This window comes from Ruegeria sp. AD6, from assembly GCF_056542325.1.
This window is the reverse complement of sequence record NZ_JBQFZQ010000001.1, coordinates 736,498-1,184,611: the sequence shown is the minus strand read 5'-3', so window position 1 is coordinate 1,184,611 and position 448,114 is coordinate 736,498. Positions and strand designations below refer to the sequence as shown.

Sequence of the window (448,114 nt, the reverse complement as noted above, 5' to 3'; positions counted from 1 at the left end):
AGGGCCAGATCGCGGCACAGATGAGCCGGGCCCTGGGGCGCGGCAATCGCAACAGATAATACCGGGAGCAGATCATGAATTTCCACGAGGTCAGATTTCCGGCCAGCCTGAGCTTTGGCTCGGTCGGCGGGCCAGAACGGCGCACCGATATCGTGACGCTGGCCAACGGGTTCGAAGAGCGCAACACACCCTGGGCGCATTCGCGCCGCCGCTATGACGCGGGGCTGGGTATGCGCTCACTGGACGATATCGAGACGCTGATTTCCTTCTTCGAGGCGCGACAGGGGCAGATGTTCGGCTTCCGCTGGAAGGACTGGTCTGATTTCAAGTCCGGCGTGGCCTCGGCAGATGTTGCGATGGATGATCAGGTCATCGCGCTGGGCGACGGGGTGCGCACCGTGTTTCAACTGGTCAAGACCTACACATCCGGCGGCGTCAGCTATGTGCGTCCGATCACCAAACCGGTTCTGGGCACAGTTGTACTGGGGCTGGATCAGGACGCCGTGCGCGAGGGCGTGGATTTCGAGGTCGATCTGAACACCGGCTCGGTGACCTTTGCCGATCCGCCACCCGAAGGGATCGAGATCACGGCGGGGTACGAGTTCGACGTGCCGGTCCGGTTCGACACTGACAAGATCCAGACCAGCGTGGCCAGCTTTCAGGCCGGTGACGTACCGAATGTTCCCGTGGTCGAGGTGCGTGTCTGATGGCCGGAGATGTTCAGGGGCTGCATGGCCATCTGCAAAGCGGGCTGACCACGGTTTGCCGCTGCTGGGCGATAACGCGCACGGATGGGCAGGAATACGGGTTCACCGATCACGATTTGGAACTGGCCTTCGAGGGTCTGACCTTCAAGGCCAGCACCGGCCTGACCGCCGCCGCCATCGAGCAGGCCACCGGCCTGTCAATCGACAATACCGAAGCGATGGGTGCGTTGTCCGATGCAGCTGTGCGCGAGGAGGACATTGAAGTCGGTCGGTTCGATGGCGCTCAGGTACGGGCCTGGCTGGTCAATTGGGCCAATCCGGACCAGCGGATTTTGCAGTTTCGCGGTTCAATTGGTGAGTTGCGGCGCGCTGGTGGTGCTTTTCATGCCGAATTGCGTGGGCTGACGGATTTGCTGAACCGGCCCGTGGGGCGGGTGTATCAAAAGCCCTGCACCGCCGTCCTTGGCGACCGGTCCTGCCGATTCAATACGGATGCCGAAGGTTTCTGGATCGAAGCGGATATCGTCGGGTTCGACGGGGGCACTCAGATCCGACTGGCGGGTGGAGCGGCCTTTGCGTCCGGGTGGTTCAAACGCGGTCGCCTGGACGTGCTGTCCGGATCTGCCAGTGGGCTTTGGTCCTCGATCAAGACGGATCAGAAAACTACCGGTGGGCGAGAGATCACCTTGTGGTCCAGTATCGGCGGCGGGCTTGCCTTGGGCGACCGCGTCCGTCTGACCGCCGGGTGTGACAAACGCATGCGCACCTGCCGGTTGAAGTTCAACAACCTGCTGAATTTCCAAGGGTTCCCTGATCTTCCGGGCGAATACTGGATGATGGCCGTGCCCAAGAAAAGCAATCCGAACAAAGGGGGAAGCAGGCGGTGAAGCCCAACAGACAGGATATCGTGGACGAGGCGCGCGACTGGCTTGGTACGCCATACGTCCATCAGGCCTCGACCAAGGGGGCGGGTACGGATTGCCTGGGGCTTTTGCGCGGTGTGTGGCGGGCGCAAATTGGCCAGGAGCCCGAAGAGGTGCCGATCTACAGCATGGATTGGTCCGAACCTCAGGGCGAGGAACGGATGTGGGTGGCGGCGCAGCGTCATCTGACCGAAAAGCCAATCGCGGATCTGGCCCCGGCGGATGTGGTGTTGTTCCGCATGCGTGACGCTGGCGTTGCCAAGCATCTTGGGATTGTGACCGGCATCGGCGCGGTCCCGCGATTCATTCATGCCTATTCCGGATATGGCGTTGTGGAAAACGCACTCAGCGATCCGTGGCGTCGCCGCGTGGTCGCTTGTTTTGAATTCCCGTTGGAGGACCGCTGATGGCGACTATTCTATTATCCGCAGCCGGGGCTGCGCTGGGCGGCTCAATCGGTGGTACGGTTGCGGGCCTTTCGACTGCCATCATTGGCCGCGCCGTCGGGGCCACACTGGGACGTGTGATTGATCAGAGATTTCTGAGCCAATCCGTCATGGGCGGCGGCAGTGAAGTGGTGGAAACCGGCCGCATGGACCGGTTTCGCCTGACCGAGACAGGCGAGGGTGCCCCGGTTTCGACCGTGTTTGGCCGGATGCGGGTCGGCGGGCAGGTGATCTGGGCATCGGACTTTCTGGAAACCCGCAGTGAAACCACCGAAGGCGGCGGGGGTGGCAAAGGCAAGCCCAAAGCCCCCGAGGTTACGACCGTCACCTACAGCTACTCGATCTCGCTGGCGATTGCCGTTGGCGTCGGTACGATTGCCGATGTCGGGCGTATCTGGGCCGATGGGGAAGAGCTGGAGCACAACAGCCTGAACATGCGCATCTATCGCGGTACGGCAAATCAGTTGCCGGACCCGCTGATCGAGGCGATTGAGGGCGCGGGAAATGTTCCGGCCTATCGCGGTACGGCTTATGTGGTGATCGAGGATTTTCAGCTTGCCGCGTTCGGCAACCGCGTCCCGCAATTCTCTTTCGAAGTTGTGCGTCCCTCACAGAGCGACATGCCAGACTATGAAACCTCGCTTCCCCAACTGGTGCAGGGCGTCGCGCTGATGCCCGGCACGGGTGAATATGCGCTGGCCAGTCAGCAAGTGAACTATGCGCTGGGCTACGGCAAGAACGCACCGGCCAATGTCAGCTCGGCATCAGGTCGGACCGATCTGGTGTCGTCCACGCGGGCGTTGGGACGGGAACTGCCGGGATGCGACGCCGCCTCGCTTATCGTTTCGTGGTTCGGGGATGATCTGCGCTGCGCGTCCTGCGAAATTCGGCCAAAGGTCGAGCGTCGGGATGCGGATGGACAGGGGATGCCATGGCGTGTCTCGGGCGTCCGGCGCAGTTACGCTCAGATCGTAGCGCATGACGACAATCGCCCGGTTTATGGCGGAACCCCGGCGGATGCTTCTGTGGTCGAGGCGATCCGGCACCTGAAACAGCGCGGCAAGCGGGTCATGTTCTATCCGTTCATTCTGATGGAGCAGTTGAAGGGCAACGGTTTGCCTGACCCCTGGTCTGATAACGCCAACCAGCCGCACCTGCCATGGCGCGGGCGCATCACCTTGAATATCGCGCCGGGACGTACCGGTTCACCGGATCAAACCATCTCGGCGGATGTGCAGGTGGCGCAGTTCTTCGGGACGGCACGCGCCAGCGATTTTGTGGTTGGCGACGGCGTTGTCACCTATACCGGTCCGCAGGAATGGGGCCTTCGCCGCTTCATTCTGCACTATGCGGCGTTGTGCAAGGCCGCGGGTGGGGTCGATTCCTTCTGCATTGCGTCCGAGATGCGAGGCCTGACTCAGATCCGCGGTGCCAACGGGTTCCCGGCGGTGGCGCAGCTGCGCGCGCTGGCGTCCGAGGTGCGCAAGATTTTGGGTCCAAACACGAAAATCGGCTATGCGGCGGATTGGAGCGAGTATTTCGGCTATCAGCCACCCGGCACCAGTGATCGGCTGTTCCACCTCGATCCCTTATGGGCAGATGATGACATCGATTTTGTCGGCATCGACAATTACATGCCCCTGTCCGACTGGCGCGACGGCGAGGATCATCTGGATGCCGCCGCAGGCGCGCCGTCGATCTACGATCTGGACTACCTTCGCAGCAATATCGAAGGCGGCGAAGGGTATGATTGGTACTATGCATCGCCCGAAGAGGACGTGGCGCAAATTCGCACTCCGATCGAGGATGGCGAGCATGATGAGCCGTGGATCTGGCGGTACAAGGATCTGCGCAACTGGTGGTCGAACACGCACCACAACCGGATCGATGGCGTAAGGCAGGCAAACCCGACCGATTGGGTGCCGGGCTCGAAACCGATCTGGTTCACGGAATTGGGCTGCGCCGCCATTGACAAGGGCACGAACCAGCCGAACAAGTTTTTGGACCCCAAATCCTCGGAATCCCGGCTTCCGGCCTATTCGAACGGGATGCGCGACGATTTCATTCAGGTTCAGTACCTGACGGCGATGCTGACCTATTGGGCCGATCCTCAGGTGAATCCAAAATCACCCGTCTACGGCAAGCCCATGGTGGATCTGTCGAACGCCTATGTCTGGGCCTGGGATGCGCGACAGTTCCCGGCCTTCCCGAACCGCCGCGGGAAATGGAGCGATGGGGCGAATTATGCCCGTGGCCATTGGCTGAACGGGCGGTCCGGCGCGCGCACGCTGGCCTCGGTCGTGACCGAGATCTGCCATGGCGCAGGTGTCACCGATATTGACGTCAGCGGCCTATACGGTGTGGTGCGGGGCTATGTGATCGAAGATGTCACCAACGCGCGCTCGGCCCTGCAACCGTTGATGCTGCGCTATGGGTTCGACGCGATCGAGCGGGATGGCGTGTTGCGGTTCCAAATGCGGGACGGCTTTGGCGCCATTGACGTCGATCCGGATCGCCTGGCGATTAGCGCTGATCTTGACGGCACCGTCGAATATCGTCGCGAGGCCGAAGCCGAGATGACCGGTCGGGTCCGTCTGCGTTTTGTCCAATCCGATTCCGACCACGATATTGTGGCGGAAGAGGCGATTTTGCCCGACGACAAAACCCATTCTGTCGCGGTCAACGAAATGCCCTTGTCGATGACACGTGGCGAGGGGCGGCAAACTGCTGAGCGGTGGTTGAGCGAGGCGCGGGTGTCCCGCGACTCTGCGCGTTTTGCGCTGCCGCCCTCCATGATGCATCTTGGGGCGGGGGATGTGGTGCGGTTGTCTGACGATGACACCGGTGCGCGGTACCGGATCGACCGGCTGGAAAGCGCCGGGTTGCAACTGGCCGACGCGGTTCGCATTGAACACGGTGTCTACAAGCTGTCGGACATTGAAGACGAACCCCCGACTGTGCGGCCCTATTTGGCCCCGGTGCCCGTTTTGCCGGTCTTCATGGACCTGCCGCTGATCACCGGGGCCGAGTTGCCGCACGCGCCGTATCTGGCTGTTGCAGCGGACCCATGGCCGGGAAATGCCGCCGTCTATAGCTCGACCAATGATCAGGGCTATTCGCTCAGCGATGTGATCACCGCCCCGGCGACGATTGGTCTGACTGAAACGCCCCTGCGACGCGCAAGTGCCGGGGTCTGGGATGAAGGCCCGTTGCTGCGGGTTCGGCTGATTGACGGTCAGTTGGAATCTCAACCGCGCGAGTCTTTGCTGAACGGTCTCAATCTGGCGGCCATCGGGGATGGAACGCCCGGCAACTGGGAAATCTTCCAGTTCTCAAGCGCCTATCTCGAAAGCCCCGGTGTTTATGCCTTGTCCGGGCGGCTGCGGGGCCAGTTGGGGACCGACGCCTTGATGCCGGATGCCTGGCCCGATGGCTCACTCTTTGTGCTGCTGAATGACAGCGTCTCGCAGATCAACCTGTTGCGGACCGAGCGGCGCGTGGACAAGCACTATCGCATCGGACCGGCAACGCGCGGTTATGATGATCCGGCTTATGAGCACCTGGTTCACGCCTTTGACGGTAACGGGTTGCGGCCCTATTCCCCCGCGCATTTGGCGGTGCGTCAGATCTCCGCCGGTCATGAGGCGACATGGGTCCGGCGCACCCGGTTGGACGGTGATGACTGGTCTGGTCTGGATGTTCCGCTGGGCGAAGAGACCGAGTCTTATCTCGTTCGGGTCCACTCGGGCGGCACGGTCATTCGCGAGGATCTTTCAACACAGCCCCGCTGGACCTACTCAACGGCGATGCGGATCGCGGATGGCGTGACCGGAGCGTTTGAGATTGAGGTCGCGCAGGTCTCGGCCATATTCGGGCCGGGCGCAACGGCGCGCGCGACCGTTGGGTAAACCGCCGCCATGCGTCCGGTTCTTCACGGCGATCTCAGTTCGGCGGCGCGGGCCTTGCTGGCCGCGCCGCGCCTTAGCCGCAAGCGCCTGTGCGTGCAGATGATTACCGAGGCGGAACTGGCCGACGCCCATGTTCAGAAAACCGGGCGTCTGCATCCTCTATATGGCAACGGCTCGCTTATGGCCGCGGCGCGTACACGGGTTCTGGCGGATGAGCCGGGGTTTGACGATGTGCAATATTGCCAGTGTTTTGAGATGGTTCTGCGACAGTTGATCCGTTTTCACATCAGCCGGACGCGCAACTGACGCATTTACTGGCCGCCAGATCCAGCTTCAGACGGCCATCGGGAATCCGCTCGCCACAATCCTCGCAATAGCCGTATTCACCGTCCTCAAGACGTTGCAAGGCGGCGTTCAGGCGGTGGGCTTCAATATCCCGGTTGGCCTGCTGCGCCTTGGCCATGGCCTGATATTGCAGCGCATCCATGCGGCTGAGCCGTCCAACCGCTTGCTGATCCAATTCCACTACAGCCTGTGCCTGCTGCCCCGAGGCAGAAAGTGCCGCCAATTCGGCCAATCGCTCGCGAATTTGTGTCTCGAAATAACGGCGCTGGGACTCATTCATTTTCGTTGCGATGCAGTTCACGGGTTTGCGTTTGGTGTTTTTGCCACTAAATGGCATTCTAGGCGCAGCAAAGGATCAAAAGCTATGTTCAGAAAGCGCAGCCATGTGACACAAGTCGACCCGGTTTGGGATCGCATCACCTCGGAAGCCACCGAAGCGGTGGAGCAAGAGCCGCTGATGGGCGGGCTGGTGCATGCCTGTATCCTGCACCATCGCAGCCTTGACCGGGCTTTGTCCTATCGGGTTTCGGCCAAGCTGTGCTCGAACGAGATGTCGATGATGGTCCTGCGCGAGATCGTGGATGAGGCCTATGCCGACGATCCAAGCCTGGTCGAAGCGGCGCGGGCCGATTTGATGGCCGTTTATGAACGCGATCCGGCGTGCCACCGCCTGTTACAGCCGATTCTGTATTTCAAGGGCTATCAGGCTATGCAGGCCTACCGGGTTGCACATTGGCTGTGGACCAAGGGCCGGCACGATCTGGCCTATTTCTTCCAGATGCGCTCGTCCGAGATTTTCGGGATCGACATTCACCCGGCTGCCAAGATCGGCAAGGGCATCATGATCGACCACGCCCATTCTATCGTGATCGGCGAAACTGCGGTTGTGGGCGACAATGTCTCGATGCTGCATTCGGTGACGTTGGGCGGGACCGGCAAGGAAGAGGAACAGCGCCATCCCAAGATCGGGAACGGTGTTCTGATCGGTGCCGGGGCCAAGGTTCTGGGCAATATCGAGGTCGGCCATTGCAGCCGTATCGCGGCCGGGTCCGTGGTTCTGCAACCCGTGCCATCGTGCAAAACCGTGGCCGGTATTCCCGCTAAGATCGTGGGCGAGGCCGGATGCGATCAGCCCTCGATCTCGATGGATCACATGCTGGGCAAGGACCAGTAAGGATCAGTTCAAGCGGTTCTTCTTTCGGTTCAACCGCTTGAACCGTCTTTCCTCACGCCGTTTTTTCCGCTCTTCAAAGCGCTGTTTCTGCTCGGCTTTTTGCTGGGCGATCACGGCGGGGTCGCTGGATTTGAACTTTGAATTCTCACCCGGATAACTGTTGGGCTTGGCAATGGCCGCAGCGGGCAGCGCGGTCGCCGTCAGCGCGACCAGTAACAGGGTTTTTGTGGTAGTTCCGAAAGCCATGGCGCACCTGTGCATCTGGGTTGTCTATGCATCCAAGGTGGTATGGGATCGGGTGTTAGGCAATTGCCCGGGCGATCACGCCCGCTCACATCATGGCGGTGATCGCAAAAATTCCCGCCGGGCTTGGACCCGGCGGGAGAATTTCGTTCAGGCCAGCATGACCATCGGGTTTTCCAAATTGTCGACGATGGCCTGCAGCAGTTCCGCCCCAAGCGCGCCGTCGATAACGCGGTGATCGACCGACATGGTAACGGACATGACGGTGGCAACGGCCAGTTCTCCGTCATCGCCCACAACCGGTTTCTTGACGCCTGAACCAACAGCCAGAATGCCCGCATGCGGCGGGTTCACGATGGCGTCGAAATTGTCGATGCCAAACATGCCCAGGTTCGAGATTGCAAACGTGCCACCCTGATATTCGTGCGGGGCCAGCTTGCGCTCGCGCGCGCGACCAGCAAGGTCTTTCATCTCGGTCGAAAGGGCCGAGAGTGATTTGGTGTCGGCATCCTGCAGAACCGGAGTGAACAACCCGCCTTCGATGGCGACGGCGACAGCCACGTCCGAGGGTTTCAATTGCAGAACCCGATCGCCCGCCCAAACCGCATTGCAGGCCGGAACCTGTTGCAGTGCGTTGGCGACGGCCTTGATAATGAAGTCATTGACGCTCAGCTTCACGCCACGGCCTTCCAACTGCTTGTTCAACTGGCTGCGGAATTTCAGCAAGGCGTCCAGCTTGATGTCACGGCGCAGGTAGAAATGCGGGATGGTCTGCTTGGCCTCGGACAGGCGCGCGGCGATGGTTTTGCGCATCCCGTCGAGTTTGATTTCCTCGTACTCGCGAGTTTCGTACATCCGGGCGACAGCATCTGCCGATGGGCCAGCCGGGGCAGCAGCCGCCGGAGCCGCTGCGGCGGATGCCGGGGCAGCGGCAGGGGCCGTTGCGGTTGCGCCTTCGACGTCGGCCTTGACGATACGACCATGCGGGCCGGACCCAGTGATCCGCGCGAGGTCAAGACCTTTTTGCGCGGCGATGCGACGGGCCAGCGGCGAGGCAAAGATCCGTCCACCATCTGCCTTGACCGGGGCCGCCGGGGCAGGGGCGGGTGCCTCGGATGCCGCTGGCGCGGCAGCCTCGTTACCCGCGGCGGCTGGGGCCGCCTCAGGAGCCTTGGCAGGTGTGGCCGCGATATCATCAGCGCTTTCGCCATCTTCCAGCAGGACTGCAATGGCGGTGTTGACCTTGACGCCTTCGGTGCCTTCGGCGATCAGGATCTTGCCGATGGTGCCTTCGTCAACGGCCTCAAACTCCATCGTGGCCTTGTCGGTTTCGATCTCGGCCAGCAAGTCGCCGGAAGAGACAGTGTCGCCCTCTTTAACCAGCCATTTGGCAAGCGTGCCTTCCTCCATCGTGGGCGAAAGGGCGGGCATCAGAATTTCGGTGGGCATGTCTTCATGTCCTCTTACTTCGAAAATGAGTAGATCAGCGTTGCGATATCGATCAGGAGAATGGCCGCGCAGAAGGTGACGAACACCCCCACGACCACAGAGCGCGCCTTGGAGACGCGCGGATGGTTCTGTTCAAGCCATTCGGTGAACTGGCCCAGGGCGGCTGCGTCGCTGTGTTCGATGGCGGCCAGATAATCCATGCCCAGCTGCAGGCGCTGCTGTTCGAGCACGATGTAAATGACCGAGGCATAGGACACGACACAGGCGACACACAGCATGGCCCGGATAGGCCAGGCGCTTGTCAGACTGCCTTCGACCGACAGCAGATCGAACTGAAGCTGGTCGAAGGCATCCAGATTGAACGCGATGCTGACAAAGGAGACCAACAGGAACGCCGCACAAACATAAAGAAGGTTGCGGTTATTGTCCTTGCGCGCCGAGACGAGGCTTTCGAAAAGCCAGTCCACGCCCGCAGGATTATGTACGTTCCCGGGGGTCATTGCCTATCGGTAGGTCACTTGTTTGACCGCCGCGATGACCTCATCCGTGGTCACCAACGCCAGCTTTTCAAGGTTCGCCGCATAAGGCATCGGAACATCCTTGCCGGTGCAGTTGATGACCGGTGCGTCGAGGTAATCGAACGCTTCCTGCATCACCACCGAGCTGATGTAACTGCCGACCGAGCCTTGCGGCCAGCCTTCTTCGACCGTGACCAGACGGTTGGTTTTCATCACCGAGTTGATGATCGCGCCGGTGTCCATCGGGCGGATGGTGCGCAGGTCGATCACTTCGGCGCTGATGCCGTCTTCGGCCAGCTTGTCGGCGGCTTCCAGCGCGTATTGCATGCCGATGCCAAAGCTGACGATGGTCACGTCCGAGCCCTCGCGCCAGATGCGCGCCTTGCCCAGTGGGATGGTCAGGTCATCCACTTGCGGCATGTCGAAGGACCGGCCGTAGAGGATTTCGTTTTCAAGGAAGATCACCGGGTTGGGGTCGCGGATCGCCGATTTCAGCAGGCCTTTGGCGTCAGCTGCGGAATAAGGCATGACGACTTTCAGGCCGGGGATCTGCATGTACCATGCCGCGTAGTCCTGAGAGTGCTGCGCGGCCACGCGGGCGGCGGCACCGTTGGGCCCTCGGAACACGATGGGGCAGCCCATCTGACCACCGGACATATACAGCGTCTTGGCGGCAGAGTTGATGATCTGGTCAATCGCCTGCATGGCGAAGTTGAAGGTCATGAACTCGACAATCGGTTTCAGACTACCAAAGGCCGAACCGACCGCGATACCGGCAAAGCCATGTTCGGTGATCGGGGTGTCGATCACGCGTTTGGAGCCGAATTCGTCCAGAAGGCCCTGGGAGATTTTGTACGCGCCCTGATACTCGGCGACTTCCTCGCCCATCAGGAAGACGTCCTGGTCGTTGCGCATTTCCTCGGCCATGGCGTCCCGAAGGGCTTCGCGCACGGTTTCGGACTTCATTTCGGCATCGGCGGGCCAGTCGGGGGACAGATCGACCACCGGGGCAGGAGCGGGGGCCTCAACCGCCACAGGGGCGGCCTCGGCCACCGCTGCGGCTGCGGGCGCAGCCGCGGGCAGGGCGGAGGCGTCTTCGCCTTCCTCAACAAGGATCGCGATGGGGGTGTTTACCTTGACCCCTTCGGTGCCTTCGGCGATCAGGATTTTGCCGACGATACCTTCATCGACTGCTTCGAACTCCATCGTCGCCTTGTCGGTTTCAATCTCGGCCATGATGTCGCCCGAGGATACGGTGTCGCCTTCCTTGACCAGCCATTTGGCCAGCGTGCCCTCTTCCATCGTGGGCGAAAGGGCGGGCATGAGAATTTCGGTTGCCATGTCTTAGTCGTCCTCTCAGGCGTAAATATCGGTCCAGAGCTCTTCTACGGAAGGCTCGGGGCTTTCTTTCGAGAATTCGGCGGCCTGATTAACGATCTCTTTGATTTCCTTGTCGATCGCTTTCAGGTCATCCTCGGAGGCGTGTTTGCCGGACAGCAGCAGCTCACGCACGTGCTCGATCGGGTCGCTTTGTTCGCGCACCTTTTGAACCTCTTCCCGGGTCCGGTACTTGGCCGGGTCGGACATCGAGTGGCCGCGATAGCGGTAGGTCTTGACCTCAAGGATGTAAGGGCCCTTGCCCGAACGGCAGTGAGCCACGGCTTTTTCACCGGCTTCCTTGACGGCCAGCACGTCCATGCCGTTGACGATCTCGCCGGGAATGCCGAACGCCTCGCCCCGGTGATAGATGTCCTTGGTCGAGGTCGACCGCGCCTGAGCGGTACCCATGGCGTATTGGTTGTTCTCGATCACGAACACCACGGGCAGGTCCCATAGTGCGGCCATGTTGAAGGTCTCATAGACCTGTCCCTGGTTTGCCGCACCGTCCCCGAAATAGGTGAAGGTGACACCGCCGTTTTCTTTGTACTTGTCCGCAAAGGCCAGACCGGCCCCAAGCGGAACCTGCGCACCGACGATGCCGTGGCCGCCATAGAAATGCTTCTCTTTCGAGAACATGTGCATCGAGCCGCCTTTGCCCTTGGACAAGCCGCCTTCGCGCCCGGTCAGTTCGGCCATCACACCACCCGGATCCATGCCGCAGGCCAGCATATGGCCGTGATCGCGATACGAGGTGATGCGTTTGTCACCGTCCTGTGCCGCCGCCTCGAGGCCAACAACCACCGCTTCCTGACCGATATACAGGTGGCAGAACCCACCGATCAGACCCATGCCATAAAGCTGGCCAGCCTTTTCTTCGAATCGGCGGATCAGCAGCATTTCGCGGTAGTAGGTTTTAAGCTCTTCCGCAGAAACATTTGGTTTCTTTGTGGTTTTTCGCGCAGCCATCGTGGCGATCTCCCCCTTTCGGACAGATAGTTTAGCGTTAAACTATCTTTTAGAGCATTTGCGACGGTCTGGCGAGTGCAAATGTGACGCAGCGTCGCCAGACGCGGAATCCGGCTGGCACGTGATGATAGGTTTTCGGAAATATATGGGGCAGAGGGCGCGGGTCGGCTTACCGGATCACAATCTCATCGGCGCGGATCATGCCCAGAACCGAGCGGGCCTGCTGATCCAGAAGGTCCAGATCCAGATAGGTATCCGATAGCCTGCGGGTCAGGTTCTCCAATTCCGTGATCTCGGCATCCAAATTGGCCAGATCGCGCGACAGAGCGTCCCGTTCCGCCGCAATCTCGACCCGTCGGAACAGGCCATAGTCACCCTGCACGGCGGCAAAGGTGAAATAGACACCCAGCATGAAAGCCACCGAGAAGAAAGCAACTGAGCCCAAACCGGGGCGATTGGAACGGGACACTCTGTTTACCGCCGTATGAAAACTTGCCTCAATAACGGGTCCTTTTCGAACCTCTGCCAGCACTATGTCACAGGTGATTCGCGATGTGAATCCCCTGATTCGCAAAAATGTCAGCCTGAGTCAGAATGTCTCGCCGCGCAGGCCTGCGTCACTGATCCAGTGCTGCGACGCCGGGCAGGGTTTTGCCTTCCATCCACTCAAGGAACGCGCCGCCTGCTGTCGAGATATACGAGAAGTCATGCGCAGCGCCCGAGGCATTCAGCGCCGCAACCGTGTCACCGCCACCCGCGACCGAGACCAGTTGCCCGGACCGTGTCAGCGCCGCGGCTTTCAGCGCGGCGGCATTGGTGGCCGCGTCAAACGGTTCCAGTTCGAACGCACCCAGCGGGCCGTTCCAGATCAGCGTCTGGCTTTTTGCGAAAATCTCAGAGATCGCGGCGACGCTTTCGGGGCCTGCGTCAAGGATCATGCCCTCGTCAGGGCAGTGATCGGCGGGAAGCACCTGATGCGGGGCATTTGCCGCAAAGTTTTCGGCCACAACAATATCGGTGGGCAGGACAATAGTGCAGCCCGAGGTTTCGGCCTTGGCCAAGATCTCGGCAGCGGTGTCCTTCATCTCACGCTCGGCCAGCGATTTGCCGACGCTGATCCCCTTGGCGACAAGGAAGGTGTTGGCCATGCCGCCGCCGATCACCAGGTAATCCACCTTGTCGATCAAATTGCCCAGCAGTTCCAACTTGGTCGACACTTTCGCGCCGCCCACAACTGCGGTCACGGGGCGTTTTGGGGCACCCAGAGCGCCCTCCAAAGCCAGTAGCTCAGCTTGCATCAAACGGCCTGCGCAGGCGGGCAGAAGGCGGGCCAGTGCCTCGGTCGAGCTGTGGGCGCGGTGCGCGGCTGAAAACGCGTCGTTGCAATAGACATCGCCCAGCTTGGCCATACCTGCGGCCAGATCGGCGTCATTCTTGGTCTCGGCTGCATGAAAGCGGGTGTTTTCCAGCAGCAGCACCTGACCCGGTTGCAGCGCATCTGCGGCCAGTTCAGCCTCGGCTCCGACGCAATCGGCGGCAAACAGGACCGGGGTGCCAAAGGCGCTTTCCAATGTCGGGACCAACTGCTTTAGCGACAGGTTCTCGCGCCGCTCACCGCCCGGACGCCCGAAATGCGCCAGCAGGATCGGTTTACCGCCGGCGGCCAGAATGTCGCGGACGGTGGGCACGATCCGTTCGATGCGCGTGGCGTCGGTGACAACGCCGTCCACGACGGGCACGTTGATGTCCACGCGCACCAAGACGCGTTTGCCGTTCAGGTCCATGTCGTCCAGCGTTTTCCAGCCCATCGTGCAATCCTTCGTGAGTTTGATACCGATTTAGGCGGTTCTTTTCCTTCATTTTGCCCTCAGGTCAATGCGTCACTTGGCATTCACGCGCCCGGCGCATAGGTATTTGCGCAAGACAAAACGACAGGAGGGCCAGATGGCCGAAATCAAGGATCCCGAAAACACCATCATCATCGAGCTAAAAGACGGCAATGTCGTGATCGAGCTGCTGCCCGATGTGGCCCCGCAGCACAGCGCGCGGATGAAGGAACTGGCCCGTGGGGGCGAGTATGACAACGTGGCCTTCCACCGTGTGATCGACGGCTTCATGGCGCAAACCGGCGACGTGCAGCATGGCGACATGGAAGACGGGTTCAACCTGCGCATGGCGGGCACCGGTGGATCGTCGCTGCCGAACGTTCCGGCGGAATTCTCGAAGCTGCCGCATGATCGCGGGACGCTGGGCGCGGCGCGCTCGCAGAACCCGGACTCGGCCAACTCGCAATTCTTCATCAACTTCAAGGACAACCACTTCCTGAACGGTCAATACACCGTTTATGGCCGCGTCATCGAAGGTATGGAGCATGTGGACGCCATCACTCGTGGCGAGCCGCCTGCAAGCCCCGATCGCATGATCAGCGTGAAAGTGGCCGCAGATGCGTAAGCTGGCCGCCGCTTTTGCCCTGCTGGCCAGCCCGGCGCTGGCCACGGGGCTTCAGATCGAGGTCGAAGGAGAAGGGGCCAACGGCACCATCACCATCGACCTGTTCGAAGATCTGGCGCCCCAGCATGTCGAACAGATCACCGCCCTGGCCAGCGAAGGCCAATATGACGGTGTCGTGTTCCACCGCGTGATCGACGGATTCATGGCCCAGACCGGGGATGTTCAGTACGGCGACCAGTCGGACGCGTCCTTTGATATGCGCTATGCCGGTCGTGGCGGCTCGGACCGTCCTGATCTGCCTGCCGAGTTTTCGGACCGCACCTTTGATCGCGGTATCGTTGGCATGGCGCGGTCAAACGATCCGGACAGCGCGAACTCGCAGTTTTTCATCATGTTCGATCCGGGCCCGTTTCTGGATGGTCAGTACACCGTCGTCGGTCAGGTCACCGAAGGGATGGAGGTGGTCGACGCGATCAAACGCGGCCACTCTCAGACCGGGGCGGTCACAGGCCAGCCTGACGTCATGAAAACCGTCACGGTCACCGAATAAACCTGTACTCCGGCGTGGATGACTGCGCCGGGGTACCCGTATCGGATCAGTTCACCTTTTCCGAAGTGCGCGGCGGGGTCGGCAGAACCACCTGCCGGATCCGCGCCAGCATCCCGTATTCATTCACATGCCGCTGATAGGCCCGGTACGACGGTGCCTGAGACAAGCACCGTTCCTCATGCCAGGCGCGCAGGAAATAGATGACGTTGATGCCCAACAGCGCCACGCAATTGGCCACTCCGGTCCAGAAATCCACCGCGATGAACGGGATCGATACCATCCACCAGCTGAGGTTCTTGCTGATATAGGCGGGGTGTTTGGTGATGTTATAGGGGAAATCGCAGGCCAGACCGCGATAGGTGAGGTTCGAAAACCGCAGCCCCATTCGTGCTGAGGCCAGAGTATAGATGAACAGGCAGAACAGGATCGTACAGCCCCAGATCGTATAAATGACCGGGTAATCCCACAGCCACGCGCCCCAGGCGAACCCGTCCTGCACATAATTGAAGTACTCGCGCGACAGCACCTGCCAGAAGGGCGAATAACACAGCACGCAGACCAGCCAGCCGCTGACGGTCGTTTCTGTCCACCGGATATGGGACATCAACAGCCGCGTGGCCGTGGCGTATCCGATCACCACGATGGTCAGGTCAAGGAAGAAGGAAAACCGGTAGAGGTATTCATAGACCTCGGGAAAGGTTGTGGCCTCCCATAGCGATCGCGACTGAAAAAAGCTCCAGTCATAGACCAGATAGCAGAACATTAGCGGCAGAAAGAAGCCTTTGACCAACAGGCCCAGCATGTACACCTTGAGACCGCGCGCGTGCAGCGACTCTTGCCCAAGCGTCAGGACAACCCGGCCCAGATGCCACATGCCGTCGCGGGGGTGGCGCATCATGAAATGGACGGATGTGACGACGCTTAGAACGACGGTCAGGATCAGCCACCAATAGTCGGCAAGCAGGGAAAAGAAGGGCCAGTACCAGTCGCCGTGGTACAGGTCGGCGGACCAATAGACCAGGGCCAGTAGCGCGGCGCTGGTTGCCAATCCCACCAGCTTGATCTGGTAAGCCCGAATATAGGCGGGGTCACGGAAATTCTGCGGTTTGTAGACCAGCCCGCTGCCGGGCATCCGGTGCAGCTTGCAAATGGCGAATTCAGCCGCAGCCATCAGCCCAAAGATCGTCAGGGCAAACAAAACCGTTTGATCCCGGTCAGACACACCCGGCATGTCAGGCCAGAGGTAATGCAGGATCGGAATGCCCAGCATCGCAATCCATCCGGGTGTCACCGGAATAGCCGAGACAGGGCGTTTGAAACCGGTTCCGGAGGTCATGAAAAATCTCTCATACACATAAGGCGGAGTTTTCGCCGCTTTTGGGCGAAATTCAACCAGCCAGTTCCGGGTACAAGAATTCTGCGCAGACCTGTGTCTTGCCGCAGTTCAACCGGCGCGACCCTTTTGGCCGCGCCGTGAAGGGGTTCAGTCGTCGGACGCCATTGCCTTCCAGATCAACGCGCCAATGGCTCCGCCGATCAGTGGCGCGACCCAGAACAACCAAAGCTGTGCAAGGGCAGGGCCATCGGCAAACAGAGCAACCCCGGTCGACCGCGCCGGGTTGACCGACGTGTTGGTCACCGGGATCGAGATCAGGTGGATCAGGGTCAGGCCCAGACCAATGGCGATGGGCGCAAAGCCAGCAGGCGCTTTGTCGGACGTCGCGCCGAGGATGATCAGCAGGAAGAACGCGGTCATCACGATCTCGATCACCAGCGCAGACATCATCGAATAACCTTCCGGCGACGCCTCGCCATACCCGTTCGAGGCGAATCCGCCCACACCCTCAAACCCGGGCGCGCCGCTGACAATCACATAAAGAACAACGGCTGCAACAATGGCCCCGGCGACCTGAGCGATCCAATAGGGGATCAGATCCTTGGCGTCGAACCGCCCGCCGATCATCAGGCCAAGGCTGACAGCCGGGTTGAAATGCCCGCCCGAGATCGGACCGACCGCATAGGCCATGGTCAGAACCGTCAGGCCAAAGGCAAAGGACACGCCCAGCCAGCCGATCCCGACATCGGCAACACCCGCCGCCAGAACCGCACTGCCGCAACCGCCCAGCACCAGCCAGAATGTGCCGATAAACTCGGCCATCAATTTGGATGACATGGAAACTCCTCCGTTAAACCAATGGTTTTTAGTCTAATTCAGGAAATGCCATTTGTTAATTTTTTTGAGAAAGGGGAGTTTTTCCCGGCTTTCGTCAAACGCGGCAGGTTTGGCTAATTCCAGCTGACCGGGTCCAGATGAAACAGTTGGGACAGTTGGTCATAGACGTCTGGATTGCTGGATTTCAGCGCCCGCGGTCGTTCGAAGAAAACCTCGACCGAGACGGCAAAGAACTCTTCATGGCCTTCTGCTCCGTATGGGTCTATGACAGTTGGTTGCCAGGTTTCGACGGCGCGGACATGGGCGTCATAGGCGGATACAAAAACGCGTTCCCAGTCGGCATAGCTTTGTCCTCGGCTCAGAACCGGCACGCCATCCGTGCCGCCTGACAGGTCGTCAATCTGATGCGCGAATTCGTGAAAGACGACGTTATGCCCGTCATGGTCGTTCAACGCGCCTTGCTGGCTGTGCGCCCAGGACAGGATAACCGGCCCCCGGTTCCAGCTTTCCCCGGTGCGCACGATCTCTTTCTCGGTCACCACATAGCCGCTGCGCCGTTGTTGGCGGGATTTGAAGGCGTTCGGGTAGATCAGAATGGTGGTCAGGTTGTCGAACCACATATCGGTGTTCACGACCAGCAGGCAGGCCTGAACGGAAATCGACAACCGCATATCTTCGGTCACTTCCAGCCCGTCACAGCCATAGAAGCTGACCTGGTTCTGAAACAGGTTCATCTTGCCTTCAAGCTTGGCGCGCAGCTCGGACGGCAGGCGTTCGACAATTGGCACCATCGTCTCAATCGTCTGGCGCTGAGACGCAGTCAGCGGCGTTGCCAGCAACTGCGCGCGCGCCTGTCTGCGCGACCACAGGTAGTAGGCAACGACAGCAGCGATCAGGGCAACAACGCTTAGAAACATGAACATGGCCCGAGCCTAAGCCAGTTCCCGCCTGACGGGAAACGCAAAACGGCCCGTCGCAGGCCCAAAAGAAAAACGCCGCAGGAAGGTCCCGCGGCGTTTTCGAATTCTATTCGGCGAATGGCTTACTGCTTGACTTCCGCCGCAGGGTTGCCGCCGGATTTCGCGCTGCGACCCGGGTTCAGCGGATCGTCCTGACGCTGGACCGAGCCTTCGAAATGCGCGCCGCTTTCGATGGCGATGGTCTTGTGGATGATGTCGCCTTCAACCCGCGCGGTCGAGGTCAGGCGGACCTTCAGGCCACGCACGCGGCCCACGATACGGCCATTGACCACAACGTCGTCGGCGGTGACTTCACCCTTGATGGTGGCGGTTTCACCGATGGTCAGAAGATGCGCGCGGATGTCGCCTTCGACGGTGCCTTCAACCTGAATGTCGCCGGTTGTCTTGATGTTACCGGTGATGTGCAGGTCCGAGGACAGAACCGACGCGGGCGGCTTGGGCTTGGGCGTGGTGCTGGCCTTGGGCTCGGATGGTGCAGGGGCCGCCGGAGTCGCCGGAGCAGCAGGTTTCGCCGCCTCAGAATCCTTGGATGCGGGCTCGTTGATTTTGCTCTTAGAAAACATTTCTCGCAGCCTTGATGTAAGTCATTGGGTTCACGGGTTTTCCGTTCACGCGCACCTCATAGTGCAAATGCGTGCCGGTGGACCGTCCGGTGCTACCCATATCAGCAATATGATCCCCGCGCGAGACCCTTTGGCCAACCTTTACGTTGATCTTGGTGTTATGAGCGTAAAGTGTCTCAATCCCGAAGGCATGCTTGATCTTCACAAGGCGGCCAAACCCGGATTGCCAGCCTGCGTGGGTGACCACTCCATCAGCGGTTGCAAAGATGTCGGTGCCCTGAGGCCCGGCAAAATCAACGCCATTATGCATCCGCCGACCGCCGCTTTTGGGATCGCGGCGGGTGCCGAAGCCGCTGGTGAAACGCACGGCGGAATGCACCGGATTGGCAAAGGGCGCTTTTTCCGCAGCCAGACGGTACAGGTTCAGTTGATCCATCTGTTGCAGCAGTTTGTTGGCCCGGATTTCGTCAGCCGTCAGCTCTTCTTCAGTGCCGCGGCTGCTGAAGGATAAAGGGGTCAGCGGACCGCCCATACCGCTATATCCGCGCCGGACCTCTTCGATGATACGATCTGTGGGCATGCCTGCCTGACGGAACATTTTGTCCAGCGGCTCGACCGAGATTACCATGGCCTCTTCCAACTGGCGGAAGATCTCGTCGCTACGTTCCTGCATCAGCTGGATTTCCAGCTCCAGCTCGTCGCGCTGATCCAGGGCATCCTGCGCATCGGTGGCGATCTGATCGCGTTCCTCCGCTGTGCGCGCCAGTGCCTCGGTCATGAATTCCATCTGCGCGGGGTTGGCGACCGCCGCCATATACATGTCTGAACCGTCAGCACCCTGTTGCAGGTTGGCCAGCTCGGTCCGAACCTCTTCGCGCTGTTTCATGGTCGCGCGCAGGGTGGTCTGGATGACTTCGATCCCGGTTTCCAACTCGCGCCTGCGGTTTTCCGAGGCCAGCAATTCGGACTGCATGGCCGAGATCTGTTCGAGCGCCGCATTGAACCGTTCATGTGCGGCCAGTGCTTCCTGCGCGCGAGAATCGCGTTCTGTGGACAGAATGTTCAGACGTTCCTGATAAGTCGCCTGATCGCGTTTTGCCTGCTCGCGGAAATTGCCGGATCCGATGCTGTCCATCAGCAGGATCGCGGTGGCAACCGTCGTCCAGCCCACCATCACGGCCACACCGGCAACAGCAGCTACCTGCGTTTCCGAGCTAAGCCGGATGAACCGCGTGTCTTGATCAGATTTCAGAAAAACCCGGCGTTCCGGGAAGCGGCGTTCAAGCCACGAGTGAAACTTAATTGCCAGACGTGTTCGCACGCGTCTTACCTCTCATCCCCAAGATCGGGACCGGTCGTGGTGCAGTAGCCGTCCCTTGGGGCGATTGCATAAACGGGTCGTGGCCATGCGGCAAGTTTGTTGACCAATTTGCCACAAACCTCGCAATTTTACCCCACGTGATCGGCGGGATTTTGCCGAAATTAACCGGCAAGGATCACTTTGAGACAGCGCCCGGCAAGGGCAGGTCTTCGGTCAGCGGCCAGTAGAAATCGGGCGGCAACCCGGCCTCGGCGCGTTTTTCCTCGTTAAAGGGCGGTTTCAGCACGCCGTGGAAGTAACGCCTCACAAGCGTATGGAACACGTCCTTGGGGTCGGCATTCTCGCGCCCGCAGAGGAAATGAAACCATTTCGAGCCGTAGGCGACATGGCCCACCTCTTCGGCATAGATCAGCTCTAACGCCGCGATGGCCTGTTCGGCTTTGGCCTTGCGGAAGATGTCGATCATGCCCGGCGTCACGTCCAGCCCGCGCGCTTCAAGCACCATGGGCACTACGGCCAGACGCCCCATCAGGTCCTCGGCGGTGTCTTCGGCAGCGCGCCACATGCCTGCATGGGCGGGCAGGGCGCCGTAATGGCTGCCCATCTGTTCCAGACAATCACAAACCATCTCGAAATGGCGCGACTCTTCTTCGGCGCATTTGACCCAATCGTCGTAAAAGCCGATGGGCATGGGAACATGGCCAAAGCGCGCGATGATGTCCCAATGGAGGTCGACGGCGTTCAGCTCGATATGGGCAACCGCATGCAACAGGGCGATCCGCCCGGCCTCGGTCCCCGGTTTGCGCTTTGGAACCTCGCGGGGCGACAGCAATTCGGGTTTGTCGGGGCGTGAGGGTTGCAGCGGTGGCGTTGCGGTGCCGATCTCAATCGGCTCGCCCTCACCCTTGCGGGCGGCAAACCAGGCGGCGGCATGGCGTTCGGACAGGGCGGTTTTCGCCCGCCCGTCCGCTGTGGTCAGAACCTCGGTGGCCATCTGGGTCAGTGTTTTGGGCACGGGTGCGCTCCGCCTGTTGATTGCAAGGCTGCGACATAAACCGGATGGCCGCCGGGGTCGAGGGACTTACATCGCCTTAACGGCCTCCAACACGGCCTCGACATGGCCGGGCACTTTGACCTTGCGCCAGATCTGCGCGATGCGACCTTCGCCGTCGATGATGAAGGTAGACCGTTCGATCCCCATCGATTTGCGCCCATACATGTTCTTCTCGACCCAGACGCCATAATCCTCGCACACGGTCGAGTTCTCGTCGGACAGTAGCGGTGTGGTCAGGCCGTGTTTGGCGACGAACTTGCCATGCTTGGCCACGCTGTCGCGCGAGATGCCGAAAACTTGAGCGCCTGCATCCGCAAAGGCCTGTAGTTGTTCCGAGAAACCGATGGATTCCTTGGTGCAGCCCGGCGTATCATCCCGAGGATAGAAGAACAGAACGACGGTACTGCCGCGCAGGTCCGAAAGGCTCACCTCGCCACCGCCGTCGCGCGGCAGGGTGAAATCGGGGGCCATGTCTGAAATGTCGGGCATTGGAAACTCCGCTAAAGGTTTTTAAAGGCTGCCCGAGATCATAGGGCGATACCAGCGGGTTAAAAGGCGTGAACAGCAAATTGGCGCAGCAGGAACAGCAAGGGGGCGATCCGCCGGAACGCACCCCACGCCGCCGCTCGCGCCGACGGACGGCAGGCCTTTGGGCGATGCGGGGCACCATTCTGCTTGTGGTGCTGGCAGTGGTGGTCGGGTTCATGATGATCGGCCAACGTATGCACGCCCCGGCATGGGTGCGCGACCGGGTCGAGGCGCGGCTGGAACAGACCTTGGGCGGTCTGCAAATCCGGTTCGGGGATGTCAGCTTTATCATCCACGAAGGATGGCGACCCCGCCTGCGCCTGACCGATGTCAGCATCAGCGATGCGGCGGGCCAGCAGATCGCACAGGTGTCGGATATGCGGGCCAGCCTGGCCATGCGCCCGTTGCTGCGCGGCAACGTGCGCCCCAAACGCATCATGCTGAGCGGCGCCCAGATCGCACTGACCCGAGGGATGGATGGCGCGCTGACACTGACGGTAGGAACCGACAGCTCTCCTGTGCAGGAAGCACCAAACCTGGCGCAGTTGATCGAATCCTCGGACCAGGTGTTCCTGTCGCCCATGTTATCGGCGCTGACCTCGGTGCAGCTGGACGCGATCACACTGGATTACCGCGATCTGCGGCTGGGGCGGTCCTGGGTGCTGGATGGTGGCCACATCCAACTGACCCGGAACGACAATGAGATGCGGCTGGCGACGGGCTTCTCGGTTCTGTCGGGGCGCGATTATGTCAGCGGGATCGAGGCGAACTATACCAGCGTTCTGGGCACACCCGAGGCGCGGTTCGGCGTTTCAATCACCGATCTGCCGGCCGAAGATGTCTATGGCCAAAGCCCGGCGTTGGCGTGGTTGCAGGTGCTTCGCACGCCAATCTCCGGCGCGCTGCGCGGCAGTATTGACGGCGAAGGCGCGGTTGGGCCGCTGTTTGCCACGCTCAACCTTGGGGCCGGGGCAGTACAACCCAACCCCGAGACACGGCCCGTTCCCTTCGACTCGGCCCGCACCTATTTCACCTACAACCCCGTCGGGCATCAGATTGATTTTAACGAAGTTTCAGTAGTGTCCGCCTGGGGCTCGGTCCAGGCGGAAGGGAAGGCGTTTCTGCAAGGGGTGGAAAACGGCACCCTCGACAGCCTCGACGCGCAGTTGCGCCTGACCGGCATCGACGCCAACCCGGCAGACCTGTTCCCCGAGGCGCTGAAGCTGCGGCAGGCCGATCTGGATTTCAAGATGACCTTCGCGCCGTTTCATCTGCGTCTTGGTCAGATGACCATCGAAGATGGGGATCACCGGGTGCGCGCATCCGGTGATCTTGTGGGCCTGCCTGACGGGTGGTCGGTCGATCTGGACGCGCATCTGGATCGCATGACCTCGGATGAGGTGCTAAGCTACTGGCCCGAACGTCTGGCCCCCAAGCCGCGGGAGTGGGTGACAAAGAACCTGTATCAGGGCCTGCTGTCGGACATGGATTTTGCGCTGCGTCTGCGGCCCGGGTCCAAGCCGGATCTCTATCTGGATTTCGGGTTCGAGGATGCAACGATCCGCTTTGTCAAAACCCTGCCGCCCATCGAAAACGCGCAAGGGCAAGCCAGCCTGATAGATCGCCGCTTCACCGCGACGGCGCAGCGCGGGATTGTGATCGCGGATGCGGGCGGTGAGGTGGATGCCTCTGGGACGTCCTTTATCATTCCGGATACAAGCATCAAGAAATCCTCGCCGGCGATTGCACGGATCAAGGCGTTGGGCAGTGTCACGGCAGCATTGTCCTTGCTGGACCGGCCGCCGTTGTCATTGCTCAGCAAGGCCGGGCTGCCGGTTGATCTGGCGGATGGGACCGTCGCGCTGGCGGGTACTTTGTCACTGCCGATGAAGAAAGAGCTTCAGTTTCAGGACACGCAGTTCCACTTTGACGGCGATCTGGGGAATCTCAGCAGCGACAGGCTTGTCCCCGGATTTTCCGTCAGCGCCGATCTGCTGGATCTAAGCGGAGATCAGACCGGAGTTGAGATCGCTGGTCAGGGCAATTTCGGCGACGTTCCGATTCAGGCCGCGTGGCGCCAGCCGATCGACGGAAAAACCGCGCAGCGCAGCGAGCTGACGGGCCAGATCGAACTGTCCCCCCGACTGATGCAAGAGATCAACGCGGCCCTGCCGGACGGTATGCTGACCGGGCAGGGCACGGCGGACATCAGTCTGGGTATCGGTGCAGGCGAGCCGCCCAAGCTGTTGGCGACATCGGATCTGTCCGGGGTCGTGCTTGCCATCCCCGAACTGGGTTGGCGCAAAGGCGCGAACAGCACCGGTACTTTGATTGCCGACGTCACGTTGGGCGACCAGCTGAGCGTCGACTCCCTGCGTGTAGATGCGGCGGGATTGCGTACCAATGCCTCAATCTCGTTCCGCGAAGACGGTGAATTTGACCGCGTCCGCTTTAGCTCGTTCGATCTGGGCAATTGGCTGGCCGTTCCGGCGGAACTGATCAGCCGGGGCGGGGCGGTGCCGGATATTCGCGTTCTGGGCGGTGTCATGAATATGGGCGATGCAACCTTTGGCGAGGGCGGAGGTTCGGGCGGTGGCGGTCCGGGGCCAAAGCTGGATGTAACGCTGGATCGGCTGCAAGTGACCGAGACCGTGGCGCTGACCGGTTTCAAGGGGAACTTCCAGACCACAGGCGGTGTCACCGGCGGTTTCACGGCTGCCGTCAATGGCGGGGCCGCTGTGCGAGGGCAGGTGACACCGCGCAGCAACCGCAGTGCGGTCAGCCTGACGTCAAAGGACGCGGGGGCGGTGCTGCGATCAGCCGGGGTGCTGACGCAGGCGCGCGGCGGCGATCTTGACTTGCAGCTTGAGCCGGTGGCGGCCCCCGGCAGTTATGATGTGATCGTCAAGATCGTGAACACTCGCATTACCGACGCGCCCGCCATGGCGGCCCTGTTGAACGCCATCAGCCTTGTTGGCCTGCTGGATGAGATGGCGGGGCAGGGCATCTTCTTTTCGTCCATCGACAGCCGCATGCGGCTGACACCAACGGACATCAAGGTGCTAAGCGGCAGTGCCGTTGGCCCGTCCATGGGCCTGTCGTTTGATGGCACCATCGATACCGTCAACGGTATGCTGGACCTGCGCGGCGCGATCTCTCCGATCTATCTTGTGAATGCAATTGGCAGTGTTCTGACGCGCAAAGGCGAAGGCGTGATCGGCTTTAACTACAGGCTGACCGGACCGCTGAGCGCGCCGAAAGTATCGGTGAACCCGCTGTCAGGGCTGGCACCCTTGTTCTTACGTGACCTGCTGCGCCCACCGGCACCCAGGGTGTCCGACGGGCCAAATTCCCAGCCTCAGAAACCCGATGAGGTGAAACGCACCTATGGATCACCGCCAAGGGACAACTGATCCGGGGATATGGCCGAATCTGTTTTGGCCTTGTATGGCGCGGCCATGAAACTCAGCGATTTTGATTTCCACCTGCCCGAAGACCTGATTGCAACGCGGCCCGCCAATCCGCGATCCTCGGCGCGTCTGCTGGTGGCGCGGGGGGATGCGGTTTCGGACAGCCATGTGTTCGATCTGCCCGACTGGCTGCAACCCGGTGATCGGCTGGTGCTGAACGATACGCGGGTGATCCCGGCAAGACTCAGCGGCAGGCGTCATCGTGACAGCGCACAGGGCCCTGTGTCGGCCGCGATTGAGGCCACCTTGCTGGACCCGCAAGCCGATGGCAGTTGGGCCGCTTTGATCAAGCGGCTGAAAAAGGTCAAACCGGGGGAAGAGATCATCTTCTCGGACGATCTGACCGCAACATTGGACCGCGTGGAAGACGGGCAAGCCTATCTGCGGTTCAACCTGACGGGCGAGGATTTCGACACCGCGCTGGAACAGGCCGGTGCAATGCCCTTGCCGCCCTACATCGCCGCCAAACGCCCTGCGGACGAGCAGGACAAGACCGATTACCAAACCATCTGGGCGCGGAATTCAGGCGCGGTTGCCGCCCCGACGGCTTCGCTGCATTTCGACGAACCGCTGATGCAGGCGCTGAAGGAACGCGGTATCGAATTCAGCCATGTGACCCTGCATGTCGGCGCGGGCACTTTCCTGCCTGTGAAGGTCGAAGACGTGACCACCCACAAGATGCATGCCGAATGGGGCAGGGTCAGCGACACCGCCGCCGCCGAGATTCGTGCCACCAAAGCCGCAGGCGGGCGTGTCATCCCCGTAGGCACCACCGCGCTGCGTCTGATAGAAAGCGCCGCGCGGGGTGGTGAGATCCAGGCATGGGAAGGCGAGACCGATATTTTTATCTACCCCGGTTTCCAATTCCACGTCACCGACGCGCTGATGACCAACTTCCACCTGCCAAAATCCACCCTGCTGATGCTGGTCTCAGCCCTGATGGGCCAGGACCGGATGCGCGAGGTGTATGCCCATGCCATTGCACAGAAATATCGCTTCTTCTCATATGGTGACTCGTCGCTTTTGATCCCGTGAAGGACGCGTTTCGGGCCGCAAACGACAGGAAAGTCGTAGACAAGCGCGACCAGAGCGTTTTTTGATCGCACCAACGAATCTAAGTTAAGAACGGCATTTCATCGGAGGCCCCAATGTTTCAGGTCCTGTCCAGCGCGTGGGCGCTGTTGCTCGGAATGGGTCTTTTGATGATCGGCAACGGCCTGCAGGGCACCATCCTGGGCGTTCGTGGCGAGATCGAAGGGTTCTCGACACTTCAGATGTCCTTTGTGATGTCGGCGTATTTCCTTGGGTTCCTGGGCGGATCGCGCCTGACGCCCGAGATGATCCGCAGGGTCGGGCATGTCCGAGTTTTTGCCGCGCTGGCCTCATTCATCTCGGCCGTGATGATCATGTATCCGATGCTGACCGACCCGATTGCATGGGTTCTGGGCCGCGTCGTGATCGGGTTCTGTTTCTCGGGTGTGTATGTCACTGCTGAAAGCTGGCTGAACAACGCAGCCAGCAATGAAAACCGTGGTCAGGCCCTGTCGCTGTATATGATCGTCCAGATGACCGGGATCATCAGCGCGCAAGGGCTTGTTTTGCTGGGCGATCCGGCGGGCTATGAAACATTCGTCATCGCCTCGATCCTGGTTTCGGTCTCGTTTGCGCCCATTCTGCTGTCAATTTCCCCCACACCGGCCTTCGACACCACCAAACCCATGACCCTGCGCGAGTTGATGGGGAAATCGCCCCTGGGCTGCGTCGGCATGTTCCTGCTGGGCGGCGTATTCTCGGCCCAGTTCGGGATGGCACCAGTCTATGGCGCACGCGCCGGGCTGACATTGGTCGAAATCTCATCCTTCGTGGCCGCGTTCTATATTGGGGCAGTGGTTCTGCAATATCCGCTGGGCTGGTTCTCGGACCGGATGGATCGCCGTGTTCTGATCATGCTTGTTTCGGCTGGCGGCGGCATCGGTGCCGTGGTTGGAATGATCTTTGGTCTGGCATTCCCGGTTCTGCTGGGCGCTGCCTTCCTGATCGGCGGCATGTCCAATCCGCTCTATTCACTGCTGATTGCCCACGCTAACGACTTTCTGGAGCATGAGGATATGGCGGCGGCCTCGGGCGGGCTGATCTTCATCAACGGTCTGGGCGCAATTGCCGGTCCGCTGATCACCGGCTGGCTGATGGGTGATGCCATTTTCGGACCGCAGGGCTTCTTCCTGTTTATCGCCGCCCTGTTGTTCATGACCGCAGTCTATGCGCTCTACCGGACGACGCAGCGCCCGACTGTACCTGTCGACGAAACCGGCACCATGTCCCCGCTTTATCCCACCGCGTCGCCGGTTGCGCTTGAAGTGGCACAAGAGGTGGCCATCGAGGCCGCCGAAGCTGAACAGGATACGCAGGAAGTCGCTTAAGACACGTAAATATGTCGCTAATGTTGCAATATTTTACTGTTACAATTCTGTAAAACAGCCTTAAATGACGTTACGTCCCTGGGGAGGGCACAAGTTGGAGTTTAGGGCAATGGTAGGGCCTGAAGACGTATTGAGTTATTGGTTAGATGAAGTTGGTCCCAAAGGTTGGTATCTACAGGATGACGCGTTGGACGTGGAAATCCGGGACCGTTTCCAGACAACATGGGAGGCCGCAACCGAAGGGACATTCTCTCTTTGGCTGACCTATCCCAGCGGGGTGTTGGCCTACATCATCCTGACCGACCAGTTTCCACGCAACATGTTCCGAGGCAGCGCAAAAGCCTTTGCAACGGACAAGGCGGCGCTTACCGCCGCCAAATGTGCGGTGGACAAGGGTTGGGATATGAGGATCGATGAACCGGCCCGGCAGTTCTTTTATCTGCCCATGATGCATTCGGAAAACCTGTGCGATCAGGAACGCTGTGTGCGCCTGATGTGCCAGAACCTCAGCAGCAACCCGGGCAATCTGTTACATGCTCGGGCCCATCGTGAGGTGATCCGCAAATTCGGCCGGTTCCCCTATCGGAACGAGGCACTGTCGCGCCACTCGACCGAACATGAGACAGCATATGTCAACATGGGCGGCTACGGTACAACAGTGCGCGAGCTTCAGGCGGCGAGTTAAGTCTCGGGGACGCATCCCCTGATGGCAAGGACCCGGTCGGCGACAACGTCGCCCGAGGTCTGAATGGCTTTTTCGATCAACAGATCCGGATGCTCTGCCAGGTCAGAGAACCGGGCCTGAGTTGTTTGCAGCTTGTCCTCGATCGCGTTCAGCCGGTTCATCGCCGTCTTAATCCGGCGCGACGTGGCGATGTCGATAACGCTGCCATCGGTTGGCAGGGCTGCAAGCTCGCTGCGCAAAGCCGCCAGTTCCCCCCGGATACCTTGTGCTTCGTCCCGCAGAGGTGTCACAACCTGCAGTGTTTCGGCGAAATCGGTTGTGACATTCTCGACGCTCGAGGCCAGCTTCCATCCCAGAAACAGGCAAAGCGCCACCAGAATCAATGTTGCGTTGAGCAGGGCAAGAAATAGATCTTTCAGAGTTTTGGCCATGGTAAGCCTTTCGAATGACTTGTGATTAGGAAAGCGGCGCCTCTGTCGGCTGTTCTTTTCTAGCCTTTGGGATGGCGCCGGTATAGGCTGAAAACAGCGCAATCCCGCCACTGTTTACCCTGCGTCGCTTTTGTCGCGGGTAGGGTGTGTTGATGCGTTCTGAAAAATAGTTTAATGGTAAACTAAATTTCATCCGACCTGCGCCGAGAGGGACACATGGCAGCACAATCTTTTGATCTGATCGTAATCGGGGCAGGCCCCGGAGGCTATGTTGCTGCCATCCGCGCGGCGCAACTGGGGCTGAAAACCGTTGTGGTCGAGCGTGAGCATCTGGGCGGTATCTGCCTGAACTGGGGTTGTATCCCGACCAAGGCGCTGCTGCGCTCGTCCGAAGTGTTCCATCTGATGGAGCGGGCCAAGGATTTCGGCTTGAAAGCGGACAAGATCGGCTACGATCTGGATGCGGTGGTCAAACGGTCGCGCGGTGTTGCGGGGCAGCTTTCCGGCGGCATCGGGCACTTGCTGAAGAAAAACAAAGTGTCCGTGATCATGGGCGAGGCCACGATCCCCGCCAAGGGCAAAGTGACCGTCAAGACGGACAAAGGCACCGAAGAACTGACGGCCAAAAACATCGTGCTGGCCACCGGCGCTCGGGCGCGCGAACTGCCGGGGCTCGAGGCGGACGGCGATCTGGTCTGGACCTACAAACACGCGCTGCAACCGCCCCGGATGCCGGAGAAACTGCTGGTCATTGGGTCGGGCGCCATCGGCATCGAATTCGCCAGCTTCTACAATACGCTTGGCGCGGACACGACCGTGGTCGAGGTGATGGACCGCGTGCTGCCTGTCGAGGACGCCGAAATCAGCGCCTTCGCCAAGAAAGCCTTCACCAAGCAAGGCATGACCATCATGGAAAAGGCGATGGTCAAGCAGTTGGATCGCGCCAAGGGCAAGGTCACGGCGCATATCGAGGTCAAGGGTAAGGTCGAGAAACACGATTTTGACACCGTGATCTCTGCCGTTGGTATCGTGGGCAATGTCGAGAATCTGGGACTAGAGACTCTGGGCGTCAAAATCGACCGAACCCATGTGATCACAGACGAATATTGCCGCACGGGGGTCGAGGGTCTCTATGCCATCGGCGACATCGCTGGCGCGCCTTGGCTGGCGCATAAGGCAAGCCACGAGGGCGTCATGGTCGCGGACCTTATCGCGGGCAAACACGCACATCCGGTCAAACCCGAAAGCATCGCAGGCTGCACCTATTGCCAGCCGCAGGTTGCTTCGGTCGGCTACAGCGAAGCCAAGGCCAAAGAACTGGGCTATGACATCAAAGTCGGCCGCTTCCCGTTCATCGGCAACGGCAAGGCCATCGCGTTGGGAGAGCCCGAGGGCATGATCAAAACAGTCTTCGATGCCAAAACCGGAGAGCTTCTGGGTGCCCATATGATCGGCGCGGAAGTGACCGAACTGATCCAAGGTTACGTGGTTGGTCGACAGTTGGAAACAACAGAAGAAGACCTGATGAACACCGTCTTCCCGCACCCAACGCTGTCCGAGATGATGCACGAAGCCGTGCTGGATGCCTACGGGCGTGTGATCCATATGTAAGGAAGGGGGCTCTGCCCCCGCCGCGGCAAGCCGCGACTCCCCCGAGGTATTTTCAAACAGAAGAAGCAGGGGATCCGTACTTCTTCTGTTCCCAAATACCTCGGAGCGCGAGGCAGAGCCTCGCAAAAGACTCTTACTTATTCAAAGCGTCCAGAATGCGGGCCCAGGAGCGGATACCTTTGTGGAAGCTTTTGACGTCGTATTTCTCGTTGGGTGAGTGAATGGCGTCGTCGTCATTTGCATAGCCGACCAGCATCGAATCCAGCCCGAGCACCGTGTTGAAGTATCCGACAACCGGAATCGATCCGCCCATTCCGGTAAAGACGGCCTCGCGGTCCCATTCATCCGACAGCGCACCGCGCGCGGCTTCGAATTCAGGGCGGTCCAGGTTCATGACCGAAGCGGGTGAACCTTCAAGGTCGTTGTCCCACGTGACTTTGGCGTCCGGCGACAGGCGGTCAGCGACATGTTTGCGGATTTTCTTGCGCAGGGCGTCCGGATCCATGTCGCCAACAAGGCGGCAGGTGATCTTGCAATGCGCCTCGGACGGGATCACCGTTTTGGACCCTGCGCCGTTGTACCCGCCCCAAAGGCCGTTGACCTCAAGCGTCGGGCGCGTCCATTGCTGTTCGAGAGTCGAGTATCCCTTTTCCCCATGGGGCTGGCTGTAACCGACCGAGTTCAGGTAGTCGGCTTCGTCAAAGCCGCAGTTTTTCCATTGGCGCAGCTGCTCGGCAGGAACCTCGTGCACGCCTTCGTAGAATCCCTCGACTGCGACGCGTCCGGTTTCATCGTCGTAGAACGAGGCGATGATCTTGGACAATTCGCGCAGGGGGTTCAGGCCCGGGCCGCCGTAGTGGCCGGAATGCAGGTCGATGCGCGGGCCGATGATGGTGAATTCGTCCTTCAGCATCCCGCGCAGTTGCGATGAAATCGAGGGCACGCCGCGTGACACCATCGAGGTGTCACAAACCAATGCCAGATCGGCCTGCAATTCTTCTTTGTTGGCCTCAAGAAAGGGCACCAGCGAGGGCGAGCCCGATTCTTCCTCACCTTCGAAAAAGAAGGTGATGCGGCAGGGCAGGGTGCCGTGAACGGCTTTCCAGGCGCGGCAGGCTTCGACGAAGGTCATCAACTGACCTTTGTCGTCCGACGACCCTCGTCCCCGAATGACCGGGCCGTGTTCGGTGTATTCGATGGCCGGATCGAAGGGATCGCGGTTCCACAGGTTCAGCGGATCAACCGGCTGCACATCGTAGTGGCCGTAAAACAGCACATGCGGGCCATCCAAATCCTCGCCCACATGTCCGACAACCATGGGATGCCCCGGGGTTTCGCGTTTTTCGGCCTTGATACCGATGGTTTGCAGATCGGCCACAAGCCAGTCGGCGGCCTGATCGACCTGCTCTTTGAAGGCGGGGTCGGTCGAGATGGACGGGATGCGCAACAGCTCCATCAACCGGTCGATCGAAGTTTGCAGATCGGAATCGATCCGGGTCAGCACGGCGTCTAGCGACATAACAGGGCTCCTGCGTGATTTTGGATTGTGGCGAACCTACCAGCGTGGCCGCTGCCGTCCAGAGGCGTTGAGGTGGAATTTGTGCTATCATTGGAAACCGGGCGGGCTAAGACACGGGGCCTGCGTCGTTTCCTCGCGTCTGGGGGGCGTAACTATGCTTGCTCGACCCGAATGAAGTTTATATTTGATGCAGGTCAAAGTTAGGTTCTTCCGTTCGACTGTAGTGAGGTAGGACGAGGGAACGAAAAACCGCCGGAACGCTTTAGGTTGTGACAGGTGGTGGAATACGCGCTTAGGGTGGGTGTATCACCTTGGGTGAATTAGGAGGGTCCGGTGGACTATACTGCTCAGCTCGATACAGCGATTGCCAGGCTGCATGACGAAGGACGTTACCGGACCTTTATCGATATCGAACGTCGGAACGGGCATTTCCCGCACGCGGTTCGCACCCGTCCTGACGGATCAACGCAGAACATCACCGTGTGGTGCGGCAATGACTATTTGGGCATGGGCCAGCACCCGGTTGTTCTGGAGGCGATGCATGAGGCTGTCGATGCGGCTGGTGCAGGCTCGGGCGGGACGCGCAATATCTCGGGCACCACGGTCTATCACAAACGGCTTGAGGCCGAACTGGCCGATCTGCACGGCAAGGAATCGGCCCTGCTGTTCACCAGCGCCTATATCGCTAACGACGCGACGCTTTCCACTCTGCCCAAGCTGTTCCCCGGTCTGATCATCTATTCGGATGCGCTGAACCATGCTTCGATGATCGAAGGCGTGCGCCGCAATGGCGGGGCCAAGCGCATCTTCCGCCACAATGACGTCGCCCATCTGCGCGAACTGCTGGAAGCGGATGATCCCAATGCGCCCAAGCTGATCGCTTTTGAGTCGGTCTATTCCATGGATGGCGATTTCGGCCCGATTGAAGAGATCTGCGACCTGGCCGATGAATTCGGCGCCCTGACTTATATCGACGAGGTCCACGCGGTTGGCATGTACGGCCCGCGCGGCGGTGGCGTGACCGAGCGTGATCGTCTGGCCCATCGTATCGACATTATCAATGGCACGCTGGCGAAAGCCTATGGCGTCATGGGCGGCTATATTGCGGCCAGCGAGAAGATGTGTGACGCCGTGCGCTCTTACGCGCCGGGCTTCATCTTTACCACGTCTTTGCCGCCTGCGGTTGCGGCAGGGGCGGCTGCCTCGGTGGCGCATCTGAAAACGGCCCCTGAGCTGCGCGAACAGCACCAGACTCAGGCCAGTATCCTGAAGCTGCGCCTGAAAGGGCTGGGCCTGCCGCTGATCGATCACGGCAGCCATATCGTCCCGGTCATCGTCGGGGACCCTGTACACACCAAAATCCTCAGCGACCGGTTGCTTGAGGATTATGGCATCTATGTGCAACCGATCAATTTCCCGACCGTCCCGCGCGGGACCGAGCGTTTGCGGTTTACCCCGTCTCCGGTGCATGGACCGGGCGAATTGAACCGTCTGGTGCAGGCCATGGACGAACTTTGGTCACATTGTGCGCTAAATCGCGCCGAACTTGCCGGATAACCTCACGCCAAAGTGTGCAACTTATTTGCCACGTGTTAAGCTTACGCTAACAAAAGTGACGGACGAATCGTTATGGGGGCGATTCGCCGTTAGCGCGAAACGCGTGACAGGCAGAATGGGGCAGCAGGATGATTGGGCGCAGATCACAGCGCGAAGCCGAGGAAGGTGTAGACGTCAGACCCAAAGGGTTTGACGATTACGAGGTTCGGCTTGGTGATCGAATGCGCGGCGAGCGTGCCACCATGGGCAAATCGCTTCTGGACGTTCAGCGCGAGCTTCGGATCAAAGCCAACTACATCGCTGCCATTGAAAACGCCGACCCCGACGCATTTGACACACCCGGCTTCATCGCCGGATATGTGCGTTCCTATGCCCGTTATCTGGGTATGGACCCCGACGAAACCTTCGCCACCTTCTGCGCAGAAAGCGGGTTCGAGGTGGCGCATGGAATGTCCGCTCAGGCGTCTGTTGTGCGCAAACCCTCGGGCGATTTGCCCGCGCGCGGACCGATGGGGCGCGACCCCTTCATTTCGCCCAACACACCCTACATTCCGGGCAAGGAATCTCTGGTCAGTCAGATAGAACCGCGCGCCATCGGATCGTCGCTGGTGCTGTTGGCGCTGATCGGTGGTATCGGCTATGGCGGCTGGTCCGTTCTGAACCGGATCCAGCAGGTGCAGGTCAGCCCGGTTGAACAGGCCCCCGTCGTTCTGTCTGATCTTGATCCGCTGGATGCCGCCCGCAGCGCCTCGCCTGAGGTCGAAACAGCAGAAGCACCCAGTGTCGAGGCGCTGGATCGTCTGTACCGCCCGCAGGCCTTGGATGTGCCGGTTCTGGTGGCGCGCGATGCACCGATCTCAACGCTCGATCCGCGTGATGTGGGCACGTTCCGCCCGCCTGAACTGCCCGAGGTTGTGGTGGCCGACATCCATACCGTGGAACGCCCGGCCTTGCCGCAGGTTGTTGAACAGATCGACACCACGCTGAAGATCGTGGCCGTCGATCCGGCCTGGATGCGCGTCACGGCCGCCGATGGCAGCGTGATCTTCGAAGGTACTCTGGGCACGGTCGAGCAGGGCAATGTGTTCGAAGTGCCGCTGACCGAAGAACCGCCGCAGCTGCGTGCAGGCGCTTCGGGTTCGGTCTATTTCTCGATGAACGGCAAGCATTACGGCCCCGCCGGTGCACCGGGCACCGTGGCGAAAGGCGTTGTCCTGTCCAAGGATGCGGTGTCCGAGGTTTATGCCGAAGCCGATCTTGAGGCCGAGCAGAACAGCGCCCTGAAACAATTCGTGGCCGAGCTGCAGACCGAAGTCGCGGAACAACCGTCCGAGTGATCTAGCCATTGCGGTACCCCGGTTCGCGGACTATCTAATGTCGCAACCCAGCTAGACGCGGACAGGTTCTCATGTCTCTTAATCATGTACGCCCTTGGCGCGACATTTATCGCCGCAAATCCCGTCAGATCATGGTCGGCAATGTGCCGGTTGGTGGTGATGCGCCCATCGCCGTGCAGACCATGACCAACACCCTGACCACGGATGTGGCTGCGACGGTTGCGCAGGTGCAGGCGGCGGCCGAGGCTGGTGCGGATATCGTTCGCGTGTCGGTCCCGGATGAGGCATCCGCGAAAGCGCTGAAAGAGATCGTGCGCGAAAGCCCGGTGCCGATTGTGGCCGACATTCATTTTCACTACCGCCGAGGCATCGAAGCCGCCGAGGCGGGTGCCGCCTGTCTGCGGATCAATCCGGGCAATATCGGGGATGAAAAGCGCGTCAAAGAGGTGATCAAAGCCGCCCGCGACCACAATTGCTCGATCCGCATTGGGGTGAACGCGGGGTCCTTGGAAAAGCATCTGCTTGAGAAATATGGCGAGCCGTGCCCCGAGGCGATGGTCGAAAGCGGGTTAGAGCATATCCGCATCCTGCAAGACAACGACTTCCACGAGTTCAAGATCAGCGTGAAGGCCAGCGACGTGTTCCTGTCGGCAGCCGCCTATCAGGGCATTGCCGAGGCCACGGATGCGCCGATCCATCTGGGTATCACCGAGGCCGGTGGGCTGGTCAGCGGCACCATCAAATCCGCCATCGGTCTGGGCAATCTGCTATGGATGGGCATTGGCGACACGATCCGCGTCAGCCTGTCCGCGGATCCGGTGGAAGAGGTCAAGGTCGGCTTTGAAATCCTCAAATCGCTGGGCCTGCGCCATCGCGGGGTCAACATTATCTCATGCCCGTCCTGCGCGCGGCAGGGGTTTGACGTGATCAAGACGGTCGAGGCGCTGGAGCATCGTCTGGAACACATTAAAACACCGATGTCCTTGTCGATCATCGGCTGCGTCGTAAATGGTCCGGGTGAGGCGCTGATGACCGATGTGGGCTTTACCGGCGGCGGGGCGGGCTCCGGCATGGTCTATCTGGCGGGCAAGGCCAGCCACAAGATGTCGAACGATCAGATGATCGATCACATCGTGGAAGAGGTCGAGAAGAAAGCCGCCGAGCTGGATGCAGCGGCAGAGGCGGCGGAGTAGCCTTCTGTCCCACAAAGGGAGGATTGGCATGTATCTCAAGGCAATTGAACAGGGCGGCGTGGCCGTCGTCACAGGGGCGGCCAGCGGTGTGGGCCGCGTATCGGCCATCCGGTTCGCACAGGCAGGTCTAAGCGTCATTCTGGCCGATCTGCCCGGTGAGCGGCTGAATGAGGCCGTGGCCGAGGTTCGTGGCCATGTTGCGGACAGAGCCCAGGTGTTCGCTGTTCCGACTGATGTCACCAAGCAGGAAGACATCGATGCGCTGGCCGACAAAGCTTTTGCCACAGGGCCGGTCGCCGTATTGATGAACAATGCCGGTATCAGCCTGCCGACCAAGGCATGGTCCGGGATGGAAAACTGGCTGAAACTGCTTGAGGTTAACTTTCTGGGTGTTCTGCGCGGGGTACAGGCCTTTGTTCCGCGCATGATCGAGGCCGGTCGCCCCGCCGTAGTGATCAATACCGGCTCGAAGCAGGGTATTACCACGCCGCCCGGCAATCCGGGCTACAATGTCAGCAAGGCGGCTGTGCGCGTTCTCAGCGAACAATTGGCGCATGAATTACGGCAGGCCGAGGCCCCGATCTCGGTGCATCTGTTCGTTCCCGGTTTTACATATACCGGCATGATCGCCGCGTTCCTTCCGGAAAAACCCGATGCCGCCTGGACCAGCGAGCAGACGGTGGATCATTTCATAAGCCGCATGTCGGCAGGTGAGTTCTACATTCTTTGCCCGGACAATGACGTGGACAGCACCCGCGACAACCGCCGGATCGAGTGGAATACGGTCGACCTGACCGAAAACCGCCCGGCTTTGTCACGCTGGCACCCGGATTATGCGGAGAAATTCGCCGAGTTTGAAAAGACCGGAAAGTAGAACCTTCCGCAGAATCGGCGTAACTTTGGATAAACCGCGTTGGCCCGGTTAGTTTGACGATGGCAGCGTTGACAGATCAAGAACGAGAGATTGCCCGCCTTCGGCAAAATAAATCGGGTGTACCTTTAAATTTTTGTCAGTTGGACCCCTTTGAGGGCGACCCCACAAATCGAAATGAGCGCCTTGGCATGGATCGAAGAACCCGTCGTAATCACCAGCCTTGGTCAGGACGATGCACCCAAAACCTCCGGTGTTGATAGGGCTGACGATGAGCCATTCGATGCGTGCAAATTCCTCGGGCCCAAGGAGCGTTGCGAGCGATCCATCATTCAATGCTTCAGCCCAGTCTTCCTGGGGAATGCTCGGGTCAGCTTGCGACATTGCCGCTGCCATCTCTGCTTGGTCGCGGCGCCATATAACGACGGGCTTACGGCCAAAAACTAGGGTTCTAACGTCGCCAGGTTCCCAACTTTTAATAGGTACGGTTTGCATTCTCGCCTGATAGCGGGCTTCAACGTCCGCAGTTGGTTCGGCACTGGAAAACAGGTAATACAGCCCAACTGTGACTATCAGCGCAGCCCATCCTGCGGTCAGGTAGTAAAGGAAATTGCCTTTAGTCTGCATGAAATACATAATCTGAATCGGTTGAGAAACGGCTGATGCCTGCACTTCGCCCGGTATCGCGAATGCGTTGATTTTCGGCGCGGAGTGAACTGCGGTTTTAGGTGGGGCGGTCAACCCGCCCCATCGCGTTACCCGCGATCCGCGCGAACCCCATCCGCAATCTGTTGCATCTGATCGGCGGGCAGGAAGCCGCGCAGCATCTCAGTGCCCAGAACAAACGAAGGCGTGCCCGAGATTTGCATCCGCTGTGCCAGAGCGCGGGTGTGCTGGATTTCATCGGTGACCTGATCGCTATCCATTGCGGCGATGATCGCGTCGCTGTCCAGCCCCAGACCGTCCGAGATACGGCGCAGGGTCACTTCGGACGGCTCGCCGCTGAATTCAAGCAAGGCGTCGTGGACCTGTTTATAGGCATCAGCGCCCGCCACATGTTTGGTGGCCACGGCAAAGCGCGAGGACAGGACCGAGGCGTCGCCAAGGATCGGGAATTCTTTGATCACCAGCCGGATGTTGCCATCAGCTTCCAGCAACTGTGCCACTTCGGGCACCGCGCGGCGGCAATAGCCGCAGCGATAGTCCATGAACTCGACCAGAGTGATATCTCCGTCCGGGTTGCCGCCGACCCAGCTGAAGCCGTCATTGAACAACTCATCCGCGTTGGCCGCGACCAGTTCCTTGTCCGCGGCGGCTTCGGCGGCGGCGTTGCGCTGTTCTAGAATGTTGATCGCTTCCAGAATGACCTCGGGGTTTTCCAGAAGGTACTCACGGACCTGGGCGCCAAATTCGGCGCGCTCGGTCTCGGTCATGGCGTTCAGGTCCAGCGCCTGTGCCGGGCCTGTGATCAGGGAAAGCCCCAGAAGGGCGGGTGCTGCATGTCTGAGGATCATTTCCTGTTCCTTTTTGCTTTCTTTGCGCGTTCCGAGGCAATCAACACATCCTGTGCCCTTTGCCAACCCGGAGAGCCCTCGGGCAATTGCCCGACGGCGCGCCTTGCGTGGATCCCCGCATCGGCCAACCGGCCTTGCAGGGCATATCGTTCCGCGGTGACGGTCGCCGCCATCCCGTTATTTCCAACCTGCGAATAGGCGAGGCCCAGGTCGCGCATCAGGCGGGCGTTTCGAAAATCACGCGCCCGCGCTTTTTCAAGCACGCCCAAAGCCTCGTTAGTCTTGCCTTGCGCCAGCAATGCGCGCCCGTATCCGGCTAGAATCAATGAATCATTCGGAGCCATCTCGACCGCTTGCCCATAAGCTTGAACAGCCTCGGACAATTGTCTGTTTTCCAACAGGATTTGCCCCTTGAGCTCGTAGTAGAACGGATCGTCCGGGCGAATGGCCAGCGCTTCGTCAATGGCTGCGCGGGCACGGGCGAGATTGCGGTTTTGGTGATGGGCCGACGCCTCGCGCATCATGCGAATGTCGCGGTCGGTTTCCTCTTTGGCGCGGCGCAAGGTCCATGTGGGCGAGCGCAGAAAGGCCGAAAGCTTGCCCTTGACCCGCGCGAACCAGTAGTCGGCATTGGCGTTGGGCTCGGCCTTGTCTCCGAATTCTTCCAGAAACGCTTCGGCTGCGCGCAGACGTTCGCGGCTGGTGGGGTGGGACCGCATGTAAGGGTCCTGATTGGTCAGGCTCAGCAATTCCTGCCCGGCAAATTTGCGATGCAGCGTCACCATGCCGCTGGGCGATATCCCGGCCCATCGCAGGTAACTGGCGGCGCTTCGGTCGGCCGAGGCCTCTTCGGCCCGCGTATGGCCCAGAAAACTGCGCAAGGCCGAGCCCTGTACACCAGCGGCAATCCCGGCTGCGGCTTCCCCACCGCCAGCGACGGCGGCGATCAGGGCCAAGGCGGTGCCCAGGCCCGCATTGCGGTTTGCCGCCCGCAGGTTCTCGGCACGACGGGCGAGGTGCCCGTTGGCGATGTGGGCGGCCTCGTGTGCGATCACCGCTTGCAGCATTTCGGGGCTGTCGACACCCAGAATCAGACCGTAATTCAGGTAGATGGCGTTGTAGTCGATGACAAAGGCGTTGAACGTGCTGTCATTGACCACCAGAATCCGAACCCGGTTGGTGTTCAGACCGGCGGCGCGCAGTACCGGAAAGGCCAGCTCTCGCAGCCCATATTCGATATCGGGGTCGCGGATCAGGCTTTGGGCATGGCTTTGCGCTGCGGCCGTCAGCCAAACGACAGCCGCCAGTATCAGGGCCGGGATTGACGCCAGCCGGGATACGCGTTCAAAAGCCATGGCTGCAACATGGGAGATGGGCATGAGAAACTCAACCCGGTCCGGGGTCGATCCGTTTATTGTGATGGACGTGATGGAGGCCGCGCGCAAGGCGGAAGAGGCCGGACGCCACATCATCCACATGGAGGTCGGCCAACCCGGAACCGGTGCCCCCAAAGGCGCGACCGAAGCTTTGGCCGGGGCGATGCAGCAAGGGCCATTGGGTTATACGGTGGCTTTGGGCCTGCCCGCGCTGCGGCAGCGGATCGCGCGGATGTATGGCGAATGGTACAATGTCGATCTGAACCCCGAACGTGTGGTGATCACGCCCGGCTCATCCGGCGGGTTTCTGCTGGCTTTCACCGCGCTCTTTGACAGCGGCGACCGCGTAGGCGTTGGCGCGCCGGGCTATCCGTCTTATCGGCAGATCCTGAAGGCCCTTGGCTTGGTCCCAGTCGATCTGCCGACTGCGCCTGAAAACCGGCTGCAACCGGTGCCCAGCGATTTTGCCGGGCTGGACCTTCAGGGCCTGATGGTCGCGTCCCCGGCTAATCCAACCGGCACTATGCTGGATCACGCCGCGATGGGCGCGCTGATCGAGGCGGCGCGGGGGCAGGGTGCCTCATTCATCAGCGATGAGATTTATCACGGGCTGGAATATGAGGCCAAAGCCGTCACCGCGCTGGAACTGACGGATGAGTGCTATGTGATCAACTCGTTCTCCAAGTACTTCTCGATGACTGGCTGGCGGGTCGGCTGGATGGTGGTTCCGGAAGATCAGGTACGCGTGGTCGAGCGGATCGCCCAGAACATGTTCATCTGCGCGCCCCATGCCAGTCAGGTGGCCGCGCTGGCCGCAATGGATTGCGAAGATGAATTGCAGGCCAATCTGGATGTCTACCGTCAGAACCGGGCGCTGATGCTGGCAGGTCTACCCAAAGCCGGGTTCACCAATATCGCGCCGCCGGATGGGGCGTTTTATGTCTATGCCGACGTCTCGGACCTGACCGATGACAGCCGCGCCTTTGCGGCAGAGATTCTGGACAAGGCAGGTGTCGCGGTCACGCCGGGGCTGGATTTCGACCCCGCGCGCGGTCACACGACCCTGCGGTTCTCTTACGCGCGGGCCACTGCCGATATCGAAGAGGGGCTGTCGCGGCTGCACAGATTCATGTCCGAACGCGGTGCCTTGGCTGAACAGGTCTGACCCGTTCACAAAAGGCCCCGCGTGGTATAGGCTGCCAGCCAAACGATCTCGGGAAAACTTGAGGCCATGAGCAGGATTTTCTTTTGCATCGCCCTGATCTGGGCGCTCGCCAGTGCTGCGTTTGCGCAGGATTTCAACGCGCTGGCGCGTATTCAGCCAGATCAAAGCCGCATCGAGGATACGGGGCGCACGGGTGTCCGCGTCGATCTGGGCCTTAGCCAGGGGGTGCCGTACCGCATCTTTACCCTGCGCGACCCCTATCGCATGGTCATGGACTTTCAGGAGGTCGACTGGAGCGGCTTGAACCGTGACGATTTCCTGCAATCGGACCGGATCAGCGGCGTGCAATTTGGGGCTTATGTGCCCGGTTGGTCACGTTTGGTGCTGGATCTGGGTGCGCCGATGGCCGTGGACACTGCCGAGACGAAAATCGACCAAAATGCGGGGACGGCGGTGCTGTCGCTGAACCTGAAGGGCGTCGATTTTGACGCCTTCAACGCCACGGCAGGCGTGCCGCACAATCCCGGTTGGGATTTGCCGGAACCGGCGGTGACCGCCAAAGTGGTCCCGCCAAATGCAGATCGACCGCTGCGGGTGATGCTGGACCCGGGCCATGGTGGTATTGATCCAGGGGCCGAGGTTGGCGGGATCGATGAGAAAACCATGATGCTGACCTTTGCCCGCGAACTGCGCGAGCTGCTTTTGCGATCAGGCGGTTACGAGGTTTATTTGACGCGAACCGGCGATCATTTTGTGTCGCTGGAACGCCGCATCGCTCTGGCGCATCAGGCGGGAGTGGATCTGTTTGTCTCACTGCACGCGGATTCACTGTCCGAGGGGCAGGCCCATGGCGCGGTGGTCTATACCCTGTCGGAAGAGGCCTCGGACATGGCCAGTCTGAAACTGGCCGAACGGCATGATCGCGGGGATCTGCTGTCCGGCGTCGATCTGAGCGGGGCGGATGATCAAGTCACTGACGTTTTGCTGGATCTGGCGCGGCAGGAAACCCAGCCACGCACGGATGCGCTGGCGCGGGCGGTGGCGAACGGCATGGCGCAGCAGGGTGGGCCGATGAACAGCAAACCCTTGCGGTCTGCCTCCTTCTCGGTGCTCAAGGCAGCCGATATCCCCTCGGTTCTGGTCGAGCTTGGATTTCTGTCCAGCCCCAGAGACCTGAAAAACATCAAAAATCCCGAATGGCGCGCCCAGATGGCGCTGGGGATTTATCAGGGGCTGGAAGACTGGCGGCAGCAGGATGTGATCAGACGATCCCTGATTGGACAGTGACCTGAGGGCGCAAAGCGGCTAGAATGCGCTTGTGGTTTTGACCCTTGGGCGGTGCGTCCCTATATAGGCGGCAGCGCGAGAAAAAGGCAGTAACGTGATCCGGTTCATTCTTTCGATTTTCGGGGCGATCTTCAGCCTCGTGACTTTGGGTATTTTCATGACCGCGCTGGTGATCGGCGCGGTATTCTGGATGTATGGCCGCGATCTGCCCAGCCATGAATCACTGGCCCAATACAAACCCCCGACGATTAGCCGGATTTACTCGGGTGAAGGCCAGTTGATCGACGAATTCGCGCAGGAACGTCGCCTGTTCACCCCGTCCGAGGAAATTCCCGATCTGGTGAAACAGGCCTTCATTTCGGCGGAAGATAAGAACTTCTACAGCCACCAGGGCTATGACCCGCGCGGAATCATCGCCGCCGGTGTTGAAGCGGTGCGCACGAAGGGTGAGACCGTGCGCGGGGCGTCGACCATCACGCAGCAGGTGATGAAGAACTTCCTGCTGTCCGGCGACCGTCGGGCCGAGCGCAAGATCAAGGAAATCATCCTCGCCACCCGGCTCGAGGATACGTTGGACAAGGAACAGATCCTCGAACTCTACATGAACGAGATCTTTCTGGGCCAGAACTCCTACGGCGTGACCGCTGCGGCGCAGACTTATTTCAACAAGACCCTGCAGGAACTGGCCCCGCATGAGGCCGCGATGCTGGCCGCCATGCCCAAGGCACCGTCTGACTACCATCCGGTTCGCCAAAAGGAACGCCTGCTGGCCCGTCGCAACTATGTGCTGCGCGAGATGAACCAGAACGGCTATATCGATCAGGCGACCTATGAGGTCGAGGTCGAAATGCCTCTGCGCTCGGTTCAAAACGGAGATTTCGAAAGCTTCCGTACCGCCTTGCCACCGCGTGATTATTTCACCGATGAAATTCGCCGTCAGCTAAGCGAGGATTTTGGTGAGGGTGAATTCTTTACCGGCGGCTTCACCGTCCGCGCCTCGGTTGACGAAGAGATGCAGGTCGAAGCCGCCCGCGCGTTGCGTGAAGCGTTGCAGAAATACGACCTGTCGCGCGGCAAATGGCGCGGAACCGGCGAGGTGATCCCAGAAGAACAATTGGCGGACGAGGCGCAGTGGCGTCAGGCGCTTGCGCTGATGGAAATCCCCCGCGACGTGGTGCTGCCGACCCAATGGTACCCGGCGGTTGTGATGGACGTGGCCGAACAGCAGTTGACGGTCGGGATCGAGGATGGCCCGTCCGATGGCACAATCCCGCGATCTGACATCAAATGGATGCAGGGCAACTTCTTCGACAATTTCAAACGCGGCGACGTGATCCTTGTCATGGCCGGGGAAGAGGGCCAATGGTCCGCCCGTCAGGTGCCCGAAGTGCAGGGCGGTTTTGTCGCGATGGATGTGAACTCGGGCCGTGTTCTGGCGATGCAGGGCGGGTTCTCGTATCAGGATACGGTGTTCAACCGCGCCACACAGGCGCAGCGTCAGCCGGGATCGTCCTTTAAGCCCTTCGTTTATGCTGCCGCGCTGGACAGTGGCTACAGCCCGGCAACCATCGTTGTGGATGCCCCGATCGAGGTGAACACGCCGCAGGGCCTGTGGCGGCCCAAGAACTCGTCGAACAAATTCTATGGTCCCACGCCGCTGCGCACGGGGATCGAGCAATCTCGGAACCTGATGACCATTCGTCTGGCGCAAGAGGTCACGATGCCCGTTGTCGCCGGATATGCGGAACGGTTTGGGGTCTATGACCGGATGGGCGCGTTTCTGGCCAACTCCTTGGGGTCCGAGGAAACCACGCTCTACAAAATGGTTGCCGCCTACGCGATGTTCGCCAATGGCGGTGAACGGGTCGAGCCCACTCTGGTCGACCGTATTCAGGACCGCTTCGGCAAGACGATCTATCGCCATGACGACCGGCAATGTCTGGATTGCAACTCGAGCTGGCTGGAGCCGGACGAGTCACCCACTATCGAGACCAACCGCTCTCAGGTCATGGATGCGATCACCGCGTATCAGCTGACGTCCATGATGAAGGGCGTTGTGGATCGTGGCACTGCGTCGCGCTATGTGAACCTGCCGGTTCCAACGGCGGGCAAAACCGGAACGACCAACGAGTCGAAGGACGCGTGGTTCATCGGCTTCACCTCGAACATCGTAGCCGGTTGCTATATTGGTTATGACCGTCCGCGTCCGATGGGCCGGGGGGCCTATGGCGGCACAATGTGCGGCCCGGTCTTCCAGAGCTTCATGGAAAAGGCCGTTGAGAAATACGGTGGCGGCCCGTTCGAAGTGCCCGAAGGTGGCCATTTCATCAAGATCGACCGCTTTAGCGGTGCGCGCCTGCCTGCGGATGCAACGGGCGACTATGTGGTGGCCGAGTATTTCCGGGATGGCGTCGATGGCTTCATCGACCGGATTTATGACGGTGGCTTTGCTATCGGCTCGGACCTGCCGCTGTTCGAAGAGGTTCAGCGCGCAGGCGTTCAGGTGCAGACCTCGACCGGTCAGACGGTTACGGTTGGGCCAAAGGCCACGCAAGGCGACGTGACGACGGGCGGGCTTTACTGATCCGCAGCCCTGAGAAATGAGTGCAAAAGATCGGCCTCGTCATCCCTTGTGACGAGGCCGTTTGACCTCCAGAAGATCGACATGGCGCATTTGGCTGCCGCCCATTGGGCAAGCCGTTCGCGCGAAACACCAAGAGCATCGGCATAGAGCGTCAGGCAGCGTTCGATCTGCTTTGACTGGCGCACCAAATCCGGCATTCCTTTCGGGTGACGGATTGCATTTGCCAGTTCGAAGGCGGGATCGCCCAGATACCCTTTGGCATCAAACACACGTGGGCCGCTGTCTGTCAGGATGACGTTGTCCGGGTGCAGGTCGCCATGCAGCGGCTGGGATGTTGGTTGGGTTTCCAACAGATGCTTGGCCAGAGCGATGGCGCGCGTCATGTCCTGCGTCAGGGGCGTTGGGCATCCCGGGGCGAACCTGTATTGAAAGAGGGGTGTCATGACGTCGGCAAGCGGGCGCAGCCCTTGCAGTGTTGGTTGTGGCGATGCGTGTAACCTTGTGGCAGTTTCTGCCAGCGCGTTCAGAGCCTCAATCACCGCGCCTTGCCGGGCTATGTCGCCGAGGGTTGGGCCCTCGAGCCATTCCATCAAAATCGCCGTTTCGGTTTCTCGCAGGATTGTAACGGCACCCCGGTCTTGCCATGCTCTCAACAGATCGGCCCCACAGGCTTCGTTGCCCCGATCGGCGCGGAGATAGAATTTCAGCGCGGCATCTGCGCCGCTCGCATCGCGCACCTTCCACACCCGCGCGGCACCGGTTTCGGCGACGGGGCTGACCATGGTCAGTTGCCAGCGATCCAGAATCTCTTGCGATGGGGCCTGCATTCACTTCTTGCCTGTCTTGTGGTGGCCTTCACCTCTTGCTATCACGCAGGCCTGATTGAGCAAGTTGGGACAAGACCATGCGCGCCGAAACCCAGAATATCGTGGCGGAAATCGAAAAGTCGCTGGAGCTGTTGGCGCAGCGCATGGACTATGAAACCGCACCGCACCGGCTTGAGGAATTCAACGCGCGCGTCGAGGATCCCAACCTGTGGGACAGCCCCGAAAACGCGCAGAAACTGATGCGCGAGCGTCAGATGCTGGTCGATGCGATTGAGACCTATGAGACCATCAAAACCGATCTCAGCGACAATATCGAGCTGATCGAACTGGGCGAGATGGAAGAGGACGAAGAGGTTGTTCAGGACGCCGAAGCGGCCATCAAGGCGCTTGGGGCCAAGGCGGCCAAGAAAGAGCTTGAGGCGCTGCTGGATGGCGAGGCCGACAGCAATGATACCTTCCTCGAGATCAACTCGGGCGCGGGTGGGACGGAAAGCTGCGACTGGGCCTCGATGCTGGCGCGGATGTATGTGCGGTGGGCCGAGAAGAAGGGATACACTGTCGAGTTGCAGTCCGAGACGGCGGGCGAAGAGGCGGGGATCAAATCTGCCGCCTACAAGATTTCCGGCCACAACGCCTATGGCTGGCTGAAATCGGAAAGTGGCGTGCATCGGTTGGTGAGGATTTCGCCTTATGACTCGGCGGCCAAGCGGCATACCTCGTTCAGTTCGGTCTGGGTTTACCCGGTGGTGGACGACAATATCGAGATCGAGGTGAACCCGGCAGATATTCGTATCGATACGTATCGTTCATCGGGTGCGGGTGGTCAGCACGTGAACACCACGGACTCGGCGGTTCGGATCACGCATATCCCGACCGGGATTGTTGTGACCTCGTCCGAGAAGTCTCAGCACCAGAACCGGGACATTGCCATGAAGGCGCTGAAATCGCGGCTGTATCAGCAAGAGCTGGACCGCCGAAATGCCGACATCAACGCGGCGCATGAGGCGAAGGGCGATGCCGGTTGGGGCAACCAGATCCGGTCTTACGTCTTGCAGCCGTATCAGATGGTGAAAGACCTGCGGACGAACCATGAGACCTCGGACACCAAAGGTGTGTTGGACGGGGATCTGGACGGGTTCATGGCGGCGACACTTGCATTGAACGTAGCAGGCAAAAGCCGGTCCGAGGCGCAGGGCGACTAAGTGGGTCGGGGGCTCTGCCCCCGCCGCGGCAAGCCGCGACTCCCCCGAGATATTTTTAGCCAGATGAAGGGGATCCGGGCGGCACAGGCTGACCCGGGAAAGATGTATTTAAACAGTGGGTTTTATTGATCTTGCGGCCCGGCTAGGCTGATTGTGACGTGAGTTGCATTGCTGCCGGAGCCCATATGAACCTCTCAGACCATTCTGCGCGGACGATGATTTCTGACCTGTCGCACAGGCGGGTGACAGCGGTCGAGGTGATGCGTGCGACGCTGGAGCGGATCGGGCAGGTGAATGGCGTGGTGAATGCTATTGTCGCCTTGCGGGACGAAGATGCGCTGTTGGCCGAGGCGCAGGCGTTGGATGATGGGCCCATTCGTGGGCCGCTGCACGGGGTGCCGATCGCAGTGAAGGATTTGGTCAACGTGGCGGGCGTCGTTTCATCGCAGGGATCGCCTTTGTTCGATGGGGTTGTGCCGGAAACCGATGATCTGATTGCAGCGCGGATGCGTTCGGCAGGGGCGATCCTGATTGGCAAGACCAATACGCCGGAATTTGGGTTGGGCTCGCATACGTTCAATCCGGTCTATGGGGCGACGCGGAACCCATATGACGCCGCGCGCACCTGCGGCGGGTCTTCGGGCGGGGCGGCGGTGGCCTTGGCGACGGGGATGGTGGCGCTGGCAGATGGTTCGGACATGATGGGCAGTTTGCGCAACCCGGCAGCGTGGAACAATGTGTATGGCTTTCGGCCCAGCTGGGGGCGGGTGCCGTCGGACCCGGTTGGCGATGGGTTTTTGCATCAGTTGTCGACTTTGGGTCCGATGGCGCGAAGCCCGGAGGATCTGGGCCTGTTGTTGGATGTGATCTCAGGCCCTGATCCGCGCCTGCCTCTGGCTGCTTCAAGCGCAACGGTCTCACCAGTGAGACCCGCCGATCTGAGCGGTATTCGGATTGGGTGGCTGGGCGATTGGGACGGGGCGTTTCCGATGGAGGAGGGGGTTCTGGACCTCTGCCAAGTGGCCACGCGGGTCTTTGAAGACCTGGGGGCTGAGGTCGAGCCCGTGCCGCCGCCCTTTGATGCCGAACGGATGTGGGACAGTTGGATCACCCTGCGATCCTGGTCGGTTGCTACGGGTCTGGAGCCCTTGTCCGGGCAACGCTCGGCCTTGAAGGACAGCGCGCTGTGGGAGTTGGAACGGGGCCTGGCGCTGACCGCCATGCAGGTTCATCAGGCGAGTGTGGTGCGGTCCGAATGGTTCCGGACGGCGGCGGAGGTATTTCAAAGCTATGACGCGCTGATCCTGCCTGCCGCGCAGGTCTGGCCCTTTGCGGTTGAGACACCGTATCCGACCGAGATTGCCGGGCGTGCAATGGACACTTATCACCGCTGGATGCACGTGACGGTGCCGGTCAGCCTGATTGGCTTGCCCTGTCTGGCGGTTCCGGCCGGGTTTGGGGCGCAGGGGTGGCCGATGGGCTTGCAACTGTTCGGGCCGCGCGGGTCGGACGCGCGGTTGTTGTCGCTGGGCGCGGCTTATCACGCCGCAACCGATTGGCCAAAAAGAATACCGGCAATGCTATAGCGCCGGGCAGGGAGGGAGGAAACGAGATGGAGAAGCCTTTTGGAGTTCCACAGATGCAAGCGGTCAACACCGCGATGTTGCGCAGCGCTTTGCGACAGGCCTGGGCCGATTATCGCCGCGCGCCGGTGTTTGGTCTGATATTTGCCGGGTTCTATGTTCTGGCCGGGTGGGCGATGGCCTGGGTGACGGTGCAAACAGGCACAACCTTTTGGCTGGTTCTGGCTGCCATCAGTTTTCCGTTGCTTGGACCTTTTGCAGCGGTTGGGCTGTATGAGGTCTCGCACCGGTTGGAACGGGGTGAACCACTTGATATGAAGGCGATTTTCGGGGTAGTGATACAGCAAAGCCGCCGTCAACTTCCTTCGATCTGCGCCATTATTGTGGTGGTGTTTCTGTTCTGGTTCTTTCTGGGTCACATGATCTTTGCCCTGTTCATGGGGCTGTCGACCATGACGAACGTGTCCACGTCGATCGAGGTGTTTCTGACGCTGAACGGATTGACGATGCTGGCCGTCGGCACCGTTGTTGGCGCTGTGTTTGCGACGCTTCTTTACATGATTTCCGTTCTGTCGATTCCGATGCTGCTGGATCGCGAGCTGGATTTTGTCACCGCCATGATTGCCAGCTTTACGTATGTTTCCGAAAATAAGGCCGTGATGCTTGCATGGGGGGCGTTCATTGCCGTGCTGACATTTGTCGCCATGATTCCGTGGTTTCTGGGCCTGCTGATTGTCCTGCCACTGTTGGGGCACGCAAGCTGGCACCTGTATCGAGAAATCGCGCAAGCCGACAAGGCCGAGATCGCTAGCTGACAGCCAGCCCACCCGGCGCGGACAACGTGCTGGATTTCATGGATTGCCGGGCCGTGTGGAACACGGCACCGGCGTTCTGGCCAAGATGCTGCAACATGACCGGTTTGGGCTCCTGCGCCGTAGACGGCCGGATCACCGTGCCGCGCCAGTGATCTGCATCGGGGGTGATGACGTAAATCTTGCTGTTTGCCCCGCCGCGTTGGGATGTCAGGATCGAGACGTGATCCCCGGAACTGGCGGCAATGCCCTGAATCTCGCGGGCTTTTGGCGGTGCGCCGGGCATCAGGCCGCGTGGCGTGTATCCGCGGACCAACGTGCATTGCGGCAAACGGGTTGCGTACAGCATCGACACTTGCGGCGTAAGGGGCTGGCTTTCGACAACTGCATAGAAACCGGACGGAAAGGGGGTCGCGGCGCTGGGTTCGGACCCAGAGCCAAGAAACTGGGTCAGGACGGAACTGGCCGGGTGGCCCTCGGTCTTAGGAATGTCGTTCAGCGGTTCCAGAACAATTCGGGCATCAATGTCGAAGAACCGGCAGATGCGATCCAGAACGTCGGGGCGGGGAAAACTTTCGCCTGCCAGATAGCGGTTGAACTGGGTCCGGTTGATCCCCAGTTTCCGACACAGAGCCGAGACAGACGGATGCTGTCGCGCAAGCTGTCTGAGATTCGAACCGAACATGGCCCGAAGCTCAGCAGGGCTGCGAATGTCGTCGGTCATGTCTGTCCCCGGCGTTACCAATTCCCTGCAAAAACATGATAGCGGCGTCCGGATAACCGTACGCATATCAGCAATCGTAAAGATGACCCCAAGCAACGTATCCCCACGTCGCGTTGCGGCCACGAGGCTAACGCGCCGTAAGCCAAAGGCAATAGGCTTTATTCCAATTTGTTTGATGTTTATCCGAGAGAGGGCGGCGTTATGACAAAATTAACGCACATAAACTCAATCAGAGGCTGTCAGGGGCAGCATATTGGCACGTCAGGCCTGTCCTTGCCCCGGTTTCATCCAGTGAACCGGGGCAGGGCGTTGGTTCTTTAGTCGCCGCGCAGCAAGGCAGCGACGCCGGTGCGGGCAATCTCGATCAATCCCAGCGGACGCATCAGATCGGCAAAGGCGTCGATCTTGTCCGGCGCACCGGTGATCTCGAAGATGAACGAATTGAGCGTGCTGTCGACCACATTGGCGCGGAAGATATCGGCCAGCCGCAGCGCCTCGACCCGTTTGTCGCCTTCGCCCACCACCTTGATGATGGCCAGTTCACGCTCGACCGAGGGGCCCTCGACCGTCAGGTCATGCACGTCATGAACCGGCACAATACGGCCAAGTTGCGCCTTGATCTGCTCGATCACCTGCGGGGTTCCGGCGGTGACAATGGTGATCCGGCTCAGGTGGCCGGTGTGATCCACCTCGGCCACAGTCAGGCTTTCGATGTTGTAACCACGGCCCGAGAACAAGCCGATCACGCGGGCCAGAACACCGGGTTCGTTCTCGACCAGAACCGCGATGGTGTGGCGTTCCTGAACGTCCGAAAACGTAGGCCGTAGGTTATAGGCCGAGTGGCGGGTGGAGCCTTTTTTGATATGTAGGGCAGACATTTATGTCCCTTTCATCATCCATCTGTGGCCGGACGCGCGAGGCGTCCGACTGAAATCTTCAAATGCGTCAGACCAGAACCGAGCCTTTGGAGTCGATCACGCCCTGTGTCTCGGCCTCGCCCAGCAGCATTTCGTTATGGGCCTTGCCCGACGGGATCATGGGGAAGCAGTTTTCGTGCTTTTCGACCAGACAGTCGAAGATCACCGGGCCGTCATAGGTGATCATCTCCATGATCGCATCGTCCAGATCGGCGGGGTCGGAACACAGGATGCCTTTCGCCCCAAACGCCTCGGCGAGTTTTACGAAATCGGGCAGGGCCTCGGACCAGGAATGCGAATAGCGCTCGCCATGCAGCAGTTCCTGCCACTGGCGCACCATGCCCAGACGTTCATTGTTCAGGATGAACTGTTTCACCGGCAGGCGGTACTGAACGGCGGTGCCCATTTCCTGCATGTTCATCAGCCACGACGCCTCGCCCGCAACGTTGATCACCAGCGCATCCGGGTGCGCCATCTGCACACCGATCGAGGCCGGGAAGCCATAGCCCATCGTGCCCAGACCACCGGATGTCATCCAGCGGTTCGGATCTTCGAACCCGAGGTACTGCGCGGCCCACATCTGGTGCTGGCCCACTTCGGTGGTGATGTAGCGGTCGTGTTTCTTGGTCAGCTCTTCCAGCCGCTGCAGCGCGTGCTGCGGTTTGATGGTCTTTTCGCTGGCGGTGAAGGCCAGGCAATTCACCTTGCGCCAATCCGCGATCTGCGCCTGCCATTGCTTGACCGAGGCCGCATCGGTTTTGCGCCCGCGCGACTTCCAGACCTTCAGGATGTCTTCCAACACATGGGCCACGTCGCCAACAATCGGGATGTCCACGCGGATCACCTTGTTGATCGAGGACGGATCGATATCGACATGCGCTTTCTTCGAATTGGGCGAGAACGCATCGATGCGCCCGGTGATCCGGTCATCGAACCGCGCGCCGATATTGATCATCAGATCGCAGTCATGCATCGCCATGTTGGCTTCGTACAGCCCGTGCATGCCCAGCATACCCAGCCAGTTTTCGCCCGACGCCGGATACGCCCCAAGACCCATAAGGGTCGAGGTGATGGGGAAGCCGGTCGCGTCCACCAGCTCGCGCAGCAATTGGCTGGCCGCGGGGCCGGAATTGATGACGCCGCCGCCTGTGTAGAAAACCGGCTTCTTGGCAGTTTCCATTGCGGCAACCAGTTCGGTGATCTCTTCCAGATCGCCTTTCAGAACCGGCTGGTAATGCGATGTTGACGGCTTCGGCGCGTTGTATTCACCGCTTGCAAACTGCACGTCCTTCGGGATGTCGATCAACACCGGGCCGGGACGGCCGGATTTGGCGACGTGAAAGGCTTCGTGAATGGTTGCGGACAGGGAATCCGTATCCTTCACCAGCCAGTTATGCTTGGTGCAGGGGCGGGTGATGCCGACGGTGTCGGCCTCTTGAAACGCGTCCGAACCGATCATGAAGGTCGGAACCTGTCCGGTCAGAACCACAATCGGGATCGAATCCAGCAGCGCGTCGGTCAGACCGGTCACCGCGTTGGTCGCGCCGGGACCGGATGTCACCAGCGCAACGCCCGGCCTTCCGGTCGAGCGCGCATAGCCTTCGGCGGCGTGCACCGCGCCCTGTTCGTGGCGTACCAGAATGTGGCGAATGTCGTTTTGCAGAAAGATCTCATCATAGATCGGTAGCACGGCGCCGCCGGGGTATCCGAATACCGTGTCCACGCCCTGATCCTTGAGGGCCTGAACCACCATCTTTGCGCCGGTCATCTCACGTGTCATCTGCTTTGCTCCGTTCGCGACATGTGTCTTGCGTTTCGCATAAAAAAAGCCCCCGATTTTTTCGGAGGCGCATGGGTTCGATTATGGTTTACCGTTACCGGCCCATGCGCTTGGTTCCTACGATTACGACTAGCGTTCTCATCGCCAGAGGCTCCTTCTTTGCGTGCAGGGACATTATGGTCGGCGCGCAGGGGCGTCAACAGGCAATTGCACCAATTTTCTATCTCCGAACTCCGATTTTGCGACATTTTGTTGCGCAGATTGCCGCATGCTGGGAACTTCCGGCAATTTGTGGTGGAAAACCGCCGGTTGAACGGAATTTGAACTGGTCGGAATGCGTCAATGGAATGTCCGAAACGGGCATGATTGGCGGTTGTGTCTGCGCCACGCTGTGGGGGACGGAACCAACTGCGAGGCTCATCATGCTGCACGATCTGGTGGATTTGGGGCGCTATCCGATAGACTGTCCGGGGTCTCATGCCTATGACCGGATGATCGGCGACATTCAGCGCGAGTTAGAGCAGGATGGATGCGCCGTTTTGCCGGGGTTCGTGCATCAGGACGGGTTAAATCTGCTGGTGCAGGAGGCGGACGCCGTCGCGCCGCAGGCGCATCGCTCGTTCAATCGCACCAACGCCTATTTCACCAAAGACGACCCCCGGTTTGGCATCGGCCACCCGATCCGGCGCTTTTATGATCGGTCAAACGCGTTTGTCCCGGCTGACAACTTCCCGAAATCCAGCCCGCTGCGCCGGATTTACGAGTTTGACGGGTTCCTGCCGTTCATACGCGTCGCATTGGATGAACCCGAGGACAGGTTCTTTCGTTATGACGACCCGCTGGCGGATGTGATTATCAATGTAGTGGAAGAGGGGCAGGGTTTTCCCTGGCATTTCGACACCAACAATTTCACCGTCACTCTTGCCATCCAGAACGGGGAACAGGGCGGGGCGTTTGAGTATGCGCCGAACCTCCGCACCGCAGAAGATGAGAATTTCAATGCGGTGGCCTCGGTTCTGGATGGCGATATGTCCCGTGTCTGTCAGCTGGAACTTCAACCGGGCGACCTGCAGATATTCAAGGGGCGGTATTCACTGCACCGGGTTGCGCCGGTTTCCGGGGCGCGGCGTCGCTATGTGGGGATTTTTTCCTTTGTCGAGGCCGAGGGGATGTGCGGCGGGATCGAGCGGACGCGACAGCTATATGGCCGCGTTCTGCCGCACCATTACGAACGGGAAGGAACGCGCAAAGATCAGCTGCTGGATTGATACGGCCCAGCGTGTAGGATGGTGCTGTTTCTTGCGGAGGCCGGAATGTCCAACATCCTGCAACTCACGCCATTTGTTCTGTGCGCGTCACTGGACGCGCAGATCGCGTTCTACTGCACGCGGCTGGGATTTGAATGCAACTTCAGGCAGGACAATTACGCCTTTTTGAAGAACGGCCCGATTGCCATTCGGCTGTTGGAATGCCCGCCACGCGAAGATGGCAAACCCTTGGGGGACAATCAGTCCTATTATATCGACGTTCAGGACATTGACGCGCTGTATGACAGCCTGAAAGACGGGCTAAGCGACCTGCCCGAGGGGCGCGTGCGTCCACCGTTTGACCAGCCGTATTTGCAACGGGAATACCACGTCATCGATGAGGACGGAACGCTGATCTTTTTTGGCGAGGATATTCGGCCAAGGGAGTAAGCCTCCCGTCCATCGTCGCAGCGCCTGCGGCGCATCTCCTCTGGTTGGGCCAGGCAGCGCGTGCCGCGCTGCGGCTGCGTCAGTAGCCGACGCCGGTGCCCTGCAAGACACCGTGTTCCAGAGCATAACGGGTCAGGCCTGCCGTAGACGAGATGCCCAGCTTGCGTTTGATGTTCTTGCGGTGGGTTTCAACGGTGCGGACCGAGATATCCAGCGCCAGCGCGACCTCTTTGTTCGATTTGCCCTGCGCCAGTTCCAGCAGAATGGTCTGTTCGCGGCCCGTCAATGCCTCGCGCGTGCTGTCGCCCTTGGGTTTCAGCGATCCGCTTGCGCCGGTGCACAGGTATTGCTGACCCTGCATCACGGCGTCGATGGCCTGTTTGATCTCATCGGTGGGGACGTCTTTGAGGATATACCCCTTGGCCCCGTGGCTGAGTGCGGTCGAGATATATTCGGGGCTGTCATGCATCGACAGGATCAGGATGCGCGTTTCGGGCAGGCGTTCGAGGATGATCTCGGTCGCGCTCAGGCCGCCAAGGCCGGGCATGTTCAGATCCATCAGGATCACGTCGGGGGCCAGCCCGACCGCCTGATCCACCGCCGCCTGACCGCTGCCCAATGTGCCGACCACCTCGATCTCATCATAGCTTTCCAGGATCGACTGGATGCCTTCGGCCACCATCGGGTGATCGTCGACGATGAGAACTCGGATTGTCATGTACCGGCCTTTCGGTTCGGGGTTGCGTCTTCCTGCGGCGGCAGCAGGCGGCTGAGCGGCAGGCTGGCCTCGATCGCCGTGCCCCCGCGCGGGCCGCGTGATGACAGAATACGCAGCGATCCGTCAAGCTGTTCGATGCGTTCCTGCATATTGCGCAGCCCGATCCCGGTGGTGATCTGGCCCGGTTCCGTCCGCAACCCGCGCCCGTTATCGGTGATCCGCATGGTCGCGCCCTTCTTGTGGCCACGCAGATCGATTGTAACACGGGTTGCATCCGCGTGGCGTTCGATATTGGTCAGCGCCTCTTGCGCAATACGGTAGAGGGCGATCTTGCTGTCATGGTCCAGCCGGTTGCGGAACACGACGGTCGAGAACTCGGTCTCGATTCCGGTGCGGTCGCGGAAATCATCGGTCAGGGCCTTCAATGCAGGGCCGAGGCCCAAATCGTCCAGCACGCCGGGGCGCAGGTCGCGGCTGATGCGCCGGACCTCGGTAATGGCAGTCCCGAGGTGATCGATGCCCTTGTCCAGCGGGTCCTGAGCGCCCGCATCATCGCCGCGCGACAGGCGGCGGCGGGCATTGTCCAAAGCGTAGCGCACGCCGACGAGGATCTGGCTGATACCGTCATGCAATTCACGCGCCACCCGGCCACGTTCTTCTTCCTGCGCATCAAAGACGCGCTGAGTCAGTTCCTTCAGCTTGGCATCGGCCAACCGCCGCTCGCGGATATTCAGAAGCATGCCCGAGGCAAAGACGATCAGCACAGCAGCCAGAACGATGCCGCCGATATACATAAAGGTGCGCCTGACCCGAGCTTCGACCTCGGCGCGGGCATTGGCGACGGTGGCGAGGATATCGTCAATGAAGACACCGGTGCCCACAGCCCAGCGCCAGTCTTGCAGACCGACCACATAGGCGATCATCTGCGCCTCTTCCCCGGTCGAGGGCTTTTGCCACATGAAGCTGTGCCAACCGGCCCCCTGACGGGCCAGAGTGATGAATTCGTCGACAATCGGGGTGCCGTCGCTGTCGGTCAGCCCTTCCCAATTGCGGTTGATGAACTGGGTCTGGCGCGGGCTGACCAGATTGGTGCCGTCGTAATCGTAGACAAAAAAGAACCCGTCCTGCCCGTAGATCATGGCGGACAGGATCTGAGTGACAAGGGTTTTGGCGACGTCATCATCCGGTTCGGCGCGACCGTAGATATAGGCAAACCCGTTGCGGGCCTGGGTGACGTAATTCTTCAACTCTTCCTTCTTGGCCTGGATCAGGCTGCGCTCCAGCGCTTGGATCTCGCGCTCGGCGGTGGCGCGGGCCTGATAGGCGACCAATATGGCAATCGCGGCAACGGCAACGACCAGAGGGATGGCCGCAACCAAAGACAGTTTCTGCGCATAGGTCAGCGAAACCAGATTTCTAAGTCTTTGCATGGTCGAATCGATACGCAAGCGGCGGCAAAAATGCAAAAAGATTGAACAATTCGGGCTCAAAAGGGCTGAAAAGACGCGATTGGGCTGGAGTTTCACAGGGATTAACCCGCGAAAAAGGGTCAGAAATCCGGTTTTCTACGCAGTAGTAGGTATTCCCTTTCACATCTTCGGCATTACGCTCCGGCCTATTGAATGCGACAGGCCCGGAACTGTCCGGGTTACGACTATAAAGGGGAGGAACACTTATATGGATCGTCGTTCATTTCTGAAAAAATCCGCTCTGGGCGGCTCGGCTGCTGCGGCAACTGCACTGGCGGCTCCGGCCTATGCGCAGGGTCAGCGGACTCTGACCATGGTAACCTCGTGGGGCCGTGGCCTTGCGGGCGTGTTCGACAGCGCACAGCGCTGCGCCGACAGCATCAACGCGATGTCCGACGGCAGCCTGAACGTTGAAATCAAAGCTGCGGGCGAGTTGGTTGGCGCGTTTGAAGTGTTTGACGCGGTATCCTCGGGTCAGGCCGATATGTACCACGCGGCGGACTACTACTTTGTGGGCCAGCATCCGGGCTATGCCTTCTTCACCGCTGTTCCGTTCGGCATGACCGCGCAGGAACTGGTGAACTGGTACTATCACGATGGCGGCATGGAACTGCATGACGAGCTGGGCTCGATCTTCGGCCTGAAATCCTTCCTGGCCGGCAACACCGGCGCGCAGGCAGGTGGCTGGTACTCGAAAGAGATCAACGGACCCGAAGACTTCCAGGGTCTGAAATTCCGTATGCCGGGTCTGGGTGGACAGGCGCTGGGCAAGCTGGGTGCATCGGTTCAGAACATTCCGGGTTCGGAAGTGTATCAGGCGCTGTCCTCGGGCGCGATTGACGGCACCGAGTGGATCGGTCCGTGGGCCGACGAAAAGGCCGGTTTCCAGGAAATCACCAAGACCTACTACACCGCAGGCTTCCACGAGCCGGGCGCGGGTCTGTCGCTGGCCACCAACCGCGACGTGTTCGACGAACTGACACCGGCGCAACAGAAGATCATCGAGATCGCAGCTGCCGAAGCGCACCAGTGGAACCTGGCGCAGTTCCTGGCCAACAATGGTGCAGCCCTGCAGCGTCTGCAGTCGGGCGGCGTGAAGGTCATGGAATTCCCGGATGCCGTTTGGGACGCCTTCGGTCAGGCCAGCCAAGAGGTTCTGGACGAAAACATGGGCGACGAGCTGTTCAAGCGGATCCACGACAGCGCCATGGAATCGATGGCAGCATCGTCGGCGTGGAACAACCTGTCGTCGGGCGTCTATACCTCGCAGCGCGACCGCGTTCGCGGCTAAACGCCAGTCATCAGACTAAACGGTTTCCCCGCCTGCGTGGGGAAACCTTTCCTGTTGCATATGCGCGGACCCATCATGCCGCTATAATCAGCAATGCAACCGACGCGACCCGGGGACAACATGCAGGACGATAACGGTATCTCGTTTTTCGGCGCCCTGTGGAATGGACTGATCTGGTTCATTCAGAACATTGCCGAAGCCTTCTATAATTTCGGATATGCGGTCACGCATCCGCAGCTGTGGCTGAACTGGTCCGACAAAGAAGCGATCATGCGCTTTGTCTATTACGGCGGCTCGGTCGAGTTCTTCTTTGTGGTCTTCACCCTGTTTCTGGTGCTGACGGCCATTGGCCTCTACTACCGAAACTTCATGTGGGGCATGGTGCGCGGCCTCGAAGGGTTTGCGAACACAACCGGGCGCTTCTTTGCCTGGGCGGGTTTGCTGATGGTGATCCAGCAGATCGTAATCGTCTTCATGCAACGGGTGTTTGCGCGGCCTGATATGTCCTTTGGCCTGGGTATCCCTTTCAGTCAGGATATCAGTTGGTTCGCGGAAGAACTTAAACTTTATAACGCCATGGTCGTGTGCCTGTGCTGCACCTATACATTCGTTCAGGGCGGGCATGTGCGGGTTGACCTGATCTATGCGGGTATCAGCCACCGGGCCAAGCGCGTCGTTGATATGTGCGGAGCCGTGCTGTTCATGATGCCAATGGCGGTGCTGACGTGGATGTATGGCTGGTACTTCATGTGGCGGCACCTGATCGTGCCGAAACCATCGGCCAGTGACACGCTGGATCGCCTTGTGGCCAAGTCACGCGCCCTGCGTTGGAACGTGGAAACCATCGGGTTCAGCCCCAACGGGTTCAACGCCTACTTCCTGTTCAAAATCCTGCTCGTTCTATTTGCGGGCATGGTGTTCCTGCACGCGGTCGCGTTCCTGTGGCGGTCGTATCTTGAATACGTGGAAGGCCCGGAAAGCGCCGGAAAATACCTCGACAAGGACAGCCTTGGCGAGGGTGAAGAAGCCTATGAAGGCGCACATTAAGGACGGAGACCAAGACAATGCTATTCGGACTTGATGGCGTCGAGATAGGCCTCATTATCGTATTCTTCTGCCTCTTCGGAGGTATCCTGTCCGGGTTCCCGGTGGCCTTTGCCATCGGCGGGGCCGGGGTTATCTCATTCGGTATCATCGCCGCGCTGGACAGCGCCGGGCTGCTGATCCATCAGGCAATCGATACCAGCTCGCAAATGTACCGCGATCTGGTCGCAACGGGGGTGAAACCGGATTCGGTCTCGGTGTTCCGATACCCTGACTTGCCGAGGATAGGAGAACCGGTTTTCCCTGCAGGCTGGGAAACCGCGCTGGATCGCAACGTGTCCTTCATCGTGAACCGCATGAACGAACGTGTTCTGGCCGGTCAGTCGATTGAGACGCTGCTGGCCGTGCTGATGTTCGTTCTGATGGGCATCACACTGGAACGCTCGAAGATCGCAAACGATCTGCTGACCACAATGGCCCGTGTGTTCGGCCCGTTGCCGGGTGGTCTGGCGGTGTCTATCGTGGTTGTGGGTGCGTTTCTGGCCGCCTCGACCGGTATTGTCGGAGCGACCGTGGTGACCATGGGCTTGCTGGCCCTGCCGACCATGTTGCGGAATAACTACTCGCCCGAATTGGCAACCGGTGTCATCGCGGCCTCGGGGACGCTGGGGCAAATCATTCCGCCCTCGATTGTGATCGTTCTTCTGGGGACTCTGGCGGGTGATCTTTATTCGACCGCGCAGGAAACCCGCGCGGTTGAGGCCGGGTGTACCGATGCGCTGACCTATCTGGGCGAGCCTGCGGTGGTCTCGGTCGGAACCCTGTTCCAGGCGGCGCTGCTGCCCGGGATCATGCTGGCCTTGCTCTATGCGCTTTATGCTTTTGGCTACGCGCTGGTGAACCCCGACAAGGCCCCCGCAGTAGAACTGACCGGCGGCTCGGGCGAGGCGATCACGCGGTCCGAAGGTCTGACATGGTTGCTGGGTGCGCCCGCTGCGATCATTATTGGTGCGATCCTGTTGGGCAGCGCCGGGGTGATCGGCAGCCAGAATATCTCGGTCTCGGCCTTCTCGGATGTGGGGCAGGGCGCATCACTGCGCACGAACGTGTCCGAAGAGTGTAAAGCGTCGATGATCGACCTGCACGGTCAAACGGCCTGGGATCAGGCGGTGGCCGAGCAGGAAGAGATCGACGCCGCCGGTGGCATCGCCAACGCCGAACGCCTGAGCGAACAGGAACTGGCCACCGCGCGCGAGGCCAAGATCGCCAGCGCCGCGCCTATCGGCACGGGTGTCGCGATCGTCGTTGTTCTGCTGGCGCTGACCCTGGTTCTGGGTCGGGGCATCGCCCCGTCGCGTTCGCCGCAGCCTTTGATCGTGGGGGCGATTGGCCTGCTGTTGATGTTGCTGGTCGATATTCTGTTTATCGCACCGACGACCTCATCCGGGCTGACCTTTGTTCTGCTTGCCATACCCTTTGCCATCGCGATTTACGGGTGCAGAGAGGCCGCCGCACGCTGTGCGACAAACGATCTGATCCGGGTGGTGTTCCCACCGCTGGTTCTGATCATCGCCGTGCTGGGTTCGATCCTGGGCGGTATCACAAACCCCACACCCGCTGCGGCGCTGGGGGCGGGTGGTGCGATCATGCTGGCAGCCTATCGCAAGCTGCAGGATCAGGAGCGGTCAGGCAGCGTGATCATCTGGTCAACCTTTGCAGTGATCATCTGCCTGCTGATGGGCGTGAATTTCGATCTGCGCATCTCTCAGGGGAATGTGCCGGTCGAAACCTGGATCGCGTTTATTCTGGCTTATGCGGCATACCTTTATGCTCTGTTTGGTCTGATCTTTGGCTGCTGGGTCTTGTTCTCGAGCGGGGTTCTGAGCCCGGTGGTGCGGGAAACGGCCAAAGTAACCTCGATGGTGTTCACGATCCTGATCGGCTCGCAGTTGCTGAACCTTGTGGTGATTTCCTTCGGGGGCGAACACTATATCCAGCAATTCCTCAAGAGCTTTGACAACGAGTTCACGGTCTTCCTGATCGTGATGCTTGTGCTGTTCATTCTGGGTTTTGTGCTGGATTTCCTTGAGATCATCTACATCGTGATCCCCATCGTGGGCCCGGTGATCTATGGCGGGTCGTTTGATCCGAAATGGGTGACGATCATGGTGGCGGTGAACCTGCAGACCTCGTTCCTGACGCCGCCGTTCGGGTTCGCGCTATTCTACCTGCGCGGGGTTGCGCCGAAAGAGGTGACGACGGGCCATATCTATCGTGGCGTGGTGCCGTTTGTGATCATTCAGGTGGTGGGGATTGCGATCCTGTGGTCCTTCCCGGCGATTGTGACTATTGTGCCGGATTTGATCCCGAATTGATCTGATTGGGTGATCAAATTGAAAAAGGGGGCCTGCTGGCCCCCTTTTGCTTGTTTGTTTGGCGTTAACGGGCCAGCCCCTTCTTGGCCTGCGGCCAATTCAACCCCGAGATATTTTTGGCCAGATGAAGAATGGATCAGGTGAACTGGATCAGGTCCCAGCGATTGCCGAACGGGTCGCGCCAGACGGCGACCGAGCCATAGGGTTCATGGCGCGGCTCTTCTTCGAAGGTGACGCCTTTGCCTTGCATGTTCGTGTGGTCGCGTTCGAAGTCATCGGTTTGCAGGAAGAAACCGACCCGGCCGCCCGTTTGGTTGCCGATGGCGGCGCTTTGATCCGGGCCGTCGGCTTTGGCCAGCAGCAGGGAGGCACCGTCAGAGCCGGGAGGTGTGACAAGGACCCAGCGTTTACCGCCGCCGAGGTCGATATCCTGTGTCAGGGCGAAGTCCAGCGTTTCAGTGTAGAATTCGATTGCAGCATCATACTCCGGCACCACAAGGGTGACGGCGTGCAGGGTTTGTTTCATGTTGGGTCAGCCTTTGGTGGGGTGGCGGTCTGGCAGTTGGATATTCGCCACCTGTTCGGCAATGGGTGCCGAGGACAGAGGGTGATGAGACTCGTCCGAAAAGGTGTCGGGGTTCCGGATCTTCTGCCATTGCCCCTGCACATAGGCTTCGAGCCCTGAGAACTTGGCCTTGTACCCCATTTTCGGACTGCCGGGCACCCAGTAACCCAGGTAGATATAGGGCAGGCCGGCCTCGCGCGCGATTTCGATATGGTCGAGTATCATGTAGGTGCCCAGAGAGTTCTGAGGCTGCAGCGGATCATAGAAGGAATAGACCATGCTCAGCCCGTCATCGAGCACATCGGTCAGGCTGACGGCAATCAGGTTGCCGGTTTCGGGGTCGGCATATTCCACAACGCGGCTGCGGATCGGGGTTTCCTCGATCATCGCGGCGAATTCGAAGACGTCCATATCGGCCATGCCCCCATCGGCGTGGCGGGTGTCGAGGTAGCGGCGGAACAGTTCGTATTGTTCGTCCGTGGCCCAGGGCGATGTGGCGCGGCGTCGCAGGTAAGAGTTGCGTTTTGCCGCGCGTTTCTGGCTTTTGGTCGGGTGAAAGGCGGCAACGTCGATCCGGGCCGACAGGCAGGCCGCGCAATCTGTGCAGGACGGGCGATAGAGCACGTTCTGCGACCGGCGAAATCCTTGTTGTGACAGGGAATTGTTCAGCTGGTCTGCGCCTTCGCCTTGCAGGGCGGTAAAAAGCTTACGTTCCATCCTGCCCTCAAGATAAGGGCAGGGCTGGGGGGCCGTCACATAGAATTGTGGCGCAATTGGCAGCGTGTGTCGCATGAAGGTCTCATGTAGCCTCGGACCGGATGATAGCAACGGTTTTTGATGCCGCCAAGTGATTCACGCGAAGGCTGTTCAGGCCCGCTGATTGATCATGACTGTGCCCAGGAAGGCATCGGTCAGGCCCTGACAACGGGCGCTGGTCAGCATCATGATGATCGAGATGATCTGGACCACGAAAAACGCCATGCTGATGAAGTATCCGGCGGTATGGGCCACGGCTTTGCCCATATCCATACGCTCGCCGAAGGCATCGCGCAGCTCGATCCCCATGAAGCGCATGCCCAGCGTGGCCGAGCCGTTCGAGATGGTGATTACCCGGTAGACAAAGCTGATGACCGCATAAATCAGCGGCAGGAAGAACAGCCCCGCGCCAAATGTCAGGAAGACGGGCACGATGCACAGCAGTGAGATAAAGGCGATGTCGAACAGCCACGCGAAAAAGCGTTTGGTCGCGACGGATCGGTAAAATTCGGGCTGGCGATCAGGATCGGGCAGGTTGGTCATGTATAACTGTCTCAGAGATAAGGTCGTGTCACCCTGTCCCGAAAATTCGGGACAGGGCAAGGGGCTTTAGGCAGGTTCGCCTTTGCCTTCGTCTTCGGTGTTCTCGCGGGCGCGTTCATCCATGAACTGGTCGAACTCGGCCTTGTCCTTGGCTTCACGCAGGCGATGCAGGAAGGCCTCGAAATCCTGCTGTTCGCGTTCCAGCCGTGCCAGAGTGTCTGCCTTGTAGGCGTCGAACGCGCTGTTGCCGGAAGGTTTCATGGCGCTCATATGGCTGTGCCAGGATTTGCGGCGGCTGCAGGACTTGCTGAACATGCGTTTGCTCCAGATCATATAGGCCAGAAGGGCCAGGCCCAGGGGCCAGAAGAAGATGAAACCAAGGACCATGGCGGCGATCCAGGCGCCTTTGCCTTTGTCGTCCATCCAGGCCTCGGTGCGGTGAAGCCATCCCGGGTTTGCAGGGGCGGCGGGTTCGGACAATGCGGTCATGTGGTCTCTCCAGGGTTTGATGTAAATTCCTTTCACATTGTCTAGATGGGGAGGTTCTGACCGGTTGCAAGGGGTCGATGTGAAAAAGATTTACATTTTGTGGATCGGTTGACGGCAGAGGGCTTCGCGCGCAGGGTGCAGGCATGACTGTAGAAATCGAAACCGCCCCTTCGCTTGCTGATATTCTGAAGCTTGAAACGCAGGTCTGGGCCGCATTGGTCAATGGTGATGCCAGCGCCGACAGGGCACTGCTGAGCGCTGATTTTCTGGGTGTTTATCCCTCTGGCTTTGCCAATCGCGACGACCATGTGGGTCAGTTCGCAGATGCACCGACAATGGCCGAGTTCAAGCTGAGCCAGGAAAAGCTGCGGGTTCTGACGCCTGACGTTGTGCTGTTGTCCTATAGGGCGGATTACCTGCGCCCTGACGCCACCGAATGGGGCGCGATGCTGATTTCCTCCCTATGGGAGCGTCGGCATGGGGTTTGGGTCAACAGCTTTAGCCAGGACACTCCGGTTCAGGACCTGTGATGCGTTTGCCCCATTGACCTTGCCCTGCGGCGATGCGCAGGGTCCGGGTATGAATAATAGCCTGTCCATCAATCGTCTGCCGCGTGCGTTTGATCCCTCGCTGGGGGATGAAACGCGCGCTTTGATCCCGGATCTGAGTGCTGAGCAAGGCGATCTGATCGCCGGGACGGCTGGATCAAGCCCCTATCTGAAAGGTCTGATCGAGCAAGAAAGAGAGTGGTTGCCAAACGCGCTGCACCATCCGGATGAGGCGCTGGAAGAGGTTATGGCAACGGCTCGTGCGCTTGCGCCTGACCAGCTTAAACCGGGCCTGAGACTTGCCAAGCGCCGCATGGCAGTGCTGACCGCTTTGGCCGACATCGCGGGCGCATGGCCGTTGGAAAAGGTGACCGCTGCGCTGACCGATTTCGGATCTTTGGCGGCGGATGTGGCGGCCAAGGCCGAGATTGCCACCCTGATCCGCCGCAACAAACTGCCCGGCATGACCGAAGATGACGTCGAAACCGCCGCCGGTATGGTCATTCTGGCGATGGGCAAGATGGGTGCGCATGAACTGAATTACAGCTCGGACATCGATCTGATCGTGTTGTTTGACGAGACGCGGTTTGATCCGGATGACTTCTACGAAGCCCGGCAGGGGATGGTGCGGGCCACCCGCAATTTCTGTGCCACGCTTAGCGACAAGACCGCCGATGGCTATGTGTTCCGCACCGATTTGCGGTTGCGGCCCGATCCGGCGGTGACTCCGGTCTGCATGGCGATGGAAGCGGCCGAGCGCTACTACGAAAGCCTGGGCCGCACGTGGGAGCGCGCAGCCTATATCAAGGCGCGCGCCTGCGCGGGCGACATTGCAGCCGGGCAGCGGTTTCTGAAAACGCTGCGCCCCTTTGTCTGGCGTCGGCATCTGGATTTCGCCGCCATTCAGGACGCCCATGACATGCGCCTGCGCATTCGCGAGAACAAGGGGACGGGCGGCAGCCTCTCGATCCCGGGCCACGACATGAAACTGGGGCAGGGCGGGATACGCGAGATCGAGTTCTTCACCCAGACCCGCCAGTTGATCGCCGGGGGGCGCGACCCGGATCTTCGCGTGCGGGGGACGGTGCCCGGACTGGCAGCCTTGGCCGCAAAAGGCTGGGTGCCGGAAGACGTCGCTGAAAAGCTGACCGATCACTATCGCGCCCATCGCGAGGTCGAACATCGCATCCAGATGATCCACGACGCTCAGACCCATAAGGTGCCGAAATCCGCGGACGGGATCGAACGCGTCGCCTGCCTGATGGGGATCAGCAGCGCGAACCTGACCGCTGACCTGACCCGCCGCCTGCGCGAAGTGCACGAACTGACCGAAGGGTTCTTTGCGCCCGGACCCGGGGCGTCTCCGACACCGGAACAAGAGGTCACGTTTGACAAGAGCATTCTGGCCCGATGGGCGACCTATCCGGCGCTGCGCTCACAACGGGGCAGGCGGATCTTTGACCGGCTCCGGCCTGAGCTTTTGTCGCGCCTCGCCAAGACGGCCAAGCCCGAAGAGGCGCTTTTGGCGCTGGACGGGTTTCTGGCCGGTCTGCCCGCTGGCGTGCAGCTATTTTCCCTGTTCGAGGCCAACCCCCAACTGATTGATCTGCTGATCGACATTGTGGGCACGTCGCATGCATTGGCCTCGCACCTGTCGCGCAATGCGTCCGTGTTCGATGCCGTGATCGGTGGCAGTTTCTTTGCCGACTGGCCGGGGCAAGCGGCGTTGCAGGCGGAACTGGCGCAGGCGCTGGAGGACGAGGCAGACTACGAGACCCAGCTTGATCTGGCGCGGCGCTGGTGCAAGGAGTGGCATTTCCGTGTCGGTGTGCACCATTTGCGGGGCCTGATCGACGGCGCGCAAGCCGGTCGCCAATACGCCGATCTGGCGCAGGCGGTCATCGCGGCGATCCTGCCTCATGTGGCCGACAATTTCGCCGGCAAACACGGGCCTGCACCGGGGCGTGGTGCGGCGGTTCTGGGTATGGGGTCGTTGGGCGCAGGGCGGATCAATTCACAATCCGATCTGGACATGATCGTGATCTACGATCCGCTGGATCAGGATATGTCCGATGGCCCGCGTCCGCTGGCGACACGCACATACTATGCCCGCTTCACGCAGGCGCTGATCACGGCGCTGTCGGCCCCGATGTCCCAAGGTCGGCTCTACGAGGTCGATATGCGCTTGCGCCCCTCGGGCAATCAAGGGCCGGTCGCCACCAGCTGGGCCAGCTTCACCCATTATCAGCAGGAAGAGGCATGGGTCTGGGAACACCTCGCCCTGACGCGCGCCCATGTGGTCGCGGGCGATGCCGGTCTGGCAAGTGATATTGAAACTTTCCGGGCCGAATTCCTGTCGCACCCGCGTGCGGCCGACAAGGTGCTGCAAGAAGTGGCCGAGATGCGCACCCGTCTGGCCGCCGCAAAGGCACCTGCTGGCGTTTGGGATGCCAAAAACGGCCCCGGCCGGATGATGGATATCGAGTTGATGGCCGAAACCGGTGCATTGCTGGCGGGCATCGCGGAGCGGGATGTCCGCTCGGGCCTCGACGGTGCAGTCGCTGCCGGTTTGCTGGATGTCGCGCAGGCACAAACGCTCAAGGACAGTTACGATCTATGCTGGTCGGTGCAATGCGCGGCGCGGCTGCTTTCGGGCAAGGTGATCGAAGCGGATGACATTGGCGAGGGCGGAACCGCTTTCCTCTGCCGGGCCACAGGGTTCGATCAGGTCGATGCGCTGCAAGCCGCGCTGCAAGACAGTTACACATCCGCCGCCGCGATCATCGGCAGCGTAATCAAAGAGGGCGAAGATGGCGCGCAGCACTGATCCCAACGACCCCAAGGGCCTGATCCGCGAGGCGTATAACATCGAAGGTATCGCCCTGCCGGAATGCCGCAGCATCTTCCTAGACTGGGCGCTGAGCCTGCCGGACGGGTTGGATCAGAAACAGGCGCTGGCCACCTTGCACGCCGCCTATGCCGCGCAGGAGGCCGATCACCCGATGACACAGGTGCTGGCAGAGGGGCTGCAATCCGCGCAGGCCCCGAAACGACGCGGCGGCTGGCGTTCACGCCCGCGCTAAGGGGTTTTCCTTCGCTCTGTTCGAGACTATGAGGCGGTCATGACCCAAACCGCCGACCGCCCCCGTATCCGCCTGAAACCCAAAGCCAATGCGCGCGGTCTGCGCCACGGGTTCCCGTGGGTCTACGCCAATGACATCGTCACCGACCGCCGCACCCGTAAAATCCCCGCCGGGGCACTGGCTGTGCTCGAAGATGACAAACGCGCGCCAATTGCCTTGGTGGCCGTCAACCCCGAGTCCAAAATCATGTGCCGCGTGCTGGATCGCGACCTCGACGCCGAGTTGAACGCGGATTGGTTCGAAACCCGCCTGCGCCGCGCGCTTGACATGCGCGAGCGTCTGTTCGACGCGCCATATTACCGCCTGATCCACGCCGAGGCGGACGGCTTTCCCGGTGTGATCATCGACCGCTTCGGTGACGCCTGTGTGATCCAGCCCAACGCCGCCTGGGCCGAGGCACATCTGGAGACACTGACCGAGGCGCTGGTTAAGGTGACCGGAGTGACGACCGTCCTCAAAAACGCCTCAGGCCGCACCCGCGGGCTTGAGGGGCTGGATGACGTGAACCAAACCCTGCGCGGGTCGGCCCCGGACGCGCCGTTACCGGTGCCGATGAATGGCGCGACCTATATGGCCGACCTGACCGGCGGCCAGAAAACCGGCCTGTTCTACGATCAGCGCCCGAACCATGCCTTTGCTGCCCGACTGGTTCATCCCGGCGCACAGGTGCTGGATGTGTTCAGCCATGTAGGCGGCTTTGGCCTCGCTATGCTGGCCGGAGGGGCCGCGCAAGCTACCTGCGTCGATGGCTCTGCCGCCGCTTTGGAGTTGGCAAGCAAAGGGGCCGAGGCAACCGGCTGCTCGGGTCGTTTCCGGACCCGCCAGGGCGATGCTTTCGACGTGCTGACCCAACTGGGCGAGGAGGGCGCGCAATTCGACGTTGTCATCTGCGACCCGCCCGCCTTTGCGCCGTCGAAACAGGCGCTGGATGCGGGGCTGCGCGCCTATGAGCGCATCGCGCGTCTGGCCGCGCCGCTGGTCAAGCCCGGTGGCTATCTGGGCCTCTGCTCCTGCTCACACGCCGCCGATCTTGGACGCTTCCGCGACGCCTCATCGCGCGGGATTGGCCGGGCCGGACGCCAAGCGCAACTGATCCACACAGGTTTCGCAGGCCCCGACCACCCGCAACTGCCGCAACTGGCCGAAAGCGGTTACCTCAAAGCCGTGTTCTACCGGCTGTGAAGGCGGTTCTGGACACCTGCGTCATCTACCCCACGGTGATGCGAGAGATGCTGTTGGGTGCTGCCAAACTCGGCCATTTCACCCCGATCTGGTCTGCACGCATACTGGAAGAATGGGCCCGCGCCGCCCGCAAACTCGGCCCCGAGGGCGAGGCCCAGGCCCGCGCCGAAATCGCCCTGGCTCAGGTGCAATGGCCGCAGGCCGAACGCGCGCCCGCACCGGGGCTTGAACAGCGCCTGTGGCTGCCTGACCCGGCAGATATCCACGTTCTGGCAACTGCCATTGACGCCTCAGCCGACCTTATCGTCACGGTCAACGCCAAGGATTTCCCCAAAAACATCCTTGCGGAAGAGGGGCTTGACCGCCGCGACCCCGACACTCTGCTTCACAGCTTCTGGCAAACCGACCCCGACGGCATGACCAATATCGCCAACCAGGTCCTGGCCGAAGCCAACCGCCTGTCCGGCGATCAATGGACCCTGCGCGCGCTGATGAAAAAAGCCCGCCTGCCGCGCCTGGGCAAAGCACTCATTCAATAGGCCGGATCCCACTTCATCTGGCTGAAAATATCTCGGAGAGCTGCCATGGGTGCGCCATTGGTTCGAGCGCCATTGGCGGCGAGGCTGGCCTCTCGCTACGCCCCCCTCAGCCACCCGCCCAACGCTGCTCAAGCGCCTCCAACGCCGCAATCCGCTCACCCGTCTTCGGATGGCTCATGAGCCAGGCAGGCACCATTCCAGCCCTCTGCTGCGTCAGATCTTCCAGCTTGTGAAACAAGGATTTCTGCGGCCCGATCCCGATCCCGGCCTTGGTCAGCAAAGCAGCGGCGTATTCGTCAGCCTCATACTCATCCTGCCGCGACAGGCGCGAGGCCAGCAGTGAGGTCAGCGCATTGGCGATCATCGCGCCGACAAACGGAATGAACCGGTTCAGCACCAGGATCAGCGCCGTGCGCAAGGCGTTCTGTCCCGAGAAATCGATCATCCGACGCCGCGCATGACCCAAGGCCACATGCCCCAGCTCATGCGCAATCACGCTGGCCATTTCCTCGGCCGAGACCTCACCGTTCCGGAACTTGCGATAAAACCCGCGCGTGATGAAAATCCGCCCATCCGGCGCGGCCAGACCGTTCACCGGATCAATCTCATAAATATAAACCGGCACCCGCGCGATATCCAAAGCGGCGGCCAGCCGATCGGTCATCCGCTTCAACGCCGGATCAGCCAGCTCGGTCGACTTCTGGTCCAACTCACGATGGGTGCGCCAGACGGAAATCCGGTACATCACAAGGCCATAAGCAATGGCGAGAAGGATCGGGGTGAAACGCAACATGGGGTAGATATGGTAGCGTGAGGCTTTGGGGGCAAACAAAAAGTTTAGATTCTGCTGTGCGCAACGAAGCGGATAAACGGTTATTTTGCTGCCTTTGCGCCAATACCCGATCTGCCAAAACAGCTTCTTACTTCGGCCACCATCGAAGCGTTCGCTCTGGCTGTGTTTGAAGGGTGCGTATATGCTGGCCAGTATGACCGTCGAACCAAGACTGGATATTATTGGCGCAGCTTTGGCCGATCCCAGCCGATCGCGAATTCTTTGCGAGTTGATGGATGGCCGCGCTTTCACCAACAAGGAGTTGGCCTGTGCGGCACGCGTCAGCCCGCAGACGGCAAGTGGTCATCTAAAGCAGCTCGAACATGCAGGCCTGACCGCTTCACTACGTAGCGGAAGACATATCTATCACCGGATCGCCAATGCAGAAGTCGCCGCAATTCTGGAAGGGCTGGCCCAGCTTTCTCCCACCGAGCATTTGTCGCGTCCCGGTCAGCTTGGCACGGACACTCTTCTGTCACGCAGTTGCTACAACCACATCGCGGGCAGGATGGGTGTTTTGATGACAGATCGCTTGATCGCGCTCAATGTGCTGAAAGTACACAATGACACTCTCTCAGCCGGTCCGCGCTATCGAAGCTTCCTCGATGATATCGGCATCCAGAGTCCAATCGGTGGTACGGGCAAGCCTCCGGCGAAGCTCTGCCTCGACTGGACGGAGAGGCGGCATCACATTTCGGGCCCGCTGGCAACTGGGATCATGAATAGATTTCTGGAAGCAGGGTGGTTGGAGCGCCGCACTGGCAGTCGAGCTTTGAACATCACCGATGAAGGGTGGAATGCGCTTAAGCGCCAGTTCGGTATAACCCAACCGGATATCGATCTCTTCAATCCAGTCTGATACTTCGGTCGTTAACGAACTGTCTTTTCTGCCGGTGACACCGATCCCGGTTATTCCGACTGCACATCAGTTGGAGGCAACAATGGCACTACCCACGTTCGACAATGATAGATTCGTATCCGAAGAGGGGCTGCGGATTATTGTTCAGGTACCCGATACACATGCACAAAGGATCGTGGATGCGGTTCTGATCGAGGACAGGCTGAAATACGGAGATTATGATTCCGTGACATACAAGACCACGTTGGGAACCCAGCAGTTCAGGTCACTGGGGAGCGGTCGCAATGCTGCTACTGAGAAGGCAGTCGAAGTGCCCTGCGTGGAAGTCTCGTTTTTCTTAGGCGGTGAGGAAGCCAAATCCGTGCACGTTCTGAAGGCCATTTATGCATCTCACCCCTACGAAGAACCGGTTGTGTACGTGGGCCAGTATCTCCGGACGCTTCACATTCGCGGCGTAGACGAAGACAATCCCAACAGGTTTTGGAACAGCGATGCCGAAGACTGGGTGCCCGAAGAACACCGGTAGCGGTTGCAAAAGCCGCCGTTCTTTCAAAGCGTAAAGTCGGTCGAATAGGGCTTAAAGCGGGCAGCGCAGCTACCGCGTCAGGTCCCGCATGCCCTGTTCCAGCCCGGCCAGCGTCATGGGCACCATCCGGTTCTCGAAAATCTCGCGGACCATGCCGATGGAATGGGTGTATTCCCAGTACTTCTCGGGCACCGGGTTGATCCACAGGTTAGAACTCCACTGTTCCCGCGCGCGCTCCAGCCAGACTTGCCCGGCCTCCTGGTTCCAGTGTTCGTTGGCACCGCCGGGATAGGCGATTTCGTAGGGACTCATCGAGGCGTCGCCGACAAAGATGCATTTGTAGTCCGGGCCGTAGGTGCGCAGAACCTCATGGGTTGGGGTCTGTTGATCCCAGCGGCGGCGGTTGTCGCGCCAGACACCTTCATAGAGACAATTGTGGAAGTAGTAGTATTCCAGATGCTTGAATTCGGTCCGCGCGGCTGAAAATAATTCCTCAACCACCTTGATATGCGGGTCCATTGAGCCGCCGACGTCCAGAAACAGCAGCACCTTGACTGCATTATGGCGCTCGGGCCGGGTTTTGACGTCCAGATAGCCGTGTTCAGCCGTGGCGCGGATGGTGCCGTCCAGATCCAGTTCCTCGACCGCGCCCTCGCGCGCCCATCGGCGCAGGCGTTTCAGGGCGACCTTGATGTTGCGGGTGCCCAATTCAACTGTGTCGTCCAAGTTTCTGAATTCACGCTTGTCCCAGACTTTCACGGCACGCTGATGGCGGCTTTCCTTCTGGCCGATGCGCACGCCTTCGGGGTTATAGCCGTAAGCCCCGAACGGAGAGGTCCCGGCGGTGCCGATCCACTTGTTGCCGCCCTGATGGCGGCCTTGCTGTTCCTGCAAACGCTCGCGCAGCGTCTCCATCAGCTTGTCGAACCCGCCAAGCGCCTCGATCTCGGCCATTTCCTCATCGCTCAGATGTTTCTCGGCCATTTTGGCCAGCCAGTCGGCGGGGATGTCGACGGCATCCAGCACCTGATCAAAGCTGATCTCGCCCAGCCCTTCGAAACTGGCGGCAAAGGCGCGGTCGAACTTGTCGATGTTGCGCTCGTCCTTCACCATCGAGACACGGGCGAGGTAGTAGAACGCCTCGACATCATAGGTGGCCAGACCCTTCTTCATGCCTTCCAGAAAGGTCAGATATTCGCGCAGGGATACGGGGATGCCTGCTTTGCGAAGGTTTTCGAAGAAGGGCAGGAACATGGGCTACCCCACAAACCGCACAAGGATCAGCGACAGGATCAGGCCCACCAGGGCAAAGGCAATGCCATAGCCTGCCGCGTATTGCGCCATATCCGCAGCGTTGCCGTTGCGCTTGCGTGCGCTCAAAACGCCCAGGATTGCACCCAAAACAGCCATTCCCAGTACTACGAGCATTCGTTTGTCATCCGCTTGTATTGTTGTCCAAACGTCCAGCCGCGCCGCTTTCCACCAGCGACTGCACCACCAGATCCGAGCCAAACCCGTATCGCGCCCACCCCAGACTGTCCACCCTGACGGCGCGTGCCTGCTGCATCTGTCCGGCCTGCTTCAACGCCTCGGATTTCAGCAGTAGCAACGTCGCGAGGAGTGAGGCATTTTCGGTACGGGTCATCACATCAATGGCGCTGTCCAGCTGCGGCAGCACGTCCGGCCCGCGATCCTGTGCCAGGGCAAAGGCGGCGGTCTGGGTTGTGACGTGGGCGCGGTGCACCTCGGTTCCCGGTGTGGCGTTCAGGAACTGCATGGCGATCTGATATTGTTGCAACGCCGCTGCCGGATCGCGGAACTGGACCATGCGGCCCATCAGGTAATGCGGATAGGCGCGGCGATGGTCGGTCCATCCCAATTGCCGGCCGATTTCGGCGGCCCGTTGGGCGGCCCGCATTTGCCGGGGGGATCCGGGGCCGGGGCCGAGGGATTTGTTGATGGCGTCGATCCATTCGCGCGGTGTTTCGGTCAATGGCTGCACTGCCAGCCGATCGCCGCGCGGGTTCAGACGGCTCAGCACACCCGGGATCACCGCCTCGACCTGTTCGCGGGTCATGCCGGTGCGCAACTCGGGCGCATAGGCCGCCCGCAGGATCAGCATGTCGAACCCGGTCAGAACGGTGTGGATATTGTCGTCGTTGAACACCGAATCCGGCAGGTGATACAGGTCGTTCAACGGCCCCAGCGCCTGTGCCAGTTCTTCATGCAGGCAATCGCGCATTTCCTGAGGGCTGACATCGTAGGGGATGAAAATCCCCAATCGCTCGCGCTGGCGCAGTTCGGTCCAGCTGCTTTTGATCTTGCGCCGGTCGCGGCGGTATTCTTCTAGGCTGGAAGAGTTAGGCACCACGAAACAGGCCGCGTTTGGCAGGATGCGGTGAATGTCGCGCTGGCTGACGGCCTCGATAGTGATGTTGGCCTGACCCTCGGTGATCTGGCGAATATCGATCCGGGCTTCGCGTTGCAGCCGCGACAGAAGACTGGTCAGATCGCGCTGCATACTGGGCGTGGGCCTGCCGGTCAGACGGACCGTGACCGGCGTTTCGAACCGTGTGAACACCGGCAGTTTTGTACCGCCTTCCAGTGCGAAATGCAGATCGACAAAATCCGAAGCGATGTTGGTGTTCGACCGCGCCGGAGGGGTAGGGCGCGCCGTTGAAAACGTCTTGGCCGGGGGCAGTGACCGTTCGACAACTTTCACGCTGTCCGGTAGCTCGATCCGTTCGACGGATGCGCAGGCGGAAAGCACCAGTGCCGCAGCAAGCGCGCCCCAACGCATCATGAGCGATTGTACCTGATAAAGGGCGTCAGCGTGCCGATCCGGTCATATAACTTTCGTGCCGTGTGGTTGAAATCCTGCGTCAGCCAGTAGACCGAAGGCGCGCCTTGTCGGTCAGCCTCGTCATATACCGCTTCGATCAGGGCGCGCCCGACCCCGGTTCCGCGTGCTTCGGGCCGGGCAAACAGGTCCTGCAGATAGCACACCTTTTCAACCTTCCAGGCGTGGCGGTGGAACAGAAAATGCGTCAGGCCCACAAGCCTGCCATCCTGTTCCGCGACAAAGCACGAGAAATCCTGCGGATCATCGCCTAACAGGCGCTCAAACGTAGTGTCGTAGACCTCATCCGGGACGGAGGTTTCATAGAACGCCAGATAGGCGTGCCACATCTCGGCCCATTGATCCCTGTCCTCAGCCGTGAGGGGGCGAATTATCGGTGCGTTGGCCAAGCGATGCGTCCTGTTCCTGAGATAAGCTTAGGTCTTTCGATGCTGACATCCACCCCGTCGCAAGGCAAGCCGCGTTCACAGCCTGTTCAAAGGCAATTTAGCGCTTGCTGCGCGCCATAAAGGCCAGACGCTCGAACAGATGCACGTCCTGCTCGTTCTTCAGCAGCGCCCCGTGCAGCTTGGGCAGGGCATTGGCCCCATCGCGTTTCAGATCCTCGGCGGTCAGATCCTCGGCCAAGAGCAGCTTGAGCCAGTCCAGCACTTCCGAGGTCGAGGGCTTTTTCTTCAGCCCCTGCGTCTCGCGGATTTCGTAGAACTGCGTCAGGGCGGTGGTCAGCAGTGCATCCTTGATGCCGGGGTGGTGCACCTCGACAATGCGGCGCATCGTGGCCTCGTCCGGGAAGCGGATATAGTGGAAGAAACAGCGGCGCAGGAAGGCGTCGGGCAGTTCCTTTTCGTTGTTTGAGGTGATGATGACGATGGGACGGTTCTGGGCCCGGATGGTCTCGCCGGTCTCGTAGACATGGAACTCCATCTTATCGAGTTCCTGCAGCAGGTCGTTGGGAAATTCGATATCGGCCTTGTCGATCTCATCAATCAGCAGCACGACCTTTTCGTCTGCCTCGAACGCCTGCCACAGTTTACCCTTGCGGATATAGTTTGCGACGTCATGCACGCGCTCTTCACCCAATTGGCTGTCGCGCAACCGGCTGACGGCGTCGTATTCATACAGGCCCTGCTGCGCACGGGTGGTGGATTTCACATTCCACTCGATCATTTTCAGACCCAGCGCACCGGCCACCTGCTTGGCCAGCTCGGTTTTGCCGGTGCCGGGTTCCCCCTTGACCAACAGGGGACGTTCCAGCGTGACGGCGGCGTTCACGGCGATATTCAGGTCGTCTGTGGCAACATATTCGGCTGTGCCTTGGAAACGTGCGGTCATGGGCCCCTCATGTGGTAGCGCGCGGGTGCGAGTGATCTGCGTTCCGGGTTACAGAGGGGTGGGGTTTTTGACAACCCGGGTCGCTGCGTCGATTCAGCGGAAAATCGCAACGACTCCAAACCCTTTTACGTGATTCGCAGGTGCCCCGTTGTGCCGCCGGTTGAAACTTGCCTCAAAAAAACCTGCGTATGACCACTGAAAAACAACGTTTTGTTGTTTCAAGTCTCATATTTAGACAGCCCAGTGACCCGGCGCGCTGGTCCTACGTTTGTGTAGTGACAATCGTGTGCCCGTCGGATAAACGCTGCGCAGAAGGGGGTGCCAAATGTCAGGTGATACTACCGCTACCGACGTTTCAGGCCATACCGAGGGAGCAAATATGAAGCAGGAAGTTTTTCTGCCGGACGATTACCGCCCGGCCGAAGATGAACCTTTCATGAATGATCGGCAGCTTGAGTATTTTCGGCGCAAGCTGCTGGATTGGAAGACAGAATTACTCGCAGGCAGCCGCGACACGATCGAAGGGCTGCAAGACAACACCCGAAACATTCCCGATGTCGCCGATCGCGCAAGCGAGGAAACCGACCGTGCGCTGGAACTGCGCACCCGGGATCGTCAGCGCAAGCTGGTGGCCAAGATCGACTCGGCCCTGCGCCGGATCGACGAAGGCGAATACGGGTATTGCGAAAAGACAGGCGATCCGATCTCGCTGAAACGTCTGGATGCGCGTCCGATTGCAACCATGACGCTAGAGGCGCAGGAACGCCACGAGCGGCGCGAGAAGGTTCACCGCGACGATTGATCGCTGCGGAATCCACAAGAACACAAACGCCGGGGCCTGTCGCCTCGGCGTTTTTGCGTTAAGCCAAGGGCATGAATATCGACGGACTTAGATTCTGTGTCATCGGCGGCGGCATCGGCGGGCTGGCCGCAGCGCTGGCTTTGCGCCAACGCGGGGCGCAAGTGACAGTGCTGGAACAGGCCCCCGCCTTGACCGAGGTCGGGGCGGGCCTGCAGATCAGCGCAAACGGGATGCGCGTTCTGCACGCCCTGAACGTGGTCTCGGACATCCCCGAACTGGGGCAGCGATCTTACGGCACGGTGTTGTGCGACTATCGCAAAGGGCGTGTGATCAGCCGCGTTCCGGGCCCGACGGCGGGGGCGACCTATTACTACCACCGCGCCGATCTTCTGGATCTGCTGCATGACGCGGCCAAAAAGGCGGGCGTGGACATACGATTAAATGCGCGCGTGACCCAGGTGCACAAGCACCCCGCAGGAGCCGAGATTGTGTTGGCTAACGGGGAACGCCTCCGCGCCGAATGTGCCATAGCCGCCGATGGCGGGCGAAGCGCCATCCGGCCCGACTTGAACGGGCCCGAGATGCCCAGTTTCACCCATCAGGTCGCCTGGCGCGCGACGCTCCCGTGGAGTGGTGCCGAAGCAGAGCCGCGCGCAACCCTTACAATGGGTCCACGCCGCCATGTGGTGACTTACCCTCTGCGCGACCAGAAACTCATGAATATCGTGGCAGTAGAAGAGCGGTCTGACTGGCAGGAAGAAGGCTGGCGCAAGCAGGGCGATCCAGATGATCTGCGCGCCCGGTTCGCTGACTTCGGTGGCCCCGTGCGCGATATTTTGGCCGAGGTGAAGGAAGCGCATGTCTGGGCGCTGTTCCTGCGGCCCGTCGCCCAGACATGGCAAAACGGGCGTGTTGCCTTGCTTGGGGACGCCGCGCACCCAACCTTGCCTTTCATGGCGCAGGGGGCCTGTCTGGCACTGGAAGACGCCTGGGTATTGGCGCGGTCCTTCACGGACCAATCGGGCGTGGCCCGCGCCCTTGCGGCCTATGAGGCAACACGCATCCCTCGCGCCCAGCGTGTCGTCGCCACAGCTGCCGCAAACGCCCGCAACTTTCACCTGCAAGGCCCCATGCGGTTTGCCGCGCAGCTGGCGCTTTCAGCCCTGGGGCCGCATCTGACGCGCCGGTACGAATGGATTTACAGCCACGACGTGACCGCCTGATCTGTCAGATCTCCAGATCCACCCAGACCGGAACGTGATCCGACGGCTTTTCATGCCCACGGACCTCGGCATCAATCCGGCAGTCGCGCATCAGGTCGGCGGCTTGCGGCGTCAGTAGAAAATGGTCGATCCGGATGCCGTCATTCCTGTTCCAGGCCCCCGCTTGGTAATCCCAAAACGAGTAGTGCCCGGGGCCTTGGGTGCGGGCGCGAAACGCCTCGGTAAACCCAAGATTCAGGATCTTGCGAAACGCCGCGCGGCTCTCGGGGCGAAACAGAGCATCCTCGCGCCACGCATCGGGACGTTTGGCGTCGTCGGGCTGCGGAATGATGTTGTAGTCCCCGGCCATCAGCGCGGGTTCTTCACTGGCCATCAAGTCCTTGGCGCGCGCATATAGGCGTTCCATCCAGGCAAGCTTATAGTCGTATTTGGGGCCCGGAGCCGGGTTGCCATTGGGCAGGTACAGCCCGCAAATCCGTAAGGCCTGCTTTCCAACAACGGTTGCCTCGATCCAGCGCGCCTGCTCATCTTCGTCATCTCCGGGCAATCCGCGCGAAACATCCTCAAGCGGCAGTTTCGACAGGATGGCAACCCCGTTGAAACTCTTCTGGCCATGGGTTTCGACATTGTAACCACGCTCTTCGAACAACTCGCGTGGAAAGTTCTCGTCCACCGATTTGATCTCTTGCAGCAGAACGACATCGGGCTGCGCATCATCCAGCCACCGGGGCAGGGCCTCGGCCCGCGCCTTGATGCCGTTGATATTGAACGTGGCGATTTTCATGCGCGCTCCTCCGATGCCTCAGGGCAACCTATCGCGCAGAACCGGCCCAACGGCAAGGCGGATGGCGGGTTTGCGAGGCTCTGCCTCGCGCTCCGGGATATTTATGGCCAGATGAAGAGACGGATCCCTGCTTCATCTGGCTACAAATATCCCGGGGGTGTGGGGGCTGGCCCCCACCTGCGCTACATGGAAAAAGAGGTGCCGCAGCCGCAGGAGGAGGTGGCGTTGGGGTTCTCGATCACAAACCGCGCGCCGATCAGTTCCTGGGTGAAGTCGATGACGGCATTTTCAAGAAACGGCAGGGAAACGGAATCCACGATGACCTTTTGGCCCTTGCCCTCAAGAACCAGATCGTCGTCCTGAGGTTTATCCAGTGCGATTTCGTATTGAAAACCGGAACATCCGCCGCCTTCCACCGCGACGCGCAGGGCTTGACCCTGATCCGCTGCGCCGATCTCGGCGAGGCGATCAAAGGCGCGTTCCGTGACTGTTGGGGGCAGATTCATGCCAATCTCCAAAGGTTTATTTCCTAAGCCGGGTACAATATATGAAACCTCAGGACAGGCGACAAGGACAAGACCTTTGGAAAGAGCGGGTTTTGCCTCGGACCCAGCCCGCGCGCGGGGGCGGCTGGTGCCGGAGGAGGAGAGCAGTTTCCGGTCATGCTTTCAGCGTGATCGCGACCGGATTATTCATGCCAGCGCGTTTCGGCGGCTCAAACACAAGACGCAGGTGTTTGTCGAGCATGAAGGCGACAGCTATCGCACCCGTCTGACCCATTCCATCGAAGTCGCTCAGGTGGCGCGTACCATTGCCGGGGCGTTGGGGCTGAACCCCGAACTGACCGAGGCCGTGGCTTTGGCTCATGATCTGGGACACACGCCGTTCGGGCATACAGGCGAGGACGCCTTGCACGCGCTGATGGCGCCCTATGGCGGGTTTGATCACAATGCGCAGGCCATTCGGATCGTGACCAAGCTGGAACGTCACTATGCCGAGTTTGATGGCTGCAATCTGACATGGGAATGTCTGGAAGGGATCGCCAAGCATAATGGCCCGGTGGTCGGCGAACTGCCCTGGGCACTGGCCGAGTGCAATCAGGGGTTTGACCTTGAACTGCACACCCATGCCAGCGCCGAGGCGCAGGTGGCGGCGCTTTCAGATGATATCGCGTATAACAATCATGATTTGTTCGACGGGTTGCGGGCGGGCCTGTTCACGGATGCAGACATTCAGAACCTGCCGATTGTCGGCGCGTGTTTTGCCGAGGTGGACGCCAAATACCCAGGCCTCGACCCTTACCGCCGTCGGCATGAAGCGTTGCGGCGGGTCTTTGGAGTTATGGTCTCGGATGTCATTGACACCTCGGCTGATCTGATTGCGGCCTCAGGGGCTGGGTCTGTCGAAGATATCCGGCACCTCGGGTATCCGGTCATCCAGTTCTCGGGTGATCTCTGGGCTCAGCTGAAAGAAATTCGCGCCTTCCTTTTCACGCGAATGTACCGCGCGCCTTCGGTGATGGAGGTGCGGGCCAAGGTCAGCAAAGTAGTCGAGGAGCTGTTCCCGATCTATCTGAATGACCCGAAACAGATGCCGGGTCATTGGCATGACGATATCGAAGCGGCCGGTGATGAGACGGCTTTGGCCCGGATCGTATCGGATTACATCGCGGGCATGACGGACCGGTTCGCCCTGCAGGATCATGCGCGGCTGACCGGAGGCTGATCACTCGATCCCGATATAAGCCAGTGCCCAGACCTGCTGACTGGCCTGTTCCTGCGCCAGATCGGGGTCGTCGGTGGGCGGGAAGACGATCATGGTCGGGCCATAGCCACCGATGCCCATCGGGTTGCTATCGGCGTGCGTGGCAACAATCGGTTGATGTGCTGAGATGCTGTCCCACGGGATTTCGGCCTGATAACCGTCCAACGCCATCGGCTTTGCCGTCTTCCCCTCGGCCCCGGCCATGGTCATCACATCTGACAGGCGCGGGCCGGAGAATGCGATGTCGCGCTGATTGCCTTCGGGGCCGTAGGCTATGGTGATCTCGACCTGTTCGAGCCCGTCCAGCATCACAGCATCGAAACCAGCCGCGCCGTCGTGCTGGACCTCAAGATAACCCAACAACCCGCCGTCATTCTCGCCGCGGGCGGGCAGGTTGGTCTCGGTCACGGCTCCGCCCAGTGTCAGCAGCACATGGCCCTGCGGCGCGGGTATATCGGCCCAGAGCGGCAGGGCGGTGGTCAGCATCAGGCTCAACGGCAGGGCAAGGCGCATTGTCGGATCTCCGGTTCGTGGATTTCTGCCGACACTAGCGGGCTTTGACGGTAAACCAAGCGCAAACTTTAGGCGTCCATTGACCTTGGCGTGGTGCGTGGTAAACCGCCCGGCAAGCAAAAGGACATCCGTAATGAACCTGTTTTCCGAGATCCGTGCCCTGGTACTGGACGCGCTGGCGCAGATGCAGTCCGAAGGCGCGCTGCCCGAGGGGCTGAGCTTTGACAACGTGGCGGTCGAACCTCCGCGCGACGCGGCGCATGGCGACATGGCGACCAACGCGGCGATGGTGCTGGCGAAACCGGCCAAGATGAAGCCGCGCGACATTGCTGATGTGCTGGCCGGGAAACTGGCCGAGGACGGGCGGATCACCAGCGCCGAGGTGGCCGGGCCGGGCTTTCTGAACCTGCGGCTTGCGCCGACCGTCTGGCAGGGCGTACTGGCGGCGGTGCTGGAGCAGGGCACCGACTATGGCCGCTCGACCATGGGGGGGCAGGGGCAGAAGGTCAATGTTGAGTATGTCTCGGCCAACCCCACCGGCCCGTTGCATGTGGGCCATACGCGGGGCGCGGTGTTCGGCGATGCCTTGGCAAGCCTCTTGGCCTATTCGGGTCATGACGTGACCCGCGAGTATTACATCAACGATGGCGGCGCGCAGGTGGATGTGCTGGCACGCTCGGCCTATGAACGGTATCGCGAGGCCAATGGCCTCAGCCCCGAGATTGCCGAAGGTCTTTATCCCGGTGACTACCTGATCCCGATCGGTGAGGCGCTGAAAGAGAAATATGGCGACAGTCTGATCGACAAGCCGGAAAGCGAATGGCTGGAGGACCTGCGCGAGTTCTCGACCGACGCGATGATGGACCTGATCCGCGCCGATCTGAAGGCGCTGGGCGTTGAGATGGACGTGTTCTTCTCGGAGAAATCCCTCTATGGCACAGGCCGGATTGAGGCTGCGCTGGCGTCGCTGACCGACAAGGGCTTGATCTATGAAGGCGTGTTGGAGCCGCCCAAAGGCAAGAAGCCCGAGGATTGGGAACCGCGCGAGCAGACCCTGTTCAAATCCACCGAGCATGGTGATGACGTGGACCGCCCGGTCAAGAAATCGGACGGCAGCTGGACCTATTTCGCCCCCGATATCGCCTATCACTATGACAAGGTGAGCCGTGGTTTTGACGCGCTGATCGACGTGTTTGGTGCTGACCATGGTGGCTATGTCAAACGGATGAAGGCGGCTGTTTCGGCGCTGTCCGATGGCAAGGTGCCGCTGGATATCAAGCTGACGCAGTTGGTGAAGCTGTGGAAGAATGGCGAGCCGTTCAAGATGTCCAAGCGGGCCGGGAACTTTGTCACGCTGCGCGATGTGGTCGATCAGGTTGGCCCGGATGTGACCCGTTTCGTGATGCTGACGCGCAAGAACGACGCGCCTCTGGATTTCGATTTCGACAAGGTGCTGGAGCAAAGCCGCGAGAACCCCGTGTTCTACGTGCAATACGCCCATGCGCGGGTCATGAGCGTGCTGCGTCGCGCCGCCGAGGCCGGGATTGCCGCCGATGATGCGACGCTTACAGGTGCTGACCTCAGCAAGAACGATCACGCCTCGGAACTGACTGTGGCGAAGAAGCTGGCCGAATGGCCGCGCTTGGTGGAAATCGCGGCGCGCACCAATGAGCCGCACAGGGTTGCCTTCTATCTGTATGAACTCGCAGGGGATTTCCATGCATTGTGGAACAAAGGCAATGATGAAACCCAATTGCGCTTCATCCAGGATGGCGATGTTGCCACAAGCCAGTCGAAAATCGCCTTGGCGCGGGCTGTTTCTGTTGTGATTTCAGCGGGCTTGGGTATTCTTGGCGTCACTCCGGCGCAGGAGATGCGGTAACAAAATCGCCCGAAACGCCGGTCTGAGGTAGGCAAGAAATGACCCGCGCGCCGTGTTTTTAAGGCGCAAACGGGCAGTGAGGCGGACATGGCGAGTTACGATTACTCGGGGCAGCAAGGCCCCGAGCATATGCATTACACGAATCAACCGCATGCACAGGATGCGCACGCTGACGATGCGCCGCGTGGCTCTTTCGGGCTGGGCAAAGCGGTGAATGTGCTGGGGGCGGTGGCCTCTCTGGCGCTGGTCGCCGGTGTCGGTATCTGGAGCTACAAGTTGGTCATGCGGGATGTCAGTGGCGTCCCGGTCGTGCGCGCCGCCGAAGGGCCGATGCGTATTCAACCCGAAAATCCGGGTGGCCAGCCTGCCGACCATCAGGGGCTTGCCGTCAATGCCGTCGCTGCCGAAGGCTCGGCTGCGGCACCTGCGGATCGCCTGATCCTTGCCCCACGCCCGGTCTCGCTGACCGACGAAGACCTGCCCGCCGGAGAGTTGATGCCAACTCAGGCGCTGCATGTGATGGAAGAGCCGATTTCGAACCAGGAGGCGGCAGAACTGCGGCAGAACGCGGTTGACGCGCTGGTCGCTGAACTGGCGGGCGAGGCCGCGCGGAACCAGCAAGAGGCGGAACCCGGTGTGCAGGTTGCCGCGCTGGCGACGCCCGAAGAAGAACCCGCCATTGACCCCGCCGATCTGGCCGCATCTCTGCCTGATCCGGCGATTGCGGAACTGCCGGGCGTACGCCGCTCGCTTCGCCCCAACACGCGGCCCGCGCGCCGTGTTTCGGCCGCTGCTGCCTCGGAGGATGCGATCAATGCCGCCGTGAAGGCTGCGGCTGGTTTGGATGTTGACCCCGACACGCTGAGCAAGGGCACCCGTTTGGCGCAGCTTGGGGCGTTCGAAAGCGCTGATGTGGCCAAGGCGGAATGGTCTCGTCTGGATGGTCGATTTGGCGAATATATGAATGGTAAACAGCGTGTTATTCAGCGAACCTCAAGCGGTGGGCGCACGTTTTATCGCCTGCGCGTGCTGGGATTTGAAGACCTGAGCGACTCGCGTCAATTCTGCGCCGCGCTGGTGGCGCAAGGGGCTGACTGCATCCCGGTGGCCGTCAGGTGAGTTTCGGGGCCGTAATCACCGATGCCGAAGGTTTGCGGCTGACCGATGATGAAAGGGCCTTGTTCCGCGAGATGAACCCGTTCGGGTTCATTCTGTTTGCCCGAAATATCGAAAGCGCCGATCAGGTGCGCGCGCTCTGCGATGATTTCCGCGAATCCGTCGGGCGCAACTGTCCTATCACAATCGATCAGGAAGGCGGGCGCGTGCAGCGCCTGCGCGCGCCACTGGCGCGCGAATGGATGCCGCCACTGGATCACGCCGAAAGGGCAGGGGATCAGGCGGAACGGGCCATGTATCTGCGCTATCGCCTGATTGCGCATGAATTGTTCGAGCTTGGGATCGACAGCAACTGCGCCCCAATGGTGGATACCGCACGGGCGGAAACCCATGCCTTTCTGCGCAATCGCTGTTATGGCGAGGATGCGGGCACGATTGGTCAGATCGGGCGCGCCGTGGCTCAGGCGCATCTGGATGGCGGGGTTCTGCCCGTGGTCAAGCACATGCCGGGCCATGGTCGGGCGACGCTGGACACCCATTTCGATCTGCCGCGCGTTGATCTGTCGCTGGATGAACTCACCGAAACTGATTTTGCGCCCTTCCGCGCGTTGAACGATCTGCCTATGGGGATGACGGCCCATCTGGTGTTCGAACAGATTGACCAGATCCCGGCCACGATCTCGGCCCCGATGATGCGCGTGATCCGCGAGGTTATCGGGTTTGAAGGGCTGATCATGACCGACGACATCTCGATGAAAGCGCTCAGCGGTTCTGTCGCGGACCTGTCGCGGCAGGCGCTACAGGCGGGCTGTGACGTTGTTCTGCACTGCAATGGTAGCTTTGCCGAACGGGCCGAAGTGCTGGAAGCTGCGGGCCAGATGACGCAGGCGGCGCAGACCCGCGCAGAGCGCGCCCTGACCATGCGCAAAACCCCTGCGGAACTTGACATTGAGGCCGCCGAGGCGGAACTATCTGCCCTAATGGGCGGGCAGGTATATGAACGATAACCTTTTCAGCGAAGACCCGGTCTCGGTCGCCGATCGGCTGGCCGCCGAGGCGCTGATTGTTGACGTTGACGGGTTCGAAGGCCCGCTGGATGTGCTGCTGACCTTGTCGCGCACGCAAAAGGTCGATCTGCGAAAAATCTCGGTTCTGGCGCTGGCGCAGCAATATCTGGCCTTTGTTGAAAAGGCGCGGGCGCTGCGGATCGAACTGGCCGCCGATTATCTGGTGATGGCCGCTTGGTTGGCCTTTCTGAAATCCCGCTTGCTGCTGCCGCCGGACCCGGATGACGAAGGGCCGTCGGGCGAGGAACTGGCGGCGCATCTGGCGTTCCAGTTGGAACGTCTGCAAGCCATGCGCGACGCCGCCGCGCGTCTGATGGCGCGCGACCAGTTGGGGCGCGATTTCTTCAAGCGCGGGCAGGGCGAGGATGTGACCCGCATCCGCACCGTGACCTATTCCGCCACGCTGCTGGACCTGATGCAGGGCTATGCGCGTATCCGCACCCGCGACGAATTCCGCCCCTTTGTGATGGACCGCGATGCCGTCTTCACGATGGAGCAGGCATTGGAACGAATGCGCCCGCTGATCGGGTTTGCGGGGACATGGACGGATATGGAGACCTATCTGCCCCAAGGCTGGGACGCCGACCCGGTGCGGCGCAGATCAGCCACGGCGGCGACCTTTGCGGCCTCGCTGGAGCTGGTGAAAGAAGGACATATGGAGATCAAGCAAAGCGACACCTTTGCCCCGATCCAATTGCGCAAGAGGACCGAAACACGTGACTGACACCCCCGAAGAGACCGGTACCCTGTTCGAAGCGCCCCCGTTGGCCGAGCAGGAACGCATGGTCGAAGCGGTGCTGTTTGCCAGCGCCGAGCCGGTCACCATTGCCGACCTCGAAGCGCGGATGCCTCATGGCAGCAATGCGGGGCAAGCGGTTGAATTACTTCAGAAACGCTATGAAGGGCGCGGTGTGTGCGTTGTACGCGTCGGCGACGCATGGGCGATCCGAACCGCCGCCGATCTTGGTTTTCTGATGCAGAAGGAAACGGTCGAGACCCGCAAGCTAAGCCGCGCGGCTATCGAGACGTTGGCGATTGTGGCCTATCACCAGCCCTGCACACGCGCCGAGATCGAGGAAATCCGGGGAGTCTCGGTCTCTCGCGGGACCATCGACCAGTTGCTTGAGATGGAGTGGATCAGGCTCGGCCGCCGCCGGATGACGCCGGGCCGCCCGGTGACGTTCGTGGTGACGCCGCAGTTTCTGGATCACTTCGGGCTTGAGAATGCCCGCGACCTGCCGGGGCTGAAAGAACTGCGCGCCGCAGGGTTGCTGGAAAACCGTCCGCCGCCGGGCACAATCCCGCTGGGGGACAGTCAGGACGACGCTGAGAATGAGGATCAAAGCGAGCTGTTCGAGGAAGAGTGATCGCGCCGCCCTTTTGTTGCCGCACAGGATGCCTATCTTGTGGTTTGAGAAACGGAGTTGAGCAATGAATGCCAATCGGATCATCGACATGATCGTGCGACAGGTCATGCGCCGTCTTGTCAACAAGGGCGTGGACAAAGGATTTGATATGGCTACCCGCAATGGTCAAAAGCCCGATGCAGCGCCAGGTGCACAAAAACGCCCCAACACGGCAAATCACGCAAAGAACCTGCGACAGGCCCAGCGGATGACGCGGCAGATGCGCCGGTTCATGAAATTCTGAGAATTACCCTACGGCCTTGAAATGTTTGGACAGTTTCAGGCCCTGACCCTGATAGTTCGACGCAATGCCCGCACCATATAGCTGCGTCGGCATCTCGGCCATTTTCTCATAAACCAGCCGCCCGACAACCTGCCCGTGTTCCAGCACAAACGGGGCCTCGTGGCAGCGCACCTCCAGCACTCCGCGCGACCCGGCACCGCCTGCGGCAGCGTGGCCAAATCCGGGGTCGAAGAAGCCCGCGTAATGTACGCGAAACTCTCCGACCATGGCCAGATAGGGGGCCATTTCGGCGGCATACATGGGCGGAATATGCACCGCCTCGCGGCTGACCAGAATGTAGAACGCGCCGGGGTCGAGGATGATGCGACCGTCTGTGGTGCGCACCTCTTCCCAGTATTCCTGCGGGTCATATTCGCCGATCCAGTCCAGATCGATCACCCCGGTGTGGGGCTTGGCGCGGTATCCCACCAGATCACTGTCGGGCAATTGCAGATCGACCGAGAACCCCAGTCCGTCCTGAATCACCGCAGGCCCATCGACCAAAGGCGATTCCCCGTGCAGCGTCATCAGTTCCGCGTCGGTCAAAACGGCCTGTCCCTGACGGAACCGGATCTGGTTCAGGCGCATCCCCGGACGGACAAGCACCGAGAATGATCGCGGGCAAATCTCGGCGTATAGCGGTCCGGTATAGCCTGCAGGAACCCGGTCAAACTCGGTCCCGCCATCGGTGATGGTACGTGTCAGCAGGTCAAGACGCCCGGTCGAGCTTTTGGCGTTGGCCACGGCCGTGATGCTGTCGGGCAGGGCCAGCGATTCCATCAGCGGCACCAGATAAACGCAGCCTTTTTCCAGAACGGCCCCGTCGGTGATGTCGATGCGGTGCATCTCGAACTCGGCCAGCCGGTCGGCGACTGAGCGCCCTTCACCGGCCAGAAACGACGCGCGTACCCGGTAAGCCACTGTTCCCAAACGCAGATCAAGACTGGCCGGTTGCACCTGTGTAGGGATCACATCCGGGCTCGCGGTGATCTCGCCGCGCGTGATCATCGCTTCGATCTGTTGATTTGGACATACACCTGTCATTCCGATCCCCCCTGATGCCAGAGCGGGATCTGGCCTGTCTGCCATAAACGTCGGTGTGATTTGGTCGGGCTAGCAGGACTCGAACCTGCGACCTTCCGTCCCCCAGACGGACGCGCTACCAGGCTGCGCCATAGCCCGACGTTGAGGTGTTCATAAAGAATTTCCCGGCAGGGGCAAGAGGAAAACACTGCCTTTTTGTCCTATCCCGCCGCTTGGGTTTCGACCCGATCCAGCCATTTGCGCAGGTCTTTCGCCAGCGGCGCGATTCGGCCCAGAAGTTCCTCATCAAACTCGGACCGGTTCCAGGCCAGTGAGGCGATTCCCCCCATCAGTGGGGCCGCGTCCAGTTCGGGTTCCTGCGCGGGTGCGACGTCTGGCCGCGCCGCCTGCGGTTCGCCCAAATCCATATGAATCTGTTCCGACGCTGGGGCAGGGGCGGAGGTGAAGGGTACGACAGTATCATCACCGGCGTTTTCAGACGCTGCGACATCGTCCAGCTCTGGCGACAGCGACGCCACATGCGCGATGCCCTGTTCGCGCAGAATGCGCTGCACGCCTTTGATCGTTATGCCATCTTCATGCAGCAGCTTTTTGATACCGCCCAGCAGGCGCATATCATTGGGGCGGTAGTACCGCCGTCCTCCGGCCCGTTTGACAGGTTTGACCTGGGTAAACCGGCTTTCCCAAAACCGCAGAACATGGGCCTGAACACCGAGCCAGTCCGCAACCTCAGAGATTGTGCGAAACGCGTCGGGAGATTTGCTCATGTCCGTGCGGCCCTCGGGTTACTTGCGATTCCCGGCAGCGACGCGATCTTTCATCAGATGCGACGGGCGGAAGGTCAGCACGCGGCGCGGCTGAATCGGAACCTCTTCGCCGGTTTTGGGGTTGCGACCGATACGGGCGGTTTTGTCGCGAACGCTGAACGTACCAAAAGACGAGATTTTCACCTGCTCGCCGCGCACCAAAGCGTCAGACATGTGGTTCAGAACGCTTTCGACCAGCTGTGCGCTTTCGTTGCGTGAAAGGCCCACCTCACGAAAGACGGCCTCGCTCAGATCCATTCGGGTCAGTGTTTTGTCGCCCATACCTTTTTCCCCTGTTGATATCAAAGCATAGGGTCCACGCAAATTCGCTGTCAATATCAATGAATTGCAGGCGGGTGTGTAAGCTGGAATGCGCTTGTTACCAGCGCAGGACAACCGCGCCCCAGGCCAAGCCGCCGCCGATGGCTTCGGTCACCAACAGATCGCCGGGCTTGATTTGCCCGCGCTGTTTGCCCACCGACAGGGCCAGCGGGATCGAGGCGGCCGAGGTGTTTCCGTGGTCCTGCACGGTTACGACCACGTTTTCCATCGGCAGGCCCATTTTCTTGGCGGTGCCTTGAATGATGCGGATATTGGCCTGATGCGGCACGATCCAGTCGACATCTTCGTTGGACAGGCCGGCGCTCGACAGGGCGGTTTCGGCCGTTTTGGTCAGCTTTTCAACAGCGTGACGGAAGACTTGATTGCCCTGCATGCGCAGATAGCCGGTGGATTGCGTCGATACGCCACCATCCACGTACAGCAACTCCCGATAGCGCCCGTCCGAATTCAGATCGGTTGCCAGAATGCCCCGGTCATCTGAGGTGCCGTGGCCTTCCTGATGCTCAAGCACCAATGCCCCCGCGCCATCGCCGAACAAGACGCAGGTCGAGCGGTCGGTCCAGTCCATGATTCGCGAAAACGTCTCGGCCCCGATGACCAGAACCCGTTTGGCCTGACCCGACAGAATCAGCGCGTTGGCATTGCTGAGGGCAAAGACAAACCCGGCGCAGACGGCCTGTACGTCAAAGGCAAACCCCCTGGTCATACCCAGCCGCGCCTGAACCATCGTCGCGGCGGAAGGGAAGGTCAGGTCAGCAGTTGAGGTGGCCAGGACGATGGCGTCGATATCGTCCGCCTCAAGCCCGGCATCCGCAAGGGCCGCCTGAGCGGCGTTGGTGGCCAGATCCGACGTGGTTTCCCCCTCGGCTGCAAAATGGCGACGTTCGATCCCGGACCGGGTCCGGATCCATTCATCGGTGGTGTCGAGTGTCTTTTCGAACTCGGAATTCGGAACAACGCGTTCTGGCAAATAATGCCCGACACCTACAACAACTGAGCGGCCTGCCATGCTGGGGTACTGCCTTTTTTGTTATTTTTCCGTCTGCGGCGCAGATTGCGCGGCATCTTGTGCAAGCTGGGCCGTCGATGCAACCCGTGCCGCCAATTTTTCGGCAAAACCCGACTCGGCCAAAGTGAAGGCCAGCTTGACCGCCGCTGACACTCCGGTCGGGTCAGCGCCGCCATGGGATTTGACCACCGTGCCGTTCAGCCCAAGGAACACACCGCCATTTACACGTCGCGGGTCGATCCGCTTTTTCAAACGGTTCAGCGAGGTGATGGCAAGGATCGAGGCCAGCCGGGACAGTGGCGTGTATTTGAACGCCTGCCGCAGCAGGTCGCCAATCAGGCTGGCGGTGCCTTCCCCGGTCTTGATCGCGACGTTGCCGGTAAACCCATCGGTTACAATGACATCTGCCTTGTCGCCGGGAATGTCGCTGCCTTCGACAAAACCCACGAAATCGAAATTCGCAGGCTCGGCGAAATCGGCGATCATGGCATGCGCCTCTTTTAACTCGGCGCGGCCCTTGTGTTCTTCGGTGCCCACATTCAGCAGCCCGATCCGGGGGCGGTGCAGGGCCATGCCGTTACGGGCATAAGATGCGCCCATCAGGGCGTATTGCAGCAGATCCTTGGCGTCGGCGCGCACATCCGCACCGACATCCAGCATCACATTGAACCCCTGCGGGTTGCGCGAAGGCCACAGAATCGCAATCGCCGGGCGGTTCACACCTGGCAGTTTGCGCAGGCGCATCATCGACAAAGCCATCAGCGCGCCGGTATTGCCGCAGGACACCGCGCCATGCGCCTCGCCCTGACGGACGGCCTCAAGCGTGGACCACATCGAGGTCTGCTTGCCGCTGCGCACAACCTGGCTGGGCTTGTCTTCCATCGTGACCACGTCAGGGCAATCACGAAAAGCGACGCGCCCTTCAAGGACGCGCCGTTTTGCCACGAGCTTGCGCAGCATGTCTTCCGGACCGTGCAGAAGAAACCCGATATTGGGGTTCTTTTTGGCCGATTCCGCGAGGCCTGCAACAACAACTGCGGGACCTTCGTCCCCCCCCATAGCGTCAACCGAGATGGTGATCCGTTCGGCGTGCGTGGGTTGTTCAGTCATGCCTTGGCCTGCGCTCAATCAGGCTTAGGCTGCGTCTTCGTCCAGGTCGATTTCGTCGGCCTGCGCGACGACTTCACGATCGTCATAGTGGCCGCAGGATGCGCAAACGTGGTGCGGGCGCTTCAGCTCGCCACAGTTCGGGCATTCGTTCGGGTTTGCAGCAACCAGAGCGTCGTGTGCGCGGCGGTTGTTGCGACGCGACTTGGAAACTTTGTTCTGTTGGACGGCCATGGTCTCAACCTTTGTCTACTGAGGGTCAGCAGATTCGCCGCCGACCGTGGTTTCATATTTCGTTTATCGTGGTTTGACGCGCGTTTAGGGGACCAGCCCCGAAATGTCCAACCCAAAATCCGATGAGCGCGCGAAAATACTGCGATTCTCGTCATGTTCAAGTGATTTTTCTGACCGCCTGCTATGACAGGAAAACAGACCTCTGTCACTCGTCTTTTTTCAGGGCATCGCGCAATTCCGCCAGCCCTGCGAAGGGTTTGACATCCTCATCCGTCATCGCCTGTTTGCCCGGTTCGGTATAGTCGGCCTGACCCAGTTCGGCCCCGTCCTTGCGTGGGTATTGGGGCAGGGCCAGCGAAAGCGCCTCGACCATCACGGCTGCTGGGTCGATCTCAGCGCCCAATGGCTCGGTTTCGTCATCTTCGGGGATTTCGAACTCGGGCTCGTCAGGGTCGGTCCAGTCGGCCACAAATAGGCGCGAAACTGGGATGTCGATCCGGGTGGTCACGGGTTCAAGCGTCACCACACAGGGCTGAATCACAGTCGCCCCCAGCTTGCCGGACAGCGCCCAGTCGCGTTTTCCTGCTGCGCGCAGATCTCCGACAAAGCTGAGCTTGCGCAGGCCGAGCAGGCCCAGATCCCGGCCAATAGCCTCCAACACGTCCTTTCCCGGGCGCAATTCGAACCGGGTGGGGGCGTTTTGTGGCAGGTCGGCCACCCGCAATGCAGTAACGTCGCTCATTCGTGAGCCTTTCTATGTGTTGAACCGTGGCAGCGGTTTCTGTAATCGGATAGAAGCCGCAAGAGGCCAAGGCAAGAGGGTGCGTATGTTGATGATTGGAAACAGGTCGAAATCGGCGATGCGTTCGCTTGCGTTGGTGGCCTGTCTGGCTGTGATCACCGCCTGCACTCCGATCTTCAGGAATCACGGCTATGTGCCTCCGGCCGAGGATCTGGCCGAGATCAAGGTGGGCACGGATACACGCGAAAGTGTGGCCGAGGCAGTTGGCGCGCCCGGTGCCTCGGGCGTGGTGCGCGATTCCGGCTATTACTATGTCCGGTCCCGAATCCGCCACTATGGCCCCAAACGGCCCGAGGTCGTTTCGCGCGAGGTGGTTGCCATCAGCTTCGATCAGCGCGGGGTGGTCAGCAATGTCGAACGCTTTGGCCTGGAGGATGGGGTCGTCATCCCGCTGGAACGCCGCGTGACCGAATCCAGTGTCGAGAACACCGGCTTCCTGCGTCAGCTGCTGGGCAATATCGGCAACTTCAACCCGGCCAACATTCCGGGCGCGTCGAACTAAGTCACGGGATCGTCTTGCGAGGTTCACAGGACGGTCACATGTCTTATGATATCGGGGCGGTAACTTGGATCTCCGGTCAGCAACCTCGGAGGATGCGACCATGGCAACAGCCGTTTTGTTGAACAAAGGGCGCTATCGGGCCCGGTTGGCGCAGTCTGAACGGGACGTAGCGGCGGCGCAGTCGCTGCGGACGCTGGCCTTTGCGACGGAACAAACCGACGCGGACGCGTTTGATGCGGTGTGTTCCCATGTGCTGGTCGAGGATATGCAGGCCGGTGGGCAGCTTGTGTGCTGTTTCCGGATGTTGACCATGGGGAGCGGGTCCGAGATCGCGCATAGCTATTCGGCGCAGTTCTATGACCTGTCCAGTCTGGAAGGGTTCGGCGGGCGTATGGTCGAGATGGGCCGTTTCTGCATTCACCCCGATTGGACTGACCCGGACATCCTGCGCGTGGCCTGGGGGGCGATGACCGCGTTTGTCGATCAAAACCGGATCGAGATGCTGTTTGGCTGCTCGTCCTTCGCCGGGATCGAGACCGAGCAATATCTGGATTCCTTTGCCATGCTCAAACACCGCCATCTGGCCCCGAAACGCTGGTTGCCGCGCGTAAAGGCCCCGGATGTCTTTCGCTTTGCCGCGCGTTTGCGGCGCATGCCGGATGCGAAACAGGCAATGCTGCGGATGCCGCCGTTGCTGCGGACATACCTGCTGATGGGCGGCTGGGTCAGCGATCATGCGGTGGTGGACCGGCATATGAACACTCTGCACGTGTTCACCGGGCTTGAGATTGGGGCGATTCCCCCGGCACGGAAACGTTTGCTGCGAGCGGTGGCCGGGTGAATCCGTATTTTTGACGAGAAGAAGCAGGGGCGTTGACGCGCCAGCCCAGCCGGTTTAGCTGGCGGGCATGGCGAGAATTCCTTTGTTGCAGATGTCCGGCATTTCCCTGACCTTCGGGGGCGATCCGGTATTTTCCGAGCTTGATCTGGTGGTTCAGCCGGGCGACCGCGTGGCGCTTGTGGGGCGGAACGGGTCGGGTAAATCCACGCTGATGAAAGTGATGGCGGGACTGGTCGAGGCAGATCAGGGCGAGATCGTCGTGCCACCCGGAAAGTCCGTTGGGTATATGGAACAGGACCCCGGAATGGAGGGGTTCGCCACGCTGGGCGACTATGCCGCCAGCGGGTTGGAACCCGGAGAGCTGTATAAGGTCGAGCGTGCGGGTGAAGGGCTGAAATTCGACCCCACGCGCCCCGTTGAGACTGCCTCGGGCGGCGAGCGGCGGCGGGCGGCATTGGCCAAGCTGATGGCCGAAGCGCCGGACCTGATGCTACTGGACGAGCCGACCAACCACCTTGATATCGAAGCCATCGCGTGGCTTGAGCGCGAGTTGGGCGCGACGCGGGCCGCTTTTGTGCTGATCTCGCACGACCGCGCGTTTTTGCGGGCGTTGACTCGGGCGACGCTGTGGATTGATCGCGGTGCAGTACGGCGGCAAGAGCAGGGGTTTGATGCGTTCGAGGCCTGGCGCGACAAGGTTTGGGAAGAGGAAGATCAGCAACGCCACAAGCTTAACCGCCTGATCAAGTCCGAGGCGAAATGGGCCGTCGAGGGCATCAGCGCCCGCCGCAAGCGCAATCAGGGCCGGGTGCGGGCGTTGCAGGCGCTGCGGGCCGAGAAGGCGGCGCAGATCAAACGTCAGGGCTCGGCCGCGATGACGCTGGAGGCCGGGCCGAAATCGGGCCGCAAGGTGATCGAAGCCAAAGGGCTGGCCAAGGGGTTCGGCGACACGCAGATCGTGCGGAATTTCGACCTGCTGGTGCAGCGTGGGGATCGCGTGGCCTTTGTCGGACCCAATGGGGTGGGCAAGACCACGTTGTTGAAGATGCTCTTGGGGCAAGTGGAGCCGGATGCCGGCGCGGTCGCTTTGGGCACCAATCTGGAGATTGCGGTGTTCGACCAGACCCGCGCGCAGCTGGACCCAGAGATGACCCTGTGGGACAGTCTGACCGGCGACCCCGAAATGCGGGTGTCGGGCAAGGCCGATCAGGTCATGGTGGGTGGGCAGCCCAAGCATGTGGTGGGTTATCTCAAGGAGTTTCTGTTCGACGACGCGCAGGCGCGGGCCGCCGTCAAATCCCTGTCGGGTGGCGAAAAGGCGCGGTTGCTGCTGGCCAAACTGATGGCGAAATCGTCAAACCTGCTGGTGCTGGACGAACCGACCAACGATCTGGATGTGGAAACGCTGGACCTGTTGCAGGAATTGCTGGACGACTATGACGGCACCGTCCTGCTGGTCAGCCACGACCGGGATTTTCTGGACCGGGTTGCCACAACCACCATCGCGATGGAAGGCAATGGGCGCGCCACGGTCTATGCCGGGGGCTGGTCGGACTATATCGCTCAGCGCGGAGAGGTTGCTGGGAAAAAGGAAGAAAAACCAAAGCCCTCCAAGCCGAAGGTCAAGCAGGAGGCGAAGCCGAAATCGGGCCTGTCCTTCTCGGAAAAACACCGGTTGGAGAAACTGCCCGTCGAGATCGCGCGCCTTGAGGCCGAGATCGGTAAGCTGGAAGAGTTGATGTCTGACCCCGACCTGTTCACGCGTGAGCCGGTCAAGTTCCAGAAGGCGTCTGAAGCGCTGGTTGAACGGCAGGAAAAGCTGTCGGCGGCTGAGGAAGAGTGGCTGATTCTGGAAGAGAAGGCCGAGGCCGGGTAAACGCAGACTCTTCGACGCTCAAAAGGCCACATTGAAAAAGTTTCACAAAACCGGAGCCTGGCGACTGCTCCGGCTTTGCCGTGGATGGGATCAACCGATCCGTGTCATTTCGTTCAGCGTAAACTCGGCCACGGCCCCTTCGGTAGCCTCCATATACGCCGCGAGATGGGGCGCGTTCATATGCGTTTGCCACAGGTCACGGCTTTCCCAATTCTCATAAAACGCGAAAACACCGGGATTGGTTGTGTCCACATGCAGGTCGTATTGAATGCATCCGTCTTCGACACGGGTGATTGGGATCAGCTTTTCAAGCTCGGCGCGGACAAGGTCTTCCTTACCCGGATGGGCCGTGATTTGAGCGAGAATGGTCAGGGCCATGATGTCTCCTTACAGGGTTCAGTTGCGATGACCCGGGATATGTGACACGTATACAAAACACGCAAGTACGCACTATTTATGCAGGTAGGTACCTTTTGTATACTGTCAAAGGCAGGAGGCGGCGGTGGATCGATTTGAAAGATATGACTGCAGTGCAGGCTGCCCGGTTGAGGCCGGGTTGGAGCAGATATCGGGAAAATGGAAAGGGCTGGTAATCTATCATCTTCTTGGCGGCACCATGCGCTTTAACGCCTTGTCCCGTGCGCTGGGTACGGTGACCCAGCGCAGCCTGACCAAGCAATTGCGCGAGCTTGAGGCAGATGGAATCGTGCATCGAAAGGTATTTGCCGAGGTGCCGCCCCGAGTGGAGTACAGCCTGACTGAAAAGGGGCAAGCGCTGCGCCCTGTGATCGCGGCTTTGGCGGATTGGGGTCAGAACAGGGTTATCGGAGGGGGTGAATAGGCCGGGCGGGGTTGCCGACCACGGTTTCTCTGGCTGCCACGTCTTTGGTGACGACGCTGCCCGCGCCGATGGTTGCGTTGTCGCCAATGGTAATGCCGGGCATCAGAATGGCACCGCCGCCGAACCAGACATTCCGGCCAATGGTCACGGGTAAGCCGATTTCCAGACCCTGGGCGCGCTCGGTTGGGTCTTTGGCGTGCTGGGCGCAATAGATCTGAACATGGGGGCCGAACATCGTGTCGTCACCGATCCGAACCGGCGCGGTGTCCAGAATCACGCATCCGGCGTTGAAATAGACCCGGTGTCCAAGGTGGATGTTCATCCCGTAAGCGCAGTGAAACGGTGCTTCGAGATAACACTCGGACCCAAGGTCCGCGAACAGCGTTTGCAATTCAGGAGCCAGCGCGCCGCGATCGTCTGGCGGGCAAGTGTTGTGCGCGTGAACTGCGCGGCGGGCTTGCGCCCGCAACGCGTCCAACTCGGGGTCCAGGCAGCAATACCACTGCCCGGCCTGCATCTTTTCACGCTCGGTCATTCGACAGACCTAGCGCATACGCAGCGCTCCGTCGATGCGGATGACTTCGCCGTTCAGATAGCCCATCTCGACAATGAAACCGGCAAGGCGGGCGTATTCATTGGGATCCCCCAGGCGAGCGGGGTTCGGAACGTCAGCAGCCAGTTGCTGCTGCACCTCTTCGGGCAGGCCCGCCAGCATCGGCGTCATGAAAATGCCCGGAGCGATGGCCATCACGCGGATACCGGTCGAGGCCAGATCGCGCGCCATGGGTAAGGTCATACCCACCACGCCGCCTTTTGACGCCGCATAGGCCGCCTGGCCCTTTTGGCCGTCGAATGCGGCAATTGAAGCGGTGTTGATGATCACGCCGCGCGCGCCATCCGGCTCTGGTTCGTTTTTGGCCATCTCAACGGCTGCCAGTCGCGACACGTTGAAGGTGCCGACCAGATTGATGTCGATGGTGCGCTGAAAGGCGTCCAGCGGGTGCGGGCCATCGCGGCCCACGGTTTTGATCCCGTAGGCGATCCCGGCACAGTTCACCGTGGCGGTGATCCGACCCATTTTGCTTGCTGCGGTGGCAACAGCAGCCGCGACCGAGCCTTCGTCGGTGACATCGGTTTGTGCAAAATGGCCGCCGATTTCATTGGCCACCTGCGCGCCGCGGTCTTCATCCCGGTCCAGAATCGTGACTTGCGCACCGTGTTGCGCGAAATGGCGGGCAGTGGCCTCGCCAAGACCCGACGCGCCTCCGGTGACGAGTGCGGCTGTGTTCGACAGGTTCATCGGATGCCTCCCAGATTTATGAACGTATGTTCAATAAGCGGCTTGGGTCGGGTGTGTCCAGATGTTTGGCCAAAGACCAAGCGTCATTTGCATCCGACGTGGGTGACGCGAGGTTAACAAATCTTCAGCCAGCGTTCATCCGGACCTCACGAGACGTCTCCATCTCGTGATCGAATAGCCTGACATGGTCAGGTGTTTCTATGTCAGGAGGTACCGACATGTTAACGAGTACGAAGCACAAATTGGGTGCGTTTGCGATTGCACCATTTGTTGGAGTTTTGATGGCCAGCAGCGCCGCGGCCGCGCCCGAGGTTTGCGATTGGCGAACCGCGCGGACGGCGGCGAATAGCGGCGATTATGCTGCGCTGTGTGACTGCACGCAGGTCACGCCGAGCTTTCTGAAGCAGCTACAGCGGCGCGCGGATTTCGAGACCACGTTGCAGAACACCGGCGCGATGTGCCCCGGTTTGGCGGCATTGCTGACGGATCTGCCGACGGCGTCGATTTCGGACGCAGGCAGCACACGGGGCGAAGACCGCAGTTCGGATCGGGTCGCTCAGGGCCCGACGGGTGGTGGAAACGATGGCGGCAATACCGGCGGCGGAGGTCAGGGCCCGGGTAATGGTGGCGGCACCGGTGGAAACGACGGCCCTGGCGACGGTGGTGGTGACGGTCCCGGCGACGGTGGCGGCGATAACCCCGGCAATGGTGGAGGTGACAACCCCGGCAATGGCGGCGGTGACAACCCTGGAAACGGTGGCGGTGAAGGCCCCGGCAAAGGCGGTGGCAAAGGTGGCGGCAAGGGCGGCGACGGTAAAGGTGGCGGCAAGGGCGGCGACGGCCCCGGAAACGGAAATGGGAATGCAGGCAACCCCGGTAACGGCGGCGGTAACAACAACGGTTCCGGACCAGGTACCGGCAATAACGGTAACAATAATGGCCAGGGCAACGGTTCCGGACACGGCAAAGGCGGCGACGGCAAAGGTGGCGGCAAAGGTGGCGGCAAAGGCAAAAAGTGACCCGGCACGCTTGAATAGTAATCGGCCACTTTCGGGTGGCCGAGTTTTTGTTGGCGCCAGATCATCCCTAACGCCCGGTCATCGTCAATTCACAAAAAAGACCAGTCGATCAAAGATCCAACGGTATGCTGAACGGTTTAATCCCCGTGGCAACTGGCATCTTCTTGACAACCGAAGGGGGGAGTTTTGTCCTGGGGATACGTTCGGTCGGCTTGCCGTCTCGGAAGAAACTGTCAAACCGCCAACTGGCCTGCAGGGTCTTTGGTAGCTTGCTCAGCATCCGCGTGGTCTCTTTGGACGCGCCGCTACCCCACCACGGTTTCATCGCGCCCTTGCATTTTGCGTGAAACCGGACCCGCACGCGGTAGCCAGTGACTTTTTCTTCCTTTTTCACATCCTCAAGCAATCTGATCAGCTTGGATTCGAACTTGCTGTAGTAAGTTGAATTCGAACTTGTCGACATCGGCGTCAGGTTCACGTTGGTTCCCGGGCCGCCCAGTTGTTCGCTGAGGATATGACCTTTGACATAGGTCTGGGCCTGCAGCTCGGAATAGTCAGCCAACATATGAATTTCGCTAAGCGCCAATAGTTCTAGGATTTTTTCGACCGATTTGGCTTTGGCCAGCTTCTGCAGTGTCGTCTTGTTCGCAAGCGCCTTTTGAACCGCCGATAGGTCAATCAAATCCTTGACGTCCCAGCGAGAGTTAAAGCGTTCGACGATGTTGCAGTGACCCGAAGCGGGCGGGCTGCCTTTCAGCTTCAAACTGTCTGTCGTCAAAACACAGGTGACTTCATCCGCTCCGGTCGAGAATTTCTCGCCTTCGAAGACAACATCGCTTCTTTTGGTGGATTTGAAAATATTCTGAACAACCATGACACAACAATCTGCGAAACCAAAACCCCGAACAGGTTAGCACAGAATGCATCACGGCAAAGAAGCCGAGTTCACAGAAGGCCCCTGAGCACGCCCTTACGCGCTCAGGGTCAATCGGTTTAGCCCAGTTGCACCAGCGCGTGCCGTTTCTTGCCCGCGCTTAGTTTGATGGGTGAGGACAAGGCACCCGCATCGATCATCAGCCCCGCATCTGTCAGCGGCGCGTCGTCCAATTTGGCCCCGTTTTCGGCAATCAGGCGCTTGGCCTCTTTGCCGGATTTGGCCAGACCGGATTTCACGATCAATTGCACGATCGACATGCCGTCGCCCAGCTCAGCGGCGCTGAGGGTCAGGGTCGGCAGGTCGTCGCCCACGCCGCCTTTTTCGAACACCTCGCGCGCAGTAGCTTCGGCGGTTGCCGCGGCCTGTGCACCGTGGGCAAGCGTGGTCACTTCGTTGGCGAGGCGGATTTTGGCCTCATTGATCTCGGACCCTTGCAGCGCGCCCAGCCGATCACACTCATCCACCGGCATTTCGGTGTAGAGCTTCAGGAACCGCCCCACGTCCGCATCGGTGGTGTTGCGCCAGAACTGCCAGAACTCATAGGGCGAGCGCATGTCGGCGTTCAGCCAGACTGCACCGTCCTGAGATTTGCCCATTTTCTTGCCGTCGCTGGTGGTCAGCAGGGGCGAGGTCAGGCCGTAAATCTCGTGATCCAGCACCCGGCGGGTCAGGTCGATGCCGTTGACGATGTTGCCCCACTGGTCCGAGCCACCCATTTGCAGAACACAGCCGTAACGGCGGTTCAGTTCAAGGAAGTCATAGGCCTGCAGGATCATGTAGTTGAATTCGAGGAAGCTGAGCGACTGCTCGCGATCCAGCCGCGATTTCACCGATTCAAAGCTCAGCATCCGGTTGACCGAGAAATGCCGCCCGATATCGCGCAGGAAATCAAGGTAGTTCAGGCCGTCCAGCCACTCGGCATTGTTCAGCATCAGCGCCTTGTTCTCGGCGTCGCTGTCATAGTCGATATAGGCGGAGAATACCTTTTTGATGCCCGCGATGTTCTCATTGATCTGCTCGGGCCCCAGCAGGGGGCGTTCGTCCGCACGAAACGACGGGTCGCCCACCTTGGTGGTGCCGCCGCCCATCAGAGTGATCGGCTGGTGGCCGGTCTTCTGGAACCAGCGCAGCATCATGATCTGGATCAGGCTGCCCACATGCAACGACTTGGCCGTTGCATCAAAGCCGATATAAGCCGGTTTGCACCCACTGATCAGCGCCTCATCAAGGCCCTGATAATCGGTGCAGTCGGCAAGAAAGCCGCGCTCGATCATCGTGGCGATGAAATCCGATTTGGGGTGGTAGGTCATATCGTGCCCTCGGGGTTACTATTGCGGGGCACTGTATAGGCGGCAGGATGGGTAAGGGAAAGGCACCATTTTGCAAGAATTGGCGGCCTAATGCGCGGCAGTCTCAGCACCGGTTCCGGTGGCGGGCAATCGAAAGGCATAGAGCATCGCGACCACGTTCAAAATGGCCAGCGCGATGATTGGCGTTACCGGGTCGTGCAGATGCGCAACAGCACCCAGAACGGCGGCAAAGGCGATGCCGACCAGACCGGCTGTCACATCGCCCAAAGCGACCAGATAGGACCGCTCTTGTTCCTGCGTCATCTCGATCACGTAGAGGTAGCGCCCATAGATCACTCCGTTGCCGCCAAGGGACAAAAGCAGGATGACCGCGGCATAGATCCAGACGTTGCCGGCATGGCCGGTCAACGTGAACCCCAGCGCCATGATCGCCGAAAGCGCCGAGATCAGGCAGCCCAGCCACATCACATGTTTTACCGACACCCGACCGCTGAGCCACCCCCACAGAATGGATCCGATCACGATCCCTGCGCTGGCACCGATCACAAAATAGCTGAGCGAGTGTTCGGTGCCGATATGGTAGGTGGCCGCGTGAATTGTGTAAAACGGCATCGCTAGCTCGACCGAGATGAACAGAACACGGGCCAACAGGAACTTGCGATACCATGGGTAGGCCATCCCGGTCCTGAAGCCTGTTGCAAGTTCCGCCAGGGGTTTCGGTTTCTCGACGCGTTTCGGCGGGCGCTTGATCTCTTCCTCGAACAGTCGCACCCCGGCAAAGCTGATCCCGGCGGCAAACATTGCAACCACGCCGCACCACATCACCACGATATGCCGCTGCATCGGCTGATCCGAAGCCAGCAGATCCTTGGTCACCCAGACCACAATGATGGCCAGCACACCGGATATGGTCGCCTGCGCAAACACCATCCGGTTGCGTTTCGACTCGGGCACCGAGGTGCCATAGATCTGGCTGGTCCCAAGGCTGTTGATGCCCTGACACAGGCCCATGACGATTGCGGTCAGCAGGAACAGCAAAACCACCATCACCTGCGGCAGGTTGGTCGCAAACAGGGCGACGATGGCCAGAATGGCCCCCGTCAGGATGTTCGGCACATAGACGGCAAGCTTTGCGCGCGTCACGTGGTTGACGAAGGGCGAGACGAAGATTTCCGCGATCAACCGCGCGCCGGTCACGAAGGGCAGCAGCAGGCCCGCGACAAAAGTTGGCGCGCCAAGGGCAAGGTACAGGAATGGCAGCACCAGACGCGGGTTCACCAATTGCCCGCCAATCGTAGCCAGCGCACCGGACCAGAAGATCAACTGGTAGTTCCGGCTCTCAACCGCTTTTGCGTCTTTTGGCGTTTGCGCCTCGGTCATTCCCGCCCCGTTATTCGAAGATGCCCTGCAATGCTGGCGCAGAAGCAGGAATTGCGCAACGGGTTCGGTCGGGCCGAGTGTGGGCCTGCGGTCGCGCCTGCCCAAAATCGCGGCTTCTGTTTCTATTCGTCTTGCTTTGGCCAGGGAATGGCGGGCAGTGTCGAACCCGCAAGGGTAGAAAAAGAACGAACAGGAGAATGACAGGTGCGCCCGGCCATTAAGACAAACAAGCCGATCCGAGCCCTTGGCACGATGTCCGGCACCTCGATGGATGGGGTGGACGCGGCCGTGGTGGAAACCGATGGCCATCGCATCCATGGTTTCGGTGAAAGCGGATACCGCGCCTATTCCGAAGAAGAGCGTCAGATCCTGCGCGCGGCGCTGGGACAGTGGCACGGGCCAGATGTCGATGCGGCGGCTGAACTGGTGACCATCGCCCATGCCGAGGCGTTGTCGGAGTTTGACAATATCGACCTGATCGGCGTGCACGGTCAGACCCTTGCGCATGAGCCACGTGGGCGTGGCACATTGCAGGTTGGCGATGGCAAAGGTCTGGCGCAGGCGCTGGGCGTGCCTGTGGTCTGGGATTTCCGCAGCGATGATGTGGCCATGGGGGGCGAGGGCGCGCCGCTGGCCCCATTCTTTCACTTTGCCTGCGCCAAATGGATCGGGGCCGACGCGCCCTTGTGTTTCCTCAATCTTGGGGGGGTCGGGAACCTAACCTATGTGGACCCGAGCTTTGACGGGCCCGAACAACCCGGCGCCCTGCTGGCGTTTGACACCGGGCCTGCGAATGCGCCGGTGGATGATTTGATGCAGGCGCGCTTGGGTCAACCGATGGACCGGGATGGCGCGGTTGCGCGCGAGGGCACCGTTGAGATGGGCGCGCTGGAACTGTTTCTGGCCGAGCCGTTCTTTACCAAGATGCCACCGAAGTCTTTAGACCGGAACGATTTTGCCGAGATGATCGGGCTGGTTCAGGAACTCAGCGATGCAGATGCGGTGGCGACCCTGACGGGGATGTGCGCGGCAGGGGTTGCGCAGGGGATCGGGTATTGTCTGAAACCTCCGTCCCGCGTTCTGGTTACTGGTGGCGGGCGGCGCAACCCGGTGTTGATGGAGATGCTGCGGGTCTCGCTCGATTGCCCGGTCGAACCGGTCGAGGCCGTGGGTCTGGACGGTGACATGCTGGAAGCACAGGCATTTGCCTATCTCGCCGTACGTGTGGCGCGGGGTTTGCCGACCTCGTGCCCCGGCACAACCGGTGTTCAGGCGCTGGTGGGGGGCGGTGTCGTCAGCGCGGTCTCGATGAATCGGGCCGGGTGAGCCGGAACCGGAAAACAGTTCAAAAAAACAACTCATTGTGCGACGGTTGCGCGACACCCATGCAATGAGGGCCAGAGAGTATGGCAACCAAAGCCGAGCTTGAATCCGAGTTGGAAGCGTTACGCAGCCGCAATGCCGAGTTGGAGGCGAAGGGCGGGTCGGCTTCGCCCCCCGAATATCAGACCGAGCCCGTCAAAACCTCGGATGAGATTCGAAAGCTGCTGGAAGAGCACGGGATTGATCTGAGCAAAGCGCAGGCATTGGGAGAGGACGTGGTCGAGGAATTCGGCCGCCTACAGAAGGATTATCCGATCACTGCCCTGCTGATTGCGTTTTCGCTGGGCTACGTGGTTGGGCGGGTAAAGGGGTAGGAGCAACGTTATGAGCAGGCTGAGCAGAAATCTGGTCACGATCTACCGAACCGAACGCCTGATCGCGCGCCGCCGTCTGGCCGTTATGCAGCAGCAGACCATTCTGATGGTCTTGGCCGGGATTGCCGCCATGTTGGCGCTCGTTCTGCTGAACGTCGCGCTGTTCTTTGCGCTTCGAAGCACGATGTCGCCTGCCGCCGCCGCCGCGCTGCTGTCCTTTGGCAATCTTGTATTGGCCGGGCTCCTTGTGCTGATTGCACGGCGCAGCAATGCCGAAGATGAGGTCGCACCAGCCGTTGAGCTGCGTGATATGGCAATTGCGGATATCGAGGATGAGCTTGAGGATATGGCGACCGAGGCACGCGAAGTGGTGCGTGCGGTCAAAGGCATTGGGGCGAATCCACTGGGGTCTCTGACGGCGGTTTTGGTGCCATTGATCAATATGCTGATCAAAAGCCGGGCTGAGAAATAGGGGGCGCTGCCCCCGTCGCGCAGGCGCGACTCCCCCGAGGTATTTTTGGCCAGATGAAGAACGGATCCTAGGAGTTGAGCGTGCGGGCGTAATCTTTGGTGAAGCCTGAATAGCCGTCGGATGTGGATTTCAGGTGGGTCCGGGTCCAGTCGTGGAATGCGGGTAGCTGGTGGAAGGGCACGTTCGGAAAGGCATGATGTTCGGCGTGGTAGGGCATGTTCCAGGCCAGAAACCGTATGATCCGGTTGGTGAAGGTGGTGCGCGAGTTTTCCAGCATATTGGCGACCGGTGGGCAGAGGCCGTGTTCGGCCAGAAGGTACAGGCGCAGCGCGGGCTGGGCGATCAGGACGGGGATGATCCAAAGCCAGAGCAGGAGCGTTGAGGAAAGCAGGCTGAGCAGGGCCAGTGCGTAAAGTGTGAGCAATATGCGCGCTTCGGTTCGGATCGCAGGATGCTGTCGCGCGGGCAGGTAGGGGGCGTCGATCTGTCCGAAGGCGTTTTGAGCCAGCACTTTGCCCATGCCGGACCAGTAAGGTGCACCGCTGAGGTAGAGTGCAAGACTGCGCCAGCTGTCAGGGCGCGGTTTTCCGCCAAGTTCGGGGTCTTTGTCCGGGTGGTTGGTCCATTTGTGGTGGGCCAAATGGAAATACCTAAACCATGTGAAAGGCAGAGCGATCGGTACCGAGACCAAGTGACCAACCGTATCGTTGATCCACCCGGTTTTGAACGGTGTCTTGTGGGTGCATTCGTGGCTGAGCGTGAACAGAAAGACCAGCAGGACGCCTTGCGGGACCATAAGGAGCGGCCAGAGTGGGATTTGCGCGGCGATACCGATGCTACAAAGGGCCAAAAGCGCGAAATAGACCGCCAGATGTTTCAATCCTGCCGCGTCGGACCGGCGTTGCAGCTTGTCCTTGGTCTCGGCCGGAATTAAGGCGATGAGGGCGCGGTGGTCCATGTGCCTATTCTCTCGGAATGTCGAAGCCGGGTGGGGCCAGATCGAAGCCATCGAACTCGAACCCCGGCGAGACGGTGCAACTGACCAGAGTGTAATCGCCGGTGCTGCGCGCGGCTTGCCAGTGGCCTTCGGGCACGATCAGTTGCGGGGCTCCTGCGTTCAGATCGGGGGTCAGAAGGTGATCGGTCGCAGGGCCCTGATCACTTTCGCTGAGCGACAGCACCAGTGGCGCGCCGGAGTGATAGAGCCAGATCTCGGTCGCATCGACGCGGTGCCAGTGGCTGCTCTCACCTTCCTGCAGCAGGAAGTAGATGCAGGTGCCCGTTGCGCGGCCCGCATTGTTGGCGCGCCAGGTTTCCTTGAACCAGCCACCTTCCGGATGGCGTTGCAGGTTCAGGTGGTCGATGATCTCTTGTGCGGTCATGGTATCCTCGGGGGTTTGAGGTGATTATGCACGGGTGCAGGTGATCCGCTATGGCAATTGTCGGTTCAGGTCATATGTTTGGCGCATGACCCTGACGATCCCGTTCAATAATTCTTATGCCCGCCTGCCGGATACGTTTTTTGCGCGGCAGGCACCGGTTCCGGTAAGTGCCCCTCGGTTGATTGTGTTCAATACCGATTTGGCCCGGTTGCTGCAGATCTCACCCGGGGATGTGCAGGAAATGGCCGAGGCTTTTGCAGGCAACAGCCTGCCAGACGGGGCCGAGCCTTTGGCACAGCTTTATTCCGGGCATCAATTCGGCACCTACAACCCGCAACTGGGCGACGGGCGTGCGGTTTTACTGGGTGAGACCATCGGGGCCGATGGGGTGCGGCGGGATATTCAGTTGAAAGGCTCAGGTCCCACGCCGTTTTCCCGACGGGGTGACGGGCGCGCGTGGTTGGGGCCGGTATTGCGCGAATATGTCGTGTCCGAGGCGATGCACGCGCTGGGCGTGCCGACCACACGCGCGCTGGCCGCGGTCGAGACGGGCGAGCAGGTGTTTCGCGAAACCCCACTGCCGGGGGCGGTTCTGACACGCGTGGCGCGCAGCCATTTGCGCGTGGGGACGTTTCAGGTCTTCGCGGCGCGGGGGCAGTTCGACAGTTTGCGACGCCTGACGGAATACGCCATCGAGCGCCACTATCCCGAGGCCGATGGGCCGATGGGCTTGCTGCGCGCGGTGCGCGATGTGCAGGCGCGGCTGATTGCGCATTGGATGAGCGTCGGTTTCATCCATGGGGTGATGAACACCGACAATTGCTCGATTGCCGGTGAAACCATCGATTACGGGCCGTGTGCGTTCATGGACACCTATCACCCGAACACGGTGTTCAGTTCGATTGACCGGATGGGGCGCTATGCCTATTCCAACCAGCCTGACATAGCCGTGTGGAATCTTGCGCAACTGGCGACCGCCCTGATCCAGCAGATGGAGGACAAAGAGGCCGCCGTGGAAGAGGCGACCGAGATTGTCCATGCGATGCCTGAGCAGATTCAGGATCATTGGCTGACCCGCTTTCGCGCCAAGATCGGGATTTCAGGTGCTGAGGCCGGGGATCTTGAGTTGATTTCCGATCTGCTGAAACGCATGGCCGAGCAACAGGCGGATTTCACCAACACGTTCCGCGCGCTCAGCGGTCAGGCGGCGCGGGATCAATTCACCGACCCGCAGGCCTTTGACAGTTGGGCTGAGGGCTGGACCGCGCGGTTGCAGCGCGAGCCGGAGCCGCAAACGGTCATGAACGCGGCAAACCCAGCCTTCATTCCACGCAACCATCGGATCGAGCAGATGATCGAAGCGGCGGTGCAGGGGGATTACACTTTGTTCCAGCGTCTCGATACGGTGCTGTCACGGCCCTATGACGATCAGCCGGATGAGGCCGATCTGACGCGTCCACCGACGCAAGGCGAGGTGGTTCACGCCACGTTCTGCGGCACCTGATTGCGGCCCAGCAGTTCGAACTGCAAACAGGTCTCGGACATTTCGATGGGCAGGGTCGGAGAAATCAGGCCGCTATCGGCCAGCATGACGGATTCGCGTTTTAGCTGGATTTCACGCCCCGACTCGGATTTCACATAGGTGCCCGAAGTGCTGCGATCGGTCAGGATCAGTTTGCCCGCCTTCATTGCAAGCACGGCGTGAAGCCGCGAAATCCAGGGTTGCGACAGAACCACATGGCAATCCGGAGAGCGGCCGATATTGAACTCGCCATTGCCCAGACACCGCCAGACCCGGTCTTCATGGCGCAGGATCAGCGTCAGCCCTTCGCGCGGCTGCCAGTTTTCCTCGGACCGGCCAAAGTTCTGGGGCAGCCTTGTCTGCATGATCGAATCCGAGTCCGGATGGATCAGTGAATAAGCAGTCTGCGGCTCGTTAAGGCCCTTTAGGCTCAGCTGGCCCAAGGGGATCAGAGTTTGCCGCAATTCATTTGGCAGCAACACCGCAACGCCCTGACTGAAACAGGCCTCTCCCGGATTGGCAGCTGTCGCAAACCGGGCGGTGACGTTGACGGCCTCGCCGTATATCCCGCGCTGACCGATCACGATGGGGCCGCAATGCACACCGATATGGACGGACAGAGGCGTGTGGGTCGAAGGTTCAATCAGCTTGAGCGCGGCCTGGTACGCGGCGCTTGGGTCTTCGAAATAGCTGAGAACATCGTCGCCCTTCTGCCCAACCGGTACGCCGCCGAACTCCAGCAGAACCGAGCGAAGCCGGTCGATCTCAAGCTGGATCAGTCGCTGGGCCTCATCATCGCCTACAGCTTTGTAAAGCGGCGTGCTGCCCACGATATCGGCAATGATCATCGTGGCGAATGTGGATTCAACGTCCAATAGCGCGGTTCCTTTTTGCGGCAGTTTAACCCCGCAGAATTTTGTGTACACTGACTTAATCTAATAATCTTAGACCATTGAATATACGCCCCCGGTATTGCAAGTCGCAAGACGCGCAGAACACCACAAATGCGGGTTAATCCCGGTCGTTTTGTGACAATCTCGGGGCGGGGCGCTTGTCGGGGGCAGTGAACATCAAAAACGACTTCCAAAAACCACCGACCCTGCGCCTTGCCAGCTACAACATTCAGAAATGTGTCGGGCTGGATTTTCGGCGTCAACCGCAGCGGATCATGCAGGTTCTGAACGGCATGCAGGCCGATATTGTCGTTCTGCAAGAGGCGGATAAGCGCTTGCCGCCGCGCCCGGCCGCTTTGCCGCATTTCATGCTGGATGAGGCCGGATGGCAGATCGTCGATCTGGGCGGGGCCGGCAGTCTGGGCTGGCATGGCAATGCTGTGATCTGGCGCGGGGATCAGATCTCGGTCCGTCAGACCGGCCACCACGACCTGCCGGGGTTTGAGCCGCGTGGCGCTGTACGGGTCGAGTTTGATACGCAGATCGGACCGCTGCGTGTGATGGGAATGCATCTGGGGCTGCTGCCCGCATCCAGGCGGCAACAGATCACGCATATCCGGCGCTTCGACGACGATCTGGACCAGATGCCCACTGTCTGGGCCGGGGATTTCAACGAATGGTCGCGCCAGCCTGTGCTGGACACATTGGCGCCCGAGATGCGGTTTCTACCACCTGTGGCCAGCTTTCCGGCGGCGCAACCGTTGGGCGCGTTGGATCGGATTGCGCTGGGGCAGGGGATCGAGGCGCTGAACCACGGCGCACATCTGGACCGGCCCGCCCATATCGCCTCGGACCATCTGCCGATCTGGGCGGATTTGCAGCGCGCCGGATGATCTGCGCCTTGGGCGTCGAATCCCTGTGGCGCTGGGCGCTGAGACGGTTTAAGACAGCACCCCAAGTAACTTCTGAGGGGCAGCATGTCCGACACGATCATCGCGCGGTGCGAGGCCAAGGGCCTGCGCATGACTGGCCAGCGGCGCACCATTGCGCAGGTGCTTGAGCAGAGCGCAGACCACCCCGATGTCGAGGAACTGTATGCACGCGCCTCGGCCATCGATGCGGGGATATCGATTGCCACGGTCTATCGCACGGTAAAGCTGTTTGAAGAGGCCGGGATACTCGACCGTCTGGAATTCGGCGACGGGCGCGCCCGCTACGAGGATGCCGAGCGCGACCACCACGACCATCTGATCGATATGCAGTCGGGTGAGGTGATCGAATTCGTCGACCCCGAAATCGAGGCGCTGCAGGAAAAGATCGCTGCGAAACTGGGCTACAAGCTCAAAGGCCACCGGTTGGAACTGTACGGCGTTCCGCTGGACAAAGACTGACTCATCACCAATCGCGAAGGTCAGCCGCACGGGATATCATATATTCCGGGCGGTTAAGGCTTGTCTGAACGGGCGTCTTACGATTTGGGTGAGTCAAAGAGCGGTAATTCGGGCCGCTGGTTTCAACGGATGTGATCATGAACAACGTGCACGGCATTTTGCTGGTCGTCGGCGCGATGGCGGCGTTCTCGCTTGAGGATATGTTCATCAAGCACATGTCGGCGACGGTACCGACCGGTCAGATCATGGTAATGCTGGGTCTGGCCTGTGCGGTGCTGTTTGCCCTGATGGCTGTGGCAACACGCAAACGCATCTTCAACACAGAAGCATGGCAACCCCTGCCGCTGATCCGCGCGGCGTGCGAAGGGGTTGGGGCCGTGGCTTTCCTGACCGCGCTGTCCCTGGTTGATCTGTCGACCGTGGCGGCTGTGTTTCAGGCGATGCCTTTGGCGGTGACGATGGGCGCGGCACTGTTTCTGGGCGAACAGGTCGGCTGGCGACGGTGGAGCGCTATCGGTCTGGGTTTCATCGGTGTCCTGATGATCATTCGGCCCGGATTGGACGGGTTTCAGCCGGAAACACTGTTCGTCGTGCTCAGCGTCATTGCCATCGCTGCGCGAGACCTGATCACGCGGCGGCTGGACGCGCGGATTGCCTCATCCGTCGTGGCCTTGCAGGCCTATGTCGCGGTGGCATTGGCCGGGCTGACCCTGATGGTTCTGAACGCGCAGCCGGTGGCCCCGATGGGGTCGGCACAAATCTGGCCGTTTGTCGGGGCGGTCGGCTTTGGCGTTCTGGCCTATTACAGCATCGTCACCGCAATGCGGATCGGCGAAGCCTCGGCCCTGACACCGTTTCGTTATACCCGCCTGATCTTCTCGATTGCGGCAGGGATGCTCATGTTCGGCGAGCGCCCGGATACGATGACGCTGGCCGGTGCCACGCTGATCATCGGATCGGGCATGTATACATTCATCCGTGAACGCAGGCTGGCGCGCGCATTGGCTGTCGCCGCCTGACGGATCGTCGCAGGTTGGCGCAAACATTTGCCCAGAGTCGTGTTAGCGATAACATGAACGGTTTACTTTTTGCCCTGTGATGCTAAGAGGCGTGCAACTGAACGCAGCCACAGGGACGGGCCTCATGAGCACCATCATCGACATCCACGCACGCGAAATTCTGGACAGCCGGGGCAATCCGACCGTTGAGGTGGACGTGATTCTGGAAGACGGCACCATGGGCCGCGCTGCCGTGCCTTCGGGCGCATCGACCGGCGCCTATGAGGCAGTGGAAAAGCGCGACGGCGACATGGCGCGTTATCTGGGCAAAGGTGTGCTGGAAGCTGTTGCCGCGGTGAACGGTGAGATTGCCGAGGAACTGGTTGGCTTTGACGCCACCGAACAGGTCGCCATCGATCAGGCCATGATCGAACTGGACGGGACCGAGAACAAAGGCCGTCTGGGCGCCAACGCCATTCTGGGTGTCTCGCTGGCAACCGCCAAGGCGGCGGCGGACTTCACCACGCAGCCTTTGTACCGCTATGTCGGCGGCACCTCGGCCCGCGTGCTGCCGGTGCCGATGATGAACATCATCAACGGCGGTGAACACGCGGACAACCCCATCGACATTCAGGAATTCATGATCATGCCGACGGCGGCTGCGAATATCCGCGAAGCCGTGCGCATGGGCTCCGAAGTGTTCCACACGCTGAAGAAAGAGCTGTCTGCGGCTGGTCTGGCCACGGGCGTGGGCGACGAGGGCGGTTTTGCCCCGAACATCGCATCGACCCGCGAGGCGCTGGATTTCATCCTGAAGTCCATCGAAAAGGCAGGCTACAAACCGGGCGAGGAAATCCACCTGGCGCTGGATTGTGCGGCGACCGAGTATTTCAAAGACGGCAAGTATGTTCTGGCGGGCGAGGGGATCTCGCTGTCGTCCGAGGAAAACGCGGCCTATCTGGCAGCGCTGGTCAATGATTACCCGATCATCTCGATCGAAGACGGCATGTCCGAGGATGACTGGGACGGCTGGAAAGCCCTGACCGACGCCATCGGTGACAAGGTGCAACTGGTGGGCGACGACCTGTTCGTGACCAACCCCGCGCGTCTGGCCGAAGGGATCGAGCGCGGCTGCGCCAACTCGATGCTGGTCAAGGTGAACCAGATTGGCTCGCTGACCGAGACCCTACGCGCCGTCGATATGGCTCACCGCGCGCGCTATACCAATGTGATGTCACACCGTTCGGGCGAGACCGAGGACGCCACCATTGCTGATTTGGCTGTGGCGACCAATTGCGGTCAGATCAAAACCGGCTCGCTGGCACGCTCGGACCGGTTGGCCAAGTACAACCAGTTGATCCGCATCGAGGAATCGCTGGGTGAGGTCGCGGAATACGCAGGCGCGTCGATCCTGAAACGCTGAACGAACAGGGTTGACCCCGTGGCGGCGCACACCGCGACGGGGTCAGCCACATTACTGTCGGCTGATCGGAACAAAGCTGACGACCAGCCCGGTTCCCGTCACACCCGCCGAGTTTTCCTTGCTGAGTTCGGCAACCAGCTCGGGTTCCAGCACTTCAAGGGCCGCCGACAGATCGCCTGACGCGTTCGAGGTCGACTTGCGCGCAAAGATGATGTCCCCGGAAATCACCGACTGAATCTGATAGGCCGCCCAGTCAAACTGTCCGACATTTTCCCGCCAGCCACTGCATTTGGGCCCGTCGCCCTGTTCATTGAACAACCGGGATGCGTCCTGCAGTGTCACGGATGACTTCCTGGCATTGGTCAGCTTGTAGGAATAGTAGCGATCAATGCCGCCATTCAGCCCGGCCGAGGCGAATTTGGTCTCTATCCCACCCAACTCACCGGACGCTTCGAGCTTTTTCAGAAGGTCGATATCAGCGACACGCTGGTCCGCTTCAAGCGTCACATCGGACAAAGGCAAGTCAAAGAAACACAGGCTTTCCAGGTTTGCAGGGCGGGTCAGGTCGTTGGTGGGGTTTTCGCGAACGTAGTACAAAGAACCGACACGGATGCCTTCACGCGGGGGTTTCAGTTCACGACCGCCGGTTTCGTCTGCGATAGGAACGGTTTCGCCGCATCCTACCAAGGCCGCCAGGCACAGCGCCGAAAGAGAAAAATAGACTGATTTCATATTAACTTACCTCTTAATCTAAATGCGGATACAGGACACCAAAGCGAGATTCGTTCCAAGTCTTACTTTGGCTTCCCAAAAATCCGCATGGATGGCTTCAGCTTTTGTCGCCACACGAACTCAATTGGACAATGTGCACGCGCAAATGTGGGCATGACATCATCAAAAGCGCACCGAGCAGCCGAAGCGCATGTAAAACAGCTTATCAGGGCTGCCTGCTAAAATCCAAATTTCAGGTGAAACCGACAGCACCGGTTGGGTAGGAACGAGGTGGCGACAAAGAACCTTGGCAAGTCAAAAACATCTGATTTTTCACCATTTTGATGCGAAAAAACTGACAATAACATGCTCATATGTGAACTTGTTCCTATATGAGGTACAATGATCGCGGTAATCCTTAACATATTACAGAAAGGGGGACGCGATGTCTGCTTCAAGATTCCTTCTTATTCTTTCAGTGATTTCTGCTGGCGTTTTATCTGCCTGCACCGAGCCCGGAACCTATCCGATTACGGGGGCAGAGATCTCTCAGGATGACCCGGTTCAAGAGATGTACAATCCGGGCCTGATTTTCCGTGGGGAATCCCGCTAGAGCGGCTTGCTCATCAACATGTAACGCTCACGCGGTTTGAAGCCCGTGCGCAGATACAGTTTTTGCGCCGTTTCATTGGTGCGATCGACTTCCAGATGCAGCGCAGTCAGCCCGGCCTCGGCCAGCGCTTTGGGCAGGTCCAACAGCACTTCGGTTGCGATGCCACGGCCCCGGACAGCAGGGCGGATGTAGATCTCGTCGACAAAGCCGTCCATGCCGCCGAACTCGACCGACCAGCCGAAGGTCAGGATGATATAGCCCAAAGGCGCGCGGCCCGGACCGATCAGATAGATGCAGCCATGCGGGATGCCTTCCAGCAACGGCAGCAACGCCTCGCGCCGCTGATCGGCATCCTGCGCGATCTGTGCCTCGGTATGGAAAGCGGTGACCAGACCCATCAGGCGATCCAGATCCTCAGGGCGGGCAAGTCTCAGTGCGGCGCTCATAGGCGGGCCAGCCTTTCTGTCAGCAAGTCGAAAAATCCTTCGGCGTCGACATCCCCCATGAACATCGCGTTCGGCGCACGATCCGTAATCCGCCACCAGTCGGCCACGGTCATGCCCAGCGTCAGCTCTGACTGGGTTTCGATCTCAACATTGATATGGCGGCCCGAGAACAGGTCTGGCCGGATCAGATAGGCCGTCACGCAAGGGTCGTGCAGCGGCGCGCCTTCCGAGCCGTATTTTTCCTTGTCGAAGCGTTCGAAGAAATCGGTCATCTCGGCCACGGCATGGCCGACCTTGCTGTCCAGCGCCCGGAACGCATCGTTGCGATGGGGCGTGACCAGGGCGTCATGGGTTACGTCCAGCGGCATGACCACGATATGAACGCCGGATTTAAACACGATTTCAGCGGCTTCCGGATCGACATAAATGTTGAATTCTGCCGCCGGAGTGATGTTGCCGACCTCAAAATAGGCGCCGCCCATCAGCACGATTTCCTGCACCCGGTCGATGATGTCAGGCGCCTTCTGGAACGCCGTGGCGATGTTTGTCAGCGGTCCCAACGGACACAGCGTAACCGTTCCTGGTTCCTGCACGCGCAGGGTATCGATGATGAAATCGACCGCGTGGCCCTCGGCCAGCGGCATCACCGGGTCCGGCAATACAGGGCCATCCAGCCCGGTTTTGCCATGCACATGCTCAGCCGTGATCAGCGGGCGGTTCAGCGGGCGGTCGCACCCGGCATAGACCGGGATATGCGTGTGCCCGGCCAACTCGCACACGATACGGGCATTCTTGGCTGTCAGCGCCAGCGGGACGTTTCCGGCAACGGCGGTGATGCCCAGAACCTCGATCTCTTCGGGGCTGGCCAGCGCCAGCAGGATGGCGACGGCATCGTCCTGTCCCGGGTCGGTGTCGATGATGATCTTGCGCGGTGCCATGCTGTGCCTCCGGGGTCTTGAAGCGCGGACACTCGCAAGTGTCACCGCACTTGTCCAGCGGTTTCAGGCCCCGGTCGGTGCGTCCACAGGCGGGAGTTTGCCGTTGGCGCGGTGTTCCTCGATCTTGACCTCATCCCACAGCGCGTCCATCTCGGCCAGATCGCTTTGCGACGGCGTTTTGCCACGGGCGGCCAGCCGCGCCTCTACCTGTTCAAAGCGGCGGGTGAACTTGGCATTGGTGCGGCGCAGGGCGGCCTCGGGCTCGATCCCCAGATGGCGGCCCAGATTGACCATCACGAACAGCAGATCGCCGAATTCATCCTCAAGCGCGTCGGCGTCCTTGATGTTGCGCGCCTCTTCCAGTTCGGCGGCCTCTTCGGTGATCTTGGCCAGCACGTGGCTGGCATCGGGCCAGTCAAACCCCACGCGGGCGGCGCGTTTTTGCAGCTTATGCGCGCGCAACAGCGCGGGCAGGTTGGCCGCGACACCGTCCAGCGCGCCTTTCTGTTCCTTTCCCGCACGCTCAGCCGCTTTGATGGTTTCCCAGTCGCGCGTCTGCTGTTCAGCCGATTTATCGCGGGATTCGTCGCCGAACACATGCGGGTGGCGGTCGACCATCTTGTCCGACATGGTGCGCACCACGTCCTGAAAGGTGAAATGCCCGGCCTCTTCGGCCATCTGCGCGTGAAAGACGGACTGGAACAGCAGATCGCCCAGCTCTCCTTGCAGCTCATCATAGGCCTCACGTTCGATGGCGTCGGCAACCTCATAGGCCTCTTCGATGGTATAGGGGGCAATCGTCGAAAAATCCTGTTCGATGTCCCACGGACAGCCTGAATCCGGGTCGCGCAGGCGACGCATGATTTCCAGCAAACGTTCGATACCCGCATCGCTGTCGTGGATCAGAGGATTTTCGGCCATTGCGAACCCTTTCGTTCCGGTGTCAGATGCATCCATTCCGCAGTCCCGATCAGGAGTCCACCCCAGATGCCCGTCGTCAACCGAATTGCCGATTTCTCAGCCGACATGGCCGCATGGCGCCAGCATTTGCACACGATCCCCGAACTGGAGTTCGAGTGCTTTGAAACCGCCGCCTTTGTGGCCGAACGGTTGCGCGAGTTCGGGGTGGATGAACTGCACGAAGGTATTGCGAAAACCGGGATGGTCGCGGTCATCAACGGGCAGGGCGACGGGCCGACCATTGGCCTGCGCGCCGATATGGATGCGCTGCCAATTACCGAGGAGACGGGCGTAGACTACGCCTCGAAACACCCCGGCAAGATGCACGCCTGCGGCCATGACGGGCACACCACGATGCTGCTGGGCGCCGCGCGCTATCTGGCCGAGACGCGAAACTTCCGCGGCCGCGTTGCGCTGATTTTCCAGCCCGCCGAGGAAGAGGGTGGCGGGGCCAATGTCATGGTTCAGGAAGGCATCATGGAGCAGTTCGACATCGCTCAGGTCTACGCGCTGCACAACGCGCCGGGCTTTGCCGAAGGCGCGTTCTACACCACGCCCGGTCCGATCATGGCAGCGGTCGATACGTTCGAGGTGCATATCCAGGGCGTCGGTGGCCACGGTGCGATGCCGCATGAGACCCGCGACCCGGTCATGGCCGCCTGCGCCATTGCGCAGGCGATTCAGACGATTGTCAGCCGCAATCACTATGCCTTGGACGATCTGGTCGTTTCGGTCACGCAAATCCATACCGGGACGGTCAACAACGTGATCCCCGATACGGCCTATATCAACGGCACCGTCCGCACCTTCGACCCTGCCGTTCAGAAAATGGTGATGCAGCGGATGGAGCAGATCGTGCAGGGGCAGGCGGCCTCGTACGGAGTCGAGGCGCGGCTGGATTATGTCGTCAGCTATCCCGCGACGATCAATGATGCCGACAAGGCGGGTTTTGCGGCCGAGGTTGCACGGGACGTTGCCGGGCCAGACCGGGTCATCGCAAATACCGGGCGTGAGATGGGGGCCGAGGATTTCTCGTACATGCTGCAGAAACGCCCCGGCGCGTATCTGTTCTTGGGGCAGGGCGAGGGCGCGGGCCTGCATCACCCGAAATACAACTTCAATGACGAGATTGCACCGGTGGGCGCATCGTTCTTCGCGCGGATCGTCGAAAAGGCCCAGCCGCTGGGCTGATGGGGGGCAGGTATGGCACTGGAAGACGCTAAGCATCAGGTAGACGAGGCCTTTACCAACCCCGATCTCAAAGGGTTGTCCTATGAGAACACCTTCGGCGGCGCGACCTCGTTCCTGCGGCGGCTTTACACCAAAGAGCTAATGGGCGTGGACATCGCCGTAACCGGCGTGCCGTTCGATCAGGCCGTGACCAATCGCCCCGGCACACGTCTGGGCCCCCGCGCGATCCGCGAGGCCAGCGCGCTGCAATCGCCAGATGCACCTTATGGCTGGCCCTTTGATGCACTCAGCGAACTGGCCATTGTGGATTACGGCGACATGGCCTATGACTACGCCAATATCCCGGCCTTTCCGGACACGCTGACCGATCATATCCGGACTATTCTGGCCGCCGATGTGGCCTCGGTCACGCTGGGCGGGGATCACTATATCAGCTTCCCGATCCTCAAAGCCTATGCCGAGAAATTCGGGCCGATGTCTCTGCTGCAATTCGATGCGCATACCGACACATGGGCCGACGATGATATGTCGCGCGTGGATCACGGGACGATGTTCTACAAGGCGGTGAAATCAGGGATCGTGGACCCCAAACGCTCGGTCCAGGTGGGTATTCGCACCCATAACGAGGACACGCTGGGCGTCAACATCATCGACGCGCGCGAGGTTTACGAATCCGGCCCCGCCGCCGTGGCCCAGAAGATCAAGGGCATTCTGGGCGACAATCCCGTCTACCTGAGCTTTGATATTGACGGTCTGGACCCGGCCTTTGCCCCTGGCACGGGAACACCGGTCTGGGGTGGCCTGAGCTCAATCCAGACGCAGATCATCCTGCGCGACATTGCCGGGATCAACATCAAAGGCGGGGATGTGGTCGAGGTGTCGCCGCCTTTCGATACATCCGGTGCGACGGCGATTGCCGGGGCGCATGTGGCCACGCAGATCATCTGCCTGCTGGGGTGGAAACGCCTGATGGCTGGCAAAACGTAAACGCGACCCCTCGGGCGTTAACCAATGGTTAGCCATACATCCGGTATGTGCTGAGGGACGTGATCTGATGGAGTGGGAACCAAACGCGCATGACTGAGTATAATCAACCGATCAGCGGCAATGATCTGGCGCGGTTTTCCGGGCCGAACACCTTTATGCGTCTGCCGCAGGCGACCTCGCTGGCGGGGCTGGATATTGCGCTGTTGGGGATCCCGATGGATATCGGCACCTCGTGGCGCTCAGGCACCCGGTTTGGTCCCAAGCAGATCCGCAGCGAAAGCGCGATGATCCGGCCCTATAACATGGCCACATCTGCCGCCCCGTTCGACAGTTTGCAGACTGCCGATATTGGCGATCTTGCAATCAACACCTTCTCGCTGTCCGAAAGCCTGAAGATCATCAAGGACAGCTATGACGGTATTCTGGCGAAGAACGTGATCCCGGTGGCGATGGGCGGGGATCACTCGATCACTTTGCCGATCCTGCGGGCGATTGCGGCGAAACACGGGCCGGTGGCCCTGGTCCATGTGGATGCCCATGCGGATGTGAACGATGAGATGTTTGGTGAGAAGGAAACCCACGGCACCGTCTTCCGTCGCGCCTATGAAGAGGGGCTGATCGTCCCCGACAAAACTTTTCAGATCGGCATTCGCGGCTCGGGCTACGCCGCCACCGACTTTACCGAGGCCAAAGACTGGGGCTTTCGCCAGTTTCCGGCGTGGGAGTTGTGGCAACAAAACCTGACCCAGATCGGCTCGCAGATCCGCAAGACGGTCGAGGATCACCCGGTTTACATCACCTATGACATCGACAGTCTCGATCCCGCCTACGCCCCCGGCACCGGAACGCCCGAGATCGGTGGATTGACCACCCCGCAGGCGTTGCAACTGATCCACGCCTTGCAGGGGGTGAATGTGGTGGGCTGTGATCTGGTCGAGGTCTCTCCGCCTTACGACCCGTCGGGCAACACGGCGCTGACGGCGGCGAACCTGCTGTTCGAGCTGTTGTGCATCCTGCCCGGCGTGACGTCGCGGTAAAGCCGTACGGGGCACCTTGTTCCGGTGGCGGATCGGGATAGGCTGACGGGAAAAGGTTGAGGTAGGTGATGAAGATAGCCCTTGGTTTGCTTCTTTTTCTGGCCGTTGGGATGGCGGCGTATATCCGATTGGCACCGTCAGACCCAAAGCGCTGGCACGTGGCCCCTCAGGCCGATGCGGATCGTGACTTGCAGGGCGGCGTTTTGCGCGTGGTTGAGGCGGGTCCGGATGGCCTGGCGCGTCTGGATGCGATTGCAAGGGCGGCACCGCGCACCACGGTTCTGGCCGGATCGGTTGGGGACCGGATGATCACCTACATCACCCGCACCAAGGTGATCGGCTTCCCGGACTACACGACGGTACAGCAGGATGGGGATGTCCTGCGCATTCACGGGCGTTTGCGCTTTGGCCGCAAGGATTTTGGAGTGAACAAGGCGCGGGTTGATGGGTGGTTGGGGCAGATGTGACGCCGCAGGTGTCGCTTAGGACGCGGCGGTGTCGGGCGCAGGTTCCAGATCCGGCCAGTCGGACGGCAAACCAGACGACAAGCACCCTTCCTGCACCTCGCGCCACATGGGCACATTCAGTGACATCTGGCATTGCGCCATGAACATGCGGCCATCGACCTGCAGGCAGATCATCTCACCCAGTTCAACGCGCGTGCCGGTTTTGTCGGTGCAATAACAGTCCTGAACCTTGCCATTCGGGCCGGTCACATCCGCCATAACAGGCGAGGCACACAGCAGTAATCCAAGAACAAACCGTTTCATGGGCAGAATCTTAGCACAAGGCTAGCCCTTGACCAAAGCCCCGGATTAAGAGACACCGCCGGGATGATCCCCGAAGAACGCCTTGAGCAGATAACCCAGCGATTCCAATACCTCGAAGCGGCCATGGCTGATGGTGCCTCGGGCGGGGACATTGCGGCTTTGGCCAAGGAGTATTCGGACCTCAAGCCGGTGGTTGACCAGATCATGGCGTGGCGTCAGCTGGTTGCCGATCTGTCCGAGGCCGAGGCGATGCTGTCCGACCCGGATATGAAGGAACTGGCCGAGGAAGAAATCCCGGAATTGCAGGCGCAGATTCCGCAAGCCGAACATGCGCTGCAACTGGCCTTGCTGCCCAAGGACGAGGCGGACGCCCGCCCGGCGATGCTGGAAATCCGACCCGGCACCGGCGGGGACGAGGCCGCGTTGTTTGCGGGGGACCTGCTGCGCATGTACCAGCGCTATGCGGAAAGTCGCGGCTGGCGGTTCGAGATTATCGAGGAACAGGCCTCGGATCTGGGGGGCGTCAAAGAAGTTGTGGCCCACATCAAGGGCGACAATGTCTTTGCCCGGATGAAATACGAATCCGGTGTGCATCGGGTGCAGCGCGTGCCTGAAACCGAAAGCGGCGGGCGTATTCACACCTCGGCAGCGACGGTGGCGGTTCTACCCGAGGCTGAAGATGTGGACATCCAGATCGACGCAAATGACATCCGCATCGACACGATGCGCAGTTCCGGTGCGGGTGGGCAGCACGTGAACACGACCGACTCGGCGGTGCGGATCACCCACTTGCCGACAGGCCTTGTGGTGACCAGTTCCGAGAAGTCGCAGCACCGCAACCGCGAGATCGCGATGCAGGTGCTGAAAACGCGGCTTTATGATCTGGAGCGGCAGCGGATCGACAGCGAACGCTCGGCCGATCGGGCCAGTCAGGTGGGGTCGGGCGACCGGTCGGAACGGATCAGAACCTATAACTTCCCGCAAGGCCGCATGACGGATCACCGCATCAACCTGACGCTCTATAAGCTGGATCAGGTGATGCAGGGCGATCTGGATGAAGTGATCGACGCACTGACCGCCGATGATCAGGCCCGGCTGCTGGCCGAGATGGCGCAATGACCGGGGTGCAAACAGCGGCACAGGCCATGGTGGCCGCCACGGCGCGCCTGCGGGCTGCGGGCGTGGAAGATCCGGCGCGGGACGCCCGTGTTCTGCTGGCCCATGCGGCGCGGATTGAAGCCAGTCGGGTCACTCTGATCGCGCCCGAAGAACTGCCGCCCGACATTGCCGAACGCTACGACCAGTTGATCTCGCTGCGCGCCATCCGGGTGCCAGTCTCGCATCTTCTGGGTGAGCGTGAATTCTATGGTCGCCGGTTCCATGTCAGCCGCGACGTTCTGGACCCGCGCCCCGAGACCGAAGCGCTGATCGAAGCCGCGCTGAGCGAGCCGTTCGACCATGTGCTGGATCTTGGTGTCGGCTCGGGCTGTATACTGATCACATTGCTGGCTGAACGCACCAGCGCAAGCGGGGTGGGCGTGGATCTGAGCGAGGCCGCCTGCCTGCAAACCAGCGCCAATGCAGTGCAGCACAATGTGCAGGCGCGTGCCGAAGTGCTGCGCTCGGACTGGTTCGAGGTGGTCGAGGGCAAGTTCGACCTGATCGTCTCGAACCCGCCATACATTGCGCTGACGGAAATGCCGGACCTGTCCCCGGAAGTGCGCGAGCATGAACCCCGGATGGCCCTGACAGATGAGGGCGACGGGCTTAACGCCTACCGCCATCTGGCCGCCGATGCGCCGGATTTTCTGCTGCCTGGCGGGCGCATTCTGGTTGAAATCGGCCCTACACAGGCCACGCAGGTTGCCGCGTTGTTTGACGCCTCTGGTCTGGCGGATATCCGCGTGATCCCGGATCTGGACGGGCGTGACCGCGTCGTGGGCGCACGTCTGCCTGCTTGAAATCAACAGTATGAGGCCGAAAAACGCCGGTTTAGGTAAAAAAGCTGCAAAATATCCGAGAATCCTCTTGTCTGCCGGGGCAGGACATGTTTACTCAGGATTAGTCGGCGAGGTTGACGCTGTTGCAGCGCACCCCTGACGCCAAGCCCAAAAAAGTTGACTTCCCGTCATGGCAAACGCCGCAGAGCAGTGCAGAACACGGGTTGGTCGACAGCGAATGACAAGGCTGACGTAAAGTAAGATGAGATCTTCCAAATCCCGCTCGCGGGCCAAGAACAACCGCAATCGTCCTTCCGGCGGTAACGTCGTGAACCGTGTTTTTGACAGCTCGGGCCCCGAGGGCAAGGTGCGTGGCACGCCGCAGCAGATCATTGACAAATACAACCAGCTTGCCCGCGACGCTCAGTTGTCAAACGACCGTGTCGCAGCCGAGAACTTTCAGCAGCACGCGGAACATTATCTGCGGATGCTGAGCGAGGCACAGCGCGAGATCGAAGCCCGCCGCGAAGAGCAGGAGCGCCAGAACCGCGAGCGTCAGGCCGAGCGTGACCGCGAACGCGCCGAACGGCAGGAACGCGAAGCCGCCCGTCAGGCCGACCCGGCCGAGGCACCACAACCCGATGTGATGGATTTCTCGCCCGAGGCGTCGGCGCCTGAAAGCGGGTTGGTCGAAACACCGGAAAGCAAAGGCGACGCCCAAACGGCTGAAGCGCCCGAGAAAAAAGAAAAACCCGCCCGCAAACCGCGTGCCCGCAAGCCCAAGGCCGCGCCTGCGTCAGAGGGTGCGCCCAAAACGGATGGGGATACCCCGGAAGCAGCTGAGTAAATCCCGATAGACGAATTCAAAAAGCCCCGGACACTGTCCGGGGCTTTTTTGCTCAGCGGTTCGTAATTTGGCGCGCCAGCGCACAAAAACCTTCAAGCGGGACTTGTTCGGCGCGTTCTGTGGGTTTGATCCCGGCTGCGATCAAGCGGTCCTCGATGTCGGGGGCCACGCCTTTCAGCGAGGCGCGCAGCATCTTGCGGCGTTGGTTGAAGGCGGCGGCCACAACGCGCGACAGCGTGGCTGCATCGGCCGGATAGCGCGGCTCGGGCAGGGCGGTCAGGTGGACCACGGCGCTGGAGACTTTGGGCGGGGGCGTAAATGCGCCGGGGGGCAGTGACATGGCGATGCGCGACTCGGCCCGCCATTGGGCGAGAATGGCAAGGCGGCCATAGGCCTTGCTGCCGGGTTGGGCGACGATGCGCTCGGCGACCTCGCGCTGGAACATCAGGGTCAGGCTTTGCCAGAAGGGCGGCCATTCGGGCGGGGTCAGCCAGCGGACCAGAAGCTCGGTGCCCACGTTATAGGGCAGGTTGGCGGCGACGCGGATCGGTGGCGTCAGATGTTCCAGCGGGTTGATTTCCAGCGCGTCGCCGTTGATCACCTCTAGCTGGCCCGGATAGGCCGCAGCGATGTCGTTCAGGGCGGCGATGCAGCGGGTGTCTTTTTCCACTGCCACAACCTTGCGCGCACCTTCCGAAAGCAGCCCCCGCGTCAGGCCGCCGGGGCCGGGGCCGATTTCCAGAACGTCGCATTGCGTCAGATCCCCGGCCTGACGTGCGATCTTGGCGGTCAGGTTGAGGTCCAGCAGAAAGTTCTGGCCCAGCGATTTGCGGGCCGACAGCTGGTGGGTCGCGATGACCTCGCGCAGGGGGGGGAGGGTGTCGATAGCGCTCATGATCCGGTTACCGTGGCGCGGGTTGATGGGGGAGCGCCAGAGATTTTTTGCCTCCGGCGGGGATATTTTCAGCCAGGTGAAGGATCAAGGGGTTTGTGCCATCTGTTGGGCGAGTTTCAGGGCCTCGATCAGGCTGGTGGGGTTGGCGATGCCTTGTCCGGCAATGTCCAGCGCGGTGCCGTGGTCGGGGGATGTTCGGATGAAGGGTAGGCCGAGCGTCACGTTGACGCCTCGGTCGAAATCCAGCGTCTTGATCGGGATCAGGGCCTGGTCGTGATACATGGCGATGGCCGCGTCATAGCGGGCGCGGGCGGCGGCGTGGAACAGCGTGTCTGCCGGATGCGGGCCGGTGACGGAGCAATCCTTGCTGTCCAGACCGGCGATCAGGGGCGCGATCCAATCCAACTCCTCGGTGCCCATCTTGCCGCCTTCACCGGCATGGGGATTCAGCCCCGCAATAGCGATCCTTGGATGCGCGATGCCGAATTGGCGGCGCAGCCCGTCGGCGGTCAGCGCGATTGTTTCGGTCAGCAGATCGGGCGTCAGTTCCTGTGGCACCCGTGACAGGGGGATGTGAATGGTGGCGGGAACAACCCGCAACTGCGCGCTGGCCAGCATCATCACAACGCGCTGTCGCCCCGCCAGTGCGGCCAGAAACTCGGTGTGCCCCGGATAGGCAAACCCGGCCCCGTCGATCAGGGCCTTTTTGTGGATCGGCGCGGTGCAGAGCGCCGAGGCCGCGCCGGATTGCACCAGTGCCACGCCGCGTTCGATCGCGTCGATCACGCTGGGGGCGCTGGCGGGGTCGGGCTGTCCGGGTGTGTTTTGCGTCGGGAAGTCCAAATGCAGAACCGGCAGCGCGTTTGGGCTGATCTGAACAGCTTCGGCCGGGTCTGCGATGTGTTGGGTTGGTGTGCCCGCAGGCAGGTGGGATGCATCGCCGATAAGGAAAAACGAGCAGGTGCCACGCAACTCAGCCCATGCCTTGGCAGCGATTTCGGGGCCGATGCCTGCCGGATCACCGCAGCTGAGCGCGATGGGGGCTGTCATTGCTCGGTTATGGATGCGTCGGCGCGCAGCTGTTCCAGCAGGCTTTCGGCAAAGGCTTGCAGGCGTTGCTGGGTCAGGGCGTTGGCGACATCAACGCGCGAGGTATCTTCACCCAGATCGCGGGTGCGGTTGCACAGCATCAGGAACATCAGCGTTTGCCCATTGTTGCGGGTCAGCGCCGTAGACACCTCGTTGCGGTCCAGCTTAGCCAGTTCCACGGCAACATCCTGCGGGATTTCCGATGGCGCGGCCTCGATCCGTTCCAGCACCTCGGCGGGTTGGTCCTTGGCGATGCCGTACAGGTCGTCGCAAGTGTCGATATCCTCGCGCAGGCGGGCAGCCTGGGCCAGCGTGTCACCGCTGCGCCCGCCGGGCAGGTAGTAGATCGCGTAGTCGATTTTCGAATATCGGGGTGCGCCGGTCGAGACCTCGCGAATACCGCGCATCTGGAACAGCGCGATGGCGTTGGGCAGGCCCACGGGCTCGGTGATCTCACCGTTTTCCAGTCCCAGAATCAAGGGTTGCAGCGCAGGTGGCAGGTTGGTGATGTTCAGCCAGTCCAGCCGTCCGCCATTGTTGCGGGTGGCAGCTGCCGAGTATTGCGCGGCGGCTGAGGAAAACGCGTCAAACCCTTGCAGGCGCGAGATTTCTTCGGCCAACAACTCGGTTTGTGCCAGGGTTTGCTGGTTCACCGGAATGATGATCTCGGACAGCAGGACCTGAAGGCCGCCACCGCCGCCCTGACCAAGGGCGCGGTTGATCTCGTCTTCGGTGGGGCGGGCCTGAGACAGAAAACGCGCGCTGATATAATCGCGCCAGGCCAACTGATCGGCCACGAAATCGCGTACCGTTTCGGGGTCAACGCCTGCATCGCCCAGCAATTGCAGGAACTGATCGGTGCTGAGTTGGCCGCGCGCGGCGAATTCGTCGATGCCGACCTGCACGTCTTCGGGGGCGGCCTGAATTCCGGCCTCACGCATGGCTTGTTTGCGCAGACGTTCATCGATCAGGGCCTGCCGGACCTCGGCCTCGGTGCCGCCGGGGATGCCCAGAACGTTCAGAAACTGGATCCGCTGTTCCAGTTCGTACCAGGTGACGATGTCCTGATTGACGCGGATCGCGGGTGAGAACAGGCTTTGGGCGCCCGACTGAGGGGCGGACAAGGCCAAGATGGCTGCTGCCAATGCCAAAGTAACCGGTTTGGAGCAACCGGAACGGAGAAACCTGACGAAACCTGTAATCAACTGCATTTTCTCTTGTATGTCTTTCCGCCGCCTTCAACGGCATATCCTGTCAGCGAAAGGGTAAACCCGAATTCGGTCGAAGGCTCAATAGTTGTTGTCGATGTAAAGCGCCTGCTTACGGACATGTTAACCTGCACGCACTCGTTCTGATAAGTCACGCCCAGCCCCAGACGAATGGGTTCCGAGGCGGCCAGATCATAGCGGGCCGAGGCGCGGGTCAGCCAGTTTTCGTCAACCCGGTAGCGCCCGCGCAGCCAGATTTCCGAAATCTCGTCATCCAGATTTTCGGCGGGATCCGCTTCTTGCCAGACATAGCTGCCGGTGATCGCACTGCCTTCTCCGGTCCAGCCGCCGCGCAGCTCGGCCTTGGTAAAGCTGAAATCACCATCGATCAGCCCACGCCCGGCCAGCGACCAACCGTTGGCTGTTTTGATCTGACCGGCCAGCAGCAGATCCGAGGTTGTGCCCTGTAGGCCCGAGGTCAGGTTGAAATTCGGGTCGGCTTCGCTGCGAAAGACCTGACCCACGGTGGCCAGCGCCTGCCAGCCGTTCGCCTTGTACCGCGCCCAGTTCACGCCAAAGACGGCCGTGGCCCCATCCTCGCGCTGGTCTTCTGCCGGGAAGCGGGACAGGGACAGAAGGTTGCCCTGATCGAATTCCTGAAACGTGCTTTCGTCATTGGGCACATCGGTATCGGACACATCGGTCCAGCCGAATTGCGCGATCGGTTCCAGAAACTGGGTCGCGCCGGATTGTTCCCGGCGGGTCATCGGATAGCGCAGGGTCAGTGCCGCGCGTGGCGTTGCACGTGTGACCTGATCCGGGAACGCGCTGTCATTGCGGATGTCGAACGTATCCACCGATGTGCCCAGCTGCACGTCGGCCCGAAGCCCTGTGGCAAAGGTCCAGCTGCGCAGCCACTCGGCGTCAAAGGTTGCACGTGCAATGTCACGCCCAACAATATCCTCGTCGCTGGTGCGTTCATGGGCGTGGGTGATAAAGCCCAGCCGCACTTCACCGCCGATGGCATTGGGGAAATAGCGCCTTTCATAGTTCAGATCGAACACACGCGAGGGGATCTCATCCTGATCCTCGCTGTCGCGCAGGGTCTTGTAATGGATGAAACTGGTGCGGAACGCGGTGTCGCGTTTGATCCGGGTCAGCGCGATTTCGCTGCGCAGGCGGTCGAAATCCGGCAGGCCGTAATCGGCGAGATAGGCGTCATCGGATGTGGTGCGCAGATTGAAGCTCAGCCGGTAGTCGTTTTTGAGGTTGAAGAAACCGTTGGCGAACAAATAGCCGCGATCCTGATCCGGTTGCACATCATCACGGGTAAACGCGCCTTCGATCTGAATGCGGCCGTTCTTGAAGGCCTGACGATAGCGATATCCCAGCGTTTTGGTCTGGGCCGACACATAAGGCGTCAGTGTCAGGTCCTTATGATCGCCGATTTTGAAGAAATACGGAACCTGCACGCCGGTCCCCAGTTGCGAGGTGCTGCGGATCGACGGCACCAGAAACCCGGTTGCCCGGTCAAGTGTCGGATCCGGCAGGCGCAGATAGGGGAAATAAAACACCGGGAAATCCAGCACCCGAAGCTGTGCGCCTTCGAAATACAACTGTCGTTCGAGCTGGTCGTGGATTACCCTGCGCGCCCTGATCTGCCACAGAGGCGGTCTGCCATTTGCGCAGACATGGCACGACGTGGCCGAGACCTTGCTGAACTGCGTATAGCGCCCGGCCGCCCGATTGGCCTGAACCGAGGCGATCTGCACCTGCTGGTCAAACACCATCCGAGCGCCGATCAGCAGGCCGTTTTGAATACCTTCATCCAACTCGCCCGAATCCGCCAGCAGCGTGGTCTGTCCGGCCTGATCGATGCGGATCGGACCTTCAAGGACAAGCTGCCCGGTTTCCTGATCGAAAGTGACTCGTTGGGCGGTCAGTTTCACATCGCCCTGAAACGCCTCGACATTGCCTTCGGCGACCAGCTTTCGCTCGGGCGTGATGAAGATTTTGTCGGCCACCAGCAAGGCGGGCTGTTCCTGCTGCGCCGCTCCATCCGCAGGCGCGGGTCCAGGCGCGGTTTGCGCCTTCAACGCGGTGGTCGGGGCTGCAAAGACCAGGACACCTGCCAGCAGCGCAGATACGATGCGCGGCATTACCCGTCCTCCGCATGCAGCAACAGGCCAAGTGACAGGAATATGGCGGCAACGGGCGGGGCCCAGGCAGCGACGTAGATGGGCAATTGACCGTTTTCCCCAAGAATTTGCGCAAAATTGCGTACGAAATAGATGGCAAAGCCCAACAGAACCGCCGTCAGAACCGCCACACCGGTTCCACCGAAACGCACGTGGCGCATGGTAAATGCGGCTCCGATCAGAACCATCGACACCAGAAAGAAGGGGCGCGCCAGTTGGACTTGCAGCCAGACCTCGTACTGCTTGGTCGAGAATCCGGCCTCGCGCAGATCCTTGATAAGCTGCGGCAGGTCGTACACAGAAACGGAGTCCTGTTGGCCCAAAGTGTCCAGAATGCGCTGACGGGTCAGTGAGGTGGGCAGGTCCAGCCGGTCATGCTCGACCGCGTTCAGTTCGGGGTTCTGGCCGTCCTCAAAGTTCCAGACCTTGGCCTGCATCAGAACCCAGCTTCCATCGATCAGCCGGGCACGGTCTGCAACGATCTGTTGGGTCGGTTTGCCGTCGGGATCGAACGAGACGATGGTGACATCACGCAGGCGCAACTCATCCCCGTTCGACGTGCCTCGGGCGTGGATCACGGCCTGACCTGTGTCGGTGCTTTGACGCAGCCACAGGCCTTCGCTGCTGATCGACAGGGCGGAACTGCCGTTGTTGCGGTAGGAATCGGACAGGCGCTGATATTCCTCGGAGGTGGCTGCCGCGATCGGGTTAAGCAAGGTCACGGCAAGCGCACCGATGATCAGCGCCAGCAGGACAGGGGCCACCAGTGCGCGGATGCCGGACCGACCCGTGGCCCGCGTCACCACAAGTTCAGAGGTGCGCGCCAACCCCACGAACAGCGCGATAGTGGCCAGGATCACCAGCAGGGGCAGCATTTCGCTGATCGCGGCGGGCGTGTTCAACAAGGTCAGTTGCAACAAGCGGCCAAAGGACAGGTCAACCTCGTTGAACCGACGCACCTGTTCGATCAGGTCGATCAGAATCATCAGGGTCAGAAAGATGCCGCCGATGACCAGAAAGCTTTGCAAAAAGCGGCGGGCGAAGTAGCGGTCCAGTATCACGGGCACAGCCCCGCTGGGCTTGCATCACAGGCAGTCTGGCCAAGGCCTGTCCCGCATATGGTCATGCGCGACGGCGTGTGCCTGCCGTTTAGTGCCACTGTCGTCTCCCCTCGAGCCTGCCAAATATTTTTTCAGGACTTTAATGCAATTGGTGGTCGGGGAAAACTGCTATCTGGTCAAGCCGGGCGACGCGGGCTAGGTCTTGGGGAACAGATTTTGAGGAGCGCGCAATGAGCAGTCTAGTCCCCATCCAGTTTCAGGCCTTCGACGTGGACGCGATGGCACAGGCCGAGGGGCGCGTCGTCGTCGTCATTCCCGCGGACAGAAAGCTGAGCCCGGCGGCCAAACGCGCCAATCGCCTGACGCGCGGCGCCGTGGCGCGGCTGCTGGAAAGCGACCGGTTCGAAAAGGTGAATGTCGGGGATGTGGTGTCGCTGGCCTGGCCAAGCGGTATGGCGGCCGAGGCGCTGGACATCCTGATCCTGCCGCGCCGCCCTGATGCAGATGAGGCGCGAAAGGCCGGGGCCAAGCTGGCCAAGCTGTCGGACAATCAACCTTTGCTGGTCATGGCCGGAAATCTTGCCCGCGCCGAGGATCTGGCGTTGGGCATTGCCCTGCGTTGCTATGATTTTGACGCGCACAAAACCAAGGACAGCGACGCGCCGGGCACGGTCACGATCAGTCACCAGAAACCAGACGAAGTCGAAGCTGCCTTTGCGCCGTTGTATGCGGTCGCCGACGGTGTGCGGATGACCCGCGACCTGACCAACGAGCCCGCAAACGTGCTGACGACCACCGAATTCGCGGATCGTTTGGCCGAGATGGCCGAGCTGGGTCTTGAGGTCGAATTGCTGGACGAGGACAAGCTGGCCGAACTGGGCATGCGCACATTGCTGAGCGTCGGGCAGGGCTCGGACAGCCCGTCGAAAGTGGTCGTCATGCAGTGGAATGGCGGTGACAAGGACGATGCGCCTCTGGCGCTGGTCGGCAAGGGCGTGGTGTTCGATACCGGTGGTATCTCGCTGAAACCGGCTGGTGGCATGGAAGACATGACCATGGATATGGGCGGCGCGGGTGTTGTTGCGGGCACCATGCGGGCGCTGGCCAAACGCAAGGCCAAGGCCAATGTTGTGGGGCTTGTGGGACTGGTCGAGAACATGCCCTCGGGCAATGCCACACGTCCTGGCGATGTGGTCAAATCGATGAAGGGCGACACGGTCGAGATCATCAATACCGATGCCGAGGGGCGCTTGGTGCTGTGCGACGTGATGTGGTACGCGCAGGAACGGTTCGAACCGGTGGGCATGATCGATCTGGCGACCCTGACGGGGGCGATCATCATCGGGCTTGGGCATGAAAATGCCGGTGTCTTCTCGAACAATGACACGTTCTGCGATGCCTTCCTGAAATCGGCGCAGGCCGAGGATGAGGGCGCATGGCGGATGCCGCTGGGTGAGGCGTATGACAAGCAATTGAAATCCCGCATTGCCGATATGAAGAATGTGGGCGGACGGCCCGCAGGCTCGATCACGGCGGCGCAGTTCCTGCAACGGTTCGTCAAGGACGAAACGCCGTGGATTCATTTGGACATTGCCGGGGTGGCCTCGGTCGCGTCCGAGACCTCCTACGCGCCCAAGGGGGCCACTGGCTGGGGTGTCCGTGCGCTCAGCCGCTTTGTGCAGGACAATTTCGAGTAAACCATGGGGGCCGTCTATTTCTACCACCTGACCCAGAGGCCGCTGGAGCACACTTTGCCGGTGCTGCTGGACAAAGCGCGGCAGGCCGGGTGGCGGATCGCCGTGCGGGGCACCGATCCCGCCCGGCTGGACTGGCTGGATGAAAAGCTGTGGCTGGGGCCCGAGGAAGCGTTCCTGCCCCATGGCCGCGCAGGCGGGCCACATGATGCGATGCAGCCGATCCTGCTGACCTCAGAGATGCAGGCGGCAAATGACGCCACATGCGTTATGTCGGTGGACGGGGCTGCGGTGGAACCGGATGAGGTTGCAGCACTTGACCGCGTCTGCATCCTGTTTGATGGCAATGACGAACAGGCCGTTAACCATGCGCGCGGACAGTGGAAGGCCCTGACCGCTGCGGGGTGTTCAGCACAGTACTGGTCCGAAGAATCGGGCCGTTGGGAAAAGAAAGCCGAGGCGTAACGCGCGGCTGTCGCAAATTTCAGGAGGGTGACGGATGGAAATGAAGCCATTGGGTCGTACCGGCATCATGGTCTCTGATCTGTGTCTGGGAACGATGACCTTCGGGACGCAGACGTCCGAGGCGGATGCGCACGCGCAGATGGATCTGGCGCTGGGGGCAGGGATCAATTTCGTCGATGCCGCCGAGATGTATCCGGTGAATCCGGTCTCGAAGGAAACCATCGGGCGAACCGAGGAGATCCTGGGCAACTGGAACGCGGCCAACGCGGCGCGCCGGGGCGACTATGTTCTGGCCACCAAGCATTCGGGGTCGGGCATGTCTTACGTGCGCGACGGCGCGCCGATTTCGGCGCAGACCATCCCTGAGGCAATCGAAGGCTCTCTGCGGCGGTTGCAGACTGAATATATCGACCTTTATCAGTTTCACTGGCCCAATCGCGGCAGCTACATGTTCCGGCAGAACTGGAATTATTCCCCGTCGGGTCACAACACCAACGAGGTTCTGGAGAACATGCAGGAGTGCCTTGAGGCCCTGCAGACGCAGGTCGATAAGGGCAACATCCGCGCCTTCGGCCTGTCGAATGAAAGCGCCTGGGGCATCGCGCAGTGGCTGCGCCTGTCCGAACAGATGGGCGCGCCTCGGGTCGCGTCGGTGCAGAACGAATATTCGTTGCTGTGTCGGCATTTCGACACCGACATGGCCGAGCTGAGCGTTCATGAAGACGTGGGCCTGATGGCGTTTTCACCTTTGGCGGCGGGGTTTTTGACCGGCAAGTATCAGGGTGGCGTGGTGCCCGAGGGGTCGCGCATGTCGATCTCGGCCGAGATGGGCGGGCGCAAGTCGGATCGGGTGTTTGATGCGGTGGCAGCCTATCTCGAGGTTGCCTCGGCACATGGTCTGGACCCGACCCATATGGCGCTGGCATGGTGCCGGACGCGTCCCTTCATGGTGTCGGCCATTTTCGGTGCGACGTCGGTGGCGCAGTTGGAACATACCATCGCCGGGAAGGATCTGCAGCTTTCGGCTGAGGTTCTGAAGGACATCGGACAGGCGCATCGCGCGCATCCGATGCCGTTTTAGGGGGCTCTGCCCCCGTCGCCTTTGGCGACTCCCCCGAGGTATTTTTGGCCAGATGAAGCGGATCCGGTCAGTGATGGGTGGGGTGCGCGCGCTCTTGCCTCAGGTCGCGCGCAGATTGGCCGTGGGCGGTGCGGAAGGCGCGGGCGAAGCTGGATTGTGAGGTGAATCCGGTGGCCAGTGCCACATCCATCAGCGGAATGTCGGTGTCGGTGACCAGACGGCGGGCCTCGGCCAGGCGCAGTTGCAGGTAGTGGTCTTGCGGCGTGGTGTTGAGGCGCAGGCGGAACTGCTGTTGCAGCGTGCGCGGGCTGGTGCCCAGACGGTCGGCGATATAGGCGAGCGGCAGGGGGTCGTCGAGCGCCGATTCCATCAGGCTGTTCGCTTTGGCTGTCAGCGCAGTATGGCGGAGCGGAGCACCCGTGCGGCTTTGCGGTTTGGTGGGTTCCGGCGCGCCTTCGTACAGGAACAGGCCCGAGACGCGCGCGGCAAAGCCTGCGCCGTGACGCGCGGCGATGATGTGCAACATCATCTCGACCGCCGGGATCGCGCCGCCGGATGTCAGGCGGTTTTCGGATACTGTGAAGCGGTCGGGGCGGACATCTACCTCGGGGAAGCGGGCGGCGAAATTGTCGAGGTCTTCCCAGTGGGTTGTGGCCGCGTGGCCATCCAGCAGACCAGCCTCGGCCAGCAACCAGGGGCCGCCGTCAATGCCGGCCATTGTGGCACCCGTGCTGGCAATACGGCGCAGACCAGCCAGCAGGCCGGGGGTGGCGTGGCGGGCCAGTTGGAACCCAGCCACGACGATCATCAGGTCGCAGCTTTGCAGCCGCGCCAAGGGGATACCGGGCACGCTCAGCGCGCTGGTCAGCATCGCGGGTTCAGCTGTGGCGGTCACGTAGTCCCAGTCAAAAGCCGGGCGGTCCGCCAGACGGTTGGCGGCGCGCATCGGATCAACCGCCGAGGCAAAGCTGAGCGTGTTGCATTCGTCCAGCACCAGCACCGCCGTTTTCAGGGCGCGATGTTCGGGCTGGAGTATGTTTTTTGCGGATTTCATCAAGTTCGATTCGCATTCTGGCAAGTGTTTCCCCAAGGCTGCGTCAGAGTTGGAGGTGAACGCAAATCGATTGCCGGGGAGAAGCCTGGGGAAAACTCAGGGCGAAACCGGGTATAACTTGGGGAAAACACCATGCCTCTGGAAATGAACCGCGATGTCTTCATTACCTGTGCTGTTACCGGCTCGGGTGGAACGCAGGATCGCAGCCCGCACGTGCCACGCTCGCCGCAGCAGATTGCCGATAGCGCAATCGCTGCCGCCAAGGCCGGTGCGGCGGTGGTGCATTGCCATGTGCGCGACCCTGAGACCGGCGCACCCAGCCGTCGGCTGGATCTGTATCGCGAGGTGACGGACCGTATCCGTGACGCCGACGTGGATGTGGTCTTGAACCTGACGGCGGGTATGGGCGGGGACATCGTGTTTGGCGGGGTCGAGAGCCCGTTCCCGGTGAATGAAGCCGGAACCGACATGATCGGGGCCTCGGAGCGCGTGGCGCATATTGCCGAATGTCTGCCGGAGATTTGTACTCTGGACTGCGGCACGATGAACTTTGCCGAGGCCGACTATGTCATGACCAACACCCCCGGTGCGCTGCGGGCTATGGGGCAGATGATGACCGATATGGGCGTGAAGCCTGAGGTCGAGGCCTTTGACACCGGTCATCTGTGGTTTGCCAAGCAGTTGGTGAAAGAGGGGATTCTGGAGCCGAATGCGCTGGTGCAACTGTGCATGGGGGTGCCCTGGGGGGCGCCGGATGATCTGAACACGTTCACGGCGATGGTAAATAACGTGCCTGATGACTGGACGTTCAGCGCGTTTTCACTGGGGCGCAATCAGATGGCTTATGTGGCGGCAACGGTGCTGGCAGGGGGCAATGTGCGTGTCGGGCTTGAGGATAATCTGTGGCTGGACAAGGGCGTCTTGGCTGAGAACTGGCAGTTGGTCGAACGCGCGGGCACCATCATCGAGAACATGGGCGCGCGGGTGATCGGACCGCAGGAGGTGCGCGAGAAGCTGGGCCTGGTGAAGCGGGCACCGGTTGCGAACTGACACCTGCGGGGAAATTGGGGGCCAGCCCCCAAACCCCCGGAGTATTTGGAAAAAGATGAAGAACGCGATTTGAATGAGGCGTGGTGCGATGAAAACAGCGGCGATCATCGGCGGTGGTGTGATCGGCGGCGGATGGGCTGCCCGGTTTCTGCTCAATGGCTGGGATGTGCGGGTATTCGACCCGGACCCGGAAGCCGAGCGCAAGATTGGTGAGGTTCTGGACAATGCGCGGCGGTCTTTGCCGGGGTTGAGCGATGTACCTCTGCCGACCGAGGGGGCGTTGACCTTCCACGACGACATTGGGGACGCCGTTCGGGACGCGATCTGGATTCAGGAGAGCGTGCCGGAACGTCTGGATTTGAAGCTGAAGGTTTACAAAGGGTTGCAGGAGGCGTGCGATCCGGGCGCGATCATTGGCTCCTCGACCAGCGGATTCAAGCCGTCGGAATTGCAGGAAGGCGCGCTGCGGCCCGAGCAGATTGTGGTGACGCATCCGTTCAACCCGGTCTATCTGCTGCCTTTGATCGAGTTGGTGCCGACCGCCAAGAACCCGCCCGAGATGGTGGAACGCGCGCAGGAGCTGTTGAAATCGGTTGGATTCTTCCCCCTGCACATCAAGAAAGAGATCGACGCGCATATCGCGGACCGCTTTCTGGAGGCGGTTTGGCGCGAGGCGCTGTGGCTGGTCAAGGACGGGATCGCCACGACCGAAGAGGTGGATGAGGCCATCCGCATGGGCTTTGGCATTCGCTGGGCCCAGATGGGGTTGTTCGAGACTTATCGCGTGGCCGGTGGTGAGGCCGGGATGCGGCATTTCATGGCGCAGTTCGGGCCCGCTTTGAAATGGCCGTGGACCAAGCTGATGGATGTGCCCGAGTTCACTGATGAACTGGTCGATATGATCGCGGATCAGTCGGATGCGCAGTCCGGGATGCATTCGATCCGGGAACTTGAGCGTATTCGGGACAACAACCTTGTAGGCATGATGCGGGCGCTGAAGGCGCAGAATTACGGCGCAGGGGCGGTGCTGAACCGGCATGACGCGCTTCTGAAACCGGGTGCTTTGCCGACGTTGGATCAGGCGGATCTGAGCCAGCCGATCCTGACCCTGTCGCGTGCGGTGCCGTTGGATTGGACGGATTACAACGGCCACATGAACGAGGCGAAGTATCTGGAGGCGTTTGCCGCTGCAACCGACGGGTTCATGGAAATCATCGGCTGCGATGCGGACTATATCGCCTCGGGCGGCAGCTATTTCACCGCCGAAAATCACATCCGCTATCATGATGAGGCACATGCAGGCGCGAAGATTCAGGTCCGGACGCAGATGCTGTTGGGGCAGGGCAAGAAGCTGCACCTGTTCCACAGCATGTATGAGGGCGACACGCTTTTGGCCACGGGTGAGAGTTTCCTGCTGCATGTCAGCCTGCAGACCCGCCGCCCAAGCCCGCCGTCGCCCGAGATCGAAGCCGCCATGGCCCGGATTACCAGCGCGCAGGCTGATCTTCCCTATCCGGAAGGAGCGGGTGCCGCGATCCGAAAACCCGCATGACGCAGCGGGTGTTGATCACCGCGGGCGCCTCGGGCGTCGGGCGCGCGATGGCCGAGGCGTTTGATACCGCAGGGGCGCAGGTTTGGGTGGTGGATATTGACGAAGCCGCATTGCAGGGTTGCCCGGACCATTGGCAGTCATCCAAGGCAGATGTGTCGGACGAGGCGCATGTCGCCGAGGTTTTCGGGCAACTGGAACAGGCCTGGGGCGGGTTGGATGTTCTGTGCGCCAATGCAGGTGTGGCCGGGCCAACCGCACTGGTTGAGGATGTGTCTTTAACAGATTGGAAAAACTGCCTTTCCGTCAATCTTGAAGGCGCGTTTCTGTGTTCAAAATACGCAGTGCCGATGCTGAAGCGTGACGGGCGCGGTGCGGTGATCATCACATCATCCACGGCGGGGCAATATGGCTATCCGAACCGCGCGCCTTATGCGGCGGCCAAATGGGGTGTGATCGGGCTGGGCAAGACACTGGCGATGGAACTTGGGCCCCATGGCGTGCGCTGCAACGTGATTTGTCCGGGCGCTGTTGAAGGACCGCGCATGGAAGGCGTCCTGCAGCGCGAAGCCGCCGCAAAGGGCATGACACGGGATCAGGTCTATGCGGGCTATGCCTCGGGCACCTCAATGGGGCGCTTTGTCGAGGCGCATGATATTGCTGAAATGGCGGTCTTTCTGGCCTCGGACGCGGCGCGGCTGGTTTCGGGGCAGGTCATCGCGGTGGACGGTCACACGGTCAATCCTGACCCGAAACTCTGATCTGCTTTGTCAGCCTTGATTCGGGCCGCGGATCTGGCGGATTGTGCTGCGCACGGCCTGCCAGTCTTTGGCTTCCTGCGTGTTTCCGGCGGCCTCACATTCGCGCATCTTTTTAGCGGCTTCCGCCTCGGCCTGGTCGCCATGGGCCGTGTACAATGCGCGTGCATATTGGGCAGTCTGTAATGCGTCCATTCCTGTCATCCTCCATGGAATGTCTGAGGGTTCGCGCGGTCACTATACTACACGACCCGCCAAATCGCACGATTGGGGGATTCCCTTTAGCCCTCAGCCGTCGGCAATCTGGGCGCGCAACTGGCGCAGATGTTCTGGAAAATGGCGCGCTGTCATATCCGCCTCGCGGATCAATGTGTCGAAGTGGCGGGTGAAAACCTCGATCCGGTCGCGGTCCCGGAAGGCCATATAGTGACCGCCTGCATAGAAAACACACAGAAGTGGGCCGAAGATCGTGACCGGCGCGGAATACAGGCGTTTTGCGTCGAACAGATAGATGCGCAAACGCGGGTAGAGCTGTTCGCAGAGGCTCAGCAGATGGTCGATTTGTTCCAGGCGGATGGGAAGCGACAGGCCCTGATAGTATCCCTCGGCCTGCGCAAAGCTTTGGATTTCAAACAGCGGCATGGCGATTTCATAGTCTGACTGCGCGCTGCGCATCCAGGACAGACGGTCCTCGGAGGCACCGATGGCCTGATCTGCCGTGCGACCCAGATGCGGGGCGTATTCCCATTCCAGCACCGCGCGGGTCTTGAGCATGTCGGGCAGGGTGGCCGGCACATAGCGGATTTTGTAGCCCGCAGCCTCTTGATGCCATTGAAAAATCCGCTCATCCACCAGTGCGCGGGGGGCTTCGGTCATGGTCAGGGAACTGGCCAGTAGTTCCGCCGCGCTTTCGGGGCGGTTCGACAGGCTCAGCAGCCAATCCGCTGAAACCCCAAGCGCCGAAGCACAGCCGCCGATCACATGCGCATTGGGCAAGCGCGCGCCTTCATCGGCCAGTAGTTGAGACACCGTGGACCGGTCTACCCCGATACTGCGGGCCAGAGCGCTTTGGCTGACATGGCGGTCCTCCATCGCGCGGGTCAGTCGCAGGCGAAACTGCGCAGCGCGGACGCGTTTGTCGAGTTTTTCATCCATATGTTGGAAAATATCACAGGTGATGAATTTTGTTAATCATATTCAGAATTCCCAACGCCCGGACCAGTAAGTAACACTTTTGTGAGAACAAAAAAAACTGGGGTCCGGAATGGAAACGCGACGAAGATCGGTCGTGAAAGCAATCATTTGGAATGCTGTTGGGTTGGCGGTCATGACTTTGGTCGGTCTTGTCGCAACCGGATCGGCGGCCATTGGTGGTGCGCTGGCGCTGGTCAATACGGCCATTGGTTTGACGCTTTATGTGCTCTACGAGCGAATTTGGGCCGGGATTTCGTGGGGCCGCCATGGGTGAGCCAACGACGCCGAAGACGCCCGAATGGGGCACGTTTGCGCTGATCGTCGCGTGCTATGCCACTTGGCTGGCGGTGCTGTTCTGGTTGGCCGCTTGGGCCTTATGGCTGGCCATTCCGGCGATGGGGTTGGTCGGGGCCTTGCATTCTTCGCTGACGCATGAGGCGCTGCACGGCCATCCGTTCCGCGCCAAATGGTTGAACGAGGCACTGTTGGCCTTGCCCCTGACACTGTTCATCCCGTTCAATCGCTTCCGCGATCTGCATCTTGCGCATCATCAGGATGCCAACCTGACCGATCCTTATGACGACCCCGAGACGAATTACTTGGACCCCAAAATCTGGACGCAATTGTCCGGGTGGAAGAAGCGGCTGTTCGCAATCAACAACACGCTTCTGGGCCGGATCGTGCTGGGCCCGGCTATTGGGCAGGTCATGTTTGTTCGGGACGAATGGCAGGGGATGATCCGGGGGGATCGCGCGGTTCTGGTGGCATGGGCGCTGCATTTTCCGGGCGTCGCGGTGGTTTTGTGGGTTGTTGCGCAGTCGGCCATGCCGGTCTGGGGATTTGTCCTGTCGGCCTATATCGGTTTGGGGCTGGTCAAAATCCGCACCTTCCTGGAACACCGCGCGCATGAGAAATCGCGCGCACGGACCGTGATAATCGAAGATCGGGGGTTGTTGTCCTTTCTGTTTTTGAACAACAACTTGCACGTTGTTCACCACATGAACCCATCCGCGCCTTGGTATCAGCTGCCTGCGCTCTATCGGGCCGGGAAAGAGCGGTATCAGGCGTGCAACGAGGCGTACGTCTATCGGTCTTACGCACAGATATTCAAAGAGTATTTCTGGCGCGCGAAAGACCCGGTGGCCCATCCGCTCTGGCCAAAGCCCTGATTTCGCGACAGAAGGGAAGCCATGAGCTTGTGGATTCCCGTCACCATTGCAGCCGCCTCGTTCCAGACGGTGCGGTTCATGCTGCAAAAATCGCTGAGCAGCGTGAAACTGTCTGCGGCTGGTGCGACCTTTGCGCGGTTTGCCTATTCGATGCCGCTGGCGGTTTTGGGATTGGCTGTGGCGCTGTGGCTGACTGGTGCGGCGATGCCGCCGCTGACGGCGCGGTTCTGGCTGTTTGTTGCCATCGGTGGAACAGCACAGATATTGGCGACGGTCTGCGTGGTCGCCCTGTTCAAACAGCGCAATTTTGCGGTGGGGATTACCTTTAAGAAGACCGAGGTCATCCAGACCGCAATTGTTGGGTTTCTGATCCTTGGGGATAAGGTCTCAGCCGGGGCGCTTGGCGCGATCCTGTTGGGATTGCTGGCGGTTCTGTTGTTGTCCAAAACACCGGGCGGGGACGGGGCGTGGTGGCGTCATCTGACCAACCGCGCGTCGCAACTGGGGCTTGGCTCTGGCGTTCTGTTTGCCTTCTCAGCCGTCAGCTATCGCGGTGCGTCTTTGGAACTCGGAGATATTGACGCCTGGTTCCGCGCCTTAGTGACCTTGGCGGCTGTGGTCACGTTCCAGTTTCTCAGCATGGGCCTGTGGCTGCTGTGGCGCGACCGGGCCGAGTTACGCGCGGTCTGGGAAACCCGATCAACGGGTGTCTTCGTCGGGCTGACCAGCCTCGGTGGGTCGTTCTGCTGGTTTCTGGCCTTCACCCTGCAAAACGCGGCCTATGTCAAAGCGCTGGGGCAGGTAGAGCTGATACTCAGCCTATTGGCCTCGATCCTGTTCTTCCGCGAGACGATCACCCGGCGCGAAATCGCCGGGATGGGTTTGCTGGGCGTCTCGATACTGGCGCTGGTGCTGACGATCTAGCTGGCGCGGCGCTCGTCGAAGCTAAGCGCGATGAAGCTGGGCAGATGATCACCCATGCCGACAACCGCCGGGCCAGTATCGTCCCGGCGACCACGGCCCTTGGCGGGCTTGTCCTGCTTGCGCTCATCCTTCTTGCGGTCGCGCTTTTTCTCGTCCGCGGGCTTGGCCTTTTTCTCGGGCTTGGGCGTGTCCGGCTTCGGTTCGTCCTTTACCGGGTTGTCGATGCGCGGAATGTCCTTCTGGATCAGCTTCTCAATCGCATCCAGCGCCTTTTCATCGCGGCCCGAGCAAATTGTAACAGCCTTACCTTCGCGGCCCGCGCGGCCGGTGCGTCCGATCCGGTGCACGTAATCCTCGGCATGGCCGGGCACATCGAAATTAAATACGTGGCTGACCGAAGGAATGTCCAACCCGCGCGCGGCCACGTCAGATGCCACCAGCAAACGCAATGAGCCATCGCGGAACCCGTCCAGCGTTTTCATCCGCTGGGACTGATCCAGATCGCCATGGATGGCGGCGGCGTTATAGCCGTATTTCTTCAGCGACTTGGCGCAGATGTCCACATCCGTCTTGCGGTTGCAGAAGATGATCGCGTTGGTGCATTTCTCACCCTCGGCATCGATCAGCGCGCGCAGAACCTTGCGCTTTCCACTGGCCTCGCGATCCCGACGCCCACCTTTGAACATGACGACGCCCTGTTCGATGGTCTCGGAGGCGGTGGCCTGACGGGCAACTTCGATCCGGGCGGGGGCGGACAGGAAGGTGTCGGTGATGCGTTCGATCTCGGACGCCATGGTGGCCGAGAAGAACAGGGTTTGACGGGTGAAAGGCGTCAGCGAGAAGATGCGCTCGATGTCTGGAATAAAGCCCATGTCCAGCATCCGGTCGGCTTCGTCCACCACCATGATCTGAACGCCCGTCAGCAGCAGCTTCCCGCGCTCGAAATGGTCCAAAAGACGGCCCGGCGTGGCAATCAGGACGTCCACACCCCGGTCGATCAGCGCCTCTTGCTCTTTGAAGCTGACGCCGCCGATCAACAGCGCTTTGGTCAGTTTCAGATGCTTTGAGTAGGTGTCGAAATTCTCGGCCACCTGCGCGGCCAGCTCGCGCGTCGGGCACAGCACCAGCGAACGCGGCATCCGCGCGCGGGCGCGGCCACGGGCCAGCAGGGTGATCATCGGCAGCGTGAAGCTGGCGGTTTTACCTGTGCCGGTTTGCGCAATGCCCAAAACGTCCTTACCTTCAAGCGCAGGCGGTATCGCGCCTTCCTGGATCGGAGTGGGGGTTTCGTATCCGGCTTCCTCAATGGCTTTGAGGACCTTCGGGTTCAGGTTCAGTTCGTTAAACTTTGTCATGTATGTCCGGTTCAAGCGGACACTTGACCTGGCCCGCGCATCAAAATCTGCCGGGCCCGGATGGCCACGCGCAACAGGCGCGTTTCGGCTTTGGGCGCGGACATAACAAAAAGGTAGGTCAGGGTCAAATGAAGACCAGTCTGACGTTACGCGGTTGCGTCAAATCGGGATTTTGCGCAACAATTCAGGCCCTTCCGGGAAAGTGTTTCGCGATCTTGTCGGGCAGGTTCAAGGGCCTGTGCCGGATCAGCCCGTGTTGTTCCAGCCGTGCACGTACATCCGGGTCCTGACCGCTCATCTCCGCGTAGAAGGCCCGCAGCCCGTCCATGCCTTGCTCGGCCTCGATCCAGCTGAGCAGTTCGTTCTTGCTCAGACCGCCCTTGTAACGCGGTACATTGGGCGACATTCCTGGCTGGTAAGAGCCTCGATTCATTCGGAAATCATAGTGACCGATCCAATGGTCCCAGTCCGGTGCGTGGCGGTGGCACAGCTCAAGCTGGGGCAGTTCGGTTTTGCAGGGCAGCAGCTTCTTGTTCTGGAACAGGTTGTGGATTCGAAAGCTCAGGTTCGGCAATCCGGCCCGCACGAACAGCTTGCCCTGCACGTGGCTTAGAAATCCGCCCAGCACAAACCCGCCATAGGTGGGGTAGAGGTCCTGCACCAGCGCCTCGCGGCCTGGCCCCTTGGGGATGTGCGCTTTGTACAGGTCGTCACCCCCGGCCAGCGCCTCGATCGGGCGCACCCGAAAACCGGGAATGTCTGCCGGAACCGAGCGCAGAACATCCGCAATCGGCTCGGACGACCACAGGAACTCATCCACATCGATATGGGCCAGCCAGTCCAGATTGGTACGCTTGTAGATATGGGTGGCGTGCACGGTTTGACGGATCTGGTGCTTTTCCGGCCGGGTGCGTTTTCGTTTCACCCAGAACGCGTCGTCACAAAGCCGCACCCGAACCTTTGGATGCGCGCGAAGTGCCCGAAAGGCGCGCCGGTTTGGTTCGTCAAGGTAGATGTATAGTTGGTCCGCCCCAAGCTCCAGATGGTGCGCGACAAAGCCAAGGATGTCCTCGGCAGACCCCCGCACCATAGACACGATACCCCAGGTGGGAACGTGCGTGTGATTGTCTTGGTCTGAAGCCATGCAAGTCATTGTGGCGGGGTCTGTTTTTGAGCCTGTGCCGAAATGTGATACGATAGCGCCACTTTATGAGTTCTTACATTTGTTATTGAGGAGATTACAATGCCTCGTGTTGTTCCCGCGTCATGGATGCCCGATGTCAATATGGAGCGCATCCATCTTCATTGGACGGCCGGAGCGCATAGCGCCAATGCCAATGATAAGAACAGCTATCACATTCTGATCGAGTCCGACGGCACCCTTGTGCGCGGAAACAAGTCGATTGCTGAAAATGCACGCCCCATGAGTTCGAACTATGCGCGGCACACACGCGGTGCCAACACGGGCGCGATTGGTGTGTCGCTGTGCTGCATGCTGGGGGCTGAACGGTCGCCTTTCGATCCCGGCAACTATCCCATGACGCGAACCCAGTGGGATCAGGGAATGCTGGTCGTGGCGGATCTGGCCGAGAAATATAACATATTGGTCACGCCCACCAAGATCCTGACCCATGCCGAGGTCGAGCCCAATCTGAACGTCCCGCAAAACGGCAAATGGGACATTGTGCGGCTGGCCTTTGACCTGTCGGTCAAGGGGTATGAAGAAGTCGGACAGTTGCTGCGGTCCAGCGTCGCCGCCGCGCTGGATGATGGCCCGTTGATTGCTGCGGACGCGATGCCCGAAGACGCGAAGGCCCCAAGATACCGTGTGACGGGTGTCGCGCCTTCAACACTGAATTTGCGCCGCACACCCGGCGGTGAAAAAATCGGGGCGCTGCCCGAACGTACAACCGTGGAGCGACTGGGTGTCGATGGCGAGTGGTGGCGCGTTCGCACTAGGCAAGGGTATATCGGCTACGTCTTTTCCACGTATCTCAAGGCGATAAACCCCTAGCCTTGGTCAGACCATCATTTCCTTGGTCGCAGTCAGGTTCAGCGCCGGATAGTCGCGCACGACCCGGTCGATGTCCCATTGCAAACGCGTCAGATAGACGATGTCGCCGTCATGATCATGGGCGATGTGCTGCTTGTTGGCGTTGACGAACTTTTCGACCTCGGCCTTGTCACCGCTGACCCAGCGGGCCGAAGTGAATTGCGACGCCTCGAAGCGCACGGGTAGGCCGTATTCCATCTCGATCCGGCTGGCAAGCACTTCGAATTGCAGCGCGCCGACGACGCCGACGATAAAGCCTGACCCGATCGAGGGTTTGAACACCTTGGCCGCGCCTTCCTCGGCAAATTGCATCAGGGCTTTTTCCAGATGCTTGGCCTTCATCGGATCGCCCGCGCGGACACCCTGCAGCAGTTCCGGCGCAAAGGACGGGATGCCGGTCACACGCAGCGCCTCACCCTCGGTCAGGGTGTCACCGATGCGCAACTGACCGTGGTTGGGAATGCCGATGATGTCCCCGGCCCATGCCTCATCCGCCAGTTCGCGGTCCGAGGCGAGGAACAGAACGGGGTTGGAAATGGCCATCGGCTTTTTCGACCGCACATGGGTCAGCTTCATGCCACGCTTGAAATGACCGCTTGCCATTCGCACAAACGCCACCCGGTCGCGGTGCTTGGGGTCCATATTGGCCTGCACCTTGAAGACAAAACCGGCGACCTTTTTCTCATCCGGCGCGATCTGACGCGGCTCGGCCGATTGCACCTGCGGCTGTGGGCCATAAGCGCCGATGCCTTCCATCAGTTCCTTGACGCCAAACGAGTTGATGGCCGAGCCAAACCAGATCGGGGTCATATGCCCCTCAAGCACCGCTTGCGGGTCCAGCGCGGGCAGCAATTCGCGCGCCATTTCGACTTCTTCCAGCAGCTTGTCCAGCAGATGCTCGGGCACGTGTTCCGCCAGTTTCGGGTCGTCCAGACCGTCGATCTGAATGCTTTCGGCCACCTTGTTGCGGTCGGCGCGGTCCATCAGCTCCAGCCGGTCGCGCAGCATGTCATAGCAGCCGATGAAGTCACGGCCCATGCCGATGGGCCACGCGGCGGGCGTGACGTCGATGGCCAGCATTTCCTGAATTTCATCGATGATCTCGAACGTATCGCGGCTTTCGCGGTCCATCTTGTTACAGAAGGTCAGGATTGGCAGATCGCGCAGGCGGCAGACCTCGAACAGTTTCTGCGTCTGGCTTTCCACACCTTTCGCGCCGTCGATCACCATCACGGCGGCATCCACGGCGGTCAGGGTGCGATAGGTATCTTCGGAAAAATCCGAGTGACCGGGCGTGTCCACCAGATTGAACCGGAAGTTCCCATAGTCGAACGACATCGCCGAGGCCGAGACCGAAATGCCCCGATCCTTTTCCATCTGCATAAAGTCCGACCGGGTCCGCCGTGCCTCACCCTTGGCGCGCACCTGACCGGCCATCTGGATCGCGCCCCCGTACAGCAGGAACTTCTCCGTCAGCGTCGTCTTGCCCGCATCCGGGTGAGAGATGATGGCGAATGTCCGGCGCCGGGCGATCTCGGGCGGCAGAGAGGGTTGGTTCGAGGTATCAAGCATAGCCGCGCGTATAGGCGGGGAATCCTGCCGAGGCAAGACAAAGGGGTGGTTCGAATCGGCGGGTTGTGACAAAAAGAACATATAGTGAACAAAAAATGGAGTGGACCAATGAATTTGAAAGAAATCGCCGAAGAACTGGTCGCGGGATGCCGCGAGAACCGGGCCAAGGAAAACCTGAGCAATCTTTACGCACCTGACGCAGTTTCGGTCGAGGCGCAGGACATGTCGGGTATGGGCCGGGAAACCCAGGGCCTCGAAGGTATTCGCGGCAAGCACGATTGGTGGGAAAACGCGCACGACGTCTCTGGCGCAACGGTCGGTGGGCCGTTTCTACATGGCGACGACCGCTTTGCCGTGATCTTCGAGGTTCAGGGCACAGTGAAAGATAGCGGCGAAAGCTTTGATATGCGCGAGGTGGCGATTTACCACGTCGCGGACGGAAAAATCGTGCGCGAGGAGTTTTTCTACTGACAAAGCTCTTCTGGTCCTTCCGGTCAGGCCGGTGCAAGATAAGGCAAGACAGGGAGGATCAGAATGGATCTTGGAATTCGCGGCAAACGCGCGCTGGTCTGCGCCAGCAGCAAGGGATTGGGTCTTGGGTGCGCCGAAGCCTTGGCCGAAGCAGGCGTTGATTTGGTGATGAACGCCCGCGGGGCCGAGGCGTTGGAGGCCGAAGCGGCCCGCCTTCGTTCGGACCACGGCGTGGATGTTCAGACGGTGGCCTGCGATGTGACCTCGGCCCAGGGGCAGGCGCAGGTGATCGAGGCCGCGCAGGGCGTGGATATTCTGGTGAATAACGCAGGCGGGCCACCGCCGGGAATGTGGTCAGACTGGGACCGCGAAGATTTCATCAAGGCGCTGGACGCCAACATGCTGACACCGATTGCCTTCATGAAAGCGCTGTTGCCGGGGATGATGGACAAGGGCTGGGGCAGGGTGGTCAACATCACCTCGCAATCCGTGCGTGCGCCGATTGCGGTGCTTGGCCTGTCGAATGCCGCACGCACCGGTCTGACAGGGTATGTTGCCGGGACGGCCCGGCAGGTCGCGCCAAACGGGGTGACCATCAACAACCTGCTGCCCGGCATTCACGCGACGGACAGGGCGGATTCGCTCGACAGCGGCGTGGCGGCGCAGCAAGGGATTTCGATGGATGAAGCGCGTGCTGCCCGCGCGGCCACGATCCCCGCGCGCCGGTATGGGACGCGGGCCGAATTCGGGGCCGCCTGTGCCTTCCTGTGTTCGCAACATGCCGGGTTCATCGTCGGGCAGAATATCCTGCTGGACGGTGGCGCAACCAATCTGACGATGTAGCCATGGCGCAAGGGTTTTCGCTGAAAGACCAGCTGTTTAACGATGAAAAAACCCGTTACCTAGCGGGGTTGTTCGCCAAAGCCGATGCATCCTTTGACGCGGATGCATTTCACGCTCGGGTCATGTCGCGCCTGCTTGAGCTTGAGTTGAAGGAGCGGATGACGTGGATCGCGGATTGCCTGCAAGAGGTTGTTCCGGGTGAACTGCCGCAGGTCGCGCCCGTAATCCTGCGCGCGCTTCCTCCGCCTTTGGATCCGACAAAAACCGATGATGATTTCGGCGATTTCATCTTTGCCCCTTTGGGTGAGTGGGTGGTGTCGGTTGGGTTGGAAAACCCTGATCAGTCGCTGGACCTGCTGGCCGAGATCACGCAGCGCTTTTCGATGGAGTGGGCGATCCGCCCGTTTCTGAACCGCTGGCCCGATCAGGTTCTGGCCCGGATGCAGGACTGGTGCGCGCATGACAGCTATCACGTGCGTCGGTTGGTCAGCGAAGGCACCCGTCCGCGTCTGCCATGGGGGCAGGCCATCGGGCTGGAATTGGACGATCCATTGCCTTTGCTGGACCGATTGCACAGCGATCCGACACGCTATGTCACCCGCTCGGTCGCAAACCATTTGAATGATGTTTCCAAGAAACAGCCTGATCAGGTGCTGGCGCGGCTGCAACAGTGGCGGGATGCGGGCGCGCAGGACGCGGATGAACTGGCTTGGATGACATCGCACACGCTACGGGGCCTTGTTAAGGCTGGTCATCCGGGGGCGATGGCGATGCTGGGCTATGATCCTGACGCCGACGTGGCAGTGACGATTGACCTCAACACGCAGGCCCGGATTGGCGAGGCACTGGAGTTCTCGGTGGATCTGAAAGGCCCGGATGGGCAGCCTGTGCTTGTGGATTATATCATTCACTTTCAACGCCCTGGTGGAAAAACCTCGGCCAAGGTGCACAAGTTGAAACAAGCCGTTCTGAAAGATGGAAAGCTGCGACTGGACAAGCGGCACAAGCTGAAGGGAGATGCCACGACGTTCAAGCTGGTGCCCGGCGCGCACCGGCTTGAGGTTCAGGTCAATGGCAGGGTGCGGGCGGGGATCGATTTCGATCTGTTGGGTTAAATCCCCCCTCACGCTTTCGTCAAAACCCCACATGCCGGATTGCACCGGGCGCAGCCGTGCACTAGCTGCGGTGCAGCTGTTTGCGAAAGGAAAGCTGAGATGAAGCATGAATCGGTGCAGAACTACTATGGCGAAGTGCTGCAAAGCAGTGCGGATCTGCAAACCAATGCCTGCTGCACGCCGGATGACATGCCGGATCACCTCAAGCGTATTCTGTCCAAACTGCACGATGAGGTGCTGACCCGCTACTACGGCTGCGGTCTGATCGCGCCGCTGGATCTGGAGGGGATGAGCATCCTCGATCTGGGTTGCGGCGCGGGTCGAGACGTCTATGCCCTGTCCGCGATGGTGGGTGAAACGGGCCGGGTGGTTGGCGTGGACATGACACCCGAACAGCTGGATGTGGCCCGCGCCCATCAGGAGTATCACGCCGAGGCATTTGGATATGCGGCCAGCAATGTCGAATTTCACCACGGCTATATCGAAAAACTTGACGAGCTGGACCTGGAGCCCGGTTCCTTCGACATCATTGTTTCGAACTGCGTCATCAACCTGGCAACCGACAAAGAGGCCGTTCTGCGGGGCGCGCATCGTTTGCTGAAAGACGGCGGCGAGATGTATTTCTCGGACGTCTACGCCGACCGACGTATCCCGCAGGCGATGGCCGAGGATGAGGTTCTGTATGGCGAATGCCTGTCGGGCGCGCTGTATTGGAACGATTTCCTGTCGATCTCGCGCAAAGCAGGCTTTGGTGATCCGCGCCGCGTCACCCATCGCCCGCTGACCATCGAAAACCCGGTGCTGGAGCAGCGGGTTGCACCGCTGAACTTCCTGTCGGCCACCTATCGGCTGTTCAAACTGCCCGACCTGGAACCGGCCTGCGAGGATTACGGGCAGGCCGTGATCTACAAGGGCACCATCCCCAACGCGCCGCATCTGTTCGAGTTGGATGATCATCACGCGATTGAAACAGGCAAGGTCTTTCCGGTTTGCGGCAACACCTGGATGATGCTGAAAGACACGCGTTTTGCGCGTCATTTTGACTTTATCGGCGATTTCTCGACCCATTATGGAATCTTCGATGGCTGCGGCGGTGAAAGCCCGTTTGAAGCGGTTGGCGAGGCTGCATCGTCGGGCGGGTGCTGCTGATCCCTTGAACCTGCGGGGCGGGGTTGCTATCCCCGCCCAAGCCCGATGCTTTTGATCGGGAAAGGCAACGGGGTCCCTTGGTGACAGAAGACGCAACTCCTCCACGTCTGGAAATTCGCAATATGGTCCGCCGGTTCGAAGGGCGGGTCGTTGTCGATGACGTGTCGCTGACCATTCAGGCCGGGCAGGTGACGTGCCTGCTGGGGCCGTCGGGTTGCGGCAAATCCACCACCTTGCGCATGATTGCCGGGGTCGAGATGCAGGACTCGGGCGAAATCTATGTCGATGGAAAACTGATCTGCGACACGGTGTTCCGGGTGCCGCCCGAACGGCGGGAGATCGGGCTGATGTTTCAGGATTTTGCCCTTTTCCCGCATCTAAGCGTGGCCCAGAACGTCGCGTTCGGCCTGAAGGGCAGCAAAGACGAAAAACGCGCCCGGGTTGAGGAGTTGCTGCGCAAGGTCGACCTGATGCGCTTCATCGACGGGTTTCCGCATCAATTGTCGGGGGGCGAACAGCAACGGGTCGCATTGGCCCGCGCTTTGGCCCCACGCCCCCGGATCATGCTGATGGACGAGCCGTTCTCGGGCCTCGACAATCGTCTGCGTGACGGTATTCGGGATGAGACGCTGGCAATCCTAAAGGAAGAAGATGCCGCTGTTTTGCTGGTCACACATGAGCCTGAGGAAGCCATGCGTATGGCCGACGAGATTGCTCTGATGCGCCGTGGCAAGATCGTGCAGCAAGGTGCGCCCTACAATGTCTACACACGGCCAGCAGATAAGGCTGCGGTTGCCTTCTTTAGCGATGTCAATGTCTTGCGAGCGGAAGTTAACGGAGCCTTGGCAGAAACGCCTTTCGGTCAGTTCCTAGCCCCCGGCATCCCGGATGGCACCGATGTCGAGATTGTCTTTCGCCCACAACACATAAAGCTGGATTTCGACCGCAACGGCAAAGGTCCATCGCCCACCGCCACCGATGGGGTTGCCGCACGCGGCACCGTGGAACGTGCGCGTTTTCTGGGCAATGAAAGTCTGGTCGAGTTTCGGATGGACCATGACGGCTCGATCCTGAAAGTGACGGTGCCAAACGTGTTTGTGCCCAATCCCGGGCGCGTCATGTGGCTGACCATCCGGCGCGACCGCTGCTTCGTTTTTCCGGTCTAAGCTGCAATTTCCGCTAAAGTGGTGCGCGAAAGCCTCAGATTGCGTGCGCGCTTTGCTTGCCGCAATGCAAGGGCGGGTCTATCAAGGGCGAAACGTGGGGATGATCGGGCACATGCGTATTCTTTTGACCAATGATGACGGGATCAACGCGCCGGGTTTGATCACGCTTGAGGCGATTGCAAAGGATCTGGCCGGGCCGGATGGCGAAGTCTGGGTTGTGGCCCCGGCGTTTGAGCAATCAGGTGTTGGGCATTGCATCAGCTACACGCATCCGATGATGGTGGCTAAGCTTGATGAGCGTCGGTTCGCTGCCGAAGGCTCCCCGGCGGATTGCGTACTGGCGGGGCTGCATGATGTGATGCAGGGCACGCCGCCCGATCTGGTGCTGTCAGGGGTGAACCGGGGCAACAATTCGGCCGAGAATACGCTTTATTCCGGTACCATTGGCGGCGCGATGGAGGCGGCGCTGCAAGGCGTTCCAGCCATCGCCTTGTCGCAGTATTTCGGGCCGCGCAATCTGGGGCTGGGTGATCCGTTTGAGGCGGCGGCACGCTTTGGGGCCGATCTGGTACGGCGCATTCTGGACGCGACTCCCACTGAACAAAGCGATTACCGTCTGTTTTATAACGTTAACTTCCCACCGGTTCCGGCGGATGAGGTTCTGGGCATCCGCGTCGCGCCGCAGGGCTTTCGCCGCGACACGCGGTTCTCGGTCGAGCCGCACAGCTCACCTTCGGGGCGGCGGTTTCTGTGGATCAAGGGCGGGTATCAGCACAACCCGACCGCGCCCGGCACGGATGCCGCGGTCAATCTGGCCGGGTATATTTCGGTCACGCCGATGCGGGCCGATCTGACGGCGCATGATGCGCTAGGGGCGTTGAAGTCGATCGAATGAGCGGACTGGACCCCGAAACCGTGATGCAGTTCCTGTTTGCCCTACGCAAACGGGGCGTGACAGATGCGCGCGTGCTGGCGGCGATGGAGCAGGTGGATCGGGGCCGCTTTGTGACCGGTCTGTTCGCGGACCGCGCCTATGAGGACATGCCGCTGCCTATCGCCTGCGGGCAGACGATCAGCCAGCCCTCGGTCGTTGGGCTGATGACGCAGGCGCTGGAGGTACGCCCCCGGGACACGGTTCTGGAGATCGGCACCGGATCGGGCTATCAGGCGGCTATCCTGTCGAAACTCGCACGCCGGGTTTATACGGTCGAGCGGCACCGCCGGCTGGTCAACGAAACCGGTCAGTTGTTTCGCGATATGAGACTGACCAATGTGACCGCGATGTTGTCGGACGGCTCGTTTGGTCTGCCGGAACAAGCGCCCTTTGATCGTATCATCGTGACAGCGGCGGCCGAGGATCCTCCGGGCCCGCTCTTGGCGCAGCTTAAAATCGGGGGTATCATGGTGCTACCCGTAGGACAGTCGGATGCAGTGCAGCAGCTGATCAAGGTGACGCGCACCGAGGATGGACTGGATTACGACGAATTGACGTCCGTTCGTTTCGTGCCCCTGCTTGAGGGGCTGGGAAAGGACGAGGCATAACAGGTCTTAGAGTTTTGTCGCCAAAACCCCGGAGAACAGGGGCAGGTGTTGAGGATCGACGTGATGAGAGCAGTTTCCAAATCGGCAATGCGCCGCTGTGTTACCGGGGTCGCTGCCTTGGCAATTCTTGCCGGGTGCGAAGGGCCGCTGGATTATGACCTGCGGGGGCAGATCGGCGGGTTTTCGACCACCGGTGCCGCGCAAAGCGCCACGGCCAGCCGTCCGGCACCGGATGCGCGTGGTGTGATCACCTATCCGAACTATCAGGTCGCCGTGGCCCGCCGGGGCGATACCGTCCGCGACGTGGCCGCGCGTGTGGGCCTGCCCGAAGGCGAGCTATCGCGGTTCAATGGGTTGCAGACAACAGACAAGCTGCGCGAGGGCGAGGTCTTGGCTCTGCCGCGCTCGGTCGGGGCATCCAGCGGTGTCGATATCGCGTCAATCGCGGGCTCGGCCATTGATCAGGCGCCCGAGACGGGCTCGGTTCAGACTACAACGCTGGAACCGGCCAGAACCGCGCCAGCCCCGGCCCCAGTGCCCGCTGGGCCTGAACCGATCCAGCACAAGGTCAAACGGGGCGAAACAGCTTATACGGTATCGCGCCTTTATCAGGTTCCGGTTGAATCGCTGGCAGAATGGAACGGGTTGGGTCCGGATTTTGCGATCCGCGAAGGTCAGTACCTGTTGATCCCTGTCAAGAACCAGCCTGCGCCGCGCGCGGCTGCGGCGGCCCCGGCGGCTGAGGCAACCAACGTGACGCAACCGGGGCAGGGCTCGCCCACTCCGACACCCCCAAGCGCTACGCAGCCGCTGCCGGATGAACAGGTCGCACCGCTGACCGAGTCGCCCGAAGCTCCGGACGTTACTGCCGAAGCCCCCAGCAATACGGGCACATCGGCGCTGTCACTGCCGGTATCCGGCAAGATCATCCGGACCTATGAGAAGGGCAAAAACGAAGGCATCGATATCGCTGCCGCGCCGGGTACATCCGTTCAGGCGGCTGAGGCGGGGACTGTTGCGGCCATCACAGCAGATGCGGATCAGGTGCCGATCATCGTGGTCAAGCACAACAATGACCTGCTGACGGTCTATGCCAATGTAGATAATATTGCCGTCAAGAAAGGCGATCGGGTCCGGCGCGGGCAGAAGATTGCGGCACTGCGGGGCGGCGACAACGCCTATGTGCATTTCGAAGTGCGTAAGGGGTTCGAGTCGGTTGATCCCGAGCCATATCTGAAGTGACGTTGAATGGCCCGTTCCGGGCCATGCCTCCGGCGGAGGTATTTTTAGCCAGATGAAGCCGGGATTACGCGTTTGGGTCGTAGTCGCTCAGGCGTTTGCCGGGTTCATCTGTGAAGAGTTCCGGTTGGGGCGTGATGGATTCGATCAGGTCGATGCGGAAGACGCGAAAGCCTTCGCGTAGTTCGCACCATGCTGTAAGGGTCCAGACTCGGCCCCAGTATTCCATGTGCAGCGGGCGGATGATGCGGTCGGTCAGGGTGCCGTCGATGCGGGGATAGACGAGGTGCAGTTTCTGTCGTGCTTTGATGGCGGCGCGGATCGGGGCCATATGGGCCAGTCCGCGCGCGGCGTCAGCAAAGGGGTAGACCGCGAATTTCCAGGCATCCGCTTCGGCTACGACCTGCGTGGGCAGAACCGCGTCGATCTTTTCCGCCAGCGACTCGGCGGCTGATTTGAGGTCCGAGTCTGCAGCCTCGGCCACGATGGCCATGCCGAGGTTCAGGGCTTCGAGTTCGGAGGGTGTCAGGTTCAGCGGGGGCAGGGTGATCTGCTCGCGCACCATGTAGCCCACGCCGCGCTCGCCCTCGACCGGAACGCCCGAGGCGACCAGCGTATCCATGTCGCGGTAGATGGTGCGGACTGACACCTCGAGCCGATCCGCGATGTCCTGCGCGCGGTGCAGTTTGCCGTCGCGCAGGATCTGTATGATGTCGAACAGACGGTCAGTGCGGCGCATGACACGCCGATCTAACCGGGGTTACGCGGTCATGTTCCATAGCACAGTCTCATGGCGCATCTGGACGCTGTCGGGATTGATCACCGCCATCATGGCGGCGGCGCAATCCTGCTGCATGAATTGCGCAGCGGCATCTTGCGCGGCATTCATATCGGTCCAGACGACATAGTCGGTCCACCGGCCATCCTCGCCCTGGCTCAGCTGACGATGGGCAAAGCCGGGGGCCGACCGGACAAATGCCTCGGACGCCTGGCTGAGTTTCACGAACTCTTCCGCCGTGGTGCCATTGGCGAGGCTGAAGGTGACGATTTCCGCAACATGGGTCATTTGATTCTCCGTTGACCAGGTTTCGATGACCTCTGCCTAGTCCCTTACAACTGACATAAACCTGTCAGTTGAGAAATGCGAGCCCCATGAATCCATCCGATCACATCAAATTTGAGCACCAATTGGGGCCAGTTCCCTTTTGACGGGCAGGTTTGCGGCGTAAACACAGGCTCAGATCATATTCCGGGCGCACGGCGCCCAAGCAAAGGAGAAGAGACATGCTCAACAATATCGGCCTTCCCGGTCTTCTGCTGATTGCGGTTGTGGTGCTGGTGCTGTTTGGTCGCGGCAAGATCAGCTCGTTGATGGGTGAAGTCGGCAAGGGCATCACCGCGTTCAAGAAAGGCGTCAAGGACGGTTCGGAAGAGATCGAACAGGACGCGTCCGAGCTGGCCAAGGATGTCACGCCCGAAACCGAGAAAGACAAGGTCTAAGCGCAGATGTTTGATCTGGGCTGGACCGAGCTTCTGGTCATCGGCATCGTTGCGCTGATCGTGGTGGGACCCAAGGACCTGCCGGTGCTGTTTCGCAATGTCGGGCGCTTTGTCGGCAAGGCGCGGGGCATGGCGCGCGAATTCAGCAGCGCCATGAACGAAGCGGCGGATCAGGCGGGTGTGAACGAGATCAAGAAGGGTCTTAATGCTGCGACGAACCCTGTGAACACGGCCATGGATGGTGTGAAACAGGCGGCGCAGGACATGGCCAAAAGCATCGACCCAACCAAATACGATCCCGACAGCGCAACCGGGAAACTGGCGGCCGAGCGGGCCGAACAAGCCAAGAAGGTTCAGGCCACGAGCGCCCGCGCCACGGCCGAGCGCAAGGCCAAGGAAGCCGCTGATGCGCTGGCCAAGGCGGAAGAGGCCGAAGCGGCGCTGAATTCCGAGAACAAGACATGAGCAAGACCGACGAAATCGAAGACAGCTCGGCCCCGTTGATCGAGCATCTGGCGGAACTGCGTACGCGGCTCATTCATTGCGTTGTGGCGTTTCTGGTCGGGATGATCATCTGCTTCACCGTGGCAACGCCGCTTTTCAACTTCCTGACGCACCCGCTGTGTGAGGTGCTGAACGAACGTGGGCAGGATTGCGGGCTGATCTTCATCTCACCGCAGGAAGGCTTCTTTGTCGCCATCAAGGTTTCGCTGCTGGGCGGGTTCATTCTGGCTTTCCCTTATATCGGAATGCAGATGTGGCGGTTCGTGGCACCGGGGCTGTATCGGTCGGAAAAGAACGCGTTTCTGCCCTTTATGGTCGCGTCACCCTTCATGTTCCTGCTGGGTGCTAGCTTTGCCTTCTATGTTGTCACGCCTTTGGCTTACGATTTCTTCCTTGGCTTCCAGCAGTTTGGCGCGGAAGGTGAGGCTGTGGTCGATGGTGCAACTGCTGCTCCGCTAAGCGTCGTGTTCCAGGGCTCGGCACAGGAATACCTGAACCTGACGATCAAATTCATTGTGGCCTTTGGGTTGTGCTTCCAACTGCCGGTCCTGTTGACCCTGATGGGCAAAGCCGGATTGGTCAGCGCCGAAGGGTTAGGTGCAGTGCGCAAATACGCGGTCGTGGGGATTCTGGTTCTGGCCGCGCTGGTGACGCCACCCGACGTGATCACTCAGGTCATCTTGTTCGTGGTCGTCTATGGCCTTTACGAAGTGTCGATCTTCCTCGTCGCCCGTGTCGAGAAAAAGCGCGAGGAACAACTGCGTGCCGATGGCTATTATGATGACGAAGCCGAAGCGGATGAAGAGATCATTCAGGAAGAAGAAGGCAAGTAACCTTCCCTGATCCCGGATAAAGGCGCGCCCCGGTTGGCGCGCCTTTTTCATTGGCGGCTCTTGTTGTGGCGGGCGGATCATGGTTTGAAACCGCCAGACCCTGACCCGGAGGCCCCGATGGACGATCAAGCCCTGAAACGTATTGCCGACGCGTTGAATCGTATGGCACCCGCCCCATTGGCCGCCCCGGATTTCAACCAGGCCCCGGCCTTTGTCTGGCATGTCGAGCCGGACCGGCTGGAGCCGGTGAAGCAAGTCAACCGGGTCGACCTGGATCTGCTTGTCGGCATCAACCGCTCACGAGACACCTTGCTGGACAATACGCGCCGGTTCGCGGATGGGTACAAGGCCAACAACGCGCTGCTCTGGGGCGCGCGGGGGATGGGGAAATCCAGCTTGGTCAAAGCAGTGCATGGCACGCTGCAGGCAGATCACCCAAACCTGAAACTGGTGGAATTGCAGCGCGAGGATATGGGCTCGGTCGCGCGCCTGCTGAACCATCTGCGGGCCGCGCCGTACAGGTTTATCCTGTTCTGCGATGACCTGTCCTTCAGCCATGATGACCAGCACTACAAATCGCTCAAGGCCGTGCTGGATGGCGGTATCGAGGGCCGCCCCGAGAATGTGGTCTTCTACGCCACCTCAAACCGCCGCCACCTGATGCCGCGGGACATGATCGAGAACGAACGCTCCAGCGCCATCAACCCGTCCGAAGCGGTCGAGGAAAAGGTCTCACTCTCCGACCGTTTTGGTCTTTGGCTGGGCTTCCACCCCTGCGATCAGGATGAATACCTTGCCATGATCGACCGCTACTGCGACGCGTATGGCGTCAACGTCGATCCCCAAACCCTGCGCGCCGAAGCCATCGAATGGCAGGCCACCCGAGGCGCGCGCTCGGGCCGCGTCGCCTGGCAATTCTTCGTCGATCTGGCAGGGCGCAACGGCGTCCATATCGCCTGATCCCAGCTTCATCTGGCCAAAAATATCTCCGCCGGAGGCATTGCCCGGAACGGGCCATTCCCCTATAGCAGTGCCAAAATCCGCGCCGCCTCATCTGCTGTGCTGGTCAGTGCATCCCGATCTTCGCCGGGATGAAACCGCGCGCGTACGGCTGTCGGCATCGGCGCAGGTTCCACGATGGAAACCCGTGGGCCGGTGCGTTCGGTCTCGACCTGCCAACTGCGGGCCAGTGCCATCTGTGCAGCCTTAGTGGCCCCGTAGATGCCATAGAACTTCTCGCCCGCCTTGGGGTCGTCAAAGAACACTGCGTGACCGGCTTCACCCAGCAAAGGCGTTACATAAGGGATCAGGACCGAGGTGGCATTGGCGTTTGTGTTCATCGCCTTCGTCCACTCTTTCGGATCAACGAAATGCGCCGGTGTCAGGGCCGATGTATGAACGGCCGTGTGCAACCAGAGATCAACCTTGCCCCAGCGATCGTGAATGCCCCGACACAGGGTCGCCATGGCGTTTGGATCGGTGATGTCCATTGGGGCTAGGGTGGCGGATCCGCCCTTTGCCTTGATCCGGTCGTCCAGTTCTTCCAGCCCGCCGGTGGTGCGGGCAACGGCGACGATGTGATAGTCGGGGGCCAGCGCTTCGGCAAGGGCTGCGCCCAACCCGCGTGAGGCCCCGGTGATGAGGGCAATTTTGGTCTGATCGGTCATGGCAGCGGTTTGAACCCCATCGCGCAGGGCGTCAAGAGGGGGTTAGCCCCCCGGAATCGCGATCCGCCGGGTCTGGCCGCTTTGTCGCAGCATGATCCCATGTTCATCGATGGCAACAATGGTGCCCGAACCGACCCGGCTGCCGGTCTTGACCTCTCTCACACGACCCGACGCCATACGCATTAGTGCGCGCAGATCGCTTTTGGGGCCAAAGATCCCAAGAACAGACACAGAGTTTTTCTTCAGCGCGCCCTTTTGGGTGGCCGCGCTTTTGACGGTGGCGTTGGACATGAACTGCGGTCAGGGCAGGGCCCGGACCCCTTTGGTGAGTGGTAGCAGAAGGGTGGTTAACAAAGGCCAAAGGGGAACAAAAGACTGCCGCCGCGTCGCAGATTTCGGTTCAAAACACTGCGCCGCCGAAGCCTTTGCAAATCCAAAGGGTTCAACTTGGGGATGTGGCGGCAACTTTTCGTGATCGATTATGCATCGACCCAAACCGCCCAAATCCCGGACCTGACCCCCTCAGCTTGATTCGCCTTCTGACCTCAGCCCGAGGCCAGCTTGGCCCCGTTCCACGACCCACCAACGACCTGCATGTCTTCGCGCTTTTTGCTGACCCGGCTGCTGTTTTCCAGACTGTCGAGGTAGTCGTCGCTGACGCTGCCGGTGATGTAATCGCCGTCAAAGCAGGAACAATCGAAGGCCTCGATCTCGGGGTTGCCTTCCTTGGCTGCCCAGACCAGATCGTCGAGATGCTGATAGAACAGGGCATCCGCGCCCAGTTCCTCGCGGATTTCTTCGATTTCTTTGCCGTTGGCGATCAACTCATGCTTGGTGGGCATGTCGATGCCGTAGACATTGGGATATTTCACCGGAGGCGACGCGCTGGCGATATAGACCTTTTTGGCCCCGGCCTCGCGGCACATCTGCACGATCTTCTTGATGGTATTGCCGCGCACAATCGAGTCGTCGATCAGCAGGACATTGTGATCCTTGAACTCAAGCGGAATGGCGTTCAGCTTGCGGCGGACGGATTTCTGGCGTTCTTCCTGACCGGGCATGATGAATGTCCGACCGACATAGCGGTTCTTCACCAGACCTTCGCGATAGGGGATGCCGGTGATCTTGGCAGCCTCAAGCGCCACAGGGCGGGCGCTGTCGGGAACCGGGATGATCCGGTCAATCTCAAGCCCCGAATCCTGAATCTGCTTGGCCAGCGTTTGACCCATGCGCATCTGGGTTTTGTATACCGATACGCCATCCAGCAGAGAATCCGGACGGGCCAGATAGACATATTCGAAGATACAGGGCGTCAGCTTGCCTTCGACCGCCTGGAATTCGTGCATGTTGCCGTCCAGATCGATCAGGATCGCCTCACCCGCGCGCAGGTCGCGCAGTTTCTTGAACCCGTTGATGCCAAAAGCCACATCCTCGGAGGCAAAGGCATAGTCGTTGCCGTCGCCATCGGTTTCGCGCACAGCCACCGACAGGGGGCGAATGCCGTACGGATCGCGGAAGGCCAGCATCCCGACTCCTGCAATCAGGCAGATGACGGAATAGGCACCCTGCACCCGCTCCATCGTCATCTTCACGCCCGCGAAGATGTTGCGGATGGGTTCGACATTGCCGTTGACCTTGATCGCATCGGCCACTTTGTCGGCCAGCACATTCAGCAGAATTTCGGAATCCGACGTGGTGCGCAGGTGGCGGCTGTATTTGCCTGTCACCTTCTCACGCTGCTCGGCGGTGTTGGTGATGTTGCCGTTATGGACCAGATAGATCCCGTAAGGCGCGTTCACAAAGAACGGCTGCGCCTCAGCCGCGCTGAGCGAACCTGCGGTCGGATAGCGCACATGGCCCATGCCGACCTTGCCCAGCAGGGTTTCGGCGTCCGTTGCGTTGAAGACGTCCTTGACCAGACCGTTGGCCTTTTTCTCGCGAAAGAACTCACCATTATACGTGACGATCCCCGAGGCATCCTGACCCCGGTGCTGCAGCATCAGCAGCCCGTCATAGATTTCCGCAAACACATCATGTGTCCGGCTTGCGATCCCCAAAATCCCACACATGTACGGGCTCCAATTTCTATGACGTTGTGACGAGAGGTTTGACCGGCATGTAGGATCGGATGGCCTGCGCCAGACGCGGGATTGGGTGTGTTTCCAAAGCCAGATGGCCAATCATCGATGCGGCGCACGCAGATGAAAACACAAAGAACAAGACCGGCAGCTCCGATTCCGTGGCGGGTTGGCCCCCACATAATGCCTTAGAACGCGCCTGTCATCAAAGGATCACAAATACACAATGCCGCAGGTGGGTTTTGTGCAACCGTGATCCCGGGCCAAGACTGATGACATATGATTTCATTTATGCTGACATGTCGGAAAGGGCGCGAAAACCAGGGGATATAGCGGGCAGGGGGCTTCTATGTGGCAAAACAGGGCACCATCGAAGAAAGATGAAACACCCAAGCGGCGGTGCCATCGATGTCGCGGCATGGGGCGAGCGCCCTGTCAGATCTGCAACGGCTCGGGCGAGGTCATCAAAAGCCGCGATATTCACGGCAAGCCGATCACCAGCCGCTGCGACGGCTGTTTCGGGCTGAAGACAATCCGATGCACCGTATGCGGTGGAGAGGGGTTCGTTTAGCTTGACACAAAAAAGCCCGGGCAGTGCCGGGCTTTCCGTAGACTGGTAAAGCAGCAATCAGTTGCCGGTGCTTTCAGTAGCAGGGGCCGAACCGTTCGAGGTGCAGCTTGCCACCAGCTCTTCATACTGCGCGGTGACCCAGCCCAGGGCCGCTTCGGGGTTCTGCTCTTCGATCTGCGAACTGAACTGTTCGAATACCTTGGCCGAGCGGCTTTCGTCCACGATTGTATAGGACTGGCCGGTCATGACCGTGTCGTAGACAAAGAAGGCGATGGCAACCAGCAGGATGCCGCGCGCGACGCCGAAGAAGAAGCCAAGCGCCTGATCCAACCCGCCCAGAGCGGAACGCTGCACCAGTGACGAGAACAGCGGTGTGAAGATGCTGACCACGATCAGGGCGATGGCGAAAACGGCAGCGAACCCTGTGATCACCGACAATTCGCAACTGTCGCGCAGGAAGTCTCCGACAACGGGGATTTCTTTGACCAACGGCACGGCCTGCGGCGCAAAGATGAATGCAAGGACTGCCGCCGCGACCCAGCCTGCGATGGCCAGAACCTCGCGCATGAAACCGCGCGAATAGGCCAGCAGACCTGACAGCACGATGATCAGGGCCACAACCCCGTCAATTATTGTAAAACCTTCCATGGCCCTCGCCTGTTCTTTTTCTGCCCCTCGCGGCGCGACTTTAACCTGCTCCGAAGGTTTCGCCAACAAACCCAACCAAATCAGAGGGCCGGGTGAGTGTCAGACCTGCCACAGTACCGGTTTTGCCGCCTGCCGGAGCGATAGCCGACGTGAAACCAAGTTTTTGGGCTTCTTTCAACCTGTTTTCGGTCTGCGGGGCCGGTCTAAGTGCCCCGGATAGAGAGATTTCTCCGAAAACCACCGTGTCTGCGGGCAGGGCAGTGTCTTCGCGCGCACTCAGCAACGCGGCGGCAACGGCCAGATCGGCGGCGGGTTCGCCGATTTTCAGGCCTCCGGCGACATTCAGATAGACGTCCAGGCCAGTGAACGGAACGCCGCATCGCGCCTCGAGCACGGCAAGGATCATCGCCAGACGCCCGCTGTCCCAGCCCACAACCGTGCGGCGCGCCTGCGAATGGGGCGAGGGGGCTACAAGCGCCTGCAATTCCACCAGAACGGGGCGGGTGCCTTCAATGCCTGCAAACACGGCGGAACCGGGGCTGGGCGTGCCGCGTTCCGACAGGAACAGGGCCGACGGGTTTGTAACCTGCGCCAGCCCTTTTCCGGTCATCTCGAAGACGCCGATCTCATCAGCGGGGCCAAAGCGGTTCTTGACCGCGCGCAGGATGCGGAACTGGTGGCCGCGCTCGCCCTCGAAATAGAGAACCGTATCAACCATGTGTTCCACGACTCGAGGGCCAGCGATCTGACCTTCTTTGGTAACGTGACCGACCATGATGATCGATACGCCATGTCGTTTCGCAAACGTGGTCAATTCATGCGCGGCAGCCCGGACTTGTGACACCGAGCCCGGCGCGCTGTCCACATTGTCGGCCCACATCGTCTGAATCGAGTCGATGATGGCGAGGCCCGGTTTCTCGGCCTCAAGCGTTGTGAGGATGTCGCGCAGGTTGGTCTCGGCCGCCAGTCGGACGGGCGCATCTTCCAGCCCCAAACGGCGGGCGCGCATGCGGACTTGTGCGCTGGCTTCTTCGCCTGAGACATAGATGGTTTTGACGCCCGCGCGCGCGAACCGTGCGGCGGCCTGCAGCAGAAGGGTGGACTTGCCGATGCCGGGATCTCCGCCGACCAATAGAGCAGAGGCGGGGACGAGCCCGCCGCCCAACACGCGGTCCAACTCGTCCACCCCGCTGAGTGTACGGGGTGGCGGTGTCTCCTCGGTCGACAAGTCCGTGAGTGCGATGGACGTGCCCCGCTTGCCGCCGAGGGATTTCTTGGCCGGACCCGCCGAAAGCGGCACGTCCTGGGTGATTGTGTTCCATTCGCCGCAGGCGTCGCAGCGGCCGGACCATCTTGTATGCGTGGCACCACAGGCCGAGCAGGAGAAGGAAGTCGTCTTTGCCATGTGGCCTTTGGTGCCCGAGGATGGGCGGTTCTTCAAGCCCTTGCGGACTTTCATCCCCGCCGATGGCACGCTGCGGGCTCAGGCCCGACGGGCCATCCCCCGCAGCGGGCGCTGACGCGCCTATTCCGCCGCCCGAGGGGGGGACATTGCGATGACGCTGGACGCGCTTGGATCGCTGTCATCAGGGGGGGATTGTAATTGGGCGGAAAGTTCCGGCAGCAACTCGAACAACTCGTCCCGCAGGCGGCCGAGTTGGGATTTGGCGATGGATTCCTCGATCTCGATATCGCGGGTCCATTGGCTGAGCTCGTGCAGGATGGTCTGCGCATCCTCGATCCGCTTCTGAAACAACTCAACCTCTTCCTGCCGCTGTTGCAGGAAGGTGCGGGCGCGTCTGACACGATCCTCGCCGTAGGTTTCGGCCAGTTCCTGACTGACCTGGCTCATCTGGGCCGCCGTTTCCAGAACTTCAGGTTCCAGCGCTTGAAGGTCGGGGTGATCCCGCAGAAAGGCCATCCGTTCCTTCACCGCGTCGAATTCCGAGGCCAGCGCAAACGCCCCACTTCGGTCTGCGGCATGGGCCACCTGATAGGCATAGGCGATGTCCTGCATGTTCAGCGAGAATTTCCGGTGCGCGTTTTCAAGCGCCATCATCCGCGCGTTTGAGGGCAGGTAGAAGGCCAGCATGAGAATCAGGCAGGTCAGCCCGATCTGGATATAGACCCCCGCATCGATGGTGCCGCCGACAAATCCGGCCTGCATCGACAACCACGGCCAGACGCCGAGCGCGGACAGCGATGTAGCGACAACTGCGCCAAGCGCTGCGGCGCAAATCAGGAAAAAAGTCAGTCTTAAAAAGGCATTCTGAAATTGCAATGTAATGTTATGGAGCGCGGCCATGATAGTCCTTCTCCTTTTCAAACCGGTACACACCGGGCCGAAGCGGAGGGAAAGATCAAACACGCAAGGTGATCCGCTGCGGACCCGTAAACGACAAAAAACTTTGCTGCTCGAATATTAAAATGATACTCAGATTAATGTTTTCAATCAATTAGGTCTGAGGATTTCGTGAACTGGATGTCATCTCGGTAATATAACCCAGCGCAAGCGAGGCCAGAATGGAGGCGGTGAACAGGTACAGGCCCCATGCTGTTTCGATGGTGGCGTAAGAGATGCCTTTGGCCAGCGTAATATAGAGCGCGATCAGGAAGATGTCGGCCATGGCGAGCTTACCGAGGATATTGAGCGCGGGTTGTACGCGGGCGTCCATCAGGTCCCATTGGATCAGAGCGGTGCCGATGGTTTTGATGTAAGGCGCCACGAGGGCGAAGAAGGTGACGACCAGCGCGAGGAAGACGTCGGATTTCCAGAGGGATTGAAGGCCGGTGATGACGCTGATTTCACTGAGGCCGAAGATCGGCAGGAGGCCTGCGCGCATCAGCGGGGCGAACCACGCGATGGGGTAGAGGATCAGGAGCGAGAGGGTGGCGAGGCGGAGGGTCATTCCTCATTGTCTTTTTCTGGTGCCGGGAGGCGTCTTACTTCCTCTGGCATAGGAAGTTGTTCATATTCTTTGGTGGATCTTCTGGTAATCTTGAGAATTTCGTTCATTCGGTCAGTTAGAGGTTTGATGTCTTTCCCGAACTTTCCCAGTGTCTCACCAACATCACTTGCGCCTCCCAGAATGACATCAAAGAGACCAAGTTTTTTGTGAACTTCCGCTTCCATAGATGCGATTCTGTTTGCAAGTCGTACTTTGTGTGGTTGGTCAAAATCAGTAGTTGAAAGAACGATCTTTCTCATGTCAGAGCAAAGCTTGATTACTCTTTCTTTGTCGCTGGATTCCAGCGAAAAAGTTGGCAGAAGTTCGACACTCGAATCTGGCCTATCATCTGCTTCAACAACGAAATTGTGGGCTTCCAAAATTTGCTCTAGACGTAGGAATTCAACTTCTGCATTGGTTCCTGGCAGCGAGTATCTTTCATCTAAATTTTTGAGAACCTCCACAAATTTTTTTGGTAGTTCTTTTTCCGCCGCTTCTGTCAAGACCAACAATGCGTCAACAGACGCCCGGCTCCTATCTGGTGAGTTGTATGCTCCACCACTAACTCTAAGTCTAATTTCGTGAAAAATGCTAGAAGTCATCGCCAGTCTCCTAAATCAAATACTTCACCGCACCGCCTCAATCGGCCCTTCTGCACTCCCGCTGATGAACTGCTCCAGGTACGGATCGCCCGAGGCGTCCATCTGACCCACAGGCCCGGTCCACTGGATCACCCCGTCATGCAGCATCGCTACGTTGTCGGCAATCGCGCGGACGGAACTCATGTCGTGGGTGATGGTCATGGCCGTTGCGCCCATTTCGGTCACGATTTCCCGGATCAGGTCGTTGATGACGCCGGACATGATCGGGTCCAACCCCGTGGTGGGCTCGTCGAAAAAGATGATCTCGGGCTCGGCGGCGATGGCGCGGGCGAGGCCGACGCGTTTCTGCATGCCGCCGGACAGTTCCGACGGAAAACGGTCGGCGACGTTGGATTTCAGGCCAACGCGGCGCAGTTTCTCGATGGCGATTTCGCGGGCGTATTCGGGTGGGCGTTTCAGCGGGCCGCGCAGTAGGCGGAAGGCGACGTTCTGCCAGACGGGTAGTGAGTCAAACAGCGCCGCGCCCTGAAACAGCATGCCGAACCGGGCCAGAAAGGCATCCCGGTCGCCCTTGGTGGCGTCTTTTCCGTCCACATAGATCATGCCGCTGTCGGGCTTGATCAGGCCCAGAATGCATTTCAGCGCCACCGATTTGCCAGTACCCGAGCCGCCGATGATGACCATCGAAGTGCCCTTGGGGATCTCAAGGTTCATCCCCTGCAACACATGGTTGTCGTCAAAGGTTTTATGTACGTTCTCCATCCGGATCATAGCGAGAAGAACACCCCTGTCAGAACGAAGTTGGCGGCCAGGATCAGCACGGCGGCGGCCTCGACCGAGCCTTTGGTGGCGCGGCCAACACCTTGCGCGCCGCGACCCGAGCTCATGCCGTAGTAGCAGCCCATAACGGCTGCGATCATGCCGAAGGCGGCCCCCTTGACCAGCGATGAGACGATGTCGCGCGTCTCAAGGAAATCCACCGTGTTTTTCAGATAGGTCGCTGGGTTGAAGCCCAGGTTTTGGGTGGCGACCGTGTAGCCTCCCATGATGCCGATCACATCGCCCACCGCGACCAAAAGAGGAACGGTGATCACCGCCGCCAGCACGCGCGGGGCGGTCAGGTATTTCATCGGATGGGTGGAAAGGGTGACCAGAGCGTCAATCTGCTCGGTCACTTTCATGGTCGCGATTTCTGCGGCGATGGAGGAAGTCACGCGCGCGGCGATCATCAGGCCGACCAGTACGGGGCCCAGCTCGCGCACCATGCCGATGGCGACGATCTGGGGGACCACGGCCTCGGCATTGAAACGCGCGCCGCCGGAATAGATCTGCAGGGCCAGCGCGCCGCCGGTGAAGATTGCGGTCAGGCCGACGACGGGCAGGGACAGCCAGCCGATATTCAGCAATGCCATGGCGAATTCGCGCGGGTAGAAGGGCGGTCGAAAGATATGCGACACCGCGTCCAGCGCAAACAATGCGACGCGTCCGAACGCAGCCAGCATGTTCAGGACCGCGCGGCCCAATCCGCCAAGCATCAGAATGGGGTTCATTCCACGTAACCCCGCGAGTACCTGCGGCCCAGTGACGTCAGAATTTCATAACCGATCGTCCCAGCGGCCTCGGCCAGATCATCCACGGTCTGGTGGCCGTTCAGGATGCGCAGGCGTTCGGGGTCCTGCGGCAGGTCGGTGACATCGACGGTGATCAGATCCATCGAGATACGGCCCACGACCGGGCAGGGCTGATCGCCCGAAAACGTATCGATGCCGCCGCCAATCGCGCGGTGCAGACCGTCCGCATATCCCGCCGCCACTGTGGCGATGCGCGATGGACGCCGGGCAGTCCAGCTGTTGCCATAGCCTACGGATTCTCCGACTTCCACGGCGCGGACCTGAATGACCGGCAGATCAACCGTGACCACCGGCTTGGCCCCGGCAAAGGGCATGCCACCATACAGGCCGACGCCCGGACGGCAGAAGTCGAAATGGAACTCGGGGCCCAGCAATGTCCCGCCCGTCGCCGCAAGCGAGCGCGGCGCGGTGACACCGTCGGTCATCTCGCGGAAGGTTTTCAACTGCTGCTGGTTCATCGGGTGATCGGGCTCGTCCGAACAGGCGAGGTGGGACATCACGACCAACGGGTTCAGCGCCTCGGCCTTGGGACGCAGCTCGGCCCAGTCGACGGGTTCCAGCCCCAGACGGTTCATGCCGCTGTCAAGCTGGATGCCAAAGGGATGATCGGGCAAGGCCTGCATATGGCGCTGGAATTGCTCGGCCGAGTTGATCAGCGGCGTCAGATCGTGATTGCGCAGCAGATCGGTGTCACCCTCCATATGGCCGGAAAACACGGCAACCATCGGTCCCGGGCCAACGGCCTCGCGTACGGCAACGCCTTCCTCGGCGACGGCGACGAAGAACTTGCGCACGCCTTCCTCGGCCAGCGCGCCGCTGACGGGTCCGGCCCCCAGCCCATAGGCGTCGGCTTTGACCACGGCGCCGGTTTCAACATTGGTCTTTGCATCCAGCGCCCGCCAGTTGCTGGCAACGGCCTGAAGATTGATTGTTAGTCGTGCTGTACTCATGCGTCGTTCATGCCATTGCGTCGTGGCAGGTCAAGGGGGTATCGGGCTTTTCCCGACAAGATACGCTGCGACATAGGCAGCATCTGGCTGAGTACAAACGGTCCGCGCGGCTGTCGAGCGTAATCTTCTGCAAAAACACCATTGTTTGAAAGGGGTTTGGATTATGTGACATCTGGCGTCAAACGCGGCTGAAGCCAATTATCGTTGACCCGCTTGGGGTCAAGCCTATCCCTGCGCAGGCGGCGACAGCAGCGGTTTTTCGTTACTCAGATGCCGCGCCACCAGTTTGCGCTGCTGCTTACCGCTGGGAATGAAACAGGCAGGCTTGCCGGTTTGTGCCTCAGCAGCGTTCAGCGCGGGGAACAAGGCCAGCAATTCAGTCCGCGCCTCTGGCGTGACGGCAAACACGGCCTGCGGGCCGGTGAACAGGCTTTCGCTGGGCGCGCCTTCGGCGAACAGGACAACATGGCAATCAAACACCAGGTGGTGATAGGTGACCTGAGTGATGCTGTTGTCGATGAAAATACCGGGCAGGTCTGTCAGCCGGATTGCCGAGATCAGCACGTCCTGCGTTCCAAACATCCGCCCGGCAATCGGCGACTGCACCAGCATACGATGTTGACGCGAAACAAGCAGATCGCGCCCCGGCAAACTCTGGCCCAAGGCTCCGGCCACGATACGGATCGGGCGCAACTCGGGTTGCGAGATCAACTCGGACTGTCGCAGAGCGCGGGAGAGATTCAGCCGCAGAGGCAGATACGCCTCGGTTGCGGTCAGGACCAAGTCGCTGGGTTTCAGGTCTTCGACGGCAATCTGCCCGCTGTCGGTCTGGATCAGAGTGCCGGTCGCAAAACAGGGCGCGCCCGGGCTGGGGTTGTCGTTGACGACGTAATTGATGCCATCGGTCGACGTGACCGACTGCGTTGAATCCGTCAGGTCCGGATCGCTGTCGTTGCCAATGCGGTTTGCGGTCAGACCATCGGCGGCCCCTTCGGTGGCCGTGACGTCGCCGTCGAATGACACGAACCCCAGAACGGTGCCATTGTCATCGAGGGATACCGCGCCAAAGCGATTGATGCGCGCGTTCAAAACGTAGTAGTCGAACCCGCCGACGGTGGTCATGGTGCCGCTATTGACCGACGTTGTGCTGCGCACTGTGCCGTTGGGGTTATACACCTCGACCGTCAGGCCCGAGACACTCTGGCCCGTGGGCACCCGGATTTCGATGAAGTCGTCATCCGGGTTGTTGAAGCCCGGACCGTTACGGTAGCGAATTTCCGAGATGATGGCTGGCAAATTCCGCGCGTCCTTTTCAGAGCATGGCCTCTATCTAGCCCCATACCCAGCCTGCCGTACAGGTGAGAGGCAACGGCATTCTCCCCGTGGGGCAGGGGTGCCCGGCACCAGCTTGGGTCAGTACCCTTCGATCTCGCCGCCCTGTTGCCAGGGTTTGACCAGATTGCCAAAGCGCGTGAACTGCGCCTCGAACGACAACTCGACCGTGCCGATGGGGCCGTGGCGCTGCTTGCCGACGATAACCTCGGCCTTGCCGTGCAGGCGTTCCATGGCCTGCTTCCACTCTTCCATCTTCTCCAACTCGTGATCGCCGGGCTTTTCGCGTTCCTTGTAATATTCCTCGCGGAACACAAACATCACCACGTCGGCGTCCTGTTCGATCGAGCCTGATTCCCGAAGGTCAGACAGCTGCGGACGTTTGTCATCGCGGTTTTCGACCTGACGCGATAGCTGGGACAGGGCGATCACCGGGATGTTCAACTCTTTGGCGATGGCTTTCATGCCCATCGAAATCTCGGCAATTTCGTTGACGCGGTTGTCGGCCATGCCTCGGCACAGTTGCAGATAATCGATCACCAGCAGGTCCAGCCCGTGGGTCCGCTTTAACCGCCGTGCGCGGGCGGCAAGCTGAGAGATGGGCAGGGCAGGGGTGTCGTCGATGAACAGCGGGCAGGCTTCCAGTTCCTTGGCCGCGTCCACGAAACGGCGGAACTCGGCCTCGGTCATGTCGCCCTGACGTATCTTGTGGCTTGAGATTTCGGATGCCTCGGCCAGAACCCGGCCTGCTAGCTGCTCGGCGCTCATTTCGAGTGAGAAGAACCCGACCACACCGCCATCAATCGCGCCCTCGGTGCCATCGGGTTTCAGCCCGCGTTTGTAGGCTTTGGCCACGTTGAACGCCACGTTGGTCGCCAATGAGGTTTTTCCCATCGACGGACGCCCCGCCAGAATGATCAGGTCGGATGGGTGCAGGCCCCCAAGCTGCTTGTCGAGATCGGCCAGACCGGTGGAAATCCCCGCCATGCCGCCACCGCGCTGGTAAGCCTCGTTGGTGACGTTGACGGCTTCTGTGACCGCCTTGAGGAAGGATTGAAACCCCTGTTCGGTCTGGCCCTGCTCGGATAGCTGATAAAGCTGTTGCTCGGCCTCGACGATCTGTTCTTTCGGCTCGCTGGACACATCAACCCGCGCCGCCTTGTCCGAGATGTCCCGGCCAAGCCGGATCAACTCGCGCCGGATGGCAAGATCATAGATCATCTGAGCATAGTCATGCACCGCAAAGGCACTGATCGACGCGCCCGCCAGCTTGACCAGATAGGCCGGGCCGCCCAGTTCCTTCAGGCCTTCATCTTCGGCCATGAAGGATTTCAGCGTCACGGGCGAGGCCAGCGCATTCTTGGCGATGCGGTTGGCGGCGACCTCATAGATGCGGGCATGGACCGGATCATAGAAATGCTCGGCCCCAATGATCGAGGCGACCCGGTCATAGAGGTCATTGTTGGTCAGGATTGCACCCAGAAGCTGCTGTTCGGCCTCAATGGAATGCGGCATGGTTTCGGCGTTCTGAATCTGTGCCGCTGCCTGCTCGATACTGCTGATCTCGTTCATTGCTGCTCTCACCGTCCCTTGGGACAAGGTCCATAGCTTAGCCCTGCGAGTCGGGGCAAATTGTATGTTTTCTGGGGATATGCTGTGAATATCTCCGGGCCCCATCATCTTGAAGCATGAGGGGGCCGGACGTCAACATATTGTGCGGATTAAGTCCGCCGACCTGCCACTGTTTCCGTTCAGAAAACAGATTTCGCGACGTCAGCTTTTGTTCGCTTCCTGCCAGCCGCGCGGGTCGTTCAGGAAGGCTTCGACGCCGCTAAGGGTCTCTTCGTCAAAGGCCTTTTGCGCCTTGGCCTCGGCCAGAACATCCCACCAGGTGCAGAGGCTGTGCAACTGAACACCGTGATCACCCAGCGTCTTTTCGGTCTCGGGGAAGATGCCATAGTAGAAGATCACCGCCGTATGCCCGCAGGTCGCGCCGGTTTCGCGGATCGCATCGACAAAAGACAGCTTGCTGCCGCCATCGGTGGTCAGATCCTCGACCAGCAGTACACGCTCACCCTCGCTCATCGCGCCTTCGATCCGGGCGTTGCGACCGTAGCCTTTGGGTTTCTTCCGTACATAGGTCATCGGCAGCGCCATGCGCTCGGCCACCATTGCGGCAAAGGGGATGCCCGCCGTCTCGCCGCCTGCGATATTGTCGAACGCCTCGAAGCCAGCCTCGCGCATCACGGTGACGGTCAGGAAATCCATCAGGGTAGAGCGGATGCGGGGGTATGAGATCAGCTTGCGGCAGTCGATATAGGTCGGGCTGGGCAGGCCAGAGGCCAGCGTGAACGGCTCGCGCGAGTTGAAATGCACGGCCTTGATCTCCAGCAGCATGCGCGCGGTCAGGCGGGCGATTTCGGTGCTATCGGGGAATGAGCTGGGGATCATGGTGCAAACCTCTGGGCTGAAAACGCGTTGCGGGCTGATAGCCTGACCCTTTGGCCGGAGTCGAGGGGGTGAAAAAAGAAAAGCGGACCCCCAAGAGGTCCGCTTAGGCCCTTACGGGCAGAGCATGCCAAGGTGGGCTTAGCTGCTCATGTCATAGGCCCGCTCGCCGTGTACCGACAGATCGAGCCCGTTTGTTTCGGTCTCGGCGTCTACGCGAAGTGGGGTGATCAGTGCAACCACCTTGACCAGTACAATCGTGACAACTGACGTAAAGACACCCACGATCACCAGCCCGCCCAGTTGCGCGGTCCAGGTGCCCAGACCGAACAGTGCAATCATCAGGGTGCCAAAGATGCCGCCCACCCCATGCACCGCGAACACGTCCAGCGTGTCGTCGATATTCAGCTTGTTGCGGATCACGAACACCGCCTCCTGGCACAGGATGCCTGCCACAGCGCCGATGATCAGCGCCTGAACCGGGCCGACAAAGCCCGAGGCCGGCGTGATCGAGGCCAGACCCGCGATGGTGCCAGTCACCAGACCGACCATCGAGGCTTTGCCAAAGCGGATTTTCTCCCACAGCGCCCAAGTTAGCGAGGCGGTGGCGGCGGACAGATGTGTGACGGTCATGGCCATCGCGGCCCCTCCGTCAGCGGCCAGTTGCGAACCGCCGTTGAAGCCGAACCAGCCGACCCACAGCATCGCGGCACCGACCATAACAAAGCCCGGATTGTGCGGCGGTGTCGTGCGGTTGCGACGCGGTCCGAGGATGACAGCGATGATCAGCGCGGCCAGACCGGCGGTTTCGTGGACAACGATGCCGCCCGCAAAGTCGCGCACGCCGATCTCACCCAGAATTCCACCATCGGCCAGCATCCCGCCGCCCCAGATCCAGTGCACCACCGGCGCATAGCACAGCAACATCCACAGCGCCGAGAAAGTCAGGACAAAGCCAAAGCCCACGCGTTCCACATAAGCGCCGACGATCAGCGCGGGGGTGATGATGGCAAAGGTCATCTGAAAGGCGAAGAACAGAATCTCGGGCAGGGTGCCTGCAAGGCTGTCCACATCGACGCCGTTCAGGAACGCTTTACCCAAACCGCCCCACAGCCCGCTTTCGCCGGGGCCGAAGGCGATGGAATACCCTGCGACCAGCCAAAGGACGCTCATCAGGCAGGCGATGCTGAAACAGTGCATGAAAACGCTCAGCACGTTGCGGGCGCGCACAAGGCCGCCATAGAACAGGGCAAGCCCCGGTAGTGTCATGAACAGGACCAGTGCGGTTGCAACGATGATCCAGGCTGTGTCGGCTCCGTTCATGGGCCGGTCTCCTTTTCCCTGCGGATGCTCCGGGACGCCCATCTGGGCAGGTCGGAGCCGTGTGAGTGATTGTGCGGGGCGTTGAAGCGGAGGCGAGGTGAGGAAAAAAGAGGCAGGGGTGGAAATATGCGCCTAATTTGGCGTCTTTTGTTCAACTGATGACAGTTTTTGCATCAGTACCAGGCGAATGCCTGAAAAACGGGCGGTTTAGGAAAGGGCCTGATGCAGCAGGGCCAGCGCATGATCCCGCGCCGCCTTGCGCACATGGTCCCGTCCCAAAGCACCGAATTCGACGGTTTCGGTGCAGGTTTCCAGCCCGTCACCGGCCATCCCAAAGCACACGCGCCCCTCGGGCTTGAACTCGGATCCGCCGGGGCCTGCGATGCCGGTGACCGATACGGCCAATTGCGCCTGCGAGTTGCGCAGCGCGCCTTCGGCCATTTCGCGGGCGACCTCTTCGGACACCGCGCCGTAGGCGTCCAGAGTGTCAGGGCGCACACCCAGCAAGTCCTGCTTGGCTTGGTTGGTGTAGGTCACAAACCCGCGTTCGACCACGGCGGAACTGCCGGGAATATCGGTCAGGGCGGCGGCCACCATACCTCCGGTGCAGCTTTCGGCCGTGGCGATCATGACGCCGCGTGCCTTTGCCAGATCAAGCAGGGCGGCGGCGGTCACAGCCCCAGAACCCCATGTGCGATACCGGCCAGAACCGCGACGCCAATCGCAGCGAACACCCCGGCGATCACATCGTCTAGCATCACGCCCATCGCGTCATTGCGCCGGTCGGCCCAGCCGACGGGTCCGGGTTTGGTGATGTCGAACAACCTGAACAGCAGGAAACCCGCAATCCAACCGGGCCAGAGCGCCGTGATCTCAATCCCGTGCGCCCAGGCCGGATAGGACACGGCCCAGAGCGCGATGAACTGGCCCGCGACCTCATCAATCACGATTTCCGACGGGTCGTGATCGTCCTGACCAGCGGTCATCACGCGCGTTGCCCACACGCCTGCGATAAAGGTCGCAACGGTGGCAATGGCCAGCAGCGGAAAGCCACCCAATGTGTGCAACAGCCAGGCCAGGGGCAGGGCGGCCAGCGATCCCCAGGTCCCCGGAGCCGGACGCAGGTGGCCCACGCCACAGACGGTTCCGATCAGGCGCGCGGCGTTCATGCCTTCACCAGACAGGCGGTGGCCAAAGCGGCGATGCCCTCACTGCGCCCGGTAAAGCCCAGACGCTCGGATGTGGTGGCCTTGACCGAGACCTGACCGACCTGCAAACCCATGATTCTGGACATCTCTTCCCGCATCGCCTGCGCATGGGGTCCGATCTTGGGGTATTCGCAGACCAGCGTGCAATCGGCGTTCGAGATGCGATAGCCCATTTGCCCGGCCAGTTCGACGGCGTGGCGCAGAAAGATCTCGCTGTCGGCCCCCTTCCACTGCGGGTCAGATGGCGGAAAATGCTGCCCGATGTCGCCCTGCGCCAGTGCGCCATAGATCGCATCCGTCACCGCGTGCATGCCCACATCCGCATCCGAATGGCCCTGCAACCCACGCTCATGCGGGATTTTCACGCCGCACAGGATTACGTGATCCCCCTCGCCAAAGCGGTGCACGTCATAGCCGTTGCCCAGCCTTACATCCATATCCAGCCCCAATATGCGTTCTGCCCGGGCAAAATCCTCGGGTCGTGTGATTTTGATATTATCCGGGTCGCCCGGCACGATGGTCACGTCCAGCCCTGCGGCGCGCGCGACCTCGACATCATCCGCTGCGCCGCCGGGATGGGCGGCATGTGCTTCGGTGATCGCCTCGTAATCAAACCCCTGCGGGGTTTGCGCCGCAAACAGGCCCGTGCGGTCCTGCGTGCCAGTAACCGAACCATCCGCCCCGGTCCAAAGCGCGTCCGTGACCGCCAGACCCGGTGCAGCGGCCTTGGCCGAGGTCAGAGCCTCCAACACGTTTCGAATAGTGTTTTCCGCCACGCAGGGGCGGGCGACATCGTGGATCAGAACGCGGGTGACGCCTTGGTCCGCCAACGCCGCCAACCCGCTGCGCACGGATTCGGACCGGTCATTGCCGCCTGCGGTCAGGGTCAGGCCACTGGTTCGATATGCCGCCCACGCCGCGTCGTCGTCGGGCGAAAGCACCAGAACGATCTGATCGACCTGACCGCGAAACCTGGCGATGGTCCAGTCTGCCACTGTGCGATCGCCCAGCGTGCGCCATTGCTTCGGCGCACCCCCTCCGGCGCGGGTTCCGCGTCCGGCGGCGACGATGATGGCGGCGGTTGTCATTTGGGGCTCGGCCTTCCGTGGTTCTCGCCATTGTTTAGGGGGCGGTGAATGCAGAGGCAATCACCCGCGTTAACGTGATTAAAAAATAGGCAAGTGATGATTTTGCAGGCTTGTGACCCGCCGTTTTGTTGTTCATATGCGCGGAATTCGATATCAAAACCCCAAATGCTCAAGGATTAGGCACGTTGACCCTGCATCTTGCTGACAAAACCCTGAACCCGCCGGTGTTACTGGCCCCAATGGCCGGAATCACGGACCGGCCCTTTCGCGATCTGGTGATGCGCTTTGGGGCCGGAATGGTCGTCAGCGAAATGGTCGCCAGTCAGGAGATGGTGCAGGCCAAACCGGGCGTGCGCGAACGGGCCGAATTGTCTGCGGATGTGGAAAACACCGCCGTCCAGCTTGCCGGGCGCGAGGCGCATTGGATGGCCGAGGCCGCCCGTCAGGTCGCGGACCGCGGCGCGCGGGTGATCGACATCAACATGGGCTGCCCGGCCAAGAAGGTTACAAGCGGCTATTCCGGCTCGGCCCTGCTGAAAACGCCCGATCACGCGCTGACGCTGATCGAGGCGGTGGTCGAGGCCGTGGACGTGCCCGTCACCCTGAAAACACGGTTGGGCTGGGATGATGCGCTGCTGAACGCGCCGGATGTGGCGCGCCGGGCCGAAGGGGCTGGCATTCAGATGGTTACGATCCACGGTCGCACGCGCTGTCAGTTCTATAAGGGTCGGGCCGATTGGCGGGCGATCCGCGCGGTGAAAGAGGCGGTCTCGATCCCCGTCATCGCAAATGGCGACATTGTCGATACCAAAGCGGCGCACGCGGCGCTGAACCATTCCGGTGCTGACGGTGTCATGGTCGGGCGCGGGGCGCAGGGAAAACCCTGGCTGCTGGCGCAGATCTGCCATGAGGTTTACGGCACCGATGCCCCTGTAATCCCGGACGGCACTGATCTGGTCGACATGGTTCGCGCGCATTATCAGGCGATGCTGGGTTTCTATGGCGCCGATCTGGGCCTGCGCGTCGCGCGCAAACATCTTGGCTGGTACATGGATGAGGCCGGAACACCCGCACCGTTGCGCCGGGCGGTTCTGACCTCACGCGATTCAGACGAGGTCCTGCGCCTGCTAAGCGATGCCTTGAACGGCACGGCAGAGGTGGCGGCATGACCTCGGATCAAAGCATCTGGAACTCGCTGCCGGTTCCGGCCTTTATCATTGATGCCGAGGATCGGATTGCCGACGTGAATTCCTCGGGCGAGGGGTTTCTGAATGCCTCGCGCAAAGCGGTGATTGGTGAGCCGGTCTGGGATCAGATCGCCGTGGATGCCCCGCTGGAAGTGGCGTTCCTGCGCGCCCGCCAGCACGGCACGCCCTTGTTCGTCAATGATGTGGATGCAGGCTCGGGCAACCGCGCGCCGTTGCAATGCGCGCTGCAAATCGCGCCCTTGGTCGGGCATCCGGGATCGATGATCATGATCATTTCCCCGCGCGAACTGGCCGGGCGCATGACCCGTGGCAATACCGTCAAATCCGCCGCCCAATCAGCGATTGGCATGGCCGAGATGCTGGCGCACGAGATCAAGAACCCTCTGGCCGGTATCACCGGGGCGGCACAACTTCTCAGCATGAATATCCCGCCGCAAGATCTTGAACTTACAGATCTTATCGTCGCAGAAAGCCGCCGGATCGTGAAGTTGCTGGAACAGGTTGAGCAGTTTGGAAACCTGCAGCAACCTGACTTCAAACCGGTCAATATTCACGATGTTCTGGACCGCGCCCGCCGCTCGGCCTTGCTGGGGTTCGGTGCGGACATGACCATAATCGAGGATTACGATCCGTCCCTGCCGCTGGCCTTTGGGGATCCCGACCAGATCCTGCAAGTGGTTCTGAACCTGCTGAAGAACGCCTCCGAGGCCGCAGGGCCGGACGGCGGCACAATTCGCCTGCGCACCTATTTCGAACATTCGTTCCGGCTGCGCCGCAGTGATGGTTCGGGCCATTCGCTGCCCCTGCAGATCGAAATCATCGATGACGGGCCGGGCCTGCCAGAGAAAATCCGCAGCGATATCTTCGACCCGTTCGTGTCCGGCAAGGAAAACGGAACCGGACTGGGGTTGGCATTGGTCAGCAAGATCATCTCGGACCATGACGGCTGGATTTCAGCCGAATCCGTTCCGGGACGCACCGTCTTTAAACTGTCGCTGCGCCGCGCACCGGCAGAGAGCATATCGAAGGAGAGCACCTGATGGATGGCACCGTTCTGGTCGCAGATGACGACCGCACGATCCGCACCGTTCTGACCCAGGCCCTGACGCGGGCCGGATGCAAGGTGCACGCCACATCCTCGCTGACCACGCTGATGCGCTGGGTGGGCGAGGGCAAGGGGGATGTTGTGATCTCGGACGTGGTCATGCCGGACGGGAACGGTCTGGAAATGTTGCCGAAAATCGCTCAGGACCGGCCCGGATTGCCGGTCATCGTGATCTCGGCCCAGAACACCATCATGACGGCGATTCAGGCGGCCGAGGCGGATGCCTATGATTACCTGCCCAAGCCGTTCGATCTGCCCGATCTGATGAAGCGCACCGCGCGCGCGTTAGAGCAGAAACAGCGCCTGCATACCGAGCCTGAAACCGAACAAAGCGACCGCCCGGATGAGTTGCCTCTGGTCGGGCGCACCCCGGTCATGCAGTCGCTTTATCGTTTGGTCGCGCGGGTGATGAATACCGATCTTTCGGTGATGATTTCTGGTGAAAGTGGAACCGGTAAGTCCCTGATTGCGCGCGCTATTCACGATTTCTCGGACCGGCGTACCTTGCCCTTTGTGACCGCAACGGCGGCCGACCTGCGTGACCTTGAAGGCCCCGCGCGCGTCATGGCCCGCGTGCGCGGCGGCACGCTGCTGATCGATGAGATTGCCGATATCGATGACGAGATTCAGGCCCGGATCGTTCGGATGATGGACACGCCGGGCGATCACGTGCCGCGCTTTATGGCCACCAGCCAGTCGGACCTGACGGACGGAATGGAAAGCGGTCGCATTCGGCAGGACCTGTATTATCGCCTGTGCGGCGCAACGATCCATGTGCCAGCCCTGCGCGAGCGGGTCGATGACATCACCCTGCTGGCCGAGCACTTTCTGGCCCGCGAAGAACGTGACAGCGGCACCAAGCGCTGGCTCAGCGCTGATGCGGTCGAGCTGGTCCGGCGTTATTCCTGGCCCGGCAACGTGCGGCAGTTGGAAAACGCGATACGACGCCTGAGCCTGACCAGCCGCGCGGATGAGATTTCAAAGGCTGAGGTCGAAATGGTACTGGGCAGCCAGCCCGAGGCCGAACCGGTTCTGGGCGGGGGCGAGCGCGAGAAGCTGTCCACGTCCGTTGAACGGCATCTGCGGCGGTATTTCGACCTGCACGGCAACATGCTACCGCCTCCGGGCCTGTACCAGCGTATCCTGCGCGAAGTTGAGGCACCGCTGATCGAAATCGCGCTGGAAGCGACCGGTGGAAATCAGGCGAAATGCGCGGATTTGCTGGGAATCAACCGCAATACGCTGCGGAAAAAGATTACAGACCTCGATATTCAGGTGACACGCCGTCGCAAACTGATGTAATATCGCCACACAAAGCGTGGCATCCGGGTATCGCCTGGGCAACGACCACGACATATGGCGGTTCGTCGCGCAAGCGACACATCAGAATGAGGGCAGACGGTGGCAACCCGAGCACAGAGCGGGATGATCCCATCGATTAGTCGATGGCGAAAATCCCGAAAACTGCGCAATTTCGGCACCTTGGGGCTGGTTCTTCTAGGACCTGCCTTGGCGCTTGCAACCTATCTTGTCATTGGTCCGTTTGATCTGGGGGCGACCGCCCCGACATTGCGTCTGATTCTTCTTGCAGATCTGGTTTACGTGCTGGTTGTCGCGGCCCTTGTGCTGAGCCAGTTGGGCAGCCTGATCGCGGCGCGACGGGCGAAATCGGCAGGCTCTCGCCTGCATTTGCGTCTGATCGGGGCGTTTACGCTATTGGCGCTGGTGCCCACGGTGACAGTTGCGATCTTTGCCGGGCTGACGGTGAATATCGGCCTTGAGGGCTGGTTCTCGGACCGTGTGCGGCAGGTTGTCGGCTCATCCCTGACCGCAGCCGAAGCGTATGAGCTTGAACACCGCCAAGGGCTGACACAGGACGCGGCTGTTCTGGCGCTGTATCTCGACAATGCCCGATCACGCGATTTCTACATCTCGGACGCTGAACTGCGCGAGGTTCTGGCGCAAGGGCAATCTCAGATCCAGCGCGGCCTGCGCGAGGCCTATGTGATCGATGGCAGTGGTGAGATCCGCTCGCGCGGGGATCGGTCTTACCTGTTCAACTACGAAGCCCCGACGCCCGAGCAGATGATCGAGGCAACGGATAATGGCCTTTTGATCATCGCCGATTGGGAAAACAACGAATTCCGCGCGCTGGTGCCCTTGCAGGCCTATCTGGACCGGTATCTCTATGTCAGTCGCGAAGTGGACGGCCAGTTGCTGACCCTGCTGGACGACACCAAGGAAACGGCGCAGTTCTACCAACAGCTCGAAAGCGAACGGGGACGGGTGCTGTTCGAATTTGGCCTTTTGTATCTGGGCTTTGCGCTGATCCTGATCCTTGCAGCCATGTCCCTGGGCATGTGGTTTGCCGAGCGTCTCTCGCGCCCCGTGGGACGCCTGACAACCGCCGCGCAGCGCGTCGGCGCGGGCGACCTGAGCGTTCAGGTGATCGAAGAGGCCAGCGACGACGAAATCGCCATGCTGGGGCGGTATTTCAACCAGATGACCCGACAGTTGAAGGGCCAGCGCGACACGTTGCTGGAGAACACACGTCAGATCGAAAGCCGCCGCCGCCTGTTCGACTCGGTGCTAAGCTCGGTGACATCGGGCGTTGTCGGAGTGGACCCTGATGGGTGCGTGACCTTCGTTAACCGTTCAGCCGAACGGTTGCTGGATTGGTCGCGTGGCGAACAGCATCTGGCCATCGGTATTGCGGTGCCTGAGTTTTTGCCTCTGTTCGAGAGCTTGAAGGACAGCGGGCAAGAGGCTGTGCAGGGCGAAATCAAGGTGACCCGCAAGGGGCAGTTGGAGAACCTGCTGGTCCGGATGGCCACGCGGCGGGGTGAGGATGGCGGGCTTGAAGGCTATGTTGTGGCCTTTGATGACGTCACCGATCTGGTCAGCGCCCAGCGGATGGCGGCGTGGGGCGACGTGGCCCGGCGGATCGCGCACGAGATCAAGAACCCGCTGACCCCGATCCAGCTGAGCGCTGAGCGGATCAAACGCAAATTCTCGCGCAAGCTGGACGAAGAGGATTGCGATAGCCTCGAGTCGATGACCGACGTGATTGTGCGCCAGACCAATGACTTGCGGCGGATTGTGGACGAGTTTTCGAAATTCGCACGTATGCCCGAGCCGGAACGGCGTGAGGAAGACGTTGTCGCCTTGGTGCGCGAGGCTGTGTTGCTGCAGCAGGCCGGGCAGCCCAACGTGCAGATCGATGCGGATCTGCCTAATCAACCAATCGCGGCGGATCTGGATGCGACCATGCTCAATCAGGCGCTCACAAACCTGATCAAGAACGCAGGCGAAGCCATTGATACCTTGAAGGAAAAAGGTGCGTCTGCAAACCTGAAGCCACAGATCAAGGTGGCCGTTTCCGACGATGACGCGGGTACGATCATCACCATTGCGGACAACGGTATCGGTCTGCCCGAAGACCGGGCGCGGTTGTTTGAACCTTATGTGACCACACGCGACGAAGGGACCGGGCTGGGCCTGCCCATCGTCAAGAAAATTATCGAGGAACATGGCGGAGCGCTGACGCTTGAAGACGCGCCCGTATTCGACGGACAGGACCATTTTGGCGCGATGGCCGTGATCCGTTTGCCGGGGGCGAATCTGCCCACCAATTCAGCGCCACAGAAGCAGGCGATTAAAACCAACAAACTGAAAGCAGGCCAAAGATGAGCGACATTCTGATCGTAGATGACGAACGCGATATTCGCGAGCTGGTGTCCGACATTCTGGAGGACGAAGGCTATTCCACAAGGCTGGCGGCAAACTCGGACGAGTGCATGTCGTCGATCAATGCCGAACCGCCAGGGCTGTTGATCCTGGATATCTGGCTGAAAGACAGTCGGATGGACGGCATCGATATTCTGAAGGCGGTCAAACGCGACAACCCGGATGTGCCGGTGGTGATCATTTCGGGTCACGGCAATATCGAGATCGCGGTCGCCGCGATCAAGCAGGGCGCGTATGACTTTATCGAGAAGCCCTTTAACATCGACCAACTGATGGTGGTGATCCGCCGCGCGATGGAAACCTCGCGCCTGCGCCGCGAGAATGCCTCGCTGAAACGCAAAGAGGTCAGCAATTCGGACATGATCGGCAAATCGGCCTCGTTCCGGGCGATGCAGGGCCAATTGGACAAGGTCACCAAGTCGAACGGTCGCGTGATGCTGAGCGGTCCGGCCGGGTCGGGCAAGGAGATCGCCGCGCGCTATATCCACGCCCATTCCAACCGCGCCAACGCGCCGTTTGTGACCGTCAACTGCGCCGGGATCGAGCCGGAGCGGGTCGAAGAGGTTCTGTTTGGCCGCGAATCCTCGGAACGCGGGGTGGAATCGGGCTTGCTGGAAGAAGCCCATGGCGGTGTGATCTACTTTGATGAGGTCGCCGATATGCCGCTGGGCACGCAGTCGAAAATCCTGCGGGTGCTGGTCGATCAGCAATTCCAGCGGGTTGGCGGCAGCGACAAGGTGCGGGTCGATTTGCGCGTGATCTCGTCTACGAACAAGGACCTGGACGACGAGATCGCAGCCGAACGGTTCCGGGAGGAATTGTATCACCGCCTGAACGTGGTGCCGATTGCGGTGCCGTCGCTGGAAGACCGGCGCGAGGATATTCCGGTTCTGGCCCAGCACTTCATCGAAATGTGCAACGAAACCCAAGGTCTGCCGATCCGCGAATTGTCGGAAGAGGCCGTGGCGCTGCTGCAAACCATGACTTGGCCGGGCAATGTGCGCCAGTTGAAGAACCTGATCGAACGGGTGCTAATTTTGGGCGATGGCACCGGGCCGATTGAGGCTCGTGAATTGCCGAGCGACGAGGATAAGGCCGAAGAGTCGGGCCGTGTTGTCCTGTCCGGTGCGCTGGCGACCTTGCCTTTGCGTGAAGCGCGTGAAGCGTTCGAGCGTGAATATCTGCTGACCCAGATCAATCGCTTCGGCGGCAATATCAGCCGCACCGCCAGCTTTGTTGGGATGGAGCGCAGCGCGCTGCACCGCAAGCTGAAATCGCTGGGGGTTGTGACCTCGAACAAATCCGGTGCGCGCGTGGCGCAAATCGATGAGCCGGAACCGGCGGAGTGATGTACCGGAAAGGCTGTGCTGGCCATGAGCGTTCTGACATCAGGGAACAGGCTTGAAACACGCGGGTACCCCGGCTTTGGCAAACGCCTGAAACGGTTGCGCCGGTCGGTCGGGTACAAACAATCTCATCTGGCCGAGTTGCTGCAGGTGGATCAGGCGACCGTCTCAAGGTGGGAGCGGGGCGGGCAAACCCCGCCGCCGGACACTCAGCAGGCTGTGTTTGCCGCGCTAGGGCCTGCACGTGCGGATGACAGCGCCTTGCGGCGGCTGGTCATGACCTCGTCCGACTGTCTGCATCTGGTCGAAGAGGCCAGCCATAAATGCCTTGCCTATTCCGCCAGCCGGGCACGGGATTGGAAGACCAGCCAAAACGCTCTGCTGGGCGTATCACTCTGGCAATTCGCAACCGAGGAAATTCAGCAGGCCGAGGCCGAACTGGACGCCGACGGCTGGTGGGACATGCACACGCCTGCGCCAAAGGCGTTTCAGACGTCTGAGGCCGTCCATGACCGCATTCGCATCAGCGCCGGAGAGATCATCTGGGAACGTCTGTATCTGTCGGACGGAACACCGGTGCGCCTTGTCAGTGGATCCAGACATTAGGGCCGCATAATTTATGCGTTCCGTGGTCTGACTGGGCGCTGTAGAAGCGGCGTATGAGACAAGCATTTCAGGTCCTTCTGCTCTGGCTGGCCGGGCTGGGCGCGGCGACGCAGTTTGCCAAGATCGCGGTGCCTTTCCCCCAGCTTTTGCAGCTGTATCCCGATCACGCGGATACGTTGGGATGGCTGCTGTCGATCATCAGCCTGCTCGGTGCCGTGCTGGGGGCCGTGTCCGGGGCAATCGTGGGTCGGGTGGGGCCTTTGAAGCTGCTGACTTTCGGCCTGTGTCTTGGGGGTGCGATTTCAGTGTTTCAGGCAACATGGCCCGGGTTTTACGTCATGTTGGCCAGCCGGTTTGTCGAGGGTCTGTCGCATCTGGCAATCGTCGTCGCCGCCCCAACGCTGATCGCGCAGATCACCAGCGGCAAGGCGCGGAACATGGCCATGGTGCTGTGGAGCACTTTCTTTGGCGTAGCCTTTGCGCTGAATGCGTGGCTCGGGCTGCCTTTGATCGAACGGTTTGGGCTGACTGCGTTCTTCCTGCTGCACGGTTTTCTGATGATCGGGGTCGCGGCGTTGATCCTGATAACTCGGTTGCCCGTGCAACCCGCCTCGCCAACAGTGCCGTGGCGGTGGAGCGAGGTGCTGCATGTCCATCTGCGCACCTACCGGTCGCCTTTCGTGTCCGCGCCAGCCGTTGGGTGGTTGTTTTACACGCTGACCTTTGTGTCCTTGCTTGCCATCCTGCCGGGCCGTCTGCCCGAAGAGACAAGCGGTCAGATTGCCGGGCTGATGCCGCTGGCGGGGATCGTGCTCAGCTGGGTGGCCGTGCCATTTCTGCTGAACGTGATGCCGTGTGTTGCCGTGATTAATCTGGGGTTTGGGCTGGGTATACTGTCCATTGCTGGCGGTTTCCTCGGCCTGCCGCTGGAAATTGTCTGCGTCCTGCTGTTTGCGGTTCTGGGCCTTGTGCAAGGGGGCAGTTTTGCCGCCGTGCCGATCCTGAACCAAACCGCCGAGACACAGGCGCTCAGCTACGGGGCCATGGCGCAGATGGGCAACGCGGGCAACCTGCTGGGCACGCCGGTTTTGCTGGCTGTTCTGTGGCGGGTTGATGAGGCCGGAATGCTGATCACCGTGATTGGTATCTACGCATTAGCCATTTTTGCGCATCTGGCCTTGTCCCGCCGACGCGCGGCGCAAGGCTCAACCTGATTGACCGGGCGAGATGATCTGGAATGACCCGTCATCGAATTTGACAAAACAGGATTGCGTCGTCAGCGGGGGCAGGGTGGTTGTGCGGGCAAGCGGCACGCTGGATTTCACGCCCGATTTGCAGGGCGGCAGGCTGACCGGGCGATAGCCCTTTTGCGCCATGCACTGCGCCTCGACCTTGTTGCGCAGGGGTTTGTTGACGTCCACCGTGTAGACATTTCCCGGCTCCCACCATCCGGGTGAGCGATAGCACCTACCGCGCCCGTCGCAATAGGTCCGACCGGGCCAATAGACCGGCGGGCTTTGCCGGATCTGGTTGGCAACCGGCGCATCCTTGAGGGCCTGAACCTGACACTGGGTCGTTTCCGTCTGCATGCGCGAGACGCTCTCACCCTCGCGATAATACAAAGACAGGGGGCCACAGGCGCTGAGCGCCATCAGGGGAACCAGCAGGGCAACAAGTGTTTTCATGTGCTTATCTTGCCCCAGACCAACAGTTAAGACAATTCAATTGACCCCTATCGGGCCATCTGTCATTCAAAGATTTCAGGCAGAAGGGCCAGGAACATGAAGGTCATCATTTGCGGTGCGGGTCAGGTTGGTTGGCAGATTGCACGGCACCTTTCGGGCGAGCTTAACGACGTCACCGTGGTGGACAACAACCCTGACCTTGTGCGCCGCGCGACCGAAACGCTGGACGTGCAGGGCATCGCAGGCTTTGCCAGCTATCCGGATGTTCTGGATCGGGCCGGGGCGCGGGACGCGGATATGATCATCGCCGCGACCCACTCGGACGAGGTGAATATGGTCACCTGTCAGATGGCGCATTCGGTGTTCTCGATCCAGCGTAAGATCGCGCGTTTGCGGTCGAAATCCTATTTGCAGGCGATCCATTCCGACCTGTTCCGCCGCGATCACCTGCCTATTGACGTGGTCATCAGCCCTGAACGTGAGGTTGCCGCCGCCGCCATGCGCCGATTGTCGGCCCCGTCCGCCTTTGACACCGAATTGTTCATGGATGGTAAGGCGCAGCTTCTGGGCATTCGGGTGGATGAGGATTGCCCCATCGTGAACACCCCGCTGCGCCAGTTGACCGACCTGTTTTCGACCCTCAGCTCGATTGTTGTCGGGGTCCGGCGCGAGGGCACCTTGTTTGCTCCTGAATCCGAGGACCAACTGTTTGTGGGCGACGAATGCTATGTCTTCACAAGCGTAAATGACGTCGACCGCACGATGGAGGTGTTCGGCAAGTCGCAAAAACGACAGGACCGTGTGGTGCTTGTGGGCGGCGGCAATGTTGGCCTTGAAGTTGCCCGCACTCTGGAAGAACGCGAGGGCCGAGTCAGGGCGAAGATTATCGAGCGGGATCGCCAATGCGCCGAAAAAGCCGCCGAAGCGCTAGAGCGGACGATTGTATTGCATGGCGACGGCTTGGATTCCGCGTTGCTGAGTGAGGCAGGCATTGACCGCGCCGATGCGATGCTGGCGGTTACGGATGATGATCGTACCAACATGCTGGCCGCCGTGCGGGCCAAGGCCGAAGGCTGCGCGTTAGCGATTGCCTTGATCAACGACCCCAGCATGGTCGCTCTGATGGGCCCGCTGGGCATTGACGCCTATATCAACCCGCGCGCCACGACGGTCAGTTCGATCCTGCGTCATATCCGCCATGGACGCGTGCGGCAGGTCTATTCGATTGGCGATGCCGAGGCCGAGGTGATTGAGGCCGAGGTTCTGTCAACCTCGCCCATGGCCGGTCAAAGACTGCGTGATATCGACTTTCCCGAAGGTGTTTTGGTGGGGGCCGTCCGCAAAGGGGATGATGTATTGCGCCCCACGGGCAGCCTGCGGATCGACGAAAAGGACGTTGTTGCGATCTTTGCCATGGCCAAGGACGTGCCCGAGGTTGAGCGGCTGATGCAGGTCTCGATCGATTTCTTCTGATGGCACGCGTGAAACCACAACAGGTTGGGCTATTGCGGCGGTTGCCGCTGTTTTTGCTGATCTGGGGATGCGTTTCGATCTCGATGTGGGTGCCGGCGGTCTTTGCGCTGGTGCTGGATGACCACGATACCTCGCGCGCCTTTCTGTATTCGGGTCTTTTGGGGCTGTTTCTGGTGGCGACCATTTCCCTTGCATCCTCAAACCGGGTGCCGCGGCGGGGCACTTTGGGACAGCTGGCGGTGCTGTTGGGGTGTTTCACGGTCCTGCCGCTCTTTCTGGCCATCCCGTTTCACGAGGCGCTTGGCAACACCACGTTTCTGAACGCCTATTTCGACATGGTCAGCGCCCTGACCACAACAGGTGCGGATCTGTTTCCCAACCCTGATCGACTGAGCGCGCCGCTGCATTTGTGGCGGGCGATGGTGGGCTGGATGGGCGGTCTGCTGATGTGGATTTCAGCGGCGGCGATCCTGGCCCCCCTGTCGCTGGGCGGGTTCGAAGTGACCGCGAAGGGCCAGCCGGGGCGCCCCGTCTCGGGCGTGGCACAAAGTGAGACGGTTGACCCACGCGGCCGCCTGATCCGGGTGACACGCACGCTGACCCCGGTCTATGCCGGTTTGACGGCCGTGATCTGTATCCTGCTGTTGATCGCCGGAGAGCAGGGCCTGACCGCCATCTGTCACGCGATGTCGGTCATGGCGACCTCGGGCATTTCGCCGGTCGGCGGGCTTGAGGGCGCACAGGCCGGGATCACCGGTGAGGCAATTCTGCTTCTGTTCCTGTTCTTTGCCTTGTCCCGCCTGACATTCTCGGCGGACACGGCGACAAGCGGCTTTTCGCGGCTGGACAAAGACCCCGAGTTTCGGATCGGCCTGCTGATCGTGCTCGCGGTTGCCGCTCTGCTGTTTTTCCGCGTTTGGGCCGGGGTTAACGAAATTGGCGGGCAGCTTCAGCCCTTGCAGGCGCTGCATGTCATCTGGGGCATGCTGTTCACTGGCCTGTCCTTTCTGACAACCGCCGGGTTTGAAAGCGCCAACTGGAACGACGCGCAACAGCTTTCGGGGCTGGGAACACCCGGTCTGATTCTGATGGGCCTTGCGCTGGTCGGCGGCGGCGTCGCCACCACGGCAGGCGGCGTGAAACTGTTGCGGGTCTTTGCGCTGTACCTGAATGGCGCGCGCGAAATTGACCGGCTGATCCATCCCTCCTCGGTCAGCGGGGCCGATGGCGGTAATCGACGCATCCAAAGCGACGGCGCGTTTATCGCCTGGATCTTCCTGATGCTGTTTGCCCTGACGCTTGCGGTGTTCAACCTGCTGCTGGCCATGATGGGGTCGGGGTTCGAACAGGCGATGGTCCTTAGCGTTGCCGCGCTCAGCACGACCGGCCCGCTGATCGAGTTGGCCACGGATGTCCCGATCCGGCTGATCGACCTGTCGGGTGGGGCCAAACTGACGCTGTGCGCCGCGATGGTGATCGGGCGGCTTGAGACGCTGGCAATCATCGCCCTGATCACCCCATCGCTGTGGCGGGATTAGGCCAATGTTGAGTCTTGGCATTACTGCCTGATTTTTCATCTGGAATATCTGGGCGCAGCACTTCATACTCTGCCAGAGGGAGCGCGTTGGTCCGCAGCGCGTAGCAAGAACAACGGCGAGATAACAAAATATGGCTTCGGACAGACAGAATCTTCAGGACGCGTTCCTGAACAATGTACGGAAAGCAAAAGTCCCGGTCACGATTTTCCTGATCAATGGTGTAAAATTGCAGGGTGTGATCACCTGGTTCGACAATTTCTGCGTGCTACTGCGCCGCGACGGACAGTCGCAACTGGTCTACAAACACGCGATTTCGACGATCATGCCATCGCAGCCGATCAGCCTGTATGAGGGCGAAGACGCCTCTTGATGGAACATGAACGGAGGCGCACCCGGGCCTGGGTGCTGCATCCTGAAATCAAGTCAGATGAACAGCGCCGTGTCCCCGAACCGGCGCTGGAAGAAGCGGTGGCACTGGCTGCCGCATTGCCCGATCTGGATGTGATCGGGTCCGAGATCGTGCGCCTGCAACGCGCCCAGCCCGGATTGCTGTTCGGCAGCGGCAAGATCGAGGAGCTGGCCGAACGGCTGCATGACGCCGAGGTCGAGCTGGTGCTGATCGACGGTCCGGTGACCCCGGTCCAGCAGCGCAACCTGGAAAAGGCGTGGAAGGTCAAAATCCTCGACCGGACCGGATTGATTCTGGAGATTTTCAGCGACCGTGCTCGCACCCGAGAAGGTGTGTTGCAGGTCGAAATGGCAGCGCTCAGCTATCAGCGGACGCGGCTGGTGCGGGCCTGGACCCACCTGGAACGTCAGCGCGGCGGATTGGGCTTTGTCGGTGGTCCGGGTGAAACGCAGATCGAGGCCGACCGACGCGCGATTGATGAACAACTGGTCCGTCTGCGGCGTCAGTTGCAGAAGGTGGTCAAGACGCGCACGCTGCACCGTGCGGCGCGGGCCAAGGTGCCGTATCCGATTGTGGCGCTTGTGGGTTACACCAACGCAGGCAAATCCACGCTGTTCAACCGCTTGACCGGGGCCGAAGTCATGGCCAAGGACATGCTGTTTGCCACGCTGGACCCAACCATGCGCCGCGTTGTTCTGCCTGATGGCCCCGAGGTGATCCTGTCGGACACGGTGGGCTTTATCTCGAACCTGCCCACCGAACTGGTCGCTGCCTTCCGCGCCACGCTGGAAGAGGTGCTGGGCGCCGATCTGATCGTGCATGTGCGCGACATCAGCCATGAGGAATCGCAGGCGCAGGCCGAGGATGTGCAGGCCATTCTGACCTCATTGGGGGTCGATGATGAACGCCCGATGTTGGAGGTCTGGAACAAAACCGACCTGCTGGACCTTGATGAACGCGAGGCGACACTGGCCCGCGCGGATCGGGATCCTGCGATCTTTGCGATCTCGGCCGTGACGGGGGATGGGATTGACCCGCTGCTGGCGGAAATCGCCACGAAACTGCAGGGCGTCCGCCATCAGGTCACTCTGTCCCTTAGGTTTTCCGAGGGCAACAAACGCGCCTGGCTGTTCCGGCAGGATGTGGTCCGATCCGAAGAACAGACCGAGGATGGTTTCGCAATCACCGTACTTTGGACCGACAAACAGGCGGCTCAGTTCGCCGGGCTGTAAGGCTCAGTCGCGACCGACCTGCCTTTGATACTCGGCCAGGTCAAACCACCAGGATGAGGATCGCACCTTGTGGTTGGTGTCTAACTCCCATTCCTCCCACCCGCGGGTCACGACCGGGTTGCCGGTTTGCGCGTGGTTGCCCTCCAGCGTCCAGACGAACAGGGCGTGGGTTCCGGCCCATCGCAGCATATCGCAGCGCAGGTCCAGATCGGGGAGTTCCGCGTACAGATCGCGCGCCATCGCGGCTATTGCCTCGCGGCCTTCCAGCGGCGTGCCGCCGTTGATGGTCATCTGACAGTCCGGCGCAAAATAGCTGGCGACAGCATCGGCATCACCGGAACTCCAGGCAATGGCGTAGTCGCGCGCAAGATTGTTCAGGACGTCCCGAATACTGGCCATGATCGCCCCCTTGGTCCCACATAGTCGGTAGGGGGATGGTAGGCGAAACCGGGCAGGGGTGCCACGGTGCCTTGCATTATAGGGCGGGGACTCGCCGACCGGGCGGATTATCGCGGAATCAGAGTGGTCACACCGACGGCGGCGGCCCGCGCCAGATCGATGTCGAGTGACATGGGGATATATTCTCCGCGCCGCCACAGTTGGGCCTGATCGTCATAGTAGCGCGACAGGAAATGCCCTGACTGACCGGTGGCCGTGATAAAGACCGAGCTGTCGGGGTCAGCGAAATCATAAACGCCGCGATAACCCGCGCCGTGGACATTCTGGAACGGATCCGGCCCTTCGCCCGAGGTGCGCCCGCGCAGCAGCGTGTTGTCACCGCCGCTGGTCGATTGCCGGATGTTCACGAAATAGCGCAGGACCGGGACCTGTCCCAGAACCGGATGATCATGCGTGGCCTGATGCGCGTCGCCCCAACGCAGCGATTCCAGGGCCGAGCCGTAATTCTCGGAGATCCAGATCAGCGCGTCATCCAGCGCCAGCCGGGCCATGTCGGTGCAGGTTTCCACCGGCGCGCTTTGGCGGACGTCGCACCAGACCGAGGCACCATCGATGTCGCGATAAACCCGTTCGATGAACAAGGGTTCCACATGCTTGAACTCGCTGGCCAGCGGGCCAAGTTCATCCGCGATCAGGCGGATCTGCAACGCGCGCAGCCAGGCGGCGTAGATCAGGGGTTCGGGCAGATGCTCGTTCATCTCGCCGTTCCATTCTGCCAGCAGAGACAAGGCGATCTCGCGTTGGCGCTCGGGTGTGCCTTCGGGGGCTGACGCGCCGGTAAACCACAGATCAGCCCCGATCAGCGGCAGCAGCGACCGGGCGGTGAAGCTGACAGTGTCAAGCTGCGCCTCGATAAAGCTGTCGCGGGTGTGGACCTCTCGCGATTGCATCAGGCGTTCCCAGCGATGAACGCGCTGGGTGTCGCCCCATTCGTACGAGACATGGTTGGGAAAGGGGCGGTCGATGATCTTGTTGTTGGTGTTGCCTAGCAGGCCGCCTATGGGGGCCACGAATTCGGGGTTGTTGGCATAAGGCAGGCGGCCCTGCCAGCGGTTGGCGTCAATCCAGCCGGGAGTCGGGATACGGCCCTTGCTCTGGTTTCGCAGGTTGCGTTGCGGCATGGCGCCGATCAGTTTCATGCCGATCGTGTCCCCATCGACCAGTGAAAGGTTTTGCGACGGAGCGATAAATTTCTCTCCAACCTCAAGAGCTTCCCGCACGGTGTTCACGTTCATCAAACCCATCGACGCGCTCATCGACGTGTCGTTCGGGCTGAGCGCGGTCCAGGACAGGGAAACCACATGACCGGGTGGCGTGATCGTTTCCAGATCGTAATGGCTGCCGGGCAGAACCGGACCATTCTCGGTCCAGCGCAGGGTCAGGGTAATGGGGGCTTCATCCTTGATCTCGATGATCGAGGGGCGGGTGCGGAATTCCTTGTAGCCGTCTGGGGTCAGGTATTCTTCGGGATTGTCGGGGTTCAACTGCTCGATATGCAGGTCCTGGTCGTCCAGATACGAGGATGTCAGGCCCCAGCCCAACCGGTCGCTGCGTCCGCTCATGACGGCAGGAATGCCGGGTATTGTCGCGCCGATCACGCCGCCATTGGCCAGCCCGAGATGCGCCAGATACCACACACCGGGCGCAGTGAAGCCCAGATGCGGGTCATTGGCCAATAGCGTTCCACCACTGGCAGATCGGGTGGGTGCTGCGGCCCACGCGTTCGACGCGCCCGCAAGCCCGCGTTTGGGGAACGGCGACAGGGGCGTGTCCGGCATGTCTGTTCCGGCTGCATAGCGGGGCAGGCCGGGGAACAGCGCGGCATATTCCGGCAGGGCGGCGATGCCGGGGCCGGGGACGTCTGGCAGAATGTCCGAAAGGCGCGCGGGGTCGTTCAGCATCAGGGACGTGCGCGCGCGCAGAACCTCATCCTGCAAATGGCCCGACAATTGCAGCCCCATCAGCTTGATCACCGCAAGGCTGTCCCCCGGTTGCCAGGGCGACACGGGGGCGTTGAACAGAAACATTTCGGGCGCGCCACGGCCCAAAGCCTCTTCGTTGATCTGTGTCAGGCGGGCGTTGACGCCAGCGGCATAAGCCCGCAGCGCGGCTTTTGTGTAATCGTCCTGCGCGTCAACCGACCGATGGGCCAGACCATAGAGGTCGAGCCGGCGCAACAGCTTATCGATGGGCACCGTCCGAGCGCCAAAAACCTCGGACAGACGACCCTGCGCAGTGCGGCGCATGACGGTCATCTGCCACAGGCGATCCTGTGCATGGGCATAGCCCAGACCGTAGAACACATCCGGGTCGGTTTCGCCAATGATATGCGGGACGTTTGCGGTGTCGCGAATGATTTCAACCGGGGCGGTTAAGCCTTTAACCTCAAGGGTTTGATCGTATTCGGGCAGGGACTGGCTGGCCAGAAAATAGACCAGCCCGATTGCGGCAAGCACCAACAGGATCAGACCCGAGGCGATACGCACCAGCCAGCGAAAAACAAGACCCATAAATGCCCCTCAATCCCGTTCGATTATCGTTTGCGCAAAGACTAATGGATGGGGCCAGCAACCGAAAGAGGAACGCGGCAGGAACCTGCCCTGATGTACCGAAAATAAGTGCCCCGCCGCACCGGAATGCGACGGGGCTTGCCAGAGGGGTGTGGTGTTCGAAACTTACGGAATGATCCGGGTGTATTTGGTGCCTTCAACCGTTGCACCGATCTGCAGGCCCGCTTGTCCGAAGACAGCGGCCAGAACCGGTGTGCGCAGCGTGGTTGTGTCGGTCGACAATGAATCGCCTTGATCGCTGACCACGTAGCCAATGTCAGCCCCGGCGGTCCAACCGCTGGAGCGGCGGAAATCGTTCAGCGCGTCCTCGGTCATGAAGAACAAGACGTGTGCGTATTGCTGTGCGCCGATCTGAAGGCCCGCGCTGCCTTTGACGGCCGAGTAATAATCGACCGTCGCACCGTTGATCTGCAACGCGCCGCGTCCGTAGCCGCCACCAAAAACAAACCCGGCTTCCGTGATCAGGGGCATCACCAGCAAGCCATTGGCTTTGTTGGCAATTTCAACCGTGTTTGGATAGCGGCTGTACATCTCGGTCAGCGTTGCGGCGACGCGTGCATCAATCGTGGCTGCGTTCGAATTGCCAACGCCGTTGCCGCAGGCTGCGGTCAAGGTCAGCCCAGCCATGCCAAAAGCAAAGCCGCGACGGCTCAGTCGGGGGGATTGGGAACTGCTCATATGTCCTGTCTCTTGTAAATGTGCCTGATATGTCGGGTGATCCCGATCTTATGTGCAAGAATACGCCGATTGCCCGTATATGTCACGGGAAAGCTTTGCGCGCCTGCGTATCAATAGGCGAAATATCGCGACAATCCGGGGTTTTAGCCCTGCAGCATCTCTGCAACCTTGGGGGCGAAATAGGTCAGGATACCGTCGCACCCGGCGCGTTTGAAGGCCAGCAAGCTTTCCACCATGACCTTGTCGCCATCGATCCAGCCGTTCTGCGCCGCCGCCTGGATCATCGCGTATTCACCCGAGACCTGATAGGCATAGGTCGGCGCGCCGAACGTGTCTTTCACCCGGCGGCAGATGTCCAGATAGGGCATACCGGGTTTGATCATCACCATATCTGCGCCCTCGGTCAGGTCGCGTTCGATCAGGCGCAGGGCTTCGTTCGAGTTCGCGGGATCCATCTGATAGGTTTTCTTGTCACCGGTCAGCGCGCCCGATGCGCCAACCGCATCGCGGAACGGACCATAAAAGGCGCTGGCGTATTTGGCGGCGTAGCTGAGGATCATCACGTTATGGTGCCCTGCACCTTCCAGCGCCGAACGCATCGCCCCGATGCGGCCATCCATCATATCCGACGGGCCAATGATGTCCGCGCCGGCCTCGGCCTGAGCAAGGGTCATCTTGACCAAGGCTTCAACGGTCCGGTCATTCACGATCTCGCCATCGACCACATAGCCGTCATGGCCGTTGATATTGTAAGGGTCCAGCGCCACGTCGGTCATGATCGCGATCTCTGGCGCAGCCGCCTTGATCGCGCGGATTGCACGATTCGACAGGTTGTTGGGGTTCCAGGCTTCGGCACAGTCTTCGGTCTTCAGTGCCGGATCGGTGTAAGGAAAGATGCAAATCGCCGGGATTCCAAGGGCCTGAGCCTCGACCGCTGCCTTGGCAATCAGATCGACCGAGCGGCGCATGACGCCGGGCATCGAAGGCACCGGTTCTTCCACACCTTCGCCGTCGCGCACGAAAACCGGCCAGATCAGATCGTCCGTGGTCAGCGTATTCTCACGCACCAGCCCCCGAATTGCCTCGGACTGCCGGGCCCGGCGAAAACGGGTCATGGGGTAGGGGGCGATGGTCGGTTTCATGGCGCGTGCTCCTTGAACATTGCCGCATTGGGTGGCATGAATTCGCCTAAGGCTCAAGGGTACCAATGGACGCGCCGCTGCGATAGAACCCCCTGAGGATTTTGAATAAAGGGCTGGGTTTGGACTGGTACACCTCGATCTTCGAACTCATCGACATGCGCAGCTTTTCGAATCTGTGGTTCTGGATCGTTCTGGCGGTGATGTGGTCCTCGGCCAGCCATTGGGTGATGGGGGTGCCTTACGACCTGGTCGTGCGGGCGCGCCGGATCGGCGGCCAGGTCGAGCTTGATCTGCTGGACATCGTTCGGATCAATTCCAACCGTTTGCTGTATCTGGTGGAAGTGTCGGGCGCCGTCCTTCTGGCGCTGGCCTGTTTTGTATTCACCGGATTGGCAACGCTTGGGTTTTACTATGGCGTCGAGTTTGCGCAGGCCCTGTTTTTGCTGATGTTCCCGATGACCATCGTCACGGTTCTGAACGTCGTCTACGCCCGTCGCTTGCGGCAACATGAACTGACGCTGGAAAGGGTGGCAAAAGCCTTGTCTCGGTGTCGGCTTTACACCCAGATCATCGGCATGATCTCGATACTGGTCACTTCCCTCTGGGGCATGTATCAGAACCTCTCGATTGGCGTTCTGGGATAACGAAATCTGAAAGGCAAGGCGATGAAGGCTCCGAACCACGTGACAGTCGGCGGCGCCCCGGAAGGGTTTGACGCGCAGCTTGTCCTGAACGAGATCGCGCGTTCGGGTGGGCCGGTCTGCCACGTCGCGCGGGATGATAAGCGGATGGAGGCGATGCGAGCCGCATTGGCCTTCTTTGCCCCTGACATGCCGGTCTTTGTGTTTCCCGGCTGGGATTGCCTTCCTTACGACCGGGTGTCGCCCAATGCCGATATCGCCGCGGCGCGAGTGGCGACATTGGCGGCTTTGGTGCACCAGATGCCCGAGCGGTTCGTGCTGCTGACCACGCTAAACGCCGCGACCCAGCGGGTGCCGGCGCGCGATGTGCTGCGCGAAGCTGCATTCACCGCCCGTGTGAACCATCGCGTGGATGAGGACGCGCTGCGCAAGTTTCTGGTGCGCATGGGGTTCACCCAAAGCCCCACGGTGATGGAACCGGGCGACTACGCGATCCGGGGTGGCATCATCGACATTTTCCCGCCGGGTGAATCCGGGCCTGTCCGGCTGGACCTGTTCGGCGATGTGCTGGACGGCGCGCGCCGGTTTGATCCAGTGTCCCAACGCACGACTGAGAAGCTGGAGGTGGTTGAACTCGCACCGGTTTCCGAGGTCATTCTGGACGAGGCTGCAATCACGAGGTTCCGCCAGAACTATCGCATCGAATTTGGCGCTGCCGGAACTGATGATCCGCTGTATGAAGCAGTTAGCGCAGGCCGAAAACACCAAGGCGTCGAACACTGGCTGCCGTTCTTCCACGAAAAGCTAGAAACGCTGTTCGATTATCTTCCGGATGCGACAATCACGGTTGATGATCAGGTGACACCGGCACGGCTGGCACGTTGGGATACGATTGCCGATCAGTATGAAACCCGTCGTCTGGCGCTGGAAAACCGCTCGCGCATGGATACGGTCTACAAACCGACGCCGCCCGGATTGCTGTATATGGATGACGCGGCTTGGGAACAGGCCGTGGGCGACCGGCGGGTGATGCAGTTCAGCCCCTTGCCGCAGGCCAGCGGTCCCGGCGTGATCGATGCAGGCGGGCGGATCGGGCGTAATTTTGCGCCCGAGCGGCAGCAGGAAAGCATCAGCCTGTTTGGCGCGCTGGCGGGTCACATCGCCGACAAGCTGTCCAAAGGCCCGGTCCTGATCGCCTCGTATTCCGAGGGCGCGCGCGAACGTCTGACCGGGTTGATCGAGGATGAGGGGCTGGCCGAAGCCATCCCCGTCACCGACGGCACCCGTGTCGGAAAACGGGGGTTACATCTGGCGATCTGGGCGTTGGAACACGGGTTCGAAACCCCCGATCTGACGGTGATCGCCGAGCAGGACGTGCTGGGCGACCGCCTGATCCGCCAGCCCAAGAAACGCCGCAAGGCCGAGAATTTCCTGACCGAGACCCAATCGCTGTCCCCCGGTGATCTGGTGGTTCATGTCGATCACGGTATTGGCCGTTACATGGGCATGGAGGTGGTCACCGCCGCAGGGGCCGCCCATGAATGCCTGCTGCTGGAATATGCCGAACAGTCCAAGCTGTACCTGCCGGTCGAAAACATCGAACTTCTGTCAAAATACGGCCACGATGAAGGGCTGCTGGACCGTCTGGGCGGCGGCGCTTGGCAGGCCAAGAAGGCCAAGCTGAAAGAGCGCATCCGCGAGATGGCGGACAAGCTGATCCGCATCGCGGCTGAACGCGCCTTGCGCAAGGCTCCGGTCATGGACCCGCCCCCTCACGCGTGGGAGGAGTTCAGCGCGCGATTCCCCTATCAGGAAACCGACGACCAGCTGCGCGCGATTTCCGAGGTGATGGAGGACATGCATTCCGGTGCGCCGATGGATCGCCTGATCTGTGGCGATGTGGGTTTCGGCAAGACCGAGGTCGCCATGCGCGCGGCATTTGTCGCCGCCATGTCGGGCGTGCAGGTGGCGGTGGTTGCGCCGACCACCTTGCTGGCCCGTCAGCACGCGGCGTCGTTCAAGGAGCGGTTCCGGGGCTTCCCGCTGGAAGTGCGGCAATTGTCGCGCTTTGTCTCGGCCAAAGAGGCGCAACAGACCCGCGACGGGTTGGCGCGCGGCACGGTTGATATCGTGATCGGCACCCATGCCTTGCTGGCCAAAGGGGTGCGGTTCCAGAATCTCGGCCTGCTGATCATCGACGAAGAACAGCATTTCGGTGTCGGCCACAAAGAACGCCTGAAGCAACTGCGCTCGGACATTCACGTGTTGACGCTGACCGCCACTCCGATCCCCCGGACATTGCAATTGAGCCTGACCGGCGTGCGCGATCTGTCGATCATCGGCACTCCGCCCATCGACCGTCTGGCCATCCGCACCTATGTCAGCGAATTCGACGCAGTCACCATTCGCGAGGCGCTGCTGCGCGAACACTATCGCGGCGGGCAGAGCTTTTACGTCGTTCCCCGCATCTCGGATCTGCCCGAGATCGAAGAATTCCTCAAAGACCAGCTGCCCGAACTGTCTTATGTCGTCGCGCATGGCCAGATGGCGGCGGGTGAGCTCGACGACCGGATGAACGCGTTTTATGACGGCAAATACGACGTGCTGCTGGCGACGACGATTGTCGAAAGCGGGTTGGATATTCCGACTGCGAACACAATGGTTGTGCACCGGGCGGATATGTTCGGTCTGGCGCAGCTCTATCAGATCCGGGGGCGGGTCGGGCGCTCAAAAACCCGCGCCTATGCTTACCTGACCACCAAGCCGCGCCAGAAACTGACCGCGACGGCCGAAAAACGGCTGCGGGTTTTGGGCTCGCTGGACACGCTGGGGGCAGGGTTCACGCTGGCCAGCCAAGACCTCGACATTCGCGGCGCGGGCAACCTGCTGGGCGAGGAACAATCCGGTCAGATGCGCGACGTGGGCTATGAACTCTACCAATCGATGTTGGAAGAGGCGATTGCCAAGATCAAGGCCGGTGAGATGGAGGGGCTGTCGGATGCCGACGACCAGTGGGCCCCGCAGATCAATCTGGGCGTCCCGGTTCTGATCCCCGAGGAGTACGTGCCCGATCTGGACGTGCGTCTTGGCCTCTATCGACGTCTGTCGTCGCTCTCGACCAAGGTCGAGTTGGAAGGCTTTGCCGCGGAACTGATCGACCGCTTCGGTGCTTTGCCGAAAGAGGTGAACACCCTGATGCTGGTGGTGCGCATCAAGGCGATGTGCAAACGGGCGGGGATTGCCAAGCTGGATGGCGGGCCGAAGGGTGCTACGATCCAGTTCCACAATGACAAGTTTGCCTCGCCTCAGGGGCTGGTGGAGTTCATCCAGAACCAGCGCGGCCTTGCCAAGGTCAAGGACAACAAGATCGTCGTGCGCCGCGACTGGAAGAAGGACAGCGACAAGATCAAGGGCGCTTTTGCCATTGCCCGCGATCTGGCGGAAAAGGTTGTGGCCGAGAAGAAAAAGGCGAAAGCCTAATCCCCGGTCACAAAGGTACAAAGCTGCCAGTCGCCCGCGTCGGATTTCACCAGTGCGGCGCGGTAGCCCACCATGGACCACAGGAAATCGCTGTGCATATAGCCGAGTGTGCCATCAGTCAGGCGGACCAGTTGGTATTCGGCGCCGTCCTGATATTCGGGCACCAGAACGACCTCGTGGCTGATGAAGTCCAAAATACCGCCACTGCGCGCTGCGGACCGGCGCAGGGTGACCCGGTCTCCGGTCACGAAATAGGCCAGAAACGGATCCAGCGCGGCGGGCAGAGAGATCTGCCATTGATGCGGCATCCAGAATTCGCCCTGATCATCGAAATAGCCAGGCTGGGACAAAGTGTCTTCCAACGCAGTCCAATAGGCTTCGCGCAGCGCGTCGGCCTGGTGGCGTGTATCCTCGGCCAGCGTTTCGGGCGGTACGGTCAGGCTTTGCCGAAACGCTTCGGGGCCGCTTTCGGTGCCGTGACTGATATAGATATCGGGGCAGGCGGCGGCGATCACGGCCTCGGTATCGCGAGCGGCGACTTTGGCCAGCAGGTTGTCGCGAAACGCCACCAGAGACGGGTCACTGCCCGCCTGATCCACGGGGGTGAAACTTTGGCGATCCGCCCAGACCGGCCCACAGATCAGCGCGGCCAGCGCAAGTTTCAGTGATTTCATTCGGCAGCTCTCATCGCGGCTTGGGCGCAGAAACAGGATGCGCCGACTGCACCGTCGGCTCGTGCCAGCGCAAGGTCAAGCCGTTGTTTGATCTGTTTGATTTCAACCGTCTCGCTGCGCGCTTTCAGGCAATCATGAAGGCCCTTCAGGCTCCAGACATTGTCCGGATGGATCGAGGCGCGGCTGAGGTTTCCGCCCAATCCCAGATCCTTGCGATAGACCGCTTCGGCCTCGGCCACATGGCCTTGTTCGAACAGCAGGGCCCCAAGTGCGTGGCGCGTGGGTTGCATCCAGCCCCACGGCTCATCATAGGGCAAGGTGTCGTCCAACTCGACCGAGCGGCGCAGGTGCGCAAAGGCGATCTCGAAATTGCCTTTGCGGTATTCAATCTCGCCGCGCAGCATCTCGGTTGCGACCTCCAGCAGATCGATAACGCGGTTGTTGTGCAGCCGCCGCGCCTCGGGCACGCAGGCTTTGGCGCTGAGGAACAGCTGTTCCTCGGCTTCGGCCTGCGCCACATCGCCGGTTGCGGCATGGGCGATGGCGCGGGCGTAATGGGTGGTTGCCGTCAGCGTGCGGAACAGGTCGGGGTCTTCGGGCAACTCCAGTGCCTTGGCCTCTTCCCAGCGGCCAAAGCGGATTAGGATATGAGGGCCCATCGACATATAGCTTTCGAAGAAATCCGCCATGGGCGGGCTTTCAACGCGCAGCATTTCTTCGGGCGTGGTGTCCCAAAGCCCCTGATTGGCGCGCAGTGCGGGCTCCATCTGGCCCAGAAACAGCGCGCCATAGATGGTGAAGTGATAGTTGTGCTGGCGATAGCCGGTATAGATGTTGAACGCGCCTTCACGTTCGTAATACTTCAGATCGGCGACCGAGGCCTTTTCGTTCCAGTGCACCACATTCTGATAGTGCCCGCAAAGCACATCGATATGGGTCGGCATATGCACAAGATGCCCGGCATCGGGGACCAAAGTACGCAGCACGTCGCCTGCTTTCAGCGCTTTTTCCGGGGTCGGCGACATTTCCATCAGATGAACATACAGATGCAGCAGGCCGGGATGAGACATGGCGGCGGGGTCATTGTCCATCGCCCATTCCAGTGCCTCTTGCGCTTCAAGTGTGGCGGCCCCTTCGGCGGGTTTGCCGGTGCTCAGGTCCCACATTTTCCAAGGGGTCAGGTTCAGCAGGGATTCGACATAGATGGTGCGCAGGTCCAGATGTCCGGGCTGGGCAGCGAAGGCTGCGCGCATGGCGTCGGCAAAGTCGAAATCCCATCGATGCATATCCTCGACCGGATCCCGTTGCGGGTAACGCGCAGGCAGGGCGTTGATCAGCGCCTTTTCGACATCGGTACATGTGTCCGTCAGCGCCAGCGCCTTCTGCGCGGCGTCATAGGCTATGCCAAGGGCCTTTTGCCGCCCCCGGTCATCCTGCAATTCCCATGGCAGGTTGTAGTTCGGACCGGCGGCATAAGCGACGCCCCAATGGGCCATGGCGCAGGCCGGGTCATGCTCAACCGCTTTCTGGAAACAGACCACAGCCTCACCGTGGTTATAGCCATAGGTCCAAGCCAGACCCCGGTCGAACCAAAGCTGGGCCTCGGCCGATGATGTGGTGACGGGGCAGGAATAGGTGCCCAAATCGTAATCATAGCTCATCAAATAACCTCCCCCGGAATGTTCAAGGCAGGTTAGCGCGTTTCACGGGATCTGCACAGGGTCAGGCGGGCAGGCGGTTTTCGATCCGGCCCATGTGAACCATCAGACCAAAGGCGACGATGCACATGGTCAGGATGCCCGTTGACAAAGGCGTGATCGAGCCATCGAACAGCAGCCCCACAGGCGCTGCGATGCCAGCGGCCAGCACCGTGGCAACCGATCCGATGACTGATGCGGCCATGCCTGCAATATGTCCCATCGGCTCCATCGCGATGGCGTTCAGGTTGCCCAGCGTGACGCCCGCCATGAAGAAAATCGTGGTTTGCCACACCACAAACAGCGCGAATGAGGCGTTGGGCGACATTGGCAGAGCGTTCAGCGTAATCACCACGGCGGTGATCAGAATCTGGCCCCCCAGCGCCCATGTGACCATGCGGCGCATCCCAACCCGCACCACGAGGGCCGCGTTCAGCAGACTGGCCGAGCCCGAGATCAGGGCCACAAACCCAAACCAGAACGGAAAGCTGTCCGCCCGGTCATGCACCACGTCATAGACGGGCTGCACCATGGTCAGCATGGTGAACAGGATACCCATGCATAAGGTCTGAACCATGATCGACAGGCGCACCGTGGGATGGGCAAACATCTCTTTCGTGGCGGCAACCATCAGTGGCAGCCGGAAGGGGCGGCGGTTTTCCACTGGCAGAGACTCGGGCAGGCGGGTGCCCATCCATGTGACTGTAATCAGGGCAAACAGGATGAACGAGACAAAGATGCCGCGCCATCCGAACAGGGCGATCACGCCTGCGCCCATCATTGGCGCGGCTGCGGGCACCAGCGTAAAGATCATCATCGCAATCGAGATGATCCGCGCCATGATGCGCCCCGAATATAGATCTCGGATAATCGCCATCGCCACAACACGCGGACCCGCCGCGCCAAGGCCCTGAACCACGCGGGCCGCCAGAACCAGTTCCAGCGAGGAACTGGCCCAGGCCACGACCGAAGCCACGATATACAGCACAACGCCGCCGTAGATGACCGGCTTACGCCCAAAGGCATCCGACAAAGGGCCGGTGAAGAACGTCCCAATCCCCATGCCCAGCACAAAGGATGTCAGGATCAGTTGCGCGCGGTTGACGTCATCAGGGCTGAGCTGCGCGCCGATCTCGGGCAGGGCGGGCAGCATCGAGTCGATTGAAAAGGCTATGGTCGAGAACATCATTGCAATCAGCGCAATGAACTCCCCCCGGGACATGCGATTGGCCATGGGCACTCCTTACCTGTTCGCGCTATCACGGCAGATCAGGTTGCGCCAGACCGGAATTTTGCACAGACCTATGTGCTATTCTGCAGAGGAAGCCTCAAGTTGAGACATGATCTCAGAAATCACTTTTTCCCACATTTCAGGGGGTTGCGCGCCGGGAACGGCGTGTTGATTGGCAACGATATAGGTGGGCACCGAGTTTACACCCATTTCGCGCGAATGGGTGTCGCGCTTGCGAATATCCTCGCGATCGGCGTCTGATTTGAGAAGTTTCATGACCACGGCGGCGTCCATACCCGCGCTGTCAGCGATGTCGGACAGAACCTCGGGGTCGCCAATGTCGCGCGCCTGAACGAAATAGGCGTCAAACAACGCATCGACGACGGCGTTCTGTTTGCCCTCGATCCCCGCCCAATGGATCAGGCGGTGCGCGTCCAGAGTGTTTGGGGTGCGCTTCATCCCTTCGAAATCAATCGTCAGACCGGCGTTTTCGGCATGTTCGACCACAGGTGCATAGGCCCGCACCGCGCCTTCTTTACCGCCGAACTTACGCTCAAGGTATTCGCGCCGATCCATGCCTTCATCCGGCATCTCGGGGTTCAGTTGGAACGGATGCCATTCGATGACAAAGGGATGATCCGGGACCTTGGCCAGCGCCTTGTCCAGATGGGTCTTGCCGATATAGCACCAGGGGCAGATCGGGTCGGACAGGATATCAAGCTTGACGGTCTGGGTCATTCGGAGGTCGCCTTGAAATAGGCCGGCAATGCGCGGCGCAGGAGTTTGCCGTTGCCGCCGGTCGGCAACTCGGGAAGGTGAACAAAGGCGCGCGGTTGTTTGTAGCGCGCCAGATTGGCTTGGACATAGGCGCGCAGGGCCGCGTCGTCCAGTCTTTGGGGGCCAGTGTAGAAGGCGGCGATCACAAAAGTGTCTGGTTTGACCTCAACCGCAGCCGCGCCGACCTGGGTGATACCGGGATAGTGGGACAGCGCCGATTCAACCTCGACCGGCGAGACGCGATAGCCGCCTGCGTTCATCATGTCGTCGTCGCGGCCCAGATAGGTGATCTGCCCATCCACGGCCATTGCCCCCTGATCGCCGGTCAAGAACCACTCACCCTGCATCCGGTCCGCGACTTCGTCCGGGGCGTTCAGATAGGTCAACATCAGGCCGGGGTCCGAGCGATGGATGGCGATAGTGCCGTCCTGTCCCTGAGGGACTGGCCCGTCCGGTCCAAGGATCGCCACGCGGCGACCCGGCTGAGGTTGCCCCAGCGCCTCGCCGCGTGCCGGATGCGCCGGGCTGGACGAGATGAAGGTCGAGCATTCTGACATGCCATAGGCTTCATACAGCTCGGTCCCGGTGGTCGTTTGCCACTGCGCGTGCAAGGACCGCGACAGCTTTTCGCCCGCACACAGGGCGTGTCGCAGGTTAGGCAAATCGATCTTGTCGGCTGCTTGCAGCATCTTGCGAACCACACCCGGAGCGGCCGCAAAAATCGTCGCGCGGCTGTGGCGCAGAAGCTGGGGCAGTGCTGAGATGTCGGTGCCCGGCTCGGGGATCAGGGCGGTCGCGCCAATTGTCCAAGGGTCCATCAGGCCGGTGCCCAGCGTGTAGGTCCAGTTGAACGCCCCGGCATGGCACAGGCGGTCGTCCTGAGTCAGCCCGTACCAGCCGTCCACCATCATCTGCCGCGCCCAGATCGCCCGATGCGCATGGGCAACAGCGCGCGGCTTGCCCGAGGTGCCCGAGGTGTAGACCACATAGGCCAGTCGCTGGGGATCGCCCAGGTCGAACGTGGCGGGGGGCAGGTCGCGCATGGCGGTCAGCGCAGGCAGGTCGATCTGATGCGGATGCGGGACGCAGGCCACGGACGGGTCTCGCAGGATGGCGGCGGGGCTCAGATCGGCGATCATGCGGGCCGTTTCCGGTTCGGTCAGTTGCGACGATGTTGGGACCGGTACGATCCCAACGGCAATCGCCCCAAGATAGGCGATAGGGAAATCCACCGTATTTCCCAAACGCATCAGTGCAATGTCACCGGGTTTCAACCCGGCCTGCAACAACCCGGTGCCCGTTCCCAGAATGGCGCGTTTCAGTCGGCTGTAGCTCCATTCATCCGTTCCGTTCTGGCCGAGGACGGACAGGGCGGTTTTGTCCGGCAACTGATCCGCCTTACGCAAAACATGTGCGGCCAGATTGAACGGTTCAGGGCAGGGGGCGGGCGGCCCCTGATCAAAGATCGACAACATGCTGTCTGGCTAGCGCGGCGCTTGTCGCGTTGCAAGCACGGCTGGCTGGTTCTATAGAAAGGCCATGAGCGACCAAGATCCCAAATCCCTAATCCGCATCGCCCGCGAGTCTGGCGTCGAGACTGAACTCGAGCCGCTGGATCTTGGCGCGCGGGTGCGCGAGCTGCGCAAGGCGCGCAACTGGACGCTGGAACAGGCGGCAACACAGGCGGGGCTGGCGCGCTCAACACTTAGCAAAATTGAAAACGGGCAGATGTCGCCCACCTATGACGCGTTGAAGAAACTGGCCACCGGGTTGGAAATTTCGGTTCCGCAGCTTTTCACCCCGCCGCAGCGGGATCAGGTGATCGGGCGGATGGCCGTCACGCGTATGGGCGACGGAACCGCGCATGCCACAGTGACATACGAGCACGAATTGCTGGCCGAGACACTGACCAAGAAGCAGATGCTGCCCTACCGCGCGCGCGTGCGGGCACGATCAATGGATGAGTTCGACGGCTGGGTGCGCCATGACGGGGAAGAGTTTCTATACGTGCTGACCGGCGTTGTTCGCCTGTATACCGAGTTCTACGAACCCGTCGAAATGCGCCGCGGCGACAGCGCTTATTACGATGGCAGTATGGGGCATAACGTGGTGTCTGTCAGCGACGAAGACGCAACGATCCTGTGGGTGACGTCACTTAACTAGATGAGCGTGGGACAGTTCGTGGTTCAGGCGTTCCGTGAACAGAAAATCCTCGACCTCTTCCCTGGCTTCGTTCACAGTCAGATGATGACGCTCGGCCAGGTAGGCCTCGAACTGTTCACGGTTGTTCCACACGCGATCCATGTCCTGATCCCTCAGGTTTGGAAATCGTCGTTTGGCACGGGCATAGGTCGCGCCCAGGTCCTGCGTCAGATCTGTCCAGTTCAACATGTGCGAGCTTCCCTTGGTTTGCTTAGGACTGCTCTCCCCCACAGACAGCGTACGTATGTGTTGGCGTGACCTCGGACATGACAAAATGTCGCAGTCTGATTTGGGGCAGTACCGAACAAAAATGCCCGCTGCGGACATCCCGCAACGGGCGATCGGACCTGCAGTTCAGTGTGAGTGGCGGCTGGTCCGTTTGTTCTGTGTCAGGACCTGAGCGACACGCGATAGGTGTCCGTAAAATAACAATTAAATCGCAGTGTGGATCTGATCTGACTAACCACAAGGTATATCGGTAAATTGCGCATAGTAAAGCGTTTTGAGGCGTCAATTTGATCTTTCGCTAAGATTTGTTGGTTGCGCGGAATATAGCCGAGGGCTTCGCGCAACATACCAGATTTGGGGGTTGGTCCCGCATGTGCCAATTTTTGCCGAACCCGGTCGATTGATCGCCGGATTGAACAGCCGGGGATTGATCTGCACCCGACATCCTTGGGTCAGTTAGCTGTCAGCAAAAGGATCACGCCGGACCGTTACTCTTCGTACCACCAGACTTCGGGCATGTACTGAGGGCCGTCGCCATAGATCGGAAGCGTCTCGGGGAACTTCAGCGCACTGACATGCGCGATGCGGCCGACATCAAAGCTCCAGATCGGGATAACATAGCGGCCGGCGGTCAGAACACGATCCAGCGCACGGGTGGCGGCGACGAAATCTTCGCGCGATTCCGAGGCCAGCATCGCGTCGATCATCCCGTCCACGGCGGGTGAGGCGACGCCCATCAGGTTGCGCGTGCCCGGCGTATCGGCGTTTTCACTGCCCCAATACAGGCGCTGCTCATTCCCCGGTGACAGGGACAAGGCGCGGCGGAACGGGGTCACGTCGAAATCCAACTCGGACGTGCGACCGGTATACTGTGCGCTGTCGACCTGTTCTGTTATGACCTGAATGCCCAAACGCTCCAACGCGCGGGCATAGATTTCGACGGCAGTTTCCATCTCGGCGTCGCCCTGTTGCAGCAAAACGGTCATGCGGAATGCCTCGCCGTTCTGGTTTTGCAACACGCCGCCCTGAATGGTCCATCCTGCCTCGGCCAGCAGTTTTGTCGCTTTGCGGATATTGGCGCGGTTGCGGGCCGAGCCATCCCCTTGGGGCAGCGCATAACCTTCCAGGGTGCCGGGGGTCAGGTCCGAGGCAAAAGGCTCCAGCAGCTCTTTGACCTTGCCGGTTGCCGGGCCGGGCTGCATAGCCAGATCCGAGCCCGAGAAATACGAGGTGATCCGGGGCTGCGCGCCACCGGTGATTGTGTCGTTGATGAATTCAAAGTTGAACGCCAGCGTCAGCGCCTCGCGCACGCGCCAGTCGTCAAAGGGGGCTTTGCGCGTGTTCATCACAAACCCGGTCATGCCCGAGGGCTTGCCGTGCGGGATTTCTGTCTTGATCACATCGCCGCGCTGGATGGCGGGGAAGTTGTACTGGGTGGCCCATTTGTCGGCATTGAACTCGCGGACGGCGGACAGTTCCCCGGCTTTGAACGCTTCGAACAGTACCGTGGCGTCGCCATAGAATTCGATCCGCATATCATCCAGGTTCATCGTGCCCCGGCGGAACGGGACATCGTTGCCCCAGTAATCTGGGTTCCGCTTCAGGTTGACGTATCGCCCGGCCTCATAGTCGTCGATCACATAGGGGCCGCTGCCGATTGGCACATCATGCAGTTGGGCGTCGGCAAAGCTGCGACCTTCCCACTGCGCCTTTTGCAGGATCGGACGCAGACCGGCGATCAGCGCAAGTTCCCGATTCGGTTCGTTAAAGGTGATCCGGACAGAACGCTGGCCGGTCTGTTCGATGCTGTCGATTTTTCCCCACAGACCGCGATAACGCAGATGCCCCTCGGTCCCGAGGGTCTGGTAGGACCAGATCACATCTTCGACAGTTACCGGGCTTCCGTCTGAAAATTCAGCCTCTTCCCGCAGTGTAAATTCGACCCAGGACCGGTCTGGTGCAGTCTCAACTGATTCGGCTAACAGCCCGTAAAGAGTGAAAGGTTCGTCCCAGGACCGGCCCATCAGGCTCTCATGCGTCCAAAATCTAAGCTGCCAGGGTGAGGTGCCTTTTTGCACAAACGGGTTCAAGCTGTTAAAGCCGCCCGTGTTCCCAAAAACGACCCTGCCACCTTTCGGCGCGTCCGGATTGGCGTAGGGCAGCGACACAAAATCCGGTGGTAGGGCCGGGTCGCCATACATAGCTATGCCATGGGCCGAATCTGCATGGGCGAAAGAGGTCGCCAAAATGCAGGCGATTCCCGCTGCGAATGGACGAAGAGGGCTTAGGAAATCCTGGCGCATTTTGGAAACAATCCTGCTCTGGCCTTATTTTGTTGGGGATCACCGTACCGATGATTTTTCTTATTTTCAAACTTTTAGCTTGGATGAAGGCACAGAATTGCTTATAAAGGTCTCACTGCTCGATAGGTTTCTTGCCTGTATGAAACCTGCCTCAATAACTTAACGCCCGCTTCGTGCGGGCGTTTTTTTTGGTTGGTTCGCGCGGTCTTGCCGCGGTGCTTTAGCGGCGTCTTTCCCCGTTTTCTTTGCAGGTGCAGCATGGCATGCTGTGCCCAATCTGATGCTAAGGGAGAACGGTCATGAGCCTGTCGGGCAAAACAGCAATCATTACAGGATCAAACTCGGGGATCGGGCTGGGCGTCGCGCGCGAACTGGCCAAGGCCGGGGCGGATGTGGTTCTGAACTCGTTCACCGACCGGGATGAGGATCACGCCTTGGCCGCCGAGATTGCCAAGCAGACCGGCACCAATGCGCGCTACATCAAGGCGGACATGTCGAAGGGTGACGAATGCCGGGCGCTGATCGAACAGGCCGGGACCTGCGATATTCTGGTGAACAACGCAGGCATTCAGCATGTGTCGCCAATCGATCAGTTCCCGGTCGAGAAATGGGACGCGATTATTGCGATCAACATGAACTCGGCCTTTCACACCACGGCGGCGGCCTTGCCAATGATGCGCGCAGCGGGCTGGGGGCGGGTCGTCAATATCGCCTCGGCGCACGGGCTGACGGCCTCGCCCTTCAAGGCGGCTTATGTTGCGGCCAAACATGGGGTTGTCGGGATGACCAAAACCGTAGCGCTGGAAACCGCGCAAGAGCCGATCACCTGCAATGCGATCTGTCCCGGTTACGTGCTGACACCGCTGGTCGAGGCGCAGATTCCCGACACGATGAAGGAATACAACATGAGCCGCGAGGATGTGGTGAAGAACATTCTGCTGGAGCGGCAGCCGTCGAAAGAGTTCGCCACGGTTGAGCAATTGGGTGGAACCGTGCAGTTCCTGTGTTCGGATGCGGCGGCGCAGATCACCGGCACGACGATTTCAGTCGATGGGGGCTGGACGGCTTTGTGACGATCTGTGGGGTTTTCATAGTCGCCTTGCCTCTCAGCCCACCGTGGCGACTAAAGTAAGCTCTTTGACAAACGCGATTGTCCTCAGAAAGGAAATGCATTCAGATGAAAAAATATGGATGCCGATACTTCAAGCTTGTTGAAGCGCAGGCGCAGCAATCTCCCTGTTTGCAGTATTTCCGGTTCTCCAGAGACGGACGGATGCTGGAGTGTATCAGTTATTACTCTCCTAGCGCTACAGCTACCAAGAAACTGCCAGTGGTTCAGAGAGTTACCGCCGCCCATCTTTATCGCACACTAGGTCTCGAGCCTGAGAATTTGGATGAGTTCGAAGAGGAATGGGATGGTGGGTACACTGTTGAAATCTCAAGAGACGAATTTAAGCAAGCGCTGGAAGCCGCTACCAAAAGCGAGTAAAGGAGGCCCATCGTGAAACAGATCAACCTGGCATTGCAGGGCGGTGGGGCGCATGGGGCGTTTACCTGGGGGGTGCTCGACCGGTTTCTGGATGAGGAAGATATTGAAGTTGCGGCGATCACCGGAACCTCGGCGGGGGCGCTGAACGGGGCGGCGTTCAAATCCGGCATGGTGCATTCGGGCCGAGACGGCGCACGGGCGCGGTTGGATGAGCTTTGGAAGCGGATGGGGGCCGTGGGCGACATGCGGCTGGCCAACTGGTTTCGCGGGTTGGAGCCTGCGAGCATTGCGCAGGCCATGGAGTACTCGCTGCCGTATTCCATTGGCGATGCGTGGTCGCGGATGGTGTCGCCCTATGCCTACGGGCCGTTCTATACGAACCCGCTGGAACCCGTTGTGGACCGGTTCAATTTCAAGGAAATCTGCGCCGATCAGGGGCCGCGCCTGTTTGTCTGCGCAACCTGCGTGCGCAGCGGCAAGATCCGGGTGTTCACAGGGGAAGAGATTTCGACTGATGCGATCCTTGCCTCGGCCTGTTTGCCGACGCTGTTCAAGGCGGTTGAGATTTACGACCCCGAGACGGAGCGGACGGAAGCCTATTGGGATGGGGGCTATACCGGCAACCCGGCCTTGTACCCGTTGTTTGGCGATGATTTGCCGGATGATGTGGTGATCGTGAATATCAACCCGCTGGAGCGCGATGAACTGCCGGTGACGCCGCAGCAGATTCAGAACCGGATTAATGAGATCAGCTTTAACTCATCCCTGTTCCGCGAGTTGCGGGCGATCAATTTCGTTCAGCGATTGCTGGAAGAGGGCAAGCTGAAGGCCGGAGAGATGAGCCGCGTTCTGGTGCATATGGTTGCGGATAACGAGCTGATGAACAGTCTGTCGGTTGCCACCAAGACGGTGCCCAACCCGGTGATCCTGCATAAGCTGAAACAAGCGGGTCGTGACGCCGCAGACGGGTTCTTAAAGCGCCACAAATCGGACTTGGGCCAGAACAGTACGGTTGATCTGCCCGCGATGTTCGGCTGATCACTCGGGCGGCTGGGTCGGGTCTTTTTCGTTGGGATAGACCAGACCGGCCGAGATCACCAGTTTCGCGGCGTCTTCGATGCTCATGTCCAGCAGGATGACGTCTTCGGCCGGAAAGAACAGCAAAAAGCCCGAGGTCGGGTTGGGTGTGGTCGGGATAAACACGCTCAGCAGATCGCCACCGGTTTCGGCGCGGGTGCTGACTTCTCCCTTCGCGGTCGTGGAGACAAAGCCGATGGCCCAGATGCCACGGCGCGGATATTGCACCAGGCAGGCTTTTTCAAAGGACCGCTCGGTCTGAGCAAAGACCGTTTCCGAGATCTGTTTGATGCCGGAATAGATCGACCGCACGATGGGCATCCGGTTCACCAGACTTTCGGTGAACGAGATGAAGGACCGGCCCAGAATACCCTTGGCCACCCAGCCGACCAGTACGGTGAACACCAGAAAGATGATAACGCCGACGCCGCGCAGGTTGATGCCCACATATTGCTCGGGCCGGAATTGCTGTGGCACCAGCGGCAGAACGGCGCTGTCGATCCAGCCGACAACGGACCAGATCAGCCAGACGGTCAACCAGACCGGAGCAATGACGACGATCCCCGTCAGGAACGACGCGCGCAGGCGCGAAAACAGGCCGGGGCGGCGGTGGGGTTCTTCGTCAAACGGTGTATTCATTACAGGTCCGGGTGATTTGCGGATTTAGTTAAGCAGTCCAACGCGCCCGTGCAATAGGGCGGAATTACACACCGTTTGCCAGCGCTTTAGCGATGTTCGCCGCCAACCGGGCGTTGTTGCGGACCAATGCGATATTGGCGGTCAGCGAGCGGCCCTTGGTCTTTTCAAAGATCCGTTGCAGCAGATAGGGCGTCACGGCCTTGCCGGTGATCCGGTGGGTTTCGGCATCGGCCTGCGCGGCGGAGATGATCGGGGCCAGCTCGTCAGCCGGGATCTGGTCGGCTGCGGGGATCGGGTTGGCGACCAGTTGGCCACCGGGCAAACCCAGCGCACGGCGGGTGGCGTGGGCTTTGGCGATGGCTTCGGCGCTGTCCATCCGCAGGGGCGCAGCGTAGGGGGATTTCGCAGACCAGAAGGCGGGGAATTCGTCCTGCCCGTAGGCGATCACCGGGACGCCCAGAGTTTCCAGAACTTCCAGCGTTTTGGCCAGATCCAGAATGGCCTTGGCCCCTGCAGCCACCACTGTAACCGGCGTCTGCCCCAGTTCATGCAGGTCGGCGGAAATGTCGAACGAGGTTTCGGCACCCTGATGCACGCCGCCAATGCCACCGGTGGCAAACACCTCGATCCCCGCATACTGTGCGGCGATCATCGTGGCGGCGACGGTGGTGGCTCCGGTGCCCCCGGTCGCGATGCAGGCGGCCATATCGGCGCGAGAGAGTTTGGCGACGCCCTGCGCCTGACCCAAAGATTGCAACTGATCGGGTTCAAGCCCCACATGCAGCACGCCTTCGATCACCGCCATGGTGGCCGGAACGGCCCCGGCATCGCGGATGTCCTGTTCCACCTGGGCTGCGACCTCGACATTCTGCGGGTAGGGCATGCCATGGGTAATGATGGTGCTTTCCAGCGCCACGATGGGCTGGCCTGCGTCTTTGGCGGCGCGGACCTCGGCTGAGTAGTGGATGTTGATCACAGGGGAGTTTCTCCGGAAACGTAAGTTGCGGCGGCGTTCAGCGCGCGGGTCAGGGCCGTCTGTTCGTCGGCACCGCCCGCTTCTGAGGCAATATGGGCGGCCATGAAGGTGTCACCTGCGCCGGTGACGCGGGTCACTAGAACCGAAGGCGGGGTTTGGGTCAGAACACCCGAGGCAGAGCCGACGGTGGCCGAGTTACCCCCGTCCGTCACCAGCACGCGCAGCGCGCCCCGGTGCAGCAGGCCCTTGGCAGCGGATTCGGAATCGGCGAACTCGCGCTGGCAGAGCAGACCGGCCTCTTCCAGATTGACATAGAGCGTCGCGCGGGCGTGTTTCAGGAAGGGCAGCAGGCGCTCGGCCTTGCCGGGCGAGGCGGGGGCGACCCGCAGGTCGGCTTTGCCAAAGGCCGGGCTTTGCGCGATCTCTTCCAGCAGGTTCAGCGTCAGGTTACCGTCCAGCGCAATCGGGCCTTCGAAGGGGGTGTTTTCGTATCCCAGCGGACCGTGCATCAGGGGGCGTAGGATCTTGGCCCCCGCAGCCTCAAGCGAGTGTGCGTCAGCGATGGCAGCGATCAACCCGTTGGCCCCTTCGACGGCCATATAGCGGTCGGTGGGCAGGTCCTGCGAGCGATAGATGTGTTCAGTCACCATGCCCAGCCGTGCGCAGGAATTGACCAACTCGTCCCCCTCGGGGTCGCGGCCAATGGCGGTCAGTAGGGTTGGGGTCATGCCAAAGCGCACCAGCGTCATGGCGATGTTCATGGCAACGCCACCGGGCAGGCGGGTGATCCGGCCCGGCACGTCCGATCCCTGCCGCATGGCGCTGGCCGACCGCCCGATCACGTCCCACAGGACCGAACCGATACACAGGATGTCGCTGTTCTGAGTCATGCCGCTGTCATGCCGCAGCACCGGGGGCCTTGCAAGTCCGAACGTTAACGCCAACACAGATAAACCGCCTGTGCTGTGCGTTCAGGCTTGCGATCTGATGCGTTCGGCGGGAAACTCGGCCCGGTATGATTTGTGATTTGATTTCTATTGCAGAGCGTTGCGCATGAGCGGCTTTTTCCGCCTGATGATGGGGCTGATGCTGTTGGCGATGCCCGTCCAAGCCCAGACCCCGCCGCCGACGATTGTCGAGTTCTGGACCAAGGCGGACAGCCTGTTTCTTGAAATCACCCTGAACGCCGAGATGTTTCTGGCGGGGATTGATCCTGAAACCGATCCTGACCTGACCGACAATGCTGGCTACCGGGCGCTACGCCAAAGGGTCTCGTCCGAGTTGGAGCCCGAGGTCCGCGCGTTTGTCACCGACTGGAAGGCGCGCTTGCAGGTCGAGGCCGGTGGCCCGGTCGATCTGGCCTATGAAGGGGTGCGCATTCCCGTTGTCGGCGATATCGCAGCCCCCCGGATTTCACGACTGTTGCTGACAGCGCCCTTGCCGGATGGGGCGTCCAATCTGCGCCTGACATGGCCTGAAGGTCATGGGCCGGTTGTTTTGAAACAGCAACAGGTGGCCGCCCCTTACACCGGTTATCTCATGGCCGGAGAATCCAGTCCTTCGATCCCACTGCAAGGCGGCGCGGCCCTCAGCCCCGAACAGGCGGTGCAGGTGTTCTTCCCCAAAGGGTTTTCGCGCATTCTGCCCAACGGTCTGCAAGAGATCGCGCTGGTTCTGGTCTTGGTTTTTCTGTCCCTGACACTGCGCGCAGTAATCGCCCAGATGGTGTTCCTGTCGATCGGATTGGTCTTCGGACTGGCGCTTTCGGTTTACGGGGCGTTGGGGGTGTCGCCATTTGTAGCCTCTATCGCCCTCACATCCGCCATCGTCATTCTGGCGCTCTGGAACCTGATCCTGAGGCGTCTTCACGTCTTTCGATTACTGGCGGTTTTTGCTGCCGGTTTGCTTCTGGGCAACGTGCTCAGCGCCTCCGTGATCGCGATTGGCGTGCCGCCCGATCACCTGCCACCCGCCATCCTGGGATTTGCCGGGGGTGCGGTGGCTGCACTCAGCGCGGTTGCGGCGGCAGGCTATGCCGGTGCTGCCCTGATCTCTGGCGGGTCGCATCGGATGCGAGGCCGGGTATCGGTTCTGGCCTCGATCCTGATTGCGGGTGTCGGGGTCTATTGGATGGTCGCGCCGTGGATGCTTAGCTAGGCATGTGGGCCAATAGCGCGTTCAGCGCGGCCAACGGATCCTCGGCTGACCAGATTTCATCGCCGATGCCGAAGAAATCGGTGCAGGGCGACAGGTCGCGGATCAGGTCGGGGGTCAGGCCGCCCTCGGCCACAACGGGAACTTCGATCATCTCGGACCACCACTGGAACAGGTCCCTTTCAGCCAGCGTACCATCGCCCAACGACGACGTGCCGACCGGGCCAAAGGCGACGTAATCGACGCCAGCCTCGCCAGCGGTCATTCCGTCATGGCTGGACGCCCCGCAGAAACTGCCGACAATCGCGTCCGCGCCCAGTTCCTTGCGGGCCGCACGCACGGACCGGGCGGCATCATCCAGATGTACCCCGTCCAGCCCCAGCCGTTGCGCCAGCAGCACGTGGTTCGAGATTACGATGGCCACGTCGCGCGTATGGGCCACCTCGCGGCAGGCATCGGCAGCGCGGGCGATGGTGTCCTCGTCATTGCCGGCCAGCGCCAGACGAATGCACGCGATCTCGGCCCCGTCCAGCACCCGCGCCAACTGGTCCGGATAGGTGCTGAGCGTGATGGTCGGCGGTGTGATCAGATAAATCTGCGGCTGCTCGGGGGTGTCCATTGGCGCGTCCTTCGCTTTCAGTCTTTGGCGCGGTTTAGCGGATTGCGGCGGGGAAGCAAACTTTTAAGCCTGCCGAGGGGGTATTTGGGAACAGAAGAAGAGGATCGGGTTGCTCTGTCAAAGCTGGCGGATTAGAGCGGGCGGAGTTTTTCGGAGACAGCCATGCCCAGCGATACATCCCAGCCTTCCTTCGTGCTTGTGCGCCCGCAGATGGGTGAAAACATCGGCGCCGCCGCGCGGGCGATGTGGAATTTCGGGCTGGACCGGATGCGGATCGTGGCCCCGCGCGACGGGTGGCCGAACCCCAAGGCGGTGGCGATGTCCAGCGGGGCGGGGCGGCTGCTGGACGAGGCGCAGCTGTTCGATGATCTGGCAGGCGCGCTGGCCGACAGTACATTCGTATTCGCCACCACGGCGCGGCAGCGCGGGTTGACCAAACCGGTCTACAGCCCGGAACGCGCCATGCAGGTCGCGGCCCAGAAGGTGGCGGCGGGTGAAAAGGTCACCGTTTTGTTCGGCCCCGAACGGGCAGGGCTTGAGAATGAAGATATCGCCAAGGCAAACGCCATCATCTCGGTGCCGGTGAACCCGGAATATGCCTCGCTGAACCTTGGGCAATGTGTCTTGCTGACCGCTTATGAGTGGATGCGCCAGACCGGCGATGTGGTGCATGAAGCCACCGATTTGGGCAAGGGCGACTGGGCCACCGGCATCGAGGTCGAGAAACTGGTCGAGCATTACGAAGATCGGCTGGAAGAGGCCGGGTTCTTCTATCCGCCCGAAAAGGCCGACGGCATGAAGACCAACCTGCGCAACCTTTGGTCGCGGATGCGCATGACGCGGGCCGATGTGCAGATGTTGCACGGGATCATGCGGCAGATGGTCCGTTGGAAAGATAAGGGCTGAGGCTGGACCTCGCCCGTCAGTGGCCCTAGCTTGCGACGAAATCCAGGACACATGAGGACAGCATGAGCGCCAAGCGCAGCATCTTCGAAGACGTCTCAGACAGCGAAAAACAACAAGCCGTGCAGCCGGGTATGATCGACAAGGGACGCGGTGGCGCGCGCAAGGCGATCCGCGCCTGGCTGATGATCCTGTTCGCCTTGGTCGTTGTGATGATCGCTGTCGGCGGGTTGACCCGTTTGACCGACAGCGGCTTGTCGATCACCGAATGGCGTCCGATCACCGGGGCGATCCCGCCGATGACCGAGGCCGACTGGCAGGCGGAATTCGACAAATACAAACAGATCGACCAATGGCGCATCCAGAACCAGTGGATGGAGCTGAGCGATTTTCAGTTCATCTATTGGTGGGAGTGGGGCCATCGCCAGTTGGGTCGCCTAATTGGTCTGGTCTGGGCGCTTGGCTTCTTCGGCTTCCTTGTCGCCCGCAAAATCCCGACCGGCTGGACCGGCAAGTTGCTGATCCCCGGCGCTTTGGGTGGTGTTCAGGGCGCGGTGGGCTGGTGGATGGTCGCCTCGGGAGTCACGCAGGGCGAGGGGATGACCGCCGTCGCTAGCTATCGCCTCGCGGTGCATCTGGGACTGGCCTTTGTGATCCTGGGTTTCCTGGCCTGGTACATCTTTGAGCTCGGGCGCGAGGAACGCGATCTGATGCAGGCCCGCCGCGCGAAAGAGGTGAAACTGTTCTCGCTGTCGACCGGCCTACTGCATTTCACCTTTTTGCAAATACTCATTGGCGCGCTGGTCGCCGGGATCGATGCCGGGCGGTCTTTCACCGATTGGCCGCTGATCGGCGGGCAGCTTCTGCCACCGGATGCAACGGCAATAGACCCCCTGTGGCGCAATTTCTTTGAAAGCCCCGGATTGGTGCAGTTCATCCATCGCTGCGCCGGGTATCTGCTGTTCATCTTCGCGATCATCGTCTGGCGGCGCGGCCAGACCAGTGCCCATCCACAGACCCGCTTTGCCTTCAACGCGGCCTTTGCGGCGCTGTCGCTACAGGTCGTGGTCGGTGTCATCACCGTGTTGTATGCCGCGCCATGGCAGATCGCGATCTTCCACCAGTTCATGGCCGTCGTGGTCTGGACCCTGATCCTGCGCGCCCGCTTCCTGAGCGGCTATCCCATTGCAACCTCAATTCGTGGAGCCTGAGCCCGATGACTGCCTTTGACGACCTGATGGCCTTTCAACGCGAAACCTCGGCCCTTGGACAGATCGCTGGCCGCCTGGGCTGGGATCAGGAAACGGTGATGCCGCGCGGGGCCGCGCCCCAACGAGCCGAGGAAATGGCCGCAATCGAGGCGGTTCTGCATGCCCGACGGTCCGACCCGCGTGTGGCCGAATGGCTGGAGCAAGCCGAAGCTTTGGACACGGCAGGTCAGGCACAACTGCGCGAAATCCGCCGGTCTTATGAGCGTACCGTCAAAGTGCCCGCCGATCTGGCGAAAGCCATCGCCCGCGTCACTTCGGCAGCGCAGGGAAAATGGGCACAGGCGCGCGCGGATGAGGACGTGTCGGCCTTCCTTCCGGTTCTGGAAGAGGTCGTGGCCCTGAAACGCGAAGAAGGTGCGGCGCTCGCGCAGGGCGGAGACATCTACGACGCGATGGTCGAGGATTACGAGCCTTACACAACCGGCGCGCAGATCGCGGCGATTTTCGATCAGATGCGCCCGCGTCTGGTGGCGCTGCGCGCGGCAGTTCTGGACAAGCCCGCGCCGCAGGCGCTGGCCGGTACGTTTGACGAGGCGGCCCAGATGCGCCTATCGCAGACCCTTGCGCTGGCGTTTGGATACGACCTGAACCGGGGCAGGGTGGACAAGGCCGTACACCCGTTCAGCTCGGGCAGCGGATCGGATGTGCGGATCACCACACGCACCAGCAAAACGGACCCGTTCAACTGCTTCTACTCGACCATTCATGAGGTCGGCCACGCCGCCTACGAGCAAGGGATCGACCCGGCCTATGCGCTGACCCCATTGGGAAGCGGCGTGTCGATGGGCGTGCATGAAAGCCAAAGCCGGATCTATGAAAACCAGCTTGGCCGGTCGCGTGCGTTTACCGGATGGCTCTACACCCAAATGCGCGATGCGTTCGGGGATTTCGGGATTGCGGATGCCGATACCTTCTACGCCACGGTGAACCGCGTCCATAACGGCTATATCCGCACCGAAGCGGATGAGGTGCAGTACAACCTGCACATCATGCTGCGCTTCGACCTGGAGCGCGCGCTGATGGCCGGAGACCTTCAGGTCAACGATCTGGAAGCTGCCTGGAATGACCGCTTCAAGGCCGATTTCGGTTATGCCGTCGACAAACCTTCGAACGGCTGCCTGCAGGACGTCCATTGGTCGGTTGGCCTGTTCGGTTATTTCCCGACCTACTCGCTGGGCAACGTTTATGCCGGGTGCCTGTATCAGGCCCTGCGCAACGCGGTGCCGGGGCTGGATGGTCAACTGGCCGAAGGGGACACCTCGGGCGCGACCACTTGGCTGCGCGAAAACGTACAACAATTCGGGGGGCTTTTCGCCCCGCGCGAGATCATACAGCGCGCCAGCGGGGTCGAGCCGGGGCCGGAGCCCTTATTGGCTTATCTGGAGCAGAAATTCGGGGCGCTTTACGGGCTCTGACGATCTGCCGTCACGTTGTTGTGTGACAGCGTGGCGTTTGGCGCTGTGGTGCGTAAACTGGACATGTCCAAGCCACTTTGATCGCCGGTTCTGCATGAAAACACAGATTAAATCCCACTTGGCTGCCGCCATAACCAGCGGCAATCTGCAATCGGCGCGCAGAGGCGTGGCAGAGCTTCGACGCAAGCTGCGCGGTGCAGAGCATGAGGTGCATTATTTTCATGATGTCGCCGATCCCTATTGCTATCTGACCGCGCAGATCCTGCCCGAATTTCAGGAGCGCTATCGCGTTAAACTGTGCATTCATTTGATCTCTGGCCCACATTCGGATGCGATCCCCGCGCCCATGGAACATAGGCAAAACGCCCTGATGGATGCAGGGCGTCTGGCCCGCCGGATCGGGCTGGATGCGCCGCAGGAACCGGCGGCAAAGAAGGTGGAAACCGCAAAGCGGCTTCTTGCAGATGCTTTAGGAAAACCTGACGCCGCAGAACGCCTGCGTGCTATCACCGCAGGCGTTTGGGGCAGGGAGACTATGCCCGACGACGGTGGCGTGGATCCCGGGCAGGCGATGGAGGTCGGCGACCAAAAACTCGCCGCGATGGGACATTACTTGGGTGGAACGTTTTACTATGGCGGCGAATGGTATTGGGGCGTTGATCGGCTGCACTATCTGGAGGACCGGCTTGCGCAGCTAAAGCTACGTCAGGGAGATGCTTCGGTAGAGCCCTTGAAAGAAAATGCGCAGCCGCCGAACGTTCAGGGCAGTATGGAGCTGGAGTTCTTTTTCTCATTCCGCAGCCCATATTCCTATCTGGCTTTTGACCGCGTTGTTGATCTTGCCAACCGCTATAACGCTCGCCTGATCCTGCGCCCCGTTCTGCCGATGCTGATGCGGGGGCTGCCGGTACCCAAGCTCAAGTCCGGCTACATCCTTGGCGATTGTGCGCGGGAAGCGCGCAGAATGAAGATTCCGTTTGGTCGAATTTGTGATCCTTTGGGGTCTGGCGTCGAACGCGGGTACGCCTTGTTTGACTACGCCGAGGATCATGATCGGTTGGCGACCTACTGCTCGACCTTCATGCGTCTGGTCTGGTCCGAGGGAGTGGACGCAGCCTCCGACAAGGGTATGGCGCGAATTGCGGGCGCCAGTGGTCTTGATTGGGGGGCCGCGCGTCAGGCTCTGGCCACTCAAACATGGCGCGACCGGGTTGAGAAAAACCAAAGCAGACTGCAAGAGATTGGTCTGTGGGGCGTTCCCAGTTTCTACGTAGCCGGTCAGGCGATTTGGGGGCAGGATCGGTTATGGGCTGTCGAGGATTTGCTGAGGGCTCAACGGTCGGGCACGGGTGGAAGCTAAACCACCTGAACCAATTCGATCCGCGCGGCAACGGCGGCAAAGAACAGGACGCTGCCGACCAGAACAAACACATGCCAGATCGTGTTGTGGAACGGCAACCAATCCAGCAGGTAGAATGCGACGCCCGCGGTGTAGACCAGCCCTCCGGCGATCATCAGGGTGATGACTGTGGGCGATAGTTCGGCCAGCATCGATTGACCGGCCCAGACGGCGGCCCAGCCCATGAGCAAATAAAGCGCCAATCCGAACCAGCGGAATCGGTTCGGGTCGAACATCTTCAGCGCCGATCCCAGGGTTGCCGAAAACCAAAGCCCGATCAGCAGCCCCGTTGGTTGCGTACCCGACAACAGCAGGAACGGCGTGTAGGTGCCAGCGATTTTGACGTAAACACCCGAATGGTCGAGGCGGCGCAGGAACGCGCTCCAATCGTCGTGTTCGATCATGTTGTAAAGCGCTGAGAAGGTCAGCATCAAAACCAGCGTCACGCCATAGATCGACGCGCCCAGAACGGCCACTGGGTCCGATCGGTAGTAGATCGTCAGGATGATCAGCATCGGCACGGCGATCAGGGCGGACGACACGCCAAGCACATGGATCACACCATCGCTTACGCGCTCGGCGCGGCTGTAGGCGGGGCGGATATGGGCAAAGGACCACATGTTAAGAAAGCTAGGCCTCAGATTGGCCTCGGGCAAGCGCGCCAAACGGGCGCTTGCCGATAACGTGATCCAGAACGGCAAAACGCCCGCAAGAACGGGCGCTTTGTTTCATAAGTGTTGGAAAATGTGAGGGTTACTCCTCGGTTTCCTCATCCCCTTGGTCTGCAATCCAGGCGACCGAGACAACCTCTTCCCCCTTGCCGGTGTTGAATACCCGCACGCCACCCGCGCTGCGCGAGCGGAAGGAAATGCCATCGACCGGAACCCGGATCGATTGGCCCTTGGAGGTCGCCAGCATGATCTGATCGTCGATTTCGACCGGGAAGGACGCCACCAGTTCGCCGCCGCGCATAGCCTTGTCCATCGCCGCCACGCCCATGCCGCCACGTCCACGCACCGGGTAGTCGTGGCTGGAGCTCAGCTTGCCTGCGCCGCCGGTGGTGATGGTCAGGATCAGGTTCTCGGCCGCCGACATCTCGGCGTAGCGTTCCTGCGTGATCACGCCGGGGGCTGCTTCGTCCTCATCGGTCTCGCCATCGTCCGCGATACCCGCCACGGCGCGGCGCATCTTGAGGTAAGCGGCGCGTTCATCCGGGTCAGCCTCGAAATGGCGGATTACGGACATCGAGACCACGCGGTCACCATTGGTCAGCTTGATACCACGCACACCGGTAGATTCGCGCGAGTTGAAGACCCGCACATCGGTGGTGCGGAAGCGGATCGCGCGGCCCGAATTGGTGACCAGCATCACGTCTTCATCTTCCGAACAGATGCGCGCGTTTACCAGTTCCACATCCTCTGGCAGTTTCATCGCGATCTTGCCGTTGCGGCGGACATTGGTGAAGTCCGACAGACGGTTGCGGCGTACGTCTCCGGCGCTGGTGGCAAAGACGATTTGCAGGTTTTCCCATTCCTCATCCGGCACATCCACCGGCATGATCGCCGCGATGGAAACCCCGGTCGGGATCGGCAGGATGTTGACGATCGCCTTGCCCTTACCTGTCCGGCTGGACTGCGGCAGACGCCAGGTCTTGAGCTTGTAGACCATGCCTTCGGTGGTGAAGAACAGCAGCTGCGTATGGGTGTTCGCCACGAAGAGGTTGGTGACCACATCCTCTTCCTTGGTCTGCATCCCCGACAGGCCCTTGCCGCCACGCTTTTGCGCGCGGAAATCGGCCAGCGGCGTGCGCTTGATGTAACCGCCCGAGGTGACGGTGACGACCATATCCTCACGCTCGATCAGGTCCTCATCTTCCATATCGCCGGACCAGTCGACAATCTCGGTGCGGCGGGGTACGGCGAATTGCTCACGCACACTGCGCAGCTCATCACCGATGATCGACATAATGCGCTCGCGCGAGGACAGAATATCCAGGTATTCCTTGATCTTGGCGGCCAGTTCTTCCAGCTCGTCCGTGACCTCTTTGACGCCCAGTTGGGTCAGGCGCTGCAGGCGCAGGTCGAGGATGGCGCGGGCCTGAACTTCGGTCAGGTTATAGGTGCCGTCGTCGTTCATCTTGGACAGAGGATCGTCGATCAGGCGCAGATAGCCTTCGATCTCGGAGGCTGGCCAACGGCGGGTCATCAGTTTTTCGCGCGCCTCGGCGGCATCAGCCGACGAGCGGATGGTGGCGACCACTTCATCCACGTTTGACACAGCCACAGCCAGACCACACAGGATATGGCTGCGTTCCCGCGCCTTGCGCAGGTCGTAGGCGGTGCGGCGGGCGACAACATCCTCGCGGAAGTCGATGAACGAGGTCAGGAACCGGCGCAGGGTCAGTTGCTCGGGGCGGCCACCGTTCAGGGCCAGCATGTTGCAGCCGAACGAGGTCTGCATTGGTGAAAAGCGGTAAAGCTGGTTCAGCACCACCTCTGGTGTTGCATCGCGCTTCAGCTCGACCACGACGCGCACGCCGTTGCGGTCGGATTCGTCCTGAACGTGGGCCACGCCTTCGATCCGCTTCTCGCGCACGGCCTCGGCGATCTTTTCGATCATCGCGGCCTTGTTCACCTGATAGGGGATTTCGTCCACGATGATGGCATAGCGATCCTTGCGGATTTCCTCGGTGCGGGTCTTGGCGCGGATGATGACGCTGCCGCGCCCCTCAAGATATGCCTTGCGGGCACCGGACCGGCCCAGCATCACGCCGCCAGTCGGAAAATCGGGGCCGGGGACGTATTCGATCAGTTGCTCGGATGTCAGGTCCGGATCGTCGATCAGCGCCAGCGTGGCATCGACCACCTCGCCCAGGTTATGCGGCGGGATGTTGGTTGCCATACCCACGGCGATACCACCGGCACCATTGACCAGCATGTTGGGGAAACGGGCGGGCAGGACGGTTGGTTCGCGGTCCTTGCCGTCATAGTTGTCCTGAAAATCGACCGTGTCTTTTTCGATATCGGCCAGCAGCGAGGCGGCGGGCTTGTCCATCCGAACTTCGGTATAACGCATCGCCGCCGGGTTATCGCCGTCCATCGAGCCAAAGTTGCCCTGACCATCCAGCAGCGGCAAAGACATCGAGAAATCCTGCGCCATCCGCACCAGCGCGTCATAGATAGCTGAGTCCCCGTGCGGGTGGTATTTACCCATCACGTCGCCAACCGGACGGGCCGATTTGCGATACGCCTTGTCATGGGTGTTCCCGGTTTCGTGCATGGCGTACAAAATCCGCCGATGCACCGGTTTCAGCCCGTCGCGCAGATCGGGGATCGCGCGGGAAACGATGACCGACATGGCATAGTCCAAGTAGGACGTGCGCATCTCGGATTCGATAGAGACCGTCGGGCCGTCATACACTGGGCGCTCGGGCGGGGTTTCGTCCATGTTTTCAGGGATTTCTGGCGTATCGCTCACGTAAACTGCTCGTCCTTAGTGCAGACTCTATATTTTGTGGTTACATCCTATCAGACCCGGCACATAAGGTGCAAGCAAGCAACGAATCTTGCCCGGAAATTCCGAAGTAACACTCAAGTAACATCTTGTTATCCAAGTATTAGGCAGTTTCGGTGTTACTTTGAAGAGACCTTGCACGGAATTGGAGGTCTGAATGGAGCAGAGCGAAACGGAATTGATGCTAAAGGGATACGGGCTGACGACGGCAGAGTTTTTCTATCACATGCCCGACTATATCCACGTCCTGAACACGTTTATCTGGCAGGAATACGATCTGGCCCCGGATCACCCGAAACTGTTTGAATTCATCGATTTTTGGCAGCGTGAGATCGAAGGTCCGCTGCACTCGGTCAAGTTCACCCATCGCAAGATGATCGCGCCTGGCGAATGGCGCAACATGGTGGGTGAGTTTCGCGTGAATTAACGGCTTATCCCGCACGCCAGGCGTATACGGAACAGCCGGTCGAGCCTGAGGCGGTAAAGCTGTTGCCATCTTCGGCCAGACGCCCGCGCCATTTGACGGTGATACCGGGGAAATAGTCCGTCCCGCTGATCTGACCCTCGTTCACGAATATCACCGTATTGGCGGTTTGACCCAGTGAGTCGGTCAGGCGCCCGGTATATTTATTGCCGCCCGCATGTGTGTAGCGCGTCGTGCCTGTCACTTTGACAACCAAAGCGCAGGTTGCCTTGAATTGCCACGTCCCGGCCATGGACAAGCCGGTATCGGCAGGTTTTGGGGCGGGTGCCGTGGCTTTGCAGATGGTGCCGGATTTGCCTTGCAACTCTTCCAACGCATGGCTGGTTCCCAGATCATCAGCACCCAGATTTGAGCCACTGGCCGACCGATACCGGGCAAAGGCCTGACGGGTCCGAGGGCCTGCAACTCCATCCGCGCCACCAGCACTGCATCCCAGCGCATTCAATGCGGCCTGTGTTGCGCGCATGACCTCTTGCGAGTCTGAAACCGTAGGCGCGGGCGGGGCAGAGGTGCGCTCAACATCCGCTGATGTATCGGCCGAGACCAACCCGTCGCGCAGTTGCAGGGCGACCTCGTAGGCATAAGTCTCGGACTGATCAGCATATTTCTCAAGGAAACTGTCCAGCGCAGTCACCGTTCCAAGCGAGCGCGCAAGCTCAAGATCGGCGCGCATGTCGTCGCTTGGGCGCGCCGATGGGCTTTGTGGCTGTGCGGTGCTTACGGCGGGGGTGAAATAGAATTCCCCAAGCAATTCATCGTAATAGGCCGGAATTTGGGTGTGCTGAACGCTGCTGGACAAGTCCCGCACTTCGCGCCGCAGGTCGGCCACCATGCTGCGCAATTCCAGACCCGGCTGCGATAGGCGTGGCAACAAGGCACGGGTGAAGACTGAATTCTCGGCTGGTTCATTATCGCTCAGCCGGTCCAGCGCCATCTGTCCGGCCCCGGCTGAAAAGATCACGAACATGCCTTCGGGTGCGTTGATGCGGCCCAGCCCACGCGTCCGTCCGACACTGCGCCCGGCGACGGTTTCAAACGGGTTGTCGCGGCAGGCGTCGATGATGGCGATCGAGGTGCGCGCACCGGTTGAGCGTACGCGGTCCAGCAGATCCGAAAGGGCGATGGATTCGGATTTCACGAAATCGGTCTCACCCGACAGGGGCGCGACGATATCTGTGGGCAGCAGGTAGTTTTCGCCGTCAATTTCCACCCCATGCCCGGCAAAGAACACAAACGCCGTATCGCCCGGATCCAAGCGAGAGGTGAATTCGGAGATCCTCTGGTTCATGCCGCGCCGGTCGAGGTTCAGCCCCTCGATGGTCTCAAAACCTGCACCCTGCAACTTGTCAGAGACAGCGCGGGCATCGGCCACAGCTTTCTGAAGGTCGGTGACAGATTGGTATTGGTCATTGCCGATAACCAAGGCCAACCTTTCTTGCGCGCAAAGCGGCGCGGCGCAAAGTGCAAAAGCAAAAACAAGAAATCTGAACATCACAACAGCCCAACAGCAAATGACCCTTTTCCTTCTATACAGAAAAAGGGCGCAAAGGCTCAGTGACTTACATTACTTTTTGTTTTTGTCGGATCAGCCCGAGCAACTGGCCCCGCCCAGAACGCAGAATTTGGCGCAATGGGGGTGGTTCAGATACACATCCGCCTCAGCCTCGGCCAGGGTTGTGCCCATTTCGAACTCGGGGGCGTAAGGCAGAAGGGTGCAGGCCAGCACAGCAGGGCGTTCGGCGCCTTTGCGTTTGACGACCATGCGCGCGCTGGCGCACATCACGGCGTCGGGGGATTTGTTCAGGATACCCCAGCAGGCGGTCGTGATTTCTGGGACTTCGACGGTTTCGTCCATTTCCGGGAACAGCACGGTCTGGCCGGGGTTCGTGGCGTCGATGTCAAAGCCGTGTTTTTCGAAAAACGCAGCGTATCCGGCGCGGCTATCCGCGTCGCTGTCGCCCCAGACGGTGCGCCCAGCAACAGCCATGTTGAAGCCGTTGTCGCGTAGCCACTCCATCCCCGTCACGGTCTTGGCGAAACTTCCCTTGCCGCGTTCCTCATCATGCAGTTCGGGGCGGTAGTGATCGACGGAGATGCGCAGGGTCAGCTTGTCGTTGTAATCGCGCTGCAAGTTCAGCAACCCTTCGCGCATTTTGCGGCGCATCATCGGCAGCATGGCGTTGGTCAGGATCAAAACCTCGTACCCGCGTTCCAGTGCGGCGCGAGTCATCTCGATCATCTCGGGGTTCATGAACGGCTCGCCGCCCGTGAAGCCGATTTCGCGGATGGGCCAGTTGCGCTGTTCGATCTGGTCCAGATAGTCGGTCACTTCAGCCGCAGCGATATAGACCAGCGCATCATTTGTGGGGCTGCTTTCGATGTAGCAGTTTACACATTCGATATTGCACAAGGTGCCGGTATTGAACCACAAGGTTTGCGGATTTGTCAGCGCAACCGAGGCGCGGGTCTGCCCGTCTGCCGTCACCAATCTGTCTTGAAACTTGCCGATATTGGCAAGCTGGGGGGCATTGTCTTTCATTCCCGCATCCGGTTCTTTGAAGTGGTTTGACTGACTTAGCTGTTTATTGTCCTGTTGGTAAGGGCTTGGGGCTGTTCTGACAGAGTTTTGATGAATGAGAAGAAATCTCAAAAGACCTCGATGTGATTGCGCTAACATTGGACATGCCGACAGGGGCAGGGTAAGGACGGGCCATGGTTTCTCGCGTCATACCTGTTGACCCATTTGATCTGGTCATTTTCGGCGGCACCGGCGATCTGGCGCAGCGCAAGATTCTGCCTGCTTTGTTTCGCAGGTTTTGCGCCGGGCAATGGCCCGGTGATGCCAGAATCATCGGCGCAGCCCGCAGCGACCTGACCCCGGATGGGTTTCGCGAAATGGTGGCCGGTTCGCTAAGGCTGAACGCGCCCAGACGGGCGGCAGATTCGGATGCATTGCGCGGATTTTTGCAGCGCGTCGATTATGTTGCGCTGGATGCGATGTCGGCGGACGGGTGGGGCGATCTGTCGACCAGACTGACGGATGATCGTGTTCGGGCCTTTTATTTCTCGGTCGGGCCGCGCCTGTTTGGTCCGTTAGCGGAACAGATCAGATCGCATGGCTTGGTCACGGCGCAGACCCGGATTGTGGTCGAAAAACCCTTTGGTCATGATCTGGAAAGCGCGCGAACGCTCAACGCCACGTTGGCGGCGCATTTTGACGAGGGGCAGATTTACCGGATCGATCACTATCTGGGTAAAGAGACGGTCCAGAACCTGATGGCCGTGCGCTTTGGCAACATGCTGTTCGAGCCGTTGTGGAACAGCCAGTATGTCGATCACATCCAGATCACCGTCGCGGAAACTGTCGGCGTGGATGGGCGCGAGGAGTATTATGAGCGCGCCGGTGCCATGCGGGATATGGTGCAGAACCACCTGATGCAGCTGCTCTGCCTGATCGCGATGGAGCCGCCAGCCAAGTTTGATCCCGACGCCGTGCGGGATGAAAAGCTGAAAGTGATCCGCGCGCTTGATCCGGTCGAACCGCATCACATCGTCCGGGGTCAGTTCGCGGCCGGTCCGGACGGGCCGGGCTATCGTGAGGTCGTGGGCCACCCACGCTCGACCACTGAAAGCTATGTGGCCCTGAAAGCTCATGTCAGCAACTGGCGGTGGGCGGGAACGCCGTTTTATCTGCGTACCGGCAAGCGGCTGGTCGCGCGGTCCTCGGTCATCAATGTGCAGTTCAAGGACGCGCCGCATTCGATCTTTGGTGAGGCTGCGGGGCGGCACGCGAATGCGCTGTCCATCCGGCTGCAGCCGAACGAAGGCATCACGCTGAAGGTGACGATCAAGGAACCGGGACCGGGTGGAATGCGTCTGATCGACGTGCCCTTGGACATGAGTTTCGCCGAAGCGCTGGGGCCCGAAAATCAGGATCCGCCCGATGCATACGAGCGATTGGTGATGGACGTGATCCGGGGCAATCAGACCCTGTTCATGCGCGGCGACGAGGTCGAGGCCGCATGGGCCTGGACCGACCCGATCATCGCCGGTTGGCAGGCGCGCGGCGATGTGCCCAAACCTTATGACAGCGGCAGCACAGGCCCCGGCGACGCCGAGCTGCTGATGAAACGAGACGGTCGCCTCTGGCAAGGAATAAAGCCATGAAAATTCAGGACTATGCCGACCGCGATATGCTGGCTATAGACGTCGCGAACGCCTTGGCCGGAGAGCTTGAGGCGGCGCTGCTGCACAATGAAACGGTTGCACTGGCAGTGCCCGGTGGCACCACGCCGGGTCCGGTGTTCGACGTGCTTTGTGCCGCCGATCTGGCATGGGATCGCGTGCGCGTCATGGCCACCGATGAGCGTTGCGTGCCCGCTGATAGCGACCGTTCGAACGAGCGTCTGATCCGCGAGCGGCTGCTGACCAACCGCGCCTCGGTCGCGCAGTACATCCCGCTTTATGTTCCGGGGGCCGAGCCAGAGGCTGCTCTGCCGGAAATCGAGTCCCTGATCGCGCCGGTTCTGCCGCTTTCGGTTTTGGTTCTGGGTATGGGCGAAGACATGCACACGGCCTCGCTGTTTCCGGGAATGGAGGGGCTGGCCGCTGCGCTGGACAGCCACGCGCCAACGCTTGCCGTGGCCCGGACCGAGGTTCAGCCGGAACCGCGCATCACGCTAACCGCGCCGGTTCTGGACGGGGCACTGTCCAAACACCTAATTATCTTTGGCGCGGCCAAACGCGATGCGCTGGAACGCGCCATGTCTTTGCCCCCCGAGGATGCGCCGATCGCCGCTGTTCTGAGTGGCATGACCGTACATTGGGCGGAGTGACTGTTATGAAACTGGATCACCTGAAATCGCTGGCAGGCAAGGCTGGGCGTATTCTGGATTTGTTCGACGCTGACCCGAACCGGGCGCAGGGCTTTTCCGCCTCAACCGGTGACATGGTGTTTGACTATTCAAAAACCCTGATCGACGCGGAGGTGCGCGCAGGGCTGATCCGCCTGTGTGACGAAGCCGACCTGGCCGCGCGGCGCGAGGCGATGTTCTCGGGTCAAAAGATCAATGAAACCGAAGGGCGCGCGGTGCTGCATACGGCGCTGCGCAATCTGGATGGGGGGGCGGTGCAGGTCGATGGGCAGGACGTCATGCCTGACGTGCTGGATACTCTGCACCGGATGCGGGTCTTTGCCGAAGAGGTGCGCGGTGGTGCGATCTCGGGCGTGGGGGGCAGTTTTACGGATGTGGTGAATATCGGCATCGGCGGCTCGGACCTTGGCCCGGTGATGGCGACCCATGCGCTGTCGCCGTATCACGACGGCCCGCGCGTTCACTATGTCTCGAACGTAGACGGGGCGCATATTGCGGATACGCTGCGACAGCTGGACCCGATGCGAACGCTGATCATCGTCGCCTCAAAGACCTTCACGACGATCGAGACCATGACCAACGCCCGCACCGCACGGGCGTGGATGAGCGACGGCGGCGGTGACCCGACCAAGCAATTCGCAGCGGTCTCCAGCGCGTTGGACAAGACACAGGAATTTGGCATCCCGGCAGAACGAGTCTTTGGCTTTGCCGATTGGGTCGGTGGGCGCTACTCGGTCTGGGGACCGGTGGGTCTGCCGGTGATGATCGCCGTGGGGTCGAACGCGTTTGATGCGTTTCTGCGGGGCGGGCAGGCGATGGACCTGCATTTCCGCTCGGCCGAATGGGGTGAGAACATGCCGGTCCTGCTGGCAATTGTCGGCATCTGGCACCGTCAGGTGTTGGGCCATGCCAGCCGCGCGGTTCTGCCCTATGACCAGCGTTTGCTGCGCCTTCCCGCCTATTTCCAACAGCTTGAGATGGAATCGAATGGCAAATCGGTAGCGATGGATGGATCGGACCTGACCGTTCCCTCTGGCCCGGTTGTCTGGGGCGAACCCGGCACAAACGGCCAGCACGCCTTTTATCAACTGATCCACCAGGGCACCGACGTCATCCCTTGCGAGTTCATGGTCGCCGCCGAAGGGCACGAGCCGGAACTGGCCCATCATCACCGCCTGTTGCTGGCAAATTGTCTGGCCCAGTCCGAGGCGCTGATGCGTGGCCGGTCACTGGACGAGGCCCGCGCCCGGATGGCCGAAAAAGGCTTTGAAGGCGCCGAACAGGACCGTCAGGCCCGCCACCGCGTGTTCCCCGGAAACCGCCCCTCGACCACGCTGATCTATCCCAAGCTGACTCCGTTTGTGCTGGGCCAGATCATTGCCCTTTATGAACATCGTGTGTTTGTCGAAGGCGTGCTGCTGGGCATCAATTCGTTCGATCAATGGGGCGTGGAATTGGGCAAGGAACTCGCCACCTCGCTGGGTCCCATCGTGGACGGTGATGAAAGCGCGGCGGGTAAGGATGGATCGACCGCGGCATTGGTCGCATATGCTCTACGGCACCGCGATTAGCGCCATTTAATGCAGTTTGCCCTGCGGGCGGGTTGCATTTTTTAATTGTCAGACAATTAAATGCTTGGCAGGGTTCCCCCTGAGGATAAGTCTGAATTGACGCGCGGGGCCACACCCCCAGGTGTCGAGGACAAGGCGATGGCCGCACATGGCCGCGCCGAAAATGGGGAGGATGTCCATGCTGGGACAGATGATGACGCAGCCTTTGCTGATCTCGTCGCTGATTGATCACGCCGAACGTTATCACGGGCAGACCGAGATCTACTCGGTCGAAACCGATGGCACCGTGACGCACACGAACTGGGCCGAGGTCGCCGGCAATGCGCGCAAACTGGCATCCGCGCTGACCAAGTTGGGATTAGAACCTCAGGACAGGATCGGCACGTTGGCCTGGAACAACCGGCGACATCTTGAGATCTACTACGGCACTTCGGGTGCGGGATATGTGTGCCACACGGTCAATCCGCGTCTGTTCCCCGAGCAACTGACCTATATCATCAACCACGCGCAGGACCGGGTTCTGTTCTTCGACGCGACCTTTATCCCTCTGGTCGCAGCCCTGAAATCCGCACTGACCGAGGTTCGGCACTTTGTCCTGATGGGTCCTCGCAGTGACGAGGCGCTGTCCCAGATCGATGGGTTGGCGTTCTATGATGAACTGATCGAGACTGGTGATGCGGATTACGCCTGGCCCAGTTTCGACGAAAACACGGCGTCGAGCCTGTGTTATACCTCGGGCACCACCGGAAACCCCAAGGGTGTTCTGTATTCTCATCGCTCGACGGTGCTGCACAGTTTTGGGTCAAATACCCGCGATTGCATTGGGTTTTCGGCCCGCGATGTGGTGATGCCGGTTGTGCCGATGTTCCATGTGAATGCCTGGGGCTCGCCCTATGCCTGCGCGATGTCGGGGTCCAGAATGGCGTTGCCCGGCCCGGATTTGCATGGCGAGGCGCTGGTTAACCTCATCGACACCTACGGCGTGACGCTGGCCATGGGGGTTCCCACGATCTGGCAGGGATTGCTGGCCCATGCGGCGCAATCGGGCAGCCAGCTGACCAGTCTGCAACGCACCGTGATTGGCGGCGCTGCGTGCCCGCCATCGATGATCGACACGTTCCGCGACACCTATGGCGTTGACACGATCCACGCCTGGGGGATGAGCGAGATGAGCCCGCTGGGCACAACCAATACGCCGCTTGCCAAGCATCTGGACCTGCCCATCGAAGAACAGCGCAAACTGCGCGAGAATCAGGGCCGTCCGCCGTTCGGGGTGGAACTGAAAATCGTTGATGACGATGGCAATGATCTGCCCCATGACGGCGAAACCCAAGGCGATCTGATGGTGCGCGGCCACTGGGTTCTGGACAGCTATTTCCAGATGCAGGATCAGAAGTTGTTGCAGGATGGCTGGTTCGCCACCGGCGACGTGGCGACACTGGACCCGGACGGCTACATGACGATTCGGGACCGGTCAAAGGACATCATCAAGTCCGGTGGCGAATGGATCAGTTCGGTGGAACTGGAAAACATCGCCGTTGCCCATCCAAAGCTCGCCACCGCTGCCGTTGTGGGTGTACCGCACCCGAAATGGGACGAACGCCCCTTGTTGGTGGCTGTGAAAGCCGAAGGGCAGGACCCAAGCGAACAGGAACTGCTGGCCTTCTTCGAAGGTAAAATCGCCAAATGGCAAATCCCGGACAAGGTTGTTTTCGTTGATGCTTTGCCACTGAATGCAACCGGCAAAGTGCTGAAACGCAACCTGCGCGCGGATTACAAGGACGCCCTGGCGGGATGATCTTGCGCGTGTGAGGGTGAATGGCTCCGGCGGTAGGGATCGAACCTACGACCAATTGATTAACAGTCAACTGCTCTACCGCTGAGCTACGCCGGAACGGTCCGCGCCGTATAACAACCAGATTTCGCGTCGTCCAGAGGGTACAGGCAAGTTTTTTTGACAGGGCAACTCTGGCCGCAATTCATTGGTGATTGCGCCCAATAGAAGCATGATTTTGAGGGGGAAGATTTTGGCTCCGGCGGTAGGGATCGAACCTACGACCAATTGATTAACAGTCAACTGCTCTACCGCTGAGCTACGCCGGAACTGAGGGCGCGTATAACAACCCGGATTTTCCTCGTCCAGTGGGGAAGCGTGCGTTTCGTAAAATTTTTTCGGGCTCAATCCTGCCGGGCAAAAACGGCGTCTGCGGACAAGGCGCCGCTATGGGTTGCCTTGGATTTTCCAACCAGATCAACCAGATGGGCAAACACATTGCGTTCCGCTGCGGGCAGAAGGGATTTGGGAGTTTCTGTGTAAATACGCTCGGCCAAGTCTCGGGCCGTGCCGGGGCGGTCTTCCAGCGCCGACAGGATTTGCGCCTCGCGTCCAAGGCGGTGCTGAATCAGCCACTCCAACCGCCCGGACGGGTCGGTGATGGGCGCTCCGTGCCCGGCGTGGAAGACCGCCCATTCGCGTTCCTGAAGCCGGTAACAGGCGGTCATGAAATCGGTCAGGTCTCCGTCAGGTGGTGACACCAGCGAACTGGCCCAGCCCATCACGTGATCTGCGGTGAAACAGGTCTGGCCCCAGGCCAATGCGATGTGGTTGCCCAGATGTCCCGGCGTGTGGATCACCTCAAGCTGCCAATCCTCTCCCTCAATCACCTCTCCATCGGCGACTTCGATGTCCGGGCGAAACTGCGTATCGATGCCTTCACCGCCTCCGGCCAGACCGTTTTGGGCCAGTTGGGACATGACCGCGCTGCGCCCGGCCTCGGGCCCCCCAAAGGCGTAGATCTGCGCTCCGGTGCGTGCAGCCAGTGGTGCCGCCAGCGGTGAGTGATCCAGATGGCTGTGCGTCACAAAGATATGACTGATCTTCTGGCCCGGTTCCAAAGCCTCCAGAATCGCATTTAGATGCGCGTCCGACAAAGGGCCGGGATCAATGATTGCGATATCCCGCTGCCCCAGCAGATAGGTATTGGTGCCCCGATAGGTCATGGGCGAAGGGTTGGGGGCCAGAATGCGCCGCACCCCCGGTTGCAACTGCGTGGCAATCCCGGCGGGCGGGTTGAAATCGTCTGGGGCCTGCATTCTGTCCTCTTCCTCTTACCCGGGCAGCCCGCTAGGTTTAGCGCATGTCTTCGCAATGGCTCAAACCCTATCTGCCACACAGTCTTTACGCCCGGGCGGCGTTGATTCTGGTTGTGCCGGTGATCGTCCTGTTGCTGGTGGTCGGGAATGCGTTCCTGCAACGGCATCTTGAGGACGTGACCGCGCAAATGGTCCGTACCGCCGCGCGCGAAGTTGATCTGATCACAAGCGCGATGAGTGATGTCGAGACACAGCAACAGGCCATCGCTGCCGTGCGTCCAGATCTGGTTGCGCTTGAAATCAGCGCGCGATTCCTTGGCATCAATGAAGAGCCGAATATCGGAACGCGGCGTTGGTATGATTTCATTGCGCCGCAGGTCGAGGCCAATCTGCACGCCCTTTTGCCGGATCTGGATGCCGTGGCGCTGCCCAACGGCCCGGACGCCCGGCTATATCTGGATACGCATCTGGGGACGCTCGAACTTGTGTTCGACCGCAGGCGGCTGGCCCCGACGGCACCGCACCAGTTGATCGTGACCATGCTGTTCTTTGCGATTGTCATGACGTCGATCTCATTTCTTTACATGCGCAACCAGTTGCGGCCGATTACGCGGCTGGCTGATGCAGCACAGGCGTTCGGACGCGGGCGCGTTGTACCTTACAACCCGGGCGGGGCGATTGAAGTACGTGCAGCCGGAAACGCTTTTCTGGACATGCGCGCCCGCATTGAACGCCAGATGGAGCAGCGGACGCTTATGCTGTCCGGCGTCAGCCACGACCTGCGGACCCCCTTGACCCGCCTGAAGCTTGGCTTGTCGATGCTGCCCGAGGATGAGGCCGCGCCGCTGCAGCAAGACGTCACCGAGATGCAGTCTTTGCTGGATGCTTTTCTGGATTTTTCCCGCGGCGCTGCCGAAGGTTCTCCGGAAGAGGTCGAGCCCAAGGCGCTTGTGCGCCAGATCGTCGAGGATGCCAAACGGGCCGGTTATCAGGCTGAACTGGTTGACGTTGACGGGCAGGGCACCGTCATGCTGCGCCCCATGGCCATTCGACGCGCGGTCGAAAACCTGATCGGGAACGCCGTCCGCTATGGCAATCGCGCTGACATAAGCCTGTCGGTCACGCCAAAAACCCTGCGCATCCGGGTCGAAGATGACGGCCCGGGCATCCCTTCGGAGATGCGGACCGAAGCGGTCAAGCCTTTCACCCGCCTTGATCCTGCGCGCAACCAGAACCAAGGCAGCGGCGTCGGCCTTGGCCTTGCCATCGTCGCCGACGTCGCCCGCGCGCATGGCGGAGTGCTAAGGTTGGGCAAAAGCGAGCGACTGGGCGGATTGTGCGCCGATATTATCATTGGGCGGTAGATGCGGCAGACATTTGGGCAACGCCGTGTCGGATCAATTCGAATGCGGAACGAGGAATCTAAGACCTGATTCCGTAAGAAAACCCGGTTTTCTGGTAGGCCCGGCAGGACTTGAACCCGCAACCAAAGCGTTATGAGCGCTCTGCTCTAACCAATTGAGCTACAGGCCCGCCTGAGGCTTTGAGTACCACGGTGAACGCCCGCGTCAAGCCTGACCGTTGCATAGATGCGCACAATCGACTAACCCGCCCGCAAAGCATTCGTAAGGGACCTACCATGACAGCGGGCAAGAACGGAATCACCTATGCCGATGCAGGCGTTGACATTGATGCAGGCAACGCTCTGGTCGACCGGATCAAGCCCGCCGCCAAGCGGACCAACCGCCCCGGCGTGATGAGCGGGCTGGGCGGGTTCGGAGCCCTGTTTGACCTCAAGGCGGCCGGGTATGAAGACCCCATACTGGTCGGGGCGACCGATGGTGTCGGCACCAAGCTGCGGATCGCGATCGATACCGGCGTCGTGGATGGCGTGGGCATTGATCTGGTGGCCATGTGTGTCAACGATCTGATCTGTCAGGGCGCTGAGCCCTTGTTCTTCCTCGATTATTTCGCCACCGGCAAGCTGGACACCGATACCGCTGCGCGGATCATTGAGGGCATTGCCGAAGGATGCGCCCAATCGGGCTGTGCCCTGATCGGTGGTGAGACGGCGGAGATGCCGGGTATGTACCCCGATGGCGATTTTGATCTGGCCGGCTTCTCGGTCGGCGCGATGGAGCGCGGGGCGGACCTGCCGGATGGGGTGCAGGCGGGCGATGTGCTGCTGGGGCTGGCCTCGAACGGGGTGCATTCCAACGGTTATTCTCTGGTGCGCAAGCTGGTTGAGATTTCGGGGTTGGGCTGGGACGCTGACTCGCCCTTTGGCGGCGGCTCGTTGGGTGAGGCGCTGCTGACGCCGACGCGGCTGTATGTAAAGCCCGCGCTGGCGGCGATCCGGGCAGGGGGCGTGCATGCGCTGGCGCATATCACCGGTGGTGGCCTGACCGAGAACCTGCCGCGTGTTCTGCCCGAAGGACTGGGCGCGCAGATCGATTTGGATGCGTGGGAGTTGCCGCCGGTCTTTGGCTGGATGGCTGAAACTGGCGGGATTGCCGAGGCCGAGATGCTGAAGACCTTCAACTGTGGTATCGGCATGATCGTTGTCTGTGACGCCGATCAGGCAGATGCGCTGTCGGCGCTGCTGACCGACGCAGGCGAGACTGTCTCGCGCATCGGCACGGTCACAGACACTGCGGGTGTGGCCTATTCAGGCAAGCTGCTGTGAGCCACAAGCGCGTCGCCATCCTGATTTCCGGGGGCGGGTCGAACATGGTGTCGCTGGTCGACAGCATGGCCGGCGATCACCCCGCGCGGCCCTGTCTGGTTCTGTCGAATGACGCGCAGGCAGGCGGTCTGGTCAAGGCCCGGGATCGCGGGATCGCGACCGCAGCCGTCGATCATCGCCCGTTCAAAGGCGACCGCGCCGCGTTTGAGGCTGAGCTGCTGAAACCGCTGGAAGAGGCACAGCCGGATATCGTCTGTCTGGCCGGGTTCATGCGGGTTCTGACCGGCGATTTCGTCTCGCGCTTTCAGGGCCGGATGCTGAACATCCACCCGTCTCTGTTGCCCAAGTACAAGGGCCTTCATACCCATGCACGGGCCATTGAGGCGGGTGACTCAGAACATGGCTGCACCGTGCACGAGGTGACGGCGGCGCTGGATGATGGTCCGATTTTGGGTCAGGCGCGGGTAAAGATTTCGCCCGAGGATACGCCCGAGGATCTGGCCGCAAAGGTTCTGGTGTGGGAGCATCAACTCTACCCGGCGGTGCTGCGCCGTTACGCAGAAGGCAACAGGTCCGTTCTTATGCTGCCCTGATCGCCCTTGGGTGATTTACACGCGCGTAAAAATCGTCTTATGGTCGCCTGTATCGCTCGGGACGCGGAAAAACGGGCAGTCACACAAAGAACAAGAGCAAGAATAGTACGGCGCATGAAAACCCTGACGACGACGCAAGAGCTGGCCGAATTCTGCTCGGCTGCTGCCGGATACCCCTATGTCACGGTAGACACCGAGTTTCTGCGCGAGCGGACCTATTATTCGAAACTGTGCCTGGTGCAGCTGGCCGTCCCGTCCGAGGATGAGGACAGCGCCGTTCTGGTCGACCCGCTGGCGGATGGCCTGTCGCTGGAGCCTCTGCTCGAGTTGTTCAAAAACGAAGATGTGGTCAAGGTGTTCCACGCGGCCCGGCAGGATCTTGAGATCTTCTGGGTCGAGGCCAATGTATTCCCGACCCCTCTGTTCGACACCCAGGTCGCCGCGATGGTCTGCGGTTTTGGTGAGCAGGTCGGCTATGAGACACTGGTGCGCAAGATTTGCAAGCAGGGCGTGGACAAGACATCCCGGTTCACCGACTGGTCCAAGCGCCCGTTGACGGATGCGCAAAAGACCTACGCCCTGGCCGATGTAACCCATCTGCGCCGGATTTACGAACATCTTGCGGCCGAGCTTCAAAAGACCAAGCGCAGCCATTGGGTATCCGAGGAATTGCGCACGCTGACGCAGCCGGGAACCTATGACATCCGACCCGAGGATGCGTGGAAACGGGTGAAAACCCGCACCAACTCGGCCAAGTTCCTCGCCGTCGTGCGGGAACTGGCACAATTCCGTGAAGCGTACGCGCAGGAAAACAACGTACCACGCAACCGGGTGTTCAAGGATGATGCGCTGATCGAGCTTGCCTCGACCAAACCCAAAAACCCGTCGGAACTGGGCGGATCGCGCCTGTTGCTGCGCGAGGCGCGTAAGGGTGCGATTGCCGATGGTATTCTGACTGCCGTGAAGCGTGGCGTGAACTGCCCGCCGGACCAGATGCCCAAGGTCGATACCTCGCGCGACAAGCTGAAGGTCAACCCGGCGCTGGCGGATTTGCTGCGCGTGCTGCTGAAATCGAAAACCGAAAGTTCGGGCGTGGCCGCCAAGCTGATCGCGACCAGTTCCGAACTGGATCAGATCGCAGCGGGCGAGCGCGAATTGCCTGCCATGTCAGGCTGGCGGTTCGAAGTGTTCGGCGAGGATGCTTTGAAGCTGTGCGAGGGCAAGATTGCACTGGCCGCCAAAGGTCAGGCCGTCAAGGTCGTTTCACTGTAAACGCCCTTAACGCCGCCGCGATTCCAGAGCGTTTTGCTGTCCGACCACCCGGACCACGCGGATGCCCTCTAGGTCTTGCTTGGTGACATTGATCGCGTCGGACACCATGCGCGTCCTCTCAGACCCTTGAGCGGTCTGATAGGTCGGGTAGTTCACGCGAAACACAAATTCCAAAACGCCGTTCTTCCGGTTTTCTTCTGATTCCACAGGTACAAGCCGCGCCTCATATGCGCCCTGACGGATTGCAGTACCCGAGGCGTATACGATTGCGCCTGACGGTATGGCATCGATCCGCAATTCATCGATCTTGGCGATAGGAACGCTGGTATCGACCTCTTCAGGGCGCGCAAACAGACCGCGACCGCCGCGTTGTTCGGGAATCAACGCATCGGCGTCATTTGCCGGAGCTGTCTCGACCGGGGCCGGGGTGCTGGAGCCAAACCAGTTCGACGGGTTCACCCGCGACTCGCGCCAACTGTTACAGGCGGTCAGGGTCAGTGCGGCGACGACAAGGATAGACAATGATTTCTGCATGGACCCACGGTTCTTTGGCTGTATTTCAGTCAATGGGTTAGCGCAATTTCCGCCCCTTGAAAAGCCACGGCAGGGGCTGGACAGCCGTGCATCGCCGCCTTAGGTCACAATTGTGAATGCAACGGAAGGACCGCCGCACAATGGCAACGCCCGCCTTTGAAGACATCGTCGAGGATTTTGAGTTTCTGGAGGATTGGGAAGACCGGTACCGCCATGTGATCGAGCGGGGCAAGGCGATGGACCCGCTTGACGATGCACTCAAGGTTCCGGCGACCAAGGTGAACGGCTGCGCCAGTCAGGTGTGGCTGCACCCAATGATCGAAAACGGCGTGTTCCGGTTTGACGGCGATAGCGACGCGTTGATCGTGCGCGGGCTGATTGCAGTTCTTCGGTCGCTGTATAACGGTTTGCCCGTGGCCGAGGTTCCCAAGGTGGACGCAGGCGGTGAATTGGCGCGGCTTGGGCTGAACGACCACCTGTCAGCGCAGCGTTCAAACGGCTTGCGTGCCATGATCGAACGTATCCGCGACGTCGCGCAAGAGAACGCCTGACCCTAACCCGGTCGCTTGGCCCAGTCTTTCAGCGTGACCTCAAGATCGCCGTATCCGGTGAGGCGGCGTTCAAATTCCAGACCCATCTTGTCGGCACAGGCGCGGGCGCGTTCGGTCAGGGCAGGGTCATCGGTCTGGGCCTGATAGACGAGCTTTGTGTAATTGCCGAAATACATGTCCCGCAGTTCCGGGTGACGGTCCAACCCTAGTGGCTTCCATACAAAGGCATCGAACTGCCGGGCCAGAAAATCCGTCAGATAGAAAGCCGTCGTTTCATCGTCGCCGTGGTCGGCGAAGGTCTGATTGCCTTCGAAAAACGAATAGCAATGGGGGCCTTTGACCATCTCAACCCCCAGACGCTCGCAGGCTTGTTGCAGCAGTCCACCGGTGCCGCAATCGGCGTAGACCACAAAGATCTGGTCGTAATGATCGCGGTGTTTGGCCACGGCGTCCTCGACCGCCTGCGTGATCCGTTCAGGATGAATGTGCAGAATCGCCGGCAGACAGGTGAGCGCCATGTGATCCCAGCCATTGCGTTTTTTCAGATCCAGGATCTCGCGCGCCAAGGCTCCGCAGGCGATCAACAGGATGCTTCCGGACGTATCGGTGGAGTATCCCTGATTGGTCAGGCTTGTATCGTCGGGCAGGGTGTCGTTCGGCATGGCTGTGCTTTCTGCGGCGCTGTGTTCAGAAAAGGACGAATGACGGATTAGGGCAAGCCTTGCACCGACATCCTGTGTCAGGTCGCCGACGCCTTGGTTCCTGACCGCTTCGCTTATGACAATCCAACAAAAAAGCCGCCCCCGGTGAGGGCGGCCTTTCAATCAGGTATGTCTGACGGGTCAGCCAGCCAGTTGGTTGTGCTTGCGCGACACGAACTCTTTCGCTGTCTCCACCGCAACGGCGGCGTCCCGGCAATAGGCGTCAGCACCGATGGCCTTGCCGAATTCCTCGTTCAAAGGTGCGCCGCCGACCAGAACGATGTAGTCGTCGCGCACGCCTTGCTCGACCATCGTGTCAATCACGACCTTCATGTAAGGCATGGTGGTGGTCAGCAGGGCGGACATGCCCAGAATGTCGGGCTGTTCGTTTTCCAGCGCTTCCAGGTAGTTCTCGACCGGGTTGTTGATGCCCAGATCGACAACCTCGAAACCCGCGCCTTCCATCATCATCGAGACAAGGTTCTTGCCGATGTCGTGGATGTCGCCCTTCACGGTTCCGATCACCATCTTGCCTACGCGCGGGGCGCCGGTTTGCGCCAGCAGAGGCTTGAGGATAGCCATGCCGCCTTTCATGGCGTTGGCGGCCAGCAGAACCTCGGGCACGAACAGGATACCGTCGCGGAAGTCATGGCCGACGATGGTCATGCCACCGACCAGTGCTTTGGTCAGAACGTCATAAGGCATCCATCCGCGTTCCAGCAGGATGTTCACACCTTCTTCGATTTCTTCCTTCAGGCCATCGTAAAGGTCGTCGAACATCTGTTCGACAAGTTCGTCGTCGTTCAGTTCGGACAGGATGATGTCTTCTTCATCAGACATGGGGCGATTCCCTGAGCTGTTTGGACCACAGGTCCATGGTGGCATTTGTTCCGTTTTGGCTAAAACGTCGCAGTTTGACTGTGACGATTACGACCTCAGTGGTTTCGGGACCGACCTATAGGATAGAAATTCGCAACCTGCGACTGAATTCTTCGCAAGATCATTCTGCATATGGTTCAGGTCGTTAGGCGAAATCCCCTGGATTCTGTTTTTTGGCCGGAAGGCCACGTGGCACTTGCCGTAGCGGCGGTCTTTGGTTACTTTGCAAATAGGAACAAAAAGTGAACAAATGACCGATCATTTCACCATCCGGGGGCGGGGAACCGCATCAAACGACGCTGGTCGGTTTGAGCGCTATGCCACTGTCGCAACCGATGATGGCTGGTCGGCAGACGAAGACCTGCCCCCCCTGCGTACCGAGGTTCGGGATGAGGTCGCGCGGAGTGTGATCACCTATAACCGCTCTCCGGATTTGCCCTTTGATCGATCGATTAACCCGTATCGCGGGTGCGAACATGGTTGCGTGTACTGTTTCGCCAGACCCAGCCACGCATATTTGGGTCTGTCCGCAGGACTGGACTTTGAAACGCGTTTGGTTGCCCGTCCGAACGCTGCGGATGTTCTGCGTAAAGAACTGTCGTCGCGGTCCTACCGCGTGGCGACCATCGCTTTGGGGACCAACACGGACCCCTACCAGCCCATAGAGAAAACCCGTTTGATAACAAGGGAATGCTTGCAGGTATTGCAGGACTTCAACCACCCGGTTGCCATTGTCACCAAGGGCGCGCTGATCGAGCGGGATCTGGATATTCTGGCCCCAATGGCCGAGTTGGGACTGGCGCGGGTCGGCATATCGCTGACCACGCTGGATGCGGATTTGTCGCGTCGGATGGAACCTCGGGCCCCGTCACCAAACCGACGGTTGCAGATGATCCGCAGATTGACCCAAGCCGGCGTGCCGGTGCGCGTGATGACATCTCCGCTGGTTCCGGGGCTGACCGATCACGAATTGGAACAGTTGCTGGAGGCAGGCCGGGACGCCGGTGCAGATACCGCAAGCTGGATCATGCTGCGCCTACCCAGAGAGGTCTCGGGACTATGGCAAGAATGGCTGGCCCAGCATGAACCCGCGCGCGCGGGTAAGGTGATGTCCCGCCTGCGCGATATGCACGGGGGGCGGGATTACGATCCCCGTTGGGGTCACAGAATGCGGGGCGAGGGGGAGTATGCGCAGGTCATTGCGCAGCGTTTTACGAAAACCTGCAAGCGCCTTGGGCTGGCAATCAAATCCGACGCTCTGCGCTGCGATCTGTTCTCGATCCCGCCGCAGGCCGGGGACCAACTAAGCCTGTTTTGAGATGGACCGGGCATAGTCATTTCTGGGCCAAAAGGCTGCTACCGCCTTCTTCTCTGGCCTCTTGTGGACCAATTGGCTGGGTCGCTGGTTCACTTACGGCAAGAGTCAAAGCCATGACCAAAACCCCCAAACAGAGGCGTTAGCCAAGAAGAAGAGCATTGGCGACACTAGAAAAATTCGAAGCGGCGGCACGACGGTGTTTTCCGTTGTCGGCCGGATCCACATTTGACTGCTCAAAAAAAACCCCGCAAATCGCGGGGTCTTTCTTGCATCATGCCGCCTCAGCGGTTTTCGATATCCACGTAGTCGCGGTTGGTCTCGCCCAGATACAACTGACGCGGACGGCCGATCTTGTTCTGTGGATCGGCAATCATCTCTTTCCACTGGCTGACCCAGCCAACGGTGCGCGAAAGGGCAAAGATCGGGGTGAACATCGAGGTGGGGAAGCCCATCGCCTCGAGGATGATGCCCGAATAGAAATCCACGTTCGGGAACAGTTTCTTCTCGGCGAAATACGGATCTTCCAGCGCCTCACGCTCAAGTTCCTTGGCGACCTGCAGCTTCGGATTGTCTTCAATGCCCAGCAGATCCAGCACTTCGTCAGCCGACTGCTTCATCACCTTGGCGCGCGGGTCGAAATTCTTGTAGACGCGGTGGCCAAAGCCCATCAGGCGGAACGGGTCGTTCTTGTCCTTGGCGCGGGCGATGTATTCAGGGATACGATCAACGGTGCCGATCTCTTCCAGCATCTCTAGACAGGCCTGGTTCGCACCGCCATGGGCCGGACCCCACAGGCAGGCGATGCCAGCGGCGATACAGGCAAACGGGTTTGCACCGGACGATGACGCCAGACGCACGGTCGAGGTCGAGGCGTTCTGTTCGTGATCCGCGTGCAGGGTAAAGATGCGGTCCATTGCACGGCTGAGGATCGGGTTCACCTCATACTCTTCCGCGGGAACGCTGAAGCACATGCGCAGGAAGTTCGACGCATAGTCCAGATCATTGCGCGGATACACGAAAGGCTGACCGGTGTGGTACTTGAAGGCCCAGGCCGCGATGGTGGGCATCTTGGCGATCAGACGGTGCGAGGCGACCTCGCGCTGATGCGGGTCCGAGATGTCGGTTGAATCGTGATAGAAGGCCGACATTGCGCCAACCACGCCAACCATGATCGCCATCGGGTGCGCATCCCGGCGGAAGCCGCGATAGAAATACTGCATCTGCTCGTGCAGCATGGTGTGACGGGTGATCGTGGTCTCGAAGGTTTCAAGATCCTTGGCGCTCGGCAACTCTCCGTACAGCAGCAGATAGCACACTTCCAAGAAGTGGGATTTCTCGGCCAGTTGGTCGATCGGATAGCCCCGGTGCAGCAGCTCGCCCTTTTCGCCATCGATATAGGTGATGGTGCTGTCGCAGCTTGCGGTCGAGGTAAAGCCGGGGTCATAGGTGAACACACCCGCCTGACCGTACAGTTTGCGGATATCGACAACGTCAGGCCCAGCGGTCGGCGAGTGAACCGGCAACTCATACTCTTTTCCATGCACGGTCAGAGTGGCTGTTTTGTTGCTATCAGTCATGATTGTCCCTTCTTCATTCGTGCGCAGGCAAAATCGTTGCCGAAACCTGCGGGCAATGACCGCGCGCAAGCGCGCAGTCCGGGTGTTAGCGGAGCAGCGTTACCCGTTTATGAAGCTTGGGTTTATTTCGCTGCCTCAGAAAGCCGCGCCAGGGTTTCATCGCGTCCCAGCACAAGCATCATGTCAAAAACCGAAGGTGTGACGGCCCGACCAGCCAATACAGCCCTAAGCGGGCCTGCCAGCTTGCCGAACTTGACCTCCCTTGCTTCGGCAAAGGAATTCAACGTCTCTTCCAGCTCGTTCCGGGACCAGCTAGCATTTTGCAACTGCGGCGTCAATTCATTCAGTATACCATCGGATACTGATGCCAACGCTTTTGCGGCTTTCTCATCCGGGGCAATCGGACGCTCGGTCAGTACAAAATGCGCTTTTTCAAGCAGTTCCGGGAAAGTGCGCGCGCGATCCTTGAGGCAATACATCGCACGTTCCAGATCACCCGATTGTGTCTGTGTGAGAGCGGGCAGCTCTGCTGCCGCGAGGTAATCTTCAATTTCTTGCCGCAGCGCAGCATCATCCGAGATTGCGATGTGCTGACCGCACAGGTTTTCCAGCTTTTTCAAGTCGAAACGCGCCGGGCTTTTGCCGATTCCATCCAGATCGAACCACTCTTTCGCCTGTGCGTCGGTGAAGAATTCATCGTCACCGTGGCTCCAACCCAGACGTGCCAGATAGTTGCGCATACCGGCGGCGGGATAGCCCATCGCCTGATATTCCTGCGCGCCCAAAGCGCCGTGGCGTTTGGACAGTTTCTTGCCGTCAGGCCCGTGAATCAGCGGAATGTGCGCCCAGACTGGAACGTCCCAGCCCATCGCCTCGTAGATCATCATCTGGCGGGCGGCGTTGTTCAGGTGATCGTCGCCGCGGATCACATGGGTGACGCCCATATCGTGGTCATCAACCACAACCGCCAGCATATAAACCGGTGTCCCGTCCGAGCGCAGAAGGATCATATCGTCTAGCTGATCGTTGCGGATGGTCACATCGCCCTGAACCTGATCCCGGATCACGGTCGCGCCGTCCTGCGGCGCCTTGATGCGGATCACAAAAGGCGCATCGGGGTGGGTTTCAGGGGGCGCATCGCGCCAGGGGCTGCGGAACAGGGTCGATTTCCCCTCGGCCCGTGCCTGTTCGCGGAATGCGGCGATTTCATCCTGAGACGAGAAACACTTATAAGCCTTGCCCTCAGCCAATAGCTGATGCGCAACCTCGGCGTGTCGTGCGGCCCCTTCGAACTGAGAAATCACGTCGCCGTCGTGATCCAGCCCAAGCCACTCCATGCCTTGTAGAATCGCCGCGGTGGCCTCGGGGGTCGACCGCTCGCGGTCCGTGTCTTCGATTCGCAGCAGGAACTTGCCGCCGCGCCCGCGCGCATAAAGCCAGTTGAACAGCGCTGTGCGTGCACCGCCGATGTGCAGAAAACCGGTGGGTGAGGGTGCAAAACGGGTGACGACCTGATCGGACATTATTTTGATTAACCTTTTGGTAACCGCGACGGGCATAGTGTGGCGCTTGTCTAACGAGCCCGAAGGACGGGGGCAACCATGCGTGTTCTTGCACGGGCCCAGGCGGCGCTGCTGAACCAGACGGGGTTCCTGTTTCCATGGTCTCCGGTATGTCTGGCGCTTGGGATTGGCCTCTATTTCGGATTGCGGTTCGAACCGGGCTGGCCGATCTATCTGGGCTTTGCGACCACCGGTTTGGTGCTGATCGGCCTGTGCCGCTTTTTACCGGCCGGATGGGGATCGTTGGCAATCGGGGGGGCGCTGGTTGCTGTCGGCTTTCTGCTGGCAGGTGCCCGCGCCCATATGGTGGCGGAACCGGTTTTGTCATGGCGGTATTACGGCCCCATCGAGGGGAGGGTCGTCGCCATGGACCGGTCTGCCTCGGATGCGCTGCGACTGACGCTGGATCAGGTGCGGGTAGGGGACGTGCCGCATGATCGGCGACCGCAGCGCATCCGTCTTTCCGTACATTCTCAGATCGATCCCATTGCGCCGGGGCAGCGGATCATGACCACCGCCCATTTGTCGCCGCCGCAAGGCCCGGTCGAGCCCGGCGGTTTCGATTTCCGCCGCCACGCCTGGTTTCAACGCCTTGGCGCGGTTGGATACACCCGCGTTCCGGTCATGACCATTGCCCCGCCGCAGGACGCGATGGACGGGGTTCGGATTACCGCGATCCGCATGAAGATTTCCGAGCGGGTGCGTGAGATCTTGCCGGGTGAGGTTGGCGGCTTTGCCGCCGCCGTCACCACCGGAGACCGCAGCGGTATGGGGCAAGCGGCGCTTGGGGCGTTACGGGCCTCGAATCTCGCGCATCTACTTGCGATCTCGGGCTTGCATATGGGGCTGTTGACCGGGTTTGTCTTTGTGGCCTGCCGGATCGGGCTGTCCGCGATCCCGGCCTTGGCCCTGCGCGTTCCGGTTCGCAAACTGGCTGCGGGATGTGCGCTGGTCGCTGCGGTGATCTACCTGATGCTCTCGGGCGGTAACGTGGCGACCGAACGTGCCTTTGTCATGGTCACCGTCATGTTGGGGGCGGTTCTGATCGACCGCCGTGCCATCTCGTTGCGGGCGGTGGCCGTGGCGGCGTTGATCGTGCTGGCCTTGCGCCCCGAAACCCTGCTGAGCCCCGGTTTTCAGATGTCATTTGCGGCAACCACGGCCCTTGTGGCCGTCTTTGGCGCATTGCGCGACTTCGGCCCGATGCCCGGCCCCAAATGGGTGCAGCCGATAGCCGGCGTTCTCATGTCATCTGCAATCGCCGGTCTTGCCACTGCGCCAATCGGCGCGGCACATTTCAACACCATGTCGCATTATGGCCTGCTGGCGAACCTTCTGTCGGTTCCGGTGATGGGGTCGGTTGTGGTGCCCTTTGCCGTGGTTGCGGCCTTGTTGGCCCCGTTTGGGTTGGAGGCGATTGCCATTCAGATCATGGGCATTGGCCTGCGATGGATCTTGATGATCGCGGACTGGGTCTCGGGCCTTGAGGGCGCGCAAGGTTACGTTGTCAGCCCGCCCTGGTTCGTGCTGCCGGTGATGGCCCTGGGCGCGCTTTGGATTGCCCTGTGGCAGGGCCGGGCGCGGTGGATCGGCCTTGCCCCCGTCGCCCTTGCCTTTCTGTTCTGGACGTCTGGCCATCGCCCCGAGGTGCTGATCGCCGAGTCCGGAGGGTTGGTGGGCGTCATCACTGAACAGGGCAGGGCGCTGAGCAAAGAAAAAGGCAGCGGTTTTGTTGCGACTGTTTGGTTAGAGAATGACGGGGACGGGCAGGATCAGGGGCACGCTGCCGGTCGTTGGCCGGGGCAGTCCGGCCTTATCCAGCGGATTGCCTTGCAGGACAAAGAGGTCATCCATGTCACCGGCAAAAGGGCCGCGCAGGAATTCACGGAGTGCCATGAGAATCAGATCGTTGTTTCAGCAATAAATCTGGACATGGACGGAGATTGCAGCGTTTTTGACCCCGAGCGGCTGTATGAGACCGGAAGCCTCTCCATCACTGATGGAAAGCTGGTCACCAGCGCGGATCTGACCGGGCATCGCCTGTGGTCCCCGAAACCCTCCGGGGACAGGCGTTAAAGGTGGGATCAGTAGGTGCGGATCAACCCGACCAGACGACCCTGAACCTTGATTTTGTCTTCGGGCAGCACCCGCGTTTCATAAGCCGGGTTCGCGGCCTCAAGCGCGATGGCCTGACCACGGCGGAAGAAACGCTTCAAGGTGGCCTCCTGATCCTCGACCAGTGCAACAACGATGTCGCCGTTGTCAGCGGTCGATGTCTCGCGGATCACGACGACGTCGCCATCATTGATCCCGGCATCGATCATCGAGTCGCCCTTTACCTCAAGCGCGTAATGCGAACCCTGACCCGAGACCATGGGGCCGGGTACCGCCACACGATGCGAGACGTGGCTGATCGCCTCAATCGGCACACCAGCGGCGATCCGGCCCATAACGGGCAGTTCCATAGCGTCCACCGCAACAGGTTCAAAGTTTGCCGGGCGTTGGCCTTCAGGCTTGTCACCATCGATCACGCGCGGGCTGAACCCCGCCGTGGGTTGTCCGCCAAGGCTTTCGGGCAATTTCACAATCTCGATCGCGCGGGCACGGTGGGCCAGACGGCGGATAAATCCACGCTCTTCCAATGCCGTGATCAACCGATGAATGCCGGATTTCGAACGCAGGTCCAGCGCGGCCTTCATTTCGTCAAAGCTGGGCGGAACACCGTCCGCCTGCACGCGTTTGTGGATGAATTCCAGCAAATCCAATTGCTTCTTGGTCAGCATCGCTCACACCTCGTCGCTCATGCGTTTTCTTTTGTTCTACGCATGTTCACGTTTTGTGTCAACGAATTTGACGATGTTCTATATCGGCAGGTAGCGCACCTTTGCCCCCGCAGGCAGCGCGGGATCGTCGGGCGGGCGCACCAACAAGGCGTTGGCCTGTGCCAGAACGCTCAGCAGAGAACTGTCCTGATCGGCACAGGCGCGGATGCCGTTCTCGTCGAGGATTGCGCGCATATAGTGCTCGCGCGGGCCGTTCGGCGACAGCGGCTCGACCAGGGTGGCGGTCCTGAACGGTGTCACAACCGAATCCAGACCCAACATGCGCCGCACCATCGGAGCCAGGAACAAATAGCCGCAAACCATTGCGCTGACGGGATTTCCGGGCAGACCGACCATGGCCGTATCGCCCATCCGTCCGGCCATCAGGGGTTTTCCGGGCCGCATTCTGATCTTGTAGAACGACCGTTCCATCCCCAGCGCCTGGGACACGTCGGACACCAGATCATAGTCGCCGACCGACGCGCCGCCGATTGTCACCACCAGATCAGCGCCCTCGGCCAGACCAAAGGCGGTTTCAAGCGACGATACCGTATCCTGCGCGATGGGCAGGACGCGGACATGTGCGCCAAGCCCTTCCAGCAAGGCTTTCAGTCCGAACGTATTCGAGGCGATGATCTGGTCAGGGCCGGGCGTTTCGCCGGGCATGACCAACTCATCCCCGGTCGAAATCAGCGCGACCTGAGGTTTCCGCGTCACCGGTACCATTGCGATGTTCATGGCGGCCATCAGGGCGGCATCTTCGGGGCGGATCAGACGCGGGGCGGTGATTTTGGTACCCTTGGCAAAATCCACCCCGGCGGGCCGGATGTTGGTTTTGGGGCCGGGGGCGTCGGTTATGGTGATCAGGTCGCCCCGGCGATCCACATCTTCCTGAATAGCAATGAAATCAGCACCTTCCGGCACCGGCGCGCCGGTGAAAATGCGCACAGCCTGACCCGGCCCGACACGTCCATCGAAGCGATTGCCCGCAGCGGATTCCCCTACGACTTTGAACATGGCATGCAGTTCAACCTCAGCCGCTTTGACCGCGTATCCATCCATGGAAGAGGCCGCAAAGGGCGGCTGGTCGCGCGTCGCTGCGACGTCTTCGACCAGGACCCGGCCTGCGGATTGGGCCAGTGGCACATGCTCGACCGGCAGCGGAGCAACCAGATCGAACAGCAGGGCGCGGGCGTCTTCAACGGTGATCATTGCGCTTCGTAACGCCCCGATTTTCCGCCATCTTTCAAAAGGACCCGAATACCGCCGATCTCCATCGCCTTGTCCACGGCTTTGGTCATGTCATAGACCGTCAGCGCGGCGGTCGAGACGGCCGTCAGCGCCTCCATCTCAACCCCGGTCTGGCCCGAGGTCTTTACGGTGGCTTCGATCTGAACGCCCGGCAGATCAGGGTCCAGCGTCAGCTCCACGGCAACCTTGGTCACCGGCAAAGGGTGGCAAAGGGGGATCAGGTCAGGCGTTTTCTTGGCCCCCATGATTCCGGCCAGTCGCGCAACGCCCAGAACATCGCCCTTCTTGGCGCGACCTTCTGAAATCAAATCAAAGGTTTCTTGCGCCATCTTGATGTGCCCTGCGGCCACCGCCACACGGTCCGTCACCTCTTTATCCGAGACATCGACCATATGGGCCTGACCTTGCGCATCGAAATGGGTGAGCGGCATCACATCACTCCGGGGATCAGCGGGTTTGACAGGATGTGCCGGGTCGCGGCGGTCACGTCGTCCTGACGCATCAGGCTTTCGCCGATCAGGAAACACCGCGCGCCGTAACGGGCGATATCGGCCAAATCCTCGGGCGCGCCCAGACCGCTTTCGCAGACGATCGTCCGGTCTCCTGGAACCAGCTTCGACAACCGCCGGGTCGTATCAAGAGTGGTCTCGAACGTCTTGAGATTTCGGTTATTTATCCCGATCAGAGGGCTTTTCAACTGCGTCGCGCGCTCCAACTCGGCCGCGTCATGAACCTCGATCAGAACGTCCATGCCCCAGTCACAAGCGGTTTGTTCCAGTTCGGCGGCCTGAGCATCCTCGACCGAGGCCATGATGATCAGGATACAATCTGCCCCCAATGCGCGCGCTTCGACGACCTGATAGGGGTCATACATGAAATCCTTGCGCAGGGCGGGCAGGTTGGTGGCGGCACGGGCTGCGGTCAGATAGTCTTTGGCGCCCTGAAAGCTTGGCGTGTCCGTCAGCACCGACAAACAGGCCGCGCCGCCATCTTCATAGGCTTTCGCCAGAACCGGTGGATCAAAATCCGGACGGATCAGACCTTTCGAGGGGCTGGCCTTTTTGACCTCGGCAATCAGTCCATACCCGGTGCGGGACGCATCGTGCAGCGCTGCAGCAAAGCCGCGAACCTCGGGCGCTTCGCGCGCCTCGCTTTCCAACTCGTCCAGCGATTTTTGCGCCTTGTCCGCTGCGATCTCTTCCAGCTTGTAGGCTTTGATTTTGTCCAGAACAGTCTCGGTCATGCGGCTTCCTGTGTGATCCGCGCCAGGGCGGTTATTTTCTCTTTTGCTTTGCCACTGTCGATGCTTTCGGCAGCCTTTTCAACGCCTTCGCGCAGGTCCGAGGCCGCCTCGGCCACGACCAGAGCGGCTGCCGAATTCAGGAGAACGGCGTCGCGATAGGCCGACGGCGCGCCCTCCAGCAAGGCGCGAAAAGCGGTGGCGTTTTCCTCGGGCGTGCCGCCGATGATGTCCTCGAACGGGTGCACAGGCAGGCCCGCGTCTTCCGGGTGCAGTTCAACCTCTTTGACGGTATCGTCTTCCAACGCGGCAACCCAGCTGACGCCGGTAATGGTCAACTCATCGGTGCCGTCCGAGCCATGGACCAGCCATGCACGGTCGGAACCCAACAGACCCAGCGTCTCTGCCATCGGTCGGATCAATTCGCGCGAGAACGCGCCGGTCAACTGGCGCTTGACGCCCGCCGGGTTGGTCAGCGGCCCGAGAATGTTGAAGATCGTGCGCGTCCCAAGCTCTTGCCGCGAGGGCATGACATGGGCAATGGCCGGGTGGTGCATTGGGGCCATCATGAAGCAGATACCGGCCTCATTCAGCGCCTTTTCAACCACTTGTGGGCCAACCATCACGTTGATTCCCATCTGGCCCAACGCATCCGCCGCGCCGGATTTGGAACTGAGATTCCGGTTGCCGTGCTTGGCCACGGTGACACCGGCCCCCGCCACGACAAAGGCCGTCGCGGTCGAGATGTTCAGGGTTCCCTTGCCGTCACCGCCGGTGCCCACGATGTCCATTGCACCCGCAGATGCGGTCACGGCGTTGCACTTGGCGCGCATCACAGCGGCGGCGGCGGCGTATTCGTCCACGGTTTCGCCCCGCGTGCGCATCGCCATCAGTAGCCCGCCAATCTGGCTGGGGGTGGCTTCGCCGTCGAACAGAATGCCAAAGGCCTGTTCCGCCTCGGCACGGGTCAAAGGCCGATCAGCCGACGCGCCGATCAGTGGTTTCAATGCGTCGCTCATGCGGGGACTTTCAGTTCTTGCAGGAAGTTCTTGAGCAGGGCGTGGCCATGCTCGGATGCGATGGATTCCGGGTGGAACTGGACGCCGTGAATGGGCAGTTCCTTGTGTTGCAGCCCCATTATGGTGCCGTCTTCCAGTTCCGCCGTGATCTCAAGGCAGTCCGGCAGCGTCTCACGCTCGACGATCAGGGAATGGTAGCGGGTCGCTTCAAAGGGTGAGGGCAGTCCGGCAAAGACGCCTTTGCCGGTATGTTTCATCGTGCCCATCTTGCCGTGCACGATCTCATGGCAGCGCACGACCCTACCGCCAAAGACCTGTCCGATAGTCTGATGGCCCAGACACACACCCATAAGGGGTGTCTTTGTCTCGGCAGCGGCTTCGGTCAGGGCCAGGCAAATCCCGGCCTGATCCGGGTCGCAGGGGCCGGGGCTGAGCAGGATGCCGGCGGGGTTCATCGCCATGGCTTCCTGCACATCCAGCGCATCGTTGCGGCGAATGACCATTTCGGCCCCAAGTTCGCCCAGATAATGCACCAGGTTGTAGGTAAACGAGTCGTAGTTGTCGATCAGCAGCAGCATTTGGGCACTTATCTTCGCTTGGGCATTTCAGGCTGGCGATGCAGCCCCCGGCCACGGTATAATGTCGGGACATACATGCTCAGGCTTGTGCGGCAGCGTCAAGAGGACATCCCGTTCCCGGCGCGTCATCAGGCCAAGCGTCGCAGCAGACGGCGTCGGGATGGGCAAAGCAGTAAACAGGCGAAAGGCACTGGTCATGGGCGGATTTATCGGGGGAATGGTCGCGGGCGCGGTCGTTGTTTTGATTCTGGGCACGGTACTGTCGTTGCAGGCGCCGTTGGCTCAGCGAACCGCGGTCACGACCGAAGCGCCGCAACCCGAAGACGTGGCGACATCCGAGGCCCCGGAAGGTGTGGCCGAGACCGGATCGGATGCGGATCTGGTCGAAGTGCCCCCCGCTGCGCCAAATGTTGCCGAGTACCAAGAAGAGGACGCAGCCGATCTGTCAGGTCTTGAGGCCGAGGCAGATGCCCAACCTGTGATCACGGATCCGGCGCAACAGGCCGAACAGCCTGATCCTGCGGTGTCCGAGGACGTCGCGGTGCTGACGGATCCGCCCGCCGCGCCACAACTGCCGGGGGCAGCGCCGCAGGCCCCTCAGGACGATAGCCAACCGCTGGTGATCGATGAGACACCCGCGCCGCCTGCAAACGAAGATGTGGCTGGACTGGAACCCCAGCCAGAACCGGCGCAATTGCCGGGCACGTCCAACGAGGACACCGAAGAGAACCCGTTTGAAAACAGCCCGATTGCCGTTGAAGGCGATGAGGATGTTTTGCCCCGGACCTTGCCGCGTCTTGCAGCGCTGCCTCAGATCGGGGGGGAGGGTGAGACCAGCACCAGCTCAATCATTGGTAAACGCGTTGTTCCCCTGACTGAACGGGACGATCCGCCAGCGACGGATACACCAAGCACGGACGCGGCAGGTACGGATGGATCGATTGCCATCGCGGTCGGAAAGCCCATCGAGGCGTACGCCGCGTCGTTCGATAACCCCGAGGCCAAACCGCTGATGTCGATCATTCTGATCGATGACGAGGACGCATTTGGAGCCGAGGCGCTGCAGGATTTTCCCTATCCGATCAGCTTCGCCGTCAGCCCGTCCGACCCGAATGCAGCCGAGAAGATGGCCCGCCACCGAGCCGCCGGGTTCGAGGTGATGGCCTTGGTTGATCTGCATGAGGCGGCCAGCGCACAGGATGCCGAGGTTTCGATGGCCGTGTGGCTTGAAGCGCTGCCGGAAACCGTGGGTATTCTGGAAGGGGTCGATACCGGCATTCAGGGCAATCGCAAACTGGCCGATCAGGTGGCCGAGATTGCGGGTGTGACGGGCCGGGGGCTGATCACGCAGGATAACGGGTTGAACACGGTCCAGAAGATCGCGGCCCGCAACGGTGTGCCGTCGGGCGTGGTGTTCCGCGATATCGACGGGGCGCGTCAGGACCCCAAGATCATGCGTCGGTTCCTGGACCAGGCCGTGTTCCGCGCCGGACAGGAAGGCACGGTTGTGATGCTGGGTCGCGTGCGGCCCGAGACGATCTCGGCCCTGTTGCTTTGGGGATTGGAAGATCGCGGCAATCGGGTTGCGATGGCCCCGATCTCGGCCGTCATGATGCGCGAAGTGCAGTAAGATAAAGAAAGGCGGCTGATCCGGGATCGCCGCCTTTTCTTATTAGTTGCCGCTGCCGGTGAACCGGGCAGAATCTGCCGCAGCCCGTCGGATCGCATTGGATTTGTGGACTGTCTCCATATACTCAGCCTCTGGGTCGCTGTCGTAAACAACGCCGCCACCGGCCTGAATATAAAGCTTCTGATCCTTCACGATCGCTGTGCGCAGGGCGATGCACATATCCATATCGCCGCCCGCGCTGAAATAGCCGACACCGCCGCCATAGACGCCGCGCTTTTCCGGCTCCAGCTCGTCGATGATCTCCATCGCGCGGACCTTGGGCGCGCCCGAGACGGTCCCCGCAGGCATCCCGGCAAAGAAGGCATCCAGCGCGTCTTTGTCCTCGGCCAGTTCGCCAACCACGTTCGAGACGATGTGCATCACGTGGCTGTAGCGTTCGATGATGAACTCTTCGGTTGGACGTACGGTGCCGATCTTGGCAACGCGGCCTGTATCGTTGCGGCCCAGATCCAGCAGCATCAGATGCTCTGCCAGTTCTTTCTTGTCAGCCAGCAGATCGACCTCGTTTGCCTTGTCTTCTTCGGGCGTCGCGCCGCGTGGGCGGGTGCCTGCGATGGGGCGAATGGTGACTTCGTCGCCGAAGACGCGCACCAGAATCTCCGGGCTTGCGCCCACAACCTGAAAGCCGCCGAAGTTGAAGTAAAACATGAAGGGCGAGGGGTTGGTGCGGCGCAGCGAGCGATAAAGCGCAAAGGGCGGCTGGGGAAAATCCTGCGTCCAGCGCTGCGCCGGGACGACCTGAAAAATGTCGCCCGCGCGAATGTATTCCTTGGCCTTTTCAACGGCTTCCATATAGCCGGATTTGGTGAAGTTCGACACGGGCGGCGCAACCTCGGACGCGTCCCCCAGATCGCGGGTCTCGGCAGGCATGGCGCGTTCCAGATCGCGGACCGCGTCCATCACACGCTCAGCCGCTTGGGCATAGGCGGCCTTGGCGGATTGCCCCTCACTGACCCAGGCGGGCGAGACAACGGTGACCTCGCCCTTCACACCGTCCAGCACCGCGATGACCGACGGGCGCAGCATGATGGCGTCCGGCAGACCCAGCGGGTCGGGGTTCACGTCCGGCAGATACTCGACCAGACGCACCATGTCATAGCCCAGATAGCCAAACAGCCCGGCGGCGGCCTGCGGCAGATCATCGGGCAGGGCGATCCGGCTTTCCGCCAGCAAGGCGCGCAGGTTGTCCATCGGGTTGCCGTCCTGAGGCGCAAACGCCTCGGGGTCGAATCGGGCCGATCGATTCAGTTCGGACGCCTCACCCCGGCAACGCCAGATCAGATCGGGCTTCATTCCGATGATCGAATAGCGCCCGCGCACCTCTCCGCCAGTGACGGATTCCAGCATGAACGCGTCTTTCTGCGCGCCGGTCAGTTTCAGCATCAGCGAGACCGGCGTATCCAGATCAGCGGCGAGACGTGTGTAGACGACCTGATTTTCACCCGCTTCATAGGCGCGGGCGAAACTGTCGAAATCGGGGGTCAATGCCATCTTGGTCTCGTTTAATAGCTTGCCTGCACGGCGTTCAGGGCTTGCTGATCGACCACAGGGCGGGCCCGTGTTTGCGCATCGCGCACATAGGTGTCAAAGATATTCTGGGCCAGTGCCTGATCCAGTTGAGCCGTCAGTGCTTCCTGCACCTGACGCAGTTCGTCGGTCTCGGCCGGAGGCAGAATCTCATCCAGACGCACGATCATGGCCGCGTCGTTGCCGCTGATCACGCGCAACTCGCCGGGTTCCATTTCGAACACTTCGGCCATGAAACTGGGCGGCACATCGTCCAGAAACGCGGTGCGGGTCAGGGCGTTTTCGACGCGGAACGGCAAGCCGGTTGCAGTGAAATCGCCGTCGGTTGCCAATTCCACCAGGACCGAGGCCGCCTGATCCAGCAGTGCTTTGTTTGTCTCTGCAGCAGTCCAAGCGGCGGCGACGCGATCACGCGCGCTGTCCAGCGGTTCAGGGCGCGGCGGCAGTTCTTCATCCAATCGCAGGGCAAAGATCGAGCCGTCCTCAAGAAAGCCGATCTCGGGGAAGTCGCCTTCACGCACGGCTTCGGCGGCGGTGCGGAACCCGTCATAGGCGGCAACGCTTTCGTCGCTGTCGCCGGTCCAGTCGATCTGGCCCAATTCCATCTCGGTCTCGGCAACCAGTTCTTCCAGGGTGGCACCACCGGCCAGCATGTCGTTGATGTCTTCCGACTGCGCCTCGATCAGACGGCGGGCGCGGTCCGAGGCGATTTCTTCGCGCAGGGCCGGTTCGGCGTCTTCAAACGGAGTGTTGTTTGCGGCCAGCGATCCGTTGATGCGGAACAGGGCAGGGCCGAAGACCGACGGCAACGGACCGACGACCGCGTCCAGTTCGGCGGCAAACACCGCAACGGCGGCCTCGCCCAGATCATCGCGTGTGACGTCGCCCAGATCGATATCGCTCAGCTCCAACTCGCGGTCGCGAACCAGTTGTTCGAACGTGGTTCCACCCACTTCAAGTTGGGCCTTGGCATCATTTGCGGCCTCTTCGCTGGGGAAGTTCAGACGCTCGACCAGACGGCGTTCAGGCTGCTGGAATTCCTCCGCACGCTGATCGTAAAGGCGGCGCAGCGTGTCCTCGTCAACCTCGACCGTGTCCACCAGCATTTCGGGCGACAGGATGGCATAGGTCAGGCTTTTGGTACGCGGCAGGGTGAACTGATCCGTGTTCTCATCGTAGTAAGACTGAACCTGATCTTCGCTCGGCTCGGCGACCGGCGTGGTCAGCGCGTCAACGCCAAGCGTTGCCACGGTAAAGCTGCGGCGCGCGCCGATATAGTCGACCATGGTTTCGGTCAGCGTTGTGGGCATCTTCACGCCACCAGTCACAGCGGCTTGAATGATCGTGCGCGAGGACTCCTTGCGCAGATCGTCTTCGAACTCGGTATCGGTCATGCCGATCTGTTCCAGCTGGAACCGATAGGCTTCGCGGTCAAACGTGCCGTTCACGCCCTGAAAGGCCGGGATCGCCACAATCTCTTCCTGCAGGTTTTCATCCCCGATCGAGATACCAAGCTGAGCGACCTCGTTGTCCAAAGCGGCCAGCGCAGTCAGGCGCGACAGGGCCAGTTGGTCCAACCCAAATTCACGGGCCTGAGACATTTGCAGCGGCTGACCGGTCTGCGCCTCGACGGCGCGGATTTCGCGCTGTAGTTCGCGCACATAAGCCTCGACCGAGACGCTTTCGTCGCCCACTTGCGCCACGGTCCGCACCGTACCGCTGAGATTGGTTGCGCCAAAGCCTGCGAGACCTACGAACAGAAGGCCCATCAGTATCCAGACAAAGGTTTTTGAAAGACTGTTCTTGCCTGCAGCCATAATGCCCTCTTGGTGTTTTTGGCAGGTCTCTGCCCTGTTGGTCGGGGCCCTGAATACGACGCGTGCCGCCGGGGGGCAAGCTTAGAAGGAAAGCGTCTGCAAACGATCGAACAACCGGCCGATTCCGGCCCGGTCCAGATTGGCAAAAGCCACACGGACTTGCCGTTCCCCGGCAGGGTCGCCTGCGGGCATAAACATGGTGCCCGGCAACAGCAGAATACCTGCTTCGGGGACCAGACGACGGGCCAATTCATCCGAAGGCATGTCGAACGGATGTTCGAGATAGGCGAAATAAGCGCCCAGCCCCAAAAGCCGCCAGCCTTTTGCCGTCAGTGCCTGCATCCCCTCAGCGATGGCAGCGCGGCGGTCGAGGATTTCGTCGCGCTCACCGGCCAGCCACTGGTTCAGGTTCTGCATCCCCCACAGGGCCGCAAACTGGCCGATCTGGCCGGGGCAAATCGCAACGGTGTCCAGAAATTTCTCGATTTCGGCCAGCAAGGCCGCGCTGGTCGCAATGGCGCCGACCCTGTGCCCGGTCAGGCGGTAGGCTTTCGAGAAGGAATAGAGATGCACCAGCGTCTCGTCCCAGCCGGTCTGTTGGAACAACTCATGCGGCGGGCCATTGCGGCTGTCGAAATCGCGATAGGTTTCGTCGACCAGAAGGTAGATGCCAGCCTCGCGCGCCAGATCATAGAAGGCGCGGACCAGATCAGCCGGGTACTCGACCCCGCCGGGATTGTTGGGCGTGACCAGGGAAATCGCGCGCGTCTTGTCGGTGATCAGAGCGCGCGCCTGATCCGGGTCGGGCAGCAGATCCTCACCGGTGGGCAGATCGATAGCTTGCACGCCTGCCATGTCCAGCCACATTTTGTGGTTGAAATACCAGGGGGTTGGCAGGATCACCTCATCCCCCTGATCGGTGATGGCCGAGATGACGGCTGAGAAGGCCTGATTGCAGCCCGAGGTGATCGCAACCTGTTCCGGCATCACAGTGGCGTCGTAATGATCTCCGATCTGGTTGGCCAGTTCGGTGCGCAGATCGTCATTGCCCAAAACGGGTCCGTAGAGATGCGCGCTGTCCTGCTGCACCGTGAAGTCGGCCATGGCCTGCCGCAGGGCCAGCGGCGGAGGATCCACCGGCGCGGCCTGGCTGACATTGATCAGAGGGTGATCATCGGGAAATGTGACGCCGTCCAGCCAACGCCGCGCCTCCATCACCGGGGGTGGGAAGGTGGCGCTGGTGCGGGTCTGGGTCATGGCGTGCCGATCTTTTGCGAGGCTCTGCCTCGCGCTCCGAGGTATTTTTAAACAGAAGAAGGGATCAGTCGGTGCCGCGATAGGGCTCGACATATTGCAGGGCCATATCCCACGGGAAGAAAATCCAGGTGTCCTGGCTGACCTCGGTGATGAACGTGTCCACCATTGGGCGGCCTTTGGGCTTGGCGTAAACGGTGGCGAAATGCGCCTTGGGATACATGGCGCGTACCAGTTCCAAGGTTTTGCCGCTGTCGACCAGATCGTCGATGATCAGAACACCTTCGCCATCTCCCATAAGCGCCGCATCTGGGGCTTTCAGAACTTCGGCCTCGCCCTGTTCCTGATGGTGGTACGAGCGGACGCTGATTGTATCGACGGTGCGAATATCAAGCTCGCGGCTGACGATCATTGCCGGGGCCATGCCGCCACGGGTGATCGCAACAACCGCGCGCCATGCGCCGTCATCGGGGCCTTGCCCGTCCAGCCGCCACGCCAAAGCGCGCGAATCGCGGTGGATCTGATCCCAGCTGATGTGAAATCCCTTTTCGTGGGGCAGGCGGTCCTTGGCGCTCATGTCTTTAGCCTTTCTCGACGTCCGGGGCATCGACGGCCTTCATGCCGACAATGTGATAACCCGAATCCACGTGCAGGTTTTCCCCGGTCACACCGCCGGACAGGTTCGACAGCAGATACAGCGCCGAATTGCCCACATCGTCGATGGTCACGTTGCGGCGCAGGGGCGAGTTATACTCGTTCCACTTCATGATATAGCGGAAGTCGCCGATGCCGCTGGCGGCCAGCGTCTTGATCGGACCGGCCGAGATCGAGTTCACGCGGATGCCGTCCTTGCCCAGATCTTCGGCCAGGTATTTGACCGATGCCTCAAGCGCCGCTTTGGCCACGCCCATCACGTTATAGTGTGGCATCACCTGTTCTGCGCCGTAATAGGTCAGCGTGATCGCGCTGCCGCCTTCGGACATCATCTTTTCGGCCCGTTGCATCACAGCGGTAAAGGAATAAACCGACACATCCATGGTCAGTTTGAAATTCGCCCGGCTGGTGTCGACATAGCGACCGCGCAATTCGTTCTTGTCGGAAAATCCGATGGCATGAACGACGAAATCCAGCTTGCCCCATTTTTCTTCCAGCGCGGTGAACAGCGCATCGATCGATGCTTCGTCACTTACGTCGCAGGGCAGGACAACCTCGCTTCCCAACTGAGCCGCCAATGGATCGACGCGCTTTTTCAGAGCATCGCCCTGATAGGAAAAGGCCAGCTCGGCCCCGGCGTCGGACAAGGCGCGGGCGATTCCCCATGCGATTGATTTGTCATTGGCCAGTCCCATGATGAGGCCGCGTTTTCCGGCCATCAACTGATTTGACATGTTTGGTTCTCCGCCTGTCTTCGCGATGTGTTGCGTTGGTTTATGCCATTGGGTGCGCTGCATCAAGGCCGTGCACCCTTGCCCGCAGCAGGTTCTCGCCTTAGGTTCGGGGACAATACTTTCCAGGGGATGGAAATGACCGAGCGTGATGGCATCTTTGCTGGCTCCGATCCGTTTGAAATAGCGGCTCGGTGGTTAGGCGAGGCTGAAAAGACTGAATCAAACGACCCCAATGCAATTGCCCTGGCAACTGTCGACGCGGATGGCATGCCCAATTCGCGCATGGTTCTGTTGAAAGATATTGAACCGAACGGTTTTGTTTTCTACACAAACTATGAAAGCAAAAAGGCGTCCGAGTTGGACGGTGCAGGGAAGGCCGCTTTTGTCATGCACTGGAAATCATTGCGGCGTCAGATCCGAGTTCGTGGTACAATCACCCGCGAAGATGGGCCGAAAGCGGATGAATATTATGCATCCAGGTCACTGAAAAGCCGGTTGGGGGCTTGGGCATCGCGGCAATCACAACCGCTCAGCAGTCGGGCCGCGCTGATGGCCGAGGTCGCCAAGGTTACGGCAAAGCACGGTCCTAATCCAGCAAGGCCACCGTTTTGGGGAGGGTACAGATTAGCGCCAACCGAAATCGAATTCTGGGCTGACGGGGCGTTTCGTCTGCACGACAGATTCAGGTGGCAACGGGAAAAGCCGGATTCGGCGTGGCATGTGGAAAGGTTGAATCCATGACGTTCACGTGTCGCGAAATGCAACAGTCAGAAAATAAACGACTTTTTCAGCTTGAAATTGTGGGACATTCCCATAAACAACAAACCCTTAACGAACTGCTAAAATTCGCGATGGGAAAAAAGTGCCAGAAGATCTGAACAACATGTATCGCGTCCGGGGACACGTAAAATGGTTCGATCCCGCAAAGGGATACGGATTTGTTGTGTCTGACGAAGGCGGTCCGGATATTCTGTTGCACGTGAACGTGTTGCGCAATTTCGGTCAAAGCTCGGTCGCGGACGGGGCAGGGATCGAGATCATGACCCATCGCACCGATCGCGGCGTTCAGGCGGTCGAGGTGATCAGTGTTGATCCGCCCGCGCGCACGGACTCGATGCTGCTGGCTGATTTTGCCGAACTTGATCCTGACGTGATCTCTGATGCCCCGCTGGTGGCGGCGCGGGTCAAATGGTTCGACAAGGGCAAGGGCTTTGGTTTTGCCAATGTCTTTGGTCGCGGTGAAGATGTGTTCCTGCATATCGAGGTTCTGCGCCGCTCGGGCCTTGCGGATCTACAGCCGGGCGAGGCGCTGGCGATGCGGGTGATCGATGGCAAACGCGGGCGCATGGCAGCACAGGTTCTTGCCTGGGAAGCCGCGCTGGACGACTGATCCTTTTATGATGCGCTGTCTTACCGTTCCTGCCGTGATCCTTTCGATGTGGGCCGGGGGCGTATTGGCCGAATGCCGGCCTGACCGGGTCGAACTGAAAAACGATCAGGCGCAGATTCGGTTTGATGTCGAACTGGCCATTACCCCACAAGAACGATCCCGCGGTCTTATGTTTCGTGAGCATTTGCCCGACAGGTCAGGCATGTTGTTCGTGTTCGATCCGCCGCAACCGGTTGTGTTCTGGATGAAGAATACTCTGATACCGCTCGACATCATCTTTCTGGACAAGACCGGGGCCGTGACGCGCGTGCATCAGGGTGCCATTCCGGGCGATTTGACCCCGATTGAAGGGGGCGATGCCGTGTTTGCGGTGTTGGAAATCAACGCCGGTTTGTCCGCACGATACGGGATCGAGGCGGGAACCCAGATGCGGCACGAAATTTTTTCGCAAGGCCCCGCAATTTGGCCCTGTTAGGGCTTTTCAAATCAGATCGGCATCGTTAGGAAGGCGCACGGTCCGGGGCGTGGCGCAGTCTGGTAGCGCACCTGTTTTGGGTACAGGGGGTCGTAGGTTCGAATCCTGCCGCCCCGACCACTTTTCTTCCCTTCAAGTCGGCGAGCCACCCAACGCGCGGTAAAGCGTGCTCATCGTCTTGTCCAATTCTTCGCTTTCCACCGGAACCTCAACTTTTGATCCGTTTTTCTGCGGCACTTCAAATACCAAGGACGCATCGACCCTGTAGCCGCCCGAGGTTTTGGTCGGGATCAGCCGCATGATGCTTTTGGGCAGGTCCTGAGGATCCCCGTCGTAGTTCAGAATCAGAAAGGCGGTCGCTTCGGGCGGCAAAAACTCGCTGCACGCAAAACCACGATCCCCCAGTTTTTGAAAGGTTTCGCCGGGGCCGGAACAGCTGGCTTCGAAGGTTTCGAACAGGCGCGTGGGGAAGGTTTCGAACTGCGCGCTGCGTGACGCATCGGGCACATCTTGTTGTGTGCAGGCCACGATCAGGGCCAGTGCCGGGAGAAAGCGAAACGGCTGCATCTTCTTGTAAGCCCTCAATCATTTGCGTTTTTGTCACGCGCCGGATTTGCCGGATTGCAAAGGCGCGGGATGATTCTGTTTCAGCCTAGCCATTCGGGCGTTGGTTGATCAAACGCTGATAACTGTGCTGGTAAAAACAACAATTCCATTTTGAGAGATTTGGGTTCGGCGGAATTTCGCCGTGGATCATTCTGTGGAGGAATCGCAGCACCGGGCCCCGAGGCCTTTGTCGGGGATCGGGTCAACACAAAAGATTTCAAAAATGACCCAAAAATGCCGTTGACGATCTATGGTGAGATACGTCAGATTGTATGAGCCGAACAAGACGCCACTACATCTGGTATGAAATCCGGGGACGGCGCGGGCGAGGGACGGAACGCACACCAAAGAAATGTGCAACCGCTAAGACGGTTATGTGTTGCCACGGGCAACGCCTGATCTTCTGCGTCTGTCAGGTTCGGCATGGTGGTAGGCCCGGTATTTCATGGGTCTGACGCTGGGTAGACGGTCATTAATTCGAAGGCAGCGGACATGAAAATTGAAAGAAAATTCACCAAGCCGGGGCAGGACGCATACGCAGATCTTGATTTCGTGTCTGCAACATCAGAGATCCGGAACCCCGACGGAACCATCGTTTTTCGGTTGGACAACATCGAAGTTCCGTCAAGCTGGAGCCAGGTGGCCAGCGACGTCATTGCGCAGAAATACTTCCGCAAGGCCGGTGTTCCGTCCAAGCTGAAGAAAGTAAAAGAGAAAGACGTCCCCGAATTCCTGTGGCGCTCGGTTCCTGCCGATGGCGCGGAATTTGATGGTGAGACGTCCTCGAAGCAAGTGTTCGACCGTCTGGCAGGCGCGTGGGCCTATTGGGGCTGGAAGGGCGGCTATTTCTCGGATGAAGAGGACGCGCGCGCGTATTTCGACGAGATGCGCTATATGCTGGCGACCCAGCGTGCCGCGCCGAACTCGCCGCAGTGGTTCAACACCGGTCTGCACTGGGCCTATGGCATCGACGGCCCGGCGCAGGGGCACCATTATGTCGATTACAAAACCGGCAAGCTGACCAAATCGAAATCCGCTTATGAACACCCGCAGCCGCATGCCTGCTTTATCCAGTCCGTCGATGATGATCTGGTGAACGAAGGCGGCATCATGGATCTGTGGGTGCGTGAAGCGCGCTTGTTTAAATACGGCTCGGGCACCGGCACTAACTTCAGCCATCTGCGGGCCGAAGGCGAGGCGCTGTCGGGTGGCGGCAAATCCTCGGGCTTGATGGGCTTCCTCAAGATCGGCGACCGCGCTGCGGGTGCGATCAAATCAGGCGGGACAACCCGTCGGGCAGCGAAGATGGTGATCGTCGATGCGGATCACCCGGATATCGAGCAGTTTATCGAATGGAAGGTGATCGAAGAGCAGAAAGTGGCCTCGATCGTTGCCGGATCGAAGATGCACGAGAAGATGCTGAACGGCATTTTCGAGGCCATCCGGTCCTGGGACGGGTCTGCCGATGACGCCTATGATCCGAACGCAAACGACGCCCTGAAAAAGGCGGTGCGTGAAGCCAAAAAAGTTGCGATCCCCGAGACTTATATCAAGCGCGTGCTGGATTACGCCAAGCAGGGCCACGACAGTATCGAGTTCCCGACCTACGACACCGACTGGGATTCCGAAGCCTATAGCTCGGTCTCGGGCCAGAACTCGAACAACTCGATCCGCGTGACCAACGCGTTCCTGACCGCCGTTGAAAAAGACGCCGATTGGGAGTTGATCAACCGCACCGACGGCAAGGTCGCCCGAACCGTCAAGGCGCGCGATCTGTGGGAAAAGGTCGGCCACGCCGCTTGGGCCTGCGCCGATCCGGGCATTCAGTTCCACGACACCGTCAACGAGTGGCACACTTGCCCCGAAGATGGTGAAATTCGCGGCTCGAACCCGTGCTCGGAATATATGTTCCTGGATGACACGGCCTGTAACCTGGCGTCGATGAACCTGCTGACCTTCCTCAAGGATGGTGAGTTTCAGGCGGCGGATTACATGCATGCCTCGCGCCTGTGGACACTGACGCTGGAAATCTCGGTGACCATGGCGCAGTTCCCGTCGAAGGAAATCGCGCAGCTGTCTTATGACTTCCGCACACTGGGTCTGGGATATGCCAATATTGGCGGCCTGTTGATGAATATGGGCTACAGCTATGACTCGGATGAGGGTCGGGCGATCTGTGGAGCGCTGACCGCGATCATGACCGGTGTGGCCTACGCGACCTCGGCCGAGATTGCCGGAGAGCTTGGCCCGTTCAAAGGCTATGAGCGCAACGTCGATCACATGCTGCGTGTCATCCGCAACCACCGCCGGGCGTCGCAAGGCGTCACGACAGGCTATGAAAAACTGGCGGTCAAGCCGGTACCTCTGGATCATGGCAACTGCCCGGATAAACGGCTGGTCGATCTGGCCATGTCCGCCTGGGATGAGGCGCTGAGCCTCGGTGAGCAGAACGGTTATCGCAACGCGCAGGCTACCGTGATCGCGCCCACCGGCACCATCGGTCTGGTGATGGATTGCGACACCACGGGGATCGAGCCGGACTTTGCGCTGGTCAAGTTCAAGAAGCTCGCGGGCGGCGGTTACTTCAAGATCATCAACCGCTCGGTGCCGTCGGCGCTGGAAAAGCTGGGCTATTCCTCGTCTCAGATCGAAGAAATCGTGGGTTATGCCGTCGGCCACGGCACCATCGGCAACGCGCCGGGGATCAACCACACCTCGCTGACCGGTCATGGTTTTGGCCCCAATGAGCTGGCCAAGGTGGACGCCGCGCTGGAAAGCGCCTTCGACATCCGGTTCGTCTTCAACCAGTGGACACTGGGTGAGGATTTCTGCACCGGCGTTCTGGGCATCCCGGCGACCAAGCTGAACGACCCGACTTTCGACTTGCTGCGCCATCTGGGCTTTACCCGTGCGGATATCGACGCGGCCAACGACCACGTGTGCGGAACCATGACGCTGGAAGGCGCGCCGCACCTGAAAGAGGAACACTATTCGATCTTCGACTGCGCCAACCCGTGCGGCAAGAAAGGCAAGCGTTTTCTTGGGGTTGATAGCCACATCACCATGATGGCCGCGGCGCAGAGCTTCATCTCGGGTGCGATCAGCAAAACGATCAACATGCCCAATGACGCGACCATCGAGGATTGCCAGAAGGCATATGAACTGTCGTGGTCGCTGGGTGTGAAGGCCAACGCGCTCTACCGTGACGGCTCGAAACTGTCGCAACCCTTGGCGGCCGCGCTGGTCGAGGATGACGATGAGGCGGCAGAAGTGCTGGAAAGCGGTTCGGCGCAGGAAAAAGCCGTCGTTCTGGCCGAGAAGGTGATCGAGAAGGTTGTGGTCAAGGAAATGATCCGCAGTCATCGCGAGAAACTGCCCCATCGTCGCAAGGGGTATACCCAGAAGGCGATCGTGGGTGGCCACAAGGTCTATCTGCGCACGGGTGAGTTCGAAGACGGCAAGTTGGGCGAGATTTTCATCGATATGCACAAGGAAGGCGCTGGCTTCCGGGCGATGATGAACAACTTTGCCATCGCCGTGTCGGTTGGCCTGCAATACGGCGTGCCGCTGGAGGAATTCGTCGACGCCTTCACCTTCACCAAGTTCGAACCGGCGGGGATGGTGCAAGGCAACGACTCGATCAAGAACGCGACGTCGATCCTGGATTACATCTTCCGTGAATTGGCCGTGTCCTATCTGGACCGCACCGATTTGGCCCATGTGAAACCCGAAGGCGCCAGCTTTGACGATCTGGGTCGCGGTGAGGAAGAAGGCGTCTCGAACGTCTCGGAAGTCAGCGACAGCGCGGCGTCCAAGTCTCTGGAAGTGCTGAAGCAAATCAGTTCGACCGGTTATCTGCGCAAGCGTTTGCCGCAGGATCTGGCGGTGTTCAACGCGGGTCAGGCCGAACTGAACGGCATGGCGGAAACTGCAGCGGCCTTCGATACCCCGGTCGCGGAAACAGCCGTGGCAACCGGCATGGATGCTCGCACCAAAGCCAAGATGCAAGGGTACGAGGGAGACCCGTGCGGCGAATGCGGAAACTACACGCTGGTGCGCAACGGCACCTGCATGAAGTGCAACACCTGCGGCGCAACTAGCGGGTGTAGCTGAGTTCAGCGCCCCGGCACCCCGGGGCGCAGGGGTCGGATAACTGCCACAGGTACCGACCCCGACGAATACGGAGAATGGTCGCAAGACTTACCGAAGACCTTTCTCCACTTGGCCGACATGCCCGTGTTGGCCGCAAACAGGGTGGGGCGGAATATTTGCTCCCTCCCACTCTTTCACGGGGCGGGTGCGCTCGCCCCATGCGCAGTCCAGGCCGCAGGCAAAAAATACCGGGCGGTCAACGAAATGAGCCTGGAAGGCGAAACTGACAGGGGGCTTCGGCCCCCTTTCTTTTTTGTTGCGCCGAGTCGCCCCTTATCAGCAAGCCCTTGCCGGATCGGCTGCATTTTGTCGGGCAAGAATCGCCGACGGGCGGGTTGCGCGTTTCGTCCAGCAAGGGATTGCGGACCCGACTCGGGGAAAGTCGCAAAGAATGGCGCGAAATCCCGCAGTTCAGGTCAATGGGGTGACCAGAACCAGGTTGAAGGTGTTTGTAAGACCTGTCCGGACGCAAACACGAAAAACTCACTCAGGAGGCACTAACATGAAACCGCAAAATTTGGCCGTTATTTCGGCAATCGCACTCGGGCTGCCCGCGCTGGCATTGGCGCAATCGGCGGCGGACACGAACGGGGATGGCGTGCTGACCATCGACGAAGTGCAGGCCGTCGTGCCCGAGGTGGACGCCGATACCTTCTCGGCCATGGATGCCAACGGCGACGGCGCGTTGGATCAGGACGAAGTCGCAATTGCGCAAGAGGCCGGACTGCTGCCCAACAACGGGTAATCCGGCATGACAAAAGGCGGTCCGATCCCCATCGGGCCGCCTGTTTTCAATATGTTACGCGGGCAAGTGAATGTTGAACTTGTTGCGCAGTTCCGCATCCAGAAGCGGATCAAAGCGGGCAGGCGAAGGCATCCCGAGGATTTCTTCCTTCCGCGCGGTGGCCTTGTCCAGCAAATCCGGCTTGCCCAGTTCGGCCCATTCTTTCGGCGACGTCCGATCCCCGAAGGTGGGGTAGACGTAATCGACCTGCATCCGGCTGAGCGTGGCGTCGGTTCCAAGATAATGCCCGGGGCCGCCCATGCAGACCTGAGCAATCTGGTCCAGAGCGAGCGTTTCGTCATTGACTTCGATCCCGCGAACACAGCGCTGCGCCTGTCCGATCAGATCGTCGCTGAGGATAAGGCTTTCGAAACAGAAACCCAGCAGCGAGGCGTGCATACCGGCGGATTCATACACCATGTTCAACCCGGACAATCCGGCCATGACGTTCGAGCACATCTGCTCCCACCCGGCCTGCATGTCGGGCATTTTCGAATCCGAGGCACCCGCAGCAGCGCCGCCCGGCAGGTCGTAGAACTGATGCATCTGGGCGCAGCCTGCGCTTAGCAATGCCTGCTCTCCGGACCCGATGGACATGGCACCGGTCCGCAGGTCCAGACCGAAAGGCCAGGTGCCAAAAATCGCGGGTGCGCCTGGCTTTACGGCATTTACATAAACCAAACCGGCGAGACATTCTGCCGTTGCCTGAGTGATGGCGCCGGCGATGGTCGAAGGCGCGGTGGCCCCGGCCATGCCTGCGGACAGCAACAAAACCGGCATTCCGGCCTTGATGCATTCTTCCATCACTTCGCAGCTTTCGGTGGCGAACTTCATCGGCGGCACCACGAAACAGTTCGAGTTCGATACGAACGGCCGCTCGCGCCACTTGTCCTCGCCACCTGCAATCATGTGCAGCATCTCCATGGCCGGGGCCACGTGCGACGGCTCGGTAAACGAGGTGCCGATATGCTTGTAAGTCCCTGAACAGGCAGCATAAACCGTGTTGTAGTCCATTTCCATGTTGTCGAGAATGTCACGGCACACCATCGGACGCTGGACAAAGTGGATGTTGTCGAGCTGCTGGCAAATCCGCGCCGCGTCATGCAGATCCTGCACGGTTGAATCGCGGTATTCGCGGCCATGGACGTCAACCATGCTGACAGCGGCCCCGGCGGTGCCATAGTGGACCTTGGTCCCGGTCAGATCCAGATCGTGCTGCCCGTCGCGGCTGTATAGGGTGATCGACCGGTTTGCCTTGGCGATCGTATCTTCGACCAACGCGCGGGGAAACCGGATGCGCCCATCATCGCCCAGCGTACATCCTGCACCAACCAGATAGTCGATCCCGCTTTGCGGGGCGTCGGCAAGGCCAATGGTTTCAAGGGCTTGCAGCGCGGCGTTGTGAATTTTCTCGATCTGCGCCTGGGTCAGAGGCTTGTATGTTCCACCCTCCATGCCAGGACGGATCGGGCGCAGATGTTCGGGCAGCGCCGAGGCACGGGCTGCGCGGCGCGCAGAGCGCCCACCACTGCGTGAGGTGTTACGGGGTTGGTCATTCATGTCAGGGGTCCGGTCTTTGGAAACAGTCTTGAGTGTGAAGGATCAAGACAGCTGCGGACGCCCGCGCGCGGCACGTCCGCGATCCGCACCGATGGTGCGGCTGATCAGACGTATTTTCCAAATTTCGTTCGGCATGGAACCCCGCTATTCATGATCGCAATAGTTGCAGCGAAGGGCGACGCGATCTGTCCCGTTTGCGACGCGGTGGTAAAAAACCGGCAGGTTTCGAAGCGGGCCTCGCGAGACAGGTGTCAGAGTCAGATTTTCTCCCGTTAGGGAAGAAATCTGTTATAGTTTATTAACTTATTGCTGAATAACTCGTGAAGTGAATTGAATTCTGGTCCCTGTAGACCACCTGTTATGTTAAGCCTGTTGCCGCTTATTTTGGATTGAGCGTGTCCTGATGACGGAGATGAAATCGCTTTCGGCCCTGATTGTCTGGATGACAATCGCCAGCGTCGGTCCCGCCTTTGCGCAGGACTGGACAGGGGCCTATGCCGGTTTCAGTTTCGGATACGCCGAGGCGGATGGCCCGGCTGGGTCCAGCGGCGACAACACCGTCTTTGGGGCGCATATCGGGTACGATCAGGATTTTGGCAATTTCGTATTGGGCGGCGAACTGGAATATAACCGTTTGTCACTGAACCTGAGTCAGGATCAGGGCAGTCTGGACAGCATGACCAGCGTCAAGCTGCGCGGTGGATACGATTTTGGTGGTGCGTTGGGATATGTTGTTGTCGGCGCCGCCCGCGCAGAGACCTCAGCTGACAGCGATACGGCAGCTGTCTATGGGATTGGCGTGGCCTATCCGATTGGCGAGAATTTTATCATCAGCGGTGAGGCGTTGCGCCAGAACTTTGACGATGTGACCCGGTCCGAAGGGGGTCTTGGGTCGAACGTTTTCAATCTGCGCACAACTTTCCGGTTCTAGGCCGGTTACTCTGCCGCCCGTTGATCCGCCAGATTGGCCGCACACTCACATAGGATCTGCAAGGCCGAAGCAAACCGATCATCATCCACCGTCATGGCAACACGAATGTGACCAGCAGCAGCGCGTCCAAAGCTTTCACCCGGCATCACGGCAATCGCGTGTTGATCCAGCAGGGCATTCGCAAACTCTTCGCCGCTCAGCCCGGTCGCGCGCACGTCCAGCATCAGGTACATCGCGCCTTGTGCAGGGACGAGGCCCACTGTTTGCTGCCGGGCCAAAATCTCTTTGGCGAGCGCTCGGCGACGGCGGAAAGGGGCGGCGATTTCAGCCTCTAACTCGGTTCCCGCAGTCAGGGCAAAACTGGCCGCGTCCTGAACGAAACCGGGCACCCCGTAAGTGGTATGTGTTGCCAGATTGATCAGATGTGAAATCACCTCTTCCGGGCCTACGATCCAACCGCAGCGCGAGCCGGTCATGGCATGAGATTTCGACATCGAACCAACGACCAGCGTCCGCTCGACCATGCCGGGCAGAGCGCGGGGCGAAATGTGCTCACCTTCCCAAACCTGCGTGTCATAGACCTCGTCCGAGATCAGCCACAGGTCGCGGCGGGTGCATAATTCGGAAATGTTTTCAATCGTTTCGCGGGAATAGACAACGCCAGTGGGATTGTTGGGTGAGTTGATCAGCAAGGACACGGCCCCATCCGCGACCGCATCAATATCTTCAGCGCGGGGCTGAAAGGCATTGTCGGCCGACGTTTGAACGGCGCGCGCAATGGCTCCGGCACCGCGGATCGTGCCGGGGTAGGTCGCGTAGTAGGGATCAAGGTAAAGACCCACATCCCCCGGATCACAGACTGCAGTATGCGCCGCGAACAGGGCGGCTTGTCCGCCGGGGGTAATCAGCACGTTGTTGCGGGACGTGGGCACGCCGGTCCGCATCTGAACCCTTGCTGCCACGGTGTCGCGCAAAAGATCGGTGCCCGGCACCATGGCATAGCCGGTATGGCCAGACCGCGCCGAAAGATCCATGGCTTGCAGGATCGAGGCATCGGTGCGGATGTCATGCTCGCCAATCGTCAGTTCGGTTACGGCGTGACCCTCGCTGATCATGCGACGCGCGCGGTAGAACACGTCCCACCCGTCGCTGCCGCCGCCGGTAAGATGCGTGATGCGATTTGACAGTTTCATGCAATGCCCCTGCTTGTCTTGACGCCGAATGGGGCAGAGCCGCCAGCGAAAGTCAATCAGCTTCGCGCGGGCAGGGTGGCCTGAACCTTTTTGGTCAGCGACGCGCGCACCAGATCGTAAGAGGCGGCCAGCCGATGCCGCATCTCTTCCTCATCCGCATCAAAGGGCAGGCGCACCCAACTGCGGTGAAAATACGGGGCCTTTACCCCGACACCCGCATCGATCAGCATCTGCGCCGTTTCGATGTCCGGTGTCTTGACCGAGACACCGTCATTTGCCGTGCCGATGCAGGCAAACATCTTGCCGCCCACCTTCCAGGCGTCATGGCCACCACCCCAGGGGTCCGACCATTCGGCCCCTGGCAGATCGCGGCATACGGAGTTGACGAAATCCCGGCTCATGGCCGCAGAGTGCCGGGGAAGGTCCGCAAACTCAAGCCTTGGCTTGGCGCGTGACGCGTGTTATGCCAAGCGCCATGAACCGGATGAGCTGCATCATTATCTGCTGCATTACCTGCTGATTTATCAAGCGGGCCGGTTTCTTTCGTTTTCATCTCTGAGACAAGTTGCTAAGCCCGCGCCAACGCGCAAGCTTTAGGAGCCCGAGTGATGACGACAATCAAGCTGCACAATACACGGACGCGGACGAAGGAAGATTTCGTTCCGATCGATTCCGAAAACGTGCGGATGTATGTCTGTGGACCCACCGTCTATGACCGGGCCCATCTGGGCAACGCGCGGCCGGTGGTGGTGTTCGACACGCTGTATCGGGTGTTGCGTCATGTCTATGGCGCGGATCATGTCACCTATGTACGCAATTTCACCGACGTCGATGACAAGATCAACGTGACCGCGCTGAAGCGCAAACAGGCCGGGGCCGAAGGGTCTCTGGAGCAGTTGGTCCACGAACGCTCGGATGAGACCATCGGGTGGTATCTGCATGATATGGGCGCGCTTGGGACGCTGGAACCGAACCAGATGCCACGCGCAACTGAGTTTATCCCTCAGATGATCGAGATGATCGAAGACCTGATCGCCAAGGGCCACGCCTATGCGGCCGAAGGTCATGTGCTGTTCGCGGTGGACTCGTGGAAGGAAGGCTATGGCAAGCTGTCGGGCCGGTCGGTCGATGACATGATCGCGGGCGCACGGGTCGAGGTTGCGCCGTATAAGAAAAACCCGATGGATTTCGTGTTGTGGAAGCCCTCGACCGATGAACTGCCGGGGTGGGAGTCGCCCTGGGGCCGGGGTCGTCCGGGCTGGCATATCGAATGCTCGGCCATGAGCTATGAGCTGCTGGGGGAGAGTTTTGACATCCACGGCGGCGGCAACGACCTGATGTTCCCGCACCACGAAAACGAGATCGCGCAAAGCTGCTGCGCGCACCCCGAGGGTGAGTTCGCTCGGGTCTGGATGCACAATGAGATGCTGCAGGTCGAAGGTAAGAAGATGTCCAAGTCGCTGGGCAATTTCTTCACCGTGCATGACCTGTTGGAACAGGGCGTACCGGGTGAGGTGATCCGGTTTGTGTTCTTGCAGACCCATTATCGCAAGCCGATGGACTGGACCGAAAAGAAGGCGAAAGCTGCAAAAGATACTCTGTGGAACTGGCGCAAACTGGTTCAAGGTGTCGAACCTGGAGAACCATCAATTGACGTTGTTGAGGCTCTCGCAGACGACCTTAACTCACCTAAAGTGATCTCGTTGTTGCACCGCTTGGCGAGAGAAGGTGAGGCGCGCACATTGAAAGCTTCCGCAAATATTGTGGGTCTTTTGACGGACGAATTGAATTGGACCCACTTTTTGGAGCCTGAATCAATAGCGGCAAAAGTAAGCATCGGAATGCCGAGTGCGCAGCAATTCGAAAGACGGAAATGGGAAGAGAGATTGAACCATGAAAGATCGACGGCGTTGAAAACCAAGAACTTCGAAGAACTGGATAGATTAAAAAAAGTAATGGTTGATGCAGGTATCGAAGTTCGTATGACAAAAGAAGGGGTTGAGTTGATGCCGGGTCCCGATTTTGATTCATCTAGGTTGGATAGCATCTAACATAGCGTACCGCCCGGGCTTGCCCGGGCAGCGCCCGACCGCCCCCATGGGCGGGCGCTTCGCATCCACCCTCGGTCGGGCGCCGCCCGAACAAGCCAAAGAGCCAGAATAATGACCAAGGAACGCCTCTACCTCTACGACACGACCCTGCGCGACGGGCAGCAGACGCAGGGGGTGCAGTTCTCGACTGCTGAGAAGGTGCAAATCGCGCAGGCGCTGGATGAGCTGGGGGTCGATTATATCGAAGGCGGCTGGCCCGGCGCGAACCCGACCGACAGCGCGTTTTTTGAGGTCGCACCAAAGACCTCGGCCCGGTTGACGGCGTTTGGGATGACCAAGCGCTCGGGTCGGTCGGCGGAGAACGACGACGTGCTGGCGGCGGTGATGAATGCGGGCACGCGGGCGGTTTGTCTGGTCGGTAAGTCGCACGACTATCATGTGACCCACGCGCTTGGCATCTCGCTTGAAGAGAATGTCGAGAACGTCCGCGCTTCGGTTGCGCATCTGGTCGCACAAGGGCGCGAGGCGCTGTTCGATGCCGAGCATTTCTTTGACGGCTACAAGGACAACCCCGGCTATGCGACCGAGGTCTGCCGTGCCGCGCTGGAGGCTGGCGCGCGCTGGGTTGTGCTGTGTGATACCAACGGTGGTGCTTTGCCTGCCGAGGTTGGGCGCATTGTGTCCGACCTGATTGCTGCGGGGCTACCGGGGGATCGGTTGGGCATTCACACCCATAACGATACCGAGAATGCGGTGGCCTGTTCTCTGGCCGCGGTCGATGCGGGGGCGCGCCAGATTCAGGGCACGCTGAACGGGCTTGGAGAGCGTTGTGGCAATGCGAACCTGACGGCCCTGATCCCGACCTTGTTGCTGAAAGAGCCTTACGCCTCGCAATTCGAGACTGGCGTCAGCCTTGACGCTCTGGCCGGTCTGACGCGGATCAGCCGGATGCTGGACGACATCCTGAACCGGGTGCCCAGCAAGCAGTCGGCCTATGTGGGGGCCTCGGCTTTTGCGCATAAGGCCGGGTTGCACGCCAGCGCGATTCTCAAAGACCCCTCGACCTATGAACATGTCGATCCGGCGACGGTGGGCAATGCGCGGATCATCCCGATGTCGAACCAGGCGGGGCAGTCGAACCTGCGCAAGCGCCTGACCGAGGCCGGGTTGACCGTGGAAAAAGGCGACCCGGCATTGGGGCGCATTCTTGAGCGGATTAAACAGCGCGAGGCCGAGGGTTATTCCTATGACACCGCGCAGGCCAGTTTCGAACTGCTGGCGCGGGATGAACTGGGGCAGTTGCGCGAGTTCTTCGAGGTCAAGCGCTACAAGGTCACCGTCGAGCGGCGCAAAAACAAGTACAACAACATGGTCAGCCTGTCCGAGGCCGTGGTTGTGGTGAAAGTAGATGGTGAAAAGAAACTGTCGGTCAGCGAGTCTCTGGACGAGCAAGGCAGTGACCGGGGGCCGGTGAACGCGCTGGCCAAGGCGCTGGCCAAGGATCTGGGACAATATTCGCAGGTATTGGCGGATATGCGGCTGGTCGACTTCAAAGTGCGGATCACCCAGGGCGGGACCGAGGCGGTCACGCGTGTCATCATCGACAGCGAAGACGGGCAGGGGCGGCGGTGGTCCACCGTTGGGGTCAGCGCGAACATAGTCGACGCGTCCTTCGAGGCGCTGTTGGACGCGATCCAGTGGAAGCTGGTGCGGGACTGTGACCCTCAGCAGGCGGCGGCAGAGTGACGGCGACGTTTGACGAGGATGTCAAAGCCTGTGCCGCTTTGGTGCACAAAGCCGATCCTGATCGGCTTCTGGCGGCAATGGCCGCTCCTGTCCCGGCGCGGGCGGTCCTGTTTCCGATCTATGCGCTGAATGTCGAGGTCGCGCGCGCGCCCTGGGTCACGCAAGAGCCGATGATTGCCGAGATGCGCCTGCAATGGTGGCGCGATGCCTTGCAGGAGATTGCGCAGGGTCCGACCGTGCGGCGGCACGAGGTTGTGACGCCTTTGTCTCGGGTCCTGTCGCCCCATCTGGCCGGGATGCTGGACGAATATGTGGCGGTGCGGCGGTGGGATATCTATCGCGACCCGTTCGAGGATCAGGATCACTTTGACGCCTATATCAATCACAGTTCCGGTTCGCTGCTGGTGGCCGCGGCACAGGCCCTTGGGGCTGCGGATGAGGGTGTGCTGCGCGATTTCGGCTATGCCATAGGCGTTGCGAACTGGTTCCGCGCGATCCCCGAGCTTGAGGCGCGCGGGCGCATTCCTCTACTGGATGGCACGCTCGATGGGGTGAATACGCTGGCAGAGGCAGCATTGGTGCGATTGACGCGGGCCCGATCTGACCGCGATGCGGTATCGGCAGACGCCCGTCCGGCGCTTTATGTCGGATGGCAGTCCGAATGGATTTTGAAACGGGTGATCGCGCGCCCGGATCGCGTCGCGGCGGGCGTTTTGGCGCAGGGTGAGGCGCGGCGGCGGCTGTCTCTGATGTGGACCGCTGCGACGGGTCGGTGGTGATCAGGCTGTTTTCGGATCGGCCGGTCTGAGGACCAGCCACAGCAGCGCTCCGCCTGCCAGGGTCAGCAGCGGGATCATGGCGAGGTTGACGGCCGTCCAACCCTCGACCGGAGAACCGCCGGAACAGTTCATCAACCCGCCCGAGGCCAGCGAAGCAATCGTCACGCCCCCGAACACCAGCAGGTCGTTGAGGCCTTGCATCCGACCCCGTTCATGCACTTCGTGCGAGGCGGCGAGCATGCTGGTTGCGCCGATAAAACCAAAGTTCCAGCCGATGCCCAACAGGATCAAGGCGATGAAGAAATTGCCCAGTTCGACCCCTTGCAGGGCGACGACTCCGGCGCCTGCAAGGATGGCAAGACCAAGGGCCACGATCTTTTCGACGCCGAAACGTGCGATCAGGTGGCCTGTGAAGAAGCTGGGGACATACATGGCCAGCACGTGGCTGGTGACCACATCCGCCGCGTCATTGGCCGAGAACCCGCAGCCGACAACCGCCAGAGGGGTCGAGGTCATCACAAGGTTCATCAGCGCGTAGGAGACCATGGCGCAGATGATCGCAACGGCGATGCGCGGGGTTTTCAGCAACTCCAGCCGCGACCGGCCTTTAGGTGCGTCTGCGGTGGGTTTTGGCGGCGTCGGGATGTCCAGAAAGAAGAACAGAACCGAGCCGATGACGTTGACGGAAATCACCGCGATATATGTGCCCAGAAACGGAATGACATAGGCCTGCGATGTCAGTTTGACGATTTGCGGGCCGATGATTGCGGCGGCCAGACCGCCCGCCATGACATAGGAAATCGCCTTGGGCCGGAACGCGTCCGAGGCGGTATCGGCTGCGGCAAAACGGTAGAACCCGTGTGCGCTCATGTAGATGCCGGTCAGCAGGCTTCCCAGCAGAAAAATCGGGAACGAGCCGAGATAGAGGCCATAGGCCCCGACCAGACCACCCAACGCTCCGGCTGTTGCGCCGACCAGAAAGCCCGCGCGGCGGCCCCAACGCTGCATTATGGCCGAGATCGGCGTGGCGGCCAGCATCGAGCCCAGAACAATCAGCGAAATGGGCAAGGTGGCGAGGCAGGGGTTGCTGGCCAGCGATTGCCCGGCCAAGCCACCAACGATGAAAATCATCGGCATCTGCGCACCCAGAATCGATTGCGCGGCGACCAGAACAGCAACATTGCGTTTGGCTTGCGAGTCGTCCGGGGTGGCTGTAGTCATCGTCATGCGCCAATGCGTATCGGTGAAAACGCTGACGCACAAGCGGCTTGCATATGCGGCTGTGGCCCCTAACGTGCGATGCGTGTCACAAAGCAGAGATCCCATGGCCGTAGGACGCATCATTGAAACCCCCGACTGCGTGACGGAAGGGGCCGAGTGGCTGGCCAATGCGTGCCCGCGCATGGCGTATGCGATGGAGAAGACCGGCCCGTTGCCCCTGCGGCGTAAGCCCGACGGCTTTGCCCAACTGCTCAGCGCGATTGTCAGTCAGCAGGTCAGCGTGGCCTCGGCCAACGCGATCTGGAAGCGGATGCAGGACGCAAAACTGACCGGGCCGCGCAAGATCATGTGGGCTACGGAGGATGATTTGCGGGCGGTTGGGTTGAGCCGTCAGAAAATCAGGTACGCCCGTGCCCTGGCTGAGGCGCGCATTGATTACAAAGCGTTACGCGGCGTACCTGATGCAGATCTCATTGCCACGCTGACGCAGGTTCCGGGCATTGGCGTTTGGACCGCCGAGATATACGCCATGTTTTCACTGGGGCGCGCGGACGTCATCGCGCCGGGCGATCTGGCCCTTCAGGAAGCCGCGCGCGTTCTCTACGATCTGCCCAAACGCCCGACCGACAAGGAGCTTCGCCAGATGGCCGAAGCGTGGTCGCCTTGGCGCTCGGTTGCGGCCCGGGTTTTGTGGGCCTATTACCGGGTGGCCAAGAAAAGAGAAGGGATCAGATGACTCGGGTTTTGAACGCGCTCAGGAAAGAGCCGGTTTCGGGCGATATACGCTCGGTCGTCGTGTTCGTGCACGGCTATGGGGCCAACGGGGCCGATCTGCTGGGCCTTGCCGACCCGCTGGGTGAACACCTGCCGGACACGCTGTTCGTGGCCCCCGACGCGCCCGAGCAGATCCCGGGAATGCCGAACGGCTTTCAATGGTTCCCGATCCCTTGGATCGATGGCTCGTCCGAAGAAGAGGCGCGTCGTGGGATGGAAATGGCGGTCGAGGATTTCAACGCTTTCCTCGACGCGCTGATGGTAGATGAGGACGTGCTGCCCGAGCAGGTCGTTCTGTTCGGCTTCAGCCAGGGCACGATGATGAGCCTGCATGTGGCCCCCCGCCGCGAAGACCCGGTTGCCGGGATCGTGGCGTTTTCGGGCCGGTTGCTGGAGCCTGAACTGCTGGCCGACGAAACCGTTAGCCGAATGCCCATCCTGCTGGTCCATGGCGATGCCGACGATGTGGTCCCGCCGCAATCGCTGCCCGAAGCCGCCGAGGCGTTGCAGGCTGCTGATTTCAAAGAAATCTATGCTCATGTGATGAAGGGCACGGGCCATGGTATCGCACCCGATGGCCTAAGCGTCGCTTTGGCCTTCATGCGCGACAAGCTGAGCCTGTAGCGATGATCGCCATCCGCCCGATGATGCCCGAGGATGTGGCCGAGGCCTGCCGCATCCTCAACCACATCATCGCGGCGGGTGGCACGACCGCATTTGAAATCCCGTTTTCAGAGGCATTGTTCGCGCAAAGCTATCTGAATGGTGCTGATAAGATCTGTTGCCATGTTGCCTTGGACGACCAGGGCGCGGTTGCCGGGTTTCAGTGGTTGGGCACCTATGACGCGTTGCCCGATGAGTGCGCCGATATCGCAACCTTCACCCGCCGCAACCCGGTGCTGCGCGGCGCGGGCCGGGCCTTGTTTGACGAGACGGAGAAGACGGCCTGCGCGCTGGGGTTTTCTGCGATCAACGCCACGATCCGGGCGGATAACCTTCTTGGCCTAAGGTATTACGAAAAAATGGGTTTCCGGGACTACTCGGTCGCGTATGGCGTTCCGCTGCGCGACGGCACCCCGGTCAATCGAATCTCGAAACGTTATGATCTGAGGAAGGGAGCGTAGTGCTGGTTGTCACAGGAATTGTCGAAGTGAACGAGGCCGGGGTTGAACAGGCCCGCGAGGCCGCTCAGGCGATGGTTGCGGAAACCGTGAAAGAGCCCGGCTGTCTGGTCTATGAATTCAGTCAGGTGCTGGGACATCCCAACCGCTTCCGTGTCTATGAGGAATGGCAGGATCAGGCTGCGTTAGAGGCGCATTTTGCGACACCGCATATGGCCGTGTTCCGCGCGGCCTTGGGTGAGGTTGGCCTGACCTCTCGCGAACTCTACACGATCACGGGTGGGCAGAAGCAGCCGCTTGGTTAGTCGGGTTCAACCCCACAAGTGACCTTCGGCAAATTCGACGGAATTGCCAGCCGGGTCTCGGACATAGAGTGATCTTGCACCGCTGGGCCAGTCGAACTCGGCATCGATGGGGACGTTCCAGTCCAACAGGTGCTTGCGCATGGCGGAGATTTCATCGCGGGTCAGCACAAGGCAGACATGCCCCGGACCCCGTGCGCCATGCGGCGGAACGGGCAGGTCCGGGTTCAGGGGCGGTTGTTCGGTCTGATCCGGGTTGAACAGCAACAGGACGGACCCGCCGACGCGGTAGAACACATGCCGGTCGGTGATCCGCTGAATGCGCTCCAGCCCCAGAACCTCACCATAAAACTGTTCTGCCGCGTCCAGATCGTCGACATAAAGCGCGGCCTCCAGAATGGCCGATGGGGCAGGTATGTCCGGCGTGAGTTTCATACCCGTATTTTAGCAGAGATGAGCCGCCCGTGTCACCGCCGCGTGCGGCGGTCGCGTTTGCGCTGCGGGGCCGAGTTGAGGTCGGGCAGGGGCAGGCTGTCCCATTGGCCGGGCTCCAGATCATCCAGCGTCCAGTCGCCGATGCGATAGCGTATCAGGCGCAAGGTCGGCAGCCCAACCGCCGCCGTCATCCGGCGCACCTGCCGGTTCTTGCCTTCGCGGATCGTCAGTTCGATCCAACTGTCCGGCACGGACTTGCGTTCGCGGATCGGTGGCGTGCGGGGCCAAAGGCCATCCGGCTCGTCCATCTCACGCGCTTTGGCAGGGCGGGTCAGGCCGTCTTTCAATTCGACCCCATCGCGCAGCGCCTTCAGTGCGGCTGCATCGGGCTCGCCTTCGACCTGAACCCAATAGGTCTTGGCCATCTTGTGCTTGGGGTCCGAGATCTGCGCCTGAAGCCGCCCATGATCGGTCAACAGCATCAACCCCTCGCTGTCCCGATCCAGCCGCCCTGCCGGGTAGACCCCCGGCAGATCGATGAAATCGGACAGTGTTCGACGTGGCGACTCGGCGCTGCCGCGATCGGTGAACTGCGGCAGCACGTCAAAAGGTTTGTTGAATCGAATGAACCACGACATGCCTCCGCCATAGCCTGCAAAACATGCTGTGTGCAACCTGTGGATAACTGTCATGTGCCTGTTACGGAACAGGCTTACCCAGTCTTCGAGATATTGTGGAAACTCAGGGCTTGTCAGAGATTTACCACGATATATAGTTATCTTAAGGCCGGGGCGGGTGCTCCCCGCTCTGGTGTCACAAACGGGCAGCTGAGAGCGAGGAGCGATTCTGTTATGGACGGAGACTTCAGGACCGAATTTGTAAGAGAGCCGGGGACGCTCAAGCATCACCCGGCGCTGGTTTTGAATGCCGATTACCGCCCCTTGTCCTATTACCCGCTGTCGCTGTGGCCCTGGCAAGAGGCGATCAAGGCTGCCTGGCTGGACAGGGTGGACATCGTGGCCGAATACGATGAAGTCGTCCGAAGCCCCAGCACCGAGATCCGAATACCCTCGGTCGTTGTTTTGAAGGACTATGTAAAACCCAGAAAGCGCGTGGCCTTCACGCGCTTTAATTTATTTCTGAGGGATGAGTTCCGCTGTCAGTATTGCGGCAGTCGCGACAACCTGACCTTTGACCATGTGGTGCCGCGCGCCGCGGGTGGGGTGACAAGCTGGCAGAATGTGGTGGCGGCGTGCAGTCCGTGCAACCTGCGCAAAGGGTCCAAATCACTGCGTCAGGCGGGCATGACCCTGCGCAAACCGCCGCGTCAGCCCGATGCCGAAGCGCTGCGCAATATCGGGCGAAAGTTTCCGCCGAACCACCTGCACGAAAGCTGGATCGATTTCCTGTACTGGGATGCCGAACTGGACGAGATCTAAGCCTTCGCGCGCCAGGCGGCGAGCCAGAACAGAACCAGCACCGCCGAGATTACCGCGTTCCAACCGGCCATGGACAGGCCCAGCATCTGCCATGGGATCTCATCACAGCGCACCAGCGGGGCGGACATGATCTGATCCATCAGCTCTTGCGCCGATAGCCCCCCAATATCGCCCGAGGTGCAGCTGGTCGGGCCTTCCCACCAGCCTTGCTCGACGCCCGCATGAAAAAGACCGATGGCAGCGGTTGTCAGCGCGGCCAGGGCACCGGCCAGGGGCAGCAAGCGAACAGTTGGCAGGGCCAACGCCAATGCGCCGATCACAATGGCGACGCTGTGGGGGTAGCGCTGCCAGATGCACATTTTGCACGGTGCCAACCCACCGACATACTGAAAGGCCCAGGCCCCCAGCAACAGGGCGGCTGATCCGCCAGCCGCCAGCACCACATAGGTTGCGCGTTTCGTCATAGGTATCGCACCGCAAGAAAGCCGCCGAACAGCAGGATGATGAACAGCGTGAACATCAGGCCCAGACGCTTTTCAATGAAGTCCCGGATCGGCTCGCCAAATTTCCAAAGAAGGCCCGCCACAAGGAAGAACCGCAGCGCGCGCGCCAGAATTGAGGTCGCGACGAAGGTTCCAAGCGGCATGCCCGTCCAGCCCGACATAATGGTGATGACCTTGTAAGGGAAGGGCGTCACCCCCGCCGCCAGCACAGCCCAGAAGCCGAAATCGTTGAAGCGGGTGTTGAACTCTTCCATTGCGTGGGCTTTGCCCATCGCCTCCAGAATGGGCTGCCCGATGCTTTCATAGGCAAAGGCTCCGATCGCATAGCCCAGCAGACCGCCCAAAACCGAGGCCACCAGAGCAACGCCGGCTATCAGCCAGGCGCGCGAGGGGCGTGCCAGAATCATCGGGATCATAAGCACATCAGGCGGGATCGGAAAAAATGAGCTTTCGACAAAGGCAACAATCGCCAGCGCCCAAAGCGCCCGAGGATGTTCGGCCAGTCGAATGGTCCAGTCGTAAAGCGATCGTAACATGGTTTACTCAGATCCCGGTCTTTGACCGTGCCAGCCAAATCACGCACCCGTGGACCCGTCAACCGCTGGGGTGCAAACAATCGCTACGAAGGTTGATTTTTGCCTCTGGACCTTCCCCGCTCTGGGCGCTAATCCAGTGTCCGTGGCCCAAGTGGCGGAATGGTAGACGCAGGGGATTCAAAATCCCCCGCCTTCACGGGCGTGAGAGTTCGAGTCTCTCCTTGGGCACCACATTGCTACCCCTGATACATGCTGAGAAACGGTTTGTTGTTCTTCATGTGGCGGCTGATCAGTGTTTTTTGCTGTTTGCCGTTTGGAACAATGCAGGCGGGTTCAACCTGTGTCGTTGCGCAGTCCAACTCGGGAAACAAAGTCAGTATTTCTTCGCGCATGGCGGCAGGGAACATTTTCAGGGCTTCGGGGCCTGTGAACAGGCTTTCGGTTGGTGCGCCATCGGCAAAAATCACCTCGTGAGAGTCAAACAAGATGTGGAAATACTCGACATCGGTGACACTGTTGTCCACGTAGATGCCGGGCCATTCGGTCATCTTTACGGCGGCAATCAGGGCTTCGGTTTGACCGAACATCCGTTGGGCGATTTGTGACGATACCAGCATTCGATGCTGGCGTGAAACCAGCAGGTCCCGGTTTGGTAAACCATTACCCAATGCGCCCTGAGTGATGCGAACCGGCCGGAGCTTCGGGTTTCGGGACAAGGCGCTTGCATCCAGCTTGCAAGACCCGATCCAACGGATGGGCTTGGCACCGTTTCGGGTTTCGACCAGATCACCTTCTTTGAGCATTTCTACCGGAATCAGCCCACCCGGTGTGGCGATCCCTGCGCCGCGCGTCAGGCACACAGCCCCTTCAATGTCGTCATATTGAGGCGAGTTGCCGGGGATCGTGTTCGACACGGTGATCGTATAAACAACACCCGGGTCAAGAGGTTCGGACGGCAGATACCCGGCAAGTATCCCAGCACCAGCGGTAGAGTTCGGGTTCGAGTCGACTTCGATCTGATACAGCGTGATGGTGCTGCCATCGGGGGCCGTCAGGGTAAATTGCTGTTCTGAATATACCGTAGTTGTCGGACCACCCAAAACCGTGCCGTCCGCAAAAGTGGCGGTTCCGAACTGGTTGGTGTCGTTGCCGTCTTCGTTGCGAAACAGATCTCCATCCAGCACGTCATCGTCATCGTCAACGACCAGAATGACATCGTTGCTGCCATCATAACCCCCAACCAACGAGACCGTATTGCCGGAAAACACCAGATCGGTACTCAGGTAGAGTTCATAGGTGGTGATCGGCATATTTCAGATGCTCGGTAAAATAGTAATCACAAACTTTTGATCACGTTAGATCAACGTTCCAGCCTGTCAAGTCAGGGTCCCGCCACCTAAAGGCCGGTTCGTTTCCCACGGGGAAAGTTCCAAAAGACGCGTCACATCTGAGCGAATGAGCGAAGTATCGACAAGGCGCACTTGACAACTTGCGTCTCGGAATGAAACCTCGAAATTGTTGGGAGACATTGGAAAAATTCAAAAGTTGCACGGGTTGCATGACGAACTGATCTGACGTATCGGCGCGTCCCTCGCATTCGCGGGGCTTTTGTTCTTTCCCGCTCACACAATAAAAAATGGGAGTTCTTACATGAAAAACAGCAGCAAGCTTAGCGTCGGCGCATTTGTCACCGCGGCGATGATGGCACCGGCAGCCTATGCCGAAGAGTTCATCACAATCGGTACCGGCGGCGTGACCGGAGTTTACTATCCGACCGGTGGCGCGATCTGCCGTCTGGTGAACAAGGGCCGCAAGGAACATGGCGTGCGCTGCTCGGTCGAATCGACCGGTGGATCGGTCTACAACATCAACACCATCCGCGAGGGCGAGCTGGAGTTCGGTGTGGCGCAGTCCGACTGGCAGTACCATGCCTATAACGGCTCTTCGAAATTCGAAGAGGCTGGTCCGTTCGAAAACCTGCGCGCCGTCTTCTCGGTTCACCCCGAGCCGTTCACCGTTGTGGCCCGTGCCGATGCCGGCATCACCAACTTCGAGGACCTGAAAGGCAAGCGCGTCAATATCGGCAACCCCGGTTCCGGTCAGCGCGGCACCATGGAAGTCCTGTTGGGCGAAATGGGCTGGACCACCGATGATTTCGAACTGGCGACCGAACTGAAGGCGGCTGAACAGTCGGCGGCCCTTTGCGACAACCAGATCGATGCGATGGTCTATACAGTCGGCCACCCCTCGGGTTCGATTCAGGAAGCAACCACAGCCTGCGATTCCGTTCTGGTGAATGTCAGCGGTGACGCGGTCAGCAAGCTGGTCGACGACAACTCGTTCTACCGGACCGCGACCATCCCGGGTGGTATGTATCGCGGATCGGACGGTGACACCGCAACCTTTGGTGTCGGCGCAACCTTCGTGACCTCGGCGGATGTGTCGGAAGACGCGGTTTATGCGGTTGTCAGCTCGGTCTTCGAGAACTTCGACGACTTCAAAAAGCTGCACCCGGCATTTGCCAACCTCAAGCCCGAAGAGATGATCGCGGACGGCCTGTCGGCCCCGCTGCATCCGGGTGCAGAGAAGTACTACAAAGAAAAAGGCTGGATTCAGTAATCCGGACCCAAAGCAGGGTGCCCACGGGCGCCCTGCCACCCAAACCCGTAGCAAACGGGTGATTCAGAAGGCCGCAAAAGGCCGCGACGGGGAGACATTTGCATGAGTTCCGACACACAATCCAATCGTCCGCTATCCGAAGAAGAGCTACAGGAATTAGTTGCTTCCTCCGATGCGGGTGGGCGCAACCCGGTCGGTAATGTCGGGATATTCCTGGCCATTGTGGCAGCGATCTGGTCGATCTTTCAGGTGGTTCTGGCCTCGCCGCTGGCGAATTACATATTGCCCGGCAGTATCGTGAACAATTCGCGGCAGTTCCATCTGGCCTTTGCCATGTTTCTGGCCTTTGCGGCCTATCCGGCGCTGAAGTCCAGCCCTCGGAACTATATTCCGGTTCAGGACTGGATCATGGGCCTGCTGGGCGCGTTTGTCGCGCTGTACGGCTATTTCTTCTACCAAAAAATCGTCGATGCGGGCGGTTTGGCCGATGACACGGACAAATGGGTCGCTCTGGGCGGTCTGCTGTTGCTGTTCGAGGCCGCACGCCGCGCGCTTGGTCCCGCAATGGCGATCATCGCGACGATCTTTCTGGCCTACGTGTTCTTCGGCTCGTCCGAATGGGTGCCCGAGGTTATCCGCTGGAAGGGTGCCAGCCTGAAAAAGGCGATGAGCCATATGTGGATCACGTCCGAGGGCGTGTTTGGCATCGCGCTTGGGGTTTCGACCAAATTCGTGTTCCTGTTCGTGCTGTTCGGCGCGTTGCTGGATAAGGCCGGGGCAGGGAACTACTTTATCAAAATGGCCTTTGGCGCGCTCGGCCACCTGCGCGGTGGTCCGGCCAAAGCAGCGGTTGTTGGTTCGGCAGCGACCGGTCTGATCTCGGGCTCGTCGATCGCCAACGTTGTCACCACTGGTACATTTACCATCCCGCTGATGAAGCGCGTTGGGTTCAGCAGCGAACAGGCCGGGTCGGTCGAGGTGGCCTCATCCGTGAACGGTCAGATCATGCCACCCGTAATGGGTGCTGCGGCCTTCCTGATGGTGGAATATGTGGGCATCTCGTATGTCGAGGTGATCACCCACGCCTTCCTGCCTGCGGCGATCTCCTACATCGCACTGGTCTATATCGTGCATCTTGAGGCCGTGAAGCGGAACATGCCTACGCTGGGCGACCGTGACGTGCATCTGGCGCGGACCGTTGTGGGGATGTTGTCTTTCTTCATCGTCTTTGCGGGGCTCTGCTATGGCTCGCAATTCCCGGTCGATGCAGTGACCGCATGGGTGCCGTCGGCGGCCGGTCTGGTGCTCAGCCTGATTGTCTGTGCGGTCTATGTCGCGCTATTGTATCTGGCCGCTCAGGTGCCAGATCTTGAACCGGATGATCCGAACGCCAAAGAGGTGCAACTGCCCGTCGTCGCAGACATCTACAAGGCCGGTCTGCACTACCTTCTGCCGATCATCGTGCTGGTCTATTTCCTGATGATCGAGCAGAAATCGCCGGGCCTGTCAGCCTTCTGGGCGACTGCTTTGCTGTTCGTGATCCTGCTGACGCAGAAGCCGCTCAAGGCGATCTTCCGCGGTGAAAGCAATGTGTACAATCGCTTTATCGATGGTGTTGCCGATCTGTGGCAGGGCCTGATCGATGGTGCGCGCAACATGATCGGGATCGCCTTGGCCACGGCCACGGCGGGCGTGATCGTGGGCACCGTGACCCTGACTGGCGTGGGCCAAGTGATGGCCGATCTGGTCGAGTTCCTGTCGGGCGGCAACCTGATCCTGATGCTGATCATGGTCGGTATCCTCAGCCTGATCCTGGGCATGGGCCTGCCGACCACGGCGAACTATATCGTTGTCAGTTCGCTAATGGCCGGTGTGGTTGTGGAACTGGGCGCGCAAAGCGGGCTGATCGTGCCGCTGATCGCGGTGCACCTGTTCGTGTTCTACTTTGGGATCATGGCGGATGTGACGCCTCCGGTCGGGTTGGCCAGTTTCGCGGCGGCTGCCGTGTCCGGTGGTGATGCGATCAAGACCGGTTTCACAGCGTTTTTCTACAGCTTGCGCACCGTGGCGCTGCCGTTTGTGTTCATCTTCAACACCGACTTGCTGCTGATCGATGTGACATGGGTCGAAGGCATAATCGTCGCCATCTTCGCGACCATCGCCATTCTGGTATTCACCGCCGGAACCATGGGCTATTTTCTGACTCACAGCCGGATTTACGAAAGCGTTGCGCTGATCTTTGTCGCCTTTGCGCTGTTCCGACCGGATTTCTTCATGGACCGGATCTCACCTCCTTTCCAGTCGGTGGAACCTGCCGCGTTTGAAGAAACGATCGGGCAGACGCCACCAGGGTCCGAGGTGCGACTGGTCGTGTCCGGCCCCGATTTCGACACGTTGGAGATGGTCGACACGACGGTCGTCGTCACTGTGGGTGAAGAAGAGGGCGGAGCGGCCCGGGTCGAGGCGATGGGTCTGCTGCTGATCCCCGAAGACGGGCTGATCAAACTGGAAGAGCCGCTGTTTGGCGCGCCGGTCGCGGATGAGCTTGGCATCTTCGACTATTACGGGGATGAGGCCGTGCGCTTGACCTCGGTCAGCCTGCCGTCCAGCCAACCGCCCAAGCAATTGATCTACCTTCCGGCGATGCTCTTGCTGGGTCTGATCGCCTTCCTGCAACGTGGCCGTGCCGCCAGACAAGAAGAGGTGCCCGCATGACAAAGTCAGTTCTTTGCGCCGTCGATATCAGTAACGGAGATCTGGACAGCCCGGTCCTGAAACAGGCCGCAGCGTTGGCGGATTTGGATGGGGCCCAGTTGGATGTGGTGACAGTTCTGCCCGATTTCGGGGAAAGCTGGGTGTCGGGCTTTTTCGAGCCCGACTTCCACGACAAGGCATTGGAAGAGGCCCATAACAAACTGACCGCGCTGTGCGTCTCGGCGTTGGGCTCGGACCGCAATGCCTCGATCCGTCATGTGGTTGCAACTGGTACGGCCTATCAGGAAATCCTGAAAACCGCCGACAGCGCCGGGTCGGACCTGATCGTGATAGGGGCGCACAAGCCGGATTTCAAGGATTACCTGCTGGGCCCCAACGCTGCGCGCGTAGTGCGGCACGCGGCGGTTTCGGTCTACGTCGTCCGCTGATCCAGAGTGTGCGACCTTTGAGCTGAAGTATCATGCGACAGGAATAGCCCGAGAGCGCCGTAGGCGTGGCAGGGTATTCCTGTCTCAGAATTAAGGTCGCACGCTTTAATACCCGGTCATCTCAAGGTAGCCGCGCCCTGCGTGGCTGCCTGAGACCGTGACAGGGCCTTCCCAATATTCAAATCGCGTCGTCATCCAGGCGTCAGGGATCAGGGCCGAAACCTCGACGTTTATGTCGCGGTCAGGCAGGGTGACGTTCCATCGAATTGGCACATCCCGACCCGCAACGCGTGCGGTTTCAAGTGGTGTGAACTGGGCCGATCCATCAGGCAGTGTCTGGCTGCTGCCATCCGCATTGATCCACGTGGCCGCCGTGAAATCACCCCGTGCTCCGCGCAGGCGAAACGCCATCAGCTTGTCACCATCATCGAAGCTGAGCGAGAACCAGTCCCACCCGCTTTGATCCTCGGCCAAGGGCTGCGACGACCACTCGCGATCCAGCCAGGCATGACCGGTGACGGCGATGTCTCCGTCCGGCAAATGCAGGGTGCCTTCGATGGCGTAGAAGGGTTGGGAGTAGTAATAGCTCGCCTGACCGTCTGCGGATTTCACGGAATATCCGCCGTCTCCGTGAAAGACCAACGGACCTTGAGCGTTCAGGGACAGGGTATAGCCGAAATCCGCTCCATTCGCGGTCAGCGACAGCGAGTCGAAATCCGGCCCGCTCATGCGCCATTCGTCGATCCATGCGGCAAAGGGTTGGGCCGACACTCCGGCCTGACCGATGCCACCGCGGGACAGGCGTTCGGCGAAGTAATGGCGCTCGGGCGTGGTGATTGCTGCGTGACCCATCCAGATTTGCGGGCTTTGCCAGCCGTCGGTGTCAAAGGGCTTTAGGGCAGATCGGAACAGCGTCCACTGAATGCCATAGTCGCGCCCGTCTTCCCCCTTCAGGTTGGCCGTCAGGTACCACCATTCGATGCGATAGCTGGGATGCGCGCCGTGATCTTTGGGAAAGACGAACTGAACGTCTGGTTGAGGCACGTCGAACCCATCTGCCGAGCCACCCAGACCCGCATAGCCCTGCGCCAACGCGGAAACCGGCAGGCAGAAGAGGAGGGCCAGGATTAAGGCTCTAACGTTCATTGGCAAAAACCCTCAGTAAGTTTGCCGGTGGCAGGCGTAACAGGCGCAGTGCGGGCAGGGCGGCTGCGATCAAGGCAGCCAGCAGCGTGAGTGCGAATAAATACAGCCAATCCCATGGGAACAGGTACATCGGCAGGCGCCAGCCGAATGCCTGTACATTAATGACAGCAAGCAGGACCCAGGCCAGAACCAGCCCCAGCGGCAGCGCAAGACAGGCCGTCAACGCCGCCAGTAGAACACTGCGCAACAGCTCGAATTTCGCCAGTTCTGCGCGATTCAGACCCAAGGCCCAAACCGGCGCGATCTGAGGCAGGCGCTGGGTCCATAGGGTCAGAAGGCTGGTTAAAATGGCGAACCCGGCGACCCCAAGTGTCAGGATGTTGAGTGCGGAGGTCACGACAAAGGTCTTCTCAAAAATCGTCCGCGATTGCGCCTTCATCGCGGCCTGCTGCACCACGTTTCGGGGCGGCAGATCGAAACGCGCGCGTAGGGATTGCGCCATCTCAGTCGCTGCGCCCGGGTCCATACGTATACCAAAGCGTCTTGCGTCTGTCCCCGGCGCGATCTGATCCAGTTTGGTCATGGACACAATCGCCTGACCGGTGGGGTTGCCATAGTCGGAATAGACGCCCGCGATTGGCATTTGATGGTCCGGCGCGATCGTCAAAACATCCCCCGGCCAAAGCTGCGCGCGGCGGGCCAGTTGCTCGTTGATCAAAATGGCCTCACCCGCCATCACCCTGTTCCAATCGCCATTGGATCGGGCAATCAATGGCCAGTTATCCCGGTAGACCGGATCGTCTACGACCCCATACAAGAACAAAGGCTCGGTGGTGTGAGGCAACTCGACACTGCGGATCGGCAGGAGTGCATTGACCTGAGGGGCCAGCCATTCGGCCATCTCGCTGGCTTGCTGGTCGTCCTTGGCGGTTACATAAATTTCGGCGGTCAGGCGTTGATCGAGCCATCCGATGAAGGTCAGCCGGAAGCTGGAGACCATGGTGCCAACGCCGATATTTGCAGCCAGCGCCAGCAGCAGGGCCATCAGTGCCAGAGAAAGCCCCGGCAATTGCGCCCGCATATCGGCCCAGATCCATTGCGATACAGGGCCGCGCGCTTGTTTAGCACCTACCGATAGGGCGAAGGACAGAAGCAGTGGCAGCAACAGGGCGGCCCCGGTCAACAATCCGGCGAGCAAGACAAACCCGGCAAGCAGGCCACCGAGGCTGGTATAGAAAAGAGTACCGCCGACAATCAGACACACACCGATGATCCCAGCCAATCGGTGTGTCTGTCCCGAGCCGCTCCAGGCCTGCACGCCGGGCCCTTCAAGCAGTGGCATCCGGGCCAAGCGCCACAACGCATGACCGCTGGCCCCCAAGGTGCCCAGCAGCGCCATGGCCAGCCCCGCAAGCGCCCATTCGGGTTGCAGGGTCAACTGTCCCGTCACAGGTGCGCCGTATAGCCCGCGCAATGTTGCGGCCACGTCGGGCAGCAGCGCGCCTGCCAGAAAGAATCCCAGGATCAGCCCCAGTGCGCCGCCGATACAGGCCAGCAGGGTCAACTCGGCCAGGATCAGCCAGACCAGCCGCCGCATCGAAACACCCAGGGCGCGCAACGTTCGGATCACCCCGCGCCGTTGGGCAAAAGCCAGCCCGACCGTGCCATTTACGATGAACAGGCCGACAGCGAAGGACAGCAGTCCAAAGGCGGTCAGGTTCAGGTGGAAGCTGTCGGTCAGTTGCGCGGTATCGACCTGCGAATCCGGGCTGATCTGTTGCAGTTCCGGTGCGACATCCGACAGTGGCAACCGCCCGCGCGGCTGGTTTGGCAGAACGACAAGGCGCGAGATCGTACTGGGTTGACCCAGCAGAGTCTCGGCCACGCCAATGTCGGTCAGAATGACATCCGGGGGCAGGGACCGGGACAGCAGAATGGGCGGCAGATCGCTCACCGGTTCCAGAACAGGTGCAAGATCGGGATGCACTATGAGACGCCCAGGAGCGGTCAATATATCCGCTGGGTTGGGTGGGTCGGCGCCCTGTTCGGTCTCGGTCACGGCGGGCAGGGCCGGGTAGGCCACCATATCCACGCCCATCAGGCGTATTGTCCGCCCCCCGACACGGAAAGTACCCTCGAGCACAGCTGCAACCTGCCAACCGGCCTGACGCAGTTGGGCATAACGCGCAACGGGGATGGGACCTGTGGGATCGCGCAGTTCATCGAACTGACCAAGTGCCAGTTGTGCGTTTGCGCGGGCATAGCTGGCGCGCGCTTCGGCATTGATCGCCTGCACCGCAGACCACAGACCGGTGGCCAAGGCGATCCCGATCAGCAATGTCGCAAGTTGCAGCCAGTGCGCGCGCCAATGGGACAGCAACGCTTGTATGACCGGTCGCGTCATTGGATCCGGCCACCGGCCAGATGCACGCGCCGTTCTAGCCGCGCAGCAATTTCGGCGGAATGGGTGACCAGCAGCAGCGCCGCGCCTGTATCCGCGACAAGCGACAGCATCAGGTCCAACACAGTGGCGCTGGCGGTTTCATCCAGATTGCCCGTGGGTTCATCTGCCAGCAACAGTTTCGGGCGCGCACCCATGGCACGGCCAATGGCGACCCGTTGTTGTTGCCCGCCGGACAGGTTCTCGGGGAAGCGATCCAGAAGATCGGACAATCCCAACCTGTCCGCCAGATGGGCGCTCCAGTCGGGATCATGGCACCCGGCCAGCCGGGCGTGGAACGAGAGGTTCTGTGCAACCGTCAGCGACGGGATCAGGTTAAACTGCTGAAACACCAACGAAACATGACGGCGGCGCAGGTCGGCCCGTCCAGCATCATCCAGCGAGGACAGGCGCGCTCCGTTCAGCGTGATCTCGCCCCCGTCGAACCGATCCAAAGCGGCTGCGAGGTTCAGCAGAGTGGATTTGCCGCTGCCGCTTTCTCCGGTCAGCGCCAGCGTCTGCCCCTGATCCAGTTCCAGCGACACGTCGCGCAGCACCGGCCGCCCGCCGGGATAGGATTTCTGCACCTTGTCTATTGTCAACAGCATCGACCGACCCACTTTTTCCCAGCAGGATGTGCAACAGTTTTGACCTATGTCCAGTGCAGACCGACCCCCGGTGCGTTTCGCCGCAGGGGCAAAATCCGCCAACCGGGCTTGTGCCAAGGCGCGGCACGGGCCATTCTGGCTGACAGAGTCATGGCTGCAATTCAGGGTGAAAAAACATGAGCTTGCTGCACCAGATTGTATGGGGCAGTGCCTTTCTGGGGCTCTGCTTTGTGGTCGAGATCTTTTTGCTGACCTGGTGCACAATCGTCATCATGAGGATGGAGCCGAAATGGTCCAAAAGCGGGCTTTTTCTGGCGACTGCTGCACCGATTGCAGTGGCTTTGGTGTTCATTGTCCTGACACACACCATTCAGGTCTGGATCTGGGCGGTTGTTTGGGTCCTGCTTGAGGTGCTGCCCGACTGGAACACGGCCCTTTATTTCTCGTTGGTCACATTCACCACGCTGGGCTATGGCGACATCGTTTTGGGCGAGGCGTTGCGAATTTTCGGCTCGTTCGCGTCAGTCGCGGGGCTTTTGGCCTTTGGCCTGTCCACCGCCTATATGGTGGCCCTGATGACCCGCGTGTTTCAGGAACGGTTCTTTTCCTAAAGGATGGGCGCAAACAGCCGGGCCAGCGGTGCCCCGAACCGGATATGGGCCGGTTGTTGTTGCAAAGACCGGGTGAGTTCATAGCAGTTCTCGAAATCCGCCAGCAGCATCCGTTCAACGGCTTGCGTTGCCCTTTGATCGAAGAACAGGGCCATCGCTTCAAAATTCAGGCGGAAGGAACGGTTGTCCAGATTTGTTGTTCCAACCGCGGCCAACGTGTCATCAACGACAAACACCTTCTGGTGCATGAACCCGTCGGTATAACGAAACACCCGCGCGCCGCAGTCGCGAACCTCATCGAAATAGGCGAAAGCGGCCAGCCAGGGCAGGCGGTGATCGATCATGTCGGGTACCAGGATTCGCACATCGACGGCACGCATCGCCGCGTGTTGCAGGGCGGTCATGATGTCGATATCGGGCACGAAGTAGGGTGAGGCGATCCACAGCCGTTCCTTCGCCTCGGCGATGGCGGAAAAGAACAGCATCGCCCCGGTTTCGGTATCGTCTCCGGGCCCGGTTGCGACCAGCAGGGCGTTCATATCCTGCTCGGACTCGGTTCCGGCCCAATCCACTTCGTCGATCAGGTCTTCGTCGCGGGCCCAATGCCAATCCTCGGTGAAGATAAGTTGCAGCTGCCGGACGATATGCCCGGTCATCTTGATATGCGTGTCGCGCCAATGGCCAAAATGCTTGCTTTGGCCAAGATACTCGACCCCGACATTATGCCCGCCGATAAACCCGATCTCGCCGTCGATCACCACGGTCTTGCGGTGGTTGCGGTAGTTGAGTTGGAAACGGAAATTCGGCCCGCGCTGATCTTTGGGATTGGCTACGTCGATCCCGGCAGTCTGCATGGTCTCAAGATACTCGGTCGGCAGCCCGTAACTGCCCACAGCATCGGTCATGAACCGGACATGCACGCCGCGTTTTGCGGCAGCGATCAGCTTTTGCTGCAGTTTCAGACCCAGATCATCGGCGCGTACGATGTAGAACTGGATTAGGATGTAGTTTTTGGCCGCATCGATGGCGTCAAAGATCGCATCAAACGTGGCTTGCCCGTCGATCAGCAACTCGGCCCCGTTGCCGCGCGACACCGGGAGGTGCGCCAGAAACTCGAACGGGCGGGGGTTGATCGACATCGTGGACGGGTCGGGCTTGGAATAATCCGCAAAGCTTTTGATGCCTTCGACCACACGCTCGCTTTCCTGTCGTGCGATGCGATAGCCGCGAAACCGGTGGTGGCCCAGAAACAGGTACATAGGCACCGCAAAGAACGGGGCCGAGACCAGAAAGACCACCCAACCCACCGCACCTTGCGGGGTTCGGGCGGTCTGCGCGGCGCGAACGGAAAACACGACCGCCGTTACGTACAGGGCAAAAACGGCGGTCGAAACAAGCAGTGTCCACATAAGGTTCCAGGATCCGGGTGGTTTTTAGTTCGCCCCAGTGTAGACGCGAGACCAGTCCTGCGCCATATCCACGATCACCCATCCCATATCTGGGCCTTTGGCCAACCCATCGACCAGCTTGCCAATTGGGCTTTCGCGGTCATAAGCCCATTCGCGGTCTGCATCCGTGTGATGAATCAGGACACCCAATCTGGGCCCTTCGCCTGCGGTAACCCACTCCATCATCGCGAAATCCCCGTCCGAGTTTCCACCCGCAAGGATCGGTCGCTTGCCGATGGTGCGTTCGATATTGATCGGCTTTCCTTCCTTGTCATCAATGAAAGCGATGCCCGGCGTCTTGACCACGGTGGGCACGCCATCGACATGGTCGAAACTGGTATTGCCGTAGGTGCCCAACACCTGATGAGGGGGAATGCCATAGGCATCTTCGGCAAAGACCCGCATGAAATGGATGCCGCCGCCGGAGACGATATAGGTGGTGAACCCTTCGTCACGCAGATAACGCAGCAGCTCGACCATCGGCTGATAGGTCATTTGATCGTAAGGCAAGTCAGTATCCGGGTGGCGCGCCGTTTCCAGCCATTGGGCCACGGCGGCCTGAAACTCGGTAACGCTGGTGCCGGAATGCGAGGCATTGACGACCTCGATCAGCGCGTCATGACCGCCTTGCAGGATCGTGGCCAGATCGCCTTCGGCGGCGGCCTTCAGGGCAGGCGTTGTCAGGATCGACGGATCCTGCTCGGCCATGTCCGCAAGGCGATCCATGGCAAAAATGAACTGAAAATAGACGGGCTGTTCTGCCCAAAGTGTGCCGTCATTGTCGAACACGGCAATCCGGTCGGATGGGGTGACATAGGCGGGGCCATCCGGATCGGTCACGCCCTCGACAAAGTTGATAATCCGGGTGCGGGCATCGGTATCCTGCCAGCTTGGCAGCGGGTCAGCCTGTGCCATCAGGGGCAGGGCAAGCGCGGACACAACAGCGGTCAATCGCAGCATGAGAATTACTCCGTTCAATAAAGGAAGGGCCGCCATCATCGGCGGCCCCCTGAGTGGCAAGCGAACTTAATTGCCTGTCGGTGTGCTGAGCTTTTCCATCACCTGATCCAGGCTGAAGCTGGCGGCTTTCTGGCGTGGTGGGAATTCCTGGAAGGTGCTCAGGAAGTTGCCCACATATTGCTGCGCCGGCACCAGGAAATACGCCCGGTCGAGGATCCAGTCGTAATAGGTGTTCGAGGTGCGATAGCCACGCTCGTACGGGTCGCGGCGCAGGTTGACGATGATCGGCACGCGCAGTTCGGTGAACGGCTCCATCCACGCACGGAAGGTTGCCCATGCTTTCTGCTCAAGGAAGATCAGTTTCCAGTCGTCAAAGCGCAACGCCGACAGATCGCCATCGTCGGTGAAGTAAAAGATCTCGCGACGGGGGCTTTCTGTGGTCTCACCAGTCAGCAGGGGCAGGATGTTGTAGCCATCCAGATGCACTTTGTAGTCTCGGCCCATCGCGGGCGAGGAATAGCCTGCTTTCAGCTTGTCCTTGATCTCGGGGTCACCGGCAACGGCCAGGTAGGTCGGCAGCCAGTCCATGTGATGCACGATTTCGTTGTTGACGGAACCGGCCTCGATCTGTCCGGGCCAGCGCACCATCGAAGGCACGCGCCAGCCGCCTTCCCAGTTGGTGTTCTTCTCACCCCAGAACGGGGTCGAGGCCGCGTCGGGCCAGGTGTTGTAGTGTGGTCCGTTGTCGGTCGAGTAATGCACGATGGTGTTGTCGGCGATGCCCAGTTCGTCCAACAGGTCAAGCAACTGGCCAACATGCATGTCATGTTCGATCATGCCAGCGGTGTATTCGTCCGCCGGACCGCCAAAGATCTCATTGGCCTGCTGCCGCATCTCGTCTTTCACATGGGTGCGGAAGTGCATCCGCGTCCCGTTCCACCAGACATAGAACGGCGTCCCGTTGGCGTTGGCTTCGCGAATGAACTCAACAGCGGCTTCCAGCGTTTCCTCGTCCACCGTCTCCATCCGCTTGCGGGTCAGGGGGCCAGTGTCCTGAATCTCGCCCCCGGCAGAGGAGCGGATTACGCCGCGCGGACCATAGGCTTCGCGAAAGGTGCGTCCGTCAGGCAGGATCGCGTCGCCGGGATAGTCTTCATGTTCGAGTTCTTCTTCGGCATTCAGGTGGTAGAGATTGCCGAAAAACTCATCAAATCCGTGGTTTGTGGGCAGATGTTCATCCCGGTCGCCCAGATGGTTCTTGCCGAACTGACCGGTGACATAGCCATGGTCCTTCAAAAGGCCAGCGATGGTGGGGTCCTCGACCTGCATGCCTTCTTTTGCGCCGGGCAGACCAACCTTGGACAGGCCGGTGCGGAAAACCGATTGCCCCATGATGTAAGACGACCGACCGGCGGTGCAGGACTGCTCGCCATAATAATCGGTGAAAATCATGCCTTCTTTGGCGACACGGTCGATATTGGGCGTGCGATACCCCATCAGGCCCATCGTATAGGCCGAGATATTGGATTGACCGATATCGTCACCCCAGATGACCAGAATGTTTGGCTTTTGATCCTGCGCCCAGGCGGGCAGGGCCAAAAGCACCGAAAGCGCACCGACGGCTGCGCGGCGTATCCCAGTACGCCAGTGTTCCACCAATTGAATAGAAGGTCGCATGTCTTGCTCCTGAATTTGCGGGCAGAACCGCCCGAGAGAATTTTTTGTGCTTTAACGTCGAGAGCCGGATCGACTACTCTGCGGATAGCTGTAAACGTCCTGTTCAAGCCTGGCTTGCGCAGGAATCGCTTGGCACCAAATTAAGCCAACAGCATGGGCCAAAACTTATCACATGATGATTTTCAAATATACCGATGTTAAAAAACACACCTGATCTCAAGCCGTTGCAAGATTCAAATTGGCTGCAAACCCGGTCTGCTGGGTTCCGAAAGGCGTTGATGGCCTGCGCCGTACACCGCAGGTATGAGGCCGGAGAAGCGCTGTATAACCACGGTGATCCGGCAGACGGCATTCATGGCGTGCTGGATGGCGGTGTCAGGCTGACCACCCCCGCAGATGACGGGCAGGAGTTCGTTCTGCATCAGGAAGGGCGTGGGTTCTGGGTCGGTGATCTGGCGCTGTTTGCCAACGCGCACCGGCTGGTTGGGGTGGTCGCGACAAAGCACACCGAGGCCTTGTTTTTTCCGTCCGCCATGCTGGACAGGATGGTGCAGCAAAACCCGGAATACCTGCGCGATTTCTATGTGTTGTCGCATGAAAACATGCAAAAAGCCCTGCGGATCATTGCCAACCTTGGCGTAACGGGTACGGAAAAGCGTCTGATCCTGCGGTTGCTGCATCTGGAGGAGGTTGCCGCAGACGTCGATGGCTGGCTACAGGTCTCGCAAGAGGAACTGGCAGCGATGATCGCCGTATCCCCGCCGACGCTGCACAGGACGCTGCAACGGCTGATCAAACAGGGCCTGATTGTTGGCGGCTATGGGCGTCTCAAACTGCAGGACCGCCCGGCGCTGATCGCGCTTTGCCAAAGCTGAGGTCAGGGCTGATCATCTCCCAATCGCCCGTCCAGCGACATCAGGATCGCGACCGGGCGCAAGGCGGGGATGTGGCTGAATACAATCAGGATGCAAACGGTTAGCGGCACGCTCAGGAACGCTCCGATAAGGCCCCAGACGGTGGTCCAGAACATCAGGGCCAGAACGACCAGAAACGTGGACATGTTCAGCGACCGGCCCAGCATCGCCGGATCTACGAAATTGCCGATCAGGAACTGGATGGTGCCGCAGCCCAGAACCACCACCAGAAACGGGCCGATGCTTTCGAATTGCACAAGCGCGATCATGGCCGGGAAGACCACGGCAATGATCGACCCGATCGAGGGGATGAAGTTCAGCGCAAAGGTCAGAACCGCCCATGTTTCGGCATATTCCAGTCCGAGGATGCGGAAGACGGTGTAGCTGATGCCCGCCGTGATCAGACTGATCAGGGTTTTGACCCCCACATAACGCTGCAGGCTGAATGAAATTGCATCCAGCATCGCCGAAAACTCTTTGCCGGTTTCGGGGTTGCCTGCGGCCAGTTGGATTTTCTTGCGAAAGGCCAGTCGTTCGGCCATCAGGAACGCGACATAAAGGCTGATCAGAAAGAACTGATTCAGCAGCGAGGTCGCGCTGCCCAGCAACAGCCGCGCCAGATAAGACATGTCGATACTGACCAGATTGTCGCGAATGAAGGTCGTGACATCACTGCCCACCAGCCCCGCCACGCGGTTCACCGCATCATCGAACTGGGTCTCATACGTGTTGATGCTGCGGGCGAACTGTGTCGCCTGACTGCCCAGAATATACATGATCATGAACAAACCGGCCAAAACCACAGTTACTCCGGCAATATTGGCCAGCCAGACGGGGGCTCGGGTCACCGCAATGACCCGGTCGCTGAGCGCGATGATCAGAACATTGATCAACAGGGCCATCGTCAACGGAATCAGAAAAGCGGCACCCGCATACAGCCCCAAAACAACCAGAGCTGCGATGATACAACTGTCGCGTACCACGGACAGGCTGGGGCGATAGCGATCTTTCGGGCTGTTTGGATCAAGGGTCATTCGCAAACCTGAACTATGATAGGGCGGGCGCATGCAAAGCGGGTCGGGTTGTCCTGATCCTGCACAGCCGGGTAAGTTTATGCAATGCAGTCAGTTATTTATATATCGGGATTTACGACTTCCCGGGTTCTACCGGGGCTGCGGGCGGGCTAGGGTTTCAGAATGTCGCAACCATCGATTCTACTATCCGGCCGTCTGATCAAAGCGCTGTTTCTGGCGTTTCGGCGGTTCAGCGAGAAAAACGGCTTTGTCATGAGCAGCCATGTCGCCATGTCGATGATGATGGCGTTGTTTCCGTTTGTACTGTTCACCGTGGCGCTGGCAGGGACGTTGTCGCAAGGCTATGTGACGGACGAGTTGATCGACCTGATTTTCGGCGCGTGGCCGCAGGATGTGGCTGGCCCGATTGTGTCCGAACTGCGGGCGGTTCTTCAGGGGTCAAGCTCGGGCGTGATCACGATCGGCGGTTTGCTGGCGGTGTATTTTGCTTCGAACGGGGTGGCGGCGGTGCGGGCTGCGATGAATCAGGCCTATCACGACCGGGACAGCTGGCCGTTCTGGAAGACGAGGCTGCTGTGTATCGTTTTGGTCATTCTGGGCGGGGCCGCCATTCTGATCGTCGCTGCGGTCGAGGTCGTGCTGCCCGTCTACACAACGCTGGTGTCCAAGCATACAGACGTGGATGTCTCGACTTGGCTTTCGGTGGACCGGCTGCGCTGGACCTTTACCGTGGCCGTGCCGGTGGCGACCATACTGCTGGCGCATCTTGTTCTGCCGACGCGGCGCCACCGGGTGATGCAGATCCTTCCGGGCGTGGTGCTGACCCTGCTGCTGTTGGGCGGCGGCGGCTGGGCCTTTTCGATCTATATCGCCCAATTCGCCAGCTACAGCGCCACCTATGCCGGTCTGGCCGGGGCCATGGCCGCCCTGATCTTCCTGTACCTTTGCGCAGCGATCCTGATCCTGGGCGCGGAATATAACGGCGCGCTGATGGACCTGCATAGCGAGGATGACAGCGCATGAAGTGGCTCGCCTTTGCGGTTTCCGTGTTGATATCCGGGATCGCCTACGCTCAGACCCCATCATATGTTGGATCCGAGCAATGCGCCGATTGTCATACCGAAGAAACAGCCGCCTGGGCCCAATCCCATCACGCATTGGCCTGGACCGGGGTTGAAGACGGGGCGCTGGTCGCGGATTTTGCTGGCACGGTGTTTGAACATGACGGCATGTCGGTCCGCTTCGGTTATCGTGGTGCGACGCCTTATGCGGATGTGACCGAGAAAGATGGCGTAACGACCAGCTATGACGTGCATTCCATCGTCGGTGTCGAGCCTTTGCAGCAATATCTGTTCGAAACCGAACCCGGACGATTGCAAAGCTTTGATGTGGTCTGGGACACCGAAAACAAGCGCTGGTTCCACCTCTATCCCGATCAGGATCTGCCGCCGGATGACGGGCTGCACTGGACCGGGCCGTATAAGAATTGGAACGCACGCTGCGCCGAATGCCACGCCACAGGATTCGAAAAGAACTATGACGTGCAAAGCCGAGCCTATCAGTCCCGTCAGGTCGAAATCGGTGTCGGGTGCGAGGCCTGCCATGGTCCGGGCTCGGCGCATATCGACTGGGTTGGCGGAAAATCGGTTGCAAAAGGTCTAAGTGCCTCTGGCTTTCTGATGTCATGGGGCAGGGGCCAGACCGAGGCGGAAATCCAGCAATGCGCCGGGTGCCATTCCCGGCGCGAGGCGCATGAGCAAGGCAACCCTCTGCCCGGCACGCCCTATCACGATGCCTATAATCTGGCCCTGCTGCGGCCCGGAACCTATCACCCGGACGGCCAGATTCTGGACGAGGTTTATGTTTACGGCTCGTTCCTGCAATCGAAGATGTACGCGCAGGGCGTTGGCTGTTTGAACTGCCACGAACCCCATAGCGCCGAGCTGCGGGCCGATGGCAATGGCGTTTGCACGCAATGCCATTCCCCGGCGGGCAACCCCGATTTTCCGACTTTGGCTCGCAAGGAATACGACACGCCTGCGCATCACCATCACCCCGAGGACAGCGCGGGTGCGCAATGCAAAACCTGTCATATGATCGAACGTGTCTATATGGGCGTCGATGGTCGCCGCGATCACAGTTTCCGCGTGCCGCGCCCGGATTTGGCGCTTGGACAGGACGCCTGCACCGATTGCCATGAGGATAGGGATCAGCCTTGGGCGGCTGCCCGGATTGAAGAATGGTTCCCGAATTCATCGCATCGCGGCCCGCATTTCGGATCGTCCTTTGCCCCGGCGATGGCGGGGCAGGCGGACAGTCCCGAAGGGTTGCTGGCCATTGCCCTCGATCCCGCACAGCCGGGCATCGTCCGGGCCACGGCAGCTTATCTTTTGCAACCGTTTGGCTCTGCAGACGTGGCAGAGGCGACAGTTGCGTTGTTGACGGATGCAGACCCGCTAATACGGGCCAATGCGGTCGCCTTGCAGCGACAGGCATCCCTCGTCGATCAGGTGCAACGGCTTGAACCGCTCTTGTCCGACCCGCTGCGCAATGTGCGTATATCAGCAGCGAAAGAGTTCCTGAACATTCCGCCCCAAGCCCTTACGCCGGATCAGCAGGCCCTGGTCGGGCAAGCGATGTCCGAATGGCAGGGCGTAATTGCCAACCGGCTGGATTTCCCCGAGACCCATATGGTGCTGGGCGGCATGGCGCTGACCTTCCGCAATGCACCTGCCGCCGAACGGGCGTTTCGCGAGGTTGTCACGCTTGATCCGCAACGGGCCGAGGCCTGGCCGATGCTTGTGCAACTGGCGCAGATCAACCGGGGGGCGGATGCAGCACGTGAGGTAGTGAAAGAAGGCCTAGGGCGCATACCGGATGACCCAAACCTGCAAGAATTGTCCAGACAAATCGGGCCATAACATTGGCATCTGCCTGCCCGTATCGCGCCATTTTCCCGGCAAATTCTGACGTTAACCCTTAGATCGAGGGTGTCGGGCTAAGGCGTAGTCAAAGGTGACAATATGTCAGAGCATTCAAAGAAACTGCCCATTCCACGAGGGAAATGGGTCTCGCTTGACCAGCGGATCGCGCAGTTGCGCGAGCAAAAGCCGGTTGATCTGAACCACGGAGAGGGCCTGATGCTGCAAGGCATCGCAACCGCATCGCTGAGAGAGCAGCGTTTGCCCGGCCAGATCTCGCTGGAAGATTAAGTTCAGCCGCGAAACCCGGTTGCCACCACGAATTTTTCGGAACTGTCTGAACGCGATGCGGGCGGTTTGACGTTGGCAACCTTGTCGAATTTCTGCTTCAACAGCTTCTGCAAATCGCCCTCGGCCCCTCCGGCCAGAACCTTGGCAACAAACGTGCCGCCTTCTTCCAGAACGTCAAAGGCGAAATAAGCCGCCGTTTCGCACAGCGCCATGATCCGCAGATGGTCAGTCTGTTTATGGCCCGACGAGGCGGCGGCCATGTCCGACATCACCACATCGGCCTTGCCGCCCAACCAGTCTTTGACCTTTTGATCGGCGTCATCTTCCATGAAATCCAGCACATGCGCTGTGGCTCCGGCCACCGGTTCAACCTCTTGCAGGTCAACGCCCAGAACCGTTCCGATCCGCTTGCCACTTTTCTCGCCCAGCGCGTTCACCCTTTTGACGGCCACTTGCAGCCAGCCGCCGGGCGCGCAGCCCAGATCAACCACACGGGCACCGGGTACCAGGAAGCGGAATTTCTCGTCCAGTTCCAATATCTTGAACGCCGCGCGCCCGCGATAGCCCTCGGCCTGCGCGCGTTTCACATAGGGGTCATTCAACTGCCGCTCGAGCCAGCGGGTCGAGCTGAGCTTGCGCCCGCGCGCAGTCTTCACCTTGACCTTCAGGTCGCGTTGCCCACGGCCTGAAGTGTTTTTGCCACTCGGTGTCTTCGCCATCAGAACGGTCCGTCTTCCAATACACCGTCCGCACTCATCTGCGCATAAAGCAGACCCTCGCGCAGCCCCCGGTCCGCCACGGAAAGGCGGTCGGTGGGCCAGCATCTAAGCAGCGCCTGCAAAATGGCCGAGCCGGACATGATCAGGGCCTGCCGGTCATCCCCGATCCGGGGGTCGCGGCGGCGCCCGTGAGGGCCGAGTTCTAAATACCCGCGTATGACTTTGTCAATCTGATCGCTGGTCATGCGCAGACCGTCCACCTTGGTCCGGTCATAACGTTTCAGCCCCAGATGGGACGCCGCAACTGTGGTCACAGTGCCGCTGGTGCCGACGATCTGAAACCCGGCGCGGGCCTGTTCGTCCTTGTAGGGGGCGAAATCGGCCAGATTTTCTTCGAAAAACCAACTCATCAGGGCGAAACGGGCCGAGTCATCCTCGACATCGTTGAACTGATCGCGCAGCGTGGCGACGCCCAAGGGAACGCTGATCCAATCCACCACCTTGGCGGCGGGAAACGGGCTGTCGGCAGTGTGGAACCCATTGTGGAGGCGCATGATTGCCGCCGGACGGTCGCGGCGCGGAACCGAGGAAATGTCGATCCAAACCAACTCGGTCGAGCCTCCGCCTATGTCGACGACCAGTAATTGCTCGGTCTTGGTCGAAACCAGCGGCGCGCAGGAAATGACAGCCAGACGCGCCTCTTCCTCGGGCTGGATGATCTCAAGCGTCAGGCCGGTTTCGCGCTTCACCTGACGGATGAAATCGCGCGAATTCTTGGCGCGGCGGCACGCTTCGGTGGCGACCAAACGCATGCGTTTGACCTTGTTGCGTTTCAGCTTTTGCTGACAGATGCGCAGCGCCTGAACGGTGCGCGACATCGAGGCCCGGGACAGCCGCCCGGTCCGTTCCAGACCCGCGCCCAACTGCACGGATTTGGAGAAACTGTCGACCACATGGAACCCGCTACCCTTGGGTTGGGCTATCAACATGCGGCAGCTATTTGTCCCCAGATCCAGCGCGGCATACAGCGCATCTGGATCGGGTCTTGCCGGCGCGGGGCTTTCGACCGCCTTCGGGAACGCGCCCGCACCTTTGGGACGCTTGGGCGCCATTCGTCACGCCCTCCGATTTTCGAGTTAATTTGACCCTAGGCGGGGGATCGCCGACGCGCAAGTGATTTCAATTTTGAATTTAACGTGGGTGTCACACAGCGTTCATACTGGAATGCGATCCCCGCGCGGGATCCCCGATACGGGATTCTCTACCAGCTTTCAGCCAGATACGGAGATTGCCATGAAAGACGAACGCACCCTGTCCTTTGATGAATACGATGAGGTCGTAAACCCACGTCCCGAAGAATGTGAATTTGATCGCGTGGTCGAACGCGCCTTGTCGCGTCGCGGATTCCTGGGCGGCGTTCTGGCCATGGGCAGCTTCACCGCCGTTGGTGGCGCGCTTATTCCTTCTGGCGCGCGCGCAGCGGCGGACCGGTTCTCGTTCGAGGCGATCCCTGTATCCACCGCAGACGACGTGATCGTACCGCCGGGCTACAAGGCCGAGGTCATGGTCCGTTGGGGCGACCCGCTGTGGTCTGATGCGCCCGAATTCGATCACGCGACCCGTGGGACGGCTGCCAGTCAGGAGCGCGCCTTTGGCGACAATACCGATGGTCAGGACGTGTTCTATCACGACGGGCACGTGTTGCTGGTGGTAAACAACGAATACACCAACCGCGACATTCTGTGGGGCAACAACCCCGATGCCAAAGCAGCCTCGGACGACGACGTCGCCAAGGGCATGATGGCCCACGGCGTGACCGTGGTTGAGATCGCCAACACCGACGGTACATGGGGCATCGTCAAGGACAGCCCGTATAACCGCCGCATCACGCCGCAGACCGATATGACGATCACCGGCCCCGCAGCTGCTCATGATTTGATGAAAACCGCTGCTGATCCGACCGGGACCACGTCGAAAGGCACCTGGAACAACTGCGGCAACGGTATGACCCCGTGGGGCACGTACCTGGCCTGCGAAGAGAACTTCAACGGCTACTTCTCGGCAGAAGACGAAAACCACGAGGTCAGCGCTGAGTTGAAGCGCTATGGCGTCTCGGCCAGCGACTGGGGCTATGGCTGGGCCAAGATCGACGACCGTTTTGATGTGTCGAAAAACCCAAACGAGCCGAACCGCGCCGGTTATGTGGTTGAGATCGACCCGACCGATCCCAACTCGACCCCGCGCAAACTGACCGCCCTGGGCCGATTCAAGCATGAAAACGCCGAAGCGGTCGTTAACAATGATGGTCGTGTTGTCGTGTATATGGGCGATGATGAACGCGGCGAGTTCCTGTATCGCTTTGTCTCGGACGGCGTCTATGCCGCTGGCGTGGACACCAACGCCCTGCTGGAAAACGGAACCCTGTCGGTCGCCAAGTTCAATGACGACGGCACCGGTGAGTGGCTGGATCTGACGCCCGAGACAACGGGTCTGGCCTCGCAAGCCGAGATCAGCATCCACACCCGTCAGGCAGGCTCCGCCGTTGGCGCGACCACCATGGACCGCCCGGAATGGGTTGCTGCCAACCCGAACGTGGCCGAGGTGTATTGCTGTCTGACCAACAACAAGAACCGGGGCGTCAAACCGAATGCCGGGGGTGACGACACCTCGGTCAACGGTCCCAACCCGCGCGAGGCCAACAATTACGGCCAGATCGTGCGCTGGCGCCCGGACGGTGGCGATCACACCGCTTCGGGCTTTGCTTGGGATCTGTATGTGCTGGCGGGTAACCCCAACGTGCATCAGGACGCCTATGGTGGCTCGGACAACGTCAATGCCGACAACATGTTCAACTCACCCGATGGTCTGAAATTCGACAGCAACGGCCTGCTGTGGATCCAGACCGACGGCAACTATGGCAACGAAGGCGATTTCGAAGGGCAGGGCAACAACCAGATGCTGGCAGGTGACCCGGTCACCGGCGAAATCCGTCGCTTCCTGGTTGGTCCGAACGAATGCGAAATCACCGGCCTCAGCTGGTCTCCGGATCGTCGCACCATGTTCGTGGGCATCCAGCACCCGGGCGAGGACGGCAACAGCCACTGGCCTGAAGGGGGCGATGCAGTGCCGCGTTCGGCGATCATCGCGGTGACTCGCGAAGATGGCGGGCTGGTGGGCTAACCCCTCTGGACCCTTAAAAACATGCCCCGGACGCGGTTTCCCGTCCGGGGTTTTTTGGTTTTATGAAGCGTTTTCATAGTGAATTGAGGATTATGATATGCGCAATTGCAGGGGTGCTGTGTAAAAGCCCGGTACACCACCCCGGGCAAAAACGTCGTTTGGAAAGCGTTGGGTGTCGAAAATCGACTGACCCGAGCCCAGATTGAAGTTTAGAACCGCCCCATCGGGTTAGGAGGAATCACAGCAATGCCTGACGTCACCATCGTTTACTGGCGCGACATTCCCGCTCAGGTCATCGTCGGCAAGGGCCGTCGTGGGGCCAAGCGGCAGTTGGAAGAACGGTTCGAGCAAGCCATCGACCGGGCTGCCATGAAGGTGAACGCCAAGGACAGTGATGCCTATCTGGCCGAATGGCGCAAGGCCGAGCCTTTCGCGGTTGAGGGCGACCCGTCCGAGATTGCCGAGGCGCAGGCCGTGCGTCTAGAAACGGAATACGATCAGGACCGCATCAAAGCGCTGATCGCCAATGACGGTTGGGCATGAGCCCGAGACAGCTATGGGAGGCCGCAATGGCTTTGCTGAACTTCAAGAAACGTGATGCGGTCGAAAACGGGCCGGTGAATCCGACCGTCGAAGCCTTCTTGCAGGGCTATTCGATCGAGGTGATGCCCCGCACCGCCGAAAAGGTCGAAGATTTCCGCGCGCTGCTGCCCGAAGGCACGCGCGTCTACATCGCCCATATCGAGGGCACGCCCATCGAAGACATGGTCAAGACCGCCAAGCGTATCGCGGCCGAGGGCTATCCGGTCATGCCGCACTTCCCGGCGCGTATCATCAAGGACGCGGCGACGCTGGAGAACTGGATCTCTATGTATCAGGGCGAAGCGGGCGTCGAGCAGGCGCTGCTGCTGGCTGGGGGCGTTGCCAATCCGCATGGTGATTTTGACAGCTCGATGCAGTTGCTGGAATCCGGTCTGTTCGACAAGGCGGGTTTCAAGCGCCTGCATGTTGCCGGCCACCCCGAGGGCAACAAGGACATCGACCCGGACGGCTCGACCAAGAATGTTGACGACGCGCTGCGCTGGAAACAGAAGTTCAGCGAAACCACCGACGCGGAAATGGCTCTGGCCACCCAGTTTGCGTTTGACGCCAAGCCGATCATCGCATGGGCCGACAGCCTGAAAGAGGCGGGGATCGACATCCCGGTCCATATCGGTATCGCGGGCCCGGCCAAGCTGCAGACGCTGATCAAGTTTGCCATCGCCTGCGGTGTTGGCCCCTCGCTGAAGGTTCTGCAGAAACGCGCCATGGACGTGTCCAAGCTGCTGCTGCCCTATGAGCCGACCGATGTGATCACCGAACTGGCCAACCACAAAGCGGCCAACCCGGATTTCAACATCACCAACGTCCACTTCTTCCCGCTGGGCGGGATCAAGACCAACGCCAACTGGGCGATCAATAACGGCGGCGCTTCGGCAAAGCCTGCAAACTCCTAAGGAACGGATATGACCCGTACAGTCGTAGAATCAAAAACAAAAACTGCCGTTCTGGGCTTTGACGAACCGTTCTGCGTGATCGGCGAGCGGATCAACCCCACAGGCCGCAAGAAACTGGCGGCTGAACTGGAAGCGGGCGACTTTTCGACCGTGGAAAAAGACGCGCTGGCGCAGGTTGCGGCAGGCGCGACCGTGTTGGATATCAACGCGGGCGTTGTCTACAACTCGAACCCCAACCCGAACGAGACCGAACCGCCATTGATGCGCAAGATCGTCGAATTGGTGCAGGGGCTGGTCGATGTTCCGCTGTGCATCGACTCGTCGGTTCCGGGTGCTTTGGAAGCCGGTCTTGAGGCGGCTGAGGGCCGCCCGCTGCTGAACTCGGTCACCGGCGAAGAAGAGCGTCTGGAACTGGTTCTGCCGCTGGTCAAGAAATACAACGTGCCGGTTGTGGCGATCTCGAACGACGATACTGGCATCTCGGAAGACCCTGATGTGCGCTTTGACGTCGCCAAAAAGATCGTCGAACGGGCCGCCGATTTCGGCATCCCCGCACATGACATCGTGGTTGACCCGCTGGTCATGCCCATCGGAGCGATGGCAACCGCAGGCCAGCAGGTGTTCGCTCTGGTCCGTCGTCTGCGTGAGGAACTGGGTGTGAACACCACCTGTGGTGCGTCCAACATCTCATTCGGTCTGCCGAACCGTCACGGTATCAACAACGCCTTCCTGCCCATGGCAATGGGTGCTGGCATGACCTCGGCGATCATGAACCCGGTTGCATTGCCGGTGACGCAGAAAAAGATTGCCGAGAAGAAAGAGGCAGTCGCTGCCGCCGGTATCATCCTGCCCGAAGGCATGGATGATGAGACCTTCGTGCAGATGTTCGGTCTGGGTTCCACCCTGCCGCGCGCCGGTAAGGAAATGGAAGCCATCCGCGCCGCCAACCTGCTGACCAACAATGACCCGCATGGTGGCGAGTGGATCCGGTTCAACAAAGCGCCCGAAGCGCCCGGCGCCGAGGGCGAAGGCCGCGGACGTCGCGGAGGTGGCCGCCGCCGCCGCGCCTGATCCAAAGGCTATCGCAAAATTCAGAGGCCGGGCATTTGCCCGGCCTTTTTTCGTCAATGCCGAAGCCCGATGGCCCGGTTGATCTCGCCTCCGGTGTTCACAGCACAATAGGTGGGGAAGGGTGGCCGCGCGGATAGATCGATATCCCGCTGGATCCACTCACGCTCTTCCAATTGATGCAGGGCGGATGACAAGGCGCGATCGGTGATCGAGGCCAGCGTTGTTTTCATGGTCGAAAAACGCTGCGGGGATTCCGTCAAGGCCAGTATCGGAACTGACCAACTGCGCCTCAGCAAGGTGAATTCGGTTTCATCAGGAACGGTCGCCACAATTCTGCTTGCGATCTCGGCGGCCTTTACGCCCTCTGCGGTCAATCTGAACTCGGGTCGCAGGGGATGACCGTGACCCGGGTTTCTTTCCAACAGGCCCAATTGAAAAAGATGATCCAGACTGGCGGCAAAGGACGTCCGGCTTGCACTGGTCGCGGCAAGCAATGGGGCCTGACGGCCCGGAACCCCAGAATGCAGCGCTGCCAGAATGTTCAACGACCACGCCCTAGAGGTCAGCTTGACAAGTGTCGTAATGTCCATAAAGTATAGTTAATATAATTTCAGACAAAAGGAAAGCGCAATGGCCCTGATTTCTCTGGACAACACGATTACGCTCGCAATCTCGGTTCGTGATCGTCATGCAAGCGCGGAATGGTATGGCGATAAACTTGGCTTCGAATTGATCCACCACATTGACGAAGCCGGGTGGAGCGAAATGCAAACCAAGACCCAAGGCGTGACCCTTGGATTGGGTGAGCAGGCAGAACCAGCGCCGGGCAACACCGTGCCGGTATTCGGCGTGGCCGACATTGCAGCGGCCCGAACCGCGCTGGAAGGGGCCGGAGTGCGGTTCGATGGCGAAACCGAAACCATTGAAGGCATGGTCAGCACCGCAACATTCTACGACCCGGACAACAATGCCCTTATGTTGGCGCAGGATTTGACCAAAGCCGGATAAGCACGTGTTTCGGAGGTAAGTCGGGAATACCTTTCGAGTGACCACCACACCCCGCAGCCGTGCATCTCCTTGCAATATGGACCTGTTCCGGGAACAGTGACAACGGCGTCGGCACGTAAAAAGGTGGTCACTATGTCCAAACATCACCCCCCGAAACTCTCGGACGCGGATCTGACCAGTAAGTTGGGAAAGAAGGACTATTTCGACCAGTTGATCGATCTGCAGGCCAAGCTGGCCATCGTTCAGCAGGCGTTTCTGTTCCATGGTCTGAAAGGCGTGATCGTCTTTGAAGGCTGGGACGCTGCTGGCAAAGGCGGCACGATCCGACGGATCAGCCAGGCGCTGGACCCGCGCAGCTTCAAGGTCTGGCCCATTGGCGCGCCGCGGAATTATTACCTCAATCGCCACTACCTGTTGCGATTCTGGGAGCGTCTGCCGCCCTCGGGCGCAATCTCGGCCTTTGATCGCAGTTGGTACGGGCGTGTTCTGGTCGAACGGATCGAAAAATTGACGCCGGAACATCGCTGGCGCGCGGCTTATGACGAGATCAACGCCTTTGAACGGATGCTGACTGACGACGGCACACGGATCATCAAGCTGTTCTTCCACATCTCGCAGGACGAGCAGATGGAGCGATTCACCGAACGGCTCACAAACCCGCTGAAACGTTGGAAACTGACCTACGAAGACTTTCGAAACCGCGAAAAATGGGCCGAGACAGAGGTGGCCGTGGACGAGATGCTGGCCCGCACCTCGACCCAGAACGCGCCCTGGCACGTGATACCGGCAAACAACAAAAAATATGCGCGTATCAGGGCGATGCAGGCTATTGTTGATGCATTTTCGAAGGATGTTGACCTGAACCCGCGCCATCTGGACAGCGAAACCCTGGATGCCGCGTGCGAGGCGCTTGATGTCGATGAGACGCTGATCGAAAGCCTGCGCGCGCGCACCGAGTGAGTTTTGAGGCGAGCCGGGTGACAATCCCGCTTGAACCCCGGTTCCCGGTGGTGTTATCCACTTCCACGCGGCGGGTATGATGTAATGGTAGCCTGTCAGCTTCCCAAGCTGAACGCGCGGGTTCGATTCCCGCTACCCGCTCCAGAGTTTTCCCCATCGGACCAAAATACCGCCGCCCGCTCGTACATTTGCGCGCGGAGTCGCGACCTGAAATTCGAAGCAGGTCGCGACCGTGGTCTTTTTTGGGCTTAACCCCGACGTCTGCGGCGACGGCCTCCGCCTGTTTCGGCGTCTGCGCCGCCCGTGTTAAAGCTGGGCGCGGGCAGGGTGACGACCTGACCGAGTTCCGGGAACGGGTCGGTTTTGTGCGGGATGGCGTTGGCGGCGACGAAATGGTCCTGAAACTTCGGCTCGATGGCGGTTTCGATCTTGGTGATCTCGCGCACGACCCGTTCGATCTCGGCGCGTGAGCCGATGTTGCAGAGCGCAATCCGTGCGCCGGTGCCAGCGGCGTTGCCCGCGCTTGTGACCTTGTCCAGCGGCGCGTCTGGGATCATGCCCAGAACCATCGCGTGTTTGGTCGAGATATGCGCGCCAAAGGCGCCCGCCAGAACGACGCGATCCACGCGGTCGACCTCCATCTCGTCCATCAGCAAGCGTGCACCGGCATAGAGCGCGGATTTGGCAAGTTGGATGGCGCGAATGTCGCCTTGGGTGACGGTGATGCGCGGTCCGCCTTCGGCGCTGGCGTCGTGGATAAGGTAAGCGTGGGTGCGGCCTTCGGGCACGCAGCGGGGGGTGCCGGTTTGTTCGGCCGACCCGATCAGCCCGCTTTCGTCCAGCAGCCCCGCAATTCGCATCTCGGCAACGGCTTCGATGATGCCGGACCCGCAGATGCCGGTGATGCCGGTGGTGGCGATGTCTTTGTCAAAGCCGTCCTCATCCGACCACTTGTCCGACCCGATGATGCGGAACCGGGGTTCTTTCGTCACTGGGTCAATCTCGATCCGTTCGATGGCACCGGGCGCGGCGCGCTGGCCGGAACTGATCTGAGCGCCCTCGAACGCAGGCCCGGTGGGCGAGGAACAGGCCAAAACGCGGCTGGTGTTGCCCAGCAGAATCTCGGCATTGGTGCCCACGTCGACGATCAGCACCAGATCCTCGGATTTGCCCGGCTCTTCCGACAGCGCCACGGCGGCGCAGTCCGCGCCCACATGGCCCGCGATGCAGGGCAGGATGTAGACCTGCGCGCGCGGGTTCATCGCGGTCAGGTCCATCTCGCGCGCGGGCAGGGACATGGATTCCGACGTCGCCAGCGCAAATGGGGCCTGTCCCAGCTCGACCGGATCGAGGCCCAGCAGCAGGTGGTGCATGACCGGGTTGCAGACAAACACCGTCTCTACAATCAGCGCGGCGTCAATCCCAGCCTCCTCGGCGATCGAGGTGGTCAGGTCGTTGATCGCCTCGCGCACGGCCCTGGTCATCTCGGCATCGCCGCCGGGGTTCATCATGGCGTAGGACACACGGCTCATCAGGTCTTCGCCGAACCGGATTTGCGGGTTCATCAGGCCCGAGGACGCCTTGACCTCACCCGTTTCCAGATCGGTCAAGTGGGCTGCGATTGTGGTCGAGCCGAGGTCGATGGCCAGACCGTACAACCCGTGTTCATGCAGGCCGGGCCAGATCTCGACGATGCGGCCCACGGTGTCCTTGTGGCCTTTGTGGACGGCAACCGTGACCTCCCATTTCCCTTTGCGTAGAACCGGTTGCAGCTTGGACATCAGCGACAGATCGGCGGTCACGGCGTCGATGTTCCACTGCTGTCGCAGGGCGCGTTCCAACCGCTCCAGATCGCCGGTGGGGGAATGCATGTCGGGTTCCTCGACCACCACGAAATACAGGCGTGTTGCCGGGTCCATGGTGATGGCGCGCGCGGCGGCGGCCTTGCGCACGACCTGACGGTGTACCTGGCTTTCAGGCGGGACGTCGATCACCACGTCGCCCTGCACCGACGCCTGACAGCCCAGACGGCGACCGGGTTTCAAACCGCGCTTGTCGTCATAGCGCTGCTCGACGGCGTTCCATTCGCTTAGCGCGTCTTCGGATACGGTGACGCCATGCTTGGGAAACTCGCCATAGCTTGGCGTGATCTGGCATTTCGAACAGATGCCACGCCCGCCGCAGACCGAATCCAGATCGACGCCCAACTGGCGCGCTGCGGTCAGAATCGGGGTGCCTACGGGAAAGTGCCCGCGTTTGCCGGATGGGGTGAAGACGACAAGAGGGTCGGTGGTCATGAATGGCCTGCCTTTGTATTCGCGCGTATGCCGCGCAAGATATGAGTTTATGCGCAAAGGGAAAGGCCATTCAGCGGCAGGTTTTGATCAACCAGCGTCGTTTTGGGCGCGGCATTCGCCGACATTTGGCAACAACTTGGGTTCGGGGGCTTTTCCTTAGGGTTGATCCATGCAATAGGGTCACCGCCAAACGGGCTTTTGCATGGGGTGAACAGATGCAGATTCGTGAGGCGCTTACCTTTGATGACGTTCTCTTGGTGCCGGGGGCTTCCTCGGTTCTGCCTGCGACGGCGGATACCAGCACGCGTGTGACGCGGCAGATCACCATGAACATCCCGCTGCTCAGCTCGGCCATGGACACGGTGACCGAGGCGCGCATGGCGATTGCGATGGCGCAGGCGGGTGGCATCGGGGTGATCCACAAGAACCTCTCGGTCGAGGAACAGGCCCGCGAAGTGCGCCGGGTCAAACGGTTCGAATCGGGGATCGTCTACAACCCGGTCACACTGCGCGCCGATCAGACGCTGGCAGACGCGCAGGCGCTGGTGCAGCGGTACAATTTCACCGGTTTTCCTGTGGTGGACGATCAGGGCCGAGTCGTCGGAATCGTGACCAACCGCGATATGCGCTTTGCGACCTCGGACGACACGCCGATCCACGCGATGATGACCTCGGACAATCTGGCGATGCTGCAAGAGCCTGCGGATCTGGAAGAGGCCAAAAGCCTGATGCGCGCCCGCCGGATCGAGAAACTTCTGGTAGTCGATGGCGAAGGCAAGCTGACCGGCCTGCTGACCCTGAAAGACACCGAACAGGCGGTCCTGAACCCAACTGCCTGTAAAGACACCCTTGGACGTCTGCGCGTCGCGGCAGCAACCTCGGTTGGCGATGCCGGATTTGAACGGTCCGAGTTGCTGGTCGATTCGGGGGTGGACATTATTGTTGTCGATACGGCTCATGGCCATTCGCAAGGCGTTCTGGATGCGGTGAAACGGGCCAAGACCCTGTCGAACGAGGTTCAGATCATCGCAGGCAACGTGGCCACGGCGGATGCGACCAAAGCGCTGATTGATGCGGGCGCGGATGCGATCAAGGTCGGGATCGGGCCGGGCTCGATCTGTACCACCCGGATGGTGGCTGGGGTCGGTGTGCCTCAGCTGACCGCGATTATGGATTGTGCGGCGGCTGCCGGGGACGTTCCGGTGATTGCCGATGGCGGCATCAAGTTCTCGGGCGATTTTGCAAAAGCGATTGCGGCGGGCGCGTCCTGCGCCATGGTTGGTTCGATGATCGCAGGGACAGACGAAAGCCCGGGCGAGGTGATCCTGTATCAGGGCCGTTCGTTCAAATCCTATCGTGGCATGGGCAGCCTGGGCGCGATGGCGCGCGGGTCTGCGGACCGGTATTTCCAGAAGGACGCCGCCAATGACAAGCTGGTGCCTGAAGGGATCGAGGGGCAGGTGCCCTACAAAGGCTCGGCCAGCGCGGTTGTTCACCAATTGGTCGGTGGTCTGCGGGCGGCCATGGGCTATACCGGCTGTGGCACGGTCGAAGAGATGCGCAAGAACTGCAATTTCGTTAAGATCACCGGGGCCGGTTTGAAGGAAAGCCATGTGCATGACGTTCAGATCACGCGTGAAAGCCCCAACTACAGGGTGATGTGATCCGGTATTTGGATGCAGACGGCACCCTTTAGCGGGTGCCGTTTTGCATTTGCGCCGCGCGTAACAGGAAACGGAATAGGCAATGACACCTGCAGCCCGCGTTCAGGCCTCGATTGAAATTCTGGATCAGATTTTGGATGGCGCGCCGGTTGAAAAGGCCTTGACCGGCTGGGCCCGGCGCAGCCGGTTTGCCGGGTCAAAAGATCGCGCGGCGGTTCGGGATCATGTATTTGATGCCCTGCGCTGCAAGCGGTCCTTTGCCGCGCTTGGCGGCGCATGCACCGGGCGCGGGCTGATGATCGGAGCGATCCGTGCAAAAGATGGCGATGTGGACACCCTGTTCACTGGCGATCGACATGCCCCTGCACCTGTTCAATCCTCCGAGACTGCGCGCGCGGTCACGACGGATGCGGAACGTTTTGACATCCCAGAGTGGCTCTGGCCTCGGTTCTCGGCTTCGCTTGGAGATGACGCCATAGCGGCGGCTGAGGCTTTGCAAAACCGGGCTCCGGTGCATCTGCGGGTGAACCTTCTTAAGGCCGACTTGTCCCTTGCCACGGAACGCCTGAAAGCCGACGGCATAACCGCTCAATCGCTGGGGATCTGCCCAACGGCTTTGGAGGTAACCGAAGGCGCGCGCAAGATTGCGCAGAGCCGGGCCTATCTCGAAGGTCTGGTCGAGCTGCAGGACGCCGCCAGCCAGGCGGTCGTCGCGGCGCTGGACCTGCGACCGGGCCTGCGGGTTCTGGATTATTGCACTGGCGGTGGCGGGAAGGCTTTGGCCTTGGCCGCGCATCAAGGGGTCGAGGTCTTTGCGCATGACGTGAATGCCGCGCGGATGCGCGACCTGCCCAACCGGGCCGAACGCGCCGGTGCCAAGGTGACGTTGGTAACGTCAGACGAGTTGGCCCGACACCAGCCGTTTGACATCGTTCTGGCCGACGCGCCGTGTTCAGGCAGTGGCTCATGGCGGCGCGCGCCTGCAGGCAAATGGGCGCTCACCGAGACGCGTTTGCATGAACTGACCCGCATTCAGGCGGATATTCTGGTCACGATTGCGCCTTTGGTCCGGGACGGTGGCGTACTGGCTTACGCGACCTGTTCGATGTTGGATAGCGAGAACGCAGACGTTGTTGACGCGTTCCTGAATGCAAACCCGGAATGGCGTGAACAGCTACGCAAATCGTGGCGAGTGGCACACGGAACGGATGGATTCTTTACGGCACACTTGACGCGGTAGCGCGTCACCGAATAGCAACCTTGGGTAGAAGCCCGTTGTTCTATTTTCGTTAAGCGGGAATTAACCAAATTGGGGTCGAAATACCCCAACGCCCAATTGACCGAACCGTTCATGTCCGACGCTGCCGAGTTTTTTCCCGATCCGCCCGACCAGAAATCACCGCCCGCGTGGCGCGCGGGCTCTTTGGCTGTTGTAGCGCTTGCTTTGACCCTGGCGCCGATGTCCGGTCTTTTGTCCTCGGATTGGATGTATGGCTTGTGGGTGTCGGGTGGGTCCTTGCTGGTCGTCGTGCTGGGCGTCGTCGCAAAGACGATGCTGGCAAATCGCTCGGCGCAACAGATGACCTCGGTCATGGCCGCCTTTGCGCAGCAAGACCCGTTTCCATGCCTGATCGCGAATGCGCATGGCGATATCCTTATCGCGAACGCACAGGCCCAAAAAAGGTTTCAAGCCGATCCGGGTGCAGGCCTGGCCAAATGTTTGCGATCGGTCTTTGCCAATCCCGCCGCGATTCTGCTGCGCCTTCAATCGCAGGCGCAGGCTCAGGGGCGCGCGCATGAGGATATTGTCACCCATGACGCAACCATCCCGGTTTCTGTTTTCGGGCTTGGAAACGGCCTGTTTTGCTGGCGGTTTCACCTCAATGAGGGCGGTCCGTGGACGGATCTGTCCCTGCCGGTTTTGACCGAGGGGCGAAACGGCGTGGTGCTGGACCTTAACGCCGCCGCTGAACGTCTTTTGGGATATCGGCCCGAAAGAATGGACCAGTTTCTGCCGGATAGCCTTGGGCCCGAAGGCGGAATTCGGCAACTCACAACACAAAACGGCACGACGCCTGCCGCCGTGACACAACTGTCGCGCTCGGGTATTGGGCGCAATCTGGCGCTGGTGCCTTTGGCCGAGACACCAAGCCATGGGGTCGGAACATGCTTTGCCGATCTGCCTGTTCCGATCATGTGCCTGCTGCCGGACGGAACGATTCAGGAAGCCAACCGTCTTGCGCTGAAACTGCTGGGCGGAAGCCATCTGAACCACACCAACATTAGCCACATCATGCAGGGGCTGGGCCATCCGATCCTCGAATGGTTGGAAAGGACCGCGGCCGGAGAAGACACGCAGCGGTCCGAATTCCTGCGCCTTACCCGCGATGACAAAGAGATTTTCGTGCAGGTGACGCTGAGGCGGGTGATCGATGACGGGCAGGTCTGCCTGATTGCCGTTCTGAACGATGCGACCGAGCTCAAGACCCTTGAGGCCCAGTTCGTGCAGGGACAGAAGATGCAGGCCGTCGGGCAGTTGGCGGGTGGCGTCGCGCATGATTTCAACAATTTGCTGACCGCCATCTCGGGCCATTGCGATTTGCTGTTGCTGCGCCATGACCACAACGACCCCGACTATGCCGATCTCGTCCAGATCAACCAGAACGCCAACCGCGCCGCAGCCTTGGTCAGCCAGCTTCTGGCGTTTTCGCGCAAACAAACCCTGCGACCCGAGGTTTTGGACCTGCGCGACACGATCTCGGACCTGATCCATTTGCTGAACCGGCTTGTGGGGGAAAAGGTGCAGTTGACCCTCAGCCATGATCCGGTGCTGAAACCCGTGCGTGCCGATAAACGCCAATTGGAGCAGGTTCTGATGAACCTTGTGGTCAACTCACGCGACGCCATGCCGGATGGGGGTGAGATTCGGATCGAGACCGAGGTGCTGGCCCTGACAGAACCCCTGCGCCGCGACCGTGCGAGTGTACCGCCGGGCGAATACGTGACTGTAAAGGTCAGCGACAGCGGCATCGGCATTCCCGCCGACAAACTGCAAAAGGTGTTCGAGCCGTTCTATACGACCAAACGAACGGGTGAGGGGACAGGGCTGGGCCTGTCCACCGTCTATGGCATCGTCAAGCAGACCGGCGGTTTCATCTTTGTCGACAGCGCGCCGGGGCGGGGAACCGATTTCACCGTGTTTCTGCCGGTCTGCACTTCGGCCTCGGCCCCGGAGGCGGTGGAAGAGGCACCACCGGTCGTCCAATCAGCGCGTCAGGGCGAAGGGGTTGTGCTGCTGGTGGAAGACGAAGCGCCGGTTCGCGCCTTTGCAACCCGGGCCTTGCGCCTGAAAGGCTATACGGTGCTCGAGGCGGAATCGGCCGAGGATGCCCTGCGCCTTCTGGAAGACCCTGACCTGATCGTGGACGTCTTTGTCACCGATGTGGTCATGCCGGGTATGGATGGGCCGACCTGGGTGGGCAAGGCGTTAGAATCCCGGCCTGATGCGCGGGTGGTCTTTGTGTCGGGCTACACCGAAGGTGCATTCGGAGACTCAGGGCCACAGATCGCCAACTCGACCTTCCTGCCCAAGCCGTTTTCACTAAACCAGCTAACCGAAGCCGTGCACCAGCAGCTTGCCTAAAGCGTGCGACCTTTAGCCTGAATTACCCTGCGACACGAATGGCCCGCGAGCGCCCAAGGGTATTCGCGTCTCAGATTTAAGGTTTGCTTCAAAGGGCGGCGTCATGGGCTGCGAATTCCTCGGCGTGTTTGCTGCGGAACTTTCGTTCGGTCTCGGCTAACAGGGTCAGGTCGCCCGGCGGGGATACATTCTCGCGCGGCAGAGAGATGTCCATCTGCAACCGGTCCTGCAAAAAGCTCAGGATCTTGTCCTGATGTTCGTATTTGAAGATATGGGTCGCACCGACCCCGTTGTTTCTGGTCCGAAAAAACTGGCTTTGGCTGCCCACATCCGCAAACCCGGGGCGCGGGTTCTGCATATAGGCGCGAACATACTCATCAAAGCTCAGATCGCGGGTCGAATGGGGATGGCCGATCCGATCCTCGCGGCTGCGAAAGCGGTACCAACTGCCCAGCCAGTCAATCGGTTCGCGCACGACGGCCATGATTTCCATCTCGGTGTCGTACATCTTTCGGTACATGTTCTGAAAAAACCGATCAAACCGGCGCACCGGCGCGTGTTTCAACTCGGGCGGGCCGGTCACAACCAGATCGGCCCGCGCACCCAACGCGGTGTGGTAAGCCGTGCTGCCAGTCTTGGGGACAGATAAAAACGCAAGGCGTTCTTTATAGAAAACAAGCATTTATCGGCCCCGAACTGTATTTCACCATGATGGCAGAGTGTCGTAAACGACTCTTTAACACAATTGCCCAAAAGTAAGTTCTGTAAGTTTTAGTTGAAATGTTCTCTTTTTGGTCCCATAAGGAACAAGAGGCGAACAAAGCAGCGATTGCCGCCCGGCAAAGGGTGTGACAAAAGGGAAGGCGACAGGACAATGGCGGATCTTCTGACGATGAGCGACAAGAAAAACGCGGATAAGCAAAAGGCGCTCGACAGTGCGCTGGCCCAGATCGAACGGCAGTTCGGCAAAGGCTCGATCATGAAGCTGGGCGAGGATGCCAAGCAGGATATCGACGCAAGCTCGACCGGATCGCTGGGTCTGGATATCGCGCTGGGAATCGGCGGTCTGCCGATGGGCCGGATTGTCGAAATTTACGGGCCGGAAAGCTCGGGTAAAACGACGCTGACGCTGCACTGTATTGCCGAACAGCAGAAACGTGGCGGTGTCTGCGCCTTTGTCGACGCGGAACATGCGCTGGATCCGCAATATGCCCGCAAACTGGGCGTCGATCTGGATGAGTTGCTGATCTCGCAGCCCGATACCGGCGAACAGGCGCTTGAGATTACCGATACTCTGGTGCGTTCGGGGGCTGTGAACATGGTCGTGGTCGACTCGGTGGCGGCGCTGACGCCGAAATCTGAGTTGGAAGGCGATATGGGCGACAGCAACGTGGGCGTTCAGGCCCGCTTGATGAGTCAGGCGATGCGCAAGCTGACCGGTTCGATCAGCCGCTCGAACTGTATGGTGATTTTCATCAACCAGATCAGGATGAAAATCGGTGTCATGTTCGGCAGCCCGGAGACCACCACCGGCGGCAACGCGCTGAAATTCTACAGCTCGGTCCGTCTGGACATCCGCCGCATCGGCGCGATCAAGGACCGTGACGAGGTGGTCGGCAACCAGACCCGCGTCAAGGTTGTGAAGAACAAGGTGGCACCGCCCTTCAAGCAGGTGGAATTCGACATCATGTATGGCGAAGGCATCAGCAAGATGGGTGAGCTGCTTGATCTGGGCGTCAAGGCTGGCGTGGTCGAGAAATCGGGCTCGTGGTTCAGCTATGGCGACGAACGGATCGGGCAGGGGCGCGAGAATGCCAAGCAATACCTGCGCGACAATTCCCGCATCGCGCTGGAAATCGAGGATAAGATTCGCGCAGCCCACGGTCTGGATTTCGACATGCCACCCGGCGCTGCCGAGGATGACGACATCCTCGAAGCGTAAAGGACGCTGACGGGAACAGCAGAAATCCCCCGGCACCCCGATGGTCCTGAGAATACTGGGAACGGGGCGGTCCATCGGGGCCGCCTTGTTTCGTTTGGAACGGCTATGCTGTGGACACTCGCCGGACGCGGCGGTAAACCTGCGCAAACGAGTATGATTTCGCGCTGAGAGAGCCTGATGCCCACGCTGAACGATATCCGATCGACCTTTCTGAACTACTTCGCCAAGCAGGGGCACGAGGTGGTCGCGTCCAGCCCATTGGTGCCGCGCAACGACCCGACGCTGATGTTCGTGAACTCGGGCATGGTGCAGTTCAAGAACCTGTTCACGGGCGTTGAAACCCGCGACTACCAGCGCGCCACCACGGCGCAGAAATGTGTGCGTGCCGGCGGCAAGCACAACGATCTGGACAATGTGGGTTACACCGCGCGGCACCATACGTTTTTCGAGATGTTAGGGAATTTCTCGTTCGGCGACTACTTCAAACCCGAGGCGATTCCTTTCGCGTGGGAGCTGATCACCAAGGAATTCGGTATCGACAAGAACCGTTTGTTGACAACGGTTTATCACACCGATGATGAAGCGTTCGAGATCTGGAAAAAGGTCGGCGTGCCTGAGGATCGGATCATCCGCATCGCCACCAGTGACAATTTCTGGCAAATGGGCCCGACCGGCCCCTGTGGCCCGTGCACCGAGATTTTCTATGACCACGGCGACCACATCTGGGGCGGGCCACCGGGATCAGCCGAGGAAGATGGCGACCGGTTCATCGAAATCTGGAACATCGTTTTCATGCAGAACGAGCAGTTCGAGGACGGCTCGATGGTGGAACTCGACATGCAGTCGATTGACACCGGTATGGGGCTGGAACGGATTGGCGCGCTGCTGCAGGGCAGCCATGACAACTATGACACTGACCTGTTCAAAACGCTGATCGAGGCTTCGGCGGATGCAACTGGCGTTGATCCCTATGGCGACCAGAACGTGCACCACCGGGTGATTGCGGATCACCTGCGCTCGACCTCGTTCCTGATCGCGGATGGTGTGATGCCATCCAATGACGGGCGCGGCTACGTGCTGCGCCGAATCATGCGCCGCGCGATGCGCCATGCGCATCTGCTGGGCGCAAAAGATCCGGTTATGCACCGGCTGGTTCCGACTCTGGTGCAATTGATGGGCGCGCAATATTCCGAACTTGGACAGGCGCAGCCGCTGATCGAAGAGACTCTGCTGCTTGAGGAAACCCGTTTCAAACAGACATTGGATCGCGGCCTGAAACTGCTGGATGATGAAGTTGCAGGCCTGCCCGAAGGTGCGGCTTTGCCCGGCGATGCGGCGTTCAAGCTGTATGACACATATGGGTTCCCGCTGGACCTGACGCAGGATGCGCTGCGCGAAAAAGGCCGAACCGTCGATACCGATGGGTTCGACGCAGCCATGGCCGAGCAAAAGGCCAAGGCTCGTGCCACGTGGGCGGGTTCGGGCGAAGCAGCGGATCAGGCCGTTTGGTTCGACGTGCTGGACAGCGCGGGGGCCACGGACTTCCTGGGTTACGATACCGAGAAAGCCGAAGGTCAGGTTGCCGCGCTGATCGTCGATGGCGCTTTGGTTGACAAGATCGAGCAGGGCAACAGGGGCTGGGTCGTGGTGAATCAGACCCCGTTCTACGGTGAGGCTGGAGGTCAGGTTGGTGACACGGGTGAAATCCGTCGGCTGGAAGAACGCGATGATGTTTCGCGCGTCGAGGACACAAAGAAATTCGCAGACGGAAAGGTCTATGCGCACAAAGTAACCGTGGATCACGGCGCTTTGTCCAAGGGCGACGCGGTTGAGTTGGAGGTTGATCACGCGCGCCGTTCGGCGATCCGTGCCAATCACTCGGCGACGCATTTGCTGCACGAGGCCTTGCGCGAAACACTGGGTGATCACGTGGCGCAGCGTGGGTCGTTGAATGCATCCGACCGCCTGCGGTTCGATTTCAGCCACTCGAAAGCGTTGACGCTGGACGAAATCCAAAAGGTTGAACGCGAGGTGAATGATTTCATCCGCCAGAACTCGACCGTCGAGACCCGAATCATGACCCCGGATGACGCGCGGGGGCTGGGTGCGCAGGCCTTGTTTGGTGAGAAATACGGCGACGAAGTGCGCGTTGTGTCGATGGGCAAAGCGCCGACCGGTAAGGGGCAGGATGGTGAGACCTGGTCGATTGAACTGTGCGGCGGCACGCATGTGCGCCAAACCGGCGACATCGGAACCTTTGTTGTTCTGGGCGATAGCGCCAGCAGCGCCGGTGTCCGGCGGATCGAAGCGCTGACCGGGGATGAGGCGTTCCGCTATCTTTCTGCGCAGGATCATCGTCTGGCCCAGATTGCGACAGAGTTGAAAGCGCAGCCGGATGATGTGGTCAGCCGTGTCAGATCTTTGCTGGACGAACGCAAGGCGCTGCAAAACGAGGTCGCTCAGCTGCGCCGAGATCTGGCTATGGCTGGCGGCGCGGGGCAGGGCAACGGGGCCGAGGCGCGCGAGGTCAATGGCATCAAATTCCTGGCGCAGGCGCTGAGCGGTGTATCGGGCAAGGACCTGCCTGCGTTGATAGACGAACACAAAGCCCGTCTTGGCTCGGGCGCGGTATTATTGATCGCGGATGCTGGTGGAAAGGCCGCTGTTGCGGCTGGTGTGACGTCGGACCTGACCGACACGGTTTCCGCGGTGGATCTGGTGAAGGCCGCTGTTGTGGAACTGGGTGGGAAAGGCGGCGGAGGCCGTCCCGATATGGCGCAGGGCGGTGGCAAGGATGTCTCCAACGCCGACGCGGCGATCAAGGCCGCCGAACAGGTATTGGGAGCGTAACATGCCCGCACTCTGGATTTCGCACGTAACGGTGACCGACGCCGAATCATATGGAAAATACGCCGAGCTGGCAGGACCAGCGATCGCCAAACATGGCGGTGAGTTCATCGCCCGCGCCGCCCGTTACGTTCAGTTAGAAGGGAAAGAGCGGCCACGGAATGTGGTCGCCCGGTTCCCGTCCGTCGAAGCGGCGGTGGACTGTTACAATTCGGATGACTACCAAACGGCGCTGGATCACGCGCGCGATGCCAGCGAACGTGAGTTGGTGGTGGTTGAGATCACCGACTGAGAATCACCAGGCGCGGTGCGTTTTGGGCGCGTCGCGTGCAAGTGGGCCGTATGTAAGCGAAAATCAGCCAAGGCGCGGATGGCATGATTGTGGCAACAGCAGGCTCGCGAAAGGCGTGAGTTTTACTTCATAAATGTCATACACTTAAGCCTGCTCGGGCGAGTGTCCGTTCAGGTTTCCCGTCACAATTGTGGCCATCTGAACCCATTTCTTGCCCGAAATGGTCAAAATAAGTGACGAATTTCCGCCCTTTTTCCCCTTCAGTTTCGACCTAGATTGCATAATCGGCCACGTTTACGGATAGTTTCTGAAAACGGAATATGGTCCGGTTTGACGACAATCGCTCGGAGAGACTTGGATCGAGGGACAGGCATGAAATCGAATGGCGGGAAATTCACGTCCATCTTAGGACGCGCTGCGGCAGGTTCGGGGCGCTTTTTGGGTGTCGTTGCCATTACTTTTGGCACGTTCCTGGGGGCTACCGTTGCCCAGGCCTCGGAAGGGGCTTTCATCACCAGTGTGTCCGCGTCCCCTCCGCCAACCGGCGCACGTCAGTTGTGCCGCCAGTATGATTGGGCCTGCACCACGAAACGGTCCGGGTCGCTGACCAGCCAGCAAGAGATGCAGATCGTTCAGCGTATCAATCGCCACGTAAACGCCACCATTCGCGAAGTGACCGATCAATCGCAGTACAGAACCCGCGAACGTTGGGCGCTTCCGACCTCGCGCGGTGGCGATTGCGAGGATTTCGCCTTGTTGAAAAAGCGCGATCTGATCAACGCAGGTATCGATCCCAGAAAACTGCTGATTGCAACTGTGCTCGACAAACACCGCAATGCACATGCTGTATTGGTCTACCGTTCGGCGCAGGGGGATTTGGTTCTGGACAATCTGACCAATCAAATTAAACCCTGGTCCGCGACCCAGTATCTGTTCCTTCGCATGCAGGATCCCAAACAACCTCGGCGTTGGGTTGGTGTCTACGGTAGCAGTTAACGTAAGACCAAGAACGCATCGCAAAAAGCCAGCGGCGATAGTTACAACCGCTGGCTTTTTTGCATTCTAACCCGAGCTTAGTTCGTGCCCTGATCACCGGCTTCAGGCGAGCCGCCGCCTTCGGTTCCGTTACCTTCGGGCGAGTCACCCCCTTCGGTTCCGCCGCCTTCAGATCCACCGCCGGAGCTGGAACCACCGGAGCTGGACCCACCAGAACTGGAGCCACCTTCGGACCCACCAGAGCTGGAGCCGCCCGAACTGGAACCACCAGAGCTGGAGCCACCCTCAGAACCACCGGAGCTTGATCCGCCAGAGCTTGAGCCGCCCGAGCTGGAGCCACCTTCAGAACCACCGGAACTGGAGCCACCCGAGCTTGATCCACCAGAGCTGGAGCCACCTTCGGACCCACCGGAGCTGGAGCCGCCCGAGCTCGATCCGCCGGAGCTGGAGCCACCTGAGCTTGATCCGCCGGAGCTGGAGCCACCGGAACTTGATCCGCCGGAGCTGGAGCCACCGGAACTTGATCCGCCCGAGCTTGATCCACCACTGGAACCGCCAGTAGGCGTCACGCCGCCGGAGCTTGAGCCGCCAGAGCTTGATCCACCACCGGAACTGGACCCACCTCCGGAGCTTGATCCTCCGCCAGAACTGGACCCACCGCCGTTTTCGTCAGCCGGACCGTCGCCGGAACGCTGTGACGGCGCGCCGATCGACGCTGTCGGGAAGTCGGTCAGAACTGCTGCGAACGCGGGGCAGGTCTGAAGCGTCCGGGCCAGAATATCTTCGAAATCCGAACGGCGCTGCAGATACCGCAGCATACGGGATTCAACGACGGTACAAGCACACAGGGTTTCCGTCGATACAGACTGTTTGGCGGTCCGAACTGTACATTTCCCATCAGCCAATGCGGGACCAGCCGCGAGCAAAGGAAGTGTAGCTGATGCAAATATAACGGGTAGTATACGAGACTTGATGCGCATGGCGCTACTCCTTGAAACTCATTACTTACTGCGTCGATCTTATGCACTATTGAAACCGTGCGTTGTATGAACGACGTCACACTTTAGTCATGAATACACCTTTCTCTGGCCGAATTTACAAGGGCCGGATCGGGTGAGTCACTTGATTTTAACTTTACTAAAAGTTGAACGGCCATGAAAAACAGGGGTTAGACCTGCCGTTACGGAAGGTCTCCCCATTTTCATCATTTTTGGGATGGATGAAAAAATGTCACACTCGTGTCATTGTTTCCAATTTCGAAATCGACCATTTGCCACAATTTAGGCGGATTTCGCCATGCGCTTGCGTTCATGGGGGTCCAGAAAGCGCTTGCGCAGACGAATGGCGTTGGGGGTTACCTCGACCAGTTCATCATCGTCGATATAGGCAATCGCCTCTTCCAGCGAGAACTGAACATGCGGCGTCAGGCGTACTGCGTCATCAGATCCGCTGGCGCGCACGTTGGTCAGTTTCTTGCCCTTCAGAGGGTTCACTTCCAGATCGTTGTCGCGTGAATGCTCACCGATCACCATGCCTTGATACACTTCTGCCTGAGGGCCCACAAACATCCGGCCACGCTCTTCCAGATTCCACAGCGCGTAAGCGACGGCCTGACCTTTTTCCATCGAGATGAGAACACCAGCACGACGACCGGGGATCTGGCCTTTGTGAGTAGCCCAGTCATGGAACACCCGGTTCAGTACGCCTGTGCCGCGCGTGTCAGTCAGGAATTCGCCGTGATAGCCGATCAGGCCGCGCGAGGGGACATGGGCGATAATGCGGGTTTTACCCGCACCTGCGGGGCGCATCTCGACCAGCTCACCCTTGCGCGCGCCGGTGATTTTTTCGATCACCGCGCCCGAGTATTCGTCATCCACGTCAATGGTAACTTCTTCGACCGGTTCCAGCCTCTGACCGTTTTCCTCGCGGAACAGAACCTGCGGGCGTGAGATGCTGAGTTCGAACCCTTCACGGCGCATGTTTTCGATCAGAACGCCCATCTGCAATTCGCCACGGCCCGCAACCTCGAACGCTTCACCTCCGGGGGTGTCAGAGATGCGGATGGCGACGTTGGATTCAGCCTCTTTCATCAGGCGATCACGGATCACGCGGGACTGCACCTTTTTGCCGTCACGCCCGGCCAGGGGCGAGTCGTTGATGCCGAAGGTTACGGTGATGGTGGGCGGATCGATGGGCTGGGCGGGCAGGGCCTCGTCTACTTGCGGCGAGACCAGCGAGTCGGCGACTGTCGCCTTGCTCATCCCGGCGATGGTGACGATGTCGCCTGCTTCGGCCACATCGATGGGTTGCTGCGCCAGACCACGGAAAGCCAGAATTTTCGAGGCGCGGAAGTTTTCAATCAGCGTACCGTCGCGGCTGAGCGCCTTGAGGCTGTCACCGGCTTTCAGGGTGCCGCTTTCAACGCGCCCGGTCAGGATACGGCCAATGAACGGGTCGCTGCCCAATGTGGTGGCCAGCATGCGGAAAGGTTCGTCTTTCTTTTCGGCCTGCTTGGGCGCGGGGACGTGATCCACGATCAGGTCGAACAGGGCGGTCAGGTCCTTGCGTGGACCGTCCAGCTCCATATCGGCCCAGCCGGACCGGCCCGAGGCATACATGGCCGGGAAATCCAGCTGGTCGTCATCGGCGCCGAGGTTAGCGAACAGGTCAAAGCACTCGTCCAGCGCCCGGTCGGGCTCGGCATCCGGTTTGTCGACCTTGTTCAGGACAACGATAGGCCGCAGGCCCAGCGCCAGCGCCTTGGAGGTCACAAACTTGGTCTGCGGCATCGGACCTTCGGCAGCATCAACCAGCAGGACCACGCCGTCCACCATGCTGAGGATCCGCTCAACCTCACCGCCGAAATCGGCGTGGCCGGGGGTGTCAACGATGTTGATGCGCGTGCCTTTCCACTCGACCGAGGTGGCTTTGGCCAGAATGGTGATGCCACGCTCGCGTTCCAGATCGTTGCTGTCCATGGCGCGTTCCGCCACGGCCTGGTTTTCCCGGAACGCGCCGGATTGTTTGAGCAGCTCATCCACCAGGGTCGTCTTGCCGTGGTCCACGTGAGCGATGATTGCGATGTTGCGCAGGTCCATGAGAGGTCAGCCTTTGAACGGGAAGTTGCCGCGCGCATAACGCGGCACGCGCAAAGTTACCACCCCTAACAGGCGTTCAATGGCCCGCAGTCTTCGAAAACAGGTGAATGATCAGAATTCCGGCCAGGATCAGGGTCAGCCCCAGAACGGCCCAGATGTCCAGTTTTTGTCCAAAGACAACGAAGCCAATTATTGCGATGAAGAATATCCCCAATCCGGACCAGATTGCGTAGACGATACCAACCGGCATGAATTTCAGGGTCAGGCCCAAAAGGTAGAAGGCAAACCCATAGCTGACAACGACCAGAACCGACGGCCAAAGCCGCGTGAATTGCTGGCTGGCCTGCAACGCAGTTGTCCCTACGGTTTCTGCAAAGACCGCAAGCAGCAGGATCAGGTAGGCTTTGGGCATGTTTTATACCTTTGTCTCAATAAACCCAGGCAAGCTTGACCACGACTTTGCAATCTGCGGCAAGCACATTCAGTTGGAAAGCAGTGCCGACCCACAACATGAAGGTCAGGTATACCTGACTATGGGTAAAGTTGAATTTGTGTAAAGTTCCCCGTGTATTGGTTTTTTTTGTTACTGAGTATTGTTTCATGACGTTATTTGCAAAAACCGTCATTCTTGCTGCGTTTGTTATCGTAGCGCTTGGGTGGCTTGCTGGCGGGGGGTCCGTCGATACTGATGCAGCCAATATGGTTGAAAAGTTGGATGGTAGCGTAATTTAAGCGCCGATCAGAACGAAGCAGAGGGAAAAGGGGCCTTTGGGCTCCTTTTTCTATTTCTGGCTATGCGCCCGCTGTGCTGTGCGTTTGAAAATAGGCGGCCAGTTGCGGCTGTAGCCACTGCCAAAGCTGCGGGGCACCGCCTTCAACCGCCGGTCGTACCCGTGTTTCCAGCTGAGCATAGGTCACGTTGTAATCGACCCATGACCCACCACCTGTTTCCAGATTGGCAATCGGGGTCTGGAACCGGTCAACGGCCTTGGCAAACCGGGCATCCGGTGTATCCGCCGCCTCGAACTCGTGCCACAGATCCGCGAATTGCGTTTGCTGCGGTTCGGGAAGCAGGCCGAACAGACGTTTTGCTGCCGCCTCCTCTTTGGCGGTTTGGGCGGCGTGATCCACTTGTCCGTGGATCGGGTGGTCTCCGGCGTCGATTTCGACGATATCGTGCAGCAACAGCATGCGCAGGGCACGGGCCTCGGACACACCGTCCTCGGCATATTCCGACAAGACCCAGGCGTAGAGCATGATGTGCCAGGAATGCTCGGCAGAATTCTCAAACCGGTCCGACGCCATCAGGCGCGAGGCGCGCAGGACTGTTTTCAACTGATCAGCCTCGGTCAGGAAGGGCAGGCGTGTTGTAAATGCGTTAGAGTCCGTATCCGCGCCGTCCAGCAGTGCCCGCGCATGATCAAAGGCCAGAGGGAAATCCTGCGCCAGATAAGCTGCGCGCCCACCGTCCAGATTATCTTGCACGACCTCAATATGATCGGCCCGAGGATGCTGTGCACAGAGCACCTGAAACAGGGGCTGAGAGCGATCCAGAATTTTTGCGAAACGGGCGTCAGGGGATTGATCGGCCTCGAACTCCTGCCAGAGGCCTTGAAACTCCGCCGCCTGATCGGCGGGCAGCAGGCCAAACAGTTCCGTGGCCGCGGCTTGTTCAGCCTTGGCGACGGCCTGCCAGTCGGTCTGCAGATGAATCGGATGGTCGCCCACGATGATCTCAACCAGATCATGCAACAGCAACATGCGGATCACCCGGTCAATCGAAACCTCGGGTCCCGCCAATGGCTCCATGACCAAAGCCCAAAGGGCCAGATGCCAGCTATGCTCGGCCGAGTTTTCACAGCGGGACAGGTCCAGCAGGACGTTTGCCCGTTCCACTGTTTTCAACCTGTCGGCCTGTTTCAGAAAGGCGATTTGGGCCGACAGACGATCACTCATTGCTTTTCGATAGCTTTCACTTTTGAGCGGTGGTCGCTGAGACGCTTGATCACAAAGGTGCGCGCCTTGCGTTCCGCCATCCGGACGCGGATTTCGGTCAGAAATGCCTCTTCCAGCGATTGCGACGCCGCGCCCAGAACCTCACCCACCTCGACAAAGAACCGGTCGTCGCCGGTTTCGTCCATAACCTTCATCGTATCCTCGGCCAGTTTGGCGGCGAGGGTGGTGATGGTGTCAGACATCAGCGCGTGGTCTCGGTCAGGCGGCGTTTCACATAGTCGCTGACATCGGTGATCAGCGTGTCCATGTGGCGGTCCTGGAAGAAATGGTCTGCACCTTCGACCTCGTTATGGGTGATGGTGATGCCCTTCTGTTCATGCAGCTTGTTCACCAGCGATGTGGTATCCGCCGGAGGCGCCACGCGGTCGGCTGATCCGTTGATGATCAGGCCAGAAGACGGGCAGGGCGCCAGGAACGAAAAGTCATACATGTTCGCCGGGGGCGACACGCTGATAAAGCCCGTGATCTCGGGCCGGCGCATCAGCAGCTGCATCCCGATCCACGCACCGAATGAAAAGCCAGCGACCCAGCAGTGTTTCGAGTTGTTGTTCATCGACTGCAGGTAGTCCAGCGCCGATGCCGCGTCGCTCAGCTCGCCTACGCCCTGGTCGTACTCGCCCTGGCTGCGGCCCACGCCGCGAAAGTTAAAGCGCAACACGGTGAAACCCATGTTGTAGAACGCATAGTGCAGGTTGTAGACGACCTTGTTGTTCATGGTCCCGCCAAACTGTGGGTGCGGGTGCAACACGATGGCGATCGGTGCGTCTTTTTCCTTTTGCGGGTGGTAACGGCCTTCCAGGCGGCCTTCGGGTCCGGGAAAAATCACCTCGGGCATGTGTGCTTTGGTCCTGTCTTTTTCTTCCGAGAGCCCGGATATACTTGACGATAATCGTCGGGCACCTTAGAACGGTTCTAATATGTAGCGGCGCGTACCGTCGCTGTCCGTCGGAGATACGCACTGGCGGCGGCGGCGTCAATGATTTCGCGCGCATCTTGCCATGAGGGATTGTCAATGAAGCTTTCGACGAAAGGTCGTTACGCCATGGTTGCGCTGGCTGACATTGCGCTGCAGCCCTCGGATCAGCTTGTGACGCTGGGCGAGATCTCAGAGCGTCAGGACATATCGCTACCGTATCTTGAGCAATTGTTCGTCAAGCTGCGCCGGGCCGAGCTTGTGTCTTCGGTCCGTGGCCCCGGTGGCGGCTATCGACTGGCGCGCCCGGCCTCGGACATTCGCGTGGTCGAGGTTCTGTCAGCCGTTGACGAAACCGTTGACGCGATGACCAAAGGGGCAGGTGCATCCGGCGCGTCCTCGGGCAGTCGCGCGCAATCCCTGACCAATCGTCTGTGGGAGGGGTTGAGCGCGCATGTTTACGTATTCCTGCATCAGACGCGGCTGTCGGATGTGATCAAGAACGATCTGGCGCCTTGTCCTGCTGTTCCCAGCCTGTTCGCTGTGGTGGATGAGTAAGGCGATGGTGTTTCACGTTACAGGCAACCGAAAAAAGATGCATCCATGAATCGCGTTTATCTGGATCATAACGCGACCACGCCGTTGCGACCCGAAGCGCGGGACGCGATGATCGCGGCGATGGAGGTCTGCGGGAACCCGTCCTCGGTCCATGCAGAAGGGCGTGCCGCCAAGGCGCTGATCGAACGCGCGCGGGCGCAGGTCGCATCGGCCTTTGGGGCGGATGGAGCGGATGTGGTGTTCACTTCAGGCTCGACCGAGGGTGCGGCCTTGACGCTGGCAGGGCGCGATATGCATGGGCCCGCGATTGAACATGATGCAGTAAGAGCCTGGATTGATGAAGATATTCCTGTTTTATCAACGGGACTGGTTTCTTTGGAAGATCCGGCGCGCGCCACACTGCAACTGGCCAATTCCGAAACCGGTATTGTGCAGTCCTTGCCGTCGGGTCTGGCCGTGACGGATGCCACGCAGGCGTTTGGCAAATTGCCTGTTGCGTTCAATTGGCTGGACGTGCAGATGGCGCTGATCTCAGCTCACAAGCTGGGCGGGCCCAAGGGCGTTGGCGCGGTTGTGATGAAACGCGGCACTGATCTGGCGGCGCAGATCAAGGGCGGCGGACAGGAAATGGGGCGTCGGTCCGGAACTGAAAATGTGATTGGAATCGCGGGGTTCGGGGCTGCAGCTGAAGCAGCCGCGCGGGATTTGGCCAACGGTGTTTGGGAGCAGGTCGAAGAATTTAGAAATATTCTAGAAAACGCTCTTGAGGCCGGAGTTAAATCACCTATTTTTGTCGGGAAAGGTCAAAAGCGACTGCCGAACACTCTGTGTTTCGCGACCCCCGGCTGGAAGGGCGAGACGCAGGTCATGCAGATGGACCTGTCGGGTTTTGCAGTCAGTGCGGGCTCTGCCTGCTCCAGCGGCAAGGTTCGTGCCAGCGCGGTATTGACTGCAATGGGATTTGATGAGGTCACAGCAGCCAGCGCGATCCGCGTTTCGCTGGGTCCTTTGACAACAAAAGAGAATGTGCTGCGTTTCGCTGAAACGTGGCTTGAGAAAGAGAAAAAGCATCGCGCGCGCCGCGTGATCTGACGGAGGGTAAGTTATGGCCGCTTTGGACCAGACCCAGGTGAAAGAAGGTGTCGATCAGGAAACCGTGGATGCGGTACGCGAGGTCGGAACCTACAAATACGGCTGGGACACCGATATCGAGATGGAGTATGCGCCCAAAGGCGTGAACCCGGATATCGTGCGGTTGATTTCGGAAAAGAACGAAGAGCCTGAATGGATGACCGAATGGCGTCTGTCGGCCTTCGAGCGCTGGACCAAAATGGATGAGCCGAAATGGGCCATGGTGCATTACCCGCCGATCGATTTTCAGAACCAGTATTACTATGCCCGTCCGAAATCGATGGAGGAGAAGCCGAAGTCGCTGGATGACGTCGATCCCAAGCTGTTGGCGACTTACGAAAAGCTGGGTATCCCGCTGAAAGAACAGATGATTCTGGCCGGGGTCGAAGGGGCCGAAGATGCGCCCGCCGAAGGCCGCAAGGTCGCTGTGGACGCGGTGTTTGACTCGGTTTCGGTCGGGACGACATTCCAGGCCGAATTGAAAAAGGCCGGGGTGATCTTCTGTTCGATCTCCGAGGCGATCAAAGAACATCCTGAGCTGGTCAAGAAATACCTGGGCACCGTGGTCCCTGTGTCGGACAACTTCTATGCCACTTTGAACTCGGCCGTGTTCTCGGATGGCTCGTTCGTCTACATCCCGCCGGGCGTCCGCTGCCCGATGGAGCTGAGCACCTATTTCCGCATCAACGCGGAGAATACCGGTCAGTTCGAACGCACGCTGATCATCGCCGACAAGGGCTCGTACGTGTCTTATCTGGAAGGTTGTACTGCACCTCAGCGTGACACCGCCCAATTGCACGCGGCTGTGGTCGAGATCATTGTCGAAGAAGACGCCGAGGTGAAGTATTCGACCGTTCAGAACTGGTTCCCCGGGGACGAGAACGGCAAGGGCGGCATCTATAACTTCGTAACCAAACGCGCCGATTGTCGGGGTGATCGGTCCAAGGTGATGTGGACTCAGGTCGAAACCGGTTCGGCCGTGACCTGGAAATACCCGTCCTGCATCCTGCGCGGCAATGAAAGCCAAGGTGAGTTCTACTCGATCGCGATTGCGAACAACTATCAGCAGGCCGATACCGGTACCAAGATGGTTCATCTGGGTAAGAACACCAAGTCGCGCATCGTGTCCAAGGGCATCAGTGCGGGCAAGGCGCAGAACACATACCGTGGTCTGGTCTCGATGCATCCGAAAGCCAAGGACAGCCGGAACTATACGCAGTGTGACAGCTTGCTGATCGGCGACAAATGCGGCGCGCATACAGTTCCGTATATCGAGGTCAAGAACAACTCGTCCCGCGTTGAGCATGAGGCGACGACGTCGAAGGTGGATGACGATCAACTGTTCTACTGCCGTCAGCGCGGCATGGATGAGGAAGAGGCCGTGGCGCTGGTCGTGAACGGGTTCTGTAAGGACGTGTTGCAGGCGCTGCCGATGGAATTTGCCATGGAAGCGCAGCAACTGGTGGCGATTTCACTGGAAGGCTCTGTCGGCTGATGACGCGGTCACCCCGGAACGGCATCCAGAAGGATGATGTGCTGACCTGGCTGGGCTATGCGCTGCCGGTTTTGGGCGGCCTGCTGGGGGTGGCTTACGTGAACATCAATCACATGGCTTTCATCAACCCGGTCTGGGCGGTTGGTGGTGGGGTAATCCTGGGTTGGATTGCTGCACGGCTGATCCGCAAGGTACTGGGATAGGGATTTATCGGGGCGACGATGCCCCTTGCGAGATGCAAAAGGACAAAACATGCTGGAAATCAAGAACCTGCACGTACAGCTTGAAGAAGAAGACAAGCAGATCCTCAAAGGTGTGGACCTGACGGTCGAGGCCGGCAAGGTACACGCGATCATGGGGCCGAATGGCTCGGGCAAGTCGACGCTCAGCTATGTGCTGTCGGGCCGCGATGGATACGAAGTGACCGACGGTTCGGCCACTTTGAACGGTGAAGACCTGTTGGAGATGGAGCCGGAAGAGCGCGCCGCTGCTGGTGTGTTCCTGGCGTTCCAGTACCCGGTCGAAATTCCGGGCGTCGGCAACATGACCTTCCTGCGCACCGCCGTGAACGCTCAGCGTAAGGCGCGCGGGGAAGAGGAACTGTCGGCCGCCGACTTCCTGAAAGAGGTGCGCGCTAAGGCCAAGACCCTGAAGATCGACGCGGACATGCTGAAACGTCCTGTGAACGTTGGTTTCTCGGGCGGTGAGAAAAAGCGCAACGAGATCCTGCAGATGGCCATGCTGGAGCCCAAGATGTGCATCATGGACGAGACCGACTCGGGCCTTGACGTGGATGCGATGAAGCTGGTGGCCGAAGGTGTGAACGCGCTGCGCGACGAAGGGCGCGGGTTCCTTGTGATCACCCACTATCAGCGCCTGCTGGATCACATCAAGCCCGATGTGGTGCATATCATGGCGAACGGTCGCATCGTCAAATCCGGTGGCCCGGAACTGGCGCTTGAGGTCGAAAACAACGGTTATGCCGACATTCTTGCCGAGGTGAACTGATGGCCTTGCCCGAAGTCAAACAAACCGCAACCGAGGCGCGGCTGGCAGCGCTGACCATGCCGGATGCCGGATGCACCCGCGCCGCGCGCGAAGATGCGCTGGCCCGTGTGCTTGAGATGGGTCTGCCCAACCGTCGCGACGAATATTGGAAATACACACGGCCCGACACTCTGGTCGCGCCTGCGGCCATGCCCGCAGCGGTCTTCGTGGATGATGAACCCTTGGTGTTCCACGAGTTCGACCGCCTCAAGATCGTGTTTATCGACGGTGTTTTCAGCGCCGAGGAATCGGATGATCTGACGCAGGAAGGCGTGAGCATTGATCGTCTGGAGGATATCTGCTGCAAGGACATCCACTGGGCCAAAGACTTGTATGGCGTTCTGGAAGCCCGCGGACAGGTTCCGGTGCAGCGCCCACTGGCCGCGCTGAACACCGCCTTTGCGTCGGACGGGGTTGCCATTCATGTGACGGGCAAGCCGTCCAAGCCGATCAACCTGATCTACCGGCACGAGTCCGCGACCTCGGACGCGATCCTGCACCACGTGATCCGCGTCGAAAGCGGTGCCGAGGCGACCATTCTGGAAACCGGCCCCGCCGCGTCGCGCTTCAACAAGTGCATGGAGATCGACATTGCCGATAACGGCACACTGCATCACGTCCGCGCGCAGGGCAGGGATTGGGAGCGTCGGGCCGCGACCCATATGTTCACCCGTCTGGGCACCGAGTCTGTCTACAAGTCCTTCACCCTGACCGTGAATGGTGTGCTGACCCGAAATGAACAGGTTGTCGAATTGACCGGCGATGACGCCGTCGCGCATGTGGCGGGGGCCTGTGTCGGCGATGGTGACTTTCATCACGATGACACCGTCTTCATCACCCATGACGCGGTGAATTGCGAAAGCCGTCAGGTGTTCAAGAAAGTGCTGCGCAACGGTGCGACCGGCGTGTTTCAGGGCAAGATCCTTGTGAAAGAAGGTGCTCAGAAAACCGACGGCTATCAGATCAGCCAGTCGCTGCTTCTGGACGATGACAGCCAGTTCCTCGCCAAGCCCGAACTTGAGATCTACGCCGACGACGTGGCCTGCTCGCACGGCTCGACCTCGGGCGCGATTGACGAGACCGCGCTGTTCTACCTGCGCTCGCGCGGGGTTCCGACCAAGGACGCGACCAACATGCTGACGCTGGCGTTCCTGGCCGAGGCCGTCGACGAGATCGAAGACGGCGCATTGGCCGAGGCCATCGTGAGCCGTCTGGAAGGTTGGTTGGCGCGCCGCAGCTGATGCCTGTGTCGTCAGATATCGTTGCCACATACCGGGGGCCGGGGCGTGTCGTGCGCCGGCTTCTGGATATGGGGCCGCGCGAAGACCGGGCGCTGATTTTTGTCATGGCCTTCTGCATTGTGTCCTTCATCGCCCAGATGCCAAGCCTTGCGCGCCGTGCGCATCTTGAAGGGGTGGAGCTGAACATGCTGCTGGGCGGTGCCTTGCTGGGCTCGGTTTTTATCCTGCCGTTGTTCTTTTACAGTCTGGCGCTGATCTCCCATTGGGCCGCGCGTTTGGCGGGTGGCAAAGGGACGCCCTATGGCGCGCGTCTGGCGTTGTTCTGGGCCTTGCTGTCTTCCGCACCCTTGGTTTTGCTGAACGGACTGGTTGCCGGGTTCATTGGCTCTGGTCCAACGCTAACCCTTGTGGGTTTGATTTGGGTTGCCGTTTTTGTCTGGTTCTGGTTATCCGGACTGCGACAAGTGCAAAGGTCCGCTGAATGAATACTCCGAACCTGGGTCAACTGGCGGTTCTGACGCTAAGACAACCCGCCGAGGCGGCGCGTCAGCTTTTGGCCCTGAACCCGGGGCGCGAGGTGCTGTGGCTGGCGTTTTTCCTTGCCGTTGTGCTGAACTGCATAATCCAGCTGGGCATTGACCTGTCGATTCCGGTTGTCGAAGGCGATGCCGGGCCGATTACGGAAAGCGTTCCGATTGTATTGGTTCGCTCGGCAGGTACGATGATGTTCAGTATCCTTGCCTTCTTGTTCGTCGGCCGTTTTCTGGGCGGAACGGCGCGGTTCGAGGGGATGATGGTGCTGATCGTCTGGGTGCAATACCTGCAGATCGCGGCATTGCTTGGCGTCCTGATCCTGAGCCTGACGATCCCGTTTCTGATGGCGGTGTTGCTGTTGGCCACCGCGATCCTGAGCCTCTACATCACGTTGCATTTCCTGAACGAAGCGCATCAGTTCGGATCGCTTTGGAAATCGTTCGGCGTGGTTTTGTTGTCCGCTTTGGTTGCGGTTCCTTTTGTCCTTATGCTCGCCCCCGTGGCGCCCGTCTAGGAAGACAGCCCTATGTATGATGTGCAGAAAATCCGCTCTGATTTTCCGATCCTGTCGCGGCAGGTGAACGGTAAGCCACTGACCTATCTGGACAACGGGGCCTCGGCGCAGAAGCCTCAGGCGGTGATTGATGCAGTGACCCGTGCCTATGCCGAGGAATATTCGAACGTCCATCGGGGTCTGCACTACCTGTCAAACCTCGCGACCGAGAAATACGAAGGCGTTCGCGGCACGATTGCACGTTTCCTTGGGGTGGCGAATGAGGACGAGATCGTCCTGAATTCGGGCACCACCGAAGGGATCAATCTGGTCGCGTACGGCTGGGCCATGCCCCGGCTTGAGGCAGGCGACGAAATCGTGCTGAGCGTGATGGAGCATCACGCCAATATCGTGCCCTGGCATTTCCTGCGCGAACGGCAGGGCGTTGTTCTGAAATGGGTCGATGTGGATGCAGATGGCGGCCTTGATCCGCAGGCCGTTCTGGATGCGATCGGGCCCAAAACCAAACTGGTGGCGGTCACACAGTGCTCTAACGTTCTGGGCACGGTTGTGGATGTCAAAGCCATCACCCAAGGGGCCCATGCCAAGGGTGTTCCGGTTCTGGTGGACGGTAGTCAGGGCGCGGTTCATATGCCGGTCAGCGTCGATGAGATTGGCTGCGATTTCTACGCGATCACCGGGCATAAGCTCTACGGCCCCTCGGGGTCCGGCGCGATCTTCATCAAATCCGAGCGTATGGCCGAAATGCGCCCCTTCATTGGCGGCGGCGACATGATCAAAGAGGTTAGCAAGGACCAGATCACGTATAACGACCCGCCGATGAAGTTCGAAGCCGGAACACCCGGCATCGTTCAAACCATCGGTTTGGGCGTGGCGCTGGACTACATGATGGATCTGGGGATGGAGAACATCGCCGCCCATGAATCCAGCCTGCGCGACTATGCGATGCAACGCCTGACCGGGTTGAACTGGCTACAGGTCCAGGGCACCCGCCCGGACAAGGCCGCGATCTTCAGCTTCACGCTCGATGGGGCGGGGCACGCGCATGACGTCTCGACCATCCTCGACAAAAAGGGCGTCGCCGTGCGCGCCGGTCATCACTGCGCGGGTCCGTTGATGGATCATCTGGGCGTCACTGCGACCTGCCGGGCGAGTTTTGGCCTGTATAATACCACGGATGAGGTCGACACGCTGATCGAAGCGCTTGAACTGGCGCATGATTTGTTTGCGTGAAACCTTGCCGGGTCGCGCAGATTTCCAGTTGCACCCGACCCGGAACAAGGTTAGCTAACGGCCAAGGCACCTGTAGCTCAGCTGGATAGAGCGCTGCCCTCCGAAGGCAGAGGCCAGAGGTTCGAATCCTCTCAGGTGCGCCATCTTTCACTAGGTTTAGCATCCGCGCTCCGGTCGGATCGCATTGCGCAAAACAAAACCCCCGTCAGACGATCTGCGGGGGTTCGGAACAATTGGTATTGGCGAGGCGGATTAGCCGCGCCAGGTGCGGACCACGCCGCAATCCATATGTACGAAGTTCGACCGGTAGTATTGGCCTACACCGCCCGCGCGACACGACATCGCCGCTTTGGCCATTTGCGAGACGGAACGCGAGCCGAGGCGAAGGTCTGCCGCCTGGCCTTGCATGTGCAGGGAGTTCCGGGCAACGCGGCGCGATCTGGAACGCAGCATGGCGTTTGTCTGCGGCGAACGATAGCCGGACAGCAGCATGTAAGGCTCGTTCACGTCCAGAAGATTGTGGGCGGCGGCCATGATGTCGACCGTGCGCAAATCCATGCTTTTGACCTGATCGGTCCGCCAGTCGCGCATGAAATGGTTCACTTCCTTAACAGCATCCTTGATGTATTTGCCGTCAACCCAATATATCATATCGATCCGTTCGCCTGTGCGACCGGAATACATGCGGATACGACGAATGTCGCCGCCGCCGCGAAGAAAACCTGCTGCATTGGAATAAGTCGGTGCTGCAGCAACTGCTGTGGCTGCGAATGCCCCCAATAGGGCACGCCGGGTCAAGCCCGATGTACTGCTCTTGGTCATTTTTGTTTCGTCCCGTACTGTTCCTGCCTGCGCACGATGTTACGCGCGCTGTATTAATATTTTCCCATCCCAGATGGCGAATTTATGGCACAATCGGATTCGGTCGCCAAGAAGTGTTTGATACTCACCTTTTCAAGGGGGAATTTTCGGCAGTTTTTTGCGCAGATGGGGCAACCGGCACATTTTTTGCGCAATTGAGGCGTTTCGGCACCGCTTCGATGCAAACGCGCATCAGGCCGAAATAGAAGAGGCCGAGTAAGGAATTTGTGAATAGACAAAGGCAGAGTGCAAAAATGATATTTGTTCGGCGCATCCCCATCAGCGCAAACTATTGAATAACCAAGGGCATCCCATGTTCTCAGTATTGCGGACCAGTACCAGTATCCTTGTCGCGGCATGTTTTGCGGCCACAGCAGCCATTGCCAACACAACGTCTGACCCGATTCAGGGCACCGCGTTTCAAATGGCTGTGGCCGAGCACACTCCGACATCCAGCGATATTGCGGCGTTTTACCGGACCAACGGGTTTTCGCCTGTCTGGGTCGGAGCCTCGCAAGATCATGCCGACCGGCGCGCCGCGTTGATCAACGCGCTGTCCAACAGCCATATGCACGGTCTGCCCTCAGCAGGTTACGATGTAGACGCGCTGGTTGAACAGATGCGGCAGGCGCGATCTGTTCGGGATTTGGGCGCGGTCGAGGCTGAACTGACGCGGGTGTTTCTGGCTTACGCCGACGATCTGTATTCCGGTGCCCTGCGCCCGGCCAGCATTGACGACGGGCTGGTCCGCAAGGTGGAACGGCGCAGCCCCGAGGAACATCTGCAGCAACTGAACACGCATGGTGCGGCCTATCTGGATCAGCTCGCACCGCAGACGCGCCAGTATCGTGCGCTGATGAAGCAGAAACTCGCACTGGAGGCTCTGGTCGATCAGGGCGGCTGGGGCGCGAGTGTTCCGGTGGCCAAGCTGGAACTTGGGGATTCAGGGCCAAATGTCATCAAGCTGCGCAACCGTTTGGTGGCGATGGGCTATCTGAAACCCACTGCCAGCCCTTCGTTTGATGCCACTTTGCTTGAGGCTGTTCGCAGCTTTCAAACCGCGCATGGGTTGGAGCCGGACGGTGTTGCCGGGCAGGGCACGATTTCGGAACTGAACCGCCCGGCATCGGACCGGTTGAAGTCGGTTCTGGTGGCGCTGGAACGCGAGCGTTGGTTGCCGCGTGAACGTGGGACCCGCCATATTCTGGTGAATCAGGCCGATTTCTCTGCCAAGATCGTCGATGACGGGCAGGTCACGTTCGAGACCCGCGCAGTAATCGGCAAAAACGTGCATGACCGCCGCAGCCCCGAGTTTTCGGACGAGATGGAGCATATGGTGATCAACCCCAGCTGGTATGTGCCACGCTCGATCATCACAAAGGAATATCTGCCCAAGCTGCAATCCAACCCGAATGCCGTGGGTCATATCCAGATCACCGATCGCAGTGGCCGTCAGGTCAACCGCGGGGCCGTGGACTTCACCCAATTCACCGCGCGCAACTTCCCGTTTGCGATGCGTCAACCGCCGAGCAAAAGCAATGCACTGGGGCTGGTGAAGTTCATGTTCCCCAACAAGTACAACATATATCTGCATGATACGCCTCAGAAATCTCTGTTCGCGCGCGAGGTGCGGGCCTTCTCGCATGGCTGTATCCGATTGGCGCAACCGTTCGAATTCGCCTATGCGTTGCTGGCCAAGCAAGAGGAAGACCCAAAAGCGTTTTTTCACCGAGTGCTGAATACCGGCAAGGAAACCACAGTGAAACTGGACCAGAAGGTTCCGGTGCATCTGATCTATCGCACCGCCTATATGGGCCCGAAGGGCGAGGTGCAGTATCGCCGCGACGTCTACAACCGCGACGCCAAGATTTGGGACGCGCTGCAAAAGGCAGGGGTAGCCCTGCCGGACGTTCAGGGGTAAGCACGGGGGCAAATCCTGCCGAAAGAAAGCCCGCCATGCAGTTTACCATTCAGCAAATCGCCGACAGCCTTGGTGCCGAGTGCCAGGGCGACACCGGCCTGACGATTGTGCGCGCGGCCGAGCCCGGTGACGCCGGACCCACCGATCTGGCCATGGCGATGTCACCGAAATATGCCGAGGCTCTGGCAGGTGGTGAGGCACGCGCGGCGGTTCTGTGGGAAGGTGCGGATTGGCAGGCCATGGGCCTGCGCGCGGCGATTTTTGTGAAACGTCCGCGCATGGCGATGGCAGGCATAACATCGATGCTGGATCGCGGGCAGGGGGTTGAGCCCGGCATTCACCCCTCGGCCGTGATTGATCCGACGGCAGAGATTGGCGCAGATGTGTCGATTGGGCCTTTGGCGGTTGTCGGGGCCAGGGCGCGGATCGGGGCCGGATCGGTAATTGGCGCCCATTGCACGATTGGTATCGACGCTGTTCTTGGCGAACAGGCGCTGCTGCGCGAAATGGTCAGCATCGGCGCGCGCGCTCAGATCGGGGATCGCTTTATCGCCCAACCGGGCGCGCGGATTGGTGGAGACGGTTTCAGCTTTGTAACTCCCGAAGTATCTGGCGCAGAAAACGCGCGCAAAACCATGGGGGATCAGGGTGAGGCGAAGGCGCAAAGCTGGCTGCGCATTCATTCTCTGGGCGCGGTTGAAATTGGTGACGATGTCGAGGTCGGCTCGAACTGTACCGTAGACAATGGCACAATTCGCAACACCCGGATCGGCGATGGGTCGAAACTGGATAACCTTGTGCATGTGGGCCACAACACCCGTGTGGGGCGTGACTGCCTGCTGTGCGGACAGACCGGCGTGTCCGGCTCGGTCGATATTGGCAACAACGTGGTGTTGGGCGGCCAGACCGGCGTGGTGGACAACATTTTCATCGGCGACGGCGTAATCTCGGGCGGCGGCACCAAAATCCTGTCCAATGTGCCCGCCGGTCGGGTGATCATGGGCTATCCGGGGATCAAGATGGAAACCCATACCGACATCTACAAAGCGCAACGCCGGTTGCCGCGTCTGGCCCGCGACGTTGAGGCACTTAAAAAGGCTGTTTCCAAACAGCCCCCGAGCGATTAAATCATCCTCAGATTGATAATCAGGGGATCGATATGAGCATCAGCGACCGCGTCATCGCAATCATTGCAGAGCAGGCCGTGCTGGAGCCATCGGATGTGACACCCGAAAGCACGCTGGAAGATCTGGGCATCGACAGTCTGGGTCTGGTCGAAAGCATCTTTGCGATCGAGGAAGAGTTCGACATCTCGGTTCCCTTCAACGCCAACGAACCTGAATCGAACGATTTCGACATCTCGAACGTGGCCGCGATCATTGCGGGCATCGAACAGCTTGTGTCGGAAAAGGTCTGACCCGGAACAATGAAACGGGTTGTTATCACCGGCGCGGGCACCATCAACTCGCTGGGTCACTCTGTCCCCGACACGCTGGAGGCCATGCGTGAAGGGCGCTGCGGTATCTCGGAACTGGAGTTTCGCGATGTCGATCGTCTGGCCATCAAGATCGGCGGTCAGGTGCGCGGGTTCGAGGCCGAAGGGCGCTTTAATCGCCAACAGATGTCTCTGTATGACCGGTTCACGCAGTTCACACTGACCGCAGCCAAAGAAGCCATCGAGCAATCGGGGATCGAATTCCACGGGGAATTGGCGGCCCGGTCCGGCGTCGTGCTGGGCACGGCAGGCGGCGGTGTTTCGACCTGGGACGACAATTACCGGTCGGTCTACGAAGACGGAAAAAACCGCGTGCACCCCTTTGTTGTGCCAAAGCTGATGAACAATGCGGCCGCCAGCCATGTGTCAATGGAACATAACCTCAAAGGACCCAGCTTTACCGTTTCAACAGCCTGCGCATCGTCGAACCATGCGATGGCGCAAGCGTTCCAGATGGTCCGCAGCGGTGCTGCGCCTGCGATGGTCACCGGCGGGTCGGAATCGATGCTGTGTTTTGGCGGCGTGAAAGCCTGGGAAGGCTTGCGCGTCATGTCCAAAGACGCCTGCCGCCCGTTCAGCGCCAACCGTAACGGGATGGTTCAGGGCGAAGGTGCCGGCATTTTTGTCTTCGAGGAATACGAACATGCCCGCGCGCGGGGTGCAGAAATCCTGTCCGAGGTCGTCGGGTTCGCCATGTCCTCGGATGCGGCCGATATTGTCATGCCCAGCAAGCAGGGCGCATCACGCGCCATGGCCGGGGCTTTGGCTGACGCAAAGCTGAACGCCAGCGATGTCAGCTATATCAACGCGCATGGCACCGGAACGGCAGCAAATGACAAAACGGAATGCGCCGCAGTTGCAGACGTGTTCGGGCCGCATGCGGATGACCTGATGATCTCGTCCACCAAGTCCATGCACGGGCACCTGATCGGCGGCACTGGTGCTGTCGAATTGCTGGCCTGCATCATGGCTCTGCGGGATGGCGTTATTGCGCCGACCATCGGGTACGAGGAACCCGATCCGGAATGCGCGCTGGATGTGGTACCGAACGAGGCGCGCGAGGCCAAGGTGGATGTTGCCCTCAGCAACGCCTTTGCCTTTGGCGGCCTGAATGCTGTTCTGGCTTTGAAGAAAGTCTGACGACAGCCCGAAAGTCGCCGCAGCGTTTCCACTGCGGCGACGAAAGCATCGCTCAGTTTACGTTGACGCTGAGACTGTCAAACCCCGAGGTGAAGCCAGACAGCGACATGTCCATGGTCAGAACCTGATCCGGGAAGCGTGCGGGCACCAGCGAGAAGGTCGCCTTGCTGCCCGCCTTCATGGCATCGATGTCACCCTGGCTCAGACCCAGTTGGGCGACGCAGCCGACCGGCACACAGTGGTGATAGTTATACAGCTTGCGCGGCGCGCCATCGATGGACAGCGCCAGTTGCGCCTGCAGCAGGGTTTCCAGCGGGACGATCACATTCGCCCAGGCCACGGCGGCCCCACCTTCGGGCAGTTTGCCAATGGACACCTCGGCAATCGGATCGCCTTGCTGGCCGTTGAGAACCTGAACGATGGCGCATGGGTCTTCGCCTTCCTGCGCCTTGATGCAGGACACCTCCCAATCGCCGGAAGTTTCTTTGACGAACTGTTCACCCGCACGCGGACCGGTCTCGCCCAGGTCCAGCCCGTTATCGGCCTCGGGTTCCGAGGTTTCCTGTGCACTGACAGCGCCGCAAACAAGGACAGCAGCGAGCGTATTGATCGAAAGGAGTGACTTGATCATGAATGCCTCGATATTTGGTGATTGAGTTTTTTTCTTCCTCTAGCACCGTTCACGGCTGGTGTCAGGCACTAAGCGATGCGTCGGTTCGAAAATGAACAATTTCTTGCCACTCAGGTAGGGTTTCCACCCCTTAAAAACAAGAAAAAGGGAGCTGGTGGAGCAGCTCCCTTCCATAAATGTTTCTCCCCGTCGGACTGGCCGACTTAGTTATGTGGCAGACGTTACGAGAGGGGGACGCAGTGGTCAACTGCTAACCTGAACTTTTAATATACTCGTCAGTTCAGTTTAATCCGCGTGAACGGGCAAAAAAGCCGTGCCCGAAGGCACGGCCAGTCAACAGGGAGGAAGTGCGCCTTTGCGGCTGGCACCACAAAGCGCGCAAAATGACTATCGCAGTCAAAGGTTAACTTTGTATGCTGGGTCCGGATCGGTGAGACATAAGGCAGTGAAAACATGGGCGAAGATATCTTTCTGGGCGGTGGCGGTCAGGACTATGGCCAGCCGCAGGGGCTGACGCTGAAATACGCGAACCGGCATGGGTTGATTGCCGGGGCCACCGGGACCGGCAAGACGGTGACGCTGCAAATTCTGGCCGAAGGGTTTTCCAAGGAAGGCGTTCCGGTTTTCTTGTCGGACGTCAAAGGTGACCTGTCCGGGCTGGCATTGCCGGGAACCGAGACACACAAACTGCATCAGGCTTTCATGGATCGCGCCACGCGCATCGGATTCACCGATTTCGCCTACGCCGCCTGTCCGGTGACCTTCTGGGACTTGTTTGGTGAGCAGGGGCATCCGGTTCGTACGACAGTGACCGAGATGGGGCCATTGCTGTTGTCCCGCCTGATGGAGTTGAGCGAGGCGCAGGAGGGGATTTTGAACATCGCCTTCCGCGTGGCCGATGAAGAAGGCATGCCGCTGCTGGACCTTAAGGACCTGCAAGCGCTGTTGGTCTGGATTGGTGAGAACCGGGCGCAGCTTTCGTTGCGTTGCGGCAATGTCTCGACCGCGTCGATCGGTGCGATCCAGCGCCGGTTGCTGGTGTTGGAGAACCAGGGCGGCACCCGACTGTTCGGGGAACCCGCGCTGGACCTTGCCGACCTCATGCGTACGGATGAGGCCGGGCAGGGTGTTGTGAACATCCTCGCCTCGGACAAACTGATGGGATCGCCGCGCCTTTATGCAACTTTCCTGCTGTGGCTGCTGAGCGAGTTGTTCGAAGAACTGCCCGAGGTTGGCGACCCCGAGAAACCCAAGCTGGTCTTCTTCTTCGATGAGGCCCATTTGCTGTTCGAAGACGCACCGAAGGTTCTGATCGACAAGGTGGAACAGGTGGCGCGCTTGATCCGCTCCAAGGGTGTCGGGGTCTATTTCATCACGCAGAATCCGGCCGATATTCCCGAAGATATTCTGGGACAGTTGGGCAATCGCGTGCAGCACGCCTTGCGGGCCTTTACCGCGCGTGACCGGAAGAACCTGCGCCTTGCCGCAGAAACCTATCGCGAGAATCCGGCGTTTGACACAGAAGAGGCAATACGTGAGGTCGGCGTGGGTGAAGCCGTCACCTCGATGCTGCAAAAGAAGGGTGTGCCGGGCATTGTCGAACGTACACTGATCCGCCCGCCGGGTTCCCAGTTGGGGCCGATTTCCGACGCTGAACGCCGGACGGTTATGACCGCGTCACCAATGTCTGCGAAATACGACACACCCGTCGATCGAAAATCGGCCTTTGAGATCCTTCAGGCCCGCGCCGAGGCCGCCGCCAAGGAAGCCGAAGCCGCCGAGGCCGAAGAGGTCGTGGAAATGCAGACGGCGATGGAGCGCGAATTCGCCTCGGCCCGCAGATATTCGGGCAGCCGGGTGGGGCGGTCTTCCTCGCGCGTGACACGCAAGAAAGACACGTTTGCCACCGCGATGAGCGAGGCCGTGATCAAGGAACTGAAAGGTACCACCGGTCGCCGCATCGTGCGCGGCATCTTGGGTGGATTGTTCCGAAACCGCTAGCTTAACCTTTCAGGCGGCGCTGGCCTTCCTGACGGCAATAGGCATCCGCCTGACGCACCGACATCTTGGTCGCCGGGAAATCAATGGCCCGGTCCCAGGTCACGCGGTCATGGCGATAGAGCTGACAGGTCACCACACCCTCGGGCGTGTTGACCTTGACCGGTGTGGTTTCCAGATCTTCGGGCGAGGGGACACAGGCCGCAACTGCCGCAACTAGCGGCAACAGGATGATAACTTTGCTGAGTGGTTTTTTCATGGTTCTAAGATCTACTCTTTAGACTGGGTAACTGGCCTTATAAGACCGGCGAGAGGGTGTGTGAGTGAGCGTCGACAGAAATGAAGACGTATCCAATGCCGGGAATGGTGGGTTGGTTTAGTCAAAAAATCTTTAAGAATCAAGAAGCCGCGCCGGTATTCGCCGACACGGCTTTGTGATTTGAGAAGATTTCAGCCTATTTCTCGGGGATCAGCCCCCTTGGACTGAATCTGAGAACAATCAAAAGCACCAGCCCCATGGTAAACAGGCGCATATGCGCGGCGCTTTCGATCAGGTGCGCTTTCAGGGCGCTGCCGTCGGGCAGGCCGGATGTAATCAGGTTCATGATCCACAGGCCCATCGGCTCGACCTGAACCCACAGGAACCAGATCAGGAACGCGCCCAGAACCGCGCCAAAGTTGTTCCCCGAGCCGCCAACAATCACCATGACCCAGACAAGGAAGGTGAAGCGCAAAGGCTGATAGGCGCTGGGGGTCAACTGCCCGTCCAGCGTGGTCATCATCGCACCTGCGATCCCGCAAATGGCCGAGCCCAGAACAAACACCTGCAAATGACGGCGGGTGACATCCTTGCCCATCGCCTCGGCGGCGACTTCGTTGTCGCGGATTGCGCGCATCATGCGGCCCCAAGGGCTGTGCAGCGCCTTTTGCGCCATCCACAGCAGCACCAGCAGCACGATCAGGAACAGAAGTGAATAGCCCAGCTTGACGGACAGGGTCGAAGCGGTCACCGGGTCAAGCCCCAGCCATTCTGCACGCGCGATAAAACCGGGATCCTGTTGCAGGTCAATCTCATACCCGACCACGGGGGCGGGGCGAGGCAGGCCGTAGACGTTCTTGACGCCGCGGGCCAGCCAATCCTCGTTCTTGAGGACCGCAATGATAATCTCGGCGATACCAAGCGTAGCAATGGCCAGATAGTCGGACCGCAGGCCCAAAGCCGTTTTCCCGATAAGCCAGGCCGCGCCCGCCGCCAGCAGCCCGCCCGCAGGCCAGGCCAGAAGAACCGGCAGGTTCAGCCCCCCAAGGTTGCCTGCAATCGCGGGATCGATGGCCTCGACCCCCGCAACGCTGGGGTCAAACACCGCGCGATAGATGAAAAAACCAGCCACAAGGATGCCGAGGATGGACAGGTTGCGCACATTGCCCTTGGGCAGTTTCTGCGCCGCCATAACAGCCGCAACAACGGTCGCCGCACCCAACAGCAAAGCAAGCACAATACCATACCCGCCAGAGGACCACGCCCCGGGCGTCGGTGGCGTAGATACCAGCACAACAGCCAGACCGCCCAGCGCAACAAAGCCCATGACGCCAACGTTGAACAGGCCCGCAAAGCCCCATTGCAGGTTCACCCCAATCGACATAATGGCCGAGATCAGCCCCATGTTCAGGATCAGAATCGCCGCGTTCCAGCTTTGCGTGAAACCGGTCATCAGGATCAGCCCGCCGACCACGGCAAACAGAAGCGTGTTTTTGGTTGCTTCGCTCATACCGCTTTCCCTTTGAATAGGCCCGTGGGCTTAAAAAGCAAGACGATCAGCAGGATCACAAAGCTGACGGCAAATTTGTAATCGGTGGACAGGAACTGCACCAAACCCGACGGTGCCAGCGTCTCTGGTGCGAGATAGGTCAGGACCTTTTTCCAGGCGTAAGTAATCGTCACCTCGGAAAATGCGATTATGAAGCCACCGGCAATTGCGCCCAGCGGGTTGCCCAGCCCGCCGACAATGGCCGAGGCAAAGATCGGCAGAAGAAGCTGGAAATAGACGAAGGGCTTGAAGCTCTTATCCAGCCCGTAAAGCACCCCGGCGGTTGTCGCCAGTGCCGCCACGATGATCCAGGTGATCATCACAACGCGCTCGGGGTTGATACCGGACAGAAGGGCCAGATCTTCGTTATCCGAATAGGCCCGCATCGACTTGCCCGTGCGCGTCTTGTTCAGAAACCAGAACAGCAAAGCTACCGCAACGACGGCTACAACAACGGTAATCGCTTGGGATGTGCGGATCGCCAGACCCTCACTCAGCCCGGTCATCGACTTGAAATCCCGCGCGGAAATCAGAAACCGCGCGCCGTCGGAAAACCTCTGATCGTCGGGTCCGATAACAAAGCGAACCAACCCGTTCATGATGAACATTACGCCCATCGACACGATGACAAGGATCACCGGCTTGGCCTTTTGCTCGCGATAGAACCGATAGACCAGCCGATCCGTGATCAGAACCAGAACAATACAGCCTAGGATCGCAAAGGGCAGCGCCAGCAGAGCGGTCGGCAGCGGCCCAAAGCTGACACCGGCAGCCTGCAGGCCCCAGGTTACCAGCACGGCGATCATCGCGCCAAAGGCCATCGTATCGCCATGGGCGAAGTTGGAAAACCGCAGGATGCCGTAGATCAGAGTGACGCCCAGCGCCCCCAGCGCAAGTTGGCTCCCATAGGCAATCGCAGGAACGATCACAAAATTCGCAAGCGCAACAAGCGCGTTCAGTAAATCCATCAGTTCTTCTCACTGTCCGAGTGCAGCCTTATGGCATGCCCTGCCTGCCGGGCACAATATTTTGCGCCCGTTTTTGGGCCGTAAATTACAGTTCCAGTGAGAAAATTGTACGATCCGTCAGCTTATCGGATCATCACAAGCACCATGGTCCTGGGTGGCGTGCGGACCCTTGATTGTCAGGTCATAGCTCAGGTTGTCGAAATCAACCACAAAGGTGATCACGTCCCGCTCCATCAGGTGTAGAAATGTCAACGACCCGATGCCCGATAGGATGGTCGCTTCGCCCCGGATGGCGTCGGTCACGATATAGCCCTTGTTGGTGCCACCCGAACGGGCGAGGGTCACCGAGCTGCCGTCTTTGTCCGACACGCAATTGACGACAAAATCCGCGCCGTCCAGTGGGCCTGCATTCTGGGCCGAGGCCAGCTGGGGGATCAGCAGCGAAAGGGTCAAGGCGATCATCTTCTTCATCGGTCACATTTCCAACTTTTGGGCGGTCTACGGGGCGCTGGTATTCACGCCACCTACCGCCTGGTCTTAGGTCTGATGAGATCAGGTTTGGCGTCGAATCCAAACACGGATCACATCAATAGACCTAAGCCAGAAAGTCGGTCGGGAAACGGTGTTACATCCGTTCTCACCGTCAGTTGAGTCGCGGTGAATATTCCGTGTAATGAAGAATTATATCACATTGATATTTAACGGTTAATTTTACTCAACCGTGCCAAGATCAAACTTGCCCTTCCGTGCACGTCCCTTTGTCATTTGCCGAGTGTTCCCCATTGATCGACAAATCATAGGTCATGTCGGAAAAGTTCACGACATAGGTCAGAACCTGCGTTTCCTGCATCGACAGGAAAGTAACACTGCCAACACCTTTCAACACCTGGGCGTCAAAGGCCACAGTGTCGCCAGCGATGTCGATGGTCGAAATCGTGCCCGCGCTGCCTTCCGACGCGCTGTTGAGGACAAATTCAGTTCCGTCCAGATTTGAAACGCACGAAAAAACATGCTCCTCTGCTGCGGCACCCGACGCCACCAATGCGAACAGCGTCGCCATCATCCATTTTGTCATTTTTGTTGTTTCCTGTCGTTCTTCATTGATGTTGTGCGCACGCCAATCCGAGCAGCGCGATGTCAGGCGCAGATGGAACTGGACCATCAGCACGCACGCGATAGGAGAATATTCTGACCGGAATGTATCCTTAAGCGGGCAATCTTTGGATTGAATGGCAGCTACATCGAACCGTCGTGATGCTGATTAGATGTGTAATAACATAAGCTTACAATGCATCTTTGAAAGGCGACCTCTAAAGCCGAGCATCTTCGCCGCAAAACCGCCTTATTTTGGCGCGGAATCACTCAATCCTCCGCGCGCAAGGATACCGGAGTCAGCCGCCCAGAAAACTCTTACGCACTTCCGGGTCTGCCAGCAGTTCCTTTCCGGTGCCGGAATAGGCATTGCGGCCCTGTACCAGCACATATCCCTTGTCCGCAATCTCCAGCGCCTGACGGGCGTTCTGCTCGACCATCAGGATCGGCAACCCGGTGCGCGATACCTCGATAATCCGGTCGAACAACTCATCCATCACGATGGGCGAGACACCGGCGGTGGGTTCATCCAGCATCAGCACTTTCGGTTGCGTCATCAGCGCGCGGCCCACGGCAACTTGCTGGCGTTGACCGCCGGACAGTTCGCCGGCGGCCTGGTTGCGCTTGTCGCGCAGAATAGGGAACAGATCATAGACCTGCTCCATCGTTTGGCTGATGTCATCTCGACGAATGAAAGCCCCCATCTCAAGGTTCTCTTCCACCGTCATCGAGGTAAAAATATTCTGGGTTTGCGGCACAAAGCCCATCCCCTTGTTCACCCGGTCTTGCGGGGACAATGACGTAATATCTTCTCCGTCCAGCCGAACAGAACCAGCGCGCACGTCCAGCATCCCAAACACGGCCTTCATCGCCGTGGATTTACCGGCCCCGTTCGGGCCAACGATCACCGCAATCTCGCCCTTGTCCACGGCGATGGTGCAGTCATGCAGAATATCCGGCCCCTTGCCATAACCGCCGGTCATGGTGTCCCCGATCAGAAACGGCTCAGCCATTCACAGGATCCTTCTTCATCTGGCTAAAAATATCTCGGGGGTCATGGGGGCAGAGCCCCCAATCAAACAATTCAAGCGCGCCGCAGGCGCACATCTGGATCACTCCATTCACGCGCCTGCCTCCAGTTTGTCTTTGTTTTTCAACCCGGTCCCCAGATAGGCCTCGATCACATGCTCATTGGCCTTGATCTCATCCAAGGTCCCCTCGGCCAAAACCTTGCCTTCGGCCATGCAGATGACCGGATCACAAATCTTGCCGATGAAATCCATGTCATGCTCGATGACCACAAAGGTATAGCCGCGTTCCTTATTGAGGCGTAGAATTGTGTCGGCGATAGTCATCAGCAGGGTGCGGTTCACGCCTGCACCAACCTCGTCCAGAAACACGATCTTGGCGTCAACCATCATGGTGCGTCCAAGCTCCAGCAGTTTCTTCTGCCCGCCCGATACCTGACCGGCCTTGTGGTCGGCCAGATGTTCGATGGTCAGAAACTCTAAAACCTCATCCGCCTTGGCCTTCAGCGCGCGTTCTTCATCCGCGATCCGCTTGCGTCCGAACCAGGTGTTCCACAGCGATTCCCCGGCCTGCGCGCCCGGCACCATCATCAGATTCTCGCGACAGGTCATCGAGGAAAACTCATGCGCGATCTGGAACGTGCGCAGCAAACCCTTGTGGAACAGATCATGCGGGGGCAGGCCGGTAATGTTCTCGCCATCCATGAACACGCGGCCAGACGTCGGTGGCAGAACACCCGCAATCACGTTAAACAGCGTGGTTTTTCCGGCACCGTTCGGGCCGATCAGCCCGGTGATTGAACCCTTCTGGATTTCCAGCGATGCCCCATCCACCGCGTGAAATCCGCCGAAATGCTTGTGCACGTCCTCGACGACGATCATCTTTTCCCCTAGCCGCCGTTTTCGGCGTTCTTATCCCATCCTCGAACCCGAGGTGCGGCCTTTTTTCATTGAAACAGCCCGGACACAAGGCCCGGGCTGCTTTGTTTTATGACGCTTAGCGCAGGATCAACGGAAGTTGACGGTCTTGTTCTCGCCGTCGGTCACTTCGATCTCACGATACGAGCCCGCGCTTTCGCCGGGGCCGATCAGTTCAACACCCGAAGCGCCGACATAATCGATGTCCTGACCCGCAGCGATCAGCTCCAGACCCTTGACCAGCTCACCCGGATAGATCTTCTCACCCGGCGCGTTCGCGACGTCCATCACCTTGGCACCGTAATCCGCCGGGTTGGTGGACCCTGCGGCCTGCATCGCCAGCATGAACAGCGCGGCGGCGTCATAGGATTCAGGCGAATACGGCGACGAGCCGTCAAAGCCCGCGGCTTCTGCCATGGCAAAGTACTTCTCGGCGCCTTCACCACCCGAACCGGCGATCTGCCCGAACGAGCCGTTCAGGTCGGGGCCGACATTCGCAGGCAGCGAGTCACCGATCATGCCACCAGGCAGACCGAACGTGTCAAACGCGCCGCTGTCCAGCGCCGACTGGATGATGCCCAGACCACCCTGATCCAGATAGCCCGCGACAACCAGAATGTCGCCACCGGCCGAGGCCAGCGCGCCCACTTCGGCCGAGTAATCGGCTTTGCCGTCTTCATGCGCGGCCACGATGGTCACTTCACCCCCCGACGCCTCGAACGAGGACTGGATCGCATCCGCCAGGCCCTTGCCGTAGTCGTTGTTGGTGTAGGTCAGCGCGATCGAGCTAATGCCACGGTCATTCAGAATGTCCGCCATCACCTGACCTTCGCGCGCGTCCGACGGGGCGGTGCGGAAGAACAGGCCGTTGTCTTCCATGGTCGACAGGCCGGGCGACGTGGCCGACGGCGAGATCATGACCATGCCGTTCGGAATCGCCACGTTCTGCAGGATCGCGCCGGTCACGCCCGAGCAGTCACCGCCGATGATGCCGGCAACGCCATCCGCGATCATGCGCTCACCGTTCGAGGTGGCCAGACCGTTGTCGATACAGCCGGTATCGGCGCGGGTGCCAACAACTGTCTTGCCGTCCAGCAGTTTGCCCGACTCGCTGACCTCGGCAATCGCCATTTCCGCGCCCGATCCCATGGCCGGTGCCAGAGATTCGATGGGGCCGGTGAAACCGAACAGAATGCCCAGCTTTACATCCTCGGCCATGGCGGTGCCCGCCAGCAGAGCGGTTGCTGCAGTTGCTGTAAGCAGCTTTTTCATAAGGTTACTCCCTGATGTCGTAGTCTAACTGGGCACGACCCTAGGCAAGCTATCGGGAAAAGAAAAGTCTTATAGAGGTCCTGCTTTTTGACAAAGCGCACCTATCTGTTTGACGTATCGGCTTGCCCTGACGACTGAACCCCAACTGATGGAGGTCACATATGATCCGGCTTTTCGCGTTTTTCGTTCTGATCTGGTCCGGCGGTGTGGCTTATGCCCAGACATTGCAGACAGCCGACGGCCCGGTTCGGGCTACAAAGATGTTGGGCGGGCTGGATACGCCCTGGGCGCTGGGTCTTCTGCCCGACGGCAGCTATCTGGTGACCGAGCGGGATGGCGCGCTGATCCATGTGTCTGATGGCGCGGCCCGGAATGTATCGGGCGTGCCAAAAGTCGCTGCCTCGGGGCAGGGCGGTTTGCTGGATGTCACCATTCCCCGCGACTTTAACCGCAGCCGAGAGATTTTTCTGACCTTCTCCAAACCGCAATCAGGCGGCGCGGGAACCGCAATGGCCGTTGCGCGCCTTTCCGAGCGTGGGGACAAGCTGACCAATGTCAGGGTCGTGTTCGAGGCCGAACCGGGCGGCTCTGGCGGTCGCCATTTCGGCTCGCGCGTGGTCGAGGCGCAGGACGGGACCCTGTTCATTACCATCGGAGACCGGGGCGACCGGCCTTCGGCGCAGGACACCAGCACCCATATGGGGTCGGTCATTCGGATCAACCGCGATGGTTCGGTTCCTGCGGACAATCCGTTTGTCGGGCAATCCGGTGTTCGACCAGAAATCTGGTCCTATGGCCACAGAAACCCGCAAGGGGCCGGTCTGGATGCGCGCGGAACATTATGGGTGTCCGAACACGGCGCGCGCGGCGGGGATGAGGTCAATCTGGTTCAACCGGGTAAGAATTATGGCTGGCCCGTGATCTCGTACGGCACCCATTATTCCGGTCAGAAAATCGGAGAGGGGACGTCAAAACCGGGTCTGGAGCAACCGGCGCTCTTTTGGGACCCCTCAATCGCGCCATCGGGCCTGCTGGTTTATTCCGGTGACATGTTCCCGCAATGGAAAGGCGACATTTTCGTAGGTTCGCTCAAGTTCGACTACATCGCACGCCTGTCCGGCTCACCCCTGCGCGAGGTTGAACAGATCAAAGGCCCGGAAACCGAACGCGTCCGCGACATTGTTCAAGGACCGGACGGATCGATCTGGTTCATTTCTGTCGGGCAGGGCGCTGTTTACAGGCTCACACCCGGCTAATCAGATCGACAGCCGCCCACTTTGCGAGCCGCGTTCGCGATAAGGCGTGGTGTTGTAATGCGCGCGGTAGCATTTCGAAAAATGACTGGGTGAGGCAAAGCCGCAGGCCAAGGCCACGTTGATAACACTCATATCGGTCTGCATCAGCAGGTTACGCGCTTTGTGAAGGCGCAGCTCCATGTAATACCGCTTGGGAGACCGGCTCAGATACCGGCGGAACAGGCGTTCCAGCTGGCGGGTCGACATGCCGACATCTTTGGCAAGGATCGAGGGCGAAATCGGCTCTTCGGTGTTTTTCTCCATCATCAGGATGACCTGGCTCAGCTTTGGGTGCCGCACCCCGATCCGGGTTGGGGTGGACAGGCGCTGGGTGTCCTGATCGGTGCGGATCGAGGAATAGATCATCTGGTCCGCCACCGCGTTGGCCAGTTCCTCGCCGTAATCATCCGCAATAAGCTTCAGCATCAGATCGATCGAGGATGTACCGCCCGCCGTTGTCATGCGGTTGCCGTCCACGATGAACACGGATTTGGTCAATTCGACCGCGTCGAATTCTTCTGAAAAGCTGTCGGCGTTTTCCCAGTGGATCGTCGCCCGCTTGTCATCCAGTAATCCGGCCTTGGCCAGCGTATAGGCGGCGGTGCAAAGACCGCCAATCTTCAGACCCTTGCGCGCCTCGCGCCGCAGCCAGTTCAGAACCTTCTTGGTCGTCGAAGCTTGAACGTCCACCCCGCCGCACACCAGGATCAAATCGTCGCGATGTAGCTCTTCAAGGTCCGAATCGAGCTTGAATGTTGTTCCGGCGGAACACGACACCAGTTCGCCGCCTTCGCCGACCAACGACCAGCTATAGATCTCGCGCCCGGCCATTCGGTTGGCAATGCGCAGGCTGTCCAGCGCAGACGCGAACGACAAAAGCGAGAACTTGTCCAGCAAAATGAATACGAAATTGACAGGCTTATCCGACCCGCCGTCCACTGTGACAACTTGGCGTTGCTCTTGCATGGCTGTTGTTTCCCCGAATCCACGACGGCTGAACCCACGTCGCGTGTGATTTGCCAGACACCATGCTCAAAGCTTGTTTCCGGCGTCAAGAGGCGCAAATGGGATATGGTCACTCTGCAATGCATTTTGTATAGAAGCGACCTGAACACTTCAGCGGAGATCAAAGCTATGACCGAATGGCAAAAATCGAACTGGCGCAACAAGCCCCGGGTTCAGATGCCAGACTATACCGACGCGGCCGCGCTGGCCAAAGTCGAGGCTCAGCTTTCGCAGTATCCCCCGCTGGTCTTTGCGGGCGAAGCGCGGCGTCTAAAGCAACATCTGGGTGCCGCCGGTCGCGGCGAGGCCTTCCTGCTGCAGGGCGGGGATTGCGCTGAAAGCTTTGAACAATTCAGCGCGGATGCGATCCGTGACACGTTCAAGGTGATGCTGCAGATGGCGATGGTTCTGACCTATGGTGCCAAGGTTCCAGTGGTCAAGGTGGGCCGCATGGCGGGCCAGTTTGCCAAACCGCGCAGCGCGCCGACCGAGGTTGTGGATGGCGTGGAACTGCCCAGCTACCGCGGCGACATCATCAATGAACTGGCGTTCACCCCTGAGGCGCGGATTCCGAATCCGGCCAAGATGCTGCAGGCCTACACGCAGGCGGCGGCGACGCTGAACCTGTTGCGCGCCTTCTCGACCGGCGGTTTCGCGGATATGAGCCGCGTTCACTCGTGGACCCTTGGGTTCACGGACGAGCAGGACGTGCAGAAATACTCCGAGATTGCCGACCGCATTCAGGACACCATCGACTTCATGGATGCCGCTGGGATCACGGCGGATACCACGCATGAATTCTCGACCGTTGAATTCTACACAAGCCACGAAGGTCTGCTGCTGGAATATGAAGAGGCGCTGACGCGTCTGGATTCCACCTCGGGCAACTGGCTGGCTGGCTCGGGTCACATGATCTGGATCGGCGACCGCACCCGTCAGCCTGACGGTGCGCATGTGGAATTCTGCCGGGGCGTTCAGAACCCGATCGGTTTGAAATGTGGCCCGACAACAACTGCCGAAGACCTCAAGGTTCTGATGGCCAAGCTGAACCCCGAAAACGAAGAGGGTCGCCTGACCCTGATCGCACGCTTCGGGGCTGGTAAGGCAGGCGAGCATCTGCCGCGTCTGGTCAAGGCCGTGAAGGAAGAAGGGGCCAAGGTCACTTGGGTCTGCGACCCGATGCATGGCAACACGATCAAGTCGGCCACAGGCTATAAGACACGTCCGTTCGATTCCGTCCTGCGCGAGGTGCGCGACTTCTTCGGTGTGCATCAGGCCGAAGGCACCATTCCCGGCGGCGTGCATTTCGAGATGACAGGTCTGGATGTGACCGAATGCACCGGCGGCGTGCGGGCCGTGACGGAAGAAGACCTGTCCGACCGCTACCATACCGCCTGTGATCCGCGCCTGAATGCGTCGCAGTCGCTGGAACTGGCCTTCCTGGTGGCAGAAGAACTGACCAACCTGCGCCGGAACGGCTCGAAACGCGCCGCAGGCTGAACACGGCAGATATGAATGCGAAACGGCGGGCCAATGGCTCGCCGTTTTTCGTTAGTCGTCTCTGGAAACAACCAGCCGCAGATGGCTTGCCGCCGGTTTGAATCCGGCCTGATCTTCGGCAAAGCCTGCGGATTCTCTGGCCGCAGGTGCCGCTGGGGTCTGCAACTCGGACACCGGCTTGATACGCTGGTCCGAGATCGTGAAGCGGCGCGGAGTAGGGCCGATAGTGCCATCGCAAAGCATGACGCCCATGATCCGGCTGACATCGCCCAGATCGCTTTTCAACGGCAACAGGATCAAACGGGCCTGCAGGCGGGCGCGACCGAACCCTCCGCCGGACACAAGCCCCATCTCGGCCGTTGCGGGGGCCGAAAACACCTGTTCCAGCGTGTCTTTGACCTTGGGCCGGGAATCAGCTTCGAAAAAGGCGGTGAACGGCATACCGCGCACTTCCATACCGGCAAGCTGGTTCAGATGTGTGCCCGCCAGCCGGAACCGGGCCAGACCGGGCGCGATGCGTTCCAGAATGAACGTGTATTGCAGAACGTTTTCCAATCCACGCGGGTCAATCTGCGACCGCATGGGCACACCGTCTTCCGAAAGCAACGCGGTCCAATACGCCTCGGCCTGACGGATCGGCGAAAGAGAGCGTCCACTGTCAAAGCGATCCATTGCGACGATCTTTCCAAATTCTGAGCCGGAGCCAGTCCCGAAAAAGGTTTTCATTACCATCACCCTACCGTCAATTGATCGCAATTTTCTAAAATGCAGTGCATCGGGGGCATTCGCGGCCCGACAGCCTGTGCTACGGCCAAATTGACACGGGTTAATACAATTTTGGAGGAATTCTTTAACGAATGGTTAACTTCTGCGGATGAATTGCGTGTTGAGCAAACTCTTGCTCTGGACCAGCCAATGGCATTAGGTGCGGCAGACAAGAAAAAGACGTGTGGGACAGAAAGGGCAGTCATGATCAGATCCATGACCGGGTTCGCCTCGGGGACGGGGGAGTTTGGCCCGCATAGCTGGAGTTGGGAGCTGCGTAGCGTCAACGGTAAGGGCCTGGACATGCGCATCCGTGTGCCGGACTGGCTGACCGGGCTTGAGGCTGCGCTGCGCGCCACCCTGTCCAAATCGCTGAGCCGGGGCAACGTGACCCTGTCGATGCGCCTCAGCCGGGATGAATCGCAACCCGATCTGGCCCTGAACGCAACCGCAATGGCTGCGGCGCTGGACGCCTTGCAGCAGACGCAAGAGATGGCTCAGGCCAAGGGGATTGCCTTAGCCCCATCCACGGCGACCGATTTACTGGCCCTGAAGGGGATGATGGACGCAGGCACCGAAGCCGATGATCCCGCGCCTCTGGTTGCGCATCTGACATCCGAGTTTGCGCCCCTGTTGGCGGCTTTCATCGACATGCGCCGGACCGAGGGGGAGGCGCTGGCCCAGATCCTGCGCGCTCAACTGGATCAGGTTGAAGCCCTGACAACGCAGGCTGCCGATCTGGCCGAACAGCGCAAGGACAAGATGGCAGACGCGCTGCGCGACAACCTTGCGCGGGTGCTGGACAATGCGCAGGGTGCCGACCCGGATCGGGTGGCGCAGGAACTGGCGCTGATCGCGGTGAAGGCCGACATCACGGAAGAGATTGACCGCCTGACCGCCCATGTCGCCGCCGCGCGCGATCTGTTGGCGCAGGACGGGGCCGTGGGGCGGAAACTGGATTTCCTGATGCAGGAGTTCAATCGCGAGACCAATACCCTATGCTCCAAGGCGCAAAGCGCGGAACTGACGTCGGTCGGGCTGGAACTCAAGGCCGTGATCGATCAGATGCGCGAGCAGGTGCAGAATGTTGAATGAAAATAGGAAGAACTGAAATGGCAGATCGCCGCGGGCTACTTATCATCCTGTCTTCGCCATCCGGCGCGGGCAAATCCACTTTGGCCCGCCGGCTAATGGCCTGGGACACCGGCCTTGAATTCTCGATCTCGGCCACAACCCGCGCCCCGCGTCCGGGCGAAGAACACGGGCGCGAGTATTACTTCCAGACCGAGGATGAGTTCAAACAGCAGGTCGCCAATGGCCAGATGCTGGAACACGCGCATGTGTTCGGCAATTTTTACGGCTCCCCCGCTGGCCCGGTGCGCGAGTCGATCGATGCAGGCAAGGACGTGCTGTTCGATGTCGATTGGCAGGGTGAAGTTCAGATCCGTAATTCGGACCTTGGAAAACACGCGTTGTCGATCTTCATCCTCCCGCCCTCGATCCCCGAACTGCGCCGCCGTCTGGAAGGCCGGGGTCAGGACAGCGAAGACGTGATCGCAAAGCGGATGCTGAAAAGCTGGGATGAGATCAGCCATTGGGGTTATTACGACTATGTTCTGGTCAACGATGATCTGGACGCGACCGAGGAAAAGCTGAAAACCATCGTCAGTGCCGAACGGATGCGCCGCATTCAACAGCCGAAACTTCAAGACCACGTCCGCACATTACAAAACGAATTCGAGGCCCTGTCATGACAATTTACGCATTGGGAGATCACGTCCCTCAGATCCACGAGGACACCTGGGTCGCGCCGGATGCCAATCTGATCGGCAAGGTCGTTCTGGAAGAAGGCGCCTCGGTCTGGTTCGGCTGCACGATCCGGGCCGATCATGAAGAGATTCGGGTGGGCGCAGGCAGCAATGTTCAGGAAAACTGTGTCATGCATATCGATGCGGGTTATCCGCTGACTATTGGGGCGAACTGCACCATTGGTCACAAGGTCATGCTGCATGGCTGCACCATCGGTGAAAACACTCTGATCGGTATGGGCGCGATTGTTCTGAACGGGGCAAAGATCGGGAAGAATTGCCTGATCGGGGCAGGGGCCCTGATTACCGAGAACAAGGAAATCCCGGACAATTCACTGGTGATGGGATCGCCAGGCAAGGTGGTGCGCCAGTTGGACGATGCGGCCGCGCAGATGATCACGTTCAGCGCGCTGCATTATCAGCAGAACATGCGCAAGTTTCGCGAAACCATGAGGCCTGTGTCCTGACAGATCGGGACAAGTACGGAATCAGCCGATGTCAGAAGACCTGCTTACGGAAATAGTGTCGGCCATTCCGATGCCCGCGCTGATGGTAGATCAGACCGAGCGCATCATCGCCGCAAATACCGATGCCCGCACGCTGCTGGGGCAAAATATGCAAGGTCGGCATTTCGCGACCATCCTGCGCCAACCGCAGGTGATCGACGCGATGGAGCAGAGCCTGCGCAGCAAAGGGCCCAGCAAAACCCGGCATCTGTCCAATGACGGCGCGCAGGACACCACGTTCGAAGTTCAGTGCCGCTATATGAACGGTGTCGGTGCCGTCTCGGGCGGGGCGGTTCTGGCCATCTTTCAGGACATTACCCACTTGGAACAGGCCAGCCAGATGCGCCGTGACTTCGTCGCAAATGTCAGCCACGAATTGCGCACGCCCCTGACCGCGCTGATGGGCTTTATTGAAACCCTGCGCGGCCCCGCGCGCGAGGACGCAGCGGCGCGGGATCGGTTTCTTCAGATCATGACGGATGAGGCGAACCGGATGAACCGGCTTGTTGGCGATCTTCTGTCGCTCAACCGTGTGGAAAGCGAAGAGAGGGTGCGCCCCAAGGAACAGCTGGAGCTGACGGGGCTTTTGCAGTCGACGCTGAACTCGCTGAAACCCTTGGCCGAAGATGCCGATGTCGTCCTGAATCTGAATGCGCCGCAGGACCCTGTGCCTCTGATCGGTGACAGCGACCAGTTGCGGCAAGTGTTCACGAACCTGATCGAGAACGCCATCAAATATGGCGGCAGCGGCGGCAGTGTCGAAGTGCGCATTGCCCCGTCCGAGCGCGACACGGCCATGCGCGGCCCGGCGGTTCGGGTTCAGATCGTGGACAAAGGCCCGGGCATCGACGCGGTGCACCTGCCGCGCCTGACCGAGCGATTCTATCGCGCCGACAGCCACCGCTCGCGTCAATTGGGTGGAACCGGGTTGGGGTTGGCGATTGTAAAGCACATCGTCAATCGCCACAGGGGGCGGTTGCGCGTGGAAAGCGATCTGGGCAAGGGATCGGTCTTTACTGTTATTTTACCACGGTAATGACTGGGTCCGTGGTTGAACCCGCCGGTATGTAAACGGCGCATGGCAGCTTTGCGTCAGGTCACTCAGTTTTCATAACGACTGTCATAAAGCTGTTACATACCTGTCACAAAAGGCTTACGCACCTCACTTAAACGTGCCCGCAAGATCATCATGGGGGTGATCAAGTTCTACTTTTCAGGGAGACTGAAATGTCCTTTGTAAAACTGTCGGCATCTGCGCTGGCAATCGCTGCCGTCTCGGCAACCACTGCTGCAGCTCGTGACAACGTACAGGTTGCCGGTTCGTCGACCGTTCTGCCTTATGCCTCGATCGTTGCTGAACTGTTTGGTGAAAACACCGATTTCCCGACACCTGTTGTCGAATCGGGCGGTTCTTCGGCGGGTCTGAAGCGTTTCTGTGAGGGCGTTGGCGAAAACACCATCGACGTTGCAAACGCATCGCGTGCCATCCGCGAAAAAGAAATCAAAGCCTGTGCCGAAAATGGCGTGACCGACATCATGGAAGTCCGCATCGGCTATGACGGCATCGTTTTTGCAAGCCAACAGTCTGGCCCTGCCTTCACCGCGTTTGAGCCTGCGGACATCTTCAACGCTCTGGGCGCGAAGGTCCTGAAAGACGGCGAGATCGTCGACAACCCCTATAACAACTGGGCCGAATTCAACGGCGACCTGCCTGACGTTGAAATCGCCGGTTTCATTCCGGGCACCAAGCACGGCACCCGTGAAGTGTTCGAAGAAAAAGTTCTGCTGATCGGCTGTGAAGCAACCGGTGCAATGGAAGCCATGGTTGCAGGCGGCATGAGCGAAGATGACGCCGAAGATGCATGTCTGGACGTGCGCACCGATGGCAAGTCGGTCGACATCGACGGCGACTACACCGAAACCCTGGCCCGTATCGACACCAACCCGAACGGCATCGGCGTCTTTGGTCTGGCGTTCTACGAGAACAACACCGACAAGCTGAAAGTTGCGACCATGTCCGGTATCGCACCGTCGACCGAGACCATCTCGACCGGTGAATACCCTGTGTCGCGTCCGCTGTTCTTCTACGTGAAGAAAGCCCATATCGGCGTGATCCCCGGCCTGAAAGAATACGCTCAGTTCTTCACCGCTGACGAAATTGCTGGCCCGTCGAGCCCGCTGGCCAACTATGGTCTGGTTGCTGACCCTGAGCTGTCCAAAACTCAGGAAGCGATTGCCAACGAAGTCACCATGGGTTCGGGCAGCTAAGCCCCCTTCGATGTGATTTGCGGGGGGCGGCATTCTGTGCCGCCCCCATGTTTCTTCTCTTCCCGATCAAGACCTGTGGGGGCGTTATGCCGATAATTTGGCTTTTTCTGATTGTCTTGGCGATTGCGGCAGTCGGTTATGTGTTGGGGCGGTCTCGCGCCTTGCAAAGCGCCGGGGGCGACAGTCGGGAACTGCATTCCCTTCCGTCCTTTTACGGTGCCAATGTCGCGCTGAAGGTGGTCATACCTGCCTTTGGGTTGTTGATCGTGTGGCTGCTGGCGCAGCCGTTATTCGTGAACTCTCAGATCTCGGGTATGATCCCGGACTCGGCTATTCAGGAAGGCTCGTCGCGCGGGCTGGTCATGGCCGAGGTGCGCCGTACCGCGTCGGGGCTGGATGCCGCCATCACTCAGGGTCAGCTGGACGAGGCGGTCGCCCAAAACCCAAGCGCAGATGTCGCCGACATCACGCAACTTTTGAAAGACGCCGGGCAGGTTGTGACATCCACCATCACGCAACCGGTTCTTCAAGCCGCGCAGCGCTATCGCGTGATGAATGCAAGCGGCTATCTGGTGATGACGATCGCTGTGATCCTTGTTGCACTGGCAGGGGCAACCGTCAGCCTGGCGCAAACCAATGCCAGCTATCGCGCCCGAAATGTGGTTGAGCAGGGCGTTCGCATTTTGCTACTGGCCGCCGCGTCCATCGCCATCCTGACAACCGTCGGCATCGTTCTGTCGTTGGTCTTCAACACGTGGGAGTTCTTCCGACTATACCCCGCCTCTGATTTCTTCTTTGGCACCACCTGGGCGCCCAGCTTTTCGGGCCGGGGTGGCGCGTCGGATCTTGGCATCCTGCCGCTGTTGTGGGGCACGCTGTATATCTCGGTCGTTGCCTTGCTGGTGGCTGTGCCGATTGGCCTGTTCGCTGCTATTTACCTCAGCGAATATGCCTCGCCCGCCGTTCGTTCGATTGCCAAGCCGCTGCTCGAAGTTCTGGCTGGTATCCCGACCATCGTCTACGGCCTGTTCGCCCTGCTGACCGTTGGCCCGATGCTGCTGGGTGTCTTCGACGATGAAGGTCTGGGCTGGATGAAAGCCGGTACTGCTGTGATGACCGCCGGTCTGGTCATGGGCATCATGCTGATCCCGTTTGTCTCATCCCTGTCCGACGACATCATCAACGCCGTGCCACAAGCGATGCGTGACGGGTCCTATGGGTTGGGTGCCACGCAGTCCGAGACCATTCGTCAGGTGGTTCTGCCTGCCGCGTTGCCGGGGATCGTGGGGGCCATCCTGCTGGCAGCCTCGCGCGCCATTGGTGAGACCATGATCGTGGTTCTGGGGGCAGGGGCCGCAGCGCGGCTTAGCCTGAACCCTTTTGAGGCGATGACAACCGTCACCGCGAAAATCGTAAGCCAGCTGACCGGTGATGCAGATTTTGCCTCGCCCGAAGCGCTGGTTGCCTTTGCGCTTGGCATGACACTGTTCGTTGTCACGCTGGGCCTGAACGTCTTTGCCCTTTACATCGTGCGTAAATACCGGGAGCAGTACGAATGACCGACGCAAGCATGCAAACCTCTGAGCCGCGTCGCAAATCTGTGTCGCTCACGGCGTCAGACGCACATACCCGCAAACGTGCCAATGCCGAAAAACGCTTTCGCGCTTATGGGATCGTGGCCATTGCCACCGGCCTGTTCTTTCTGCTCGTCCTGTTCGCCTCGATCCTGTCCGAAGGGATCCCGGCCTTTACCCGGACCGTTGTCAGCGTGGAATTCACACTGACCGAGCAGGAACAGGAAGAAGCCGAAAGCACCTTGTTCAAAACCAAAGCCTATTCTGACCTGTTCATAGCGGCCTTGAACAAAGAGCTGGATGAAAGCGGTCTTGAGGTCGATTTCGACGAGGCCGCGATTGAGCGTCTTCTGGGTAAAGTCGGCGGAACCATCCGGACGTTCTATGCGGACAACCCGGATCAGTTGGGGCAACCGGTCGAATTCGATCTGGCAGCGTCCAGCCGGGTGGATGGCTATTACAAAGGCCGCGTGTCGCGCGACAGTATTCAGGACAGCCGCTTCCTGCAGAAAAGCGATCTGGATCTGGTGGATGCGCTGGAAGAGGCCGGGATCATCAAGCAGGTCTTCAACTGGCCGTTCATCACCGGCGCAGACTCGGGCGTGGACAACCCCGGCGGTGCTGGTATCGGCGCCTCGGTCGTGGGTTCGTTCTTCATGATGCTGGTCGTTCTGGGCCTGTCTCTGCCGATTGGTGTGGCGGCATCGATCTATCTGGAAGAATTCGCGCCGCAGAACAAGTTTACCGATCTGATCGAGGTAAATATCTCGAACCTCGCCGCTGTTCCGTCGATTGTGTTCGGTATCCTCGGTCTGGCTGTGTTCATCCAGTTCATGCACCTGCCGCAATCAGCGCCGCTTGTTGGTGGTCTGGTGCTGACGCTGATGACATTGCCGACGATCATCATCTCGACCCGCGCGTCGCTGAAGGCGGTTCCTCCGTCGATCCGTGACGCGGCGCTTGGGGTAGGGGCCTCGAAAATGCAGGCGGTGTTCCACCACGTGCTGCCTCTGGCTGCGCCCGGCATCCTGACCGGAACCATCATCGGTTTGGCGCAGGCTTTGGGGGAAACCGCCCCGCTGCTGCTGATCGGGATGGTGGGCTTTGTGGCCCGTGGCTACCCCGACGGCTTCCTTGCCGGCTTTACCGAGGCAAACTCGGCCATGCCCGCCCAGATCTACACCTGGGCCGCCCGCGCCGATGTTGGTTTCTACGAAAAGGCCTGGGGCGGGATCATCATTCTGCTGATGTTCCTGCTGACCATGAACATCATCGCAATCATCCTGCGCCGCCGCTTTGAACGCCGCTGGTAAAAAGGGGCTATACTATGAACGACATGTCGCGAGTGGAGAGACAAGTGGACACCAATGAAATCAAGCTGGAGTGCCGGGACTGCCAAGTCTACTACGGCGACACCCACGCCATCAAAGATGTGAATGTCGATATCGAAGACAAAACCGTCACCGCGTTCATCGGCCCGTCGGGCTGCGGTAAGTCCACCTTTCTGCGCTGCCTGAACCGGATGAACGACACAATCGACGTGGCGCGCGTTAAGGGTAGTTTCAAACTGGACGGCGAAGACATCTATGACAAGCGCGTCGATCCGGTGCAATTGCGCGCCAAGGTCGGCATGGTGTTCCAGAAACCGAACCCGTTCCCCAAGTCGATCTATGATAACGTAGCCTACGGCCCGCGCATCCATGGTTTGGCCAAGAACAAGGCGGAACTGGATGAGATCGTTGAGAAATCCCTGCGTCGCGGTGCGATCTGGGATGAGGTCAAAGACCGCCTCGATGCCCCGGGCACCGGCCTGTCGGGTGGTCAGCAGCAGCGTCTGTGCATTGCTCGCGCCGTAGCGACTGAACCGGAAGTTCTGCTGATGGACGAACCATGCTCGGCGCTGGACCCCATTGCGACCGCGCAAGTCGAGGAACTGATCGACGAGCTGCGCGCGCAGTATTCGGTGGTGATCGTCACCCACTCGATGCAGCAGGCCGCGCGCGTCAGCCAGAAAACCGCGTTCTTCCATCTGGGCAATCTGGTCGAGTTCGGAGAAACCGGTCAGATCTTCACCAACCCCGTAGATCCGCGCACGGAAAGCTACATCACAGGCCGCATCGGCTGAGCACAGGTATTCAGATATGACCGATATGAGCGAACAACATATTGCATCTGCTTTCGATCGTGACCTTGAGGCCATCCAGGCGCATATCATGAAGATGGGCGGCTTGGTCGAAGCCGCCATCATGAGCGCCGCCCGCTCGCTTGAATCCCGCGACGTGGAACTGGCGCAGGAAGTGCGGCAGGGCGACAAGGCCATCGACGCGCTGGAAGAGGTGATCGACGAGGAAACCGCCCGCCTGATCGCACTGCGCGCGCCGACAGCCAGCGATCTGCGTCTGGTTCTTTCAGTGCTGAAAGTATCCGGTAACCTCGAACGGATCGGTGACTATGCCAAGAACATCGCCAAACGTACGACGGTTTTGGTCGATGCCGGCGAGGTCAATGGCAGCGCCGCCGCCCTGCGCCGCATGGCGCGCGAAGTCGAACGGATGCTGCGCGACGCCCTGGACGCCTATATCCAGCGCGATGCCGAACTGGCGACCGACGTCATCAACCGCGATGAAGATGTTGATCAGATGTATAACGGCCTGTTCCGCGAGTTCCTGACCTATATGGCTGAGGACCCGCGCAACATCTCGGCCTGTATGCACTTGCATTTCATCGCCAAGAATATTGAACGGATGGGCGATCACGTTACCTCGATTGCCGAGCAGGTGGTCTATCTGGTCACGGGTGAACGCCCGGCCGAAGCGCGGCCCAAGGCCGACACCACGTCGCAAACCGTCTAGGAGACGCAGAAGATGTCCGCAGATCAGCCAACTGTCCTGGTTGTCGAGGATGAACTCGCCCAGCGTGAAGTGCTGGCATATAACCTCGAGGCCGAAGGGTTTCGGGTTTCCAAAGCCGCCAGCGGTGACGAAGCATTGCTTCTGGTGGATGAAGACAGCCCCGACATCATCGTTCTGGACTGGATGATGCCCAATCTCAGCGGGATCGAGGTTTGTCGGCGGTTGAAAACCCGGCCTGATACCCGCTCGATCCCGATCATCATGCTGTCGGCGCGCTCGGAAGAGGTCGACAAGGTGCGCGGCCTTGAAACGGGCGCAGACGACTATGTTGTCAAACCTTATTCGGTTGTCGAACTGATGGCCCGCGTGCGCACCCAATTGCGGCGCGTGCGTCCGGCGACCGTGGGCATCCTGTTGGAGTTCGACGACATTGTTCTTGATTCCGAGACGCATAAGGTCAGCCGCGACAGCAAGCCGCTGAAACTGGGCCCGACCGAGTTCAGGCTGCTGAGTACCTTCATGGAAAAACCGGGACGCGTCTGGAGCCGCGAGCAACTGCTGGATCGGGTCTGGGGCCGCGACATCTATGTCGATACGCGGACCGTCGATGTTCATATCGGTCGGCTGCGCAAGGCATTGACCCAACATGGCGGTGAAGACCCTGTGCGCACTGTGCGCGGCGCCGGTTACGCTTTGGGATAACACATCAAGGGCAGGGACCTCGGACACCGGTTTCCTGCCCATGACAATTGCTTGTGGACACGTGCCAAACTCTTGCTGTTTTTTGCGGCAGACCCACGTTAGGGTGCAGCAAATCTGATCAAGCGGAGAAGCACAATGAACGCGCCTCAAACGAAACCGACCTTGCGTGCAAAAGATGCGCCGGATCTGGGTAAATTTTCGTGGGAAGACCCGTTTCGCCTGTCTGACCAACTGCAAGAAGACGAACGGATGATCACCGACAGCGCCCGGGCCTATGCTCAGGAAAAGCTGCTGCCGCGCGTGACCGCTGCTTACCAGAACGAAGAAACCGATCCTGAGATTTTCTGTGAGATGGGTGAGATGGGCCTGCTGGGCACCACGATCCCGGAGGAATACGGCGGTTTGGGCGGCAACTACGTGTCCTACGGCCTTGTAGCGCGCGAGATTGAGCGTGTGGATTCCGGATATCGCTCGATGATGTCGGTGCAAAGCTCGCTGGTCATGTATCCGATCTATGCCTACGGCAGCGAAGAACAGCGTCAAAAATACCTGCCGAAACTGGCTTCTGGCGAATGGATCGGTTGTTTTGGCCTGACCGAAGCTGATGCAGGCTCGGATCCCGCAGGCATGAAAACGCGGGCCGAGAAAATCGACGGTGGCTACCGGTTGACCGGCAGCAAAATGTGGATCTCCAACGCTCCGATTGCGGATGTATTCGTGGTCTGGGCCAAGTCCGATGCGCATGACGGCAAAATTCGCGGGTTTGTTCTGGACAAAGGGTTGAAAGGTCTGAGCGCGCCGAAGATTCAAAACAAACTAAGCCTGCGCGCGTCGATCACCGGTGAAATCGTTTTGGACGGCGTTGAAGTGGGCGAGGGTGCGTTGCTGCCGCATGTTCAGGGCCTCAAAGGTCCGTTCGGCTGTCTGAACCGCGCCCGCTATGGCATCAGCTGGGGCGTCATGGGGGCTGCGGAACACTGTTGGCACGCGGCGCGTCAATATGGGCTGGACCGTAAGCAGTTCGACAAGCCGCTTGCTCAGACGCAATTGTTCCAGCGCAAACTGGCGGATATGCAGACCGAGATCGCCTTGGGCCTGCAGGCCAGCTTGCGTGTCGGTCGTTTGTTGGACCAGGCCGAGGCCGCGCCCGAGATGGTGTCGATTGTGAAACGCAACAACTGCGGCAAGGCGCTGGACATTGCACGCATGGCCCGTGACATGCACGGCGGCAACGGCATTTCGCTGGAGTTCCACGTAATCCGCCACATGGTCAATCTGGAGACCGTGAATACTTACGAAGGCACGCATGATGTCCATGCGCTGATACTGGGGCGTGCTCAGACGGGGTTGCAGGCGTTTTATTAAGCCTTGCGCCCAATCCCAAATCTGCCGCCAACCGCGCGTTTGGCGGCAGTGAGAGCAGTGTTCTGGTAAGCGTATAATCAGTATTATGTAAAATAATTTAATTTGAAAACACTGCAAAACCTTACGCTTAGCGCACATAACTGAACCACATCGGAAACGCCCCATGGATCTAAATGGAAAAACAGTTGTTGTAACCGGCGCCGCTGGCGGCATTGGCAAAGGTCTGGCTCAGCGGTTTGCGCAGGACGGTGCAACGGTCGTGTGTTCGGACATTGATCTTGCAGCCGCACAAGCCGTTGCCGCTGGTATCGGCGGCCATGCCTATCCCTGTGATGTGTCCAGCGAAGCGCAGATCAAAGCTTTGATCGATCATGTTGAAAGCGAGATCGCGCCGATAGATCTGTTCTGTGCAAATGCTGGCATCCTGACGCTTGGCGGCCCGGATGTTCCGGATGACGACTGGAACAGGATCTGGACCATCAACGTTATGTCTCATGTCTGGATGGCGCGTCATCTGGTGCCGCGCATGATCGAACGTGGCAAAGGCTATGTGCTGATCACGGCCTCAGCAGCCGGACTTTTGAACCAACCGGGCGCAGCGCCGTATGGGGTCACGAAACACGCAGCCGTCGGATTTGCCGAATGGTTGTCCTTGACCTATGGCCATAAAGGCCTGGGCGTATCGGTCCTGTGCCCTCAGGCCGTGCGGTCCGAGATGACGCGCGGGCACGAGGCTTCGGTCGCCGCCATAGACGGAATGCTGGAACCCGAAGACGTCGCAAACGCCTGTGTCGAGGCCATTCGCGCCGAACAGTTTCTTGTTCTGCCACACCCTCAGGTTCTGGATTACATCCGCCTCAAATCCGCCGACTATGATCGTTGGCTGATCGGAATGCGGAAGTTAAATCAACAGTTTGTGGAAGATAACTAAACCCTCGACTGTGGCTTGCGCATCAAACCTTCCTGCGCGACCGAGGCGACCAGAACGCCGTCCTGCGAATAGATCGAGCCGCGATTGAACGAACGTCCCTGCCCTGACCACGGTGAATCCATCGCGTAAAGATGCCAGTTCTCGAAACGCACCGGCGCATGAAACCACATTGTATGATCAAGGCTTGCGCCGTTCACCTGTCCGGTGAACCAGCTTAGCCCATGCGGGCGCATTCCCGAACTCAGCAGACCCATATCCGAGGCATATGCCAGCAACAGGTGCTGTGTTCGGGCATCAGCGGTTGCGGCGGCCCCCATGCGGAACCAGATCTGGTTGCGGTCATCTGCCACCGCCGGATTGAATGGGTCCAGATGCCCAACCTCTCGCACCTCGATAGGACGTTCGCGCATCAGTTCCTTGCGAAGCCTCTCGGGAACGCGGTCCAGGTATTTGCCCCGAAGCTCGGCTCGGGACGGATAGGTTTCTGGCCCGTTCAGAGCGGGCATCGCATGCTGATGTTCCCATCCTTCATCCTGAACATGAAACGAAGCCGACATGTTCAAAATTTGCCGCCCATGCTGAACCGCAACAACCCGACGAGTTGTAAAAGAGCCTCCATCCCGCGCTCTATCCACTTGATAAATAACAGGGATCGACGGATCGCCGGGACGAATGAAATAGGCGTGCAAAGAGTGGCAAAGCCGATCCTCAACCGTTCGATAGGCTGCGGCCAGGGCCTGGGCGATCACCTGCCCGCCAAAGATGCGGGTCGGGGTTTCGCCGCCAGACCCGGTGCCCCGGAACAGATCAACCTCAAGCCGTTCAATATCCAGAAGGTCAAGAAGAATACGTTCGGCTTCGGTCATGGTCCTGTCTCCGGAAGTGATCGTGCTTTGGGTATCAGCCGGTATCAGATCATTCAATCATGGCGGCCAGAACCAGCGCCTTTAACTCGGCCCGGGACGGGTAGGAACTGGATGGCGACAATTGCGTAAAAAACACGGCTGTAAGATCGTTTTGCAGGTCGAGCCAGAAATAGGTCGAGGCCATGCCGCCCCAGCTGAAATCCCCGACCGATCCCGGCACACGCACCCTGCCCGGATTCAGGACGACCGATCCGCCCAGACCAAAACCCATCCCCTCCATCGGTTGTTCGGCAAAACTGCTGGGACCCATCGAGGCAATATCGCCCGGTAAGTGGTTGCAAAGCATGAAGTCTACGGTCTTCGGCCCCAGCAGACGGTGACCGTTAAAAGCCCCCCGATTGCGCAGCATTTCGACAAACCGCGCATAATCGTCGATGGTGCCGATCAACCCGCCACCGCCGGAAAATGTGGTCGTGCGTTCAAAGGGCGATGATCCGGCCTCATCCACAAGGCGCAGAGTTTCCGTGCCCCGCTCGGCAGAGTTCAGCGCCATGGCATCGCCGGACAAGGGCGAGTAGAGCGAGGCAAACCGGTCCCCTGCCCCTTGAGGCACCGAAAAGCCGGTTTCGGTCATCTGAAGTGGTGCGAATATCTCTTGCGCGAAATACTGATCCAGCGGCAGGCCGGACACGATTTCGATCACGCGGCCCAACACATCCGTGCTGACCGAGTATTCCCACCGCGTACCGGGCTGAAACGCCAGCGAAAACGCGGCCAGATCACGGATACGATCTGCCAAAACCCCTTGGTTAGGCTTGAATAACAGATCCTGTTCATCCATCGCTTCGGGCAAAAGGCCTGGATTGAACGGATAGCTGAACCCGCTTGTATGCGTCAGCAACTGATGAAGCGTTGGCGTCGGCGCATCCTCGGTTTGATCCAGCCGTTCGGCACCGGAAACAAGCGCCTGCATCCCCCTGAATTCCGGTAGAAAATCGGACAGAGGCGCATCCAGGTGGAACAGCCCCTTCTCGGCCAACATCATCAGCCCGACCGACGTGATCGGTTTGGTCATCGAGTAAATCCGGGTCAGCGTGTCCCGCTGAAACGGCAGATCCTTTTCAACACTGCGCTGGCCGCAGGCGTGAAAGAACACCTCGGTACCTTGATGTGTCAGCAAAAACGCGCTGCCCGCGTATTTTCGCTGCGTGACATACCGATCCATCCAGGTGCGGATGCGGTTCAGGCGGTTTGGGTCGAAGGATGTCATGATGAACCTGTCTGAATGCTGCCTGATTTCACCCTATGCCAGCACGGCAAAGTTTGTCCCTTGCAATGTGCAGGCCATAAGCGATTACTTTCTATGAAAGGCTGCCCCCGTCGCAGATTCGTTGCGTGCCTGTTCTAAAGATCTGCCGACACCTTCTTTTGGAGTACCGACATGGCGCAAACCATAGATTTCGTTTACGATTTTTGCAGCCCGAATGCGTTTCTCGCGTATAAAATGCTGCCGAAAATCGCCAAGGGGCACAAGGCCACGGTCGTGCCGGTCCCGGTGATGTTGCCGGTTATCTTCAAATCCACGCATAACCAAAGCCCGTTCGAGGCTTTTTCAGAGAACCGTCAGAAATCATCCTATCTGACCCATGACCTGCATCGCTTTGCCCGCCGTCGCGGCGTAAGCTTTCACATGAGCCCGCATTTTCCGGTGAACACCAAATTCGCCATGCGCGGCGCGTATTTTGCATCCGGAAAGCCATGGGAAAACAAATATATAGACGCAGTATTTGATGCGATTTGGGTGCATGGTCAAAAGGTCGATGAGCTGAATGTACTATCAGAGATCCTGCGCGAGGCCGAACTGCCCGTCCGCAAAATCCGCGAGGCCATCGCCGCGCCCGAGACCAAGCAATTGCTGAAAGAGCAGACCAAGGACATCGTCAGGCGGGGCGCCTTTGGTGTTCCCAGTATGTTCGTTGGGTCCGAGATGTTTTTTGGCAAGAACAGCCTTGCCAATCTCGATCTTGAACTTTCTCTGAAAAATTAGATGCTTGACGACCATACCTAACGTCGTTCCAGCGCGGCCAGCCCGTGTTGCGCGAAGATGGGAACATAGGCTCCGAACGCCTGGGCGCGCTTTGGATCGGACGCGTTGCCATCCAGAGCGCGTTTGTAGACGCCCTGCAAAATCCCCGCCATCCGAAAGAAGTTGAAGGCCAGATAGAAGCCGAAATTGTCGATCCCCGGCAGTCCGCGCCGTTCGCAATATTGTGCGATAAAGGCCCGATCACTAGGCAGGCCCAGAGCGTCCCGGTCGATTCCGGCCAGCCCGCGCCCCTCTTTTCCCGGAGGCATTTGCCACTGCATGATCACGGCTGCCAGATCTGCATAGGGGTGGCCGATGGTCGACAATTCCCAATCCAGAACACCGATGCAGTCGGTGCCGTCTGCGGCGAACATCAAATTGTCGATGCGATAATCACCATGCACCAGCGTCCGCTGCCCATCATCTTGCGGAAGCGACGTCTCCAGCGCGCCGATCAACCTGTCCATGTCCGCAATGGTCGCGGTTTCGGATGCGCGGTATTGCTTGGTCCAGCGTGAGATCTGGCGTTCGAAATAGTTCCCCGTCGGGCCGTAGTCAGACAGACCAGCGGCGTCGATGTCTACCATATGCAACTCTGCCAGAACCCGGTTCATTTCGTCGATGACCGCGCGGCGGGTTTCGTTGCTTTCGCCCTCCATCTGCGGCTCAAGAAAAACCCGGCCTTCCAGATGTTCCATTACGTAGAATGCCGATCCGATCACCGAATCATCCTCGCACAGTAACAGCATCCGGGGCACCGGAACGCGGCTGTCTGCAAGGGCGCGTTGCACCCGGAACTCTCGATCCACCGCATGGGCGGATTTCAGCAGCACACCCGGGGGTTTGCGGCGCAAAACGTACGACTGTTTTGGGGTACGCAACCGGAAGGTCGGGTTCGACTGGCCTATGGCGAATTTCGTGGCGTCCAGCGGGCCTTCATACCCCGCCAGATGTTGGGACAGGTAGGCGTCGACAACATCCAGGTCCAGATCGGTTTCGGTGCTCATAACTGGCCCTCGCACTTAGAACGCAGCTTCAAAGATATTACCGGCAGTCACAACGTTAATGCCACCTGACACCGGGATAACCGCACCGGTCACGTAACTGCCACCGCGTCCGCACAGAAACAGCATACAGCCCGCAATATCCTCGTCCCGGCCCACGCGGCCCAGAGGGACGGATTTGCCGACCTTTGCGCGGGTATCTTCGTCCGCTGTGGCAAAAGCTGTCATGCGCGACACAAACGGCCCCGGGGCCAGGGCGTTCACGGTGACATGGTAAGGCGACAACTCTTTCGCTAAGATTTTGGTCAGGTGCAGCACGGCCGCCTTTGACGCCGAATAGCTATAGGCCCCATCGCCCATCGGAACCTCACCCATGACCGAGCCGACATTGACGACCCGCGCAGGATCTTCGGCGGTGCCGGACTTCATAAGCAAGGGCAACAGTTTCTGGGTCAGGTCGAATATGCCAGCGACGTTGACGGACATGACCTTGTCCCAAGCGTCATACGGGAACTGCCCCATTGGCGCGCCCCAGCTTACGCCGGAGTTATTCATAAGAATATCAAGGCGTTCAGTGCGCGCATTAATGTCCGCAACCAGCGCGTCAATCCCTTCCTGGCTTCCCAGATCCCCGGCAAATCCAACCGCGCTGCCCGGTGAATCCAGCGCGTTCAGCTCCTCGGCAACTGCTGCGCAGGCATCGCCTTTGCGCGAGGCGATCAGGACATGGGCCCCGGCCCTGACCAAAGCTTCGGCCGCCATGCGCCCGATGCCGGTTGCACCACCTGTCACCAGCGCGGTTTTGCCTTGCAGCGAAAATAGGGTCTCGGGGGTCATGGTCTGCTCCTCACTGACATCTGTGGGCAGGTGCCGTTGCGGGAACCAAGGGGATGGCCCGTTGACAACACATGATCCTGCACCAAAGCTTCCTGTGACAGAATAACAGAGACATCAGGGTCAACATGCAAGCATTACTCAGCGTCGCGCCCGGCGGGCCCGAGACTTTGGAACTGACCACCCTGCCCGATCCAACCCCCGGCAAAGGCGATCTGTTGATCGAAGTGAAAGCGGCTGGCGTGAACTTCCCCGACACGCTGATCATCCGCGATCTTTATCAGATGAAACCCCCGCGCCCCTTTGCCCCCGGCGGAGAAATTGCCGGAGAGGTTCTGGCCATCGGTGAAGGCGTCACCGGATTTGAACCGGGTGATCGGGTGCTGGCGCTGACTGGTCACGGCGGATTTGCGACGCACCTGACACTCAAGGCTGCGACGGCGATCAAGATTCCGGACGAGATGCCGTATGAGGACGCCGCCTGTTTCATTTTCACCTACGGCACCTCGTACCACGCCCTGAAAGACCGCGCGCATCTGCAATCCGGCGAAACCCTCTTGGTTCTGGGCGCGGCCGGAGGCGTCGGTTCGGCCGCGATTGAGTTGGGTAAGGCCATGGGCGCGCGGGTGATTGCGGCGGTGTCTTCGCAGGACAAGGCCGAGTTCTGTCGTCAGGTCGGCGCGGATGAAACCATCGTGTACCCGAAAGACATGGACAAACAGGCGCAAAAGGACTTCTCGGGCCAGATCAAAGCATTGGCCGGGCCAAATGGTGTGGATGTCGTCTATGACGCGGTCGGAGGACCCTTTGCCGAGCCCGCCCTGCGCAGTATGGCGTGGAACGGGCGCTTTCTGGTTGTCGGCTTCCCGGCAGGGATACCGAACATCCCGCTGAACCTTCCCTTGCTCAAAGGGTGTCAGGTCGTTGGCGTATTCTGGGGCGCGTCCGTATTCCGTGACCCAAAGGGGCACGCGGAAAATGTTGCCGAGCTGTTTGGCCTTTATGCTGCGGGACACATCAAACCGCGCATCAGCGCCCGATTCCCGCTGGCCAAAGCCGGACAGGCGCTGGATCTGCTGGCCGGGCGTTCGGTTCTGGGAAAGCTGGTCGTCACACCCGGTTCAGACTGAAATTCGCGCTGAACAAGCGGCACAAGATCACAGCCCGGGGCGCTTATGCTGCAATGCGACACAGCGCGGTAGACAATCTGGCCTATTCATGTCTATGAACCTGTAATGGGGATAGTAAAGACATGAATAACGTTCTGGTTTTGAATGGTCCGAACCTCAATTTGCTGGGCACGCGCCAGCCCGAGGTTTACGGCAGCACCACCTTGCAGATGGTCGAGGATTTGTGTGTCGAACACGGTGCGTCCATCGGTCTGAACGTCACGCATTTCCAATCCAACCACGAAGGCGCGTTGATCGACGCGATTCATGCGGCGCGGGGCGCGCAGGACGGTCTGGTTCTTAACGCGGGTGCGTATACGCATACCTCTATCGCGCTGATGGATGCGATTGCCTCTGTCGAACTTCCGATGGTCGAAGTTCATCTGTCCAACATCCACGCCCGCGAAACCTTTCGCCATACGTCTTATATCGCAAAGGTAGCACTGGGGCAGATTTGCGGGTTCGGGGCGCAGAGCTATGTTCTGGCGCTTGACGCGCTGGCCGCCCATTTGGGGTCAAGAGGTGCCGGATGACTCTGAAAGAATACCTGCATTTCGTAAGCTACGCCAAAACCCTGGAAGAGTTGTGGGACGCGCATTGCCGGCAGATGGCCGAATATGGCTTTGACCGGCTGATTTATGGCTATACGCAGTTCCGCACCGAAACCTCACTGGGCGACCCCGAGGATTTCGTGATCCTGACCAATCACTGCCATAACTACGTGGATGGTTTTTTGAAGGGCGGACTGTACTTCCATGCCCCTATGCTCAAATGGGCGCTGGATAACGAAGGCGCTGCCAGTTGGCGGATGATCCAGGACATGATGTCCAGCGGTCGTATGACGGCGCAGGAACGCAAGGTCTTTGAGTTCAACAAGTCGATGGGCGTTGTGACGGGCTACACGGTTAGCTTCAATTCCGTCTCAATGCGGTCGAAGGGTGCGATTTCACTGTCCGCAAAAGGTGGGCCAAGTCAGGATGAAGTTGACGAGATCTGGGCAGAGCATGGCGAAGACATCCTGTTGATGAACAACATGGCGCATCTCAAGATCCTGACCCTGCCCTACAATCCCCCGAACCGGGCGCTGACCAAACGACAGCGCGAGGCGCTGCAATGGGTTGGGGATGGCAAGACGACTCAGGACATTGCGCTGCTGATGGGGCTGACCTCGGCCACCGTGGAAAAGCACCTGAGGCTCGCGCGCGAGTCGCTTTCGGTTGAAACCACCGCGCAAGCGGTCCTCAAGGCCTCGCTACACAACCAAATGTTCATCATGGAGGCCTGATGTTGTTGATTTCTGACGCTAAACTGCGTCAATTTACCTTAGGTAAGGAAATCATGACTTCCGGTTTACGCGATAAAGTTGCAGATTGATATTGTTCCGTGAGTGGTGGCTTTAGCCAGGGAACACATCGATCAGACCTTTGCAATTTCAGAGCTCTCTGGTCACTCTGACACTGAGGCGCCTATTTGTCCGCGTCACGAGGTCGGAAATTTGGGGGGCCTCGACCATCCCCATCATGCGGGGCCCTCCATCCTTCTTCCTCTTGGTTTGCGTCGGCCTGACGTTGGCCAAAAAAAGAAAACCGGTTACGCTGGGCGTAACCGGTTTTTTTTGTTGTGTCGGGCCTCTGACGAGGCCCTGAATGGTCGCTTAGCCTTGGGCCGCCTTGGCGACTTCGGCTGCGAAGTCTTCTTTTTCGACCACGATGCCTTCGCCAACTTCCAGACGGATGAAGCCGGTGATGGTTGCGCCCGCTTCTTTGGCCGCTGCTTCAACGGTCAGGTCAGGGTTCACAACGAACGACTGGTTCAGCAGAGTCGATTCCGCGACGAATTTCTTCATGCGGCCTTCGATCATCTTCTCGATCACCTGCTCCGGCTTGCCGGATTCGCGGGCGATGTCCATCTGAACCTGCTTTTCTTTCTCGACAACTGCCGGGTCCATGTCGGCCTCGGACAGAGCTGCCGGGTTCACAGCAGCGATGTGCATCGCAACCTGCTTGCCGATCGCTTCGTCGCCACCGGTCAGAGCGACCAGAACGCCGATTTTACCCATGCCGTTGGTGGCTGCGTTGTGGACGTAGGACACAACAGTGTCGCCCGACAGCTTGGCCATACGGCGTACCGACATGTTTTCGCCGATGGTGGCGATCTTGTCGGTCAGGGTGTCGGCAACGGATTTTCCACCCAGATCAGCGGCCAGCAGCGCTTCGACATTGTCGACGCCTTCGGCTGCGTAAGCGATCTTGCCAACCATTTCCTGGAACTCGGCGTTTTTCGCAACGAAGTCGGTTTCCGAGTTCACTTCGACTGCAACACCGTTGCCACCGTTGACGTGAACAGCAACCAGACCTTCTGCTGCGGTACGGCCCGATTTCTTGGCCGCTTTGGCCAGACCTTTGGTGCGCAGCCAGTCAACGGCTTCGTCCATGTTGCCGCCGGTTTCGGTCAGCGCTTTTTTTGCGTCCATCATGCCTGCGCCGGTTGCGTCGCGCAGTTCTTTAACCATTGCTGCTGTGATTGCCATCTCTTGGCTCTCCTCAATTCAAACGGAATTGGGGCAGGTCATACCCTGCCCCATATGTCATTTACGTGACGGGCAGCTTACGCTTCGGCAGGTGCTTCAGCTTCTTCTGCAACGGCTTCTTCAACCGGGGCTTCTTCGAACTCGCCCAGGTCAACGCCTGCGGCACCCAGCTGAGCGGTCATGCCGTCCAACGCGGCACGGGCTGCCAGATCGCAGTACAGAGCGATGGCGCGCGCTGCGTCGTCGTTGCCGGGGATGATATAGTCAACGCCGTCGGGCGAGCAGTTGGTATCGACAACGGCCACAACCGGGATACCCAGCTTGTTGGCTTCGGCGATGGCCAGTGCTTCTTTTTTGACGTCGATGACGAACAGCAGGTCAGGAACGCCGCCCATCTCGCGGATACCGCCCAGCGACGCCTGCAGCTTGGCCTGGTCACGTTCCATGCCCAGACGCTCTTTCTTGGTCAGGCCTTCGGCGCCTGATTCCATCGCTTCGTCGATCTGGTTCAGACGGTTGATCGACTGGGAAACGGTTTTCCAGTTGGTCAGCGTGCCGCCCAGCCAGCGGTGGTTCATGTAGTACTGAGCCGACTTTTCAGCGGCTTCGGCGATCGGGCCGGCGGCCTGACGCTTGGTACCAACGAACAGAACGCGGCCACCTTTTGCAACGGTGTCACGAACGGCCTGCAGCGCCTGGTCCAGCATCGGAACAGTCTGGGTCAGGTCCATGATGTGGATGCCATTGCGCGAACCATAGATGAACGGGCCCATGCGGGGGTTCCAACGCTGTGTCTGGTGACCAAAGTGAACGCCAGCTTCCAGCAGCTGACGCATGGAGAACTCGGGAAGAGCCATGCTATTTTCCTTTTCCGGTTTACGCCTGGGCGGGGGTGAAAGAAGCGGATGCTCCAACCGGCGGTCTTGATGAGGATGTCTCCCTCAAAAAGCCCAAACCCCGCCTGCGGGTTTGAATGGCGCGCGTATACGGCAGGTTTTGATGCAGTGCAAGGGCCTTTGCCCTTATTTTTCAAGCCGCGCCAGGCTGTGCGCATGCCGCACGGCCTCTTCGCAATGGGCTGCCAGCGCCTTGCGGTTTTCAAAGTCGCTGACCTTGGCGGGCGCGTGGTAAATCAGTTCGACCGAACCCTGACGCAGTGCGCCGAGTGTCTTGAGAAGGTGCGGACCGAACTCCATATCACCCCACCAGCCATAGAACCGATCCGGTTGCTCCTTTGGCGCGTGAAACACGACGGAAACAGGCTGCACATACATAAAATCACGCAGTTCATCTGCGAAGAATGCCGCGAAGAGCGTTGTTTTAAATGGCAAAACCCGCAATCCATCGGTCGAAGTCCCTTCGGGGAAGAACAACAGTTTGTGTCCGGCCTTCAGGCGAGACTCGAACACTTTGGTCTGCTCGCGCGCCTTTTTTGGGTTCCGCTCGATAAATACGGTTCCGGTCGAACGGGCCAGCCAGCCGATTCCGGGCCATTTCGCGACCTCGGCCTTGGACACAAAGTAAATCCGCTTGCGCGCGTTCAGGGCGAAGATGTCCAGCCAGGACGTGTGGTTCGCCACCACAGCTCCGCGCTGCTGCATCAACTCGCCCGACGTTCGAAAACCGATACCCAGAAACCGGAGTGCATTGCGGCACACAAATTGCGCGATGAACGGAGTAATCGGACGACGAACCCCGAAGAGAGGGAGTTCGAACAGGCGAATGGTCAGAAGGACGATCAGGCCCCCAAACACCAAAAGCGCCAGAGGCACCCCGCGCAAGATGACAAGAACCCAGCCCAGCGGACCCAGATTGATCGGGTCAGGTGCCTCGTCACTATTCCACAATGGATCGTTCACGCCGGTTATGCCCCACCATAGATGCGTTTTTGCCGCTCGTTCATAAGGGCGGTATCCAGGATCAGGCAAACATCCGTGGTGTTGAACGCATGGTCGATAAACGCCCCCTCGCCCACAAATCCACCCAAACGCAAATAGGCTTTGATCAGCGCGGGCACCTGCACCATCGCGGCGCGGCGGTCGAGGTCTTCGGGCGCGACCAGATCCATCGATTGAAACACGTCCGGCTGTGCCCGCACCCGCAGATCCTCGGGGGCCAGATGGTTGTGGTGCAGCATGGACAGGGATTGCGCGAGGGGTTGAACATCGGTGCCGTGAAAGCTGGCGACGCCGAACAGAACTTCGATCCCGCGTTCGTTCACATAGGCGGCCAAGCCATTCCACAGGTGATACATCGCAGTACCACCGCGATAATCTGCATGCAGGCAGGACCGGCCCAATTCCAACAGCTTGCGTCCGCTTTGCTTTAAGACGGTCAGATCATACTCGTCTTCGGAATAGAACTGCCCGATTTCCGCAGCACGTTCGCCCGGTAACAGCCTGTAAACGCCCACAACTTCGCCACTCAGGTCGTCAATGGCCAGCATGTGATCGAAATACGGGTCGAACTTGTCCTGTTCCAGACCCGCGTCGTGATCGACCATCTCGCCGCCGCCGCCCAGTTCGCGCACGAACACATCATAGCGCAGCCGTTGCGCGGCGCGCAGGTCATCCTCGGTTTCGGCGAGTTTGATGGTAAATGAGGGGCCTGTATCCGGCATGTCTATCCTTTGAATTGCCCCCGGCTGATACCGCAGGTTTTCACGTAAAGGCAACACGGCCACATCTGGTGTTCAGCGTTAACCTTTCCTAAACCAGTTTCACGGATCAAAGACCGGCACCAGGGCAATGCGTGTCCCGTCGATTACCACTTTCCCCTGCTCGCGAAAGTTAACGGTGATCTTGCCTGCGATGTTGGACTGCACCTGTCCGATACCCCAATCGGGGAAATCCGGGTGGCGGACATACATGCCCGGTGCAAGAATGGCATTGAGGTCTGACATTTGGGCTCCGGTCCGGTGGCAGATACAGCAGGAGGTACGCATGGGCGCTACGGACGTCAACCTGGCCGAGCTGATCGGCTCGCGGATCTGTCACGATCTGATCAGCCCGATTGGGGCAATCACCAACGGATTGGAACTGTTGGACATGGTTGGCGCAGTGCAGGGCCCCGAGATGGAGTTGATCTCGGGCAGTGTTGGCAGCGCGGGCGCGCGTATCCGGTTCTTTCGGGTGGCGTTCGGGTCGGCCAGCGATCAGCCGCTGGGGAAGACCGAAGTCGCTGAATTGCTGAAGGATATCGAACGCGCCGGACGTGTGCGGGTGAACTGGAACCTGACCGAGCCGGTGCCGCGCAATCAGGTCAAGCTGGCCTTTCTGGCGCTGATGTGTTGCGAAAGTGCGATGCCCTTGGGTGGCGAGGTCGAGATTTCAGTCAATGGTACCGGCTGGCAGGTGACCGGGACGGCGGACAAGTTAAATGTCGACCCTGATCTTTGGAAGAACGTCACAACGGGGCGGTTTCCCAAAAAGATCACGCCCGCGCAGGTGCAGTTTGCCCTTCTGCCGGAGACGGCGACCGCGATGGGGCGGCGGGTTAGCGTAGAAACCAACTCAACCCGCGTCGCCCTTCGGTTTTAGGCGCGGGTGGTGCCGTTGCCGCGCACCAGGTACTGAAAACTGGTCAGTTGCGCCGCGCCCACCGGTCCGCGCGCATGCATCTTGCCGGTGGCAATCCCGATTTCAGCGCCCATCCCAAATTCACCACCATCAGCAAACTGGGTTGAGGCGTTGTGCATCAAAATCGCACTGTCGAGCCGTTCGAAGAAGCGCCCTGCGGCAGCAGTGTCCTCAGTCATGATACAGTCGGTGTGGTTCGAGCCGAACTGTTGGATGTGCGCAATCGCCGCGTCGATATCGGCAACGGGTTTGGCAGCGATGATGCTGTCCAGAAACTCTTTGCCCCAATCATCGGCGGTGGCTGCGACGGTCCCTTCTGTGGCCAGAGCGCCCTCGGCATGGACCTCGACACCCGCTGCAATCAGCGCCGCGATCACGTCACGCCCCAACGTGTCTACGACGTCCTGATGGACCAGAATACACTCAGCCGCGCCGCAGATACCGGTGCGGCGGGTTTTTGCGTTCAGCACCACGTCCAGCGTCTTTTGCGGGTCAGCGGCTTTGTCGATGTAGATATGCACGATGCCTTCCAGATGCGCAAAGACCGGAACGCGCGCCTCGCGCTGAACCAGCCCGACAAGGCCTTTGCCACCTCGGGGCACGATGACATCGACATAGTCGGTCATGGTCAGCAATTCCTGAACTGCGGCGCGATCCCGGGTCGGCACCAGTTGAATCGCATCCTCAGGCAGTTTCGCGGCCTTCAACCCTTCGACCAGACACGCGTGGATGGCAGTTGAGGAGTGGAAGCTTTCGGATCCACCGCGCAGAATCACCGCATTCCCGGATTTCAGGCACAAGGCCCCAGCGTCTGCCGTCACATTGGGGCGGCTTTCGTAAATCACGCCGATCACACCCAACGGCGTGCGCACCCGCTGAATATTCAGGCCCGAGGGCATGTCCCATTCGGTGATCACCTCACCCACAGGGTCGGTCTGGTCCGCGACAGTGCGCAGCCCGTCAACCATGCCCTGAATGCGGGATTCGTCCAGCATCAGGCGATCCATCATTGCGGGGCTCAGGCCCTTGTCACGACCAAACTCCAGATCTTTCTTGTTGGCCTCGATGATTTCCGCACGGTTGGCCCAAACGGCCTCAGCAGCCGCGATCAGGGCCGCATGTTTGCGCTCGGCGCTGGCAAAGGCCAGTTCGCGCGCAGCCTCTTTGGCGCGTTTGCCAAGGTCGGCCATCAGGGCGGGGATATTGTCGAGGTCCTTCATATCATATGCCTTTCTGCGCCATTACAGCGCCAAATCATCCCTGTGGATCAGCGCCGCGCGACCGGGATAGCCCAGCGTCGCCTCAATCTCCGAGGATTTGCGCCCCTTGATCGCGTCCGCTTCCTGCGCGGTATAGCGGCTGATCCCTTGCGCCAGTCGCCGCGCCTGCGGGTCGAGGATTGCAACGGGGTCGCCGCGCCCGAAATCTCCGGTGACTTCGACGATACCGGCGGGCAGCAGGCTGTTGCCATTGGCCAGCGCTTTTGCGGCACCCGCATCCACCTTGATCTCCCCACGTGGTTTCATGGCTGAGATCCAGCGCTTGCGGGCTGCATGCGGGTCCAACGTCGCCGTGAACCACGTGCAGTTCGCGCCATTTTCAAGCAATTTCAATGGGTTGATGGGCGATCCTTCGGTTATCGCCATGTCACAGCCCGCCGCAGTCGCCATTTTGGCGGCCAGCAACTTGGTCTTCATCCCGCCTTTGGACAGGCCGGACCCGGCATCGCCTGCCATCGCCTCAATCTCGGGCGTGATGGTGTCGATGGTGTCATAGCGGGTGGCCGAGGGGTCTTCGTTCGGATTGCCGGAATAGAACCCATCGACGTCGGACAGAAGGATCAGCTGATCGGCCCCGACCGTCACCGCGATTTGCGCGGCCAGACGGTCATTGTCGCCATAGCGAATCTCGTCCGTGGCGACGGTGTCGTTTTCATTGACGATGGGCACAACACCCAGCCCCAACAAAGTCTCAAGCGTGGCGCGCGAGTTCAGATAGCGCCGCCGATCCTCACTGTCCTCCAGCGTGACCAACACCTGAGCCGTGGTGATGTCATGAGGGGCCAGCGCCTCTTCATAGGCGCGCGCCAGCCTGATTTGACCCACTGCCGCTGCCGCTTGCGATTTCTCCAGTGGCAAGTCTGCCATCGGCAATCCCAGAACGCCGCGACCCAATGCGATTGAGCCGGAGGACACCAGAATGACATCCGCGCCCTGCCCCTTGAGCCACGCCACGTCCTGCGCCAGTGATTTCAGCCAGTCCGAGCGCAGCAAACCGGTGTGCCGGTCAACCAGCAAGGCAGACCCGATCTTGACCACCAAGCGGCGTGCTGCGGTCAGGGTTGCCAAGACTGAACCTCCTCAGCGGGCTTTTGGCGAAGGCGGTTTTCGTCGATCTGCGCGCGCAAAGCCCGCAACACCTCGGTCACGCCGAGACGAGCAACACCGGACATGGTCATGACGGGGCCACCAACGGCCTCTTCAAGCTCGGCCTTGATCAGATCGCGCTCTTCCTCGTCCAAAGCGTCGATCTTGTTCAGCACGGTGATGCGCGGCTTGTCCGCCAGCTCTCCGCCATAGGCTTCAAGCTCGGTGATGATGGTCCGATAATCCTCGACCACGGTTTCCGAGGTGCCATCGACTAGATGCAACAGAACCGCGCAGCGTTCGACATGGCCAAGGAACCGGTCGCCGATTCCGCGCCCCTCATGCGCGCCCTCGATCAGGCCGGGGATATCGGCCACGACGAATTCGACGTTATCGACGCCGACAACACCAAGATTGGGATGCAGCGTTGTAAACGGATAGTCGGCGATCTTGGGTCGGGCATTCGAGGTCGCTGCCAGAAAGGTCGATTTGCCCGCGTTGGGCATGCCAAGCAGACCCACATCCGCGATCAGCTTCAGCCGTAGCCAGATGGTGCGGTCAATCCCCGCCTGCCCCGGATTTGCACGGCGCGGGGCCTGGTTGGTGGCCGATTTGAAATGCAGGTTGCCGAACCCACCATTGCCGCCCTTGGCCAGCAAGAACCGCTGTCCGACCTCTGTCAGGTCGCAAATGACGGTCTCTTCGTCCTCGTCCAGAATCTCGGTCCCGACAGGTACGCGCAGGATGATGTCGTCACCATCCTTGCCGGTGCGTTGTTGACCGCGACCGGGCTGGCCGTTCTTGGCGAAGAAATGCTGTTGATAGCGGAAGTCGATCAGGGTGTTCAGCCCATCCACAACCTCGGCCCAGACAGACCCGCCCTTACCGCCGTCCCCGCCATCGGGTCCGCCGTATTCGATGTATTTTTCGCGTCGGAAGCTGACGCAGCCGCTACCGCCGGCCCCGGACCGGATGTAGACCTTTGCAAGATCGAGAAATTTCATGTCAGTCCCCTACTGCAAAGGCCCCATCGGCCACAAGTCAGAGTTTTTTACTATAGGTCCAGGTGGGCACATTTGCGTCGCGCGCCACCGAATAGCTTTCGGCGTCCCCCAGATATTCAAACCCGCAATGGGTCAGCACCCGGGCCGAGGCCGGGTTGTCCTGAAACACGCTGGCGAACATGGTCGAGTTTTCCAGCGGATTCGCCAGAACCAGAGCCTCGACCGCCAAGGACGCGATGCCTGTGTTCCAGTAAACCGGAGCGACCCAATAGCCGACCTCGGACTGGTTGCGATCCAGCCGCTGCAACGAGATCAGGCCGATCAGTTCAGGCCCGCCATCCTTGGTGGCGTCCATCGCCCAGACGTCTTCGTCCCGGTCTTCGGCCATCGAACGGGTCACAAAGGCCTCAATCGAGCCCGGCGGCAATGGGTGCGGAATCGACGTTGTCATCCGCGCCACGCGCTCATCGCCTGCATAATGTTCAATGAGACCCATATCCGACCGGCGCAGGGGGCGCAGGTCGAACCGCTCGGTTTCGATGACCGGCTGATTGATTATCGTCTCAAGTTTCATGAGTGCGTTCCTCCTCCGAACAACACAAAAAGTACGGACGCAACGGTTAAACTGGCTAACGTCCACATCAGATATTTTTCCGCAGGCCGACCTTCAACCGTCTGGGCGATCCGATCGCCTGCAAAAGTCCAGACCGGGTGCAATAAGACCTGACAAAACAACAGGCAAAGAGCGATTGTTAACGTCGCTTCAAAACTTGATGTGCCCACGGCCACAAAGCCCGTGAACCCGGCAATGATCATCGCCCACGCCTTGGGGTTCAGCGGGTGAACGATCAGCCCGGCCAGAAAACCCGGCACTTGCGTGTCAGCGTTTCCGCGCGCCAACCGCAGATTGGCAATCTTCCACGCCAGCCAGATAATGTACGCGGCCGAGGCATATTTCAGCACCTCAAACACCAACGGCGCCTGATCGGCCACCTGCATCAGCCCGAACCCAACAGGCCAGATGATCAACTGCTTGCCCAGAATAACGCCGCCCACAAAAGGCAACGCCGCCCGAAAACCATAGCGCGCACCTGTTCCCAGCAGGACCATATTGGCTGGTCCCGGCGTGCCGACCTGGCTGGCGGCAAAGATCAGGAAACTGGTGGTTGCGACTGTCATTAGGGTGGTCAATCACGACTGCGTTAAAACGAAAAAGGGACCGGCACTTTCTGCCGGTCCCCCATGAATTTTTTATTAACCTTATGGGTTTCGGCTTACTCTGCGGCCTCCGCCACTGGCAGGACCGAAATGAAGGTGCGGTTTTTCAGTCCCTTGTGGAACTTCACGGCGCCATCGGTGGTTGCAAAGATGGTGTGATCCTTGCCCATGCCTACGCCTTCGCCCGGCCAGAACTTGGTGCCGCGCTGACGTACGATGATGTTGCCTGCGATGGCTGCCTGGCCACCATAGAGTTTCACGCCAAGGCGACGACCCGCTGAGTCGCGACCGTTACGGGAGGAACCGCCAGCTTTTTTATGTGCCATTCTCTCTCTCCTTAGCCCTGAGCCAGCTCTTTGGCTTGCTCAACCCATTCGGGTTTCACTTTGATGGTGTCGATAGCAGCAATCTGCTCGTCCGACAAGGCGGCCAGAGCGGCAAAGCTCTCGATACCGGCTTCAACCAGCTTTTTGGCAGCGGCAGGGCCGACACCGTTCAGCTTGGTCAGATCGTCGGCGGCAGCAGCAGCGGCAGGTGCCTCTACTTTGGCTTCAGCTTTCTTGGCAGGCTTTGCAGCAGGTGACGCTTCGCCAGCCGGTGCCGAACCGGTTGCAGCTTTGATGCCCGACTTGTCAGCGCCCGACGACAGAATGTCGGTGATTTTGACCAGAGTCAGCTTCTGACGGTGGCCAACGGTACGCTTCGAGCTGTGCTTACGACGGCGCTTGACGAACTTGATGACCTTGTCACCTTTGATCTGTTCGATCACTTCGGCCTGTACGCCTGCGCCTTCAACGAAAGGTGCACCAACAACCGGAGCGTCACCGCCCAGCATCAGAACATCGTTGAATTGAACTTTTTCACCTGCGTCGGCAGCCAGTTTTTCAACGCGGAGGATATCACCCGCCTGAACCTTGTACTGCTTGCCGCCAGTCTTGAGGACCGCAAACATGCGTCTTTCCTTTTCATACCCGCGTTCTGTGGTCCCCGTATGGGTGTTGCCGGCTTTCGCCACCTCGAACAGCGCGCCCTTTTCGGGCTGTGTGACGACCCCGGGACAATCCCGATGGGTCAAATAATAACGAGACCCGGCGCGGAAAACCGGCCGGGATGCGCGCTTATCCATAGATTGCGGGGCAAAGTCAACACCCAACCGGGCCTAAAGATCCGGGGCGTTCAAAACCTGTGCAACGGCCTCGCCCAAGCGGAAGGAAATTCCATCGAACATCCGGTCGAACCCGTCAAACAAGGCGTCGTTCAGGGCCTTGCCCGTCTCGGTTCGGGAAAAGGCAATGTATTCGCGCATCTGCGTCTCGTCCAGCGGGGCATAGGCCATCAGCAGAAAGGAATAGACCCATGAGGTCGTATCTGCGGTAACCGCATCCTGTTCGGCCAAAAGCTGCGCCAGCAACTCGGCATCGTCAGAGCTGGGGCCGTATTCCAACCCCTTGAAGAAATTGTAATCGGCACTCAGCGCGCCCTGAACGTTCAGGTCAATCAGATCGTTTACCTGTATAAACTCGTCCACCAGTTCATAATGCACGTCGTCCTTCGAGGCATTTTCATAAGCCTCCCGCGCCATATCCTCGATGGTTTCATCCAGAAATGCCCGCCGGGCCGAGTTTTCCAGCGTGATAATGGTCTGTCCCAGGTCGCTTTCGAAAAACACGATTGCCTGATCCAGTTGAGCATCGGTCAGTCCGACCTCAAAAGCGTCGGTCATCCGGTTGCGCATCCAGACAGGGTCAAAGATGTCCTCGACCTGCGCCTCAAAGAACTCGCCACCGGAATTGTCCAATAGGGTCTTGTCCAGCTCCTGCCGCTGGGTGTCGCCTTCGTCGACAATAATGTCCATCGCCTGCATCAAATGCATGGCCAGGGCCAGCCGTTCGACCTTTTCACTGGCAAAGCCGGGCGCAACCCAGAAAAGCAGCGCGGGAATAAGTGTCAGCAGACGCATCATATGTCTTGCGCGGGGTGCAATTCAGCCATTCGGGCTGCCAGAACTTCGAACCGCATGGCCATGATCTCGTATTGGATCGCGTTCAGCAATTCGTAGACTTCCTGCATCAGCGGGTGTTCCAGCGCCTCGACATAGTCATCCACTTCGGCATCCGAGAAGCCCTGATAGGTATACGCAGCCCCCGCCAGCCCGGACAATTGCAGCGATTGGCGCATCCCGGCCTCATTGCGTTTGAGCATTTCCCGCAACTCATCCGCACTCAGCTGCAATTCGATAACGCCCGAAGCGCTTGCCGCCAGCAGAAACCGCACCTGAATCTCTTGCAAGGCCCGCAATGCAGTCCCCGACGAGTCAATCGCCGCGTTCATACGCTTGTAGCTTTCCACCCGTGGCGACCCCGCCTCGACCAGCGCGGCAAAGATCTGCTGTCCTTCCAGTTGCTTGCCGTCCTCATCCTCTTTCAAGTGCGAGGCATTTTCGGCCACGACCAAGCGCTGACCCAGATCCGAGGCATAAAAGTCAACCGCATGGTTCAAAGCCTCGTCATTCAGGGTCTGCTCAAGGATCGACACGGCTGTTTCATGCATGCCCTCGGTGTCGAACACCTCTTCCGTCAGGCGCGTCCAGTCCGAGCCGAATCCGTCCGGGTCTATTCCAAGCATTTGCGGTGCCGACCCGGACGCAAGTGCGATGCTTTCCAGGGCAACGTCAAATCCCGTGGTGGTCAGAAAAGCCTCAATCCGGTCACGATTGGCTGCGGCCACAAGTGAAGGCAAAAGCAACAGCGCGATAAGCGGGGCCAAAAACGAAAGAGCAAGGCGTTGGGCATGATGTGTCATACCCATCAGCCTAGGTGTTTTGATCCGGCAGGCAATGGAAAATCACGGCTTTCTGAGTTTGAGGAATTTTCTGCTTGCACCCCTGCCCGTTCCTCACTAAATCCCCCCCTCACAGACCCCCGCGGAGAGGTGCCGGAGTGGTCGAACGGGGCGGTCTCGAAAACCGTTGTGGGTGCAAGCCCACCCAGGGTTCGAATCCCTGTCTCTCCGCCACTCAATCATAGTAGCCAGAAATTCCGACGTCAAAGAGCGCGCAACTTTCAAGTGGTGTGTGGCCAGAAATCTAAGATCATCGTGCGGGTTGGCGTGTTATTGCCGTGCCGGACCGGCTGGATCAGCGTAGCATGGCGCATATCTCGCAGATGCAGAAAAACTCGCGGAATTCCCCTTTGAGAACAGTTAGTTTTGCCGCATCCCGGCGACACAAATTCCAAAGGAGATTCACATGTCGCGTACTCTTATTCTGGCCATTGTCATCGCTGCAATCGGCGCTGGCGGCTATTACTATCTGAACCAACCCGAGCCCACCCCGGCAGAGCAATTGCAGGACGCCGCACAAGATGCAGCCGAAGCTGTGAACGACGCGGCGACAGAGGCACAAGACGCGGCAAGCGACGCGGTGGCCGACGCGCAAGAGGCTGTGACTGACGCGGTTGAGTCCGCGCAGAATACCGCCTCGGAAGCGTTGGATGCTGCTGCGGATCAGGCAGCCGAGGCCGCGTCTTCGGTCGCGGATCAAGCCGCGGATGCGGCCGAGCAGGCTGGCGATCAGGTTGCGGCGCTGGCAGGTCAGGGTCAGGAACTCTTCAACTCGTGGCTGCAGGACGGAATGCTGACCGCGCAGCAGTTCGACTATGACGCCATGGTTGCCTCGGTTCAGGGCAGCGCGCTGTCGGAAGAGCTGAAAACCCAGGCGATCCAGATCTTTGATGAGATCAAAGCCTCGCCCGAGACGATTTTGCAAAAGATCCAGGACCTGCGCAATCTGTTGACGCAACAATAAAAAAACGGGGGTCAGCTTTCAGGGCTGACCCCTTTTTTGGACGTTACCGTCCCTTCCGTTGGGTCAGGTATCCGCGCGATTGACGCAGCAGCCCCCATTTGCTTGGCTCACGTTACACCCAAACCATCGCCATTTCGCAGGGTCCTTCGGATTCAAGCGATACAACGGCGACAATTTTGAGGACGTAACCGTGACCGATATCCCCTCTTCCATGTTCGCAACCATCCTCAGGCATGAGGGTTATTCCGGCACCATGACCGGCCCGGTGATCGAGGATGCCGATGACTGGCTGGCCGAAGCGGAACTGCCCGTTCCCCAGCCCGGCCCCGGTCAGGTTCTGATCAAGCTGCGTGCAGCCTCGGTCAATCCATCGGATCTGCATTTCATCAAGGGCGAGTACGGACAACCTCGGGTCAAGGGGGCTGCGGCGGGTTTTGAGGGGTGCGGCGATGTGGTGGCCACCGGCAAAGGGGCCGAGTCGTTACAGGATCAGCGCGTGGCCTTTGTGGCGGCAGGTTCGGGCGCGTGGGCCGAGTATGTGGTGACCCAGATGCAGATGTGCATCCCGCTGCGCCCGGACATCTCGGACGATGACGGTGCGGCTCAGATCGTCAACCCGCTGACCGCGATGGCAATGGTCGACATGGCGAAAGAGGCAGGCGACGCCTTTGTCATCTCGGCCGCGACCAGCCAACTGGGCAAGCTGATGTGCAGCTTGGGGCGCGATCTGGGTCTGAAACCCATCGCTCTGGTCCGGCGGGCCGAGACTGTCGATATGCTCAAAGACCTTGGCGCGTCCGAGGTGCTGGTCGCCTCGGACCCTGATGTGGGCCAGAAATTCGCCGAGCTGAGCCGCACACTGAAACCTCGCATGTTTCTGGATGCGGTGATGGATCAACTCTCGGAACAGGTGTTCTGTGCCATGCCAAACAAGGCGCAGTGGGTGTGCTATGGCAAGCTGGGCAACGAGGCCCCGACGCTGACGCAAACCGGTCAGTTGATCTTTATGGGCAAGCGGATCGAAGGCTTCTGGCTGACGCAATGGATGATGTCCACGCCGCCCGCAGACCAGATGCGCGTTGTGACCGAAGTTCAGGCCCGGTTTGCCGATGGGCGATGGAAAACCGATGTGTCAGAACGGCTTACACTCAGGAATCTGATCCCAAATCTTGCCGATGCGCTAAAAAAGAGTGACGGGAAGGTGATTATCACGCCATAGTAGAACGAACGCCGCACCTTTGCTGTGCGGGTTGGACACGAACCGGACAACCGGCATGGGGAGGTGAGTTTGGATAACGCGCAGCTGCTGATCAGCGGGCTGGCGAACGGGTGTGTTTACGGCCTGATCGCGCTTGGTTTTGTCCTGATCTACAAGGCGACCGAAGCGGTGAACTTCGCACAAGGCGATTTCATGATGCTGGGGGCCTTTGTCACGATCGGCCTGACAAACACCGAATATATGGGCCTGCCCTTCTGGATGGCATTGCCGATTTCTCTGGGTATCATGGGGGCGCTGGGGTATCTGCTGGACCGCCTGATCATTCGCCGCATGTTCGGCCAAAGCCAAACCGCCGTTGTCATCCTGACCATCGCTTTGGGTTTTGTGATCCGCTTTGTCGCCGGGCTGATCTGGGGGCACGAGCCGCAGACACTGCAAAACCCACTGGCCGGAAAAGAGGTCCGCTTTGGCGGGCTTGTTCTGGGGATGGAGGACGTTGCTGTCATCGTCGTCACCATCCTGCTGACCTGGAGTCTTTATGTGTTCTTCAGCAGAACCAAGCTGGGGCTGGCGATGCAGGGTGCGTCACAGAACCAGTTGGCGGCCTATTACATGGGCATTCCGGTCAAGCGCGTGCAGGGGTTCATCTGGGCGCTGGCCGGAGTTGTGGCCGGGATCGCCGGTATCCTCTTCGCCGCGAAGGGCTCGGTCGATCCAACGACGGGCTTGCTGGGGATCAAGGCTTTTGCTGCCGCCGTGATTGGCGGCTTCGGCAGCCTGCCCGGCGCGTTGGCGGGTGGTCTGATCGTCGGCGTGATCGAGCCGTTTGCCAGCCGTTATATCGCCGCAGGCTACAGCCAGATCGCCCCTTATGCGCTGCTGCTGGCCGTGCTGATCTTCCGGCCCAACGGCCTGTTCAGCCAGGTTCGGGTCAAGAAGGTCTGATCGATGCGCATCGTTTTCAAAACCAACTACATGCAGGATATTCGGCCCTGGAAGGACCGCTACCAACTGGTTCTGTATCTGCTCCTGCTAGTCGTCGTCGCGGTTGCCCCGTGGTGGCTGGATGACTTTTATCTGGGTGAGTTGACCAATGTCCTGATCTGGGCCATCGCCGGTCTGGGTCTGATGATCCTGACCGGCCATACGGGGCAGGTCAGCCTTGGTCACGCTGCATTTCTGGCCTTTGGCTGTTATGCCAATGTGATCCTGATCGAGGCTGGCGTACCCTTCCTGATCGCTTTCCCGCTGGCCGGTGTCCTGACCGGAATAGCCGGTGTCACCGTGGCCATCCCTGCCCTGCGCCTGCACGGGATCTATCTGGCGATCTTTACCATGGCATTGTCCATCCTGATGGATGACGTGATCGTTCTGGCCGAGCCTCTGACGGGTGGCGTGGCGGGCAAGTTCATCGGCGGCGTCGACATCTTTGGCCTGAGTGTGGATCGCTGGGGCACCCCCGCCCCATTCTTCTGGCTGGTGCTGAGCGTCGCTGTTCTGGTCACGCTGGGCTATGTCAACCTGCTGCGCGCACCTTTGGGGCGCAGCTTCATCGCCGTGCGGGATTCGGAAGTCTCCGCGCAAGCCATGGGGGTCGATATTGCCCGAACCAAGATGATCTCGTTCGCGTTGTCCTGTGCCGTAACCGGCTGGGCCGGCGCGTTGATGGGCATGTTTTCTGGGGCGTTCAACAATGAAACTTTCTCAGTTCTGATCTCGATCCAGTTGTTGATGATGATTGTGATTGGTGGGCTGGGCTCGATCCACGGCGCGTTTCTGGGGGCTATCGTGATCGGCTTCCTGCCGCAATTCCTGTCAATCTCGAAGGAGTATGTGGGTGTCCTGTTCGGCGGCAGTACAGTCGCTATTCCGGGGCTGGAATTCGGCATTTTCGGCATGATCCTGATCGCCTTCATCCTGTTCGAACCCTTGGGCATGTATGGCCGCTGGCTGAAAATCCGCACCTGGTTCGAGCTGTTCCCCTTCTACCGCAAGGACATGTTCAAACGGCAGAAATCCTATCTCAAGACGGAGCGTCTGAGATGAGTCTGCTGGAGTTCGAGAACGTCACCCTGAAATTCGGCGGCGTCACCGCGGTCGACAATCTGTCGTTTGAGGTCGAGGAGGGCGAGGTGTTTGCCATCGTCGGCCCCAACGGCGCGGGCAAGTCCACTGTGTTCAATCTGATCTCACGCTTCTATGACCCGGTCGCGGGCTCGATCCGCTTTGACGGGCATGATCTGTTGCGGGTGAAACCTTCGGGCGTGGCCGCCTTTGGCGTGGCGCGGACCTTTCAGAATATCGAGTTGTTCGAACATGCCACCGTGCTGCAAAACCTGCTGGTCGGTCGGCACCGGCACCGCAAAACCAACCTGCTGTCCGAGGTTCTGTTCCTACCCTCGGCCCGCAGGCAGGAACTGGAAAACCGCGAGAAGGTCGAACAGATCATCGACTTCCTCGACCTGCAGGCCTATCGCGACAAGATGATCTCGGGCCTGCCATACGGTGTGCGCAAAGTGGTCGAGGTGGCGCGCGCGCTGGCCACCGATCCAAAGCTGTTGCTGCTGGACGAACCAGCCTCAGGCCTGTCGGTCGAGGAAACCACGGATATGCGCTGGTGGATCGATGACATCCGGCGGCAGATGGGGATCACCGTGCTTATGGTCGAACATGACATGGGTCTGGTCTCGGGCGTGTCTGACCGCGTTCTGGCCATGGCGGACGGGGCCAAACTGGCCCTTGGAACACCCGCCGAGGTGCAATCCCACCCCGCCGTGGTCGAGGCCTATCTGGGGAAAGCCTCATGAGCGAGCCGATCCTGAAAATCCGCAATATCGAAAGCTTCTATGGCCCGATCATGGCCATCCGCGGTGTTTCGCTGGATGTGCATCCGGGTCAGATCGTCTCGATCCTTGGGGCCAATGGCGCGGGTAAGACCACGCTGATGAAAACCGTCTCGGGCGTCATGGACCCCGAAAAAGGCAAGATCACCTTCGACGGGCGGGATATTCAGGGGTCCGAGCCGCATAAGGTTGTGCAACAAGGCATCGTTCATGTCCCCGAGGGGCGCGAGGTGTTTCCCTTGCTGACCGTGAACGAAAACCTCAGCCTCGGGGCCTACACGGCCAAGGACAAAGCCCAGATCGAACAGGATCGCGAGATGGTGTTCAGCTATTTTCCGGTTTTGAAGGAACGTCGCGGGCAAGAGGCCGGAACCCTGTCAGGCGGGCAGCAGCAAATGCTGGCGATTGGCCGGGGCCTGATGGCCAGTCCAAAGATCATGCTGCTGGACGAACCCTCGCTGGGTCTGTCGCCGCTGCTTGTTCAGGAGATCTTCGGCATCCTCAAACGGTTGAATGACGAACAGAACATGACGATGATGCTGGTCGAACAGAACGCCCATGCGGCGCTGGAACTGGCCCATCATGGTTATGTGATGGAGGTCGGACGCATCGTCATGGATGGGGCTGCCGACACATTGCTGCAATCCGAGGACATCCAGAATTTCTATCTGGGCGTGCAGGAAGAAGGCGCGCGGGAAAACCGCCGCTGGAAGCGGAAAAAGACGTGGAGGTGACACGGATGGACAGCACCCCCCTGCCCCATCAGATCACGATCAACGGCGTGCAGTTGAACGCAACGCCCGGTCAGCGCCCCGTGCGCGTGGATGGCTGCATCACGATCTCGGACCTTTTCCAAACCCGTTGCGCGGAACTGGGTGATCGCACGGCCCATCGGGAAAAGGATCTGGGCATCTGGAAGTCCTATTCGTGGACCGACTATTGGCAACAAGCCAAATGGATCGGTCTGGCGCTGCGAAAACTTGGGCTTAAGCGCGGGGAAGTGGTCTCGATCCTGTCCGAGGACCGCAAGGAATGGGCCTGGTTCGACATGGGTATTCAATGCGTTGGTGGGATTTCTTCCGGCATCTACACCACTGACGCGGCCAAACAGGTGCAATACCTGATCAATGACAGCGACAGCCGGTTTCTGATCGTTGAGAACGAGGAACAACTGGACAAGTTCCTTGAGGTCGAAGACGACGTTCCGGGGCTGCTCAAGGTCATCATCCTGGAAGACGAAGGTCTGCACGATCTGGATCATCCCCGCTGTATGATGATCGAAGACCTCTATGCGCTTGGCAAACAGGCCGAAGCCGAAGATCCGAGCCGGTTCGAGGCCGAAATTGCCCTTGCCAAACCGCAGGACACCGCCTTGCTGGTCTACACCTCGGGCACCACTGGCCAACCAAAAGGCGCGATGCTGAGTCACGAGAACATTCTGGCCGGTATCGAATGCGGTGCAAGGGCGCTGCCGACCCTGGCCAGCGACGAGCAGCTCTGCTTCCTGCCCCTGTGCCATATTCTCGAACGGGATGTTTCCGTCTTTTTCCCCTTGGCCGCCCGCTGCACCGTCAATTTCGCCGAAAGCCCGGAAACGGTGTTCGCCAACCTGCAAGAGGTCTCGCCCACCACATTCACCGCTGTTCCCCGTGTGTGGGAGAAGATCTATGCGCAGGTCCAGATCATGTCGCAGGATGCCACGCCGCTGGGCCGGTTGGCCTTTGGTCTGGCGGTAAAGGCCGGGTTGGCAAGGGCCGAGTACCTGACGACAGGCCAGCCTGTCCCGACCAGTATTGCCGCGCGGTTCTGGGTCTGGGATCATCTGGTGCTGCGCAATCTGCGGCGGATGCTGGGCATGGACAAAATGCGCCGCGGCGGGTCCGGGGCGGCGCCGATCTCACCTGATCTGCTGAAATGGTACTGGGCCATTGGTGTCCCGTTGATCGAAGGGTTTGGCATGACCGAGACCTCGGGTCTGGCATCCCTGAACACGATCGAAGACAACCGCGTCGGCACCATTGGCCGCGCGGTCGAGGGGTGTGCCATGCGTATCTCGGAGGACGGGGAAATTCAGGTAAAGGGCCTGAATGTCTTTCAGGGCTATTGGCGCAACAATGCCAAAACCGCTGAAAGCTTTACCACCGACGGTTGGCTGCGCACCGGCGATGTCGGGAAAATTGACGAGGACGGGTTTCTCTCGATCACAGGTCGGATGAAGGATATTATCATCACGGCGGGCGGCAAGAACATCACCCCGGCTGAAATCGAAAGCCGGTTGAAGTTCAGCCATTATATCTCGGACGCGGTGATCGTGGGTGATCAGCGCAAATACCTGACCGCGCTGATCATGATCGATCAGGAAAACGTCGAGAAATTTGCGCAAGACCGCAAAATCCCCTTCTCGAACTTTGCATCACTTTGCGCTGCAACCGAAATCAAGGATCTGATCGGTGCCGAAGTCGCCTCGGTCAATTCCGATTTCGCGCGGGTTGAACAGATCAAGGATTTCCGCCTGATCGACGTTTTGCTGACGGCCGAGGATGACGAACTGACCGCCACGATGAAACTGAAACGCGGGCTGGTGGAAAAGAAACACGCACATTTGATTGAAGATATGTACAGTTAACCAAGGGATAAAACGGGAGGAGAAAGATGAGCAAGTTGAGGAACCGACTGACTGTTGCTGCGGCGCTGACTGCAGCGGCAACGATGGGTTGGGCGCAAACGCAAGGGGTCACTGACGATGAGATCGTGATCGGCTCGGTCAATGATCTGAGCGGTATTTTCGCCGCCGTGGGTGTTCCGGCCACCAAAGGCGCGAATGTGGTCTTTGATCGAGTGAATGCCGCAGGTGGCGTGCATGGTCGCACGATCCGCTATGTGGTCGAGGACAATGGCTATCAGATGCCGCGCGCGATGCAGGGCTATAACAAGCTGCTGAACCGCGACAAGGTGTTTGCCATGCTGCAATCGCTGGGCACACCGATGAACCTGGCCGGGTTCAAGTTGCTGGACCCCAAAGGTATTCCCAACGTTGCCCCTCTTACCGCCGCGCGGCAGATGCTGCAGGAACCGATGGACAATAAGTTCACATCCTTCTCGACCTATTATGATCAGGCCCGGGTTGGCGTGAAATACCTCAACGGTGAGTTTGGATCACAATCTGTCTGCACCATGTATCTTCCCACCGATTTTGGAGAGGAAATTCTGGAAGGCAGCAAAGCCGGAGCTGAAGAAGCCGGGATTTCCTTTGTCGCAGAAACCACCCACAAGCCGGATGAGACGGACTTTGTCGGCTCGCTAAGCAAACTCAAGGAAGAAGGCTGCGACATCGTCACCATGGCGCTTGGCGTACGGCAGGCGATCACGGTCGTTGGGACTGCCAAGAAAATGGGCCTGACCGACATGAAATTCCTGGGCACCTCGGCCAGCTTCCTGACCGTTGTCGCGCAGGTGCCGGGCGGTGTGACCGACGGTTTCTACGCGGCGGCGTCGTGGAAGGATCTTTGGGCACGCGCCGACGAACCTGCGCCGGCTGCGTTTATCGAGGAATACAAGGCCGCAACGGGTGAAGATCCGGTTGGCTTTGCGATGCTGGGCTATTCCGCTGCGGAAATGATGGTCAAGGCGCTAGAGGCCGCCGGTCCGGACCTGACCCATGAAAGCTTTATCGCGGCAATGGAGTCGCTGGACTACACCGACGAACTGGTCGGTAACCACATCACCTACGGCCCGGATGACCATCAGGGCGCGGACACGGTCTTTGTGAACGTGGTCGAAAACGGGGCGTGGAAACTGGTCTACGAAGAGTAATCGCAAAGAAAAAGGGCTCGCAAATGCGAGCCCTTCGAATGTCGTATTCCGCAGCGATTAACGCTTCGAGAACTGGAACGAACGACGCGCTTTGCGCTTACCGTATTTCTTACGTTCCACAACGCGGCTGTCGCGGGTCAGGAAGCCAGCGGCTTTCAGAGCGCCGCGCAGCGACGGATCGTACAGTTGCAGCGCTTTCGAGATGCCGTGCTTGACCGCACCGGCCTGACCGGTCAGGCCACCGCCTTTGACGGTTGCAACAACGTCAAACTCACCTTCCACGCCGGCAACCTGGAACGGCTGGCGCAGGATCAGCTGCAGAACGGGACGCGCGAAGTACTTGTCCTGGTCTTTGCCGTTCACGGTGACCTTGCCGGAACCCGGCTTGATCCAAACGCGGGCAACAGCGTCTTTACGCTTGCCGGTGGCATACGAACGGCCCAGTTCGTCACGCACGGGTTCACGTGCGATGACTTCTTCGACTACGGTTTCGACGCCTGCGACGGCGCTCAGCTCTTCGAGAGTATTGATCTGATCAGCCATCGGTCATTAGCTCCGGGTGTTTTTCTTGTTCATGGACTTGACGTCCAGAACTTCGGGCGCTTGCGCCTCATGAGGGTGCTCGGCACCGGCATAAACGCGCAGGTTGGTCATCTGCTGGCGCGCCAGACGGTTGCCCGGCAGCATGCGCTTGACCGCCTGGGTCACAACGCGCTCGGGGTGTGCACCTTCCAGGATCTGCTGTTTGGTGCGCGACTTGATGCCGCCCGGGTGGCCAGTGTGCCAGTAGAAGTTCTCTTCGCGCTTCTTGCCGGTCATCTGGATTTTGTCAGCGTTGATCACGATGACATTGTCGCCCATGTCCATGTTCGGGGTGAACGACGCTTTGTGCTTGCCACGCAGGCGCATGGCGACGATCGAGGCAAGACGGCCCAGAACAACGCCCTCGGCGTCGATCAGGATCCATTTCTTGTCGATGTCTGCAGGTGTTGCAGAAAAGGTTTTCATGGCAGGATAGTCCTGTTTGATGTGAAAGACCGCCCCAGCGGAGCGGCCCGAATTCGATGGACGGGTTTTAGTCGCGCGGGAATGCCGCGTCAACAACCGAAAACCTTATTTTATGACGTAATTACAAAGTGTTAAAAAATAGGTATTATTTTACCCCATCTAAATTCCACCTCGCGCAGTATCCTGCTGCCCTATTTTTCAATTTCTGACAGTTTCCAAAACGCGATTGCATCGCAAGCACATATTTCAGGAGGGGAACATGCTGGACCTGTCCGCGTTAGACAAAATCGATCCGGGTACACGACTGGATGACCTGAACAAAACCCGACTGGCCGCCGTTCAAAGAGGGTTGGCCATCTGCGCCCACCCCCTTGGCGAAGCAGATGGGTTGATCGGACCCAAAACCCGAAACGCCTTTGCCGAACTGGTGCAGGACATCGGAAATGGCCATCCCTCGGTTGTCTCTGATGCTGTGATCGATCACCTGAAGAAAAAGGCCAAGCGGCTGCGCACAATTTTCGCAATGCCCGCCGACAGCAAAGATGACGTCAAAGACAGCATCGCCGCCATGTTCCGCTTTATCGGTTTGGGATTGAAGACCCAGATCGCCTACGGCCTTGCAACCGCGCAGTGGGAAACCGGGCACACTTTCGAACCGGTAAAGGAAGCCTACTGGCTCAGCGAAAAGTGGCGGAGGGACAACTTTCGCTACTATCCCTATTACGGACGCGGCTATGTGCAACTGACCTGGGAGAATAACTACAAGGTGTATTCCAGTATTCTGGGGCTTGATCTTGTCGGCGACCCCGATCTGGCCCTTCGGCACGACGCGTCCCTGTTCACCATCGCTCATGGTATGAAGATCGGCACATTCACGGGGCGAAAGCTTGAAGATTACGTGTCGAAGGGAAAGACCGATTTTCTTGAGGCGCGACGGGTCATCAATGGCACCGACAAGCAAAAGGAAATCGCCGATCTGGCCGAGGATTACCTGGACGAGTTGTAACCGCTTAGACGCTGATTTGTTCAGGTGGATTGTCCAGCAGTGCCCGCAGCCGCAGCATGGCATCCTCGAACCGTTGCAATGAGACGTGACCGTTCATTGCGATACGCACAGCGTTCGGCGCGCGCCCGTCACGCAGGGCGAACTCATCCGCGGATCGCAACTGTATCCCTTCCCGCTCAGCCGCGCGGCTGAACGCGGCGGCGCGCCAGCCGGATGGCAGGTTCAGCCAGACAAAGGGCACATCCGGCGCCCAGTTCAGATCAAAGCCCCCCAGCGCATTCACCGTCACCCGCACGTATTCGCCCATACAGGACCGTACGTCCTGCGCGATCTGACGGGTGCGGGGATCGGACAGGATCAACCGGGTGAGTTCCGCAAGCGGCTGCGCCAGACCGAAATACCCGTATTCCGCCGAGCGTCGCAGATCCACGCTGCGTTCCTTCGGAGCAATGGCAAACCCGACCCGCAAGGCCGGGGTCAGGGTCTTTGAGATTGACGAGACATGCCAACCCCGTTCCGGTGCCAAAGCGCGATAGCTGGGTTCGCGGGCGTCGCCCATACGATAACAATCGTCCTCGACGATTTGCAGATCGAAACGGCGGGCCACTTCGACAACCTCCTTGCGCCGCTCCAATGGCGTATGTGCGCCGGTTGGGTTTTGCACTTCGGGCGAGACGCAAACAGCCTGTGCCTGGTTCTGCCGCAGCACATGCTCCATCGCTTGCGGGTCGATGCCCCATTTGTCCATTTTCACACCAATGACCTCGGCCCGCATCAGCTCTCCGGCCCGACGGAACCCGGCATAAGACAGATCTTCGACCAGAACAGTCGGCTTTGGACCGCGCAGGATTGTCTGGAACACAAGACACAGCCCGTTCTGACCGCCGTGGGTCAGTACAATGTCGTCATGCGAGACGGCACCCAAAGGCAAGTCCGACAACCAGTTGACAACCGCCTGACGCATCGGTTGATACGCATCGCGCGTTGGATAATTCAAAAACAGCCCCGGATCGGCTTGCGAGACCTTTTGCAGACACTCCCGGATCAACGCCACCTGCCCGGCATCTGCCAAACGCGGGCTGAACAGGCTGACATTGGCATTGTACTTGTCGTCCCTCAGATGCAGCTGCCGTGCCCAGACATCGTCCAGAATCGGTGATTTTGGCGGGGCCACGAATGTACCACGCCCAACCTCGGCTTGTAGCAAGCCTTCGTCCGTCAGAATCGTATAAGCCCGCGCAACTGTGCCTGGAGTGATTTTCAATCGATACGCCAGCTCACGCACCGGCGGCAGCTTGGTTCCGATGTCTAACGTTTTGCTTTCGATGGCTTTTCGTATTGTGTCGGCGACCAGAGTGTATTTTGGCCCCTTGGATTTTGGCAGTGCTTCTGGCCAAATTGTATCCATTACAATTCTTCCTTTGCATTTGACACAATATCGAATGTATCAAGCAACTGTACCGAACAACAATGCTTTGTGTCAATACAATTTGAAGGGAATACTGAGATGACACGCACAATGCACAACCCCGCCCTCTTGCTGCTGAACGACAGCCCCCGGCTGCCGCTGATCGCCGCGCTGGCCGTGCGGTTTGCGGCGGCGGTCACTCAATGGGAACGCCGTCGTCGCAGTCGTATTAACCTGAGCTATCTGGATGACAGGCTGCTTGAAGATGTGGGTTTGACCCGCATGCAAGCCACACGCGAAGTAAAACGCTATTTCTGGCAGCTTTGAATTATCCCCAGTCCCATCACGGGACCTCTTCCTAGGCCGGGGTTCGTCCCCGGCCCTTTTTCAACCAAATTTCGCCGCAGCCGAACCTTCGGGCGGGATAGAATAAGTCATATTGGCCCGCGCCACAGGCTTGTTCGACCCTTCCGAGAAGATCAGCACATCCCCGACCGCAAGGCTGCGCCCCAGTTTCAGCAACCGGCATTCGGCGATCAGATCCTTGCCGCCTTCCGGTTTGCGCAGAAAATCCAGTGATCCGCTGGTGGTAACTGCCAGGGATTGACGCCCCTTGCGCGCCAAAACCATCGCATAGACGCTGACATCCGCCAGGCTGAAAATGGACGGGCCAGATACGGTGCCACCGGGGCGCAAGTGACGCTCGGCCACCATCATCCGCATGGTCACACAGTCTTCGGTCAGGTCCTCGACAACAAAATCCTGTTTCACCTGCGGAAATACCTGGTGAAGGTATTGTGACAGTTCGTCCTTCTGCAGCGCTAAACCCATACTTCCCCTCCTGAACGTCGCGCCCTAGAGTTGGACCAACAGCCAGCGGGAGGGCAAGATGGCAATTTTGGAACGTAACGACACAGGCGCGGTTGCTCAGTTGAAACTGAACGCGCCTGACAGGCTGAATGCCCTGAGCGATGAGATGCTGGCGGCCCTTCAATCCGAGTTCGACGCGCTGCGCGAGGACAGCTCGATTCGAGCGATCACGCTGTCGGGCGCGGGCAAGGCCTTTTGTGCCGGGCACGACCTGAAACAGATGACAGCCGGTCGCCAGTCCGAGGATGGCGGCAAGGCCTATTTCCAGGACCTGTTCGCGCGCTGCGCCAAAATGATGATGTCCATTCAGACACTTCCGCAACCGGTTATCGCGCAAGTGCACGGCATCGCCACGGCTGCGGGCTGCCAGTTGGTGGCAACCTGCGATCTGGCGGTCGCTGCCGAGGGCACGCGATTTGGCGTGAATGGTGTGAATATCGGACTGTTCTGCTCGACCCCCATGGTCGCGCTCAGCCGCAATATCCCCAGAAAACATGCGTTTGAGATGCTGACAACGGGCGATTTCATCTCGGCTGAACGGGCCGCGGAATTGGGTCTGGTCAATCGCGTCGTGCCCGAAATGCTGCTGGAGCATGAAACGATCTCATTGGCCGAGCAATTGGGCAGCAAGCTGGGAACGGCCGTCAAAATCGGAAAAGAGGCGTTTTATCAACAGCTTCAGATGCCCTTGGATCAGGCCTACGCCTATACCGGAGAGGTAATGGCGCAGAATATGCTGCATCGGGACACAGAAGAAGGCATTTCCGCCTTTATTGAGAAACGCCCCCCGAATTGGACGCAATGACGCAATTGTTAGGTACATTTTTTGCCACTGTTTTCATTTTTGCACTTTTCAAAAGGGCGACACTGTGGCAAAGCTGAGACGAGGCTGAGGCCTCAGGTACACTTTTGGGTCGCCGTGGGCGGAAGGTCCCTCCAAGCTGGTTTCTCTCACCGGCGTTGACATTCCCGCAGCGGCGACCCCAAGACCCTCCCATAAAATTCGACGCCACTGACAGGGTTGAGTTGCGTCTGCCTGCCCCCTGCCCTATGTGGCAGCGCATGACACAAGTTTTGCATATCGTGGGCGGCGGCATGGCCGGGTCCGAGGCCGCATGGCAAGCCGCCGAGATGGGCGTGGATGTTGTGATCCATGAAATGCGCCCCAATGTCGGCACATTCGCGCACCAGACCGGCAATCTGGCCGAGATGGTGTGTTCGAATTCCTTCCGGTCCGACGATGACGAACAAAACGCCGTGGGCCTGCTGCACTGGGAAATGCGTGCCGCGAACGGCCTGATCATGACCACCGCCGATGCGCACCGCCTGCCCGCCGGGGGCGCACTGGCCGTCGACCGCGATCCGTTTGCCGAGGATGTCACCGCCAAGCTGCGCGCCCATCCCCGTGTAACCGTGACGGACGAAGAGGTCACATCCCTTCCCGATGACGGGCATTGGATCTTTGCCACCGGCCCCCTGACCTCTCCGGCTTTGGGTGAGGCAATCCGGGCCGAGACCGGTGCGGACTCGCTGGCCTTCTTCGATGCCATTGCCCCCATCGTCTACGCTGACAGCATCGACATGAGCCAGGCCTGGATGCAGTCACGCTATGACAAGGGCGAGACGGAAGAGGAACGCACAGCCTATCTGAATTGCCCGATGGACCGCGACCAGTATGAGGCCTTCATCGATGCCCTGCTGGCCGCCGACAAGACCGAGTTTCACGAAGGCGAGACGGCAGGTTACTTTGACGGCTGTCTGCCGATCGAGGTGATGTCCGAGCGTGGTCGCGAAACCCTGCGCCACGGCCCGATGAAGCCTGTCGGCCTCACCAATCCGCATCAGCCGGACGTGAAACCTCATGCCGTGGTGCAATTGCGTCGCGACAATGCCTTGGGCACGCTGTTCAACATTGTGGGTTTCCAGACCAAGATGAAATACGGCGCACAGACCGAAGTGTTCCGCATGATCCCCGGGCTTGAAAACGCCAGTTTCGCACGTTTGGGCGGTATTCACCGCAATACGTTTATCAACTCGCCCACGTTGCTGGACGCGCAGATGCGGTTGAAAACCAAACCGAATATCCGCTTTGCCGGTCAGATCACCGGGGTCGAGGGGTATGTCGAAAGCGCCGCGATGGGGCTGTTGGCCGGTCGTCTGGCAGCGGCTGAAATTCTGGGGCGCACTCTGCCAGAAGTGCCACAAGACAGCGCCATGGGCGCTCTGATCCACCACATCACCGGCGGGGCCGAGGCAAAGACCTTTCAGCCTATGAACGTAAATTTCGGCCTGTTCCGCCCGGTCGATGGCCTGAAAGGCGGCCGTCGCGGCCGCAAAGACCGTTACAAAGCCTACACAGATCGCGCCAAAGAAGAATGGACCAACTGGCTGGCCGCGTGCTGACTGGACGCGACGCCGTTGATCAGCCTACCATGTGGTTATGAGCGACGAATTCTTTAAAAGCACCTACGATCTGGAAACACCCGAACAAACCGAAGCCCACTATCAGAAATGGGCCGCGACCTACGAGGCCGAGGTGGCCGAGCAAGGCTATGCCACCCCCGACCGCGTGGCCCAGGCGCTCTGGTCGAAAATGCCGGAACCCCTGACGCCAGTTCTGGATTACGGCTGTGGCACCGGCCTGTCCGGCGTCGCGCTTCGCAAGGCCGGGTTCGAGGTGCTTGATGGCATGGACCCAACCGAAAACATGCTGAAGGTTGCGCGCGACAAAGCTGTTTACCGGGATCTCAAGAGCTTTGAAATTACCGAACCCGCACCGTTGACCCCAGATGCCTATGCGGCGATCACGGCTATCGGTGTGATTGGTTCGGGGGCCGCCCCGCCGGAAACTCTGGACATGCTTATGCACGCGCTTCCCAAGGGTGGAAAGCTGGCCTTTTCCTTTAACGATCATACGCTTGCGGATCACAGCTACACGTCACGATTGAACGACTGGCTCGATATGGGGGCTGCGCGTCTTCTGTTCCGGGAACATGGCCCGCATTTACCCGGCCTGGACATGAAATCTGACGTGTATGTATTAGAAAAAACGTGATTTTTACCACGCGCTTCGCGCCTTCTCCGACGGGTCCCCTTCATCTGGGTCACGCCTATTCGGCGCTGCTGGCCAGTGACATGGCGGCTGCCGAGGGCGGTGCCTTTCTGCTGCGGATCGAAGATATCGACCAATCCCGATCCCGGCCTCACTGGGAAGAGCAGATCTATGACGACCTGCATTGGCTGGGCCTTGACTGGCCCGAGCCGACGCTGCGCCAGTCGCAGCGGCAATCCATCTATGACGCGGCTTTGGACAGCCTCTGGCAACGCGGCTTTCTTTATCCCTGCACTTGCAACCGCAAAGACATCGGGGCGGCGGTCAGCGCCCCGCAAGAGGGCGCGCCGCTGCTTGGTCCGGACGGTTTGATCTATCCCGGAACCTGCCGGAACCGCCCCCAAACGCGGGGAACATCGCCCCGACCAAGGACCGAGGCACTACGACTGGACATGGCCAAAGCCGCGCGCCACGTCTTCGATAAAAACCCAGCTGCAGGTCAATTTACCGAATTCGGCCAGGGGCCAAACGGCGAAACGGGTACTGTCATCTTCACACCCGAGGAATTAACCGAGACCATCGGTGACGTGGTCCTCGCGCGCCGGGGCATGGGCACATCCTACCATCTGTCCGTCGTGCTGGACGATGCCGAACAAGGCATCACACGGGTTATCCGCGGCCAGGACCTGTTCGAAGCCACCCGCATCCATGTACTGCTGCAAGCCCTTTTGGACCTGCCGACGCCTGAATACCTCCACCACGACCTTGTCCGGGACGAAAATGGAAAACGGCTGGCAAAACGCGACGACGCGCGCGCGATCTCGAAATACCGATCCGATGGTGCGTCCCCTCAGGACATCCGCGCCATGGTCGGCCTCTGACCGCGCTTCATCTTTTTTAAAATACTCTCGCCGAAGGCATGGCGCTTGCGCCATTCACTCCATCGGTTTCATCAACTCGGTCTCAACTCCGTCCCGGATGGCCGTGTAGAAACAGCTGCGCCGGTTGGTGTGACAAGCGGGACCTTTCTGATCAACAAGAACCAACAGGCAGTCCCTGTCACAATCGACACGGAAGTCGACCAGTTCCTGAGTGTGCCCCGAAGATTCACCCTTGATCCAGAAGGACTGCCGCGACCGCGACCAATAGGTGACGCGCCCTGTTTCCAACGTGCGTTTCACCGCCTGCGCATTCATCCAGGCCATCATCAGCACTTCGCCGGATGTGTGATCCTGCGCGATGGCGGGGATCAAGCCAGCCTCGTTATATTTCAAAGTCGATGGGTCAAACACGACAGGGTCAGACATGACAAAAACCTTTTGCATCCCGGGGGCTGACCACTATGTATGGGGAACACGCAACGAGGGAAAGCCATGAGCGGCGAGAACGATCTGATAAAGCTCTATTCCGGACGCATTCTGGCGCTCGCGGCGGATATTCCGCATCTGGATCGGCTGGATAACCCCGATGCGACGGTCAAAAAACGGTCTCCGCTGTGCGGTTCGACCGTGACCGTTGACGTGAAGGTGCAGGATGGCCGAGTCGCCGCTTTCGGGCAGGACGTGAAAGCCTGTGCATTGGGTCAGGCATCGGCTTCGGTTGTCGGAGACGCGGTATTGGGGGCCACGCGGGCGCAGATCGAAACCGCTCGGGATCAACTGGCTGCGATGCTGAAAAAAGACGGGCCGGTCCCCGACGCGCCGTTTGACGGGTTAGAGGTGCTGATACCTGCGCGGGACTATAAGAACCGCCACGCCTCGATCCTTTTGTGTCTTGACGCCACCGCCGAAGCAATTGCGCAAGCTGAACAGGCCAACTGCGCCTGATCGTAGCGTTTTGCGGCAATCCCGTCTAACGTCAGTCACAATTTGGCGGAGAGATGGGTGTGAACAATTTACTCGAACATTTCGTGACATTGTGGGTCGTGATTGACCCCATCGGGACGATTCCCGTATTTATCGCCGTCACAGCCGGGCTTGAGGCCGCCGCGCGACGGCGCACCGCTGTTCTGGCCGCCTTGATCAGCGCCGGCGTTTTGCTGTTCTTCCTGGTGTTCGGCCAGTTGCTGATCGAGGCGCTGGATATCGGCCTGAATTCATTTCAGGTGGCCGGCGGGATCATCTTGTTCCTTTTCGCGCTGACCATGATCTTTGGCGAAAGCAAGCAGGACATGGAACAACGCGCCGCCGAGGATGATAAGGACGACAAAACCCACACGCATAACCCGGCCATCTTTCCGCTTGCCGTGCCGTCCCTTGCCTCACCGGGCGCGATGCTGGCGATTGTGATCCTGACCGACAACAACCGTTACAGCGCGGCAGATCAGGGCATTACTGCGCTGGTCATGCTGTCGGTTCTGGTGATTGCCTTTGTCCTGATGTTGCTGGCCGAGCCGATCATTCGCCTGATCGGACATTCCGGTGCCGCGATTATCAGCCGGGTGATGGGAATGATTCTGGCCTCGGTCGCAGTCAATTCGGTGCTGTCTGCGATGCTGGAAATCATGAAAACCGGTCAGCTATAAAAAAAAACCGCCGCACCTTCCGGGCGGAAAGGGCGGCGGCAGGCAATGCGTTTCTCGTGTGGGGTCCGGGACACCGCGCGGGGCCGAGGCATGGCCCCTTCAAGGGGTTTGGGACAGGCAGGTCACCCTTGATCGTATTGGGGATGACAGGCGCGGGTTAATCGGCACGAGAGCGCAGGCAGAAAGGCTTAGAATCCAATCGGAAGGTGAAGGGCAACCATCAGCATAACGACCAAGGAGGCCACACCCACCGCATCCTGCAGGATCGTCGGTTGCGAGCGGGTAAAGACTGTCTTGATCTGGGTCAGCATGGGTCACCTCCGGTCAGGGATTTAATCCTTTGTTGACTTTTTGTTCTCATATTTTGCCGAGTCGGTAAAGAACTTTTTGAGAACATTTGTGAACTTTACGGGATTTATGATCTAACCCACTGAAATCAAACGGATCGCCTGATCCTGTTTCATAAGCCATAGCAGAACACGCGCGGCCTTGCCCCGGTCCGAGGTCAGTTTCGGGTCCGCATTCAGCAACGCGCGGGCATCGGATTGCGCAACCGCCATCAACCCGGCCTGCCGCTCCAGATCGGCAATGCGGAACTTCGGCAACCCGGATTGCGCCGTGCCGATCAGATCGCCCGCCCCGCGCATCTGCAAATCGGTTTCCGAGATGCGAAAGCCGTCCTCGGTCTCGCGCAGCACTTCCAGCCGCTTGCGCCCGCCTTCGCTGAGCGGCGCTTGATACATCAGCAAACAGGTCGAATCCGCGTCGCCCCGACCAACCCGACCGCGCAGCTGGTGTAGTTGCGCCAGACCAAAGATCTCGGCCCGTTCAATCACCATGATCGTGGCATTGGGTACGTTCACACCGACCTCAATGACCGTCGTGGCCACCAGAACCTTGGTGTCCCCGTTCTGAAACGCTGTCATGGCCGCGTCTTTTTCGGCGGGCGGCATCTGACCATGCACCAGCCCAACGATGCCTTCGCCCAACACCGCCCGCAGACGCTTGAACCGTTCTTCGGCCGCGGTCAGATCCGACACCTCAGATTCGTCGACCAAGGGACACACCCAATAGCACTGTCGCCCCTCATCAATCGCGCGACGCAGATGGGCGACGACCTCATCCATGCGCCCAGTGCTGACAATCGCGGTTTTGATCGGCTTTCGCCCGGGCGGCTTTTCGTCCAGAACTGAAACATCCATGTCGCCATATTGCGCCAGCGCCAGACTGCGCGGGATCGGTGTCGCGGTCATCACCAAGACATCGGCGCCCTGCCCTTTTTCAGACAATTCCATCCGTTGACGCACCCCGAACCGGTGCTGTTCGTCAACGATGACGAGCCGCAGGTTTCTAAATGCCACGTCGCTTTGGAATACTGCATGGGTGCCGACAAGAATCTGAATATCGCCACGCGCCAAAGCCTCAAGCTTGGCGCGACGCTCGGACCCCTTGTCGCGTCCGGTCAGGATTTCCAGAACGACTCCGGCCTCTTCGGCCAAGGGGCGCAGGCCTTCCAGATGCTGACGGGCCAGAATCTCGGTCGGGGCCATCATCACGCCCTGCCCGCCAGCCTCAACCGCGATCAGAAGCGCCATGAACGCGACCAGTGTCTTCCCCGCCCCTACATCGCCCTGCAGCAACCGGTTCATCCGCAGATCAGATGCCATATCGGCCGAGATCTCTTCAATCGCGCGGGTTTGCGCCCCGGTCGGCCGATACGGCAGGCTGCGCAGAACTCTGGACTGCAACGCCCCGGTGCTAACGCTGGAGATCCCCCTCGCCTTGCGTTCGATCTGACGCGCCAGAGCCAGGGTCAACTGATGCGCCAACAGCTCATCATAAGCCAAACGTTCCCGGGCCGGAGAGAACGCGGCCACATCATCGGCGCCCTGCGGATGATGGGCGGCGTGAACCGCATCATGCCAGCTTGTCCATTTTTGTTGGGCCACTTGTGCCGGATCAATCCATTCGGCCAATTCAGGCGCGCGGGCCAACGCACTGCGCGCGGCCTTGTACGCCGTTTTCTGCGTCACCCCTTGCGTCAAATGATAGACCGGTTCGAATTCGGGAATGTCGCGCGCCTGCTCAACCGGCAGCATGTGATCGGGATGCACCATCTGCGCCATCCCGTCGAACAGCTCCAACTTGCCCGAGATCACCCGGCGCGATCCTTGCGGCAGCACCTTCTTCAGATAGTCGCCGCGTGCGTGAAAGAACACGAGTTGAAAATCGGCCTGACTGTCCTCGACATGAATCCGATAGGCCCCGCCCTTGTTTCGGGGCGGACGGTGCGGGCCAACAGTCACCTCAACCGTCAGAGTTGTCGGCAAATCAGCCCCTTGGATCGTGTCACGCCTGCGCCGGTCAACCACGGCATATGGCAGCCCAAACAGCACATCGCGCGGGCTTTCGATCCCGCTTTGCATCATGGCCTGTGCGGTTTTGGGGCCGACACCCTCCAGCGTTTCCAACCCGGCAAACAGCGGGAAAAGTTGTTCGGGCCGTCCGCTCATGCGCCGTCGATCAGCTGCAGCCAGCCATCCTCATCCAGCGTTTCGATGCCCAGTTCTGCGGCTTTCTTGGCCTTGGATCCTGCCCCGGGCCCGGCCACCAACAAATCGGTTTTTTTGCTGACCGAGCCTGAGACTTTGGCACCCAAAACCTCAGCCCTCGCCTTGGCCTCGGCGCGGGTCATCTTTTCCAGCGTTCCGGTGAAGACGACCGTCTTGCCTGCAACCGGGCTGTCCGATGCAGGGGCGTCGGGTGATATGATCGTCAAATGCCGGATCAGGTCATCGAAAGCGCGGCGCTCATCCGAATTGGCAAAAGCATCCGACAGGGACAGGCCCAGCGTTGCGCCGATGCCGTCGATGCCAATCAAATCGGACCAGGCCGTGGCAGCGGCCTCGGGTACATCCGAAGTTGCGATTGCAGCGTCGCGTGTTTCTTTAACGCGGGCCCGACGGTTTTCTTCGGTGGCGGCGATGCGTTCGGCCTCTTCGGCCTGATCAGCACGCCGCTGCGCCAGTGCGGCCGGGCGGGCCGCATCAATCGCCTGCGCCATGGCCTCCCAAGTCAGGTAGTGCAGCGCCAAGTCGCGCGCGCCAACCTCTCCGACATGGCGAATGCCGAGGGCGAACAGCAAGCGCCCCAGTTCAATGGTTCGTTTCTCGTCAATGGCGTCGAACAGGTTCCTGGCCGACGTCTCACCCCATCCATCCCGGTTCTTGAGCCGAGCCAGATTGCCCGTGTCGCGCGCCTGCAGCGTGAAAATATCCGCCGGAGTGTTGATTGGCAGAACCTCATCGCCATGAAACATCTCAATCTGTTTGGCCCCCAGCCCTTCGATGTCGAACGCTTTCCGGGATACGAAGTGTTTCAGTTTTTCAACCGCTTGCGCAGGGCAAATCAGCCCGCCGGTACAGCGCCGGACGGCATCACCATCTTCGCGGATGGCGGCACTGTCGCATTCGGGGCATTCTTGCGGGAAAGCGTACGCGATACTGTCTGCCGGGCGTTTGGTCAGATCGACATCGGCCACTTTGGGGATCACGTCCCCGGCGCGATAGACCTGCACCCAATCGCCGACCCGAATGTCTTTGCCGTCGCGGATGGTGCCACCCTTGGCGTCCCGACCTGCAATATAGTCTTCATTGTGCAAAGTGGCGTTGGATACGACGACGCCGCCCACCGTCACCGGATGCAGGCGCGCCACGGGGCTGAGGGCACCGGTGCGCCCGACCTGAATGTCGATTGCCTCCAACCGGGTCCAGGCCAGTTCAGCGGGGAATTTATGGGCGATGGCCCAGCGAGGCGTCGTGGACCGGAACCCCAACCGCGCTTGCAGCGCCAGGTCGTTCACTTTGTAGACGACCCCATCGATGTCATACCCAAGGGTCGATCGCTGCGCTTCAATATCGCGGTAATGCGCGAGAATATCTTCTGTCGCATTACAAAGACGCGTCAAGGCATTGGTCGAAAACCCAAAATCCTTTAGCCGTTCAATTGCACCCATCTGAGTGTCCGCCAGCGGCTCTGACACCTCGCCCCAGGCATAGGCAAAAAACCTTAAAGGTCGCGCGCGGGTGATTTCCGCATCCAGTTGTCGCAAGGACCCGGCGGCCGCGTTTCTGGGGTTGGCGAATGTCTTCCCTCCGCTCTCCGTCTGGCGCTGGTTGAGTGCATCGAAATCCGCGTGGGACATATACACCTCGCCCCGAACCTCCAGAACGGCTGGCGCGTCTTTGATCCTTTGCGGGATGTCCGAAACCGTGCGGGCGTTTGCGGTGACATTCTCGCCCACCTCGCCATCGCCACGCGTTGCGGCCTGAACCAATTCACCGTCCTCATAACGCAAGGACAGGGACAAACCGTCGATCTTGGGTTCCGCCGTAAAGGCCAGCGGCGCGCCTGCGGCCAACCCGAGGTATTTTCGGATCGACCGGTCGAAATCGCCTACGTCCTCGTCATCAAAGGCATTTCCCAATGACATCATGCGCATCGCATGGGTGACTTTGGAGAATCCGTCTGCGGCCCGGGCGCCGACCTGTTCGCTGGGGCTGTCGGCGCGTTTCAGGTGCGGGAATTGCGCCTCGATCTCGGCATTGCGGCGTTTCAGAGAATCGTATTCCGCATCCGAAATCTCGGGCGCGTCTTCGGCGTGGTACAACCGATTGGCCCGCAAAAGCGCTTTGGCCAAACGCTCTAGCTCGGCGCGGGCCTCGTCTTCGGTCATGTCTGCGGGTGTAATGGAGTTGCTCATGGCCTCGCCCTGTCACGTCTTCTTGGACATCAGTGATAGGGCGAGGCCATGGCCAGGTCCAGACGTGCTGATCCGTGAGTGCGGGTGCCGCCCTGGACCACCGGCGGCACAGGTGTTCTTGTATCAGGCGCCGACGGCCATACGGGTCTCGTCCACCGTGTTGCTTTGCGGGTCGCGCAGAACGTAGCCACGGCCCCAAACGGTTTCGATATAATTGTCGCCACCGGTCGCGTTGCTGAGTTTCTTACGCAGCTTACAGATGAAAACGTCGATAATTTTCAGTTCGGGCTCATCCATGCCGCCATAGAGATGATTCAGAAACATCTCTTTGGTCAGAGTCGTCCCCTTGCGCAGGCTCAACAGCTCCAGCATCTGGTATTCCTTGCCGGTCAGATGAACCGTTTTGCCATCCACTTCGACCGTTTTTGCATCCAGATTAACTGCGACGCGGCCCGTGTGGATCACCGATTGTGAATGCCCTTTGGAGCGGCGGATGATCGCATGAATACGCGCGACAAGTTCTTCACGGTGGAACGGCTTCGTCAGGTAATCGTCAGCCCCGAAGCCAAACCCTTTGATTTTGCTCTCGGTATCATCGGCGCCCGACAGGATCAGAATCGGCGTTTCTACCCGCGCGATCCGCAATTGCCGCAAAACTTCGTGCCCATTCATGTCCGGCAGGTTCAGGTCCAGCAAAATAAGGTCGTAATCGTAGAGTTTTGCCAGATCGATCCCCTCTTCCCCCAGATCCGTCGCATACACGTTCAGGTTTGCATGCGTCAGCATCAGTTCGATGCTTTTGGACGTGGTCGGATCATCCTCGACAAGAAGTATTCTCATTTCACTGCTCCAATTCGGGTCAAATATTCCAATTAAAATTAAACCTGACCAAGAATGGTTAATCTGACGTTACCGTTGAATCATTTATTCACTTTCTCCTTTAGGTTGTCGATATTTTTTTAAGGCGGTGACTTTCAGCGCCTCAACACCGTGCTCGGCAACCGCTGCGACCCAGGTGTTGAACTCTTCATCGCTGATGCCATAGCGCTTCTTGGCCTCTGACAGCGTAATCAGCCCATAAAGCACCCCGCGTACGACTACGATCTTGCGCGAGGCCACCCAGCGCCGCGTGTCCGAAGGCGGAAGATCGGCGCGGGACAAAATCGTTCCATCCGGCAGGGTTACGGACCGCGGTCCTTCAACTTTGTGCAAATACATCTTTCAACCCTTTTCCTGCTGCATCAAAGCTGGCACCAGCCTACTTAATGCCGGGTGAAACCGCCCCTTGAGAGTGTCTAGAATTTTCCTATATTCTGCCGGTCTTTCTTAACCCGGACTGGAATCGCCATGGCCCTCGCCGCCGAGACCCAACTCAATTCGCTTGGCTTTGCCAAACCTCCCTCGGAAACGCGGGTGGTTGTTGCCATGTCTGGCGGCGTCGACAGCTCCGTCGTGGCAGCCTATCTGGCCGATCAGGGGTATGACGTGGTGGGCGTGACCTTGCAGCTGTACGACCACGGCGCGGCGCTGGCCAAGAAAGGTGCATGCTGTGCAGGGATCGACATCCACGACGCGCGCCGCGTGGCCGAGGAACGTGGCTTTCCGCATTACGTTCTGGATTACGAGAACATCTTCAAGGACGCGGTGATCGACGAATTCGCCGACAGCTATCTGGCCGGCGCGACACCGGTGCCCTGTATCCGCTGCAATGAACGGGTGAAATTCAAGGATCTGCTGGAAACCGCCAAGGATCTGGAAGCTGATTGCATGGCCACCGGTCACTATATTCAGCGCAAGATGGGCGCGAACGGCCCGGAATTGCACAGTGCCGAGGATGCAAACCGCGACCAGTCCTACTTCCTGTTCTCGACCACGCCCGAACAACTGGATTACCTGCGCTTCCCGCTGGGCCACCTGCCCTCCAAAGACGCAACGCGCGAAATGGCGGCGCAATATGGGCTGGCAGTGGCCGACAAGCCCGACAGTCAGGACATCTGTTTCGTGCCCAACGGCAACTATGCCAGCGTGATCGAGAAGCTGCGCCCTGGTGCTGCGGAACCGGGTGAGATTGTGCACGCCGATGGCCGTGTTCTGGCGCAGCATGACGGGGTGATTCACTACACCATTGGTCAGCGGCGCGGTCTTGGCATCGGTGGGCTGAGCGAGCCACTTTATGTCGTCAAGCTGGACGTGGATAAGAAACAGGTTGTTGTCGGCCCAAAAGAGATGCTGGCCACCCGCACCGTTCCCGTGCGCGAGATCAACTGGCTGGGCGATGAACCCTTCACCTCACGCAGTGAATGGCACTTGTCGGTCAAAGTTCGCTCGACCCGCCCCCCGCGTGAGGCGATCATCCGCCCCCTGTCGGACACCACGGCTGAGGTCGAGTTGCTGACGCCCGAGGAAGGCATCTCTCCGGGTCAGGCCTGCGTGTTCTATGCCAATGAGGGCAGCCGCATCTATGGCGGTGGCTGGATCTGGCGCGGGTATTAAGCCGAGACCGGATCGACCTCGGGCTCAATCTGGATTTGCAGCGCATCATTGAACCGGTTGAACGCGCCGCACAGCGCGATGCGCCAGGTCAACTCGACGATCTGCGCGTTACTGAACCATTCCCGCAGGTCGGACACCTCGGCGTCGCGCATGCGGCCTGAGCGGGTTGTCACCGCCTGAGCGTAGAGCACGACCGCCTTGTCGCAGGCGTCCAGTTCAGGGTGATCTGTAACATCGGGCAACCGCGCCGCGCCTTCTGGGCTGAGCCCGGCAACCGTCAGCAATGGCGCGTGATGTGACACGCAATAGTCGCAGGCATTCAGCTTGGACACTGTCACCATCGCCAGTTCCAGCGCCCGGCGCGGCAGAGTTTCCTGCGCGCGCAATGCGGTCAGCATTCCGCTCACGTGTTCCAACACCGGCGGGCAATGGGCCGCCACCCGCGCCCAGTTGTCGAACGGGCCGTATGCACCCAGCTCGGTATGGGCCGCGCGGGCCTGCGGGGTCATCTGATCGTCGGTCAATGGGGGAATGCGGGTCATCTGCGATCTCCTTTGGCCGCAGGATATTGCAGGGCCAGATCGCCGCGACAACAGCGCGGCGATCACAACGCCGAGACGGCGGATCAAAGCACGTCGGTCGGCGAATTGAGCAGGATGTAAAGACCGACACAGACCATAATATACGGCGCGATCCGATCCAGACGCGCGACACGAGGCCCGAGGTTTTGCGCATAAGGCGCACCCCACGTAGCGACCGAGGCCAACAGAACCGCAGCACAAATCGCTCCGATCAGGGCGACCAGCCGGAAAACCGGGGCCGAATCCGCCAGCAGCGGGGTCATCACTGCGAAACTGTCCACTGACAAGCTAATAAACAGGGTCACGACCGAGGTCACGGCCCCGTTGGGTTCATCCGCCTGTCGCTCGGCCCCCGAAAACTGCTGCCAGATTCCGCGAAGCCCCAAGGTCAGCGGGATCAGCCCCAGATACCCGATCCAGCCCGGAAGGCCGCTTTGACTGACACCGATGGCCACCGCGAAAGCCAGCGACAGCACAATCGCCTGCGCCACGGCGAACCCTACCACGGCCCGCTTGTGATCCATGACCAGCATCAGCCCCAGCAGCACCGCCAGATTATCGAGATTGGTCGACACCATCGCGATCCCGGCGGACACCGCAAAGAGCAGGTATTCACCCATCTGCGGCTGTCATGCGCTGCAAAACCACCCTGGCCGCCCGTAGGCCCGGCGCTTCGCCGCCGCGGCCCAGACGCTCCATCGTGATCTCCATGGCCTGCCGCTGGGCATCCGGTGCATCCGCAACTTGCGTCAACGCAGCGGCGATCTTGTCCGGTTGGCAGTCATCCAGCAGACATTCGGGAACCGTCCGGGTTTCCGACACCAGATTGACCAGTGTCACGGTGTCCAGTTGCACCATGCGTTTGGCGATCAGGGTCGTAAGCCAGTTCAAGTTGTAAGCAATCACCATTGGTGTCGCCTGCGCCGCCAGCTCCAGCGAGACCGTCCCCGACGCAGCCAGCGACAGATCAGCCGCCGCGAAGGCCGCTCGTTTCTGGGCCACAGCCTGATCCGAGGGCATATCGCGTGGGTCGATCACAACTGGCGATCCGGGCCAGTCGCGCAGATGCTCGGCCACTGTATCAACCATATGGGCCACGGCCGGCACCACGACGCGCGTGTCTGGTCGGGTTTTGAGATACTGCCGCAGCGCCTTCCCAAAGACGGGGGCCAGCCGGTCCACCTCGCCCCTGCGCGAGCCCGGCAAGACCAGAAGAATGGGCGCATCGCCCAGATCATAGGCGGCCCGGAAATCGTGGATATCTGTTTCGGTCGCAATCGGTTCGCTTGCGACCGGATGGCCGACAAAGTCGCACTCCATCCCCTCGCGTTCCATATAAGGCGGCTCGAATGGCAGCAGGGCCAGAACGTGATCAATCACCTTGGCCATCTTGTCCGCCCGCCCCGGACGCCAGGCCCAGACGCTGGGGGCCACGTAATGCACGGTGCGAATGTCGCTGGCCGCTTTCACAAGTTTTGCCACACGCAGCGAGAAATCGGGGCTGTCGATGGTGATCAGCACATCGGGCTGCGTGTCCAGCACCGCTTGCGCAGTCTCAGCGATCCGGCGTTTGAGGTGGAAGAACTTGGGCAGGACCTCGACCAGCCCCATGACGCTCAGCTCGGCCATCGGGAACCGGCTTTCCAACCCTTGCGCCTGCATCAGCGGCCCGCCAACCCCATCGTATTCGATTTCGGGGACGAGGGTCCGTAGCCCCTCCATCAAAGCGCCGCCCAACCGGTCGCCCGAAGGTTCCCCGGCGACCAGAAAAACACGCATCAGGAGGCCCGCTCGCGCACGTAAAGGAACAGACCCAGACGGTCACATTCGGCAATCACGCGGTCGCGTTGCAGCACCAGAACGCCGCCCTTTTCGATGACAATCCCGGTAAGGCCCGCAGCCACAGCGCCCGCCACGGTATCGGGTCCGATCGCAGGCAAATCGGCCCGACGATCCTGATCGGGTTTGGGGCCTTTGAACAACACACCGCCGCCGGCATCGGGCCGCTGAGTCAGAGATTGCAGCATCCAGGCGGTGCCAAAGATGCTTTCGAAGGCCAGCACCTGCCGTTGCGAAACCGCACAGGCCTGTCCAATATCAGCGTTGCCCATTGCGCGCAGGACAGTTGCGGCGCGCTCAGCGTCAGCCAGATCAGCCTCGGACGGTTGTGCCTCGGTCAGGCAACCAAGCGGAGGCAGCAAATCGGGCGCAATGTCATGCGCGGCTTGAACAGATAGGCCAGCATCCTCGAAGATGCCGATCACCGCCCGCAAGGCACCATCGTCGCCAGACATGATTGCCTGTTGCAGGATTGGCACCAAGGGCAGCGTCGCCGCATCGATGCGCGCGGGATCCACCTTGGGTCGCCGAACCGCGCCTGCCATGCAAATCCGTGTCACGCCGCGCGATTTGAGGTCGGTGATGAAACTGCCCAATTGTTCCAGCGGAAACACCAGATCGGGTGTCAGGTTATCGGGCTCAAACCCCTCCATTGCACAGATCAAAGGCCGCTCTGCCAGCGCAGACGCAACCTCCTCCGGTAAAACACCCGTTCCCGCAATCAATGCCAGCATGGGGTTACTTCCTTGGGGTCAGGAACGACCGGTCCGTGTCACCTGTCACAAAGTCAACGATACGGCGCACATATTCGCTTTCGGTATCCTCACCCGCGCGGCGGGCGCGCTCCTGAAAGGTGCCCTCGCCGCCCGACAATTCGCGGAACGCCGCCCGCAAAGCCGAAATATCAGCGCGCGACACGCCGCGCCGCTTGAGGCCCACCAGGTTCAGGCCATCCAACTCACCACGCGGTGCCTGTACCAGCCCGTAGGGAATCACGTCATTGGGCACCATGGTCAGCGCGCCGATAATGGCCCCGCGACCCACACGCACCCATTGGTGCAGGCCCGAGATTCCGCCCACGATCACGTCATCCTCGATGATGCAATGACCTGCCGCACCTGCATGGTTCACCATGATCACACGGTTGCCGATCTGAACGTCATGGGCCACGTGAACACCTGCCATCAGCAAACAGTCATCGCCAATGCGGGTCACACCACCGCCGCCTTCGGTGCCGGTGTTGATGGTCACATGTTCGCGGATCCGGTTGCGCTGACCGATTTCCAGCCGCGTGTTCTCACCACCGAACTTCAGGTCCTGCGGGATCTCACCGATGACCGAGAAATTGAAGATCACCGTGTCGTCGCCAACCGAAGTTTCGCCGGTGACAACCACATGAGACTTCAGCTCGACCCGGTCCCCCAACCGGACCTGCGCCCCGACGTAGCAGAACGGCCCAACGACGCAGTCCTGCCCGATCTGGGCGCCTTCTTCGATGATTGCACTGGGGTGAATGCCGCTCATGTTGTCTTTTCCATGTCCCAGTCAACATAGGCCGAAAACTCAGCTTCCGCTGCAACCTCGCCTTCAACGGTTGCACGACCGCTGAACTTGAACAGCTTGCCGCCCTTCTTGCCACGGATCGTCTCGACATGCATTTCCAGCACGTCACCCGGAACAACCTTGCGACGGAATTTGCACTTGTCGATGCTCATGAAATAGATCAGCAGTTCGGTGTCGATCACATCCATGCCAACGCCCAGCATAACACCGGCGGTCTGAGCCATCGCCTCGACAATTGTCACGCCAGGCATGATCGGGGTTCCGGGGAAGTGGCCCTGGAAATGCGGCTCGTTCATGGTGACATTCTTGATGCCACGGGCCGAGTGGTAATCGGTGATATCGACCACCTTATCGACCAGCAGAAACGGATAGCGGTGCGGCAAAATCCGCTGGATCAGCTGAATGTCAGCGCTTTTGGTTTCCGTGGTCATAATTCAAATGTCCCGTTTTGCATTCTCAGTTTCAGCGTGGTTAGCAATACAGGCCCCCAAGGGCAAGCAAACCTATTCGCCTGTCCCGTCCTGCAAGCCGGTTCCATCACCGATTGCAGCATCGATACGCTCAATCGCGGCGCTGGTAATGTCCGACGTGTCCGAACTGAGCAGCACGCTGGAGCGTTCTAGGATGATGGACGCCCCGTTTTCACGCATAAGATCGATCAGAACCGGGCGCGCCAATTCGTAGAACCTTTGTCGGCTTTCTTCACTGATGCGGCCCAGAGCATCCAGTTTGGCGCGCTGACCCTCGCGATGCGATTGTACTTTGCGATCAAATGCCTCGGCCAGAGGACGGAAGTCTTCGGGCGCCAATTCAGCACGTTTCTCGGTCAGGTCCTTTTCTTCGGTGCTTAGCTCGGCAACGATCCGTTCGTTTTCCTCGGACAACAGCGTGCCTTCCTGCTCGATCTCTCGCAGCACCCGCTGGCCAAATTCGGATTCGGTGAACAAGCGATCGCTTGAGACTGTCAGCACAACGGTCTGCGTGACGCCCAATTGCTGCGCCACCGCTGGTGTCACGCCAAACAGAGCCAGAAAAACACACAGGGCCCCCAAAGGGCCCTGAATGAGACGTTTGCAAATCCACCGCATCGCGGATCAGAACCGGGCTTGAACGGTCAGGTCAAAGTTCTGCTCGTTGTCGAACTCTTCTTTTTTCAGAGCTTTCGAGAAGTTGAACCGCAGCGGGCCGAAGGGCGTTTCCCACAGGACCGAAACGCCGATCACGTGACGGATCGATCCGTTGGCACCCACGATGTTCGCCCCGGCCGTGTTCACGTTGTCGATGTTGTAGAGGTTCCCGACGTCATAGAACACACCGCCCCGAAGACCCAGTTCCTCTGGCAGGCCCAGCGGGAAATCCGACTCGAACCGGGCAACCCAGTAGTAGTTGCCGCCGATGGCATCGTCCTGACCGTTGGACAGGTCACGCGGGCCAAGACCCGCGGGTTCAAACCCGCGGAATGTGTTCGGCCCCAGAAGGAAGCGGTCAATTGTGCGGCTGAAATCGTTGCCTGTCCAATGCAAGGCACCCAGTTCCAGTGTCGCGCGCAATACCACTTCTTCGCTTAGGACGCGGGTCTGTGCGATACCGCGCGCGGTTGTTCTGAAGAACTCGTTATCGCCGCCAAGACCGGCCGCATCAACACCAACTTCGAACAGCACACCGGCATTCGGGTTCAGGCCGCCAAGACGGCTGTCATAGACATAAGACACACCGATTGAACTGGTCGTCCGCTTGCCCTGATCGATTTCCGAGGAAATGACAGCGCCGTTGATCTCATCATCCTGCTGCGTCATCTCACTGCGTTCCCAGCCGTACCGCAAGCGAAGCGAGGACAGCTCGCCAATCGCATAAGTCAGCTGCGGGTTAAAGAACACGCGCTCGGTGTCGTAGCTTGCAAACCCCGAGTTCGTACCGGCCAGACCCAGGCCCAGATCGAAACGCAGCCGACGTCCCAACAGATAAGGTTCGGTAAAGTTGATGGTGTATTGCTCGGAATCCTGCGCCGTGGACAGGGTCAAACCCAGGTTCTGGCCGCGACCGAGGAAGTTGGATTCGTTCAGGCCAATCGCGATCCCAAAACCATCCGAGGCCGAGAAGCTACCACCAAGGCTGAGCGATCCGGTCGGTTGCTCTTCGACATCCACATCGAGAATAACCTGACTGGGCGAGGATCCTTCGCGCGGCTCGACATTCGCCACGGCAAAAAAGCCCAGTGCGTTGATGCGTTCCGCTGCCTGCCGGATCTCACGCGGGTTGAAGGGGTCGCCTTCGACCGTGTCGAACTGACGCCGGATTACGCGGTCAAGCGTGGTGGTGTTGCCTTCAATGTCGATCCGCTCAACAAAAATGCGTGGTCCCTTGCTCAGGACAAATTCGACATCCAGCGTCAGATCGCGTGGGTTGCGGGTCACCCGAGGTTCGACTCGAAGGAAATCGACACCTTGCCGGATCCCCAAACGCTCCTGCCGGGCAATCGAGTTTTCGATCAGCGTGGGCGAATAGGTCACGCCCGGTTTGATCTTCAGCGCTTCCTGATACGGGGCCGGATCGACGCCGGGAATTTCGCTGACAGTCGTGATCTTGCCGAACGAGAATTTCTGCCCCTCGGTCACATTCATGACCAGGAAGAAGGCATCACGCTCGCGGGTGAATTCCACATTTGCGCTGTTCACGCGGAAGTCGATATAGCCGCGCGACAGGTAGAAATCGCGGATAACCTGTTTGTCGAACTCGATCCGGTCACCGATGAAGGTGTCGCTGCGGAAGAAAGTACGCAGAAAGGTCGCCTGTTTGGTTTCCAGCACCCGACGCAGGCGGCGGTCCGAATAGGCCCGGTTGCCGACGAAACTGACACGCTCAACCTCGATCGTTGTGCCTTCGGCGACTTCAAAGACCAGATCTACGCGATTGTCGCTGCGGCGGATGATGCGCGGGATTACGGTTGCGGCGACCCGACCTTGGGCCGAGTACACCTCGGCAATCAGATCTGCGTCGGTTTCCGCGACCTGAGGGGTGAAAACGCGTCGTGGTTGGGACGAAATCACTTCGAGCAGGACATCGTCTTTGACGCGACGATTCCCTTCGATGCTGATCTGGTTGATCGTCGGATATTCCTGAACCTCGATCAGCAGGGTTGTGCCGCGCGGGGTCAGTTCGACTGTTTCAAAAACACCACTGTCAAGCAAACGCTGGAACGCGTCGTTCAACTGTCCGGTTGTGACGGTTTGCCCCGGTTCGATCCCCGTTCTGGCGATGATCGTTCCCGTCTCGATGCGGCGGTTTCCTTCCACCTCGAACGAGTTGATGGTGAAACTTTGCGCCTGCGCCGTGTTCGGCAAAGCCAGTAAGCTGGCGGCAACAAAAAGGAAAAGAAACGTCAGCGATTGCCACAAAATCTTGTTTGTAGACTTACGCCCCCCGCAGGATGTGCCCGCGCCTCGCCCGTCGGTCATTTTTTTCTCAACCCAGAATTTTAAGACTTTAATGCTGAGTAGCGGGAATGGATGGGGTTGTCAAAAGGCCAAAAAGCGCATCCGGCATTTGATGGCCTTTAGGGCGTGAAAAGACGGTCTGTCAGAATCACAATCCCGCCAGATAGGCACCAGCGGCCAGTGCCAGAGCGGTGACGGCAAAACTCAGCAACACATCCCAGTTCAGCATGAACAGGAAGCTAAAACTCTGATAGGATTTGCGCAGTGCTTTGGTCATGATCGCCCCTGAACGTCGCGCAAACCTTACCGTCGGAATGCGGCAAGAATGCGGCTTTCCTGTGCGGCTTGCGCCACAATCAGCAAAACAGGTCGTTGGTCACCGAGAACAACATCAGGCTGAGAATAACCGTGATTCCGACGGTCATCAGGATCCGCAAAGCCATGTCACTGGGCGGTTTTCCGGTCACAGCCTCGTAAGCGTAGAACAGCAGATGACCACCATCCAGAGCCGGGATCGGGAACAGGTTCAGCAACCCGACTGCGGTGGACAGGACGGCGATGAAGAAGATAAAGCTTTGCGCGCCTTGGCTGGCCATTGCGCCCGACGTCTCGGCGATGCCAATCGGGCCGGAGATGTTGCAGGTGCTGATCGCGCCGGTGATCATATGCCACATCCCCGACAGCGATCCTTCAATGATGCGGATCGTCTGATTGACGCCGCCTGTAAGCGAGTCAAACAGACCCGCAGGCTGGGTTGCAGGTTCCAGCATCATGCCACCGACGATCCCGATACGCCAATGGGTCTGAAAACCGCCATCAGACTTCGGCTCATCCGTGCGGCGCGGGGCCAGTGCAAACTCAAGATCGGCCCCGTCGCGCCAGACATTCAGCAACAGAACCCGACCATCCGAGCTTTCGACAAATTCCTTGAGTTGCTCGAACGCAAAGATCGGTTCACCATTTACCGAGGTGATGACGTCCCCCTGCTCCAGCTGAATATCCATGGCCGCGCTGCGCGGTGCCACCTGACGGATCAGCGGCGGAAACAGCCACGGGGCTTCGACATCGATGGTCTGCCCATCGCGAATGACCGTGTAGTCCAGAACCGGCTCAACCGGCAGCGAGTCGGTGAACTCGCTCCAGGTGCTTTCCTCATCGAAATCCGGTGTTTGGATGCCCGCGATTGCGACGATCTCATCCCCGACCTGCAAACCCTGAACGGTGCCCGGCAGGGGCTGCAACTCACCCACGGTCAAAGGCTCGCGCGACACGCCCTGAGACCAGAAGATCATCCCAAACACGATGATCGACATTGCAAAGTTGAACACCGGGCCCGCCGCAACAGTGGCCGCCCGCGCCCAGAGTGGCGCGCCGTGCATCGTGCGACGCAGTTCTTCGGGGCTTTGTTCGGCGATCTCTTCCATCGCCTCTTCGTCCTTGCCCGACGCGGCGTTGGCATCGCCCAGAAACTTCACATAGCCGCCAAATGGCAACAGAGCGACCTGCCAGCGGGTGCCGCGCTTGTCCATGCGGCTCCACAGCACGGGGCCAAACCCGATCGAGAAGACCTCGGCATGAATGCCTGACCAGCGCCCGACGATGTAATGGCCATATTCGTGGACCGCAACAATTGCGGACAAGGCGATGACAAAGGCCACAATGGTCCAAAGCAAATTGCCAAATTGCGGGATCAGGGAAAGTAGGTCCAAATGTCTATCCTGCTCGTTTGCTTACGGCTTCATCCGCCCATTGCCGTGCCAGATGGTCCGTTTGCTGTACGTTATCAAGAGTCAAAGCGGCATCAATAAGACTATGTCCCGCATCGAATCTGTCCAGAACCATTGCGACAATATCCGCCATGCTGGGGAAATCGATTTGACCCGCGATAAAGTGATCCAGCGCCCGTTCCTTGGCCGCGTTGAACACAGCCCCCGACAAGCCCCCGCGCGCCATCACGTCCCGCGCCAGCTTCAGCGCCGGATAGCGGGCCAGATCGGGGTCTTGAAAGTTCAACTGCCCAATGGCGGGCAGATCCAGCCGCTGAACGGGCAAGTCCTGCCGCTTGGGCCAATGTAGCGCGAATCCAATGGCGTGACGCATATCCGGCGCGCCCATATGGGCCATCACCGCACCGTCGCGAAACCCGACCAGCGCATGAACGATGGATTCGGGATGGACCAGAACCTCGATCTGATCCGGGGCGACGCCAAAGAACTCTTTCGTTTCGATGACCTCAAGCGCCTTGTTGAACATCGACGCGCTGTCGATGGTAATCCGCTGCCCCATATCCCAATTCGGGTGGCTCGAGGCCTGTTCGACCGTCGCCTTGGCCAGATCGTCTAGTGGCCAGTCCCGGAAGGCGCCGCCGCTGGCGGTGATGATGATGCGCTCGACCGCATCAATCTCTTCCCCCACCAGTGCCTGAAACACGGCCGAATGCTCGCTGTCCACCGGTAGCAGGCGGGCATTGTGGGTCCTGGCCGTTTCCAAAACCAAAGGCCCGGCACATACCAGTGTTTCTTTGTTGGCAAGTGCCAGCGTTGCACCTTGCTTCAACGCTTCAATCCCCGGCGCAAGACCAGCTGATCCGACAATTGCAGACATCACCCAATCCGCCGGGCGCGCCGCCGCTTCGGTCAGAGCTTGAGATCCTGCGGCAGCTTCGACACCAGACCCCTGCAACGCATCGCGCAGGTCCGGCAGGCGATCCTCAAAGGCCGTGACGGCCAGATCGGCATTCAAGCGACGGGCGTCCGCGGCAAGCTGTTCGATATTTGCACCACCTGTCAGCGCCACGACGTCATAGGCCTGCGGATCCCGCGCGATCAGATCAATCGTGTTCTGACCGACAGAACCGGTCGCGCCAAAAATCGATACTTTGCGCATCACATTGCCCCGGGTGAATAAAGCAGGCCTGCCAGCAAGACAAACAGGGCCGCACCCATCATACCGTCAAACCGGTCCAGAAACCCGCCATGGCCCGGTATCAGGCTCGAACTGTCCTTGACCCCAAACCTGCGCTTGACCGCGCTTTCCACGATATCGCCCGCCTGACTGGCCATGGACGCAAAGACCGAGACCACTACGAACAGAACACCAAACCCGCCATGGGCGGCAAACGCGACCCCGACAATAGCAGCAGCGACCCAACCGCCTGCCGTACCAGACCATGTCTTCTTGGGGCTGACCTTGGGCCAGAACTTCGGCCCGCCGATGGCCTTGCCCACGAAATAACCCGCGACATCGGTGGCGACCACAATGGCGATCAGCCAGATCATCCAGCCGAACCCCATATTCTCGCGGATCGAGATAAATCCCAGCCCTGCCCCGGCAATCCAGATCACAAAGATGGCGTACAGCCCCCTGGAGTGGCTGACCTGCCCGGCCCCCACCAGCGCCGGGGCCAGCAAGATCGGTAGTTTGTAAAGCGGCGGCACATGGTAACTCAGAACCACCGCGATGCCCGTCAGAATGCCCAGTTGAACCGCCACACCCATGCGCTGCGGTTCGATCATCCGAACCAGTTCCCATGTCATGATGGCGCAGGCGATGGCGATGAACGCCTCGAACCACAGACCGCCCAGCCACACCTCGATCGAGCCGATGGCCACAAGCACAATGGCGGACAGAACCCGCGTCGTCAGATCAGACCATCGGCCTTCGCTCATGCCGGAACTGCCCCAAAGCGTCTCTCGCGCGAGCCGTAGTTGCGACACAGGCGTTCCAGTTCAGCGGCGGTGAAATCGGGCCACAAGGTGTCGATGAACTCATATTCGGAATAGGCCGACTGCCAGAGCAGAAAGTTCGAAATCCGAGCCTCACCACTGGTGCGGATCACCAGATCAGGGTCGGGAAGAACCCGGGTATCCAGATATTTCGGCAGGGTTTCTTCATCCACATCTTCAGGCTTCAACCGCCCCTCGGCGACATCACTGGCCAGACGTTTGGTGGCCCGCGCAACCTCATCCCGACCGCCGTAGTTCAGCGCCACCGTCAGATGGACAAGGTCATTATCCTTGGTCTCTTCCTCAAGAGAATCCATCAGATCGGTCAACTTGGAATCCAGGCGCACCCGATCCCCGATGAACCGCACACGAATGCCGTTATCCGCCAGCGTCTTGGTTTCTTTCAGGATATACCGGCGAAACAGGCTCATCAGCCCGGCGACCTCGACCTGTGTCCGCTTCCAATTCTCGGTCGAAAAGGCAAAGATTGTCAGGTATTTGATCCCCAGTCCCGGGCAGGCCTCAACCACTTCGCGCACGCGCCGTGCGCCTGCATGGTGCCCAAACAGCCGGGGCCGACCGCGCGCCTGCGCCCAACGGCCATTGCCATCCATGATAATGGCCACATGGCGCGGACCAGCACAGGGCTCGGTGTGGGGATCTTTGGGCATGAGACCGGCTCAGACCTGCATGATTTCGGACTGCTTGGTCTCAAGCGCGGCATCAACGGCCTTGATCATCTCATCCGTCAGGTCCTGCACTTCGCTTTCCCAGAACTTCTGATCGTCCTCGGACATGCCGTCAGCCTTGGCTTTCTTGATCTGGTCCATCCCGTCGCGGCGCACATTCCGGATCGAAACCCGGGCGCTTTCGGCGTACTGCCCGGCGACCTTGCCCAACTCGCGGCGACGTTCTTCGTTCAGTTCGGGGATCGGCAACATGATGATCGTGCCGTTTAGCTGTGGATTGATCCCCAGCCCGCTTTCACGGATTGCCTTTTCCACCTTACCGACCAGGGACTTATCCCAGACATTGACCGTCACCATCCGGGGCTCGGGCACATTGACCGTGCCAACCTGATTGATCGGTGTCATCGACCCATAAGCATCCACCATCACCGGCTCCAGCATCGAGGCCGAGGCCCGCCCGGTCCGCAGTGAGGCAAATTCGGTTCTGAGGTTGGACATCGCGCCTTCCATGCGGCGCTTCAGATCATCGGTGTCCAGTTCGAAGTCGTCAGACATGCTGCTCACTCCCCGTCTTCAGGTGCTGTTTGGATGGGTCTTACGCCATCGCACTTGGGATGTATAGCAATCATGATCAGGAATTGTGCCAATGACCAGAGTTGTTTCGGTCCTTTTTCGCCAGGTTTTGATCAGCCGGGACAGGCACGCCCCGGCTGCCATGTCAGATCAGGCGTTCACGTCGACAACCACGCGCCCTTTGACCTGACCTTTGAGAATATCCGCGCCCAGTCCGGGCAGATCGGACAGCGCGGCGGGGTGCACCATCGCCTCCAGCTTATCCATAGGCAGGTCGGTCGCGATCCGCTGCCACGCGCGCACGCGGTTTTCATAGGGCTGCATCACGCTGTCGATGCCCAGCAGGTTCACACCGCGCAACAGGAAGGGAATCACTGTCGCAGGCAGCCCCGCGCCCCCGGCCAGACCTACGGCCGCGACCGAGCCGCCGTATTTCATCTGCCCCAGCACCCGCGCCAGCATCTCTCCGCCAACAGCATCCACACAACCCGCCCAGGTTTCGCTTTCCAGCGGGCGTTTGGTGGTCTCGTTCAACTCCTCACGCGGCACAATGGTCGTGGCCCCAAGCGACTTCAGATAATCCCCGGTCTCGGGCCGCCCGGTCACGGCGGCGACCTCGTAACCCAGGTTGCCCAGAATGGCGGTCGCCACGGACCCAACGCCGCCTGCGGCACCGGTGACCAGAACCGGACCTTTGTCCGGGGACAGACCATGATCCTCCAACGCCATGACAGCCAGCATGGCCGTGAAACCAGCAGTTCCCACCGCCATCGCCTGCCGCGCGCTCAGCCCGTCCGGCAAGGGAACCAGCCAATCCGCCAAAGCGTTGGCTTTCTGCGAATATCCGCCCCAATGCGCCTCACCCACGCGCCAACCGGTCAATACCACCTTGTCGCCGGGCGCGTACCGATCGTCCGAGGACGCCTCGACCGTACCCGCATAATCGATGCCCGGCACATGTGGGTACGACCGCACCAACCCGCCCCCTTTGGGCGACATGCACAGACCGTCCTTATAGTTCACTGTCGAGTATTCGACGGCAACCGTCACCTCACCATGGGGCAGATCATCTGCTGAAAGCTGCTTGACCGAAGCGCTCGCCAGCCCGCTTTCTTCATCCTTGTCCATTACCAACGCATTGAACATTTGCAGTTCCTTTCGTTTCCAAAAAACCAGATCCGAGTCTTCATCTGGCTAAAAATATCCCGGGGGAGTCGCGCAGCGACGGGGGCAGAGCCCCCTTCCCCCTCTAAACCCAAAAATGCGCCTTCACCTGCGCGCGGCGCGTGCCATCCGGCGTTTCAACATCCAGTTCGGTCCCCGGTTCCCAATGGCTCAGGCGGATCATGCCTATGGAGACATTCGTTTCGAAATCGGGCGACCAAACAGACGAGGTCACCTGCCCCACCTGTTTCCCATCCACAAAAGCCGGCCAGGGTCGATCGCAGGGCGGCACCGGGTCGCCCTGAATCGCAATCGGACGGATTTGTTGCACCGGGCCTTCCTTGGCCACGCGCAACAAGGCATCGCGCCCGATGCAGCCAATGGCCGTGTGCGTGTTGCAGAACTTGCCCAGTCCACATTCATGCGGCGTGTTGTCGTCCGTCATGTCATTGCCATAAGACAATAGGCCGCCCTCGATGCGTTCGATCAGGTTCGGACACCCGGCCCGCACCTGAAGGTCCTCGCCCGCCTTGAACAGCGCGTTCCAAAGCGGCATCCCGATATCGCCGCCCTCGACATAGATCTCGAACCCGCCCTGTTTTGAATAGCCTGATCGCGCAACAGCCAGATCGCGACCTTCGAACTCGAACATATCGAACTTGAAAAACCGGATATCTCGCACCCGATCCCCAAAGACACGCGCCATCAACTCATCGGCCTTGGGCCCCTGAACTGCCAAAGGCGAGACGTCAGGCTCGTCCACCAGCACGTCCAACCGATACCCATTTGCCAATCCTTTGACCCACAACAACAAATCACTGTCGGCAATGGAAATCCACCAACGGTCCTCGGACAGTTTCACCGCAACGGGATCGTTCAGCATCCCACCGGTTTCATCCACGATGGGCACGTAATAGCACTGCCCCGGAAGCATCCCGCGCAGGTCACGGGGCGTCAGCATCTGCATCAGCCGCGCCGCATCCGGGCCGCGCAGTTCCACCTGCCGCTCGCAGGATACGTCCCAGACCTGAACATGCTCTTTCAGATGGCGATAGTCGGCTTCGACACTTTCAAAAACCGTCGGCAACAACATGCGATTGTAAACCGTATAGCCTTCAACCCCCGCAGCCTCGACCCCGTCGGAAAAGGGCGTGCGCCGCAAGCGGCGAGACAAGGATATTTGCGGCATTCAGCCCTCCTGCGGCAGGAAAACCAGATCACTGACCGGGGCCTCAGACCCGGTCTCGGTCAGCATTTTGTGCAATTGACCACGATGATGCGTCTGGTGGTTGAAAAAATGCATGATGCATTGCGCGTAAGGCAATGTAATATCACCTTCTTTTGCCGCCGAATACCAGGTAAACGGGCCGGTGATCAGATCATCACCCAACGTGTTCGCCCAATCTGCAATCCGGGTATCCACGGTCTTACGCAGAGACAGCCAACTGGCCAGATCAGGGCACAGATAGACGCTTTCATGGATGCCGCCGCCTTTGCGATGGATGTTGCTTTCCGGGCCCGGCCCCTTGTCGAACCGGGACATCCAGATCCAATCGCCCCACAGCAAGTGGTTCGCTGTGCCCAGGATCGAGCCAAAAAACGCCCCGCGTTCTCGCGTTAGTTCCTCAGGGGTCAATGCTTGAAGAAACTCTGACAACTGACTGTTTTGCCATTGATTATAGCGCGACAATTCACGCGCATAGGCTCCGGTAATCATCACTTTGGCCCATGCCAATCGATGGGGCAAATCTCGGCTGATTTGCCGCCGAAATCCCAGACGCGGCCATAATCGCGCACCTTGGACTTGGTACCGCGCGCCACGATGATGTCCGGTCCCATCCAGTATTTCGAGTTCGAGACCATCACGGGATGCTCGGGATCCTTGCCCGCCAGCATCTCAATCTCACCCTGAACTTTGCGACCGATCACGATCCGGCGCTTGGTGCCGTCGCGCTCGATGGCGACCGGAGCCCGCTCGGCCCCGATGATCTCACTCACCAGCATGGTGAACAGGCCGGTGGTGCCGCCCGCCTGACCGCTGAAAATCTGCAATAGCCCGTTATACGCCTTGCCGCTGGCACGTTCGTCCACATAGGCGGCGACTTTCCATTGCCCCTCGCCCATACGGCCCGGAATGTCGACCAGCAGGCCGACGCACAGACCCGAGAGGTCCTCACCCTCGTAATGCCCCTCATCAATGATGACACCCATCCACGCGTGACAATGCCCCTCGGTCGGAGGGTGCGCGCCCAGCGAGACAACGCAGGGACAAAACACATCGCACGAGCAGTTCAGGATCAGTTCGCCCTTGATGGCCCATTCCGTCGGGCTCATCTCGCGCCGTTTCGGGTTGGGCATACGGCTGTCGATCCGCTGACTTATGGGAAGCCTGTCCGCTTCGGGTTTTCTGTTTTTTGCCATCGGCTTATCCTCCGTATGCAAAGGGATAGATCAGCAGGACAAGACCGCCTGCAATCAACGCAAACCCCATGGGTCGGGTCACAACATGCCCGATCTGGGGAAGTTTTTCCAAAACCATGAACAAGGTGGCCAGACCCATCCACAATAGGCTCATGACACCACCGACAAAGCCAAGTGCCATGAAGCCCCAACAGCAGCCCACACAAAACGCGCCAAGGCCCAGCCCCATTTTCACGCCGCCTGCGAAACCGGTTTTCCAATGGCCCAGGAAATAGGTCATCGGCGCATGGCAGACGCCGTGGCAGACCTCTTTCACGCGGGTGAATTGGAAGGCACCGACGACGATCAGCAACCCTCCGGCCACCCAGTTGGACTTGGCGATGCCCAACATGTCAACGACCCCACCAAACAACAGAGCTAGTTGAACGCCGGTGATCAGCGCCGCGAAGCCCACCCAGACGATGAAGTAACCGGTCAGAACGCCCAGCCATCCGGCGCGCGTGCCGTTGGCGCTGCGGATCAGGTCGTCATAGCCGCGCAGGGTTGGCACCAGAGTCGGCAGCATCATCGCCGCCATCATGATCGCCCACATCCAGAACAGCGGACCAAACTCGGCCATGGGCATATACATGTCCATACGCGGATCCATCGCCGCCATGGCCTGTCCCATCGGACCCGGACGACCGATCCAATCCAGGTCCATGTCGCGGCTCATCGAGAACATGACCCACCAGGCCCACAGGATCAGCACATAGAACGCCAGCCACATCCCGCTGCGTAGCATTGCGCGACTCATGTGATCCCCTCCGACTCAACTCCCTTGCTTTTCAAATGTCAGACTTTTAAATGTCAGACAAATAAAATCGTAAAGCCGCGTGCAAAATGAAGATTAACCCACAGAAAACCGCAGACCTGTCCGCGCAAATCGCGCAGGCCATTCGCGATGCGATTGTCTCGGGTGAGTTGATCGTGGATGAGCGTTTGCCGTCCGAGGCCGAATTGGCCGACCAATTTCAGGTCTCACGCCCAACGGTTCGTGAGGCGCTGAAACGTCTGGCGGCACAATCACTGATCCGTACCCAGCGCGGGGCAACCGGCGGGGCCTTTGTGAACCGCATTAGCTTTGAGGATGCGTATTCGCAGCAAATCACCACCTCGACCCTTTTGCTGTCGATGAACGCGGTGCGCTTCGATACGGCTTGCGAGGCGCGATACGCGCTGGAACGCGCCTGCGCCCCCTTGTCTGCGCAGCGTCGCACAGCAGATCAACTCGCCACCATGCGGGCCGAGATTTTCCGACAGGCGCAGCCCGGCTTGACGGATGAGGCGTTTTGCGCCTCGGACGTCGCCTTTCACCGGGCACTTGTGGATGGCGCGGGCAATCCGGTTCTGTCCTATCAACTGGCAGGCGCGGTCGAGGCGATGCAGCCCCTGATGAACATGATCACCTTCACAGCAAGGTCACGCGAAGAGATCATCTTGCTTCACACCAAGATCGCCGACGCCCTTGAAGCGCATGACGCCGCAACGGTCGATGCCACCTTGGTCGAGCTGGAAGCCTACACCCGCCAACTGGCCCAGGACGTGGCCGAACGCAAACGCAAACCCGCCTGATCCCGATCAGGCCCCAGGATTGACGCAGACGAACAGGCACAAGGAAGACAGAGCAGGCAGGATGTCACCCGGCGCCAAGACCGGAACTCTCAATACAAATTGAATATCAATTGCTTACGGGAGGACGTTATGAACACAAGACCGGACCCAACCTTTTATCCATCCGCCAAGCTGGCGATGGAAGGCCCCGCCGAGACGCTTGCTTTCACGCTGATGCTGAGCCCGGACTTTTCGCAACCCGACGGGCTGGCGGTTGTGAATGTCGATCCGACATCCGACGATTTCGGCAAGATCGTCCACAAGGTGATGATGCCGGAAAAAGGCGATGAGTTTCATCATTTTGGCTGGAACGCTTGTTCCTCGGCCTTGTCACCGCTGACCGGCCATGCGTTTCTGGAACGGCGCTATCTGATTATCCCGGGCATTCGGTCCAGCCGGATTTACGTGATCGACGTCAAGAACCCGCTTGAGGCCAAGATCCACAAGATCATCGAACCCGAGGAAGTCTTTGCAAAGACAGGATATTCCCGCCCTCACACCATCCATTGCGGCCCCGAGGGCATCTATGTCAGCACGCTGGGTGGTGGCGGTGAAGACGGGACCGATGGCCCTCCGGGTATCTTCATCATGGATTGCCAAAGCTTTGAGATCATAGGGCGGTATGAGATCGAGCGTGGCGTGCAGGACAAGCACTATGATTTCTGGTGGAACCTGCCACGCGATTACATGGTCAGTTCCGAATGGGGACTTCCTCCGCAGTTCGAAAACGGCATCGTGGCCGAGGATCTGTTGTCGAACAAATATGGTCACAGCATCCACTTCTGGAACCTACGCAACCGGACCAATATCCAGACCATCGATCTGGGTGAAAACCACCAGATGGCGCTGGAAATCCGCCCGGCCCATGATCCGGTCAAGCAATACGGGTTCTGCGGCGTGGTTGTGGACACCACCAACCTGCAAGGCGCGATTTTCACGTGGTGGCGCAATGAGGACGGCACGTTCGAGGCCAAAAAGACCATCACCATCGACCCGCAACCAGCCGACCCGGATGACCTGCCCGATCTGCTGAAGGGATTCTCGGCCGTTCCGCCATTGGTCACTGATATCGACCTGAGCCTCGACGACAAGTATCTCTATGTCGCTTGCTGGGGCACGGGTGAGTTGCATCAGTACGATGTCTCGGACCCGATGAATCCGACGCTGGCGGGCAAGGTTGAAATCGGTGGTATCGTCAAGAAAACCAAACATCCAAACGGTCAGGATTTTGGTTACGGCCCGCAAATGGTCGAGATCAGCCGGGACGGTAAACGCGTCTATTGGACCAACTCGCTCTATTCCACATGGGATGATCAGTTCTATCCCGGCGAACGCGGCGCGGCGATGGTCAAGGCCGATGTTGGCGAAAACGGTGGCCTGACGCTGGACCCGAACTTCTGGGTCGAATTCCCCGACGGCTACCGCAGCCACCAGATCCGGCTAGAGGGCGGAGACTGCTCGACCGACAGCTTCTGCTACCCCTCGGTCTGAGTTGGAGGTTCTGATGACATCAACGGCTGGCCTCTGGCTGGCCGTTGTCCTCAGCGGTGCGTATCACGGGTTGAACCCCGGAATGGGCTGGCCGCTGGCTGTTTCTTCGGCATTGATGGAGCAGCGCCAATCCGCCCTGTGGCGCGCGCTGGCCGCCTTGGCAGGCGGACATTTTGTGGCGATGCTGGGTGTCCTGCTGCCCTTTGCCCTGATGGCCGTACTGGTTGACTACCAACGCGAGATTCGCATCGGGGCCGCACTGATCGTCATCGCGATGGGTCTCTATATCGCCCTCACCCAGCGCCACCCGCGATTCCTGTCGCGCGTCCCCCCAAGCAAACTGGCGCTTTGGTCCTTTCTGGTGGCGCTGGCGCATGGGGCCGCGCTGATGCTGGTTCCGATCTATCTGGGCCTGTGCGGCTTGGATGAATTGGATGCCGGGCATCAGGCAATCTCGCAGATCATGACAACGAATGGCCTGCTGGTTCTGGGGGTGGCAGCGCTGCATACCGCCGCAATGATCCTTGGCGGAGGTCTTTTGGCCTATGCCGTCTATCGCTGGCTGGGCCTGCAATTCCTGTCCCGCAGTTGGTTCAATCTGGAACTGATCTGGGCGCTCAGTCTGATTCTGGTTGGAGTTCTGGGGCTGTGGTCGGCGATTTAGTGCTTTTCTTCGGAAAACAACGGATTACCGTTGTCGACGGATAAGCAAGTTGGAAGAGGCCGAAATGGTAACAACCCTGAATATAATCGTCGCTTTGCTGACCATCGGATTCGGCCTTTTCGGCTTTCTGGCCCCCGCCCACACCGCCAACGCGCTGGATCTGGCCCCGACCGACAGCACAATGGGCCTAAGTGAATTGCGCGCCTCGGTCGGAGGTTTGTTTGTTGTAACCGGCATTGCCGTGATCTGGCTGAACGCGCCGATGGCCTATACAATGCTGGGCGTGGTCTACGCAGGGGCCGCGCTTGGGCGGTTCGTGTCGCTGGCGTTGGACAACCCGCCATTCGTCAAAGCAGCCACTTTTGGTGGAATCGAACTTGTACTGGCCGTCTGGCTGATTGCAGCGAACTTCAACAAAACAACGTAACCATCTGTTCTTGAACGTATCCACACTAAAAAATCTGGATTTGCAACCCAGCGCCGCCTCACCTATATAGGGGAAGTCCTTCGGGACTATGGACATAAACGCGCTCGTAATAAGCGGATCGGACCCGGGGGCGGTACCCGGCGGCTCCACCAACCATCCTTCGTTTGGGGATTTAGGGGCCGAAACAGGATCGACGAACGTCTAAAGGGGTTAGCTTTGTCTCGGCTGTCTGCCACCGTTACCGGCGAAAATAGTACAATTGCAAACGACAATCGTGCTCCGGTTGCAGTTGCTGCGTAAGCAGTAACAAGACCGAAATCTAAGCCCTTGCGCCTAGCCGCGTAAGGCGGGGTTCGCAGGTACCTGGCAACAGAAACCTGCATTTCCATATTGTAATGTCTGAGTTTAATTCTTTTTCTGTGCAGATTTAGAGTTTGTTCATCCCTTTTGTCCACTGTCATCCCAGTCAGACAGGAGAGCCGGGATGAAGCACACAGATATCCTAAAAGCATGGTACGCCGAGGTTTGGGAACAGGGAAATACCGAAGCGATCGATCAGTACTTTGCGCCCGACACGATGGCCGAGGGGTTGATCCCCGAAATGCAGGTGGGCGCCGACGATTTCCGCGATCTGGTCATGGCCTTCCGTCATATCCTTGGCGAGATCACTGTTGAGATGCCCAAAATCATCGAAAACGGCGATTGGGTTTCAGCCATTCTTCACGTCAAAACCTTCCGCGCCGATAACGGGGCACCGCTGGAGGTCACCGGGCAGGTCATGGCGCGATTCAAGGGCGACAAGATGGTCGAAGCCTATAATCAGTTCGATTTCGTCTCGCTTTTCGAACAACTGGGTCAGTTTCCACAGGACACACTGCCGGTTTGTATGACGGGGCAAAGGCTGGATTGGGCCTAATCCGAATGCGGTGCAATCTTGACCCATGGGCGGCTTGCACGATAGCAAGAGCCATGGGGTAAGATTGCGAACGCCCCGTGAGGCGTCAGCCCAAGTTTCGCATGTATCCGAGACTACAAGGAACATGCCATGGCATCGCCAAACTCCATTACCCCAAAGCAATTGTCGCGCCTGATCGGAACACCTCAGGCCCCGATTCTGGTGGATATTTGTCTGGACGAGGATTTTGCGGAGGATCCGTATCTGATCCCCGGTTCATTCCGGCACCCGGTCGCAGACATTGCGGGGCTTGTGCGGCTGGTCTCGGATCGCCGCAGCGTTATCATCTGTCAAAAGGGCAAGAAACTCAGCCAAGGTGTCGTTTCCTGGCTGCGCAGTGAAGGCTGCGCGGCTGAGTATCTGGATGGCGGCATGTATGGTTGGCGCGACCTGCCGGACGGCCTGCGCATTCCGGCCGCGTCTGTGCCGTCGCCGGTTAACGGGCAGACACTGTGGGTCACGCGGCACCGTCCAAAGATTGACCGTATCGCCTGCCCCTGGCTGATCCGTCGCTTTGTCGACCCCAAGGCGAAATTTCTGTTCGTCGCGCCAGCCGAGGTGGAAAGCGTCGCAGAAAAATTCAACGCCACGCCCTTTGACATCGAAAACGCATTCTGGAGCCACCGAGGCGACGCCTGCACATTTGATACACTGTTGGACGAGCTGCGCCTGCGCTCTGAAGCGTTGGATCGGCTTGCAACCGTGGTGCGGGCTGCGGACACCAATCGCCACGACCTTGCCCCCGAGGCAGCCGGATTACTGGCCATCTCGGTCGGCCTGTCACGACAATATCGTGACGATCACGAAAACCTTGAGGCCGGGATGCATCTCTATGACGCCCTGTACCGATGGGCGCGCGACGGGTTTGAAGAAACCCATGACTGGCCGACGGATCGCAGATCATGACGCCTACACTCAGGGAATTAACGCAAGTGTTCGGCAGGATTGGCCTTCTGTCCTTCGGAGGGCCGGCCGCTCAGATCTCGCTGATGCATCACGAGTTGGTTGAACGTCGGCCCTGGCTGGATGAGCAAGCCTATCTGCGAGCCTTGTCCTTGTGCATGTTACTGCCGGGCCCCGAAGCCATGCAACTGGCGACCTATGCGGGTTGGCGCCTGCGCGGCGTGACCGGCGGGTTGATTGCCGGAACCCTGTTTGTGCTGCCCGGCGCGATTGTGATCGCGGCTTTGGTGATGCTTTACGCAGCATTTGGCACCCTGCCCCTGGTTCAGTCGGCCTTTCTTGGGATCAAGGCCACGGTCATCGTGATTGTCCTACAGGCTTTGCTCAAACTGTCCCGCAAGGCGCTGTCGGATGTGGAACACCGCATCCTCGCGGGTCTCGGGTTTCTGGGCATTTTCCTGTTCAACATTCCGTTCCCTTTGATCATTCTGACGGCTGCTCTTTGGGGGTATCTCAGTTTCAAGGGCGCGGTACCCGCACCCGAACCCACCGCTGCAACGACCTTGGCAAAACCGTTTCGTACGATAGCCATTTGGCTGCCCCTGTGGCTGGGACCGCTGGTCCTGCTGACACTGTCGGGGCACCAACTGCTCAGCGATCTGGGCTGGTTCTTTGCCCGTCTGGCGGTTGTGACTTTTGGCGGCGCTTACGCGGTTCTGGCCTACATGACTCAGACGGTCGTCGATCAGTACAACTGGATCAGCACAGGCCAGATGATCGACGCGCTGGGCCTTGCCGAAACAACGCCGGGGCCGCTGATTCTGGTGACGCAGTTCGTTGCCATGCTGACCGGGCAGATAAACGGCGGCGTCACATTGGCCCTGGCAGCGGGTGCTGTGGCGCTATGGGCGACATTTGTTCCCTGTTTCCTCTGGATTTTTCTGGCCGCCCCCTATCTGGACAGCCTTGCGACGAGGCCAAGGCTGACAGCCGCGCTGCACGGCATCACGGCGGCGGTGGTCGGTGTGATTCTCAACCTGTCCGTGTGGTTCGCCCTAAATGTTCTCTTTGATGTGGTCGGTCAGGCAAGCTGGGGGCCGCTGTCAACTCCTGTTCCGGACGTGTTATCCGCAAATTATACTGCTCTGGCCCTGACATTTGCCGCAGGTCTATTGATTTTCAAGGCAAAATTGGGGATGGCAACGGTACTGGCGCTGATGGCTCTGGCTGGCATGGCCATCCATCTATTCTGATCAATCCGGCCATACCTGCTCTTTCGTTTCCAGTTAAAACGCCTATGCTGGGGATAACCACTTTCGAGGATCACACATGTCGCAAGACATCGACTATGGAAACCTGATGCACACCGCCATGCGCGGTCTCATCAAAACGGTTCTGACCGGCGTTTCCGAAACCGGCCTGCCCGGCACCCATCATTTTTTCATCACCTTCGACACCCGTGAACCCGGCGTGCAGATCGCGGATTGGCTGCGCGAGCGGTATCCAGAAGAGATGACAATTGTCATGCAGCACTGGTTCGAAAACCTTGAGGTTGGCGAGACCGGCTTTGCCATCACGCTGAACTTCGGCGACGCGCCCGAGCCGCTGTATATCCCCTATACCTCCATCAAAACCTTCGTGGACCCGTCCGTCGAGTTTGGCCTGCGGTTCGAAAGCCCCGAGGACGAGCTGGAAGAAGACAACTTCATCGAAGAGTCGATTGAGGTTGAAGAGCCTGAGGAACACCACGACGCAGACGTCGTCTCGTTGGACAGCTTCCGCAAATAGGCCCTGAAACCCTGCGACCCATGCGGGGTTTATTGTTTCTTCAGAAACGTTTCGACCGAGCGGGACTTTTCGCCGTTGATAAAGCGCGAGAAGGACAGGTTCAGACCACCCTCGGCCAGAGTGCGGTCGAACTGCTGCAATTCATATCCGCCGGTCTCATCGATAAACAGTGAAAACACGGTCATCGTGTCCCCGTCGATGCGGCCCCAGACAAAGGGTTCACCTTTCATGGGGTCCAACGGAACCTCATGACCAAAGACATTGCGCTTCATCGCGGCGGCGAACACGTCGGGCCGGTCAGACGGTTGGAAATCGATTGAAAACGCCTGTTCCTTGACGCGCCCGTCCAGCTTGTAGGTCGTTGTTTTCCAACTGACATTAAAGCCGTTCTTGGTCTCGTGAATCGAAACGCTCATGTCTCGGGGCGTGCTTGTTCCGTCCGCGTCCACCACATTTGCCGAACCGATATAGTCTCCGACAAACGGCGTTACGTCGGCGGCGCGGGCCGACACGCTTAGGACTGCGATCCACAAGGTCGCGGCCAAAGCCACCGCGATGGCTTTGATTGGCGATATCCGTTCAGATTCGGGCATTTAAACCTCCTCGACCGCAGCCACCTTATTCTAAACATGCGCGCGGTGCGCACAATGGCACAATCCTGTGCGGTGCAAATTAAAATGTTGCCATCCGACGGCTATACCTTTCGGGACCGTATGTCTAAGGTGCGCGCAACTGGCCGATTGCGTCACAGCGTTGTGGCCGCTAAACGGCATACGACTGCATACCAGACGGAGTGACAGATGTCTCAGACCCGCACCGAATCCGACAGCTTTGGCCCGCTCGAGGTTCCTGCCGACAAGTATTGGGGCGCGCAGACGCAGCGCTCGATCATGAACTTCCCCATCGGGTGGGAGAAACAGCCCGTGGCCATCGTGCGCGCGCTGGGCGTGATCAAGCAAGCCTGCGCCATGGAAAACAAGGCGACCGGCAAGCTGGACGCCAAAATCGCTGACGCGATCATTCAGGCCGCTGGTGAGGTATTCGAGGGCAAGTTTGACGACAACTTCCCTCTGGTCGTCTGGCAGACCGGTTCGGGCACGCAGTCGAACATGAACTCGAACGAAGTTATCGCAAACCGCGCCATCGAGATTCTGGGCGGCGTGATCGGTTCGAAAGACCCGGTGCACCCGAACGATCACTGCAACATGGGTCAGTCCTCGAACGACACCTTCCCCACCGCCATGCATATCGCCACCGCGATGAGCGTGCGCGACGTGTTGCTGCCGGGTCTTGAAAAACTGGCCTCGGGGCTGGAACAGAAGGCCGAAGAGTTCAAGGACATCATCAAGATCGGCCGGACCCATACGCAGGACGCAACGCCCCTGACACTGGGTCAGGAGTTCAGCGGCTACGCCCACCAGATCCGTCAGGGGATTGCCCGTGTGCACGCGGCGATGCCGGGGATCTATGAATTGGCGCAAGGCGGCACAGCCGTCGGCACCGGCCTGAACACCCAGAATGGTTGGGGTGAAGCGGTCGCAGGCCATATGGCCGAGATCACCAGCCTGCCCTTCGTCACAGCGCCGAACAAGTTCGAGGCGCTGGCCGCCCATGACGCGATGGTCTTCCTGTCTGGTGCTTTGGCGACGATTGCAGGCAGTTGCTACAAGATCGCCAACGATATCCGGTTCCTGGGCTCCGGCCCGCGTTCTGGTCTTGGTGAACTGATCCTGCCCGAGAATGAGCCCGGCTCGTCGATCATGCCCGGCAAGGTGAACCCGACTCAGGCCGAGGCGCTGACTCAGGTCGCGGCCCATGTGATGGGCAACAACGCCGCGATGACCTTTGCCGGGTCGCAGGGGCATTTTGAGCTGAACGTCTATAACCCGATGATGTCCTACAACCTGCTGCAGTCGATCCAGTTGCTGGGCGATGCCGCCGACAGCTTTACCGAACGGATGCTGTTGGGCATCAAGGCCAACGAACCGCGCATCGACAAGCTGATGAAGGAATCGCTGATGCTGGTTACGGCGCTGGCTCCGACCATCGGTTATGACAACGCCACCACCGTTGCCAAGACCGCGCATAAGAACGGCACGACCCTGAAGGAAGAGGCCATCGCGCTGGGTTTTGTCGATGAGGCGACCTTTGACGCCGTTGTCCGGCCCGAGCAGATGATCGGCCCGAAAGACTGATGGGCAAGCCGGTCAATCTGAACCGGTTTCGCAAAGAAAGGGCGCGGGCCGAAAAGAAGGCCCGCGCAGATCAGAACGCCGTCGCCTTTGGGCGGACCAAGGCCGAAAAAGACGTCGTGAAACTGCGGCAGGACAAGCAGAAGCGCGACCTGGACAATCACGAGCTGGATGAATGAGCGGCCGTCCCGTCAAACGGTCCCTGACGCTAAAAGGGCATCGCACATCGGTGTCTCTGGAAGATGAGTTCTGGCGGGCCTTTCGGGACATAGCGCAGGAAAAAGATCAACCAATCAATGCTTTGGCGGCAGAGATTGATGTGGCCCGTGATCCCGAAACAGGGCTGGCATCCGCTATTCGGGTTTTCATTTTAGATTGGTATCGCAACAAGGTTTGACCCTTGTCAGCGCGTGCTCAATGCGTGTAGCGTGAATTGAGAACAAAAAGGGTACATGCATGACGGACACAGCCATTGGACCAGACGGCAAACCTCGGTGCACGTGGTCTTTGGCCGCGCCCGAGTTCCCGGAGTATCATGACAATGAATGGGGATACCCGGTGGCCGATGACCAGCGTTTGTTCGAGAAACTGTGTCTTGAAAGCTTTCAGTCCGGCCTCAGCTGGCTGACGATCCTGCGCAAGCGCGAAAACTTTCGCGCGGCCTTTTGTGGATTTGATTTCAACAGGATGGCCGAGTTTTCCGATGCAGATGTCGAACACCTGTTGCAGGACCCAGGCATCATCCGCCATCGCGGCAAGATCGAAGCGGTGATCAACAATGCCCGCCGCGCGCAAGAACTGGTCGCCTCGGAAGGCTCTCTGGCCGCTTATGTCTGGCGGTATGAGCCGGAAATCCCGCCGCCGCCACGCAGCGCCTCAACCTCGGCTGAATCCATCGCCATGTCGAAGGACCTGAAAAAACGCGGTTGGAAATTCGTCGGACCCACCACGGTCTTTGCCTTCATGCAGGCGATGGGATTGGTCAATGACCATGCCGAGGGCTGCATATGCCGGGAAAAAGCGGCGCAGATGCGCCGCGATTTTGTCAAACCGGTCTGAGGCTTAGCAGGACGCGTTGAAGATCTTGTCGATATTGCCGCCCAAAGCCGCGTTGAACTCGGCTTCTGATTGCTGCTTCGACAGTCCTTCGGTCAATGCGCGCGAGAACGAGGCGATCATCTTGCCGTTCTGACCCAGAAGATCACAGGCCTGCTCGGTCGAATACCCGCCCGACAGCGCCACGACACGCACGACGCGCGGATGATCTGCAACCTCGTCATACAGGTTCGCGTTGCTCGGGATGGTTAGCTTGAGCATCACATCCTGCCCCTCGTCCAACTGGTCGAGGTTTTTCAGCAACTCACCCTTCAGGATATCTTCGGCCTCGGCCTTGGTGTCCGAGTTGATGTTCACCTCAGGCTCGATGATCGGAACCATGCCTGCGGCGACAACCTCGCGCGCAACGTCGAATTGCTGCGCGACCACAGCGGCGATGCCTTCGGCGTTGGCTTCGTGGATGACCGAGCGTTCCTTGGTCCCGAACACGCCCTCAGCCTTGCCCAGGGTTTCAGCCAGCCCCGGAATGGGCTTCATCATCTGAACGCCATTGGCCTGATCTTCCAGCCCTTTGTCGATTTTCAGGAACGGCACGATCCCTTTGACCGACCACAGATAATCGGCCACTTTGCGACCTTCGATTTCCTCGCCCAAAGTGCGTTCGAACAGGATCGCGCCGATCACTTTGTCCTTGGTGAAGTCATCCGCCAGAATAATCCGCGCGCGCATTTGCTGGATTTCGCCGAACATTTCCTCGTCCGATCCATATTGCGAGGCATCCACGCCATAAAGCGCCAGCGCCTTGGGAGTCGATCCGCCGCTTTGATCCAGTGCTGCGATAAACCCTGCGCCATTGGACATCTGCGCGCGCTGTTCTGCTTTGGACATAATGTTTTCCCGTTCAAGAATGATTCCGATTTCATTCTTCGCATACAGCACGGCGTTGGGCGATGATAGTTTGTTAGCGCTCAACCACGCGCAACCAAATGCCGTCTTTCGATCTGACGGTCAGATGGGCCACCGGAACCGGTGTTTTTTCGGCGATTGTTTCGAATCTGAACCTGCGCAATAGCGTGGAAAGGATCAACGGCCCCTCGACCATCGCAAACCCCGCCCCGGTACAGACACGCGGGCCAGTGGAGAACGGGATATAGGCGTCGCGCTGACAGGACTTGCCATTTTCGGTGTGCCAGCGTGCCGGATCGAATGCGTCGGGGTTATCCCACAACCGTTCTTGGCGGTGCAGATGCCACGGGCTGATAACGATCTGGGACCCCTTCGGCACTTCGCGATTGCGAAATCTTTCAGGGCAAGAGGCTTGCCGCACCATCATCGGCACCGGCGGGTACAGCCGCAATGCCTCGCGAAACACATCACGGCTGAGCTTCAGCTTGGACATGACGGCGAAGGAGGGGACGTCCAACGCCTCGGCCTCTTGCGCGACTTTCTCCTGCCACTCAGGGTACAGCGCCATCAGGTACAACGTCCACGCAAGCGCCGAGGCGCTGGTTTCATGGCCCGCCAGAAAGAAGATCGCGACCTGATCGATCATCTCTTCGGTGTCAAAACACGCACCGGTTTCGGGATCAGGCGTCGTCATGATCTTGGTTGCCAGATCATCCGGGGCCTCGCCTTGGGCAATCGCCACGGCCCGCTCGGACGTGAGTCTGGCGATAAGGTCGCGGATTTCCCGAGCCGTCTGACGGGTGCGTTTCGAATGCAACCGGGGCAACCAGCGTGGCAGCGGCACAAAGGCCGCCAGATTCAGCAACGGTTGTTCGCGCTGATAGGTTCGGAACTTACGAAACACCTCGGCGGCGATCTCATGCTCGATCGGTACGGAAAACAGCGTCCGAAAGATCACATCGGCAGCGGCGTGGCTGGTCACCTCTTCGCATTCGACCTCAGCCCCGGCCTGACCGCGCAGCCGTTCAACGCAGGCGTCGGCGGCGGCCAGCATGGCGGGAAACGTGTCTTTCAGACGTCCGCCCTCGAAAGCGGGGTCAATGATGCGGCGCTGGCGTTTCCAGACGTCGCCATTGGTCAGGAAGACCGAATTGCCCAACAATGGGCGCAGCCCTTCGCTGATACGGCTGGACTTAGGAAAGTCGTCGGGGCGCTTTTTCAGAACGGTGTCAATCAGGTCCGGCTGATTAATCATGTAGGACCGGAAGAAAGGCGTTCGAAACTCGGCCATCCAGGCGCGGTACAACCGCTCGGGCTGCGCGGACAGCAGATCGCGGCGGAACAGTTTGAGATAGCGCCACAGCGAAACACGATCAGGACGAGAGCGCGGCTTTGGAGGGGTCATGCTTCGACACTCGTATGTTTCGAAACCGCGGTCTCGATGCGGGTTTTGGACGGGGTTCGCCCTTTGAACCGTGCACCCAGTGTCTGGGGCCCCGCCGTGATGCGGAAGTAGTCATAGGTTCCGGGTTGGTCAAAAGCGCAAAGGTATTGAAAATGCAGCCGGAAGAATTTCCAACGCAATTCCCCCCAGCGCTGCGGCGTCAGTGTCTGAGTGAACGCCGCAGACAGGACCAGCGGCCAGATCTTGTCCGGCCCGGCCACCCCGCTAACCGCAACCGGATCGCAAAGCGCAAAGGAGCACCCATCGCCCGGCGCCGAAACATCGACCCAAGTCAAAGCCTTTTGCGACGACAGAAACCGCAGATCACCCCGCAGTTTTGTGGCCTGGGGCAGAAACGAGACCATCGGAACCACCTGCCCGAGCGTCAAAAAGGACAGAACCGGGCGGTTCGGCAGATCGCCGCGCGCGCGGATCAAATCGGCCAGAACAGACACGCCCAGATGCGCGCCAGAGCTGTGGCCGACGACCAGAACCTCATCCACATCTGCATCCAACGCGGCATCAATCAGGTGCACAAACTCATCCAGACGATCCTGCAGCCCAGCGGGTGTTTCCCCGTTCAGTTGTGCGGAATAGGCGTAGTCGTGCATGAGGTAGTAGGCGAACAGCCGGTTGTCGATCTTTCGAAACCATTGAAGCAGCAGGTAAGCTAAAGCCAATGAGGGCAACAGACCCCACCAACTCAGATTAGCCACCGCAACCGCCACGACGATCATCGCAGCCGCCAATTGCAGTAAGAGCATGCCAACCGGATACAGCGCCGCGATCACCGGCCCTTTCCGCAACTGACTGAGCCGTTTCAGCGTGCCGGTTGAGATATAGGTACACGCTGTGCGCCCGAGTTGAAGATAGGTCGCCAAAATCGACCCGGACATGCTGTCGCGCACGATGTCGGACCAGACGAGAACGTCTATGTCCGTCTGGACCTCCATGCCATCCTGAACCGATGTCACCTGCCAGCCAAATGGTCCTTCGACAGGTTTGGGAGACATAGCAATCCTATAGCCCGAAATCTCGGCCTGCGTCTGCGACTCGGTCCGATATAGCTCACGGTACCGGCGCGCCGGAATCGGGTCGTAGCCGGGGATGTAGAACACCCGGCGTTTACGCACCTGAGGCTGATTTGTGTGACTGCTCATGGCCTTACCTTCTACTGCGCAGGTTAACGCAGCATTGCGGCCAAGGTAAGGTGGATCAGCCCAGAACCGCCAGTGCCGGGAAGGTTTCCAGCAGCCACCAGCTGAATTCGGTGAAAAGGCCGGTGATCAGCATGATCCCAACAAACAGCAGCAGACCGCCCATCACCTTCTCAATCGTGCCCATGTATGGCTTGATCCGGTTCATTACACTCATCGAGCGGTTCAGGAACATCGCCGCCAGCAGGAACGGAATGCCCAGACCCGCAGCATAAACACCCAGCAACAACGTGCCGCGCGCAACCGATGCCTCTGACGCCGCCAGGGACAAGATGGCCCCCAATTGCGGGCCGATGCAGGGCGTCCAGCCAAAGGCAAAGGCAAGACCAAGGATATAAGCGCCGAACACCGAGCCTCCGGAATCACCGGTTTCAACCCGCGCCTCGCGGTCCAGCAGCGGAATGCGGAAGACGTTCAGAAAGTGCAGGCCAAAGACGATAACCACCGCACCCGAGAGCTTGGCAAACAGCACCTGATTCTTCAGCACAAACGCCCCAAACGCCGAGGCGGTAAAGCCCAGCAGCAGAAAGACGGTCGACAGGCCCAGAACAAAGAACAGCGCCGACAGGGTCGCCTTGCGCCGCGCGCGTGCCTCATCCTGCATCTCATTGATGGTCACGCCGCTCATATATGCCAGATAGGGCGGCACAATCGGCAGAACGCAGGGCGACAGAAAACTGATCAACCCACCGATCATGGCGATGAACATGGCGGGCAGCAGCCCCGCGTCGATGATATCAATTCCGAACATGACTAAGCACATATGGTATCAGGTGGATTTCGTCACGGGGCCATTCAGTCACATCCTCGTGGTCGTATGTTGCATGCTGGACAGCGTCGCCCGTTGGAAATATCTCAATCAACATGACTGACGAACCCGAGATACTCGACGCGCTAGGGCTTTTGTGCCCCCTGCCCGTTCTGAAAGCCCGTAAGCGGCTGAAATCCCTGCCTGCCGGGGGGCTTTTGCGTGTGCTGGCGGATGACCCGGCCGCAATCGTCGATGTTCCACATTTCTGCATGGAAAGCGGCCATAACTTGCTGTCGCAGGAAGAAGAGAACGGCCATCAGGTGTATCTGATCCAAAAATCAGCCTGATCGGATCGAGCCAAAGAAAAAGGCGGGCACCTGGCCCGCCTTTCTTTTGTCTACTGGCCCAAGGACCACCATCCGCGCCGTTTTGGCTTGGGCGGTTCGCTGGGCTTTTCGGGCTCTTCCGCCACCGTTTCCAAGACCGGCTCTGTTGCGGTTTCTTCTGCAACCGGCTCGGCAGGCGTGTCTTCGACGACGGGTTCGGCTGCAACCTCTTTCGCCTCAGCAGGGTCTTCCTGAGCGTCTGCGGCTTCGATTGGCTCTTCCACCGACTCAGCGACTTCTACAGCCTCGGCCTGAACCTCTTCGGGCTCAGACATCGCAGGGGTTTCGGCTTCCGCAGCAACCTCTTCGGCCTCGGGTTCAGCAACAGGCTCAGCGGGGGCTTCCTCAGTCACCGCTTCCGGGTCACCGGTCTCTGCCTCAGCTTCGGCCGCAACCGGTTCCGCATCCTTCTTTTTACGGCGCGGTGCTCGGCGGCGTTTTGGCTTCGCAGGCTTGTCCTCATCCTCGGACGCGTCGGCACCCTCTTGGGGCTTGGCATCGTCAGAGGCATCCTCGTCAGAACCGGCCTCTTCGCTCACGGCGTCAGAATCCGTCCCGGCGTCTTGCTGTTCAGCCGCATTGCCACCCTTCTTCCGACGGCGACGGCGACGCTTGCGCTTGGGCTTGGTCTCTTCCTCGGCCTGAACCGTTTCCTCTTCCGCCTCATCCTCATCGGTCGCATCGACCAGATCCATCAGCGAGGCATCCGCAGAAACAACAGGCGCGGTCGCCTCGGGCACGATCCGGCTTGCGGTCTTGAACTTCTCCATCGAGAAATCAGGGCTGACCAGATGCAGATCGCCTTCGACCCGTACCGACAGACCATAGCGCGCCTCGATCTGGGCGATATGCTCACGCTTCTGGTTCATCAGGAAATTGGCGATGCTGACCGGGCAACGCACCAACACCTCGCGCGAGCGACGGCGGGTGCCTTCCTCTTCGATCTGACGCAGGATCGACAGCGCCATATTGTCGTCCGAGCGGATCAGGCCGGTGCCATGACAGGCCGGGCACGGCTGCGTGGTCGCTTCCAGCATACCGGGGCGCAGGCGCTGGCGGCTCATCTCTAGCAGGCCAAAGCCCGAGATGCGGCCAACCTGAATGCGCGCACGGTCGGTTTTCAGCTTGTCTTTCAGGCGCTTCTCAACAGCGGTGTTGTTCTTGCGCTCGTCCATATCGATAAAGTCGATGACGATCAGACCGGCAAGGTCCCGCAGACGCAACTGCCGCGCCACTTCCTCAGCCGCCTCAAGGTTGGTCTTGAGCGCCGTTTCCTCGATCGAGCCTTCCTTGGTGGCCCGGCCTGAGTTCACGTCGATCGCCACCAGCGCCTCGGTCACGCCGATCACGATATAGCCACCGGATTTCAGCTGCACAGTCGGGTTGAACATCCCCGCCAGATAGCTTTCCACCTGATAGCGCGCGAACAGCGGCAGCGCGTCCTCATACCGTTTCACGTTTTTGGCGTGGGACGGCATGATCATCTTCATGAAGTCCTTGGCGATGCGATAGCCGCCCTCGCCTTCGACCAGAACCTCATCGATATCGCGATTATAAAGATCGCGGATCGACCGTTTGATCAGATCGCCTTCCTCGTAGATTTTCGCGGGCGCGATGGATTCCAACGTCAGCTCGCGGATCTGCTCCCACAGACGCTGGAGGTATTCATAGTCGCGCTTGATCTCGGATTTGGTGCGTTTGGCCCCGGCGGTCCGAATGATCAGGCCCGCGCCGGTCGGTACGTCGATCTCGGCTGCGATCTCTTTCAGCTTCTTGCGGTCGGGGGCATTGGTGATCTTGCGGCTGATCCCTCCACCGCGCGCGGTGTTTGGCATCAGAACGCAGTAGCGCCCGGCAAGCGACAGATATGTGGTCAGCGCAGCACCCTTGTTGCCGCGTTCTTCCTTGACGACCTGCACCAGCAGAACCTGGCGCACCTTGATGACTTCCTGAATCTTGTAGCGACGCGGCCGCGGCTTGCGCGGAGGGCGAATATCCTCGCTGTCATCTTCATCCGCAACCGATTCAATCGAAGCATCCTTGGCAGTTGCATCCGATGGTGCGTTACCGTCTTCGGGGTTCTCACCTTCGGCATCGGCCTTGGCTTCTTCTTCAGCCTGCTCTGGCTCGCTCACCTCGTCCGACGAGTCCGCAGCGTCCTCTGCCGAGGCGTCCACCTCTGCATCGGCCTCACCCTCTGCTCGCGTCTCAGCCGCAGAGTCAGTTTCTTCCGCGGCCTGCTCATCGGCCTCGACCGCTACATCCGCCGCGTCTTCTGCAGGCGTTTCCTCATCCGCCGGCTCTTCCACCGGAGTGTCTGCAACCAAATCAACCGGTGAGGTCCCCTCGGGCACCGCCAGTTCCGCCTCTTCCCCGTCTTCAAGATCGATGGTTTCCATGCCGCTCGGTTCGGACGACACTTCAATCGACTCGACCGCATCATCGGATTTCACATCCGCCGCCTTGGTCCGCGACCGCGACCGGCGTTTTTTCGGCTTGGCCTCTTCCGCTTCATCCCGTGCCTTCATGGCCTCGGCATAAGCGCGCTCTTCCTCCATCAGCGCCTCACGGTCGGCGACGGGGATCTGGTAGTAATCGGGATGAATCTCGGAAAATGCCAGGAACCCATGCCGGTTCCCGCCATAATCCACAAAGGCCGCCTGCAGCGACGGCTCGACCCGGGTTACTTTTGCAAGATAGATGTTGCCAGCAAGCTGGCGTTTGTTTTCGGATTCAAAATCGAACTCCTCGACCTTGTTTCCGTCGACCACCACGACGCGGGTTTCTTCCGCGTGGGTGGCATCGATAAGCATTTTCTTAGCCATGTGTCCTTGGTGCACCGCGCCAAACGCGTTGTCCTGACCCGTCCAGGCGGACAGGCGCTTTTGGGGAGGTGTCTTGTCAGGGCGATATCGGACGGCGCGCGGCAGGGTCTGGCGCTATGGCCCCCTGCCCGGTCTCTCAAACGTTGCGCGCGCGTCATCGCGGTTCTTCTCCGACAGGCGCGATTGGGATCGCTGCCTGCCCATTTATTCCTTTCACCCGACGCATCGGGCTCAGGTACTCAACTGCCCCATGGATCGGGGCACAATCGGTCTGCTTCGCGGTGAAAACAAAAGATCACCTGCTGCGACGCAGCGAAACTCAAAGATTCGGGGCTTAAAGGCGCAAAAATGGCCCGGCCCGTTCGGACACAATAAAAGCAGTCCTGTGGAAAACACAATGGGCAAACTGCATCCCGTCCATCTCAAACGCGCCGCGCCCATCTTCTTCTGTTCAAAAATACCTCGGGGGGTGAATTGAGCCTATGGCTCAAGAGGGGGGCTGGCCCCCCTCCCCGGCCTCACAAATAGTCCGACCGTTGAAGCCCGTATTTCGCCATCTTCTCATTCAACGTCCGACGCGGCAGGCACAGCTCATCCATGACCGAGGCAATAGAACCTTTATGTCGCCGCATCGTGTTGTCGATCAGCATCCGCTCGAATGCCTCGACATATTCTTTCAGCGGCTTGCCTTCGGTGGTCATCACCGGCTGCATTTCCTCGTGATCCGACATCAGCAAGGATGCAATCGTCCCCGACCCACGCCGCGATTGCAGCACGGCCCGTTCGGCGATGTTGATCAACTGACGCACATTCCCCGGCCACGGGGCCTGCAACAGCTGCGCCGCTTCCTGAGCGCTGACCTGCGGCGCATCACAGCCATATTCCTCGGCAAATTGCTCGCTGAGGCGGGTGAACAGGGTCAGAATGTCTTCGCCCCGTTGACGCAACGGCGGCATGGTGATCCGCAGCGCGGCAAGCCGATAGAACAGGTCCGGGCGCAGCACGTCTTCGCTGGTTTTTCCGGCCTCTTGCAGGTTCGAAATCGCAACGATGCGTGTTTCCGCCGGGGTGCCCTGTTCGTTCATCACGCTCAGCAAACGCGCTTGCAGCGTGTCACTTAGGGCCTCCACATCCTCCAGTACCAGCGTACCACCACGGGCTTCCTCAATCGCGGGCAGTTGAGCGTCTTCGGGCATCATCGGGCCAAACAGGCGTTTGGACAGCGCCTCTTCTTCCAGCGCTGCGCAGGACACCAGAACGAACTTCTTACCCGCCCGGCTGCCAACCGCGTGCAGCGCATGGGCTACCAGCGTCTTACCCGTTCCGGTCTCGCCGTCGATCAAAACGTGACCGTCCGCCTGACCCAGATCCAGAATATCCTCGCGCAGGCGTTCCATAACCGGGCTGGCCCCGATAAGCTTGTTCATGATCTGGGTGCCGCCCGACAACTCGCGCCGCAGCGCCCGGTTGTCCAGCGTCAGACGCCGCG

441 protein-coding genes, 9 tRNA genes, 1 other RNA gene and 2 pseudogenes (2 of these 453 running past the window's edge) are annotated in these 448,114 nt (G+C 59.9%); 227 read left to right on the top strand and 226 right to left on the bottom strand.

The annotated features are described in order from the left end of the window. The 6 genes in view from ACR0KJ_RS05750 to ACR0KJ_RS05725 are tightly spaced (at most 15 nt apart) and all read left to right on the top strand, a layout consistent with a single transcriptional unit that may run on beyond the window. Positions 1-59, top strand: the 3' end of a protein-coding gene (locus ACR0KJ_RS05750; RefSeq protein ID WP_170449913.1) for a phage tail tape measure protein. The gene continues 604 nt to the left of window position 1, outside the view; only the last 59 of its 663 coding nucleotides appear in the window; the start codon falls outside the window, past its left edge; it ends in the stop codon at positions 57-59. 15 nt (positions 60-74) lie between these two features. Continuing rightward, positions 75-707 carry a DUF2460 domain-containing protein gene (locus tag ACR0KJ_RS05745; RefSeq protein ID WP_170519355.1) on the top strand — a complete coding sequence of 211 codons (633 nt, stop codon included), beginning with the start codon at positions 75-77 and terminating at the stop codon, positions 705-707. Then, positions 707-1,594, top strand: coding sequence for a DUF2163 domain-containing protein (locus tag ACR0KJ_RS05740; protein WP_480626153.1), 888 nt, complete (start codon positions 707-709; stop codon positions 1,592-1,594). Before ACR0KJ_RS05745 ends, ACR0KJ_RS05740 begins: the two co-directional genes overlap by 1 nt. Further along, the gene (locus ACR0KJ_RS05735) at positions 1,591-2,037 is read left to right on the top strand and encodes a C40 family peptidase (protein WP_170519349.1); all 447 of its coding nucleotides are present in this window, start codon (positions 1,591-1,593) and stop codon (positions 2,035-2,037) included. The genes ACR0KJ_RS05740 and ACR0KJ_RS05735 overlap by 4 nt, the downstream gene beginning before the upstream one ends. Continuing rightward, positions 2,037-5,984: a baseplate multidomain protein megatron gene (locus tag ACR0KJ_RS05730; RefSeq protein WP_480626152.1), complete on the top strand. Its 3,948-nt coding sequence runs from the start codon at positions 2,037-2,039 to the stop codon at positions 5,982-5,984. The genes ACR0KJ_RS05735 and ACR0KJ_RS05730 overlap by 1 nt, the downstream gene beginning before the upstream one ends. 9 nt (positions 5,985-5,993) lie before the next feature. Further along, positions 5,994-6,290: a DUF7742 family protein gene (locus tag ACR0KJ_RS05725; protein ID WP_170449923.1), complete on the top strand. Its 297-nt coding sequence runs from the start codon at positions 5,994-5,996 to the stop codon at positions 6,288-6,290. Here ACR0KJ_RS05725 and ACR0KJ_RS05720 read toward each other — a convergent pair. Continuing rightward, the gene (locus tag ACR0KJ_RS05720) at positions 6,271-6,609 is read right to left on the bottom strand and encodes a TraR/DksA C4-type zinc finger protein (protein WP_170449926.1); all 339 of its coding nucleotides are present in this window, start codon (positions 6,607-6,609) and stop codon (positions 6,271-6,273) included. The genes ACR0KJ_RS05725 and ACR0KJ_RS05720 overlap by 20 nt on opposite strands. A gap of 84 nt (positions 6,610-6,693) precedes the next feature. Between ACR0KJ_RS05720 and cysE the strand changes: the two genes are divergently transcribed. Beyond that, positions 6,694-7,503, top strand: a complete 810-nt coding sequence (gene cysE, locus ACR0KJ_RS05715; RefSeq protein ID WP_170449927.1) for a serine O-acetyltransferase — start codon at positions 6,694-6,696, stop codon at positions 7,501-7,503. A gap of 3 nt (positions 7,504-7,506) precedes the next feature. Here cysE and ACR0KJ_RS05710 read toward each other — a convergent pair whose 3' ends face one another. The 7 genes from ACR0KJ_RS05710 to ACR0KJ_RS05680 all read right to left on the bottom strand — a co-directional run bounded on the left by ACR0KJ_RS05710 (position 7,507) and on the right by ACR0KJ_RS05680 (position 13,867). After that, positions 7,507-7,749, bottom strand: coding sequence for a hypothetical protein (locus ACR0KJ_RS05710; RefSeq protein WP_170519336.1), 243 nt, complete (start codon positions 7,747-7,749; stop codon positions 7,507-7,509). Positions 7,750-7,896: 147 nt separating this feature from the next. Further along, on the bottom strand, positions 7,897-9,195 hold the full coding sequence (locus ACR0KJ_RS05705) for a pyruvate dehydrogenase complex dihydrolipoamide acetyltransferase (protein WP_170519333.1): 1,299 nt from the start codon (positions 9,193-9,195) through the stop codon (positions 7,897-7,899). 14 nt (positions 9,196-9,209) lie between these two features. Continuing rightward, positions 9,210-9,695, bottom strand: a complete 486-nt coding sequence (locus ACR0KJ_RS05700) for a hypothetical protein (protein WP_170449933.1) — start codon at positions 9,693-9,695, stop codon at positions 9,210-9,212. Positions 9,696-9,698: 3 nt separating this feature from the next. Further along, a complete protein-coding gene (locus ACR0KJ_RS05695) occupies positions 9,699-11,054 on the bottom strand; it encodes a pyruvate dehydrogenase complex E1 component subunit beta (protein ID WP_480626151.1) in 1,356 nt (451 codons plus the stop codon). A 15-nt stretch (positions 11,055-11,069) separates the two neighbouring features. After that, complete coding sequence (pdhA, locus tag ACR0KJ_RS05690) at positions 11,070-12,059, bottom strand: pyruvate dehydrogenase (acetyl-transferring) E1 component subunit alpha (RefSeq protein ID WP_170449937.1); 990 nt, start codon at positions 12,057-12,059, stop codon at positions 11,070-11,072. Positions 12,060-12,228: 169 nt separating this feature from the next. Next, positions 12,229-12,528, bottom strand: coding sequence for an FtsB family cell division protein (locus ACR0KJ_RS05685; RefSeq protein WP_480626150.1), 300 nt, complete (start codon positions 12,526-12,528; stop codon positions 12,229-12,231). Positions 12,529-12,676: 148 nt separating this feature from the next. Continuing rightward, positions 12,677-13,867, bottom strand: coding sequence for a phosphoglycerate kinase (locus tag ACR0KJ_RS05680; RefSeq protein ID WP_480626149.1), 1,191 nt, complete (start codon positions 13,865-13,867; stop codon positions 12,677-12,679). Positions 13,868-14,003: 136 nt separating this feature from the next. Between ACR0KJ_RS05680 and ACR0KJ_RS05675 the strand changes: the two genes are divergently transcribed. Both ACR0KJ_RS05675 and ACR0KJ_RS05670 read left to right on the top strand, forming a co-directional pair. Beyond that, positions 14,004-14,510, top strand: coding sequence for a peptidylprolyl isomerase (locus ACR0KJ_RS05675; RefSeq protein ID WP_170449943.1), 507 nt, complete (start codon positions 14,004-14,006; stop codon positions 14,508-14,510). Then, positions 14,503-15,060, top strand: coding sequence for a peptidylprolyl isomerase (locus ACR0KJ_RS05670; protein ID WP_170519324.1), 558 nt, complete (start codon positions 14,503-14,505; stop codon positions 15,058-15,060). The genes ACR0KJ_RS05675 and ACR0KJ_RS05670 overlap by 8 nt, the downstream gene beginning before the upstream one ends. A gap of 46 nt (positions 15,061-15,106) precedes the next feature. Here the strand turns inward: ACR0KJ_RS05670 and ACR0KJ_RS05665 are convergent, their stop codons facing one another. The 7 genes from ACR0KJ_RS05665 to ACR0KJ_RS05635 all read right to left on the bottom strand — a co-directional run bounded on the left by ACR0KJ_RS05665 (position 15,107) and on the right by ACR0KJ_RS05635 (position 21,640). Then, positions 15,107-16,396 (bottom strand): hypothetical protein, encoded by a 1,290-nt coding sequence (locus tag ACR0KJ_RS05665; protein WP_480626148.1) that lies wholly within the window; start codon positions 16,394-16,396, stop codon positions 15,107-15,109. Positions 16,397-16,543: 147 nt separating this feature from the next. Then, positions 16,544-17,233, bottom strand: a complete 690-nt coding sequence (aqpZ, locus tag ACR0KJ_RS05660) for an aquaporin Z (protein WP_170449949.1) — start codon at positions 17,231-17,233, stop codon at positions 16,544-16,546. Positions 17,234-17,346: 113 nt separating this feature from the next. After that, entirely contained in the window at positions 17,347-18,156 is an 810-nt protein-coding gene (locus tag ACR0KJ_RS05655) for a M90 family metallopeptidase (protein ID WP_480626147.1), read from the bottom strand. A gap of 119 nt (positions 18,157-18,275) precedes the next feature. Then, the gene (locus tag ACR0KJ_RS05650; RefSeq protein ID WP_170449953.1) at positions 18,276-18,776 is read right to left on the bottom strand and encodes a polymer-forming cytoskeletal protein; all 501 of its coding nucleotides are present in this window, start codon (positions 18,774-18,776) and stop codon (positions 18,276-18,278) included. Next, positions 18,766-20,097, bottom strand: a complete 1,332-nt coding sequence (locus tag ACR0KJ_RS05645) for a DUF5930 domain-containing protein (protein ID WP_170449955.1) — start codon at positions 20,095-20,097, stop codon at positions 18,766-18,768. Before ACR0KJ_RS05645 ends, ACR0KJ_RS05650 begins: the two co-directional genes overlap by 11 nt. Before the next feature lie 175 nt (positions 20,098-20,272). After that, positions 20,273-21,091: a ferritin-like domain-containing protein gene (locus ACR0KJ_RS05640; protein ID WP_480626279.1), complete on the bottom strand. Its 819-nt coding sequence runs from the start codon at positions 21,089-21,091 to the stop codon at positions 20,273-20,275. An 87-nt stretch (positions 21,092-21,178) separates the two neighbouring features. Next, positions 21,179-21,640 (bottom strand): peroxiredoxin, encoded by a 462-nt coding sequence (locus ACR0KJ_RS05635; RefSeq protein ID WP_170449958.1) that lies wholly within the window; start codon positions 21,638-21,640, stop codon positions 21,179-21,181. Positions 21,641-21,708: 68 nt separating this feature from the next. Here ACR0KJ_RS05635 and ACR0KJ_RS05630 point away from each other — a divergent pair, with 68 nt between their 5' ends. The 4 genes from ACR0KJ_RS05630 (at position 21,709) to ACR0KJ_RS05615 (ending at position 28,254) form a co-directional block, all read left to right on the top strand. Then, on the top strand, positions 21,709-25,092 hold the full coding sequence (locus ACR0KJ_RS05630; RefSeq protein WP_170449960.1) for a YhdP family protein: 3,384 nt from the start codon (positions 21,709-21,711) through the stop codon (positions 25,090-25,092). 45 nt (positions 25,093-25,137) lie between these two features. Then, complete coding sequence (gene queA / locus ACR0KJ_RS05625) at positions 25,138-26,184, top strand: tRNA preQ1(34) S-adenosylmethionine ribosyltransferase-isomerase QueA (protein ID WP_480626278.1); 1,047 nt, start codon at positions 25,138-25,140, stop codon at positions 26,182-26,184. 113 nt (positions 26,185-26,297) lie between these two features. Then, complete coding sequence (locus ACR0KJ_RS05620) at positions 26,298-27,569, top strand: MFS transporter (RefSeq protein WP_170449962.1); 1,272 nt, start codon at positions 26,298-26,300, stop codon at positions 27,567-27,569. A gap of 109 nt (positions 27,570-27,678) precedes the next feature. Then, positions 27,679-28,254: a DUF924 family protein gene (locus ACR0KJ_RS05615; protein WP_480626146.1), complete on the top strand. Its 576-nt coding sequence runs from the start codon at positions 27,679-27,681 to the stop codon at positions 28,252-28,254. On the opposite strand, the gene ACR0KJ_RS05610 is transcribed toward ACR0KJ_RS05615, so the two are convergent. After that, positions 28,251-28,685 carry a hypothetical protein gene (locus ACR0KJ_RS05610; protein WP_480626145.1) on the bottom strand — a complete coding sequence of 145 codons (435 nt, stop codon included), beginning with the start codon at positions 28,683-28,685 and terminating at the stop codon, positions 28,251-28,253. The genes ACR0KJ_RS05615 and ACR0KJ_RS05610 overlap by 4 nt on opposite strands. A 216-nt stretch (positions 28,686-28,901) precedes the next feature. On the opposite strand from ACR0KJ_RS05610, the gene lpdA reads away from it, so the two are divergent. Beyond that, positions 28,902-30,296, top strand: coding sequence for a dihydrolipoyl dehydrogenase (gene lpdA, locus ACR0KJ_RS05605; protein WP_480626144.1), 1,395 nt, complete (start codon positions 28,902-28,904; stop codon positions 30,294-30,296). 133 nt (positions 30,297-30,429) lie between these two features. On the opposite strand, the gene ACR0KJ_RS05600 is transcribed toward lpdA, so the two are convergent. Further along, entirely contained in the window at positions 30,430-31,815 is a 1,386-nt protein-coding gene (locus ACR0KJ_RS05600) for a dipeptidase (protein WP_480626143.1), read from the bottom strand. 333 nt (positions 31,816-32,148) lie between these two features. Between ACR0KJ_RS05600 and hemA the strand changes: the two genes are divergently transcribed. The 4 genes from hemA (at position 32,149) to ACR0KJ_RS05580 (ending at position 36,776) form a co-directional block, all read left to right on the top strand. Further along, complete coding sequence (gene hemA / locus ACR0KJ_RS05595; RefSeq protein ID WP_170449972.1) at positions 32,149-33,372, top strand: 5-aminolevulinate synthase; 1,224 nt, start codon at positions 32,149-32,151, stop codon at positions 33,370-33,372. 128 nt (positions 33,373-33,500) lie between these two features. Further along, positions 33,501-34,709, top strand: coding sequence for a helix-turn-helix domain-containing protein (locus tag ACR0KJ_RS05590; protein ID WP_170449974.1), 1,209 nt, complete (start codon positions 33,501-33,503; stop codon positions 34,707-34,709). Positions 34,710-34,780: 71 nt separating this feature from the next. Further along, positions 34,781-35,902, top strand: a complete 1,122-nt coding sequence (ispG, locus tag ACR0KJ_RS05585) for a flavodoxin-dependent (E)-4-hydroxy-3-methylbut-2-enyl-diphosphate synthase (RefSeq protein ID WP_170449976.1) — start codon at positions 34,781-34,783, stop codon at positions 35,900-35,902. 28 nt (positions 35,903-35,930) lie between these two features. Next, a complete protein-coding gene (locus ACR0KJ_RS05580) occupies positions 35,931-36,776 on the top strand; it encodes an SDR family NAD(P)-dependent oxidoreductase (RefSeq protein WP_480626142.1) in 846 nt (281 codons plus the stop codon). Positions 36,777-36,824: 48 nt separating this feature from the next. On the opposite strand, the gene ACR0KJ_RS05575 is transcribed toward ACR0KJ_RS05580, so the two are convergent. Genes ACR0KJ_RS05575 through ACR0KJ_RS05565 form a run of 3 tightly spaced genes read right to left on the bottom strand, consistent with a single transcriptional unit; the run spans position 36,825 to position 39,666 of the window. After that, the gene (locus tag ACR0KJ_RS05575; protein WP_480626141.1) at positions 36,825-37,514 is read right to left on the bottom strand and encodes a Rieske (2Fe-2S) protein; all 690 of its coding nucleotides are present in this window, start codon (positions 37,512-37,514) and stop codon (positions 36,825-36,827) included. Between the two features lie 14 nt (positions 37,515-37,528). Beyond that, positions 37,529-38,287 carry a DsbA family protein gene (locus ACR0KJ_RS05570; RefSeq protein WP_480580754.1) on the bottom strand — a complete coding sequence of 253 codons (759 nt, stop codon included), beginning with the start codon at positions 38,285-38,287 and terminating at the stop codon, positions 37,529-37,531. Beyond that, on the bottom strand, positions 38,284-39,666 hold the full coding sequence (locus tag ACR0KJ_RS05565) for a M48 family metalloprotease (protein ID WP_170449982.1): 1,383 nt from the start codon (positions 39,664-39,666) through the stop codon (positions 38,284-38,286). Before ACR0KJ_RS05565 ends, ACR0KJ_RS05570 begins: the two co-directional genes overlap by 4 nt. On the opposite strand from ACR0KJ_RS05565, the gene ACR0KJ_RS05560 reads away from it, so the two are divergent. The 3 genes from ACR0KJ_RS05560 to ACR0KJ_RS05550 all read left to right on the top strand — a co-directional run bounded on the left by ACR0KJ_RS05560 (position 39,665) and on the right by ACR0KJ_RS05550 (position 44,699). Then, entirely contained in the window at positions 39,665-40,828 is a 1,164-nt protein-coding gene (locus tag ACR0KJ_RS05560) for a pyridoxal phosphate-dependent aminotransferase (protein ID WP_480626140.1), read from the top strand. The two genes, ACR0KJ_RS05565 and ACR0KJ_RS05560, sit on opposite strands and share 2 nt — an antisense overlap. Positions 40,829-40,894: 66 nt before the next feature. After that, positions 40,895-42,115 (top strand): N-acetylmuramoyl-L-alanine amidase, encoded by a 1,221-nt coding sequence (locus ACR0KJ_RS05555; protein WP_480626139.1) that lies wholly within the window; start codon positions 40,895-40,897, stop codon positions 42,113-42,115. A gap of 94 nt (positions 42,116-42,209) precedes the next feature. After that, positions 42,210-44,699 carry a PBP1A family penicillin-binding protein gene (locus ACR0KJ_RS05550; protein ID WP_170449988.1) on the top strand — a complete coding sequence of 830 codons (2,490 nt, stop codon included), beginning with the start codon at positions 42,210-42,212 and terminating at the stop codon, positions 44,697-44,699. Here the strand turns inward: ACR0KJ_RS05550 and ACR0KJ_RS05545 are convergent. Next, positions 44,693-45,526 (bottom strand): aminoglycoside phosphotransferase family protein, encoded by an 834-nt coding sequence (locus tag ACR0KJ_RS05545; protein ID WP_480626138.1) that lies wholly within the window; start codon positions 45,524-45,526, stop codon positions 44,693-44,695. The two genes, ACR0KJ_RS05550 and ACR0KJ_RS05545, sit on opposite strands and share 7 nt — an antisense overlap. Positions 45,527-45,603: 77 nt before the next feature. Between ACR0KJ_RS05545 and prfB the strand changes: the two genes are divergently transcribed. The 3 genes from prfB to ACR0KJ_RS05530 all read left to right on the top strand — a co-directional run bounded on the left by prfB (position 45,604) and on the right by ACR0KJ_RS05530 (position 49,126). Further along, positions 45,604-46,728: a peptide chain release factor 2 gene (gene prfB, locus ACR0KJ_RS05540; RefSeq protein WP_170628925.1), complete on the top strand. Its 1,125-nt coding sequence runs from the start codon at positions 45,604-45,606 to the stop codon at positions 46,726-46,728. 185 nt (positions 46,729-46,913) lie between these two features. Beyond that, on the top strand, positions 46,914-48,314 hold the full coding sequence (locus ACR0KJ_RS05535; RefSeq protein ID WP_480626137.1) for an amidase: 1,401 nt from the start codon (positions 46,914-46,916) through the stop codon (positions 48,312-48,314). A gap of 26 nt (positions 48,315-48,340) precedes the next feature. After that, positions 48,341-49,126 (top strand): DUF2189 domain-containing protein, encoded by a 786-nt coding sequence (locus tag ACR0KJ_RS05530; RefSeq protein ID WP_170449997.1) that lies wholly within the window; start codon positions 48,341-48,343, stop codon positions 49,124-49,126. On the opposite strand, the gene ACR0KJ_RS05525 is transcribed toward ACR0KJ_RS05530, so the two are convergent. The 3 genes from ACR0KJ_RS05525 to ACR0KJ_RS05515 form a co-directional block, all read right to left on the bottom strand. Then, positions 49,119-49,847, bottom strand: a complete 729-nt coding sequence (locus ACR0KJ_RS05525) for a helix-turn-helix domain-containing protein (protein ID WP_480626136.1) — start codon at positions 49,845-49,847, stop codon at positions 49,119-49,121. The two genes, ACR0KJ_RS05530 and ACR0KJ_RS05525, sit on opposite strands and share 8 nt — an antisense overlap. Positions 49,848-50,164: 317 nt before the next feature. Further along, entirely contained in the window at positions 50,165-50,725 is a 561-nt protein-coding gene (ilvN, locus tag ACR0KJ_RS05520) for an acetolactate synthase small subunit (protein WP_170449999.1), read from the bottom strand. Between the two features lie 67 nt (positions 50,726-50,792). Further along, complete coding sequence (locus tag ACR0KJ_RS05515) at positions 50,793-52,544, bottom strand: acetolactate synthase 3 large subunit (RefSeq protein ID WP_480626135.1); 1,752 nt, start codon at positions 52,542-52,544, stop codon at positions 50,793-50,795. Positions 52,545-52,966: 422 nt separating this feature from the next. Here ACR0KJ_RS05515 and ACR0KJ_RS05510 point away from each other — a divergent pair, with 422 nt between their 5' ends. Both ACR0KJ_RS05510 and ACR0KJ_RS05505 read left to right on the top strand, forming a co-directional pair. Then, entirely contained in the window at positions 52,967-53,812 is an 846-nt protein-coding gene (locus ACR0KJ_RS05510; RefSeq protein ID WP_170453007.1) for a HalD/BesD family halogenase, read from the top strand. 45 nt (positions 53,813-53,857) lie between these two features. Beyond that, positions 53,858-54,241, top strand: a complete 384-nt coding sequence (locus ACR0KJ_RS05505; RefSeq protein ID WP_480626134.1) for a bleomycin resistance protein — start codon at positions 53,858-53,860, stop codon at positions 54,239-54,241. A gap of 79 nt (positions 54,242-54,320) precedes the next feature. Here the strand turns inward: ACR0KJ_RS05505 and ACR0KJ_RS05500 are convergent, their stop codons facing one another. Both ACR0KJ_RS05500 and ACR0KJ_RS05495 read right to left on the bottom strand, forming a co-directional pair. Beyond that, on the bottom strand, positions 54,321-54,959 hold the full coding sequence (locus ACR0KJ_RS05500) for a response regulator transcription factor (protein WP_170450005.1): 639 nt from the start codon (positions 54,957-54,959) through the stop codon (positions 54,321-54,323). Next, on the bottom strand, positions 54,956-56,389 hold the full coding sequence (locus ACR0KJ_RS05495; protein ID WP_480626133.1) for a cache domain-containing protein: 1,434 nt from the start codon (positions 56,387-56,389) through the stop codon (positions 54,956-54,958). The genes ACR0KJ_RS05500 and ACR0KJ_RS05495 overlap by 4 nt, the downstream gene beginning before the upstream one ends. A gap of 247 nt (positions 56,390-56,636) precedes the next feature. On the opposite strand from ACR0KJ_RS05495, the gene ACR0KJ_RS05490 reads away from it, so the two are divergent. The 3 genes from ACR0KJ_RS05490 (at position 56,637) to ACR0KJ_RS05480 (ending at position 61,138) form a co-directional block, all read left to right on the top strand. After that, entirely contained in the window at positions 56,637-57,719 is a 1,083-nt protein-coding gene (locus ACR0KJ_RS05490) for a TRAP transporter substrate-binding protein DctP (protein ID WP_170450010.1), read from the top strand. A 120-nt stretch (positions 57,720-57,839) separates the two neighbouring features. Then, positions 57,840-58,766, top strand: coding sequence for a TRAP transporter small permease subunit (locus tag ACR0KJ_RS05485; RefSeq protein WP_170628983.1), 927 nt, complete (start codon positions 57,840-57,842; stop codon positions 58,764-58,766). A gap of 17 nt (positions 58,767-58,783) precedes the next feature. After that, entirely contained in the window at positions 58,784-61,138 is a 2,355-nt protein-coding gene (locus tag ACR0KJ_RS05480; RefSeq protein ID WP_480626132.1) for a TRAP transporter large permease, read from the top strand. Between the two features lie 136 nt (positions 61,139-61,274). On the opposite strand, the gene ACR0KJ_RS05475 is transcribed toward ACR0KJ_RS05480, so the two are convergent. The 4 genes from ACR0KJ_RS05475 to ACR0KJ_RS05460 all read right to left on the bottom strand — a co-directional run bounded on the left by ACR0KJ_RS05475 (position 61,275) and on the right by ACR0KJ_RS05460 (position 63,491). Further along, positions 61,275-61,664, bottom strand: a complete 390-nt coding sequence (locus ACR0KJ_RS05475; protein WP_170450016.1) for a VOC family protein — start codon at positions 61,662-61,664, stop codon at positions 61,275-61,277. Positions 61,665-61,670: 6 nt separating this feature from the next. After that, the gene (locus ACR0KJ_RS05470; protein ID WP_480626131.1) at positions 61,671-62,495 is read right to left on the bottom strand and encodes an arginyltransferase; all 825 of its coding nucleotides are present in this window, start codon (positions 62,493-62,495) and stop codon (positions 61,671-61,673) included. A 75-nt stretch (positions 62,496-62,570) separates the two neighbouring features. After that, a complete protein-coding gene (locus ACR0KJ_RS05465) occupies positions 62,571-63,002 on the bottom strand; it encodes an RDD family protein (RefSeq protein ID WP_480626130.1) in 432 nt (143 codons plus the stop codon). Between the two features lie 66 nt (positions 63,003-63,068). Next, complete coding sequence (locus ACR0KJ_RS05460) at positions 63,069-63,491, bottom strand: DUF2852 domain-containing protein (protein WP_170450023.1); 423 nt, start codon at positions 63,489-63,491, stop codon at positions 63,069-63,071. Positions 63,492-63,634: 143 nt separating this feature from the next. On the opposite strand from ACR0KJ_RS05460, the gene ACR0KJ_RS05455 reads away from it, so the two are divergent. The 5 genes from ACR0KJ_RS05455 to ACR0KJ_RS05435 are packed head-to-tail and all read left to right on the top strand — an operon-like array spanning position 63,635 to position 68,903. Beyond that, positions 63,635-64,021, top strand: a complete 387-nt coding sequence (locus ACR0KJ_RS05455; RefSeq protein ID WP_170621959.1) for a nuclear transport factor 2 family protein — start codon at positions 63,635-63,637, stop codon at positions 64,019-64,021. 49 nt (positions 64,022-64,070) lie between these two features. Next, entirely contained in the window at positions 64,071-66,866 is a 2,796-nt protein-coding gene (locus tag ACR0KJ_RS05450; protein WP_480626129.1) for a [protein-PII] uridylyltransferase family protein, read from the top strand. After that, entirely contained in the window at positions 66,850-67,122 is a 273-nt protein-coding gene (locus tag ACR0KJ_RS05445; protein ID WP_170519229.1) for a hypothetical protein, read from the top strand. Before ACR0KJ_RS05450 ends, ACR0KJ_RS05445 begins: the two co-directional genes overlap by 17 nt. 39 nt (positions 67,123-67,161) lie before the next feature. Next, on the top strand, positions 67,162-68,364 hold the full coding sequence (locus tag ACR0KJ_RS05440; protein ID WP_170519226.1) for an RSP_2647 family RNA methyltransferase: 1,203 nt from the start codon (positions 67,162-67,164) through the stop codon (positions 68,362-68,364). Further along, a complete protein-coding gene (locus ACR0KJ_RS05435; RefSeq protein ID WP_480626128.1) occupies positions 68,361-68,903 on the top strand; it encodes an RSP_2648 family PIN domain-containing protein in 543 nt (180 codons plus the stop codon). The genes ACR0KJ_RS05440 and ACR0KJ_RS05435 overlap by 4 nt, the downstream gene beginning before the upstream one ends. Positions 68,904-69,009: 106 nt before the next feature. Here ACR0KJ_RS05435 and ACR0KJ_RS05430 read toward each other — a convergent pair whose 3' ends face one another. Further along, positions 69,010-69,696, bottom strand: coding sequence for a M48 family metallopeptidase (locus ACR0KJ_RS05430; protein WP_170519220.1), 687 nt, complete (start codon positions 69,694-69,696; stop codon positions 69,010-69,012). A gap of 181 nt (positions 69,697-69,877) precedes the next feature. Between ACR0KJ_RS05430 and ACR0KJ_RS05425 the strand changes: the two genes are divergently transcribed. Both ACR0KJ_RS05425 and ACR0KJ_RS05420 read left to right on the top strand, forming a co-directional pair. Then, a complete protein-coding gene (locus tag ACR0KJ_RS05425) occupies positions 69,878-70,594 on the top strand; it encodes an ArsR/SmtB family transcription factor (RefSeq protein ID WP_480626127.1) in 717 nt (238 codons plus the stop codon). Between the two features lie 82 nt (positions 70,595-70,676). Continuing rightward, positions 70,677-71,120, top strand: a complete 444-nt coding sequence (locus tag ACR0KJ_RS05420) for a YqfO family protein (RefSeq protein WP_170450038.1) — start codon at positions 70,677-70,679, stop codon at positions 71,118-71,120. A 69-nt stretch (positions 71,121-71,189) separates the two neighbouring features. On the opposite strand, the gene ACR0KJ_RS05415 is transcribed toward ACR0KJ_RS05420, so the two are convergent. The 5 genes and pseudogenes from ACR0KJ_RS05415 to ACR0KJ_RS05395 all read right to left on the bottom strand — a co-directional run bounded on the left by ACR0KJ_RS05415 (position 71,190) and on the right by ACR0KJ_RS05395 (position 75,312). Then, positions 71,190-72,374 carry a vWA domain-containing protein gene (locus ACR0KJ_RS05415; protein WP_480626126.1) on the bottom strand — a complete coding sequence of 395 codons (1,185 nt, stop codon included), beginning with the start codon at positions 72,372-72,374 and terminating at the stop codon, positions 71,190-71,192. Positions 72,375-72,377: 3 nt separating this feature from the next. Next, entirely contained in the window at positions 72,378-72,548 is a 171-nt protein-coding gene (locus ACR0KJ_RS05410) for a hypothetical protein (protein WP_170519210.1), read from the bottom strand. 7 nt (positions 72,549-72,555) lie between these two features. Further along, positions 72,556-73,923, bottom strand: coding sequence for a DUF2927 domain-containing protein (locus ACR0KJ_RS05405; RefSeq protein WP_480626125.1), 1,368 nt, complete (start codon positions 73,921-73,923; stop codon positions 72,556-72,558). Beyond that, positions 73,920-74,378, bottom strand: a pseudogene (locus tag ACR0KJ_RS05400) (N-acetyltransferase family protein); the annotation flags it as partial. The gene ACR0KJ_RS05405 and the pseudogene ACR0KJ_RS05400, both read right to left, overlap by 4 nt. A gap of 88 nt (positions 74,379-74,466) precedes the next feature. After that, positions 74,467-75,312, bottom strand: coding sequence for an AAA family ATPase (locus ACR0KJ_RS05395; RefSeq protein WP_170450048.1), 846 nt, complete (start codon positions 75,310-75,312; stop codon positions 74,467-74,469). Positions 75,313-75,691: 379 nt separating this feature from the next. Here ACR0KJ_RS05395 and dksA point away from each other — a divergent pair, with 379 nt between their 5' ends. Both dksA and ACR0KJ_RS05385 read left to right on the top strand, forming a co-directional pair. Then, positions 75,692-76,114, top strand: coding sequence for an RNA polymerase-binding protein DksA (gene dksA / locus ACR0KJ_RS05390; RefSeq protein ID WP_170450050.1), 423 nt, complete (start codon positions 75,692-75,694; stop codon positions 76,112-76,114). A gap of 71 nt (positions 76,115-76,185) precedes the next feature. Further along, complete coding sequence (locus ACR0KJ_RS05385) at positions 76,186-77,337, top strand: FAD-dependent oxidoreductase (RefSeq protein WP_480626124.1); 1,152 nt, start codon at positions 76,186-76,188, stop codon at positions 77,335-77,337. 4 nt (positions 77,338-77,341) lie between these two features. Here the strand turns inward: ACR0KJ_RS05385 and xth are convergent, their stop codons facing one another. Together xth and ACR0KJ_RS05375 are read right to left on the bottom strand one after the other, a co-directional pair. Continuing rightward, positions 77,342-78,121, bottom strand: a complete 780-nt coding sequence (gene xth / locus ACR0KJ_RS05380; protein WP_170450054.1) for an exodeoxyribonuclease III — start codon at positions 78,119-78,121, stop codon at positions 77,342-77,344. 182 nt (positions 78,122-78,303) lie between these two features. Beyond that, a complete protein-coding gene (locus ACR0KJ_RS05375) occupies positions 78,304-78,627 on the bottom strand; it encodes a HesB/IscA family protein (RefSeq protein ID WP_170450056.1) in 324 nt (107 codons plus the stop codon). 76 nt (positions 78,628-78,703) lie between these two features. Here ACR0KJ_RS05375 and ACR0KJ_RS05370 point away from each other — a divergent pair, with 76 nt between their 5' ends. Then, complete coding sequence (locus tag ACR0KJ_RS05370) at positions 78,704-79,846, top strand: deoxyguanosinetriphosphate triphosphohydrolase (protein ID WP_170450058.1); 1,143 nt, start codon at positions 78,704-78,706, stop codon at positions 79,844-79,846. On the opposite strand, the gene ACR0KJ_RS05365 is transcribed toward ACR0KJ_RS05370, so the two are convergent. Beyond that, positions 79,847-80,398: a molybdopterin-binding protein gene (locus ACR0KJ_RS05365; RefSeq protein WP_170450060.1), complete on the bottom strand. Its 552-nt coding sequence runs from the start codon at positions 80,396-80,398 to the stop codon at positions 79,847-79,849. It lies immediately after the preceding gene. A gap of 133 nt (positions 80,399-80,531) precedes the next feature. On the opposite strand from ACR0KJ_RS05365, the gene argS reads away from it, so the two are divergent. The 6 genes from argS (at position 80,532) to ACR0KJ_RS05335 (ending at position 86,113) form a co-directional block, all read left to right on the top strand. Further along, positions 80,532-82,280: an arginine--tRNA ligase gene (argS, locus tag ACR0KJ_RS05360; RefSeq protein WP_480626123.1), complete on the top strand. Its 1,749-nt coding sequence runs from the start codon at positions 80,532-80,534 to the stop codon at positions 82,278-82,280. A gap of 87 nt (positions 82,281-82,367) precedes the next feature. Next, complete coding sequence (locus ACR0KJ_RS05355; protein WP_170621950.1) at positions 82,368-83,399, top strand: SPOR domain-containing protein; 1,032 nt, start codon at positions 82,368-82,370, stop codon at positions 83,397-83,399. Then, positions 83,396-84,403 (top strand): beta-N-acetylhexosaminidase, encoded by a 1,008-nt coding sequence (nagZ, locus tag ACR0KJ_RS05350; RefSeq protein ID WP_480626122.1) that lies wholly within the window; start codon positions 83,396-83,398, stop codon positions 84,401-84,403. Before ACR0KJ_RS05355 ends, nagZ begins: the two co-directional genes overlap by 4 nt. Then, the gene (locus tag ACR0KJ_RS05345) at positions 84,393-85,187 is read left to right on the top strand and encodes a segregation and condensation protein A (protein ID WP_170450066.1); all 795 of its coding nucleotides are present in this window, start codon (positions 84,393-84,395) and stop codon (positions 85,185-85,187) included. The genes nagZ and ACR0KJ_RS05345 overlap by 11 nt, the downstream gene beginning before the upstream one ends. Next, the gene (gene scpB / locus ACR0KJ_RS05340) at positions 85,180-85,830 is read left to right on the top strand and encodes an SMC-Scp complex subunit ScpB (RefSeq protein ID WP_480626121.1); all 651 of its coding nucleotides are present in this window, start codon (positions 85,180-85,182) and stop codon (positions 85,828-85,830) included. Before ACR0KJ_RS05345 ends, scpB begins: the two co-directional genes overlap by 8 nt. Before the next feature lie 64 nt (positions 85,831-85,894). After that, entirely contained in the window at positions 85,895-86,113 is a 219-nt protein-coding gene (locus ACR0KJ_RS05335; protein WP_480626120.1) for a hypothetical protein, read from the top strand. A gap of 3 nt (positions 86,114-86,116) precedes the next feature. Here ACR0KJ_RS05335 and ACR0KJ_RS05330 read toward each other — a convergent pair whose 3' ends face one another. From ACR0KJ_RS05330 to ACR0KJ_RS05295, 8 genes are all read right to left on the bottom strand, one after another. Further along, positions 86,117-87,196 (bottom strand): 2'-deoxycytidine 5'-triphosphate deaminase, encoded by a 1,080-nt coding sequence (locus ACR0KJ_RS05330; protein ID WP_480626119.1) that lies wholly within the window; start codon positions 87,194-87,196, stop codon positions 86,117-86,119. A 61-nt stretch (positions 87,197-87,257) separates the two neighbouring features. Continuing rightward, a tRNA-Pro gene (locus ACR0KJ_RS05325) sits at positions 87,258-87,334 on the bottom strand. Positions 87,335-87,396: 62 nt separating this feature from the next. Continuing rightward, entirely contained in the window at positions 87,397-87,963 is a 567-nt protein-coding gene (locus tag ACR0KJ_RS05320) for a MerR family transcriptional regulator (RefSeq protein WP_170621947.1), read from the bottom strand. A gap of 18 nt (positions 87,964-87,981) precedes the next feature. Beyond that, a complete protein-coding gene (gene ihfA, locus ACR0KJ_RS05315) occupies positions 87,982-88,284 on the bottom strand; it encodes an integration host factor subunit alpha (RefSeq protein WP_008755922.1) in 303 nt (100 codons plus the stop codon). 97 nt (positions 88,285-88,381) lie between these two features. Further along, on the bottom strand, positions 88,382-89,353 hold the full coding sequence (locus tag ACR0KJ_RS05310) for a beta-ketoacyl-ACP synthase III (protein WP_170450076.1): 972 nt from the start codon (positions 89,351-89,353) through the stop codon (positions 88,382-88,384). A gap of 21 nt (positions 89,354-89,374) precedes the next feature. Further along, positions 89,375-90,463 carry a phosphate acyltransferase PlsX gene (gene plsX / locus ACR0KJ_RS05305; RefSeq protein WP_170629168.1) on the bottom strand — a complete coding sequence of 363 codons (1,089 nt, stop codon included), beginning with the start codon at positions 90,461-90,463 and terminating at the stop codon, positions 89,375-89,377. A gap of 24 nt (positions 90,464-90,487) precedes the next feature. Beyond that, on the bottom strand, positions 90,488-90,694 hold the full coding sequence (gene rpmF / locus ACR0KJ_RS05300; protein ID WP_008756996.1) for a 50S ribosomal protein L32: 207 nt from the start codon (positions 90,692-90,694) through the stop codon (positions 90,488-90,490). 205 nt (positions 90,695-90,899) lie between these two features. Continuing rightward, complete coding sequence (locus ACR0KJ_RS05295; RefSeq protein WP_170621944.1) at positions 90,900-91,436, bottom strand: DUF177 domain-containing protein; 537 nt, start codon at positions 91,434-91,436, stop codon at positions 90,900-90,902. An 85-nt stretch (positions 91,437-91,521) separates the two neighbouring features. Here ACR0KJ_RS05295 and ACR0KJ_RS05290 point away from each other — a divergent pair, with 85 nt between their 5' ends. From ACR0KJ_RS05290 to ACR0KJ_RS05280, 3 genes are all read left to right on the top strand, one after another. Beyond that, positions 91,522-91,998 (top strand): outer membrane protein assembly factor BamE domain-containing protein, encoded by a 477-nt coding sequence (locus ACR0KJ_RS05290; RefSeq protein WP_170450082.1) that lies wholly within the window; start codon positions 91,522-91,524, stop codon positions 91,996-91,998. A gap of 100 nt (positions 91,999-92,098) precedes the next feature. Further along, a complete protein-coding gene (locus tag ACR0KJ_RS05285) occupies positions 92,099-92,839 on the top strand; it encodes a GNAT family N-acyltransferase (RefSeq protein WP_170621943.1) in 741 nt (246 codons plus the stop codon). A 67-nt stretch (positions 92,840-92,906) separates the two neighbouring features. Continuing rightward, entirely contained in the window at positions 92,907-94,715 is a 1,809-nt protein-coding gene (locus tag ACR0KJ_RS05280; RefSeq protein WP_480626118.1) for an ABC-F family ATP-binding cassette domain-containing protein, read from the top strand. 90 nt (positions 94,716-94,805) lie between these two features. On the opposite strand, the gene ACR0KJ_RS05275 is transcribed toward ACR0KJ_RS05280, so the two are convergent. Further along, on the bottom strand, positions 94,806-95,093 hold the full coding sequence (locus ACR0KJ_RS05275) for a putative quinol monooxygenase (protein ID WP_170450086.1): 288 nt from the start codon (positions 95,091-95,093) through the stop codon (positions 94,806-94,808). 124 nt (positions 95,094-95,217) lie between these two features. Between ACR0KJ_RS05275 and ACR0KJ_RS05270 the strand changes: the two genes are divergently transcribed. Beyond that, positions 95,218-95,556, top strand: a complete 339-nt coding sequence (locus tag ACR0KJ_RS05270; RefSeq protein ID WP_170450088.1) for a winged helix-turn-helix transcriptional regulator — start codon at positions 95,218-95,220, stop codon at positions 95,554-95,556. Here ACR0KJ_RS05270 and ACR0KJ_RS05265 read toward each other — a convergent pair. Both ACR0KJ_RS05265 and ACR0KJ_RS05260 read right to left on the bottom strand, forming a co-directional pair. Next, a complete protein-coding gene (locus tag ACR0KJ_RS05265) occupies positions 95,537-96,091 on the bottom strand; it encodes a sugar O-acetyltransferase (RefSeq protein ID WP_170450090.1) in 555 nt (184 codons plus the stop codon). The two genes, ACR0KJ_RS05270 and ACR0KJ_RS05265, sit on opposite strands and share 20 nt — an antisense overlap. 9 nt (positions 96,092-96,100) lie before the next feature. Continuing rightward, positions 96,101-96,856 carry an SDR family NAD(P)-dependent oxidoreductase gene (locus tag ACR0KJ_RS05260; RefSeq protein WP_170450092.1) on the bottom strand — a complete coding sequence of 252 codons (756 nt, stop codon included), beginning with the start codon at positions 96,854-96,856 and terminating at the stop codon, positions 96,101-96,103. Between the two features lie 281 nt (positions 96,857-97,137). On the opposite strand from ACR0KJ_RS05260, the gene ACR0KJ_RS05255 reads away from it, so the two are divergent. After that, positions 97,138-97,875 carry a hypothetical protein gene (locus tag ACR0KJ_RS05255; protein WP_170450094.1) on the top strand — a complete coding sequence of 246 codons (738 nt, stop codon included), beginning with the start codon at positions 97,138-97,140 and terminating at the stop codon, positions 97,873-97,875. Between the two features lie 109 nt (positions 97,876-97,984). Here the strand turns inward: ACR0KJ_RS05255 and ACR0KJ_RS05250 are convergent, their stop codons facing one another. The 3 genes from ACR0KJ_RS05250 to ACR0KJ_RS05240 form a co-directional block, all read right to left on the bottom strand. Then, positions 97,985-98,749: a DNA/RNA non-specific endonuclease gene (locus ACR0KJ_RS05250; protein ID WP_480626117.1), complete on the bottom strand. Its 765-nt coding sequence runs from the start codon at positions 98,747-98,749 to the stop codon at positions 97,985-97,987. Positions 98,750-98,868: 119 nt separating this feature from the next. Continuing rightward, entirely contained in the window at positions 98,869-100,122 is a 1,254-nt protein-coding gene (gene tyrS, locus ACR0KJ_RS05245; RefSeq protein WP_170450097.1) for a tyrosine--tRNA ligase, read from the bottom strand. An 87-nt stretch (positions 100,123-100,209) separates the two neighbouring features. Further along, positions 100,210-101,502: an MFS transporter gene (locus tag ACR0KJ_RS05240; protein WP_480626116.1), complete on the bottom strand. Its 1,293-nt coding sequence runs from the start codon at positions 101,500-101,502 to the stop codon at positions 100,210-100,212. A gap of 252 nt (positions 101,503-101,754) precedes the next feature. Here ACR0KJ_RS05240 and ACR0KJ_RS05235 point away from each other — a divergent pair, with 252 nt between their 5' ends. From ACR0KJ_RS05235 to ACR0KJ_RS05225, 3 genes are all read left to right on the top strand, one after another. Continuing rightward, positions 101,755-102,828 (top strand): anhydro-N-acetylmuramic acid kinase, encoded by a 1,074-nt coding sequence (locus tag ACR0KJ_RS05235; RefSeq protein ID WP_480626277.1) that lies wholly within the window; start codon positions 101,755-101,757, stop codon positions 102,826-102,828. Positions 102,829-102,908: 80 nt separating this feature from the next. Then, the gene (locus ACR0KJ_RS05230; protein WP_480626115.1) at positions 102,909-103,199 is read left to right on the top strand and encodes a hypothetical protein; all 291 of its coding nucleotides are present in this window, start codon (positions 102,909-102,911) and stop codon (positions 103,197-103,199) included. A 10-nt stretch (positions 103,200-103,209) separates the two neighbouring features. Continuing rightward, positions 103,210-103,671, top strand: coding sequence for a hypothetical protein (locus tag ACR0KJ_RS05225; protein ID WP_480626114.1), 462 nt, complete (start codon positions 103,210-103,212; stop codon positions 103,669-103,671). Between the two features lie 67 nt (positions 103,672-103,738). Here ACR0KJ_RS05225 and ACR0KJ_RS05220 read toward each other — a convergent pair whose 3' ends face one another. Both ACR0KJ_RS05220 and ACR0KJ_RS05215 read right to left on the bottom strand, forming a co-directional pair. Then, on the bottom strand, positions 103,739-104,629 hold the full coding sequence (locus ACR0KJ_RS05220; RefSeq protein ID WP_170450104.1) for a fatty acid desaturase: 891 nt from the start codon (positions 104,627-104,629) through the stop codon (positions 103,739-103,741). A 4-nt stretch (positions 104,630-104,633) separates the two neighbouring features. Beyond that, a complete protein-coding gene (locus tag ACR0KJ_RS05215; RefSeq protein WP_480626113.1) occupies positions 104,634-105,053 on the bottom strand; it encodes a cupin domain-containing protein in 420 nt (139 codons plus the stop codon). A gap of 85 nt (positions 105,054-105,138) precedes the next feature. Here ACR0KJ_RS05215 and ACR0KJ_RS05210 point away from each other — a divergent pair, with 85 nt between their 5' ends. Beyond that, positions 105,139-106,557 (top strand): protein adenylyltransferase SelO, encoded by a 1,419-nt coding sequence (locus ACR0KJ_RS05210; RefSeq protein WP_480626112.1) that lies wholly within the window; start codon positions 105,139-105,141, stop codon positions 106,555-106,557. Here the strand turns inward: ACR0KJ_RS05210 and ACR0KJ_RS05205 are convergent. Next, on the bottom strand, positions 106,533-107,450 hold the full coding sequence (locus tag ACR0KJ_RS05205) for an adenylate/guanylate cyclase domain-containing protein (protein ID WP_170450110.1): 918 nt from the start codon (positions 107,448-107,450) through the stop codon (positions 106,533-106,535). The two genes, ACR0KJ_RS05210 and ACR0KJ_RS05205, sit on opposite strands and share 25 nt — an antisense overlap. Positions 107,451-107,638: 188 nt before the next feature. On the opposite strand from ACR0KJ_RS05205, the gene ACR0KJ_RS05200 reads away from it, so the two are divergent. The 4 genes from ACR0KJ_RS05200 to eno all read left to right on the top strand — a co-directional run bounded on the left by ACR0KJ_RS05200 (position 107,639) and on the right by eno (position 111,280). Then, positions 107,639-108,361 carry an endonuclease/exonuclease/phosphatase family protein gene (locus tag ACR0KJ_RS05200; protein WP_480580848.1) on the top strand — a complete coding sequence of 241 codons (723 nt, stop codon included), beginning with the start codon at positions 107,639-107,641 and terminating at the stop codon, positions 108,359-108,361. A gap of 84 nt (positions 108,362-108,445) precedes the next feature. After that, entirely contained in the window at positions 108,446-108,859 is a 414-nt protein-coding gene (locus ACR0KJ_RS05195; RefSeq protein WP_170450112.1) for a Fur family transcriptional regulator, read from the top strand. Between the two features lie 137 nt (positions 108,860-108,996). Next, the gene (locus tag ACR0KJ_RS05190; protein WP_480626111.1) at positions 108,997-109,878 is read left to right on the top strand and encodes a DMT family transporter; all 882 of its coding nucleotides are present in this window, start codon (positions 108,997-108,999) and stop codon (positions 109,876-109,878) included. 124 nt (positions 109,879-110,002) lie between these two features. Further along, positions 110,003-111,280 (top strand): phosphopyruvate hydratase, encoded by a 1,278-nt coding sequence (gene eno / locus ACR0KJ_RS05185; RefSeq protein ID WP_480626110.1) that lies wholly within the window; start codon positions 110,003-110,005, stop codon positions 111,278-111,280. Positions 111,281-111,331: 51 nt separating this feature from the next. Here eno and ACR0KJ_RS05180 read toward each other — a convergent pair whose 3' ends face one another. The 4 genes from ACR0KJ_RS05180 to mazG all read right to left on the bottom strand — a co-directional run bounded on the left by ACR0KJ_RS05180 (position 111,332) and on the right by mazG (position 114,909). Further along, a complete protein-coding gene (locus ACR0KJ_RS05180; RefSeq protein ID WP_170621930.1) occupies positions 111,332-112,012 on the bottom strand; it encodes a hypothetical protein in 681 nt (226 codons plus the stop codon). Positions 112,013-112,600: 588 nt separating this feature from the next. Beyond that, the gene (locus ACR0KJ_RS05175) at positions 112,601-113,050 is read right to left on the bottom strand and encodes a GNAT family N-acetyltransferase (protein ID WP_170450121.1); all 450 of its coding nucleotides are present in this window, start codon (positions 113,048-113,050) and stop codon (positions 112,601-112,603) included. Next, positions 113,047-113,988, bottom strand: a complete 942-nt coding sequence (locus tag ACR0KJ_RS05170) for a nucleoside hydrolase (RefSeq protein WP_480626109.1) — start codon at positions 113,986-113,988, stop codon at positions 113,047-113,049. Before ACR0KJ_RS05170 ends, ACR0KJ_RS05175 begins: the two co-directional genes overlap by 4 nt. A 63-nt stretch (positions 113,989-114,051) precedes the next feature. Continuing rightward, complete coding sequence (gene mazG / locus ACR0KJ_RS05165; protein ID WP_480626276.1) at positions 114,052-114,909, bottom strand: nucleoside triphosphate pyrophosphohydrolase; 858 nt, start codon at positions 114,907-114,909, stop codon at positions 114,052-114,054. Between the two features lie 66 nt (positions 114,910-114,975). Between mazG and ACR0KJ_RS05160 the strand changes: the two genes are divergently transcribed. The 4 genes from ACR0KJ_RS05160 (at position 114,976) to ACR0KJ_RS05145 (ending at position 118,630) form a co-directional block, all read left to right on the top strand. Continuing rightward, positions 114,976-116,139 carry a M20 aminoacylase family protein gene (locus ACR0KJ_RS05160; RefSeq protein ID WP_480626108.1) on the top strand — a complete coding sequence of 388 codons (1,164 nt, stop codon included), beginning with the start codon at positions 114,976-114,978 and terminating at the stop codon, positions 116,137-116,139. A gap of 12 nt (positions 116,140-116,151) precedes the next feature. Beyond that, on the top strand, positions 116,152-117,126 hold the full coding sequence (gene speB / locus ACR0KJ_RS05155) for an agmatinase (RefSeq protein WP_170519112.1): 975 nt from the start codon (positions 116,152-116,154) through the stop codon (positions 117,124-117,126). Positions 117,127-117,215: 89 nt separating this feature from the next. Beyond that, positions 117,216-118,163 carry an agmatinase gene (gene speB / locus ACR0KJ_RS05150; protein ID WP_170621925.1) on the top strand — a complete coding sequence of 316 codons (948 nt, stop codon included), beginning with the start codon at positions 117,216-117,218 and terminating at the stop codon, positions 118,161-118,163. Positions 118,164-118,231: 68 nt separating this feature from the next. Further along, entirely contained in the window at positions 118,232-118,630 is a 399-nt protein-coding gene (locus tag ACR0KJ_RS05145) for a DUF1499 domain-containing protein (protein ID WP_480626107.1), read from the top strand. A gap of 15 nt (positions 118,631-118,645) precedes the next feature. On the opposite strand, the gene ACR0KJ_RS05140 is transcribed toward ACR0KJ_RS05145, so the two are convergent. Beyond that, positions 118,646-118,933 (bottom strand): hypothetical protein, encoded by a 288-nt coding sequence (locus ACR0KJ_RS05140; RefSeq protein ID WP_170450133.1) that lies wholly within the window; start codon positions 118,931-118,933, stop codon positions 118,646-118,648. 63 nt (positions 118,934-118,996) lie between these two features. On the opposite strand from ACR0KJ_RS05140, the gene prfA reads away from it, so the two are divergent. From prfA to ACR0KJ_RS05125, 3 genes are all read left to right on the top strand, one after another. Further along, positions 118,997-120,052, top strand: coding sequence for a peptide chain release factor 1 (gene prfA / locus ACR0KJ_RS05135; protein ID WP_170621922.1), 1,056 nt, complete (start codon positions 118,997-118,999; stop codon positions 120,050-120,052). Then, on the top strand, positions 120,049-120,894 hold the full coding sequence (gene prmC, locus ACR0KJ_RS05130; protein ID WP_480626106.1) for a peptide chain release factor N(5)-glutamine methyltransferase: 846 nt from the start codon (positions 120,049-120,051) through the stop codon (positions 120,892-120,894). Before prfA ends, prmC begins: the two co-directional genes overlap by 4 nt. 241 nt (positions 120,895-121,135) lie before the next feature. Further along, positions 121,136-121,720, top strand: a complete 585-nt coding sequence (locus ACR0KJ_RS05125) for a DUF4167 domain-containing protein (RefSeq protein ID WP_170450140.1) — start codon at positions 121,136-121,138, stop codon at positions 121,718-121,720. 52 nt (positions 121,721-121,772) lie between these two features. Here the strand turns inward: ACR0KJ_RS05125 and rsmA are convergent, their stop codons facing one another. The 5 genes from rsmA to lptG form a co-directional block, all read right to left on the bottom strand. Further along, the gene (gene rsmA, locus ACR0KJ_RS05120; RefSeq protein WP_480626105.1) at positions 121,773-122,615 is read right to left on the bottom strand and encodes a 16S rRNA (adenine(1518)-N(6)/adenine(1519)-N(6))-dimethyltransferase RsmA; all 843 of its coding nucleotides are present in this window, start codon (positions 122,613-122,615) and stop codon (positions 121,773-121,775) included. Positions 122,616-122,699: 84 nt separating this feature from the next. Further along, entirely contained in the window at positions 122,700-123,665 is a 966-nt protein-coding gene (gene pdxA / locus ACR0KJ_RS05115) for a 4-hydroxythreonine-4-phosphate dehydrogenase PdxA (RefSeq protein WP_480626104.1), read from the bottom strand. Continuing rightward, positions 123,662-124,915, bottom strand: coding sequence for a peptidylprolyl isomerase (locus ACR0KJ_RS05110; protein ID WP_480626103.1), 1,254 nt, complete (start codon positions 124,913-124,915; stop codon positions 123,662-123,664). The genes pdxA and ACR0KJ_RS05110 overlap by 4 nt, the downstream gene beginning before the upstream one ends. Continuing rightward, positions 124,906-127,071: an LPS-assembly protein LptD gene (locus ACR0KJ_RS05105; RefSeq protein WP_480626102.1), complete on the bottom strand. Its 2,166-nt coding sequence runs from the start codon at positions 127,069-127,071 to the stop codon at positions 124,906-124,908. The genes ACR0KJ_RS05110 and ACR0KJ_RS05105 overlap by 10 nt, the downstream gene beginning before the upstream one ends. After that, the gene (gene lptG / locus ACR0KJ_RS05100; protein ID WP_170453017.1) at positions 127,071-128,171 is read right to left on the bottom strand and encodes an LPS export ABC transporter permease LptG; all 1,101 of its coding nucleotides are present in this window, start codon (positions 128,169-128,171) and stop codon (positions 127,071-127,073) included. The genes ACR0KJ_RS05105 and lptG overlap by 1 nt, the downstream gene beginning before the upstream one ends. Positions 128,172-128,401: 230 nt before the next feature. Between lptG and ACR0KJ_RS05095 the strand changes: the two genes are divergently transcribed. From ACR0KJ_RS05095 to ACR0KJ_RS05085, 3 genes are read left to right on the top strand one after another with little or no spacing between them, the layout of a single operon-like run. Then, positions 128,402-129,868: a leucyl aminopeptidase gene (locus tag ACR0KJ_RS05095; protein ID WP_480626101.1), complete on the top strand. Its 1,467-nt coding sequence runs from the start codon at positions 128,402-128,404 to the stop codon at positions 129,866-129,868. 3 nt (positions 129,869-129,871) lie between these two features. Continuing rightward, on the top strand, positions 129,872-130,330 hold the full coding sequence (locus tag ACR0KJ_RS05090; protein ID WP_170519088.1) for a DNA polymerase III subunit chi: 459 nt from the start codon (positions 129,872-129,874) through the stop codon (positions 130,328-130,330). Positions 130,331-130,364: 34 nt separating this feature from the next. Next, positions 130,365-131,411 carry an aldo/keto reductase gene (locus ACR0KJ_RS05085; protein WP_480626100.1) on the top strand — a complete coding sequence of 349 codons (1,047 nt, stop codon included), beginning with the start codon at positions 130,365-130,367 and terminating at the stop codon, positions 131,409-131,411. A 67-nt stretch (positions 131,412-131,478) separates the two neighbouring features. On the opposite strand, the gene ACR0KJ_RS05080 is transcribed toward ACR0KJ_RS05085, so the two are convergent. Further along, the gene (locus ACR0KJ_RS05080; RefSeq protein ID WP_480626099.1) at positions 131,479-132,465 is read right to left on the bottom strand and encodes a GlxA family transcriptional regulator; all 987 of its coding nucleotides are present in this window, start codon (positions 132,463-132,465) and stop codon (positions 131,479-131,481) included. A 132-nt stretch (positions 132,466-132,597) separates the two neighbouring features. Here ACR0KJ_RS05080 and bcoG point away from each other — a divergent pair, with 132 nt between their 5' ends. The 3 genes from bcoG (at position 132,598) to ACR0KJ_RS05065 (ending at position 135,825) form a co-directional block, all read left to right on the top strand. Continuing rightward, entirely contained in the window at positions 132,598-133,515 is a 918-nt protein-coding gene (gene bcoG / locus ACR0KJ_RS05075; protein ID WP_480626098.1) for a 3-dehydrocarnitine:acetyl-CoA trimethylamine transferase BcoG, read from the top strand. Positions 133,516-133,603: 88 nt separating this feature from the next. Further along, positions 133,604-135,067, top strand: coding sequence for a carnitine 3-dehydrogenase (locus ACR0KJ_RS05070; protein ID WP_480626097.1), 1,464 nt, complete (start codon positions 133,604-133,606; stop codon positions 135,065-135,067). Further along, entirely contained in the window at positions 135,064-135,825 is a 762-nt protein-coding gene (locus ACR0KJ_RS05065) for an SDR family oxidoreductase (RefSeq protein WP_480626096.1), read from the top strand. Before ACR0KJ_RS05070 ends, ACR0KJ_RS05065 begins: the two co-directional genes overlap by 4 nt. Positions 135,826-135,834: 9 nt before the next feature. Here the strand turns inward: ACR0KJ_RS05065 and ACR0KJ_RS05060 are convergent, their stop codons facing one another. Both ACR0KJ_RS05060 and ACR0KJ_RS05055 read right to left on the bottom strand, forming a co-directional pair. Next, entirely contained in the window at positions 135,835-136,017 is a 183-nt protein-coding gene (locus ACR0KJ_RS05060; RefSeq protein ID WP_170450164.1) for a hypothetical protein, read from the bottom strand. Between the two features lie 93 nt (positions 136,018-136,110). Continuing rightward, positions 136,111-136,977: a helix-turn-helix domain-containing protein gene (locus tag ACR0KJ_RS05055; protein WP_480626095.1), complete on the bottom strand. Its 867-nt coding sequence runs from the start codon at positions 136,975-136,977 to the stop codon at positions 136,111-136,113. 109 nt (positions 136,978-137,086) lie between these two features. Here ACR0KJ_RS05055 and ACR0KJ_RS05050 point away from each other — a divergent pair, with 109 nt between their 5' ends. The 3 genes from ACR0KJ_RS05050 to ACR0KJ_RS05040 are packed head-to-tail and all read left to right on the top strand — an operon-like array spanning position 137,087 to position 139,109. Then, positions 137,087-137,290: a DUF2061 domain-containing protein gene (locus tag ACR0KJ_RS05050; protein WP_170621912.1), complete on the top strand. Its 204-nt coding sequence runs from the start codon at positions 137,087-137,089 to the stop codon at positions 137,288-137,290. Further along, positions 137,283-138,185, top strand: a complete 903-nt coding sequence (locus ACR0KJ_RS05045) for a fatty acid desaturase (protein WP_480626094.1) — start codon at positions 137,283-137,285, stop codon at positions 138,183-138,185. Before ACR0KJ_RS05050 ends, ACR0KJ_RS05045 begins: the two co-directional genes overlap by 8 nt. Positions 138,186-138,206: 21 nt before the next feature. Continuing rightward, positions 138,207-139,109: an EamA family transporter gene (locus tag ACR0KJ_RS05040; protein WP_480626093.1), complete on the top strand. Its 903-nt coding sequence runs from the start codon at positions 138,207-138,209 to the stop codon at positions 139,107-139,109. Here ACR0KJ_RS05040 and ACR0KJ_RS05035 read toward each other — a convergent pair. Further along, positions 139,106-140,464, bottom strand: a complete 1,359-nt coding sequence (locus ACR0KJ_RS05035) for a DEAD/DEAH box helicase (RefSeq protein WP_170519057.1) — start codon at positions 140,462-140,464, stop codon at positions 139,106-139,108. The genes ACR0KJ_RS05040 and ACR0KJ_RS05035 overlap by 4 nt on opposite strands. 184 nt (positions 140,465-140,648) lie before the next feature. Further along, entirely contained in the window at positions 140,649-141,608 is a 960-nt protein-coding gene (locus tag ACR0KJ_RS05030) for a glycosyltransferase family 2 protein (protein ID WP_480626092.1), read from the bottom strand. A gap of 99 nt (positions 141,609-141,707) precedes the next feature. Between ACR0KJ_RS05030 and ACR0KJ_RS05025 the strand changes: the two genes are divergently transcribed. After that, positions 141,708-142,478 (top strand): N-acetylmuramoyl-L-alanine amidase, encoded by a 771-nt coding sequence (locus tag ACR0KJ_RS05025; RefSeq protein WP_480626091.1) that lies wholly within the window; start codon positions 141,708-141,710, stop codon positions 142,476-142,478. A 6-nt stretch (positions 142,479-142,484) separates the two neighbouring features. On the opposite strand, the gene ACR0KJ_RS05020 is transcribed toward ACR0KJ_RS05025, so the two are convergent. Beyond that, a complete protein-coding gene (locus ACR0KJ_RS05020; protein ID WP_480626090.1) occupies positions 142,485-144,089 on the bottom strand; it encodes a peptide chain release factor 3 in 1,605 nt (534 codons plus the stop codon). Between the two features lie 108 nt (positions 144,090-144,197). Here ACR0KJ_RS05020 and ACR0KJ_RS05015 point away from each other — a divergent pair, with 108 nt between their 5' ends. The 8 genes from ACR0KJ_RS05015 (at position 144,198) to ACR0KJ_RS04980 (ending at position 151,617) form a co-directional block, all read left to right on the top strand. Continuing rightward, on the top strand, positions 144,198-144,560 hold the full coding sequence (locus ACR0KJ_RS05015; protein ID WP_480626089.1) for a SnoaL-like domain-containing protein: 363 nt from the start codon (positions 144,198-144,200) through the stop codon (positions 144,558-144,560). 63 nt (positions 144,561-144,623) lie between these two features. Then, on the top strand, positions 144,624-145,403 hold the full coding sequence (locus ACR0KJ_RS05010) for an SDR family oxidoreductase (protein WP_170519046.1): 780 nt from the start codon (positions 144,624-144,626) through the stop codon (positions 145,401-145,403). Between the two features lie 2 nt (positions 145,404-145,405). Beyond that, a complete protein-coding gene (locus ACR0KJ_RS05005) occupies positions 145,406-146,518 on the top strand; it encodes a hypothetical protein (protein WP_170450184.1) in 1,113 nt (370 codons plus the stop codon). Positions 146,519-146,617: 99 nt separating this feature from the next. After that, positions 146,618-147,667 carry a methyltransferase domain-containing protein gene (locus ACR0KJ_RS05000; protein WP_170519040.1) on the top strand — a complete coding sequence of 350 codons (1,050 nt, stop codon included), beginning with the start codon at positions 146,618-146,620 and terminating at the stop codon, positions 147,665-147,667. Between the two features lie 122 nt (positions 147,668-147,789). Next, the gene (locus ACR0KJ_RS04995; RefSeq protein WP_480626275.1) at positions 147,790-148,833 is read left to right on the top strand and encodes an ABC transporter ATP-binding protein; all 1,044 of its coding nucleotides are present in this window, start codon (positions 147,790-147,792) and stop codon (positions 148,831-148,833) included. 112 nt (positions 148,834-148,945) lie between these two features. After that, positions 148,946-149,728 (top strand): 5'/3'-nucleotidase SurE, encoded by a 783-nt coding sequence (gene surE / locus ACR0KJ_RS04990; protein WP_170450190.1) that lies wholly within the window; start codon positions 148,946-148,948, stop codon positions 149,726-149,728. After that, positions 149,725-150,375: a protein-L-isoaspartate(D-aspartate) O-methyltransferase gene (locus ACR0KJ_RS04985; protein WP_480626088.1), complete on the top strand. Its 651-nt coding sequence runs from the start codon at positions 149,725-149,727 to the stop codon at positions 150,373-150,375. The genes surE and ACR0KJ_RS04985 overlap by 4 nt, the downstream gene beginning before the upstream one ends. A 63-nt stretch (positions 150,376-150,438) precedes the next feature. Then, positions 150,439-151,617, top strand: coding sequence for a peptidoglycan DD-metalloendopeptidase family protein (locus ACR0KJ_RS04980; protein WP_480626087.1), 1,179 nt, complete (start codon positions 150,439-150,441; stop codon positions 151,615-151,617). Positions 151,618-151,681: 64 nt separating this feature from the next. On the opposite strand, the gene ACR0KJ_RS04975 is transcribed toward ACR0KJ_RS04980, so the two are convergent. Together ACR0KJ_RS04975 and ACR0KJ_RS04970 are read right to left on the bottom strand one after the other, a co-directional pair. Continuing rightward, the gene (locus ACR0KJ_RS04975) at positions 151,682-152,353 is read right to left on the bottom strand and encodes a helix-turn-helix transcriptional regulator (protein ID WP_480626086.1); all 672 of its coding nucleotides are present in this window, start codon (positions 152,351-152,353) and stop codon (positions 151,682-151,684) included. A 21-nt stretch (positions 152,354-152,374) separates the two neighbouring features. Beyond that, positions 152,375-152,680, bottom strand: coding sequence for a hypothetical protein (locus tag ACR0KJ_RS04970; protein WP_170450198.1), 306 nt, complete (start codon positions 152,678-152,680; stop codon positions 152,375-152,377). Between the two features lie 218 nt (positions 152,681-152,898). On the opposite strand from ACR0KJ_RS04970, the gene ACR0KJ_RS04965 reads away from it, so the two are divergent. The 4 genes from ACR0KJ_RS04965 (at position 152,899) to ACR0KJ_RS04950 (ending at position 155,411) form a co-directional block, all read left to right on the top strand. Further along, positions 152,899-153,114, top strand: a complete 216-nt coding sequence (locus ACR0KJ_RS04965; protein ID WP_170450201.1) for a twin-arginine translocase TatA/TatE family subunit — start codon at positions 152,899-152,901, stop codon at positions 153,112-153,114. Positions 153,115-153,120: 6 nt separating this feature from the next. Further along, the gene (tatB, locus tag ACR0KJ_RS04960) at positions 153,121-153,579 is read left to right on the top strand and encodes a Sec-independent protein translocase protein TatB (protein ID WP_170450203.1); all 459 of its coding nucleotides are present in this window, start codon (positions 153,121-153,123) and stop codon (positions 153,577-153,579) included. Beyond that, complete coding sequence (gene tatC, locus ACR0KJ_RS04955; RefSeq protein WP_170519024.1) at positions 153,576-154,451, top strand: twin-arginine translocase subunit TatC; 876 nt, start codon at positions 153,576-153,578, stop codon at positions 154,449-154,451. Before tatB ends, tatC begins: the two co-directional genes overlap by 4 nt. A gap of 117 nt (positions 154,452-154,568) precedes the next feature. Beyond that, positions 154,569-155,411: an ATP-binding protein gene (locus ACR0KJ_RS04950; RefSeq protein ID WP_170519020.1), complete on the top strand. Its 843-nt coding sequence runs from the start codon at positions 154,569-154,571 to the stop codon at positions 155,409-155,411. 62 nt (positions 155,412-155,473) lie between these two features. Here the strand turns inward: ACR0KJ_RS04950 and ACR0KJ_RS04945 are convergent, their stop codons facing one another. The 18 genes from ACR0KJ_RS04945 to ACR0KJ_RS04860 form a co-directional block, all read right to left on the bottom strand. Continuing rightward, positions 155,474-156,118, bottom strand: a complete 645-nt coding sequence (locus ACR0KJ_RS04945) for an SDR family NAD(P)-dependent oxidoreductase (protein WP_170450209.1) — start codon at positions 156,116-156,118, stop codon at positions 155,474-155,476. A gap of 42 nt (positions 156,119-156,160) precedes the next feature. After that, on the bottom strand, positions 156,161-156,409 hold the full coding sequence (locus tag ACR0KJ_RS04940) for a hypothetical protein (protein WP_170450211.1): 249 nt from the start codon (positions 156,407-156,409) through the stop codon (positions 156,161-156,163). A 254-nt stretch (positions 156,410-156,663) separates the two neighbouring features. Further along, positions 156,664-158,187: an amidophosphoribosyltransferase gene (purF, locus tag ACR0KJ_RS04935; protein ID WP_170450213.1), complete on the bottom strand. Its 1,524-nt coding sequence runs from the start codon at positions 158,185-158,187 to the stop codon at positions 156,664-156,666. A 637-nt stretch (positions 158,188-158,824) separates the two neighbouring features. Further along, complete coding sequence (locus ACR0KJ_RS04930) at positions 158,825-159,415, bottom strand: CvpA family protein (RefSeq protein WP_480626085.1); 591 nt, start codon at positions 159,413-159,415, stop codon at positions 158,825-158,827. Between the two features lie 40 nt (positions 159,416-159,455). Further along, positions 159,456-160,820 carry a DNA repair protein RadA gene (radA, locus tag ACR0KJ_RS04925; protein ID WP_480626084.1) on the bottom strand — a complete coding sequence of 455 codons (1,365 nt, stop codon included), beginning with the start codon at positions 160,818-160,820 and terminating at the stop codon, positions 159,456-159,458. Positions 160,821-160,940: 120 nt separating this feature from the next. Continuing rightward, positions 160,941-161,720 carry a kinetochore Spc7 family protein gene (locus ACR0KJ_RS04920; protein ID WP_480626083.1) on the bottom strand — a complete coding sequence of 260 codons (780 nt, stop codon included), beginning with the start codon at positions 161,718-161,720 and terminating at the stop codon, positions 160,941-160,943. A gap of 151 nt (positions 161,721-161,871) precedes the next feature. Continuing rightward, positions 161,872-162,324, bottom strand: a complete 453-nt coding sequence (locus tag ACR0KJ_RS04915; RefSeq protein WP_480626082.1) for a paraquat-inducible protein A — start codon at positions 162,322-162,324, stop codon at positions 161,872-161,874. Next, positions 162,321-162,965, bottom strand: a complete 645-nt coding sequence (locus tag ACR0KJ_RS04910; protein ID WP_480626081.1) for a hypothetical protein — start codon at positions 162,963-162,965, stop codon at positions 162,321-162,323. Before ACR0KJ_RS04910 ends, ACR0KJ_RS04915 begins: the two co-directional genes overlap by 4 nt. 24 nt (positions 162,966-162,989) lie before the next feature. Further along, entirely contained in the window at positions 162,990-163,736 is a 747-nt protein-coding gene (locus ACR0KJ_RS04905; protein WP_480626080.1) for an ABC transporter ATP-binding protein, read from the bottom strand. Further along, on the bottom strand, positions 163,733-164,515 hold the full coding sequence (locus ACR0KJ_RS04900; protein WP_480626079.1) for an MlaE family ABC transporter permease: 783 nt from the start codon (positions 164,513-164,515) through the stop codon (positions 163,733-163,735). Before ACR0KJ_RS04900 ends, ACR0KJ_RS04905 begins: the two co-directional genes overlap by 4 nt. Further along, positions 164,512-165,546: an alanine racemase gene (gene alr, locus ACR0KJ_RS04895; RefSeq protein ID WP_480626078.1), complete on the bottom strand. Its 1,035-nt coding sequence runs from the start codon at positions 165,544-165,546 to the stop codon at positions 164,512-164,514. The genes ACR0KJ_RS04900 and alr overlap by 4 nt, the downstream gene beginning before the upstream one ends. A 225-nt stretch (positions 165,547-165,771) precedes the next feature. Continuing rightward, on the bottom strand, positions 165,772-166,842 hold the full coding sequence (locus tag ACR0KJ_RS04890; protein ID WP_480626077.1) for a Hint domain-containing protein: 1,071 nt from the start codon (positions 166,840-166,842) through the stop codon (positions 165,772-165,774). Positions 166,843-166,959: 117 nt separating this feature from the next. Continuing rightward, on the bottom strand, positions 166,960-168,450 hold the full coding sequence (locus tag ACR0KJ_RS04885) for a replicative DNA helicase (RefSeq protein ID WP_170450230.1): 1,491 nt from the start codon (positions 168,448-168,450) through the stop codon (positions 166,960-166,962). A 201-nt stretch (positions 168,451-168,651) separates the two neighbouring features. Beyond that, positions 168,652-169,329, bottom strand: coding sequence for an orotate phosphoribosyltransferase (locus ACR0KJ_RS04880; RefSeq protein WP_480626076.1), 678 nt, complete (start codon positions 169,327-169,329; stop codon positions 168,652-168,654). A gap of 138 nt (positions 169,330-169,467) precedes the next feature. Beyond that, complete coding sequence (locus ACR0KJ_RS04875) at positions 169,468-170,649, bottom strand: ammonium transporter (RefSeq protein ID WP_170518991.1); 1,182 nt, start codon at positions 170,647-170,649, stop codon at positions 169,468-169,470. A 207-nt stretch (positions 170,650-170,856) separates the two neighbouring features. Beyond that, positions 170,857-171,324: a CinA family protein gene (locus ACR0KJ_RS04870; protein ID WP_480626075.1), complete on the bottom strand. Its 468-nt coding sequence runs from the start codon at positions 171,322-171,324 to the stop codon at positions 170,857-170,859. After that, positions 171,321-171,818 (bottom strand): phosphatidylglycerophosphatase A family protein, encoded by a 498-nt coding sequence (locus ACR0KJ_RS04865; protein WP_170518984.1) that lies wholly within the window; start codon positions 171,816-171,818, stop codon positions 171,321-171,323. Before ACR0KJ_RS04865 ends, ACR0KJ_RS04870 begins: the two co-directional genes overlap by 4 nt. Beyond that, entirely contained in the window at positions 171,815-172,945 is a 1,131-nt protein-coding gene (locus ACR0KJ_RS04860; RefSeq protein WP_480626074.1) for a bifunctional 2-C-methyl-D-erythritol 4-phosphate cytidylyltransferase/2-C-methyl-D-erythritol 2,4-cyclodiphosphate synthase, read from the bottom strand. The genes ACR0KJ_RS04865 and ACR0KJ_RS04860 overlap by 4 nt, the downstream gene beginning before the upstream one ends. Before the next feature lie 185 nt (positions 172,946-173,130). Between ACR0KJ_RS04860 and dusB the strand changes: the two genes are divergently transcribed. The 7 genes from dusB to ACR0KJ_RS04825 all read left to right on the top strand — a co-directional run bounded on the left by dusB (position 173,131) and on the right by ACR0KJ_RS04825 (position 182,171). After that, positions 173,131-174,114: a tRNA dihydrouridine synthase DusB gene (gene dusB / locus ACR0KJ_RS04855; protein WP_480626073.1), complete on the top strand. Its 984-nt coding sequence runs from the start codon at positions 173,131-173,133 to the stop codon at positions 174,112-174,114. Beyond that, the gene (locus tag ACR0KJ_RS04850; RefSeq protein WP_170621889.1) at positions 174,111-175,193 is read left to right on the top strand and encodes an ATP-binding protein; all 1,083 of its coding nucleotides are present in this window, start codon (positions 174,111-174,113) and stop codon (positions 175,191-175,193) included. The genes dusB and ACR0KJ_RS04850 overlap by 4 nt, the downstream gene beginning before the upstream one ends. After that, on the top strand, positions 175,193-176,560 hold the full coding sequence (locus ACR0KJ_RS04845; protein ID WP_170450246.1) for a sigma-54-dependent transcriptional regulator: 1,368 nt from the start codon (positions 175,193-175,195) through the stop codon (positions 176,558-176,560). Before ACR0KJ_RS04850 ends, ACR0KJ_RS04845 begins: the two co-directional genes overlap by 1 nt. 123 nt (positions 176,561-176,683) lie before the next feature. Then, the gene (locus tag ACR0KJ_RS04840) at positions 176,684-178,948 is read left to right on the top strand and encodes a sensor histidine kinase NtrY-like (protein ID WP_480626072.1); all 2,265 of its coding nucleotides are present in this window, start codon (positions 176,684-176,686) and stop codon (positions 178,946-178,948) included. Continuing rightward, positions 178,945-180,354, top strand: coding sequence for a nitrogen assimilation response regulator NtrX (gene ntrX, locus ACR0KJ_RS04835; protein WP_170450251.1), 1,410 nt, complete (start codon positions 178,945-178,947; stop codon positions 180,352-180,354). Before ACR0KJ_RS04840 ends, ntrX begins: the two co-directional genes overlap by 4 nt. A gap of 24 nt (positions 180,355-180,378) precedes the next feature. Further along, positions 180,379-180,957, top strand: a complete 579-nt coding sequence (locus tag ACR0KJ_RS04830) for a helix-turn-helix domain-containing protein (RefSeq protein ID WP_170450253.1) — start codon at positions 180,379-180,381, stop codon at positions 180,955-180,957. Positions 180,958-181,010: 53 nt separating this feature from the next. Beyond that, positions 181,011-182,171 (top strand): MFS transporter, encoded by a 1,161-nt coding sequence (locus tag ACR0KJ_RS04825; RefSeq protein ID WP_480626071.1) that lies wholly within the window; start codon positions 181,011-181,013, stop codon positions 182,169-182,171. Here the strand turns inward: ACR0KJ_RS04825 and ACR0KJ_RS04820 are convergent. Next, positions 182,163-182,642 (bottom strand): hypothetical protein, encoded by a 480-nt coding sequence (locus ACR0KJ_RS04820; protein ID WP_480580946.1) that lies wholly within the window; start codon positions 182,640-182,642, stop codon positions 182,163-182,165. The genes ACR0KJ_RS04825 and ACR0KJ_RS04820 overlap by 9 nt on opposite strands. 96 nt (positions 182,643-182,738) lie before the next feature. On the opposite strand from ACR0KJ_RS04820, the gene trkA reads away from it, so the two are divergent. The 4 genes from trkA (at position 182,739) to hflX (ending at position 187,294) form a co-directional block, all read left to right on the top strand. Next, complete coding sequence (gene trkA, locus ACR0KJ_RS04815) at positions 182,739-184,115, top strand: Trk system potassium transporter TrkA (RefSeq protein WP_170450259.1); 1,377 nt, start codon at positions 182,739-182,741, stop codon at positions 184,113-184,115. Continuing rightward, positions 184,115-185,653 (top strand): TrkH family potassium uptake protein, encoded by a 1,539-nt coding sequence (locus ACR0KJ_RS04810; protein ID WP_170450261.1) that lies wholly within the window; start codon positions 184,115-184,117, stop codon positions 185,651-185,653. The genes trkA and ACR0KJ_RS04810 overlap by 1 nt, the downstream gene beginning before the upstream one ends. A 130-nt stretch (positions 185,654-185,783) precedes the next feature. After that, positions 185,784-186,023 (top strand): RNA chaperone Hfq, encoded by a 240-nt coding sequence (hfq, locus tag ACR0KJ_RS04805; RefSeq protein WP_010440340.1) that lies wholly within the window; start codon positions 185,784-185,786, stop codon positions 186,021-186,023. After that, complete coding sequence (gene hflX, locus ACR0KJ_RS04800) at positions 186,023-187,294, top strand: GTPase HflX (protein ID WP_480626070.1); 1,272 nt, start codon at positions 186,023-186,025, stop codon at positions 187,292-187,294. Before hfq ends, hflX begins: the two co-directional genes overlap by 1 nt. 3 nt (positions 187,295-187,297) lie before the next feature. On the opposite strand, the gene ACR0KJ_RS04795 is transcribed toward hflX, so the two are convergent. The 4 genes from ACR0KJ_RS04795 to hemB form a co-directional block, all read right to left on the bottom strand. Beyond that, positions 187,298-187,693: a nuclear transport factor 2 family protein gene (locus ACR0KJ_RS04795; RefSeq protein ID WP_170450264.1), complete on the bottom strand. Its 396-nt coding sequence runs from the start codon at positions 187,691-187,693 to the stop codon at positions 187,298-187,300. Between the two features lie 107 nt (positions 187,694-187,800). Beyond that, complete coding sequence (locus ACR0KJ_RS04790) at positions 187,801-190,263, bottom strand: penicillin acylase family protein (protein ID WP_480626069.1); 2,463 nt, start codon at positions 190,261-190,263, stop codon at positions 187,801-187,803. Between the two features lie 165 nt (positions 190,264-190,428). Beyond that, positions 190,429-191,001, bottom strand: a complete 573-nt coding sequence (locus tag ACR0KJ_RS04785) for a YSC84-related protein (protein WP_170450268.1) — start codon at positions 190,999-191,001, stop codon at positions 190,429-190,431. Positions 191,002-191,144: 143 nt separating this feature from the next. Further along, positions 191,145-192,143 carry a porphobilinogen synthase gene (hemB, locus tag ACR0KJ_RS04780; RefSeq protein ID WP_480626068.1) on the bottom strand — a complete coding sequence of 333 codons (999 nt, stop codon included), beginning with the start codon at positions 192,141-192,143 and terminating at the stop codon, positions 191,145-191,147. A 119-nt stretch (positions 192,144-192,262) separates the two neighbouring features. Between hemB and ACR0KJ_RS04775 the strand changes: the two genes are divergently transcribed. Both ACR0KJ_RS04775 and mfd read left to right on the top strand, forming a co-directional pair. Next, entirely contained in the window at positions 192,263-192,787 is a 525-nt protein-coding gene (locus tag ACR0KJ_RS04775; RefSeq protein ID WP_170453021.1) for a component of SufBCD complex, read from the top strand. Positions 192,788-192,808: 21 nt separating this feature from the next. Continuing rightward, positions 192,809-196,264, top strand: a complete 3,456-nt coding sequence (gene mfd, locus ACR0KJ_RS04770) for a transcription-repair coupling factor (protein WP_480626067.1) — start codon at positions 192,809-192,811, stop codon at positions 196,262-196,264. On the opposite strand, the gene ACR0KJ_RS04765 is transcribed toward mfd, so the two are convergent. The 5 genes from ACR0KJ_RS04765 to ACR0KJ_RS04745 form a co-directional block, all read right to left on the bottom strand. After that, positions 196,261-196,938 carry an SH3 domain-containing protein gene (locus ACR0KJ_RS04765; RefSeq protein WP_170450274.1) on the bottom strand — a complete coding sequence of 226 codons (678 nt, stop codon included), beginning with the start codon at positions 196,936-196,938 and terminating at the stop codon, positions 196,261-196,263. The two genes, mfd and ACR0KJ_RS04765, sit on opposite strands and share 4 nt — an antisense overlap. Then, on the bottom strand, positions 196,935-198,599 hold the full coding sequence (locus tag ACR0KJ_RS04760) for a hypothetical protein (RefSeq protein WP_480626066.1): 1,665 nt from the start codon (positions 198,597-198,599) through the stop codon (positions 196,935-196,937). The genes ACR0KJ_RS04765 and ACR0KJ_RS04760 overlap by 4 nt, the downstream gene beginning before the upstream one ends. A gap of 61 nt (positions 198,600-198,660) precedes the next feature. Beyond that, a complete protein-coding gene (locus ACR0KJ_RS04755; RefSeq protein ID WP_170450279.1) occupies positions 198,661-199,869 on the bottom strand; it encodes a multidrug effflux MFS transporter in 1,209 nt (402 codons plus the stop codon). Between the two features lie 75 nt (positions 199,870-199,944). After that, positions 199,945-200,604 carry a DsbA family oxidoreductase gene (locus ACR0KJ_RS04750; RefSeq protein WP_480626065.1) on the bottom strand — a complete coding sequence of 220 codons (660 nt, stop codon included), beginning with the start codon at positions 200,602-200,604 and terminating at the stop codon, positions 199,945-199,947. Further along, on the bottom strand, positions 200,601-202,118 hold the full coding sequence (locus ACR0KJ_RS04745; protein WP_480626064.1) for a class I adenylate-forming enzyme family protein: 1,518 nt from the start codon (positions 202,116-202,118) through the stop codon (positions 200,601-200,603). Before ACR0KJ_RS04745 ends, ACR0KJ_RS04750 begins: the two co-directional genes overlap by 4 nt. 64 nt (positions 202,119-202,182) lie before the next feature. On the opposite strand from ACR0KJ_RS04745, the gene ACR0KJ_RS04740 reads away from it, so the two are divergent. Further along, positions 202,183-202,806, top strand: coding sequence for an XRE family transcriptional regulator (locus ACR0KJ_RS04740; protein WP_170450285.1), 624 nt, complete (start codon positions 202,183-202,185; stop codon positions 202,804-202,806). Here the strand turns inward: ACR0KJ_RS04740 and ACR0KJ_RS04735 are convergent. Both ACR0KJ_RS04735 and ACR0KJ_RS04730 read right to left on the bottom strand, forming a co-directional pair. Beyond that, the gene (locus ACR0KJ_RS04735; protein ID WP_170450287.1) at positions 202,795-203,034 is read right to left on the bottom strand and encodes an SPASM domain-containing protein; all 240 of its coding nucleotides are present in this window, start codon (positions 203,032-203,034) and stop codon (positions 202,795-202,797) included. The genes ACR0KJ_RS04740 and ACR0KJ_RS04735 overlap by 12 nt on opposite strands. A 527-nt stretch (positions 203,035-203,561) precedes the next feature. Beyond that, positions 203,562-205,376 (bottom strand): extracellular solute-binding protein, encoded by a 1,815-nt coding sequence (locus tag ACR0KJ_RS04730; protein ID WP_480626063.1) that lies wholly within the window; start codon positions 205,374-205,376, stop codon positions 203,562-203,564. Between ACR0KJ_RS04730 and ACR0KJ_RS04725 the strand changes: the two genes are divergently transcribed. From ACR0KJ_RS04725 to ACR0KJ_RS04710, 4 genes are all read left to right on the top strand, one after another. After that, the gene (locus tag ACR0KJ_RS04725) at positions 205,321-205,539 is read left to right on the top strand and encodes a hypothetical protein (protein WP_480626285.1); all 219 of its coding nucleotides are present in this window, start codon (positions 205,321-205,323) and stop codon (positions 205,537-205,539) included. The two genes, ACR0KJ_RS04730 and ACR0KJ_RS04725, sit on opposite strands and share 56 nt — an antisense overlap. Before the next feature lie 136 nt (positions 205,540-205,675). Further along, positions 205,676-206,449: a 3-hydroxybutyrate dehydrogenase gene (locus ACR0KJ_RS04720; protein WP_170734873.1), complete on the top strand. Its 774-nt coding sequence runs from the start codon at positions 205,676-205,678 to the stop codon at positions 206,447-206,449. Between the two features lie 104 nt (positions 206,450-206,553). After that, entirely contained in the window at positions 206,554-206,865 is a 312-nt protein-coding gene (locus ACR0KJ_RS04715; RefSeq protein ID WP_170518919.1) for a hypothetical protein, read from the top strand. A gap of 9 nt (positions 206,866-206,874) precedes the next feature. Then, the gene (locus ACR0KJ_RS04710) at positions 206,875-207,903 is read left to right on the top strand and encodes a patatin-like phospholipase family protein (RefSeq protein ID WP_480626274.1); all 1,029 of its coding nucleotides are present in this window, start codon (positions 206,875-206,877) and stop codon (positions 207,901-207,903) included. Here ACR0KJ_RS04710 and ACR0KJ_RS04705 read toward each other — a convergent pair whose 3' ends face one another. The 3 genes from ACR0KJ_RS04705 to ACR0KJ_RS04695 all read right to left on the bottom strand — a co-directional run bounded on the left by ACR0KJ_RS04705 (position 207,904) and on the right by ACR0KJ_RS04695 (position 210,447). Continuing rightward, complete coding sequence (locus ACR0KJ_RS04705) at positions 207,904-208,581, bottom strand: DUF502 domain-containing protein (protein WP_170450295.1); 678 nt, start codon at positions 208,579-208,581, stop codon at positions 207,904-207,906. It abuts the gene before it with no gap. A gap of 64 nt (positions 208,582-208,645) precedes the next feature. Continuing rightward, positions 208,646-209,557, bottom strand: coding sequence for a pseudouridine-5'-phosphate glycosidase (locus tag ACR0KJ_RS04700; RefSeq protein WP_170450297.1), 912 nt, complete (start codon positions 209,555-209,557; stop codon positions 208,646-208,648). Further along, the gene (locus ACR0KJ_RS04695; protein ID WP_170450299.1) at positions 209,554-210,447 is read right to left on the bottom strand and encodes a PfkB family carbohydrate kinase; all 894 of its coding nucleotides are present in this window, start codon (positions 210,445-210,447) and stop codon (positions 209,554-209,556) included. Before ACR0KJ_RS04695 ends, ACR0KJ_RS04700 begins: the two co-directional genes overlap by 4 nt. A 163-nt stretch (positions 210,448-210,610) precedes the next feature. On the opposite strand from ACR0KJ_RS04695, the gene ACR0KJ_RS04690 reads away from it, so the two are divergent. Continuing rightward, positions 210,611-211,714 (top strand): HupE/UreJ family protein, encoded by a 1,104-nt coding sequence (locus ACR0KJ_RS04690; RefSeq protein ID WP_480626062.1) that lies wholly within the window; start codon positions 210,611-210,613, stop codon positions 211,712-211,714. Here ACR0KJ_RS04690 and ACR0KJ_RS04685 read toward each other — a convergent pair. Further along, a complete protein-coding gene (locus tag ACR0KJ_RS04685; protein WP_480626061.1) occupies positions 211,707-212,330 on the bottom strand; it encodes a thiamine phosphate synthase in 624 nt (207 codons plus the stop codon). The two genes, ACR0KJ_RS04690 and ACR0KJ_RS04685, sit on opposite strands and share 8 nt — an antisense overlap. 162 nt (positions 212,331-212,492) lie before the next feature. Between ACR0KJ_RS04685 and ACR0KJ_RS04680 the strand changes: the two genes are divergently transcribed. The 4 genes from ACR0KJ_RS04680 (at position 212,493) to ACR0KJ_RS04665 (ending at position 217,279) form a co-directional block, all read left to right on the top strand. After that, complete coding sequence (locus ACR0KJ_RS04680) at positions 212,493-213,236, top strand: RNA methyltransferase (protein ID WP_480580972.1); 744 nt, start codon at positions 212,493-212,495, stop codon at positions 213,234-213,236. Between the two features lie 62 nt (positions 213,237-213,298). Next, complete coding sequence (ctaA, locus tag ACR0KJ_RS04675; RefSeq protein ID WP_170450306.1) at positions 213,299-214,444, top strand: heme A synthase; 1,146 nt, start codon at positions 213,299-213,301, stop codon at positions 214,442-214,444. 5 nt (positions 214,445-214,449) lie between these two features. Then, positions 214,450-215,919 carry a carboxypeptidase M32 gene (locus tag ACR0KJ_RS04670; RefSeq protein ID WP_480626060.1) on the top strand — a complete coding sequence of 490 codons (1,470 nt, stop codon included), beginning with the start codon at positions 214,450-214,452 and terminating at the stop codon, positions 215,917-215,919. A 94-nt stretch (positions 215,920-216,013) separates the two neighbouring features. Further along, entirely contained in the window at positions 216,014-217,279 is a 1,266-nt protein-coding gene (locus ACR0KJ_RS04665; protein ID WP_480626059.1) for a DsbA family protein, read from the top strand. Here ACR0KJ_RS04665 and trhA read toward each other — a convergent pair. Further along, a complete protein-coding gene (gene trhA / locus ACR0KJ_RS04660) occupies positions 217,276-217,938 on the bottom strand; it encodes a PAQR family membrane homeostasis protein TrhA (RefSeq protein ID WP_480626058.1) in 663 nt (220 codons plus the stop codon). The two genes, ACR0KJ_RS04665 and trhA, sit on opposite strands and share 4 nt — an antisense overlap. Positions 217,939-218,071: 133 nt before the next feature. Beyond that, positions 218,072-220,765 (bottom strand): DNA gyrase subunit A, encoded by a 2,694-nt coding sequence (gene gyrA / locus ACR0KJ_RS04655; RefSeq protein WP_480582209.1) that lies wholly within the window; start codon positions 220,763-220,765, stop codon positions 218,072-218,074. A gap of 223 nt (positions 220,766-220,988) precedes the next feature. Between gyrA and ACR0KJ_RS04650 the strand changes: the two genes are divergently transcribed. After that, positions 220,989-221,258: an usg protein gene (locus ACR0KJ_RS04650; protein ID WP_170450317.1), complete on the top strand. Its 270-nt coding sequence runs from the start codon at positions 220,989-220,991 to the stop codon at positions 221,256-221,258. A 4-nt stretch (positions 221,259-221,262) separates the two neighbouring features. On the opposite strand, the gene ACR0KJ_RS04645 is transcribed toward ACR0KJ_RS04650, so the two are convergent. Then, on the bottom strand, positions 221,263-222,807 hold the full coding sequence (locus ACR0KJ_RS04645) for a caspase family protein (RefSeq protein ID WP_170450319.1): 1,545 nt from the start codon (positions 222,805-222,807) through the stop codon (positions 221,263-221,265). A 93-nt stretch (positions 222,808-222,900) separates the two neighbouring features. Beyond that, on the bottom strand, positions 222,901-223,854 hold the full coding sequence (locus ACR0KJ_RS04640; protein WP_170450321.1) for a radical SAM family protein: 954 nt from the start codon (positions 223,852-223,854) through the stop codon (positions 222,901-222,903). 173 nt (positions 223,855-224,027) lie between these two features. Between ACR0KJ_RS04640 and zwf the strand changes: the two genes are divergently transcribed. The 4 genes from zwf to ACR0KJ_RS04620 all read left to right on the top strand — a co-directional run bounded on the left by zwf (position 224,028) and on the right by ACR0KJ_RS04620 (position 229,558). Beyond that, positions 224,028-225,482 (top strand): glucose-6-phosphate dehydrogenase, encoded by a 1,455-nt coding sequence (zwf, locus tag ACR0KJ_RS04635; RefSeq protein WP_170450323.1) that lies wholly within the window; start codon positions 224,028-224,030, stop codon positions 225,480-225,482. Further along, positions 225,479-226,150 (top strand): 6-phosphogluconolactonase, encoded by a 672-nt coding sequence (gene pgl / locus ACR0KJ_RS04630; RefSeq protein WP_170450325.1) that lies wholly within the window; start codon positions 225,479-225,481, stop codon positions 226,148-226,150. Before zwf ends, pgl begins: the two co-directional genes overlap by 4 nt. A 5-nt stretch (positions 226,151-226,155) precedes the next feature. Next, positions 226,156-227,760 carry a glucose-6-phosphate isomerase gene (gene pgi, locus ACR0KJ_RS04625; protein ID WP_480626057.1) on the top strand — a complete coding sequence of 535 codons (1,605 nt, stop codon included), beginning with the start codon at positions 226,156-226,158 and terminating at the stop codon, positions 227,758-227,760. A gap of 178 nt (positions 227,761-227,938) precedes the next feature. Continuing rightward, positions 227,939-229,558: a long-chain-fatty-acid--CoA ligase gene (locus ACR0KJ_RS04620; RefSeq protein WP_480626056.1), complete on the top strand. Its 1,620-nt coding sequence runs from the start codon at positions 227,939-227,941 to the stop codon at positions 229,556-229,558. A gap of 21 nt (positions 229,559-229,579) precedes the next feature. Here ACR0KJ_RS04620 and ACR0KJ_RS04615 read toward each other — a convergent pair. From ACR0KJ_RS04615 to ACR0KJ_RS04605, 3 genes are all read right to left on the bottom strand, one after another. Further along, positions 229,580-229,654: transfer RNA gene (locus ACR0KJ_RS04615), tRNA-Asn, on the bottom strand. Positions 229,655-229,788: 134 nt separating this feature from the next. After that, a tRNA-Asn gene (locus ACR0KJ_RS04610) sits at positions 229,789-229,863 on the bottom strand. A 75-nt stretch (positions 229,864-229,938) separates the two neighbouring features. Next, positions 229,939-230,853, bottom strand: coding sequence for an MBL fold metallo-hydrolase (locus ACR0KJ_RS04605; protein WP_170450331.1), 915 nt, complete (start codon positions 230,851-230,853; stop codon positions 229,939-229,941). A gap of 44 nt (positions 230,854-230,897) precedes the next feature. Here ACR0KJ_RS04605 and ACR0KJ_RS04600 point away from each other — a divergent pair, with 44 nt between their 5' ends. Continuing rightward, positions 230,898-232,217 (top strand): ATP-binding protein, encoded by a 1,320-nt coding sequence (locus ACR0KJ_RS04600; RefSeq protein ID WP_480626055.1) that lies wholly within the window; start codon positions 230,898-230,900, stop codon positions 232,215-232,217. A 92-nt stretch (positions 232,218-232,309) separates the two neighbouring features. Here ACR0KJ_RS04600 and ACR0KJ_RS04595 read toward each other — a convergent pair. Continuing rightward, positions 232,310-232,386, bottom strand: a tRNA-Ile gene (locus tag ACR0KJ_RS04595). 106 nt (positions 232,387-232,492) lie between these two features. Between ACR0KJ_RS04595 and purM the strand changes: the two genes are divergently transcribed. From purM to rnd, 3 genes are all read left to right on the top strand, one after another. Next, entirely contained in the window at positions 232,493-233,539 is a 1,047-nt protein-coding gene (purM, locus tag ACR0KJ_RS04590) for a phosphoribosylformylglycinamidine cyclo-ligase (protein ID WP_170450335.1), read from the top strand. Then, entirely contained in the window at positions 233,536-234,132 is a 597-nt protein-coding gene (purN, locus tag ACR0KJ_RS04585; protein ID WP_170450337.1) for a phosphoribosylglycinamide formyltransferase, read from the top strand. The genes purM and purN overlap by 4 nt, the downstream gene beginning before the upstream one ends. A gap of 114 nt (positions 234,133-234,246) precedes the next feature. After that, entirely contained in the window at positions 234,247-235,404 is a 1,158-nt protein-coding gene (gene rnd / locus ACR0KJ_RS04580) for a ribonuclease D (RefSeq protein ID WP_170450339.1), read from the top strand. A 6-nt stretch (positions 235,405-235,410) separates the two neighbouring features. Here rnd and ACR0KJ_RS04575 read toward each other — a convergent pair whose 3' ends face one another. Further along, entirely contained in the window at positions 235,411-235,938 is a 528-nt protein-coding gene (locus tag ACR0KJ_RS04575) for a hypothetical protein (RefSeq protein WP_170518849.1), read from the bottom strand. A 140-nt stretch (positions 235,939-236,078) separates the two neighbouring features. Between ACR0KJ_RS04575 and ACR0KJ_RS04570 the strand changes: the two genes are divergently transcribed. After that, the gene (locus ACR0KJ_RS04570; RefSeq protein ID WP_480626054.1) at positions 236,079-236,489 is read left to right on the top strand and encodes a SufE family protein; all 411 of its coding nucleotides are present in this window, start codon (positions 236,079-236,081) and stop codon (positions 236,487-236,489) included. A 2-nt stretch (positions 236,490-236,491) separates the two neighbouring features. Here the strand turns inward: ACR0KJ_RS04570 and ACR0KJ_RS04565 are convergent, their stop codons facing one another. Both ACR0KJ_RS04565 and ACR0KJ_RS04560 read right to left on the bottom strand, forming a co-directional pair. Then, positions 236,492-237,151 carry a DUF1638 domain-containing protein gene (locus ACR0KJ_RS04565; protein WP_480581007.1) on the bottom strand — a complete coding sequence of 220 codons (660 nt, stop codon included), beginning with the start codon at positions 237,149-237,151 and terminating at the stop codon, positions 236,492-236,494. 180 nt (positions 237,152-237,331) lie between these two features. Beyond that, positions 237,332-238,030 (bottom strand): cobalamin B12-binding domain-containing protein, encoded by a 699-nt coding sequence (locus ACR0KJ_RS04560; protein ID WP_170450348.1) that lies wholly within the window; start codon positions 238,028-238,030, stop codon positions 237,332-237,334. A gap of 289 nt (positions 238,031-238,319) precedes the next feature. On the opposite strand from ACR0KJ_RS04560, the gene ACR0KJ_RS04555 reads away from it, so the two are divergent. Continuing rightward, the gene (locus tag ACR0KJ_RS04555) at positions 238,320-239,387 is read left to right on the top strand and encodes a PA0069 family radical SAM protein (RefSeq protein WP_480626053.1); all 1,068 of its coding nucleotides are present in this window, start codon (positions 238,320-238,322) and stop codon (positions 239,385-239,387) included. Between the two features lie 281 nt (positions 239,388-239,668). On the opposite strand, the gene gltA is transcribed toward ACR0KJ_RS04555, so the two are convergent. Both gltA and gltX read right to left on the bottom strand, forming a co-directional pair. Beyond that, positions 239,669-240,964 (bottom strand): citrate synthase, encoded by a 1,296-nt coding sequence (gene gltA / locus ACR0KJ_RS04550; protein WP_170450352.1) that lies wholly within the window; start codon positions 240,962-240,964, stop codon positions 239,669-239,671. A 122-nt stretch (positions 240,965-241,086) separates the two neighbouring features. Next, the gene (gene gltX / locus ACR0KJ_RS04545; protein ID WP_170450354.1) at positions 241,087-242,487 is read right to left on the bottom strand and encodes a glutamate--tRNA ligase; all 1,401 of its coding nucleotides are present in this window, start codon (positions 242,485-242,487) and stop codon (positions 241,087-241,089) included. 78 nt (positions 242,488-242,565) lie between these two features. Between gltX and ACR0KJ_RS04540 the strand changes: the two genes are divergently transcribed. Then, entirely contained in the window at positions 242,566-244,602 is a 2,037-nt protein-coding gene (locus ACR0KJ_RS04540; protein ID WP_480626052.1) for a ComEC/Rec2 family competence protein, read from the top strand. Between the two features lie 8 nt (positions 244,603-244,610). Here ACR0KJ_RS04540 and lexA read toward each other — a convergent pair whose 3' ends face one another. The 6 genes from lexA to ACR0KJ_RS04510 form a co-directional block, all read right to left on the bottom strand. Beyond that, positions 244,611-245,309 carry a transcriptional repressor LexA gene (lexA, locus tag ACR0KJ_RS04535; RefSeq protein WP_170450359.1) on the bottom strand — a complete coding sequence of 233 codons (699 nt, stop codon included), beginning with the start codon at positions 245,307-245,309 and terminating at the stop codon, positions 244,611-244,613. Positions 245,310-245,387: 78 nt separating this feature from the next. Beyond that, positions 245,388-246,560 carry a molybdopterin molybdotransferase MoeA gene (locus ACR0KJ_RS04530; RefSeq protein WP_170621860.1) on the bottom strand — a complete coding sequence of 391 codons (1,173 nt, stop codon included), beginning with the start codon at positions 246,558-246,560 and terminating at the stop codon, positions 245,388-245,390. Continuing rightward, positions 246,557-247,030, bottom strand: coding sequence for a cyclic pyranopterin monophosphate synthase MoaC (gene moaC / locus ACR0KJ_RS04525; RefSeq protein WP_170450363.1), 474 nt, complete (start codon positions 247,028-247,030; stop codon positions 246,557-246,559). Before moaC ends, ACR0KJ_RS04530 begins: the two co-directional genes overlap by 4 nt. Further along, complete coding sequence (gene trpC, locus ACR0KJ_RS04520; RefSeq protein WP_170621859.1) at positions 247,030-247,842, bottom strand: indole-3-glycerol phosphate synthase TrpC; 813 nt, start codon at positions 247,840-247,842, stop codon at positions 247,030-247,032. Before trpC ends, moaC begins: the two co-directional genes overlap by 1 nt. Continuing rightward, positions 247,839-248,858 carry an anthranilate phosphoribosyltransferase gene (gene trpD, locus ACR0KJ_RS04515; protein WP_480626051.1) on the bottom strand — a complete coding sequence of 340 codons (1,020 nt, stop codon included), beginning with the start codon at positions 248,856-248,858 and terminating at the stop codon, positions 247,839-247,841. The genes trpC and trpD overlap by 4 nt, the downstream gene beginning before the upstream one ends. Then, positions 248,855-249,436, bottom strand: a complete 582-nt coding sequence (locus ACR0KJ_RS04510; protein ID WP_170450369.1) for an aminodeoxychorismate/anthranilate synthase component II — start codon at positions 249,434-249,436, stop codon at positions 248,855-248,857. Before ACR0KJ_RS04510 ends, trpD begins: the two co-directional genes overlap by 4 nt. 160 nt (positions 249,437-249,596) lie before the next feature. Here ACR0KJ_RS04510 and ACR0KJ_RS04505 point away from each other — a divergent pair, with 160 nt between their 5' ends. Next, on the top strand, positions 249,597-251,066 hold the full coding sequence (locus ACR0KJ_RS04505) for a divergent polysaccharide deacetylase family protein (RefSeq protein WP_480626050.1): 1,470 nt from the start codon (positions 249,597-249,599) through the stop codon (positions 251,064-251,066). A 42-nt stretch (positions 251,067-251,108) separates the two neighbouring features. Here ACR0KJ_RS04505 and trpE read toward each other — a convergent pair whose 3' ends face one another. The 5 genes from trpE to fabI all read right to left on the bottom strand — a co-directional run bounded on the left by trpE (position 251,109) and on the right by fabI (position 257,112). Further along, on the bottom strand, positions 251,109-252,617 hold the full coding sequence (gene trpE / locus ACR0KJ_RS04500) for an anthranilate synthase component I (protein ID WP_480626049.1): 1,509 nt from the start codon (positions 252,615-252,617) through the stop codon (positions 251,109-251,111). A gap of 11 nt (positions 252,618-252,628) precedes the next feature. Beyond that, a complete protein-coding gene (locus tag ACR0KJ_RS04495) occupies positions 252,629-254,470 on the bottom strand; it encodes a peptidyl-prolyl cis-trans isomerase (protein ID WP_480626048.1) in 1,842 nt (613 codons plus the stop codon). A gap of 81 nt (positions 254,471-254,551) precedes the next feature. Next, the gene (locus ACR0KJ_RS04490; RefSeq protein ID WP_480626047.1) at positions 254,552-255,727 is read right to left on the bottom strand and encodes an aminotransferase; all 1,176 of its coding nucleotides are present in this window, start codon (positions 255,725-255,727) and stop codon (positions 254,552-254,554) included. A gap of 64 nt (positions 255,728-255,791) precedes the next feature. After that, positions 255,792-256,301: a xanthine phosphoribosyltransferase gene (gene gpt / locus ACR0KJ_RS04485; RefSeq protein WP_170450379.1), complete on the bottom strand. Its 510-nt coding sequence runs from the start codon at positions 256,299-256,301 to the stop codon at positions 255,792-255,794. A gap of 4 nt (positions 256,302-256,305) precedes the next feature. Next, positions 256,306-257,112, bottom strand: a complete 807-nt coding sequence (gene fabI, locus ACR0KJ_RS04480) for an enoyl-ACP reductase FabI (RefSeq protein ID WP_170450381.1) — start codon at positions 257,110-257,112, stop codon at positions 256,306-256,308. Positions 257,113-257,247: 135 nt separating this feature from the next. On the opposite strand from fabI, the gene pdxH reads away from it, so the two are divergent. The 4 genes from pdxH (at position 257,248) to ACR0KJ_RS04460 (ending at position 259,097) form a co-directional block, all read left to right on the top strand. After that, a complete protein-coding gene (gene pdxH, locus ACR0KJ_RS04475) occupies positions 257,248-257,853 on the top strand; it encodes a pyridoxamine 5'-phosphate oxidase (RefSeq protein ID WP_170450383.1) in 606 nt (201 codons plus the stop codon). Positions 257,854-257,995: 142 nt separating this feature from the next. Further along, on the top strand, positions 257,996-258,502 hold the full coding sequence (locus ACR0KJ_RS04470; protein WP_480626273.1) for a cold-shock protein: 507 nt from the start codon (positions 257,996-257,998) through the stop codon (positions 258,500-258,502). 7 nt (positions 258,503-258,509) lie between these two features. Further along, positions 258,510-258,977 (top strand): DUF192 domain-containing protein, encoded by a 468-nt coding sequence (locus ACR0KJ_RS04465; protein WP_480626046.1) that lies wholly within the window; start codon positions 258,510-258,512, stop codon positions 258,975-258,977. Between the two features lie 43 nt (positions 258,978-259,020). Beyond that, a tRNA-Pro gene (locus ACR0KJ_RS04460) sits at positions 259,021-259,097 on the top strand. A gap of 12 nt (positions 259,098-259,109) precedes the next feature. On the opposite strand, the gene ACR0KJ_RS04455 is transcribed toward ACR0KJ_RS04460, so the two are convergent. After that, positions 259,110-259,544, bottom strand: a complete 435-nt coding sequence (locus ACR0KJ_RS04455; RefSeq protein ID WP_480626045.1) for a hypothetical protein — start codon at positions 259,542-259,544, stop codon at positions 259,110-259,112. Between the two features lie 531 nt (positions 259,545-260,075). Between ACR0KJ_RS04455 and ACR0KJ_RS04450 the strand changes: the two genes are divergently transcribed. After that, positions 260,076-263,696 (top strand): vitamin B12-dependent ribonucleotide reductase, encoded by a 3,621-nt coding sequence (locus ACR0KJ_RS04450; protein WP_480626044.1) that lies wholly within the window; start codon positions 260,076-260,078, stop codon positions 263,694-263,696. Positions 263,697-264,237: 541 nt separating this feature from the next. Next, positions 264,238-264,480 (top strand): EF-hand domain-containing protein, encoded by a 243-nt coding sequence (locus ACR0KJ_RS04445; RefSeq protein ID WP_170450391.1) that lies wholly within the window; start codon positions 264,238-264,240, stop codon positions 264,478-264,480. Positions 264,481-264,534: 54 nt separating this feature from the next. Here ACR0KJ_RS04445 and ACR0KJ_RS04440 read toward each other — a convergent pair whose 3' ends face one another. Beyond that, the gene (locus ACR0KJ_RS04440; RefSeq protein ID WP_170450393.1) at positions 264,535-266,079 is read right to left on the bottom strand and encodes a trimethylamine methyltransferase family protein; all 1,545 of its coding nucleotides are present in this window, start codon (positions 266,077-266,079) and stop codon (positions 264,535-264,537) included. A 403-nt stretch (positions 266,080-266,482) separates the two neighbouring features. On the opposite strand from ACR0KJ_RS04440, the gene ACR0KJ_RS04435 reads away from it, so the two are divergent. Next, on the top strand, positions 266,483-267,010 hold the full coding sequence (locus ACR0KJ_RS04435) for an outer membrane protein (RefSeq protein ID WP_480581036.1): 528 nt from the start codon (positions 266,483-266,485) through the stop codon (positions 267,008-267,010). A gap of 5 nt (positions 267,011-267,015) precedes the next feature. Here ACR0KJ_RS04435 and ACR0KJ_RS04430 read toward each other — a convergent pair whose 3' ends face one another. Then, positions 267,016-268,203 carry a pyridoxal phosphate-dependent aminotransferase gene (locus ACR0KJ_RS04430; protein ID WP_480626043.1) on the bottom strand — a complete coding sequence of 396 codons (1,188 nt, stop codon included), beginning with the start codon at positions 268,201-268,203 and terminating at the stop codon, positions 267,016-267,018. Between the two features lie 56 nt (positions 268,204-268,259). Beyond that, entirely contained in the window at positions 268,260-268,604 is a 345-nt protein-coding gene (locus ACR0KJ_RS04425) for an MmcQ/YjbR family DNA-binding protein (RefSeq protein WP_480626042.1), read from the bottom strand. 207 nt (positions 268,605-268,811) lie between these two features. Here ACR0KJ_RS04425 and cysS point away from each other — a divergent pair, with 207 nt between their 5' ends. The 3 genes from cysS to ACR0KJ_RS04410 all read left to right on the top strand — a co-directional run bounded on the left by cysS (position 268,812) and on the right by ACR0KJ_RS04410 (position 272,779). Next, positions 268,812-270,254 carry a cysteine--tRNA ligase gene (gene cysS / locus ACR0KJ_RS04420; protein ID WP_480626041.1) on the top strand — a complete coding sequence of 481 codons (1,443 nt, stop codon included), beginning with the start codon at positions 268,812-268,814 and terminating at the stop codon, positions 270,252-270,254. A 111-nt stretch (positions 270,255-270,365) separates the two neighbouring features. Then, positions 270,366-272,000 carry a citramalate synthase gene (gene cimA, locus ACR0KJ_RS04415; RefSeq protein WP_480626040.1) on the top strand — a complete coding sequence of 545 codons (1,635 nt, stop codon included), beginning with the start codon at positions 270,366-270,368 and terminating at the stop codon, positions 271,998-272,000. Continuing rightward, complete coding sequence (locus tag ACR0KJ_RS04410) at positions 271,997-272,779, top strand: squalene/phytoene synthase family protein (RefSeq protein WP_480626039.1); 783 nt, start codon at positions 271,997-271,999, stop codon at positions 272,777-272,779. The genes cimA and ACR0KJ_RS04410 overlap by 4 nt, the downstream gene beginning before the upstream one ends. Here ACR0KJ_RS04410 and ACR0KJ_RS04405 read toward each other — a convergent pair whose 3' ends face one another. After that, positions 272,780-274,006 carry an MFS transporter gene (locus ACR0KJ_RS04405; RefSeq protein ID WP_480626272.1) on the bottom strand — a complete coding sequence of 409 codons (1,227 nt, stop codon included), beginning with the start codon at positions 274,004-274,006 and terminating at the stop codon, positions 272,780-272,782. A 97-nt stretch (positions 274,007-274,103) separates the two neighbouring features. On the opposite strand from ACR0KJ_RS04405, the gene ACR0KJ_RS04400 reads away from it, so the two are divergent. Genes ACR0KJ_RS04400 through ACR0KJ_RS04385 form a run of 4 tightly spaced genes read left to right on the top strand, consistent with a single transcriptional unit; the run spans position 274,104 to position 276,200 of the window. Continuing rightward, complete coding sequence (locus ACR0KJ_RS04400; RefSeq protein WP_480626038.1) at positions 274,104-274,736, top strand: DNA-3-methyladenine glycosylase family protein; 633 nt, start codon at positions 274,104-274,106, stop codon at positions 274,734-274,736. Further along, entirely contained in the window at positions 274,733-275,398 is a 666-nt protein-coding gene (locus tag ACR0KJ_RS04395) for an alpha/beta hydrolase (protein WP_480626037.1), read from the top strand. The genes ACR0KJ_RS04400 and ACR0KJ_RS04395 overlap by 4 nt, the downstream gene beginning before the upstream one ends. A gap of 2 nt (positions 275,399-275,400) precedes the next feature. Next, the gene (locus ACR0KJ_RS04390) at positions 275,401-275,898 is read left to right on the top strand and encodes an N-acetyltransferase family protein (protein WP_480581054.1); all 498 of its coding nucleotides are present in this window, start codon (positions 275,401-275,403) and stop codon (positions 275,896-275,898) included. Then, the gene (locus tag ACR0KJ_RS04385; RefSeq protein WP_170518777.1) at positions 275,898-276,200 is read left to right on the top strand and encodes a putative quinol monooxygenase; all 303 of its coding nucleotides are present in this window, start codon (positions 275,898-275,900) and stop codon (positions 276,198-276,200) included. The genes ACR0KJ_RS04390 and ACR0KJ_RS04385 overlap by 1 nt, the downstream gene beginning before the upstream one ends. Positions 276,201-276,206: 6 nt before the next feature. Here the strand turns inward: ACR0KJ_RS04385 and ACR0KJ_RS04380 are convergent, their stop codons facing one another. Both ACR0KJ_RS04380 and ACR0KJ_RS04375 read right to left on the bottom strand, forming a co-directional pair. Continuing rightward, complete coding sequence (locus ACR0KJ_RS04380) at positions 276,207-276,632, bottom strand: VOC family protein (protein WP_480626036.1); 426 nt, start codon at positions 276,630-276,632, stop codon at positions 276,207-276,209. A gap of 32 nt (positions 276,633-276,664) precedes the next feature. Continuing rightward, positions 276,665-277,270 (bottom strand): rRNA large subunit pseudouridine synthase E, encoded by a 606-nt coding sequence (locus ACR0KJ_RS04375; protein ID WP_480626035.1) that lies wholly within the window; start codon positions 277,268-277,270, stop codon positions 276,665-276,667. Positions 277,271-277,483: 213 nt separating this feature from the next. On the opposite strand from ACR0KJ_RS04375, the gene ACR0KJ_RS04370 reads away from it, so the two are divergent. Further along, positions 277,484-278,071, top strand: a complete 588-nt coding sequence (locus ACR0KJ_RS04370) for an HNH endonuclease (RefSeq protein WP_170450414.1) — start codon at positions 277,484-277,486, stop codon at positions 278,069-278,071. On the opposite strand, the gene ACR0KJ_RS04365 is transcribed toward ACR0KJ_RS04370, so the two are convergent. Then, positions 278,068-278,535: a disulfide bond formation protein B gene (locus ACR0KJ_RS04365; protein WP_170450416.1), complete on the bottom strand. Its 468-nt coding sequence runs from the start codon at positions 278,533-278,535 to the stop codon at positions 278,068-278,070. The two genes, ACR0KJ_RS04370 and ACR0KJ_RS04365, sit on opposite strands and share 4 nt — an antisense overlap. Further along, entirely contained in the window at positions 278,532-279,110 is a 579-nt protein-coding gene (locus ACR0KJ_RS04360; protein WP_170621844.1) for a YqaA family protein, read from the bottom strand. Before ACR0KJ_RS04360 ends, ACR0KJ_RS04365 begins: the two co-directional genes overlap by 4 nt. Positions 279,111-279,255: 145 nt before the next feature. On the opposite strand from ACR0KJ_RS04360, the gene ACR0KJ_RS04355 reads away from it, so the two are divergent. Then, positions 279,256-279,341, top strand: a tRNA-Leu gene (locus tag ACR0KJ_RS04355). A gap of 5 nt (positions 279,342-279,346) precedes the next feature. Here ACR0KJ_RS04355 and ACR0KJ_RS04350 read toward each other — a convergent pair. Continuing rightward, entirely contained in the window at positions 279,347-280,420 is a 1,074-nt protein-coding gene (locus tag ACR0KJ_RS04350) for a Hint domain-containing protein (RefSeq protein WP_480626034.1), read from the bottom strand. 340 nt (positions 280,421-280,760) lie between these two features. On the opposite strand from ACR0KJ_RS04350, the gene ACR0KJ_RS04345 reads away from it, so the two are divergent. The 3 genes from ACR0KJ_RS04345 (at position 280,761) to ACR0KJ_RS04335 (ending at position 284,872) form a co-directional block, all read left to right on the top strand. Next, positions 280,761-281,729: a TAXI family TRAP transporter solute-binding subunit gene (locus ACR0KJ_RS04345; RefSeq protein ID WP_480626033.1), complete on the top strand. Its 969-nt coding sequence runs from the start codon at positions 280,761-280,763 to the stop codon at positions 281,727-281,729. 102 nt (positions 281,730-281,831) lie between these two features. Further along, a complete protein-coding gene (locus tag ACR0KJ_RS04340) occupies positions 281,832-284,444 on the top strand; it encodes a TRAP transporter permease (protein ID WP_480626032.1) in 2,613 nt (870 codons plus the stop codon). Next, on the top strand, positions 284,441-284,872 hold the full coding sequence (locus tag ACR0KJ_RS04335; protein ID WP_170450539.1) for a universal stress protein: 432 nt from the start codon (positions 284,441-284,443) through the stop codon (positions 284,870-284,872). Before ACR0KJ_RS04340 ends, ACR0KJ_RS04335 begins: the two co-directional genes overlap by 4 nt. A 105-nt stretch (positions 284,873-284,977) precedes the next feature. Here the strand turns inward: ACR0KJ_RS04335 and ACR0KJ_RS04330 are convergent, their stop codons facing one another. The 3 genes from ACR0KJ_RS04330 to ACR0KJ_RS04320 are packed head-to-tail and all read right to left on the bottom strand — an operon-like array spanning position 284,978 to position 289,066. Beyond that, on the bottom strand, positions 284,978-286,018 hold the full coding sequence (locus ACR0KJ_RS04330) for a lipocalin-like domain-containing protein (protein ID WP_170621841.1): 1,041 nt from the start codon (positions 286,016-286,018) through the stop codon (positions 284,978-284,980). Continuing rightward, positions 286,008-288,422 carry an FtsX-like permease family protein gene (locus tag ACR0KJ_RS04325; RefSeq protein ID WP_480626031.1) on the bottom strand — a complete coding sequence of 805 codons (2,415 nt, stop codon included), beginning with the start codon at positions 288,420-288,422 and terminating at the stop codon, positions 286,008-286,010. Before ACR0KJ_RS04325 ends, ACR0KJ_RS04330 begins: the two co-directional genes overlap by 11 nt. Continuing rightward, positions 288,419-289,066, bottom strand: a complete 648-nt coding sequence (locus tag ACR0KJ_RS04320) for an ABC transporter ATP-binding protein (RefSeq protein WP_170621839.1) — start codon at positions 289,064-289,066, stop codon at positions 288,419-288,421. Before ACR0KJ_RS04320 ends, ACR0KJ_RS04325 begins: the two co-directional genes overlap by 4 nt. A 176-nt stretch (positions 289,067-289,242) precedes the next feature. On the opposite strand from ACR0KJ_RS04320, the gene ACR0KJ_RS04315 reads away from it, so the two are divergent. Continuing rightward, positions 289,243-289,677, top strand: a complete 435-nt coding sequence (locus tag ACR0KJ_RS04315) for a potassium channel family protein (protein WP_170621838.1) — start codon at positions 289,243-289,245, stop codon at positions 289,675-289,677. On the opposite strand, the gene cls is transcribed toward ACR0KJ_RS04315, so the two are convergent. From cls to ACR0KJ_RS04300, 3 genes are all read right to left on the bottom strand, one after another. After that, on the bottom strand, positions 289,674-291,086 hold the full coding sequence (cls, locus tag ACR0KJ_RS04310; protein WP_170621837.1) for a cardiolipin synthase: 1,413 nt from the start codon (positions 291,084-291,086) through the stop codon (positions 289,674-289,676). The genes ACR0KJ_RS04315 and cls overlap by 4 nt on opposite strands. Before the next feature lie 24 nt (positions 291,087-291,110). Then, positions 291,111-292,085 carry an HAD family hydrolase gene (locus tag ACR0KJ_RS04305; RefSeq protein WP_170450552.1) on the bottom strand — a complete coding sequence of 325 codons (975 nt, stop codon included), beginning with the start codon at positions 292,083-292,085 and terminating at the stop codon, positions 291,111-291,113. 66 nt (positions 292,086-292,151) lie between these two features. Continuing rightward, complete coding sequence (locus ACR0KJ_RS04300) at positions 292,152-293,762, bottom strand: arylsulfatase (protein WP_480626030.1); 1,611 nt, start codon at positions 293,760-293,762, stop codon at positions 292,152-292,154. 278 nt (positions 293,763-294,040) lie between these two features. On the opposite strand from ACR0KJ_RS04300, the gene ACR0KJ_RS04295 reads away from it, so the two are divergent. Then, positions 294,041-294,637: a Crp/Fnr family transcriptional regulator gene (locus ACR0KJ_RS04295; protein ID WP_480626029.1), complete on the top strand. Its 597-nt coding sequence runs from the start codon at positions 294,041-294,043 to the stop codon at positions 294,635-294,637. A 2-nt stretch (positions 294,638-294,639) separates the two neighbouring features. Here the strand turns inward: ACR0KJ_RS04295 and ACR0KJ_RS04290 are convergent, their stop codons facing one another. Then, positions 294,640-295,710 carry an AI-2E family transporter gene (locus ACR0KJ_RS04290; protein ID WP_480581072.1) on the bottom strand — a complete coding sequence of 357 codons (1,071 nt, stop codon included), beginning with the start codon at positions 295,708-295,710 and terminating at the stop codon, positions 294,640-294,642. A gap of 162 nt (positions 295,711-295,872) precedes the next feature. Here ACR0KJ_RS04290 and ACR0KJ_RS04285 point away from each other — a divergent pair, with 162 nt between their 5' ends. The 3 genes from ACR0KJ_RS04285 to ACR0KJ_RS04275 all read left to right on the top strand — a co-directional run bounded on the left by ACR0KJ_RS04285 (position 295,873) and on the right by ACR0KJ_RS04275 (position 298,922). Then, positions 295,873-296,733, top strand: a complete 861-nt coding sequence (locus ACR0KJ_RS04285) for a YihY/virulence factor BrkB family protein (protein WP_170450560.1) — start codon at positions 295,873-295,875, stop codon at positions 296,731-296,733. Continuing rightward, complete coding sequence (locus tag ACR0KJ_RS04280; RefSeq protein ID WP_480626028.1) at positions 296,730-298,631, top strand: cytochrome c3 family protein; 1,902 nt, start codon at positions 296,730-296,732, stop codon at positions 298,629-298,631. Before ACR0KJ_RS04285 ends, ACR0KJ_RS04280 begins: the two co-directional genes overlap by 4 nt. A 102-nt stretch (positions 298,632-298,733) precedes the next feature. Continuing rightward, on the top strand, positions 298,734-298,922 hold the full coding sequence (locus ACR0KJ_RS04275; protein ID WP_170450564.1) for a hypothetical protein: 189 nt from the start codon (positions 298,734-298,736) through the stop codon (positions 298,920-298,922). 2 nt (positions 298,923-298,924) lie between these two features. On the opposite strand, the gene ACR0KJ_RS04270 is transcribed toward ACR0KJ_RS04275, so the two are convergent. Next, positions 298,925-299,641 carry an RlmE family RNA methyltransferase gene (locus ACR0KJ_RS04270; protein ID WP_170450566.1) on the bottom strand — a complete coding sequence of 239 codons (717 nt, stop codon included), beginning with the start codon at positions 299,639-299,641 and terminating at the stop codon, positions 298,925-298,927. Beyond that, entirely contained in the window at positions 299,641-300,753 is a 1,113-nt protein-coding gene (locus ACR0KJ_RS04265; RefSeq protein ID WP_170518736.1) for a Ppx/GppA phosphatase family protein, read from the bottom strand. Before ACR0KJ_RS04265 ends, ACR0KJ_RS04270 begins: the two co-directional genes overlap by 1 nt. Positions 300,754-300,934: 181 nt before the next feature. Here ACR0KJ_RS04265 and ACR0KJ_RS04260 point away from each other — a divergent pair, with 181 nt between their 5' ends. The 4 genes from ACR0KJ_RS04260 (at position 300,935) to ACR0KJ_RS04245 (ending at position 305,388) form a co-directional block, all read left to right on the top strand. After that, entirely contained in the window at positions 300,935-302,821 is a 1,887-nt protein-coding gene (locus tag ACR0KJ_RS04260; protein WP_170621832.1) for a PhoX family protein, read from the top strand. 246 nt (positions 302,822-303,067) lie between these two features. After that, positions 303,068-303,364 (top strand): virulence factor, encoded by a 297-nt coding sequence (locus tag ACR0KJ_RS04255; protein WP_170373668.1) that lies wholly within the window; start codon positions 303,068-303,070, stop codon positions 303,362-303,364. Between the two features lie 26 nt (positions 303,365-303,390). Continuing rightward, on the top strand, positions 303,391-304,317 hold the full coding sequence (locus ACR0KJ_RS04250) for a methylenetetrahydrofolate reductase (protein WP_170450572.1): 927 nt from the start codon (positions 303,391-303,393) through the stop codon (positions 304,315-304,317). 9 nt (positions 304,318-304,326) lie between these two features. Further along, positions 304,327-305,388, top strand: coding sequence for a methyltetrahydrofolate cobalamin methyltransferase (locus ACR0KJ_RS04245; protein ID WP_170450574.1), 1,062 nt, complete (start codon positions 304,327-304,329; stop codon positions 305,386-305,388). A 53-nt stretch (positions 305,389-305,441) separates the two neighbouring features. Here ACR0KJ_RS04245 and ACR0KJ_RS04240 read toward each other — a convergent pair whose 3' ends face one another. Continuing rightward, complete coding sequence (locus tag ACR0KJ_RS04240) at positions 305,442-305,933, bottom strand: winged helix-turn-helix transcriptional regulator (RefSeq protein WP_480626027.1); 492 nt, start codon at positions 305,931-305,933, stop codon at positions 305,442-305,444. Positions 305,934-306,018: 85 nt separating this feature from the next. Here ACR0KJ_RS04240 and ACR0KJ_RS04235 point away from each other — a divergent pair, with 85 nt between their 5' ends. From ACR0KJ_RS04235 to ACR0KJ_RS04225, 3 genes are all read left to right on the top strand, one after another. Continuing rightward, positions 306,019-306,396 carry a VOC family protein gene (locus tag ACR0KJ_RS04235; protein ID WP_480626026.1) on the top strand — a complete coding sequence of 126 codons (378 nt, stop codon included), beginning with the start codon at positions 306,019-306,021 and terminating at the stop codon, positions 306,394-306,396. A gap of 132 nt (positions 306,397-306,528) precedes the next feature. Next, positions 306,529-307,356 (top strand): polyphosphate kinase 2 family protein, encoded by an 828-nt coding sequence (locus ACR0KJ_RS04230; RefSeq protein ID WP_480626025.1) that lies wholly within the window; start codon positions 306,529-306,531, stop codon positions 307,354-307,356. A gap of 70 nt (positions 307,357-307,426) precedes the next feature. Further along, a tRNA-Gly gene (locus ACR0KJ_RS04225) sits at positions 307,427-307,500 on the top strand. A gap of 104 nt (positions 307,501-307,604) precedes the next feature. Here the strand turns inward: ACR0KJ_RS04225 and ACR0KJ_RS04220 are convergent. Next, positions 307,605-309,653 (bottom strand): ASKHA domain-containing protein, encoded by a 2,049-nt coding sequence (locus ACR0KJ_RS04220; protein WP_170518715.1) that lies wholly within the window; start codon positions 309,651-309,653, stop codon positions 307,605-307,607. Between the two features lie 215 nt (positions 309,654-309,868). Between ACR0KJ_RS04220 and guaB the strand changes: the two genes are divergently transcribed. From guaB to ACR0KJ_RS04205, 3 genes are all read left to right on the top strand, one after another. Beyond that, positions 309,869-311,317, top strand: coding sequence for an IMP dehydrogenase (gene guaB / locus ACR0KJ_RS04215; RefSeq protein WP_170450584.1), 1,449 nt, complete (start codon positions 309,869-309,871; stop codon positions 311,315-311,317). A gap of 82 nt (positions 311,318-311,399) precedes the next feature. Next, on the top strand, positions 311,400-312,557 hold the full coding sequence (locus ACR0KJ_RS04210; protein WP_480626024.1) for an RsmB/NOP family class I SAM-dependent RNA methyltransferase: 1,158 nt from the start codon (positions 311,400-311,402) through the stop codon (positions 312,555-312,557). A gap of 111 nt (positions 312,558-312,668) precedes the next feature. Then, positions 312,669-314,960, top strand: a complete 2,292-nt coding sequence (locus tag ACR0KJ_RS04205) for a two-component system sensor histidine kinase NtrB (RefSeq protein WP_480626023.1) — start codon at positions 312,669-312,671, stop codon at positions 314,958-314,960. Between the two features lie 88 nt (positions 314,961-315,048). Here ACR0KJ_RS04205 and ACR0KJ_RS04200 read toward each other — a convergent pair whose 3' ends face one another. Beyond that, on the bottom strand, positions 315,049-315,642 hold the full coding sequence (locus ACR0KJ_RS04200; RefSeq protein WP_170450590.1) for a gamma-glutamyl kinase: 594 nt from the start codon (positions 315,640-315,642) through the stop codon (positions 315,049-315,051). A gap of 192 nt (positions 315,643-315,834) precedes the next feature. On the opposite strand from ACR0KJ_RS04200, the gene recA reads away from it, so the two are divergent. From recA to ACR0KJ_RS04180, 4 genes are all read left to right on the top strand, one after another. Then, positions 315,835-316,902 carry a recombinase RecA gene (gene recA / locus ACR0KJ_RS04195; protein ID WP_170629954.1) on the top strand — a complete coding sequence of 356 codons (1,068 nt, stop codon included), beginning with the start codon at positions 315,835-315,837 and terminating at the stop codon, positions 316,900-316,902. Positions 316,903-317,079: 177 nt separating this feature from the next. Continuing rightward, positions 317,080-319,752 (top strand): alanine--tRNA ligase, encoded by a 2,673-nt coding sequence (gene alaS, locus ACR0KJ_RS04190; RefSeq protein ID WP_480626022.1) that lies wholly within the window; start codon positions 317,080-317,082, stop codon positions 319,750-319,752. Position 319,753: 1 nt separating this feature from the next. Then, on the top strand, positions 319,754-320,041 hold the full coding sequence (locus tag ACR0KJ_RS04185; protein ID WP_170450596.1) for a DUF1330 domain-containing protein: 288 nt from the start codon (positions 319,754-319,756) through the stop codon (positions 320,039-320,041). 372 nt (positions 320,042-320,413) lie between these two features. Further along, a complete protein-coding gene (locus tag ACR0KJ_RS04180; RefSeq protein ID WP_480626021.1) occupies positions 320,414-321,037 on the top strand; it encodes a transglutaminase-like cysteine peptidase in 624 nt (207 codons plus the stop codon). Between the two features lie 77 nt (positions 321,038-321,114). On the opposite strand, the gene ACR0KJ_RS04175 is transcribed toward ACR0KJ_RS04180, so the two are convergent. The 6 genes from ACR0KJ_RS04175 to ACR0KJ_RS04150 form a co-directional block, all read right to left on the bottom strand. Beyond that, positions 321,115-321,855: a hypothetical protein gene (locus tag ACR0KJ_RS04175; RefSeq protein ID WP_480581111.1), complete on the bottom strand. Its 741-nt coding sequence runs from the start codon at positions 321,853-321,855 to the stop codon at positions 321,115-321,117. A 462-nt stretch (positions 321,856-322,317) separates the two neighbouring features. Further along, positions 322,318-324,135: a translational GTPase TypA gene (gene typA / locus ACR0KJ_RS04170; RefSeq protein ID WP_480626020.1), complete on the bottom strand. Its 1,818-nt coding sequence runs from the start codon at positions 324,133-324,135 to the stop codon at positions 322,318-322,320. Positions 324,136-324,211: 76 nt separating this feature from the next. Then, complete coding sequence (locus ACR0KJ_RS04165; protein ID WP_170518694.1) at positions 324,212-324,547, bottom strand: SMR family transporter; 336 nt, start codon at positions 324,545-324,547, stop codon at positions 324,212-324,214. A 380-nt stretch (positions 324,548-324,927) separates the two neighbouring features. Beyond that, positions 324,928-326,091, bottom strand: coding sequence for an HD domain-containing protein (locus ACR0KJ_RS04160; protein ID WP_480626019.1), 1,164 nt, complete (start codon positions 326,089-326,091; stop codon positions 324,928-324,930). Further along, complete coding sequence (locus ACR0KJ_RS04155) at positions 326,088-326,333, bottom strand: hypothetical protein (RefSeq protein ID WP_170450608.1); 246 nt, start codon at positions 326,331-326,333, stop codon at positions 326,088-326,090. The genes ACR0KJ_RS04160 and ACR0KJ_RS04155 overlap by 4 nt, the downstream gene beginning before the upstream one ends. Next, positions 326,333-326,986 (bottom strand): alpha/beta hydrolase, encoded by a 654-nt coding sequence (locus tag ACR0KJ_RS04150; RefSeq protein WP_170450609.1) that lies wholly within the window; start codon positions 326,984-326,986, stop codon positions 326,333-326,335. The genes ACR0KJ_RS04155 and ACR0KJ_RS04150 overlap by 1 nt, the downstream gene beginning before the upstream one ends. A 177-nt stretch (positions 326,987-327,163) precedes the next feature. Between ACR0KJ_RS04150 and iscR the strand changes: the two genes are divergently transcribed. The 10 genes from iscR to ACR0KJ_RS04100 all read left to right on the top strand — a co-directional run bounded on the left by iscR (position 327,164) and on the right by ACR0KJ_RS04100 (position 334,960). Further along, positions 327,164-327,622 carry a Fe-S cluster assembly transcriptional regulator IscR gene (gene iscR, locus ACR0KJ_RS04145; RefSeq protein ID WP_170450610.1) on the top strand — a complete coding sequence of 153 codons (459 nt, stop codon included), beginning with the start codon at positions 327,164-327,166 and terminating at the stop codon, positions 327,620-327,622. A 45-nt stretch (positions 327,623-327,667) separates the two neighbouring features. Further along, positions 327,668-328,714 carry a cysteine desulfurase family protein gene (locus tag ACR0KJ_RS04140; RefSeq protein WP_480626018.1) on the top strand — a complete coding sequence of 349 codons (1,047 nt, stop codon included), beginning with the start codon at positions 327,668-327,670 and terminating at the stop codon, positions 328,712-328,714. 13 nt (positions 328,715-328,727) lie between these two features. Continuing rightward, positions 328,728-330,248 carry a Fe-S cluster assembly protein SufB gene (sufB, locus tag ACR0KJ_RS04135; RefSeq protein WP_170518684.1) on the top strand — a complete coding sequence of 507 codons (1,521 nt, stop codon included), beginning with the start codon at positions 328,728-328,730 and terminating at the stop codon, positions 330,246-330,248. Next, positions 330,248-330,451, top strand: coding sequence for a hypothetical protein (locus ACR0KJ_RS04130; protein WP_170450615.1), 204 nt, complete (start codon positions 330,248-330,250; stop codon positions 330,449-330,451). Before sufB ends, ACR0KJ_RS04130 begins: the two co-directional genes overlap by 1 nt. Positions 330,452-330,500: 49 nt before the next feature. Further along, on the top strand, positions 330,501-331,256 hold the full coding sequence (gene sufC, locus ACR0KJ_RS04125) for a Fe-S cluster assembly ATPase SufC (protein WP_170450618.1): 756 nt from the start codon (positions 330,501-330,503) through the stop codon (positions 331,254-331,256). Beyond that, positions 331,256-332,536 carry a SufB/SufD family protein gene (locus ACR0KJ_RS04120; protein ID WP_170629994.1) on the top strand — a complete coding sequence of 427 codons (1,281 nt, stop codon included), beginning with the start codon at positions 331,256-331,258 and terminating at the stop codon, positions 332,534-332,536. Before sufC ends, ACR0KJ_RS04120 begins: the two co-directional genes overlap by 1 nt. Beyond that, positions 332,536-333,021 (top strand): YIP1 family protein, encoded by a 486-nt coding sequence (locus tag ACR0KJ_RS04115; RefSeq protein ID WP_170450622.1) that lies wholly within the window; start codon positions 332,536-332,538, stop codon positions 333,019-333,021. Before ACR0KJ_RS04120 ends, ACR0KJ_RS04115 begins: the two co-directional genes overlap by 1 nt. Next, positions 333,018-333,584, top strand: coding sequence for a YIP1 family protein (locus ACR0KJ_RS04110; RefSeq protein ID WP_170450624.1), 567 nt, complete (start codon positions 333,018-333,020; stop codon positions 333,582-333,584). Before ACR0KJ_RS04115 ends, ACR0KJ_RS04110 begins: the two co-directional genes overlap by 4 nt. Positions 333,585-333,596: 12 nt before the next feature. Continuing rightward, a complete protein-coding gene (locus tag ACR0KJ_RS04105; RefSeq protein ID WP_170518675.1) occupies positions 333,597-334,817 on the top strand; it encodes a cysteine desulfurase in 1,221 nt (406 codons plus the stop codon). Positions 334,818-334,883: 66 nt separating this feature from the next. Next, positions 334,884-334,960: transfer RNA gene (locus ACR0KJ_RS04100), tRNA-Arg, on the top strand. A gap of 109 nt (positions 334,961-335,069) precedes the next feature. On the opposite strand, the gene mepK is transcribed toward ACR0KJ_RS04100, so the two are convergent. After that, positions 335,070-335,639 (bottom strand): peptidoglycan L,D-endopeptidase MepK, encoded by a 570-nt coding sequence (mepK, locus tag ACR0KJ_RS04095; protein WP_170450628.1) that lies wholly within the window; start codon positions 335,637-335,639, stop codon positions 335,070-335,072. Between the two features lie 352 nt (positions 335,640-335,991). Here mepK and ACR0KJ_RS04090 point away from each other — a divergent pair, with 352 nt between their 5' ends. The 4 genes from ACR0KJ_RS04090 to ACR0KJ_RS04075 are packed head-to-tail and all read left to right on the top strand — an operon-like array spanning position 335,992 to position 340,234. After that, the gene (locus tag ACR0KJ_RS04090; protein WP_170450630.1) at positions 335,992-337,599 is read left to right on the top strand and encodes a L,D-transpeptidase scaffold domain-containing protein; all 1,608 of its coding nucleotides are present in this window, start codon (positions 335,992-335,994) and stop codon (positions 337,597-337,599) included. 35 nt (positions 337,600-337,634) lie between these two features. After that, positions 337,635-338,726: a UDP-3-O-(3-hydroxymyristoyl)glucosamine N-acyltransferase gene (lpxD, locus tag ACR0KJ_RS04085; protein WP_170450631.1), complete on the top strand. Its 1,092-nt coding sequence runs from the start codon at positions 337,635-337,637 to the stop codon at positions 338,724-338,726. Positions 338,727-338,758: 32 nt separating this feature from the next. Further along, positions 338,759-339,016 (top strand): acyl carrier protein, encoded by a 258-nt coding sequence (locus ACR0KJ_RS04080; protein WP_170450632.1) that lies wholly within the window; start codon positions 338,759-338,761, stop codon positions 339,014-339,016. Between the two features lie 9 nt (positions 339,017-339,025). Beyond that, complete coding sequence (locus tag ACR0KJ_RS04075) at positions 339,026-340,234, top strand: beta-ketoacyl-[acyl-carrier-protein] synthase family protein (RefSeq protein ID WP_170450633.1); 1,209 nt, start codon at positions 339,026-339,028, stop codon at positions 340,232-340,234. A gap of 52 nt (positions 340,235-340,286) precedes the next feature. On the opposite strand, the gene ACR0KJ_RS04070 is transcribed toward ACR0KJ_RS04075, so the two are convergent. Continuing rightward, positions 340,287-340,865 carry an invasion associated locus B family protein gene (locus tag ACR0KJ_RS04070; RefSeq protein ID WP_170450634.1) on the bottom strand — a complete coding sequence of 193 codons (579 nt, stop codon included), beginning with the start codon at positions 340,863-340,865 and terminating at the stop codon, positions 340,287-340,289. Between the two features lie 453 nt (positions 340,866-341,318). Here ACR0KJ_RS04070 and ACR0KJ_RS04065 point away from each other — a divergent pair, with 453 nt between their 5' ends. Further along, a complete protein-coding gene (locus tag ACR0KJ_RS04065; RefSeq protein ID WP_480626017.1) occupies positions 341,319-342,866 on the top strand; it encodes a helicase HerA-like domain-containing protein in 1,548 nt (515 codons plus the stop codon). 1 nt (position 342,867) lies between these two features. Here ACR0KJ_RS04065 and ACR0KJ_RS04060 read toward each other — a convergent pair whose 3' ends face one another. From ACR0KJ_RS04060 to ACR0KJ_RS04025, 8 genes are all read right to left on the bottom strand, one after another. Beyond that, positions 342,868-343,122, bottom strand: a complete 255-nt coding sequence (locus ACR0KJ_RS04060) for a hypothetical protein (protein ID WP_480626016.1) — start codon at positions 343,120-343,122, stop codon at positions 342,868-342,870. Positions 343,123-343,318: 196 nt separating this feature from the next. Further along, the gene (locus tag ACR0KJ_RS04055) at positions 343,319-344,632 is read right to left on the bottom strand and encodes a branched-chain amino acid ABC transporter permease (protein ID WP_170450638.1); all 1,314 of its coding nucleotides are present in this window, start codon (positions 344,630-344,632) and stop codon (positions 343,319-343,321) included. Continuing rightward, the gene (locus ACR0KJ_RS04050) at positions 344,629-345,639 is read right to left on the bottom strand and encodes a branched-chain amino acid ABC transporter permease (RefSeq protein WP_170450640.1); all 1,011 of its coding nucleotides are present in this window, start codon (positions 345,637-345,639) and stop codon (positions 344,629-344,631) included. Before ACR0KJ_RS04050 ends, ACR0KJ_RS04055 begins: the two co-directional genes overlap by 4 nt. Before the next feature lie 117 nt (positions 345,640-345,756). Further along, positions 345,757-346,110 carry a hypothetical protein gene (locus ACR0KJ_RS04045; protein WP_170450642.1) on the bottom strand — a complete coding sequence of 118 codons (354 nt, stop codon included), beginning with the start codon at positions 346,108-346,110 and terminating at the stop codon, positions 345,757-345,759. Between the two features lie 259 nt (positions 346,111-346,369). Beyond that, positions 346,370-346,714: a hypothetical protein gene (locus ACR0KJ_RS04040; protein WP_170450644.1), complete on the bottom strand. Its 345-nt coding sequence runs from the start codon at positions 346,712-346,714 to the stop codon at positions 346,370-346,372. A gap of 316 nt (positions 346,715-347,030) precedes the next feature. Next, positions 347,031-347,744 carry an ABC transporter ATP-binding protein gene (locus tag ACR0KJ_RS04035; RefSeq protein ID WP_170518649.1) on the bottom strand — a complete coding sequence of 238 codons (714 nt, stop codon included), beginning with the start codon at positions 347,742-347,744 and terminating at the stop codon, positions 347,031-347,033. A 108-nt stretch (positions 347,745-347,852) separates the two neighbouring features. Then, positions 347,853-348,641, bottom strand: a complete 789-nt coding sequence (locus tag ACR0KJ_RS04030) for an ABC transporter ATP-binding protein (protein WP_170450648.1) — start codon at positions 348,639-348,641, stop codon at positions 347,853-347,855. 126 nt (positions 348,642-348,767) lie between these two features. Further along, complete coding sequence (locus ACR0KJ_RS04025; RefSeq protein ID WP_170450650.1) at positions 348,768-349,949, bottom strand: ABC transporter substrate-binding protein; 1,182 nt, start codon at positions 349,947-349,949, stop codon at positions 348,768-348,770. Between the two features lie 161 nt (positions 349,950-350,110). On the opposite strand from ACR0KJ_RS04025, the gene ACR0KJ_RS04020 reads away from it, so the two are divergent. Next, positions 350,111-351,205, top strand: a complete 1,095-nt coding sequence (locus tag ACR0KJ_RS04020) for a PQQ-dependent sugar dehydrogenase (protein ID WP_170450651.1) — start codon at positions 350,111-350,113, stop codon at positions 351,203-351,205. On the opposite strand, the gene ACR0KJ_RS04015 is transcribed toward ACR0KJ_RS04020, so the two are convergent. Continuing rightward, positions 351,206-352,210, bottom strand: coding sequence for a GlxA family transcriptional regulator (locus ACR0KJ_RS04015; RefSeq protein WP_170450653.1), 1,005 nt, complete (start codon positions 352,208-352,210; stop codon positions 351,206-351,208). It abuts the gene before it with no gap. A 168-nt stretch (positions 352,211-352,378) separates the two neighbouring features. Between ACR0KJ_RS04015 and ACR0KJ_RS04010 the strand changes: the two genes are divergently transcribed. Next, complete coding sequence (locus tag ACR0KJ_RS04010; protein WP_170450655.1) at positions 352,379-353,749, top strand: class II 3-deoxy-7-phosphoheptulonate synthase; 1,371 nt, start codon at positions 352,379-352,381, stop codon at positions 353,747-353,749. A 51-nt stretch (positions 353,750-353,800) separates the two neighbouring features. Here ACR0KJ_RS04010 and ACR0KJ_RS04005 read toward each other — a convergent pair whose 3' ends face one another. After that, the gene (locus tag ACR0KJ_RS04005; protein WP_170450657.1) at positions 353,801-354,421 is read right to left on the bottom strand and encodes a PAS domain-containing protein; all 621 of its coding nucleotides are present in this window, start codon (positions 354,419-354,421) and stop codon (positions 353,801-353,803) included. Positions 354,422-354,718: 297 nt separating this feature from the next. On the opposite strand from ACR0KJ_RS04005, the gene ACR0KJ_RS04000 reads away from it, so the two are divergent. The 12 genes from ACR0KJ_RS04000 (at position 354,719) to ACR0KJ_RS03945 (ending at position 366,520) form a co-directional block, all read left to right on the top strand. After that, a complete protein-coding gene (locus ACR0KJ_RS04000; RefSeq protein ID WP_170621811.1) occupies positions 354,719-355,609 on the top strand; it encodes a YicC/YloC family endoribonuclease in 891 nt (296 codons plus the stop codon). Positions 355,610-355,626: 17 nt separating this feature from the next. After that, positions 355,627-356,268, top strand: coding sequence for a guanylate kinase (gene gmk / locus ACR0KJ_RS03995; protein WP_170450661.1), 642 nt, complete (start codon positions 355,627-355,629; stop codon positions 356,266-356,268). Then, positions 356,265-356,789, top strand: coding sequence for a gamma carbonic anhydrase family protein (locus tag ACR0KJ_RS03990; RefSeq protein ID WP_480626015.1), 525 nt, complete (start codon positions 356,265-356,267; stop codon positions 356,787-356,789). Before gmk ends, ACR0KJ_RS03990 begins: the two co-directional genes overlap by 4 nt. A 28-nt stretch (positions 356,790-356,817) precedes the next feature. Continuing rightward, a complete protein-coding gene (locus tag ACR0KJ_RS03985) occupies positions 356,818-357,864 on the top strand; it encodes a sensor histidine kinase (protein WP_480626014.1) in 1,047 nt (348 codons plus the stop codon). Between the two features lie 191 nt (positions 357,865-358,055). Further along, positions 358,056-359,096 (top strand): substrate-binding domain-containing protein, encoded by a 1,041-nt coding sequence (locus tag ACR0KJ_RS03980; protein ID WP_170450667.1) that lies wholly within the window; start codon positions 358,056-358,058, stop codon positions 359,094-359,096. An 86-nt stretch (positions 359,097-359,182) separates the two neighbouring features. Next, positions 359,183-360,655 carry a phosphate ABC transporter permease subunit PstC gene (gene pstC, locus ACR0KJ_RS03975; protein WP_480626013.1) on the top strand — a complete coding sequence of 491 codons (1,473 nt, stop codon included), beginning with the start codon at positions 359,183-359,185 and terminating at the stop codon, positions 360,653-360,655. Beyond that, entirely contained in the window at positions 360,652-361,983 is a 1,332-nt protein-coding gene (pstA, locus tag ACR0KJ_RS03970; protein WP_170450671.1) for a phosphate ABC transporter permease PstA, read from the top strand. Before pstC ends, pstA begins: the two co-directional genes overlap by 4 nt. 23 nt (positions 361,984-362,006) lie before the next feature. Then, positions 362,007-362,795, top strand: a complete 789-nt coding sequence (pstB, locus tag ACR0KJ_RS03965; RefSeq protein WP_480582213.1) for a phosphate ABC transporter ATP-binding protein PstB — start codon at positions 362,007-362,009, stop codon at positions 362,793-362,795. Positions 362,796-362,820: 25 nt separating this feature from the next. Then, positions 362,821-363,522 carry a phosphate signaling complex protein PhoU gene (gene phoU / locus ACR0KJ_RS03960; protein WP_170450675.1) on the top strand — a complete coding sequence of 234 codons (702 nt, stop codon included), beginning with the start codon at positions 362,821-362,823 and terminating at the stop codon, positions 363,520-363,522. Positions 363,523-363,534: 12 nt separating this feature from the next. Next, complete coding sequence (gene phoB, locus ACR0KJ_RS03955; protein WP_170450676.1) at positions 363,535-364,224, top strand: phosphate regulon transcriptional regulator PhoB; 690 nt, start codon at positions 363,535-363,537, stop codon at positions 364,222-364,224. Between the two features lie 135 nt (positions 364,225-364,359). Continuing rightward, positions 364,360-365,589, top strand: coding sequence for an acyl-CoA dehydrogenase (locus ACR0KJ_RS03950; RefSeq protein WP_170450678.1), 1,230 nt, complete (start codon positions 364,360-364,362; stop codon positions 365,587-365,589). Between the two features lie 163 nt (positions 365,590-365,752). Then, positions 365,753-366,520 (top strand): SDR family oxidoreductase, encoded by a 768-nt coding sequence (locus tag ACR0KJ_RS03945; RefSeq protein WP_170450680.1) that lies wholly within the window; start codon positions 365,753-365,755, stop codon positions 366,518-366,520. Here the strand turns inward: ACR0KJ_RS03945 and ACR0KJ_RS03940 are convergent. Continuing rightward, positions 366,517-367,386 (bottom strand): acyl-CoA thioesterase, encoded by an 870-nt coding sequence (locus tag ACR0KJ_RS03940; protein ID WP_170450682.1) that lies wholly within the window; start codon positions 367,384-367,386, stop codon positions 366,517-366,519. The genes ACR0KJ_RS03945 and ACR0KJ_RS03940 overlap by 4 nt on opposite strands. Before the next feature lie 49 nt (positions 367,387-367,435). Beyond that, complete coding sequence (locus ACR0KJ_RS03935; RefSeq protein ID WP_480626012.1) at positions 367,436-368,656, bottom strand: serine hydrolase domain-containing protein; 1,221 nt, start codon at positions 368,654-368,656, stop codon at positions 367,436-367,438. Positions 368,657-368,827: 171 nt separating this feature from the next. Here ACR0KJ_RS03935 and ACR0KJ_RS03930 point away from each other — a divergent pair, with 171 nt between their 5' ends. After that, positions 368,828-369,433 (top strand): 2-hydroxychromene-2-carboxylate isomerase, encoded by a 606-nt coding sequence (locus ACR0KJ_RS03930; protein ID WP_170450686.1) that lies wholly within the window; start codon positions 368,828-368,830, stop codon positions 369,431-369,433. 17 nt (positions 369,434-369,450) lie between these two features. Here the strand turns inward: ACR0KJ_RS03930 and ACR0KJ_RS03925 are convergent, their stop codons facing one another. Together ACR0KJ_RS03925 and ACR0KJ_RS03920 are read right to left on the bottom strand one after the other, a co-directional pair. Next, positions 369,451-370,479: a phosphotransferase family protein gene (locus tag ACR0KJ_RS03925; RefSeq protein ID WP_480626011.1), complete on the bottom strand. Its 1,029-nt coding sequence runs from the start codon at positions 370,477-370,479 to the stop codon at positions 369,451-369,453. Between the two features lie 15 nt (positions 370,480-370,494). Further along, positions 370,495-371,313 carry an SDR family oxidoreductase gene (locus ACR0KJ_RS03920; RefSeq protein WP_480626010.1) on the bottom strand — a complete coding sequence of 273 codons (819 nt, stop codon included), beginning with the start codon at positions 371,311-371,313 and terminating at the stop codon, positions 370,495-370,497. A gap of 125 nt (positions 371,314-371,438) precedes the next feature. Here ACR0KJ_RS03920 and ACR0KJ_RS03915 point away from each other — a divergent pair, with 125 nt between their 5' ends. The 3 genes from ACR0KJ_RS03915 to ACR0KJ_RS03905 all read left to right on the top strand — a co-directional run bounded on the left by ACR0KJ_RS03915 (position 371,439) and on the right by ACR0KJ_RS03905 (position 373,764). Beyond that, positions 371,439-372,440, top strand: a complete 1,002-nt coding sequence (locus tag ACR0KJ_RS03915) for an NADPH:quinone oxidoreductase family protein (protein WP_480626009.1) — start codon at positions 371,439-371,441, stop codon at positions 372,438-372,440. A gap of 122 nt (positions 372,441-372,562) precedes the next feature. Continuing rightward, the gene (gene aroQ, locus ACR0KJ_RS03910; RefSeq protein ID WP_170450693.1) at positions 372,563-373,012 is read left to right on the top strand and encodes a type II 3-dehydroquinate dehydratase; all 450 of its coding nucleotides are present in this window, start codon (positions 372,563-372,565) and stop codon (positions 373,010-373,012) included. After that, the gene (locus ACR0KJ_RS03905; protein ID WP_170518593.1) at positions 373,009-373,764 is read left to right on the top strand and encodes a LuxR family transcriptional regulator; all 756 of its coding nucleotides are present in this window, start codon (positions 373,009-373,011) and stop codon (positions 373,762-373,764) included. Before aroQ ends, ACR0KJ_RS03905 begins: the two co-directional genes overlap by 4 nt. A gap of 369 nt (positions 373,765-374,133) precedes the next feature. On the opposite strand, the gene tsf is transcribed toward ACR0KJ_RS03905, so the two are convergent. The 5 genes from tsf to ACR0KJ_RS03880 all read right to left on the bottom strand — a co-directional run bounded on the left by tsf (position 374,134) and on the right by ACR0KJ_RS03880 (position 377,911). Beyond that, positions 374,134-375,009 carry a translation elongation factor Ts gene (gene tsf, locus ACR0KJ_RS03900; RefSeq protein WP_170450697.1) on the bottom strand — a complete coding sequence of 292 codons (876 nt, stop codon included), beginning with the start codon at positions 375,007-375,009 and terminating at the stop codon, positions 374,134-374,136. Positions 375,010-375,086: 77 nt separating this feature from the next. Continuing rightward, positions 375,087-375,866, bottom strand: coding sequence for a 30S ribosomal protein S2 (rpsB, locus tag ACR0KJ_RS03895; RefSeq protein WP_170450699.1), 780 nt, complete (start codon positions 375,864-375,866; stop codon positions 375,087-375,089). Between the two features lie 165 nt (positions 375,867-376,031). Further along, positions 376,032-376,868 carry a lyso-ornithine lipid O-acyltransferase gene (gene olsA, locus ACR0KJ_RS03890; RefSeq protein ID WP_170450701.1) on the bottom strand — a complete coding sequence of 279 codons (837 nt, stop codon included), beginning with the start codon at positions 376,866-376,868 and terminating at the stop codon, positions 376,032-376,034. Positions 376,869-376,873: 5 nt separating this feature from the next. Further along, a complete protein-coding gene (olsB, locus tag ACR0KJ_RS03885; protein ID WP_480626008.1) occupies positions 376,874-377,629 on the bottom strand; it encodes an L-ornithine N(alpha)-acyltransferase in 756 nt (251 codons plus the stop codon). A gap of 99 nt (positions 377,630-377,728) precedes the next feature. After that, the gene (locus ACR0KJ_RS03880; protein WP_170450705.1) at positions 377,729-377,911 is read right to left on the bottom strand and encodes a DUF3553 domain-containing protein; all 183 of its coding nucleotides are present in this window, start codon (positions 377,909-377,911) and stop codon (positions 377,729-377,731) included. Between the two features lie 40 nt (positions 377,912-377,951). On the opposite strand from ACR0KJ_RS03880, the gene ACR0KJ_RS03875 reads away from it, so the two are divergent. Then, complete coding sequence (locus tag ACR0KJ_RS03875; protein ID WP_170450707.1) at positions 377,952-378,548, top strand: histidine phosphotransferase family protein; 597 nt, start codon at positions 377,952-377,954, stop codon at positions 378,546-378,548. Here the strand turns inward: ACR0KJ_RS03875 and ACR0KJ_RS03870 are convergent. The 9 genes from ACR0KJ_RS03870 to ACR0KJ_RS03830 form a co-directional block, all read right to left on the bottom strand. After that, positions 378,545-379,807 carry a glutamate-5-semialdehyde dehydrogenase gene (locus ACR0KJ_RS03870; protein ID WP_480626007.1) on the bottom strand — a complete coding sequence of 421 codons (1,263 nt, stop codon included), beginning with the start codon at positions 379,805-379,807 and terminating at the stop codon, positions 378,545-378,547. The genes ACR0KJ_RS03875 and ACR0KJ_RS03870 overlap by 4 nt on opposite strands. Positions 379,808-379,828: 21 nt before the next feature. Continuing rightward, on the bottom strand, positions 379,829-380,935 hold the full coding sequence (proB, locus tag ACR0KJ_RS03865; RefSeq protein ID WP_170518581.1) for a glutamate 5-kinase: 1,107 nt from the start codon (positions 380,933-380,935) through the stop codon (positions 379,829-379,831). Continuing rightward, entirely contained in the window at positions 380,923-381,957 is a 1,035-nt protein-coding gene (gene obgE, locus ACR0KJ_RS03860; protein WP_170518578.1) for a GTPase ObgE, read from the bottom strand. The genes proB and obgE overlap by 13 nt, the downstream gene beginning before the upstream one ends. A 37-nt stretch (positions 381,958-381,994) precedes the next feature. Beyond that, positions 381,995-382,531, bottom strand: coding sequence for a GNAT family N-acetyltransferase (locus ACR0KJ_RS03855; protein WP_170450716.1), 537 nt, complete (start codon positions 382,529-382,531; stop codon positions 381,995-381,997). Beyond that, positions 382,528-383,136: a LysE family translocator gene (locus tag ACR0KJ_RS03850; RefSeq protein WP_480626006.1), complete on the bottom strand. Its 609-nt coding sequence runs from the start codon at positions 383,134-383,136 to the stop codon at positions 382,528-382,530. Before ACR0KJ_RS03850 ends, ACR0KJ_RS03855 begins: the two co-directional genes overlap by 4 nt. Positions 383,137-383,231: 95 nt before the next feature. Further along, positions 383,232-383,501, bottom strand: coding sequence for a 50S ribosomal protein L27 (gene rpmA / locus ACR0KJ_RS03845; RefSeq protein WP_039535512.1), 270 nt, complete (start codon positions 383,499-383,501; stop codon positions 383,232-383,234). An 11-nt stretch (positions 383,502-383,512) separates the two neighbouring features. Beyond that, the gene (locus tag ACR0KJ_RS03840; protein ID WP_480626005.1) at positions 383,513-384,127 is read right to left on the bottom strand and encodes a 50S ribosomal protein L21; all 615 of its coding nucleotides are present in this window, start codon (positions 384,125-384,127) and stop codon (positions 383,513-383,515) included. Positions 384,128-384,334: 207 nt separating this feature from the next. Next, complete coding sequence (locus ACR0KJ_RS03835) at positions 384,335-385,135, bottom strand: DUF2059 domain-containing protein (protein WP_170519763.1); 801 nt, start codon at positions 385,133-385,135, stop codon at positions 384,335-384,337. Then, entirely contained in the window at positions 385,135-385,977 is an 843-nt protein-coding gene (locus tag ACR0KJ_RS03830; protein ID WP_170621798.1) for a DUF2059 domain-containing protein, read from the bottom strand. Before ACR0KJ_RS03830 ends, ACR0KJ_RS03835 begins: the two co-directional genes overlap by 1 nt. A 123-nt stretch (positions 385,978-386,100) precedes the next feature. Between ACR0KJ_RS03830 and ACR0KJ_RS03825 the strand changes: the two genes are divergently transcribed. From ACR0KJ_RS03825 to ACR0KJ_RS03785, 9 genes are all read left to right on the top strand, one after another. Continuing rightward, positions 386,101-386,190, top strand: a tRNA-Ser gene (locus ACR0KJ_RS03825). A 232-nt stretch (positions 386,191-386,422) separates the two neighbouring features. Next, positions 386,423-386,980 (top strand): hypothetical protein, encoded by a 558-nt coding sequence (locus tag ACR0KJ_RS03820; RefSeq protein ID WP_480626004.1) that lies wholly within the window; start codon positions 386,423-386,425, stop codon positions 386,978-386,980. 190 nt (positions 386,981-387,170) lie between these two features. Beyond that, positions 387,171-388,199, top strand: a complete 1,029-nt coding sequence (locus tag ACR0KJ_RS03815; RefSeq protein WP_480626003.1) for an alcohol dehydrogenase catalytic domain-containing protein — start codon at positions 387,171-387,173, stop codon at positions 388,197-388,199. A 69-nt stretch (positions 388,200-388,268) separates the two neighbouring features. Further along, positions 388,269-389,144 (top strand): branched-chain amino acid ABC transporter permease, encoded by an 876-nt coding sequence (locus ACR0KJ_RS03810; RefSeq protein WP_170450732.1) that lies wholly within the window; start codon positions 388,269-388,271, stop codon positions 389,142-389,144. 3 nt (positions 389,145-389,147) lie between these two features. Further along, positions 389,148-390,245 carry a branched-chain amino acid ABC transporter permease gene (locus tag ACR0KJ_RS03805; protein ID WP_480626002.1) on the top strand — a complete coding sequence of 366 codons (1,098 nt, stop codon included), beginning with the start codon at positions 389,148-389,150 and terminating at the stop codon, positions 390,243-390,245. Continuing rightward, positions 390,242-391,006, top strand: coding sequence for an ABC transporter ATP-binding protein (locus tag ACR0KJ_RS03800; RefSeq protein WP_170450735.1), 765 nt, complete (start codon positions 390,242-390,244; stop codon positions 391,004-391,006). The genes ACR0KJ_RS03805 and ACR0KJ_RS03800 overlap by 4 nt, the downstream gene beginning before the upstream one ends. Then, on the top strand, positions 391,003-391,776 hold the full coding sequence (locus tag ACR0KJ_RS03795; RefSeq protein WP_170518554.1) for an ABC transporter ATP-binding protein: 774 nt from the start codon (positions 391,003-391,005) through the stop codon (positions 391,774-391,776). Before ACR0KJ_RS03800 ends, ACR0KJ_RS03795 begins: the two co-directional genes overlap by 4 nt. A gap of 5 nt (positions 391,777-391,781) precedes the next feature. Then, positions 391,782-393,668, top strand: a complete 1,887-nt coding sequence (locus ACR0KJ_RS03790; protein WP_480626001.1) for an AMP-dependent synthetase/ligase — start codon at positions 391,782-391,784, stop codon at positions 393,666-393,668. 26 nt (positions 393,669-393,694) lie between these two features. Beyond that, positions 393,695-394,855: an ABC transporter substrate-binding protein gene (locus ACR0KJ_RS03785; protein ID WP_170621792.1), complete on the top strand. Its 1,161-nt coding sequence runs from the start codon at positions 393,695-393,697 to the stop codon at positions 394,853-394,855. A 57-nt stretch (positions 394,856-394,912) separates the two neighbouring features. Here the strand turns inward: ACR0KJ_RS03785 and rpsI are convergent, their stop codons facing one another. Together rpsI and rplM are read right to left on the bottom strand one after the other, a co-directional pair. After that, positions 394,913-395,398 carry a 30S ribosomal protein S9 gene (rpsI, locus tag ACR0KJ_RS03780; RefSeq protein ID WP_170518545.1) on the bottom strand — a complete coding sequence of 162 codons (486 nt, stop codon included), beginning with the start codon at positions 395,396-395,398 and terminating at the stop codon, positions 394,913-394,915. A gap of 6 nt (positions 395,399-395,404) precedes the next feature. Then, entirely contained in the window at positions 395,405-395,863 is a 459-nt protein-coding gene (gene rplM, locus ACR0KJ_RS03775; RefSeq protein WP_039536983.1) for a 50S ribosomal protein L13, read from the bottom strand. 259 nt (positions 395,864-396,122) lie between these two features. On the opposite strand from rplM, the gene ACR0KJ_RS03770 reads away from it, so the two are divergent. Then, positions 396,123-396,869, top strand: a complete 747-nt coding sequence (locus ACR0KJ_RS03770) for a glycoside hydrolase family 19 protein (protein WP_170621791.1) — start codon at positions 396,123-396,125, stop codon at positions 396,867-396,869. Positions 396,870-396,873: 4 nt separating this feature from the next. Here ACR0KJ_RS03770 and ACR0KJ_RS03765 read toward each other — a convergent pair whose 3' ends face one another. Beyond that, complete coding sequence (locus ACR0KJ_RS03765) at positions 396,874-398,277, bottom strand: aminotransferase-like domain-containing protein (protein WP_480626000.1); 1,404 nt, start codon at positions 398,275-398,277, stop codon at positions 396,874-396,876. Between the two features lie 99 nt (positions 398,278-398,376). Between ACR0KJ_RS03765 and ACR0KJ_RS03760 the strand changes: the two genes are divergently transcribed. Further along, positions 398,377-398,604, top strand: a complete 228-nt coding sequence (locus tag ACR0KJ_RS03760) for a YjiS-like domain-containing protein (protein WP_170450749.1) — start codon at positions 398,377-398,379, stop codon at positions 398,602-398,604. Positions 398,605-398,664: 60 nt separating this feature from the next. On the opposite strand, the gene ACR0KJ_RS03755 is transcribed toward ACR0KJ_RS03760, so the two are convergent. Continuing rightward, positions 398,665-399,108 (bottom strand): PaaI family thioesterase, encoded by a 444-nt coding sequence (locus ACR0KJ_RS03755; RefSeq protein ID WP_480625999.1) that lies wholly within the window; start codon positions 399,106-399,108, stop codon positions 398,665-398,667. A gap of 49 nt (positions 399,109-399,157) precedes the next feature. Here ACR0KJ_RS03755 and ACR0KJ_RS03750 point away from each other — a divergent pair. The 4 genes and pseudogenes from ACR0KJ_RS03750 to gluQRS form a co-directional block, all read left to right on the top strand. Then, positions 399,158-399,952: pseudogene (locus ACR0KJ_RS03750) on the top strand (enoyl-CoA hydratase); the annotation flags it as partial. 257 nt (positions 399,953-400,209) lie between these two features. Further along, positions 400,210-401,550, top strand: a complete 1,341-nt coding sequence (gene trmFO, locus ACR0KJ_RS03745; RefSeq protein WP_480625998.1) for a methylenetetrahydrofolate--tRNA-(uracil(54)-C(5))-methyltransferase (FADH(2)-oxidizing) TrmFO — start codon at positions 400,210-400,212, stop codon at positions 401,548-401,550. Between the two features lie 37 nt (positions 401,551-401,587). Next, the gene (locus ACR0KJ_RS03740) at positions 401,588-402,202 is read left to right on the top strand and encodes a methyltransferase domain-containing protein (protein ID WP_170450756.1); all 615 of its coding nucleotides are present in this window, start codon (positions 401,588-401,590) and stop codon (positions 402,200-402,202) included. Continuing rightward, the gene (gene gluQRS / locus ACR0KJ_RS03735) at positions 402,199-403,080 is read left to right on the top strand and encodes a tRNA glutamyl-Q(34) synthetase GluQRS (protein ID WP_480625997.1); all 882 of its coding nucleotides are present in this window, start codon (positions 402,199-402,201) and stop codon (positions 403,078-403,080) included. The genes ACR0KJ_RS03740 and gluQRS overlap by 4 nt, the downstream gene beginning before the upstream one ends. Before the next feature lie 54 nt (positions 403,081-403,134). Here the strand turns inward: gluQRS and hisI are convergent, their stop codons facing one another. Next, complete coding sequence (hisI, locus tag ACR0KJ_RS03730) at positions 403,135-403,524, bottom strand: phosphoribosyl-AMP cyclohydrolase (RefSeq protein ID WP_480625996.1); 390 nt, start codon at positions 403,522-403,524, stop codon at positions 403,135-403,137. 48 nt (positions 403,525-403,572) lie between these two features. On the opposite strand from hisI, the gene ACR0KJ_RS03725 reads away from it, so the two are divergent. Both ACR0KJ_RS03725 and ACR0KJ_RS03720 read left to right on the top strand, forming a co-directional pair. After that, positions 403,573-404,025, top strand: coding sequence for an iron-sulfur cluster assembly scaffold protein (locus tag ACR0KJ_RS03725; protein WP_170450762.1), 453 nt, complete (start codon positions 403,573-403,575; stop codon positions 404,023-404,025). 59 nt (positions 404,026-404,084) lie between these two features. Next, the gene (locus ACR0KJ_RS03720; protein WP_170450764.1) at positions 404,085-404,723 is read left to right on the top strand and encodes a MarC family protein; all 639 of its coding nucleotides are present in this window, start codon (positions 404,085-404,087) and stop codon (positions 404,721-404,723) included. Positions 404,724-404,911: 188 nt separating this feature from the next. On the opposite strand, the gene ACR0KJ_RS03715 is transcribed toward ACR0KJ_RS03720, so the two are convergent. From ACR0KJ_RS03715 to sciP, 5 genes are all read right to left on the bottom strand, one after another. After that, on the bottom strand, positions 404,912-405,034 hold the full coding sequence (locus ACR0KJ_RS03715; RefSeq protein ID WP_480581227.1) for a hypothetical protein: 123 nt from the start codon (positions 405,032-405,034) through the stop codon (positions 404,912-404,914). A 111-nt stretch (positions 405,035-405,145) separates the two neighbouring features. Beyond that, complete coding sequence (recG, locus tag ACR0KJ_RS03710; protein WP_480625995.1) at positions 405,146-407,236, bottom strand: ATP-dependent DNA helicase RecG; 2,091 nt, start codon at positions 407,234-407,236, stop codon at positions 405,146-405,148. Continuing rightward, entirely contained in the window at positions 407,233-409,485 is a 2,253-nt protein-coding gene (ligA, locus tag ACR0KJ_RS03705) for an NAD-dependent DNA ligase LigA (RefSeq protein WP_480625994.1), read from the bottom strand. The genes recG and ligA overlap by 4 nt, the downstream gene beginning before the upstream one ends. A 123-nt stretch (positions 409,486-409,608) precedes the next feature. Further along, positions 409,609-410,325: a response regulator transcription factor CtrA gene (gene ctrA, locus ACR0KJ_RS03700; protein ID WP_170450769.1), complete on the bottom strand. Its 717-nt coding sequence runs from the start codon at positions 410,323-410,325 to the stop codon at positions 409,609-409,611. An 84-nt stretch (positions 410,326-410,409) separates the two neighbouring features. Continuing rightward, complete coding sequence (sciP, locus tag ACR0KJ_RS03695; protein ID WP_170450771.1) at positions 410,410-410,703, bottom strand: CtrA inhibitor SciP; 294 nt, start codon at positions 410,701-410,703, stop codon at positions 410,410-410,412. Between the two features lie 129 nt (positions 410,704-410,832). Here sciP and mnmA point away from each other — a divergent pair, with 129 nt between their 5' ends. Continuing rightward, positions 410,833-411,978 carry a tRNA 2-thiouridine(34) synthase MnmA gene (gene mnmA, locus ACR0KJ_RS03690; RefSeq protein WP_480625993.1) on the top strand — a complete coding sequence of 382 codons (1,146 nt, stop codon included), beginning with the start codon at positions 410,833-410,835 and terminating at the stop codon, positions 411,976-411,978. Here the strand turns inward: mnmA and ACR0KJ_RS03685 are convergent. The 19 genes from ACR0KJ_RS03685 to ACR0KJ_RS03595 all read right to left on the bottom strand — a co-directional run bounded on the left by ACR0KJ_RS03685 (position 411,975) and on the right by ACR0KJ_RS03595 (position 428,763). Next, the gene (locus ACR0KJ_RS03685; protein ID WP_170518515.1) at positions 411,975-412,520 is read right to left on the bottom strand and encodes a carboxymuconolactone decarboxylase family protein; all 546 of its coding nucleotides are present in this window, start codon (positions 412,518-412,520) and stop codon (positions 411,975-411,977) included. The genes mnmA and ACR0KJ_RS03685 overlap by 4 nt on opposite strands. A gap of 83 nt (positions 412,521-412,603) precedes the next feature. Next, entirely contained in the window at positions 412,604-413,179 is a 576-nt protein-coding gene (locus ACR0KJ_RS03680) for a hypothetical protein (protein ID WP_480625992.1), read from the bottom strand. Beyond that, a complete protein-coding gene (gene lpxB / locus ACR0KJ_RS03675) occupies positions 413,172-414,338 on the bottom strand; it encodes a lipid-A-disaccharide synthase (protein ID WP_480625991.1) in 1,167 nt (388 codons plus the stop codon). Before lpxB ends, ACR0KJ_RS03680 begins: the two co-directional genes overlap by 8 nt. Then, entirely contained in the window at positions 414,338-415,132 is a 795-nt protein-coding gene (locus ACR0KJ_RS03670) for an LpxI family protein (protein ID WP_480625990.1), read from the bottom strand. The genes lpxB and ACR0KJ_RS03670 overlap by 1 nt, the downstream gene beginning before the upstream one ends. 4 nt (positions 415,133-415,136) lie before the next feature. Further along, complete coding sequence (gene lpxA / locus ACR0KJ_RS03665; RefSeq protein WP_170518503.1) at positions 415,137-415,922, bottom strand: acyl-ACP--UDP-N-acetylglucosamine O-acyltransferase; 786 nt, start codon at positions 415,920-415,922, stop codon at positions 415,137-415,139. Then, positions 415,919-416,392 carry a 3-hydroxyacyl-ACP dehydratase FabZ gene (fabZ, locus tag ACR0KJ_RS03660; RefSeq protein ID WP_170450786.1) on the bottom strand — a complete coding sequence of 158 codons (474 nt, stop codon included), beginning with the start codon at positions 416,390-416,392 and terminating at the stop codon, positions 415,919-415,921. Before fabZ ends, lpxA begins: the two co-directional genes overlap by 4 nt. 72 nt (positions 416,393-416,464) lie before the next feature. After that, on the bottom strand, positions 416,465-417,049 hold the full coding sequence (locus tag ACR0KJ_RS03655) for an OmpH/Skp family outer membrane protein (protein WP_480625989.1): 585 nt from the start codon (positions 417,047-417,049) through the stop codon (positions 416,465-416,467). A gap of 6 nt (positions 417,050-417,055) precedes the next feature. Beyond that, a complete protein-coding gene (gene bamA, locus ACR0KJ_RS03650; protein ID WP_170450791.1) occupies positions 417,056-419,416 on the bottom strand; it encodes an outer membrane protein assembly factor BamA in 2,361 nt (786 codons plus the stop codon). A gap of 127 nt (positions 419,417-419,543) precedes the next feature. Then, on the bottom strand, positions 419,544-419,672 hold the full coding sequence (locus tag ACR0KJ_RS03645; RefSeq protein ID WP_480581253.1) for a hypothetical protein: 129 nt from the start codon (positions 419,670-419,672) through the stop codon (positions 419,544-419,546). A 79-nt stretch (positions 419,673-419,751) separates the two neighbouring features. Next, complete coding sequence (gene rseP / locus ACR0KJ_RS03640; protein WP_480625988.1) at positions 419,752-421,104, bottom strand: RIP metalloprotease RseP; 1,353 nt, start codon at positions 421,102-421,104, stop codon at positions 419,752-419,754. Positions 421,105-421,108: 4 nt separating this feature from the next. After that, a complete protein-coding gene (dxr, locus tag ACR0KJ_RS03635; protein ID WP_170518492.1) occupies positions 421,109-422,281 on the bottom strand; it encodes a 1-deoxy-D-xylulose-5-phosphate reductoisomerase in 1,173 nt (390 codons plus the stop codon). After that, a complete protein-coding gene (locus ACR0KJ_RS03630) occupies positions 422,281-423,063 on the bottom strand; it encodes a phosphatidate cytidylyltransferase (RefSeq protein ID WP_480625987.1) in 783 nt (260 codons plus the stop codon). Before ACR0KJ_RS03630 ends, dxr begins: the two co-directional genes overlap by 1 nt. Then, positions 423,060-423,791, bottom strand: a complete 732-nt coding sequence (locus ACR0KJ_RS03625) for an isoprenyl transferase (protein WP_170450798.1) — start codon at positions 423,789-423,791, stop codon at positions 423,060-423,062. The genes ACR0KJ_RS03630 and ACR0KJ_RS03625 overlap by 4 nt, the downstream gene beginning before the upstream one ends. Positions 423,792-423,800: 9 nt before the next feature. Further along, complete coding sequence (gene frr / locus ACR0KJ_RS03620) at positions 423,801-424,364, bottom strand: ribosome recycling factor (protein ID WP_170450800.1); 564 nt, start codon at positions 424,362-424,364, stop codon at positions 423,801-423,803. A 168-nt stretch (positions 424,365-424,532) separates the two neighbouring features. Continuing rightward, positions 424,533-425,528: an acryloyl-CoA reductase gene (gene acuI / locus ACR0KJ_RS03615; RefSeq protein WP_170450802.1), complete on the bottom strand. Its 996-nt coding sequence runs from the start codon at positions 425,526-425,528 to the stop codon at positions 424,533-424,535. A 103-nt stretch (positions 425,529-425,631) separates the two neighbouring features. Then, a complete protein-coding gene (locus ACR0KJ_RS03610; protein WP_480625986.1) occupies positions 425,632-426,735 on the bottom strand; it encodes a dimethylsulfoniopropionate demethylase in 1,104 nt (367 codons plus the stop codon). Next, positions 426,736-427,263 carry a DinB family protein gene (locus ACR0KJ_RS03605; RefSeq protein ID WP_480626271.1) on the bottom strand — a complete coding sequence of 176 codons (528 nt, stop codon included), beginning with the start codon at positions 427,261-427,263 and terminating at the stop codon, positions 426,736-426,738. Then, on the bottom strand, positions 427,263-427,967 hold the full coding sequence (locus tag ACR0KJ_RS03600) for a DUF1326 domain-containing protein (protein ID WP_170450809.1): 705 nt from the start codon (positions 427,965-427,967) through the stop codon (positions 427,263-427,265). The genes ACR0KJ_RS03605 and ACR0KJ_RS03600 overlap by 1 nt, the downstream gene beginning before the upstream one ends. 4 nt (positions 427,968-427,971) lie before the next feature. Beyond that, complete coding sequence (locus tag ACR0KJ_RS03595; RefSeq protein WP_170450812.1) at positions 427,972-428,763, bottom strand: DUF2182 domain-containing protein; 792 nt, start codon at positions 428,761-428,763, stop codon at positions 427,972-427,974. Positions 428,764-428,849: 86 nt separating this feature from the next. Between ACR0KJ_RS03595 and ACR0KJ_RS03590 the strand changes: the two genes are divergently transcribed. The 9 genes from ACR0KJ_RS03590 (at position 428,850) to ACR0KJ_RS03550 (ending at position 435,848) form a co-directional block, all read left to right on the top strand. Continuing rightward, complete coding sequence (locus ACR0KJ_RS03590; protein ID WP_170450814.1) at positions 428,850-429,581, top strand: GntR family transcriptional regulator; 732 nt, start codon at positions 428,850-428,852, stop codon at positions 429,579-429,581. A gap of 129 nt (positions 429,582-429,710) precedes the next feature. Next, on the top strand, positions 429,711-431,111 hold the full coding sequence (locus ACR0KJ_RS03585; RefSeq protein ID WP_170450815.1) for a selenium-binding protein SBP56-related protein: 1,401 nt from the start codon (positions 429,711-429,713) through the stop codon (positions 431,109-431,111). 13 nt (positions 431,112-431,124) lie between these two features. Continuing rightward, the gene (locus tag ACR0KJ_RS03580; protein WP_170450817.1) at positions 431,125-431,775 is read left to right on the top strand and encodes a hypothetical protein; all 651 of its coding nucleotides are present in this window, start codon (positions 431,125-431,127) and stop codon (positions 431,773-431,775) included. Positions 431,776-431,839: 64 nt separating this feature from the next. Next, entirely contained in the window at positions 431,840-432,202 is a 363-nt protein-coding gene (locus ACR0KJ_RS03575; protein ID WP_170450819.1) for a DUF4345 family protein, read from the top strand. A gap of 36 nt (positions 432,203-432,238) precedes the next feature. Further along, positions 432,239-432,586, top strand: a transfer-messenger RNA (tmRNA) gene (gene ssrA, locus ACR0KJ_RS03570). Positions 432,587-432,686: 100 nt separating this feature from the next. Then, complete coding sequence (locus ACR0KJ_RS03565) at positions 432,687-433,118, top strand: ester cyclase (protein WP_170450821.1); 432 nt, start codon at positions 432,687-432,689, stop codon at positions 433,116-433,118. Positions 433,119-433,247: 129 nt separating this feature from the next. Then, entirely contained in the window at positions 433,248-434,063 is an 816-nt protein-coding gene (locus ACR0KJ_RS03560) for a chromate resistance protein ChrB domain-containing protein (protein WP_480625985.1), read from the top strand. Continuing rightward, the gene (chrA, locus tag ACR0KJ_RS03555) at positions 434,060-435,313 is read left to right on the top strand and encodes a chromate efflux transporter (RefSeq protein ID WP_480625984.1); all 1,254 of its coding nucleotides are present in this window, start codon (positions 434,060-434,062) and stop codon (positions 435,311-435,313) included. Before ACR0KJ_RS03560 ends, chrA begins: the two co-directional genes overlap by 4 nt. 76 nt (positions 435,314-435,389) lie before the next feature. Beyond that, complete coding sequence (locus ACR0KJ_RS03550; protein WP_170450827.1) at positions 435,390-435,848, top strand: ClpXP protease specificity-enhancing factor SspB; 459 nt, start codon at positions 435,390-435,392, stop codon at positions 435,846-435,848. A gap of 29 nt (positions 435,849-435,877) precedes the next feature. Here ACR0KJ_RS03550 and ACR0KJ_RS03545 read toward each other — a convergent pair whose 3' ends face one another. Further along, complete coding sequence (locus ACR0KJ_RS03545; protein WP_170450829.1) at positions 435,878-436,441, bottom strand: hypothetical protein; 564 nt, start codon at positions 436,439-436,441, stop codon at positions 435,878-435,880. Between the two features lie 207 nt (positions 436,442-436,648). Between ACR0KJ_RS03545 and fumC the strand changes: the two genes are divergently transcribed. From fumC to ACR0KJ_RS03525, 4 genes are read left to right on the top strand one after another with little or no spacing between them, the layout of a single operon-like run. Continuing rightward, complete coding sequence (fumC, locus tag ACR0KJ_RS03540) at positions 436,649-438,043, top strand: class II fumarate hydratase (protein ID WP_480581286.1); 1,395 nt, start codon at positions 436,649-436,651, stop codon at positions 438,041-438,043. After that, the gene (locus ACR0KJ_RS03535) at positions 438,043-438,219 is read left to right on the top strand and encodes a DUF4169 family protein (RefSeq protein ID WP_170450832.1); all 177 of its coding nucleotides are present in this window, start codon (positions 438,043-438,045) and stop codon (positions 438,217-438,219) included. The genes fumC and ACR0KJ_RS03535 overlap by 1 nt, the downstream gene beginning before the upstream one ends. Beyond that, a complete protein-coding gene (locus tag ACR0KJ_RS03530) occupies positions 438,216-438,437 on the top strand; it encodes a ribbon-helix-helix domain-containing protein (RefSeq protein ID WP_170518449.1) in 222 nt (73 codons plus the stop codon). The genes ACR0KJ_RS03535 and ACR0KJ_RS03530 overlap by 4 nt, the downstream gene beginning before the upstream one ends. Positions 438,438-438,496: 59 nt before the next feature. Further along, positions 438,497-439,099: a DNA-3-methyladenine glycosylase I gene (locus tag ACR0KJ_RS03525; RefSeq protein WP_480581289.1), complete on the top strand. Its 603-nt coding sequence runs from the start codon at positions 438,497-438,499 to the stop codon at positions 439,097-439,099. 3 nt (positions 439,100-439,102) lie between these two features. On the opposite strand, the gene ACR0KJ_RS03520 is transcribed toward ACR0KJ_RS03525, so the two are convergent. From ACR0KJ_RS03520 to ACR0KJ_RS03505, 4 genes are all read right to left on the bottom strand, one after another. Continuing rightward, positions 439,103-439,984, bottom strand: coding sequence for a fructose bisphosphate aldolase (locus ACR0KJ_RS03520; RefSeq protein ID WP_170621770.1), 882 nt, complete (start codon positions 439,982-439,984; stop codon positions 439,103-439,105). 73 nt (positions 439,985-440,057) lie between these two features. Continuing rightward, positions 440,058-441,407, bottom strand: coding sequence for a cytochrome P450 (locus ACR0KJ_RS03515; protein WP_480625983.1), 1,350 nt, complete (start codon positions 441,405-441,407; stop codon positions 440,058-440,060). Beyond that, positions 441,404-442,606 carry a hypothetical protein gene (locus tag ACR0KJ_RS03510; RefSeq protein WP_480625982.1) on the bottom strand — a complete coding sequence of 401 codons (1,203 nt, stop codon included), beginning with the start codon at positions 442,604-442,606 and terminating at the stop codon, positions 441,404-441,406. The genes ACR0KJ_RS03515 and ACR0KJ_RS03510 overlap by 4 nt, the downstream gene beginning before the upstream one ends. 55 nt (positions 442,607-442,661) lie before the next feature. Continuing rightward, the gene (locus tag ACR0KJ_RS03505) at positions 442,662-443,414 is read right to left on the bottom strand and encodes a cytochrome c biogenesis protein CcdA (RefSeq protein WP_170450844.1); all 753 of its coding nucleotides are present in this window, start codon (positions 443,412-443,414) and stop codon (positions 442,662-442,664) included. 113 nt (positions 443,415-443,527) lie between these two features. Here ACR0KJ_RS03505 and ACR0KJ_RS03500 point away from each other — a divergent pair, with 113 nt between their 5' ends. Beyond that, on the top strand, positions 443,528-443,761 hold the full coding sequence (locus ACR0KJ_RS03500; protein WP_170450846.1) for a sulfurtransferase TusA family protein: 234 nt from the start codon (positions 443,528-443,530) through the stop codon (positions 443,759-443,761). A 50-nt stretch (positions 443,762-443,811) separates the two neighbouring features. On the opposite strand, the gene ACR0KJ_RS03495 is transcribed toward ACR0KJ_RS03500, so the two are convergent. Continuing rightward, complete coding sequence (locus ACR0KJ_RS03495) at positions 443,812-446,625, bottom strand: Rne/Rng family ribonuclease (RefSeq protein ID WP_480625981.1); 2,814 nt, start codon at positions 446,623-446,625, stop codon at positions 443,812-443,814. Positions 446,626-447,143: 518 nt separating this feature from the next. After that, on the bottom strand, positions 447,144-448,114 hold the 3' portion of the coding sequence (locus ACR0KJ_RS03490; RefSeq protein ID WP_170450850.1) for a sigma-54-dependent transcriptional regulator. Its footprint extends 364 nt past the window's final position; only the last 971 of its 1,335 coding nucleotides appear in the window; its start codon lies beyond the right edge, outside the window; its stop codon occupies positions 447,144-447,146.

Bases quoted from the DNA above. Each gene is read 5' to 3' on its own strand.
- ACR0KJ_RS05745 (WP_170519355.1), top strand. From the start codon at position 75: ATGAATTTCCACGAGGTCAGATTTCCGGCCAGCCTGAGCTTTGGCTCG.
- ACR0KJ_RS05740 (WP_480626153.1), top strand. From the start codon at position 707: ATGGCCGGAGATGTTCAGGGGCTGCATGGCCATCTGCAAAGCGGGCTG.
- ACR0KJ_RS05730 (WP_480626152.1), top strand. From the start codon at position 2,037: ATGGCGACTATTCTATTATCCGCAGCCGGGGCTGCGCTGGGCGGCTCA.
- ACR0KJ_RS05725 (WP_170449923.1), top strand. From the start codon at position 5,994: ATGCGTCCGGTTCTTCACGGCGATCTCAGTTCGGCGGCGCGGGCCTTG.
- ACR0KJ_RS05720 (WP_170449926.1), bottom strand. From the start codon at position 6,609: ATGAATGAGTCCCAGCGCCGTTATTTCGAGACACAAATTCGCGAGCGA.
- cysE (WP_170449927.1), top strand. From the start codon at position 6,694: ATGTTCAGAAAGCGCAGCCATGTGACACAAGTCGACCCGGTTTGGGAT.
- ACR0KJ_RS05710 (WP_170519336.1), bottom strand. From the start codon at position 7,749: ATGGCTTTCGGAACTACCACAAAAACCCTGTTACTGGTCGCGCTGACG.
- ACR0KJ_RS05705 (WP_170519333.1), bottom strand. From the start codon at position 9,195: ATGCCCACCGAAATTCTGATGCCCGCCCTTTCGCCCACGATGGAGGAA.
- ACR0KJ_RS05700 (WP_170449933.1), bottom strand. From the start codon at position 9,695: ATGACCCCCGGGAACGTACATAATCCTGCGGGCGTGGACTGGCTTTTC.
- ACR0KJ_RS05695 (WP_480626151.1), bottom strand. From the start codon at position 11,054: ATGGCAACCGAAATTCTCATGCCCGCCCTTTCGCCCACGATGGAAGAG.
- pdhA (WP_170449937.1), bottom strand. From the start codon at position 12,059: ATGGCTGCGCGAAAAACCACAAAGAAACCAAATGTTTCTGCGGAAGAG.
- ACR0KJ_RS05680 (WP_480626149.1), bottom strand. From the start codon at position 13,867: ATGGGCTGGAAAACGCTGGACGACATGGACCTGAACGGCAAACGCGTC.
- ACR0KJ_RS05675 (WP_170449943.1), top strand. From the start codon at position 14,004: ATGGCCGAAATCAAGGATCCCGAAAACACCATCATCATCGAGCTAAAA.
- ACR0KJ_RS05670 (WP_170519324.1), top strand. From the start codon at position 14,503: ATGCGTAAGCTGGCCGCCGCTTTTGCCCTGCTGGCCAGCCCGGCGCTG.
- ACR0KJ_RS05665 (WP_480626148.1), bottom strand. From the start codon at position 16,396: ATGACCTCCGGAACCGGTTTCAAACGCCCTGTCTCGGCTATTCCGGTG.
- aqpZ (WP_170449949.1), bottom strand. From the start codon at position 17,233: ATGTCATCCAAATTGATGGCCGAGTTTATCGGCACATTCTGGCTGGTG.
- ACR0KJ_RS05655 (WP_480626147.1), bottom strand. From the start codon at position 18,156: ATGTTCATGTTTCTAAGCGTTGTTGCCCTGATCGCTGCTGTCGTTGCC.
- ACR0KJ_RS05650 (WP_170449953.1), bottom strand. From the start codon at position 18,776: ATGTTTTCTAAGAGCAAAATCAACGAGCCCGCATCCAAGGATTCTGAG.
- ACR0KJ_RS05640 (WP_480626279.1), bottom strand. From the start codon at position 21,091: ATGGCCACCGAGGTTCTGACCACAGCGGACGGGCGGGCGAAAACCGCC.
- ACR0KJ_RS05635 (WP_170449958.1), bottom strand. From the start codon at position 21,640: ATGCCCGACATTTCAGACATGGCCCCCGATTTCACCCTGCCGCGCGAC.
- queA (WP_480626278.1), top strand. From the start codon at position 25,138: ATGAAACTCAGCGATTTTGATTTCCACCTGCCCGAAGACCTGATTGCA.
- ACR0KJ_RS05620 (WP_170449962.1), top strand. From the start codon at position 26,298: ATGTTTCAGGTCCTGTCCAGCGCGTGGGCGCTGTTGCTCGGAATGGGT.
- ACR0KJ_RS05615 (WP_480626146.1), top strand. From the start codon at position 27,679: ATGGTAGGGCCTGAAGACGTATTGAGTTATTGGTTAGATGAAGTTGGT.
- ACR0KJ_RS05610 (WP_480626145.1), bottom strand. From the start codon at position 28,685: ATGGCCAAAACTCTGAAAGATCTATTTCTTGCCCTGCTCAACGCAACA.
- lpdA (WP_480626144.1), top strand. From the start codon at position 28,902: ATGGCAGCACAATCTTTTGATCTGATCGTAATCGGGGCAGGCCCCGGA.
- ACR0KJ_RS05600 (WP_480626143.1), bottom strand. From the start codon at position 31,815: ATGTCGCTAGACGCCGTGCTGACCCGGATCGATTCCGATCTGCAAACT.
- ACR0KJ_RS05590 (WP_170449974.1), top strand. From the start codon at position 33,501: ATGATTGGGCGCAGATCACAGCGCGAAGCCGAGGAAGGTGTAGACGTC.
- ispG (WP_170449976.1), top strand. From the start codon at position 34,781: ATGTCTCTTAATCATGTACGCCCTTGGCGCGACATTTATCGCCGCAAA.
- ACR0KJ_RS05580 (WP_480626142.1), top strand. From the start codon at position 35,931: ATGTATCTCAAGGCAATTGAACAGGGCGGCGTGGCCGTCGTCACAGGG.
- ACR0KJ_RS05570 (WP_480580754.1), bottom strand. From the start codon at position 38,287: ATGATCCTCAGACATGCAGCACCCGCCCTTCTGGGGCTTTCCCTGATC.
- ACR0KJ_RS05560 (WP_480626140.1), top strand. From the start codon at position 39,665: ATGAGAAACTCAACCCGGTCCGGGGTCGATCCGTTTATTGTGATGGAC.
- ACR0KJ_RS05565 (WP_170449982.1), bottom strand. From the start codon at position 39,666: ATGCCCATCTCCCATGTTGCAGCCATGGCTTTTGAACGCGTATCCCGG.
- ACR0KJ_RS05555 (WP_480626139.1), top strand. From the start codon at position 40,895: ATGAGCAGGATTTTCTTTTGCATCGCCCTGATCTGGGCGCTCGCCAGT.
- ACR0KJ_RS05545 (WP_480626138.1), bottom strand. From the start codon at position 45,526: ATGCAGGCCCCATCGCAAGAGATTCTGGATCGCTGGCAACTGACCATG.
- prfB (WP_170628925.1), top strand. From the start codon at position 45,604: ATGCGCGCCGAAACCCAGAATATCGTGGCGGAAATCGAAAAGTCGCTG.
- ACR0KJ_RS05535 (WP_480626137.1), top strand. From the start codon at position 46,914: ATGAACCTCTCAGACCATTCTGCGCGGACGATGATTTCTGACCTGTCG.
- ACR0KJ_RS05530 (WP_170449997.1), top strand. From the start codon at position 48,341: ATGGAGAAGCCTTTTGGAGTTCCACAGATGCAAGCGGTCAACACCGCG.
- ACR0KJ_RS05525 (WP_480626136.1), bottom strand. From the start codon at position 49,847: ATGACCGACGACATTCGCAGCCCTGCTGAGCTTCGGGCCATGTTCGGT.
- ilvN (WP_170449999.1), bottom strand. From the start codon at position 50,725: ATGTCTGCCCTACATATCAAAAAAGGCTCCACCCGCCACTCGGCCTAT.
- ACR0KJ_RS05515 (WP_480626135.1), bottom strand. From the start codon at position 52,544: ATGACACGTGAGATGACCGGCGCAAAGATGGTGGTTCAGGCCCTCAAG.
- ACR0KJ_RS05510 (WP_170453007.1), top strand. From the start codon at position 52,967: ATGCTGCACGATCTGGTGGATTTGGGGCGCTATCCGATAGACTGTCCG.
- ACR0KJ_RS05505 (WP_480626134.1), top strand. From the start codon at position 53,858: ATGTCCAACATCCTGCAACTCACGCCATTTGTTCTGTGCGCGTCACTG.
- ACR0KJ_RS05500 (WP_170450005.1), bottom strand. From the start codon at position 54,959: ATGACAATCCGAGTTCTCATCGTCGACGATCACCCGATGGTGGCCGAA.
- ACR0KJ_RS05495 (WP_480626133.1), bottom strand. From the start codon at position 56,389: ATGCAAAGACTTAGAAATCTGGTTTCGCTGACCTATGCGCAGAAACTG.
- ACR0KJ_RS05490 (WP_170450010.1), top strand. From the start codon at position 56,637: ATGGATCGTCGTTCATTTCTGAAAAAATCCGCTCTGGGCGGCTCGGCT.
- ACR0KJ_RS05485 (WP_170628983.1), top strand. From the start codon at position 57,840: ATGCAGGACGATAACGGTATCTCGTTTTTCGGCGCCCTGTGGAATGGA.
- ACR0KJ_RS05480 (WP_480626132.1), top strand. From the start codon at position 58,784: ATGCTATTCGGACTTGATGGCGTCGAGATAGGCCTCATTATCGTATTC.
- ACR0KJ_RS05475 (WP_170450016.1), bottom strand. From the start codon at position 61,664: ATGAAACAAACCCTGCACGCCGTCACCCTTGTGGTGCCGGAGTATGAT.
- ACR0KJ_RS05470 (WP_480626131.1), bottom strand. From the start codon at position 62,495: ATGCGACACACGCTGCCAATTGCGCCACAATTCTATGTGACGGCCCCC.
- ACR0KJ_RS05465 (WP_480626130.1), bottom strand. From the start codon at position 63,002: ATGACCAACCTGCCCGATCCTGATCGCCAGCCCGAATTTTACCGATCC.
- ACR0KJ_RS05460 (WP_170450023.1), bottom strand. From the start codon at position 63,491: ATGACCGCATTGTCCGAACCCGCCGCCCCTGCAAACCCGGGATGGCTT.
- ACR0KJ_RS05455 (WP_170621959.1), top strand. From the start codon at position 63,635: ATGACTGTAGAAATCGAAACCGCCCCTTCGCTTGCTGATATTCTGAAG.
- ACR0KJ_RS05450 (WP_480626129.1), top strand. From the start codon at position 64,071: ATGAATAATAGCCTGTCCATCAATCGTCTGCCGCGTGCGTTTGATCCC.
- ACR0KJ_RS05445 (WP_170519229.1), top strand. From the start codon at position 66,850: ATGGCGCGCAGCACTGATCCCAACGACCCCAAGGGCCTGATCCGCGAG.
- ACR0KJ_RS05440 (WP_170519226.1), top strand. From the start codon at position 67,162: ATGACCCAAACCGCCGACCGCCCCCGTATCCGCCTGAAACCCAAAGCC.
- ACR0KJ_RS05430 (WP_170519220.1), bottom strand. From the start codon at position 69,696: ATGTTGCGTTTCACCCCGATCCTTCTCGCCATTGCTTATGGCCTTGTG.
- ACR0KJ_RS05425 (WP_480626127.1), top strand. From the start codon at position 69,878: ATGCTGGCCAGTATGACCGTCGAACCAAGACTGGATATTATTGGCGCA.
- ACR0KJ_RS05420 (WP_170450038.1), top strand. From the start codon at position 70,677: ATGGCACTACCCACGTTCGACAATGATAGATTCGTATCCGAAGAGGGG.
- ACR0KJ_RS05415 (WP_480626126.1), bottom strand. From the start codon at position 72,374: ATGTTCCTGCCCTTCTTCGAAAACCTTCGCAAAGCAGGCATCCCCGTA.
- ACR0KJ_RS05410 (WP_170519210.1), bottom strand. From the start codon at position 72,548: ATGCTCGTAGTACTGGGAATGGCTGTTTTGGGTGCAATCCTGGGCGTT.
- ACR0KJ_RS05405 (WP_480626125.1), bottom strand. From the start codon at position 73,923: ATGATGCGTTGGGGCGCGCTTGCTGCGGCACTGGTGCTTTCCGCCTGC.
- ACR0KJ_RS05395 (WP_170450048.1), bottom strand. From the start codon at position 75,312: ATGACCGCACGTTTCCAAGGCACAGCCGAATATGTTGCCACAGACGAC.
- dksA (WP_170450050.1), top strand. From the start codon at position 75,692: ATGAAGCAGGAAGTTTTTCTGCCGGACGATTACCGCCCGGCCGAAGAT.
- ACR0KJ_RS05385 (WP_480626124.1), top strand. From the start codon at position 76,186: ATGAATATCGACGGACTTAGATTCTGTGTCATCGGCGGCGGCATCGGC.
- xth (WP_170450054.1), bottom strand. From the start codon at position 78,121: ATGAAAATCGCCACGTTCAATATCAACGGCATCAAGGCGCGGGCCGAG.
- ACR0KJ_RS05375 (WP_170450056.1), bottom strand. From the start codon at position 78,627: ATGAATCTGCCCCCAACAGTCACGGAACGCGCCTTTGATCGCCTCGCC.
- ACR0KJ_RS05365 (WP_170450060.1), bottom strand. From the start codon at position 80,398: ATGCGCCTTGCCCTGCCGTTGAGCCTGATGCTGACCACCGCCCTGCCG.
- argS (WP_480626123.1), top strand. From the start codon at position 80,532: ATGAACCTGTTTTCCGAGATCCGTGCCCTGGTACTGGACGCGCTGGCG.
- ACR0KJ_RS05355 (WP_170621950.1), top strand. From the start codon at position 82,368: ATGGCGAGTTACGATTACTCGGGGCAGCAAGGCCCCGAGCATATGCAT.
- ACR0KJ_RS05345 (WP_170450066.1), top strand. From the start codon at position 84,393: ATGAACGATAACCTTTTCAGCGAAGACCCGGTCTCGGTCGCCGATCGG.
- ACR0KJ_RS05335 (WP_480626120.1), top strand. From the start codon at position 85,895: ATGAATGCCAATCGGATCATCGACATGATCGTGCGACAGGTCATGCGC.
- ACR0KJ_RS05330 (WP_480626119.1), bottom strand. From the start codon at position 87,196: ATGACAGGTGTATGTCCAAATCAACAGATCGAAGCGATGATCACGCGC.
- ACR0KJ_RS05320 (WP_170621947.1), bottom strand. From the start codon at position 87,963: ATGAGCAAATCTCCCGACGCGTTTCGCACAATCTCTGAGGTTGCGGAC.
- ihfA (WP_008755922.1), bottom strand. From the start codon at position 88,284: ATGGGCGACAAAACACTGACCCGAATGGATCTGAGCGAGGCCGTCTTT.
- ACR0KJ_RS05310 (WP_170450076.1), bottom strand. From the start codon at position 89,353: ATGGCAGGCCGCTCAGTTGTTGTAGGTGTCGGGCATTATTTGCCAGAA.
- plsX (WP_170629168.1), bottom strand. From the start codon at position 90,463: ATGACTGAACAACCCACGCACGCCGAACGGATCACCATCTCGGTTGAC.
- rpmF (WP_008756996.1), bottom strand. From the start codon at position 90,694: ATGGCCGTCCAACAGAACAAAGTTTCCAAGTCGCGTCGCAACAACCGC.
- ACR0KJ_RS05295 (WP_170621944.1), bottom strand. From the start codon at position 91,436: ATGAGCGACGTTACTGCATTGCGGGTGGCCGACCTGCCACAAAACGCC.
- ACR0KJ_RS05290 (WP_170450082.1), top strand. From the start codon at position 91,522: ATGTTGATGATTGGAAACAGGTCGAAATCGGCGATGCGTTCGCTTGCG.
- ACR0KJ_RS05285 (WP_170621943.1), top strand. From the start codon at position 92,099: ATGGCAACAGCCGTTTTGTTGAACAAAGGGCGCTATCGGGCCCGGTTG.
- ACR0KJ_RS05280 (WP_480626118.1), top strand. From the start codon at position 92,907: ATGGCGAGAATTCCTTTGTTGCAGATGTCCGGCATTTCCCTGACCTTC.
- ACR0KJ_RS05275 (WP_170450086.1), bottom strand. From the start codon at position 95,093: ATGGCCCTGACCATTCTCGCTCAAATCACGGCCCATCCGGGTAAGGAA.
- ACR0KJ_RS05265 (WP_170450090.1), bottom strand. From the start codon at position 96,091: ATGACCGAGCGTGAAAAGATGCAGGCCGGGCAGTGGTATTGCTGCCTG.
- ACR0KJ_RS05260 (WP_170450092.1), bottom strand. From the start codon at position 96,856: ATGAACCTGTCGAACACAGCCGCACTCGTCACCGGAGGCGCGTCGGGT.
- ACR0KJ_RS05255 (WP_170450094.1), top strand. From the start codon at position 97,138: ATGGCCAGCAGCGCCGCGGCCGCGCCCGAGGTTTGCGATTGGCGAACC.
- ACR0KJ_RS05250 (WP_480626117.1), bottom strand. From the start codon at position 98,749: ATGGTTGTTCAGAATATTTTCAAATCCACCAAAAGAAGCGATGTTGTC.
- tyrS (WP_170450097.1), bottom strand. From the start codon at position 100,122: ATGACCTACCACCCCAAATCGGATTTCATCGCCACGATGATCGAGCGC.
- ACR0KJ_RS05240 (WP_480626116.1), bottom strand. From the start codon at position 101,502: ATGACCGAGGCGCAAACGCCAAAAGACGCAAAAGCGGTTGAGAGCCGG.
- ACR0KJ_RS05235 (WP_480626277.1), top strand. From the start codon at position 101,755: ATGTCCGGCACCTCGATGGATGGGGTGGACGCGGCCGTGGTGGAAACC.
- ACR0KJ_RS05230 (WP_480626115.1), top strand. From the start codon at position 102,909: ATGGCAACCAAAGCCGAGCTTGAATCCGAGTTGGAAGCGTTACGCAGC.
- ACR0KJ_RS05225 (WP_480626114.1), top strand. From the start codon at position 103,210: ATGAGCAGGCTGAGCAGAAATCTGGTCACGATCTACCGAACCGAACGC.
- ACR0KJ_RS05220 (WP_170450104.1), bottom strand. From the start codon at position 104,629: ATGGACCACCGCGCCCTCATCGCCTTAATTCCGGCCGAGACCAAGGAC.
- ACR0KJ_RS05215 (WP_480626113.1), bottom strand. From the start codon at position 105,053: ATGACCGCACAAGAGATCATCGACCACCTGAACCTGCAACGCCATCCG.
- ACR0KJ_RS05210 (WP_480626112.1), top strand. From the start codon at position 105,139: ATGACCCTGACGATCCCGTTCAATAATTCTTATGCCCGCCTGCCGGAT.
- ACR0KJ_RS05195 (WP_170450112.1), top strand. From the start codon at position 108,446: ATGTCCGACACGATCATCGCGCGGTGCGAGGCCAAGGGCCTGCGCATG.
- ACR0KJ_RS05190 (WP_480626111.1), top strand. From the start codon at position 108,997: ATGAACAACGTGCACGGCATTTTGCTGGTCGTCGGCGCGATGGCGGCG.
- eno (WP_480626110.1), top strand. From the start codon at position 110,003: ATGAGCACCATCATCGACATCCACGCACGCGAAATTCTGGACAGCCGG.
- ACR0KJ_RS05180 (WP_170621930.1), bottom strand. From the start codon at position 112,012: ATGAAATCAGTCTATTTTTCTCTTTCGGCGCTGTGCCTGGCGGCCTTG.
- ACR0KJ_RS05175 (WP_170450121.1), bottom strand. From the start codon at position 113,050: ATGAGCGCCGCACTGAGACTTGCCCGCCCTGAGGATCTGGATCGCCTG.
- ACR0KJ_RS05170 (WP_480626109.1), bottom strand. From the start codon at position 113,988: ATGGCACCGCGCAAGATCATCATCGACACCGACCCGGGACAGGACGAT.
- mazG (WP_480626276.1), bottom strand. From the start codon at position 114,909: ATGGCCGAAAATCCTCTGATCCACGACAGCGATGCGGGTATCGAACGT.
- ACR0KJ_RS05160 (WP_480626108.1), top strand. From the start codon at position 114,976: ATGCCCGTCGTCAACCGAATTGCCGATTTCTCAGCCGACATGGCCGCA.
- speB (WP_170519112.1), top strand. From the start codon at position 116,152: ATGGCACTGGAAGACGCTAAGCATCAGGTAGACGAGGCCTTTACCAAC.
- speB (WP_170621925.1), top strand. From the start codon at position 117,216: ATGACTGAGTATAATCAACCGATCAGCGGCAATGATCTGGCGCGGTTT.
- ACR0KJ_RS05145 (WP_480626107.1), top strand. From the start codon at position 118,232: ATGAAGATAGCCCTTGGTTTGCTTCTTTTTCTGGCCGTTGGGATGGCG.
- ACR0KJ_RS05140 (WP_170450133.1), bottom strand. From the start codon at position 118,933: ATGAAACGGTTTGTTCTTGGATTACTGCTGTGTGCCTCGCCTGTTATG.
- prfA (WP_170621922.1), top strand. From the start codon at position 118,997: ATGATCCCCGAAGAACGCCTTGAGCAGATAACCCAGCGATTCCAATAC.
- prmC (WP_480626106.1), top strand. From the start codon at position 120,049: ATGACCGGGGTGCAAACAGCGGCACAGGCCATGGTGGCCGCCACGGCG.
- ACR0KJ_RS05125 (WP_170450140.1), top strand. From the start codon at position 121,136: ATGAGATCTTCCAAATCCCGCTCGCGGGCCAAGAACAACCGCAATCGT.
- rsmA (WP_480626105.1), bottom strand. From the start codon at position 122,615: ATGAGCGCTATCGACACCCTCCCCCCCCTGCGCGAGGTCATCGCGACC.
- pdxA (WP_480626104.1), bottom strand. From the start codon at position 123,665: ATGACAGCCCCCATCGCGCTCAGCTGCGGTGATCCGGCAGGCATCGGC.
- ACR0KJ_RS05110 (WP_480626103.1), bottom strand. From the start codon at position 124,915: ATGCAGTTGATTACAGGTTTCGTCAGGTTTCTCCGTTCCGGTTGCTCC.
- ACR0KJ_RS05105 (WP_480626102.1), bottom strand. From the start codon at position 127,071: ATGCCGCGCATCGTATCTGCGCTGCTGGCAGGTGTCCTGGTCTTTGCA.
- ACR0KJ_RS05095 (WP_480626101.1), top strand. From the start codon at position 128,402: ATGAGCAGTCTAGTCCCCATCCAGTTTCAGGCCTTCGACGTGGACGCG.
- ACR0KJ_RS05090 (WP_170519088.1), top strand. From the start codon at position 129,872: ATGGGGGCCGTCTATTTCTACCACCTGACCCAGAGGCCGCTGGAGCAC.
- ACR0KJ_RS05085 (WP_480626100.1), top strand. From the start codon at position 130,365: ATGGAAATGAAGCCATTGGGTCGTACCGGCATCATGGTCTCTGATCTG.
- ACR0KJ_RS05080 (WP_480626099.1), bottom strand. From the start codon at position 132,465: ATGAAATCCGCAAAAAACATACTCCAGCCCGAACATCGCGCCCTGAAA.
- bcoG (WP_480626098.1), top strand. From the start codon at position 132,598: ATGCCTCTGGAAATGAACCGCGATGTCTTCATTACCTGTGCTGTTACC.
- ACR0KJ_RS05070 (WP_480626097.1), top strand. From the start codon at position 133,604: ATGAAAACAGCGGCGATCATCGGCGGTGGTGTGATCGGCGGCGGATGG.
- ACR0KJ_RS05065 (WP_480626096.1), top strand. From the start codon at position 135,064: ATGACGCAGCGGGTGTTGATCACCGCGGGCGCCTCGGGCGTCGGGCGC.
- ACR0KJ_RS05060 (WP_170450164.1), bottom strand. From the start codon at position 136,017: ATGGACGCATTACAGACTGCCCAATATGCACGCGCATTGTACACGGCC.
- ACR0KJ_RS05055 (WP_480626095.1), bottom strand. From the start codon at position 136,977: ATGGATGAAAAACTCGACAAACGCGTCCGCGCTGCGCAGTTTCGCCTG.
- ACR0KJ_RS05050 (WP_170621912.1), top strand. From the start codon at position 137,087: ATGGAAACGCGACGAAGATCGGTCGTGAAAGCAATCATTTGGAATGCT.
- ACR0KJ_RS05045 (WP_480626094.1), top strand. From the start codon at position 137,283: ATGGGTGAGCCAACGACGCCGAAGACGCCCGAATGGGGCACGTTTGCG.
- ACR0KJ_RS05040 (WP_480626093.1), top strand. From the start codon at position 138,207: ATGAGCTTGTGGATTCCCGTCACCATTGCAGCCGCCTCGTTCCAGACG.
- ACR0KJ_RS05035 (WP_170519057.1), bottom strand. From the start codon at position 140,464: ATGACAAAGTTTAACGAACTGAACCTGAACCCGAAGGTCCTCAAAGCC.
- ACR0KJ_RS05030 (WP_480626092.1), bottom strand. From the start codon at position 141,608: ATGGCTTCAGACCAAGACAATCACACGCACGTTCCCACCTGGGGTATC.
- ACR0KJ_RS05025 (WP_480626091.1), top strand. From the start codon at position 141,708: ATGCCTCGTGTTGTTCCCGCGTCATGGATGCCCGATGTCAATATGGAG.
- ACR0KJ_RS05020 (WP_480626090.1), bottom strand. From the start codon at position 144,089: ATGCTTGATACCTCGAACCAACCCTCTCTGCCGCCCGAGATCGCCCGG.
- ACR0KJ_RS05015 (WP_480626089.1), top strand. From the start codon at position 144,198: ATGAATTTGAAAGAAATCGCCGAAGAACTGGTCGCGGGATGCCGCGAG.
- ACR0KJ_RS05010 (WP_170519046.1), top strand. From the start codon at position 144,624: ATGGATCTTGGAATTCGCGGCAAACGCGCGCTGGTCTGCGCCAGCAGC.
- ACR0KJ_RS05005 (WP_170450184.1), top strand. From the start codon at position 145,406: ATGGCGCAAGGGTTTTCGCTGAAAGACCAGCTGTTTAACGATGAAAAA.
- ACR0KJ_RS05000 (WP_170519040.1), top strand. From the start codon at position 146,618: ATGAAGCATGAATCGGTGCAGAACTACTATGGCGAAGTGCTGCAAAGC.
- ACR0KJ_RS04995 (WP_480626275.1), top strand. From the start codon at position 147,790: ATGGTCCGCCGGTTCGAAGGGCGGGTCGTTGTCGATGACGTGTCGCTG.
- surE (WP_170450190.1), top strand. From the start codon at position 148,946: ATGCGTATTCTTTTGACCAATGATGACGGGATCAACGCGCCGGGTTTG.
- ACR0KJ_RS04985 (WP_480626088.1), top strand. From the start codon at position 149,725: ATGAGCGGACTGGACCCCGAAACCGTGATGCAGTTCCTGTTTGCCCTA.
- ACR0KJ_RS04980 (WP_480626087.1), top strand. From the start codon at position 150,439: ATGAGAGCAGTTTCCAAATCGGCAATGCGCCGCTGTGTTACCGGGGTC.
- ACR0KJ_RS04975 (WP_480626086.1), bottom strand. From the start codon at position 152,353: ATGCGCCGCACTGACCGTCTGTTCGACATCATACAGATCCTGCGCGAC.
- ACR0KJ_RS04970 (WP_170450198.1), bottom strand. From the start codon at position 152,680: ATGACCCATGTTGCGGAAATCGTCACCTTCAGCCTCGCCAATGGCACC.
- ACR0KJ_RS04965 (WP_170450201.1), top strand. From the start codon at position 152,899: ATGCTCAACAATATCGGCCTTCCCGGTCTTCTGCTGATTGCGGTTGTG.
- tatB (WP_170450203.1), top strand. From the start codon at position 153,121: ATGTTTGATCTGGGCTGGACCGAGCTTCTGGTCATCGGCATCGTTGCG.
- tatC (WP_170519024.1), top strand. From the start codon at position 153,576: ATGAGCAAGACCGACGAAATCGAAGACAGCTCGGCCCCGTTGATCGAG.
- ACR0KJ_RS04950 (WP_170519020.1), top strand. From the start codon at position 154,569: ATGGACGATCAAGCCCTGAAACGTATTGCCGACGCGTTGAATCGTATG.
- ACR0KJ_RS04945 (WP_170450209.1), bottom strand. From the start codon at position 156,118: ATGACCGATCAGACCAAAATTGCCCTCATCACCGGGGCCTCACGCGGG.
- ACR0KJ_RS04940 (WP_170450211.1), bottom strand. From the start codon at position 156,409: ATGTCCAACGCCACCGTCAAAAGCGCGGCCACCCAAAAGGGCGCGCTG.
- purF (WP_170450213.1), bottom strand. From the start codon at position 158,187: ATGTGTGGGATTTTGGGGATCGCAAGCCGGACACATGATGTGTTTGCG.
- ACR0KJ_RS04930 (WP_480626085.1), bottom strand. From the start codon at position 159,415: ATGGAAGGTTTTACAATAATTGACGGGGTTGTGGCCCTGATCATCGTG.
- radA (WP_480626084.1), bottom strand. From the start codon at position 160,820: ATGGCAAAGACGACTTCCTTCTCCTGCTCGGCCTGTGGTGCCACGCAT.
- ACR0KJ_RS04920 (WP_480626083.1), bottom strand. From the start codon at position 161,720: ATGGCCGCGCTCCATAACATTACATTGCAATTTCAGAATGCCTTTTTA.
- ACR0KJ_RS04915 (WP_480626082.1), bottom strand. From the start codon at position 162,324: ATGACCCTCCGCCTCGCCACCCTCTCGCTCCTGATCCTCTACCCCATC.
- ACR0KJ_RS04910 (WP_480626081.1), bottom strand. From the start codon at position 162,965: ATGACTTCTAGCATTTTTCACGAAATTAGACTTAGAGTTAGTGGTGGA.
- ACR0KJ_RS04905 (WP_480626080.1), bottom strand. From the start codon at position 163,736: ATGATCCGGATGGAGAACGTACATAAAACCTTTGACGACAACCATGTG.
- ACR0KJ_RS04900 (WP_480626079.1), bottom strand. From the start codon at position 164,515: ATGAACCCCATTCTGATGCTTGGCGGATTGGGCCGCGCGGTCCTGAAC.
- alr (WP_480626078.1), bottom strand. From the start codon at position 165,546: ATGAGTACAGCACGACTAACAATCAATCTTCAGGCCGTTGCCAGCAAC.
- ACR0KJ_RS04885 (WP_170450230.1), bottom strand. From the start codon at position 168,450: ATGAACGAGATCAGCAGTATCGAGCAGGCAGCGGCACAGATTCAGAAC.
- ACR0KJ_RS04880 (WP_480626076.1), bottom strand. From the start codon at position 169,329: ATGATCCCCAGCTCATTCCCCGATAGCACCGAAATCGCCCGCCTGACC.
- ACR0KJ_RS04875 (WP_170518991.1), bottom strand. From the start codon at position 170,649: ATGAACGGAGCCGACACAGCCTGGATCATCGTTGCAACCGCACTGGTC.
- ACR0KJ_RS04865 (WP_170518984.1), bottom strand. From the start codon at position 171,818: ATGAACGCCGCGCGCCTGATCGGAACCGTCTGTGGCGTGGGCCACCTG.
- ACR0KJ_RS04860 (WP_480626074.1), bottom strand. From the start codon at position 172,945: ATGACAACCGCCGCCATCATCGTCGCCGCCGGACGCGGAACCCGCGCC.
- ACR0KJ_RS04850 (WP_170621889.1), top strand. From the start codon at position 174,111: ATGACCTCGGATCAAAGCATCTGGAACTCGCTGCCGGTTCCGGCCTTT.
- ACR0KJ_RS04845 (WP_170450246.1), top strand. From the start codon at position 175,193: ATGGATGGCACCGTTCTGGTCGCAGATGACGACCGCACGATCCGCACC.
- ACR0KJ_RS04840 (WP_480626072.1), top strand. From the start codon at position 176,684: ATGATCCCATCGATTAGTCGATGGCGAAAATCCCGAAAACTGCGCAAT.
- ntrX (WP_170450251.1), top strand. From the start codon at position 178,945: ATGAGCGACATTCTGATCGTAGATGACGAACGCGATATTCGCGAGCTG.
- ACR0KJ_RS04830 (WP_170450253.1), top strand. From the start codon at position 180,379: ATGAGCGTTCTGACATCAGGGAACAGGCTTGAAACACGCGGGTACCCC.
- ACR0KJ_RS04825 (WP_480626071.1), top strand. From the start codon at position 181,011: ATGAGACAAGCATTTCAGGTCCTTCTGCTCTGGCTGGCCGGGCTGGGC.
- ACR0KJ_RS04820 (WP_480580946.1), bottom strand. From the start codon at position 182,642: ATGAAAACACTTGTTGCCCTGCTGGTTCCCCTGATGGCGCTCAGCGCC.
- trkA (WP_170450259.1), top strand. From the start codon at position 182,739: ATGAAGGTCATCATTTGCGGTGCGGGTCAGGTTGGTTGGCAGATTGCA.
- ACR0KJ_RS04810 (WP_170450261.1), top strand. From the start codon at position 184,115: ATGGCACGCGTGAAACCACAACAGGTTGGGCTATTGCGGCGGTTGCCG.
- hfq (WP_010440340.1), top strand. From the start codon at position 185,784: ATGGCTTCGGACAGACAGAATCTTCAGGACGCGTTCCTGAACAATGTA.
- hflX (WP_480626070.1), top strand. From the start codon at position 186,023: ATGGAACATGAACGGAGGCGCACCCGGGCCTGGGTGCTGCATCCTGAA.
- ACR0KJ_RS04795 (WP_170450264.1), bottom strand. From the start codon at position 187,693: ATGGCCAGTATTCGGGACGTCCTGAACAATCTTGCGCGCGACTACGCC.
- ACR0KJ_RS04790 (WP_480626069.1), bottom strand. From the start codon at position 190,263: ATGGGTCTTGTTTTTCGCTGGCTGGTGCGTATCGCCTCGGGTCTGATC.
- ACR0KJ_RS04785 (WP_170450268.1), bottom strand. From the start codon at position 191,001: ATGAGCAGTTCCCAATCCCCCCGACTGAGCCGTCGCGGCTTTGCTTTT.
- hemB (WP_480626068.1), bottom strand. From the start codon at position 192,143: ATGAAACCGACCATCGCCCCCTACCCCATGACCCGTTTTCGCCGGGCC.
- mfd (WP_480626067.1), top strand. From the start codon at position 192,809: ATGAAGGCTCCGAACCACGTGACAGTCGGCGGCGCCCCGGAAGGGTTT.
- ACR0KJ_RS04765 (WP_170450274.1), bottom strand. From the start codon at position 196,938: ATGAAATCACTGAAACTTGCGCTGGCCGCGCTGATCTGTGGGCCGGTC.
- ACR0KJ_RS04760 (WP_480626066.1), bottom strand. From the start codon at position 198,599: ATGAGCTATGATTACGATTTGGGCACCTATTCCTGCCCCGTCACCACA.
- ACR0KJ_RS04755 (WP_170450279.1), bottom strand. From the start codon at position 199,869: ATGGCCAATCGCATGTCCCGGGGGGAGTTCATTGCGCTGATTGCAATG.
- ACR0KJ_RS04750 (WP_480626065.1), bottom strand. From the start codon at position 200,604: ATGACCCAGACCGTCAAGCTTGATATCCTGTCCGACCCGATCTGCCCC.
- ACR0KJ_RS04745 (WP_480626064.1), bottom strand. From the start codon at position 202,118: ATGTTGTCGATCTTTGATCAGGGGCCGCCCGCCCCCTGCCCTGAACCG.
- ACR0KJ_RS04740 (WP_170450285.1), top strand. From the start codon at position 202,183: ATGAGCGACCAAGATCCCAAATCCCTAATCCGCATCGCCCGCGAGTCT.
- ACR0KJ_RS04735 (WP_170450287.1), bottom strand. From the start codon at position 203,034: ATGTTGAACTGGACAGATCTGACGCAGGACCTGGGCGCGACCTATGCC.
- ACR0KJ_RS04725 (WP_480626285.1), top strand. From the start codon at position 205,321: ATGCAGGCGATTCCCGCTGCGAATGGACGAAGAGGGCTTAGGAAATCC.
- ACR0KJ_RS04730 (WP_480626063.1), bottom strand. From the start codon at position 205,376: ATGCGCCAGGATTTCCTAAGCCCTCTTCGTCCATTCGCAGCGGGAATC.
- ACR0KJ_RS04720 (WP_170734873.1), top strand. From the start codon at position 205,676: ATGAGCCTGTCGGGCAAAACAGCAATCATTACAGGATCAAACTCGGGG.
- ACR0KJ_RS04715 (WP_170518919.1), top strand. From the start codon at position 206,554: ATGAAAAAATATGGATGCCGATACTTCAAGCTTGTTGAAGCGCAGGCG.
- ACR0KJ_RS04705 (WP_170450295.1), bottom strand. From the start codon at position 208,581: ATGAATACACCGTTTGACGAAGAACCCCACCGCCGCCCCGGCCTGTTT.
- ACR0KJ_RS04695 (WP_170450299.1), bottom strand. From the start codon at position 210,447: ATGACTCAGAACAGCGACATCCTGTGTATCGGTTCGGTCCTGTGGGAC.
- ACR0KJ_RS04690 (WP_480626062.1), top strand. From the start codon at position 210,611: ATGAGCGGCTTTTTCCGCCTGATGATGGGGCTGATGCTGTTGGCGATG.
- ACR0KJ_RS04685 (WP_480626061.1), bottom strand. From the start codon at position 212,330: ATGGACACCCCCGAGCAGCCGCAGATTTATCTGATCACACCGCCGACC.
- ACR0KJ_RS04680 (WP_480580972.1), top strand. From the start codon at position 212,493: ATGCCCAGCGATACATCCCAGCCTTCCTTCGTGCTTGTGCGCCCGCAG.
- ctaA (WP_170450306.1), top strand. From the start codon at position 213,299: ATGAGCGCCAAGCGCAGCATCTTCGAAGACGTCTCAGACAGCGAAAAA.
- ACR0KJ_RS04670 (WP_480626060.1), top strand. From the start codon at position 214,450: ATGACTGCCTTTGACGACCTGATGGCCTTTCAACGCGAAACCTCGGCC.
- ACR0KJ_RS04665 (WP_480626059.1), top strand. From the start codon at position 216,014: ATGAAAACACAGATTAAATCCCACTTGGCTGCCGCCATAACCAGCGGC.
- trhA (WP_480626058.1), bottom strand. From the start codon at position 217,938: ATGTGGTCCTTTGCCCATATCCGCCCCGCCTACAGCCGCGCCGAGCGC.
- gyrA (WP_480582209.1), bottom strand. From the start codon at position 220,765: ATGGACGAAACCCCGCCCGAGCGCCCAGTGTATGACGGCCCGACGGTC.
- ACR0KJ_RS04650 (WP_170450317.1), top strand. From the start codon at position 220,989: ATGGAGCAGAGCGAAACGGAATTGATGCTAAAGGGATACGGGCTGACG.
- ACR0KJ_RS04645 (WP_170450319.1), bottom strand. From the start codon at position 222,807: ATGTTCAGATTTCTTGTTTTTGCTTTTGCACTTTGCGCCGCGCCGCTT.
- ACR0KJ_RS04640 (WP_170450321.1), bottom strand. From the start codon at position 223,854: ATGAAAGACAATGCCCCCCAGCTTGCCAATATCGGCAAGTTTCAAGAC.
- zwf (WP_170450323.1), top strand. From the start codon at position 224,028: ATGGTTTCTCGCGTCATACCTGTTGACCCATTTGATCTGGTCATTTTC.
- pgl (WP_170450325.1), top strand. From the start codon at position 225,479: ATGAAAATTCAGGACTATGCCGACCGCGATATGCTGGCTATAGACGTC.
- pgi (WP_480626057.1), top strand. From the start codon at position 226,156: ATGAAACTGGATCACCTGAAATCGCTGGCAGGCAAGGCTGGGCGTATT.
- ACR0KJ_RS04620 (WP_480626056.1), top strand. From the start codon at position 227,939: ATGCTGGGACAGATGATGACGCAGCCTTTGCTGATCTCGTCGCTGATT.
- ACR0KJ_RS04605 (WP_170450331.1), bottom strand. From the start codon at position 230,853: ATGCAGGCCCCAGACGATTTCAACCCGCCCGCCGGGATTGCCACGCAG.
- ACR0KJ_RS04600 (WP_480626055.1), top strand. From the start codon at position 230,898: ATGTCTTCGCAATGGCTCAAACCCTATCTGCCACACAGTCTTTACGCC.
- purM (WP_170450335.1), top strand. From the start codon at position 232,493: ATGACAGCGGGCAAGAACGGAATCACCTATGCCGATGCAGGCGTTGAC.
- rnd (WP_170450339.1), top strand. From the start codon at position 234,247: ATGAAAACCCTGACGACGACGCAAGAGCTGGCCGAATTCTGCTCGGCT.
- ACR0KJ_RS04575 (WP_170518849.1), bottom strand. From the start codon at position 235,938: ATGCAGAAATCATTGTCTATCCTTGTCGTCGCCGCACTGACCCTGACC.
- ACR0KJ_RS04570 (WP_480626054.1), top strand. From the start codon at position 236,079: ATGGCAACGCCCGCCTTTGAAGACATCGTCGAGGATTTTGAGTTTCTG.
- ACR0KJ_RS04565 (WP_480581007.1), bottom strand. From the start codon at position 237,151: ATGCCGAACGACACCCTGCCCGACGATACAAGCCTGACCAATCAGGGA.
- ACR0KJ_RS04560 (WP_170450348.1), bottom strand. From the start codon at position 238,030: ATGTCTGATGAAGAAGACATCATCCTGTCCGAACTGAACGACGACGAA.
- ACR0KJ_RS04555 (WP_480626053.1), top strand. From the start codon at position 238,320: ATGACCGATCATTTCACCATCCGGGGGCGGGGAACCGCATCAAACGAC.
- gltA (WP_170450352.1), bottom strand. From the start codon at position 240,964: ATGACTGATAGCAACAAAACAGCCACTCTGACCGTGCATGGAAAAGAG.
- gltX (WP_170450354.1), bottom strand. From the start codon at position 242,487: ATGTCCGATCAGGTCGTCACCCGTTTTGCACCCTCACCCACCGGTTTT.
- ACR0KJ_RS04540 (WP_480626052.1), top strand. From the start codon at position 242,566: ATGCGTGTTCTTGCACGGGCCCAGGCGGCGCTGCTGAACCAGACGGGG.
- lexA (WP_170450359.1), bottom strand. From the start codon at position 245,309: ATGCTGACCAAGAAGCAATTGGATTTGCTGGAATTCATCCACAAACGC.
- ACR0KJ_RS04530 (WP_170621860.1), bottom strand. From the start codon at position 246,560: ATGATCACCGTTGAAGACGCCCGCGCCCTGCTGTTCGATCTGGTTGCT.
- moaC (WP_170450363.1), bottom strand. From the start codon at position 247,030: ATGCCGCTCACCCATTTCGATGCGCAAGGTCAGGCCCATATGGTCGAT.
- trpC (WP_170621859.1), bottom strand. From the start codon at position 247,842: ATGACCGAGACTGTTCTGGACAAAATCAAAGCCTACAAGCTGGAAGAG.
- trpD (WP_480626051.1), bottom strand. From the start codon at position 248,858: ATGAGCGACGCATTGAAACCACTGATCGGCGCGTCGGCTGATCGGCCT.
- ACR0KJ_RS04510 (WP_170450369.1), bottom strand. From the start codon at position 249,436: ATGCTGCTGCTGATCGACAACTACGACTCGTTTACCTACAACCTGGTG.
- ACR0KJ_RS04505 (WP_480626050.1), top strand. From the start codon at position 249,597: ATGGGCAAAGCAGTAAACAGGCGAAAGGCACTGGTCATGGGCGGATTT.
- trpE (WP_480626049.1), bottom strand. From the start codon at position 252,617: ATGGCATTGACCCCCGATTTCGACAGTTTCGCCCGCGCCTATGAAGCG.
- ACR0KJ_RS04495 (WP_480626048.1), bottom strand. From the start codon at position 254,470: ATGGCTGCAGGCAAGAACAGTCTTTCAAAAACCTTTGTCTGGATACTG.
- ACR0KJ_RS04490 (WP_480626047.1), bottom strand. From the start codon at position 255,727: ATGACCCAGACCCGCACCAGCGCCACCTTCCCACCCCCGGTGATGGAG.
- gpt (WP_170450379.1), bottom strand. From the start codon at position 256,301: ATGAGCGCCAAGGACCGCCTGCCCCACGAAAAGGGATTTCACATCAGC.
- fabI (WP_170450381.1), bottom strand. From the start codon at position 257,112: ATGTCAAATCAGTTGATGGCCGGAAAACGCGGCCTCATCATGGGACTG.
- pdxH (WP_170450383.1), top strand. From the start codon at position 257,248: ATGACCGAGCGTGATGGCATCTTTGCTGGCTCCGATCCGTTTGAAATA.
- ACR0KJ_RS04470 (WP_480626273.1), top strand. From the start codon at position 257,996: ATGTATCGCGTCCGGGGACACGTAAAATGGTTCGATCCCGCAAAGGGA.
- ACR0KJ_RS04465 (WP_480626046.1), top strand. From the start codon at position 258,510: ATGATGCGCTGTCTTACCGTTCCTGCCGTGATCCTTTCGATGTGGGCC.
- ACR0KJ_RS04455 (WP_480626045.1), bottom strand. From the start codon at position 259,544: ATGCAGCCGTTTCGCTTTCTCCCGGCACTGGCCCTGATCGTGGCCTGC.
- ACR0KJ_RS04450 (WP_480626044.1), top strand. From the start codon at position 260,076: ATGAAAATTGAAAGAAAATTCACCAAGCCGGGGCAGGACGCATACGCA.
- ACR0KJ_RS04445 (WP_170450391.1), top strand. From the start codon at position 264,238: ATGAAACCGCAAAATTTGGCCGTTATTTCGGCAATCGCACTCGGGCTG.
- ACR0KJ_RS04440 (WP_170450393.1), bottom strand. From the start codon at position 266,079: ATGAATGACCAACCCCGTAACACCTCACGCAGTGGTGGGCGCTCTGCG.
- ACR0KJ_RS04435 (WP_480581036.1), top strand. From the start codon at position 266,483: ATGACGGAGATGAAATCGCTTTCGGCCCTGATTGTCTGGATGACAATC.
- ACR0KJ_RS04430 (WP_480626043.1), bottom strand. From the start codon at position 268,203: ATGAAACTGTCAAATCGCATCACGCATCTTACCGGCGGCGGCAGCGAC.
- ACR0KJ_RS04425 (WP_480626042.1), bottom strand. From the start codon at position 268,604: ATGAGCCGGGATTTCGTCAACTCCGTATGCCGCGATCTGCCAGGGGCC.
- cysS (WP_480626041.1), top strand. From the start codon at position 268,812: ATGACGACAATCAAGCTGCACAATACACGGACGCGGACGAAGGAAGAT.
- cimA (WP_480626040.1), top strand. From the start codon at position 270,366: ATGACCAAGGAACGCCTCTACCTCTACGACACGACCCTGCGCGACGGG.
- ACR0KJ_RS04405 (WP_480626272.1), bottom strand. From the start codon at position 274,006: ATGACGATGACTACAGCCACCCCGGACGACTCGCAAGCCAAACGCAAT.
- ACR0KJ_RS04400 (WP_480626038.1), top strand. From the start codon at position 274,104: ATGGCCGTAGGACGCATCATTGAAACCCCCGACTGCGTGACGGAAGGG.
- ACR0KJ_RS04395 (WP_480626037.1), top strand. From the start codon at position 274,733: ATGACTCGGGTTTTGAACGCGCTCAGGAAAGAGCCGGTTTCGGGCGAT.
- ACR0KJ_RS04390 (WP_480581054.1), top strand. From the start codon at position 275,401: ATGATCGCCATCCGCCCGATGATGCCCGAGGATGTGGCCGAGGCCTGC.
- ACR0KJ_RS04380 (WP_480626036.1), bottom strand. From the start codon at position 276,632: ATGAAACTCACGCCGGACATACCTGCCCCATCGGCCATTCTGGAGGCC.
- ACR0KJ_RS04375 (WP_480626035.1), bottom strand. From the start codon at position 277,270: ATGTCGTGGTTCATTCGATTCAACAAACCTTTTGACGTGCTGCCGCAG.
- ACR0KJ_RS04370 (WP_170450414.1), top strand. From the start codon at position 277,484: ATGGACGGAGACTTCAGGACCGAATTTGTAAGAGAGCCGGGGACGCTC.
- ACR0KJ_RS04365 (WP_170450416.1), bottom strand. From the start codon at position 278,535: ATGACGAAACGCGCAACCTATGTGGTGCTGGCGGCTGGCGGATCAGCC.
- ACR0KJ_RS04360 (WP_170621844.1), bottom strand. From the start codon at position 279,110: ATGTTACGATCGCTTTACGACTGGACCATTCGACTGGCCGAACATCCT.
- ACR0KJ_RS04350 (WP_480626034.1), bottom strand. From the start codon at position 280,420: ATGCCGATCACCACCTATGAACTCTACCTGAGTACCGATCTGGTGTTT.
- ACR0KJ_RS04345 (WP_480626033.1), top strand. From the start codon at position 280,761: ATGAAAAACAGCAGCAAGCTTAGCGTCGGCGCATTTGTCACCGCGGCG.
- ACR0KJ_RS04340 (WP_480626032.1), top strand. From the start codon at position 281,832: ATGAGTTCCGACACACAATCCAATCGTCCGCTATCCGAAGAAGAGCTA.
- ACR0KJ_RS04335 (WP_170450539.1), top strand. From the start codon at position 284,441: ATGACAAAGTCAGTTCTTTGCGCCGTCGATATCAGTAACGGAGATCTG.
- ACR0KJ_RS04330 (WP_170621841.1), bottom strand. From the start codon at position 286,018: ATGAACGTTAGAGCCTTAATCCTGGCCCTCCTCTTCTGCCTGCCGGTT.
- ACR0KJ_RS04325 (WP_480626031.1), bottom strand. From the start codon at position 288,422: ATGACGCGACCGGTCATACAAGCGTTGCTGTCCCATTGGCGCGCGCAC.
- ACR0KJ_RS04320 (WP_170621839.1), bottom strand. From the start codon at position 289,066: ATGCTGTTGACAATAGACAAGGTGCAGAAATCCTATCCCGGCGGGCGG.
- ACR0KJ_RS04315 (WP_170621838.1), top strand. From the start codon at position 289,243: ATGAGCTTGCTGCACCAGATTGTATGGGGCAGTGCCTTTCTGGGGCTC.
- cls (WP_170621837.1), bottom strand. From the start codon at position 291,086: ATGTGGACACTGCTTGTTTCGACCGCCGTTTTTGCCCTGTACGTAACG.
- ACR0KJ_RS04305 (WP_170450552.1), bottom strand. From the start codon at position 292,085: ATGCTGCGATTGACCGCTGTTGTGTCCGCGCTTGCCCTGCCCCTGATG.
- ACR0KJ_RS04300 (WP_480626030.1), bottom strand. From the start codon at position 293,762: ATGCGACCTTCTATTCAATTGGTGGAACACTGGCGTACTGGGATACGC.
- ACR0KJ_RS04295 (WP_480626029.1), top strand. From the start codon at position 294,041: ATGGCCTGCGCCGTACACCGCAGGTATGAGGCCGGAGAAGCGCTGTAT.
- ACR0KJ_RS04290 (WP_480581072.1), bottom strand. From the start codon at position 295,710: ATGACCCTTGATCCAAACAGCCCGAAAGATCGCTATCGCCCCAGCCTG.
- ACR0KJ_RS04285 (WP_170450560.1), top strand. From the start codon at position 295,873: ATGTCGCAACCATCGATTCTACTATCCGGCCGTCTGATCAAAGCGCTG.
- ACR0KJ_RS04280 (WP_480626028.1), top strand. From the start codon at position 296,730: ATGAAGTGGCTCGCCTTTGCGGTTTCCGTGTTGATATCCGGGATCGCC.
- ACR0KJ_RS04275 (WP_170450564.1), top strand. From the start codon at position 298,734: ATGTCAGAGCATTCAAAGAAACTGCCCATTCCACGAGGGAAATGGGTC.
- ACR0KJ_RS04270 (WP_170450566.1), bottom strand. From the start codon at position 299,641: ATGGCGAAGACACCGAGTGGCAAAAACACTTCAGGCCGTGGGCAACGC.
- ACR0KJ_RS04265 (WP_170518736.1), bottom strand. From the start codon at position 300,753: ATGGCGCCCAAGCGTCCCAAAGGTGCGGGCGCGTTCCCGAAGGCGGTC.
- ACR0KJ_RS04260 (WP_170621832.1), top strand. From the start codon at position 300,935: ATGAAAGACGAACGCACCCTGTCCTTTGATGAATACGATGAGGTCGTA.
- ACR0KJ_RS04255 (WP_170373668.1), top strand. From the start codon at position 303,068: ATGCCTGACGTCACCATCGTTTACTGGCGCGACATTCCCGCTCAGGTC.
- ACR0KJ_RS04250 (WP_170450572.1), top strand. From the start codon at position 303,391: ATGGCTTTGCTGAACTTCAAGAAACGTGATGCGGTCGAAAACGGGCCG.
- ACR0KJ_RS04245 (WP_170450574.1), top strand. From the start codon at position 304,327: ATGACCCGTACAGTCGTAGAATCAAAAACAAAAACTGCCGTTCTGGGC.
- ACR0KJ_RS04235 (WP_480626026.1), top strand. From the start codon at position 306,019: ATGGCCCTGATTTCTCTGGACAACACGATTACGCTCGCAATCTCGGTT.
- ACR0KJ_RS04230 (WP_480626025.1), top strand. From the start codon at position 306,529: ATGTCCAAACATCACCCCCCGAAACTCTCGGACGCGGATCTGACCAGT.
- ACR0KJ_RS04220 (WP_170518715.1), bottom strand. From the start codon at position 309,653: ATGACCACCGACCCTCTTGTCGTCTTCACCCCATCCGGCAAACGCGGG.
- guaB (WP_170450584.1), top strand. From the start codon at position 309,869: ATGCAGATTCGTGAGGCGCTTACCTTTGATGACGTTCTCTTGGTGCCG.
- ACR0KJ_RS04210 (WP_480626024.1), top strand. From the start codon at position 311,400: ATGACACCTGCAGCCCGCGTTCAGGCCTCGATTGAAATTCTGGATCAG.
- ACR0KJ_RS04205 (WP_480626023.1), top strand. From the start codon at position 312,669: ATGTCCGACGCTGCCGAGTTTTTTCCCGATCCGCCCGACCAGAAATCA.
- ACR0KJ_RS04200 (WP_170450590.1), bottom strand. From the start codon at position 315,642: ATGCTTGTTTTCTATAAAGAACGCCTTGCGTTTTTATCTGTCCCCAAG.
- recA (WP_170629954.1), top strand. From the start codon at position 315,835: ATGGCGGATCTTCTGACGATGAGCGACAAGAAAAACGCGGATAAGCAA.
- alaS (WP_480626022.1), top strand. From the start codon at position 317,080: ATGCCCACGCTGAACGATATCCGATCGACCTTTCTGAACTACTTCGCC.
- ACR0KJ_RS04185 (WP_170450596.1), top strand. From the start codon at position 319,754: ATGCCCGCACTCTGGATTTCGCACGTAACGGTGACCGACGCCGAATCA.
- ACR0KJ_RS04180 (WP_480626021.1), top strand. From the start codon at position 320,414: ATGAAATCGAATGGCGGGAAATTCACGTCCATCTTAGGACGCGCTGCG.
- ACR0KJ_RS04175 (WP_480581111.1), bottom strand. From the start codon at position 321,855: ATGCTGCGGTATCTGCAGCGCCGTTCGGATTTCGAAGATATTCTGGCC.
- typA (WP_480626020.1), bottom strand. From the start codon at position 324,135: ATGGACCTGCGCAACATCGCAATCATCGCTCACGTGGACCACGGCAAG.
- ACR0KJ_RS04165 (WP_170518694.1), bottom strand. From the start codon at position 324,547: ATGCCCAAAGCCTACCTGATCCTGCTGCTTGCGGTCTTTGCAGAAACC.
- ACR0KJ_RS04160 (WP_480626019.1), bottom strand. From the start codon at position 326,091: ATGAGTGATCGTCTGTCGGCCCAAATCGCCTTTCTGAAACAGGCCGAC.
- ACR0KJ_RS04155 (WP_170450608.1), bottom strand. From the start codon at position 326,333: ATGTCTGACACCATCACCACCCTCGCCGCCAAACTGGCCGAGGATACG.
- ACR0KJ_RS04150 (WP_170450609.1), bottom strand. From the start codon at position 326,986: ATGCCCGAGGTGATTTTTCCCGGACCCGAAGGCCGCCTGGAAGGCCGT.
- iscR (WP_170450610.1), top strand. From the start codon at position 327,164: ATGAAGCTTTCGACGAAAGGTCGTTACGCCATGGTTGCGCTGGCTGAC.
- ACR0KJ_RS04140 (WP_480626018.1), top strand. From the start codon at position 327,668: ATGAATCGCGTTTATCTGGATCATAACGCGACCACGCCGTTGCGACCC.
- sufB (WP_170518684.1), top strand. From the start codon at position 328,728: ATGGCCGCTTTGGACCAGACCCAGGTGAAAGAAGGTGTCGATCAGGAA.
- ACR0KJ_RS04130 (WP_170450615.1), top strand. From the start codon at position 330,248: ATGACGCGGTCACCCCGGAACGGCATCCAGAAGGATGATGTGCTGACC.
- sufC (WP_170450618.1), top strand. From the start codon at position 330,501: ATGCTGGAAATCAAGAACCTGCACGTACAGCTTGAAGAAGAAGACAAG.
- ACR0KJ_RS04120 (WP_170629994.1), top strand. From the start codon at position 331,256: ATGGCCTTGCCCGAAGTCAAACAAACCGCAACCGAGGCGCGGCTGGCA.
- ACR0KJ_RS04115 (WP_170450622.1), top strand. From the start codon at position 332,536: ATGCCTGTGTCGTCAGATATCGTTGCCACATACCGGGGGCCGGGGCGT.
- ACR0KJ_RS04110 (WP_170450624.1), top strand. From the start codon at position 333,018: ATGAATACTCCGAACCTGGGTCAACTGGCGGTTCTGACGCTAAGACAA.
- ACR0KJ_RS04105 (WP_170518675.1), top strand. From the start codon at position 333,597: ATGTATGATGTGCAGAAAATCCGCTCTGATTTTCCGATCCTGTCGCGG.
- mepK (WP_170450628.1), bottom strand. From the start codon at position 335,639: ATGACCAAGAGCAGTACATCGGGCTTGACCCGGCGTGCCCTATTGGGG.
- ACR0KJ_RS04090 (WP_170450630.1), top strand. From the start codon at position 335,992: ATGTTCTCAGTATTGCGGACCAGTACCAGTATCCTTGTCGCGGCATGT.
- lpxD (WP_170450631.1), top strand. From the start codon at position 337,635: ATGCAGTTTACCATTCAGCAAATCGCCGACAGCCTTGGTGCCGAGTGC.
- ACR0KJ_RS04080 (WP_170450632.1), top strand. From the start codon at position 338,759: ATGAGCATCAGCGACCGCGTCATCGCAATCATTGCAGAGCAGGCCGTG.
- ACR0KJ_RS04075 (WP_170450633.1), top strand. From the start codon at position 339,026: ATGAAACGGGTTGTTATCACCGGCGCGGGCACCATCAACTCGCTGGGT.
- ACR0KJ_RS04070 (WP_170450634.1), bottom strand. From the start codon at position 340,865: ATGATCAAGTCACTCCTTTCGATCAATACGCTCGCTGCTGTCCTTGTT.
- ACR0KJ_RS04065 (WP_480626017.1), top strand. From the start codon at position 341,319: ATGGGCGAAGATATCTTTCTGGGCGGTGGCGGTCAGGACTATGGCCAG.
- ACR0KJ_RS04060 (WP_480626016.1), bottom strand. From the start codon at position 343,122: ATGAAAAAACCACTCAGCAAAGTTATCATCCTGTTGCCGCTAGTTGCG.
- ACR0KJ_RS04055 (WP_170450638.1), bottom strand. From the start codon at position 344,632: ATGAGCGAAGCAACCAAAAACACGCTTCTGTTTGCCGTGGTCGGCGGG.
- ACR0KJ_RS04050 (WP_170450640.1), bottom strand. From the start codon at position 345,639: ATGGATTTACTGAACGCGCTTGTTGCGCTTGCGAATTTTGTGATCGTT.
- ACR0KJ_RS04045 (WP_170450642.1), bottom strand. From the start codon at position 346,110: ATGAAGAAGATGATCGCCTTGACCCTTTCGCTGCTGATCCCCCAGCTG.
- ACR0KJ_RS04040 (WP_170450644.1), bottom strand. From the start codon at position 346,714: ATGACAAAATGGATGATGGCGACGCTGTTCGCATTGGTGGCGTCGGGT.
- ACR0KJ_RS04035 (WP_170518649.1), bottom strand. From the start codon at position 347,744: ATGGCTGAGCCGTTTCTGATCGGGGACACCATGACCGGCGGTTATGGC.
- ACR0KJ_RS04030 (WP_170450648.1), bottom strand. From the start codon at position 348,641: ATGATCGTCGTCGAGGACGTGCACAAGCATTTCGGCGGATTTCACGCG.
- ACR0KJ_RS04025 (WP_170450650.1), bottom strand. From the start codon at position 349,949: ATGAAAAAGCTGCTTACAGCAACTGCAGCAACCGCTCTGCTGGCGGGC.
- ACR0KJ_RS04020 (WP_170450651.1), top strand. From the start codon at position 350,111: ATGATCCGGCTTTTCGCGTTTTTCGTTCTGATCTGGTCCGGCGGTGTG.
- ACR0KJ_RS04015 (WP_170450653.1), bottom strand. From the start codon at position 352,210: ATGCAAGAGCAACGCCAAGTTGTCACAGTGGACGGCGGGTCGGATAAG.
- ACR0KJ_RS04010 (WP_170450655.1), top strand. From the start codon at position 352,379: ATGACCGAATGGCAAAAATCGAACTGGCGCAACAAGCCCCGGGTTCAG.
- ACR0KJ_RS04005 (WP_170450657.1), bottom strand. From the start codon at position 354,421: ATGGATCGCTTTGACAGTGGACGCTCTCTTTCGCCGATCCGTCAGGCC.
- ACR0KJ_RS04000 (WP_170621811.1), top strand. From the start codon at position 354,719: ATGATCAGATCCATGACCGGGTTCGCCTCGGGGACGGGGGAGTTTGGC.
- gmk (WP_170450661.1), top strand. From the start codon at position 355,627: ATGGCAGATCGCCGCGGGCTACTTATCATCCTGTCTTCGCCATCCGGC.
- ACR0KJ_RS03990 (WP_480626015.1), top strand. From the start codon at position 356,265: ATGACAATTTACGCATTGGGAGATCACGTCCCTCAGATCCACGAGGAC.
- ACR0KJ_RS03985 (WP_480626014.1), top strand. From the start codon at position 356,818: ATGTCAGAAGACCTGCTTACGGAAATAGTGTCGGCCATTCCGATGCCC.
- ACR0KJ_RS03980 (WP_170450667.1), top strand. From the start codon at position 358,056: ATGTCCTTTGTAAAACTGTCGGCATCTGCGCTGGCAATCGCTGCCGTC.
- pstC (WP_480626013.1), top strand. From the start codon at position 359,183: ATGCCGATAATTTGGCTTTTTCTGATTGTCTTGGCGATTGCGGCAGTC.
- pstA (WP_170450671.1), top strand. From the start codon at position 360,652: ATGACCGACGCAAGCATGCAAACCTCTGAGCCGCGTCGCAAATCTGTG.
- pstB (WP_480582213.1), top strand. From the start codon at position 362,007: ATGTCGCGAGTGGAGAGACAAGTGGACACCAATGAAATCAAGCTGGAG.
- phoU (WP_170450675.1), top strand. From the start codon at position 362,821: ATGAGCGAACAACATATTGCATCTGCTTTCGATCGTGACCTTGAGGCC.
- phoB (WP_170450676.1), top strand. From the start codon at position 363,535: ATGTCCGCAGATCAGCCAACTGTCCTGGTTGTCGAGGATGAACTCGCC.
- ACR0KJ_RS03950 (WP_170450678.1), top strand. From the start codon at position 364,360: ATGAACGCGCCTCAAACGAAACCGACCTTGCGTGCAAAAGATGCGCCG.
- ACR0KJ_RS03945 (WP_170450680.1), top strand. From the start codon at position 365,753: ATGGATCTAAATGGAAAAACAGTTGTTGTAACCGGCGCCGCTGGCGGC.
- ACR0KJ_RS03940 (WP_170450682.1), bottom strand. From the start codon at position 367,386: ATGACCGAAGCCGAACGTATTCTTCTTGACCTTCTGGATATTGAACGG.
- ACR0KJ_RS03935 (WP_480626012.1), bottom strand. From the start codon at position 368,656: ATGACATCCTTCGACCCAAACCGCCTGAACCGCATCCGCACCTGGATG.
- ACR0KJ_RS03930 (WP_170450686.1), top strand. From the start codon at position 368,828: ATGGCGCAAACCATAGATTTCGTTTACGATTTTTGCAGCCCGAATGCG.
- ACR0KJ_RS03925 (WP_480626011.1), bottom strand. From the start codon at position 370,479: ATGAGCACCGAAACCGATCTGGACCTGGATGTTGTCGACGCCTACCTG.
- ACR0KJ_RS03920 (WP_480626010.1), bottom strand. From the start codon at position 371,313: ATGACCCCCGAGACCCTATTTTCGCTGCAAGGCAAAACCGCGCTGGTG.
- ACR0KJ_RS03915 (WP_480626009.1), top strand. From the start codon at position 371,439: ATGCAAGCATTACTCAGCGTCGCGCCCGGCGGGCCCGAGACTTTGGAA.
- aroQ (WP_170450693.1), top strand. From the start codon at position 372,563: ATGAATAACGTTCTGGTTTTGAATGGTCCGAACCTCAATTTGCTGGGC.
- ACR0KJ_RS03905 (WP_170518593.1), top strand. From the start codon at position 373,009: ATGACTCTGAAAGAATACCTGCATTTCGTAAGCTACGCCAAAACCCTG.
- tsf (WP_170450697.1), bottom strand. From the start codon at position 375,009: ATGGCAATCACAGCAGCAATGGTTAAAGAACTGCGCGACGCAACCGGC.
- rpsB (WP_170450699.1), bottom strand. From the start codon at position 375,866: ATGGCTCTTCCCGAGTTCTCCATGCGTCAGCTGCTGGAAGCTGGCGTT.
- olsB (WP_480626008.1), bottom strand. From the start codon at position 377,629: ATGCCGGATACAGGCCCCTCATTTACCATCAAACTCGCCGAAACCGAG.
- ACR0KJ_RS03880 (WP_170450705.1), bottom strand. From the start codon at position 377,911: ATGTCAGACCTCAATGCCATTCTTGCACCGGGCATGTATGTCCGCCAC.
- ACR0KJ_RS03875 (WP_170450707.1), top strand. From the start codon at position 377,952: ATGGGCGCTACGGACGTCAACCTGGCCGAGCTGATCGGCTCGCGGATC.
- ACR0KJ_RS03870 (WP_480626007.1), bottom strand. From the start codon at position 379,807: ATGAAGGACCTCGACAATATCCCCGCCCTGATGGCCGACCTTGGCAAA.
- obgE (WP_170518578.1), bottom strand. From the start codon at position 381,957: ATGAAATTTCTCGATCTTGCAAAGGTCTACATCCGGTCCGGGGCCGGC.
- ACR0KJ_RS03855 (WP_170450716.1), bottom strand. From the start codon at position 382,531: ATGAAACTTGAGACGATAATCAATCAGCCGGTCATCGAAACCGAGCGG.
- ACR0KJ_RS03850 (WP_480626006.1), bottom strand. From the start codon at position 383,136: ATGACAGTCGCAACCACCAGTTTCCTGATCTTTGCCGCCAGCCAGGTC.
- rpmA (WP_039535512.1), bottom strand. From the start codon at position 383,501: ATGGCACATAAAAAAGCTGGCGGTTCCTCCCGTAACGGTCGCGACTCA.
- ACR0KJ_RS03840 (WP_480626005.1), bottom strand. From the start codon at position 384,127: ATGTTTGCGGTCCTCAAGACTGGCGGCAAGCAGTACAAGGTTCAGGCG.
- ACR0KJ_RS03835 (WP_170519763.1), bottom strand. From the start codon at position 385,135: ATGCGTCTGCTGACACTTATTCCCGCGCTGCTTTTCTGGGTTGCGCCC.
- ACR0KJ_RS03830 (WP_170621798.1), bottom strand. From the start codon at position 385,977: ATGACACATCATGCCCAACGCCTTGCTCTTTCGTTTTTGGCCCCGCTT.
- ACR0KJ_RS03820 (WP_480626004.1), top strand. From the start codon at position 386,423: ATGTCGCGTACTCTTATTCTGGCCATTGTCATCGCTGCAATCGGCGCT.
- ACR0KJ_RS03805 (WP_480626002.1), top strand. From the start codon at position 389,148: ATGCGCATCGTTTTCAAAACCAACTACATGCAGGATATTCGGCCCTGG.
- ACR0KJ_RS03800 (WP_170450735.1), top strand. From the start codon at position 390,242: ATGAGTCTGCTGGAGTTCGAGAACGTCACCCTGAAATTCGGCGGCGTC.
- ACR0KJ_RS03795 (WP_170518554.1), top strand. From the start codon at position 391,003: ATGAGCGAGCCGATCCTGAAAATCCGCAATATCGAAAGCTTCTATGGC.
- ACR0KJ_RS03790 (WP_480626001.1), top strand. From the start codon at position 391,782: ATGGACAGCACCCCCCTGCCCCATCAGATCACGATCAACGGCGTGCAG.
- ACR0KJ_RS03785 (WP_170621792.1), top strand. From the start codon at position 393,695: ATGAGCAAGTTGAGGAACCGACTGACTGTTGCTGCGGCGCTGACTGCA.
- rpsI (WP_170518545.1), bottom strand. From the start codon at position 395,398: ATGGCTGATCAGATCAATACTCTCGAAGAGCTGAGCGCCGTCGCAGGC.
- rplM (WP_039536983.1), bottom strand. From the start codon at position 395,863: ATGAAAACCTTTTCTGCAACACCTGCAGACATCGACAAGAAATGGATC.
- ACR0KJ_RS03770 (WP_170621791.1), top strand. From the start codon at position 396,123: ATGCTGGACCTGTCCGCGTTAGACAAAATCGATCCGGGTACACGACTG.
- ACR0KJ_RS03765 (WP_480626000.1), bottom strand. From the start codon at position 398,277: ATGGATACAATTTGGCCAGAAGCACTGCCAAAATCCAAGGGGCCAAAA.
- ACR0KJ_RS03760 (WP_170450749.1), top strand. From the start codon at position 398,377: ATGACACGCACAATGCACAACCCCGCCCTCTTGCTGCTGAACGACAGC.
- ACR0KJ_RS03755 (WP_480625999.1), bottom strand. From the start codon at position 399,108: ATGGGTTTAGCGCTGCAGAAGGACGAACTGTCACAATACCTTCACCAG.
- trmFO (WP_480625998.1), top strand. From the start codon at position 400,210: ATGACACAAGTTTTGCATATCGTGGGCGGCGGCATGGCCGGGTCCGAG.
- ACR0KJ_RS03740 (WP_170450756.1), top strand. From the start codon at position 401,588: ATGAGCGACGAATTCTTTAAAAGCACCTACGATCTGGAAACACCCGAA.
- hisI (WP_480625996.1), bottom strand. From the start codon at position 403,524: ATGCAAAAGGTTTTTGTCATGTCTGACCCTGTCGTGTTTGACCCATCG.
- ACR0KJ_RS03725 (WP_170450762.1), top strand. From the start codon at position 403,573: ATGAGCGGCGAGAACGATCTGATAAAGCTCTATTCCGGACGCATTCTG.
- ACR0KJ_RS03715 (WP_480581227.1), bottom strand. From the start codon at position 405,034: ATGCTGACCCAGATCAAGACAGTCTTTACCCGCTCGCAACCGACGATC.
- recG (WP_480625995.1), bottom strand. From the start codon at position 407,236: ATGAGCGGACGGCCCGAACAACTTTTCCCGCTGTTTGCCGGGTTGGAA.
- ligA (WP_480625994.1), bottom strand. From the start codon at position 409,485: ATGAGCAACTCCATTACACCCGCAGACATGACCGAAGACGAGGCCCGC.
- ctrA (WP_170450769.1), bottom strand. From the start codon at position 410,325: ATGAGAATACTTCTTGTCGAGGATGATCCGACCACGTCCAAAAGCATC.
- sciP (WP_170450771.1), bottom strand. From the start codon at position 410,703: ATGTATTTGCACAAAGTTGAAGGACCGCGGTCCGTAACCCTGCCGGAT.
- mnmA (WP_480625993.1), top strand. From the start codon at position 410,833: ATGGCCCTCGCCGCCGAGACCCAACTCAATTCGCTTGGCTTTGCCAAA.
- ACR0KJ_RS03685 (WP_170518515.1), bottom strand. From the start codon at position 412,520: ATGACCCGCATTCCCCCATTGACCGACGATCAGATGACCCCGCAGGCC.
- ACR0KJ_RS03680 (WP_480625992.1), bottom strand. From the start codon at position 413,179: ATGGGTGAATACCTGCTCTTTGCGGTGTCCGCCGGGATCGCGATGGTG.
- lpxB (WP_480625991.1), bottom strand. From the start codon at position 414,338: ATGCGTGTTTTTCTGGTCGCCGGGGAACCTTCGGGCGACCGGTTGGGC.
- ACR0KJ_RS03670 (WP_480625990.1), bottom strand. From the start codon at position 415,132: ATGCTGGCATTGATTGCGGGAACGGGTGTTTTACCGGAGGAGGTTGCG.
- lpxA (WP_170518503.1), bottom strand. From the start codon at position 415,922: ATGAGCGGCATTCACCCCAGTGCAATCATCGAAGAAGGCGCCCAGATC.
- fabZ (WP_170450786.1), bottom strand. From the start codon at position 416,392: ATGACCACGGAAACCAAAAGCGCTGACATTCAGCTGATCCAGCGGATT.
- ACR0KJ_RS03655 (WP_480625989.1), bottom strand. From the start codon at position 417,049: ATGCGGTGGATTTGCAAACGTCTCATTCAGGGCCCTTTGGGGGCCCTG.
- bamA (WP_170450791.1), bottom strand. From the start codon at position 419,416: ATGACCGACGGGCGAGGCGCGGGCACATCCTGCGGGGGGCGTAAGTCT.
- ACR0KJ_RS03645 (WP_480581253.1), bottom strand. From the start codon at position 419,672: ATGACCAAAGCACTGCGCAAATCCTATCAGAGTTTTAGCTTCCTGTTC.
- dxr (WP_170518492.1), bottom strand. From the start codon at position 422,281: ATGCGCAAAGTATCGATTTTTGGCGCGACCGGTTCTGTCGGTCAGAAC.
- ACR0KJ_RS03630 (WP_480625987.1), bottom strand. From the start codon at position 423,063: ATGAGCGAAGGCCGATGGTCTGATCTGACGACGCGGGTTCTGTCCGCC.
- ACR0KJ_RS03625 (WP_170450798.1), bottom strand. From the start codon at position 423,791: ATGCCCAAAGATCCCCACACCGAGCCCTGTGCTGGTCCGCGCCATGTG.
- frr (WP_170450800.1), bottom strand. From the start codon at position 424,364: ATGTCTGACGACTTCGAACTGGACACCGATGATCTGAAGCGCCGCATG.
- acuI (WP_170450802.1), bottom strand. From the start codon at position 425,528: ATGTTCAATGCGTTGGTAATGGACAAGGATGAAGAAAGCGGGCTGGCG.
- ACR0KJ_RS03610 (WP_480625986.1), bottom strand. From the start codon at position 426,735: ATGCCGCAAATATCCTTGTCTCGCCGCTTGCGGCGCACGCCCTTTTCC.
- ACR0KJ_RS03605 (WP_480626271.1), bottom strand. From the start codon at position 427,263: ATGATTACCGGAGCCTATGCGCGTGAATTGTCGCGCTATAATCAATGG.
- ACR0KJ_RS03600 (WP_170450809.1), bottom strand. From the start codon at position 427,967: ATGGCAAAAAACAGAAAACCCGAAGCGGACAGGCTTCCCATAAGTCAG.
- ACR0KJ_RS03595 (WP_170450812.1), bottom strand. From the start codon at position 428,763: ATGAGTCGCGCAATGCTACGCAGCGGGATGTGGCTGGCGTTCTATGTG.
- ACR0KJ_RS03590 (WP_170450814.1), top strand. From the start codon at position 428,850: ATGAAGATTAACCCACAGAAAACCGCAGACCTGTCCGCGCAAATCGCG.
- ACR0KJ_RS03585 (WP_170450815.1), top strand. From the start codon at position 429,711: ATGAACACAAGACCGGACCCAACCTTTTATCCATCCGCCAAGCTGGCG.
- ACR0KJ_RS03580 (WP_170450817.1), top strand. From the start codon at position 431,125: ATGACATCAACGGCTGGCCTCTGGCTGGCCGTTGTCCTCAGCGGTGCG.
- ACR0KJ_RS03575 (WP_170450819.1), top strand. From the start codon at position 431,840: ATGGTAACAACCCTGAATATAATCGTCGCTTTGCTGACCATCGGATTC.
- ACR0KJ_RS03565 (WP_170450821.1), top strand. From the start codon at position 432,687: ATGAAGCACACAGATATCCTAAAAGCATGGTACGCCGAGGTTTGGGAA.
- ACR0KJ_RS03560 (WP_480625985.1), top strand. From the start codon at position 433,248: ATGGCATCGCCAAACTCCATTACCCCAAAGCAATTGTCGCGCCTGATC.
- chrA (WP_480625984.1), top strand. From the start codon at position 434,060: ATGACGCCTACACTCAGGGAATTAACGCAAGTGTTCGGCAGGATTGGC.
- ACR0KJ_RS03550 (WP_170450827.1), top strand. From the start codon at position 435,390: ATGTCGCAAGACATCGACTATGGAAACCTGATGCACACCGCCATGCGC.
- ACR0KJ_RS03545 (WP_170450829.1), bottom strand. From the start codon at position 436,441: ATGCCCGAATCTGAACGGATATCGCCAATCAAAGCCATCGCGGTGGCT.
- fumC (WP_480581286.1), top strand. From the start codon at position 436,649: ATGTCTCAGACCCGCACCGAATCCGACAGCTTTGGCCCGCTCGAGGTT.
- ACR0KJ_RS03535 (WP_170450832.1), top strand. From the start codon at position 438,043: ATGGGCAAGCCGGTCAATCTGAACCGGTTTCGCAAAGAAAGGGCGCGG.
- ACR0KJ_RS03530 (WP_170518449.1), top strand. From the start codon at position 438,216: ATGAGCGGCCGTCCCGTCAAACGGTCCCTGACGCTAAAAGGGCATCGC.
- ACR0KJ_RS03525 (WP_480581289.1), top strand. From the start codon at position 438,497: ATGACGGACACAGCCATTGGACCAGACGGCAAACCTCGGTGCACGTGG.
- ACR0KJ_RS03520 (WP_170621770.1), bottom strand. From the start codon at position 439,984: ATGTCCAAAGCAGAACAGCGCGCGCAGATGTCCAATGGCGCAGGGTTT.
- ACR0KJ_RS03515 (WP_480625983.1), bottom strand. From the start codon at position 441,407: ATGACCCCTCCAAAGCCGCGCTCTCGTCCTGATCGTGTTTCGCTGTGG.
- ACR0KJ_RS03510 (WP_480625982.1), bottom strand. From the start codon at position 442,606: ATGAGCAGTCACACAAATCAGCCTCAGGTGCGTAAACGCCGGGTGTTC.
- ACR0KJ_RS03505 (WP_170450844.1), bottom strand. From the start codon at position 443,414: ATGTTCGGAATTGATATCATCGACGCGGGGCTGCTGCCCGCCATGTTC.
- ACR0KJ_RS03500 (WP_170450846.1), top strand. From the start codon at position 443,528: ATGACTGACGAACCCGAGATACTCGACGCGCTAGGGCTTTTGTGCCCC.
- ACR0KJ_RS03495 (WP_480625981.1), bottom strand. From the start codon at position 446,625: ATGGCTAAGAAAATGCTTATCGATGCCACCCACGCGGAAGAAACCCGC.